Annotated in this window: 429 protein-coding genes, 2 tRNA genes, 1 other RNA gene, 2 pseudogenes and 1 riboswitch (2 of these 435 running past the window's edge); of the genes and pseudogenes, 226 read left to right on the top strand and 208 right to left on the bottom strand. The window is 62.0% G+C overall.

All coding sequences use genetic code 11. The features are described from left to right. Positions 1–169 carry the 3' end of an FMN-binding glutamate synthase family protein gene (locus AB8A23_RS02465; RefSeq protein ID WP_439056989.1) on the top strand. 1,472 nt of this gene lie to the left of the window's left edge, so only the last 169 of its 1,641 coding nucleotides appear in the window; its start codon lies off the left edge, out of view; the stop codon is at positions 167–169. Positions 170–230: 61 nt separating this feature from the next. On the opposite strand, the gene AB8A23_RS02460 is transcribed toward AB8A23_RS02465, so the two are convergent. The 3 genes from AB8A23_RS02460 to AB8A23_RS02450 form a co-directional block, all read right to left on the bottom strand. Then, entirely contained in the window at positions 231–2,216 is a 1,986-nt protein-coding gene (locus AB8A23_RS02460) for a carbohydrate porin (RefSeq protein WP_439056990.1), read from the bottom strand. Positions 2,217–2,627: 411 nt separating this feature from the next. After that, positions 2,628–2,888: a hypothetical protein gene (locus tag AB8A23_RS02455; RefSeq protein WP_068733822.1), complete on the bottom strand. Its 261-nt coding sequence runs from the start codon at positions 2,886–2,888 to the stop codon at positions 2,628–2,630. Positions 2,889–3,079: 191 nt separating this feature from the next. Then, positions 3,080–3,901: a creatininase family protein gene (locus AB8A23_RS02450; RefSeq protein WP_439056991.1), complete on the bottom strand. Its 822-nt coding sequence runs from the start codon at positions 3,899–3,901 to the stop codon at positions 3,080–3,082. 88 nt (positions 3,902–3,989) lie between these two features. On the opposite strand from AB8A23_RS02450, the gene AB8A23_RS02445 reads away from it, so the two are divergent. The 6 genes from AB8A23_RS02445 to AB8A23_RS02420 all read left to right on the top strand — a co-directional run bounded on the left by AB8A23_RS02445 (position 3,990) and on the right by AB8A23_RS02420 (position 9,205). Next, positions 3,990–5,012, top strand: coding sequence for an ABC transporter substrate-binding protein (locus AB8A23_RS02445; RefSeq protein ID WP_439056992.1), 1,023 nt, complete (start codon positions 3,990–3,992; stop codon positions 5,010–5,012). Between the two features lie 8 nt (positions 5,013–5,020). Beyond that, complete coding sequence (locus tag AB8A23_RS02440) at positions 5,021–5,827, top strand: ABC transporter ATP-binding protein (protein WP_439056993.1); 807 nt, start codon at positions 5,021–5,023, stop codon at positions 5,825–5,827. A gap of 56 nt (positions 5,828–5,883) precedes the next feature. Then, positions 5,884–6,660, top strand: coding sequence for an ABC transporter permease (locus AB8A23_RS02435; protein ID WP_231081230.1), 777 nt, complete (start codon positions 5,884–5,886; stop codon positions 6,658–6,660). Beyond that, positions 6,660–7,643: a 2-hydroxyacid dehydrogenase gene (locus AB8A23_RS02430; RefSeq protein WP_089266316.1), complete on the top strand. Its 984-nt coding sequence runs from the start codon at positions 6,660–6,662 to the stop codon at positions 7,641–7,643. The genes AB8A23_RS02435 and AB8A23_RS02430 overlap by 1 nt, the downstream gene beginning before the upstream one ends. A gap of 56 nt (positions 7,644–7,699) precedes the next feature. Continuing rightward, on the top strand, positions 7,700–8,350 hold the full coding sequence (locus tag AB8A23_RS02425; RefSeq protein ID WP_231081229.1) for an AprI/Inh family metalloprotease inhibitor: 651 nt from the start codon (positions 7,700–7,702) through the stop codon (positions 8,348–8,350). Between the two features lie 159 nt (positions 8,351–8,509). Beyond that, entirely contained in the window at positions 8,510–9,205 is a 696-nt protein-coding gene (locus AB8A23_RS02420; RefSeq protein WP_439056994.1) for a tetratricopeptide repeat protein, read from the top strand. A 15-nt stretch (positions 9,206–9,220) separates the two neighbouring features. On the opposite strand, the gene radC is transcribed toward AB8A23_RS02420, so the two are convergent. From radC to AB8A23_RS02400, 4 genes are all read right to left on the bottom strand, one after another. Next, the gene (radC, locus tag AB8A23_RS02415; protein ID WP_439056995.1) at positions 9,221–9,940 is read right to left on the bottom strand and encodes a RadC family protein; all 720 of its coding nucleotides are present in this window, start codon (positions 9,938–9,940) and stop codon (positions 9,221–9,223) included. Positions 9,941–10,037: 97 nt separating this feature from the next. Next, a complete protein-coding gene (map, locus tag AB8A23_RS02410; RefSeq protein WP_439056996.1) occupies positions 10,038–10,865 on the bottom strand; it encodes a type I methionyl aminopeptidase in 828 nt (275 codons plus the stop codon). Between the two features lie 131 nt (positions 10,866–10,996). Continuing rightward, complete coding sequence (sfsA, locus tag AB8A23_RS02405) at positions 10,997–11,710, bottom strand: DNA/RNA nuclease SfsA (protein ID WP_439056997.1); 714 nt, start codon at positions 11,708–11,710, stop codon at positions 10,997–10,999. A 5-nt stretch (positions 11,711–11,715) separates the two neighbouring features. Next, positions 11,716–13,038 carry a mechanosensitive ion channel family protein gene (locus AB8A23_RS02400; RefSeq protein ID WP_175368541.1) on the bottom strand — a complete coding sequence of 441 codons (1,323 nt, stop codon included), beginning with the start codon at positions 13,036–13,038 and terminating at the stop codon, positions 11,716–11,718. Between the two features lie 239 nt (positions 13,039–13,277). Between AB8A23_RS02400 and AB8A23_RS02395 the strand changes: the two genes are divergently transcribed. After that, on the top strand, positions 13,278–15,074 hold the full coding sequence (locus AB8A23_RS02395) for a potassium/proton antiporter (protein WP_439056998.1): 1,797 nt from the start codon (positions 13,278–13,280) through the stop codon (positions 15,072–15,074). A gap of 5 nt (positions 15,075–15,079) precedes the next feature. Here the strand turns inward: AB8A23_RS02395 and modC are convergent, their stop codons facing one another. The 6 genes from modC to mepA form a co-directional block, all read right to left on the bottom strand. Next, on the bottom strand, positions 15,080–15,760 hold the full coding sequence (modC, locus tag AB8A23_RS02390) for a molybdenum ABC transporter ATP-binding protein (protein ID WP_068733910.1): 681 nt from the start codon (positions 15,758–15,760) through the stop codon (positions 15,080–15,082). A gap of 2 nt (positions 15,761–15,762) precedes the next feature. Beyond that, the gene (modB, locus tag AB8A23_RS02385) at positions 15,763–16,458 is read right to left on the bottom strand and encodes a molybdate ABC transporter permease subunit (RefSeq protein ID WP_439056999.1); all 696 of its coding nucleotides are present in this window, start codon (positions 16,456–16,458) and stop codon (positions 15,763–15,765) included. A gap of 3 nt (positions 16,459–16,461) precedes the next feature. Beyond that, positions 16,462–17,247: a molybdate ABC transporter substrate-binding protein gene (modA, locus tag AB8A23_RS02380; protein ID WP_439057000.1), complete on the bottom strand. Its 786-nt coding sequence runs from the start codon at positions 17,245–17,247 to the stop codon at positions 16,462–16,464. A 192-nt stretch (positions 17,248–17,439) separates the two neighbouring features. Further along, a complete protein-coding gene (locus AB8A23_RS02375) occupies positions 17,440–17,958 on the bottom strand; it encodes a hypothetical protein (protein ID WP_439057001.1) in 519 nt (172 codons plus the stop codon). Positions 17,959–17,960: 2 nt separating this feature from the next. Further along, on the bottom strand, positions 17,961–18,170 hold the full coding sequence (locus AB8A23_RS02370) for a TOBE domain-containing protein (protein ID WP_089262895.1): 210 nt from the start codon (positions 18,168–18,170) through the stop codon (positions 17,961–17,963). A gap of 151 nt (positions 18,171–18,321) precedes the next feature. Next, complete coding sequence (gene mepA / locus AB8A23_RS02365) at positions 18,322–19,257, bottom strand: penicillin-insensitive murein endopeptidase (protein ID WP_093760098.1); 936 nt, start codon at positions 19,255–19,257, stop codon at positions 18,322–18,324. A 378-nt stretch (positions 19,258–19,635) separates the two neighbouring features. On the opposite strand from mepA, the gene AB8A23_RS02360 reads away from it, so the two are divergent. Next, positions 19,636–21,870: a putative bifunctional diguanylate cyclase/phosphodiesterase gene (locus tag AB8A23_RS02360; RefSeq protein ID WP_092140036.1), complete on the top strand. Its 2,235-nt coding sequence runs from the start codon at positions 19,636–19,638 to the stop codon at positions 21,868–21,870. A 393-nt stretch (positions 21,871–22,263) separates the two neighbouring features. Here AB8A23_RS02360 and AB8A23_RS02355 read toward each other — a convergent pair whose 3' ends face one another. From AB8A23_RS02355 to AB8A23_RS02345, 3 genes are all read right to left on the bottom strand, one after another. Continuing rightward, the gene (locus AB8A23_RS02355) at positions 22,264–23,241 is read right to left on the bottom strand and encodes a Bug family tripartite tricarboxylate transporter substrate binding protein (RefSeq protein WP_176454493.1); all 978 of its coding nucleotides are present in this window, start codon (positions 23,239–23,241) and stop codon (positions 22,264–22,266) included. 154 nt (positions 23,242–23,395) lie between these two features. Continuing rightward, a complete protein-coding gene (locus tag AB8A23_RS02350; RefSeq protein WP_439057002.1) occupies positions 23,396–24,619 on the bottom strand; it encodes an FAD-dependent oxidoreductase in 1,224 nt (407 codons plus the stop codon). Positions 24,620–24,708: 89 nt separating this feature from the next. Then, on the bottom strand, positions 24,709–25,095 hold the full coding sequence (locus tag AB8A23_RS02345) for a cupin (protein WP_439057003.1): 387 nt from the start codon (positions 25,093–25,095) through the stop codon (positions 24,709–24,711). 205 nt (positions 25,096–25,300) lie between these two features. On the opposite strand from AB8A23_RS02345, the gene AB8A23_RS02340 reads away from it, so the two are divergent. After that, positions 25,301–26,281 (top strand): LysR substrate-binding domain-containing protein, encoded by a 981-nt coding sequence (locus AB8A23_RS02340; RefSeq protein WP_439057004.1) that lies wholly within the window; start codon positions 25,301–25,303, stop codon positions 26,279–26,281. 69 nt (positions 26,282–26,350) lie between these two features. Here AB8A23_RS02340 and AB8A23_RS02335 read toward each other — a convergent pair whose 3' ends face one another. After that, positions 26,351–26,890, bottom strand: coding sequence for a DUF6428 family protein (locus tag AB8A23_RS02335; RefSeq protein WP_439057005.1), 540 nt, complete (start codon positions 26,888–26,890; stop codon positions 26,351–26,353). Between the two features lie 42 nt (positions 26,891–26,932). Between AB8A23_RS02335 and AB8A23_RS02330 the strand changes: the two genes are divergently transcribed. Genes AB8A23_RS02330 through AB8A23_RS02315 form a run of 4 tightly spaced genes read left to right on the top strand, consistent with a single transcriptional unit; the run spans position 26,933 to position 29,989 of the window. Then, complete coding sequence (locus AB8A23_RS02330) at positions 26,933–27,286, top strand: ArsR/SmtB family transcription factor (protein ID WP_439057006.1); 354 nt, start codon at positions 26,933–26,935, stop codon at positions 27,284–27,286. Next, a complete protein-coding gene (arsC, locus tag AB8A23_RS02325) occupies positions 27,279–27,731 on the top strand; it encodes an arsenate reductase (glutaredoxin) (protein ID WP_439057007.1) in 453 nt (150 codons plus the stop codon). Before AB8A23_RS02330 ends, arsC begins: the two co-directional genes overlap by 8 nt. Before the next feature lie 31 nt (positions 27,732–27,762). After that, positions 27,763–28,794 carry an ACR3 family arsenite efflux transporter gene (arsB, locus tag AB8A23_RS02320; protein ID WP_439060418.1) on the top strand — a complete coding sequence of 344 codons (1,032 nt, stop codon included), beginning with the start codon at positions 27,763–27,765 and terminating at the stop codon, positions 28,792–28,794. A gap of 1 nt (position 28,795) precedes the next feature. After that, positions 28,796–29,989, top strand: a complete 1,194-nt coding sequence (locus AB8A23_RS02315) for an MFS transporter (protein WP_439057008.1) — start codon at positions 28,796–28,798, stop codon at positions 29,987–29,989. Positions 29,990–30,061: 72 nt separating this feature from the next. Here AB8A23_RS02315 and AB8A23_RS02310 read toward each other — a convergent pair whose 3' ends face one another. The 4 genes from AB8A23_RS02310 to lepA all read right to left on the bottom strand — a co-directional run bounded on the left by AB8A23_RS02310 (position 30,062) and on the right by lepA (position 34,334). Beyond that, on the bottom strand, positions 30,062–31,279 hold the full coding sequence (locus tag AB8A23_RS02310; RefSeq protein WP_089262875.1) for an ABC transporter substrate-binding protein: 1,218 nt from the start codon (positions 31,277–31,279) through the stop codon (positions 30,062–30,064). 147 nt (positions 31,280–31,426) lie between these two features. Then, on the bottom strand, positions 31,427–32,014 hold the full coding sequence (locus AB8A23_RS02305; RefSeq protein ID WP_439057009.1) for a hypothetical protein: 588 nt from the start codon (positions 32,012–32,014) through the stop codon (positions 31,427–31,429). A gap of 15 nt (positions 32,015–32,029) precedes the next feature. Then, positions 32,030–32,377, bottom strand: coding sequence for a DUF1801 domain-containing protein (locus tag AB8A23_RS02300; protein ID WP_439057010.1), 348 nt, complete (start codon positions 32,375–32,377; stop codon positions 32,030–32,032). 151 nt (positions 32,378–32,528) lie between these two features. Continuing rightward, positions 32,529–34,334, bottom strand: coding sequence for a translation elongation factor 4 (lepA, locus tag AB8A23_RS02295; RefSeq protein ID WP_089262869.1), 1,806 nt, complete (start codon positions 34,332–34,334; stop codon positions 32,529–32,531). A gap of 126 nt (positions 34,335–34,460) precedes the next feature. On the opposite strand from lepA, the gene AB8A23_RS02290 reads away from it, so the two are divergent. Further along, entirely contained in the window at positions 34,461–36,092 is a 1,632-nt protein-coding gene (locus AB8A23_RS02290; RefSeq protein ID WP_439057011.1) for a glycosyltransferase family 39 protein, read from the top strand. A gap of 33 nt (positions 36,093–36,125) precedes the next feature. Here the strand turns inward: AB8A23_RS02290 and AB8A23_RS02285 are convergent, their stop codons facing one another. From AB8A23_RS02285 to AB8A23_RS02265, 5 genes are all read right to left on the bottom strand, one after another. Further along, positions 36,126–36,428, bottom strand: coding sequence for an HPr family phosphocarrier protein (locus tag AB8A23_RS02285; RefSeq protein WP_089262865.1), 303 nt, complete (start codon positions 36,426–36,428; stop codon positions 36,126–36,128). Next, positions 36,425–36,826: a PTS sugar transporter subunit IIA gene (locus tag AB8A23_RS02280; RefSeq protein WP_068733893.1), complete on the bottom strand. Its 402-nt coding sequence runs from the start codon at positions 36,824–36,826 to the stop codon at positions 36,425–36,427. The genes AB8A23_RS02285 and AB8A23_RS02280 overlap by 4 nt, the downstream gene beginning before the upstream one ends. A 131-nt stretch (positions 36,827–36,957) precedes the next feature. Further along, on the bottom strand, positions 36,958–37,422 hold the full coding sequence (locus tag AB8A23_RS02275) for an HPr kinase/phosphorylase (RefSeq protein WP_439066037.1): 465 nt from the start codon (positions 37,420–37,422) through the stop codon (positions 36,958–36,960). Between the two features lie 56 nt (positions 37,423–37,478). Continuing rightward, positions 37,479–39,284, bottom strand: a complete 1,806-nt coding sequence (locus AB8A23_RS02270; protein WP_439057012.1) for a stimulus-sensing domain-containing protein — start codon at positions 39,282–39,284, stop codon at positions 37,479–37,481. Positions 39,285–39,419: 135 nt separating this feature from the next. Further along, complete coding sequence (locus AB8A23_RS02265; protein ID WP_068733897.1) at positions 39,420–40,121, bottom strand: response regulator transcription factor; 702 nt, start codon at positions 40,119–40,121, stop codon at positions 39,420–39,422. 215 nt (positions 40,122–40,336) lie between these two features. Here AB8A23_RS02265 and AB8A23_RS02260 point away from each other — a divergent pair, with 215 nt between their 5' ends. The 3 genes from AB8A23_RS02260 to AB8A23_RS02250 all read left to right on the top strand — a co-directional run bounded on the left by AB8A23_RS02260 (position 40,337) and on the right by AB8A23_RS02250 (position 43,509). Beyond that, a complete protein-coding gene (locus tag AB8A23_RS02260) occupies positions 40,337–41,074 on the top strand; it encodes a HugZ family protein (RefSeq protein WP_439057013.1) in 738 nt (245 codons plus the stop codon). Positions 41,075–41,257: 183 nt separating this feature from the next. Then, positions 41,258–42,871 (top strand): phosphoenolpyruvate carboxykinase, encoded by a 1,614-nt coding sequence (locus AB8A23_RS02255; protein WP_089262859.1) that lies wholly within the window; start codon positions 41,258–41,260, stop codon positions 42,869–42,871. A gap of 200 nt (positions 42,872–43,071) precedes the next feature. Beyond that, positions 43,072–43,509, top strand: a complete 438-nt coding sequence (locus AB8A23_RS02250; RefSeq protein WP_439057014.1) for an EamA family transporter — start codon at positions 43,072–43,074, stop codon at positions 43,507–43,509. Positions 43,510–43,521: 12 nt separating this feature from the next. On the opposite strand, the gene AB8A23_RS02245 is transcribed toward AB8A23_RS02250, so the two are convergent. Continuing rightward, complete coding sequence (locus tag AB8A23_RS02245; RefSeq protein ID WP_439060420.1) at positions 43,522–46,053, bottom strand: glycogen/starch/alpha-glucan phosphorylase; 2,532 nt, start codon at positions 46,051–46,053, stop codon at positions 43,522–43,524. A 230-nt stretch (positions 46,054–46,283) separates the two neighbouring features. On the opposite strand from AB8A23_RS02245, the gene AB8A23_RS02240 reads away from it, so the two are divergent. Then, entirely contained in the window at positions 46,284–46,715 is a 432-nt protein-coding gene (locus AB8A23_RS02240; protein ID WP_439057015.1) for a hypothetical protein, read from the top strand. A 1-nt stretch (position 46,716) separates the two neighbouring features. On the opposite strand, the gene AB8A23_RS02235 is transcribed toward AB8A23_RS02240, so the two are convergent. The 3 genes from AB8A23_RS02235 to pyrE all read right to left on the bottom strand — a co-directional run bounded on the left by AB8A23_RS02235 (position 46,717) and on the right by pyrE (position 49,682). Then, complete coding sequence (locus AB8A23_RS02235) at positions 46,717–47,538, bottom strand: DUF2865 domain-containing protein (protein ID WP_439057016.1); 822 nt, start codon at positions 47,536–47,538, stop codon at positions 46,717–46,719. Between the two features lie 100 nt (positions 47,539–47,638). Beyond that, positions 47,639–49,003 carry a sodium:proton antiporter gene (locus AB8A23_RS02230; RefSeq protein ID WP_439057017.1) on the bottom strand — a complete coding sequence of 455 codons (1,365 nt, stop codon included), beginning with the start codon at positions 49,001–49,003 and terminating at the stop codon, positions 47,639–47,641. 115 nt (positions 49,004–49,118) lie between these two features. Next, positions 49,119–49,682 carry an orotate phosphoribosyltransferase gene (gene pyrE, locus AB8A23_RS02225; RefSeq protein WP_170849765.1) on the bottom strand — a complete coding sequence of 188 codons (564 nt, stop codon included), beginning with the start codon at positions 49,680–49,682 and terminating at the stop codon, positions 49,119–49,121. 176 nt (positions 49,683–49,858) lie between these two features. On the opposite strand from pyrE, the gene AB8A23_RS02220 reads away from it, so the two are divergent. Next, a complete protein-coding gene (locus AB8A23_RS02220; protein WP_439057018.1) occupies positions 49,859–50,485 on the top strand; it encodes a glutathione S-transferase family protein in 627 nt (208 codons plus the stop codon). On the opposite strand, the gene AB8A23_RS02215 is transcribed toward AB8A23_RS02220, so the two are convergent. The 3 genes from AB8A23_RS02215 to polA form a co-directional block, all read right to left on the bottom strand. Next, entirely contained in the window at positions 50,482–51,117 is a 636-nt protein-coding gene (locus AB8A23_RS02215) for a LysE family translocator (protein ID WP_175368563.1), read from the bottom strand. The genes AB8A23_RS02220 and AB8A23_RS02215 overlap by 4 nt on opposite strands. A gap of 172 nt (positions 51,118–51,289) precedes the next feature. Then, positions 51,290–51,577 (bottom strand): GIY-YIG nuclease family protein, encoded by a 288-nt coding sequence (locus AB8A23_RS02210; RefSeq protein ID WP_309947934.1) that lies wholly within the window; start codon positions 51,575–51,577, stop codon positions 51,290–51,292. 97 nt (positions 51,578–51,674) lie between these two features. Then, positions 51,675–54,926: a DNA polymerase I gene (polA, locus tag AB8A23_RS02205; RefSeq protein ID WP_439057019.1), complete on the bottom strand. Its 3,252-nt coding sequence runs from the start codon at positions 54,924–54,926 to the stop codon at positions 51,675–51,677. Between the two features lie 139 nt (positions 54,927–55,065). Between polA and AB8A23_RS02200 the strand changes: the two genes are divergently transcribed. Then, complete coding sequence (locus tag AB8A23_RS02200) at positions 55,066–55,671, top strand: hypothetical protein (protein WP_439057020.1); 606 nt, start codon at positions 55,066–55,068, stop codon at positions 55,669–55,671. A gap of 3 nt (positions 55,672–55,674) precedes the next feature. On the opposite strand, the gene AB8A23_RS02195 is transcribed toward AB8A23_RS02200, so the two are convergent. Next, complete coding sequence (locus AB8A23_RS02195; RefSeq protein WP_184513159.1) at positions 55,675–56,739, bottom strand: acyltransferase family protein; 1,065 nt, start codon at positions 56,737–56,739, stop codon at positions 55,675–55,677. A gap of 292 nt (positions 56,740–57,031) precedes the next feature. Between AB8A23_RS02195 and hrpB the strand changes: the two genes are divergently transcribed. The 3 genes from hrpB (at position 57,032) to AB8A23_RS02180 (ending at position 61,923) form a co-directional block, all read left to right on the top strand. Beyond that, entirely contained in the window at positions 57,032–59,620 is a 2,589-nt protein-coding gene (gene hrpB / locus AB8A23_RS02190) for an ATP-dependent helicase HrpB (RefSeq protein WP_439057021.1), read from the top strand. Between the two features lie 141 nt (positions 59,621–59,761). Next, positions 59,762–60,280: a TIGR02281 family clan AA aspartic protease gene (locus AB8A23_RS02185; RefSeq protein ID WP_089262841.1), complete on the top strand. Its 519-nt coding sequence runs from the start codon at positions 59,762–59,764 to the stop codon at positions 60,278–60,280. Positions 60,281–60,423: 143 nt separating this feature from the next. After that, the gene (locus AB8A23_RS02180; protein WP_439060421.1) at positions 60,424–61,923 is read left to right on the top strand and encodes a phosphomannomutase/phosphoglucomutase; all 1,500 of its coding nucleotides are present in this window, start codon (positions 60,424–60,426) and stop codon (positions 61,921–61,923) included. Positions 61,924–61,980: 57 nt separating this feature from the next. Here the strand turns inward: AB8A23_RS02180 and AB8A23_RS02175 are convergent, their stop codons facing one another. The 6 genes from AB8A23_RS02175 to AB8A23_RS02150 all read right to left on the bottom strand — a co-directional run bounded on the left by AB8A23_RS02175 (position 61,981) and on the right by AB8A23_RS02150 (position 66,958). Continuing rightward, positions 61,981–62,862: a LysR substrate-binding domain-containing protein gene (locus tag AB8A23_RS02175; RefSeq protein ID WP_439057022.1), complete on the bottom strand. Its 882-nt coding sequence runs from the start codon at positions 62,860–62,862 to the stop codon at positions 61,981–61,983. Between the two features lie 10 nt (positions 62,863–62,872). Beyond that, entirely contained in the window at positions 62,873–63,907 is a 1,035-nt protein-coding gene (locus tag AB8A23_RS02170) for a YeiH family protein (protein WP_439057023.1), read from the bottom strand. 145 nt (positions 63,908–64,052) lie between these two features. Continuing rightward, positions 64,053–64,562, bottom strand: a complete 510-nt coding sequence (locus AB8A23_RS02165) for an Lrp/AsnC family transcriptional regulator (protein ID WP_089262825.1) — start codon at positions 64,560–64,562, stop codon at positions 64,053–64,055. Positions 64,563–64,640: 78 nt separating this feature from the next. Further along, positions 64,641–65,573 (bottom strand): sugar kinase, encoded by a 933-nt coding sequence (locus tag AB8A23_RS02160; RefSeq protein ID WP_175368571.1) that lies wholly within the window; start codon positions 65,571–65,573, stop codon positions 64,641–64,643. A gap of 18 nt (positions 65,574–65,591) precedes the next feature. Next, on the bottom strand, positions 65,592–66,530 hold the full coding sequence (nudC, locus tag AB8A23_RS02155; protein WP_309947921.1) for an NAD(+) diphosphatase: 939 nt from the start codon (positions 66,528–66,530) through the stop codon (positions 65,592–65,594). A 5-nt stretch (positions 66,531–66,535) separates the two neighbouring features. Beyond that, positions 66,536–66,958, bottom strand: coding sequence for an HIT domain-containing protein (locus AB8A23_RS02150; protein WP_068732762.1), 423 nt, complete (start codon positions 66,956–66,958; stop codon positions 66,536–66,538). A gap of 180 nt (positions 66,959–67,138) precedes the next feature. Between AB8A23_RS02150 and ffs the strand changes: the two genes are divergently transcribed. The 5 genes from ffs (at position 67,139) to AB8A23_RS02125 (ending at position 70,692) form a co-directional block, all read left to right on the top strand. Continuing rightward, positions 67,139–67,235, top strand: an RNA gene (ffs, locus tag AB8A23_RS02145) — signal recognition particle sRNA small type. Between the two features lie 170 nt (positions 67,236–67,405). After that, entirely contained in the window at positions 67,406–69,283 is a 1,878-nt protein-coding gene (locus tag AB8A23_RS02140) for a DNA polymerase III subunit gamma/tau (RefSeq protein WP_309947920.1), read from the top strand. Between the two features lie 21 nt (positions 69,284–69,304). After that, positions 69,305–69,625 carry a YbaB/EbfC family nucleoid-associated protein gene (locus AB8A23_RS02135; protein ID WP_089262819.1) on the top strand — a complete coding sequence of 107 codons (321 nt, stop codon included), beginning with the start codon at positions 69,305–69,307 and terminating at the stop codon, positions 69,623–69,625. Between the two features lies 1 nt (position 69,626). Then, positions 69,627–70,229, top strand: coding sequence for a recombination mediator RecR (gene recR / locus AB8A23_RS02130; protein WP_089262818.1), 603 nt, complete (start codon positions 69,627–69,629; stop codon positions 70,227–70,229). Positions 70,230–70,245: 16 nt separating this feature from the next. Continuing rightward, positions 70,246–70,692 carry a hypothetical protein gene (locus AB8A23_RS02125; RefSeq protein ID WP_439057024.1) on the top strand — a complete coding sequence of 149 codons (447 nt, stop codon included), beginning with the start codon at positions 70,246–70,248 and terminating at the stop codon, positions 70,690–70,692. An 11-nt stretch (positions 70,693–70,703) separates the two neighbouring features. Here the strand turns inward: AB8A23_RS02125 and AB8A23_RS02120 are convergent, their stop codons facing one another. Beyond that, positions 70,704–72,071, bottom strand: a complete 1,368-nt coding sequence (locus AB8A23_RS02120; RefSeq protein ID WP_439057025.1) for an AmpG family muropeptide MFS transporter — start codon at positions 72,069–72,071, stop codon at positions 70,704–70,706. A 233-nt stretch (positions 72,072–72,304) separates the two neighbouring features. Between AB8A23_RS02120 and AB8A23_RS02115 the strand changes: the two genes are divergently transcribed. Then, positions 72,305–72,601 (top strand): GIY-YIG nuclease family protein, encoded by a 297-nt coding sequence (locus AB8A23_RS02115; protein WP_439057026.1) that lies wholly within the window; start codon positions 72,305–72,307, stop codon positions 72,599–72,601. Positions 72,602–72,741: 140 nt separating this feature from the next. On the opposite strand, the gene AB8A23_RS02110 is transcribed toward AB8A23_RS02115, so the two are convergent. Then, the gene (locus AB8A23_RS02110; RefSeq protein ID WP_439057027.1) at positions 72,742–73,956 is read right to left on the bottom strand and encodes a DNA recombination protein RmuC; all 1,215 of its coding nucleotides are present in this window, start codon (positions 73,954–73,956) and stop codon (positions 72,742–72,744) included. Positions 73,957–74,187: 231 nt separating this feature from the next. Between AB8A23_RS02110 and def the strand changes: the two genes are divergently transcribed. From def to truA, 3 genes are read left to right on the top strand one after another with little or no spacing between them, the layout of a single operon-like run. Further along, positions 74,188–74,709, top strand: coding sequence for a peptide deformylase (def, locus tag AB8A23_RS02105; protein WP_089262812.1), 522 nt, complete (start codon positions 74,188–74,190; stop codon positions 74,707–74,709). Between the two features lie 38 nt (positions 74,710–74,747). Further along, a complete protein-coding gene (fmt, locus tag AB8A23_RS02100; protein WP_439057028.1) occupies positions 74,748–75,680 on the top strand; it encodes a methionyl-tRNA formyltransferase in 933 nt (310 codons plus the stop codon). Further along, entirely contained in the window at positions 75,680–76,420 is a 741-nt protein-coding gene (truA, locus tag AB8A23_RS02095) for a tRNA pseudouridine(38-40) synthase TruA (RefSeq protein WP_439057029.1), read from the top strand. The genes fmt and truA overlap by 1 nt, the downstream gene beginning before the upstream one ends. Here the strand turns inward: truA and AB8A23_RS02090 are convergent. The 12 genes from AB8A23_RS02090 to rpmH form a co-directional block, all read right to left on the bottom strand. Continuing rightward, on the bottom strand, positions 76,417–76,977 hold the full coding sequence (locus AB8A23_RS02090) for a phosphorylase family protein (protein ID WP_439057030.1): 561 nt from the start codon (positions 76,975–76,977) through the stop codon (positions 76,417–76,419). The genes truA and AB8A23_RS02090 overlap by 4 nt on opposite strands. After that, positions 76,974–78,131, bottom strand: a complete 1,158-nt coding sequence (gene dapE / locus AB8A23_RS02085) for a succinyl-diaminopimelate desuccinylase (RefSeq protein ID WP_439057031.1) — start codon at positions 78,129–78,131, stop codon at positions 76,974–76,976. Before dapE ends, AB8A23_RS02090 begins: the two co-directional genes overlap by 4 nt. Next, entirely contained in the window at positions 78,131–78,607 is a 477-nt protein-coding gene (locus tag AB8A23_RS02080; RefSeq protein ID WP_439057032.1) for a DUF805 domain-containing protein, read from the bottom strand. The genes dapE and AB8A23_RS02080 overlap by 1 nt, the downstream gene beginning before the upstream one ends. A gap of 69 nt (positions 78,608–78,676) precedes the next feature. Further along, positions 78,677–79,522: a 2,3,4,5-tetrahydropyridine-2,6-dicarboxylate N-succinyltransferase gene (dapD, locus tag AB8A23_RS02075; protein ID WP_231078267.1), complete on the bottom strand. Its 846-nt coding sequence runs from the start codon at positions 79,520–79,522 to the stop codon at positions 78,677–78,679. A gap of 100 nt (positions 79,523–79,622) precedes the next feature. Next, the gene (locus AB8A23_RS02070) at positions 79,623–80,330 is read right to left on the bottom strand and encodes a pyrimidine 5'-nucleotidase (RefSeq protein WP_439057033.1); all 708 of its coding nucleotides are present in this window, start codon (positions 80,328–80,330) and stop codon (positions 79,623–79,625) included. 23 nt (positions 80,331–80,353) lie between these two features. Then, a complete protein-coding gene (locus AB8A23_RS02065; RefSeq protein WP_439057034.1) occupies positions 80,354–81,472 on the bottom strand; it encodes a DUF1036 domain-containing protein in 1,119 nt (372 codons plus the stop codon). After that, positions 81,472–82,368, bottom strand: coding sequence for an acetylglutamate kinase (gene argB / locus AB8A23_RS02060; RefSeq protein WP_068732793.1), 897 nt, complete (start codon positions 82,366–82,368; stop codon positions 81,472–81,474). Before argB ends, AB8A23_RS02065 begins: the two co-directional genes overlap by 1 nt. Before the next feature lie 92 nt (positions 82,369–82,460). Then, complete coding sequence (locus AB8A23_RS02055) at positions 82,461–82,838, bottom strand: DUF423 domain-containing protein (protein WP_439057035.1); 378 nt, start codon at positions 82,836–82,838, stop codon at positions 82,461–82,463. After that, positions 82,838–83,488: a ribosome biogenesis GTP-binding protein YihA/YsxC gene (gene yihA, locus AB8A23_RS02050; RefSeq protein WP_089262794.1), complete on the bottom strand. Its 651-nt coding sequence runs from the start codon at positions 83,486–83,488 to the stop codon at positions 82,838–82,840. Before yihA ends, AB8A23_RS02055 begins: the two co-directional genes overlap by 1 nt. A 135-nt stretch (positions 83,489–83,623) precedes the next feature. After that, a complete protein-coding gene (yidC, locus tag AB8A23_RS02045; protein ID WP_093759796.1) occupies positions 83,624–85,492 on the bottom strand; it encodes a membrane protein insertase YidC in 1,869 nt (622 codons plus the stop codon). A gap of 73 nt (positions 85,493–85,565) precedes the next feature. Next, positions 85,566–85,928: a ribonuclease P protein component gene (gene rnpA, locus AB8A23_RS02040; protein WP_089262790.1), complete on the bottom strand. Its 363-nt coding sequence runs from the start codon at positions 85,926–85,928 to the stop codon at positions 85,566–85,568. Positions 85,929–85,952: 24 nt separating this feature from the next. After that, complete coding sequence (gene rpmH / locus AB8A23_RS02035; protein WP_011471298.1) at positions 85,953–86,087, bottom strand: 50S ribosomal protein L34; 135 nt, start codon at positions 86,085–86,087, stop codon at positions 85,953–85,955. A gap of 447 nt (positions 86,088–86,534) precedes the next feature. Here rpmH and AB8A23_RS02030 point away from each other — a divergent pair, with 447 nt between their 5' ends. Together AB8A23_RS02030 and AB8A23_RS02025 are read left to right on the top strand one after the other, a co-directional pair. Then, a complete protein-coding gene (locus AB8A23_RS02030) occupies positions 86,535–87,962 on the top strand; it encodes an ATP-binding protein (RefSeq protein WP_089263645.1) in 1,428 nt (475 codons plus the stop codon). Between the two features lie 150 nt (positions 87,963–88,112). Next, a tRNA-Arg gene (locus AB8A23_RS02025) sits at positions 88,113–88,189 on the top strand. Positions 88,190–88,642: 453 nt separating this feature from the next. On the opposite strand, the gene AB8A23_RS02020 is transcribed toward AB8A23_RS02025, so the two are convergent. Both AB8A23_RS02020 and AB8A23_RS02015 read right to left on the bottom strand, forming a co-directional pair. Then, positions 88,643–93,469 (bottom strand): NAD-glutamate dehydrogenase, encoded by a 4,827-nt coding sequence (locus AB8A23_RS02020; protein WP_439057036.1) that lies wholly within the window; start codon positions 93,467–93,469, stop codon positions 88,643–88,645. Between the two features lie 435 nt (positions 93,470–93,904). Continuing rightward, the gene (locus AB8A23_RS02015; RefSeq protein WP_439057037.1) at positions 93,905–94,693 is read right to left on the bottom strand and encodes an IclR family transcriptional regulator; all 789 of its coding nucleotides are present in this window, start codon (positions 94,691–94,693) and stop codon (positions 93,905–93,907) included. Positions 94,694–94,828: 135 nt separating this feature from the next. On the opposite strand from AB8A23_RS02015, the gene AB8A23_RS02010 reads away from it, so the two are divergent. The 6 genes from AB8A23_RS02010 (at position 94,829) to AB8A23_RS01985 (ending at position 99,461) form a co-directional block, all read left to right on the top strand. Continuing rightward, positions 94,829–95,794 (top strand): Bug family tripartite tricarboxylate transporter substrate binding protein, encoded by a 966-nt coding sequence (locus AB8A23_RS02010; protein ID WP_439057038.1) that lies wholly within the window; start codon positions 94,829–94,831, stop codon positions 95,792–95,794. Between the two features lie 3 nt (positions 95,795–95,797). Next, on the top strand, positions 95,798–96,406 hold the full coding sequence (locus AB8A23_RS02005; protein WP_439057039.1) for a flavin reductase family protein: 609 nt from the start codon (positions 95,798–95,800) through the stop codon (positions 96,404–96,406). Positions 96,407–96,495: 89 nt separating this feature from the next. Next, complete coding sequence (locus AB8A23_RS02000) at positions 96,496–97,356, top strand: fumarylacetoacetate hydrolase family protein (protein ID WP_231078255.1); 861 nt, start codon at positions 96,496–96,498, stop codon at positions 97,354–97,356. Continuing rightward, a complete protein-coding gene (gene hpaH, locus AB8A23_RS01995; RefSeq protein ID WP_374725708.1) occupies positions 97,353–98,162 on the top strand; it encodes a 2-oxo-hept-4-ene-1,7-dioate hydratase in 810 nt (269 codons plus the stop codon). Before AB8A23_RS02000 ends, hpaH begins: the two co-directional genes overlap by 4 nt. A 22-nt stretch (positions 98,163–98,184) precedes the next feature. Further along, a complete protein-coding gene (locus AB8A23_RS01990) occupies positions 98,185–98,577 on the top strand; it encodes a RidA family protein (RefSeq protein ID WP_068732845.1) in 393 nt (130 codons plus the stop codon). Between the two features lie 11 nt (positions 98,578–98,588). Further along, complete coding sequence (locus tag AB8A23_RS01985) at positions 98,589–99,461, top strand: amidohydrolase family protein (protein WP_092139932.1); 873 nt, start codon at positions 98,589–98,591, stop codon at positions 99,459–99,461. A gap of 152 nt (positions 99,462–99,613) precedes the next feature. On the opposite strand, the gene AB8A23_RS01980 is transcribed toward AB8A23_RS01985, so the two are convergent. Both AB8A23_RS01980 and AB8A23_RS01975 read right to left on the bottom strand, forming a co-directional pair. Further along, positions 99,614–100,525, bottom strand: coding sequence for a DUF2189 domain-containing protein (locus AB8A23_RS01980; RefSeq protein ID WP_320446564.1), 912 nt, complete (start codon positions 100,523–100,525; stop codon positions 99,614–99,616). Between the two features lie 160 nt (positions 100,526–100,685). Next, positions 100,686–100,871, bottom strand: a complete 186-nt coding sequence (locus AB8A23_RS01975; RefSeq protein ID WP_439057040.1) for a hypothetical protein — start codon at positions 100,869–100,871, stop codon at positions 100,686–100,688. Between the two features lie 255 nt (positions 100,872–101,126). On the opposite strand from AB8A23_RS01975, the gene coxB reads away from it, so the two are divergent. The 7 genes from coxB to AB8A23_RS01940 all read left to right on the top strand — a co-directional run bounded on the left by coxB (position 101,127) and on the right by AB8A23_RS01940 (position 106,300). After that, on the top strand, positions 101,127–101,960 hold the full coding sequence (gene coxB, locus AB8A23_RS01970; RefSeq protein ID WP_089262772.1) for a cytochrome c oxidase subunit II: 834 nt from the start codon (positions 101,127–101,129) through the stop codon (positions 101,958–101,960). A gap of 80 nt (positions 101,961–102,040) precedes the next feature. After that, entirely contained in the window at positions 102,041–103,816 is a 1,776-nt protein-coding gene (locus AB8A23_RS01965; RefSeq protein ID WP_439057041.1) for a cbb3-type cytochrome c oxidase subunit I, read from the top strand. Then, positions 103,813–104,517, top strand: coding sequence for a cytochrome c oxidase subunit 3 (locus tag AB8A23_RS01960; protein WP_439057042.1), 705 nt, complete (start codon positions 103,813–103,815; stop codon positions 104,515–104,517). The genes AB8A23_RS01965 and AB8A23_RS01960 overlap by 4 nt, the downstream gene beginning before the upstream one ends. Before the next feature lie 16 nt (positions 104,518–104,533). After that, positions 104,534–105,256: a heme-copper oxidase subunit III family protein gene (locus AB8A23_RS01955; protein WP_439057043.1), complete on the top strand. Its 723-nt coding sequence runs from the start codon at positions 104,534–104,536 to the stop codon at positions 105,254–105,256. Positions 105,257–105,265: 9 nt separating this feature from the next. Beyond that, the gene (locus AB8A23_RS01950; RefSeq protein ID WP_439057044.1) at positions 105,266–105,631 is read left to right on the top strand and encodes a cytochrome C oxidase subunit IV family protein; all 366 of its coding nucleotides are present in this window, start codon (positions 105,266–105,268) and stop codon (positions 105,629–105,631) included. A 36-nt stretch (positions 105,632–105,667) separates the two neighbouring features. Then, on the top strand, positions 105,668–105,961 hold the full coding sequence (locus AB8A23_RS01945; protein ID WP_120288269.1) for a GYD domain-containing protein: 294 nt from the start codon (positions 105,668–105,670) through the stop codon (positions 105,959–105,961). A gap of 135 nt (positions 105,962–106,096) precedes the next feature. Next, a complete protein-coding gene (locus tag AB8A23_RS01940; protein ID WP_089262760.1) occupies positions 106,097–106,300 on the top strand; it encodes a hypothetical protein in 204 nt (67 codons plus the stop codon). A gap of 98 nt (positions 106,301–106,398) precedes the next feature. Here AB8A23_RS01940 and AB8A23_RS01935 read toward each other — a convergent pair whose 3' ends face one another. The 3 genes from AB8A23_RS01935 to AB8A23_RS01925 form a co-directional block, all read right to left on the bottom strand. After that, positions 106,399–107,163, bottom strand: coding sequence for a slipin family protein (locus AB8A23_RS01935; protein ID WP_093759775.1), 765 nt, complete (start codon positions 107,161–107,163; stop codon positions 106,399–106,401). Next, the gene (locus tag AB8A23_RS01930; RefSeq protein WP_439057045.1) at positions 107,160–108,563 is read right to left on the bottom strand and encodes an NfeD family protein; all 1,404 of its coding nucleotides are present in this window, start codon (positions 108,561–108,563) and stop codon (positions 107,160–107,162) included. Before AB8A23_RS01930 ends, AB8A23_RS01935 begins: the two co-directional genes overlap by 4 nt. A 329-nt stretch (positions 108,564–108,892) precedes the next feature. Then, the gene (locus tag AB8A23_RS01925) at positions 108,893–109,312 is read right to left on the bottom strand and encodes a CBS domain-containing protein (protein ID WP_120288271.1); all 420 of its coding nucleotides are present in this window, start codon (positions 109,310–109,312) and stop codon (positions 108,893–108,895) included. A 327-nt stretch (positions 109,313–109,639) separates the two neighbouring features. On the opposite strand from AB8A23_RS01925, the gene AB8A23_RS01920 reads away from it, so the two are divergent. Next, positions 109,640–110,440: an AMP nucleosidase gene (locus AB8A23_RS01920; protein WP_439057046.1), complete on the top strand. Its 801-nt coding sequence runs from the start codon at positions 109,640–109,642 to the stop codon at positions 110,438–110,440. A 92-nt stretch (positions 110,441–110,532) separates the two neighbouring features. Here AB8A23_RS01920 and AB8A23_RS01915 read toward each other — a convergent pair whose 3' ends face one another. Next, positions 110,533–111,003: an aminoacyl-tRNA deacylase gene (locus tag AB8A23_RS01915; protein WP_089262750.1), complete on the bottom strand. Its 471-nt coding sequence runs from the start codon at positions 111,001–111,003 to the stop codon at positions 110,533–110,535. Between the two features lie 547 nt (positions 111,004–111,550). Between AB8A23_RS01915 and AB8A23_RS01910 the strand changes: the two genes are divergently transcribed. Continuing rightward, a complete protein-coding gene (locus AB8A23_RS01910) occupies positions 111,551–112,729 on the top strand; it encodes a M20 aminoacylase family protein (RefSeq protein WP_439057047.1) in 1,179 nt (392 codons plus the stop codon). A 29-nt stretch (positions 112,730–112,758) separates the two neighbouring features. On the opposite strand, the gene AB8A23_RS01905 is transcribed toward AB8A23_RS01910, so the two are convergent. Further along, the gene (locus tag AB8A23_RS01905) at positions 112,759–113,436 is read right to left on the bottom strand and encodes a GntR family transcriptional regulator (protein ID WP_093759769.1); all 678 of its coding nucleotides are present in this window, start codon (positions 113,434–113,436) and stop codon (positions 112,759–112,761) included. Positions 113,437–113,615: 179 nt separating this feature from the next. Here AB8A23_RS01905 and AB8A23_RS01900 point away from each other — a divergent pair, with 179 nt between their 5' ends. From AB8A23_RS01900 to AB8A23_RS01885, 4 genes are all read left to right on the top strand, one after another. After that, positions 113,616–114,239 (top strand): TRAP transporter small permease, encoded by a 624-nt coding sequence (locus AB8A23_RS01900; RefSeq protein WP_439057048.1) that lies wholly within the window; start codon positions 113,616–113,618, stop codon positions 114,237–114,239. 1 nt (position 114,240) lies between these two features. After that, positions 114,241–115,506, top strand: coding sequence for a TRAP transporter large permease (locus AB8A23_RS01895; protein ID WP_093759765.1), 1,266 nt, complete (start codon positions 114,241–114,243; stop codon positions 115,504–115,506). A gap of 29 nt (positions 115,507–115,535) precedes the next feature. Next, positions 115,536–116,519 carry a TRAP transporter substrate-binding protein gene (locus tag AB8A23_RS01890; RefSeq protein ID WP_089262741.1) on the top strand — a complete coding sequence of 328 codons (984 nt, stop codon included), beginning with the start codon at positions 115,536–115,538 and terminating at the stop codon, positions 116,517–116,519. A gap of 70 nt (positions 116,520–116,589) precedes the next feature. Continuing rightward, positions 116,590–117,516 carry a dihydrodipicolinate synthase family protein gene (locus tag AB8A23_RS01885; protein WP_439057049.1) on the top strand — a complete coding sequence of 309 codons (927 nt, stop codon included), beginning with the start codon at positions 116,590–116,592 and terminating at the stop codon, positions 117,514–117,516. Between the two features lie 78 nt (positions 117,517–117,594). On the opposite strand, the gene AB8A23_RS01880 is transcribed toward AB8A23_RS01885, so the two are convergent. After that, positions 117,595–117,744 carry a hypothetical protein gene (locus tag AB8A23_RS01880; protein WP_170849725.1) on the bottom strand — a complete coding sequence of 50 codons (150 nt, stop codon included), beginning with the start codon at positions 117,742–117,744 and terminating at the stop codon, positions 117,595–117,597. Positions 117,745–117,905: 161 nt separating this feature from the next. Here AB8A23_RS01880 and AB8A23_RS01875 point away from each other — a divergent pair, with 161 nt between their 5' ends. Beyond that, positions 117,906–118,154, top strand: coding sequence for a hypothetical protein (locus AB8A23_RS01875; protein ID WP_068732883.1), 249 nt, complete (start codon positions 117,906–117,908; stop codon positions 118,152–118,154). Positions 118,155–118,191: 37 nt separating this feature from the next. Here AB8A23_RS01875 and AB8A23_RS01870 read toward each other — a convergent pair whose 3' ends face one another. Both AB8A23_RS01870 and AB8A23_RS01865 read right to left on the bottom strand, forming a co-directional pair. After that, complete coding sequence (locus AB8A23_RS01870) at positions 118,192–118,446, bottom strand: hypothetical protein (RefSeq protein WP_089262737.1); 255 nt, start codon at positions 118,444–118,446, stop codon at positions 118,192–118,194. Continuing rightward, on the bottom strand, positions 118,446–118,682 hold the full coding sequence (locus AB8A23_RS01865; protein ID WP_068732887.1) for a hypothetical protein: 237 nt from the start codon (positions 118,680–118,682) through the stop codon (positions 118,446–118,448). The genes AB8A23_RS01870 and AB8A23_RS01865 overlap by 1 nt, the downstream gene beginning before the upstream one ends. Positions 118,683–118,901: 219 nt before the next feature. Between AB8A23_RS01865 and AB8A23_RS01860 the strand changes: the two genes are divergently transcribed. Beyond that, on the top strand, positions 118,902–119,957 hold the full coding sequence (locus AB8A23_RS01860; protein ID WP_175368607.1) for a HoxN/HupN/NixA family nickel/cobalt transporter: 1,056 nt from the start codon (positions 118,902–118,904) through the stop codon (positions 119,955–119,957). A 10-nt stretch (positions 119,958–119,967) separates the two neighbouring features. Here the strand turns inward: AB8A23_RS01860 and AB8A23_RS01855 are convergent, their stop codons facing one another. Both AB8A23_RS01855 and AB8A23_RS01850 read right to left on the bottom strand, forming a co-directional pair. Further along, entirely contained in the window at positions 119,968–120,798 is an 831-nt protein-coding gene (locus AB8A23_RS01855; RefSeq protein WP_439057050.1) for a class II aldolase/adducin family protein, read from the bottom strand. Positions 120,799–120,848: 50 nt separating this feature from the next. Continuing rightward, a complete protein-coding gene (locus AB8A23_RS01850) occupies positions 120,849–121,889 on the bottom strand; it encodes an MBL fold metallo-hydrolase (protein ID WP_120288278.1) in 1,041 nt (346 codons plus the stop codon). Positions 121,890–122,034: 145 nt separating this feature from the next. Between AB8A23_RS01850 and AB8A23_RS01845 the strand changes: the two genes are divergently transcribed. Further along, positions 122,035–122,715, top strand: coding sequence for a DUF938 domain-containing protein (locus AB8A23_RS01845; RefSeq protein WP_120288279.1), 681 nt, complete (start codon positions 122,035–122,037; stop codon positions 122,713–122,715). Positions 122,716–122,829: 114 nt separating this feature from the next. Continuing rightward, entirely contained in the window at positions 122,830–124,068 is a 1,239-nt protein-coding gene (locus AB8A23_RS01840) for an MFS transporter (RefSeq protein ID WP_439057051.1), read from the top strand. Positions 124,069–124,383: 315 nt separating this feature from the next. Here AB8A23_RS01840 and AB8A23_RS01835 read toward each other — a convergent pair whose 3' ends face one another. After that, a complete protein-coding gene (locus AB8A23_RS01835; protein WP_439057052.1) occupies positions 124,384–125,379 on the bottom strand; it encodes an LON peptidase substrate-binding domain-containing protein in 996 nt (331 codons plus the stop codon). A 221-nt stretch (positions 125,380–125,600) separates the two neighbouring features. After that, on the bottom strand, positions 125,601–126,917 hold the full coding sequence (locus tag AB8A23_RS01830) for an ActS/PrrB/RegB family redox-sensitive histidine kinase (protein WP_089262725.1): 1,317 nt from the start codon (positions 126,915–126,917) through the stop codon (positions 125,601–125,603). A gap of 109 nt (positions 126,918–127,026) precedes the next feature. On the opposite strand from AB8A23_RS01830, the gene AB8A23_RS01825 reads away from it, so the two are divergent. The 4 genes from AB8A23_RS01825 to AB8A23_RS01810 all read left to right on the top strand — a co-directional run bounded on the left by AB8A23_RS01825 (position 127,027) and on the right by AB8A23_RS01810 (position 131,223). Beyond that, entirely contained in the window at positions 127,027–127,821 is a 795-nt protein-coding gene (locus AB8A23_RS01825; protein ID WP_439057053.1) for an ABC transporter ATP-binding protein, read from the top strand. Continuing rightward, positions 127,818–128,633: an ABC transporter permease gene (locus tag AB8A23_RS01820; RefSeq protein WP_439057054.1), complete on the top strand. Its 816-nt coding sequence runs from the start codon at positions 127,818–127,820 to the stop codon at positions 128,631–128,633. The genes AB8A23_RS01825 and AB8A23_RS01820 overlap by 4 nt, the downstream gene beginning before the upstream one ends. Positions 128,634–128,769: 136 nt before the next feature. Next, on the top strand, positions 128,770–130,095 hold the full coding sequence (locus AB8A23_RS01815; RefSeq protein WP_089262721.1) for a polyhydroxyalkanoate depolymerase: 1,326 nt from the start codon (positions 128,770–128,772) through the stop codon (positions 130,093–130,095). 291 nt (positions 130,096–130,386) lie between these two features. Further along, positions 130,387–131,223 (top strand): M48 family metallopeptidase, encoded by an 837-nt coding sequence (locus tag AB8A23_RS01810; RefSeq protein ID WP_089262719.1) that lies wholly within the window; start codon positions 130,387–130,389, stop codon positions 131,221–131,223. A gap of 52 nt (positions 131,224–131,275) precedes the next feature. Here AB8A23_RS01810 and AB8A23_RS01805 read toward each other — a convergent pair whose 3' ends face one another. Beyond that, positions 131,276–133,549, bottom strand: a complete 2,274-nt coding sequence (locus tag AB8A23_RS01805) for a transglycosylase domain-containing protein (protein WP_439057055.1) — start codon at positions 133,547–133,549, stop codon at positions 131,276–131,278. Positions 133,550–133,826: 277 nt separating this feature from the next. Here AB8A23_RS01805 and AB8A23_RS01800 point away from each other — a divergent pair, with 277 nt between their 5' ends. The 4 genes from AB8A23_RS01800 (at position 133,827) to AB8A23_RS01785 (ending at position 137,689) form a co-directional block, all read left to right on the top strand. Beyond that, entirely contained in the window at positions 133,827–134,429 is a 603-nt protein-coding gene (locus tag AB8A23_RS01800) for an ADP-ribosyltransferase domain-containing protein (RefSeq protein ID WP_439057056.1), read from the top strand. Next, positions 134,430–134,618 (top strand): hypothetical protein, encoded by a 189-nt coding sequence (locus AB8A23_RS01795; RefSeq protein WP_439057057.1) that lies wholly within the window; start codon positions 134,430–134,432, stop codon positions 134,616–134,618. A 563-nt stretch (positions 134,619–135,181) separates the two neighbouring features. After that, on the top strand, positions 135,182–137,095 hold the full coding sequence (locus tag AB8A23_RS01790) for an ATP-dependent nuclease (protein WP_439057058.1): 1,914 nt from the start codon (positions 135,182–135,184) through the stop codon (positions 137,093–137,095). Positions 137,096–137,326: 231 nt separating this feature from the next. Then, on the top strand, positions 137,327–137,689 hold the full coding sequence (locus AB8A23_RS01785; RefSeq protein ID WP_439057059.1) for a hypothetical protein: 363 nt from the start codon (positions 137,327–137,329) through the stop codon (positions 137,687–137,689). Between the two features lie 167 nt (positions 137,690–137,856). Here AB8A23_RS01785 and AB8A23_RS01780 read toward each other — a convergent pair whose 3' ends face one another. The 3 genes from AB8A23_RS01780 to AB8A23_RS01770 all read right to left on the bottom strand — a co-directional run bounded on the left by AB8A23_RS01780 (position 137,857) and on the right by AB8A23_RS01770 (position 141,748). Continuing rightward, positions 137,857–139,059: an ABC transporter substrate-binding protein gene (locus AB8A23_RS01780; RefSeq protein WP_231081223.1), complete on the bottom strand. Its 1,203-nt coding sequence runs from the start codon at positions 139,057–139,059 to the stop codon at positions 137,857–137,859. A 397-nt stretch (positions 139,060–139,456) separates the two neighbouring features. Next, the gene (locus AB8A23_RS01775) at positions 139,457–139,822 is read right to left on the bottom strand and encodes a DUF1304 domain-containing protein (RefSeq protein WP_089262707.1); all 366 of its coding nucleotides are present in this window, start codon (positions 139,820–139,822) and stop codon (positions 139,457–139,459) included. A gap of 171 nt (positions 139,823–139,993) precedes the next feature. Further along, a complete protein-coding gene (locus tag AB8A23_RS01770; RefSeq protein WP_439057060.1) occupies positions 139,994–141,748 on the bottom strand; it encodes an EAL domain-containing protein in 1,755 nt (584 codons plus the stop codon). A 207-nt stretch (positions 141,749–141,955) separates the two neighbouring features. On the opposite strand from AB8A23_RS01770, the gene AB8A23_RS01765 reads away from it, so the two are divergent. Further along, entirely contained in the window at positions 141,956–142,282 is a 327-nt protein-coding gene (locus tag AB8A23_RS01765) for a hypothetical protein (protein WP_439057061.1), read from the top strand. A gap of 15 nt (positions 142,283–142,297) precedes the next feature. On the opposite strand, the gene AB8A23_RS01760 is transcribed toward AB8A23_RS01765, so the two are convergent. The 4 genes from AB8A23_RS01760 to mtgA all read right to left on the bottom strand — a co-directional run bounded on the left by AB8A23_RS01760 (position 142,298) and on the right by mtgA (position 144,393). After that, positions 142,298–142,969, bottom strand: a complete 672-nt coding sequence (locus AB8A23_RS01760) for a hypothetical protein (RefSeq protein WP_068732921.1) — start codon at positions 142,967–142,969, stop codon at positions 142,298–142,300. Between the two features lie 274 nt (positions 142,970–143,243). Continuing rightward, positions 143,244–143,429: a 50S ribosomal protein L32 gene (rpmF, locus tag AB8A23_RS01755; RefSeq protein WP_068732923.1), complete on the bottom strand. Its 186-nt coding sequence runs from the start codon at positions 143,427–143,429 to the stop codon at positions 143,244–143,246. Then, positions 143,371–143,598 (bottom strand): hypothetical protein, encoded by a 228-nt coding sequence (locus AB8A23_RS01750; RefSeq protein WP_309948027.1) that lies wholly within the window; start codon positions 143,596–143,598, stop codon positions 143,371–143,373. The genes rpmF and AB8A23_RS01750 overlap by 59 nt, the downstream gene beginning before the upstream one ends. 132 nt (positions 143,599–143,730) lie before the next feature. Then, positions 143,731–144,393 carry a monofunctional biosynthetic peptidoglycan transglycosylase gene (mtgA, locus tag AB8A23_RS01745; protein WP_089262699.1) on the bottom strand — a complete coding sequence of 221 codons (663 nt, stop codon included), beginning with the start codon at positions 144,391–144,393 and terminating at the stop codon, positions 143,731–143,733. A 168-nt stretch (positions 144,394–144,561) separates the two neighbouring features. Here mtgA and AB8A23_RS01740 point away from each other — a divergent pair, with 168 nt between their 5' ends. The 3 genes from AB8A23_RS01740 (at position 144,562) to AB8A23_RS01730 (ending at position 147,973) form a co-directional block, all read left to right on the top strand. Then, a complete protein-coding gene (locus tag AB8A23_RS01740; RefSeq protein WP_089262697.1) occupies positions 144,562–145,488 on the top strand; it encodes a polyprenyl synthetase family protein in 927 nt (308 codons plus the stop codon). Between the two features lie 13 nt (positions 145,489–145,501). Continuing rightward, entirely contained in the window at positions 145,502–146,200 is a 699-nt protein-coding gene (locus AB8A23_RS01735; protein ID WP_089262695.1) for a DUF1345 domain-containing protein, read from the top strand. 168 nt (positions 146,201–146,368) lie between these two features. Continuing rightward, a complete protein-coding gene (locus AB8A23_RS01730) occupies positions 146,369–147,973 on the top strand; it encodes a Na+/H+ antiporter (protein ID WP_439057062.1) in 1,605 nt (534 codons plus the stop codon). A gap of 6 nt (positions 147,974–147,979) precedes the next feature. Here AB8A23_RS01730 and AB8A23_RS01725 read toward each other — a convergent pair whose 3' ends face one another. From AB8A23_RS01725 to AB8A23_RS01705, 5 genes are all read right to left on the bottom strand, one after another. After that, entirely contained in the window at positions 147,980–148,369 is a 390-nt protein-coding gene (locus AB8A23_RS01725) for a hypothetical protein (RefSeq protein WP_231078222.1), read from the bottom strand. A 240-nt stretch (positions 148,370–148,609) separates the two neighbouring features. Next, positions 148,610–149,893: a flavodoxin-dependent (E)-4-hydroxy-3-methylbut-2-enyl-diphosphate synthase gene (ispG, locus tag AB8A23_RS01720; RefSeq protein WP_089262692.1), complete on the bottom strand. Its 1,284-nt coding sequence runs from the start codon at positions 149,891–149,893 to the stop codon at positions 148,610–148,612. Between the two features lie 49 nt (positions 149,894–149,942). After that, the gene (locus AB8A23_RS01715) at positions 149,943–150,857 is read right to left on the bottom strand and encodes a DMT family transporter (protein ID WP_439057063.1); all 915 of its coding nucleotides are present in this window, start codon (positions 150,855–150,857) and stop codon (positions 149,943–149,945) included. A gap of 42 nt (positions 150,858–150,899) precedes the next feature. Continuing rightward, positions 150,900–151,385: a Fur family transcriptional regulator gene (locus AB8A23_RS01710; RefSeq protein ID WP_092139844.1), complete on the bottom strand. Its 486-nt coding sequence runs from the start codon at positions 151,383–151,385 to the stop codon at positions 150,900–150,902. 158 nt (positions 151,386–151,543) lie between these two features. Then, positions 151,544–152,536, bottom strand: a complete 993-nt coding sequence (locus AB8A23_RS01705) for an AraC family transcriptional regulator (RefSeq protein WP_439057064.1) — start codon at positions 152,534–152,536, stop codon at positions 151,544–151,546. Between the two features lie 255 nt (positions 152,537–152,791). Between AB8A23_RS01705 and AB8A23_RS01700 the strand changes: the two genes are divergently transcribed. The 4 genes from AB8A23_RS01700 to AB8A23_RS01685 all read left to right on the top strand — a co-directional run bounded on the left by AB8A23_RS01700 (position 152,792) and on the right by AB8A23_RS01685 (position 157,020). Then, a complete protein-coding gene (locus tag AB8A23_RS01700) occupies positions 152,792–153,637 on the top strand; it encodes an outer membrane protein (protein ID WP_244628384.1) in 846 nt (281 codons plus the stop codon). A 180-nt stretch (positions 153,638–153,817) separates the two neighbouring features. Next, the gene (locus tag AB8A23_RS01695) at positions 153,818–154,297 is read left to right on the top strand and encodes a MarR family winged helix-turn-helix transcriptional regulator (protein WP_439057065.1); all 480 of its coding nucleotides are present in this window, start codon (positions 153,818–153,820) and stop codon (positions 154,295–154,297) included. Next, a complete protein-coding gene (locus tag AB8A23_RS01690) occupies positions 154,290–155,444 on the top strand; it encodes an HlyD family secretion protein (RefSeq protein WP_439057066.1) in 1,155 nt (384 codons plus the stop codon). The genes AB8A23_RS01695 and AB8A23_RS01690 overlap by 8 nt, the downstream gene beginning before the upstream one ends. Before the next feature lie 4 nt (positions 155,445–155,448). Further along, positions 155,449–157,020: a DHA2 family efflux MFS transporter permease subunit gene (locus AB8A23_RS01685; RefSeq protein WP_439057067.1), complete on the top strand. Its 1,572-nt coding sequence runs from the start codon at positions 155,449–155,451 to the stop codon at positions 157,018–157,020. Positions 157,021–157,029: 9 nt separating this feature from the next. Here AB8A23_RS01685 and AB8A23_RS01680 read toward each other — a convergent pair whose 3' ends face one another. The 4 genes from AB8A23_RS01680 to pcaF form a co-directional block, all read right to left on the bottom strand. Further along, positions 157,030–158,094 carry an aminoglycoside phosphotransferase gene (locus AB8A23_RS01680; RefSeq protein ID WP_439057068.1) on the bottom strand — a complete coding sequence of 355 codons (1,065 nt, stop codon included), beginning with the start codon at positions 158,092–158,094 and terminating at the stop codon, positions 157,030–157,032. Positions 158,095–158,511: 417 nt separating this feature from the next. Continuing rightward, on the bottom strand, positions 158,512–159,093 hold the full coding sequence (gene pcaG, locus AB8A23_RS01675; RefSeq protein ID WP_439057069.1) for a protocatechuate 3,4-dioxygenase subunit alpha: 582 nt from the start codon (positions 159,091–159,093) through the stop codon (positions 158,512–158,514). After that, positions 159,093–159,794: a protocatechuate 3,4-dioxygenase subunit beta gene (gene pcaH, locus AB8A23_RS01670; protein ID WP_068732948.1), complete on the bottom strand. Its 702-nt coding sequence runs from the start codon at positions 159,792–159,794 to the stop codon at positions 159,093–159,095. The genes pcaG and pcaH overlap by 1 nt, the downstream gene beginning before the upstream one ends. A 60-nt stretch (positions 159,795–159,854) precedes the next feature. Then, entirely contained in the window at positions 159,855–161,063 is a 1,209-nt protein-coding gene (pcaF, locus tag AB8A23_RS01665; RefSeq protein ID WP_439057070.1) for a 3-oxoadipyl-CoA thiolase, read from the bottom strand. Between the two features lie 232 nt (positions 161,064–161,295). Between pcaF and mutS the strand changes: the two genes are divergently transcribed. Beyond that, complete coding sequence (gene mutS, locus AB8A23_RS01660; RefSeq protein WP_439057071.1) at positions 161,296–164,019, top strand: DNA mismatch repair protein MutS; 2,724 nt, start codon at positions 161,296–161,298, stop codon at positions 164,017–164,019. Between the two features lie 101 nt (positions 164,020–164,120). Here mutS and AB8A23_RS01655 read toward each other — a convergent pair whose 3' ends face one another. The 5 genes from AB8A23_RS01655 to AB8A23_RS01635 all read right to left on the bottom strand — a co-directional run bounded on the left by AB8A23_RS01655 (position 164,121) and on the right by AB8A23_RS01635 (position 168,386). Next, complete coding sequence (locus AB8A23_RS01655; protein ID WP_184513266.1) at positions 164,121–164,918, bottom strand: hypothetical protein; 798 nt, start codon at positions 164,916–164,918, stop codon at positions 164,121–164,123. Positions 164,919–164,980: 62 nt separating this feature from the next. Then, complete coding sequence (locus AB8A23_RS01650; RefSeq protein WP_439057072.1) at positions 164,981–165,490, bottom strand: OsmC family protein; 510 nt, start codon at positions 165,488–165,490, stop codon at positions 164,981–164,983. A 57-nt stretch (positions 165,491–165,547) separates the two neighbouring features. Further along, entirely contained in the window at positions 165,548–166,327 is a 780-nt protein-coding gene (locus tag AB8A23_RS01645) for an ABC transporter ATP-binding protein (RefSeq protein WP_439057073.1), read from the bottom strand. Continuing rightward, a complete protein-coding gene (locus tag AB8A23_RS01640; protein ID WP_414716816.1) occupies positions 166,327–167,175 on the bottom strand; it encodes an ABC transporter permease in 849 nt (282 codons plus the stop codon). The genes AB8A23_RS01645 and AB8A23_RS01640 overlap by 1 nt, the downstream gene beginning before the upstream one ends. Positions 167,176–167,411: 236 nt before the next feature. Continuing rightward, complete coding sequence (locus AB8A23_RS01635) at positions 167,412–168,386, bottom strand: aliphatic sulfonate ABC transporter substrate-binding protein (protein WP_439057074.1); 975 nt, start codon at positions 168,384–168,386, stop codon at positions 167,412–167,414. Positions 168,387–168,657: 271 nt separating this feature from the next. On the opposite strand from AB8A23_RS01635, the gene AB8A23_RS01630 reads away from it, so the two are divergent. Further along, entirely contained in the window at positions 168,658–171,453 is a 2,796-nt protein-coding gene (locus tag AB8A23_RS01630; RefSeq protein ID WP_184513274.1) for a [protein-PII] uridylyltransferase, read from the top strand. Here AB8A23_RS01630 and AB8A23_RS01625 read toward each other — a convergent pair. Beyond that, entirely contained in the window at positions 171,450–171,974 is a 525-nt protein-coding gene (locus tag AB8A23_RS01625; RefSeq protein WP_439057075.1) for a methylated-DNA--[protein]-cysteine S-methyltransferase, read from the bottom strand. The two genes, AB8A23_RS01630 and AB8A23_RS01625, sit on opposite strands and share 4 nt — an antisense overlap. An 88-nt stretch (positions 171,975–172,062) precedes the next feature. After that, complete coding sequence (gene phaR, locus AB8A23_RS01620) at positions 172,063–172,662, bottom strand: polyhydroxyalkanoate synthesis repressor PhaR (RefSeq protein WP_089262652.1); 600 nt, start codon at positions 172,660–172,662, stop codon at positions 172,063–172,065. 308 nt (positions 172,663–172,970) lie between these two features. Between phaR and AB8A23_RS01615 the strand changes: the two genes are divergently transcribed. Beyond that, a complete protein-coding gene (locus AB8A23_RS01615) occupies positions 172,971–174,149 on the top strand; it encodes an acetyl-CoA C-acetyltransferase (RefSeq protein ID WP_089262650.1) in 1,179 nt (392 codons plus the stop codon). 183 nt (positions 174,150–174,332) lie between these two features. Then, complete coding sequence (gene phbB, locus AB8A23_RS01610) at positions 174,333–175,058, top strand: acetoacetyl-CoA reductase (protein WP_068732968.1); 726 nt, start codon at positions 174,333–174,335, stop codon at positions 175,056–175,058. 159 nt (positions 175,059–175,217) lie between these two features. Here the strand turns inward: phbB and AB8A23_RS01605 are convergent, their stop codons facing one another. The 3 genes from AB8A23_RS01605 to AB8A23_RS01595 all read right to left on the bottom strand — a co-directional run bounded on the left by AB8A23_RS01605 (position 175,218) and on the right by AB8A23_RS01595 (position 176,851). Continuing rightward, positions 175,218–175,652, bottom strand: a complete 435-nt coding sequence (locus tag AB8A23_RS01605) for a cupin domain-containing protein (protein ID WP_439057076.1) — start codon at positions 175,650–175,652, stop codon at positions 175,218–175,220. Further along, positions 175,652–176,419 carry a hydroxyacylglutathione hydrolase gene (gene gloB, locus AB8A23_RS01600; RefSeq protein ID WP_184513280.1) on the bottom strand — a complete coding sequence of 256 codons (768 nt, stop codon included), beginning with the start codon at positions 176,417–176,419 and terminating at the stop codon, positions 175,652–175,654. The genes AB8A23_RS01605 and gloB overlap by 1 nt, the downstream gene beginning before the upstream one ends. 84 nt (positions 176,420–176,503) lie before the next feature. After that, positions 176,504–176,851 carry an MliC family protein gene (locus tag AB8A23_RS01595; RefSeq protein ID WP_439057077.1) on the bottom strand — a complete coding sequence of 116 codons (348 nt, stop codon included), beginning with the start codon at positions 176,849–176,851 and terminating at the stop codon, positions 176,504–176,506. A 180-nt stretch (positions 176,852–177,031) separates the two neighbouring features. Between AB8A23_RS01595 and AB8A23_RS01590 the strand changes: the two genes are divergently transcribed. Continuing rightward, the gene (locus AB8A23_RS01590; protein ID WP_439057078.1) at positions 177,032–177,814 is read left to right on the top strand and encodes a class I SAM-dependent methyltransferase; all 783 of its coding nucleotides are present in this window, start codon (positions 177,032–177,034) and stop codon (positions 177,812–177,814) included. Between the two features lie 3 nt (positions 177,815–177,817). Here the strand turns inward: AB8A23_RS01590 and xerD are convergent, their stop codons facing one another. The 3 genes from xerD to AB8A23_RS01575 form a co-directional block, all read right to left on the bottom strand. Next, entirely contained in the window at positions 177,818–178,771 is a 954-nt protein-coding gene (gene xerD, locus AB8A23_RS01585; RefSeq protein ID WP_439057079.1) for a site-specific tyrosine recombinase XerD, read from the bottom strand. Between the two features lie 83 nt (positions 178,772–178,854). Then, complete coding sequence (locus tag AB8A23_RS01580; protein ID WP_439057080.1) at positions 178,855–179,265, bottom strand: nuclear transport factor 2 family protein; 411 nt, start codon at positions 179,263–179,265, stop codon at positions 178,855–178,857. 32 nt (positions 179,266–179,297) lie between these two features. Further along, positions 179,298–180,338 (bottom strand): SDR family oxidoreductase, encoded by a 1,041-nt coding sequence (locus AB8A23_RS01575; protein ID WP_439057081.1) that lies wholly within the window; start codon positions 180,336–180,338, stop codon positions 179,298–179,300. A gap of 100 nt (positions 180,339–180,438) precedes the next feature. On the opposite strand from AB8A23_RS01575, the gene AB8A23_RS01570 reads away from it, so the two are divergent. Continuing rightward, positions 180,439–181,017 (top strand): helix-turn-helix domain-containing protein, encoded by a 579-nt coding sequence (locus tag AB8A23_RS01570; protein WP_439057082.1) that lies wholly within the window; start codon positions 180,439–180,441, stop codon positions 181,015–181,017. Here the strand turns inward: AB8A23_RS01570 and AB8A23_RS01565 are convergent. Next, positions 181,007–181,153 (bottom strand): histidine kinase, encoded by a 147-nt coding sequence (locus AB8A23_RS01565; RefSeq protein ID WP_089262632.1) that lies wholly within the window; start codon positions 181,151–181,153, stop codon positions 181,007–181,009. The two genes, AB8A23_RS01570 and AB8A23_RS01565, sit on opposite strands and share 11 nt — an antisense overlap. A 175-nt stretch (positions 181,154–181,328) precedes the next feature. Here AB8A23_RS01565 and AB8A23_RS01560 point away from each other — a divergent pair, with 175 nt between their 5' ends. The 5 genes from AB8A23_RS01560 to AB8A23_RS01540 all read left to right on the top strand — a co-directional run bounded on the left by AB8A23_RS01560 (position 181,329) and on the right by AB8A23_RS01540 (position 186,695). Next, positions 181,329–181,970, top strand: a complete 642-nt coding sequence (locus AB8A23_RS01560) for a shikimate kinase (RefSeq protein ID WP_068732982.1) — start codon at positions 181,329–181,331, stop codon at positions 181,968–181,970. Continuing rightward, complete coding sequence (gene aroB / locus AB8A23_RS01555) at positions 181,967–183,109, top strand: 3-dehydroquinate synthase (protein ID WP_439057083.1); 1,143 nt, start codon at positions 181,967–181,969, stop codon at positions 183,107–183,109. Before AB8A23_RS01560 ends, aroB begins: the two co-directional genes overlap by 4 nt. Positions 183,110–183,164: 55 nt before the next feature. Next, positions 183,165–184,514 carry a hemolysin family protein gene (locus AB8A23_RS01550; RefSeq protein ID WP_175368644.1) on the top strand — a complete coding sequence of 450 codons (1,350 nt, stop codon included), beginning with the start codon at positions 183,165–183,167 and terminating at the stop codon, positions 184,512–184,514. Positions 184,515–184,592: 78 nt separating this feature from the next. Beyond that, positions 184,593–185,558: a Bug family tripartite tricarboxylate transporter substrate binding protein gene (locus AB8A23_RS01545; RefSeq protein WP_175368645.1), complete on the top strand. Its 966-nt coding sequence runs from the start codon at positions 184,593–184,595 to the stop codon at positions 185,556–185,558. Between the two features lie 177 nt (positions 185,559–185,735). Then, positions 185,736–186,695 (top strand): Bug family tripartite tricarboxylate transporter substrate binding protein, encoded by a 960-nt coding sequence (locus AB8A23_RS01540; protein WP_175368646.1) that lies wholly within the window; start codon positions 185,736–185,738, stop codon positions 186,693–186,695. 42 nt (positions 186,696–186,737) lie between these two features. Here AB8A23_RS01540 and AB8A23_RS01535 read toward each other — a convergent pair whose 3' ends face one another. The 6 genes from AB8A23_RS01535 to AB8A23_RS01510 form a co-directional block, all read right to left on the bottom strand. Then, positions 186,738–187,448 carry an ABC transporter ATP-binding protein gene (locus AB8A23_RS01535; protein WP_175368647.1) on the bottom strand — a complete coding sequence of 237 codons (711 nt, stop codon included), beginning with the start codon at positions 187,446–187,448 and terminating at the stop codon, positions 186,738–186,740. Then, entirely contained in the window at positions 187,441–188,220 is a 780-nt protein-coding gene (locus AB8A23_RS01530; protein ID WP_120288321.1) for an ABC transporter ATP-binding protein, read from the bottom strand. Before AB8A23_RS01530 ends, AB8A23_RS01535 begins: the two co-directional genes overlap by 8 nt. Next, positions 188,217–189,155 (bottom strand): branched-chain amino acid ABC transporter permease, encoded by a 939-nt coding sequence (locus AB8A23_RS01525; RefSeq protein ID WP_439057084.1) that lies wholly within the window; start codon positions 189,153–189,155, stop codon positions 188,217–188,219. The genes AB8A23_RS01530 and AB8A23_RS01525 overlap by 4 nt, the downstream gene beginning before the upstream one ends. Continuing rightward, on the bottom strand, positions 189,152–190,018 hold the full coding sequence (locus AB8A23_RS01520; RefSeq protein WP_116661402.1) for a branched-chain amino acid ABC transporter permease: 867 nt from the start codon (positions 190,016–190,018) through the stop codon (positions 189,152–189,154). The genes AB8A23_RS01525 and AB8A23_RS01520 overlap by 4 nt, the downstream gene beginning before the upstream one ends. Before the next feature lie 6 nt (positions 190,019–190,024). Beyond that, positions 190,025–191,185 (bottom strand): ABC transporter substrate-binding protein, encoded by a 1,161-nt coding sequence (locus tag AB8A23_RS01515; RefSeq protein WP_439057085.1) that lies wholly within the window; start codon positions 191,183–191,185, stop codon positions 190,025–190,027. A 109-nt stretch (positions 191,186–191,294) separates the two neighbouring features. Then, positions 191,295–191,726: a nuclear transport factor 2 family protein gene (locus AB8A23_RS01510; RefSeq protein ID WP_439057086.1), complete on the bottom strand. Its 432-nt coding sequence runs from the start codon at positions 191,724–191,726 to the stop codon at positions 191,295–191,297. A gap of 268 nt (positions 191,727–191,994) precedes the next feature. Between AB8A23_RS01510 and AB8A23_RS01505 the strand changes: the two genes are divergently transcribed. After that, entirely contained in the window at positions 191,995–193,230 is a 1,236-nt protein-coding gene (locus AB8A23_RS01505) for an amidohydrolase family protein (RefSeq protein WP_439057087.1), read from the top strand. Between the two features lie 32 nt (positions 193,231–193,262). Further along, complete coding sequence (locus AB8A23_RS01500; RefSeq protein WP_439057088.1) at positions 193,263–194,447, top strand: amidase; 1,185 nt, start codon at positions 193,263–193,265, stop codon at positions 194,445–194,447. 89 nt (positions 194,448–194,536) lie between these two features. Here the strand turns inward: AB8A23_RS01500 and AB8A23_RS01495 are convergent, their stop codons facing one another. Then, positions 194,537–196,879, bottom strand: a complete 2,343-nt coding sequence (locus AB8A23_RS01495) for a Tex family protein (protein WP_170849759.1) — start codon at positions 196,877–196,879, stop codon at positions 194,537–194,539. A gap of 239 nt (positions 196,880–197,118) precedes the next feature. On the opposite strand from AB8A23_RS01495, the gene AB8A23_RS01490 reads away from it, so the two are divergent. The 20 genes from AB8A23_RS01490 (at position 197,119) to AB8A23_RS01395 (ending at position 221,512) form a co-directional block, all read left to right on the top strand. Beyond that, positions 197,119–198,372 carry an Hsp70 family protein gene (locus tag AB8A23_RS01490; protein WP_439057089.1) on the top strand — a complete coding sequence of 418 codons (1,254 nt, stop codon included), beginning with the start codon at positions 197,119–197,121 and terminating at the stop codon, positions 198,370–198,372. Between the two features lie 87 nt (positions 198,373–198,459). Beyond that, positions 198,460–199,041, top strand: a complete 582-nt coding sequence (locus AB8A23_RS01485; RefSeq protein ID WP_439057090.1) for a TetR family transcriptional regulator C-terminal domain-containing protein — start codon at positions 198,460–198,462, stop codon at positions 199,039–199,041. A gap of 115 nt (positions 199,042–199,156) precedes the next feature. Next, entirely contained in the window at positions 199,157–200,503 is a 1,347-nt protein-coding gene (locus tag AB8A23_RS01480; protein ID WP_120288329.1) for an MFS transporter, read from the top strand. 112 nt (positions 200,504–200,615) lie between these two features. Further along, positions 200,616–201,722 carry an efflux RND transporter periplasmic adaptor subunit gene (locus AB8A23_RS01475; RefSeq protein WP_089262606.1) on the top strand — a complete coding sequence of 369 codons (1,107 nt, stop codon included), beginning with the start codon at positions 200,616–200,618 and terminating at the stop codon, positions 201,720–201,722. A gap of 27 nt (positions 201,723–201,749) precedes the next feature. Then, the gene (locus tag AB8A23_RS01470) at positions 201,750–204,890 is read left to right on the top strand and encodes an efflux RND transporter permease subunit (RefSeq protein WP_439057091.1); all 3,141 of its coding nucleotides are present in this window, start codon (positions 201,750–201,752) and stop codon (positions 204,888–204,890) included. A 19-nt stretch (positions 204,891–204,909) separates the two neighbouring features. Beyond that, positions 204,910–205,509 carry a TetR/AcrR family transcriptional regulator gene (locus AB8A23_RS01465; protein WP_175368658.1) on the top strand — a complete coding sequence of 200 codons (600 nt, stop codon included), beginning with the start codon at positions 204,910–204,912 and terminating at the stop codon, positions 205,507–205,509. Positions 205,510–205,545: 36 nt separating this feature from the next. Beyond that, complete coding sequence (locus AB8A23_RS01460; protein WP_089262600.1) at positions 205,546–206,169, top strand: flavin reductase family protein; 624 nt, start codon at positions 205,546–205,548, stop codon at positions 206,167–206,169. Between the two features lie 236 nt (positions 206,170–206,405). Then, positions 206,406–208,682: an acyl-CoA dehydrogenase gene (locus AB8A23_RS01455; RefSeq protein WP_439057092.1), complete on the top strand. Its 2,277-nt coding sequence runs from the start codon at positions 206,406–206,408 to the stop codon at positions 208,680–208,682. A gap of 13 nt (positions 208,683–208,695) precedes the next feature. Continuing rightward, entirely contained in the window at positions 208,696–209,979 is a 1,284-nt protein-coding gene (locus tag AB8A23_RS01450; protein WP_439057093.1) for an acetyl-CoA C-acetyltransferase, read from the top strand. Between the two features lie 7 nt (positions 209,980–209,986). Beyond that, on the top strand, positions 209,987–212,083 hold the full coding sequence (locus AB8A23_RS01445; protein ID WP_439057094.1) for a 3-hydroxyacyl-CoA dehydrogenase NAD-binding domain-containing protein: 2,097 nt from the start codon (positions 209,987–209,989) through the stop codon (positions 212,081–212,083). 27 nt (positions 212,084–212,110) lie between these two features. Next, positions 212,111–212,542: an acyl-CoA thioesterase gene (locus tag AB8A23_RS01440; RefSeq protein ID WP_093759634.1), complete on the top strand. Its 432-nt coding sequence runs from the start codon at positions 212,111–212,113 to the stop codon at positions 212,540–212,542. Positions 212,543–212,628: 86 nt separating this feature from the next. Continuing rightward, complete coding sequence (locus AB8A23_RS01435; protein WP_093759633.1) at positions 212,629–212,823, top strand: hypothetical protein; 195 nt, start codon at positions 212,629–212,631, stop codon at positions 212,821–212,823. A 115-nt stretch (positions 212,824–212,938) separates the two neighbouring features. Then, a complete protein-coding gene (locus AB8A23_RS01430; RefSeq protein WP_338117604.1) occupies positions 212,939–213,757 on the top strand; it encodes a DeoR/GlpR family DNA-binding transcription regulator in 819 nt (272 codons plus the stop codon). Between the two features lie 139 nt (positions 213,758–213,896). Next, a complete protein-coding gene (gene glpD, locus AB8A23_RS01425) occupies positions 213,897–215,441 on the top strand; it encodes a glycerol-3-phosphate dehydrogenase (protein WP_439057095.1) in 1,545 nt (514 codons plus the stop codon). Continuing rightward, positions 215,438–216,526, top strand: coding sequence for an ABC transporter ATP-binding protein (locus AB8A23_RS01420; RefSeq protein ID WP_439057096.1), 1,089 nt, complete (start codon positions 215,438–215,440; stop codon positions 216,524–216,526). Before glpD ends, AB8A23_RS01420 begins: the two co-directional genes overlap by 4 nt. Position 216,527: 1 nt before the next feature. Continuing rightward, complete coding sequence (locus AB8A23_RS01415; RefSeq protein WP_439057097.1) at positions 216,528–217,613, top strand: ABC transporter ATP-binding protein; 1,086 nt, start codon at positions 216,528–216,530, stop codon at positions 217,611–217,613. Next, complete coding sequence (locus tag AB8A23_RS01410; RefSeq protein WP_068733714.1) at positions 217,613–218,515, top strand: carbohydrate ABC transporter permease; 903 nt, start codon at positions 217,613–217,615, stop codon at positions 218,513–218,515. Before AB8A23_RS01415 ends, AB8A23_RS01410 begins: the two co-directional genes overlap by 1 nt. After that, positions 218,515–219,321, top strand: coding sequence for a carbohydrate ABC transporter permease (locus tag AB8A23_RS01405; protein WP_120288339.1), 807 nt, complete (start codon positions 218,515–218,517; stop codon positions 219,319–219,321). Before AB8A23_RS01410 ends, AB8A23_RS01405 begins: the two co-directional genes overlap by 1 nt. A gap of 9 nt (positions 219,322–219,330) precedes the next feature. Then, complete coding sequence (locus AB8A23_RS01400; protein WP_089262582.1) at positions 219,331–219,660, top strand: DUF2160 domain-containing protein; 330 nt, start codon at positions 219,331–219,333, stop codon at positions 219,658–219,660. A gap of 61 nt (positions 219,661–219,721) precedes the next feature. Then, entirely contained in the window at positions 219,722–221,512 is a 1,791-nt protein-coding gene (locus AB8A23_RS01395; RefSeq protein ID WP_089262580.1) for an ABC transporter substrate-binding protein, read from the top strand. Between the two features lie 114 nt (positions 221,513–221,626). Here AB8A23_RS01395 and AB8A23_RS01390 read toward each other — a convergent pair whose 3' ends face one another. The 5 genes from AB8A23_RS01390 to AB8A23_RS01370 form a co-directional block, all read right to left on the bottom strand. Next, positions 221,627–222,727, bottom strand: a complete 1,101-nt coding sequence (locus AB8A23_RS01390; RefSeq protein WP_439057098.1) for an alkene reductase — start codon at positions 222,725–222,727, stop codon at positions 221,627–221,629. A 180-nt stretch (positions 222,728–222,907) separates the two neighbouring features. Next, complete coding sequence (locus AB8A23_RS01385; protein ID WP_439057099.1) at positions 222,908–223,411, bottom strand: DUF1993 domain-containing protein; 504 nt, start codon at positions 223,409–223,411, stop codon at positions 222,908–222,910. 122 nt (positions 223,412–223,533) lie between these two features. Continuing rightward, positions 223,534–224,754 (bottom strand): lytic murein transglycosylase, encoded by a 1,221-nt coding sequence (locus AB8A23_RS01380; RefSeq protein ID WP_439057100.1) that lies wholly within the window; start codon positions 224,752–224,754, stop codon positions 223,534–223,536. A gap of 69 nt (positions 224,755–224,823) precedes the next feature. Then, positions 224,824–225,723, bottom strand: a complete 900-nt coding sequence (locus AB8A23_RS01375; protein WP_175368669.1) for an HNH endonuclease — start codon at positions 225,721–225,723, stop codon at positions 224,824–224,826. A gap of 47 nt (positions 225,724–225,770) precedes the next feature. Then, on the bottom strand, positions 225,771–227,216 hold the full coding sequence (locus tag AB8A23_RS01370; RefSeq protein ID WP_439057101.1) for a helix-turn-helix domain-containing protein: 1,446 nt from the start codon (positions 227,214–227,216) through the stop codon (positions 225,771–225,773). Between the two features lie 211 nt (positions 227,217–227,427). Here AB8A23_RS01370 and AB8A23_RS01365 point away from each other — a divergent pair, with 211 nt between their 5' ends. Together AB8A23_RS01365 and AB8A23_RS01360 are read left to right on the top strand one after the other, a co-directional pair. Continuing rightward, positions 227,428–227,637 (top strand): DUF4170 domain-containing protein, encoded by a 210-nt coding sequence (locus AB8A23_RS01365; protein WP_068733054.1) that lies wholly within the window; start codon positions 227,428–227,430, stop codon positions 227,635–227,637. A 248-nt stretch (positions 227,638–227,885) separates the two neighbouring features. Further along, positions 227,886–228,434 (top strand): hypothetical protein, encoded by a 549-nt coding sequence (locus tag AB8A23_RS01360; protein WP_439057102.1) that lies wholly within the window; start codon positions 227,886–227,888, stop codon positions 228,432–228,434. 5 nt (positions 228,435–228,439) lie between these two features. On the opposite strand, the gene AB8A23_RS01355 is transcribed toward AB8A23_RS01360, so the two are convergent. Continuing rightward, on the bottom strand, positions 228,440–229,324 hold the full coding sequence (locus AB8A23_RS01355; protein ID WP_439057103.1) for a metallophosphoesterase family protein: 885 nt from the start codon (positions 229,322–229,324) through the stop codon (positions 228,440–228,442). Between the two features lie 138 nt (positions 229,325–229,462). On the opposite strand from AB8A23_RS01355, the gene AB8A23_RS01350 reads away from it, so the two are divergent. Together AB8A23_RS01350 and AB8A23_RS01345 are read left to right on the top strand one after the other, a co-directional pair. Beyond that, positions 229,463–229,951, top strand: a complete 489-nt coding sequence (locus tag AB8A23_RS01350) for an NUDIX domain-containing protein (protein WP_439057104.1) — start codon at positions 229,463–229,465, stop codon at positions 229,949–229,951. A 57-nt stretch (positions 229,952–230,008) separates the two neighbouring features. Beyond that, the gene (locus AB8A23_RS01345) at positions 230,009–230,521 is read left to right on the top strand and encodes a GNAT family N-acetyltransferase (RefSeq protein WP_093759621.1); all 513 of its coding nucleotides are present in this window, start codon (positions 230,009–230,011) and stop codon (positions 230,519–230,521) included. Between the two features lie 151 nt (positions 230,522–230,672). Here AB8A23_RS01345 and AB8A23_RS01340 read toward each other — a convergent pair whose 3' ends face one another. The 3 genes from AB8A23_RS01340 to AB8A23_RS01330 all read right to left on the bottom strand — a co-directional run bounded on the left by AB8A23_RS01340 (position 230,673) and on the right by AB8A23_RS01330 (position 234,661). Beyond that, a complete protein-coding gene (locus AB8A23_RS01340) occupies positions 230,673–233,027 on the bottom strand; it encodes a TonB-dependent receptor (protein WP_439057105.1) in 2,355 nt (784 codons plus the stop codon). A 124-nt stretch (positions 233,028–233,151) separates the two neighbouring features. Further along, the gene (locus AB8A23_RS01335; protein WP_439057106.1) at positions 233,152–233,529 is read right to left on the bottom strand and encodes a DUF2946 family protein; all 378 of its coding nucleotides are present in this window, start codon (positions 233,527–233,529) and stop codon (positions 233,152–233,154) included. A 205-nt stretch (positions 233,530–233,734) separates the two neighbouring features. Then, on the bottom strand, positions 233,735–234,661 hold the full coding sequence (locus tag AB8A23_RS01330; protein ID WP_175368678.1) for a LysR family transcriptional regulator: 927 nt from the start codon (positions 234,659–234,661) through the stop codon (positions 233,735–233,737). 101 nt (positions 234,662–234,762) lie between these two features. On the opposite strand from AB8A23_RS01330, the gene AB8A23_RS01325 reads away from it, so the two are divergent. Further along, a complete protein-coding gene (locus tag AB8A23_RS01325; RefSeq protein WP_439057107.1) occupies positions 234,763–236,481 on the top strand; it encodes an FAD-dependent oxidoreductase in 1,719 nt (572 codons plus the stop codon). Next, on the top strand, positions 236,478–237,464 hold the full coding sequence (locus tag AB8A23_RS01320; protein ID WP_439057108.1) for a Bug family tripartite tricarboxylate transporter substrate binding protein: 987 nt from the start codon (positions 236,478–236,480) through the stop codon (positions 237,462–237,464). Before AB8A23_RS01325 ends, AB8A23_RS01320 begins: the two co-directional genes overlap by 4 nt. Positions 237,465–237,485: 21 nt before the next feature. Here AB8A23_RS01320 and AB8A23_RS01315 read toward each other — a convergent pair whose 3' ends face one another. From AB8A23_RS01315 to AB8A23_RS01300, 4 genes are read right to left on the bottom strand one after another with little or no spacing between them, the layout of a single operon-like run. Further along, positions 237,486–239,549, bottom strand: coding sequence for a hypothetical protein (locus AB8A23_RS01315; RefSeq protein WP_439057109.1), 2,064 nt, complete (start codon positions 239,547–239,549; stop codon positions 237,486–237,488). A 9-nt stretch (positions 239,550–239,558) separates the two neighbouring features. Continuing rightward, positions 239,559–242,372, bottom strand: coding sequence for a DUF4159 domain-containing protein (locus tag AB8A23_RS01310; RefSeq protein WP_439060422.1), 2,814 nt, complete (start codon positions 242,370–242,372; stop codon positions 239,559–239,561). Further along, positions 242,372–243,316, bottom strand: a complete 945-nt coding sequence (locus AB8A23_RS01305; RefSeq protein WP_175368681.1) for a DUF58 domain-containing protein — start codon at positions 243,314–243,316, stop codon at positions 242,372–242,374. Before AB8A23_RS01305 ends, AB8A23_RS01310 begins: the two co-directional genes overlap by 1 nt. Beyond that, a complete protein-coding gene (locus AB8A23_RS01300; RefSeq protein WP_089262552.1) occupies positions 243,316–244,320 on the bottom strand; it encodes an AAA family ATPase in 1,005 nt (334 codons plus the stop codon). Before AB8A23_RS01300 ends, AB8A23_RS01305 begins: the two co-directional genes overlap by 1 nt. Before the next feature lie 261 nt (positions 244,321–244,581). Between AB8A23_RS01300 and AB8A23_RS01295 the strand changes: the two genes are divergently transcribed. Genes AB8A23_RS01295 through AB8A23_RS01275 form a run of 5 tightly spaced genes read left to right on the top strand, consistent with a single transcriptional unit; the run spans position 244,582 to position 248,282 of the window. Next, positions 244,582–245,193: a DUF1285 domain-containing protein gene (locus AB8A23_RS01295; protein ID WP_439057110.1), complete on the top strand. Its 612-nt coding sequence runs from the start codon at positions 244,582–244,584 to the stop codon at positions 245,191–245,193. A 35-nt stretch (positions 245,194–245,228) separates the two neighbouring features. Then, on the top strand, positions 245,229–245,894 hold the full coding sequence (locus AB8A23_RS01290) for a CoA pyrophosphatase (protein ID WP_184513346.1): 666 nt from the start codon (positions 245,229–245,231) through the stop codon (positions 245,892–245,894). After that, complete coding sequence (locus AB8A23_RS01285) at positions 245,891–246,154, top strand: DUF6111 family protein (protein ID WP_089262546.1); 264 nt, start codon at positions 245,891–245,893, stop codon at positions 246,152–246,154. The genes AB8A23_RS01290 and AB8A23_RS01285 overlap by 4 nt, the downstream gene beginning before the upstream one ends. Continuing rightward, positions 246,151–247,404 carry a CCA tRNA nucleotidyltransferase gene (locus AB8A23_RS01280; protein ID WP_439057111.1) on the top strand — a complete coding sequence of 418 codons (1,254 nt, stop codon included), beginning with the start codon at positions 246,151–246,153 and terminating at the stop codon, positions 247,402–247,404. Before AB8A23_RS01285 ends, AB8A23_RS01280 begins: the two co-directional genes overlap by 4 nt. 14 nt (positions 247,405–247,418) lie before the next feature. Further along, positions 247,419–248,282: a serine hydrolase domain-containing protein gene (locus AB8A23_RS01275; RefSeq protein ID WP_439057112.1), complete on the top strand. Its 864-nt coding sequence runs from the start codon at positions 247,419–247,421 to the stop codon at positions 248,280–248,282. 47 nt (positions 248,283–248,329) lie between these two features. On the opposite strand, the gene AB8A23_RS01270 is transcribed toward AB8A23_RS01275, so the two are convergent. From AB8A23_RS01270 to AB8A23_RS01260, 3 genes are all read right to left on the bottom strand, one after another. Next, entirely contained in the window at positions 248,330–248,581 is a 252-nt protein-coding gene (locus tag AB8A23_RS01270; protein WP_093759610.1) for a YodC family protein, read from the bottom strand. Between the two features lie 82 nt (positions 248,582–248,663). Continuing rightward, the gene (locus AB8A23_RS01265; protein WP_315844328.1) at positions 248,664–249,386 is read right to left on the bottom strand and encodes an aspartate/glutamate racemase family protein; all 723 of its coding nucleotides are present in this window, start codon (positions 249,384–249,386) and stop codon (positions 248,664–248,666) included. A 105-nt stretch (positions 249,387–249,491) separates the two neighbouring features. After that, entirely contained in the window at positions 249,492–249,866 is a 375-nt protein-coding gene (locus AB8A23_RS01260; protein WP_439057113.1) for a nuclear transport factor 2 family protein, read from the bottom strand. 29 nt (positions 249,867–249,895) lie between these two features. On the opposite strand from AB8A23_RS01260, the gene AB8A23_RS01255 reads away from it, so the two are divergent. Further along, on the top strand, positions 249,896–250,375 hold the full coding sequence (locus AB8A23_RS01255) for a MarR family winged helix-turn-helix transcriptional regulator (protein ID WP_120288360.1): 480 nt from the start codon (positions 249,896–249,898) through the stop codon (positions 250,373–250,375). 98 nt (positions 250,376–250,473) lie between these two features. After that, on the top strand, positions 250,474–250,923 hold the full coding sequence (locus AB8A23_RS01250; protein ID WP_093759607.1) for a PaaI family thioesterase: 450 nt from the start codon (positions 250,474–250,476) through the stop codon (positions 250,921–250,923). Between the two features lie 80 nt (positions 250,924–251,003). Here the strand turns inward: AB8A23_RS01250 and AB8A23_RS01245 are convergent, their stop codons facing one another. Both AB8A23_RS01245 and queE read right to left on the bottom strand, forming a co-directional pair. Then, positions 251,004–251,369: a 6-pyruvoyl trahydropterin synthase family protein gene (locus AB8A23_RS01245; RefSeq protein WP_439057114.1), complete on the bottom strand. Its 366-nt coding sequence runs from the start codon at positions 251,367–251,369 to the stop codon at positions 251,004–251,006. Between the two features lie 31 nt (positions 251,370–251,400). After that, positions 251,401–252,033 (bottom strand): 7-carboxy-7-deazaguanine synthase, encoded by a 633-nt coding sequence (gene queE / locus AB8A23_RS01240; protein ID WP_439057115.1) that lies wholly within the window; start codon positions 252,031–252,033, stop codon positions 251,401–251,403. Between the two features lie 192 nt (positions 252,034–252,225). Between queE and AB8A23_RS01235 the strand changes: the two genes are divergently transcribed. Further along, a complete protein-coding gene (locus AB8A23_RS01235; RefSeq protein ID WP_439057116.1) occupies positions 252,226–252,768 on the top strand; it encodes a hypothetical protein in 543 nt (180 codons plus the stop codon). Here AB8A23_RS01235 and AB8A23_RS01230 read toward each other — a convergent pair whose 3' ends face one another. The 3 genes from AB8A23_RS01230 to AB8A23_RS01220 all read right to left on the bottom strand — a co-directional run bounded on the left by AB8A23_RS01230 (position 252,769) and on the right by AB8A23_RS01220 (position 256,899). Continuing rightward, positions 252,769–253,218 carry a tRNA (cytidine(34)-2'-O)-methyltransferase gene (locus AB8A23_RS01230; protein ID WP_439057117.1) on the bottom strand — a complete coding sequence of 150 codons (450 nt, stop codon included), beginning with the start codon at positions 253,216–253,218 and terminating at the stop codon, positions 252,769–252,771. 86 nt (positions 253,219–253,304) lie between these two features. Beyond that, positions 253,305–254,594 (bottom strand): siderophore utilization protein FsrB, encoded by a 1,290-nt coding sequence (gene fsrB, locus AB8A23_RS01225; protein ID WP_089262527.1) that lies wholly within the window; start codon positions 254,592–254,594, stop codon positions 253,305–253,307. A gap of 106 nt (positions 254,595–254,700) precedes the next feature. Next, on the bottom strand, positions 254,701–256,899 hold the full coding sequence (locus AB8A23_RS01220) for a TonB-dependent siderophore receptor (protein WP_439057118.1): 2,199 nt from the start codon (positions 256,897–256,899) through the stop codon (positions 254,701–254,703). A gap of 646 nt (positions 256,900–257,545) precedes the next feature. Between AB8A23_RS01220 and petA the strand changes: the two genes are divergently transcribed. The 10 genes from petA (at position 257,546) to AB8A23_RS01170 (ending at position 268,243) form a co-directional block, all read left to right on the top strand. After that, positions 257,546–258,073 (top strand): ubiquinol-cytochrome c reductase iron-sulfur subunit, encoded by a 528-nt coding sequence (petA, locus tag AB8A23_RS01215; RefSeq protein WP_068733107.1) that lies wholly within the window; start codon positions 257,546–257,548, stop codon positions 258,071–258,073. 59 nt (positions 258,074–258,132) lie between these two features. Continuing rightward, positions 258,133–260,202, top strand: a complete 2,070-nt coding sequence (locus AB8A23_RS01210) for a cytochrome c1 (protein ID WP_184513370.1) — start codon at positions 258,133–258,135, stop codon at positions 260,200–260,202. 169 nt (positions 260,203–260,371) lie between these two features. Beyond that, the gene (locus AB8A23_RS01205) at positions 260,372–261,301 is read left to right on the top strand and encodes a bile acid:sodium symporter family protein (protein ID WP_315840559.1); all 930 of its coding nucleotides are present in this window, start codon (positions 260,372–260,374) and stop codon (positions 261,299–261,301) included. Then, positions 261,298–262,266: an SDR family oxidoreductase gene (locus AB8A23_RS01200; protein WP_439057119.1), complete on the top strand. Its 969-nt coding sequence runs from the start codon at positions 261,298–261,300 to the stop codon at positions 262,264–262,266. Before AB8A23_RS01205 ends, AB8A23_RS01200 begins: the two co-directional genes overlap by 4 nt. Continuing rightward, positions 262,263–263,540, top strand: a complete 1,278-nt coding sequence (locus tag AB8A23_RS01195) for a flavin-containing monooxygenase (protein ID WP_439057120.1) — start codon at positions 262,263–262,265, stop codon at positions 263,538–263,540. Before AB8A23_RS01200 ends, AB8A23_RS01195 begins: the two co-directional genes overlap by 4 nt. Before the next feature lie 49 nt (positions 263,541–263,589). Then, on the top strand, positions 263,590–264,264 hold the full coding sequence (locus AB8A23_RS01190) for a dienelactone hydrolase family protein (protein ID WP_068733116.1): 675 nt from the start codon (positions 263,590–263,592) through the stop codon (positions 264,262–264,264). A gap of 65 nt (positions 264,265–264,329) precedes the next feature. After that, positions 264,330–264,764, top strand: coding sequence for a GNAT family N-acetyltransferase (locus AB8A23_RS01185; protein ID WP_439057121.1), 435 nt, complete (start codon positions 264,330–264,332; stop codon positions 264,762–264,764). Between the two features lie 55 nt (positions 264,765–264,819). Beyond that, a complete protein-coding gene (locus AB8A23_RS01180; RefSeq protein ID WP_439057122.1) occupies positions 264,820–265,299 on the top strand; it encodes a GNAT family N-acetyltransferase in 480 nt (159 codons plus the stop codon). A 207-nt stretch (positions 265,300–265,506) separates the two neighbouring features. Further along, positions 265,507–267,669 (top strand): anthranilate synthase component I, encoded by a 2,163-nt coding sequence (locus AB8A23_RS01175; protein WP_439057123.1) that lies wholly within the window; start codon positions 265,507–265,509, stop codon positions 267,667–267,669. A 28-nt stretch (positions 267,670–267,697) separates the two neighbouring features. Further along, positions 267,698–268,243: an adenine phosphoribosyltransferase gene (locus tag AB8A23_RS01170; RefSeq protein ID WP_068733118.1), complete on the top strand. Its 546-nt coding sequence runs from the start codon at positions 267,698–267,700 to the stop codon at positions 268,241–268,243. A 7-nt stretch (positions 268,244–268,250) separates the two neighbouring features. On the opposite strand, the gene AB8A23_RS01165 is transcribed toward AB8A23_RS01170, so the two are convergent. Together AB8A23_RS01165 and AB8A23_RS01160 are read right to left on the bottom strand one after the other, a co-directional pair. Further along, entirely contained in the window at positions 268,251–268,919 is a 669-nt protein-coding gene (locus AB8A23_RS01165; RefSeq protein WP_439057124.1) for a hypothetical protein, read from the bottom strand. Between the two features lie 48 nt (positions 268,920–268,967). Further along, positions 268,968–269,723 (bottom strand): hypothetical protein, encoded by a 756-nt coding sequence (locus AB8A23_RS01160; RefSeq protein WP_089262507.1) that lies wholly within the window; start codon positions 269,721–269,723, stop codon positions 268,968–268,970. Positions 269,724–270,030: 307 nt separating this feature from the next. Between AB8A23_RS01160 and AB8A23_RS01155 the strand changes: the two genes are divergently transcribed. Genes AB8A23_RS01155 through AB8A23_RS01140 form a run of 4 tightly spaced genes read left to right on the top strand, consistent with a single transcriptional unit; the run spans position 270,031 to position 273,672 of the window. Beyond that, positions 270,031–270,510 (top strand): MarR family winged helix-turn-helix transcriptional regulator, encoded by a 480-nt coding sequence (locus AB8A23_RS01155; RefSeq protein ID WP_439057125.1) that lies wholly within the window; start codon positions 270,031–270,033, stop codon positions 270,508–270,510. Next, positions 270,507–272,573: an FUSC family protein gene (locus AB8A23_RS01150; RefSeq protein ID WP_439057126.1), complete on the top strand. Its 2,067-nt coding sequence runs from the start codon at positions 270,507–270,509 to the stop codon at positions 272,571–272,573. The genes AB8A23_RS01155 and AB8A23_RS01150 overlap by 4 nt, the downstream gene beginning before the upstream one ends. Beyond that, positions 272,570–272,779 carry a DUF1656 domain-containing protein gene (locus AB8A23_RS01145; RefSeq protein WP_439057127.1) on the top strand — a complete coding sequence of 70 codons (210 nt, stop codon included), beginning with the start codon at positions 272,570–272,572 and terminating at the stop codon, positions 272,777–272,779. Before AB8A23_RS01150 ends, AB8A23_RS01145 begins: the two co-directional genes overlap by 4 nt. After that, complete coding sequence (locus AB8A23_RS01140; protein ID WP_439057128.1) at positions 272,776–273,672, top strand: efflux RND transporter periplasmic adaptor subunit; 897 nt, start codon at positions 272,776–272,778, stop codon at positions 273,670–273,672. Before AB8A23_RS01145 ends, AB8A23_RS01140 begins: the two co-directional genes overlap by 4 nt. Before the next feature lie 166 nt (positions 273,673–273,838). On the opposite strand, the gene AB8A23_RS01135 is transcribed toward AB8A23_RS01140, so the two are convergent. Then, a complete protein-coding gene (locus tag AB8A23_RS01135; protein WP_439057129.1) occupies positions 273,839–274,882 on the bottom strand; it encodes a helix-turn-helix transcriptional regulator in 1,044 nt (347 codons plus the stop codon). Between the two features lie 236 nt (positions 274,883–275,118). Between AB8A23_RS01135 and AB8A23_RS01130 the strand changes: the two genes are divergently transcribed. The 3 genes from AB8A23_RS01130 (at position 275,119) to AB8A23_RS01120 (ending at position 279,043) form a co-directional block, all read left to right on the top strand. Next, on the top strand, positions 275,119–277,323 hold the full coding sequence (locus tag AB8A23_RS01130) for a TonB-dependent receptor (RefSeq protein WP_439057130.1): 2,205 nt from the start codon (positions 275,119–275,121) through the stop codon (positions 277,321–277,323). A 98-nt stretch (positions 277,324–277,421) separates the two neighbouring features. Next, a complete protein-coding gene (locus tag AB8A23_RS01125; RefSeq protein WP_089262497.1) occupies positions 277,422–277,790 on the top strand; it encodes a hypothetical protein in 369 nt (122 codons plus the stop codon). Continuing rightward, the gene (locus tag AB8A23_RS01120; protein ID WP_439057131.1) at positions 277,787–279,043 is read left to right on the top strand and encodes an MFS transporter; all 1,257 of its coding nucleotides are present in this window, start codon (positions 277,787–277,789) and stop codon (positions 279,041–279,043) included. Before AB8A23_RS01125 ends, AB8A23_RS01120 begins: the two co-directional genes overlap by 4 nt. Here the strand turns inward: AB8A23_RS01120 and AB8A23_RS01115 are convergent. Next, positions 279,015–279,983, bottom strand: a complete 969-nt coding sequence (locus AB8A23_RS01115; RefSeq protein ID WP_439057132.1) for an ABC transporter substrate-binding protein — start codon at positions 279,981–279,983, stop codon at positions 279,015–279,017. The genes AB8A23_RS01120 and AB8A23_RS01115 overlap by 29 nt on opposite strands. Before the next feature lie 396 nt (positions 279,984–280,379). Between AB8A23_RS01115 and AB8A23_RS01110 the strand changes: the two genes are divergently transcribed. Then, a complete protein-coding gene (locus AB8A23_RS01110; protein WP_439066012.1) occupies positions 280,380–281,471 on the top strand; it encodes a glycosyltransferase family 4 protein in 1,092 nt (363 codons plus the stop codon). On the opposite strand, the gene AB8A23_RS01105 is transcribed toward AB8A23_RS01110, so the two are convergent. Beyond that, positions 281,468–282,394: a LysR substrate-binding domain-containing protein gene (locus AB8A23_RS01105; RefSeq protein WP_439057134.1), complete on the bottom strand. Its 927-nt coding sequence runs from the start codon at positions 282,392–282,394 to the stop codon at positions 281,468–281,470. The two genes, AB8A23_RS01110 and AB8A23_RS01105, sit on opposite strands and share 4 nt — an antisense overlap. A gap of 107 nt (positions 282,395–282,501) precedes the next feature. On the opposite strand from AB8A23_RS01105, the gene AB8A23_RS01100 reads away from it, so the two are divergent. Both AB8A23_RS01100 and wrbA read left to right on the top strand, forming a co-directional pair. After that, complete coding sequence (locus AB8A23_RS01100) at positions 282,502–283,200, top strand: pirin family protein (protein WP_120288381.1); 699 nt, start codon at positions 282,502–282,504, stop codon at positions 283,198–283,200. Positions 283,201–283,266: 66 nt separating this feature from the next. Continuing rightward, on the top strand, positions 283,267–283,866 hold the full coding sequence (wrbA, locus tag AB8A23_RS01095) for an NAD(P)H:quinone oxidoreductase (protein WP_068733146.1): 600 nt from the start codon (positions 283,267–283,269) through the stop codon (positions 283,864–283,866). Positions 283,867–283,879: 13 nt separating this feature from the next. On the opposite strand, the gene AB8A23_RS01090 is transcribed toward wrbA, so the two are convergent. Beyond that, positions 283,880–284,098 (bottom strand): hypothetical protein, encoded by a 219-nt coding sequence (locus tag AB8A23_RS01090; RefSeq protein WP_309947695.1) that lies wholly within the window; start codon positions 284,096–284,098, stop codon positions 283,880–283,882. A gap of 59 nt (positions 284,099–284,157) precedes the next feature. Between AB8A23_RS01090 and AB8A23_RS01085 the strand changes: the two genes are divergently transcribed. Together AB8A23_RS01085 and AB8A23_RS01080 are read left to right on the top strand one after the other, a co-directional pair. Further along, the gene (locus AB8A23_RS01085; protein WP_120288382.1) at positions 284,158–284,532 is read left to right on the top strand and encodes a winged helix-turn-helix domain-containing protein; all 375 of its coding nucleotides are present in this window, start codon (positions 284,158–284,160) and stop codon (positions 284,530–284,532) included. Positions 284,533–284,681: 149 nt separating this feature from the next. After that, entirely contained in the window at positions 284,682–285,248 is a 567-nt protein-coding gene (locus AB8A23_RS01080; RefSeq protein ID WP_309947694.1) for a DUF2478 domain-containing protein, read from the top strand. Positions 285,249–285,269: 21 nt separating this feature from the next. On the opposite strand, the gene AB8A23_RS01075 is transcribed toward AB8A23_RS01080, so the two are convergent. The 3 genes from AB8A23_RS01075 to AB8A23_RS01065 form a co-directional block, all read right to left on the bottom strand. Next, positions 285,270–285,932, bottom strand: a complete 663-nt coding sequence (locus tag AB8A23_RS01075; protein WP_439057135.1) for a sulfite oxidase-like oxidoreductase — start codon at positions 285,930–285,932, stop codon at positions 285,270–285,272. A 30-nt stretch (positions 285,933–285,962) separates the two neighbouring features. Continuing rightward, positions 285,963–287,198, bottom strand: a complete 1,236-nt coding sequence (locus tag AB8A23_RS01070; protein WP_120289104.1) for an MFS transporter — start codon at positions 287,196–287,198, stop codon at positions 285,963–285,965. A 357-nt stretch (positions 287,199–287,555) separates the two neighbouring features. Beyond that, positions 287,556–288,980, bottom strand: coding sequence for an amidase (locus tag AB8A23_RS01065; RefSeq protein ID WP_184513414.1), 1,425 nt, complete (start codon positions 288,978–288,980; stop codon positions 287,556–287,558). Positions 288,981–289,127: 147 nt separating this feature from the next. Here AB8A23_RS01065 and AB8A23_RS01060 point away from each other — a divergent pair, with 147 nt between their 5' ends. Next, positions 289,128–289,973: an alpha/beta hydrolase gene (locus AB8A23_RS01060; RefSeq protein ID WP_120288386.1), complete on the top strand. Its 846-nt coding sequence runs from the start codon at positions 289,128–289,130 to the stop codon at positions 289,971–289,973. 266 nt (positions 289,974–290,239) lie between these two features. On the opposite strand, the gene AB8A23_RS01055 is transcribed toward AB8A23_RS01060, so the two are convergent. Beyond that, a complete protein-coding gene (locus AB8A23_RS01055; RefSeq protein WP_439057136.1) occupies positions 290,240–290,995 on the bottom strand; it encodes an SDR family oxidoreductase in 756 nt (251 codons plus the stop codon). A gap of 132 nt (positions 290,996–291,127) precedes the next feature. On the opposite strand from AB8A23_RS01055, the gene AB8A23_RS01050 reads away from it, so the two are divergent. Next, entirely contained in the window at positions 291,128–292,018 is an 891-nt protein-coding gene (locus AB8A23_RS01050; protein ID WP_439057137.1) for an AraC family transcriptional regulator N-terminal domain-containing protein, read from the top strand. Between the two features lie 19 nt (positions 292,019–292,037). Here the strand turns inward: AB8A23_RS01050 and AB8A23_RS01045 are convergent. Together AB8A23_RS01045 and AB8A23_RS01040 are read right to left on the bottom strand one after the other, a co-directional pair. After that, a pseudogene (locus AB8A23_RS01045) lies at positions 292,038–292,145 on the bottom strand (polyprenyl synthetase family protein); the annotation flags it as partial. A 3-nt stretch (positions 292,146–292,148) separates the two neighbouring features. Continuing rightward, complete coding sequence (locus tag AB8A23_RS01040; RefSeq protein WP_231078123.1) at positions 292,149–292,580, bottom strand: winged helix-turn-helix transcriptional regulator; 432 nt, start codon at positions 292,578–292,580, stop codon at positions 292,149–292,151. 144 nt (positions 292,581–292,724) lie between these two features. Between AB8A23_RS01040 and AB8A23_RS01035 the strand changes: the two genes are divergently transcribed. Next, positions 292,725–293,612, top strand: a complete 888-nt coding sequence (locus AB8A23_RS01035; RefSeq protein WP_439057138.1) for an alpha/beta fold hydrolase — start codon at positions 292,725–292,727, stop codon at positions 293,610–293,612. Between the two features lie 20 nt (positions 293,613–293,632). After that, entirely contained in the window at positions 293,633–294,634 is a 1,002-nt protein-coding gene (locus tag AB8A23_RS01030) for an NADP-dependent oxidoreductase (protein ID WP_439057139.1), read from the top strand. A gap of 9 nt (positions 294,635–294,643) precedes the next feature. On the opposite strand, the gene AB8A23_RS01025 is transcribed toward AB8A23_RS01030, so the two are convergent. Continuing rightward, on the bottom strand, positions 294,644–295,654 hold the full coding sequence (locus AB8A23_RS01025) for a polyprenyl synthetase family protein (RefSeq protein WP_439057140.1): 1,011 nt from the start codon (positions 295,652–295,654) through the stop codon (positions 294,644–294,646). Between the two features lie 236 nt (positions 295,655–295,890). Between AB8A23_RS01025 and AB8A23_RS01020 the strand changes: the two genes are divergently transcribed. The 7 genes from AB8A23_RS01020 (at position 295,891) to AB8A23_RS00990 (ending at position 303,323) form a co-directional block, all read left to right on the top strand. Further along, positions 295,891–296,118, top strand: a complete 228-nt coding sequence (locus AB8A23_RS01020) for a putative signal transducing protein (RefSeq protein WP_184513424.1) — start codon at positions 295,891–295,893, stop codon at positions 296,116–296,118. 4 nt (positions 296,119–296,122) lie between these two features. Then, positions 296,123–296,899 (top strand): tRNA1(Val) (adenine(37)-N6)-methyltransferase, encoded by a 777-nt coding sequence (locus AB8A23_RS01015; RefSeq protein WP_439057141.1) that lies wholly within the window; start codon positions 296,123–296,125, stop codon positions 296,897–296,899. A 234-nt stretch (positions 296,900–297,133) separates the two neighbouring features. Continuing rightward, positions 297,134–298,018 carry a S49 family peptidase gene (locus AB8A23_RS01010; protein ID WP_439057142.1) on the top strand — a complete coding sequence of 295 codons (885 nt, stop codon included), beginning with the start codon at positions 297,134–297,136 and terminating at the stop codon, positions 298,016–298,018. Between the two features lie 108 nt (positions 298,019–298,126). Then, on the top strand, positions 298,127–298,318 hold the full coding sequence (locus tag AB8A23_RS01005) for a hypothetical protein (protein ID WP_089262464.1): 192 nt from the start codon (positions 298,127–298,129) through the stop codon (positions 298,316–298,318). 405 nt (positions 298,319–298,723) lie between these two features. Beyond that, positions 298,724–299,656, top strand: a complete 933-nt coding sequence (locus AB8A23_RS01000) for a glycine--tRNA ligase subunit alpha (RefSeq protein ID WP_184513429.1) — start codon at positions 298,724–298,726, stop codon at positions 299,654–299,656. After that, positions 299,656–301,908, top strand: coding sequence for a glycine--tRNA ligase subunit beta (glyS, locus tag AB8A23_RS00995; RefSeq protein WP_439057143.1), 2,253 nt, complete (start codon positions 299,656–299,658; stop codon positions 301,906–301,908). The genes AB8A23_RS01000 and glyS overlap by 1 nt, the downstream gene beginning before the upstream one ends. Positions 301,909–302,225: 317 nt before the next feature. After that, positions 302,226–303,323: a hypothetical protein gene (locus AB8A23_RS00990; RefSeq protein WP_439057144.1), complete on the top strand. Its 1,098-nt coding sequence runs from the start codon at positions 302,226–302,228 to the stop codon at positions 303,321–303,323. A gap of 265 nt (positions 303,324–303,588) precedes the next feature. Here AB8A23_RS00990 and AB8A23_RS00985 read toward each other — a convergent pair whose 3' ends face one another. Continuing rightward, complete coding sequence (locus AB8A23_RS00985; protein ID WP_439057145.1) at positions 303,589–303,954, bottom strand: DUF1236 domain-containing protein; 366 nt, start codon at positions 303,952–303,954, stop codon at positions 303,589–303,591. Positions 303,955–304,201: 247 nt separating this feature from the next. Between AB8A23_RS00985 and AB8A23_RS00980 the strand changes: the two genes are divergently transcribed. The 8 genes from AB8A23_RS00980 (at position 304,202) to AB8A23_RS00945 (ending at position 313,453) form a co-directional block, all read left to right on the top strand. Next, positions 304,202–304,360 carry a DUF3096 domain-containing protein gene (locus AB8A23_RS00980; RefSeq protein ID WP_089262456.1) on the top strand — a complete coding sequence of 53 codons (159 nt, stop codon included), beginning with the start codon at positions 304,202–304,204 and terminating at the stop codon, positions 304,358–304,360. Positions 304,361–304,478: 118 nt separating this feature from the next. Then, positions 304,479–307,451 (top strand): pyruvate, phosphate dikinase, encoded by a 2,973-nt coding sequence (ppdK, locus tag AB8A23_RS00975; RefSeq protein WP_170849757.1) that lies wholly within the window; start codon positions 304,479–304,481, stop codon positions 307,449–307,451. 28 nt (positions 307,452–307,479) lie between these two features. Beyond that, entirely contained in the window at positions 307,480–307,653 is a 174-nt protein-coding gene (locus AB8A23_RS00970) for a hypothetical protein (RefSeq protein ID WP_165826769.1), read from the top strand. Between the two features lie 161 nt (positions 307,654–307,814). Next, complete coding sequence (locus tag AB8A23_RS00965) at positions 307,815–309,257, top strand: cell wall hydrolase (protein WP_439057146.1); 1,443 nt, start codon at positions 307,815–307,817, stop codon at positions 309,255–309,257. Between the two features lie 266 nt (positions 309,258–309,523). Then, positions 309,524–310,777, top strand: coding sequence for an MFS transporter (locus AB8A23_RS00960; protein ID WP_089262451.1), 1,254 nt, complete (start codon positions 309,524–309,526; stop codon positions 310,775–310,777). A 65-nt stretch (positions 310,778–310,842) separates the two neighbouring features. Further along, a riboswitch (FMN riboswitch) is annotated at positions 310,843–310,995 on the top strand. Between the two features lie 80 nt (positions 310,996–311,075). Then, on the top strand, positions 311,076–311,585 hold the full coding sequence (locus tag AB8A23_RS00955; protein ID WP_439057147.1) for a 6,7-dimethyl-8-ribityllumazine synthase: 510 nt from the start codon (positions 311,076–311,078) through the stop codon (positions 311,583–311,585). A gap of 137 nt (positions 311,586–311,722) precedes the next feature. Next, positions 311,723–312,709, top strand: a complete 987-nt coding sequence (gene acuI, locus AB8A23_RS00950) for an acrylyl-CoA reductase (NADPH) (protein WP_184513440.1) — start codon at positions 311,723–311,725, stop codon at positions 312,707–312,709. Between the two features lie 111 nt (positions 312,710–312,820). Next, complete coding sequence (locus AB8A23_RS00945; protein ID WP_089262445.1) at positions 312,821–313,453, top strand: hypothetical protein; 633 nt, start codon at positions 312,821–312,823, stop codon at positions 313,451–313,453. Positions 313,454–313,458: 5 nt separating this feature from the next. Here the strand turns inward: AB8A23_RS00945 and AB8A23_RS00940 are convergent, their stop codons facing one another. Both AB8A23_RS00940 and AB8A23_RS00935 read right to left on the bottom strand, forming a co-directional pair. After that, positions 313,459–314,619 (bottom strand): M48 family metallopeptidase, encoded by a 1,161-nt coding sequence (locus AB8A23_RS00940; protein ID WP_439057148.1) that lies wholly within the window; start codon positions 314,617–314,619, stop codon positions 313,459–313,461. A 140-nt stretch (positions 314,620–314,759) separates the two neighbouring features. Then, positions 314,760–315,320: a LemA family protein gene (locus AB8A23_RS00935; RefSeq protein WP_439057149.1), complete on the bottom strand. Its 561-nt coding sequence runs from the start codon at positions 315,318–315,320 to the stop codon at positions 314,760–314,762. 359 nt (positions 315,321–315,679) lie between these two features. Between AB8A23_RS00935 and AB8A23_RS00930 the strand changes: the two genes are divergently transcribed. After that, positions 315,680–318,646 (top strand): autotransporter domain-containing protein, encoded by a 2,967-nt coding sequence (locus AB8A23_RS00930; protein WP_439057150.1) that lies wholly within the window; start codon positions 315,680–315,682, stop codon positions 318,644–318,646. A gap of 278 nt (positions 318,647–318,924) precedes the next feature. Here the strand turns inward: AB8A23_RS00930 and AB8A23_RS00925 are convergent, their stop codons facing one another. Then, positions 318,925–319,305 (bottom strand): COG4315 family predicted lipoprotein, encoded by a 381-nt coding sequence (locus AB8A23_RS00925; RefSeq protein ID WP_439057151.1) that lies wholly within the window; start codon positions 319,303–319,305, stop codon positions 318,925–318,927. A gap of 207 nt (positions 319,306–319,512) precedes the next feature. After that, positions 319,513–320,478, bottom strand: coding sequence for a small ribosomal subunit Rsm22 family protein (locus AB8A23_RS00920; protein ID WP_439057152.1), 966 nt, complete (start codon positions 320,476–320,478; stop codon positions 319,513–319,515). Positions 320,479–320,601: 123 nt separating this feature from the next. Between AB8A23_RS00920 and AB8A23_RS00915 the strand changes: the two genes are divergently transcribed. Further along, positions 320,602–321,618, top strand: coding sequence for a DUF6892 domain-containing protein (locus AB8A23_RS00915; RefSeq protein ID WP_439057153.1), 1,017 nt, complete (start codon positions 320,602–320,604; stop codon positions 321,616–321,618). Positions 321,619–321,688: 70 nt separating this feature from the next. Here the strand turns inward: AB8A23_RS00915 and smc are convergent, their stop codons facing one another. Continuing rightward, the gene (smc, locus tag AB8A23_RS00910) at positions 321,689–325,153 is read right to left on the bottom strand and encodes a chromosome segregation protein SMC (RefSeq protein WP_439057154.1); all 3,465 of its coding nucleotides are present in this window, start codon (positions 325,151–325,153) and stop codon (positions 321,689–321,691) included. A gap of 410 nt (positions 325,154–325,563) precedes the next feature. Here smc and AB8A23_RS00905 point away from each other — a divergent pair, with 410 nt between their 5' ends. Beyond that, positions 325,564–328,671, top strand: a complete 3,108-nt coding sequence (locus AB8A23_RS00905; RefSeq protein ID WP_439057155.1) for a type ISP restriction/modification enzyme — start codon at positions 325,564–325,566, stop codon at positions 328,669–328,671. A gap of 318 nt (positions 328,672–328,989) precedes the next feature. Here the strand turns inward: AB8A23_RS00905 and AB8A23_RS00900 are convergent, their stop codons facing one another. The 4 genes from AB8A23_RS00900 to AB8A23_RS00885 all read right to left on the bottom strand — a co-directional run bounded on the left by AB8A23_RS00900 (position 328,990) and on the right by AB8A23_RS00885 (position 331,512). Beyond that, entirely contained in the window at positions 328,990–329,241 is a 252-nt protein-coding gene (locus tag AB8A23_RS00900) for a hypothetical protein (protein WP_439057156.1), read from the bottom strand. A 623-nt stretch (positions 329,242–329,864) separates the two neighbouring features. Next, positions 329,865–330,209 (bottom strand): DMT family transporter, encoded by a 345-nt coding sequence (locus tag AB8A23_RS00895; protein ID WP_068733204.1) that lies wholly within the window; start codon positions 330,207–330,209, stop codon positions 329,865–329,867. Between the two features lie 61 nt (positions 330,210–330,270). Next, positions 330,271–330,927, bottom strand: coding sequence for a DsbA family protein (locus AB8A23_RS00890; RefSeq protein WP_089262423.1), 657 nt, complete (start codon positions 330,925–330,927; stop codon positions 330,271–330,273). A gap of 105 nt (positions 330,928–331,032) precedes the next feature. Further along, positions 331,033–331,512, bottom strand: a complete 480-nt coding sequence (locus AB8A23_RS00885) for a DUF721 domain-containing protein (protein WP_231078102.1) — start codon at positions 331,510–331,512, stop codon at positions 331,033–331,035. Between the two features lie 27 nt (positions 331,513–331,539). On the opposite strand from AB8A23_RS00885, the gene mutY reads away from it, so the two are divergent. Continuing rightward, complete coding sequence (mutY, locus tag AB8A23_RS00880; RefSeq protein ID WP_439057157.1) at positions 331,540–332,652, top strand: A/G-specific adenine glycosylase; 1,113 nt, start codon at positions 331,540–331,542, stop codon at positions 332,650–332,652. Between the two features lie 43 nt (positions 332,653–332,695). On the opposite strand, the gene AB8A23_RS00875 is transcribed toward mutY, so the two are convergent. Further along, a complete protein-coding gene (locus AB8A23_RS00875; RefSeq protein WP_439057158.1) occupies positions 332,696–333,985 on the bottom strand; it encodes a flavin-dependent oxidoreductase in 1,290 nt (429 codons plus the stop codon). Positions 333,986–334,192: 207 nt separating this feature from the next. Here AB8A23_RS00875 and AB8A23_RS00870 point away from each other — a divergent pair, with 207 nt between their 5' ends. Continuing rightward, on the top strand, positions 334,193–334,729 hold the full coding sequence (locus AB8A23_RS00870) for a PAS domain-containing protein (RefSeq protein ID WP_439057159.1): 537 nt from the start codon (positions 334,193–334,195) through the stop codon (positions 334,727–334,729). Continuing rightward, on the top strand, positions 334,692–336,017 hold the full coding sequence (locus AB8A23_RS00865) for a methyl-accepting chemotaxis protein (protein ID WP_184513463.1): 1,326 nt from the start codon (positions 334,692–334,694) through the stop codon (positions 336,015–336,017). The genes AB8A23_RS00870 and AB8A23_RS00865 overlap by 38 nt, the downstream gene beginning before the upstream one ends. 78 nt (positions 336,018–336,095) lie before the next feature. On the opposite strand, the gene AB8A23_RS00860 is transcribed toward AB8A23_RS00865, so the two are convergent. Together AB8A23_RS00860 and AB8A23_RS00855 are read right to left on the bottom strand one after the other, a co-directional pair. Beyond that, positions 336,096–336,431 carry a hypothetical protein gene (locus AB8A23_RS00860; RefSeq protein WP_089262415.1) on the bottom strand — a complete coding sequence of 112 codons (336 nt, stop codon included), beginning with the start codon at positions 336,429–336,431 and terminating at the stop codon, positions 336,096–336,098. A gap of 156 nt (positions 336,432–336,587) precedes the next feature. Continuing rightward, positions 336,588–337,511 (bottom strand): LysR family transcriptional regulator, encoded by a 924-nt coding sequence (locus tag AB8A23_RS00855; protein WP_184520196.1) that lies wholly within the window; start codon positions 337,509–337,511, stop codon positions 336,588–336,590. Between the two features lie 91 nt (positions 337,512–337,602). Between AB8A23_RS00855 and AB8A23_RS00850 the strand changes: the two genes are divergently transcribed. Next, positions 337,603–338,031, top strand: a complete 429-nt coding sequence (locus AB8A23_RS00850) for a nuclear transport factor 2 family protein (RefSeq protein ID WP_439057160.1) — start codon at positions 337,603–337,605, stop codon at positions 338,029–338,031. 55 nt (positions 338,032–338,086) lie between these two features. Here AB8A23_RS00850 and AB8A23_RS00845 read toward each other — a convergent pair whose 3' ends face one another. Together AB8A23_RS00845 and AB8A23_RS00840 are read right to left on the bottom strand one after the other, a co-directional pair. Continuing rightward, entirely contained in the window at positions 338,087–338,773 is a 687-nt protein-coding gene (locus tag AB8A23_RS00845) for a glutathione S-transferase family protein (protein ID WP_184513465.1), read from the bottom strand. 148 nt (positions 338,774–338,921) lie between these two features. After that, positions 338,922–340,055: a site-specific DNA-methyltransferase gene (locus AB8A23_RS00840; protein WP_093759553.1), complete on the bottom strand. Its 1,134-nt coding sequence runs from the start codon at positions 340,053–340,055 to the stop codon at positions 338,922–338,924. A gap of 240 nt (positions 340,056–340,295) precedes the next feature. On the opposite strand from AB8A23_RS00840, the gene ypfJ reads away from it, so the two are divergent. Together ypfJ and moaB are read left to right on the top strand one after the other, a co-directional pair. Further along, positions 340,296–341,237 (top strand): KPN_02809 family neutral zinc metallopeptidase, encoded by a 942-nt coding sequence (ypfJ, locus tag AB8A23_RS00835; protein WP_439057161.1) that lies wholly within the window; start codon positions 340,296–340,298, stop codon positions 341,235–341,237. Between the two features lie 5 nt (positions 341,238–341,242). Beyond that, positions 341,243–341,803: a molybdenum cofactor biosynthesis protein B gene (moaB, locus tag AB8A23_RS00830; RefSeq protein WP_439057162.1), complete on the top strand. Its 561-nt coding sequence runs from the start codon at positions 341,243–341,245 to the stop codon at positions 341,801–341,803. On the opposite strand, the pseudogene AB8A23_RS00825 reads toward moaB, so the two are convergent. Next, positions 341,800–342,273, bottom strand: a pseudogene (locus tag AB8A23_RS00825) (GNAT family N-acetyltransferase); the annotation flags it as partial. The gene moaB and the pseudogene AB8A23_RS00825 overlap by 4 nt on opposite strands. Positions 342,274–342,308: 35 nt before the next feature. Beyond that, entirely contained in the window at positions 342,309–342,878 is a 570-nt protein-coding gene (locus AB8A23_RS00820) for a glycosyltransferase (RefSeq protein WP_089262399.1), read from the bottom strand. Positions 342,879–343,082: 204 nt separating this feature from the next. Here AB8A23_RS00820 and AB8A23_RS00815 point away from each other — a divergent pair, with 204 nt between their 5' ends. The 4 genes from AB8A23_RS00815 (at position 343,083) to AB8A23_RS00800 (ending at position 347,211) form a co-directional block, all read left to right on the top strand. Then, the gene (locus tag AB8A23_RS00815; protein WP_120288415.1) at positions 343,083–344,246 is read left to right on the top strand and encodes a PA0069 family radical SAM protein; all 1,164 of its coding nucleotides are present in this window, start codon (positions 343,083–343,085) and stop codon (positions 344,244–344,246) included. Between the two features lie 111 nt (positions 344,247–344,357). Continuing rightward, a complete protein-coding gene (locus AB8A23_RS00810; RefSeq protein WP_175368748.1) occupies positions 344,358–344,816 on the top strand; it encodes a VOC family protein in 459 nt (152 codons plus the stop codon). Between the two features lie 75 nt (positions 344,817–344,891). Continuing rightward, positions 344,892–345,620 (top strand): ribonuclease HII, encoded by a 729-nt coding sequence (locus AB8A23_RS00805; RefSeq protein ID WP_175368749.1) that lies wholly within the window; start codon positions 344,892–344,894, stop codon positions 345,618–345,620. A gap of 82 nt (positions 345,621–345,702) precedes the next feature. Beyond that, complete coding sequence (locus AB8A23_RS00800; protein ID WP_439057163.1) at positions 345,703–347,211, top strand: glycosyltransferase family 39 protein; 1,509 nt, start codon at positions 345,703–345,705, stop codon at positions 347,209–347,211. Here AB8A23_RS00800 and AB8A23_RS00795 read toward each other — a convergent pair. Beyond that, positions 347,208–348,041 carry a uracil-DNA glycosylase gene (locus AB8A23_RS00795; protein WP_439057164.1) on the bottom strand — a complete coding sequence of 278 codons (834 nt, stop codon included), beginning with the start codon at positions 348,039–348,041 and terminating at the stop codon, positions 347,208–347,210. The genes AB8A23_RS00800 and AB8A23_RS00795 overlap by 4 nt on opposite strands. A 155-nt stretch (positions 348,042–348,196) precedes the next feature. On the opposite strand from AB8A23_RS00795, the gene AB8A23_RS00790 reads away from it, so the two are divergent. The 3 genes from AB8A23_RS00790 (at position 348,197) to AB8A23_RS00780 (ending at position 352,869) form a co-directional block, all read left to right on the top strand. Then, positions 348,197–349,855 carry an electron transfer flavoprotein-ubiquinone oxidoreductase gene (locus AB8A23_RS00790; protein ID WP_439057165.1) on the top strand — a complete coding sequence of 553 codons (1,659 nt, stop codon included), beginning with the start codon at positions 348,197–348,199 and terminating at the stop codon, positions 349,853–349,855. Between the two features lie 310 nt (positions 349,856–350,165). Continuing rightward, positions 350,166–351,953, top strand: a complete 1,788-nt coding sequence (locus AB8A23_RS00785; RefSeq protein WP_231078089.1) for a tetratricopeptide repeat protein — start codon at positions 350,166–350,168, stop codon at positions 351,951–351,953. Positions 351,954–351,957: 4 nt separating this feature from the next. Beyond that, positions 351,958–352,869 carry a 4-(cytidine 5'-diphospho)-2-C-methyl-D-erythritol kinase gene (locus tag AB8A23_RS00780; protein ID WP_439057166.1) on the top strand — a complete coding sequence of 304 codons (912 nt, stop codon included), beginning with the start codon at positions 351,958–351,960 and terminating at the stop codon, positions 352,867–352,869. Between the two features lie 168 nt (positions 352,870–353,037). Here AB8A23_RS00780 and AB8A23_RS00775 read toward each other — a convergent pair whose 3' ends face one another. Continuing rightward, the gene (locus tag AB8A23_RS00775; RefSeq protein ID WP_089262385.1) at positions 353,038–353,817 is read right to left on the bottom strand and encodes an SDR family oxidoreductase; all 780 of its coding nucleotides are present in this window, start codon (positions 353,815–353,817) and stop codon (positions 353,038–353,040) included. 145 nt (positions 353,818–353,962) lie between these two features. Here AB8A23_RS00775 and AB8A23_RS00770 point away from each other — a divergent pair, with 145 nt between their 5' ends. Further along, positions 353,963–355,039: a tartrate dehydrogenase gene (locus tag AB8A23_RS00770; RefSeq protein WP_439057167.1), complete on the top strand. Its 1,077-nt coding sequence runs from the start codon at positions 353,963–353,965 to the stop codon at positions 355,037–355,039. A 73-nt stretch (positions 355,040–355,112) separates the two neighbouring features. Here AB8A23_RS00770 and AB8A23_RS00765 read toward each other — a convergent pair whose 3' ends face one another. Genes AB8A23_RS00765 through AB8A23_RS00755 form a run of 3 tightly spaced genes read right to left on the bottom strand, consistent with a single transcriptional unit; the run spans position 355,113 to position 358,250 of the window. Beyond that, positions 355,113–356,021 (bottom strand): NAD(P)-dependent oxidoreductase, encoded by a 909-nt coding sequence (locus AB8A23_RS00765; RefSeq protein WP_439057168.1) that lies wholly within the window; start codon positions 356,019–356,021, stop codon positions 355,113–355,115. A 22-nt stretch (positions 356,022–356,043) separates the two neighbouring features. Then, a complete protein-coding gene (locus AB8A23_RS00760; protein WP_231078085.1) occupies positions 356,044–357,291 on the bottom strand; it encodes a Zn-dependent hydrolase in 1,248 nt (415 codons plus the stop codon). 41 nt (positions 357,292–357,332) lie between these two features. Next, positions 357,333–358,250 (bottom strand): LysR family transcriptional regulator, encoded by a 918-nt coding sequence (locus AB8A23_RS00755; protein WP_309947612.1) that lies wholly within the window; start codon positions 358,248–358,250, stop codon positions 357,333–357,335. Positions 358,251–358,369: 119 nt separating this feature from the next. Here AB8A23_RS00755 and AB8A23_RS00750 point away from each other — a divergent pair, with 119 nt between their 5' ends. The 8 genes from AB8A23_RS00750 to AB8A23_RS00715 all read left to right on the top strand — a co-directional run bounded on the left by AB8A23_RS00750 (position 358,370) and on the right by AB8A23_RS00715 (position 364,507). Further along, complete coding sequence (locus AB8A23_RS00750) at positions 358,370–359,188, top strand: putative hydro-lyase (protein ID WP_120288426.1); 819 nt, start codon at positions 358,370–358,372, stop codon at positions 359,186–359,188. Positions 359,189–359,269: 81 nt separating this feature from the next. Continuing rightward, a complete protein-coding gene (locus AB8A23_RS00745) occupies positions 359,270–360,520 on the top strand; it encodes an ABC transporter substrate-binding protein (RefSeq protein WP_120288427.1) in 1,251 nt (416 codons plus the stop codon). A gap of 267 nt (positions 360,521–360,787) precedes the next feature. After that, positions 360,788–361,621: a branched-chain amino acid ABC transporter permease gene (locus AB8A23_RS00740; protein WP_210269314.1), complete on the top strand. Its 834-nt coding sequence runs from the start codon at positions 360,788–360,790 to the stop codon at positions 361,619–361,621. After that, positions 361,621–362,604: a branched-chain amino acid ABC transporter permease gene (locus AB8A23_RS00735; RefSeq protein WP_170849756.1), complete on the top strand. Its 984-nt coding sequence runs from the start codon at positions 361,621–361,623 to the stop codon at positions 362,602–362,604. The genes AB8A23_RS00740 and AB8A23_RS00735 overlap by 1 nt, the downstream gene beginning before the upstream one ends. Continuing rightward, a complete protein-coding gene (locus AB8A23_RS00730; RefSeq protein WP_068733262.1) occupies positions 362,601–363,335 on the top strand; it encodes an ABC transporter ATP-binding protein in 735 nt (244 codons plus the stop codon). The genes AB8A23_RS00735 and AB8A23_RS00730 overlap by 4 nt, the downstream gene beginning before the upstream one ends. Continuing rightward, positions 363,319–364,023 (top strand): ABC transporter ATP-binding protein, encoded by a 705-nt coding sequence (locus AB8A23_RS00725; RefSeq protein ID WP_068733264.1) that lies wholly within the window; start codon positions 363,319–363,321, stop codon positions 364,021–364,023. The genes AB8A23_RS00730 and AB8A23_RS00725 overlap by 17 nt, the downstream gene beginning before the upstream one ends. Positions 364,024–364,055: 32 nt before the next feature. After that, entirely contained in the window at positions 364,056–364,256 is a 201-nt protein-coding gene (locus AB8A23_RS00720) for a hypothetical protein (RefSeq protein ID WP_231078082.1), read from the top strand. Beyond that, positions 364,253–364,507 carry a ParE family toxin-like protein gene (locus AB8A23_RS00715; protein WP_439057169.1) on the top strand — a complete coding sequence of 85 codons (255 nt, stop codon included), beginning with the start codon at positions 364,253–364,255 and terminating at the stop codon, positions 364,505–364,507. The genes AB8A23_RS00720 and AB8A23_RS00715 overlap by 4 nt, the downstream gene beginning before the upstream one ends. A gap of 6 nt (positions 364,508–364,513) precedes the next feature. Here AB8A23_RS00715 and otnC read toward each other — a convergent pair whose 3' ends face one another. Beyond that, positions 364,514–365,182, bottom strand: coding sequence for a 3-oxo-tetronate 4-phosphate decarboxylase (otnC, locus tag AB8A23_RS00710; protein ID WP_439057170.1), 669 nt, complete (start codon positions 365,180–365,182; stop codon positions 364,514–364,516). Positions 365,183–365,315: 133 nt separating this feature from the next. Here otnC and ltnD point away from each other — a divergent pair, with 133 nt between their 5' ends. The 5 genes from ltnD to AB8A23_RS00685 all read left to right on the top strand — a co-directional run bounded on the left by ltnD (position 365,316) and on the right by AB8A23_RS00685 (position 373,149). Next, positions 365,316–366,233 carry an L-threonate dehydrogenase gene (gene ltnD, locus AB8A23_RS00705; protein ID WP_439057171.1) on the top strand — a complete coding sequence of 306 codons (918 nt, stop codon included), beginning with the start codon at positions 365,316–365,318 and terminating at the stop codon, positions 366,231–366,233. 17 nt (positions 366,234–366,250) lie between these two features. After that, on the top strand, positions 366,251–367,033 hold the full coding sequence (otnI, locus tag AB8A23_RS00700; RefSeq protein WP_093759534.1) for a 2-oxo-tetronate isomerase: 783 nt from the start codon (positions 366,251–366,253) through the stop codon (positions 367,031–367,033). Then, positions 367,030–368,307, top strand: a complete 1,278-nt coding sequence (otnK, locus tag AB8A23_RS00695; protein ID WP_439057172.1) for a 3-oxo-tetronate kinase — start codon at positions 367,030–367,032, stop codon at positions 368,305–368,307. The genes otnI and otnK overlap by 4 nt, the downstream gene beginning before the upstream one ends. A gap of 458 nt (positions 368,308–368,765) precedes the next feature. Then, positions 368,766–371,951 (top strand): efflux RND transporter permease subunit, encoded by a 3,186-nt coding sequence (locus AB8A23_RS00690; RefSeq protein WP_439057173.1) that lies wholly within the window; start codon positions 368,766–368,768, stop codon positions 371,949–371,951. Then, entirely contained in the window at positions 371,941–373,149 is a 1,209-nt protein-coding gene (locus tag AB8A23_RS00685) for an efflux RND transporter periplasmic adaptor subunit (protein ID WP_439057174.1), read from the top strand. The genes AB8A23_RS00690 and AB8A23_RS00685 overlap by 11 nt, the downstream gene beginning before the upstream one ends. A gap of 65 nt (positions 373,150–373,214) precedes the next feature. On the opposite strand, the gene AB8A23_RS00680 is transcribed toward AB8A23_RS00685, so the two are convergent. Genes AB8A23_RS00680 through AB8A23_RS00670 form a run of 3 tightly spaced genes read right to left on the bottom strand, consistent with a single transcriptional unit; the run spans position 373,215 to position 376,345 of the window. Further along, positions 373,215–373,670 (bottom strand): PaaI family thioesterase, encoded by a 456-nt coding sequence (locus AB8A23_RS00680; protein WP_175368769.1) that lies wholly within the window; start codon positions 373,668–373,670, stop codon positions 373,215–373,217. A gap of 6 nt (positions 373,671–373,676) precedes the next feature. Beyond that, on the bottom strand, positions 373,677–375,194 hold the full coding sequence (locus AB8A23_RS00675; protein ID WP_439057175.1) for an acetyl-CoA acetyltransferase: 1,518 nt from the start codon (positions 375,192–375,194) through the stop codon (positions 373,677–373,679). A gap of 17 nt (positions 375,195–375,211) precedes the next feature. After that, positions 375,212–376,345, bottom strand: a complete 1,134-nt coding sequence (locus tag AB8A23_RS00670; RefSeq protein ID WP_439057176.1) for a nitronate monooxygenase — start codon at positions 376,343–376,345, stop codon at positions 375,212–375,214. 211 nt (positions 376,346–376,556) lie between these two features. On the opposite strand from AB8A23_RS00670, the gene AB8A23_RS00665 reads away from it, so the two are divergent. Then, positions 376,557–378,218: a flavin-containing monooxygenase gene (locus tag AB8A23_RS00665; protein ID WP_439057177.1), complete on the top strand. Its 1,662-nt coding sequence runs from the start codon at positions 376,557–376,559 to the stop codon at positions 378,216–378,218. A 125-nt stretch (positions 378,219–378,343) separates the two neighbouring features. Here the strand turns inward: AB8A23_RS00665 and AB8A23_RS00660 are convergent, their stop codons facing one another. Next, complete coding sequence (locus AB8A23_RS00660) at positions 378,344–379,135, bottom strand: SDR family NAD(P)-dependent oxidoreductase (protein WP_175368773.1); 792 nt, start codon at positions 379,133–379,135, stop codon at positions 378,344–378,346. Between the two features lie 218 nt (positions 379,136–379,353). On the opposite strand from AB8A23_RS00660, the gene AB8A23_RS00655 reads away from it, so the two are divergent. Genes AB8A23_RS00655 through AB8A23_RS00645 form a run of 3 tightly spaced genes read left to right on the top strand, consistent with a single transcriptional unit; the run spans position 379,354 to position 381,583 of the window. Further along, complete coding sequence (locus AB8A23_RS00655) at positions 379,354–380,148, top strand: enoyl-CoA hydratase/isomerase (protein WP_068733289.1); 795 nt, start codon at positions 379,354–379,356, stop codon at positions 380,146–380,148. A gap of 3 nt (positions 380,149–380,151) precedes the next feature. Next, the gene (locus AB8A23_RS00650) at positions 380,152–381,150 is read left to right on the top strand and encodes a phosphotransferase family protein (protein WP_439057178.1); all 999 of its coding nucleotides are present in this window, start codon (positions 380,152–380,154) and stop codon (positions 381,148–381,150) included. 58 nt (positions 381,151–381,208) lie between these two features. After that, the gene (locus AB8A23_RS00645; protein ID WP_439057179.1) at positions 381,209–381,583 is read left to right on the top strand and encodes a DUF6285 domain-containing protein; all 375 of its coding nucleotides are present in this window, start codon (positions 381,209–381,211) and stop codon (positions 381,581–381,583) included. Between the two features lie 11 nt (positions 381,584–381,594). Here the strand turns inward: AB8A23_RS00645 and AB8A23_RS00640 are convergent, their stop codons facing one another. Next, positions 381,595–382,374, bottom strand: a complete 780-nt coding sequence (locus AB8A23_RS00640; RefSeq protein ID WP_175368777.1) for an enoyl-CoA hydratase-related protein — start codon at positions 382,372–382,374, stop codon at positions 381,595–381,597. Between the two features lie 135 nt (positions 382,375–382,509). On the opposite strand from AB8A23_RS00640, the gene AB8A23_RS00635 reads away from it, so the two are divergent. Further along, positions 382,510–383,784, top strand: a complete 1,275-nt coding sequence (locus AB8A23_RS00635) for an acyl-CoA dehydrogenase family protein (protein ID WP_439057180.1) — start codon at positions 382,510–382,512, stop codon at positions 383,782–383,784. Positions 383,785–383,793: 9 nt separating this feature from the next. Here AB8A23_RS00635 and AB8A23_RS00630 read toward each other — a convergent pair whose 3' ends face one another. From AB8A23_RS00630 to AB8A23_RS00615, 4 genes are all read right to left on the bottom strand, one after another. Next, positions 383,794–384,429, bottom strand: a complete 636-nt coding sequence (locus AB8A23_RS00630; RefSeq protein ID WP_120289111.1) for an HAD family hydrolase — start codon at positions 384,427–384,429, stop codon at positions 383,794–383,796. Between the two features lie 15 nt (positions 384,430–384,444). Further along, the gene (locus tag AB8A23_RS00625; RefSeq protein ID WP_120288444.1) at positions 384,445–384,819 is read right to left on the bottom strand and encodes a TIGR02301 family protein; all 375 of its coding nucleotides are present in this window, start codon (positions 384,817–384,819) and stop codon (positions 384,445–384,447) included. An 80-nt stretch (positions 384,820–384,899) separates the two neighbouring features. Then, complete coding sequence (locus AB8A23_RS00620) at positions 384,900–385,322, bottom strand: NUDIX hydrolase (protein ID WP_439057181.1); 423 nt, start codon at positions 385,320–385,322, stop codon at positions 384,900–384,902. 4 nt (positions 385,323–385,326) lie between these two features. Beyond that, positions 385,327–385,842: a hypothetical protein gene (locus AB8A23_RS00615; protein ID WP_120288445.1), complete on the bottom strand. Its 516-nt coding sequence runs from the start codon at positions 385,840–385,842 to the stop codon at positions 385,327–385,329. A 61-nt stretch (positions 385,843–385,903) separates the two neighbouring features. On the opposite strand from AB8A23_RS00615, the gene AB8A23_RS00610 reads away from it, so the two are divergent. Continuing rightward, positions 385,904–386,659, top strand: coding sequence for an SOS response-associated peptidase (locus tag AB8A23_RS00610; protein WP_439057182.1), 756 nt, complete (start codon positions 385,904–385,906; stop codon positions 386,657–386,659). Position 386,660: 1 nt separating this feature from the next. On the opposite strand, the gene AB8A23_RS00605 is transcribed toward AB8A23_RS00610, so the two are convergent. From AB8A23_RS00605 to AB8A23_RS00595, 3 genes are read right to left on the bottom strand one after another with little or no spacing between them, the layout of a single operon-like run. Continuing rightward, complete coding sequence (locus AB8A23_RS00605; protein ID WP_092139459.1) at positions 386,661–387,089, bottom strand: GNAT family acetyltransferase; 429 nt, start codon at positions 387,087–387,089, stop codon at positions 386,661–386,663. Beyond that, positions 387,086–388,543 carry an FAD-binding oxidoreductase gene (locus tag AB8A23_RS00600; protein ID WP_439057183.1) on the bottom strand — a complete coding sequence of 486 codons (1,458 nt, stop codon included), beginning with the start codon at positions 388,541–388,543 and terminating at the stop codon, positions 387,086–387,088. Before AB8A23_RS00600 ends, AB8A23_RS00605 begins: the two co-directional genes overlap by 4 nt. A 39-nt stretch (positions 388,544–388,582) precedes the next feature. Further along, a complete protein-coding gene (locus tag AB8A23_RS00595) occupies positions 388,583–389,578 on the bottom strand; it encodes an L-threonylcarbamoyladenylate synthase (RefSeq protein WP_439060423.1) in 996 nt (331 codons plus the stop codon). A gap of 93 nt (positions 389,579–389,671) precedes the next feature. On the opposite strand from AB8A23_RS00595, the gene AB8A23_RS00590 reads away from it, so the two are divergent. Further along, positions 389,672–389,748 (top strand) — tRNA-Pro (locus AB8A23_RS00590). Positions 389,749–390,601: 853 nt separating this feature from the next. On the opposite strand, the gene AB8A23_RS00585 is transcribed toward AB8A23_RS00590, so the two are convergent. Further along, positions 390,602–391,000, bottom strand: a complete 399-nt coding sequence (locus AB8A23_RS00585; RefSeq protein WP_439057184.1) for a hypothetical protein — start codon at positions 390,998–391,000, stop codon at positions 390,602–390,604. Here AB8A23_RS00585 and AB8A23_RS00580 point away from each other — a divergent pair. Both AB8A23_RS00580 and AB8A23_RS00575 read left to right on the top strand, forming a co-directional pair. Beyond that, positions 390,999–391,505 carry an NUDIX domain-containing protein gene (locus AB8A23_RS00580; protein ID WP_439057185.1) on the top strand — a complete coding sequence of 169 codons (507 nt, stop codon included), beginning with the start codon at positions 390,999–391,001 and terminating at the stop codon, positions 391,503–391,505. The genes AB8A23_RS00585 and AB8A23_RS00580 overlap by 2 nt on opposite strands. Before the next feature lie 24 nt (positions 391,506–391,529). Continuing rightward, positions 391,530–392,342 (top strand): DMT family transporter, encoded by an 813-nt coding sequence (locus tag AB8A23_RS00575; RefSeq protein ID WP_439066011.1) that lies wholly within the window; start codon positions 391,530–391,532, stop codon positions 392,340–392,342. On the opposite strand, the gene AB8A23_RS00570 is transcribed toward AB8A23_RS00575, so the two are convergent. The 3 genes from AB8A23_RS00570 to AB8A23_RS00560 all read right to left on the bottom strand — a co-directional run bounded on the left by AB8A23_RS00570 (position 392,343) and on the right by AB8A23_RS00560 (position 396,311). After that, a complete protein-coding gene (locus AB8A23_RS00570; RefSeq protein WP_439057187.1) occupies positions 392,343–393,782 on the bottom strand; it encodes an FG-GAP-like repeat-containing protein in 1,440 nt (479 codons plus the stop codon). A 651-nt stretch (positions 393,783–394,433) separates the two neighbouring features. Continuing rightward, complete coding sequence (locus AB8A23_RS00565; RefSeq protein WP_093759514.1) at positions 394,434–395,159, bottom strand: FadR/GntR family transcriptional regulator; 726 nt, start codon at positions 395,157–395,159, stop codon at positions 394,434–394,436. A gap of 141 nt (positions 395,160–395,300) precedes the next feature. Beyond that, positions 395,301–396,311, bottom strand: coding sequence for a Gfo/Idh/MocA family protein (locus AB8A23_RS00560; RefSeq protein WP_439057188.1), 1,011 nt, complete (start codon positions 396,309–396,311; stop codon positions 395,301–395,303). 255 nt (positions 396,312–396,566) lie between these two features. Here AB8A23_RS00560 and AB8A23_RS00555 point away from each other — a divergent pair, with 255 nt between their 5' ends. The 5 genes from AB8A23_RS00555 to AB8A23_RS00535 all read left to right on the top strand — a co-directional run bounded on the left by AB8A23_RS00555 (position 396,567) and on the right by AB8A23_RS00535 (position 402,449). Continuing rightward, positions 396,567–397,730, top strand: coding sequence for an ABC transporter substrate-binding protein (locus AB8A23_RS00555; RefSeq protein ID WP_439057189.1), 1,164 nt, complete (start codon positions 396,567–396,569; stop codon positions 397,728–397,730). 99 nt (positions 397,731–397,829) lie between these two features. Beyond that, the gene (locus AB8A23_RS00550) at positions 397,830–398,885 is read left to right on the top strand and encodes an ABC transporter ATP-binding protein (RefSeq protein ID WP_439057190.1); all 1,056 of its coding nucleotides are present in this window, start codon (positions 397,830–397,832) and stop codon (positions 398,883–398,885) included. 11 nt (positions 398,886–398,896) lie between these two features. Further along, positions 398,897–399,781 carry an ABC transporter permease gene (locus tag AB8A23_RS00545; RefSeq protein WP_093759510.1) on the top strand — a complete coding sequence of 295 codons (885 nt, stop codon included), beginning with the start codon at positions 398,897–398,899 and terminating at the stop codon, positions 399,779–399,781. Positions 399,782–399,800: 19 nt separating this feature from the next. Continuing rightward, the gene (locus AB8A23_RS00540; protein WP_244628390.1) at positions 399,801–400,601 is read left to right on the top strand and encodes an ABC transporter permease; all 801 of its coding nucleotides are present in this window, start codon (positions 399,801–399,803) and stop codon (positions 400,599–400,601) included. A gap of 1,020 nt (positions 400,602–401,621) precedes the next feature. After that, positions 401,622–402,449 carry an NAD-dependent protein deacetylase gene (locus AB8A23_RS00535; protein WP_439057191.1) on the top strand — a complete coding sequence of 276 codons (828 nt, stop codon included), beginning with the start codon at positions 401,622–401,624 and terminating at the stop codon, positions 402,447–402,449. Positions 402,450–402,465: 16 nt separating this feature from the next. Here the strand turns inward: AB8A23_RS00535 and AB8A23_RS00530 are convergent, their stop codons facing one another. Next, the gene (locus tag AB8A23_RS00530; RefSeq protein WP_092139391.1) at positions 402,466–402,687 is read right to left on the bottom strand and encodes a hypothetical protein; all 222 of its coding nucleotides are present in this window, start codon (positions 402,685–402,687) and stop codon (positions 402,466–402,468) included. 320 nt (positions 402,688–403,007) lie between these two features. Here AB8A23_RS00530 and AB8A23_RS00525 point away from each other — a divergent pair, with 320 nt between their 5' ends. Beyond that, positions 403,008–403,886 carry a lysylphosphatidylglycerol synthase transmembrane domain-containing protein gene (locus tag AB8A23_RS00525; RefSeq protein WP_439057192.1) on the top strand — a complete coding sequence of 293 codons (879 nt, stop codon included), beginning with the start codon at positions 403,008–403,010 and terminating at the stop codon, positions 403,884–403,886. 1 nt (position 403,887) lies between these two features. Here AB8A23_RS00525 and AB8A23_RS00520 read toward each other — a convergent pair whose 3' ends face one another. Further along, a complete protein-coding gene (locus AB8A23_RS00520; protein ID WP_439057193.1) occupies positions 403,888–404,580 on the bottom strand; it encodes a class I SAM-dependent methyltransferase in 693 nt (230 codons plus the stop codon). Between the two features lie 169 nt (positions 404,581–404,749). Here AB8A23_RS00520 and AB8A23_RS00515 point away from each other — a divergent pair, with 169 nt between their 5' ends. Then, positions 404,750–405,958: a DUF3419 family protein gene (locus AB8A23_RS00515; protein WP_439057194.1), complete on the top strand. Its 1,209-nt coding sequence runs from the start codon at positions 404,750–404,752 to the stop codon at positions 405,956–405,958. Positions 405,959–406,024: 66 nt separating this feature from the next. Here AB8A23_RS00515 and AB8A23_RS00510 read toward each other — a convergent pair whose 3' ends face one another. From AB8A23_RS00510 to AB8A23_RS00485, 6 genes are all read right to left on the bottom strand, one after another. Next, on the bottom strand, positions 406,025–406,732 hold the full coding sequence (locus AB8A23_RS00510; RefSeq protein ID WP_439057195.1) for an ABC transporter ATP-binding protein: 708 nt from the start codon (positions 406,730–406,732) through the stop codon (positions 406,025–406,027). Then, entirely contained in the window at positions 406,719–407,462 is a 744-nt protein-coding gene (locus AB8A23_RS00505; RefSeq protein ID WP_120288460.1) for an ABC transporter ATP-binding protein, read from the bottom strand. Before AB8A23_RS00505 ends, AB8A23_RS00510 begins: the two co-directional genes overlap by 14 nt. Beyond that, positions 407,459–408,388 carry a branched-chain amino acid ABC transporter permease gene (locus AB8A23_RS00500; RefSeq protein WP_315840661.1) on the bottom strand — a complete coding sequence of 310 codons (930 nt, stop codon included), beginning with the start codon at positions 408,386–408,388 and terminating at the stop codon, positions 407,459–407,461. The genes AB8A23_RS00505 and AB8A23_RS00500 overlap by 4 nt, the downstream gene beginning before the upstream one ends. Position 408,389: 1 nt before the next feature. After that, positions 408,390–409,244, bottom strand: a complete 855-nt coding sequence (locus AB8A23_RS00495; RefSeq protein ID WP_439057196.1) for a branched-chain amino acid ABC transporter permease — start codon at positions 409,242–409,244, stop codon at positions 408,390–408,392. A gap of 128 nt (positions 409,245–409,372) precedes the next feature. Next, a complete protein-coding gene (locus tag AB8A23_RS00490; RefSeq protein WP_068733339.1) occupies positions 409,373–410,596 on the bottom strand; it encodes an ABC transporter substrate-binding protein in 1,224 nt (407 codons plus the stop codon). A 497-nt stretch (positions 410,597–411,093) separates the two neighbouring features. Continuing rightward, positions 411,094–411,501 carry a hypothetical protein gene (locus tag AB8A23_RS00485; RefSeq protein WP_439057197.1) on the bottom strand — a complete coding sequence of 136 codons (408 nt, stop codon included), beginning with the start codon at positions 411,499–411,501 and terminating at the stop codon, positions 411,094–411,096. Between the two features lie 228 nt (positions 411,502–411,729). On the opposite strand from AB8A23_RS00485, the gene AB8A23_RS00480 reads away from it, so the two are divergent. Continuing rightward, positions 411,730–412,119: a hypothetical protein gene (locus tag AB8A23_RS00480; RefSeq protein WP_439057198.1), complete on the top strand. Its 390-nt coding sequence runs from the start codon at positions 411,730–411,732 to the stop codon at positions 412,117–412,119. 248 nt (positions 412,120–412,367) lie between these two features. On the opposite strand, the gene AB8A23_RS00475 is transcribed toward AB8A23_RS00480, so the two are convergent. The 4 genes from AB8A23_RS00475 to AB8A23_RS00460 all read right to left on the bottom strand — a co-directional run bounded on the left by AB8A23_RS00475 (position 412,368) and on the right by AB8A23_RS00460 (position 416,954). Then, positions 412,368–413,657, bottom strand: a complete 1,290-nt coding sequence (locus AB8A23_RS00475) for an ArgE/DapE family deacylase (protein ID WP_439057199.1) — start codon at positions 413,655–413,657, stop codon at positions 412,368–412,370. Positions 413,658–413,685: 28 nt separating this feature from the next. Beyond that, positions 413,686–414,963, bottom strand: a complete 1,278-nt coding sequence (gabT, locus tag AB8A23_RS00470) for a 4-aminobutyrate--2-oxoglutarate transaminase (RefSeq protein WP_120288466.1) — start codon at positions 414,961–414,963, stop codon at positions 413,686–413,688. 270 nt (positions 414,964–415,233) lie between these two features. Continuing rightward, on the bottom strand, positions 415,234–416,259 hold the full coding sequence (locus AB8A23_RS00465) for a histone deacetylase family protein (protein ID WP_439057200.1): 1,026 nt from the start codon (positions 416,257–416,259) through the stop codon (positions 415,234–415,236). After that, positions 416,256–416,954 carry a GntR family transcriptional regulator gene (locus tag AB8A23_RS00460; RefSeq protein ID WP_231078048.1) on the bottom strand — a complete coding sequence of 233 codons (699 nt, stop codon included), beginning with the start codon at positions 416,952–416,954 and terminating at the stop codon, positions 416,256–416,258. Before AB8A23_RS00460 ends, AB8A23_RS00465 begins: the two co-directional genes overlap by 4 nt. A gap of 139 nt (positions 416,955–417,093) precedes the next feature. Here AB8A23_RS00460 and AB8A23_RS00455 point away from each other — a divergent pair, with 139 nt between their 5' ends. The 6 genes from AB8A23_RS00455 (at position 417,094) to AB8A23_RS00430 (ending at position 423,962) form a co-directional block, all read left to right on the top strand. After that, a complete protein-coding gene (locus AB8A23_RS00455; protein WP_093759488.1) occupies positions 417,094–417,867 on the top strand; it encodes a class II aldolase/adducin family protein in 774 nt (257 codons plus the stop codon). 66 nt (positions 417,868–417,933) lie between these two features. Next, entirely contained in the window at positions 417,934–419,481 is a 1,548-nt protein-coding gene (locus AB8A23_RS00450) for an ABC transporter substrate-binding protein (protein WP_439057201.1), read from the top strand. Positions 419,482–419,565: 84 nt separating this feature from the next. Further along, a complete protein-coding gene (locus AB8A23_RS00445) occupies positions 419,566–420,537 on the top strand; it encodes an ABC transporter permease (RefSeq protein ID WP_120288470.1) in 972 nt (323 codons plus the stop codon). Further along, positions 420,534–421,373, top strand: coding sequence for an ABC transporter permease (locus AB8A23_RS00440; RefSeq protein WP_184513560.1), 840 nt, complete (start codon positions 420,534–420,536; stop codon positions 421,371–421,373). Before AB8A23_RS00445 ends, AB8A23_RS00440 begins: the two co-directional genes overlap by 4 nt. Beyond that, the gene (locus AB8A23_RS00435) at positions 421,373–423,004 is read left to right on the top strand and encodes an ABC transporter ATP-binding protein (RefSeq protein ID WP_439057202.1); all 1,632 of its coding nucleotides are present in this window, start codon (positions 421,373–421,375) and stop codon (positions 423,002–423,004) included. The genes AB8A23_RS00440 and AB8A23_RS00435 overlap by 1 nt, the downstream gene beginning before the upstream one ends. A gap of 19 nt (positions 423,005–423,023) precedes the next feature. Beyond that, a complete protein-coding gene (locus AB8A23_RS00430) occupies positions 423,024–423,962 on the top strand; it encodes a 2-hydroxyacid dehydrogenase (protein ID WP_439057203.1) in 939 nt (312 codons plus the stop codon). A 2-nt stretch (positions 423,963–423,964) separates the two neighbouring features. Here AB8A23_RS00430 and AB8A23_RS00425 read toward each other — a convergent pair whose 3' ends face one another. The 5 genes from AB8A23_RS00425 to AB8A23_RS00405 form a co-directional block, all read right to left on the bottom strand. After that, on the bottom strand, positions 423,965–424,546 hold the full coding sequence (locus AB8A23_RS00425; RefSeq protein ID WP_439057204.1) for a sarcosine oxidase subunit gamma: 582 nt from the start codon (positions 424,544–424,546) through the stop codon (positions 423,965–423,967). Continuing rightward, positions 424,539–427,505, bottom strand: coding sequence for a sarcosine oxidase subunit alpha family protein (locus AB8A23_RS00420; protein WP_439057205.1), 2,967 nt, complete (start codon positions 427,503–427,505; stop codon positions 424,539–424,541). The genes AB8A23_RS00425 and AB8A23_RS00420 overlap by 8 nt, the downstream gene beginning before the upstream one ends. Next, positions 427,502–427,762, bottom strand: a complete 261-nt coding sequence (locus tag AB8A23_RS00415) for a sarcosine oxidase subunit delta (protein ID WP_439057206.1) — start codon at positions 427,760–427,762, stop codon at positions 427,502–427,504. Before AB8A23_RS00415 ends, AB8A23_RS00420 begins: the two co-directional genes overlap by 4 nt. Positions 427,763–427,768: 6 nt before the next feature. Next, positions 427,769–429,019 (bottom strand): sarcosine oxidase subunit beta family protein, encoded by a 1,251-nt coding sequence (locus tag AB8A23_RS00410; protein ID WP_439057207.1) that lies wholly within the window; start codon positions 429,017–429,019, stop codon positions 427,769–427,771. Between the two features lie 110 nt (positions 429,020–429,129). Then, positions 429,130–429,255 (bottom strand): hypothetical protein, encoded by a 126-nt coding sequence (locus AB8A23_RS00405; RefSeq protein ID WP_256461202.1) that lies wholly within the window; start codon positions 429,253–429,255, stop codon positions 429,130–429,132. A 125-nt stretch (positions 429,256–429,380) separates the two neighbouring features. Here AB8A23_RS00405 and AB8A23_RS00400 point away from each other — a divergent pair, with 125 nt between their 5' ends. Continuing rightward, entirely contained in the window at positions 429,381–430,199 is an 819-nt protein-coding gene (locus AB8A23_RS00400; protein ID WP_439057208.1) for an aldo/keto reductase, read from the top strand. Between the two features lie 205 nt (positions 430,200–430,404). Here AB8A23_RS00400 and nikR read toward each other — a convergent pair whose 3' ends face one another. After that, a complete protein-coding gene (gene nikR, locus AB8A23_RS00395; RefSeq protein WP_439057209.1) occupies positions 430,405–430,842 on the bottom strand; it encodes a nickel-responsive transcriptional regulator NikR in 438 nt (145 codons plus the stop codon). Between the two features lie 96 nt (positions 430,843–430,938). Between nikR and AB8A23_RS00390 the strand changes: the two genes are divergently transcribed. Together AB8A23_RS00390 and AB8A23_RS00385 are read left to right on the top strand one after the other, a co-directional pair. After that, positions 430,939–433,236: a TonB-dependent receptor domain-containing protein gene (locus AB8A23_RS00390; RefSeq protein ID WP_439057210.1), complete on the top strand. Its 2,298-nt coding sequence runs from the start codon at positions 430,939–430,941 to the stop codon at positions 433,234–433,236. Between the two features lie 92 nt (positions 433,237–433,328). Further along, complete coding sequence (locus tag AB8A23_RS00385) at positions 433,329–434,480, top strand: lactonase family protein (RefSeq protein WP_439057211.1); 1,152 nt, start codon at positions 433,329–433,331, stop codon at positions 434,478–434,480. Positions 434,481–434,545: 65 nt separating this feature from the next. Here the strand turns inward: AB8A23_RS00385 and AB8A23_RS00380 are convergent, their stop codons facing one another. From AB8A23_RS00380 to AB8A23_RS00365, 4 genes are all read right to left on the bottom strand, one after another. Further along, positions 434,546–435,481, bottom strand: coding sequence for an MBL fold metallo-hydrolase (locus AB8A23_RS00380; protein ID WP_439057212.1), 936 nt, complete (start codon positions 435,479–435,481; stop codon positions 434,546–434,548). Positions 435,482–435,742: 261 nt separating this feature from the next. Beyond that, positions 435,743–436,957 (bottom strand): acyl-CoA dehydrogenase, encoded by a 1,215-nt coding sequence (locus AB8A23_RS00375; protein ID WP_120288483.1) that lies wholly within the window; start codon positions 436,955–436,957, stop codon positions 435,743–435,745. Between the two features lie 124 nt (positions 436,958–437,081). Then, positions 437,082–438,173 (bottom strand): 3,4-dihydroxy-2-butanone-4-phosphate synthase, encoded by a 1,092-nt coding sequence (gene ribB / locus AB8A23_RS00370; RefSeq protein WP_089263618.1) that lies wholly within the window; start codon positions 438,171–438,173, stop codon positions 437,082–437,084. 272 nt (positions 438,174–438,445) lie between these two features. Next, a complete protein-coding gene (locus AB8A23_RS00365) occupies positions 438,446–440,173 on the bottom strand; it encodes a cation:proton antiporter (RefSeq protein WP_439057213.1) in 1,728 nt (575 codons plus the stop codon). A gap of 154 nt (positions 440,174–440,327) precedes the next feature. Here AB8A23_RS00365 and AB8A23_RS00360 point away from each other — a divergent pair, with 154 nt between their 5' ends. After that, entirely contained in the window at positions 440,328–441,569 is a 1,242-nt protein-coding gene (locus AB8A23_RS00360) for a PLP-dependent aminotransferase family protein (RefSeq protein WP_439057214.1), read from the top strand. A gap of 25 nt (positions 441,570–441,594) precedes the next feature. On the opposite strand, the gene AB8A23_RS00355 is transcribed toward AB8A23_RS00360, so the two are convergent. Then, positions 441,595–442,440, bottom strand: coding sequence for a DUF1499 domain-containing protein (locus AB8A23_RS00355; RefSeq protein WP_231078036.1), 846 nt, complete (start codon positions 442,438–442,440; stop codon positions 441,595–441,597). Between the two features lie 201 nt (positions 442,441–442,641). Here AB8A23_RS00355 and AB8A23_RS00350 point away from each other — a divergent pair, with 201 nt between their 5' ends. Continuing rightward, a complete protein-coding gene (locus AB8A23_RS00350; protein WP_439057215.1) occupies positions 442,642–444,252 on the top strand; it encodes an acyl-CoA synthetase in 1,611 nt (536 codons plus the stop codon). 229 nt (positions 444,253–444,481) lie between these two features. Here the strand turns inward: AB8A23_RS00350 and AB8A23_RS00345 are convergent, their stop codons facing one another. Continuing rightward, positions 444,482–445,003: an SRPBCC family protein gene (locus AB8A23_RS00345; protein ID WP_439057216.1), complete on the bottom strand. Its 522-nt coding sequence runs from the start codon at positions 445,001–445,003 to the stop codon at positions 444,482–444,484. A gap of 217 nt (positions 445,004–445,220) precedes the next feature. Between AB8A23_RS00345 and AB8A23_RS00340 the strand changes: the two genes are divergently transcribed. Both AB8A23_RS00340 and AB8A23_RS00335 read left to right on the top strand, forming a co-directional pair. Further along, the gene (locus AB8A23_RS00340; RefSeq protein WP_439057217.1) at positions 445,221–445,838 is read left to right on the top strand and encodes a LysE family translocator; all 618 of its coding nucleotides are present in this window, start codon (positions 445,221–445,223) and stop codon (positions 445,836–445,838) included. Positions 445,839–445,918: 80 nt separating this feature from the next. After that, positions 445,919–446,893: a DUF3592 domain-containing protein gene (locus AB8A23_RS00335; RefSeq protein ID WP_439057218.1), complete on the top strand. Its 975-nt coding sequence runs from the start codon at positions 445,919–445,921 to the stop codon at positions 446,891–446,893. Between the two features lie 48 nt (positions 446,894–446,941). Here the strand turns inward: AB8A23_RS00335 and AB8A23_RS00330 are convergent, their stop codons facing one another. Further along, positions 446,942–447,745 carry an N-formylglutamate amidohydrolase gene (locus AB8A23_RS00330; protein ID WP_439057219.1) on the bottom strand — a complete coding sequence of 268 codons (804 nt, stop codon included), beginning with the start codon at positions 447,743–447,745 and terminating at the stop codon, positions 446,942–446,944. A 126-nt stretch (positions 447,746–447,871) separates the two neighbouring features. Between AB8A23_RS00330 and AB8A23_RS00325 the strand changes: the two genes are divergently transcribed. Then, positions 447,872–448,780 carry a transglutaminase family protein gene (locus AB8A23_RS00325; protein WP_093760029.1) on the top strand — a complete coding sequence of 303 codons (909 nt, stop codon included), beginning with the start codon at positions 447,872–447,874 and terminating at the stop codon, positions 448,778–448,780. 7 nt (positions 448,781–448,787) lie between these two features. Continuing rightward, entirely contained in the window at positions 448,788–449,183 is a 396-nt protein-coding gene (locus AB8A23_RS00320) for a gamma-glutamylcyclotransferase family protein (protein WP_439057220.1), read from the top strand. Here the strand turns inward: AB8A23_RS00320 and AB8A23_RS00315 are convergent. Both AB8A23_RS00315 and AB8A23_RS00310 read right to left on the bottom strand, forming a co-directional pair. Next, positions 449,180–450,397, bottom strand: coding sequence for an MFS transporter (locus tag AB8A23_RS00315; RefSeq protein ID WP_439057221.1), 1,218 nt, complete (start codon positions 450,395–450,397; stop codon positions 449,180–449,182). The two genes, AB8A23_RS00320 and AB8A23_RS00315, sit on opposite strands and share 4 nt — an antisense overlap. Positions 450,398–450,638: 241 nt before the next feature. After that, the gene (locus tag AB8A23_RS00310) at positions 450,639–451,196 is read right to left on the bottom strand and encodes a chlorite dismutase family protein (protein ID WP_439057222.1); all 558 of its coding nucleotides are present in this window, start codon (positions 451,194–451,196) and stop codon (positions 450,639–450,641) included. 310 nt (positions 451,197–451,506) lie between these two features. Between AB8A23_RS00310 and dnaG the strand changes: the two genes are divergently transcribed. Then, positions 451,507–453,525 carry a DNA primase gene (gene dnaG, locus AB8A23_RS00305; RefSeq protein ID WP_439057223.1) on the top strand — a complete coding sequence of 673 codons (2,019 nt, stop codon included), beginning with the start codon at positions 451,507–451,509 and terminating at the stop codon, positions 453,523–453,525. A 280-nt stretch (positions 453,526–453,805) separates the two neighbouring features. After that, positions 453,806–454,960, top strand: partial view of an RNA polymerase sigma factor RpoD gene (rpoD, locus tag AB8A23_RS00300; protein ID WP_089262093.1) — the 5' portion only. Its footprint extends 975 nt past the window's final position; only the first 1,155 of its 2,130 coding nucleotides appear in the window; its start codon is at positions 453,806–453,808; the stop codon falls past the right edge of the window.

The raw sequence follows: 454,960 nt of genomic DNA, 5'->3' as shown, positions 1-454,960 counted from the left end.
TTTCTCGCATCGCGCCTCCAGCACCGATGTTCTGTCCTTCACGCGGATGTATCCGGCGCTGCGCCACAACGAGCTGGTCGATGGCACCGGCGACAAGCGCTTTCGCGATGCATGGGAGATGGCGCAAGCGGGCTCGTTCCTGCCAGCAGCTCTGGAACGTTCGGCCTAGATTATCGTAGCCCGGATAGCGCTGCGCTCATCCGGGCTACAAACGGCGCAAGGATGTGTCGTCAGAACTCGCCGTGCAATCGGCCTGAAAAGATCGAGACCGGTCCGCGGTCCTTGTTGTAGGCAGGGTTCGCAATCAGCTGGTAGTCGGCCGTGAGGGTGAAGTTCTTGTCGATGGCATAGGCATAATAGGTTTCGAGGATGCGCTCGGTGCCGTAATTCAGCCGTCCGTCGCCGATCAGCAATCCGTTGCCGCCAGCGGCGAGGAAGTCGCGATGCGCAGCGGACAGTCCGTTGATCGCGCCGCCAAGGCCGATCGTGTCATTGGCGCGGCCCCAATGGCTACCCTTGATCGAGACGCCGGCAGAGACGCTGCGGTCGATATCGGTGAAGGACAGGATCTCGTTCTGGCCATCGTTCCAGCTGACGCGGCCGAAGATGCCGACGTCAGTGGCAACCTGCTGCTCACCGTTGACGTAGAAGCCGTATTTATTGCTGGCGCGGCGGATCGAGGACATCACGTCGTTGATATCCAGCGTGGGATCATTGGCCTCGATCGCCAGCGCGCCGCGATAGCTGCCGGTATTGCCGCGATTGATGAAGGCACCGACGCGCAACTTGCCGGGCTGGTCGAAGATCTGGTGACGCTCCTCGAATTCGACGACCGCGCCGCCAGTCTTGAACGTCAGGACGTCGTTGTTAGGCTGCGCCGGCACCTGAAACAGGCCGGCTCGGATCGCCCAGTCCTTGCGGTTCAGTTCAACGATGGCGCCGCGGGTGAAGCCCGGCAGGTCGGCTGGAAAGTCGTAAGCGGCCGATGACCACATCGCCCAGTTCATGAAGTCGGCGCGCGGATCCTTGGCGTAGGAATTACCATCGAAGAAATCACCCACCGCGAAGCGTCCGACCGTGAGCGTGATGCGGTCGATATCGCGCTTGCCTGCCAATTGATTGGCGGCGTCGGGGACGTCTTCCTGCTCGCCGCCGAGGCCAAACGTCTGGCGGAAGTAATAGCGCTGCATGCGAAAGCGCGGAAACGGCGCGCCACCCTTTTGCGCCTCGCCATTGGGGAAGCCGGCGAGGCCGAGCGTGGAGTTGAGGCCGAAGCCCTGCGCCAGCTCGGGATTGAGATAGAGCTCACCACCCTGCCACAGTCGCCAGCCGAGGAACGCCGTCGTCGTAAAGGTCTCGCGCCCTTGGCCGCCGCCAGGAAGGCTGTTGGTGCCTTCATAGGGCGAGCGAATCCGCGGATAGGCGGACGCGATGAAGGTGGTTTGGGCGTGGACGTTCCAGTCTGTCGATTCCGGCAGCACAGTCTTGCCGACGATGGGGGCTGACGGCAACCATGGCGGCGTGTCCCACAGCCGATAATTCAAGCCGACTTTGACGGTGTGAATATTCGGATCAACGCTCACATTCGGCAGCCCGGCATTGCCGAGGTCATAGGTCTGCCGCATCAAATCGAGATAGGCGTATTCGGCCTTCGCGGTCCAGTTGCCGCCAACGGCAAATTCGACGCCCGCGCCGGCGGTCCAGCCGAAATGGGTGCGGGTCGCCGATGATATGAGGTCGCCGTCGGCCTCATTGAGAGTGAGTTTGGTGCGTCCCCACGCCACGCCACCGGTGACGTACGGCATCAACGCACCGAAGGCGTAGCCGATGCGGCCGCGTGCGGTCGCAAAATAGTCGAAGGTCGTATGGAAAGGCGCTGGCATCAACCGCGCTGCGTCCTGCGGACTGCTGAACGTGGCGTCGGCCTCGAAGCCCAGCACGACGTTGTTGCTGAGCTGCCTGTTGTAGCCGATCTGGTAGCCGCCGATCAGGCCGGTTGGCGAAGGCGGCAGGAAAACGCCCTGCGCGGGCAGCGGATTGCTGCCGGGACCAAAGCTGCCGCCGCCATAGCCGATGTGACCGCCGAGATAAAACCCGGTCCAGTCGTAAACCAGGCGGGGCGCTTTCAGCGCCATGCCGGGCGAAATATCGGCCGCGATCGCAGAGCCATCGAACGCCAATGCGCCCAGCGCAAAACCGGCCAAAACGCGCTTCACGACAATACTCGCGATCGGTCGGGGTACTTCATGCGGCCGTCACTTCTCGCTTTAGGTCGCCGCTGATCATGCAACGAACCGTTTGATATTCCACAAAAATAGTCGATTCGCCCATAACGTTGGGGGTATCGAGGGTCGTCATGAGACAAAACGAAACAGAACGAGCAACCCGTCGACTCCCTGACTATAATTGCAACTAATTCGCAATAGCAAGAAGCAACTGGAGAAGCATGTTTCAGTGGCAGCCGATCATGACGGTTGGATAACAGCAGCTGGCCGGCACGGCTCGAAGGGCATTCGATGAGCGTAAAAAAATGACCCGCTCGGGGGGACAACCGAGCGGGTCTGGTGCGACACGGGGTGGATGAGGCGCCCGTGTCGGACGCAAATCCACGTCAGTCGATCAAGAGATTAGTAGTTGCAGGTCCGGACGCGGCCGACATAGTTGCCGTAGCCGTCATACTGGCGGACCCAGCCGCAGCGATATCCGTAACCGTAGTAGCCGTTGTTGGCGGCGATGGCGCTACCGACGACCGCGGCGCCGACTACACCGGCAGCGATGCCGAAGCCGATACCCGGGCCCTTGGCCTGAGCCTGCTGGGACGATGCCATGGTGCCGGCAGCGGTGAGAGCAACGAGAGCGAAAGCAGCAATCTTGGACTTGATCGACATGGGATAACTCCATCCTGTTGAAGTGCAGCCATCGTGGCCTGCATGCCAATCAGTCGGAGCCCAAACGGATCGGGTTCGAGACCCGGTCGAACTATTTGGTTTCAGGCAAATTCTTTTGGTTTCAGGATTGTGTCGTCATCCGCGCGGAATATGTCGTCGCGTGAATCGCGCAATCCGCGGTTAACCACATCTCACGCGCCGGCATCCGGTTCGCGATCAAACGCTGTCACGTCGAAGCGATGCATGTCCGCGAGCAGTTCGCAGAATCCTTTTGCGCCGTGTGCCAGCAGTTTCTCGCCCTTGTCGGCTGATGCCTGCGTGGCGTCGCCAATCGCGCCGCTGGGATGCAGGTCTTCGGCCTGCCACGCGAATGGCGCGGGCCGGCTTGCGGACAGCCAGCGATAGTTCTTCTCCATCGCGATCGCCGACGATGCGAAGTTCGCGATCTTGTCGTTGCACACATGCTGCGGATAGCGCGCCAGCATGATCGATGTTTCCACGGCGCCGCCATGAATCCCGTGACGCAATTCTTCGTCGGTGAACAGGCCATCCGGCGCACCGAACCGATTCCATCCGGTGGTGGCGACCAGCATGCCGTATTCGGCGCGCAGGTCCTGCGCCGCGAGCGTCATTGCTGCACTGTTGCCGCCGTGGCTAGTGACGATCACGAGTTTCTGAACGCCGGCGCGCGCGACGCTTTCGCCGATCGCGGTCCAGGTCTGCAATGCGATCTCGGTCGGCAAGGTCAGCGTACCGGGAAAGGCGAGGTGCTCGGTCGAAATGCCCACAGGTTGAAGCGGCAGGAACGTTACCGGAATATCGGCGGGCAGCAGGCGCTGGACCTCTGCAAGATAAGCCTCCGCAATCATGACGTCAGTGCCGAGGGGCAGATGCGGTCCGTGCTGCTCGGTCGCGGCCAATGGCAGCACTGCAATCCAGGAGGCCGGATCGCTCTTGGCGATGTCGGGCCAGTGAATGGCAGTCCAGTCGCGGGGCGGCATATTGGCAGTCATCGAGGTGCGTTTCTTTGGTCAATTTTGCAGGGTAGTCTGGCAGCAGATTGCTTCCTATCATGGGCCATAACGGTCGACGGAGTCCAATATGAGCCCGATATCCCTGCTGCGCGCGTTAACCATTGGCGCATTGGCCGTGATGGCCGTGTGGTCGCCTGCCGCGGCGGAAACCAGGCTCGACAAGGTCAGTTTCGGAACCAACTGGGTGGCCGAGGCTGAACATGGCGGCTTCTTCCAGGCGGTCGCGGACGGCACCTACAAGAATTACGGCCTCGACGTCACCATCGTGCCGGGCGGCCCGAACGTGAACAACCGCATCCTGTTGATCTCGGGCAAGCTCGACTTCTTCATGAGCGCGAACACGCTGCAATCCTTCGATGCCGTCGCCAATAATGTGCCGGTGGTCGCTGTCGCCGCGATCTTCCAGAAGGACCCGCAGGTCTTTCTGGCGCATCCCAATCCCAAGGTGACCAAGCTCGAAGATCTCAAGCCGATGACGCTGCTGATCTCGAAGGAGGGCGTCGCCGGCTATTTCCAATGGATGCGATCCGAGCTTGGCTTCAGCGCGTCCAAGGTCAAGCCTTACACCTATAATGCGCAGCCTTTCATCGTCGACAAGAACAGTGCGATGCAGGGCTATGTTACGTCCGAGCCGTTCGTGGTCGAGAAGCAAGCCAATTTCAAGCCAACCGTGATGCTGCTCGCGGATTACGGTTTCGATGGCTATTCGACCTTGATCGAAACGCGCCGCGAATGGGTCGATAAGAAGCCGGACCTTGTCCAGCGTTTCGTCGATGCCTCGATGATCGGCTGGTACAACTATCTCTATGGCGACAACAAAGCCGCCAATGAAGTCATCAAGAAGCTCAACCCGGAAATGACCGATGACCTGCTGGCCTATTCCATCGCCAAGATGAAGGAATACGGCATCGTCGACTCAGGTGATGCGCTCAAAGACGGTATCGGCGCCATGAGCGAAGCGCGTGTTGCCAGCTTCTTCGACAAGATGTCACGCGCAGGCGTGGTCAAGCGCGACATCGACTATCGCAAGGCCTATACGCTGCAATTCATCAACAAGGGTGTCGGTCTCGATCTCCGGCCGAAGAAGTAGCCCGGCAGATGGTCGAACCTGCGTTGCCGTCGAGCGATGCCCCCACCGCCGTGCGCCTGCGCGGTGTCACGAAGGTCTATGACAATGGCACCGTGGCGCTGGGGCCGCTTGATCTCGACATTCGCAAGGGCGAGTTCGTCTCGCTGTTGGGCTCGTCCGGCTGCGGCAAATCTACTGCACTCCGCCTGATTGCAGGCCTGATCGTGCCGTCAGCGGGCACTTTAGATGTCGCTGCGCAGAGCAGCGGTCACGCCATTGGGTTCGTGTTCCAGGAGCCGACGCTGATGCCGTGGAGCACAATCCGGGAGAATGTGCGGCTGCCGCTGAAGCTGGCACATATGCCGGATGCGCAGTCGACGGCGCGGGTGGATGAGGTGCTCGCACAGGTCGGTCTCGCGGACTTTGCCGAAGCCTATCCGCGCGAATTGTCGGGTGGCATGAAGATGCGGGCGTCGCTGGCCCGCGCGCTGGTGACTGAGCCGGATATCCTGCTGATGGACGAGCCGTTTGCGGCGCTCGACGAGATCACGCGCTTCCGGCTCAACAACGACCTGCTGGCGCTATGGCGTGAACTCGGCAAGACGGTCATCTTCGTCACCCATTCGGTGTTCGAGTCGGTTTATCTGTCGCAGCGCGTTGTGGTGATGACCTCGCGGCCTGGTCGCGTCAGCGCCGAATGTCGTATCGAATCCTCTGAACCGCGCGCCGACGCGTTTCGCACCTCGATGGCCTATGCCGGCTATTGCCGCGCCGTCTCGCAGGCGCTGATGCAGGCCAGTGACGAGATGGCCAATGACGCAAAGGCACGGGCATGAAAGGGCTGGAGCCACTGCCCACAGTCGATCGCGGTTCGGTCGTGCCGGGCAGCGATATGCAATGGCAGCGCATTGTCTGGCCCGTCGTCGTGTTCATTGCGGGCATCGTGTTGTGGGATCTCGTCGTTCGGATCGGCGAAATCCCGCCCTATTTGCTGCCCGGCCCCTTACTCGTTTTCAAGACGCTGATCGCCGACTGGCCGGTTCTGTCTGAATCCCTCGGCGTGACGCTTTTGACCGCGCTGGAGGGCTTCATCGCCGCAGCCATCGGCGGCATCGCATTGGCTCTGTTGTTCAACCAGTCCAAATGGCTGGAATATTCGCTGCTGCCCTATGCCATCGTGCTGCAGGTGACGCCCGTCATCGCCATCGCGCCGCTGATGCTGATCTATCTGCCGCAGCAGACGGCCGTCGTTGTCTGCGCCTGGATCGTGGCATTCTTCCCGGTGCTGGCCAATACGACGCTCGGTCTCAATTCGGTAGATCGCAATCTGGCCGGGCTATTCCAGCTCTACCGCGCATCGCGCTGGCAGGTGCTGCGCTATCTGAAGTTTCCGGCGGCACTGCCATTCATACTTGGCGGATTGCGCATTGCCGGCGGATTGTCGCTGATCGGCGCGGTGGCGGCGGAAATCGCTGCAGGTGCGGCGGGTGCTGGTTCAGGCCTCGCCTATCGCATTTCGGAATCCAGCTATCGCCTCAATATTCCCCGAATGTTCGCTGCGTTATTGTTGCTGTCCGTTGCGGGGATTGTGATTTATATGCTGCTCGCGCTGGTATCCCACATTGTGTTGCGGCGCTGGCATGAGAGTGCACTGCGAAAGGAAAAATAATGGGGACGGGAATCTCTTCGGACAAAATCGACCTGCTGATCTATGGACCGACGAAGCCGCTGATCAATAACGGTTTCTCGGATCAGTTCGTATTGCATAAATATGAAACCCAGCACGATCTCGAACGGCTGCCGGCGGGCGTCGCCGAGAAAATCCGTGGCATTGCCGTGACCGGCCTGGTGCCAACCAACAGCGCCGTGCTGGCGAAATATCCCAAGGTCGAGATCATCTCCTCGTTCGGCGTCGGCTACGATCACATCGACGCGAAATATGCCGCCGAGAACAACATCCTCGTTACCAACACGCCGGATGTGCTGACCGAGGAAGTCGCCGATACGGCGCTCGGCCTGTTCATCGCGACTGCCCGCGAATTCATCAAAGCGGACAAATATGTCCGTTCGGGCCTGTGGCTGACGCAGCCCTATCCGCTCACAGTCGGCTCGCTGCGTGATCGCAAGGTCGGCATGGTGGGCATGGGCCGCATCGGTCAGGCCATCGCGCGCCGTCTCGACGCCTCGCTGGTACCGGTGGTCTATCACTCGCGCAACCCCGCCGCTGGCGTCTCGCACAAGCATTATCCGAACCTGATCGAGATGGCGAAGGCGGTGGATACGCTGATCGTCATTACGCCGGGCGGACCGTCGACGGCCAATCTCGTCAACGCGGAAGTCATGCAGGCGCTCGGTCCGCGCGGCATCATCATCAATATCGCGCGCGGTTCGGTGATCGACGAGCCTGCACTGATTGCGGCCCTCAAATCGGGCACTATTCTGGCCGCTGGCCTCGACGTGTTTGCGCAAGAGCCCAAGGTGCCGGACGAGCTGAAGTCGATGCAGAACGTCGTGCTGCTGCCGCATGTCGGCTCGGCGTCGGTGGTGACGCGCAACGCGATGGATCAGCTGGTGGTCGACAACCTCAAGCTCTGGTTCGCCGGCAAGGCGCCGACGACGCCGATTGCGGAAACACCGATAAAGGGGCGCTGATCGTGAGACTCGCGTCGGGGCGCTGTCGATATTTTGCGCTGGCAGTTGCCGGCGCGATGCTCGTCGGCGCACCGGCGCGAGCGCAGGACGCTGCCACCCTTCGAAAAAACATGATCGGGCAGTGGGAGCTCTCCACCACCGAGCGCAGCAAGACCTGCGTGGTGACGCTGAAGAACGACACGTCGCCACAGGGGCTGAAGCTCGAACTCGAACCGGATTGCGCAAAGGCGCTGCCCTTCACCAAGGACATCGCAGCCTGGAACATCAAGGGGCTCGATATCGTCCGGCTGCAGAATCCGACGGGCGAAGCGGTGATCGATTTCACCGAAGTCGAGAGCGGCATCTTCGAAGGCATTCGTACCGGCGAAGGCGTCTATATCCTGCAGAATCTCGCTGCAGCCCGCTCGCTGACCAAGTCGATGGACCAGATGATTGGCGATTGGTCGATGGTGCGCGGCAGCGGCCGCGTGGTCTGCGGTCTGACGCTGACCAATACCGAGACGACCCAGGATAATTTCGCCGTGTTCCTGAAGCCGCGCTGCGACCCCCTGGTGGCGAATTTCAATCCCAAACAGTGGCGCCTCGAACGCGGCGAATTGCTGATGATGTCAGCATCGGGCGAGACCTGGCATTTCGAGGCTGACGACAACGCGCAGTGGCGCCGTGTGCCGGATAGTGCTGATCCGCTCATCCTGCTGCGACAGTAGGAGGTCGCTCCGCGCCCGCTTTTGCGGGGACGACGAGGAGAGGTCGTTGCCTGGATTGCGCGCTACGCATCAATCCGTCTGGTTCAAATCAGCTTCTTCGAACCTATTTCCGCTGCGCGTTACCAAGATGAAATGGTTCAAACCCGATTGGAGGGTGAGATGAAATTTTTCGCCTTGGCTTTTTCGTGCCTTTTATTTTTCTCAATGCCTGCCAACGCAAATGACGCAGACACCTTTAATGCAATGGTCGCATTGGCGAACAAGGGAGATGCAGAGGCGCAATATCATGTGGGCATGATGTACAATAATGGCATCGGCACACAACAGGATCGCAGGCAGGCCTTTGAGTGGTTTCAAAAATCGGCTGCGTTGAACGACCCGTTGGGAGCCTACAAGCTTGGTTGTTACTATGACGGGCAAGGCGCAGGCATCGTGGAGTCTGACTCGGATCAAGCTTTAAAATACAAGCTTGTTTCTGCCGAAGCCGGCTATGCGCTTGCGCAGCACGATGTCGCCAATCTGTATGACAAGCGAGGAAATTCGGAAGAAGCGCTCAAGTGGTGGAAGAGGGCGGGTGATCAGGGATATCCCGGTGCCCTCTTTGGTTTGTCCCGTTTGTATTCCGCCGGAAAAGGAGCGCCAAAGGATCTGTCTTTGTCGTATGCGTATTTCAAACTCTCGAAGCTGGCGCCCGCGAAAAATGTGAATGAGATGGCTGCACTGTTGTCCGAACAAGAACTTAAGAACGCAGAAAAATTGGTGTCCGAATGGAAGCCGCGGACAACTGCTTTAACACTCAAGGCAAAGAGCGGCATTCGAGCAGCAGAAGAATACGTCAAAACCATCAAAAACTAAGTGTTCTGATTGGCCTTAGATCAACTTCAGCCCCTTAAGGCTGGCGTGGCCGTGTTTACCGACGATGATGTGATCATGCACCGCGATGCCGAGCGGGGCGGCGACATCGATCACCGCCTTGGTCATCTGCACATCGGCCTGCGACGGTGTCGGGTCGCCGGAAGGATGATTGTGCACCATGATGATGGCCGTCGCTGACAGTTCGAGCGCGCGCTTCACGACCTCACGCGGATAGACCGGTGTGTGATCGACGGTGCCGACCTGCTGGACCTCGTCCGAGATCAACTGGTTGCGCTTGTCCAGGAACAGAATGCGGAACTGCTCCTTGTCGGCGAAGGCCATGGCCGTGCGGCAATAGTCGATCACCGTGGCCCATGACGACAATGCGGTGCGCTGTTTCAATTGCCCCTTGGCAACGCGGCTGGTGGCAGCAGCGATCAGTTTGATCTCGGTGATGGCGGCTTCGCCGAGGCCGCCGATTTCGCGCAGCCGCGTGTCCGGGGCATGCACGGTTTCGGCAAAGGAGCCGAACTTGGTGATCAGCGATTTCGCCAGCGGCTTCACATCCCTGCGCGGCAGCGCACGGAACAGCACCATTTCCAGCAGTTCGTAGTCGCTCAGCGCATCGGCGCCGACGCTGCGAAAGCGCTCACGCAGTCGCTCCCGATGGCCATGATAATGCGGCGCTTCGGCAAGACCCGGCGGCACAGTCGGATCGATGGGGCTAACGGGCATGTGGCGCAAACGCTCGCATGGACATTATCCGCGAGCATGCCGTGCCCGGCTGCATTTGCAACCAGAAAGTGTTCGCTGTCGTGTGGCGATTTGAAGTTTAGGCGACGGGCGCGGGCGGCTGTTCGTTATGCCGCTTGGACAGCGTGAAAATCTCGACGCCGGTGGCGGTTACGCCAACGGTGTGCTCGAACTGCGCCGACAGCGACCGGTCGCGGGTCACGGCGGTCCAGCCGTCGGACAGAACCTTCACATGCGGCTTGCCGAGATTGATCATCGGCTCGATGGTGAAGAACATGCCGGGGCGCAAGGTCACGCCTTCGCCGGGGCGGCCGACATGGATGATGTTCGGTTCGTCATGGAACATACGGCCGAGGCCATGGCCGCAAAAATCGCGCACCACGCTCATCTGCTGCGGTTCGACGAAGCTCTGGATCGCATGGCCGATGTCGCCGGTGGTATTGCCGGGCTTGACCACGGCGATGCCGCGCATCAGCGATTCATAAGTGACCTCGACCAGTCGTTCCGCCTTGCGGGCGAGTTCGCCGACGCCATACATCCGGCTGGAATCGCCATACCAGCCCTCGACGATGAAGGTGACGTCGACATTGACGATGTCGCCTTCCTTCAGCGCACGGTCGCCGGGCATGCCATGGCAGACCACATGATTGATCGACGTGCAGGTCGAATAGCGATAGCCGCGATACATCAGCGTGGCCGGGAAGGCGCCATGGCTGAAGGCGAATTCGCGGACGAAGTCGTCGATCGCCGAGGTCAGCACGCCCGGCTTCACCAGATCGGTCAGCTCGTCGAGACACTGCGACACCAGCGCGCCGGCCTTGCGCATGCCAGCAAAAGCGGCGGGACCATGCAGCTTGATCTGACCGGTTTTGCGCTGGGAGGTTTCGGAGGCTTCGACGTAGCTCATCAGGTGATCTTGCCAGGCAGGATGCGACGGGAATGTGCGATTTGAGGCCCCAATTTAATGGCTGGGGCGGTCAGCGCAAGCCAAAGCAGCCCCTCCGGGATCTCATCGCTCGGTTCCCAAGCCGACCATATTCATGGCTGAATCGGCACTCGGCCGGCCAGAACGATGCCGCCATGGTCGATCCGGCAGGTATAGGCGATGGCTTCGACGCCTGCGGCGCGGGCCTTGTCAAAGGCGCGGCTATATGCCGGGTCGATATCCCGCGCCAGCGCAAAAGCCGTGGACGAACCGATCTGGGCCACGAACAACATCACGGCCCGGGCGCCTGCGGCGACCATGGCGGCCAGTTCGTCGAGATGGCGGGCGCCGCGCGCGGTGACGGAATCCGGGAATTCGGCCAAACTTGGCTGGCGCATCATGTGGACGTTTTTGACCTCGACATAGCAGGGCGGCCGTGACGGGTGTTCCAGCAGGAAATCCACCCGCGACGCAGCGCCGTATTTCACCTCACGGCGGATGGTGTCGTAGCCGGCGAGTTCGGGGATCGCATTGGCGGCCAGCGCCTCGGCGACAATGGCATTGGGGTGCATTGTATTGACGCCGACCAGTTCCGGGCCATTGCCGAAATCGGCTTCGATCAGCTCCCATGAAAAAGGCAGCTTGCGGGTCTTGCTCGGCGACTTCGACAGCCAGACCCGCGCGCCGGGCGCCTGCAGGCCGAGCATCGCGCCGGGATTGGCGACATGGGCGGTGATCATGCTGCCATCGGCGAGCTCGACATCGGCAAGGAAGCGCTTGTAGCGCCGCAGCAGCGTCGCCGGAACCAGATCGGCCTGTAGCTTCATCGGAACTACTCCGGACCGGATGCGACTTCGACAATGGTTTCGACCGGTAGTGCACCGCCACGGATCTTCAGCTCGCGGACCGGATAGGGCACGCGGATGCCCTCACGCTTGAAGGCATCCCACAGTCCCAGCATCACCTCGCTCTTCACGGCATCCATGCCGTCGGGCGAGTCGATCCAGAAGGTCAGCGAGAATTTCATGCCGGCTTCGGCGAATTCAGTGAGGATGCAGTTCGGCGTCTTGGCCGTATTGGCCCGTGGCGATGCCGTTGCGACGTCGATAGCCAGCTTGCAGACGACGCGCGGATCCGCATCGTAATTGGCGCTGAAATTGACCTTCACCAGCGTGTCCTTGTCCGTATAAGTCCAGTTCACCACCTTCTGGGTAATGAGGTCCTCGTTGGGGATCAGGAACTCGCGGCCGTCGCCCGCGGCGACCGAGATGTAGCGCGTATTCATCGCACTGATGCGGCCGGAGCTGTCCCCGATGGTGACGAGATCGCCGGGTTTCACCGATTTGTCCGCCAGCAGGATCACGCCGCTGATGAAATTGGCGACGATTTTCTGCAGGCCGAAACCGATACCGACACCGACTGCACCGGAGAACACGGCGAGCGCCGAGAGGTTGATGCCGACCGCACCCATGACGAGAGCGACGGCGAACACCATCAAGAGCAGACGCACTAGCTTGATCAGCAGGACCTGGATCGAGGGCGTGAGGTCATGGGATTGCCTGATGCGTCCTTCGAGAAAATTGCTGGCGATGTTCGAGAGCCATAGCGCTACCGCGAGCAAGACGCCGAGCTTGATCAAGAGTAGCGGGGTCAACCGGAGGCCGCCGAGGTCGATCCCGTTCGCATCCAGCATGGTGATGGTCGGCTGCAACTGGCCGACAATGCTGAGGGCCGCCACGAACCAGGCCGAGATCGACACCAGCCGGACTAGGAATTCGTTACGGATCACGCTGGTGACAAGCCGGATCACTAGCCACGCGAGTGCAAGCTTCGCGGCCACTGACAGCAAATAGCTGCGGCTGGGCCATGTCACGCTCAGCATGATCACGCGGTCGAGGGTCATCAGGATCGCAAAGGCCGCAGTGGCCGCGCTGCCGACGAGAATGCGCATGAACATGCGCAGCGGCGCCGGCCAGCCCATCGCCAGCGAGGTCATATCGACCCGCGAGCGGATTGCGGCCCCGATGGCGAAGGCAATGCCGCCGCCGGCCATCATAAGTCCGAGCTGCAAATAGAACCACGGCGAGGTTACCTCGGCGCCGAACGATCGTGCGGTTGCCAGCACGAATTCGTGGGTGTCGGTCAGGTCAAGCATCGCGCAGCTCTCGTTGTCGTGAATGTATCGTGTGGTGTGGAATCATCGCTGGACGGCGTATTTGATTCGGATGGGTAGAGATTCACACAAGCACCACGTCGACGCCATTGAGTGGAGCTTCTGCCTTGGGCAATTTCCGAGAAATATACCTGCAAATAGATATCACGCAGAAAACGTTTGGCGTCTCGGGATGACGACGATAAGCATGGATTTACAAGTATTTCCGGCCTCGGAGCCTCATGGCGTCACTTGATTCCGTCAGCATTGCCATCCTTCTCGGCGCAGTTCTGGTCATGGCCGGCATCCTGTCCAGCCTGCTCGCGCTTCGCTTCGGCGCGCCCTTACTGCTGTTCTTCCTGTTTATCGGCATGGTGGCCGGCGAAGCGGGCCCCGGCGGACTGCGGTTTGACGATGTCCATACAACCTATGTGGTCGGCTCGGTTGCACTCGCGCTGATCCTCTTCGACGGTGGGTTGAAGACACGATTTCAGGCCATTCGCGCGGTGCTGGCCCCGTCGATGGTGCTGGCCACGATTGGCGTGTTGTTGACGGCGTTGATCACGGCACCGGTCGCCAAATATGCCCTCGACCTGAACTGGACCCAGGCGCTGCTAACTGGCGCGGTGGTGGCTTCCACTGACGCGGCGGCTGTTTTTCTGCTGGTCCACGCGCAAGGCCTACGCCTTAGGCCGAGGGTTGGCGCGACGCTGGAAGTTGAGTCCGGAACGAACGATCCGTTCGCCGTCTTTCTGACCCTGACGCTGGTCAAGCTTCTGTCGCTGGGGGACGCCTCTGCCGGTCACGTAGCAATGGAATTTGTTCAGGAAGCCGTGCTGGGCACCCTGATTGGCGTCGTCGGTGGCCGGCTGGTTGTCCTGGCCATGAATCGCGTGGCGTTGCCGCAGGGGTTGCATGCGCCCTTCGTCTGCACCGCGGCTCTGGTGATCTTCGGGCTGGCTCAGATCGCTCACGCCTCAGGCTTTCTGGCGGTCTATCTTGCCGGCATCATCATCGGCAATCGTCCGACGCGGGCGCATAATTCCGTGGTGACGTTCCTCGACGCTGCGACGTGGCTGGCGCAGATCGTGATGTTCGTCATGCTCGGTCTTCTGGTGTCGCCGGAGCGGCTGGTGGGCAGCATCGTTCCGGCGGTCGGCGTTGCCCTGGTTCTGATGTTCGTGGCGCGCCCGGTCGCGGTCTTCCTGTGTTTGCAGCCCTTCCGCTTCAACTGGCGCGAAAAGATGTTCGTTTCGTGGGTCGGTCTGCGCGGTGCCGTCGCAATCTTCCTTGCCTCGATCCCGATGCTGGTTGGTCTGCCCAAGGCGTCGCTGTATTTCGACGTCGCTTTCGTGGTCGTGATCATCTCGCTGTTGTTTCAGGGATGGACGCTGGCTTTTGCCGCCCGGAAGCTGCATGTCGCTCTGCCGCGCACCGACAGGGGGCCGCGCCGTATCGAACTCGATTTGCCAGGTCAGCTCGAACAGCAACTGGTCGGCTATGCCGTGCGCCCGAAGAGCCTCTATCTGAAACGCAACCTCATTCCGTCGTGGTCGAAGCCGACGCTGGTCATTCGCGATGAGCGCATACTGACGCCGGCGGAGGCCGAGCCTGTTACGGCCGGCGATTACATCTATCTGCTGGCGCCGCCGGAAAAGGCCGAGGCGCTGGATCGCTTCTTTGTCGACATGCCGCCGAGCACGGCGCCGGACCCGCATCTGCTTGGTGATTTCATGGTGTCTGGCGAAATCACTCTCGGCGATCTTGCGGCGATCTACGGCATCGCCGTCGATCCAGCCCAGGCATCGCTGACGCTGGCCGATTATTTCGATATCCATCTCGATCATGCGCCGACTGTTGGCGCCGCCTTGCCGATCGACAGTATTGATCTTGTCGCGCGCAGTCTTGGTGGCGGACGCGTTAATGTGGTTGGCCTGCGTCTGCCCGAAGATGAAGATCCCGCGCCGCCAAAGCTGACACGCAGGCAAGCCCTCAAGGCGAAACTGAAGCGAGGCTGGACCACGCTGTCCGGCGCCTGATTGGCTCAGGCTGCCGGGATGATACGCGGCAGGATCTCGGTGCCACCGAAGGCCGCGACACGGCCACGCTTCAGCATCACGACCTGCGTCGCCAGTTGCCGCATCTCGTCGGCATCGTGACTGACGAAGACCATCGGCACATCGCCTGCATCGCGCAGCCGCTTGAGGTAGGGCAGGATCTCCGCCTTCCGCTCCTCGTCGAGCGCACCCATCGGTTCGTCGAGCAGTAGCAGTCTCGGTTGAGATAGCAGCGCACGTCCCAGCGCGACGCGCTGGCGTTCGCCGCCCGAGAGGCCGCCGGGACGGCGATCGAGCAGATGTCCGATATCAAGCATCTCCGTAATGCGTGTTTCCTCAGCGGGATCGCGTGTCAGACGGTTCATCCGGCGACCGTAGTCGAGGTTCTGCGCGACGCTCAGATGCGGAAACAGTCGCGCATCCTGAAACACGTAGCCGATGCGGCGCCGATGCGGCGGGACGTGGATGCGCGCGCTGCCGTCATAGAGCACGTCACTATCCACGGCGATTATGCCGCGATCCGGCTGCACGAGGCCGGCAATCATGCTGACCAGCGAGGTCTTGCCCGCGCCTGAGGAGCCGAACAGGCCCGTCACGCGGCCTTCGCTGGTGAAGGCGACGTCGACTGAAAATTCGCCGAGTTGTTTGAACACATCAACGCGCAGCACGATCAGTTTCCGTGTAGCCGTTGCGTCGCGCGGCGCGCGAACCATTCCGAAGCGATAAGCGCCAGTACGGCGATGCCGATGGAGATCATCACCAGACGTGAGGCTGCCGCGTCACCGTCGGGCGTCTGGATCAACGAGTAGATCGCGGAGGAAATCGTCTGGGTCTCGCCGGGAATGTTTGAGACAAAAGTAATAGTGGCGCCGAATTCGCCGATGGCCTTGGCAAAGCCGAGCACCATGCCGGCCAGGACGCCGGGCAGCGCCAGCGGCAGGGTCACGGTCGCAAACACTTTCCAGGGCGATGCGCCGAGCGTGCTCGACGCCTGTTCGAGCCGCCGGTCAACCGCTTCAATCGAGAGCCGGATCGGCCGCACCAGCAGAGGGAACGACATCACGCCGCATGCAAGCGCGGCACCCGTCCAGCGAAAGGCGAAGACGATGCCGAGATGTTCGGAGAGCCACGCGCCGAGAATGCCGCGCTTGCCGAGCAGCAACAGCAGTAGATAGCCGGTGACGACGGGCGGCAGCACCAGCGGCAGATAGATTATGGCGTCGATGATCGGCTTGCCCCAGAAGTCACGTCGCGCGAGCAGCCAAGCGACGCCGATTCCAATCGGCGTCGAGATCAATGTCGCGATCACGGCGACCCTGACTGAAAGCAGGATCGCCGTCCATTCTTCAGGGGAGATGTCGGACACGTGTCAGGACGTCGGCTTGACCAGGAACGTGAAGCCGTACTTCTCAAGAACCGTCTTTGCGGCCGATGACCTCAGGAAGGCCAGATAGTCGGCAGCTTCGGTCTTCGCGGTGGTGGTCGCCGCGACCGGATAGATGATCGCCGGGTGCGAGTCCGACGGGAAGGTGCCGATGATCTTCACGCCCGGATCGATCTTGGCATCGGTCGCATAGACGATGCCAAGCGGAGCTTCACCGCGTGAGACCAGCGTCAGCGCAGCGCGCACGCTCTCGGCCATGGCGAATTTCGACTCGGCGGCGGTCCAGCTGTCGAGCTTCTCAAGCGCGGCCTTTGCGTATTTGCCGACTGGGACCGACTTCACATCGCCGGTGGCGATCTTGCCGTCGCCGGCGAGCTTGGCGAGATCGAAGCCTTGACCGATGGTGACGTTGTCGAGCTTGGCGTCCTTTGCGGCGATCAGCACGATGCTGTTGCCGAGGAGGTCGGTGCGCGTGGCGACGTTGATGTTCTTTTTGCCGATGGCGTAGTCCATCCAGTCGGTGTCGGCGGACACGAAGACGTCGGCCGGCGCGCCTTGTTCGATCTGCTTGGTGAGCGCCGAGCTTGCAGCATAGCTGGCGGTGATCTTCACGCCGGTCTTGGCAGTGTAGGCGGCATCGAGCTCGTCGAGCGCGTTCTTCATCGACGCTGCGGCGAACACGGTGAGGGTTTTGTCCTGCGCATGGGCAGGCGTGAAGGTCGATCCGAGCAGGATCGAGAACGCAGCGAAAAGTCCGGCAAAACGGTTCATGTGGCGCTCCATGCGTGAGCGCAGCGCAAAGTGCGCGCAACTCAGGTGTTGGTTGGGTGGGACATGCGACAGGCGGAAGCGCCGTTCCGGCAATCCCGAGGACTTACGGTCCGCAGGGATATCGCTGGGGAATAATATCAGGCTGGCCAAGGGGGTAAAGGCCCTTGGGCGCGGAGGCCTCTAAGGCTGCCGTCACTCGGACGGCAGCACGGCCAAGCTGATGGTGTTTTCAGTGACGCCGCTGACCTGGATCACGAACGGACCTGCCGCGAGATCGTACTTCATGGTCTTGCGGATGCCGGCGCAGTCGGTCGCGCCGCTGAACTCCATCGGCTTCAGGATCTCGCCATCCTGCACCACGTCGACCCACGCCGCCGACGACAGGCTGACGGTGTATGTGCCGGCCTTCGGCGCCTTCTGGAAGCGCGCAAAGCCTGCAAATGTGCCGTCTTTCGGCTTTCGCTCTGGGGACGTCGGCAGCTTCGCCTCAGCGGGTGTCTTCAAATCAAGGATCGCTGCGGCGGGAATTGCGAGGTCGGCACCAGAGGTAATCTTGAGGCGATCTTGCGCCGTCAGTGCGGCGCGTTCCTTGTCGATCGACCACTTGAACTTGTCACAGCCGCTGGGCTCGGCCGCCCAGGCTGGCGCCGAGCCAAATAGCGCAGGCGCCGAACCGAGCAGTGTGAGCGCGACAATCAGACGCGCATACATGATCAATCCACCGCGATCATGACGTCGGAGGCTTTCACCACGACGATGCATTTGCCGCCGGCCTTGAGCGCCAGATCGTCAACGGCTTCGTTGGTGATTGACGAGGTCACGACCTGGCCGCCGCCGATGTCGACGCGGACATGCGACGTGGTCGCGCCCTTGGTGACTTCGAGGACAGTACCCTTGATCTGGTTGCGTGCACTGATGCGCATGTTGGATCTCGCCGATTGGGCCGGGCAGCTGACAGCCGCGGCTGATATGGAAGGAGTGCGGGAGGGGCGCCCGTTGTTGATCGTCGGCTTACGGCACAACGATGGCGTGTTCTAACCCGGTTTCACGACAATGCGATAGCCAATCGGCCGATCACGGTGCCGTCAGAACCTGTCGGCACGCAGCCGGCATTTCTGCGAGCGTCATCGGTGGCTTCGGCTTGGGCGGAACCGGCGGCGGCTTTGGATGCAGCACGGCATCGCTGAACCAGTAAGCCAGATCGCCGGCGCTGCAGCCCTCGGAATCAGTCGGCGGTGGCTGGGATTCGCATTCGGCACTGCCGACCGGGCATTTGATGCGGACATGGAAATGATAATCATGGCCGTACATCGGCCGCACCTTCGACAGCCAGCTGCGGTCGCCTTTGGCCTCGCGGCACAGCGCCTTCTTGATGGCGGCGTTGACGAAGATGCGCTCCACGCTGGGCTCCACCGCCGCGGCGCGGATCACCGGCAGATGGGACGGCGTCCAGGTAGTCGGATCGATGTCGAGCCGGTCGTGCCGCACCATCATCACCGCCGACATCTCCTCGCGCTCGTTGCGCGAGAGCTGGCGGTTCGGCATCGGCGTCAGCCAGATATCGGCATCAAGCCCGACCTGATGGCTGGCATGGCCTGTGATCATCGGGCCGCCGCGCGGCTGCGACATGTCACCGACTAGGATGCCTGGCCAGCCGGCGTTCTTGTTAGCCTTGACCGATAGCCGCTCCAGCAGCTCGACGAGTTGCGGATGCGCCCAGTTGCGGTTGCGCGATAGCCGCATCACCTGCCAGGTCGGCCCGTTGATCGGCAGCGCTTCGGCACCTGCGATGCAGCCCTTGGCGTAGAAGCCGACCACGCGCACCGGCGATTTCGTCGGCAGCACCTTGCGGCCGAATAGTTCTTTGGCGCCGATGGCCGGGTCGTTCGGATTGGCCAGCGGCGGCAGCGGTTTCAGATCGACGCTGCCTTTGGTTTGCGCCAACGCCAGCGGCGTTGAAGCAATGACGGCGGGCAGGAATATGAGGCTGAGAATCAGGCGAAGGCTCATGCCGCGACTATAGCTGAAGCTGTCGATGAGGTGAGTGACCTGCGGCACGCATGATTTTAATGCGCGGGTAACCATGTCTGACGCTGGCGCTTTTTTTTGCGTTTGGGTTTGCTGGTCCTCCCGTTGCGACCGGCTCAGTCGTTTTATCAGCGTTTCGAGCCGCTTGCGTCTCTCACTTGGCGGGGATGATCGCGCGTGACCCGGTAACATCCAGACATGGGTAACCATAGGCCCACGGCTTTTGCCTGTTGTGAAGGCACGGGATGTGTACAGGCGCGCAGTTCAGACGGTAATCGGTTGCTGTGAACGGGCATTGATACCGTTTTTTCAGACACTTCTTGCACATATTGTCACACGCGCGTTGCGAGTGGATCATTGATGCCGAAGTTCCGGCCTGAAGCGAAAAAGAAAGCGAAAGCCGGACTGGCGTCTCGGATCACCCGGCCGAGCCGGGCGATCGCGGCTGCACCGAAACTGGCGCCGAAAAAGGGTCTTGTCAGCGGTCCCATTCGCGAGATCGTGCGCCAGCGTGCCCAGGCCGAGGCGGCGATCGCGGAAGCCCGCAAATCCCACGAGCGTCTGCGCGAGGCGATCGACATCCTGCCGCAAGGCATCGTGTTTCTCGATTCCGACGGGCGCTACATCCTCTGGAACAAGAAGTACGCGGAAATCTACAACCGCAGCTCGGATCAGTTCGTGCCGGGTGCGCGTCTGCAGGACACGATCCGCGTCGGTGTCGAACGCGGCGACTATCCTGAGGCCATCGGTCGCGAGGACGAATGGATCGCGGAACGCGTCGCCAAGCTGTTCCATCCAGGCGAACGTCACGAACAGGTTCTGGCCGATGGCCGCGTCGTCCTGATCGAAGAGCGGCTCACCGAAGACGGCGGTGTCATCGGTCTGCGCGTCGACATCACCGAGCTGAAACAGCGCGAGGCGTCGTTCCGCCTGCTGTTCGAGAGCAATCCGGTGCCGATGATCGTCTGTGCGCTCGATGACGAACGCATCCTCAGCGTCAACGACGCTGCGATCGAACATTACGGTTACACGCGTCCGGAATTCGAGAAGCTCACCATCCGCCAGTTGCAGGCTTTCGAGGCCGCCCCGCCCTGGGTCGGCGATCACGCCAATGACGAGCAGGCCGCGCGAACCTGGAAACACGTCAAGGCCGACGGCTCGCTGATCGATCTGGCGATCTATTCGCGGCACCTCGTCTACAACGAGGAGCCAGCCGTGATGCTGGCGCTGATGGATATCACGGAGCGCAAGCGTGCCGAGATGCGGCTGGCTTTCATGTCGCATCATGATGGCCTCACCGGCCTGCCAAATCGCAACCTGCTGCGCCAGCGTCTCGACGAGGTCCTCGCACATACCCGGCGCACCGGCGAGAAGGTCGCGGTGCTGTTTCTCGGCCTCGACAACTTCAAGGGTGTCAACGACACGCTCGGCCATGGTATCGGCGACAAGCTGCTGCGCGGCGTGGCGCGGCGGTTGCGGTCGTCGTTGCGCGAGGAAGACGCGCTGGCGCGGCTGAACTCGGACGAATTCGCCATCATCCAGACCGGCATCAACCGTCCCGAGGATGTCGTGCTGCTGGCGCGCCGGCTGCTCGATGCCGTCGGTGAGACCTATCTGCTCGACGGTCATTCGGTGGTCATCGGTGCCAGCATCGGCATCGCGATGGCGCCGAGCGACGGCGACGAATCCGAGCGGTTGCTCAAGAACGCCGACATGGCGCTGTCGCGCGCCAAGAACGACTCGCGCGGCACCTTCAGCTTCTTCGAGTCCGGCATGGACGCTCGCGCGCAGGCGCGCCGCAAGATCGAGATCGATCTGCGCTCCGCCATTCAGGACGATCAGCTCCGGCCCTTCTACCAGCCGCTGATCGATCTCAAGACCGGCCGCATCACCGGCTGCGAGGCGCTGGTGCGCTGGCCGCATGCGGAGCGCGGCATGATTTCCCCGGCGGATTTCATCCCCGTTGCGGAAGACACCGGCCTGATCAATGCGCTCGGCACGCAGATCCTGCGCCGCGCCTGCAATGAGGCTGCGCGCTGGCCCGATGAAGTGCGCGTCGCAGTCAATCTATCGCCGCTGCAGTTCCGCGTCGGCAATCTGCTCTCGGTGGTGATGGATGCGCTGAAGCATTCGGGACTGCCGCCGCGGCGGCTTGAGCTTGAAATCACCGAGACGCTGCTGCTGGAAAAGAGCAATCAGGTGCTGGCGACCCTGCACGCGCTGCGCGCGCTCGGCGTGCGCATCTCGATGGACGATTTCGGAACCGGCTATTCGTCGCTGAGCTATCTCAGAAGCTTTCCGTTCGACAAGATCAAGATCGACCAGTCCTTCGTGCGCGATCTCGGCTCCAATCGAGACGCGCAGGCCATCGTGCGTTCGATCATCAGCCTCGGCATGGGCCTCGGTGTCACCATCACGGCGGAAGGCGTCGAGACCGAATCCGAACTCGCCTGCCTGCGCAGCGAAGGCTGCCATGAAGGGCAGGGCTTCCTGTTCAGCCGGGCGCGGCCGAATGAGGAGATTGTCGAGCTGCTGCGCGCTCAGGCCATTGCTGCGCCGGATGCGGAACTGTCCGTCCGCGCGCAGGTCGCATAAGGCACGCGCCGATCTCCGCTTCGGCGAGGGCGCGGACGACCCTTCATCCCGTTTCCCATTGCGAGAATGGAGCGCCGGGAGGCGCCAGGGGTTTGCGAGACCCCTTGAGGCTGGCCTTGCGAGGGCCGGCCCGCACGTCAGCACCTGCGGGATTGCGAGTCCCGCAAGGAAGACGCGCGCGTTACGACATCGGTGGGGGTGCGAAGCCCGCCGAGCGAACGCTGCGCCTCCCGGCGCTCCACCAGCAGCTGCCCGGATGACCGGGTCGCCGCTGCAGTCTGATCGATGCTGTGTGTCATGAGCACGCAGCAATCGAGCAGGCTGGAATCGAGGTAACTCGATCTAGGACTAAAGTCAATATCAGTTTAAGCTCGGAGAGATGCCGAAAAATCCCTAGTTGGAAATCTTCGCTTTCGAGCGCTTCACGATATTTTCCATCCGCGCAGAATCCTTGGCGATAACAGCTCCGAACTGATCGGGCTTGTCCGCGATCACGGTCAAACCAAGGCCTTCCAGGCGAGCCGAAACAGTTGAATCTCGCAACGCCTCCACGATCGATGTGTTGAGCTTCTCAATCACGTCCTTGGGGGTCGCCGATGGAGCGACAAAGCCGTACCAGTTGCCCGCGAGGAGATCGGGATAGCCTGCCTGCGGTGACGTCGGCACATTGGGCAGCTGTTTGCTTGGTTCAGGCGCGGTCACGACGATGGGCCTCAGCGCTCCGCTTTGTACCTGCTGGACCGTGTTCGACAGATTATCGCACATCATGGACACCTGACCACCGATGACATCCTGAAGTGCCGGAGCTGCGCCCTGATACGGGATGTGGACGGCATCGATGCCTTCGAGCACCTTCAGCGTCTCGCCGCACAGATGGCTCGTGCTGCCGATACCGGCTGACGCAAATGTCAGCTTGCCCGGCTCGGCCTTGGCCAGCGCCACCAGTTCCTTCAGCGAGTTCGCCTTGACCGACGGATTGACGACCAGGATGTTCGGCGTCGAAGCGCCATTGGTGATGGGCGCGAAATCCTTTTCGGAATTATAGGCGGGCTTTTCATAGATCCACGGATTGATCGCCATCATGCCGGTTGTCGCGAGCAGAATCGTATAGCCATCCGCCGGCGAAGCGGCGACGCGAGCCGCCCCGATGGAGCCGTTGGCGCCGCCGCGGTTCTCGATGATCACGGTGACGCCGAGCGACTTCGACATCAGCGGAGCCACCAGTCGTGGAATCGCGTCCGCCGTGCTTCCAGCCGGATAAGGGACCACGATTGTGATCATTTTTTCCGGAAAGCCGGCCGCTGCCGCGCCGGGCACGCCCAAGGCGACAGGCGCTACCAGCGCCGCCAAAAGAAACGTCGTCCACTTCATCCGTAAATCCTTGCTTGGCATTCTGAAACTCCTGCATGACATCTTGGGAACCATGGTGTTGGCTCCTCCAGGCTTACTGGCGCTTCCACTGCCGCGGTTCTTATCCAGCCGAGTGACCGGTTGCCGTCGACATCGTCTCAGAGAGAGTTGCTGATCACCCCGGGCGGTGCTCAGCCACATGCAACGCACCGGCCCGCTCAAGCGAGTCGAGCATCGCGATCCGGCGCAATAGCGCTCGTCCCTTTTCCGGATCGGCGGCTGCTGCGCGAATGTCGTCGCGGAAACGCGCGCGATCGGCTTCGTCTTTCGCTTCGAGGTTCTTCTTGTTGCGGATGGTGTCGCCCTGAATGGCCTGCATCGTGACCGTGCGGCGCTGCAGATCGTAATCGGCGAGAATGCCCTCATCAGCCGTGCCGTTGATGACTGAACCCAGCTTCGCGGTCAGGTTCAATGCATCATGAATGCCGCCATTCATGCCCATGCCGCCGAGCGGGTTGTTGATATGGGCGGCGTCACCGGCCAGAAACGTGCGGCCTTTCTGGAAATTCGCGGCGACGCGCTGGTGCACACGATAGAGCGTCGTGTGGAGGATGGGGGCGTCCAGCTCTGCGGGAACGATCCGCCGGATCGACGCCGTCACATAGGCTTCGGACAGTGCTTCCTCATCGGATGTTTCCGCGGCCACCGGCATCATCACGCGCCATGCGCCGAGGATACGCAGAAGGAAGTACCAGCGTTCGGGATCGGCGACATAGCTGACCGACGAGACGCCCGGCCGAAGCGCGGTGAAATCGACCGGTGTCGTCATCACGAGGAAACGCTCGGGCCAGGTGAAGCCCTCGAATTCCATATCCTGGCTGCGGCGGACGATGCTGTTCGCACCATCGGCGCCGATCAGCCAGGCGCATTCATGCGTGGTGTCGTGGCCGTTGGCCGTGACCACCACCTTGACGGTATCGCTGGTCTGCTCGACCGATTTGACCTCGCTGCCGAACGCGATCGAGAACAGCGGATTGCCGGACAGGGCGTCCAGAATGATGCGTGTGAGTTTGAACTGTTCGGCTTGCAGGCGGAACGGATGCCGCACCAGATCGGAGATCGCCGCGAAATCGAATGTGCCGAGCACACCGTCCTCGGACGAACTGTACTGGACCGTCGGTGCCTTCAGCCCCTGTGCAATCAACGTGCTGGCGAAACCGAGATCGTCGAGCATGTCCAGCGTGGGCGGATGGAACGTCGATGCGCGCGACTCGCTGCTCAGCGCGTCGTTTTTCTCGAGCACCAGAACCGGAATGTTCTGTCGCACCAGATCTGCGGCAGCCACCATGCCGACCGGCCCTGCACCGGCGATGATGACGGGAAGCTTCGCATTACTCATTCTATCAAGACCTCTTGCGGGGATTTCAGGGAGCATCGGCTCTGATCGGCGGTCCCTCCAAGAGGCTGCCGTCATCGTTTCTGTGGCTCTCAGGCGGGATCGTAGTAGTGCATTTCGAGAAGCAGGCAGCCGCCCTCGGATTTGAACGGACCATGCCACGCGCCTGGCGGTCTAACGGCGTAGGTGTAGCCGGCGAACGGCGTGCCGCCTTGCCCGTTCTCGTCATTGCCAACGATCAGGTCGCCGGAGACGAGAAAGACTTCTTCCCAGTGGTCGTGAACGATCTGCTGTGTGGTGAAGAGACCCGGAGGGAACTTCAGCAATCGCGTCCGGCTGCCGCGTTTGTTCGCGGTATCGAGCGATCCGGACAGGATCTTCTCCAGCGCGCCCGACGCGGGATTGTAGCCCTCGGGCAATTGCCAGCCGCTCTCCATGTCGAGCGTGTGGAATTCGTCATGCAATTTGTTGACTGCCACTGATGTGCTCCTTGAAGTTGATGACCGAAGCACCTGTGCGGGGCACCGCGCTGCAGTCTGCATGTCTTGAGACCGTTGCCGGGGTGTGACCTCGCCAGAGGTCGCCGCCCGCCATGACTTTTGTCATCCGCGGGGAGATTGTTGCCTTGTGCTTAGGCGTGCAAACAATTTAATCTGCGGACATCTTGCGTTTTTGGAATGAACTATGCGCCGCAGAATACCGAGCCTCGGCGCGCTGATGGCGTTCAGCGCGGCTGCCAAACACCTCAGCGTCACCCGTGCCGCCAGCGAACTCGCGCTGACCGAAAGTGCGGTGTCGCGCCAGATTGCGCAGCTGGAGACGCAGCTCGGCGTGAAACTGTTTCATCGGATCAAGAAACGCATCACGTTGACGCGGGCAGGGGCGGCCTACAGCACCCGCGTGGCGCAGACGATCGAGCGGATCGAGCGCGATGCGCTCGAGATCATGGGCTATGAGGCCGACGGCATGGTTCTGGACGTCGCGGCGCTGCCCACTGTCGGCGCCCAGTGGCTCATTCCGCGCCTGCCGGACTTCTATGCGCGCCATCCCGGCGTCGCCGTCAATGTGAGTGCGCGCAACACGCGCTTCTTCTTCAGCGAGACCGCGCTCGATGGCGCGCTGTATTTCGGCGAACCGGACTGGCCGGGCACGCAGGCCGACTATCTGTTCGATGAAATTCTTCTGCCGGTCGGATCGCCGACGCTGATCGGCAGGCGCGGCGAATTGCCGCCAAGCGAGGTCGCCGAGCTGCGGCTTCTGCATCTCGTCACACGCGCCGATGCATGGCGTCGCTGGTTCGATGCTGCGGAGCTCGGCGGCACGAATGTGATCCGCGGGCCGCGTTTCGATATCCAGTCCACTTTGATCAGCGCGGCAAGCTCGGGTCTTGGTGTTGCCCTGCTTCCCGAATTCCTGATTTCCGACCAGCTCAGGTCGGGCAAATTGAAGGTGTTGTCGAGCCTGACCCTGAAAAGCGTCGGCTCGTACTATTTCGCCTGCCCGGAGGAGAAAGCCGGGAATCCTTTGCTGCAGGCATTCCGGGCGTGGTTGCTGTCGCAAGCCCAGGCGTCTGCGCATCCCGGCTCCTCGCCAGGAGCCTTGCGAAAAGAGACTGGTCGCCTCGCGGATCGACGCAGCGTAACGACTGCAGGTGGCAAAGGATAATGATTGTGGGCTCTACCGCGCGCTCTCGTTGATGGTCCAGTAACAGGTCTCCGGTCTGAACCGCGGCGTCTACCGGCAGCACGCGCTTTTGGACGATACCGGCGCGCAGCATGCACTGGCTTCCTTCTGCGCCTCCAGCCAGCGGTCGCGCGGCTTGCAGCTCGCCGGACGCGGGGCAAGCGCCACCGTGAGAACGTCGCCCTGTATGCGCGGGGTATCCGCGCAGTGTAGTTGCATCGGCGCGATGCCATCGCTCACTTCGAAAGTCAGTCGCGCATTGATATCGAGCGCGACATGGTCGGAGACTTTCCGGATGATGGCCGCGAACTTTCCGGCGGTCATATGGGTCCGGTCGCCTTCGACGATGTCCCACAGCTGCACGAAGATCTCCGACCACGCTTCGGGATTGCCGCCGCAATCAAGTGCGGAAAAGGCGCCCGCCTTGACTTCGGTGATGTGGTAGCCCGCCTGAATGCTGTGACCGCTATAGGTGAACACCAAGGGCAGCTTTGGTGCCGCATCGCATGCGGCGAGGAGCGCCCCGATGCTGATGTCGTCGGCGGCGATCTGTGGCGAGGGCGGAATTTCCGGCTTGGCAAGGTCCAGCATCAATGTTACTCCATTATTCGATATTTTTAGGATTATTGAAATATGGAAGAACGTCAAGCCCTGTCGGCTTTCGCAGCGCTGTCCCAGGAGACGCGACTTCGCATCGTGCGGCTGCTCGTGCAGGCCGGTCCCGCCGGGATGCCGGCCGGCGCCATCGCGGAGGCGGCAGGCGTGTCGGCCTCGAATGTGTCCTTCCATCTGAAGGAGCTGACCCAGGCTGGCCTTGCCAGCGCGAAGCGGGAGGCCCGCTCGATTGTCTACACCGCCGATTACGACGCGCTGTCGGGCCTCATTCAGTTCCTGATGCGGGATTGCTGCGCGGGTCATCCCGACATCTGTATGCCGGCCACGGCGTCCGCATGCATGTCGGATGGCAAGGAGCTGTCACGTGCCTGATAGCGTCGACGTCATCATCTATCACAACCCGAATTGCGGTACCTCGCGCAACACGCTGGCCATGATCCGCAATGCCGGCATCGAGCCACACATCATCGAGTATCTGAAGACACCGCCGTCGCGGGCCCTGCTCGTTCAATTGCTCGCGCGCGCCGGCATGTCGGTGCGCGACATCCTGCGTGAGAAGGGCACGCCCTATGCCGAGCTGGGCCTCTCCGACACCAGTCTGACCGACGCGCAGTTGCTCGACGCCATCGAAGCCCATCCGATCCTCATGAACCGCCCGATCGTGGTCTCCGCGCTGGGCGTGAGACTCTGCCGGCCATCCGAAGCGGTTCTGGACATCATGCCCACTCCGCAGCTTGGAGCGTTCTCGAAAGAGGATGGCGACCGGGTCGTGGATGCGAGCGGCCAGCGGATCACAGGACAGCGTCATGACCAGTGAGGCCATCGGCAGGCCGGTTTCCGCTCCAGCCATGGGCTTGTTCGAGCGCTATCTCACGATCTGGGTCGGTCTCTGCATTGTCGTCGGCATTCTGCTGGGCCGATGGATGCCGGCCGTTTTCCATGCGCTGGGCTCGGCGGAGATTGCACAGGTCAATCTGCCGGTGGCTGTCCTCGTCTGGCTGATGATCATTCCCATGCTGCTCAAGGTGGACCTCGGAGCGCTCGGTCACGTTGGCGCACACTGGCGCGGCATTGCCGCGACCGTCGGAATCAACTGGCTGGTGAAGCCGTTCTCGATGGCGCTGCTCGCCTGGCTGTTCATCGGCCATCTGTTCAGGCCGTATCTGCCCGCGGACCAGATCGATAGCTATACGGCTGGTCTGATTCTGCTTGCCGCTGCGCCTTGTACGGCGATGGTGTTTGTCTGGTCGAATCTGGTCGATGGCGAGCCGAACTTCACGTTGGGACAGGTCGCGCTCAACGACACCATCATGGTGGTCGCCTTCGCGCCGATCGTCGGCCTTCTGCTCGGACTGTCATCCATCACCGTGCCTTGGGGCACGTTGCTGTTGTCCGTCCTGCTCTACATCATCGTGCCTGTGGCGATCGCGCAACTCTGGCGGCGCGCATTGCTGGCGAGGGGAGGCGAGGCGGCGCTATCGCAGGCGCTGTCGCTACTCGGCCCGGTATCGCTCGTCGCGCTCCTGCTGACCCTGGTGCTGTTGTTCGGCCTGCAAGGCGAGCAGATCACACGGCAGCCGATGGTTATTGCACTGCTCGCCGTCCCGATCCTGATCCAGGTCTATTTCAATGCCGGTCTCGCCTACTGGCTCAACCGCCGCCTCGGTGTCGCCTGGTGCGTGGCCGGCCCCTCCGCCCTGATCGGCGCATCGAACTTCTTCGAGCTCGCGGTGGCCGCGGCGATCGCACTGTTCGGTTTTCAATCGGGCGCGGCACTGGCAACGGTCGTCGGCGTTCTGATCGAGGTGCCGGTGATGCTCTCCGTGGTTCACATCGTGAAGGCGACACGGGACTGGTACGAGCGGGGAGCTGTGAACTGAGGTGGCAGTCGTTCGTTGGCAAGTCGTATCCGCGCTCGGTACGACGCAGACACTGGCATGGGCTTCCAGCTACTATGTTCCGGCCGTGTTCGCGGATCCCATTTGCGACGACCTGCATCTGTCCAGGACGTGGTTCTTCGCCATGTTCTCCGTGGCGCTGCTGGTGTCGGGTTTGCTCGGGCCGCTCGCCGGCCGCATGATCGACCGCAGCGGTGGCCGGGACGTGCTTGTCGCCACCAATCTGATGTTTGCGGCGGGGCTGGCCTTGCTTGCGGTTGCAACGGGACCGATCACGCTGGCCCTGGCCTGGCTGGTCATCGGCGCCGGCATGGGTTTCGGCCTGTATGAGGCTGCGTTTGCGACGGTTGCGGGATTGTGGGGACGACAGGCCCGCAGTGCGATCACCGGCATCACCCTGTTCGCCGGTTTTGCGAGCACCATCGGCTGGCCGCTCAGTGCCGCGATGATCGATGCCTTCGGCTGGCGCGGCGCCTGCTTCGCATGGGCCGCGTTGCACATCGTCATCGGTCTGCCGCTCAACCGCTTTCTCGTTCCGAAGGCGCCGCCGCATGCGCATCTGGATGAGCCTGCCGTCCCCACATCAGGCATTCCATGGGCGATGATCGTTCTGGCGGGCGTCTTCGGTGCGACCTGGTTTGTCACCACCGCCTTTGCCGCGCACATGCCGCGCCTGCTGGAAGCGCTCGGGGCCACCCCGGCGCAGGCCGTGCTCGCCGGGGCTTTGATGGGGCCTGCGCAAGTCGCAGCCCGGATCGGGGAATTCGGTCTGCTACGACATGCGTCGGCGATGATATCCGCACGCCTGGCCGCGGGCCTGCATCCCGTCGGCGCCGGATTGCTGATCCTGTTCGGCGCGCCCGTCGCGCTGCCATTCGCCCTTCTGCACGGTGCCGGCAATGGCTTGTTCACGATCGCGCGCGGGACGCTTCCGCTGGCCATGTTTGGCGCCGTCGGATACGGCATGCGAACCGGCTGGCTGGCCGCGCCGGCGCGCATCCTGCAGGGTGCAGCGCCGCTGCTGTTCGGCCTTGTGCTGGATCACGGTGGCCCGCGCGTCGCGCTGGCGCTCACAGGCGGGCTGACGTCGCTCGCGTTCCTGGCGCTGTTTTCGTTGAGGGCTCCGGTGGTGAAGCCGGCAACTGGCGTCCTCGTTCAAAATCCGATGAAGAATTGACGTGCTCCATCGACCGGTTGGCCTGTGGTGGGTCGACCGCCCGGCGTGCCGGGCGATCGAACTCGTCAGCGGTTACTGCTTCACATACTGGCAGCCGCCATCCTTCATCGGCCGGAACACCTGATCGCCGGGGACCTCCGCGAGCACCTTGTAGTAATCCCATGGCGCCTTGGATTCTTCCGGCTTCTTGACCTCGAGCAGGAACATGCTGTGCACCATGCGGCCGTCCTCGCGCAGGACGCCGTTATCGGTGAAGGCGTCGCGCACCGGCATCTCGCGCATCTTCGCCAGCACCGGCTTGGTGGCGCGGGTGCCTGCGGCCTGCACGGATTTGAGATAGTGCAGCGTGGCGCTGTAGGTCGCGGCCTGGTTCATGGTCGGCATGCGCTTCATCTTGTCGAAGAACTTCTTGCCGAAGGCGCGGGTGCGATCGTTGAGATCCCAGTAATAGGCCTCGGTGATGATCAGGCCCTGCGCCATCTTCAGGCCGAGCGAGTGGATGTCGGAGATGAACATCACGATGCCCGCGAGCTTCTGGCCGCCGGCGACGATGCCGAATTCCGACGCCTGCTTGATGGTGTTGATGGTGTCGCCACCGCCATTGGCCATGCCGATGATCTTGGCCTTGGACGATTGTGCCTGCAGCAGGAAGGACGAGAAGTCCGCCGTGTTCAGCGGATGCTTGGCGCTGCCGACCACCTTGCCGCCCGCGGCGCGCACCACGTCGCCGGTGTCACGTTCGATGGAATGGCCGAACAGATAGTCCGCTGTGATGAAGTACCAGGAATCGCCGCCCTGCTTGACGATGGCGCTGCCGACGGTGTGGGCGTTGCCATAGGTGTCGTAGGTCCAGTGCGCGGTATAGGGCGAGCACGACTTGCCGGTGATGTCCGACGACGCGGCGTCGGTGACGATCATGATCTTTTCGAACTGCTTCGACATTTCCATGCCGGCCAGCGCAGTGGCCGATGTCGGCATGTCGATGATCATGTCGACATTCTCGGCCTCATACCATTTGCGCGAGATGGTGGCGGCGACGTCGGCCTTGTTCAGCGCATCTGCGGTGACCAGTTCGATCGGCTTGTCGAACATCTTGCCGCCGAATTCCTCGATGGCGATCTTCGCTGCCTCGACATTGCCCTGGCCGCCGATGTCGGCATAGACCGAGGCGAAGTCGGCGAGCACGCCGATCTTGAGCGGAAGCGTGTTGGCCTGCTGGGCCAGTGCGGAAGCGCCAAAAAGCAGCGAAACAGCAAACGTCGTAGCCGCAACCGTGCGGTGCGCGATCATTCAATCCTCCCCAAATTTCATACGCGCCGTTTTCGGCGTCGTGGGGGGCAGCATGAGGGGAGGCGAGCGGGGAGGCAAGGGCGGCGTGGGGGATGTTTGGTCGCAGAAATCTGCCGCATTGCGGCGGGCGGAAAATTGTGCCGGCGGCTAGCTCCGGCCGCGTCTTGCTTTGACGAAGGAGCTCAGCCGGCTGAACGTCGTTGGTTCAAAAATGCAGATCGCCAGCAGGATGAGCCAGGCCACACAGAACAGGGGTAGCGGATGGCTTGTCGCGGGCCACAAATCCCAAATCACATAGGCTTGCGCAATTCCCGGAAGGAACATGGTCAGGAGCAAAGCGGTGAGCAGCGGGAGGTGGCTGAAAGTATAGAAGAAGGTGCAGGCATAGATCAGCATCGTGAGCCACAAGAGCCAGGTCAGGCTGGTTAGCCAGATCACGTCCCCGAGATAATGCGCGACCGCATAGGCCCCGATGAAGACGACGATCGTGGCGATCACACCGTCCGGATTGTAGTGGAATACGGCCAGTGCGGCTGCGGCAATAGACAATGCATCGACGAACCATCCGCGCGCCGTGTCATAGCGGCGGGCGAGATTGTCGGGACAGATCTCTGGAATGCAATTTCCACTCATCCGGAATGGGTCGTCGCAATTGGCGGATCCGTTCATTTTCAGCCGCAAGCGGAAGCGCCGAAAAGCCGCGAAACGGCAAGCGTCGTTGCAGAATCCGCTCAATGCTTCTCGCGGTGCCTATGAGCGCGGCTTGCGTTTGCTTCGGTGATAGGTGAGCGCCAGTCCGACGCAATGGCGCAGAGCGATTTCGGGAGGGTCGTCGTCGAGGCTGAGGATGATGCTTCGGTTACCGCTGTAGTTCAGGCTTTCGGGATACAGCGAGCGAAACGTTTCAACCAAATTGGTATTGCAGTTGAAGTAGATCGCGTACCGGTTGGTGTCCTTGATCCGGTCGATCCGGATCGTGCTGCCGCTTCCGGTTGCCGCCGTGAGATAACTCGGCTGATTCCACTTCAGTGTCTCGTCGAGCGGGCCTAGGCCTTCGATCCCTGCGGCGGTCTCGAAGATCAGTTGCCGGAGCGCCAAGAGCCTAGCCTTGATCGCCGGCGGATGCTGGTCGAATGCTGCTTTGACAGCTGGATCTGAAAAGCCTTGGGGAGGTCGCTTCGCCGTTCTGTTCGCATCCCGTATCGCAGTCATATGCGGTACCTCTGGTCAGAACGGCGGGCGGTTGATCTCAGCTATCCACCTTCAGCGCGGCAATAAACGCTTCCTGCGGGATGTCGACCTTGCCGAACTGCCGCATCTTCTTCTTGCCTTCCTTCTGCTTCTCCAGAAGTTTGCGCTTGCGGCTGATATCGCCGCCATAGCACTTCGCGGTCACGTCCTTGCGCAGCGCGCGGACGGTTTCGCGGGCAATCACCTTGCCGCCGATCGCCGCCTGGATCGGGATGACGAACATGTGCGGTGGGATCAGTTCCTTCATCTTCTCGACCATGGCGCGGCCACGGCCTTCGGCGCGGGTGCGATGCACGAGCATCGACAGCGCGTCGACCGGCTCGGCATTGACCAGGATCTGCATCTTAACGAGATCGGCGGCCTTGTAGTCGGTCAGATGATAGTCGAACGAGGCGTAGCCCTTCGAGATCGACTTCAGGCGATCGTAAAAATCGAACACCACTTCGTTGAGCGGCAGCTCGTATTTCACCATCGCGCGGGCGCCGACATAGGTCAGCTCTTTCTGATTGCCACGGCGTTCCTGGCAGAGCTTCAGCACGCTGCCGAGATATTCATCGGGCGTCAGGATCGTGGCTTCGATCCACGGCTCCTGGATCTCGGCGATCTTCACCACATCCGGCATGTCGATCGGATTGTGGATCTCGATCTCCTCGCCATCGGTGAGGTGCATCTTGTAGATCACGCTTGGCGCGGTCGCGATCAGGTTGAGATCGAACTCGCGGCTCAGGCGCTCCTGGATGATTTCCAGATGCAGCAGGCCGAGGAAGCCGCAGCGGAAGCCGAAGCCCAATGCAGCCGAGGTTTCCATTTCGAACGAGAAGCTTGCGTCGTTCAGCCGCAGCTTGCCCATCGCGGCGCGCAGCGTCTCGAAGTCGTCGGCATCGACCGGGAACAACCCGCAGAACACCACGGGGATCGCGGGCTTGAAGCCCGGCAGCATCTCGGTGACCGGCTTGCGATCGTCGGTGATGGTGTCGCCGACGCGGGTGTCCGCGACTTCCTTGATAGCGGCGGTGATGAAGCCGATCTCGCCGGGACCGAGTTCGTCCACATTGACCATCTTCGGCGTGAAGTAGCCGACGCGCTCGACATCATAGGCGGCGTTGGTGCCCATCATGCGGACGCGCTGGCCCTTCTTCATGACGCCGTCGACGACGCGGATGAGGACGACGACGCCGAGATAAACGTCGTACCAGCTATCGACCAACAGCGCCTTCAGCGTGGCGTCGCGGTCACCCTTCGGTGGCGGCAGCCGGTGCACGATGGCTTCCAGAACGTCAGGCACGCCCAGACCCGTTTTTGCCGAGATCATCAACGCGTCTGAGGCGTCGATGCCGATGACGTCCTCGATCTGCTTCTTCACCTGCTCGGGCTCTGCCGCGGGCAGATCGACCTTGTTGAGGATCGGCACAATTTCGAGATTGGCGTCGAGTGCGTGATAGACGTTGGCGAGCGTCTGCGCTTCCACGCCCTGTGAGGCGTCGACCACCAGCAGCGCGCCTTCGCAGGCCGCCAGCGAACGCGAGACCTCGTAGGCGAAGTCGACGTGGCCGGGCGTGTCCATCAGATTGAAGATGTAATCCTTGCCGTCTTTGGCCTTGTAATGCAGGCGGACAGTCTGCGCCTTGATGGTGATGCCGCGCTCGCGCTCGATATCCATCGAATCGAGCACCTGCTCCTTCATCTCGCGCGCCTGCAAGCCGCCGGTGATCTGGATCAGGCGGTCGGCCAGCGTCGATTTGCCATGGTCGATATGGGCGACGATGGAGAAGTTGCGGACGTTCGAAATCGGGGAGGTTGTCATGCGCGCGGGATAGCATTCAGGCCCCGATGCGGCAACCTTAATGCGGGTTTCGGCCTGATTCCCGGCCCTGTTTCCGTCACGGCATCCTGATTTTACTCCGGCCCGAAACACGCTAGGCAGGGGCCCATGAGTACAATCGCTTCCTCTACCCCCGCCAAACGCCGGGGCTTGCTGTCGATCGGCCGCCGCGGCGCTGCGCGGCTCGTTGCCTGGGCGTGTGATCCGCAATTGAGCGTCCTGCTGGTGCTCGGCTTCACGATCGCCCATGTGGTGCTATGGACCGCGATCCTGACCCAGGTAAAGGCGGCGCAGGACATCCATTTCGACGTCTCCGAGGGCTATGCCTGGGGGCAGAAGTTCCTGATGGGCTACGGGAAGCATCCGCCGCTGTCGGGCTGGATCTCGGGCGTCTGGTTCAAATTTTTCCCGCCGGTGGACTGGGCGACCTATCTGCTCGCCATGGTCACGGTCGGCATCGGCATGATCCTTTGCTGGGCGATCGCGCTGCGCGTGGTCGATCGCCGCCGTGCCTTTTTCGTGCTGCTGATGGTCGCGATCTATCCGATCTTCAATTTCAAGGGCTTCAAATACAATCCGGACCTGCTGCAGCTGGTAACTTTGCCGCTGGTGGTGCTGGCCTATTTGCACGCTTTCGAGAAGCGCTCGATTCGCTCGGGCTTCCTGCTTGGCGTCGCCGCTGCGCTGGCGCTGATGACCAAATACTGGGTGGTGACGATGATCGGCGCCATCGGTCTGGCCGCGCTGATCCATCCGCAGCGGATGCTGTTCCTGCGATCGCCGGCACCATGGATCGCCATCGCGACGATGGCGGCGGCGATGATTCCGCATCTCGACTGGGTGCGGCAGGTGGAATACGCGCCATTTCGTTACGCCGGCAATACCTATGCGATCTCGTCACGCTGGGAGAGCCTGCAACTGGCATGGGGCTATGTTGGCCACAATATCGCGCTGCTGCTGTTGCCGCTGGGTCTGGCCGCTGCGGTGCTGGCCTGGAGCCCGCGCTGGTGGGTGTCGGTGGCGCGCGATCCCCGCGCATTCGTCAAGCGGCCGTGGTCACTGACGACCAATCCCGGTGTCCGCAGGGACCGGGCCCTGAATATCTGGCTGATCCAGGCCATTGTCGCCGTCGGCCCGCCGATCGGTGCGTTGTTGTTCGACGTTTATATCAAGACCGATTGGGGTATCTCGCTGTTCTTCTTGGTGCCGCTGGCGGTCATTGCGATCCCGGCGCTGAAGATGCCGCGGGTCGCGCTGGTACGGCTCGCCGCGATCTGGCTGGTGCTGTCGCTGGTCACGCTCGCCGCCGCACCGCAGATCGCCATCGCGTCACTGCCGCGCGATGCCAACGGCAATTTCGCTCACATCTCCTACTCGCAACTCGCGCGCGAACTCACCGAAGTCTGGCACAAGCGCTTCCACACGCGCTGGAGCGAGGTCGTGGGCTTCGTCGATGTTGCCGAGCAGATGACGTTCTACAGTCCCGATCATCCGCTGCCGCTGACGCCTTACGAGCCATGGCCGTCAGGCGTGACGTCGATGGCCGAAGCGAAGCGTAACGGCTTCATCGGAATCTGCATGGTCGGTGACTGGAAATTCGATCGCTGCGAAGCGTGGATGAAGGACAATCTCCCGAATGCCGAACGCATCGTGATGTCGACGCGACGCTTCTTCAAGGGCAATGTCGGCACGACCACGCGGTGGAATGTCTATGTGATGGCGCCTGGCGCGATGAAATAGCCGTTCGCTGACGAAGCAGCTTTCGGCGAACCGCTACTCTTCGCCGAACTTGTTGGTCACAAGCTCGGTGATCGCATCCAGCGCCGCTTGAGCTTCGGCGCCTTTGGCAGTGACCATGATGCTGGTCCCGGGTCCGGCGGACAGCATCATCAGGCCCATGATGGATGTACCGCCAACGGTCTCGCCGTTGCGCGTCACCGTGACGTCGGCATTGAACCGCTCGACCATCTGCACGAATTTGGCAGAGGCGCGCGCATGAAGGCCACGTTTGTTGGTAATCGGAATCTCGCGGGAGACGCTGCCGGACACCGTCGTATCGTCTGGGCTGTCGCTCATTTGCCGGCGAGAACGCGGCTGGCGATGGTGACGTATTTGCGGCCGGCTTCCTGCGCCATGGCGATCGCATCGGGCAGCGTGCGCTCTTCGCGCACCTTTGCGAGCTTCACCAGCATGGGCAGATTGATACCGGCAAGAACCTCGACCTTCGGCCGGCTCATGCAGGAGATCGCCAGATTCGATGGCGTGCCGCCGAACATATCAGTGAGGATGGCAACGCCATCGCCACTGTCGACGCGATTGACCGCTTCGATAATGTCGCTGCGACACAAATCGGAATCGTCTTCGGCGCCGATCGTCACGGCTTCAATTTGTTTTTGCGGACCCATTACGTGTTCAAGCGCCGCCTTAAACTCGTCGGCAAGGCGCCCATGGGTCACAAGTACTAGACCAATCATCGGAAACTCCTCGTGGGTGCTTTTGGTGCACCGCACGAAAGGGCCACTTTGACCATCCAGAGCCCCTATGCAAGAGGGCTCTTCGCGAATCTCCCTTAAATTGCACGGATGCGGCGGGAAGTAGCGCGGGTCTATTCGGTGGCGATAGTGGGACTAATATGGTTACCAATTCCCTTCGAGCAATCGTCCAAAGGTCGCACTGCGGCTAAACCATCGATTGTCGTAAGTGCGGCTACGACCAATGGTAGTGGTGAAAAACCCGCTCTGACCGGGATTCGGGGCAATTCGACGCCCTCCAGTGTGATTCTGAGCGCTTCCGGCTCTGGCAGGCGCGCGGCGTCGGTGGCGTCGAGATCGACCACCAGCCCGACAATGGCACCGGTGGCGCAGTCCAGCCGCCGGATTCCGAGCCCTCTGATCTCAAGCAGCCCGACCAGTTCGGGCGCCGGCCGTACCCACAGTTTTCCATCTCTGACATCCAGATGTACCCGGTCGTCGCCGACCAGCATGGCCTCGGGAAGCTGTCCGCTCTGAGCGGCGAGGATCAGGTCGAAGACCAGCCGCGATTTCCCGGAGCCGGACGGCCCCCGGATCAGGACGGCGCGGTCATCGACCAGTACGGCGGAGGCATGGATGCTTTTGCCATCCGCGCTCATGTGGCCGGCAACCGTACCACGAAGCGTGCACCCAGCACCGGGATCTCGCCGTCGGCATTGGCCGGGCCGATGCGGTTCTCCGCCCAGATCGTACCGCTATGAGCTTCGACGATCTGCTTGGAAATCGACAGGCCCAGACCGGAATTCTGACCAAAGCCCTGATGTGGGCGGTCGGTGTAAAAGCGTTCGAAGATCCGTTCGAGTGCATCCAGTCCGATGCCGGGGCCGTCGTCATCGACCACGATCTCGATCTTGCCTTTCAGGCGACGGCAGACGATCCGCACCTTGCCACCGGGCGTCGAGAATGACTGCGCATTGGTGACGAGATTGGTGATGACCTGACCGAGGCGGGAGTCGTGGCCGGGCACCGAAAACGCATCACTGGCAGCGCCTTCGAAGCGGACTTCAACGCCGACGTCATGACCGAGCTTGGTTTCGTTGGCGACCGAGGTCAGTGTGGTCAACAACCGTCGGAGATCGACGGGCGCAGTGTCGTTGCGCTGTAGTTCGGCGTCGAGACGGCTGGCGTCGGAAATATCCGAGATCAACCGGTCAAGCCGCCGCACGTCGTGTTCGATCACCGCGAGCAGGCGGCCGCGGCTGTTGTCGTTCTTTGCCAGCGGGAGTGTTTCCACGGCGGAGCGCAGCGAGGTCAAAGGATTCTTGAGCTCGTGGGAGACGTCGGCCGCGAACATCTCGATCGCCTCGATGCGGTTATAAAGCGCATCGGTCATGTCGCGCAGCGCGCCGGAGAGATGCCCGATCTCGTCGCGGCGGCGTGTGAAATCCGGGATCTCGACACGGGTGCGGATGCGGCGGCGAACGCGTTCGGCGCTGTCGGCAAGACGTCGCACCGGACCTGCGATGGTCGATGCCAGCAGCAGCGACAGCACGATCATCACCACGGCGGCGACCGCAAAGACTTTCAGAATCGCCAGACGCTCGGCCGTCACCATCTGGTCGATGTCGTCGCCCTGGGTCGACAGCATCAGCGAACCATGCACGGCGCGGAAGCGCTGCACTGGTACGGCGACCGAAACGATGACTTCGCCCCGTTCGTTGATGCGCACCATGCTGCTCTTCAGACCGTCGAGCGACTGCTGCACTTCCTGATAGCCATTGCCATTTTCCGGGCCGAGTTCGCGATATAGCGGAAGGTCGCCGCGATTGAGCCAGGTTCGGACCGCGATCATTGTGCGTTCGGCAAAGCCGGGCTTCTCGGTGGTCGGCGGCGGCAGTTCGAAACGCAGCACATCTCCGCGGCCATAAAGGCTGCGGCTGTCGAGGATCAGCACGCCGTCGCGGTCGTAGATGCGCGCGCGCGTCTTGGTCGGGGAGATCAGCCGCCGCAACACCGGTGCAACGCGTTCTGGATTGATCGGGAAATCGAGGCCGGAGAGTTCGTCCGGCACGCCATAGGTTTCACCGGGCTTGAGATCGAGCAAGCGGTCGGGGTCGATCGTGATCGTATTGGTTTCGACGGTTGCCGAAGCGGCAATTGCGCTGGCGATGATTTCGGCCTGCACCAGCAAGCTCTGCGCACGCGCGTCGATCAGGCCGGCGCGAAACTGCGAGAGATAGAGAATGCTGGCGACCAGCGCGCAGAGGCCGGCGAGGTTGAGCGAGACGATGCGGCGCGTCAGACTTGAAAAGGTCAGCGCAACGAAGAACTGCCGGGCACGGCGCAGCCAGTCGAGCGGGCGCTGCCAGCCGCGACGGGTGCGATCGGCATCGCCGCCTGCCGCATTCGGCGACGTGCCGTCGGCGTCCAGGCTTTCATCAGGCTGCGTACGATCCAGCAATGCCAAAACTGCCCGGTTGTTGTCGATATCTGCGATACATCACGCGGCGCTCATTGTTGCGTATGTGTATGCGCATTCTAGCGCAGCACGGCTGAGCCGTCAGGCCCCCAGCCGTGCCGCGGGAACCCTTACAGATCAGGTTTCCTTGAAGCGATAACCGACGCCATACAGCGTCTCGATCATCTCGAAGTCGTCGTCGACGACCTTGAACTTCTTGCGCAGCCGCTTGATGTGGCTGTCGATGGTGCGATCGTCCACATAGACCTGATCGTCATAGGCGGCATCCATCAGCGCGTTCCGGCTCTTCACCACACCGGGGCGCGTCGCCAGCGCCTGCAGGATCAGGAACTCAGTGACGGTCAGTGTGACCGGCTCGTTCTTCCAGGTGCAGGTGTGACGTTCCGGATCCATCCGCAGCAAACCGCGATCGAGCGCCTTGGCGTCGGTCTCCTTCGGAGCGGCAGTTGGGTCCTTCGGCGCGGCGCGGCGCAGCACGGCCTTGACGCGCTCGACCAGCAGACGCTGCGAGAACGGTTTGCGGATGAAATCGTCGGCGCCCATTTTCAGGCCGAACAGCTCGTCGATCTCCTCGTCCTTCGACGTCAGGAAGATCACCGGCAGATCGGACTTCTGGCGCAGACGGCGCAACGTCTCCATGCCGTCCATGCGGGGCATCTTGATATCGAGGATTGCGAGGTCCGGCTGGCTCGTGCGGAAGCCATCGAGTGCGGAAGCACCATCCGTATAGGTCATGATGCGGTAGCCCTCGGCTTCCAGCGCGATCGATACGGATGTGAGAATGTTACGGTCGTCGTCGACCAGTGCGATAGTTGGCATGAGCCTGCTTTCCGAAGCGGGATGGGCTATCCGGCAGAATTCAACAATCCGCCGTATGAGGTGGCCTTAAGAACACAGTCAACGAGCAATGCAAGCTGGGCTGAAGTGTGGCCGAGTTCCCTGAACGCTTGAATGACGCGTGGGTTCCGTAGATGTATAGACCTCCCGGGGAAGAAGAAATAGCCACTTTTTGCAATGAAATACGGGATTTAACCATGCAGCCGACCTCCGATTTCGACCCCTCGCGCGTCACCCGGTCGCTGTTGCGGCGCAGTCGGCAGGGGGCGCTTGCCACCCTGGCAGTCGGTTCCGGCGATCCTTATTGTGCGCTGGCCAATGTCGCCAGCCACCCGGACGGGTCGCCGATTCTCCTGATTTCCCGGCTCGCGCTGCATACCCGCAATATTCTGGCGGATGCCCGCGTCTCGCTGATGCTGGATGAGCGGGCGCCCGGGGACCCCCTGGAGGGCTCACGCATCATGCTCGGAGGTATCGCGCAGGAGGCCAGCGACAGCGAAAGATCGCTGCTGCGCCGCCGCTATCTCAGCGTCCATCCATCCGCGCAAGTCTTTGTGGATTTTAAGGATTTTTCGTTCTTCCGGATCAAGCCGAAGAGTGCCCATCTGGTGGCCGGCTTTGGCCGCATTAACGACCTGAAGCCAGAGCAATTTCTGACCGATCTCACCGATGCCGAAGGCATGCTCGAGGCCGAGGAGGGCGCCGTTGCTCATATGAACGCCGATCATCTCGACGCGCTCAATCTCTATGCAACCAAGCTTCTCCACGCGGACGCTGGCGACTGGCGGTGCACCGGATGCGATCCGGATGGCATGGACCTGCAGAACGGCGCGACGGTGATCCGGCTGGACTTTCCGCGGCGGATTGTCACTCCGGGTGCATTGCGGCAAGTCCTGAAGGAACTCGCAGAGCAGGCCCGCGCTTTGAATAATTGAGCGGTATCAAGTGCCGTGCTGGAATAAACCAAATATGCGGACTGCAGCTTGGCATTTCACATCTTCGTCACTATTAGATCGCCGGGTTACGGCCTCGGTGGTTATAATGACGGCTACCGCTGCTGACGTGCGATTGAAGACAGTTGCACAGGTCGGATATGCGGACTCAAGGAGGAATATTCCGTGCAAGAGACGGGCGTACGCAACGGTGCCTATGGCGCCGACAAATTCGGACTGAAAAATCTCAAAGCGGTGAACTGGAATCTCGGCGCGCCGCAGCTTTACGAATATTCGCTGCGTAACGGCGAAGCCGAATTGTCGTCCGATGGCGCGCTCTGTGCTGACACGGGTGAATTCACCGGCCGCAGCCCAAAGGACAAGTTCACCGTCAAGGACGCTTCCACCGAACAGATGTGGTGGGCTGGCAATCAGGCGATCACGCCGGAGCAGTTCGAAGCGCTCTATATCGATTTCAAGAAGCACGCCGAAGGCATGACCCTGTTCGCGCAGGACCTTTATGGCGGCGCCGATCCGAGTTTCCAGATCAAGACCCGCGTGTTCACCGAACTCGCATGGCACTCCCTGTTCATCCGCACGCTGCTGATCCGTCCGGAAGCAGCTGCGTTGAAGGACTTCGTGCCTGAACTCACCATCATCGACCTGCCGAGCTTCAAGGCCGATCCCAAACGTCACGGCTGCCGCTCGGAAAACGTCGTGGCAATCGATTTCGCCCGCAAGATCGTCCTGATCGGCGGGTCTTATTATGCCGGCGAAATGAAGAAGTCGGTCTTCACCACGCTGAACTACTATCTGCCCGCCAAGGGCGTGCTGCCGATGCATTGCTCGGCCAATGTCGGCCCCGACGGCGACAGCGCGATCTTCTTCGGCCTGTCGGGCACCGGCAAGACCACGCTCTCGGCCGATCCGAAGCGCACGCTGATTGGCGACGACGAGCATGGCTGGGGCAAGGACGGCATCTTCAATTTCGAAGGCGGCTGCTACGCCAAGACCATCAAGCTCTCCGAGGAAGCCGAGCCCGCGATCTATGCGGCGAGCAAGCGCTTCGGCGCGGTGCTGGAAAACGTCGTGCTCGACGCCAATACCCGCCTGCCGGATTTCGACGATGGTTCGAAGACTGAGAACACCCGCTCGGCCTATCCGCTCGACTTCATCCCGAACGCCTCGCGCACCGGCCGCGCGCCGCAGCCGAAGAACGTGGTGATGCTCGCCGCCGACGCGTTCGGCGTGCTGCCGCCGATCGCCAAGCTGACTCCGGCGCAGGCGATGTATCACTTCCTGTCCGGCTACACCGCCAAGGTCGCCGGCACCGAGCGCGGCCTCGGCAACGATCCGGAGCCGGAATTCTCGACCTGCTTCGGCTCGCCCTTCCTGCCGCTCGATCCCTCGGTCTATGGCAACATGCTGCGTGACCTGATCGCCAAGCACAATGTCGACTGCTGGCTGGTCAATACCGGCTGGACCGGTGGCAAGTATGGCGTCGGTTCGCGCATGCCGATCAAGGTGACCCGCGCGCTGCTGACTGCGGCGCTGAACGGCTCGCTGCGCAACGTGGAATTCCGCACCGACAAGTATTTCGGCTTCGCGGTCCCGACCGCGCTGGATGGCGTGCCGTCGGAGATCCTCGATCCCGTCAACACCTGGAAGGACAAGGCCGAATTCGACGCGACTGCGCGAAAACTGGTCGGCATGTTCCAGAAGAACTTCGCCAAATTCGAAGCGCAAGTCGATGCGGATGTCCGCGCTGCGGCGCCGGATGTGAAGCTGGCAGCTGAGTAATTCGCTGTAGCGATTATGAATGCGAAAGGGCGGCCGTAAGGCCGCCTTTTTCATGTCAGGCAGAACCTATCAGTCATTATGCCTGGCCATGACGAAACCGTTAGTCGGCATGCGATGCACGACCAGCTAGAACGCGAAGACTGGATTGCTTCGTCGCAAGGGCTCCTCGCAATGACGGCTGACAGGCAAGGACACTTCAAATGAAAAACGTCATGCTCTCCTGGCCGTTCTGGGCGCTGCTGTCCGCGGGTTTTGCGGCGCTGACGGCGATCTTCGCCAAGGTCGGCATCGAGAACGTCAATTCGGACTTCGCGACGTTCATCCGCACCATCGTCATTCTCTTTGCCGCTGGCATGATGGTCTATGTCACCGGCAACTGGCAGTCGCCGTCCAATGTATCAGCGAAGACGTGGGTGTTTCTGGTGCTGTCTGGTTTCGCGACCGGAGCATCGTGGATCTGCTACTTCCGCGCGCTGAAGCTTGGCAATGCCGCACAGGTCGCGCCGATCGACAAGCTCAGCGTCGTGTTTGTGGCGGTGTTCGCCGTGTTGTTTCTCGGCGAGAAATTGTCGCTGCCGAACTGGCTCGGCGTCATCCTGATCGCCTGCGGCGCGGTGCTCGTTGCGTATCGCGCGTGAGCACCGTCGCGCTTACGTTGCCTTTCGTGCCTGCAGACTCGGTGTGCCCGGCAGATCGCCAGCAACCGGCACGCCCCAGATATCATCGGCATATTCGCGGATGGTGCGGTCTGACGAGAACCAGCCCATCCTGGCGGTGTTGAGGATCGCGGCGCGACTCCAGGCTGAGCCAGCCCTCCACCGCGTGTCGATGCCGCGTTGGGCTTCGTAATAGGAGTCGAAGTCAGCCGAGACCACATAGTGATCGAGATGGCGCAACGCGTGGCCGACGGAAGCATAGCGGCCGGGATCATCCGGCGAGAATGCGCCGGTCTCGATCGCCTGGATCGCGCGGCCGAGATTGGGCGACTTGTTGATGACGTCGGAGGCATCCAGGCCCTTGGCACGGCGCTCGACAACTTCGGCGGCGGTCATGCCGAAGATCGCGATATTCTCCGGGCCGACATTGTCGCGGATTTCGATATTGGCGCCGTCCAGCGTGCCGATGGTCAGCGCGCCGTTCAGCGAGAGCTTCATGTTGCCGGTGCCGGAGGCTTCCATACCGGCGGTCGAGATCTGTTCGGACAGATCGGCCGCGGGAATGATGACTTCCGCCAGGCTGACATTGTAGTCAGGCAGGAACGCGACCTTCAGCTTGCCACCGATGGTGGTGTCGTTGTTCACGACTTCGGCCACATCGTTGATCAGGCGAATGATCAGCTTGGCATAACGATAGCTCGCCGCCGCCTTGCCGGCGAAAATCTTGACGCGCGGCACCCAGTCCTTGCTGGGCTCGTCCTTGATCGCCTGATACAGCGCGACTGTTTCAATGAGGTTGAGCAATTGTCGCTTGTATTCGTGGATGCGCTTGATCTGCACGTCGAACAGCGCCGAGGGATCGGCCTGTACGCCGAGCTTCTCGCCGATCACACGCGCGAGCGCGAGTTTGTTGTGATGCTTGACCTTGCGGAATTCCTGCTGGAACGCGGCATCGCCGGCAAAAGCCTCGAGCTTGATGAGCCGCGTGGGATCGTCGAGCACGGCTTCGCCGCAAGTGGCGCGCAACAGGTCGGTGAGCTTCGGATTGGCCAGCATCAGCCAGCGGCGGAAAGTAATGCCGTTGGTCTTGTTGGTGATGCGACCGGGATAGAGCTGGTTGAGATCGTGGAACACGGTCTCCTTCATCAACTCCGAATGCATCGCCGAGACGCCGTTGATGCGGTGCGAGCCGATGAACGCGAGATTGCCCATGCGCACGCGCCGACCTGACGTCTCGTCGATGATCGAGACCGAAGCGCGATAGGCGGTGTCGCCGGGGCGCGTCGCATCGGCGCGGTCGAGATGCGCTTCGTTGATGCGGTAGATGATTTCGAGATGCCGCGGCAGCAGACGCTGGAACAGTTCGACCGGCCAGGTCTCCAGCGCTTCGGGCAGCAGCGTGTGGTTGGTATAGGACAAGGTCGCGTTGGTGATCTGCCAGGCGGCATCCCAGCGCATATTGTGCTGATCGACCAGGATGCGCATCAGCTCGGCGATGGCCAAGCTCGGATGCGTGTCGTTCATCTGCACCGCCGCCTTGTTGGCGAGGCCACGCAGATTGCCGTCGGAATGGAGGTGACGCTTCACCAGATCCTGCAGCGAGGCGGAGACGAAGAAGTATTCCTGGCGCAGACGCAATTCGCGGCCGGCGGCGCTCTCGTCGTTCGGATAGAGGAATTTGCAGATCGCTTCGGCGCGCGCCTGCTCGGCGCTGGCGCTGACATAGTCGCCGGTGTTGAAGACGTCGAGCCGCAGCGGATCCGGCGCGCGCGCCGACCACAGCCGCAGCGCGTTCACATGTTGGCCGCGCCAGCCGACGATGGGCGTGTCATAGGCAACGGCCTCGACGGTCTCGCCGGGATGCCAGATGACCTGCTTGCGGCCCTTGCCGTCCTCGACGGTCTCGATGCTGCCACCGAAATAGACGTTATACGTGACTTCCCGCCGCGGTAGTTCCCACGGATTGCCAAAGCCGAGCCACTCGTCGGGATATTCCTGCTGCACGCCGTGCGAGATGACCTGACGGAACAGGCCGAAGTTGTAGCGGATGCCGTAGCCAAAAGCTGGAATGCCGAGCGTTGCCATGCTCTCCATGAAGCAAGCGGCGAGGCGGCCGAGGCCGCCATTGCCGAGCGCTGCATCGGGCTCGCATTTGCGGAGTTCGTCGAGGCCGACACCAAGATCGCCGAGCGCGGCTTCGAACAGCGGCAGCAGGCCCATATTGTTCAGCGCGTCGGTGAACAGGCGGCCGATCAGGAATTCCAGCGAGAGGTAATAGACCCGCTTGCGGCCGGCATCGTAGCTCTCTTTGTCCGAGCTCAGCCAGCGATGCACCATGCGGTCCCGCAGCGTCAGGGCGGCAGCCTTGTACCAATCGTGCTTGGTGGCGAATGCGGCTTCCTTGCCGATTGCCAGCCTCAACTTGACGAGGATAGCGCTCTTGATGTCGGCAAGCGCCAGTTCATCGACAGCCGTATTCTCGGGCTGGAATTTTGCTGGGACTGATAGATCTGACAAACCGGCCATCCTGAGCTGTGTCACTGACCAAAATCATACGCGCATTTGGCTGCTCCCGGAACCCGTGGGGGTGGCGAGCTTTTGCCATGGGGCTGCCCGGGATTTGGGCAGGCATGCGAGAACCGAATTTATAAAAATTGGAACAAATTAAGAACAAATTAGTAAGCTATTGATATTCCGGGGTGATTCGTTGCCTTCGCCTACAATATCTATGGTCTGTTCAAGCTCGCGAGGACTAGATGTCCACCATTGCCTTCGATCAGTTTGCTCTCACCCGCATAGCCGACTTTGCGCGGTCGCTGTCGCGGCTGCATTTGATGGCGCGCCGGCATCCGATCGATGACGATCAGATCGATCGCGAGTTCAACACCGTTTGCCTCTCGGTCTGGGGCTATACGACGGACGACATCAGCGATGACCTGTTCTCGCTGGAAGATCACGCCTGGCTCGATCAGCTTGACGAGGCACATGCGCGGATCTTTGCTGCCGAGCAGGGCTACGACCTCGTCGACGACCACGGTATGCTGACGGACTGGTGGGGCTATTGCTGGATGATCCTCGCCGAGAAGCGCGGATTGCTGACGCCGGAAAATCGCGCGGCGGCGCGTGCGGAGATCGAAGAGAGGTATCTCTCGGCACCGAACGTGATCGGCGTCATCGTCGGGCGATGATCTATTGAAGCTCGGCGCGCTTGGCGCGGGCCGTTGGCGCGCTCTTCGGCACGACGGTCGTGGCAGCAGCCGGCGCTGCATCACGCGCGGCTTCCGACATGGGCGCTTCGTCGGTGATCATTTCTGCAGAGACCGGTGCCACCTTCATCTCGCCGAGCCGGGCACGGACATCCGAGGTTAGGCCGGGATAATTCGCCACCGGCGTGAATTCCGCAGTCTGGGTGTTGCCGGTGCGGACGCCCGAGAAAGCGACGAGGCCGTTGGTGGTGGCGATGACATCGCCGGGACGCAGCGACGTATCGAGCGTCAGATCGACCGGCGCGAGGCCGGAGGGATCGCGGCCGTTACAGGTGCAGTCGGCTTTCAGCGCCTTGCGATAGGCGAAGGCATTTTCGAGATCGTTGTAACGCTCACCGGTGCTCGATGATGCGTTCTCGATGCTGCTGCCGAACAGGACCTTGGTGGTCGCTGCGGGGCAGAATGCCTGACACATCTGCGCCGGGCTCATGCCGCGACCGAGCGGAAAATACTTGCCGTCGCAGGTGCGCACGCAGAAGGCGGGACCGGAGCCCCCGATAGATGCGTTGCGCTGTGGTGGCGGCGCTTCGGCCGGCGTGTTGAGGCCGAACGGATCGGAGAAGAAATTGCTCTCCGGCGCGGGCGCGCCACGACGCTGCTGCTGTTTCTGCGGCTGGTTGCTGCCGAACAGGAAGTCGAAGAAATTTTGCGCAGATGCCATCTGCGGGGTCAGTCCGACGAGGCTCATGGCCGTCAGCAGCACCAGGGGACGCACGACACGCGAGGATGTTCGATTGTGACGCAACGCCAGCTCCGCGACCGCATGTCAGTGCCCGAGCGAAAACGCTCCGGTGCGGTGTCATGTTAGGGCGTCGTGGTAAATGAATGGTAACCAGCGCAGCGGGCTAGATGAAAAACACCCATGTCATCACCAGGAAGACCGGGATCAGCACCGCACCCGACCACAGGATGTAACCAAAGAAGCTTGGCATTTTTATGCCCGCGTCGCGGGCGATGGCATAGACCATGAAGTTCGGGGCGTTGCCGATATAGGTGTTGGCGCCCATGAACACTGCACCTGCCGAAATCGCCGCCAACGTCGCCGCCCCCGTCGTCATCAGCGTCTTGGCATCGCCGCCGGTGAGTTCGAAGAACACCAGATAGGTTGGCGCATTGTCGAGGAACGACGACAGGATGCCGGTGAGCCAGAAATAAGCGGCATTGTTCGGCGTGCCGTCGGCATGGCTGACGAGAGCAACCAGCGGCGCAAACGGGCCATTGGCGCCAGCCTGCAGCATGGCCATGACCGGCACGATGCAAATGAAAATGCCGGCGAACAGCAGTGCGACTTCCTCGATCGGCCCCCATTTGAAATCGTTCGCCTTGCGGTGCTCAGTCTTTGTCAGCCACAGCGACGCAAATGTCACCAGCACGAAGATCACGTCGCGCAGCAAATCCTGCAATGCGAGCGACGTGCCGAGCACGGTGAACGTGATGCCGGGCTTCCAGCTTGCGCTCATCAGGATTGCGCCGATGATCACGACCAGCAGCAGCAGGTTGATCTTACCATGCAGATGCAGTGGCGAATCCGGCGTCGGATCTTTCTTCGCAGGCAGATTACCTTCGCGGTGATGCAGCCAGACATCAAGCACCATGAAGATCGCCAGCACGATGCCGGCCGCGAACAGCGTTTCCGGAAAAATGTGCGCCGTGGTCCAGAAGAAATCGACGCCGCGGAGGAAGCCGAGGAAGAGTGGAGGGTCGCCGAGTGGTGAGAGCGAGCCGCCTATATTCGAGACGAGGAAGATGAAGAACACCACCACGTGGACGTTAGTGCGACGATCGTCATTGGCGCGGATCAGCGGCCGGATCAGGATCATCGACGCGCCGGTGGTGCCGACGACGCTGGCGATCAGCGTGCCGAAGCCCAGCAGCGCCGTATTGGTGAACACGCTGTCATGCAGGTTGCCCTCGACATAGATTCCGCCGGCCACGGTGAACAGCGCCAGCAGTAGCAGAATGAACGGTAGATATTCGAGCAGTACGGTGTGGGAGAGTGTATGCACCACGGTCGTTGCATCAGTCACGAAGAACAGCGGCACGACCACCAACGCGGCCCAGAAAGCGGCGAACTTGCCGTAATGGTGCTCCCACAGATGATGATAGAGCACCGGCCCCGTGGCGATGCACAGCAGGATTCCGGCAAATGGTAATGCCCACAGCAGCGACAGCCTGGTGCCATCGAGGCCGCCCTCGGCTGCATGTGCCATATCGGGCGCAAGCGTGACAATGAGGGGCAAAGCGGCGAGGGCGATGAAGCGAAGCAAAAGGTGACCTTTCACTGCGTCCTTGCGCGCATTGTGCGCGAACGGAGCCGATGAAGGATCAACCCTTCAGAAATTCGCCGGCCTTGTAAAGCGAGCGAAACGCCACGCCGGCCTTGGCAAAGGTCTCGGCTGCGCCTTCGTCGCGGTCCACCATGGTGAACACCAGCACGACTTCGCCGCCGGCCTCGCGTACGGCGTCGAGCGCCTTCACGGCAGAGCCACCAGTGGTGGTGACGTCCTCGACGATGACAATGCGTTTGCCTTCCAGCGTCTCGCCCTTGGCGAGACCTTCGACAGCGAGACGTGCACCGTGCTCCTTCGGCTTCTTGCGGACGAAGAAGGCCGCGATCGGATGGTTTTTCAGCCAGGAGAGCTGTGCGAGCGCGCCGGCCAGCGGCACGGCGCCCATCTCAAGCCCGCCGACATAATCGAGATTGTCGTCGCGCAGCGCGTCATAGGTCAGCTCGGCCAGCAGGGCCGCGCCTTCCGGGTGGCACATCGTGGGCTTCAGGTTGAAATAGAAATCGCTCTTGCGGCCTGAAGCCAAAGTGATCTCACCATAACCGAACGAACGGTCGCGGATGATCTCGAACAGGCGGGCGCGGGCGGCTGATTTGGTCAATGGCATGTCTCTGCTGAAACGGTCTCTGTGCTGAACCGGGCGCAATCTACCGGCGCTTTCCGGCACATTCCAGACTGGCGCGGGCCTCGTCAACACTCTCCAGGCCGTTTTACCGCCCGTTGGGACGATGCTACAGACCGGGCAACAAGATCAGGCAAGACCGGAAGAGGAATCGCATGACTATCGAGCTGCACACCTGGAATACGCCGAACGGCCGCAAGATCTCCGTCGCGCTGGAGGAAATGGGGCTGCCTTACAAGGTTTTCCCGGTGCATATCGGCAAGGGCGAGCAGATGAAGCCCGAATTCCTGAAAATCAGCCCTAACAACAAGATCCCGGCCATCGTCGATCCCGACGGGCCGGATGGCAAGCCGGTCAGCGTGTTCGAATCCGGCGCCATCCTGCTCTATCTCGGCGAAAAGACCGGCAAATTCCTGCCGAAATCTCTCGGCGAGCGGATTCCGGTGCTGGAATGGCTGATGTGGCAGATGGGGGGCTTCGGTCCGATGCCCGGCCAGGTGCATCATTTCATCGCGCTGGAAGATGAGACCCAGCGGGCCTACGGGTTGAAGCGCTATTCCGATGAGACGCGCCGGCTCTATGGCGTGCTGGATCGTCGCCTGGCCGACCACGAATTCGTCGCCGGCGCGCTGTCGGTGGCCGATTTCGCCGTCCTCGGCTGGGCCTGGCGGCATGAGCGCCACAAGGTGTCGTTCGCCGATTTCCCGAATGTCGGCCGCTGGTACGATGCGTTGATGGCGCGTCCGGGTGTGAAGCGCGGCATGGACGCGAAGCTGGATTAAGCCCGCTTTGTCTCCAGCGCCATCCGCACGGCGAGGCCGGCCAGCACCGTGCCCATCAGCCAGCGCTGCAGCTTGAGCCAGGTCGGTCGCTCGCCGAGAAACAGCGCGATCGATCCGGCGCCGAGCGCGATCAGCCCGTTGACGCCGACGCTGATGATGGTCTGCGTCGATCCGAGCACCAGCGACTGCGTCAGCACGCTGCCCGCCGTGGGATCGATGAATTGCGGCAGCAGCGCCAGATACAGCATCGCGATCTTCGGATTGAGCAGATTGGTGACGAAGCCCATGACGAACAGCTTGCGTGGGCTGTCGATCGCGAGCTTCTTGACCTGAAACGGTGAGCGTCCGTTCGGCTTCAGTGCCTGCCAGGCCAGCCACAGCAGATAGGCCGCGCCGGCGAGCCTCAGCGCGTCATAGGCATAGGGCACCGCGAACAGTAGCGCGGTGATGCCGAAGGCCGCGCACAGCATGTAGAAAATGAAGCCCAGCGCCACGCCGCCGAGCGACACCATGCCGGCCGCAGGCCCCTGCGTGATCGAGCGCGAGATCAGATAGATCATGTTCGGTCCCGGCGTCAGCACCATGCCGAGCGAGACGAGGGCAAAACCGAGCAGGGATGTGAGATGGGGCATGGGACCATTCGCTGGCTGGGAATGGTCGTTGTTTAGCCCATCGGATGGCGTCGAACCATTTCAGATTCGGTATCGCAGATAGTCGAAATCGTTTGTGACTCTCACTGGGCTGGTAAGCGGATGTGCCCACAGGTGTCATGGCCGGGCTTGACCCGGCCATCCATCGTCCGCGTCAGCGGACTATATCATGCCACAAGTCGCGCCAATCCGGATTCATCGACCGGATCAGATCGATTTTCCACTCACGCGACCAGTGCTTGATGTTCTTCTCGCGCTGGATCGCGATGGTGATCGAATCGTGCTGCTCGAAATAGACAAGGCGCGTGACGTCGTACTTTTTCGTAAAGCCTGGCACCAGTTTTTCACGGTGTTCGTAGATGCGGCGAATGAGATCATTGGTCACGCCCACATAGAGCGTTCCACCCGGCTTGCTTGCCAGAATGTAGACCCAATAACTCATGCGAAGATGATGGATTGCCGGGTCAAGCCCGGCAATGACAATTTTTATGTGGTAGCCGGTCGTGAACTACACGAGCCGGTGCATCTCACATCCGGCGTTAATGTGCCTCTTCCCAGTTATCCGCCGCGCGCGCATCGACCTGCAGTGGCACCGACAGCAGCACCGCCGGGAACGGCGCGTCCTGCATGGTGTGCTGCACGATCGGCAGCGTGGCCGCCACTTCGTCGTCGGGCACCTCAAAAATCAATTCGTCGTGCACCTGCAGCAGCATCTTGGCTGAGAGCTTCTTCTCCGCCAGCGCATCTTCCATCCGCGTCATGGCGCGGCGGATGATGTCGGCCGCGGTGCCCTGCAGGCGCGCATTGATCGCGGCGCGTTCGTTGAAGGCGCGGATCGAGGCGTTGCTCGCCTTGATGTCCGGGTAATGACATTTACGCCCGAACAGGGTCTGCACATAGCCGTGCTCCCTGCAGAAATCGCGCGTCTGGTCCATGTAAGCGCGGATGCCGGGGAAACGCTCGAAGTACTTCTTGATATAGGCGCCGGCTTCCTCGCGGGGTATGCCGAGCTGATTGGCGAGACCGAAGGCCGAGATGCCATAGATGATGCCGAAGTTGATCGCCTTGGCGCGGCGGCGGATTTCGGCCGGCATGTCCTTGACCGGCACGCCGAACATTTCCGAAGCCGTCATGGCGTGAATGTCGAGGCCGTCCTGGAATGCCTGTTTCAGCACAGGGATATCGGCGATCTCTGCCAGCAGTCGCAATTCGATCTGCGAGTAGTCGGCCGACACCAGCTTGTGGCCGGGCGCGGCGATGAAGGCGCGGCGAATTTTGCGGCCGTCCTCGGTCCGGACCGGGATATTCTGCAGGTTCGGTTCGTTGGATGAGAGGCGTCCCGTCGTCGTCGCTGCCAAGGCGTAAGTCGTGTGGACGCGATGGGTCTGCGGATGCACGTAATTTGGCAGGGCGTCGGTATAGGTCGAGCGCAGCTTGGACACCTGCCGCCAGTCGAGAATTTTTCGCGGAAATTCGTGGCCCTGTTCGGCGAGGTCATCGAGCACCTGCGCCGAGGTCGACCACGCGCCGGTCTTGGTCTTGCTGCCGCCCGGCAGGCCCATCTTGCCGAACAGGATATCGCCGAGCTGCTTGGGACTGCCGATATTCACCTCTTCGCCGGCGATCTCGCGGATCTCGGCTTCGATGCGCGCAGCGGTCTGCGCGAAATCGGCAGAGAGCTTTGAAAGCACCTGACGGTCGATGGAAATGCCGCGGCGCTCCATGCGGGCCAGCACGGAAATCAGCGGTCGCTCCAGCGTCTCATAGACGGTGGTCATGTGCTCGGCCGAAAGCCGCGGCTTCAGCACATTCCACAGCCGCAGCAGCACGTCGGCGTCTTCGGCGGCGTAAGTCGTGGCGCGGTCGATCTTGACCTGCTCGAACGTCAGCTTGCCCTTGCCGGAGCCGATGATCTCGCTATAGGTCAGCATGGCATGGCCGAGCCAGATCTCGGCAAGCGCGTCGAGTCCATGGGCATTGCGCCCGGCATCGAGCGCATAGGACATCAGCTGCACGTCGTCGGCATTGCGCAGGGTGACACCGTGCTGCGCCAACAACACCGCGGTGAACTTGATGTTGAAGCCGATCTTCAACAGGCCTGCGGATTCCAGAACGGGTTTCAACGCTTCGAGCGCGTCGGAGGCCTTGATCTGGTCGGGCTCGAGGTCGGCGGCGAACAGGCCGGTGCCATCGCCGGACTGGCGATGTGCGAGCGGCACATAGCAGGCATCATTCGGCCCGAGCGACAGCGCGATACCGACCATATCGGCCTGCATCGGATCGATCGACGACGCCTTGCATTCGAACGCGACGTGACCGGTATCGAGAATCCTGGCGATCCATGTGTTGAGGTCGGCGAGCGTGCGCACGGTCTGATAGTCGTCGCGCTTGACCGGCAGCTTTCGCGCAGCGGCGGCGCGGGCGGCGGCGAGGGAGGCCGGCGTCAATTGGTCTTTTGCGCCGGGGCCTGTGGCATGCGCGCTGCCCTTGGCCGCCGCGGGTGCACGTGCGGCAGTCGGAGCGTCGAACAGATCGCCGCCCGCTTTGCTCGGGGACGGCGCGGAGCTGCTCTTCGTCGCGCTGTCGGCATCCACATCCGCCGGATCAATCTCGGCATATTCGGCAACGCGCCGCGTCAGCGTCGAAAATTCCATTGCCTTCAGGAACGCGATCAGCTTGCGCGCATCGGGCTCGTGCACCGCGAGGTCATCGAGCGGCACGTCGAGTGCCACCTTGTCATCGAGCAGCACGAGCTGGCGCGACGTGATGGCCAGCTCCTTATTGTCGATGATTTTGCCTACGGTTCCGCCGATCACACGGGAAAGATCGCGCGCGTCGAGGATTAGTTTGCAGAACTGATTTCCGGAAGCAGCCAGACGCTCGATAGTTGCCGTGTCAGCAGTTGGATTTCCTTTCTTATCTTTCGTTAATTCGCTCTCTCCAAATTTCTCTACCAAGACTTGTCCAACTTGCGCGGCCGAACCGGGTTTGACTGGCCCGCCCGCAATAGCGACAATCTGCTCTTCGAGTTCGGTGAGCTGTGTCTTTAACTCTTGCTCGATCTTCTCAGGCTCATTCTCTGCGGATAGAATTCGATCGAGTGAGCCGAGTGCTCGAATCAAGGTGCTTGCAGCCTTTGGACCTACCCCTGGGACGCCCGGCACATTATCGACCGAGTCGCCAATAAGCGCCTGCACTTCGACGACCTTGTTCGGCGGCACGCCGAATTTCTCGATCACCTCGGCGATCCCCAAGCGGCGATCCTTCATGGTGTCGTACATGGTGACCTGCTCGGTCACGAGCTGCATCAGGTCCTTGTCCGAGGACACGATGGTGGCGGTCGCGCCGCGCTCTCCGGCTTCGCGGACATAGGTCGCGATCAGGTCGTCGGCTTCGAAACCGCCTTGCTCGATGCTCGGCAGATCGAAGGCGCGGACGGCATCACGAATGAGCGCGAATTGCGGGATCAGGTCGTCTGGCGCCGGCGGCCGGTGCGCCTTGTATTCGGGGTAGAGCTTGTTGCGGAAGGTCACTTCCGACTTGTCGAAGATGATCGCCAGATGCGTCGGCCGGTTGTCCGGCGGCATGTCGCGGATCAGCTTCCACAGCATGTTGCAGAAGCCGAGCACGGCATTGACCTGCAGCCCGTCGGACTTGCGGTTCAGCGGCGGCAACGCGTGATAGGCGCGGAAAATATAGGACGAGCCGTCGACCAGAAAGACGTGGTCGCCCTTCGCGAGGGCCTTGACGGTGGCGGGCTTGGCGGCGGCTGTTTCTGAGGTTTTCGGCATGGGCGCAACTTAAGGATTTTCGCCGGAAATGACAGTCTGTCAGCCGGCCATCCCGCCGGTTTTTGTGATGCCGCCCGGCTTGCGCCGCGCCCTGTTCCATGTGCCCTTGCGCCGGTCATTGCCAATCGAAGGACCATTCATGCCCGATCTCGCCGAACTGATGGACAAAATGAAAAGCGTCGAGGCCGAGATCGAGGCCGAGCTGACCCGTCGGCGGGAAGAGCTGCGCTTTCGCTTCGAGCGGCGCAAGATCGTGTTCGAGCAGGATATCGAGAAGCTGCAGCGCGCCATCAAGGTGGGCGCGTCGAAATACCTCTTCAGCGCCAATCCGCTGATCGTGTTGTCCGCTCCGGTGATCTATTCGCTGATCATCCCCTTCGTACTGATCGATCTCTGGGTGATGGCCTATCAGGCGGTCTGCTTTCCGATCTACGGTATCCCCAAGGTGCGGCGGCGCGACTATCTGGTGTTCGACCGGCATCACCTCGCTTATCTCAACATCATCGAGAAGGTGAACTGCGCCTATTGCTCATACTGTAACGGCGTGGCCGCCTTCGTGCGCGAGGTTGCCGCGCGCACCGAGGTTTATTGGTGTCCGATCAAGCATGCGCGCCGCGTGCTCGGCCCGCATCCGCACTATGTCGGATTTGCAGATTTCGGCGATGCGGAAGGTTTCCGCGCCAAAATTGAGGGCATGAAGGACGGCGTGAAGCTAGATGACGGAAGGTCGCCGACGGCGGTGTAAGTTCTACTCCGCCGCCTGCAGCGTCGCGCTTTTCTTCTTCGGCGCAATCCAGAACGCTGCCGGGCGCTCGAACAGGAAGTTCGCACGGACCATCAGCGCGAGCCTCCAGATCACCAGCGCGCCGATGACGCCGCAGAGTGTCACCAGCAGCGAGATCGTGCCGATGTCGAACGGGCTGAATTTCAGCAACAGCGCGCGGGATGTCGCCATCGGCAAGAAGAAGGCGAGATAGATCACGATGGAATGCTCGCCGAAGAAGCGGATGAAGCCGAGCCACTGCATCTTCGCCAGCAGCGTGCCCATCACGATGATCGCGACCGCGCCGGCGAAGCCGAGCATCAGCGAGATCACTGGCCATTCGCTGCAGCCGTCATAGACGAGAGCGGCATTGACCAGCGCCCAGGCCGCAAGGCCGACCAGCGCCATCACTGGTTTGGCCCGCGCGCGATCGGACAGCGCGAAGACCTGCGTCGCGAACAGGTAGCCCGAATAGAAATAGACGAAGCGCGAGCAGAACTCGTCGATCATCGTCCAGCCGGTGCTGATATGCGCCATCTCCAGCGCGGCGGCGATGCCCCAGATCAGCAGCGGCGGCACGCGCCGCGCCAGCTTGGTGACGACGAAGAACACCGGCAGCATATAGATGAACCACAGCGTGCCGAACGGCTCGATATAGGAGATCAGATAGAGATTGGCGACATAGGCCCAGCCGTGTTCGGCAGCAAAGCCGGGCGCCTTGAAGCCGAACTGGATGGTCACCCAGAGCACGTAGAAATACAGGAAGTGGACGACCTTGCGGTCGAGATAGGTCCGCCAGTCGCGGTCGATGACACGGGCCAGAAAGAGCCCGGAGATCAGGAAGAAATCCGGCATCCGGAACGGTTTGGCGAAGGCCACCAGCAGATGCATGTAGCCGGTCTGGCCGGCGGCCAGTTCGACACCCAGCACCGAGTGCATCATCACCACCATGATGATGCAGATGCCCTTGGCGTAATCGACCCAGTCGATTCGCTCTGTCCCTGACAGCGCCGCGCGATCGGCGACGGCGAAGGTGCCACTGGTGGTCATCGGTATCCCCTGTTCGGCGCTTCTTTTGGCCGGATCATGAGACGAGATCGGTTTCAATTGCCTTTCTCTAAACCCCAAATATGCCCCGCAAATGGTCGCGGCAGGGCGAGTTTGGCGGGGTGGTTAACGGGCGTTAAGGAGTGGGGGAATGGGGCGCAACGTCCTCTCCACCGTTATCGCCGGGCTTGACCCGGCGATCCATCTTCTCGCGAAGCAAGATGGATACGCGGGTCAAGCCCGCGTATGACACCTGAGATTGGTATGCCCCCGAGAACATCGCGAAGATGACGATTTGACCCGAACCTTCGATACATCCCTGCCCATCGATGCTGTGCTTGACGACCTGTCGGGCGCGCTGGACGCCGGCAACGCCGCGGTGCTGGTGGCGCCGCCGGGCGCCGGCAAGACCACGCGCGTGCCGCTGGCTTTGCTCGATGCGCCGTGGCTGAAGGGGAAGAAGATCATCATGCTGGAGCCGCGGCGCATCGCAGCCCGCGCCAGCGCCGAGCGGATGGCGAAAACGCTGGGCGAGCGCGTCGGCGAAACCGTCGGCTATCGCGTCCGCTTTGGCTCGAAGATCTCGCGCAACACCCGGATAGAAGTGGTCACCGAAGGGATTTTCTCGCGGCAGATCCTCGACGATCCCGAGTTGAAGAATATCGGCGCGGTGCTGTTCGACGAATTCCATGAGCGCTCGCTGGATGCCGATATGGGACTCGCTCTGGCGCGCGATGTGCAAACCGGCTTGCGCGAGGACCTGCGCATCCTGGTGATGTCGGCGACCATCGACGGCGCGCGGATCGCGAAGCTGCTTGGCGATGCACCGGTCATTGCCAGCGAGGGGCGGGCTTATCCCGTGGAGACGCGCTATCTCGGCCGCAAGCCCGATATCCAGCTCGAGCGGCAGATGGCCGACGCCATCACGACCGCCTTGCGCGCCGATCCCGGCTCGGTGCTGGCGTTTCTGCCGGGCGCCGCGGAAATCCGTCGCACGCAGAATTTCCTCGCCGAGCGCGTGCAGGACGCGTCCATCGAGATCGTCCCTTTATTCGGTGCACTCGATGCCGGCGTGCAGGACCGTGCCATCCAGCCCGCGCCCAAGGGACAGCGCAAGGTGGTGCTGGCAACCTCGATTGCCGAGACCTCGCTGACCATCGAAGGCGTGCGCATCGTGGTGGATTCCGGTGTCGCCCGCGTGCCGCGCTATGAGCCGGACATCGGACTGACGCGGCTGGAAACCGTGCGTGCCTCGCGCGCCGCCGTCGATCAGCGCCGCGGCCGCGCCGGCCGGACCGAGCCCGGCATCTGCTACCGGCTATGGGACGAGCCGCAGACCGCCTCATTGCCGGCCTACACACAGCCGGAAATTCTCAGCGCGGATCTGTCCACGCTGGTGCTCGATCTCGCGCAATGGGGCGTCAGCGATCCCGCACAACTGACCTTCCTCGATCCGCCGCCTGCGCCAGCGCTGAAGGAAGCACGCGGCCTGCTCGGCGAACTCGGAGCGCTCGATGGCGATGGCCGTATCACCGAAGAAGGCCATGCGCTGCGCGCGCTGGCGCTGCCGCCGCGGCTGGCGCGCATGATCGTAGATTCGGCGCGGTTCGGTTATGGCGGAGAAGCTGCCGAGATCGCTGCCATCCTCACTGAACGCGGGCTTGGTGGCGATAGCGTCGATCTCGACGTCAGACTCGATCTGTTCCGCCGCGACCGCTCGCAGCGCGCTGGCAGCGCCCGGCAGCTCGCGGAGCGCTGGGCGTCGCAGGTCGAAGGCAACGAGCGCGGCGCTTCTGCTCCCTGGGAGGGTCGGGGAGGGGGGTCCACAAGTGAGGTCGGAGCGTGGGGCACCCCCATCCCCGACCCTTCCCCGCAAGGGGGAAGGGGGCTCGACCGCCGCAGCCCAACCTCGGATACGCTGACCACCGGCACCATGCTCGGCTTTGCATTCCCGGATCGCGTGGCCAAGAATCGTGGCAATGGCAGTTTCGTGCTGGCTAATGGCCGCGGCGCGTCGATCGAACAAAGTGCCGCCCTGGCGCGCGCGCCATATATCGCCGTGGCGGAGCTCACCGGCACGGCGGCCAATGGCCGTATCCTGCTGGCAGCGCCGATCGCGCAGGCCGATATCGAGACGCGCTTCGCCGATCAGATCGAGAATACCGACGATGTCAGTTTCGATCGGGCATCGATGTCGCTGCGCGGCCGCCGCAAGCGTGTGCTGCATGCGATTACGTTGTCGGAAGCTCCGTTCACGCTGAAGCCATCCGAAGACACCGCGCGCGTTTTCGCCGACGGTCTGGTTGCCGCGGGCATCGACCGCTTGCCATGGTCGAAGGCGCTGCAGCAGTGGCGGGGGCGCGTGATGTTCCTGCGCGCGTCGGAAGGCGACGCCTGGCCCGATCTGTCCGACACTGCGCTCGCCGCGGCGCGCGAGAGCTGGCTGATGCCGGCGCTGTTCGACAAGATCTCGCTGAAGGATTTCTCGGCCGGCGATCTATCCGACGCCGTGATGGGTCTGCTGCCCTGGGATCTGCGTGCGCGGCTCGACAAGGAAGCGCCGACGCATTTCGAGGCGCCGACGGGGACGGTACTGGCGATCGATTACGAAGCCGAGCAGGGGCCGACCATTGCCGTCCGTTTGCAGGAATTGTTCGGGCTGACCACCCATCCGTCGGTCGCCAAGGGCAAGGTGCCGCTGGTGATGGAATTGCTGTCGCCGGCGCAGCGGCCGGTGCAGGTGACGCGCGATCTGCCGGGCTTCTGGCGGGGCAGCTACCTCGACGTGCGCTCGGACCTGCGCGGCCGCTATCCGCGACATCCCTGGCCGGAAGATCCCGCCAATGCGCTGCCGACGCGCCGCGTGAAGCCGCGCGGGACGTGATCATCAGACAAAGTGCCGCTCATTAACGCTTCGCTCATCCTTTTCGCGAAAATAGCAGTCTGTAAGACCGTCCTGAACGGACGGTGGTGAGCCCGTGTGATGAACTCGCGGTTCCCCTGATTGCGTTCAGTGAGGTTGCGTATGCGTAGTATCATGTTCTTCGCGGCGATCCTGATCGGTCTGGGCACCGTGATGGCGCAGATGGCCGACAAGATGACGGCGACGACGCCGGCCATGGCGAAGGCGTCATCCCCTGCACCCACGACACAGGGCAATGCAAAGGCCGGTGTCCGTAGCCTGTCGATTGCGCGCGATGCCCGCGGTCACTTCCAGACTGAGGGGAGCATCGAGGGCCAGCGCATCGGCTTCATGGTCGATACTGGCGCGTCCGTCATCGCATTGAATGAAAAGTCGGCGGCACGATTTGGTTTGCGTCCGTCGCGTGCCGATTATAACGCCACGGTGACAACGGCGAACGGAACGCTGAAGGCTGCGCGCACGCGAATCGCTGTCGTGCAGGTCGGTGAGCTGACCGTGCGTGATGTCGATGCGATGGTGCTGCCCGATGAGGCACTGTCCGAGAATCTGCTCGGCCTGTCGTTTCTCTCGAAGTTGAAACGCTTCGAATATGCAAATGGCCGGATGGTACTCGAACAGTAGTACCTCATATCCCCCACGCATTCACGCCGCAGCCCAATTCTAAACAAACTCGCATCCTTGAATGCCCATGCGCCTTCCCACAGGCGTGCGCAAAGGCTAAGCCTGCGCATTCAAGATTGATCCCAATGATGCGAGGTCCTGCGATGTTTCCGAAGCCGAAGCCCTTGCTCGTGCCGAATACCTACGCTTACGAATCCGAGCCGATGGTAAAGGCCACGGGTTTTCGCGAATATGACGCGCGCTGGCTGTTCGGCAAGGAAATCAACCTGATGGGCATTCAGGCGCTGGGCATGGGGCTCGGCGCGCTGATTGCAGAACTCGGCCAGAAGCAGGAAATCGTCACCGGACACGATTTCCGTGGCTACTCCGCCTCGATCAAATACGCGCTGATGACGGGCCTGATGGCCGCCGGCTGCAAGGTCCATGATATCGGCCTCGCGGTAACGCCGATGGCCTATTTCGCGCAGTTCGATCTCGATGTGCCCTGTGTCGCCATGGTGACGGCCTCGCATAACGACAATGGCTGGACCGGTGTGAAGATGGGCGCCAGCAAGCCGCTGACCTTCGGTCCGGACGAGATGACCCGGCTGAAGGAAATCGTGCTCAATGCCGAATTCAAGAACAAGGCTGGCGGCTCCTACCAATTCCACGAGAATTATCCGGCGCGTTATATCGCCGATCTCACCAATCGCCCGAAGCTGAAGCGCAAGCTGAAGGTCGTCGTGGCCTGCGGCAACGGCACCGCGGGCGCGTTCGCGCCACAAGTGATGGAAGCGATCGGCTGCGAGGTGATTCCGCTCGATACCGAGCTCGATCACACCTTCCCGAAATACAATCCGAATCCGGAAGACATGGAAATGCTGCACGCGATCCGCGATGCGGTGCTCGAACACAAGGCCGATGTCGGTCTTGGTTTCGACGGTGATGGCGATCGCTGCGGCGTCGTCGACAACACCGGCGAGGAAATCTTCGCCGACAAGGTCGGCGTGATGCTCGCGCGCGATATGTCGGCGGTTTACAAGGATGCGACCTTCGTGGTCGACGTGAAATCGACCGGACTGTTCGTGACGGATCCGGTGCTGCAGAAGCAGAATGCCAAGACGACCTATTGGAAGACCGGCCACTCCTACATGAAGCGCCGCACCAATGAGCTGAAGGCGCTCGCCGGCTTCGAGAAGTCCGGTCACTTCTTCTTCAATGCGCCGGTGGGCCGTGGCTATGACGACGGCCTCGTCTCAGCGATTGCGATCTGCGAAATGATGGACCGCGCGCCCGGCAAGACCATGGCCGATCTCAAGGAGGCGTTGCCGAAGACCTGGTCGTCGCCGACCATGTCGCCGCATTGTGCCGACGAGACCAAATACGGCGTCGTCGCTGCGGTGGTGAAGCATTTCGAGGATGCGCAGAAGAAGGGCGACAAGGTCGCCGGACAATCGATCCGCGATCTCGTGACGGTCAACGGCGTGCGCGTCACCTGCGAGGACGGCAGCTGGGGTCTGGTGCGGGCGTCATCAAATAAGCCGGAGCTGGTGGTCGTGGTCGAAAGCCCGGTCTCCGAAGCGCGGATGCACGACATGTTCGAAGCCATGAATGTGGTGCTGCGGACGCATCCGGAAGTCGGCGCGTATAACCAGACGATCTGATTCTCGACGACGCTTGGCGGCGCTCCGCTCACCTCTCCCCGGCGGGGAGAGGTTAAGTTAGGGCGTTGCAATCATCTCCGACATCTCCCTTGCCGCCTGCGTCACATAGCGCTCCTTGTGGCGCAGCTGGATGAAGCGCCGTGTTGGCAGCGAGGCTTCGAGGGCGATGAGATCGCCGCTGCCGATCAAGGCGGCGGCAACCAGGCGTGAGATGATGCTCGCACCAGCGCCGGCCACGACGGCCGCGCAGACGGCTTCGTTCGATGGCAGCTCCATGGCAACGCGAATGTGGTCAGGCGCGATTCCTGATTGGTCCAGCACCGATTGCGCGATGGCGCGCGTGCCGGAGCCGGCTTCACGCAGCACCCAGTTCGTCTCGGCGAACTGACCCGGCACGACAGTGTGTCGCTTCGCCCATCGATGCGATCGGCCAACCACCAGCACAAGTTCGTCGTCGCCCACGGGCTGGGTCGCGAGTGCCGGATGGTCAACCGCGCCTTCGACGATGCCGAGATCGACTTCGCCATCGCGCAGCCAGTCGGCCACCTGCTCGGTATTTCCGATGCGGAGGCTGAGGTCGATGCCGGGGAATTGCTGGCGATAGCGCGCCATGATGGGCGGTAGAAAATAGTTGCCGACGGTCTGGCTCGCGGCCAGCGCAAGGGAGCCGCGCGTCATGCCGGCCATATCGGTGAGGACGGTCGTCGCGGCGGCAGCGCGTGCCAGCACGGCCCGGGCTTCGATCAGAAAGGCGCGGCCAATCTCGGTCAATTCGATGCGGCGGCCGACGCGGTGAAACAGCTGCGTCGCATAGCGCGTTTCCAGCGCCGCAATGGCGGCGCTGGTGGCAGATTGGGTGAGATGCAGACTCTCGGCAGCCCGCGTCATGTGCTCGTGTTCGGCGACGGCGACGAAGATCCGGAGCTGTTCGAGCGTCATGGCATCTCCGTCAGGTAGTCAGCTTCACCAGCATGAGGCTGAAGCCGGCAATGAACAGGAAGGCTGCGGCGCCAAGCAGCAGCGGGCGCAGGCCCTTGGCGCGCAGCTTCTGGATATTGGTTTCCAGCCCCATTGCGGCGAGCGCCATGGTCAGCAGGAAGGTCGTGATCGGAATGATCAGGCTCATAGCTGCATGCGGCACGTCAACGAGGCTATTCAGGATCACCATCGCCACGAAGCCGAAGGCGAACCACGGCATCGGCACCTTGGCGCTGCCGGATTCCGCGCCGATGGCGCGTGCGCGCCGTGTCGCCAGCAGGCCAAGTGTGATCACCACCGGTGCCAGCATCATCACGCGCGCGAGTTTCGCGACGGTACCGAATTCGCCGGCGTCGCGGCTCTGCTGGAAGGTGGCCGCGACCACCTGCGCGATCTCGTGGATCGATGCGCCAGCCCAAAGCCCGAAATGATGTGGGTCGAGCTGCAGCACGCTACCGAGTAGCGGATAGACGAACATGGCGATCGAGCCAAAGATGGTGACGCAGGCGACCGCGTAGGCGACATCCTCATCGGGCGCGCGGGTCACGGTGTTGGTTGCGATCACGGCGGACGCGCCGCAAATCGATGTGCCGGCGGCGATCAGTTCGACCAGTCTGCGGTCGATACCCATCGCGCGGCCAAGCCATGTGGTGAAGATGAAGGTTGTAAGGAGCGTCGCCGCGATCACCGCGAAGCCGATGCCGCCAACTTCCAGCAACTGCGCCGCGGTGAGCTGCAGGCCGAGCAGGATGATGGCGAAGCGCAGGATGCTGCGCATGGAGAAACTGATGCCGGCTTTGGCCGCAGCCGGCGCGCCGGATGTGTTCTGGATCGCGATACCGATGCCGATGGCCAGGATCATCGGACTGGCGAGGCCGATATAGGGGATTTCACGCAAGGCGAGTGCAGTGCCGGCGATGGCGCCGGTGAGCGCCAATCCGGGAAGAAGCGGGTTGCGAGCAGCAAGCGGGCTGGTGCGGTTGGCATCTTGGGCAAGAACGGTCATGGGCCAAACTCCGGTTTGGCCACATCCTCATGCCGCTTGATCAATAAATCTAATTGATCATTATTGTTGATTCAATCGAATTATATGATTGATCTGTTTCGGCGTCGTCGCCCGGTCCGACCGGGCGACGACAGCGCGGTATTTCTCAAGCAGCCGGCATCGGTGGCACCGGCAGTGCCGTGACCGACTTGATCTTCTCCATGGCGAAGCGGGAGGTGACGTTCTTCAAGGCCACCGCACTGATCAGCTTCTTGTAGAAGATGTCGTAGCTCTGCATGTCGGCCACGACCACGCGCAGCATGTAGTCGACGTCGCCGGCCATCCGGTAGAATTCCATGACTTCGGGCATGGCGCTGACGGCATCGGCGAATTTCTTCAGCCAGGCGTCGGAATGGTCGCCGCTCTCCACCGAGACAAACACCGAGATACCCAGGCCGATCTTGTTTTGATCGACCAGCGCCACCCGGCGGAGGATTACGCCATCGGCTTCGAGGCGCTGGATGCGCTTCCAGCACGGTGTCGACGAAAGCCCCACGCGGTCGCCGATCTCGGCCACCGACAGCGAGGCGTCTTCCTGCAGGACGGTCAGGATCTTGCGATCGATCGCATCGAGGCGGCGGGTGGATTCAAGGGGCTGGTCGGCGACATCGGTCATGGGAAGAACTTTGTTCTAATTATGGGGTCGAGTAACCTCATATATAGAACATTCTTCCAAGGCAAGCCCTGTACCGCCTCAGCTAAGGGCGCCGACCCGGGATTCCCTCAAAAGCTGTTCGACTTCAGCACGTTGCGGGCAGGCGAAAGCACCGCCATAGCGGGTGCATTTCAGGGCCGCGGCGGCGGAGGCGAAGCGCAGCGCCTCCGGTACCGACTTGCCGCCCGCGAATTCCAGCGCGAAGGCGCCATGGAAAATGTCGCCGGCGCCGAGGGTGTCCACGGTGTGAACGGGGAAGGCCGGGGTTTCCTTGGGATGTCCGTGCTCGTCGAGCCACAGGGTACCGCGCGGGCCGCGGGTGACGGCAAGGAAGGACGAGGTCAGCGTCGCCATCTTCTGCAGCGCCTTGAGATTGTCGGTGATGCCGGCGGTCGATTGCAGCGCATCGTCCGAGAAGATCAGGTGCGAGGAGGCGGTCAGCAGGCCCTCGCGCTGCGACAGCGTGCTGTCGATATCGACGACGACGGGAATGCCGCGATGACGTGCCTCGATGCACAGCTCGGTGGCGAAGCCGGCGCAGCGGCTCTCGACCAGAATGGCGCTGCAGTCCTGCAGCAGCAGGTCGTGGTCGGGCAGTTTTACCTTCCAGAGTTCGGGATCGCGGAAGGTGACGATGGTGCGCTCGCCCGACGGGTCGATCATGACGGCCGAGATCGGTGTCACCAGGCCCGGCATATGCACCAGATGCGCGGAGTCGATGCCTTCCTTGGCGAGGTCATCGAACAGAAACTGGTCGGCGGTCTCGTTCTTGTCGCCCATCGGCCCGGTCATCGACGCCCGGCCACCCAGCCGGCTGACGCCGATGGCGGCGTTGAGCGCATTGCCGCCGATGATCTGGGCGAAACGTTGGGAGGGGAATTTTTGGCCACGCCCCGGGACGGCTTCGACGGCAAAGGTCAGGTCGCGAACCGGCAGGCCGATACACAATACGTGGACAGGCTTGGCACTCATGAAGGATTCCCCGTGTGGTCAGGCTTGGTCGGGATGCAGCCAGCGACCGAGCAGATGATGCGCGATGGCGAATGGGTGCGGCCCCGCGAGCCCGTCCGGGTGTTCGCGTTTCCACATCAGCATCGCCTCGTCACGGTCAAACCACCGGGCGTCCTCAAGTTCCATCTTGTCGACGGTAATCTCGTCGCTGATGGCGCGCGCCGAACAGCCGATCATCAGGGATGACGGGTAGGGCCAGGGCTGCGTCATGTAATAGGTGACGTCGGTACAGCGGATGCCGGATTCCTCGAAGATCTCGCGCTTCACCGCGTCCTCGATGGTCTCGGCCGCTTCGACGAAACCGGCAAGGCACGAATACATGCCCGGAGCGAACTGCTTCTGGCGGCCGAGCAGGCACTTGTCGCCCTTCTCCACCAGCATGATGACGACAGGATCGGTACGCGGGAAATGCTCGGTCTTGCAGCTCGGGCAAACGCGCTTCCAGCCGCCTTCGGCCATTGAGGACTTGGCGCCGCAATTGGCGCAAAACCCGTGGCGCTGATGCCAGGAGACGAGCGACTTGGCCTGTGCAACCGCCGAGAGTTGTTCCGGCGGCACCATGCCCTGCATGGCCATGCCGCGGAGTTCGCTGACGACGACATCGTCGCGGGTCAACAGCTTTTCGACGGCGGGTGCGCCGATGCCCATGCCGAACACCGCATCGCCATCACGCAGGCCCAGAAAGACAGTGCCAGGATTGGCGCCGAATTTCAGCGCCTCGTCGATGGTCAGCAGCGCGCGCTGGGCATCGCCATCCTTCTTCATGACCAGCGAGTCGCGGTAGATCACATAAGCGCGCGAGGAGCTTTTGCCCTCCAGCGCGAACAGTTTCTCGTCGCTGAAGCGCAGATGCGCGGCGCGGTCGAGCGTGTTGGAGACGAAGGCCGGACGGCCGAGCGGAAACAGCTTGCTTGTCATGATGGTCAACCGAGCCAGATCTTGCGGCGGAGTTCTGAGATGAAGCGCTGCACTTCTGCCGCGTCATGGGCGAGTGGTGGCATCACGCCCCAGATCGGCCGAGGCCAGGCGGCATCGGTCTTGCGGCGCGCGATGATGTGGACGTGCAACTGCGGCACCATGTTGCCGAGCGCCGCGACATTGAGCTTGTCGCATTTGGTGATTTCTTTGAGCGCCCGGCCGACACGGTTGATCTCGGTCATCAACTGGCCCTGCGCGACCTCGTCGAGATCGATGATCTCGGTCGTGTCGGCGCGGCGCGGCACCAGCATCAGCCAGGGGTAGTGCGCGTCCTTCACCACCAGCACGCGGCTGAGGGGGAGGTCGCCAATGTCGATGGTGTCTTGTTGCAGCTGCTCGTGCAGCGACCAGGAGGAGGGAGCGGCCATTCTGACTCTCGATTAAGGCGCACAGCGTCGCAGGAAGCGGCTGCGCAGACAACTCCCGTCATGGCCGGTTTTGCGCGTCTGGACCACGTTTTCTTGCGACTTTCCTGCGCAAAACTTGCGGCGGACTTGCGACACGCGCCGCGCTTGCTTTCCGACCATTTTGGCCCCAAATAAGCACCGGGAGATTGGCGGTGGACGAGCCACTCGCCAATCGGGTCAGGTCCGGAAGGAAGCAGCCCTAACGAGATCCGGATCGGGTCGCTCGTCAGTCTCCTACTTGTTTTATCGAGCAAATTCAGCGTCCTGCGCATGGGTCGTTAGCTCGGTGGGCGCCTTGTTCGATGAGTGAGGCAGCATCGAAGGCCGGAACCTGTGTCCCGTTCCGCCTATGATGCGCCAGATGTTCCGCAAGCCGGCTTTACGAGACAACACATTGCGGATTCCTCGATGACCGACGCTGGCACGTCCCCTCCTGATGATCACCAGAGCGGTTTCGATATGGGCGTTGCCCCGGCGCCTGCTGCCGCCACGCCCTATCGCGTGCTCGCGCGTAAATACCGCCCCGGCAGTTTCGACGATCTGATCGGCCAGGAAGCGCTGGTCCGCACCGTTTCCAACGCGTTCGAGACCGGCCGCATTCCGCAGGCCTGGATCCTCACCGGCGTCCGCGGGGTCGGCAAGACGACGACGGCGCGTATTCTGGCGCGCGCGCTGAATTATGAAATGGCCGATGGCTCGGTCAAAGGCCCGACCATCCACATGCCGACGCCGGGCATTCACTGCCAGGCGATCATGGAAAGCCGGCATATCGACATTCTCGAAATGGACGCCGCGAGCCACACCGGCGTCGACGATGTCCGCCAGATCAATGACAGCGTGCGCTATGCGCCCTCCAGCGCGCGCTACAAGGTCTACATCATCGACGAAGTCCACATGCTGTCGACCGCCGCCTTCAACGCGTTCCTGAAGACGCTGGAAGAGCCGCCGGAACACGCCAAGTTCGTGTTCGCCACGACCGAAATCCGCAAGGTGCCAGTGACGGTGCTGTCGCGCTGTCAGCGCTTCGACCTGCGCCGCGTCGATGCCGACGTGCTGATGTCGCATCTGTCGAACATCGCGGGCAAAGAGAATGTCGAGGTCGAGCCGGAAGCGCTGGGCATCATCGCCCGCGCCGCCGAAGGCTCGGTGCGCGATTCACTGTCGCTGTTCGATCAGGCGATTGCGCATGCCGCGGGCACGGTCCGCGCCGATGCCGTCCGGCAGATGCTCGGCCTCGCCGATCGCACCCGCGTGATCGACTTGTTCGATTCGCTGGCGCGCGGTGACATCGCCAGTGCATTTAAGGAATTTCGCGAACAATACGACGTCGGCGCTGATCCGATTGTGGTGCTGAGCGATCTTGCCGAATTCGTCAATTTCGTCACCCGCGTGAAAATCGTGCCGGCAACCGCCGACAATGTCGCGTTTGGAGAGACCGAACGTCTACGTGCACGCGATTTCGCCTCGAAGCTGTCGATGCGGGTGCTGTCGCGGATGTGGCAGATGCTGCTCAAGGGCATCACGGAAGTGCAGGGCGCGACGCGTCCCGCCGCCGCCGCAGAGATGGTGCTGGTGCGCATCGCTTACGTCGCCGATCTGCCGACCCCGGACGAAGCGATCCGGATGCTCGACCAGAATGGCGGGACGTCGCCGATGATCCCAACGAATGGTGGAGGCCGTGCCGCGCCATCGTCCGCTCCGTCGGCATCTTTGCCGTCAGCGCAGATGCCGTCCGCCATGCCGACGATGTCAGCGAGCGCGTCGCGTGGTCCGACCATGCAGCGCGGCGGCGCGGAGCCATCGCCGCGGCCGCAAGTCGGCATGGCAGATGCACCGCCCGCAGCGGTGCTGAAGATTTCCACCTTCCCTGAACTCGTCGCACTGGCCGGCGAGAAACGCGACCTGATGGTGCGCGGGGCGCTCGAAGCCGATGTGCGCCTGATCAAGATCGAAGACGGGCGGCTTGAGCTGGCGATGGAGCGGACGGCGTCGCGCACGCTGATCAACGATCTGTCGCGGAAGCTCGAACAGTGGACCGGCCGGCGTTGGGCCGTGATCGTGTCCAACGAGCAGGGACAGCCGACGCTGCGCGATCAGCAGCTCGAGCAGAAGAACGAACGCCAGCGCGCGGCGGAAGCCGATCCGCGGGTCAAGGAAGTGCTGGCACGGTTTCCGCGTGCGAAGGTCGAGGTTCGTGTCATCGCCCCTGAGCCGCCGGACTTCAACGGCAGCGATAGCGACCTGATCAGCGATGACGCGACCGACGGTCTCAACGACGACGATTAATCGAACTGCGAAGGAAAACTCTTGGCTGATTTTCTCGGCATGATGAAACAGGCAGCGCAGCTGCAATCAAAGATGAAGGCGATGCAGGACGAGCTCGACCATGTCGAGGTCGAAGGTATCTCCGGCGGTGGCCTCGTGTCCGTGCGGATGACCGCGAAGACCGAAGTGAAGGCCGTGAAGATCGATCCCTCGCTGGTCAAAGCCGACGAAGTCGAGATACTTGAGGATCTGCTGGTCACGGCGCTCGGTGATGCGCGCCGCAAGGCGGAAGCTGCGATGCAAGAGAAGATGCAGGCGCTGACCGGCGGCCTCGGTCTGCCGCCGGGGATGGGCCTTACCTGAGATGGCATCCACGGCCGGTCCGGAAATCGAGCGCCTGATTCAGTTGCTGGCGCGGCTGCCCGGTCTTGGCCCGCGCTCGGCCCGGCGTGCCGCGCTGCATCTGATCAAGAAGCGCGAGGCGCTGATGACGCCGCTAGCCGGTGCCTTGCAGGTGGCGATCGACCGGATTCAGGTCTGCAAGGTCTGCAGCAATATCGATACGCAGAATCCCTGCACGATCTGCACGGACCCGCGCCGCGATCCCTCGACCATCGTGGTGGTCGCCGATGTCGCGGACTTGTGGGCGCTCGAACGCGCCCATGCGACGACGGGCAAATATCATGTATTGGGTGCAACGCTGTCGCCGCTCGACGGCGTCGGCCCGCAGGATCTGACCATCGACGCGCTGGTGTCACGTGCGCATGATTCAGAGGTGAGCGAAATCATCCTGGCGCTGAATGCGACGGTTGATGGGCAGACCACGGCACATTACATCACCGACCTCCTGCAGGAGGCCAATGTGAAGGTGACGCGGCTGGCACATGGCGTGCCGGTTGGTGGTGAACTCGATTATCTCGACGAAGGCACGCTGTCGGCAGCAATGCGACAGCGGACGCTGTTTTAAGACTGGAAGAGCATTGATGACACGATATGACTTGAAGGCTTTGCCGACCTGGGCCGCTGCGATTTGTGCGGCCGGCCTGTTTGCGACGGCTGCCAGAGGCGCGACCGAAACGCCGGCTCCGCCAGCCGCACCGGTGGCACCGAAGGCCATGAAGATCGGCGATGTGCTGACCGGGCAGCTCAACGCCATGCGCAGCCGCGATGCCAAGGGCAAGCGCACCAATGTGTATCAAGTGGTCAGCGAGCCGCGTCGGCTGCCGGCGCCTGCAGGGCTGTGCAATCTTGAGACCGGACCTGAGACGTTCGAGATCGTCGTTGCCAATGACGTGCAGGCCACGCAGCTGAAGAAGCTTGTCGGCAAGGAAGTTGCGCTCAAGGTTGCTGAAGTCACCTGCGCCGAGCAGGCCGGGCAGATGAGTGAAGCGCTGGTGACGAAATGGAGCGTGGTGACGAAGCCGAACTGAGTTCGCTTCGGTTAAACCCGTACCGGCCCCAGCATCTCGAAATGCGCGCGGCGCTGCAGCCAGATCAGGAGGATCAGGCTCGGCACCGCGACGACCACGCTGATGACGAAGAACATCGGCCATCCCGTCGCCTGCGCGACGTAACCTGCACCTGCCGACAGATAGGTCCGCCCCACCGCAGCGAGCGCCGTGAGCAGCGCATATTGCGTGGCTGTGTGCAGCGGGTTTTTGCACAGCGCCGAAAGGTAGGCGACGAAGATCACCGTACCGATGGCGCTGGTGAAATTCTCGACCGAGATGGCCAGTGCCAGCGCCCATTGATTGACGCCGACGATGGCGAGCCACGAGAATGCCAGGTTGGACAGCGCCTGCAACACAGCGCCGATCCACAGGCTCGCCGCCAGCGAATAGCGCCGCGCCACGAAGCCGCCAGCGAAGCCGCCGATCAGCGTGGCGGCAAGGCCGACGCCTTTGACGATGGCGGCGTAGTCGTTGCGGGTGAAGCCGAGATCAATCACGAACGGCGCTGTCATGGTGCCGGAAAAGGCGTCGGTGAATTTGAACAGCACGACAAAGGCCAGCGCGGCCCAGGCGTCCTTGCGGGCCAGAAACTCGGAGAACGCGCCGATTGCGGCCTGCAGCACGCGCGTGAAGGCGCTGTCGCCGCGCGTGGCGGCTTCGGCCTGCGCGGATTGCTCGGGCTCGGTGGCCGCAAGCGCTGTGACCGTGCCGACCAGCACCATCGCCGCCATTGCCACATAGCCCCACATCCAGGCGGTGGAGCGCGCGATGCCCGTGCTCTCGAAGGCGCTGACCAGAAACAGCACGCCGGCGGTCGAGATCAGCATGCCGATGCGATAGGCCGCGACATAGGACGCCATGCCGGCCGCCTGTTCGCTCTCCGGCAGGCTCTCCACACGAAACGCATCGACGACAATGTCCTGCGTCGATGACATCGCAGCGACCAGCAGCGCACCAAGGGCGACGAACAGTGGCGAGCGGGCGGGATCGGTCAGCGCCAGCAGCAGGATCGCGACGATCAGCAGCAGTTGCGAGAACACCAGCCAGCCGCGGCGGCGGCCGAACTGGCGCGTGAAGAAGGGCACATGCAGCGCGTCGACCAGCGGCGCCCAAAGGAACTTCAGCGTGTAGGGCGTGCCGACGAGGGCGAACAACCCGATGGTACCGAGATCGACGCCGGATTCGCGCATCCACACCAGCAGCGTGGAACCGGACAATGCAAGCGGCAGACCCGACGACAGGCCAAGCAGCAGCACGATCAGCACCCGCGGCTGCAGATACACCGCCATGCTCTCGCGCCAGGTGGCACGGGGCTTCAAGGCGAGGGCGGCTTCGGACGAGTCAGGCGCGCTGGTCATGGGGAAGGATTAGCAGATTCGGGAGGGAGCGGCCTGTGGCTTCGTATCCTTCCCCTCGGTTGTCATCGCCCGGCCTGGCGCGCAATTGCGCGCTAGGACCGGGCGATCCAGTATCCGGCGTTGGTTGTGTTTGGCAGCGTCGTACGAACGTAAGGTCGGTGTATACTGGGTCAACCGGTCAAGCCGGGTGACGACAAGTGAGTTTGGTGCAACGGCAGTGGCGAGTCCTGACGATGCGTGCCTACAACTTTTACGTCTACATTCTCGCCAGCGAGATTGGTGGGACGCTGTATATCGGCGTGACGAACGATCTCATTCGCCGCGTATACGAACACAAAACGAAAGCCGCAGAGGGATTCACGAAGGCCTATGGCATCGACCGGCTCGTCTACTACGAACGCTTCGACAATATCGAACACGCCATGCACCGCGAGAAGCGGCTCAAGAAGTGGATGCGGGAATGGAAGATCGCACTGATCGAGAAAGATAATCCCAATTGGGATGATCTGTATCCCCTCATCTGCCGGTGAGGCTCCCCTCTCTCGGTTGTTATCGCCCGGCTTGACCGGGCGATCTGGTATCCGACGGGGTCTGCGGTGGGCAGCATCGCGCAAACGCAAGGCTGGTGTTTACTGGGTCACCCGGTCAAGCCGGGTGACGACAAGTGAGTTCACTCCCCTGCCTGAATCTTGCGCGGCAGTGGCGCGAACATGTCGGGGGCCGCGGTCCTGGCGACCGCTGGGGCGACCTCGGTGGTAGGCTCACTCTTTCTGAAATCCAGCTCCTCGATGCGGCCGGCGCGCTTTTCGATCTTGTCGGCGGAGATCAGGATCTGGCGGACGTCCTCATTGGCCTGCCCGAAATGCGTCTGCAGCTTCATCACGCGATCGCGCAAGCGAGTGAGGTCGTCGCCCAGATTCAGTACCTCCGTGCGGATCTGGTCGGCGGCGTCGCGCATCCGCGCGTCTTTGAGAATCTGCTGCATCACCTGGATGGCCAGCATCAACAGCGACGGCGACACCAGCACGACGCGGGCGCGATAGGCCTTCTGGATGATGTCGTCGAAACCGTCATGGATTTCCGCATAGACGGATTCCGACGGCACGAACATCAGCGCCGTATCCTGCGTCTCGCCGGCCACCAGATACTTCTCGGCGATGTCGGTGACATGTTTCATCACGTCCGCGCGCAAGCGCTGCGCTGCGTATTTCTTCTCGTCATCGCTGCGCGCGTCATGCAGCGCCGTGACGGCTTCCAGCGGGAATTTCGCGTCGATGCACAGCGGGCGCTGGTCCGGCAGGAAGATCACGCAGTCCGGCCGCTTGCCCGACGATAGCGTGTGCTGGAACGCATAGGCGCCGCTCGGCATGCCGTCCTTGACGATGCTTTCCATCCGCGCCTGACCGAAGGCGCCGCGTGACTGCTTGTTGGCGAGCACGTCACGCAAGGTCGTCACCTGCGAGGTGAGGTCGGTGAGATTCTTGTGGGCGTTGTCGATAATGCCCAGGCGCTCATGCAGCGCGCTCAGGCTTTCCATGGTGTTGCGCGTGGTCTGTTCCATGGATTGGCCGACGCGATGGGTCACGGAGTCCAGTCGCTCGGACACCGCGCGTGCCATGTCGGCCTGACGGCCCGCCAAGGCCTGGCCCATGGCGTCGACGCGGCCGGTGGCCTCGTTCTGCGCCTTCAGCACTTCGCTGAGGCGTTCTTCCAGTTCGTCGGCGCGGATCGCCTGGGCCATGGCCATGGCGGCGCCGCGGCTACCGGAGCGAGCGATGATGATGGCGATGGTGAGCAGCAAACCCAGCGCCAGAGCACTGAAGCCCATCAATGCCACGCCGGCGGTGACCGGCATGTCGCCGATCATGAAAAGAATCTCGTTCATCCCATCCTTGTAGCCGATTCGGTCGGTCACGCGAACGAAGAGGGAACGTTTATGGTTAATGCAAGATGAATTTTCCTGGTTAACCCAAGCCTAAGAAATATGGTTAAGCGAACCTTAACCGGCATCGTTAACCGCGCCTCAATTTTCATGGTTAGCGGGGAGTTAATGTCCTTCAAAGTCCAGCTTTTCCAGCGGATTGACCCGGACCGGCGCGCAGATTAAATCGCCGCCATGGCCATTCGTGAAATCATTATCCTGCCCGACAAACAGTTGCGGCTGATCTCCAAACCTGTCGAGAAGGTGACGTCGGAGGTGCGCAAGCTCGCCGACGACATGTTCGAGACGATGTATGACGCACCCGGGATCGGGCTGGCGGCGATCCAGATCGCGGTTCCGCTGCGGCTGATCACCATGGACATCGCCAAGAAGGACGATGAGGAGGACGGCAAGAAGCCACGCGTCTTCATCAATCCGGAGATCATCTCGGCCTCGGAAGAACTCTCGGTCTACGAGGAAGGCTGCCTGTCGATCCCTGAATATTACGAGGAAGTGGAACGTCCGGCGACGGTGCGGATCCGCTATATGGACCTCGACGGCAAGACCATCGAGGAAGAGGCCTCTGGCCTGTTCGCGACCTGCATTCAGCATGAGATCGACCATCTCAATGGCGTGCTGTTCGTCGATTACCTTTCCAAGCTGAAGCGCGACCGCGTGCTGAAGAAGTTCACCAAGCTCGCCAAGCGCGCGGAGTAGTTTCTCCGCGCAACGCTGCAACAGATCGGCTCCGACCTATGTCGCTTCGTTTGATCTTCATGGGCACGCCGGATTTCGCGGTGCCGACGCTGCTCGAACTCGTGGCCCACGGCCATGAGATCGTCGCCGTCTATACCCGCGAAGCAAAGCCCGCCGGCCGGGGCATGAAGCTGCAGCCGACGCCGGTGGCGCGCGAGGCTGAACGGCTCGGCATTCCCGTGTTCACGCCGAAAACGCTGCGGACGCCGGAAGCCGAAGCCGAGTTCCGGTCGCATGAGGCCGAGGCTGCGGTCGTCGTCGCCTATGGCATGATCCTGCCGCAGAATATTCTCGATGTACCGCCGCTCGGCTGTTTCAACCTGCACGGCTCGCTGTTGCCGCGCTGGCGCGGCGCCGCACCGATCAATCGTGCCATCATGGAGGGCGACGCCGAGAGCGGCGTCATGGTGATGAAGATGGATGTCGGCCTCGACACCGGCGATGTCGCCATGGCCGAGCGCCTGGCGATCACCGATGCGATGACGGCGCTGGACCTGCACGATGCGCTGGCGCCGCTTGGTGCCGATCTGATGGTGCGGGCCATGGGTGCGCTGGAAAGGGGACGGCTGAGCCTGACCCCGCAGAGTGCAGACGGCGTCACCTACGCGGCCAAGATCGACAAGGCCGAGGCCAAGATCGACTGGTCGAAGCCGGCGCGCGACGTGCTTCGGCATTGTCATGGCCTGTCGCCGTTTCCCGGCGCGTGGTGCGAAGTGCCGATCGAGGGCGAGGCGGTGCGCGTGAAGGTTCTGCGCTGCGAGCTTACAAAGGGCGCGGGCGCGCCCGGCGAGATCATCGACGATCAGCTCACCATCGCCTGCGGCGAGGGCGCGATCCGGATCATCGACCTGCAGCGCGCCGGCAAGCAGCCGATGAAGGCCAGTGAATTTCTGCGTGGCACGCCGTTGAAGCCGCCTCTGCGGGTGGGCTGATGCCGCGCTACAAGATGATCATCGAATATGACGGCACACCATTTTCCGGATGGCAGGTGCAGGCCAACGCGACGCTGACCGTACAGGGCGCGCTGGAGCGTGCCGCCGAGGCCATTTGCGGCGAGCCGATCCGCGTCCATGGCGCCGGTCGCACCGATGCCGGCGTCCATGCGCTCGGCCAGGTCGCCCATTGCGACGTGCCGAAAGTGCTGGTGCCGGGTCGCTTTCGCGATGGCATGAATGCCCATCTGCGGCCGCATCCGGTCGGCGTGCTGTCGGCGGATATCGTGCCGGATGATTTCGAGGCGCGGTTCTCGGCCATCAGACGCCACTATGTCTATCGCATCACCAATCGCCGCGCGAACCTCGCCGTCGATGCCGGCCGGGTCTGGCGCGTGCCGCGCCCGCTCGATGTCGCTGCCATGAGCGAGGCTGCGAAGCGTTTGCTCGGTCGACACGACTTCACGACCTTTCGCGATACCGAATGCCAGGCCAAGTCGCCGATCCGCACGCTCGATCAGCTCGATGTGGTGCAGAACGGTGAGGCGATCACCATCACGACCTCCGCACGCTCGTTCCTGCACAGCCAGGTGCGCTCGATGGTTGGCTCACTGGTCTGGGTCGGCAACGGTCGCTGGACGCCGGACGACCTGGCTGCGGCGCTTGCCGCGAAGGACCGCAGCGCCTGCGGCATCGTGGCGCCGCCGGATGGGCTGTATCTGGTAAAGGTCGACTACTAGACCTTCACGCCCTTCATCGCGTCCCAGAACAGATCCTGTCCATTCGCGACATTCGCCGTCCAATGCTCATGCGCAAAATCATTGGCGTCGTCGGTGATGAACTTGAAGGCGCGCCAGGGAATGCCGTGGCGCAGGCAGACCTGCGCGATGGCAAACAGTTCCATATCGACGATATCGACATTGTTCGACACCAGCCAAGGATCGCTGGAGGTGACGAAACTGTCACCACTGCCGCAGATCACGCCGCGCTGGCCCGAGACCAGGCGGTCGAGATCGGGCGCAAAGGGCGTGCGGCCGCGCGGCGCCAGTGGCTCGGCATTCATGTCACGCTGGATCACGTCGCTGACCTCGACGAGGCCGTTGAGTTTGGTGTTTAGCTTGCCGGCGGTGCCGTAGTTCACGACGAGCTTGGGCTGCATGGCCTGCACCGCCTGAAGCGTTGCGATCGTGGTGTTGATCTTGCCGACGCCGGTGAAAATCACCTCGATCTCGGCAGGCGCGCGTGATTTGTCGAGCTCGCTTTCGAGCGCGGTGAGGACGAGAATCTTGCCGTTCATGCGAAATACCGATCCAGCACGCCGCGATAGATTTGGGTGAGCTTCTCCAGATCGGCAACCTTCGTGTGTTCGTCGATCTGATGCATGGTCTGCCCGACCAGGCCGAATTCAATCACCGGGCAGTAGTTCTTGATGAAGCGCGCATCCGAGGTTCCGCCACCCGTGTTGAGATCCGGTATGCGACCGGTAACATCCTTGATCGCAGCGACGACCGTATCGGTAAACGCGCCCGGCTTTGTGACGAAGCTGTCCGAATTGCTCGGCTCCCAGATCACATGCGCGCGAATGCGATTGCCGGCGGCAGTTGCGACGCGTGCATCGATCAGGTCGCGCAATGACGCCTGCGTGTGATGGTCGTTGAAGCGGATGTTGAACTTCGCCCGCGCTTGCGCGGGGATGACGTTGGTCGCCTTGTTGCCGACATCCACCGAGGTGAATTCGAGATTGGACGGCTGAAACTGCGCATTGCCCTGATCGAGCGGATCGCTGCTCAGCGCTGTGATCAACGCGGCTATATCCGGTACCGGATTCGATGCGCGATGCGGATAGGCGACATGGCCCTGCACGCCATCGACGACCAGCGTGCCTGATTGCGACCCGCGGCGGCCGATCTTGATGGTGTCGCCCATCTCCTCGACATTCGACGGCTCACCGACGATGCAATGATCCAACTTTTCGCCGCGCTCGGCCGCCCATTGCAGCAGCTTGACGGTGCCGTTGACCGCAATGCCTTCCTCGTCGCCGGTGATCAGGAACGAGATCGACCCCTTTGGCTGGCCGCCATTCGCTGCGAGATAGTCCAGCACGGCGGCCACGCTGGCGGCGATGCCACCCTTCATGTCCACGGCACCACGGCCGTAGAGCAGCCCGTCCTTTACGTCGCCGGAGAAAGCGCCATGGGTCCACGCCGCTTCATCACCGGGCGGCACCACGTCGGTATGGCCGGCGAAGCAGATATGCGGCGCGGAAGTCCCGATGCGCGCATAGAGGTTTTCGATGTCGGCGCTGCCTTCCTCACTGAAGGTGACGCGATGGACTTCAAAGCCGGCTGACGTCAGCAGGCTCTCGATCACGCCGAGGGCGCCGGCATCAGCGGGGGTGACTGAGGGGCAGCGGAGAAGATCTTGAGCGATGGAGAGAGCGTCGGTGGACATCAGACCCTTGGTGCAGTGGCAAGCGCGGCAAGCGGATCGGGACCGTATTCGTTCGGCCCGGCGGTGCCGCGCAGGAAGCCCAGTTCGACGATGGCCCAGATGGTCACGGCGAAGCTGGCGATATGAAAGACGAAGCTGGTGCTCGCGCTGCTGGTACTACCAATGCCGCTCAGGACGCTGGGGCCGAGCCAGAACGCCAGGATCCACCATCCGCTCTTCTCGCGGTCATGCAGCCGCTTGATGCCGGTGGCGATGCCGGACCAGGTGCCGGCGACGATCAGGACGATAGCCGCCAGCCACAGCAGGATGGCTGCGCCGACCATGCTGAAAAGCCGGTCGGTGTCGAATCCGCCGAGCCACATCACGGCAGCGGCAATGAAGGCGATCCAGATGACCAGGTAGATCAGGATGGCTAGCCAGTATTTGCCGCGGTTGATCCGTCCCGTGAAGCTGAAAAGCAGCGTGGTCCAGTCCATGGCAGCCCTCAATTCAACGGATCGGTCCGGTTTGCACGATGCTACGCGCAAACCGGACGAAACGACAAATCAGTCGCGCAGCAGTTCGTTGATGCTGGTCTTGGAGCGGGTGCGCTCGTCGACACGCTTCACGATCACGGCGCAGGCGGTGGAGGGGCCGATCTGACCGTTCTTCATCGGCTTGCCGGGCAGGTTGCCGGGGACCAGCACCGCATATTCCGGCACTTCGCCGACGAATACTTCGCCCGTCTCGCGATCGACGATCTTGGTCGATGCGCCCAGGAACACGCCCATGGCCAGCACCGCACCCTTGCGCACGATCACGCCTTCAGCGACTTCCGAGCGGGCGCCGATGAAGCAGTCGTCCTCGATGATCACCGGGCCGGCCTGCAGCGGCTCCAGCACGCCGCCGATGCCGACGCCGCCGGAAATGTGCACGCGCTTGCCGATCTGGGCGCAGGAGCCCACCGTCGACCAGGTGTCGACCATGGAGCTCTCATCGACATAGGCGCCGAGATTGACGAAGGACGGCATCAGCACGACGTTCTTGGCGATGAAGGCCGACTTGCGCACGATAGCGCCCGGTACAGAGCGGAAGCCGGCGTCGCGGAAGCTGTTGTCGCCCCATCCCTCGAACTTCGAGGGCACCTTGTCCCACCAGGCCGCGCCGCCGGGACCACCAGAGATCTGCGCCATGTCATTGAGGCGGAACGACAGCAGCACGGCCTTCTTCAGCCACTGGTTCACGGTCCACTTGCCGTCGTCGGCGCGGACGGCGACGCGGGCCTCGCCCTTGTCGAGCAGGTTCAGCGCCTGATCGACGGCGTCGCGGACTTCACCCTTGGTCGAGGCGTTGACGTTATCGCGCGCGTCGAAGGCGGCATTGATGGTGGATTCGAGGGCGGTCAGCGACATCGCGATTTCCTTGGGCAGATCGTGGGTAAAAGGTGATTTCTTGAAGCTTTTGTCGGGATTTGGCCGGGGAGAGTCAAGACGCGCGGGCGGCCATCCCGCCCTACCGGGCCTTGTTCAGCGCCGCCAGAAACCCGGTCAGATCGTCGGTGACGTGATCGACATGGTCGTCGTCACGGCCTTCCAGCTCCCAGTCCTCGCGGACGACCTCCTTGGCGCCGTCAGGCACGATCAGCACGGTGGTCATGCCGAGTTGGTGCGGCACCACGAGGTTGCGTGACAGGTCCTCGAACATGGCCGCCTTGGAGGGATCGACGCCGTGCAGGCGCAGGAACTTGTCATAGGTCTGCTGAGCCGGCTTCGGCTCCAGATCGGCGGCGATGATGTCGAAGATCGCTTCGAACTGATTGGCGAAGCCGAGGCGCTCCAGTACCGCGCCGGCATGGGCGACCGAGCCGTTGGTCAGGATCAGTTTGCGGCCTGGCAGTTGTGCGATCGCGGCGCCCATCACCGGATTGGGCTCCAGCGGCGAATGATCGATCTCGTGGACGAAAGCCAGAAAGTCGTCGGCGCGGACCCCGTGTTCGGTCATCATGCCGCGCATGGTGGTGCCGTAACGCTTGTAATAGTCCTTCTGAACCTTGAAGGCCGCGTCGGGTGAAATCCTGAGGAAGTTCGCGACGAAGTCGCGGATCTTGCCATCGACCTGCTGCCACAGGTTCACGTGGTGCGGATACAGCGTGTTGTCGAGATCGAACACCCATGTCTCGACATGGTTGAAGGCGCGCGGCGATTTGGTCGGCAGGGTCATTGATTGTCTCTGTTGTCTGGCCGTCACGGTGTCCCAAAGCGCAGCGTCTTGCCGCCGCCGGACATATCGACGATGGCGAAGCCGGCGCTGGTGAGGCCGCGGGTATTGCAGTCACTGTGTTCGCGAATCTCGAATTTGCTCTCGCGTGTGCACAGCATGCGAACGCCGCCCCAGTTCAGCGGCTTGTCGTTGAGCTTAATGGCACGGCCATTGTCGTCGACGGCCTCGGCGAAACTGAGGATCTGGCGGGGTTGGCCGACAATATCCGGTCGCAGGCATTTGCCTGGCTCGATGCGATACCAGCCGCGGCTGACAACGCCCTTGCCATCATCGGTCGCGACTGACGCCATCACCTTGTAGGACGTGTCGTTGCACCAGGTGAGGCCTGTTGCGGAGGGCGCCTGCACGGCGGCGATCATTGTCTCGAAGAAATTCGGCGTTGAAACCACATCGGCAGCAAGACTACGGCTCTTGAGGAAGGACGAGAGCGCGCTCTGGGTCTTGGGCCCATCCACGCCGTCGATGGGCGCGGCGTCGTAACCGGCGATCACCAGCAGGCGCTGGATCGCGGCGAGCTTGGCCTGTTCGTCGTCATATTCGCTGTCTTCCGCGAGATAGGCGACCATATTGCCGTCGTCGGTCTGCGTCGGCTTGATCATCGTGAACGGCACTTGTGACTGTCCGGCACGGCATTGCCGGGCAGCGGCGATGACGAAGTTATCCGGCGCGATACACAGGTTGTCGGTGCCGTTCTGCGCCACGGGTGAGGCGCCGTAGATGCTGAGCGCGCGGGCATGCAGCAGGATGCGGTCGGCCGTCAGCGTGCCCTGTACGACGACACGACACTGTGCGGGATCGATGCGAAACCAGCCGCGCGTCGCGGTGGCGCTCTTGTCGTCGATGCCGATGGCGGCTTCGACGACATAGCTCATCCGGTTGCAGAGTTTGAGATCGGCGCGGGCTTTGCCCGAGACGAATGCCGAGCAGATCAGGGCGACACCGAAAAGGAGTGTTCGTCCGCCCTCCCTCCGCACGTCATGCCCGGGCTTGACCCGGGCATCCACGCCTTTCGCTTTCCACCAGCCAGACGCGAATGGCCGGGACAAGCCCGGCCATGACGACGTGTGGTGTGGTGCGTCCATCACTTGTGAATCAGTGTGCCCGTGCCCTGATTGGTGAAGAGTTCGAGCAGCACGGCATGCGGGGTCTTGCCGTCGATGATGACGACGCCTTCGACGCCCTGTTCTAGCGAATAGATGCAGGTCTCGACCTTCGGAATCATGCCGCCGGAAATCGTGCCGTCGGCGATCAGCTTGCGGGCATCCTTGATCGACAGTTCCGGGATCAGCTTCTTCGACTTGTCGAGCACGCCCGGCACGTCGGTGAGCAGCAGCAGGCGCTTGGCCTTCAACGCGCCTGCGACGGCGCCGGCAAAGGTATCGGCATTGACGTTGAAGGTCTTGCCGTCCTTGCTTGCTGCGAGCGGCGCCAGCACCGGGATCAGCTCATAGCCGATCAGCTGGTTGAGCAGCGTGAGATCGACCTTTTCCGGCTCGCCGACAAAGCCGAGATCGACCACCTTCTCGATGTTCGAATCGGGATCGACCATGGTGCGCGTCGCCTTCGACGCGGTGACCATGTTGCCGTCCTTGCCGCAGAGACCAACGGCCTTGCCGCCGGCTTCGTTGATGTAGCTGACGATCTGTTTGTTGATCGAGCCGGCCAGCACCATCTCGACGATCTCGATGGTCGCCGCGTCGGTGATGCGCAATCCGGCGGCGAATTCCGACTTGATGCCGAGACGCTGCAGCATCTGCGCGATCTGCGGGCCGCCGCCATGCACGACCACCGGATTGATGGCGGTCTGCTCCAGGAGGACGATATCGCGGGCAAATGCGCGGGCCGTATCCTCGGCGCCCATGGCGTGCCCGCCATATTTGATGACGATCGTCTCTTCGTCATATTGCTGCATGTGGGGCAGCGCCTCCGACAGGATGCGGGCCTGGTCGAGAGCACTGATGATGGGCGCGTCGGTCATGAAGCGGATCTCACGGTGAGCAATCTGCGGCGCGTTCTAGCCGATTGATTGCCGCCGCGCAAAGCATCGCTGCTCTGTCCAGTGGCCCGGCGTCAGGTGGAGCGCGGCCAGGCTGCGGATACCGCCAGCGCCAGCCAGCTCAGGATCAGCAGGGTGCCGCCGGTCGGGGCGGCCATTGTGAACAAGCCGTGACCGACATATTGGCGCAGGGTCAGGTCGCCGGCGAAGAGCGCGGCAGCAATGACAAAGCCGAAAGCTGCCGTCAGGCCGATCTGCAGATGGGCGACGCCGCGCTCGATCAAAGCGACGGCGCCGAGAATGGCGGCGGCATGAAACAGCAGCATCGAGGAGGCCGAGGCCAGTCGCGTCGCGTCCGGCTGGTGCGCCGAAGCGGCGGCGAGAATGACGCCGTCGGCGCCCATCACGCCAGCCAGGATGACAAGAATGCGAAACAGGCTAAAGCGGGTCATCAGTTGCGCTCGTTCAACAGGCGGACCATTGCAGCCCGCAATTCGGCCATGCCGTCGCCGGTGCGCGACGATGTAACCAGCACGTCCGGAAAGGCTGCCGGATGAGTCCGCAACTCGGTGCGGACCTCTTCGAGGGTCTTTTCGAGTTCGCTCTTCTTCACCTGATCAGCCTTGGTCAGCACGATCTGGTAGCTGACCGCAGAGCGATCGAGGGACTTGAGCACGTCGAGATCGACATCCTTCAGGCCATGCCGGGAGTCGATCAGGACGTAGACGCGCGCGAGGCTCGCCCGGCCCTGGAGGAAATTGTAGATCAGCTTGGTCCAGGACGCGATCTTGACCTTCGGCGCCGAGGCATAGCCGTAGCCGGGCATGTCGACGAGCCGGAAGTCGGAGCCATCAGGACCTTCGAAGAAGATCAGCTCCTGCGTGCGGCCTGGCGTATGCGAGGTCCGCGCCAGCGCGTTGCGGCCGGTCAGGGAGTTGATCAGGCTGGATTTGCCGACATTGGAGCGGCCGGCAAAGGCCACTTCCATTCCTGCCATCGGCGGCAGCGTCTCGATCGAGGGCGAGGCCCAGATGAACGTCCATTCGCCTGCAAACAGCAGGCGGCCCTGTTCGATCAGCTTCGCATCGGTGTCAGTGGTCATGCGAAGTGGCTTTCTGTGTTGCTCCGGCCCTCATGGTGAGGAGGCGCGCAAGCGCCGTCTCGAACCATGAGCGCCCCGCCCTCGTCCTTCGAGACGCGGCCAAGTGGCCGCTCCTCAGGATGAGGGCTCCAAGGGTTACGTCTTCTTTTCAGCCGGCTTCTTCGCAAAGGTCGACTTCACGTTGTCGAACAGTTCGACCTTCACGCCGTTGCGATTCATGATGTAGGCCTGCTGCAGCACCGAGAGGGTGTTGTTCCATGCCCAGTAGATCACGAGGCCGGCCGGGAAGCCGGCGAGCATGAAGGTGAAGATCAGCGGCATCCAGTCGAAGATCATCTTCTGCGTCGGATCCGGCGGCGTCGGATTCAGCTTCATCTGGAACCACATCGTGATTCCCATGATGATCGGCCAGATGCCGAGCGCGAGGTAGTGACCGAACACCGGAATCGTCGTCGGATCGAAGGGGATCAGGCCGAACAGATTGAAGAGATTGGTCGGATCATGCGCCGACAGATCCTTGATCCAGCCGAAGAACGGCGCGTGGCGCATTTCGATGGTGACGAACAGCACCTTGTAGAGCGAGAAGAACACCGGGATCTGCAACATGACGGGAAGACAACCGGCGATCGGGTTGATCTTCTCCTTCTTGTAGATCTCCATCATCTCCTGCTGCTGCTTCATCTTGTCGTCAGGGAAGCGCTCCTTGAGTGCCGCCAGCTGCGGCTGCACGGCCTTCATCTTCGCCATCGAGGCGTAGGACTTGCTGGCCAGCGGGAAGAAGATGATCTTCACCAGCACCGTCACCAGCAAAATAGCGATGCCGAAATTGCCGAACAGGTGGAAAAACCAGTCGAGCGCCAGGAACATCGGCTTGGTGATGAAGTAGAACCAGCCCCAGTCGATCAGAAGGTCGAAGTGGTTGAGGCCGAGCGCTTGATTATAGCCGCCGAGGCCGACAGCCAGCGGGAAGTTGATGCCGACAGTGGCAGCTTCCTTGGCGCCGGCGAACAGGCGGGCATTGGCCGTGCCGGTGCCGCCGATGGCGATGGTCTGCGCGTCCTGCAGATAATCGGTCTGGTAGGTCCGCTGGGTGCCGGTCAGGTTCGACGAGAAACGGGCCTGCAGCTGCGCATTGGTGTCGGGCAGAAGCGCCGAAGCCCAGTATTTGTCGGTGATGCCGAGCCAGGCATTGGTGACCTTGAAATTCACCGCCTTGGCTTCGTCGATCTTCTTGTAACCGTATTCCTGCAGGCCCTGGTCGCCGAGATAGCCGACGAGGCCTTCATGCAGGATGTAATAGCCTTCGACATGCGGCGTGCCGTGGCGCGAGATCAGCGCGAAGGGATACAGCGTCACCGGCGCGTTGCCGATATTGCTGACGTCATCCTTGACCGAGAACAGGTAGCGGTCGTCGATCGAGATGGTGCGGGTGAAAGTCAGGCCGTCGCCGTTGTTGTACTTGAGCACGACAGGCGTGGTTGGCGTCAGGGCGTTGGAGCCTTCCTGCTGCCACTGGGTGTTCTGGTCGGGAATCTTGGTGTTCGCACCGGCGGCGGCGACCCAGCCGAACTCGGCATAATAAGGCGCGGCAGTGCCGGAGGGGGAGAACAGCACGATCGCCGGCGACTTCGGATCCACGGTGTCGCGGAACTTGGTCAGCGAGATATCGTCGAGGCGCGCGCCCTTCAGCGCGATGCTGCCGGAGATGCGCGGCGTGTCGATCTTGACGCGCTGCGACGCGGCAATGGCACTATCGCGGCTGACGATCGGAGCGTTGGCCGGCGCCACATTCGTGGGTGCGCCGCCTGCGGCGGTGGAATTCGCGGTCGGCGTCGTGCTGCCGGGCGTGGCGTTTGGCTGTGCGGTCGGGTTGGCGAGCTGGGTCTGCGTCGCGGTCTGTGCGCGCTGCTTCTCCATCTGCGGGATGTTGTAGAAATATTGCCAGCCGATCAGCACCAGGCCGGACAAAATGACGGCAATGATGGTGTTGCGATTGTCGGTCATCGTTCAGGTCTCGTCATTCAAATGCGGGTGCGGCTCTCGCTTCCGGCTGCGCGCTTGTCGCAGGCTGAAAGCGTCAGGTCACGCTGGTTTTAGAAGATTGCGTCTTAGAAGATTGCCGATCGAGGCGGTGCAGCGCCGAGCGGAGGTCGTCGAGCATCATCGTGAAATCGCGTTGGAGCGCGACACGACGGCCGACTAGCACATAATCGCTGTGGGGTCGCATGGATAAGACATCGACGCGCTTCACCAGTTCGCGAAGCCTGCGCCGGATACGGTTCCGCTCGGTGGCGGTTCCGTTTTTTTTGGTCACGGTAAAGCCGACCCTGATCGGGCCGTCGTCGTCACGTCGCCGGGTTTGCATCACAAAGGCAGGGCTGTTCACCCGCGGCCCATTGGCAGCGGCGAGAAAGTCCGCCCGCTGCCGTAACCGGTCCATGATGAACTCTCGGAAGAGATCCGATCAGGCGCTGAGGCGCTTGCGGCCACGTGCGCGGCGCGCAGCCAGAACCTTGCGGCCGCCAACGGTCGCCAAGCGAGCGCGGAAGCCGTGACGGCGCTTGCGCACCAATTTGCTGGGTTGATAAGTCCGCTTCACGGGTCGTTCTCCGCTGACCGGGCAATTCGCCGAGTAATTTGAGGTAAGTCCTAAAATGTTGGCTCAACGAGCCATTTCCGGCCCAAAGACGAGCCGCACCCGATCCAAAACCGGGTCATCGCGGACAGTTGGCGGGCTTATACGGGAGCGTCCTGTTTTCGTCAATGTTGCCCTGTAGCGGTGTTCTGATCCGCCAAATTCTTGGAACCATGGGATTAATCCCAATTTCCCGGTGTTTTCAGGTTGTTGGCGGTTGTGAAATTGCTCTATGGCTTAAGCGTGTTCGCTGAGCGGACAAATTTAAGAACTGGTCGCAAACATCATCGTAACAAATCGTCGTTGGACCCGTATCTCTCGATAGTTCAGCGTCAGACCGTGAGATCAGAGGCCAATATTGTGTCTTCGGCCGGCGAAAAGCCCATCGAGCCCGCGTTCAGGCTCGGCCCCATGCGACGGCTGGGGCTGTCGGGCAAGCTGTTGCTGCTCACCATTCCGCTGGTGCTGATTGCCGAAATTCTCATTTATGTGCCCTCGATCGCCAATTTCCGGATCAACAGGCTGAACGACAGGCTGGCCGCGGCCAATACGGCAGCACTGGTGCTGGATGCCGCGCCGCTCGGCATGGTCCCGGAATCGCTGTCGCGACAAATCCTGAGCAGCATCGGCGCACGTGCGGTGGCCATCAAGATGGGCCAGCAGCGCCGTCTGCTCGCCAGCGCGGATCTTCCGTCGCAGATCGACCATGACATCGATATGCGGTCGATGACGGTGTGGTCGGCGATTGTCGATGCGTTCGAAGTCATGCTGGAAACTGGCGATCAGACAATGCGCATCATCGGGCCGGCGCCCGGCGGGGCGCAATTCATTGAAGTAGTGGTCGATGAATTGCCGCTGCGGCAGGCGATGTATCGTTTCTCCAGCAATCTATTGTGGGTGTCGCTCGGACTGGCGATTCTCTCTGCCGGGCTGGTCTATCTGGCGCTGCATTATCTGTTCGTGCGGCCGATGCGGAATTTGACGGCCAATCTCGTCGCTTTCCATGAAAACCCCGAGAGCTCGGCGCGGATCATCGTGCCGAGCCAGCGCGCCGACGAAATCGGCGTGGCGGAGCGCGAATTGTCCGACATGCAGCGCGATCTCGTTTCGATGCTGCATCAGAAGAGTCGTCTCGCTGCGCTCGGCCTCGCGGTCTCGAAGATCAATCATGACCTGCGCAACCTGCTTGCGTCGTCACAATTGCTGTCGGATCAGCTCGCCAGCGTGCCCGATCCGCGCGTGCAGCGCTTCGCGCCGAAGCTGATGCGCTCGCTGGAGCGCGCCATCGCCTTCTGCCAGTCGACACTCTCTTATGGTCGCGCGCAGGAAGCTGCCCCCGATCGCAAGATGATTCTCGTTGAGCCGGTGGTCAACGAAGTCCGCGAATCGGCCGGGCTTGCGACCGACGTGTCGATCGGCTGGGTCAACGCCATCGAGCGCGGGCTGATGATTGATGCCGATCCCGACCAGTTATTTCGCATTTTGCTCAATCTGGTCCGCAATGCGGCCCAGGCGCTGGAAGGGCAGCCACAGAGCGACGTCGCCCCGCAGCAGATCCGCATCACCGGCCGCCGCGAAGGCGCTGTCACCATTCTCGAAGTGTCCGACACCGGCCCCGGCGTCCCGCAGCGGGCACGCGACCACCTGTTTGAAGCCTTTCAGGGCTCGTCTCGCCCCGGCGGTAGCGGGCTGGGCCTCGCGATTGCGGCCGAACTGGTCCGCGCCCATGACGGCGATATTCACCTTGTGGAAGGCACTTTGGGCGCCACCTTCCGGATCAGCCTTCCCGACCGGCCGGTGGAACTGCACAGCATCCGTAACGAACGCGCGCGGGCCTGAGCCGTCTTTTCCGGGTATGTCACGGGAGTGAAATAAGCGGCTCAGGGCGCTTGCCAAGCCGGGCTCGACCCGGTAGCTATGGCCCGCTTTCGCAAACATCGTTTCCGAAACGCATCCGGTGCTGGCGGCTTTGGCCCCACATCGCGGCACGCGCCCGTAGCTCAGCTGGATAGAGCACGTGACTACGAATCACGGGGTCAGAGGTTCGAATCCTTTCGGGCGCGCCATTTCCGCTTCATTGTGATGCGCCAATCATCGTCGCCATTGCTGCGCTTCTCGTAGCTTACGGGATCCTTGCCACAACGTCGGGCCGGTTTTTCTCGAGCCAGGCTACGGCCTCGGGTCCATCGACGACGCACTCGAAGGTTTCCCAGGTGGGGTCCTCCAGGGATTCCGGTTGCAGTCGCTTCGCTGCATACTCAACGAGGTCGTGCAAGCGTTCGTATCCTCGTCGGCTCTCGAGGGAATCTGCAATCGCTGTGCTGGCCCATCCGCGTTGGGCCAAATCGATAATGCTCGGAGCGTTAGCCTCGCTGAACCAGGGTGTGGCATCGAACTCGATGCAGCGGACATTATCAGCGGTATGGCAAGTAGCGTGGATCATTGGGGTCCTCCGTTCGCTGGCTAACAACCTGCGCTAGCATTGCTCTTTAGAGTTTCACATCGCTGCCCCGCACGCCTCAGCCTTTGACCAAGTCCCCCAGCAGGTTTGCCGCCACCATCAGCTTGGCGAGCGTCAGGCCGCCAGCAGCAATCTCCTCGACTGCGCGGCGGATGCGCGTCGCCTCGGGATGAGCTGCAAGCCAGGTCTCCGCAGCCTGCTGGCCGGATTGGCCGGTTGCCAGCATATCCGCAGCGAGGCCTCTTTCGGCAGCCGCGATCAGGTCGACGGCGCGGTCGATGGCGAGGCGTTCGAAACGATCGCTGGCGGGCACGCTGCGCGCGGCAGCGATGATGCGGTCGAGACGGAAATTGGCCTCGGCGGCAAAGAACGTCGCGGTGGCATCGCCGATGCTGCGGCCGGTGCGCTCGGCGACCGTCACGATGTCCGGCGCCGAGACCAGGGTGTCGAGATCGGCCAGTTCGCCGGCGAGGCCGGACGGGACGCCGGCATCGGTCAGCTCCTGTCGGCGCTTGCCGCGCGCGGCCTGCAAGTCCGGTGGCAGGGTGTTGTCGAGAGAGGCGCTGATCTCGCGGATACCCGGGCCGAAACGTGCGATCACCGCCTCGAGGCCATCCTTGAAATCAATATTGCGCACGTACCAGACCATGCGGGAAAGCAGAAGGTCCTGGACCGCCTCATAGAGGGACAATTGCAACTGCCCTTCGATGCAGGCGTCGAGCGTATCGATCGCATCATTTAGCCACTTGAGCCCGTAGGATTCATCCACCGCCACATAGGCCATGACGATGGTGGGGATATCGGCATCGGTTTCGTCGATCAGGCGCACGATACACGCCGGGCCGCCGCGGTTGATGACCGTATTGACGAGGCTGGTCGCGATGATTTCGCGTCGGAGGCGATGGCACTCTACCGCTGTCGGGAACCTGTCCTGAACCTGGCCTGGAAAATACCCGGAGAGCTCGCGGGCGAGATAAGGATCGTCCGGCACGCTGGTGCCGAGCAGGTCGTCGTAGAGCGTCAGTTTGGCGTAGGCGAGCAACACGGCAAGTTCAGGCCGCGTCAGGGACTGCCCGCGTCGTGTGCGCTCGGTGATCGCGGCGTCGTCGGGCAGGAATTCGACTGCGCGGCTGAGCAGGCGGCGCTGCTCGAGCGACTGCATCAGGCGAGTGAGAAAGCCGGTTTCGGCCACGCCCTTGCGTTCAGCGAGCGAGAGCGCGAGCGTCTGCAGATAGTTGTTGCGCAGGACCAGCGCACCGACATCGTCGGTCATCGCGGCAAGCAGGGTGTTACGGTCAGCCGGGCTGAGGCGTCCCTCGCGCTCGGGGCGGGCCAATGCGATCTTGATATTGACCTCGACGTCGGACGTATTCACACCGGCCGAATTGTCGATCGCGTCGGTGTTGAGCTTGACGCCCGTCTGCGCCGCTTCGATACGGCCGCGCTGAGTGACGCCGAGATTGGCGCCTTCGCCGATCACCCTGGCGCGAACGTCGGTCCCGGTGATGCGGATCGGATCATTGGCGCGGTCGCCGGCCTGATCGTCGCTCTCCACCGACGCCCGGATATAGGTGCCGATGCCGCCAAACCACAGTAGGTCTGCGCGCGTCTTCAGGATCGCCGTCATCACCTCGAAGGGCGTCGCCTGCGGCTTGTCGAGATCGAGCAAGGTGCGCACTTCCGGTGCGAGCGGAATCGCCTTGAGGGAGCGCGAGAACACGCCGCCGCCTTGCGAGATCAGTGATTTGTTGTAGTCCTGCCAGCTCGATCGCGGCATGTCGAACATGCGCTTGCGTTCGGCGTAGCTGATCGCCGGATCGGGAGAGGGATCGATGAAGATGTCGCGGTGATCGAACGCCGCAACCAATTTCGTCGCGGGCGAGAGCAGCATGCCATTGCCGAAGACGTCGCCGGACATGTCGCCGACGCCAACTACAGTGAAAGGCATGGTCTGAATGTCGGTGCCGAGCTCGCGGAAGTGGCGTTTGACCGCCTCCCAGGCGCCTCGCGCCGTAATCCCCATCTTCTTGTGGTCGTAGCCCTGGCTGCCGCCGGAGGCGAAGGCATCGCCGAGCCAATGGTTCTTCTCGGCTGAAATCGCGTTGGCGATGTCGGAGAAGGTGGCGGTGCCCTTGTCGGCGGCGACGACCAGATAAGGATCGTCGCCATCATGCCGCAAGGTCGAGTCGGGCGGGAGGAGGTCGTCGCCGTCGAGATTGTCGGTGAGTTCGAGCAGCGAGCGAACGAAGATGCGATAGGCTTCGGTGCCTTCCGCGAGCCACGCGTCGCGGCTGGAGGGCGGCGGCAGGCGCTTGGGCACGAAGCCGCCTTTGGCGCCGACCGGCACGATCACGGCGTTCTTGACCTGCTGGGCTTTGACCAGGCCAAGGATCTCGGTGCGGAAATCCTGCGGCCGATCGGACCACCGCAGTCCGCCGCGCGCAACCTTGCCGAAGCGCAGGTGAATGCCTTCGACGCGGGGGGAATAGACGAAAATCTCGTAGAGCGGTCGTGGAGCCGGCAGGTCCTCGATTCCGCGCGCGTCGAACTTGAAGGAGATCACCGGACGCGGATGTCCGTCCTCGCCGACCTGCCACAAATTGGTGCGGATGGTGGACTGCACCAGATTGGTGAAACGGCGGAGGATGCGGTCTTCGTCGAGCGATGCGACGGATTTGAGCTGCTCCTCGATATCGGCAAGGAGGGCAGTCTCCCGGGCCGAGCGCTCGGAATCAGTAAGGGTGAGGCGTGGATCGAGGCGGGCCTGGAACAGCGCGACGAGGTTGGCGGTGATCGCTGCGTTCTTGCGCAGAGTCTCCCACATATAATCCTGGCTGAACGGCGCGCGGATCTGGTGCAAATAGCGGGACAGCGCCCGGATGGTCGAGACTTCGCGCCAGCCCAGGGCCGTACGCAGGATCAGCCCGTTATATCCGTCGGATTCGGCTCGATCACCGACCACCGCCATGATCGAGGCTTCGAGCCGATGGCTGAATTCCCGGTTGATCTCGATCGGCTGGCCGTCGCTGGTCTCGATCGTCATGTCGTGCAGCCACACCGGCTCAGGCCTGGCACCGGGCACGATCTGATAGGTACGTTCATCGACGACGCGCAGGCCGTGATTTTCGATCACCGGCACGCGATAGGACAGCGACAGCGGCGCGGCATCCGAGAACACCTTCAGGCCGAAGCGTTTGGGATCGTCCTCGCCCTCGAAGCGATGAACCGAAATCGTCACCGGGCGGGTTGGCGTGAGCCTTTCGATGGTGGCGATATCGGCTATCGCCTGTTCCGCCGTGGAAACCTCGGTATAGCCGCCGGTAAAGGCCTGGGCATAGCGATTGGTGAGCATGCGGGCCCGCATGCCATCGGTAGACGCAGTCAGCGCGGCCTTCAGCTTGTCGGCCCAGGTCGCGGCAATGGCGCTGATCCCGGCTTCCAGCGTGGCGCGCTCGACGGCAGGAGTCTTACCTTCATAGCGTCCGATGATGTAGTGAACGCGCGTCAATGCTCCTTCGGGGAAAGACACGTAGGAGGCGGCCTGCATCCCTTTGTAGATCTGCGACAGGAAGGCGCCGACGCGCATGCGCACATCAGTGTCGTATTTGTCGCGCGGAATGAAGACGAGGATGGAGACGAAGCGATCGAACTTGTCGACCCGAGCGAGCGCCCGGACGCGGGGGCGCTCATAGAGGATCAGGATCTCCATGACGAAATTGAACAGGGTGTCGACGTCGACCTGGAATAGTTCGTCTCGCGGATATTCCTCGAGGATGTGCATTAGCGCCTTGCCCGAATGGCTGTTCGGATCGAAGCCGGCGCGCTGGAGCACCCGCGATATCTTGTGGCGAACATAGGGGATCTGTCGTGCCGAGCGGGTATAGGCGCCTGAGGTGAACAGGCCGACGACTCGTAGTTCACCCTCGAGCCGGCCGTCGGGCGCATAGAGCTTGATGCCGATATAATCCATCCGGATGCGGCGATGAACGCGGCTACTCACATTGGCCTTGATGACGATGAGTAGGGTCGGCTCGCGCATGAACTCGCGAATTTCCGACGTCATCACCACCATTTCGTTGCCGCGGCGCAGGACCTTTACATCGGGGTCACGGAGGATGCCGAGGCCCTCAGCGGTCGTGATGTCGTCCGACGCATCGCTGTCGGGCGAGAAGCGATACTCGCGCACGCCGAGAAAGGTGAAATTGTCCGCGCACAGCCATTGCAGGAACTGGTTGGCCTCGGCGACCTCGTCGATCGGCAGCGGCGGTGGATTGGAAGAGAAAGTCTTGATCGCGTTCTCGACGCGGTCGCGCATGACGCGCCAGTCCGCGACGCTGGCGCGCACGTCGCTTAACGTCCTGGTGAGGCCGTCAATCAGCCTCTCGCGGTCAGCGTCGGCGTCGAGGCGGGTGACGTGGAGGTGAATCAGGCTCTCGCGCGCGCCCTTTGCCCCTTCCGGCAGTGCTTCACCGTGGAAGTGCAGGAGCTTGCCTTGGTCATCGCGCTCCACCGCGATGATGGGGTGAGCGACGAGGGTGACTTCGATGCCCTGCTCGGCGAGCTCCGCCATGATGGAATCGAACAGGAAAGGCATATCGTCGTTGAGAATTTCGAGCACGGACATCTCGCGTCCGTCCGGCATCATCGGATTGACGACGCGGATATCGGCACGACCCGCCGTGCGTCGCTGTACATGCTCCCAGGCTTGCTCCGCCAGGAAGGCAAGCGAGGAGGCATCGTAACTGGCGAGGTCCTCGGCATTGGTGTAGCCGAACATAAGCTCGGCAAAGGTTCGGGGAGCCTTGCCCGGCTGCACGCTTCCCGCCGCGTCGCGGATCAGAGTTGCCCGGGCCTTGTCGTCACGCCACGCCATAGCGTCCTCCACGTCCCAGCCAACTCACCGCAATTACGGTCGGCCGTTGTTTTTGGAGTGCATCTCTTCGTGCGCCATCGTTTCCCGACCGCGTTTCAATCGCACAGGTGAAATCTTCGGTCGTGCGGTCTTGACTATGTTAGCACCCCGGAGCGGCCGTGGCGCGCGGAGTTGTGAGGTGTGTCTTGAGGCCGGAATCGATGCGACGAGCCTCGCGCCATGAGGTGTCTTATAAAATCACAAGCAATTTCAACAATATATGAGTTCGTGGTTGTGTTCCGAATGGCGCGCCATTTTGCGCGGGCAATGGGAGGGGGCGCAGTTTTATCCCGAATGGACCGCCAGACTTTTCCGTTCAGATTAGAACAGCTCGCCGTCGATTGGCTGCTCAATCGCTGCATATGTCGCAAGCGAACCTTTGCCTTGGATTGGGCGACGCGTGCTTGCTTATCGGATTTTCTGCTCGACCTCGTAAGCTGCCTTCAAAAGCGTTTCGACAACTTCCTGCTCGCGTCGCGGGCCGAGCCGTGTTCGGACGGCCGATATGGTGAGGGCCGCCGCCGGATCGCCATCGGCTGTCTTGATCCAGGTCGAAATCGATTTCGTGCCCTGGACCAATCCGACTTCGCGCACGCCATAGCCCCTGCGCCGGGCGTCGGCGATCTCTGACAACACAGTCTGCCGATCGGTCCGATATCCCGCAAATCGAGGCTCATTCGTCATAGCGATCCGGCGTGATTCTTGAGCCGGTAACGCGGCCAGGATGGCAACGCCTGCGCTGCTGACGCCCAGCGGCCGCCGCGCACCCACGGCGATCGAGAGTACCTGAATCGGATATGAGCCAATTCTTCTATCCACGCATAAAGTGTCGTTGCCGGTGCGCACCGTTAGAAACAGTGTATCACCGACCTGTTGCGACGTTTCGCGCAAAATGTCGTCCGCCGCTGCGAGCAATGGCGAGCGCGATGGGCGAGCGAGTGCCAATTCAGGGACCTGCGTGCCGATTGCATAGCGACCCGAGCGCTCGTGGCGCTCGACGAGGCCCTCCTCCATCAGGACATGGAGGATCCGGTGTACGGTAGGGCGCGATAGGCGCGTCGCTTGGACGACTTCTTTCAACGGCAATCCGCTCTCACCGCCCGCTGCAAGCACGCGAAGGAGGAAGAGCGCGCGCCGGATCGCCTGCGCGCCTTGTCGCGGCTCCGGATCGAGTGTTGTTGGCAATCCATTGTCCATAATGTGGACAATAACCGCACATTGGCATCGACAAGTAAAGCGGGTGAACCAATGGTCCGCCGTAAGAGCGCTGGTCCCAATCGGCGTCGAACATACGGTTAGCGGCGTGAAAGCCGCATCTGGCGGGAGGAAATGATGAGGTCGCTATGGATCGCTGCAGCCATTGTTGCGACGCTGGTTAATGGCGCGGCGACGGCTCAGGAATGGCCCACGCGCATTGTCAAACTGATCGTGCCCTATCCGGCCGGCGGCAATGTCGATAGCGCGGCGCGCATCGTCGCGGATCGGCTGCAAGAGAAATTGGGCCAGCCCTTCGTGATCGAAAACAAGTCGGGCGCTGGCGGCATGATCGCCGGGGAAGCGCTGGCGAAAGCGCCGAATGATGGCTACACGCTCATGGTCGGCGCCAATGGTCCGGTTCTCTTCGCTCCCGAAATCAACAAGCGCGACGCCTACAACTGGAAGCGCGACTTCCTGCCGATCTCGAGCATCTCGATGACGCCGCTGGTGCTCGAGGTTCATCCTTCCGTGAAGGCTACGTCGTTCGCCGAATTGCTCGAAGTCGCGAAGCGCGATCCGGGCAAGCTGACCATGGCCTCTCCGGGGCCGGGCACCACCAATCACCTGCTTAGCGAACTCATGCAGTCCAAGCTCGAGATTCGTTGGGTGACGGCGCATTATCGCGGCAACGCGCCCGCGACCAATGACCTTCTCGGCGGACAGGTTCAGTTCGCATTCGATCAACTGTCGGTCAGCCTTCAATATATCAAGAGTGGAATGGTGCGCGCCTTGGCGGTCACGAGCCCACATCGACTGAAGACGCTTCCGGAGGTGCCCACTTTCGCTGAGCTCGGCTATCCGGATTTCGACGGCCAGACCTTCACGGGGCTGTTTGCCCCGGCGGGCACCCCCGCTCCCATCGCCGATAAATTGAACAAAGTGCTGGTTGAGATACTCAAAGAGCCAGGCGTGATCGACAAGTTCGAAAAGCTTGGCGCCGAAGCGCTCCCGATGACGCCAGGTGAGTTCAGAGCCTATCTCGATCGCGAGGACGCCAAGTGGATTCCGGTCGTGCGCAAGGCCAACGTAAAGGCGGATTGACGAATGAAGATCGATCCCGCTGAACTTGGTGCCGAAAAGGCTTATCGTCTGCTCACCGGCATCGTCGTCCCGCGACCGATCGCATGGGTGACCAGCCTGTCGCAGGCAGGTACCGTCAACCTTGCGCCGTTCAGTGCCTTCACCTTCGTCTCGCCCAAGCCGCCGATGCTGGCAATTAGCGTCGGCCGCAAATCAGGCGTCTACAAAGACACGGCGCGCAACATCCTGGATCGCGAAGAATACGTCATTCACATCGCGGATTCGCCGTTGATGTCGGCGGTTCACGAAAGCTCCGCGGAACATCCGCCGGAGGTGAGCGAGGTCGAAGTCCTCGGTCTCAAGACGACTCCCAGCGACCATATCGGGGTGCCGCGGCTGACGGCGGCGCCTATTGCGATGGAATGCCGATTTCGGCAATGCCTCGAATTCGGCGATACCCGCAGCCGGTTGATCGTCGGCGAAGTGGTCGCATTTCACATCAAGGACGATCTGCTCGCCAACGGCAAGATCGAAACCGAGAGCCTCGATCCGATCGCCCGCATTGCCGGTCCGCGTTACGCGCGGCTAGGCGAGATCTTCACGTTGAAGTCCGTATTCCAGACATCGAAGTAATTGGAAGAACGCAGCGGGCGCAGCTCGAGCAGCCGGTCCGGCACCGCGATCCGGCGGCAATCGATCCAGTGAATTATTCAGGAGCCTTCATGAAACTATGCAGCTATTCGACCGGCGGAAACAGCCGCTACGGCGTGGTGGCCGATGACGGCGTTATCGATCTCAGTGCATTGCTTGGATCGGAGTTTCCCGATCTGCGCAGCTTGATCGCCGGCAACGGGCTGGCGAAGGCGAAACAGGTGAGCGCCGGCCGCAAGCCCGATCATCGACTGTCGGATCTGATCTTGCTGCCGCCGATCCCGGCGCCGGAGAAGCTCTGGTGCATCGGGGTCAACTATAAGGACCGCAATGCTGAATACAAAGACAGCTCGGATTTGCCGAAATATCCGAGCCTGTTCGTCCGCAACCCGTCGTCGGTGGTCGGCTCCGATCAGCCGATCGAAAAGCCGAAGATCTCCGAGCAGCTCGACTACGAAGGCGAGCTCGTGATCGTCATCGGCAAGGAAGGTCGTCATATCGCGCGCGAGAATGCGTGGTCGCACATCTTCGGCATGACTCTCTGCAACGAAGGCTCGGTGCGGGACTGGCTGCACCACGGCAAGTTCAACGTCACCCAGGGCAAGAATTTCGATCGGTCCGGCAGCGTCGGGCCGTGGATCGTCACGGCGGACGAATGCGATCCGCAAGGGACGCACGATATCGTCACGCGGGTGAACGGGGAGGAGCGTCAGAACGACTCGACCGAGCGGCTGATGTTCACCTTCGACTATCTGATTTCCTATCTGTCGACATTCGCCACCTTGAAGCCCGGCGACATGATCGCGACCGGAACGCCGACCGGCGCCGGCGCCCGCTTCACGCCGCCGCGTTGGCTCAAGCCAGGCGATGTCGTCGAGGTTGAGTCTAGGCAGATCGGCATTCTTCGCAACGTCGTCGCAGAGGAGAAATAACGGTGCTTGATCAGACGGTCATCGATACGCTGGCGCGTCGCCTCGACGAGGCGGAGCGGACCAAGACGCTCATCACCATGTTCACCGCCGACTATCCCGATCTCACCATCGAGGATGCCTATGCGATCCAGCGGACCTGGACGGCGCTGCAGCTCGAACGCGGGCGAGTGATCAAAGGCCACAAGATCGGCCTGACCTCGAAGGCAATGCAGAACGCGGTCAGCATCTCCGAGCCGGATTACGGCGTGCTGTTCGCCGACATGTTCTATCAGGATGCCGGCAGCATCCCTTATGAACGGTTTTTCGCGCCGCGCATCGAGGTCGAACTGGCCTTCGTGCTCAAGACCGATCTGCGCGGGCCGGATTGTACGATCTTCGACGTGCTGAACGCGACAGCCTACGTCACTCCGGCGCTCGAAATCCTGGAAACGCGCATGCACCGCGTGCATCCGCAAACCAAGAAGCCCCGCACGGTGGTGGACACGATCTCCGACAACGCAGCGAATGCCGCGCTTGTGGTCGGCGGTCGTCCATTCCGTCCGCTGGATGTCGATCTGCGCTGGGTCAGCGCGCTGCTGTTCCGGAATGGCCAGATCGAGGAGACCGGCGTCGCCGCCGGCGTGCTGAACCATCCGGCAAACGGCATCGCGTGGCTCGCCAATCGCCTTGCGCCGCACGACGAATATCTCGCTGCAGGCGAGGTGGTGCTCGCCGGATCCTTCACGCGTCCGATCGAGGTCAGCCGCGGCGATACGATACATGCCGATTACGGGCCGTATGGCTCGGTGTCGTGCCAATTCGTTTGACCGTTATCCGGAGACTGCAGCCATGACATCTTCCAGGCGCCGCCGCAGCGTTCATATCGGCGAGTTTAAGCACGCAAATCCGATTCCCAATGCCTGCCGCATCAACAATCTGCTGATGTCCGGCGTCATCCTCGGCCGCGATCCCAAGACAAGCGAGATGCCGCCCGATCTAGAAAGCCAGTGCGCCAACATGTTCGCGCATATGAAGGCGATCGTGGAAGCCGGGGGCGGCAGCACCGATGACATCATCAAGATGACGGTCTGGCTCAAGGATCGCAGCAATCGTGGGCCGGTCAATGTCGAGTGGCTCAAGATGTTTCCGGACGAACATTCGCGCCCGGCCCGTCATGCGCTCTCCATGGAGATGGAGGGCGGCGCCCTGGTGCAATGCGATTTCACTGCGGTGATCGATTAAAGGAGCGACAGATGCCCGACTATCTTCCATTTGATCCAAACCCGCGCACGCCATCCCGCAAGCCGCCGCCGAAGAGCATCGACAGTCAGTTCCATGTGCTTGGTCCCGTGGAACGCTATCCCGTCCGGCCCGGCGCGGCCTATCAGATGCCGACGGCGACTTGGGAGGCTGCGCTTCGGGTACACAAGGCGCTTGGTATCGAGCGTGGCATCATCGTGCAGACGACGACATATGGTGCCGATCATTCGGTGGTTCTGGACGGGCTGGCGGCGATGGGGCCGAACTACAAGGCCTGCGCGAATGCGCTGGTTTTCGCCGAACGCGACGATGCATATCTCGCCAAGCTGAATGACGCCGGCGTCGGCGGGGCGCGGTTCAGCTTCCGCAAGGAGCTCGGCGCCGTGCTTTCGGACAGCGACTACGAGCGCGCCATCGCACGTATTTCCGAACTCGGCTGGTACGCTAAATTCCAGCCGGAGAAGGACGGCATCGTCGCCAATCTCGACAAGATCGCGTCTCTCAAGGTACCGGTCCTCATCGATCACATGGGCCGCCCGGATCCAACCCTCGGCAAGAACGATCCGAATTTGCGTGCGGTTCTCGATCTGCTGTCTAAGGGCAATTTCTGGGTGATGCTTTCGCTCGGCGAAAAGACGTCCAAAAAAGGCCCGCCGTGGGACGACGTCGTTCCTATCGCGCAAGCCTATCTCGAAGCCGCGCCCGATCGCTGCGTCTGGGCAAGCGACTGGCCGCACCCCGTATCGGTCGTCCAGCCGCCGAACGACGCCGACCTGCTTGAATTGCTCTATCGCTACGCGCCGGACGATGCCTTGCTGGAAAAGATACTGGTCACAAATCCGGCAAAGCTGTTTGGGTTCTCTTAATAGATAGTGGGCGGACACCCTGCCGGGAGCGGAGTCCGCTTCCGGCGGATATCCGAGATCGCCCCTCATCCGAGCTGGGTTTCATCCGCGCGGGCGCGGGTGGTTCGACTGATTGTGAAGCCTGAACGCGCGTCCCGGTCGTTTGTTTCGATCTACGGCTTATCACGGCCCCACGGGAAGAGAGAGACCGGAAAATCGGCCGCATAGCGCCGCCCTTTCGGCGGACGGGGAGGGTCCTGCCGAGGATTCGGGTCTGGTTCCAGCACCTTGCGATAAAGATGCCAGGTGGCATGACCGAGTAGCGGCAGAACAACGGCGAGACCTACGAATAACGGCAGCGAACCGACCACCAGCAGCGCGGCAACAATCAGACCCCATGCGGCCATCGTCACAGGATTTTTCATCACGACCCGCAGCGAGGTCTGAACTGCGTCTGTCACGCTCGCATGTCGGTCGAGCATCAGCGGAAACGCCACGACGCTAACGCACAGGGCCATGATAGCGAACAATAGTCCGACGCCGCAGCCCTGGACGATCAGTTGGTGCCCCTCTGTGGTTGTGAAGATGCGCGATGCGAAATCAGGAATGCTGGCCGCAGGGGCATTGCCGAACTTGGAAACGTAAATCGCATTCGCAGTGGTCACCCAGACCACGAACAGAATGAGCAGGAGCGTGCCGAGGCCAAGCATGGCTCCAAAGGACGGCGAGCGCAGCACGCCGAGTGCATGCCACGCCGACGCCTCTTCGCCGCGTTCGCGGCGGCGGCTGAGTTCATAGAGACCGAGGGCTGCAAAAGGACCGATCAACGCAAAGCCCGCGGCTAGCGGGAAAAGCAGTGGTAACACCGAATAGCCCAAGGTCATTCTGGCCAGCACAAGCCCGAGAACAGGATAGATGACGCACAGAATAATGGCGTGACTCGGAACCGCCTTGAAGTCCTCCCAGCCCAGCCGCAACGCATCATGCAGATCGGACAACCCGATCTTGCGAATGACGGGCGCGGCAACGCTATCGGAAGCGCCAGGTGCTGTCTGCGAGATCTTGTCAGAATACGGAGTAGCCATGGTCACGATCTCCCATGCGTTCGCACCGGCGAGATCGGGTCATTTTCAAATGACGAGCATTCGCCTTCGTGCGCAGAAATCGCGACTGGTTCTGGAAGACGGCCAAGTTCAACGAAGAGAGCTTTGCCGAGCAAAACCTGTCGCAACCTGTGCAGCAAGTTTAGCGCAATCCGGAAAGAATAGCACGCACTGTTCGGTGAATTCTTCCTTTGTAAGGTTTACGTTTCACCGCCTGGCTGATGGCAATTGACGCATCACTTTGTCTGTCGTGCGGATGCACGGCGTCGTGCATTGCAGTGCGATATAGGAATCCGTTGTGCGTGCCATTGCTCAGCGGTTCGATCATGGTGCTATCGTCTGTCGCGAGGAATAAGCCGGTCTATTGACAATCAAGCCTGCCGGGGAACATCCTGTAGTGGCAAGTGCCCGTAGTTCGATGACACCAGCGATCGCAACTTTTCGAATTCGATGTTGCGACCGGTTAGAGGGCAAGGCGGCCAGCATTGTGATGGCGAGTTCGAAATCAGCCATCGATGCAGACGTGAACTGCGCCCTTTTCTAAGTCTTGTCCGCAGCCTCTAGAGGCAAGGATGAACAAGGGATGGCTGTAGCATTCATACTGCTTTTGGTCGCAGTCGCTTCGGTGCTGTTTCACCTCCTTAGCCCATGGTGGTGGACGCCGATCGCATCGAACTGGAGTTACATCGACGACACGATCACCATGACGTTCTGGATCACCGGAGCGGTCTTCTTCGCGATCGTCGCATTCATCGCCTATTGCATCTTCCGTTTTCATCACAAGGAAGGAAGACAAGCGGCCTATGAGCCCGAAAACAAGAGGCTCGAATGGTGGCTCACCATAGGGACCGCGATCGGTGTCGGAGCGATGTTGGCGCCCGGTTTGGTTGTCTGGCATCAGTTTGTGACGGTGCCGTCCGATGCAACAGAGATCGAGGTCATGGGCCAGCAATGGCGCTGGAGCTACCGGCTGCCAGGAAAAGACGGTCGGCTCGGGACGGTCGATGCCCGCAACGTCAGTGCCGAGAATCCACTGGGCTTGAATCCGAACGATCCCAATGGTCAGGACGACGTCGTGGTTGAGAACGACGATTTGCATCTCCCGATCGGGAAGCCGGTCAAGGTGTTGCTCCGTTCAATCGACGTTCTGCACGATTTCTACGTGCCTGAGTTCCGGGCGAAGATGGATATGGTGCCGGGCTCGGTCACATACTTCTGGTTCACTCCCACGCGCACAGGAACATTCGAGGTTCTTTGCGCGGAATTGTGCGGCATCGCGCATGCGCAAATGCGGAGCAACGTCATCGTCCAGGAAGAGAGCGAATATCATGCATGGCTGGAGAAGCAGCAGACATTCGCAGCGTTATCCGGCCACCGACCCATCACGAAGGCGACTTACAAGACCCGCGGCAAATAGCAGGACCGGCGCGGCGGCGTTGCACGTTGTAACACTTACGATGAGCGACGATCAGAGGATAAATCCGGGAGGACATTTTAATGGTTGATGTCCCGTCTGACGTACTCGCAGGAATTCCGCCGGCCGAAGTGGGTGAGGTCGATCTCTATCACCCGCGAAGCTGGTGGACGCGATATGTCTTCTCGCAAGATGCCAAGATCATTGCGGTCCAGTATGCGATGACAGCAATGGCCATCGGTATGGTCGCGCTGGTGCTGTCGTGGCTGATGCGGCTGCAGCTCGGATTTCCCGGAACGTTTTCGTTTATCGATCCGAGCCAGTATCTTCAGTTCATCACCATGCATGGCATGATCATGGTGATCTACCTTCTCACGGCGCTGTTTCTCGGAGGCTTCGGGAATTATCTCATCCCGTTGATGGTCGGTGCTCGCGACATGGTGTTCCCCTATGCGAACATGCTGAGCTACTGGATCTATCTGCTTGCCGTGCTGGTGCTGGTTGCGACCTTCTTTGTACCGGGTGGGCCGACCGGCGCTGGCTGGACGCTGTATCCGCCGCAGGCCATTCTTTCCGGAAGCCCCGGACAGGAAGCAGGCATCATCATGATGCTGGTGTCGCTGATCCTGTTCATTATCGGCTTCACCATGGGCGGCTTGAATTACGTCGTGACGGTGCTGCAGGGTCGCACGCGCGGAATGACGCTGATGCGGCTGCCTTTGACGGTGTGGGGCATTTTTACAGCGACCGTGATGGCCTTGCTCGCATTTCCAGCCTTGTTCGTCGCCTCGGTGATGATGCTGTTCGATCGGCTTCTTGGCACCAGCTTCTTCATGCCAACGCTCGTGGAGATGGGTCAGCTCGGAAAGTACGGCGGTGGCAGTCCGCTGTTGTTCCAGCACCTGTTCTGGTTTTTCGGCCACCCCGAAGTCTATATCGTTGCGTTACCTGCTTTTGGCATTGTCTCTGACCTCATCAGCACTCATGCGCGAAAGAATATTTTCGGTTATCGCATGATGGTGTGGGCGATTGTCGGAATCGGAGCGATGAGCTTCGTGGTGTGGGCGCACCACATGTATGTCAGTGGCATGAATCCGAAGTTCGGATTTTTCTTCGCAACAACGACCCTCATCATCGCGATCCCCACGGCGATCAAGGTTTACAACTGGATCCTGACCCTGTGGCGTGGCGACATTCACCTCACCGTTCCGATGCTGTTCGCGCTCGCATTCATTATCACGTTCGTCAATGGTGGCCTGACTGGCCTGTTCCTCGGCAACGTCGTCGTCGACGTTCCGTTGTCCGATACCATGTTCGTGGTCGCCCATTTTCACATGGTCATGGGTGTTGCGCCGATCATGGTCGTGTTTGGCGCGATCTATCACTGGTATCCGAAAGTGACGGGACGGATGCTGAACGAGACGCTGGGACGTTTCCATTTCTGGGTCACATTCCTTGGAGCATATGCGATCTTCTTTCCCATGCATTATCTCGGGCTGCTGGGTGTGCCGCGCCGCTATCACGACATCGGCGGGACGGCATTCGTCCCGGCGTCTGCTCACGACCTGAATGCATTCATGAGTATCGCTGCGCTCATCGTCGGCTTTGCCCAGCTCGTATTTGTGTTCAACATGATCCGGAGCCTGTCCAAGGGCGAGGACGCCGGCGGCAACCCGTGGAACGCGACCACGCTCGAGTGGCAGACGCCGCAGACGCCGCCGGCACATGGCAACTGGGGCAAGGAACTCCCGGTCGTCTATCGCTGGGCTTATGATTATAGCGTGCCCGGCGCAGTACGGGATTTCATCCCCCAGAATGAACCGCCGGCCAGCTCGACGCCGAAGGGAGCGCATCCATGACGGCCATCGTCCTGTTCATGGCTGGAATAGCGGCCATTGCGGGATGGTGGCTCTCGCAGCAACGGCTTGCGGCCAAGCCTTGGCTGGAGGAGGGGGCGGTCGGCGATTTTCCCGGCGGAAGTTCGATGTCGTTGCCGGCGGCGAAAATAGGTTTGGGTGTGTTTCTCGCGGTCGTCGGGTCGTTATTTGCGCTCTTCGTCAGCGCTTACTCCATGCGCATGCAACTGATCGACTGGCGGTCGCTGCCCGTGCCCGGGTTGCTGTGGTTCAACACCGGTGTTCTGATCGTGAGCAGTGGCGCACTGCAATGGGCGCAGGTTTCCGCACATCGCGACGACAGCGAAAATGTGCTGACCGGCCTGCTTGCAAGCGGCGTTTCCGCCGTTGTTTTCCTGATAGGTCAGTTGCTGGTGTGGCAGCAGCTCAACACCGGGGGCTACTTTCTGGCGGCCAATCCTGCCAACGCCTTCTTCTATCTGATCACCGCAGTCCATGGACTGCACTTGCTCGGCGGTCTCGTCGCTCTGGGCAGAACCATCGTCAAGGCATGGCGTGGTGTTGAAATCCCACGCCTGCGTTTGAGTGTGGAACTGTGCACGATGTATTGGCATTTCTTGCTTTTGGTTTGGTTGATCCTGCTTGCTCTGCTGACAGGCTGGGCGGATGACTTCGTCACCATCTGCCGCCAGTTGCTGACATAGGGAAGGCATCGATGCGATGACAGAGACTGTGCTGACAAACATCGAAAAGCGCCGAATGACGACCGCAGGCTGGCAAGGTATTGTCGCCGACTGGTCCTCGGATCAACGGGCATTCAAGAATGTATCCTGGGGAAAGGCCATGATGTGGATCTTTCTCCTCAGCGATACCTTTATCTTCGGTTGCTTCCTGCTGTCGTACATGACGGCGCGCATGTCCACGACGGTGCCCTGGCCAAACCCGAGTGAAGTCTTCGCTCTGACGATTGCAGGACAACACATCCCGCTCATTCTGATTGCCATCATGACCTTCGTGCTGATCAGCAGCAGCGGGACCATGGCTATGGCCGTCAATTTCGGCTACCGCCACGATCGCCGCAAAACGGCGATGCTGATGCTGGTGACCGCCGCGTTCGGTGCGACATTTGTCGGAATGCAGGCTTTCGAATGGACCAAGCTGATCATGGAGGGGGTGAGGCCCTGGGAAAATCCGTGGGGGGCAGAGCAATTCGGCTCATGCTTTTTCATGATTACAGGATTCCACGGCACGCACGTAACGATTGGCGTGATTTTCCTGATCATCATTGCGCGAAAGGTTTGGCGCGGAGATTTCGAGACTGAACGTCGGGGATTTTTTACAAGTAGGAAGGGGAACTACGAGATCGTCGAAATCACTGGCCTGTATTGGCATTTCGTCGATTTGGTATGGGTGTTTATCTTTGCCTTTTTCTATCTTTGGTGAGGGAAAAACATGGCTGAAGTCACGCTACATGCAACACCTCATGCAACTCCCGCAGCACATGCCGAGGGACACCAGCATCCGATCAAGCTTTATCTCGTGGTCTGGGGATGGTTGTTTGTTCTGAGTACATGCTCTTACCTCGTCGACTACTTTAACCTGCAGGGATATCTGAGGTGGTCTTTCATCGTGGTGTTCATGATGTTGAAGGCAGGCTTGATTGTTGCGGTCTTCATGCACATGGCGTGGGAGCGTCTGGCTTTGGCCTATGCCATCCTGCTCCCGCCGTTGGTGTTGTTGGTTTTTGTCGGGATCATGGTGTTTGAATCGGACTACACGTTGTTGAGTCGGATCATTTTCTTCAAGACTGGGGCGTGAAGATGAACGGGGGTCTCGTGCGCAAGGAGGACTTCCATGACTACATATATCATGCTTGCAAACTGGACTGATCAAGGTATCCAACACGTCAAGGACTCGCCGCGTCGTCTCGATTTGGCGAAGAAAGCTCTTAAGGATATGGACGGAGAGTTCAAATCGTTCTTTCTGACCATGGGCGACTATGACATCGTCGCGGTTTACGAAGCGCCGGACGATGCCGTCGCCGCGCGATTCAATTTGCAGTTGGGCATGCTGGGAAACATTCGAACGCACACATTGAAAGCGTTTCCCGAAACAGCTTACCGGGAGATCATCAAGTCGCTGGGCTGATTGCGGACCGGAAGCGCGTCCGCGAGGTGCCACGCGCCGGCCAAATGTCATGTCGACAGGAAAGAAGGCCGAGATGGCGCCCGCTGGCGGAAAGTAGGCGGGCGAGACAATTAGTGAAGACGAGGTGGTGCGCAGATGCAATTTACCGTTGGATTCAAGCTGAAGGGCAAGGCGGGTCATGTCGTCGTAGACGCCGAGGACGCGCTTGTCGCCGCTCTGAAAGTCAAGGCGGAGCTCCCGGAAGCGATGACGATGTATGTGCGCCCGCAAAACCGGCGCGGCGACGCACGACACCCGTCACATGTGCCTGTCGACGAGCGCGCCGAGGATACTCATTGATGGTAAATTGGGGTGATGAGCAAGCCAGCGCAAGCCATGGTTCGTTCGGCCCATGGCAGACTCAAGCTGAAGCTGGCGCAGAAGCACAAGAAATAAACTCACGGTACTCCGCCCGGCCGCGGCGTCATATGGCTGAGCAGATCCATCGGCAGCGGAAAGACCACAGTCGATGACCGCTCGCCTGCAATGTCGTGCAACGCCGCAAAATAGCGCAGCTGCATCGCCTGCGGCTCCTGAGCAAGGATCCGGCCGGCCTCGACGAGCTTCTCAGCGGCTTGCTGCTCGCCTATCGCATTGATCACTTTCGCCCGCCGCAGCCGCTCCGCTTCGGCCTGCTTGGCGATGGCACGCACCATGTTCTCATTGAGGTCGATATCCTTGATCTCAATGTTGGTGACCTTGATACCCCACGCGTCAGTTTGCTGATCGAGGATCTCCTGAATGTCGGCGTTGAGTTTGTCGCGCTCTGCGAGCATTTCATCCAGCTCATGCTTGCCGAGCACCGAGCGCAGCGTGGTCTGTGCCAACTGGCTGGTCGCGGCCATGAAATTCCCGACCTTGATGATCGCACGTTCCGGGTCGACGATGCGGAAATAGAGAACGGCGTTCACCTTGACGGAAACGTTATCGCGGGAAATGACGTCCTGCGGCGGCACATCCTGCACCATCACCCTGAGATCGGCTTTCACCATCTGCTGAACGAACGGAATCAGGATAATAAGGCCCGGACCTTTCACGCCGGTGAAGCGTCCGAGCGTGAAGACGATGCCGCGCTCGTATTCCCGGAGGATGCGAATGGCGGAGGAGAGAAAGGCGATCACGATGATCGCGAGCAGCGAGTAGGCTATGTAATCGAGCATCATCGCACACCTCCTTCGCCGGCGCTGAGTGCCGGCCGGCGACGCACCATCAGCGTCAGATCCGTGATGCTGGCGATCTCGACCGTCTCTCCGGGCTTGAATGTTTCCATGCCGCGGGCTCGCCAGCGCTCACCCTGCGTGAAGACGTGACCTTCGATGTCATTCCAGTCGAGAACTTCGGCGGGCAGGCCGCGCATGGCCTGTGCGCCGATTCGTGCCGGAGCTTTGCGGGCGCGCCGGATCGAGCCGAGCACAATGAGCAGCAGTCCGATGAACATTGCCGTCACGATGCTGACGAGCGTCCATGACAGCCGGTATCCGGGCGCGTCGATCCTGAACAACATCAACCCACCAAGGACCAGGGCAATGGCTCCGCCGAGGCCAAGAACCACGGTCGGGTTGAAGGCCTCGATAATCAGAAGCACGATCCCCAACATCATCAGCCCAAGGCCGGCATAGTTGATCGGCAGCAGGTTGAAGGCATAGAGGCCCAGCAGCAGACAGATCGTACCGACCACGCCGGGCGCGACGGCGCCAGGAGACATGAATTCAAAAATCAGACCGTAGATGCCAACCAGCAGAAGAATGAAGGCGACGTTGGGGTTGGTGATCACAGACAGAAATTGCGCGATCCATCCGGAGTCGATCGTCTCGATCGTCGCATCCTTTGTCGCCAGATGCCGTCTGTCGCCACCGGGAGGCTCCACGACGCGACCATCGACCTGCCTGAGCAGTTCGACCGAGTCGCGCGCAATGAGATCGATGACATTCGCTTGCAACGCAGCACTGGCGGAAAGACTGGCTGCCTCGCGGACAGCCTTCTCGGCCCAATCGGCGTTACGTCCTCGCAACTCGGCCAGGCTGCGGATAAAGGCGACGGCGTCGTTCGTCGCCTTCGCCATCGTCGCGTCCTTCGGCTCCGTTTGCTGGGCACTGTCTTTCTTGTCCTTGCCGTCTTTATCAGGGGTGATGCCCGGCAGGCCCGGCACCGGACTGCCGATTTGCACGGGCGTTGCCGCGCCGAGGTTGGTGCCCGGCGCCATTGCGGCGATATGCGTTGCATAGAGAATATAGGTGCCGGCGCTGGCAGCATGGGCTCCCGACGGGGCGACATAACCTATGACAGGAACGGGCGATGCCAGCACGTCGGCGATGGTCTCGCGCATGCTGGTGACGAGACCGCCCGGCGTATTCAGACGCAGAATAACAGCTTCGGCACGCCGTTCGCTTGCCTTGGCGAGAGCGTCTTTCACGTAGCTGGCGGTTGCCGGTCCGATCGCTCCGTCGATTGCGATCGTCAGCACAAGTTTTCCGCTCCCCTCCGCCGAGACAGACGTGGTGGGGGAGATAGCCAGAGCGACAACCGCAATTGTCGCGGCAAGAGTAGCCCGTACGGTCTGCACAGCCTGGACTCCCTTATCAAGATGATGTGGGAGGTCCTGGCAGAATCTCAATACGACCGGGATTGGCGAGCCATCGCTCGTTGTCGAAACGAATGTGAGGGCTGCGCAAGACGAGAAGAATCGCCGATATTATCAGGCAGTCTCAATGACATAAGAAGTTCGCAGTTTCGATCCACGCCCTCGCTGCGCCTGCGGACAATGGCGTGACCGCGTAGGCACGACCTTCTTCATCGCGGCTCGATGAGCAAAGTTCTTTCATCGAACTGTTCGACGATCGTGCCGACGGCCGCGCCCCTCCGCCGGATCGCAAGAGGAGCGCTGGCCGTGTTTCAGTGATGGGCCGAAACGCTCTTGACGCATTCGGACAACAAATCACCTGACGCAGAATGGCTGACGTCGCCCAGACTGACGATACCGACCATCCGTTTACTCTTGTTGATCACCGGCAGCCTGCGGACCCGCAGTTTCTCCATGTGATGTATTGCCTTTGCGAGATCGTCGTCCTCCCGGCAACAATGGATACCTTCGGTCATCACATCGCGCGCCGTCGCGCGGCCGGCATCGAAGCTGTTCCTCGCGAGCCCTTTGCAGACAATGTCGCGGTCGGTCACCATCCCGATCAGGCGGTCGTCCTCGCCAACCGGAACGCAGCCAATGTCATGCCCCCGCATCAATTTCGCGAGTTCGGTGACAGGGGTGTCGGGGCTGACCCAGTCGACACCTTTGTGCATCACCTCTTTGACTTTCATGGCGAACCTCCGTTCCTAGAGTTCAGGTGAATTGATGCAATGCAGTATGTCTCGCCTCCCTCCATGTCCTCCAACTATACAATCAATTGCGTGCGAGGTCGCAGAAGAAAACATCATTCCTGCGCGATCAGACCGGACAAACGCGGCCGCTGTGGCAATCCACCCTCCTGAACAGCGCGCATTCGACGCAAGGCCCGGACCATTCACGGTTGCAAGTGGATTAATGGAACCCAAATAATCCAAGAGTGCCTCATTGGACAGGGAACGGTCCTATCCACTAGTTTGACAGGCGGCGGCGTTGCACAATTCCGGGCGAGATCATCGGGAATGAAAGAGAAGAAGGATATCGTAGAAAACTGGTTGCCGCGTTACACCGGCACGCCGCTTGCTGAGTTCGGAGAGTATGTTCTCTTGACCAACTTCGACAACTACGTCGAATGGTTCGCCACGGCGTATGGCAGTTTGGTAAAGGGCGCAGATCGACCGATGCCCAATGCGACTGCCGATGGTATCACTCTGATTAACTTCGGCATGGGAAGCCCGAATGCTGCAACCGTGATGGATCTGTTAAGTGCCATCGCGCCGAAAGCCGTGTTGTTTCTCGGCAAATGCGGTGGGTTGAAACGCAAAAATAAAATTGGCGATTTGGTGCTACCGATTGCGGCTATTCGGGGCGAAGGCACCTCAAATGATTACTTGCCCCCGGAGGTTCCTGCGCTGCCCGCGTTCCAGTTGCAACGCGCGGTGTCGACCATGATCCGCGATCTCGGTCACGACTATTGGACCGGCACCGTGTACACGACCAATCGTCGTGTCTGGGAACATGATGATCGCTTCAGGGATATATTGCGTTGTACACGGAGCATGGCGATCGACATGGAGACCGCAACAATCTTTGCTGCGGGATTTGCCAATCACATTTCGACTGGCGCACTGCTTCTCGTGTCCGATCAGCCAATGATTCCCGAGGGTGTGAAGACCGAAGCGTCGGATCAGGAGGTGACCGCGAACTATGTCGAAAGGCATATCAGGATCGGGGTGGAGGCCTTGAAACTTGTGCGGCGCCGCGGCCGCAGCGTCAAGCATTTGCGTTTCGAAGACGATTTTGATGCAGGGCATGAGACGTAGAAAGGTGTCGTACCGCTGCAGCAACAGTTAAGCAGCGGCATAATCTTCCCATTCGGGACCGCGACGGTCGCCGCGGATCGTCCGACTAATCATCAGTCATGCGCGCTAAAGCGCCCGTGCTGCGCGTTGGCCATCAGGCGCGCAAACTGCGCGTGACCCATATGAAGCAGCGTCTCGTGATCGCCAGCTTCCAGATAGACCTCCGGCTGCGCCTGGATGCTGTCGTCGACGATGATATCCAGCCCGTAGCATTTACCGACGGCAGGAACTGCACCGTGTGCGCAGTCGCGGAACAGCTGATGGATCTCGGTTTCATCGGCCATGTGGACATTGTCGCCGAGTGATGTCCTCAGGTCCGACAGGCGGAGGTGATGCGATGCGGGCAAGACGGCCAGTATATATTCGCCGTCACGCCGCAACACGATGCCCTTGGCGAGGCGATCGCCCGAGATATGACATGCCTCAGCCGTGCCAGAGGACGTCATACGAAGTTCGTGCGGGATCACCTCGTATTGGATGTTTTCAGCGGCCAGGTATTTCTGGAGTGTGGGAGCAATGGTCATGGCGTGACCTCCGGGGCAAAATGCAAGCCATCCATCGTAAGGTCTTTGTCTGCAGACTCTCGCCGTGCGATGGGCGGCTGCGTGGTTATAGGCTCAGCATAGGCCTCCCATCCGACAGCTGCAATTCGTTATCGATGACCAACTCTCTCGCGAGATAGTCAGGCCCCCGCGCTGTCGATGGTGAGTGCGCGAGCGCCGCGACACTTCTTCTCTTCCCCAAAGGGGGGGCTGCTGTCCATTTGAGTGCATGCGAGGATCGCGTGAGGTATTCAATCGAAATTATATATCTATTTCAAAAGCATAGGAGTTCGCAGTTTTATTCTGAATGGCATGCCATTTTCCAGAACGCACAGCATTCACATAGAGGCTGATCGATCACGATGTCGATCATGTGGTGGCGCGCATCTCGCAGCCGCTAATCCCAACTGCTTGGTGTCACCACGGAGCGCTGAAGTGTGTGGCGCGCGCAGCGTGTGCGGCCGGTTGGTTGCGAGGGCATGATCACCGGGCTAGCCTATGGGCAGGACAAGCCCAAAGGTGAGAACATATGACCCCGCGCGAACGTCTCGACCAATTGCACCCGGAAATGACCGCATGGCGCAGGGATTTCCATGCGCATCCGGAGATTGGCTTCGAGGAGGAGCGCACCAGCGCGCTGGTCGCGGAGCGGTTGTCGGAGTGGGGCATCGAGGTGCATCGCGGCTTCGGCGGTACCGGCGTCGTCGGCGTGATCCGCGGCCGTCACCAGGCGGCCGGTAGCAACCGCGCCATCGGATTGCGGGCCGATATGGACGCGCTGCCGATGGAGGAGGGTAACGGCTTTGCTCATCGCTCGCAGAATGCCGGCCGCATGCATGCTTGCGGCCATGACGGTCACACCACGATGTTGCTTGGTGCTGCGAAATATCTTGCCGAGACGCGCAATTTCGCCGGCACGGTGCATCTGATCTTTCAGCCGGCCGAGGAAGGGCTCGCCGGCGCCAAGGCGATGATGGACGACGGGTTGTTCGAGCGTTTCCCCTGCGATTCCATCTATGCGATCCATAACAGCCCGGACATGCCGCTCGGCACCGTCAAGGCGCTGACCGGCACGGCGCTGGCGGCGATCGATTATTTCAAGGTGACATTGCGTGGCCGTTCCTCGCACGGTGCGCATCCGCATCAGGGGATCGATACGGTGGCCATGGCAGCGCAGGTGGTGAATGCGCTGAACGCGATTCCGTCCCGTCAGGTCGATGCGCTGGAATCCGCCATCATCAGCATCGGCCAGATCCACGGCGGTACCTCGGACATCGTTCTGCCCGAGACGGTGGAGTTGCGCGGCTCGGTACGTACGCTGAAGCCCGAGGTGCGCGAGCGCGTCGAGGAGTTGTTCATGCGCACAGTGACGCTGACCGCGCAAGCCTGCGGCGGCACGGCGGAGATCGAGTATCGCCACGCCTATCCGGCCACCATCAACACGGCCGACGAGACGGTGCGCGCGGCAGAAGCCGCGGCGGCGGTGCCGGGCGTTACCGAGGTGCTGCGCGAAGGCAATCCAATTCTTGCCGGTGAAGATTTCGCGTTCATGCTCGAACGCAACCGTGGTGCCTATCTGATGTTCGGGCAGCGCACCGCCGACAAGGGCGGCGTGCCCGTTCACAATCCCGGCTACGATTTCAACGACGATCTCCTGCCGATCGGCGCGAGCTATCTCGCCGGTCTTGTGGAGCAGGAACTCGCATAAAACGAGTCGTTGCTGTTGACGCGGTCTGTCTAGGTCGCGCCGCTCTTCGGAATGGTGCGGCCGATGACGCGCAGAAGGTCTGCGCGCACCGACTCGATGTGACGTTCAAGGAAACGGCAGGCGTCATCGATCTTCTGGCTGCGGCACAGAGCGATGAGTTCGGCGTGTTCTTTCTCAGCGATGCCCATCGCGGTGGTCGTCGAGAGTTGCATGCGCGTGTAGCGGTCGCTGGTTTGCAGCAGCGCCATCACGATCGACTGCGTGCGCGGCTGCCGCGCCCGGACATACATCGCCATGTGGAAATCGGCGTTGAGCTGTCCCCATTCGCTGATATTGCCGGCGGCAATCGCCTTCTCGAAGCGGTGCTGGATGTCGTCGAGTGCAGCGAAGTCGTCGTCGACAAAATGCGGCGCGGACTGCGCCAGCATCCGTGGCTCGAGGATGACCCGGAGATCGAACACGTCGTTGATTTCGTCGAGCGACAGTTCCGAGACGATGGCGCCCTTCTGCGGGACGATCTTCACCAGCCCTTCGGCCTCAAGCTGAAACAGGGCTTCTCGCACCGGAATCCGGCTGACGCCATAGGCCTCGCCCAAGGCGTCCTGGCGCAACTGCGCGCCGGCCGGGTGGGTGCCGTCGAGGATGGCCTGGCGGAGTTGATCCGCGATCATGGCCGACAGGGTGCGGTGCTTTAGCGGCGCGCTCATTGATTTATCGAGCCTTTTCTCTGGATTTCGGCCGGATTGATCTCAGATCTCGTCCCGTCTTCGCTGCCGCACAAAAACTCCTCAAGGCGCGAATTTGTGCAAATCAGCGTTTGACAGGGAAATTGTATAAATTATACGATCCAAAAATCATATCACAATCGTGACAGCGGGGGCAGTTTATGAGTGACCAGACGATGTCGACGGCCCGGGCCATCGGAGCCCGCCGGGTCATCCTGGTGGCGTCCGCCGGGCTGCTGGCCTTCGAGCGGCTGGCTCTGATGGGCCTGATGTATCTGCTGACGGCGCTGATCCTGGTGAATGTCGTCACCCGCTATTCGCACTTCCCGATCTACTGGATCGATGAGTCGGCGGTGTATTCGGTGGTCTGGCTGACCTTCATCGGCGCCTCCGCGATGACCCGCCTGCGGCTCGACTTTGCGGTCACCATGATGACCGAACGTCTGTCGGCCAGAAGCCAGCAGATCTTCAAGATTATCGCCACGAGCACGGTGATCGTGTTCGGTGTCGGCCTGATCGTCACCTGCATGCTCTGGATGGACCCGATCGGCCTTGCGCAAGCAGGCTTCGACGCGAAGAAGTTCGCGGGCCAGACCTTCAATTTTCTCTACACCGAGCGCACCCAGACGCTGAACTGGCCGACATGGGTCCTCTATCTGACACTGCCCATTTTCGCGGTGTCGATCACCATCCATGGCATTGCGAATCTGCTCGAGGACCTCGGCCTCGTCGCCAAGGTGCCGCCGAAAGGCTTCCAGCTCTCCGAACTCGACGGGGTGAACTAATATGATCACCTTCGCCGCATTCACGGTGATCATGCTGGTCGGCGTGCCGATCGGTCTTTGCCTTTGCCTCGCCGGCTTCGTCTACATCATGGCGTCCGGCAATCCGGTGCTGTTCCAGTCCTATCCGCTGCAACTGTTCGGCGGCGTCGACAGCTACGGTCTGATCGCGATCCCGCTGTTTATCCTGATCGGCGAGATTATGAATGGCGGCGGCATCACCAAGCGCATCGTCGACATGGCGATGGCCTTTGTCGGCTCACTGAAGGGCGGACTGGCTTACGTCAACATTCTCGCCAATATGTTCATCTCCTCCATTCTCGGCTCGGCGACCGCACAGGTCGCGATCATGGCGCAGATCATGGTCCCGGAAATGGAAAAGAAAGGCTACGACAAGACCTTCGCTGCCGGTCTCACCGCCTACGGCGGCATGCTCGGCCCGATCATTCCGCCGTCGGTGATGTTCGTGGTCTACAGCGTGCTAGCGCAGGTGTCGGTCAGCGACATGTTGATCGCGGGCATCATTCCCGGTGTCATCCTCACAGTGATGTTCTGTGTCGTCATCGCGCTGATGGGCTACGTCTACAACTATCCGCGTGCGGACTATCAGACGCCGAAACAGCGTGTGATGACCATCCTGCGCACCTCGCCGACCCTTTTGATTCCCATCGTCATCGTCGGCTCCATCCTCGGCGGTCTGGCGAACGCAACGGAATCGGCTGCCGTCGGCGCTGTCGCCGCTGCGGTCGTAGGCAAATACTGGACCAAGGAATTCGAATGGTCGCAACTGCCGCAAATGATGCTGCGCTCGGGCATCTATTCGGCGATCGTGCTGTTTCTCGTTGCCGCTGCCGCCGTGTTTTCCTGGGTTCTGATCTTCGGCAAGGTGCCGCAGGAGACCGCCGCCTGGATCCAGACAGTTGCCAAGGATCCGATCAGCTTCATGCTGATCTGCAATGTCATCCTGCTGGTCATCGGCACGGTGATCGACGGCGTGCCCGGCCTGATCATGACCGTGCCGATCCTGCTGCCGGTGGCGACCGAGATCTACCACATCGACCCACGTCACTTCGGCGTAGTCGTCGTGATCAATCTCGTGCTCGGATTGCTGTCGCCGCCGGTCGGACTCTGTTTCTTCGTCGCCGCCGCCGTCACAGGCGCCAAGCCCGGCAAGATGTTCATGGTGACGCTGCCGTTCTTCTTCATCTCATGCATCCTGTTGGTGCTGCTCTCGCTCTATCCGTATCTGTCTCTCGCCCTCATCAAGTAAGCCCCCATACACATCAAGGAGCCTCCGTCATGACCATCTCACGTCGTCGCTTCCTCGCCGCATCGGCTGCTGCTTCGGTGTTCGCGCCGTCGCTCGCATTGGCGCAGGCCAAGGAGCTGCGTCTCGGCCTGATCACGCCGAACGGCCATTCCTGGAACAAGGCTGCGCTGAAGCTCGCTGATCAGCTCAAGGAAGAGACCAAGGGCCGTCTAACCATGACGGTGTTTCACTCCGGCCAGCTCGGCAACGAGGCGGCGATGATGCAGCAGTTGCAGACCGGCGCGCTTGACATGGGCTTCATCCAGGCTGCTGAGCTCGGCTCACGCGTGCCGCATATCGCGGCGATCAACGCGCCCTATATCGTGCGCTCGACGCCGGCCGTGGCGAAATTCGTGCGTCATCCGGCGGCAGTCAAACTGTTCGACGTGCTTCCTGCGGAAACCGGCACCATTGGCCTCGGCTGGGGCATCACCGGCATGCGCGCGGTCTTCGCGGTCAGGGATCTCAACACGCTCGCCGATATCAAGGGCATGAAGCTGCGCATCAATCCGACGCCGGTCTATCGCGACTTCTACTCGTCGCTCGGCGCGGCGCCGACGCCGATCCCGACACCGCAGGTGTTCGACGCCATGTCGAATGGCCAGGTCGATGGTCTGGAAGCCGATCTGGAATTCTCCTGGAACCAGCGCTTCGACAAGGTGTCGAAGTCGATCCTGCAGATGAATGCCGTCTTCATGCCGATGGCCGCCGTCGTCTCCGGTCGCGTCTGGCAGTCGCTGCCGGCCGCCGACAAGGAGCTGATCACCAAGGCTGTCAAATCGACGCTGGATGCGCAGATCGACGAATTGGCCGCCGGTGAGCCGGCGCTGATCGAGAATTTCAAGGGCACGTCGGTGCCCGTGCGTCAGGTGGCCGTCAAGGATACCGAAGCCGTCATCGCCGAATTCGACAAGATCTGGCTGCCGAAAGCACCGGTATTGGCCGAGCTGCGCAAGGTCGGCGCGACGATCTGATCCTCAATTCCAACCCGTCATCCTCATCAGCCGGCGCGCTATGCGCGCCGGTATCACACGGAGTTTTGCCATGAGTCCCCGTATTTCCTGGGAAGGCGTCTTCCCGGCTGTCACCACCCAGTTTCATGACGATCTGTCGCTCGATATCGACGCCACCGCCAAGGTCATGGACGGCCTGATCCGCGACGGCGTGTCCGGCCTGATCATCTGCGGCTCGGTTGGTGAGAACACCTCGCTGGAGCGCAAGGAAAAGATCGCGATCATGGAAGCGGCCAAGTCGGTCGCCAAGTGCCGCGTGCCCGTGCTCTGCGGTATCGCCGAATTCACCACGGCCTTTGCTGTGGACACTGCCAAGGAAGCCGCACGCGTCGGCATCGACGGCATCATGGTGATGCCTGCGCTGGTCTATTCGTCCAAGCCGCACGAGACAGCGGCACATTTCCGCTCGGTGGCGACAGCGACCGATCTGCCGGTCATGCTCTACAACAATCCGCCGATCTACAAGAACGATGTCACCCCCGACATTCTCGCCACGTTGGCCGATGTCGAGACGGTGGTGTGCTTCAAGGACTCATCGGGCGATACGCGTCGCTTCATCGATACGCGCAACATGGTCGGTGACCGCTTCGTGTTGTTCGCCGGCCTCGACGACGTCATTGTCGAGAGCGTGGCGATGGGCGCCGTCGGCTGGGTGTCCGGCATGTCCAACGCGTTTCCGCGCGAAGGCGAGACTCTGTTCCGCCTGGCCAAGGCCGGCCGCTTTGCCGAGGCGATGGCGATCTATGAGTGGTTCATGCCGCTGCTGCATCTCGATGCACGCCCGGATCTCGTCCAGTGCATCAAGCTCTGCGAAAATATCATGGGCCGCGGCACTGCTTTGACGCGCCCACCGCGCCTCGCGCTGCTGCCGCATGAAAAAGCGGAAGTGGAAGGGATCATGGCAAAGGCGCTGCGTCACCGTCCGACGCTGCCGGATGTCGGCCTCAAGGCAGCTTAACGACTCGTCGCTATCTGAAATTTATCGGCGCGTCAGTCGTGGCGCGCCGATGTCTTATGTAGCGATGCCTTCGCACAGCTAGATATCTTCGTCGTCGCGATCGCGTTTCGGCGTGGCGATATCGCCGTCTTCCTCGTCGTCGTCAGGCCGCGGCGGCGTGGGGACGGGTTTTTGCTTGTCGTCCTTGGCCGGTTTGTCGTCGCGGGCTCCGCCCACTCGTCCGCTCATCATTTTCCCCGCCGGATTGCTTGTGTTGACCTCATTCTGACCGTGATTGAAGCAGATATTGCCGTAATCCCGCAATTGCCCTGTGTTTTTCCGCATGACCGTGTAAACGGGGGCGAATCCTGCCCGCTTTGAAATCGGGCGAATCTTGTTCTGGAGTGACGATGAAAAAACCGAAGTTAGAGCTCGACGAACCGCAGGCGCGCAAATTCATTCGCGCCGACAGGGCGCCGACCGAAGGTTATTCACTGGTGGTGGATGGCCATTTCAAATCCCATCACGATACGGTCGAAGCCGCGGAAGAAGCTGGCATGAAGCTGAAGAACCAGTTTCAGATGCTTCAGATCCAGGTCTACGATTCTGCGACCAAGACCCGTACCATGATCGAATGGCCTGCGCCGAGCGCGGCCTGAGATAGATCAGACCCTGCGAAAGCAGGTCCTGCGATAGTCAGGTCCTGCGGCCGCCGCTGCGCTGATCGGCGAGCCACGCTGCCAGGGCTTGTGCTTTTTCCGCCGACTTGCTTGACGATGTCTTGCTCGAAGACGTCTTGCCCGATTTCGTTGCGGTCTTCTTCTTGGCCGGCGCGGGGGGCGATACCGCTTCGCGGGCAAGGCGCATGGCCTTTAGTCGGGCCATGTTGTCGAGTACCGCTTTGGCCGCGGCGTCGCGTTCGGATTTCGTCGCTTTGTCGTCAGTTGGCATCAGCTCGTTTTCTTTTTTCTGGTAGCTTTCGGTTTGGGTTCGGGCGGGTTGGCCAGTTCTTCGGCTTCCCTGGCAAGGCGAAGCGCGCGCAGTTCCTCGGTCCGCTTGCGGATGGCGACATCGGCGGCCGCAATGTCGGCCATCGCCTTCACGCCTTCGGCTTCCTGCGCCGCCTTGCGGGCAAGCCGGATTTCCTTCAGTTCTGCGGGTGTCTTCTGTTCCTGTTCGGTGTCCATCAACGCCTCGGGTTAGGCCACGCGATCGGCGCGCAGCGAACTCTGTGTCATTCTTATCACGTAGATATAGGAAGCGGCACCCCTGCTGCCACCTAACTGGCCGCTGCAGTTAATCGCTTTGTGCCGGAAATGCGGCGAATTCGACGCGAATGAGGCCAGGTTGCGTCCGTCAGGCCTTCCTGAGACAATCCGGTGGTAATCCGGACTGCAAGAATCTCCATGATCCGCACACTGTTCAACGATGGCGCCGACAACCTGCGCGGCCGCATCATCGCCATCTACGCCATTCTGATCCCGGCCAATGTGCTGGCCTGGATATGGGCCCTGATCGCCTTCCGCGACCAGCCGGTTCTGCTGGGCACCGCGCTGCTCGCCTACACCTTCGGCCTGCGCCACGCCGTTGACGCCGACCACATTGCAGCCATCGATAATGTGACGCGCAAGCTCATGCAGTCCGGCAAGCGGCCGCTGTCCGTGGGCCTGTTTTTCTCGCTCGGTCACTCCACTGTGGTCGTCGTAGCATCCATCTTCGTGGCGCTGGCAGTGTCGGCACTGCAGGAGAAATTCGCGGACTTCAAGGAAATCGGCGGCCTGATCGGCACGAGCGTCTCGGCTTTCTTCCTGCTGATCGTGGCAGTGGCCAATATCTTCATTCTCGTATCGGTGTATCGCCTGTTCAAGGCAGTGAAGCGCGGTGAGCGATTCATCGATGAAGATCTCAATGTTTTGCTTTCGCAGCGCGGCGTCATCGGCCGCATGCTGCGTTCGGTCTTCGCCGTGATCTCGAAGAGCTGGCACATGTATCCGCTCGGCATCCTGTTCGGTCTCGGCTTCGACACCGCGACCGAAATCGCGCTGCTGGGTATCTCCGCCTCGCAAAGCGCCGATGGCATGTCGATGTGGTCGATTCTCGTGTTTCCTGCACTGTTCACGGCGGGAATGTCGCTGGTCGATGCGACGGACTCGGTCTTGATGGTGCGCGCCTATGGCTGGGCTTTCGTGAAGCCGATCCGCAAGCTGTATTACAACATGATCATCACGCTGGTGTCGGTGATCGTGGCGCTGGTGATCGGCGGCGTCGAGGCACTCGGCCTGATCGGCCGCAAGCTCGACCTGTCAGGCAGCTTCTGGGACGGCATCGAAGCGCTGAACGAGAATTTCGGCGCGCTCGGCTATCTCATCATCGCGATTTTCATCCTGAGCTGGATGATCTCGGTGATCGTGTATCGCGTCAAAGGCTATGACGACATCGAGGTTCGGGTTCACGAAGCCTGATGCGGCGCCGCTATTTGGGCGCCATCTTTTCCAGCGCTGCGCGCTTCCACAGATCCCAGGCCCGGCCATGAATCTGGTCGATCACAGCCAGCGTTTTCTGGCTTTCCTCGCCCAGCAGATAGCTCACGGATCCGCCAAGCGCGAGCGCCTGGGACTGTAGCTGCGCATTGACGTTGCTGTAATGGGCGCGGAACACCGCCATCGGAATTGTGCTCGCCACGACAACACTGCCATGGCCCCGCATCAGTGCCACGCTGCGGTCGCCGAGCGTACTGGCCAGCGCCTTGCCCAGTTGCGTGTTGCTGACCAGCATGTTGCTCATGCCGGCGCTATCGCGGATCTCGAACACCGGCACGTCGGGAAACAGGAAGGCGCCGAGGTGGAACACCGGCCGTAACGGCGTGCTGCTGACGCTGAAGGGGATGATCCCCGGCGAATGTGTATAGACGATGGCTTTGACGTCGGGCCGGGCCTTGTAGATTTCGCCGTGGATGAAGCGTTCGAGGAAACTGGCGCGTCCCTTCGCATCGACCGGATTGGAGTCTAGGTCGTATTCCATGATGTCGTCGGCCGTTACCAGCGCCGGAGCCACGGAGCGCCCCATCAGGTAGCGATTGGGGTCGGTCGGGTGGCGCATGCTGACATGGCCGAATCCGTCGATGACATTGAGGTCGGTGAGGACGCGGTTCGCCACCACGAGGTCCTGCATCAACGCTGGGTCGACGGTGCCGGCAGATGTTGGCGCGGGGGTCTGTGCTGCGGTTTGTGCGGAGGCCGGTTGTAGGGAGAGTGCGAACACCATTGCCAGCAGCATTGGCGCAGCCGATCGTGTCGACGCCATTATCATCCTCCCCCTGTCGAGTGGCGGGTTGGTCCGCCTTGCTCGCTATATCATGCGGCCAGCACCGGGCCGCCAGCTTTCTTCCACGCATCGATGCCGCCGTCCAGATGTGCGGCATTGTCGATCCCAGCATCCTTTGCGGCAGTGACCGCCATGGCCGAGCGCTCCCCAAAGGCACAGAAGAACACGATGCGGCGCTTGGTGGCAGTGGCGACCTCCCGCAACATGCCGCCGGGCTTGAGGCTGTCCGATATCGACGGGTAGGGCGCATGCAGCGCGCCAGCGAGCACGCCGTGCTTGGCGCGTTCGCTGCTCTCGCGCAGATCAACCAGCAGGATGGCGGGATCGCCGAGATGAGCAATGGCCTCCCGCGGAGACAGCGCCAGGCCTTGCTTCTTCAGCGCGTCCGGCTTCAGCCCGACTTTCATATTGGCCGGGATCACCACATCCATCAGTTTCGGGTTCGGCAGGTTGAGCTTGCCCATTAGCTCGATGTAGTCCTCCACGGACTTCACCTGCAGGCGCGGATTGTAGCGCTTCTCTTCGCCGATGGTGCTCACGGTGTCGCCCTTGTAGTCGTGTGCCGGGAACACCATCGTCTCGTCGGGCAGCTTGAGCAGGCGGTTGAACAGTGAATCATATTGCGCCCGCGCGCTGCCGTTCTGGAAATCGGTGCGGCCGGTGCCGCGGATCAGCAGCGTGTCGCCGGTGAAGACGCGATCGCCCATCAGATAGCTGTAGGAGTCATCGGTGTGGCCGGGCGTATACATCACGTCGAGCTCGACGCCTTCGATCGTCACCTTGTCGCCGTCGCTGACACGCATGGCGACGACGTCGGCCTTGCTCTGGTCGCCCATGATGGTGACGCAATGGGTGCGATCGCGCAGTTCGGCGAGGCCGGTGACGTGGTCCGCATGGAGATGCGTATCGACCGCCTTCACGAGCTTCAGGTCGAGTTCGCGCAACAACTGGCAATAGCGATCGACCTTTTCCAGAACCGGATCGAGGATCAGCGCCTCGCCGCCGTGGCGGCTGGCAAGCAGGTAGCTATATGTGCCGGACACACTGTCGAACAGCTGACGGAAGATCATGGGCGCACCAATTCTGCGTGGTCGATCCTTCTTCAGATCGGGTATTCGTCAGAATATTAACCCATTTGGCTGCGTTTGAACGATCTCTTTCTTCTCTTGTTCGTGAAGGCAACTTCGGGATACTGCCCGCAGCAGTGAGGGCCTGATGGCGGAATATGTGGTCGAATTCGGTCGGGATGGCCGGCGCGTGGAAGATGATGGCCGGCTCGATGCCGCAGCTTTCCATCGCAACCACGAGGCGATATGGCGGGTTCTTGCGACTTTCCTGCAGCAGGCTTGCGGCGATGTTGTGGAGGTCGGGAGCGGCACCGGCCAGCATGTCATTCACTTCGCTGGACAAACGCCCGACATCACCTGGTGGCCCAGCGATCTCAATGACGCCCATCTCAAAAGCATCGCCGCCTGGCGCACCCATGCCCAATTGACGAATGTCAGACCGCCACTACGGATCGATCTGACCGATCCGGCGTGGTGCCCGGAGATGGAGAACGGCAACGGCCCGGATGCGCTGCTCGCGGTGTTCTGCGCCAATGTCGTCCACATCGCGCCTTGGCCCGTCGCCGAAGGTTTGATCGCGGGCGCCGCAAAATATCTGCGGCCGGATGGACGTCTCTTTATCTATGGCCCGTTCAAGCGCGGCGGCAAACATACGGCCGTGAGCAATGCCGTGTTCGATACCAGCCTGCGCGACGGTAATCCTGACTGGGGCGTGCGCGATGTCGAGGATCTGGAGCACGTCGCGCAGGGCGTCGGCCTTCGGCTGGCTGAGATCATCGAGATGCCCGCCAACAATCTGATCCTTGTATTTGCCCGGTTGCCCGGATGATCAGCGCATGGTGCGTGCGCGCTGGCGTGTGTTGATCTGCCGCAGGGCGGTCGTCATAGTCGTGGCGAATAAAGACCCCGGGACGAACCGGGCCACATCCGGGCGGATTTCCCCATGATCGACGCGGCTACACCAGAGATTCACGATGACGGGCGCGCACGTTCCAACGTGATGCGGCTGGCTGCGGCGCAGGCGCTTGGCGGCGCCAATTCGGCGGTCATCTTCGCCACCGGCGCCATTGTCGGGGCGACGCTGGCGCCCAGCGTCTCGCTCGCGACGGTGCCGATCTCGGTCTATGTCGTCGGACTTGCCTGCGGGACGCTGCCGGTCGGCATGATCTCCCGCGCCTATGGCCGCCGCGTCGCCTTCATCATCGGCAGTGGCGCCGGTGCGATCTGCGGCCTGCTCGGCGCCATCGCGATTCTGAAAGCATCATTCGCACTGTTCTGCTGCGCGACATTCTTCGGCGGCTTCTACGGTGCTGTCGCGCAATCCTATCGCTTCGCCGCCGCCGATGGCGCCAGCCCGTCCTATCGTCCGAAAGCCGTCTCCTGGGTGATGGCTGGTGGCGTATTCGCCGGCGTGCTCGGCCCGCAGCTCGTGCAGTGGACCATGGATATCTGGTCGCCCTATCTGTTTGCTGCGAGCTTCGCGGCGCAGGCGGTGGTTGCCCTGATCGCGATGGCGCTGCTCTCGACCGTGGATGCGCCGAAGCCTGCGCCTGCGGACATGCATGGTGGCCGGCCGTTGCTCGAGATCGTGCGGCAGCCGCGCTTCATCGCAGCCGCGATTTGCGGCGTGGTGTCCTATTCCATGATGAACCTGGTGATGACCTCGGCACCGCTGGCGATGAAGCTTTGCGGGCTGACGCTGAGCGATTCCAATTTCGGCCTGCAGTGGCACATCGTGGCGATGTATGGGCCGAGCTTCTTCACGGGATCGTTGATCGCACGCTTCGGCGCGTCGAAGGTCGTGGCCGCAGGTCTGGCGCTGGAGGCGATCGCCGCGGTGATCGGCATCGCCGGAATCAGCGCGATGCATTTCTGGGTTTGTCTCGTCGTGCTCGGCCTCGGTTGGAATTTCGGCTTCATCGGCGCATCCGCGCTGGTGCTCGAAACCCATCGGGCGCAGGAGCGCAACAAGGTGCAGGCCTTCAACGACTTCCTGGTATTCGGCCTGATGGCGATCGGTTCGTTCTCGTCCGGCCAGCTGCTGGCGAATTATGGCTGGCCCACCGTGAATGCCGTGGTCTTCCCGCCGGTCATTCTCGGCCTGGTCGCGCTGATCATGGCCGGCTTCGTCAAGCGCCGGGCGTCGCAGCAGGCCGCGGCGTTTCCCGATCCGGCTATCTAACCAAGGCGCATCACACACTTGCCGGCCTGGCGATCACCATCGCCCAAGCCGGCATTTGTGAACGACACTCTGAGACGTCCGGACGTCGTCAGGCCGATCCTGTGTTTCCAGTGATCGAGGTAGCAACCAGTTTCTGGGTGATGCCTTGTCCGCTAAGCAAGCGGACAGCCGGGCTTCTTGTTTCGGGCAAGATGGCCATCAAGGTGTTTGACCCTCTCACTTCGGACCAGCCAAGCTCCTGCGCGTGAACCGCAGCACGCTGAGACACACGCACAAATGCTGCCGTCGGCTGGCCATTCTTGCCGGTCTCGATCATTAGATTGTCAGTTCCTTATCGAGGTAGCGGATCAGGTCAGCTTTCAGCGTGCCGAAATCGGCATTGCAATCCCGCAGCACTGCCGCGGCATCGGTGTCATCGACCAGTGCAAGTAACAGGTGCTCCAACGTTGCATATTGATGGCCTCTCTGGTCGGCATATTCGATAGCGCGTCGCCGTGTCGCGTGAAGCGCGGGCGAAAGCGGCAGCGTCGACAGGTCGATAAGGGCATCGGCGCTTTTCAGCCTCTTCACTGGATCGAGGGTCGCCAGCAGATTCTGCTTTTCGCTGATCGGCAGGACAATATGCGAGGCGATGACGTCGGCAACCCGTCCGGGGTCGAGGGTTCTCTCCAGTGGCGGCCAAATCGGTGGCACGCGTATGTCGTGAGCCGAAATGTAGCTCTCGAACCGCCTGACTGCCCGCTGGATCAGTTCGGGTTCATCAGGAATAGGACCCTCACTCACGCCTGCAACATCGACTCTATACGAGCCGGTCTCGCCTACGAAACGCTGAATCACGACGCGTTGGCGTCCCTGTGCCAGAACCCTGAGCGTGCCGTCATCAAGCCTTTGAATTTCAAGCAACTGGGCGAGAACGCCGATGTCGTAGATGTCCTCGAAGGCAGGTTGGTCAACAGTTTCGTTCTTTTGAATAGCAAGCACGACCTCCCGCTGTCGCGCAAAGGCATCTTTCAGAGCGAGTATTGTTTTCTCCCGTCCGACAAAAAGTGGGTAGGTCGTTGTCGGGAATGGAACGAGATCTCTCAGAGGAATGGCCGGGTAGCTTGATATTCCGGTTTGAAGTTTGATAGTCGGCACTCTTGGCGAAGTTCGACCGACCTGCAGCATCGCAGACAAGGTATTCCAGTCAGCGACACCCAATATTCTCGATATCAGCTCCAGGCTTTCGCTGTGACTGATCGTGACGGCTTTGGTGGTGAGGTTTTCGCGCAGGGTCTGCGCCATAGCCTTTGCATCGCGAAAATCGCGCATCTGTTTCGTCCTTTGCATGAGCGAACCAGGGGGCATCAGGTGGTTGCGTTGCTGACCCGGTCGCTCGGACAAAGGGTGTCGGCAAAGGAAGTGATACGTTCACCGTCCCGTTCAGGGCGCAACCGGCAGGTCGTATCAACCGAGATAAAATTGGCTCAAAGGCGTCTAGCTGTCAATGAGGTGCAACTGTCGGCTGCGTTCACGCGACAGTGAGACCTGTATCAGTCGACATCGGCCAATTGGTCCGCAGTCTCGAACGCGTCGCGCGGCCACGAGATTTGCACCACCGCGCCGTGATCGGGAAATACACGATTGCTGAACGTTACCCTGGCGCCGGTGCGCTCCAGCAGCGTGCGCGCGATGAATACGCCGAGGCCGAGGCCGCGATGTTCGCCCTCTTCGGCAGGGCGCCGGCGTGACAGATAGGGCTCTCCGATCCGCTTCAGCAGGTCCGGTGGAATGCCCGGGCCATCGTCCGAGATCGAGATCACGATACTTTCCGCATTCCACCAGGCGTTCACTTCGACCTGCTCCCGCGCGAAATCGACCGCATTCTCCAGAATGTTGCCGACGCCGTAGAGGATTGCCGGATTACGCATGCCGGCCGGTTCCGGGGCGTTGGCGACGGCGATGCGTATCTTGATGGCAATGCCAAAGTCGCGATGCGGCGCCACGGCTTCCTCGATCAGTTGCGAGAGCGGCATGCGGTCGAATGGCGCGCCGCTTGAATTCAGCTGCGTGATCTTGGAGAGAATCTCGCGGCAGCGCTGCGCTTGTTCGCGCACGGTCTTCAGGTCGTCGGCAAGTTCCGGGTTGTTGTGGATGTTCTTCTCGAGCTCCCGGGAGATCAAGAAGATGGTCGAGAGCGGCGTTCCCAATTCGTGCGCGGCAGCGGCGGCGAGACCGTCGATCTGGGTCAAATGCTGCTCGCGCGTCAGCACCAGTTCGGTGGCGGCGAGCGCGTCGGAAAGCTTGCGGGCTTCCTCGGTGACCTGAAATGCATAGAGGCTGGTCACGCCGATGGCAGTCAGGATCGAGAACCAGACGCCGAGCAGATAGATTTGCGGCAACACCAGCGGTTCTGCGGAGTCCCACGGTAGCGGCAGATGAAAGAACGCCAGCACGGTGGCAGAGGCTGCCGCGAGAACGCCGAGCGCGATGGTGAACCGGGTCGGCAATGCCGTCGCCGAGATCAGCACCGGTGCCAGAAACAGGAATGAGAACGGGTTCTGCAATCCGCCGGTGCAGTAGAGCAGGCCCGCCAGCTCGATGATATTGAGCGCGAGCAGGGCAGCTGCGAAGAGCGGTTCCAGCCGGTGGACCGGATTGAACAGCGTCTGCAGCACGAGATTGAGGGTCGCCGAAAGGCCAATGATCGTCACGCAGGGAATGATGGCGACGTCATATTCGAGCCCCTGCACCACGACGAAGATCGCGGCCAACTGGCCGAGCGCCGCGAGCCAGCGCAAACGCAGAATCGTGTCGAGGCGAACATAACGGCGCGGCTGGCGAAAGTCGGAGGCGGAAATATCGGTCATATCAGGACATTAGACGTCTCAGGCGATGACCACAAACCCATGCGGGCTGCGGCCACTTGAAGCGCCCAAGCTTGCCTTCGCCGCCACAATGCCGCATGGAACGGCAGCAATGACGATTGAAGACACCAAGTCAGGTCATGCGGCGACGGTTGATCGCAATGCTGCGGCGGCGATCGACGTCGCGCATCTCGTCAAATTCTACAAGACCAACTGCGCCGTGGATGACATCTCGTTCAAGATCGCGCGCGGCAGTATCACCGGTCTCCTGGGCGGCAACGGCGCCGGCAAGACCACCACCATTGCCATGATCATGGGGCTGACGCTGCCGACCTCGGGCAAGGTCTCGGTGCTCGGCTGTGCGATGCCGGCGCAATCAGCCGAAGTGCTCGGCCGGATGAATTTTGAAAGCCCCTACGTCGACATGCCGATGCGACTCACGGTCCGGCAGAACCTCACCGTGTTCGGAAAGCTCTATGCCGTGCCTGACCTCAAGGGCCGCATCGCGCAACTGGCCGAAGACCTCGATCTCAAGGATTTTCTCGACCGCGCCAGCGGCAAGCTCTCTGCAGGCCAGAAAACGCGCGTCGCGCTGGCCAAGGCGTTGATCAATGCGCCCGAGCTGTTGCTGCTCGATGAGCCGACGGCCTCGCTCGACCCGGATACCGCGGACTGGATCAGGCGACATATCGAGACCTATCGCAGGAGCAACAACGCCACGATCCTCTTGGCCTCGCACAACATGCTGGAAGTCGAGCGGCTATGCGACCGCGTCATCATCATGAAGAAGGGCCGCATCGAGGACGACGACAGTCCGGAGCAGATATTGCTGCGCTATAACCGCACGACTCTGGAAGAGGTATTTCTCGACGTCGCGCGCGGTCGCGACCGGGAGCAGGCGCCATGAGCCTCGTAGAGCGGTCACACGGCATCGCCATGCATCGCATCAATGCGATGGTGCTGCGCTACTGGTATCTGTTGGTGTCGTCGTGGCCGCGCATGCTGGAGCTGGTCTATTGGCCGGCGCTGCAGATCATCACCTGGGGCTTCCTGCAGAATTACATCTCGCAGAACGCCGGGTTCTTCGCCCAGGCCGGCGGCACGCTGATCGGCGCAGTGATCCTGTGGGACATCCTGTTTCGCGGCCAGCTTGGTTTCTCCATCTCCTTCCTCGAGGAAATGTGGGCGCGCAATCTCGGTAACCTGATGATGAGCCCGCTGAAGCCGATCGAGTTTCTGATCTCGCTGATGATCATGAGCCTGATCCGCCTCGCCATCGGCATCATCCCGATGGTGATTCTCGCAATGTTCTTCAAATTCAACCTGTTCGCGCTCGGCCTGCCGCTGATCGCGTTCTTCTGCAACCTGATCTTCACCAGTTGGTCGCTCGGTATCTTTGTGTCGGGTCTGGTGCTGCGCAACGGCCTCGGCGCCGAGAGCATTGTCTGGACGCTGATGTTCGGGCTGATGCCGCTGGCCTGCGTCTACTATCCAGTCTCGGTGCTGCCGACGTGGCTGCAATATGTCGCCTGGGCCTTGCCACCGACCTATGTGTTCGAGGGCATGCGGGCGCTGCTGTTCGATCACACCTTCCGCGCCGACCTGATGTTGACTGCGCTGGCCATCAACGTCGTGCTGTTTATTGTTTCATTCGCGATATTTCTTGGGCTTTTGAACAGCGCCAGGCACGCCGGAACGCTGATCTCCGGCGGCGAATAAGACCATTTATCAAGGGATAACCGCCGTTTTTACCGCCAATGGCCTGAAAGCCATGCGTGCGGCGCATTGACGCTTTCTTACGCAGACACCAGTATATACTGCAGCGCAAAAGCAGACGCTCAACGAGTGAGGACAGATGCCGATAGGTGAATTTGGCAGGCCGCCAGCCCTGCCGTCCGAGACGAGCCCGGCTCTGACCACCCCGATGTACTGGATGTATGAGATGGCCTACGCGTCGCTCAATCCGGCGCGCGCGATGACAGACGCTACCAGGATGCTGTTTCAGAATCCGCTGAATCCGTTCTCGCAGACTGAGTTCGGCAAGTCGGTGACGGCGGGCTGCGAATTGTTCGAACGCACCACGCGCCGCTACGGCAAGCCGGAATGGGGCCTGCACGATACCGACGTGAACGGCGTGCGCACGCCGATCGAGATTCGCTCGGTGTGGGAAAAGCCGTTCTGCCGTCTGTTGTATTTCGATCGCAAGCACCCGCGTCCGCTGCGCGCACCGCAGCCGCGTGTGTTGATCGTGGCGCCGATGTCCGGTCACTACGCGACATTGCTGCGCGGTACCGTCGAGGCCTTCCTGCCGACCCATGAGGTTTACATCACCGACTGGTCGGATGCGCGTCAGGTACCTCTGGCCGCGGGCCGCTTCGATCTCGAAGACTACATCGACTATGTGATCGAGATGTTCCACGTGCTCGGCGGCAACGTCCATGTTCTCGCCGTCTGTCAGCCCGCCGTGCCGGTGCTTGCTGCGGTGTCGGTGATGGAAGCCGAGAACGATCCCTATGTGCCCCTGTCGATGACGCTGATGGGCGGCCCGATCGATACACGCCGCAATCCGACCGCTGTGAACAATCTCGCGGCCGAAAAGGGCATGGATTGGTTCCGCAACAACGTGATCACCAAGGTGCCGTTTCCGCATCCAGGTATCATGCGCGACGTCTATCCAGGCTTTTTGCAGCTCAGCGGCTTCATCAGCATGAATCGCGACCGCCACGTGGAAGCACACAAGAAGCTGTTCGAGAACCTCGTGAAGGGCGATGGCGATCTCGTGGACAAGCATCGCGAATTCTACGACGAATATCTGGCGGTGATGGATCTGACTGCAGAGTATTACCTGCAGACCGTCGATACCGTGTTCGTCAAACATGCGCTGCCGAAGGGCGAGATGACCCATCGCGGCAAGCCTGTTGATCCGTCGAAGGTCGTCAACGTTGCGCTGATGACCGTCGAAGGCGAGAACGACGATATTTCCGGCCTCGGTCAGACCGAAGCGACGCATATGTTGTGCAGTTCGATCCCCGATGAGCGTCGTGTGCATTACGTTCAGAAGGGCGTTGGACACTACGGCGTGTTCAATGGATCGCGATTCAAATCTGAAATCGTGCCGCGCGTGTCTGACTTCATGCTGAGCGCAGCAAGCGCGCGCCATCGCGCCGCTGCTGCTGAGTGATTCAACACGCGCACATGCGGTGACGATGCATCGTCATCGCATGTGCGCGATCACCATCGATGAATCGAAAACAACATCGTTGAAATGCGCGATCATCGCGGGTGAGTTGCGATGGCGCGCTTTCTAAGCCCTTGAAAATAGGCATGGAAACCGGATTTTCCGCCTATTTCTAGCAGTGGTGCGCGATTCACTCTTAGATTCCGAAATTCAACGTTCTTTTGAATCCAGATTCCTGTTCCGGACCCCATCCGGTAGGGGACAAATCGCCTTTTGACCCCGTATATTGGGCAAATGATTTGTTTTTGCGCCGAGCAATTCCCGTGGCGGCGGTTATGGCAGAATCCGGTCGATCTACTGACGACCGGGACTACTGACATGGCCTTCCGCGCACTTCTCTACCGCCGCCCCACCGAACCAGACACGCTTGCCGTCAAACACGGCTCCCAGATCTTCGCCATACGCCTGCGCAGGCACCGCCGTGCGACGCGTTATACGCTGCGCATTCATCCGAGCGAGCGCGAAGCCATCCTGACCATGCCGCCGCGTGGGTCATTGGCCGATGCGAAGGACTTCGCACAGCGTCATGGCGCCTGGATCGCCGCGCGTCTCGGCCGTTTGCCGAAGGCGGCGCCATTCGAACACGGCACAACAGTTCCGTTGCGGGGAACTCCGCATCGAATCGTGCACCGCGCGGGGCGGGGGACGGTGTGGACCGAGACCCGCGACAACGGCGAAAAGATCATCTGCGTCGCCGGCGATGTCGAGCATATCGACCGACGTATCCACGATTTCCTCAAGCGCGAAGCCAAGGCCGATCTCGTCAAGGCATCGAACCGCTATGCGGCGCAGCTGAACGTCAAGGTGAAGCGGATCTCGATCCGCGATCAGTCGAGCCGCTGGGGGTCCTGCACCACCGAGGGCTCGCTGTCGTTCTCGTGGCGTCTGATCCTCGCGCCGCCCTTCGTGCTGGATTATCTCGCGGCCCATGAAGTCGGGCATCTCGTTGAGATGAACCACTCGGTGAAGTTCTGGCGCGTGGTCGGGCGCATCTGCCCCGCGACCGAACGCGCCAAGGCCTGGCTCGATACCCATGGCAACGACCTGCATCGTTTCGGCGTGCAGGATTGAGCTCTTGGTCCCGGCCGCGGTGCTGTGCATCGCGTGCCCGGGACGCTCGCTCCTATCTCCCGAACAGTCTCTCCGTCAGCCAGCCATCGAGCCCGCTCGCGGCTTCCGGCCGCACATTCTGTTGTGGCTGCTGGCGCGCGGCGGGGTAGTTGGTCTGGGTCGGCGCCGGTGGCTGCGGGCGATAGCCGTTATAAACGGGGGCGCTTGGCACATAGCCGCGTTCCGGTGGCGCTGATGGCGACGGTGCGCTCGATCCGGGCAGCAGGCTCGACAGCGCCTGGCCGATCGGATTGGTGCTGAACGAATTCGACGGCGCCAGGCCAGGCACCGGCTGCGGCTGCAGGCCCTGATGCGCGGTCTTCATGAAGCGCGACCAGATCTCGACGGGCAGTCCGCCGCCGGTCGCCTTCTTGGTCGGCGAGTTGTCGTCATTGCCGAGCCAGACGCCGGTGACGAGCTGCGACGTGTAGCCGATGAACCAGGCGTCGCGGAAATCCTGGCTGGTGCCGGTCTTGCCCGCGGCCTGCCAGCCCGGCAGCTCGGCCTTCTTGGCGCTGCCGGACAGGATGGTCTGCTGCATCATCGTGTTCATCATGGCCACGGCGCGGCCATCGATCACCTGGCTCGCGGTCTCGGCCGGGCGCGTATAGAGCGTCTTCTTGCCTTCCACCGTGCGGATGCGGTTCACCACATGGGGCGACACCGCGAGGCCGCCATTGGCGAAGGGCGCATAGGCGCCGACCAGTTCGGTCATCGACACTTCCGAGGTGCCGAGCGCGATCGAGGCATTGGCTTCCAGCTTCGACGCGATGCCCATGCGATGCGCGGTGCGCACGACATTCTGCGGGCCGACCTCGAGGCCGAGCCGCACGGCCACGGTGTTCAGCGACATCGACAGCGCCTGGGTCAGCGTCACCGAGCCGAAATATTCGTGGGTGTAGTTCTCCGGCTTCCAGCCCTTGATGTCGATCGGTGCATCGGTGCGGATCGTCTCCGGTGTCAACCCCGCCTCGATGGCGGTGAGATAGACGAACGGCTTGAAGCTCGATCCCGGCTGGCGCTTCGCGGTGACCGCGCGGTTGAACTGGCTCTCCGAGTAGTTCCGGCCGCCGACCATGGCGCGCACCGAGCCATCCGGCGTCATCGCCACCAGCGCGCCCTGCGTCACGTTGAACTTCACGCTCTTCGCAGCGAGCTCGTCGATGATGGCGGCTTCGGCCACGCTCTGCAGCTTGGGATCGATGGTGGTCTCGACAATGATGCTCTCGTCGACCTGGCCGACGAGATCGTCGAGCACTTCGCCGATCCAGTCGGCGACATAGTTCACCGTGCCGGCGCCGACCGGCTTGACGTTATATTGCGGCACGCCGGTCGCACCCTTGGCCTGCGCGGCCGTGATGAACTCCGCATCCTGCATCGCCGCCAGCACCACCTTGGCGCGGGCTTCGGCGCCTTCCGGATTGCGGTTCGGTGCCAGGCGCGACGGCGACTTCACGAGCCCCGCCAGCATTGCCGCTTCCGCCACCGTGACGTTCTTGGCGGGTTTGCCGAAATATTTCTGCGCCGCGGCTTCCACGCCGTAAGCGCCGGAGCCGAAATAGACCCGGTTGAGATACAGTTCCAGGATCTCGGCCTTGGAATGTTTGCGCTCGAGCCAGAACGCCAGCTCCACTTCCTGCAGCTTGCGCGCCATGGTGCGCTCCTGCGTCAGGAACAGGTTCTTGGCGAGCTGCTGCGTCAGCGTCGAGCCGCCCTGCGACACGCCGCGATGCATCAGGTTGGTGGCCGCGGCGCGCGCGATGCCGATCGGGTCGACGCCGTAATGCGAATAGAACCGCCGGTCCTCGATGGCGATGAACGCCTTCGGCAGATAGGGCGGCAGATCCTTCAGCGACACATTGGCGCCGGCCTGTTCGCCGCGCGTCGCCAGCACCGTGCCGTCCATGCCGACGATCTGGATCGTCGGCGGGCGCTTGGGAATTTCCAGCGACTGGATCGGCGGCAGATGCGCGCCGACATAGATCACGACGCCGACAATGGCGATCGCCGCCCACAGCCCGAGCACCGCGCCCCAGTAGAACAGCCGCTTGACGCCCTTGCCGAAACCGCCGGAGCTGCGCGTCTTGCTCGATGTGCGGGATTTCCGCGGCTTGTCGCCGCCGCCACTATTGGATTCGCGTTTCGGCGCCTGCTTGGGAGTTTTCTTGGGCCGGTCATCGCCGCCGCCGGGCACGCGATCATCCGCCGTGAGGCGCAGATCGGACAGCGCCGCGCCGATCCCGAAGGTCGGCTCCTTGCGCCCGCTCTTTTTCTTGCCCCACGCCATACGCAAACACCACGCCACCCGATACCGCGAGCCTAGCGGCCGCGGTTTAAGGGGCGGTTACGCAGAAGTTAACGTAAGGGAAACGAGGTTCCATGGTCAGGCCGCTTGAGCCTGCGCATGCGCGGCTTTGCCTACGCTGTCGGGCGGGATGTGGCCGTCGCCACACTCTCGGTGTCATCACCGGGCTTGACCCGGTGATCCATCCGCGAACTAATTCCCGTGCCTTTGCGACAAGTCGGTATGCAATCCTTTCCAACGACCGTCGGACATAGATCGCGTGCGGGGAGCCGAGTTTCTTGAGGTGCTGAGGCGTATCATCGGTGTCGATGAGGCCGTGCGCTGCGCGCGAAGGATCAGCAGCCCTTCGGCATTGGATGAGATATTCCACGGTCAGATAACGAATACAGAGGCGCTGGCGTTCTACGTCTATTCCACCGCCAATGGCTGGCATAGCTATATCAATGAGCAACTTTGGTCCGGGCGTCCTGATCCGGATGTGGTCGCGTTCGCGCAGGTTCTGGATACCGGGTTGGGCAAGATCGTTCCCATCACAGGAAAACAGGCGACCGTTTATCGAGGTTATCACGCCGCCGACATGGCTGCATTTGAAGCCCACTACGCTCCCGACGGGATCGTAACCTTCCCCGCGTTCACGAGCGCCTCATTCTCCGAGGCTGGCGCCTTTGGAGGAAACGTCCTGTTTATCATTCGGGCCTTAAATGGACGGGCGATCTGGTGGTTGTCGCCCAATTTTCACGAGGAAGAGGCGCTTCTCCCGACCGGCTGTCGATTTCGGGTGATCGACAAGGAATTTCTTTCCGTCGGCAGTGAACCCGTCAAGCTCGTCATCGTTCTTCAAGAGATTGATCAGAGACCCTAGATGACCGATCGAGATCAGACACCACCCGGCAAAGCCAGCGTTCCCAGCCTGCATCTGGAAGAGAGCGTGTTGTCAGGTCGTATCACGCAGGCCGAGGCCGACGTGATCAGGTCGTTCTTTGCAAGCAAGCCGGCGCCCAATTGGCCCGCGTCCGACTTGCAGCGCCGCATGCAAAGCTCCGGCGGTTGAGCTGCGCACCGCTTCACCTGTCAAACAGCCACGCCATTCCCTGGAAAAATCTCACCGCCCACGCGCCGTCCGTATCGCGCCCGTGGCGCAAAGCGGGTGGACCGGTTTTCCCCCTCGACAATGAGGGGGATGACGCGCCGAAAGGCGCAACTTCAACATTCTCGCGTGTCGCTCCGGCCTTGCGAAGGCCCTTGCGATCCGCGCATCGCCTTTCGGCGCGCCATCGCGGCTTTTCTGTTCGAGGGACCGTGCTTCCGGGTACTGGGCAGGACTAATGAAAGTCCTTCGTTCCGGTCAGGCTTTCGCCTGCCTTCACCCGCACCCGTCCAGCCGTTTCCGGCAGAGCCCCGTAGTGGGCCCGGACGGTGACCCCCGACCTCCCGAGTCCGTGCTTGCGAGGCACGTCCGCGGGCGCCGCATCCAAACTCCACTTCGAAAGCGCCCTCGAGAAGCGCCCCTCGTGAGTAGGACGGAAAGGAATATAATCTAAACTACAGGCGAGTCAACCAAAGGTTGACCAAAATCGTAGCCGGTGGTTTGTGGCACGGAACCTTGGGGGCAACGTGAGAATCAAGAAGCTGGAAGTTTCGAACTACAGGGCGTTGCGAAGCTCATCATTGAGCTTTTCAGAAACGACGGCGCTCATCGGTGAGAATAATTGCGGGAAATCAGCTTTCTTGCAGGCGATCGACTTATTCTTTGCATCGAGTCCAAAAATCAAAGCTAGGGATTTTTCGGACGACAATATCGCTGAACCAATCGATATCACCCTTCACTTCATGGATTTTACGCCGGATGATCTGGAAAATTTCGGCGAGAACCTTTTGGATGGAAAGTTAGTCGTTACTCGACGTTTTATTTGGGACAATTCAAAGGATAGCGGAAAATTCTTTGTTTCTGCTCGTGTCAATCCGGATTTCTCAGAATGCAGAAACGAGGAAGGTAAGACTGCAAAACGCGATCTTTATAAAGCTCTACAAGAAAAGTACGACCTTCCAAAAGTTACAAACGCTGATCAGATCGATGCCGTCCTTCTTGCATGGGAAGAGGCTAATCCCGAAGGACTGCAAACTCAAAAGCTTGCAGGTTTTAAAGGCTGGACCAATGTCGCGATTGGAAAACTTAAACAGAAAACAGATTTTATTTTTATTCGCGCGGTAGAAGACGCAGAAAAGACGCAGGGAGATAAAAACTCACCTGTCCGAAATTTGATTGATACAATTGCACGGCAAGCCATCGAAAATAGTGCTGCGTTTAAAGAGTTCATCGAAGGAGCAAACGCGAAGATCTCTGAGTTAACTGACCCGGAAAAGGTGCCAGTCCTTGCTGAGGTTAGCTCTAGGCTAACGTCGATGCTCTCTACGTACTACAAAGATTCGGCCATTAAGGCGTCTTGGCAGCCGGTTACTCAAATCCAGCCAAGCTTTCCGACCGCAAGTATTGATGTAGTCGACAACAACTTCACGACATCAATTGATGGTGTTGGTCATGGCTTGCAGCGGGCGGTCATTTTAACAGTATTACAATTTATGGCAGAGCACCGAGCGACCGTCGGGGCGTCTGGCGAAACATTCTCAGTTCCTCAGAGTGATATCATACTGGCAATCGAAGAGCCTGAGATTTATCAGCACCCAACGAAGCAGCGTCTCTTTTCTAAGCTTTTGAAGAACCTTGCGCAGGGCTTCAACACAAGTACCGGGATCAGAATTCAGATCGTCTATGTTACTCACTCCCCTCTGATGGTCTCGATTGCGCAATGTGAGCCGATCAGAATGGTCAGACGTGTGGCGGGGGTCATTAATGTCTCCGAGATTGATCTGAAAAGTTGCGCCGAGCGGTCAGCTATTGTTTCCGGTCGTAAGCTGGAGGAAGCATGGAACGCTACGCAGTATGGGGCAAAACTTCATACGTTCCGCTCGGAAACGGCTGAGGGGTTTTTCGCGAGATGCGTAGTTCTTGTTGAGGGCGTCGGTGATAAGTCTGTTCTTGAGGCTTGGTATAAGCTGGCAGACAGGGACCCAAATTCAGAGGGTATTGTTATTGTAGAGGTGGGTGGAAAGAACAACTTGGATAAGCCTATTGTGGTTTTTACAGCACTTGGGATTCCTTGCTATTGGATATTTGACAATGATGTCAGCGAGGCAAAGCCCAAGAAAGGGCATTTAAAGGCTAATAGAATTCTTCAGCGGCTTGCGGGAATCAAGGATGCAGATTGCGTTGACGCTCCATCCGGAATCTTCGAGAAATACGCAGCTTGGGACAATAAGCTGGAGAAGTATGTCGAGAAGAAAGTCGGCGAAGATAAATTCAATTCAGCCTCTGCTGCGGTCTCATCAAATTTTCACATCGACGCAGACATGTGTTTGAAGTTCCCTGCGGCCTCGTCAGCCCTCTTACTCACCTTGAAAGAGGGCGGGGCGTCATTCGATGAATTGGATAAAGTGATATCCGCTGTCGATGCGCTTGTTGAGGCATAATCGAGGGGCAGACTAGTTCGCGCGTAATCGAGGCAATGGCTCATTGGTCAGTCGTGAAGCGCGGCGCTCTTTCCCTCCCCACGCAAGAGCGGGGGAGGGAAAGCAAGCACTGCTCTGCATGCGCCCCACATCATCGCCGCATTGACCTCACTAAACCACCACATCCACTCCAGACCTTCCGCACACTTCCCCGCTATTGCTTCGTTCCTTCCCAACTGGAAAGGACCAACTATGCGCATTATGACAGCGACGGCCCTCGCGGCCATTCTCTCGCTCGGTACGCCGGGTTTCGTACTCGCACAGGGAGCTGCCAACCAGGCTGAGAAGGCTCCGGCCAAATCCGGCGGGCAGACCAGCGCCAAGATCTCCAGCATCCAGGTGGTGGACATCAAGCAATTGCCGGATGCGGTGAAGGCGCAGGTCGAGGAGGTCGTATCGAAATCCAGCGAGGACGACTTGAAGGCGCTGCGCGCCTCGATCGATGCCTCTCCGGCCGCGGCCAATGCGCTCAAGGAAAAGGGCATGAGTTCGGCGCAGGTGGTGGCGATCAATATCGCCGATGGCGTGCTGACGATGTTTGCGAAGACGGCGTAGGATCGCGATGCGGTGTTTGCGCCAGACGCCTCTGCCACACGCACCAAACTTTCGTCATGGCCGGGCTTGTCCCGGCCATCCACGTCTTATGTGCGCTGTGCCCAAGACGTGGATGCCCGGCACAAGGCCGGGCATGACGGCGTTTCTGATACTGATGACGGCGTGTGCTAACCCGCCGAGTCATCCTCGATGATCGGGCCGAACAGTTCCCAGCGCTCGCCGTTGAAGCGCTGCATCTGCAGCTGCTTGTTGACGCGGTAGTCGGTGGGCGAGGTGGAGAGGCTCATGCCGGGCAGGCCGAGATCGGTCTTGAAGCCGGAGATGCTGCTGGCCTGCTTCATCACATTGGCGCGGGTGAGGTCGTCGCCGCAGCGCTTCAGCACTTCCACCATGAGCTGGGCATTGCCGTAGCCATAGGTGTTGAAGTTCGAGTTCTTGTCGCCGTCGGGATAATATTTGTCCATGAAGGCCATGTAGCGCTTCATGCCCTCGTCGTCCTTCCACTGCGGGTCCAGCGGGTCCTTGCCGTAATTGGTCGAGATGAGACCCTTGGAATTGTCGAGACCCGCAGGCACCAGCACCGCGCCCACCGAGGTCGCATTGATGTCGACGATGTGGATCGGCTTCCAGCCGAGATCCGCCACCTTCTTGATCGCCTGCGCGGCGAATTTGGGCGTCGAGGCGTTGAACAATAGGTCGGCGCCGGAAGACTTCAGCTTGACGATCTGCGAGTCGATGGTCGGGTCGGCGAGCTCATAGGACGCCTCCGAGACGATCATCGACGCGGCCTTGTCGCCGAGCCCGGCCTTCATGCCGGTGAGATAGTCACGGCCGAGATCGTCATTCTGCCACAGGATGGCGATCTTGGCGGTCGGATGGTTCTTCAGGATGTATTTGGCGTAGATCCGGCCTTCGGTCTGGTAGTTGGGATTGTAGCCCATGGTCCAGGGGAAGTTCTTCGGATCGGTGAAGCGCGTGGCGCCGGTGGCGGCGAACAGTTGTGGCACCTGCTTCTGGTTCAGATATTTCTGCACGCCCGCATTGGACGGCGTGCCGATGATCTGGAAGGTCAGCAGGACTTCGTCGGATTCGACCAGCTTGCGCACCTGCTCCACGGCCTTGGGCGGCGAATAGGCGTCGTCATACTGGATCAGGTTGATCTTGCGGCCGTTGACGCCGCCCTGGTCGTTGACCATCTTGAAATAAGCGAGCTGCGTCTTGGCGATCGACGAATAGGCCGAGGCGGGGCCCGAGAACGGCACGGTCTGGCCGATCTTGATCTCGGTATCGGTGGCGCCGGGATCGTATTTCTTCTGCGCGGATGCCGGATTGATAGCGGCCGATGTGGCCGTGAGCGCAATCGCCGCCATCCCGACAAATTTAGCCGTCGTGGCGAAGCGATGAAGAAGCGATGTTCTCATGTCGTTGCCTCCCTGATGATATGTCATTCGACAGTCGTTCCCGTGTGGGCGCCGTCGTTATCGGGGAGTGTGAGGCAAGGATTTCGCGTTGGCAAGGCGAGGAGATGGGCACTTTCCTTCACCTCTCCTCGCTCCCGGCGAAGCGAAGCTTCGCTAGGTGGGGAGAGGTCGCCGCGTCTTCGCGGCGGGTGAGGGGCGGAGCGCCGATGTTGATGCAAATTCGGTAGGCGTGGTTCGGGCGATCAGTGCGATCCGAGGGCGCGCGTTTGTCGCCGGCTGCGTGCCATGCCCCTCATCCCACCCTTCTCCCCGCAAGCGGGGAGAAGGAGCCGCGCGGCGCTCCGGGCTAACTTGCCAGCCACAATACGATCAGCGCCAGCGCCGCCGGCGCGGCCTGCACATAGAGAATGCGCTTGCTCACCGTTGCTGCGCCATAAGCACCGGCGACGATCACGCATAGCAAAAAGAACGCCTTGATCTGGAATGCGAAGGCGGGCGCGGAATGCAGCAGACCCCAGATCAGACCGGCGGCGAGGAAGCCGTTATAGAGGCCCTGATTGGCCGCGAGCACCGCGGTGATCTCGGCCTTCTCGGGCGTGTTCCTGAAGGTCTTCAGGCCCTGCGGCTTCTGCCAGAGAAACATTTCCAGCACGAGAAAGTAGATGTGCAGCGCCGCGACCAGCGCGGTCAGAAGATTACCGATGAAGTTCATGAGAGCCCCCCGTTAGTACCCAACTGTCATTCCGGGTTCGCGAACGCCTCTTGGCGGTCGCGAACCCGGAATCTGGATGTGTTCATACCATAACAAGATTCTCAGCTTCGCTGAGAAAGCGCCCCGGAATGACGAAGGTAGATAGCCCGGAATGACAGTGTGGGACCGAAACTATCCCACCGCCGGCTTCGGCAGCGATGCCGGGTCCAACCACGGACGTGCGGATGATGCCAGGCCGGTGAGGCGACCCTGAATGTAGTCGCAACCCCAGTCGCGCAGCAGCAGGCCGGACTCCTCGTCCTGCACCCATTCGGCGACGGTCTTGATGCCGAGCCGGTGGCACAGATCGATCAGGGTCTGCACGAAAGCGCGGTCGTCGGCGGAATGCGCGATGTTCTGCACGAAGGCGCCGTCGATCTTGACGATATCGACGCCGAGCTTGCGCAGGTTGCGGAACGAGGTGTAGCCGGCGCCGAAATCGTCGATGGCGATGCGGCTGCCGAAATTCTTCAGCCGCGTGACGAAGCCGCGGACGTCGTCGAGGTCTTGGATGGCCACGGTCTCGGTGATCTCGACGATCAGCCGCTGCGCGACGCCGGGATGGGCCGCCATCATCGACTCGATGGAGGTCCACCAGTCCGGATCCATTGTCGTATCCGGCGAGATGTTTAGCGAGAGCTGCACATCCGGCGCGGCGGCCAGCTCGGCGACGACGAGTTCGAGCACGCGGTGATCGACCAACCGGATCAGCCCCAGTTTCTCGGCCACCGGCACGATATCCGGCGCCAGCAGCAATTGACCGTCATCCTGCTTCATGCGCACCAGCGCCTCGTAGAAAGCGGGGGTGCGGCTGTCGGCATGCATCACGGGTTCGAAGGCCGTGACGATGCGGCGCTCGTTCAGCGCAGTCACGATCTCGTCGGTGACGCGGATATTGACGCGGCGCTGTGCATCGCGCTCCACATTCGGCCGCCACAAGGCAAAGCTGCCGTGGCGGCGGCGCTTGGCGCCGTTCAGGGTTTCCTGCGCGCGGTTGACGGCTTCGTTGACGTTCTGCGCATAGCGGGGAACGCTGACGGCGCCGATGGTGGCGGTCACCGAGACCGGGCCGGACTGGGTCGGAATGACGTCGTCGCGGATGCCGACCAGAAAGCGCTCGGCGGCGATGGTGGCATCGTCAACAGTGCAGTTCTTCAGGATCAGCCCGAACTTGTTGCCGGAGAAGCGGCCCATCACGTCGCCGCCGCGTAGCCGCGCGCGAATCCGCCTGGCGATCTCGACGATCACCTCGTCGGCGATATCGAAGCCGAAGGCGTCGTTGATGCGCGCCAGATGATCGATGCCGATCAGCATGAAGGCAAAGGACGAGCGGAAGCGCGTTGCTTCCTCGATGGCTTCGGCAAGCGACGCCAGAAGATGCGCACGATTGAGTTCGCCGGTGACGGGATCGTGCTGCGCCAGTTTCAGCAGTTGTTCGTCGCGGGCATGGCGTTCGTTGTCGATGCGGACGACGCCTTCGACACGCACCGCCTTGCCCGCGGCATCGGCACGGCAGTTGCCGCTTTCCTCGATCCAAAGCACGGCGGCCGTGGTCGAGGCGCGTAGTCCGTATTCGATCCGGTAGGTGCCGCCGCCGGAAGCGAGTGCCTTGGCCAGTGCCTCGGTGCGAATACCGCGCTGCGGCTCAATGAGAGTCGCAAGCTCGGCGCCGCTAGCGATGGTCACGGGGGAAATGTCGGTGAAGATGGCGGCGGCCTGGTCGGTCCAGGTGATCCGGTCGGTGGCGATGTCCCAGATGAAGGCGGCCTGGCCGAGTGCGGCCAGAATCTCTGCTGCCTGCGGCTCGGAAGTGCGACCTGCCTGCAAGGAAGAATCGGCACTCTGGGAAACAGCGGATGTCAAAGTCGCCTCGTTTTGGGACGTCATCGGGTGATTCGCCCCCCGACAATACGGCTCAGATCGCTACAATCGTTAGTCAAAGTTCCTAAAGACTTAAGAAAGTGTAGCCGGGCAGGCCTTCGCAAAGCTGATGAGGCCCCGATCTGATCTGTGGAGGGCCGCGGCACGACCCTTGCGACGCAGAGGGTGGAGGGGCAACCCTCGTCCCGTATTGAGACGCGAGCACCGTTAACGATGTCGATTTCCGCGACCCGCGCTTACGCCACGACGCCGCAGCCGATGCGGCGCGCCGGCGATTTCGTGGTCGAGAAAGATTCGGTCATCGTGGAGGCCGTCGCGCTGACGCGGCTTGAGCCGGTGCAGCATACCGCCCCGGTGTCGTCGCGCGTGGCACGGCCCGACGCATCCTTCATTGCGCATCTGATCGCGACCGCCGAGCAGGCGCCGCAAACGCGGGTGCTGCGCCGCGCGGATGTGGCGGATGTGGAGGCGGCTTACCGGTCGGTGGCAAATATGTATGTTGCGGGATCGGCGATCAACCGCACGCAGCGTATGGCCTGACTCGGCACTCTCCGCTTACGTCTTCGGCTTGTCGTCCGGCGACGCGACGCCACCCGGCTGCAAATCCGGCGATGTAATCTGCGGCGACGTATGCGCCACGACTTCCGGCGGGACCGGGGTCGGTTCAAGTTTCGGCTCGATCCGTTCGATCTTCTCGACCTTGGGCTCCGGACGATCGGTCAACACGGCTTCGGCAACTGACGTCGCGGCCGGAACGTGAGCGGGCGGAGGCGTCGGAGCGACCGGCGCTGGCGCAGGCTCATAACGCGGTGCCGGCTCCGGTGCATAGACCGGCGCGGCGACGCGGCGCGGACGGCGAGCGCGGAGCGAGATGCCGGCGAGGAAATCCACCATCGCCGTCAGGGTGATCAGGAAGAAGGTCGCGTTGCCGAACTTCGGCAGCATCACGAATTCAGTAGCTGCCGCGCCGAACACCAGCAACGACAGGAAATGGTCGGTGAAATATTTCGGCGCCGGGCGCGCGGCGCGCATCACTTCGAGCCACAGCAAGAGAATGCTGAGCGCAACGAGCAGGTCGTTGAGCGTCACCATCCAGATGTCTTTCGACATCAGCGTGATCGGGAAGAGGGGGATCGGGCCCGACAGCGCGAGGTCGGGCATCAGGAAGGCGATGATGTTGCAGATCGCCACCGGAATCAGCAGCAGCGGGAAACCGATCGACGCCATCGAAGGCCTTCTTTGCGAGCGAGAGAACCAGAACGTATGTGGGCGATGCAAGACATCACCAAGGTGACGACATCACCGAGGTGACGCGAGCGCATCACCGGGACAACGCATTAGCTCCAGAGTTGGAGCGAATTCGGGCGGAAGACCAGTTCAGAATTATAGTCTGAACAGCTTTCTCGACTTGCCCGCTGGCGCTTCGACCCGCCTGACCCGGACCTTACGTGGATGAGCGAAGGCGGCGCCACCTGACGCGGCGCTGCCCTCCATCCAGTGGTCAGGATTCTTTCTTCACCTTCAGAACCTGACGACCCTTGTACATGCCGGTCTTCAGGTCGAGGTGGTGCGGACGGCGCAGTTCGCCGGAGTCCTTGTCCTCGACATAGGTCGGGGTCTTGAGTGCGTCAGCCGAACGACGCATGCCACGCCGCGACGGCGATGTTTTTCTTCTCGGAACGGCCATAGGAAAAGTCCTTGCAGGTTCTTGGCAGATGGTTTCGATCGGCGCCCGGTGACAGGCGGCCAGCACGGATCGCGCGGGCAAAATCGCTGATAAGGGCCGGCTTATAACGGAATGACGACGACATGGCTAGGGCGAGGCGGTCGGATTTTTCGGGGATTTCGCGCCACAAACTCGTCATTCCGGGGCGAGGGCGGCGCGAGCCGCACGCGAACCCGGAATCCCGACATGTTCATGGCCACATGTCGGGATTCCGGGCCCATGCCCGTCGGCTTTGCCGCCGGTCCTGTCCCGGAATGACAGCCTAGTTCCAGCACCGCTGTAACTCCGCGGCCTGCGCCCGTGCCATATAGGTTCCCGCCAGCCGCCGCACCCCCGGCCCCGGCGTCCGGGCACTGCGGGTGACCGGATTGGGCAGGATCGCGGCCAGGAGCGCGGCTTCCCGGGCCGACAGGCTCGAGGCCGGCCGATTGAAGGCATATTCGGCGCCGGCCTGGGCGCCAAACTGCCCGGATGGGCCCATTTCGGCGATATTCAGGTAGATTTCCAGGATCCGCTGCTTGGACAGCATCAGATCGACCCACATGGCCAGCGGGATTTCGAGGCCCTTGCGGATCACGCTGCGGCCCGACCACAGGAACAGGTTTTTCGCCACCTGCTGGGTGATGGTGGAACCGCCGCCGGAGACTTCGCCGTCCTGGGCGTCCTCGATGGCGTTTTGCAGGGAATCCCAGTCGATGCCGCGATGGCTGCAGAATTTGGCGTCTTCGGACGCGACCACGCTGCGCGGCAGGGCCGGCGACATGGCCTTGAGGTCAACCCAGGTCCGCTCCACGGGGGAACCGGTGATCCAGCGCCAAGCCATCAGCGCCGAAATCGGCCGGCCGACGGCATAAAGCGGCGTCAGCAGATAGGGCAGCGCGAGGAGCAGGATCCCGATCAGGATGAGGCGGCGGATGAGGCGCAAGAGGGGCGTTCCCGGTCGGAGCTATGCCGCTGATAAAGCGGGCTTTCCCCGCTCTTTTCAAGCCGGTTAAGCTTGCCGCGACCAATCGCGGCGGGACGCCGCAGGCGCAATTGACGTGGCCTTTGCCATAGAGGATTGTCCGGCCAAATTGTTCTGGAGCTATTCTTAATGTCGACCGGTGCTTCCACCAAAGATTTTGCCTCGCGCCTGGACCAGACCGCGGACGATACCGAAGCCGTACTGACCAAAGTGCTCGCCGATGGCGTGCTACCCGATGAAATCGCCCGGCCGAAGCGGCTGATGGATGCGATGCGTTACTCCTCGCTCGGCGGTGGCAAGCGGCTGCGTCCGTTCCTGGTGGTCGAGAGCGCGGCGGTATTCGGCGTGCATCGCGAGCAGGCGCTGCTGGTTGGCGCCGCCCTCGAATGCATCCACTGCTATTCGCTGATCCACGACGATCTACCGGCGATGGACAACAGCGACCTGCGCCGCGGCCGTCCGACCCTGCACAAGGCCACCGACGACGCCACCGCAATCCTCGCCGGCGACGCGCTGCTGACGCTGGCCTTCGACATCGTCACCCGCGACGAGATTCATTCCGATGCGACGGTGCGCCTGCTGCTGACCCGGGCGCTTGCCCGCTGCGCCGGTTTGGGCGGCATGGTCGGTGGCCAGATGCTCGATCTCGCCGGCGAAGGCCGCTTCGGCGACAAGGGGCCGGTGGACGTCGCGCGTGTTCAGCAGATGAAGACCGGTGCGCTGCTGCGTTACGGCGTGATCGCCGGCGCGCTGCTCGGCCAGGCCACGCAGAAGGAATACAAGGCGCTCGACGATTACGGCCGCGCGCTCGGCGAAGCCTTCCAGATCGCCGATGATTTGCTCGACGTCGAAGGCGACGCTGCCGCACTCGGCAAGCCCGCGGGCGCCGATGCCGCGCTCAACAAGACCACCTTCGTGACGCAGCTTGGCGTCGAAGGCGCCAAGAAGCGTGTCGCCGATCTGATCGCCACCGCCGACGCATCGTTGTCGATCTTCGGTGCCAAGGGCGACGTGCTCCGCGCTGCCGCCCGCTTCGTGGCCGAGCGCAAGAACTAAGGAAGACCTGATCATGTCGGAGACGGGCAAGGATCTCGATGAGCTCCTTGTCCGTTTTCGCAAGATGCCGGCGCCGCTCCGTGTCGTCTATGGGCGACCGCGCACGTTTCTGGCGCTTCTGATCGGCATCGTCGCGTTCTTCGTCCTGCCATCCTCGCTGCGGCTGGTGACGCGCCTGCTTATCGGCTGGGACGTGTTCATCGCGTTCTATCTCATGCTGGTCTACGGCATGATGCTGTCAAGCGGCGGTCAGAAACACATCCGCCGCAACGCCGCCCTGCAGGACGATGGCAGTTTCATCATCCTGCTGGTGGCAGCCCTGGGTGCCTTCGCCAGCATCGCGGCCATCGTGTTCGAACTTGGCGAGGGCCATCGCACGGGCTGGGAGTTGACGCTGGCGATCGTCACCATCGCCTCGTCCTGGGCCGCCGTGCACACGACGTTCTCGCTGCACTATGCCCATCAGTTCTATCGCGGCGCCAAACCCGGCGGGCTGGCGTTTCCGTCTGGCGATGACGACACGAAGGAACAGCCGGATTATTGGGACTTCGTGTATTTCTCCTTCGTCATCGGCATGACTGCGCAGGTCTCCGACGTCGGCATCACCGTGAAATCCATCCGCCGCACCGCCACGGCCCACGGCATCGTCTCCTTCATCTTCAACACGGCGCTGGTCGCGCTGATGGTCAATATCGCGGCAAGCGCGATCTGAGCTTCGACCTCTCCGCCGTCATTGCGAGGAGCGAAGCGACGCGGCAATCCAGAAGGCCACAAGCGAAGTAAGACTGGATTGCTTCGTCGCAAGGGCTCCTCGCAATGACGATCGCATTGACCTCACTTCTCATCCGGGCAAATTAGGCACGCAAAGGATGCCGCCCGCGTGGAAGCCAAGTTTCAGATTTTCCTGGTTTTGATCGCTGCGCTCGCAGGTACGGCGTGGCTGGCCAAGCGCATCAGCATTGCCCCGGCGATCCTGCTGCTGCTGGCCGGCATTGCACTGGCCTTCGTGCCGGGCATGCCCTCGATCCAATTGCCGCCGGATGTAGTGCTGCTGGGCGTGCTGCCGCCACTCATCTATTCGGCCTCCGTCGCCATGAGCTGGCGTGAATTCCGCGCCAATCTGCGGATCATCACGCTGCTGGCCGTCGGCTGCGTGATCTTCACGGCGTGCCTCGTCGCCACCGCGACGCATTTTCTGATCGGGCTGCCGTGGTCGGTCGGCTTCCTGCTCGGCGCCATCGTCGCGCCGCCGGACGTGGTGGCGCCGCTGGCGATTGCGCGCAAAATCGGCCTGCCGCGCCGCATTCTGGTCGTGCTGGAAGGCGAGGGTCTCGCCAATGATGCGACGACGCTGATCCTGTATCGCTTTGCAGTGGTGGCGATCACCACCGGGGCGTTCTCGCTGCCGAAGGCGGCCGGCACCTTCGTCGCCATCCTCGCCTGCGAATTGGTCTTCGGCCTTGCTATCGGCTGGATCAGCCTGCGCATGCGTCACCGCGCGCGCGATCCGCAGGTCGAGATTACGCTGTCGCTGCTGACACCCTATGTCGCCTATCTCATTCCCGAACATTTCGGTGGCTCCGGCATCATCGCCACTGTGGCCTGCGGTCTCTACATTTCCTGGAACGGCCCGCTGCTGATCTCGGCGGCGACGCGCCTGCAGGGCATCTTCTTCTGGGACTTGGTGATCTATCTGGTCGAGGGTCTGCTGTTCCTTTTGACCGGCTTCCAGATGCGGGCGCTGATCGAGAAATCGAAGGCGTTTCCGTTCGCCGAGATCATGTGGGCCACGGTGCTCGTCACCGTCGTGATCATCGTGGCGCGTTTCGTCTGGGTCTATGCGGCGATTTATGTGCCGCGCTGGCTCAGCGCAGACCTGCGCAAGCGCGATCCCGCGCCGAACTGGCAATGGACCTTCGTCGTCGCCTTCACCGGCGTGCGCGGTGCCGTATCGCTCGCCGCAGCGCTGGCGCTGCCATTCACGCTGGTCTCGAACGAAGGCTTTCCGTCGCGCGACCTGATCCTGTTCGTCTCCTTCAACATCATTCTCATCACGCTGGTTGGCTTCGGCCTGTGCCTGCCCATCGTGGTGAAGTGGCTCGGCGTGACCAAAATCGGCCGCGAGGAATATATCGCCGAGCACGAGGCCGAGCTCGCGACACGCCGCGAGGCGCTGGCCACAGCCCTGGCGCGGCTCGATGCCATGACCGACGATCGCGAACTGTCCGACGAGGTCGTGAAGCTGCTGCGCGCGCGCCATGAAAGCCGCTCGAATCAGTTGCCGGGCGAACTCGATCCCGACGTCGACGTCTCCGCGGTGGGTATCGATCTGGTGCGCGAACTCATCAAGGCGGAGCGCAAATTCATCCACGCGCAACTGCGCGACGGCAAGATTACCGACGAGAGCCGCCGCCGCATCGAGCGCGATCTGGATCTGGAAGAAGCGGGGCTGAGCAACCGCGAGTTCCGGCGAATTCCGCTGTAGTGTCGCTCAGCGGATGCGCTCGGTGAAGACCGGCTCGAAGAAGCGCCACTCGTCGTAAGAGGCATCGGGAAGCCTGTAGGGCTGGCAGCTCTCGAGCGCACGCATGCAACTCAGCTGATACGCCTTGCTATAGGGCGTGGTCGAGGTGATCGATATCGGGCGCGCCTCATCGATCATGCCATCGCGATTCAGCTTGATCACGAAGATCGCCTCGATCGGCTCCTTGCCGCCGCCACCGGGCTTTTTCCAGCATCGCTCCACCTGGGCTTTGAAGAGTGGTCCCCAGTGAGCTGCAGCGTTGCCGGTCCGCTTCGGCACCTGAGGGGGCGCTGCCGGCGGCGTCTGCTGTGATGGCGCGATGTCAGGTCGCGTGAAGCGGCCGGGCAGGCCAAACATCTGAGCGTTGCAGACGGGCATCCACGTCAGAAGAAACACGGATACGAGGACCGCGAGCCTGGCGAGGTTTTTTGAAGATAAGCGTTGGCGATCGACAATCATGCCATTCTGCCAATGAATGCGGACTCAATAAAATAAAACTATAGATTGAATATTACTCCGAGGGCAATCGAGGTGGTCAATAAAAAAGCCGGCGACGGATGATCCGGTCGCCGGCTGATTTTGGAGCAGCTGCTTGAATTACTCGGCCGCGGTGACGACTTCCGGCGCCTTGGCGTTGGCGCCGTAGCGCTGATCGATATAGTCGATCACCAGCGCCTTGAAGTCGGCCGCAATGCTTGGGCCGCGCAGGGTGCGGAATTTCTCGCCATCGACGAACACCGGAGCGGCCGGGCTTTCGCCTGTGCCGGGCAGTGAGATGCCGATATTGGCATGCTTGGATTCGCCGGGGCCATTCACGATGCAGCCCATGACCGCGACGTTGAGGTTCTCGACGCCGGGATACTGCGTCTTCCAGCCTGGCATCGAGTCGCGGATGAAATCCTGGATCGAACGGGCCAGTTCCTGGAACGTGGTCGAGGTGGTGCGGCCGCAACCGGGGCATGCCGCAACCAGCGGCACGAAGGTGCGGAAGCCCATGGTCTGCAGCAGCTCCTGCGCGACCTGAACTTCCACCGTGCGATCGCCGCCGGGCTCGGGGGTGAGCGAAATGCGGATGGTGTCGCCGATGCCCTGCTGCAGCAGGATGCCGAGCGCGGCCGAGGAGGCGACGATGCCCTTCGAGCCCATGCCGGCCTCGGTGAGACCGAGATGGATCGCATAGTCTGAGCGCGAGGCGAGCGTCTGATACACCGCGATGAGGTCCTGCACCGCCGAGACCTTGGCGGACAGGATCATCTTGTTCTTCGGCATACCGAGTTCTTCGGCGCGCGCCGCCGAGAGCAGTGCCGACTGCACCATCGCTTCACGCGTCACCGCGCGGACGTCCTTCGGGTTCGCGGACAGCGCGTTCTCGTCCATCAGCTTGGTGAGCAGTTCCTGATCGAGCGAACCCCAGTTCGCGCCGATGCGGACGGCCTTGTTGTTCTTGTTGGCGATCTCGATGATGTCGGCGAACTGGCTGTCACGCTTGCTCTTGAAGCCGACATTGCCGGGATTGATGCGGTATTTGTCGAGTGCCGCGGCGCAGGCCGGATATTCGGCGAGCAGCTTGTGGCCGATGTAATGGAAGTCGCCAACCAGCGGCGTGGTGATGCCCTGCTTGTCGAGCGCTTCGCGGATATGCGGAACGGCGGCGGCTGCTTCGTCGCGGTCCACGGTGATGCGGACCATTTCCGAGCCCGCGCGCGACAGCGCTGCGACCTGGTCGATGGTGCCCTGGATGTCGGCCGTGTCGGTGTTGGTCATCGACTGCACGACGATCGGTGCACCGCCGCCGACAGCGACGTTGCCAACCATGACCTGTGTGGTGAGGTGCCGGGGCGCCGGACCGGCGATATCAGACGGAATTTCAATCTTGTTCATGGGGTCTCGAATATCAGATTTAGATGACATCCAGCAATGCGTTAGTGGGCTAGGCCCTGACCGGTCGGTTAACGAGGACCAGCCCGGCAACGACCAATAACGCAGCGAGGCCGAAGGCGGGGGTCAGGTGGTCGCCCATGATGAGATAGCCTGCCGCGACGCCAAACAAAGGGGTAATGAAGGTAAAAGCCGACAATTTGCTGGCGGAATAGGTCTTGATCAGCCCGAACCAGAGCAAAAACGTGAAGCCGACCACCCAGAAGGCCTGAAACGAGAGCAGTGACAGCGCCAGCGGACCGGGAACCCGGGTCACGGTCTCGCCCGCCAGCAGCGCCGCCAGGCCCAAAATCGGGACAGACAGCCCGACCTGGTATCCCAGTGCCTTCTCGGGCGGTGCGTAGAGGAGTGGCGTCATCTTGACCACCAGCGTGGTCGCGGCCCACAGCCCCGCACCGCCGACGATCATCAGATCCCCGATCAGGACATCGGTGGTGACGTCAGGCTGCGGGACGCCGATGGCCACGGCGACGCCGGCGAAGCTCACCGCGAGCCCGGCCCATTGCACCGGGCGCAGGCGTTCACCCAGGAACTGATAGGCACCGAAAGCGACGAAGAACGGCATCGTGTAGAGGAAAACCGCGGCGCGCGAGGCCGTCGTGAATTGCAGGCCGTGAAAGATCAGCACGAATTCGATGCCGAACAGCACGCCGGCGAACAGGCCGGCCTTCAGCGTGCCGTCGCGTTCGAACAGCTTGACGCCGCGCATGCGCGCAATGGCCAGGATGACCAACAGCGCGCCGGCCGAGCGCAGCATCGCCTGCGTGTAAGGCGGGATATCGTGCAGCACCAGCTTGATGGCGATCTGGTTGAAGCCCCAGGTCAGGCACAGCATCAGCACGAGGGCGATGGCGCCGGCGGTGAGTGCGCGTCCGCCGGCTGGACTGATGATCACTTCTGCAGACATGAAGCCTCGGGCCCGGCTTGTCGCCGTGTTGTTATGGGATCGTCACGCCTGACAGTGCGCGCAGGTTCCAGTGATTTCGACAACAGACAGTTTCGGGACGAAGCCAGTCGTCCGTGCGGCATCATTCAGGCTCTGCGCGACCTTCGTTGCGGGCACTTCGCCGACCGACCCGCACTGGTCACAGATCAGAAACGCGACCATCGAGGCCGTGCCGTGGTCGTGCGCGCAGGCCAGGAAGGCGTTGCGGCTCTCGATGCGGTGAACGAGGCCGTTCTCCATCAGGAAATCAAGTGCGCGATACACGGTGATGGGTGCCGGACGCGAAGTGGTCTTGGCCAACTCATCGATGATCTCGTAGGCCCCAAGCGGCCGATGGCTCGCGAGCAGCGCTTCAAGCACCTGCCGGCGGATCGGGGTCAGCTTTTGCGATCGGGCTGCACAGACATGCTCGGCATGATGCATCGCGTCCGCTGTACAGCGGTCGTGATCGTGGCCAGGAGCCGGGAAAGTTGGTTTCGGAACTGCCATATGGAGGTAGCTTAACCCGTTGGGTGTGATTGTGCCCGTCTTTTTGGCGTTGGGGCCCAGTCTTACACCAAATCCTGCGCTGCCAAACGACGAGCGTTCCCTGCAAATGGGGGGACAGTCGGGCGATTGCAAAGGTTGAATGGGCGATACCGGGCCGATCAGGTGGAGCTTTTGCGCTCCCGGCGCAGATCCGATGGCGAGGTGGCATATCGGCGCCGGAATGTCCGGTTGAAATACGACAAATCGTTGAAGCCGGCCTCGTCCGCGATCTTCCCGATCCGCTCATCGGCCCGCAATGGGTCGAGTAGCAATGCATGAGCAAGGGCCAGACGCCGTTCGAGCAAATATTCCGACAGGCTGAGGTCGTGTTCGCGAAACAGCTTGCGGACATAATCAGGCGAGATTTTCTGAGCCGCCGCCAGCGTTTCGGCCGAGAGGTCGTGATTTCCGAGGCCTGCTTCGATGGCTGCCTTGATCGCCTGCAAGCGCAGCATGCGGGTGCTGGAAGGTGGAAATGTCTCGGAGCGGTTCTCGCAACCGATTGTCAGAAGTGCGATCAGGCTACACAGATCGGCCACGACATGGTGTTGAAGATGGGTGGGGGCGGACCCGTCGAGGTCGATTGCTTCCTGACAATGCGCCATCAATAGCCGCAACGTCTGAGCCTCCAGGAGGACAGGTCGCATGAGCCAGGCGCCGAGATTCGGCACCTTGATCGACAGTGCAGCACGGTCGATCTGAACGATCAGATGCTGCGTCTCACAAGATGACGTATGCCAACCGGCGTCCCTGGTTGTCATCAAGACCGCATGGTCCTGCTCGATGATTTCTTCGCGGCCATGCTGCGATGCGCGAGCGCGACCTTTCAGAACGACTGCAAAGACGACATCGTCGAGCGATGACGCAGTCGCAGCATCCGGCATGCGATCGTTCGCCGGAAATCCTGTGCCGATAAAAACAATCGCGCCGGGCAACCTGTGCAATGCAGTATCGGTCGAAAGCGGGGTGTCCGTCGGAAGAGGGGATTCGACGTTGAATGTCAGGCGCCCGAATTGGAGCTGCGGTGTCAGATTTTCGGAGGTCGCCTCGATCGAGGAATCGGGCGCTTCGGGACCGGGCCTTGAAGTCACGAGGATCAGTCCTGCAAGCATTGAACTATATCTTGGTCGTGCCAGTACGGATCGCGTTCATATTCATCGCTTTGCTGCGTCTTTGGGCGGTTTCTCTTTTGATAGTTCGCGATGCGTCATGTGGCTTGAACGCAACAAGCAGAACGAATTGCGGTGCCAGTCTCGCCCAGTCCTGCCGCGTCGCGTCCGTTCCAAGTCGCTGATGTCTCATTCAACTACACATCATCGAAGCAGGGCCTTCGGCCTGCCTTTGTTGATCTGTTGTTGAGGAGACTGATGGTGAAACGCACCGTATTGGCCGCTGCAGGCCTCGCCATCGTGGCGTTTTCGTCGACCGCCGGCGCTGCGGATCTGTCGCCCCGCATGTATACCAAGGCGCCGGTTCTGGTGGACCCCGGCATCAACTGGACCGGATTTTATGTCGGCCTCAACGGCGGCTACAGCTGGGGCAAGGGCGACGCCACTTTCCTGCCGGGCACCGCCTTTGCGTCGCCGGTCAAGCAGGATGTCAATGGCGGCCTCGGCGGCGGCCAGATCGGCTATAATTGGCAGCTCGATCGCACATGGGTCGTCGGTCTCGAAGCCGATATCCAGGGCACCGGTGAACGTGGCAGTGCGAACTCTCCGGTGAGTTCGCTGCGGACCACTTTGCCCGGCGGTGACTTCAATCTGTTGACGCAGACATCGGCAAACAGCTCATGGAGCTTCCCGTGGTTCGCCACATTCCGCGGCCGGGTCGGCCTGCTGGCAACGCCGGATCTGCTGCTCTACGGCACCGGCGGTCTGGTTGTCGGTGAGGTCAAATATTCCACCCAGACGACAGTAACGGGCCAGATCTTCGGGCCGGGCTCTGCTGGCACGACACCGGCCAGCGCCGCCGTGACGATTCCCGGCACGCTGCTGTCGGAATCGCAGACCCGTGTCGGCTGGACCCTGGGCGCCGGTCTGGAAAAGAAGTTCGGCACCAACTGGTCGGCCAAGCTCGAATATCTGTATCTCGATCTGGGCTCGGCGACCTATTTCGGAGGGACGGCCAACCAGACCTCGGTCGGCTTCCACGACCACGTCTTCCGCGCCGGCATCAATTACGCCTTCAGCCCGGCTGTTGTGGCCAAATACTGACCCTTTCGATCCTCCTGTCGACCTCAAGCCCGGCCTCGTGCCGGGCTTTTTGCTGTGCCGCCTATTCTGGGGAGGCCCGGGAGACCTAGCCATGCGCTCGTCGCGGGGCTGCGTCGTATCGTCCACCGATGCGTTATTCATAAGCTTGCTTATAATAAGCTAAGTTTACGGAGCGCCTCCATGTCCTGCCAGCCTGACACCGGCACCGATTTTCTGGCCGCCTTGTTCGAGACCCAGCGCATGTTGCGGCTGCTGGCCGACAAGGAAGCGCGCCAGTTCGGCATGACCCGCGCTCAATGGGCGGTGCTCGCCAAGGTCGAGCGCAATGAGGGCCAAAAACAGACCGACCTCGCCGACGCCATGGAAATGGCGCCGATCAGCCTGACGCGGCTGATCGACAAGCTCTGCGACAGCGGCCTGATCGAACGCCGCAATGACGACACCGACCGCCGCATCAAGCGCCTCTATCTCACCGAGGCCGCGCGCCCGCTGACGGCAAAACTGGCGGTGCTGCGCGGCAACCTGATGCAGGTCGCGTTCGACGGCGTGAGCGAGGCCGACATGCACCAGCTGGTCGCGCATCTCGAAACCATCAAAGACAATATCCGCGCTGCGCTGAACCCCGCAGCCACAAAGACCAAGGAACAAGTCTATGGCTGAGCCCGTGCTGAAATTTCCCGACAAGGATGTGCCCGAGGGCGGATCCGATGGCGCCGCGACCACGCAGCGTCAGGGCGCGAAAGATTTCCTGAAGCGCTATCGGCGAACGTTGCTGCTGGTCGTACTGCCGGCCATCGTTCTTGTTGGCGGCGTCGCCTTCTATCTGTCGGGCGGTCGCTATGTCGGCACTGACGATGCCTATGTCGGTGCGCAGAAGGTGCTGATCACGCCGGATATCTCCGGCAAGGTCGACAAGGTCGTGGTGCGCGAAGGCCAGCATGTCAAAGAAGGCGACGTGTTGTTCGAGATCGATCCGGTCCCGTTCCGGCTGGCGCTCGACGATGCCAGGGCAAAGCTGGCGCAGGCGAAAACCACCTATGACAACCTCGTCAGCAACGTGAAGATCTACGGCCAGATGCAGGATCTGGCGCAGCAGGGTGTCGACTTCAAACAGCGCGACGTCGAACGCAAGTCGACTCTGGTCAAGAGCAACTTCGGCTCGCAGCTCGATCTCGACAATGCGGCGACTGCGGCGGTGACCGCGAAGGCGCAGCTCGAACTCCTGAGGCAGCAGCTCGCGACCTCGATGAACCAGTTGCTCGGCAATCCCGACCTGCCGTTGGCTCAGTTCCCGCCCTACGCGCAGGCGCAGTCGGCGCTCGATCAGGCGCAGCGCAATCTCGACCACACCGTGCTGAAGGCGCCGATCTCCGGCGTCGCGACGCAGGTCGATAACATCCAGCTCGGCCGCTTCGCGATGGCCGGCACGCCGATCCTCACGGTGATCGACGACAACAGGCCATGGGTCGATGCCAATCTGAAGGAATCTGATTTCACTTACATCGCCGTCGGCCAGACCGTGGAGATCGATGTCGATGCGTTCCCGAACCATGCCTTCAAGGGCACTGTCGGTTCGCTGAGCCCTGGCACCGGCGCGCAATTCGCGATCCTGCCGCCGCAAAACGCCACCGGCAACTTCGTCAAGGTGGTGCAGCGCGTGCCGGTGCGGATCTATCTCGATTATGCAGATCCCTTTGTGAAGCGACTGAAGGCCGGCATGAGCACTTACACGACAATCGATACCAAGCATCATCGCTCGCTGGCGGGCCTGCTCGGCCTGTCATCGGCCAAGGCTGCTCAGGACTGATCCCATGAGCACGTCGGCGCCATCTCCCAGTGCGGTCCCGGGCTTTCGCAGGAACATGGTGACGATCTGCGCCATGACCGCGACCATCATGCAGGCGCTCGACACCACGATTGCGAACGTTGCGTTGCCCTATATGCAGGGCACGCTGTCGGCGTCGCAGGATCAGGTTAACTGGGTGCTGACCTCCTATATCGTCGCCGCGGCGATCATGACCGCGCCGGTCGGCTGGATCGCCAACCGGTTCGGCCGCAAGAAGATCTTCATCGTCTGTTCGGCGGGTTTCACGGTCGCCTCGGTGCTGTGTGGCCTTGCGCAAGACATCAGCCAGATGGTCGGCTTTCGCCTGTTGCAGGGCGTGTTCGGTGCGGCACTGGTGCCGCTGTCGCAGGCGGTGATGCTCGACAGCTACGCGCTGCATGAGCGCGCCAAGGCGATGTCGATCTGGGGCATGGGCGTGATGCTCGGCCCGATCATGGGGCCTTCATTGGGCGCCTGGCTGACTGAAACTTATTCCTGGCACTGGGTATTCTTCGTAAATCTGCCCTTCGGCATCGTCACGGTGTTTGGCCTGCTGGCCTTCATGGACGAGACCAAGACCAATGCAGAACTGAAATTCGACTGGTTCGGTTTCGGCGCGCTGGCCATCGGCATCGGTGCGATGCAACTTGCACTGGACCGCGGCGAGCAGCTCGGGTGGCTCGAATCCAACGAAATCGTCATCGAGGCGATCGTCTCGATCATCGGCTTCTATTATTTCTTCGCGCATTCCTTCACGACCTCGAAGCCGTTCATCCAGTTCGCGATCTTCAAGGACAAGAATTTTGTCGGCGGCTGCGTGTTCATGGCCGTCATGGGGCTGGTGCTGTATTCGACCATGGCACTGTCGTCGCCCTATCTGCAGAACGTGATCGGCTATCCGATCCTCACGGCAGGTCTGTTACTGGCGACGCGTGGCTCCGGCACCTTCGTGGCGATGATGCTGGTCGGGCGCATCATGAAATATGTCGAGGCGCGTACACTGATCATGGTGGGAATGGCGCTGATGTCGGTGTCGCTGTTCTTTACGTCGATGTGGACCGACCAGACCGGCGTGCCGGAGATCGTCGTCGTCTCCATCGCGCAGGGATTTGGCCTTGGTCTCGTCTTCGTGCCGCTGTCCACGGTGGCGTTCCTGACGCTGCCAAATCATCTGCGCACCGACGGCACCTCGATGCTCACGCTGCTGCGCAATGTCGCGAGTTCGATCGGCATTTCCATCGTAATCGCGCAACTCACTTCCGGCACTCGCATGGCCCATGCGGTGCTGGTCGAGCACGTCACGCCGTTCAACAACGCGCTGCAGATGCCCAATGTGACCGGCGCGATCAACCTCGCCACCGATAGCGGCCGCGCCATGATGGACGCCATCGTCACGCTGCAGGCCACGATCATCGCTTTCGGGCTGGATTATCAGATGGTGATGCTGGTGACGCTCTGCGCGATTCCGATGGCGCTGATCATCGGCTCGTCCAAGGCGACCTTGCGCGCGCAAGCGGCGCAGCCGGGTGCGGATGAGCATCCGGCGGTGATGGAATAAAGCCCGCCGTCAGCCGAGCAACTCGCGACAGTCGAGATCGTCGACCGCCAGCATGATACGTTCAAGGTTATTCCACCAGATCACCGGCGGGATGTTATTGGCCTCCTGCCATACCGGAGTGGTGATCTGCCACAGCACGGACAGGCGGTAGTCGTCATTCAGCGCACGCCGGTCATAGCCGCGCACGCCCCGCGCCACCAGTTCGGCGTGGTAGCGGTCGAGCAAAGGCCGCTCAAAGCGCCGCCGCATGTCGGGATACCAGTGCATCGCCATCATATAAGCGAGATCGTCCGATGCCGTGTCGACGCGCCAGCTATCCCAATCGAATTGCAGCGCCTCATCGCTGTTCTCGTCTTTCGGCAGAAAGATGTTCCAGACATGGGAGTCGCCCTGGACGATCGTCATGTTGGAGTGGGAACGGTAGCGTGCCTGCAAGCGCGGCGCCGTGTCGAGCAGCCGTGCGTAGAGCTCGCGCCGCTTGGGTGACAGGCGATCGCCTTGGCGCTCGGTGAATTTTTCCAACTGGCGCGTGAGCGTCTGCACCTGCTGATCCAGTTCGGTGGGCTCCTGCCATGCCCCGATTGTGACGCCGAGGCGGGCATCATTCCACCACGCCGCGTGAAAACGTGCCCGAGACCGAACGATCTGCTCGCATTGTGCGAATGTCGGCGGCTGCGGCCAGGTGGTGGCGACAAAGTGAGACTCAGTGAGGTCTTCGAGCAGCAAATGCCAGGCCTTGGTGTCGGCATCGCTGACCGCTTCATAGCAACGCGGCACAAGATGCTCGGACATCGCCGAACCAACGGTGTTGTAGAATGCAACTTCGTTGCGGCCGACATGCCAGAACGTCGCCGCGCGTTCGGGGACGACGGTCTTGAGAATGATGGAGCCCGGTGCATCGGTGTCGTCGCCATCGTAGCTCAGGCGCAGCCGGTCGATCCGAGACAGCACCGTATTGAACGAACGCTCCAAGGTGACATCGCGAACGCGACCGTCTCCGAGCACGCCGGACTTGCGAAGCGCGGCGGTGAGATGTTCGGCATCCGCCGCTGGTAGCGGTGAGACTGCTGTCATGGTGGTACACGTCCCGCAAATGAGGAAGCGTCGACGCCACCATGTTACACGCCGAGGCACAATTCTCGAGCCTCGATTTCTGATGATATTCCTGGTTCGATTGCTGCCCGTTACGTTCCGTGCATGGCGCGCGCTTCATGAGGCATCTTGAGGCGGAGCGGATGCGGCACCTGCGCGCGCAAGCGGCGAAGCCGGGTGCGGATGAGCATCCGGCGGTGATGGAGTGATCATAAAAGAAGCGATGTCGCCGATGGTATCCCTCCCCCTTGTGGGGAGGGTCGGCCGATAGGCCGGGGTGGGGGTGCCCCGCGGTAAGGCGCCTGTGGAAGCGCCCCACCCGTCTCGACCGCGGCGCGGTCGATCCACCCTCCCCACGTCGCGCGGCTGCGCCACGCTAGGGGGGAGGGAGAAGGGCACTCACACGTCGAAGAACACCGTCTCGTTGTCACCCTGCAGGTGAATGTCGAAACGATAGACGCCCGGAGCGGTCTTCTTCGCGATGATCGTCGCGCGACGATCCGCCGGCACAAGCTGCATCACCGCATCATCAGCCGTCGCGGCTTCGTCCTCGAAATAGATACGCGTCATCGACTGCATCGTCATGCCGCGGCCGAACACGGCCATCACGATATGCGGCGCCTGTTCTTTGCCATCGATGCCCGGCACGGCGCCGGGCTTGACGGTGTCGAACGAATATTCGCCGGCGTCGGTGGTACCGGAGCGACCGAAACCCCTGAAGCTCGAATTCGGCAGCCCGCGGGTATCCTGCGGGTCGGCGAAGCGGCCCTGCGCGTCGGCCTGCCAGATTTCCAGCACGGCATCGGGCACAACCTTGCCATCGCCGTCATAGATCACGCCTTCGATGCGGATCTTGTCGCCGGTGACGTCGGGTGTCAGCAGGTTGCTGGTGAAGGCGTCGTTCCAGGCGTATTTGCCGTTAGGTGTCAGGCCGTAGGCATAGAACGGACCGACGGTCTGCGACGGGGTAATTCCGGGCATCAGTGATTCTCCGTCGGGGTGGCGTTGCGGCCGCGCAGCACGATGTTGAAACGATAGGCCAGCGCCCAGCCGGGCTCGGTGACGTCGAGGTCGAAATCCGACACCATGCGCAGGCGTGCCTTTTCGTCGGTGACCGAGTTGAAGATCGGGTCGAACGGAAACAGCGGATCGTTCGGGAAATACATCTGCGTCACGAGGCGCGAGACGAAGGAATGGCCGAACACCGAGAAGTGGATGTGCGCAGGGCGCCAGGCATTATGGTGATTGCCCCACGGATAGGCGCCGGGCTTGATAGTGACGAACTTGTAGTTGCCCGCGGCGTCGGTGACGGTGCGGCCGGCGCCGGTGAAGTTCGGATCGAGCGGCGCGGGGTGTTGGTCCCAGACATGCACGTAGCGGCCGCAGGCATTGGCCTGCCACAGTTCGACCAGCGTGTTCGGTACGCCGCGGCCGTCCTCGTCCATCACCGTGCCGTGCACGATGATGCGTTCGCCGAGCGGCTCGCCCGCATGCATGGTGGTGAGGTCATGATCGCCGGGTCGTACCGTCTCGTGGCCGTAGACCGGTCCTGTCGTTTCCGACAGTGTGTGCGGCATCAGGATGCGCTGCTTCTGCGGCGCGCGCTTGATGGTGCTCTTGTAGCCGGGTGAGAGGCGCGGCGCGTGCGCCGCATTGCTCTCGACGGGATAGATTAGCGTCATGCTGTTTTTCCCTCTTTTGCCGCCGCGGATCCCGCGGCGGCGGTCTTGAAAACGTCGTTGTTAGTTGAGCTTCTCGATCGCCATGGCGACGCCCTGACCGACGCCGACGCACATGGTGGCCAGCGCCAGCTTGCCGCCGCGCTTCTCCATGCCATGCACGGCGGTCATCGCGAGACGGGCGCCGCTCATGCCGAGCGGGTGGCCGAGCGCGATCGCGCCGCCGTGTGGGTTGACGAAATCAGCATCTTCCTTGACGCCGAGCTGGCGCAGCACGGCGATGCCCTGCGAGGCGAAGGCCTCGTTGAGCTCGATCAGATCGAAATCGCTGATCTTCAGACCAAGGCGTTCCATCAGCTTCTTGGTCGCCGGCACGGGGCCGATGCCCATGATGCGCGGCGCGACGCCGCCCGAGGCGAGGCCGAGGATGCGGGCGCGGGCCTTGAGGCCGTGCTTCTCCACAGCGGCGCCCGAGGCGAGGATCATGGCGCAAGCGCCGTCATTGACGCCCGAGGCGTTGCCGGCGGTGACCGTGCCGTCCTTGCGGACAATCGGGCGCAGCTTGGCGAGGCCTTCCAGCGTGGTTTCGGGGCGCGGATGCTCGTCCTTGTCGACGGCGATCGGGCCGGCCTTGCCGCCGGGCACCATCACCGGGATGATTTCTTCGGCGAAATAGCCCGAAGCGATCGCCTTTCCGGCGTTCTGCTGCGAGCAGATCGCAAAGGCATCCTGGTCGGCGCGCGAGATCTGGAAATCCTGCGCGACGTTCTCGCCGGTCTCCGGCATAGCGTCGACGCCGTACTTTTCGCGCATCAAGGGGTTGATGAAGCGCCAGCCGATGGTGGTGTCGAAGATTTCCGCCGAGCGGGAGAAGGCTTCGGTGGCCTTGCCCTGCACGAATGGCGCGCGGGTCATGGATTCGACGCCGCCGGCAATGGCGAAATCGATTTCACCGGCGCGGATGGCACGGGCGCCGGCGCCGACTGCGTCGAGGCCGGAGGCGCAAAGACGGTTTAGCGTGGCGCCGGGGACGGAATCGGGGAGGCCGGCCAGCAGCGCCGCCATGCGGGCGACGTTGCGGTTGTCTTCACCGGCCTGATTGGCGCAGCCGAAATAGACTTCCTCGACGGCAGCCCAATCCACGCCGGGATTGCGGTCCATCAGGGCTTTAATGGGGGCGGCGGCGAGGTCGTCGGCGCGAACTTTGGCAAGGGAGCCGCCGAAACGGCCGATGGGGGTGCGGACGGCGTCGCAAATGAAGACATCGCTCATCAATTCTCTCCCTGGAGACTGCATCCGCGCTCGATTGCCGGATTTTCGCGGTGGTTTTAAGAACCCCCGCTGACCCGGTCAAATGCTGCTGCTGGATGGCAGCGTTGTCCTTGGAATTGCGGATATGAAATCGTAGTTGACTTGTCAACTGCCTCGCCGCGGTGGGGAAAACTACGGTTTGCGACAGCCGCGGGTGGGATCGGCAGAGCAAAATTTGCTAGCGTCCGGCGCCATGACGATCCAGCAGCCCATTACCGCCCCAGAACCCGCTCCCCGCGTGGATGACACCGCAAAAGTGTCTCCCATGATGGAACAGTACCTTGAGATCAAGGCCGCCAATCCCGGCCTGCTGCTGTTCTACCGGATGGGCGATTTCTACGAGATCTTCTTCGAGGACGCTGAGCTTGCCTCGCGCTCGCTCGGCATCGTGCTGACCAAGCGCGGCAAGCATCAGGGCATGGATATCCCGATGTGCGGCGTGCCGGTGGTTCGCGCCGATGATTATCTGCACCGCCTGATCTCGCTCGGCATCCGTGTCGCCGTCTGCGAACAGATGGAGGATCCGGCCGAGGCGAAGAAGCGCGGCGGCAAGAGCGTGGTTCGCCGCGACGTCGTGCGCGTGGTTACGCCGGGCACGCTGACCGAAGAAAACTTGCTCGACGCGCGGGCCAATAATTATCTGCTGGCGATTGCGCGCAGCAAGGGCTCAAGCGGTGCGGATCGCATCGGTCTGGCCTGGATCGATATTTCGACTGCCGAATTCATTGTCACCGAATGTGCGACAGGCGAACTCGGCGCGACGCTGGCGCGGATCAATCCGAACGAGGTGCTGGTTACGGATGCGCTCTACAGCGATCCTGATCTCAGCCAATTGCTGCGCGAATTGCCGGCGGTGACGCCGCTGACCCGTGACGTGTTCGATGGTGCCACCGCCGAGCGCCGGCTGTGCGATTACTTTGCCGTCGCCACCATGGACGGCCTCAGCGCCATGTCGCGGCTGGAAGCGACCGCTGCGGCGGCGTGCGTCACCTATGTCGAGCGCACGCAAGTCGGCAAACGCGTGCCGCTGTCGCCGCCGACCCACGAAGCGGTCGGCACCACCATGGCCATCGATCCGGCGACCCGCGCCAATCTCGAACTGACGCGCACGCTATCAGGCGAGCGCAAGGGCTCGCTGCTGGATGCGATCGACTGCACCGTCACCGCCGCCGGTTCGCGCCTGCTGGCGCAGCGCCTCGCCGCGCCGCTTACCGATGAAGTGGCGATCGGCCGCCGGCTCGATGCGGTCACGAGTTTCGTATCCGACAGCGGGCTGCGCGACGATCTCCGCTCGGCCCTGAAGACCGCGCCGGACATGTCCCGCGCATTGGCCCGCCTCTCTGTCGGCCGCGGTGGTCCGCGCGATCTCGCCTGCTTGCGTGATGGTGTGCTTGCCGCCGATCAGGTGCTTGATCGTCTCGGCGTCATCGACAATCTGCCGGCGGATATCACGGCTGCCATGGCCGGCCTGCGCCGTCCGTCGCGTGAGCTCGCGGCGACCTTCGCCCGCGCACTCGCCGACGATCTTCCGCTGCTGAAGCGCGATGGCGGTTTCGTGCGTGAAGGCTTTGAAGCGGCGCTCGATGAGACCCGCAATCTGCGTGACGCCTCGCGTCTGGTCGTCGCGGCGATGCAGGCGCGCTACGCCGACGACACCGGTGTGAAGGGTCTCAAGATCCGCCACAACAACGTGCTCGGCTATTTCGTCGAGGTTACCGCGCAGCATGGCGACAAGCTGATGCAGGCGCCGCTGAACGCGACCTTCATCCACCGCCAGACGCTGGCCGGGCAGGTGCGTTTCACCACCTCCGAACTCGGCGAGATCGAAGCCAAGATCGCTAATGCCGGCGACCGCGCGCTCGGGCTCGAGCTCGAAATTTTCGAACGGCTGTCGGCGATGGTCGCCGAGGCGTCGGAAGATCTGCGCGCTGCCGCGCACGCTTTCGCGCTGCTGGATGTGGCGACCGCGCTGGCGAAGCTCGCGGTCGATGACAACTATGTGCGCCCGGAAGTCGACAACTCGCTGTTATTCGCCATCGAGGGTGGCCGGCATCCGGTGGTCGAACAGGCGCTGCGCCGCGACGGCCAGCCTTTCATCGCCAATGCCAGCGACCTCTCACCGGGACCGGGCCAGAAATCCGGCCAGATCTGGCTGATCACTGGTCCGAATATGGCGGGTAAATCGACCTTCCTGCGCCAGAATGCGTTGATCGCACTGCTGGCGCAGATCGGCAGTTTCGTGCCGGCCTCGCGCGCGCGCATCGGCATCGTCGACCGGCTGTTCTCGCGCGTCGGCGCGGCGGACGATCTGGCAAGAGGACGTTCGACCTTCATGGTCGAAATGGTCGAGACCGCCGTCATCCTCAATCAGGCCACCGAACGCGCGCTGGTGATCCTCGACGAGATCGGCCGCGGCACGGCGACCTTCGACGGTCTGTCGATCGCCTGGGCCGCGATCGAGCATCTGCATGAGAGCAATCGCTGCCGCGCACTGTTTGCGACGCATTATCACGAGCTCACGGCGCTCTCCGCTAAACTGCCGCGGCTGTTCAATGCCACGGTGCGGGTCAAGGAATGGCACGGCGACGTGGTGTTCCTGCACGAGGTGCTGCCGGGCTCGGCGGATCGCTCCTATGGCATTCAGGTCGCCAAGCTCGCGGGCCTGCCGCCGGCGGTGATCGCGCGCGCGAAGTCGGTGCTGGCCAAGCTTGAAGCGCAGGATCGCGGCCAGAGCGCCAAGGCGCTGATGGATGACCTGCCGCTGTTCGCGATCACAGCGCGTGCACCGGTCGAGGCGGCTCCTCCGTCGGAGGCGGAATTGCTGATGGACGCCGTGAAGGCGCTGCATCCCGACGAGATGTCGCCAAGGGAGGCGCTGGATGCGCTCTATGCGCTGAAGGCGAAACTGCCGAAGTAACATTCTCTATCGTCATGCCCGGCCTTGTGCCGGGCATCTACGCCTTGTTTCTCTGCGCCAAAGACGTGGATGGCCGGGACGAGCCCGGCCATGACGGGGTTTCAAATGAAGCGCGCGCGCCTGCGTCCCCACGACCACAGGCCGAGATTCCACACCACGCAAGTCGCCAGCGCGAGGCTCAGGGCGACCACCGAGCCGAAGCGCGTGGCGGTGACATGCATCACGGCCACCGCGATGCCGAAACCCATCAGGCCCCAGCCGCCATTGGCGATCACCGCAGCGGTGGGCGGGCCGCCGATGCGCGGATGCAGGATCAGCATCAGGCTGGTGAACACGACGGGATAAAGTGCGAGAATGCCGCTGCCGGTCGGGCCGATGGTCGAGGACAGCGTTACCACGGTAGCGACCAGCGTTGCGACGAGAGCGGCACGCAGCGGGATGTCGTACCAGCGCCTGGTGATGAGCGGCATCCTCGCATGGCGAAACCGCGCCATCAGCGGCAGGCAGATGCCGAAGGCCACGACATTGGCCGCGATGCCGCCAAGCAAAGTCCATTCGAACTGCCGCACCAGCAGGGCGAGGGCGAACCACACCAGCACAGCGGCGCCGAGGCTGACGATCACGTTGTGGCGTTGCGCCAGCAGCACGTAAGTCAATCCGAGAAACATCGTCGCGCCATTGATCGGCAGGCTGGCCAATGCACCTTGCGCGATGAAGGCGGCGTCATGATCGAGCGCAAGAAAGACATAGGATGGACCGGCCGAAATCGGCAGCGTTGCCACCAATGCACCGATCACCGGGCCGGATCGTTCGGTGATGATGGAGGCCGTGATCACGAAGGCGGCGGTGATCGCCATGCGCAGAGTGAGCGTCAGGAGGAAGGCAAGTTCGGGGGACATGGCAGCCTGACGAGAGGAGGTGCTTGGCCTCCTCTTTCCTTGGTGGGAGTCGTCTGGCCTGCTTACACCCTGTTGAGGGACACCGAAACCTTCGGGCCATGTTTGATGGTCTGGTAGACCACGCAATAACGCTCGGTCAGCTTCAGCAGCAGATCGAGCTTGTCCTGCGGCGCGTCGGTATCGACGTCGAAGCGCAGGCGGATTTCGGCGAAGCCGACCGGGGCTTCCTTGTCGACGCCGAGCGTGCCGCGGAAATCCAGATCGCCCTCGGCTGTCACATTGCCGGACTTCAGCGGAATTTCGACGGCGGTGGCCACCGACTTCAGCGTCACGCCGGCGCAGGCCACCAACGCTTCCAGCAGCATGTCGCCCGAACAGAGTTCGAGGCCGGAGCCGCCCGTGGCCGGGTGCAGGCCGGCGGCTGCGATCTGCCGGCCGGTCTCGACCTTGCAGGCGATGCCTTCATTGTCGATCGAGCCCTTGGCTTTGAGTGTGATGAAGGCAGCCTTGGGATCGGTCTTGTAGAGCTCTTTGATGGGGGCCTGGGTGGCGCGAAGCGCGGCGGCGTCCATGATATCTCTCCCTGAGATTTTGTTAGTTGCAGCTTTTATTCGCCTGCGACGATGTTGTCACCACCACGCGCCGACAGTCTCGGCAGGTGCGCTGTCGGGCACGTCACGATCCAGCGATCGATCCAGTGCGGTGAGCACGCGGCGCTTCACCGCGTCGAACAGCGGCGAGGCACGGTCGCGGGGGCGCGCAAGGCCGACATCGATCTCGGCGAACAGCCGACCCGGCCTCGGCCGCATCACCAGCACGCGGTCTGCCAGCACCACGGCTTCGTCGACATCATGCGTGACAAGGATCAGCGTCGGGCGTGTGTCGGCCCAGAGATCGAGCAGATGATCCTGCAGATCGCGGCGCGTGAAGGCGTCGAGCGCGGAGAATGGTTCGTCGAGCAGGAGTACTTCCGGCTGCGGCACCAATGCACGGGCAATGGCGACGCGCTGCGCCTGCCCGCCGGATAGTTCGCGCGGCCATGCCTTGGCTTTATCCGACAGGCCGACGCGCGCCAGGGCCTGCGCGACTTTCTCGCGGCGTGCGGCGACAGGAAGCTCGGACAGGCCGAAGCCGATATTGTCGGCGACGCTGAGCCACGGCAGCAACCGCGGTTCCTGAAAGATGATGCCGATCTTCTCGTGCGGCGCGCTGATATTGATATTGTCGATGCGGATGCTGCCGGTCGAGGCGCGATCGAGCCCCGCAACGGCGCGCAGCAGTGTCGATTTTCCGCAGCCGGAGCCACCGATGATGGCGACGATTTCGCCCTGCGGGATTTGCGCGGTGAAGCGCTCCAGCGCATGGACGCCGTTGGGATAGGTCTTGCCGACCTTGTCGAGCGCGAGCATCAGGTCTCTCCGCCCGGACGGAACGCATCCTGCCAGCGCAGCAGTGGCGTGGTGATCAATTCGATCAGCCAGTCGGTGGTCTTGCCGAGCAATGCGAAAATGGTGATGGCGGCGAGGATCTGCGCGGGCTTGCCGAGCTGCTGGCCGTCGATCAGGAGATAGCCGAGCCCTTCGGAGGCGCCCATGAATTCGGCGGCAACCACGAACATCCAGCCGAGCCCGAGGCCAACGCGAAGTGCAACAACATAGGCCGGCAGCACCGCAGGCAGCAGGATGCGGCGGATCATGGCGGGGCCAGAGAGGCGGAAGGTACGACCGACCTCGACGATCTTGCGATCGACCGAGAGGATCGCGCCCATCACGCCGAGATAGACCGGAAAGAACACGCCGACGGCGATCAGCGCGACCTTCGACGTCTCAAAAATGCCGAGCCACAGGATGAACAGCGGCACCCAGGCGATAGAGGGGATGGCGCGCAGCGCCTGCACGGTGGGATCGAGCAGTCGCCGCGCGATTCCCCAATAGCCGGAGATAGCGCCGAGCAGGGTGCCGGCGACAACGCCGAGGCCGAAGCCGGCGGCAACGCGCGACAGCGTCGTGGTGATATGGCGCCAAAGTTCGCCGCTTCGGGCGAGCTCCATGATGGTGGCGAAGACGCGCGACGGCGGCGGTACCAGCCGGCCGTTCGACCAGCCGGACCAGACGGCCAGCTCCCATGCCAGCGCGAGTGTCAGGGGCAATACGACGCCCAGCGCCGGCCGCGCGAAACGCTGCCAGCGGCGATTCGGTGCGGCACTGTCGATCGCATCGGAATGTTCAAGCGCGGGTGTTTCCAGCGTCATGGTCATAGGAGATTGCGTCTCGTCGGTGATTGCAAGCAGCGCCTTGCTTTCTTCCCCTCGCCCCCGGGCGCAGCGAAGCTGCGTCAGGTGGGAGAGGGTGGATCGAACACGCGAAGCGGGTTCGAGACGGGAGAGGGAGCGCTTCGCGGAAGAAAGAACCCTCTCCCGCCTTCGCTGCGCTCAGGCACCCTCTCCCGCGGCGCGCAGCTTTGCTGCGCTGGGGGAGAGGGGAAGTTAGAGCGTCAGCTCTTTGGCAGCGGGACCTGATCGTCGATCAGTGCATCCACCGTTGCCTTTACATCGACCTTGGCGTCGATCACGCCGGCCTGCTGCAATGCGAGACCTGCGGCGAGGATCGACTCGCGCTGGGGCGCGCCAATGCGGCTGTGGATCAGCTCGGTGCGTTCCTTGAGCTGCTTGTCGACGACCGCGTCGGGCAGCTTGGTGACGCCGATGAACGCCTTCTTCAGCTCGGGATAGTTCTCCAGCGAATATTTCCGGGCGTCTTCATAAACGGCGAGGACGCGGCGCGCGGCATCCGGATAGTCCTTCAGGAATTGCTCGCGCACATTGAGGATGCCCCAGGTGTTGGCGTCCGGCTTGCGGAAGAACAGTTTGGCGCCGTCCTCGACCTCGGCCTGCGCCATCATCGGATCGAGTCCGGCCCATGCATCGACGTCGCCGCGGATCAGCGCGGCCTTGCCGTCGGCATGCTGCAGCAGAACTGGCGTGATGTCCTTGTCGGTGAGGCCGGCGCCGAGCAAAGCGCGGACCAGGAAGATGTGGGGATCGGTGCCGCGGGTCACCGCGACGCGCTTGCCCTTGAGATCGGCGACGGAGGCGATCTTGGAATCTTTGCCGGTTACCAGCGCCGTCCATTCTGGACGCGAATAGACGTAGACCGACTTGATCGGGTTGCCGTTGATCTTCGCCACCAGCGCAGCGGAGCCGGCGGTCGAGCCGAAATCGATGGACCCCGCATTGAGGAATTCGAGCGCCTTGTTGGAGCCGGCCGACTGTACCCAGGTGATCTTCACGCCGTCCTTGGCGAACTCCTTCTCTAGCAGGCCGTTCTGCTTGAGGATGATCGAGACCGGATTGTAGGTCGCCCAGTCGAGCCGGATTTCCTTGAGCGGTTCGGCGGCGAAGGTAGCTCCGGGCAGCAGTGCAGCCGCAGCAATCAGACCGGCGACAGCGCGCCGTGACATCGTGAACATTCTGGTCTCTCCCTGGTGGACTGTCGAAACGTGAGGTTCGAAGGCGACTTGCATCCTGCGGGCGTCATGGCACCACGCCGGGGTCGCTCTCTGTGCGAAAACGTGCTTTAATTTCAATTAGTTATGGCGTTTCGTCAACGAGAAGATATGATGCGCCAAGGACACCGCCGCGAGAACGTTGTTGCCCGGATTGCGCAAAAGGCAGCATGGACTAGCTGTGGGGCTACAATCACCGTGACAGCGCTTGCGCCGTCCGATATCCGGGTTGTTCATGGACAGCGTTGCTACACAAGACAGACCGACAACCGAAACCGACTTCGACACGACGCGGATTACCGCCGAGATCGATGCGCTTGCAGCGCAGCATCGCGGCAAGAACGATTTGTTTCGCGCCGCCGTCGCCAAGCTGCTGAAGGCCGAACTGCTCAAGGCCAGTGAAGCCGCCGAGGCCGTCCTGTTGAAAGACCGCCACGGCCGACGCTGTGCCGAGCAGCTCTGCCACGTGCAGGATGAAATCATCCGCATGCTGTTCGCCGCGGCGACGAAGCATCTGTATCATTCGCCAATCCCGTCCGGCGCCGAGCGCATGGCGGTGGTCTCCACCGGCGGCTATGGCCGCGGGCTGATGGCGCCGGAATCCGACATCGATCTGTTGTTCATCCTGCCCTACAAGCAGACTGCCTGGGGCGAACAGGTCGCCGAAGTCATTCTGTATTGCCTGTGGGACATGGGCCTGAAGGTGGGCCACGCCACGCGATCGGTGGATGAATCGATCCGCCAGGCGCGCGGCGACATGACGATCCGCACCGCGATCCTGGAAACGCGCTTCCTCACCGGCGATCAGGCTCTCTACGACGAACTGGTCACGCGCTTCGACGCCGAGGTGGTGCAGGGCACCGCCGCCGAATTCGTCACTGCCAAGCTCGCCGAACGCGAGGAGCGCCATCGCCGCGGCGGCCAGTCGCGCTATCTGGTCGAGCCCAACGTCAAGGACGGCAAGGGCGGTCTGCGCGATTTGCACACCGTGTTCTGGATCGCGAAATACGTCTATCGGGTGCGCGATAGCAAGGAGCTGGTCGCGCGCGGCGTGTTCGATCCGCAGGAATACCGCACCTTCAAGCGTTGCGAAGACTTCCTGTGGTCGGTCCGCTGCAATATCCACTTCCTGACCAAACGGCCGGAAGAGCGGCTGTCGTTCGACCTGCAGCGCGAGATTGCGGTCCGCCTCGGCTATACCTCGCATCCCGGCATGCAGGACGTCGAGCGCTTCATGAAGCACTACTTCCTGATTGCCAAGGAAGTCGGCGATCTCACTGCGATCCTGTGCGCCAAGCTCGAAGACCAGCAGGCCAAGCCGGCGCCGGCGCTGACGCGCATGATGGCCAAGCTGCGGCCCGAGATGCATCGCCGCCGGCTGCCGGACAGCGATGCCTTCATCATCGACAACAACCGTATCAACCTTGCTGCGCCTGACGTGTTCAAGGAAGACCCGATCAATCTGATCCGATTCTTCCGACTGGCGCAGAAGCACAATCTGGCCTTCCATCCCGATGCGATGCGGACCGCGACGCGCTCGCTCCGGCTGATCACGCCGGAGATACGCGAGAACGCCGAAGCCAATGCGCTGTTCATGGAGATCCTGACCTCGGACAATGCCGAGATCGTGCTGCGGCGGATGAACGAGACCGGCGTACTCGGTCATTTCATTCGTGCCTTCGGCCGCATCGTGTCGATGATGCAGTTCAACATGTATCATCACTATACGGTGGATGAGCATCTGCTGCGGTGTGTCGGCATCCTTCAGGAGATCGAGCGGGGCGGGAACGACGAGTTCGTTGTCGCCAGCGATCTGATGCGCAAGATCCGCCCGGAACATCGGGCGGTGATCTATATCACGGTGTTGCTGCATGACATCGCCAAGGGGCGCCCGGAGGATCACTCCATCGCCGGCGCCAAGGTGGCGCGGCGACTGTGCCCGCGGCTCGGATTCAATGCCGCCGACACCGATCTAGTTGCGTGGCTCATCGAAGAGCATCTGACCATGTCCACGGTGGCGCAGTCGCGCGACCTGTCGGATAGCAAGACCATCGAGAATTTCGCTGCCGTCGTGCAGTCGGTCGAGCAGATGAAGCTGCTGACGATTCTCACCACCGCCGATATCCGCGGCGTCGGTCCCGGCGTCTGGAACGGCTGGAAGGCGCAGCTGATCCGGACGTTGTACTACGAGACCGAGCCGGTGCTGACCGGTGGTTTCTCCGAGGTCAATCGCGCACAGCGCATCGCGTCGGCGCAGGCCGAATTCCGCCGTGCCTTCACCGAGTGGCCCGAGCAGGATCTCAACGCGTACATTCTGCGGCACTATCCGGCCTACTGGCTCAAGGTCGAGCTCGACCGCAAGATTCGCCATGCTCGTTTCCTGCGCGCATCGGAAGAGGCCGGGCACAAGCTCGCGATCAATGTCGGGTTCGATGAAGCCCGCGGCGTCACCGAGCTCACGATTCTGGCCGTCGACCATCCCTGGTTGCTGTCGATCATCGCCGGCGCATGCGCCGCAGCCGGCGCCAATATCGTCGACGCGCAGATCTACACCACGACCGATGGCCGCGCGCTGGACACCATCGCGATCTCCCGGGAATACGATCGCGATGACGACGAAGGCCGCCGTGCAACACGGATCGGCGACATGATCGAGGACGTGCTCGAAGGCAAGGTGCGGCTGCCGGAAACCGTGGCCAAGCGCGCCTCGACCAAGGGCAAGATCAGGGCCTTCACGGTGGAGCCGGAAGTTATCGTCAATAACCAGTGGTCAGATCGCTACACCGTGATCGAGGTCTCCGGCCTCGACAGGCCGGGTCTGTTGTATCAACTGACCACGGCGATCTCGAAGCTCAACCTCAACATCGCTTCGGCGCATGTCGCGACCTTCGGCGAGCGCGCGCGAGACGTGTTCTACGTCACCGATTTGCTTGGAGCGCAGATCAATGCCCCGACGCGTCAGGCTGCGATCAAGCGCGCGTTGATCCATCTGCTGGCAAACGGCGATATCGCGGAGAAGCCGGCGGCTTAGGACGCCACCACGACACCCTCATGCTCTAGCAGCCAGCGTTTGCGCGCGATGCCGCCGCCATAGCCGGTGAGCGAACCGTTGGCGCCGATCAGGCGGTGGCAGGGCACGACGACACTCAGGGGATTGGCGCCATTGGCATGGCCGACCGCGCGCATTGCATTGGGCACGCCGAGTTGCGCGGCCAGCGTGCCGTAGCTGAGTGTGCTGCCTGCAGGGATTTTTCGCAGTGCCGTCCAGATGCGGTTCTGAAACGGCGTGCCGGGGATGTGGCAGGTGATGCCATCGAGCTGGTCGAGGTCGCCGTCGAAATAGCGTGAGAGTGCACTGCGGATCTCGGATGGTGCCGAGTTCTCGGTCAGTTCGACCGTCCCATAGTAACGACGCAGCAAAGTCAGCAAGCGCTCTTCGTAATCGATCCAGTCGAGTGCGCAGAGTGCGCCACCGTGGTTCGTCACCAGCAGCGCGATGCCGATCGGGGTGTCGAGCCGGTCGAGAGTGAGTGGGGTGGGTTGCTTCGCCATGGCGATGTTGCGCTCATCAAATGGAAACGCCGACCGTAGGTGTAGCTACGGCCGGCGTCATTCCGATTTCCGATAAGTGAGCCGCGAATTATTCCGGCTTCGGCTCGTGCGACATGCGCTCGAGGCGTTCCTGCATTTCCTTCATCTGGCGACGCAGGTCATCCATGGTGTCGGCAGGCTCAGCGGTCGGCTCCGGCGCCTTTTCCGGCTCCGGCGACGCAGCGCCACCGCGCGGCGGCACGAACGGCTTGAACATCGCGAAGGTCTGCTGAAACAATTCCATGTTGCGACGAACGGTTTCCTCAAGTGGCGCGAACGGCGTCATGCTGAACGTGTTCGTCATCTGCTTGCGGAATTTCTCCTGCTCGCGCGTCAGGCTGTCGATGGACTGCTCGAGATACTTCGGCACCACCATCTGCATGCTGTCGCCATAGAAGCGGATCAACTGGCGCAGGAAAGTGGTTGGCAGGAGATTCTGGCCAGCCTTGTTTTCCTGTTCGAAGATGATCTGGGCCAGCACCGAGCGGGTAATATCGTCGCCGGTCTTGGCGTCATAGACGAGAAAATCCTCGCCGTCTTTCACCATCGCAGCGAGATCTTCAAGCGTCACGTAAGTGCTTGTTCCGGTATTATAAAGCCGGCGGTTCGCATATTTTTTGATTGTCGTGGGTTGATCTGATTTCGCCATGGGGGCTCACACATACGGACCGAGGACAGGGAACCTTACGGCAGCGCGCCATAAGGTTGTCGAACAACGCAATGCAATAAAGTAAGCACTTTCAAAGGGGCTCGGCTACCGTTTTGTGCGTCACGGTTAAAATGGCAGCAGTCTTGTGCTATGCAAAGCGACATCCGTGCCATTTTGCGTGCGTTGCGGCCGTAATTTGGCGTCTGACCAATTGACAGTCCGACCCTCAGTTAACAGGATAGTTTGCAACGCGGCCCCCGCCATCCTGGCTCTGACCGTCGAAAAAACCTCAACAACAGGAGATGTCCATGTCAGACGATGTCGTCATCGTCAGCGCTGCCCGCACACCCGTCGGCAGCTTCAACGGCGCTTTCGCGACCATGCCGGCGCATGATCTCGGCGCCATTGCCATCAAGGCGGCGCTAGAGCGCGGCAAGATCGATCCGGCCCGCGTCTCCGAAGTCATCATGGGACAGATCCTCACTGCTGCGCAGGGCCAGAACCCCGCGCGTCAGGCCTCGATTGCTGCCGGCCTGCCGGTGGAAACTTCGGCCTGGGGCGTCAACATGCTGTGCGGCTCCGGCCTGCGCACGGTCGCGCTCGGCTATCAGGCGTTGCTCAATGGTGATTCGGAAATCGTCGTTGCCGGCGGTCAGGAATCCATGAGCATGGCCCCGCATGCGCAATATCTGCGCGGTGGCGTGAAGATGGGTCCGGTGGAATTCGTCGACACCATGATCAAGGACGGTCTGTGGGATGCCTTCAACGGCTATCACATGGGTAACACCGCCGAGAACGTGGCTAAGCAGTACCAGATCACGCGCCAGCAGCAGGACGAGTTCGCTGTTGCATCGCAGCAGAAAGCGGAAGCTGCGCAGAAGGCAGGCAAGTTCAAGGACGAGATCGTTCCGGTCACAATCAAGGGCCGCAAGGGCGACGTCATCGTCAGCGATGACGAATATCCGCGCCACGGCGCCACCATCGAGGCGATGGCCAAGCTGCGCCCGGCCTTCGAGAAGGACGGTACCGTCACTGCCGGCTCGGCATCGGGCATCAATGACGGCGCTGCTGCCGTGGTGCTGATGACGGCCAAGCAGGCCGCGAAGGAAGGCCTCAAGCCGCTCGCCCGCATCGTGTCGTGGGGCCAGGCCGGTGTCGATCCGAAGATCATGGGCACTGGCCCGATCCCGGCATCGCGCGCCGCGCTGAAGAAGGCCGGCTGGACCATCAACGATCTCGACCTGATCGAAGCCAATGAGGCTTTTGCTGCACAAGCCTGCGCCGTGAACAAGGACCTCGGCTGGGATACGTCGAAGGTTAACGTCAACGGTGGCGCGATCGCGATCGGTCATCCGGTGGGTGCATCCGGTGCGCGTGTTCTCGTCACGCTGTTGCACGAGATGGAAAAGCGCGACGCCAAGAAAGGCCTCGCCACGCTGTGCATCGGCGGCGGCATGGGCATCGCGATGTGCATTGCACGCGACTAATCCTTACGCGTCGCGTGCCGAAAACATCGGCTCGCGCGTGCACTGCACACACTGCTACAACAAAATGCCCGGCGCTTTGCGTCGGGCATTTTCGCTTGATGGTCCAATTCTGCTTGATGTTCAGCGTATCGCGAGATTAATTCGAAGCTATAACTACAAAAGAGATTGGTGGAGGGATCGATCATGGCGCGCGTAGCATTGGTGACCGGTGGAACACGAGGGATTGGCGCTGCGATCAGCAAGGCTTTGAAAATTGCGGGATACAGCGTCGCGGCAAGCTATGCCGGCAACGATGCCGCCGCCGAGAAATTCAAAAGCGAGACGGGTATCGGCACCTACAAGTGGGATGTCGGTTCGTTCGATGAATGCGCCGCGGGCGTGAAAAAGGTCGAGGCCGATCTGGGACCGGTGGAAGTGCTGGTCAACAATGCCGGCATCACAATGGACGGTGCCTTCCACAAGATGACGCCGGAACAGTGGAACAAGGTGGTCAACACCAATCTCGGTTCGCTGTTCAACATGACCCGTCAGGTGATCGAGGGCATGCGCGAACGTAAGTTCGGCCGTGTCATCAACATTTCATCGATCAACGGCCAGAAGGGCCAGTTCGGTCAGGTCAATTATTCCGCCGCCAAGGCCGGCGACATCGGCTTCACCAAGGCATTGGCTCTCGAGAATGCCAAGCTCGGCATCACCGTCAACGTGATCTGTCCTGGCTACATCAACACCGAGATGGTGCAGGCCGTGCCGCTCGCCGTGCTCGAGAAGAGCATTTTGCCGCAGATCCCGGTCAATCGCCTCGGCGAGCCCGAGGAAATTGCGCGCGCCGTGGTGTTCCTAGCTGCAGACGAATCCGGCTTCTTCACTGGCTCGACCATGACCATCAATGGCGGGCAATATCACGCTTGAGCGGACGCGGTTTCCGCTGACCTCATCCTGAGGAGCCCGGCCCTTGCGGGCGTCTCGAAGGATGTGCGACATGCGCCACCGCCGCGTTTCTGGCTTTCGCCGTACATCGCTTTACGGAGGACGCCGCATCGCAGCGAAGGATATGATCTGGAAGCCGAGCTAGTCGGGGTTCCAGCCCTTCGGTGCCAACTCAAACGTCGTGAAATCGAAACCCGGTGCCACGGTGCAGCCGACCAGTGTCCAGTCGCCAGTGGTGGAGGCGGCCTGCCAAGCATGCGGTGGGACAATGCCTTGCGGCTCTTGTCCAGCGGCGACGTCCGGCCCGAGCGTGATCGTGCGCTGGCCGGCGTCGCTGGCGATTTCCAGCGTAAGCGGAGCGCCCGCATGATAGTGCCAAACCTCAACGGCATCGATGCGATGCCAGTGCGAGCGTTCGCCTGATGCCAGCAGGAAGTAGATCGCCGTTGATGCCGCCCGCCCGCCGGCATCTATGCGACTGTCGCGAAACGTCTCGCGGTAGTGGCCGCCTTCGGGATGCGGCTGCAGGCCGAGCGTCGCGATGATCTCGGCTGCAGTTGGCGTCTTGCCTGTCATCAGGACTTGTTCTTGCGTTCGCGGAGTTCACCGAACACGTCGTCCTCGCTGAATCCCTTGAGGCGGACCGCGGCGGCGATGGCCGGATCGTCGGCGCGCAGAAACACGTTGGTCTTCTTCTCAAGCCCGAGCAGCACCGGGATGGTCGGCTTGCCGACGGCGCGCAGCTGCGCCACTTCGTCGGCGCGATTCTTCAGCGCTTCGTTGTTGGCATCGATGCCAAGGCAGAACTTGACGTTGGCCGCGGTGTATTCATGGCCGCAATAGACACGGTAGTCGTCAGGCAACGTCCGCAGCTTCTTCAGCGATTGCCACATCATCGGATAGGTACCCTCGAACACCCGGCCGCAGCCGCCCGAAAACAGCGTGTCGGCCGAGAACAGCGCCAGCTCGCTGTCGAACACGTAGCAGATATGGTCGAGCGTATGGCCGGGGGTCTCGAACACCCGTGCGGTGAGCGCGCCGACCTGCACGGTATCGCCTTCGGCGACGCGGACGTCGACTTCAGGAATTGCCGTGCCCTGATCGTGCGGCGCTGTGACCTTGCAGCCGTAGGTCTTCTTCAGCTCGGCGATGCCGCCGACATGGTCGGCATGGTGATGCGTCACCAGAATATCCGTGAGCTTCCAGCCTTCGCGCTGCAGCACCTTCATGATCGGGCCGGCCTCCGGCGCGTCGATCGCGGCGGTCTTCAGGCTCTGAGGATCATGAATCAGGTAGCCGAAATTGTCGGACAGGCAGGGGAACACACGAATTTCAGCAGCCATGATAACTCCGTTGGATCACGTCGTGATGCGCTCGCACATACGTGCGGCAAATTGATGGGGATGAATATGGGCGATGCATGACGGTCAGCGCGGTGTCACACATTGGCGCGCGGGCTGGCCGGCAACCTGCAGCGTGATGGTGGTCTGGCCCTTGCCGGCAATCCCGACATTGCCTTCGCCGTAGCGGAAGCCCGAGCCGGATCGCTGGATCGGCATGCGGAGCGTTTCGCCATTGGGATAGAACAGGGTGATCGATTTGCCGCCTGAATTGTAATCGACGGAGATCTTGTTGCCGCCCGGCAGTGCGGGGGTGCAGATGTAATCGACCGTCGCCGGATTCGCCTCGGCGGAGAATGGCGCGAGTGCTGCCACGGCCAGACCCGCGGCCATCGCCGCCGCCCTTGTGATCGTTTGACCTCGGCGTGACAGCATTTTTGTCTCTCCTGCAACGACGTCGCGGCGCCTGTTTCTTCGACTAGGCCGCAGCCGGGCCGGCCTTGTCAATTGGTGCAACTCACCGCCCGCGATGGCCTGGATATCTGGCGTTAACGCTGCCTCGGCAATGCGCGATTCGGGGGATCGTGGGCGGCCGCAACGTGTTAGAAAGTCATCATGACCATCGATGTGATCGATCTCCGGGATTTCTATTCGCGTCGCCTAGGTATCGTGGCGCGGCGGTTGATCAATCGCGGTATTCAGGCGCATTGGCCCGACGCGGAGGGTCAGCGCGTGCTCGGTCTGGGGTACCCCACACCGTATCTCGGTCTTTTCCGGGAGAATTCCGAACGGTGCATCGCCTTCATGCCGGCGGCGCAGGGGGTGCTGAAATGGCCGACGGCAAAGCCCGCGCTGGCCACACTGGTCGACGAATTCTCGCTGCCGCTGCCGGATGCCGCCGTCGATCGCATCATCCTGGTGCACGCCCTGGAAATGTCCGACGATCCCGAAGGTCTGCTCCGCGAGGTTTGGCGCGTGCTTGCGCCGTCCGGCCGGTTGATGGCGGTGATTCCGAATCGCCGGGGCGTCTGGACCCGTACCGACTCGACGCCGTTCGGTCACGGCCGCCCCTATTCGCGCTCGCAAATCACGCAGTTGCTACGACAGACCTGGTTTACGCCGACGGCGTGGAGTGAGGCGCTGTTCATGCCGCCGGTGGGCATGGGCTGGTTTCTGCGCTCGGCAATGGCCTGGGAGCGAATCGGTGCGGCGCTGTCGATGCCGTTTGCCGGCGTGCATATCGTCGAGGCCACCAAACAGGTCTATCGCGCGATCCCCGCCAAGCGCGAACGCACGCGGCTGATTCCGGCGTTGCAGCCGGTGCTGGTGCCGACCTCCGGGATGCGGCGCGACGACGAGGCGGATCATCTTGGCGAGGCCGAGCCGCACTCGCGCTGAGAGCTATTTTTCCGCGAGCGGATGCAGGTCGCGGACCAGGCTCTTGAGCCGCTCTTCCACCACATGGGTGTAGATCTGCGTCGTCGAAATATCGGTGTGCCCCAGCAGGGTCTGCACGATGCGGAGATCCGCGCCGTTATGCAGCAGATGACTGGCAAAGGCGTGGCGCAGCACGTGCGGCGACACCAGCCGCGGCGCAATGCCGGATGCAGCGGCGAGTTCTTTCAGGTCGCGCGCGAAATGCTGTCGGGTGAGATGGCCGCTCTCGCCAAAAGACGGAAACAGCCACTTCGAGGCGGCACTCTTTTTTGGTTGAGACTTCTGCAACTCGGCCATCGCGGCGAGATATTCGGCCATCGCCTGTTTGGCAGTTTCGTTGAGCGGCACCAGCCGCTCCTTGTTGCCCTTGCCGCGCACCACGATCATGCGGGCATCGCGGCGCGCCGCGGTGAGCGGTAGCGAGACCAGCTCGGAGACGCGAAGCCCGGTGGCGTAGAGCACTTCGAGCAGACAATAGAGCCTGGCATCGCGCAGCCGCTGTTGCGCTGAGGCTTCGGCATTCTGCGCTTGCGTGCGCGCCTGCACCAGCATGCGGTCGACATCGGCAATCGACAGCACTTTGGGCAGGCTACGGCCACGCTTCGGGCCGGACAGGATGGCAGCCGGGTCGTCGGTGCGGATTTTTTCGCTGAGCAGGAAGCGAAACAGATGCCGTATGGCGGACAGGCGCCGCGCCACGGTGGTCGATTTGAAACCGCGCTCGTCCAGGTCTTCGAGATAGTCGCGCAATAACTGGGTGTTGGCTGCCATGAAGCTGGATTTCGCCCCGGCAGCAAATTCGGAGAAGTCTTCGAGGTCGCGGCGATAGGCGTCGAGCGTGTTCACGCCAGCGCCCTGTTCGGCGGCGAGCATGTCGAGGAACAGATTGGAGAGCTTGGTGTCTGAGGAAGTGGTCATGTGCCATCATAACCCATGATCCGGGCTGCAGCAGCGGTTTTCACTGGCTGCAGCAACCCGGAGCGAATGCAGATCTACAAAGATCAGGCAAACTGTGTGATCGATGTGGCCTGCGACCAGACCACCATCCACTGCCGGTCACGCATTTCATAAGCATCGGTGTGCCAATAGTCGCCTGGCGGGACCTTGTGGCCTCCGAAAACCACCTCAATGCGGGCGCGATACCGGATCACGGCACTCCTGCCATACAGCCGCACGGCGATGTCGCCGGGCGTCCAGGTCAGATACTTGATGTGGCCGCCAGCAACGGCGCCAAGATATTCGGCTTTTGACAGTGCCGCGCCGATCGGCGTGATCAGCTGGAAGTCTGCGGCGTGCAGCGGCTCGGCCGCTGCCATGTCGGCGCTCACAAGTGCACGAAGCCGCGCGCGTTCGATGCCGCGGATATCTTCAGCGTCCGGATGCTCTTTCGGATCGATGATGGATGAGGTCATAGGCTGGTTCCGTTGTTGTGAGGTGTGGGAATTCAGGAGGTCGCGAGCAGGCCGTGGTCGATCAGGCTTTGTGCACTGGCGCGAATGGCCTCGTCGGCGGACCTTGGTTGCCAATCCAGCATTCGCTGCGCCTTCGCGGCACTGACACTCAGATCAACGTCGAGTTCGTGGACGATCATGCGCGACCGTGCGCTGAACGGCGCCATTGCCTTGATCATCCAGTTTGGCACCTCGCCCGAGGGCAGAGCCGGCGCATAATTCTGAAATGACTGCGCCAGTACGGCCGCCATGTCGCGCATCCATAGAAACTGCCCAGCCGCGATGAAGCGCTGACCTGACGCATCCGGATGGGTCATCGCCCTGATATGCGCGTCAGCCACATCGCGGACATCGACCACCGCGATGCCGAAACGCGGCACACGTTTGAGTTTGCCGCTCATCATCTGCTGAACCAGCCCGATCGACGTGCCGTAATCCGGGCCCAACAGAGGCCCGAAAATGATGCCGGGATTGATAACGGCGAGATCCAGTCCGGTTTCCGCAGCAAAGGTCCATGCCGCCCGTTCGGCCAGCGTCTTGGATTTATAATATGGCGTTGCCCGCTTGCCCGTCGGATCGGTCCAGTTGTCTTCGGTATACGGCGCCTTGCCGCTACCGTGATTGGTGGCCGCGATCGAGGACGTCAGCACCACCCGCGTCACGCCTGCGCGGTGCGCGGCACGTAGTACCCGTAACGCGCCGTCCCGCGCGGGTTGGATCAGTTCATTTTCATCCTTCGGAAGGCCTGCCGGAAACGGCGATGCCGTGTGGATCACATAGCTGCAGCCTGTGACGGCGGCATCCCATCCGATGTCGGAGCAGAGGTCGGCTTCGACGAAACTGAGCGAGTGCGAGTCGGTTGGCGTCGCACAGATCTGCTTCGCGATCCGGTCGCAGCCGCTCATGCGACGAACGCTACCGCGGACAGCGTAGCCCTTGGCCAGCAACTGCTGGGCGATATGTCCGCCCAGAAAGCCGCCGATGCCCGTGACAAGAACAATGGTCTCTCGATTGCCGACCGATCCCGAATGCATGTTCGCTCCTGTCCCATGTGGAGTGCGTAAATTAGACAATTGGACTATTATTGTCTAATTGTCTTTTGACGCTTTGGACACGAACTGTCAATCTGTCTGAATGAGCGAACGAGATGCCAAAACCGATCACATTCTGGATGCCGCACTCCCGGTGTTCGTCCGCCACGGTTTCCGCAAGGCGTCCATGGCCGATATAGCGCGCGCCGCGGGAATTTCGCGGGCCTCGCTCTATCTGAGCTTCAACAGCAAGGAAGATCTGTTTCGGGCGGGCTCGACGCGCGCCCATGCGCGGACCATGCGCGATGTCGAGGCGGCACTCTCAGGCAATGGCGACGTGTTCGGCCGCATGGAGACGGCGATGGCCGTGTTTCAGCGCGAACTGATCGCCCCTTTCGCGGGCAGCGCCGACGCCACTGAACTGTTCGACGTCAACATGGCTCTGGCCAAGGATATCACGCTCGTCGCGCGGGCCCGACTGGTCGCTCTGCTGGCGCAGGCGCTGAGCGATGCCGAGACCGCGGGCATGATCAATCTCGGATCATTGCAAGCCAGACCCGCCGACGTCGCGGGAGTCATTGTCGCCGCGATCGATGGCATCAAGCACGCGGAGGGAGCCGGTCCGAAATTCGCCGAGGACATGCAGCTCTTCATGCGCTTGCTGCGCGCAGCTATTTCTTGAGAAATTTGTCCGGCTGGATGGTGACTGTCATGTCCCGCGGCTTCGGATTGACGAAATTGGCCAACGCGAAGATCACGCCATAGACCACGCCGACGATCACCGCGACGACCGTCAAAAAGCGGAACAGGCTGGGCATGATCAGGGAACTCGGCGGCGAAATGGGGCGATTCGTTCCGCCTGAGGCGGTCACCTTGTCCGGATACAGACTGCAAGAGGTGCTGGCAACGCTGGCGCTGGGGGTAGTATAGGTGACCGGAATGCGGCAAACCTCTGCGATCCCTTGTCGCTCACTGATTTTGCAGGTGTTTTTGATGTCCGAGACCATCTTGCCGGCCATTGCCAGCGCACCCCAGGAGGCCGCCATCGTCGCGGCGCTGGGAAAGCGCTCGGTCGTGCTGGTGGGCATGATGGGGGCGGGCAAATCGACCATCGGCCGGCGCATGGCGACGCGGCTGCGGCTGCCTTTCGTCGACGCCGACAACGAGATCGAGGCGGCGGCCGGGATGTCGATCCCGGACATTTTTGAAGTCCACGGCGAACCGCATTTCCGCGACGGTGAGGCGCGGGTGATCGCCCGGCTGCTGGACAGCGGACCGATCCTGCTGGCGACCGGCGGCGGCGCGTTCTTGCGCGAGGACACCCGGCAGCGCATTCGCGACAAGGCGATCTCGCTGTGGCTGAAAGCCGATGCGGATGTGATCCTGCGCCGGGTGCGGCGCCGGGAAAACCGCCCGCTGCTGAAGACCGCCGATCCCGCGGCGACCATTGCGCGGCTGATCGAGGCGCGCCATCCGTTCTACGAGCAGACCGACATCACGATCGACTCGCGCGACGTGCCGCATGAGAAGATCGTTGAGGAAGGCATTATCGCGCTGCACGAGCATTTGTTCCGCCCGCACGCAGCTTCCGCCATTTCCGAACCGACAGGCGATCCCTTGAGTTCTCAACTATGACCGCCCCGCTGAAACATTCCGATCCGATCATCGTGGACGTCGCGCTGGCTGAGCGCGCCTATGACATCGTCATCGGCCGCAATGTACTGCCGTCGCTTGGTGCGCGTATCGCCAGACTGCGGCCGGGTGTGCGCACGGCGATCGTCACCGACAGGACCGTTGCCAAGCATTGGCTGACTGCAACGGAAGCCTCGCTGGCGGCGGCTGATATTCCGACCTCGCATATCGTCGTCGAGGAAGGCGAAGGCTCGAAGAGCTATGCTGGACTCGAGAAAGTCTCCGAGGCGCTGATCGCGGCGAAGATCGAGCGCAACGATCTCGTCATCGCGCTTGGCGGCGGCGTCGTCGGCGATCTCGCGGGCTTTGCTGCAGCGATCGTGCGCCGCGGCGTCGATTTCGTGCAGGTGCCGACCTCGCTGCTGGCGCAGGTCGACTCATCCGTCGGCGGCAAGACCGGCATCAACTCGCCGCAGGGCAAGAACCTGCTTGGCGCGTTCCATCAGCCGGTGATGGTTGTGGCCGATACGGCGGTCCTCGATACGCTGTCGCCACGGCAATTTCGTTCGGGCTATGCGGAAGTCGCCAAATACGGTGTGCTCGGCGATCACCAGTTCTTCACGTGGCTGGAAGCCAACCATGCCGACATCATGCGCGGCGGTGCAGCGCGCGAACACGCCATTGCCACCTCCTGCCGCGCCAAGGCCGGTGTTGTGTCGCGCGACGAGCGCGAGAATGGCGAACGCGCACTGCTCAATCTCGGTCACACCTTCGGCCACGCGCTGGAAGCGGTGACGGGTTTCTCCGAGCGGCTGTTTCATGGCGAGGGCGTGTCGGTCGGCATGGTGCTTGCTGCGCAACTGTCGGCGCAACTCGGCATGATCGCTGAGAGCGATGCGACCCGCGTGCAGCACCATCTTGCCGATGTGGGTCTACCCACGAAGCTGCAGGACATTGCCGGCTTCGCGCAGGAAGGCCTCGCGGACGCGGATACGCTGATGGCGCTGATGGCGCAGGACAAGAAGGTGAAACGCGGCAAGCTCACCTTTATCTTGCTGGAGGCCGTCGGCCAGGCCGTCATCGCTGGCGATGTCGATCCCGCGACGGTTCGCGCCTTTCTGCATCAGAAGCTGACGGGATAGAACTGACCGTGTCCGGTTTGGGATTTACCAAAGCCGGCGCCGTCGCAGGACTTTCATGAATTCGATTACCGTCAATCTGCTGATCGCGATCTTCCTGCTCGCTGCCAACGCGTTTTACGTGGCGGCGGAGTTTGCGCTGGTCAAAAGCCGAGGCTTCCGCGTCAAGAGCATGGTCGAGCAGAACCGCTTCGGCGCGCGTCTGCTGCAGAACATGATGGGCAATATCGAAGCCTATCTGGCCTGCTGCCAGCTCGGCATCACCATGGCATCGCTGGGACTCGGCTGGGTTGGTGAGCCCACGGTGGCCGCACTGCTGAAACCGGTGCTCGATCCGCTCGGCCTGTCGGAATCCGCGCTTCACTTTACCTCCTTCATTACCGGCTTCCTCGTCTTCTCCTCGCTGCATATCGTGATCGGCGAACAGGTGCCGAAGACGCTGGCGATCCGGCAGCCGGAGCCGGTGTCGCAATGGATCGCCTATCCGCTTTATGCGTCCTACATCCTGTTTTATCCGCTGAACTGGCTGCTCAACGCGGCGTCACGCGGCACGCTGGCACTGCTCGGTGTGCAGGAGGCCTCGCCGCATGAAATTCTCACCGGCATTGAGATTGAGGGCCTTGTCGGTGAGTCTGCCGAACATGGCGGCATTGCATCGGGCGAGGCCGAGTATATCCAGAACGTGTTTCGCTTCGGCGATCTCGCGGTGTCCGATGTCATGGTCCATCGCACGGCGATGGTGACGCTGAATGCGGACCTGCCGTCCGAAGAGCTGGTGCGCGAAGTGCTGGCCACCGAATACACCCGCATTCCCCTCTGGCGTGAGAAGCCGGAAAACATCATCGGCGTGCTCCACGCCAAGGACCTGTTGCGCGCGATCCGCGCGGTCGATGGCGACACCGCCAAGATCGATGTTGCCAGCATCGCGCTGCCGCCGTGGTTCGTTCCGGAAATGCGCCCGCTGTCGGATCAGTTGAAAGCCTTCCGCCGTCGCAAGACCCACTTCGCGCTCGTCGTCGACGAATATGGCGAAGTCGAAGGTATGGTGACACTGGAAGACGTGCTGGAAGAAATCGTCGGCGACATCGCGGATGAACACGACGTGGTCGTCGCGGGCGTGCGCGCGCAGGCCGATGGCTCGGTGGTGGTCGATGGTTCGGTGCCGATCCGCGACCTCAATCGCGCCATGGACTGGCATCTTCCCGATGATGAAGCGACCACGGTGGCCGGTCTCGTCATTCACGAGGCGCGCTCCATCCCCGAGCGCGGGCAGAGCTTCACCTTCTACAACTTCCGCTTCCGCGTGCTGCGCCGTGAGCGCAACCGCATCACCGCGCTGCGTATCGGCCCGGTACCGACCGAGCCGGAAGTGTCGGAGAAAAAGCCGCGGGCCGGGACGTCGTTCTAGGCCCTCGCCGGTCCGGTTCTTGCTTTTGCTTTATTCCATGAGCTGCCATTCCATTGAATGGCGCAACTGGAGCGAGCGATGAACAAGTCCTGGCGATTGTCATGCGTATTGGCCGCTGTGTTGATGTCCGGCGCTGCGCTGGCCGACACCAACTGGCCGACGAAGCCGATCAAGGCGGTCAATCCGTTCGGTGCCGGCAGTGCGGGTGACGTGGTCCCGCGCCTTTTCTTCGAAAAACTGAGCACGGAGCTAGGGCAGCCGATCGTGATTGAAAATCGCGTGGGTGCGGGCGGCTCAGTGGGTACGGGCGCGGTCGCGAAGAGTGATCCGGATGGCTACACCTTGCTGTCGCAGACCAACGCCATCTCCATTGCGCCCGCGATCTTCCCCAACCTCAACTACGACACCACCAGGGAGCTGTCCTCGGTGCTGATGATTGGCTATGCGGCCAATGTGATGATCGTGCCCAACGAACGGCCATGGAAAACGATTCAGGATTTCCTGGCTTCCGCGAAGACCAAGGGCACTGTGATCAATTACGGCTCGGTGGGCGTTGGCAGCGCCGTGCATATCAGTTCGGAAAAATTCCGCGCCGCCGCCGGTTTCGAGGCTACGCATATTCCCTATCGCGGGGGTTCCGAAGTGATCACGGATATTATCGGCGGCCGCATCGATTTTTACTTCTGCCCGCTGGCCACGGCACTGCCGCTGATCCGCGAGGGCCAGGTTCGCGCGCTGGTGGTGTCGACGCCAACCCGCGTACGCGATCTGCCGGATGTACCGACGCCGATCGATGCCGGTCTCAAAGATGCCGACAGCTCGATCTGGTTCGGCGTGTTCGTGCCAGCCAAGACGCCGCCGGAGATCGTCGAGAAGCTCTATGTGACTGGCACCAAGGTGCTGAACACGGCTGACATGCAGGCTTCGCTGAAGAAGATTGGTGTCGAGCCGATGCCGATGAAGTCATCCGAGATGGATGCGCTGCTGGTCAAGGAAATCGCCGACAACAAGGTGCTGCTCAAAAGCGAGGTCGCGGCCAAGTAGGCGGACTGCCGGCCTTGCCAGCACGGGTGAGGCCGGCATTGTCGTTTGTCTGGGCTGGATCACCGCGCGCTTGGGCGTTGTTTTAGGCTTCAAACGGTCCGAAACTTGCTTCGTTGTCGCCGATTGGCCCGATCATTGGGCGGCCATTCCCCTCGAATGGTATTATTGGAGCAAGTAATGAATAAGCTTATGCGGTGGTCGTGTGTTTTCGCCGGTGTGCTGCTGTCGTCTGTCGCGGCGCAGGCCGAAAACAACTGGCCGAGCCGTTTGATCAAGGCCACCATCCCGTTCGGCCCGGGCAGCGCGACGGACGTTGTGCCGCGCATCTTCTTTGAGCGTCTCGGGCCTGAACTCGGCCAGACCATCGTGGTCGAGAATCGCGTTGGCGGCGGCGGCGCGGTGGGCACTGCGGCAGTCGCGAAGGCGGAGCCGGATGGCTACAGCGTGCTAGCGCATTCCTCCGCACTGACAATCACACCTGCGATCAATGCAAGCCTGCCTTATGACACGTCGAAAGACCTGTCGTCGGTGATCATGATCGGCGTCAGCCCGCAGATCATGATCGTGCCGAAGGAGCGTCCCTGGAAAACCGTTGATGATTTCCTGAAGGATGCGAAGGCCACGGGATCGTCGATCAATTTCGGTTCGGTTGGCATCGGCAGCGCCGTGCATATTAGCGCCGAGAAATTCCGGATGGCCGGTGGCTTTGAAGCGACGCACATCCCTTATCGCGGCGGGCCTGAAGTGATTGCCGATATCCTTGGTGGCCGTATCGATTTCTACTTCTGCCCAGCGGCGACGGCTTTGCCGCTGATCCGGGAAGGGCAGGTGCGTGCGCTCGTCGTCTCCACCGAAAAGCGGACGCCGGAACTGCCCGACGTGCCGTCACTGGTCGAGGTCGGACTGAAGGACGGCGTCAGTAACAGCTGGATCGGCGTATTCGTGCCGTCGAAGACGCCGCGCGAGATCGTCGACAAGATGCGCGATGCCGGCCTCAAGGTGCTGGCCAAGCCGGAGATGCAGGCGGCGCTGACGAAGATCGGCGTCGAACCGATGCCGATGGAGCCGAAGGCGATGGACGATCTCGTGGCGAAGGAAGTTGCCGCGAATATCGCGCTGCTGAAGAATGTGAAGTGACAGAACGTTGGCCTCGCCTCTAAGTCGAGGAGAGGCCAATAGCTACCCACCCAGATACGCCTCGCGAATACGCGGATCGTCTGCCAGAACGGATGCCGGTCCGGACAGTGTGATCGATCCGGTTTCCAGCACGAAAGCGCGTGCCGCAACCTCCAGCGCCATCGCGGAATTCTGCTCGACAAGCAACACGCCAAGCCCGGTTCGCTTGTTCAGTTCAACGATCTTGTCGAACACCTGTTCGATCACGATGGGTGCGAGGCCCAGTGACGGCTCGTCCAGCATCAGAAGGTTCGGCCGCGACATCAGCGCACGGCCGATCGCAAGCATCTGCTGTTCGCCTCCCGACAGCGACCAGCCGCCTTGCTTGATGCGCTCCTTCAGTCGTGGAAACAGTTCGAACACCAGCGCCAGATCGTCTTCGACCTCGGCCTTCTTGTAGGCGCGGGACGCCGTTCCCGTGATCAGGTTCTCGCGCACGGTGAGGCCCGGAAATATCCGGCGGCCTTCGGGGCAATGCGCGATGCCGGCGCCGACGATGGTTTCCACAGCGGTGCCGTGGATGGCCTCGCCCTTCCACGAAATCGAGCCGAACGTTGGTCGCAGCAGGCCGGAGATGGTGCTCAGGGTTGTCGTTTTGCCGGCGCCGTTGCCGCCAATCAGCGCGACGATCTCGCCCATTTCGACGCTGAACGAGATGCCCTTCAGTACTTCGATGTGGCCGTAGGAGACATGGAGGTTCTCGATCTTAAGCATGGCGATGCCGCCTGCCGAGATAGGCCTCGATCACCAATGGGTTTTGCTGAACCGCGCTTGGCGCGCCTTCAGCGATCTTCTTCCCAAAATCTAATACGGCCACGCGGTCGCTGATCCCCATCACCAGTCGTACATTGTGTTCGACCAGCAATATGGTGATGCCCTTGCCCTTCAGTTTCGCGATGGTGTCGAGCAGGGTCATGCTCTCGGTCATGTTCATGCCGGCGGCGGGCTCATCCAGCAGCAACACCTTCGGTTTCGATGCCAGTGCGCGGGCGATTTCCAGCAGGCGTTGCTGCGCATAGGGCAACTGGGTCGGGCGATCGTCCGCGCGTGCGGCGAGGCTGACGATCTCCAGCGCTTCGCGCGAGGTGCTCTCGATCTCAGCCTCGCGTTGTCGCTGCGTGCCGTTCGACAGCATGATGTTGAGCATCGACATGGGCGTGTTGCAGGCTGCAGCGACTTTCACATTTTCCAGCACGGTGAGATTGGAGAACACCCGGATGTTCTGGAACGTGCGTGCCAGCCCGAGCCGCGCGATGCGGTTGGGCCTGAGGCGGAAGATCTCCTTGCCGTCGATGCGGATCGAACCGGCATCGGCATGTGAGGCGCCGGACAGCGCATTCAGCAGCGTGGTCTTGCCCGAGCCGTTGGGGCCGATGATCGCCTGCACGATTCCCTTGGGGACGTCGAGATCGACGTCGTCGAGCGCGACAAGGCCGCCGAAACGGCGCGTCACGCCGCGCGCGGTGATGATCGCTTGATCCGTCATCGCGCACCTGCCCAGCGTGGCAGCCGTGATGCCAGCGATGCGAGGCCGCCGGGCGCCAGCACGATCACGGCGATGACGCCGAGGCCATAAAGCACGAGGTACCATTGCCCGAGGAAACGTAGCGCCTCCGGCAAAATGGTCAGGCCGACGGCGCCGATGATGCAGCCGGGGATCGAGCCCATGCCGCCAACGATAAGCATGGTCATCAGCAGGATGGCCTGGGTGCCGGAGAAGCTGTCCGGGCTGATGAAGCGGATCGAGGAGGCGTAGAGGCAACCGGCGAGGCCGGCATAGACCGCGCCGATTATAAAAGCGATCAGCTTGGTACGCGTAGTGTCGACGCCGCTCTGCTCGGCGGCGATCTCGGAATCCTTGGTGGCGATCATGGCGCGGCCGAGCGACGATTGCCGAATCCGCGCGGCGACGAGGGCCGCAATCGCCAGCACTGCGATTAGCAAATAGTAATGTTGAACCTGTCCTTGCGGGCCGATTCCAAACACGCCGATACCCGGTATCGCGCGCAGGCCGGAGGTGCCGCCGGTCACCGGCTCCCAATGCACGATGATCAGACGGACGATCTCGCCGAAGCCGATCGTGGTCATTGCGAGATAATAGGTACGCAGCCGCAACGTCGGCAGGCCAAGCACGAGGCTCGCCGCCATCACGATGACCACCGACAGGAATGGCGTCGTGATCCAGGGCAATCCGGCTTTGGCGGCGATGCCTGTAGTGTAGGCGCCGAGGCCGTAAAATGCGGCCTGGCCGAAATTGATCTGGCCGACCCAGCCGGTGGCGAAGTTCAGGCCGAGCACGACGATGGCGTTGAGAATGGCGATGTTGAGGAGCTGAATGACATAGTTGTCATGGGTCACTGCCGGGATCAGCAGCGCCACCACAACGCCAAGCGCGAGCGGAAACCAGTGTTTCACTGTCATACCTTCTCGCTGCTCTTCTCGCCGAACAGTCCGCGCGGCCAGGCCACGAGCACGGCGATCATCACGATGAAGGCATAGGCATCGCGAAAGTTCGAGGAGATGTAGCGCGCGCCGAAGGTCTCGATCAGGCCGAGAAACAGGCCGCCGATCACCGCGCCCGGCAGATTGCCAAAGCCGCCGATCACGCTGACGACGAAGCCTTTGAGACCCAGACTGCCGCCCATGGTCGGCTCGGCCAGGAAAATTGGTGCCACCAGCAGGCCGGCGATACCCGACAGGATCGCGCCAAAGGCAAAGGCGACGGCGATGGTGCGGTTGACGGGAATGCCGACCAGCCGCGCGGTGTGCAGGTCCTGCGCAGTGGCCTGCATCAGGATGCCGAAGCGTGTTTTGGTGAGCATCAGATATTGCAGCAGCAGGATCACTGCGAGCGTGCAGAAGATGAAGAGCTGGTGCATCGAAATGACGACACCGGCAAAACGCAGCGGCGGGCCGCGCACCGGCGAAGGCAGCGACACCGGCAGCGGCCCCCAGATGATCAGCGCGATGTTCTCCAGCACAATGCCCATGGCGATGGTGGTGAGGATCACCAGGAACGGGGGGCGCCCGCGCAGCGGGAAGTAGACTAGCACCATGAAGACGATGCCGATCAGCGCCATCGCCAGCATGGTGGAGGCCCAGGCCAGCGCCATCGGCAGTTCATGCGTCACCGCGCCCGAAATACCGATAAAGGCACCGAGCATCAACAACTGTCCCTGCGCGAAATTGACGATCTGAACGGTGTTGAAAATCAGCAGCAGACCCAGCGCCACGAGAGCATAGATGCTCCCGAGCGCCAGGCCGTTGACGACGAGTTGGCCCATGAAGTTTTAGAACCCGCTCTCTTTGATTGGTCCGGTGAATTCCGGGGTCTTGCCCTTGTTGCGATAGATGCCGAGCGTATGGGTGAGGTCGCCGTTGGCATCGGCCTGGTAGGAGATCAGCATGCCCTTGAAGTCCTTGGTGGCGGCAAGGGCATCACGGATCGCCGGCTTGTCGCAGCCGACTTTCTCAATGATCGACTTCAGCATGAAGACCGAGTCGTAATAGGAGACGGTGAAGTTGTCGGCCGGCACTTTGTATTTGTCCTGCACGCGCTTTGCCCAATCCAGAATTTTCGGATCGGTCGAGGTTTGGGGGATCATGCCCCCGATCGCGTAGTTGCCGTCGGCTTCGGCTGCGGACAGATTGTTCAGGGTGGTCTGCGCGACAATGCTGGTATTGCCGATGGTGGTCAGCTTGATGCCGAGATCGCCCATCTGCTTCAGCACCAGCGTGATGTCGGAGGGACGACCGAACAGGATCAGGCTGTCGGCGCCCTTGTCCTTGATCTCCAGAAGCTGCGCGCTCATGTCCTTGTCGGACGGGGCATAAGAGGCTGTCGCGACCGGCGTGACATTGAGTTTGGTGAGTGCCGCCTGAATGCCCTTCGACGCGCCGAGACCGTAATCGTCGGCAACGACGAGAATGCCGGGCTTGGTCTTCTTCAGTGACTTCACGAGATATTCGGGGATCAGCTCGGCGAGCTGGCCGTCATGGGCGTGGGTGCGGAACAGCCACTTCGAACCCTGCGCGGTGACTTTCGCGTTGGTGGCGCCGACGATGAACGGGGTCTCGGATTTGTTGACGCTCTCGGTCTGTGCAAACACATGCGGCGAGATCATCGACGACATGATGACCAGCGGCTTGCTCTCGATGATGCGATTCATCGCATTCAGAGCGTCGGTCGACGAGGCGCCGGTGTCCTCGGTGGTGAGTGCGATCTTCTTGCCGGAAATGCCGCCGGCGGCGTTGATCTCGTCGACAGCGAATTCAGCGCCGTTGCGGGCTTGGGTGCCGAGCAACGCAAGGTTACCAGTCAGCGGCGTGGTCAATCCGAACGGGATCGTCGCTGGGCAGGCCGCTGCATCGGCCTTGGCAGTGTTGGTGACATCGATCAGGCACAGCAGCGCCGCGCCTGTCATCATGGTCTTGGAGAATCCCTGCAACATCGACGTTCCCTGGTTACACTCAGCTTGCATTTTGTATGCAAGCTGAGTGCCAGATCGTCGACATTTCGAGGTGCTGAATGCCGGCGGCGATCAAGCCGCCGTGTTTACGCTACGCTTCGATATCCATGCGTATGAGAATGCGTTCGGCGCTGTCGTTCCAGACATCCATTTTCACGATCTTGCCGCCGCGCACGACGAAGCGATCGACATAGCGATTGCCTTCGAACGGCGTGCCGTCATGCCATTCGCCGAAGAGCGTTCCGGTATTGTAGACGATGGTCTCGCCATTCCCCGGCGACGCGTCGGTGCGCTCCATCTTCTTCTTCACCCATTTGTAGCGCATGGCGTTGAAGGCGGTGGCATCGCGCGGATGCTTGAACTTGCGACCGCCGGTGAAGGTGATCGCGACGTCGGCCGACATCAAGGTGCCGGCGGTTTCCGGGTCCGGCACCATGGAGGCGACGAGAAACCGCTCGACGAGGTCGGCAGCCTGGGCGGTTTCATCGGTGACGGGCGCAAGCGCGGTGGGGGATTGCGACATCGGGTTTCTCCTGCGGACAGATGCTGGCGCCATCATAGCAAAACCGGCGCCAGAATTGTATTCGGTAGATGCGTCAGATCGTATACAATTCTTGTGTGCCACGACTAATTATTGGGCGTTCTCTGAAGGGATATTTGAAGATATTAGTGTATTTTCAGGTAGTTAATCAGAGACTGAATCGCATGCGTCTTGGCACATGCCTTGCTTGCCCGCGCATATGCTTTCGCTACGTCCCGATCGGCGGCGTGGCCTCTTCAGGAGTCCTCCCATGACCTTCGATCTCATCCTGCGCAACGCGCGCATTGCCGACCGGCCCGATGGTCCGGTGGATATCGGCATTCGCGGCGGGCGGTTCGAGGCCATCGAGATCGGCCTGCCGCGCGGCGTCGCGCCGGATCAGGATGTCGGCGGCCGGCTGCTCGTGCCGGGCTTCGTGGAGACGCATATCCATCTCGACAAATCCTGTCTCCTCGGCCGCTGCAATTGCGCGAATGGTACGCTCGCGGAGGTGATCAGCGAAGTCTCCCGGGCCAAACGCGACTTCACCGAAGAGGACGTCTATGCACGCGCATCGCAGACGCTGGAGAAAGCGATCAAGCACGGCACCAACCGCATGCGCACGCATGTGGAGGTCGATCCGCGTATCGGGTTGACCAGTTTTCGCGCGCTGAAGAAGTTGAAGCAGGATTACGCCTGGGCGATCGATCTGCAGCTCTGCGTGTTTCCGCAGGAGGGTCTGCTGGATGATCCCGGCTGCGAGGAGATCCTGTTGCAAGCGATGAAGGAAGGCGCCGATCTGATCGGCGGCGTGCCCTATATCGACAAGGATTCGAACGGCCAGATCGCGAAAATCTTCGGCATGGCGCAGGAGTTTGGCGTCGATATCGATTTCCACCTCGATTTCGATCTCGACCCAACGAGATCCGACTACGAAGAGGTCTGCCGCATGACGGAGGCCACGGGCTGGGGCGACCGCGTGGCCATCGGCCATGCCACCAAATTGTCGGCGATGCCGCCTGTGGCCTTCGCGGTGGCGGCGAAACGGCTCGCCGATGCCGGCGTCGCGGTCACGGTGTTGCCGGCGACCGACCTGTTCCTCACTGGCCGCGACCACGATCACAATGTGCCGCGCGGCGTCACCTCGGCGCACAAGCTCCGTGCGCTTGGCGTGAACGCCAATATCTCCACCAACAACGTGCTCAATCCGTTCACGCCGTTCGGCGATGTCTCGCTGATCCGCATGATCAATCTCTACGCCAATGTGATGCAGGTCGGCGCCATGGACGACCTTGCCGGATGTCTCGACCTCGTGACGTCCGCACCGGCGAGGCTGCTCAACCTGAAGCATTACGGCATCGCCGTCGGCAATCCCGCCGATCTCGTGGTGCTCGATTGCGAGACCAAGGCAGAGGCGGTATGCGAGATCGCGCAGCCGCTGTTCGGTTTCAAGAATGGCATCAGGACCTTCATCAGGCCGGCTGCGAGTCTGCTCAAGCCCCACTGAAGCGGGCGTCCTTTTGTCGTACGGAGACTTCTATGCCGATCAATGACACGCTCAACGCCTTTGTGGATCATGGCCACATCGAAGTGCAGACGACGACAGAGGGGCCTCTCGCGGGTCTCACCTTTGCGCTGAAGGATTTCTTCGATCTCGCCAATGTGCCGACCGGCGCCGGCAGCCCGGAATGGCTGGCGACACATCCGGTGCCGACAAAATCGTCGCCGGTCGTCGATCGCCTGCTCAATGCCGGAGCGAAGTTGGTCGGCAAGACGCACACCGATGAACTGGCCTGGAGCCTGAATGGCGAGAACGCGCACTACGGCACGCCGATCAATCCCGCTGCGCCCGGCCGCATCCCCGGCGGCTCGTCGAGCGGGTCGGCCGCTGCGACCGCTGGCGCGCTGGTCGACTTCGCCATCGGCTCCGACACCGGCGGCTCGGTGCGTTTGCCCGCCAGCTATTGCGGTGTCTACGGCATTCGCACCACGCATGGTCGTATTCCGCTCGATGGCGCGGTGCCGCTGGCGCCGAGTTACGACACTGTCGGCTGGTTTGCGCGCACGCCTGAATTGATGGCCGAGGTCGGCAAGGTGTTGCTCGACAATGCGCGTGCTCCGCGTCGGGTGAAGAAGGTTTTGATCGCAAGCGACCTGTTTGGCGCTGTCGATGAGAAGGTTCGCAACCTGCTGCAGCCGTCGGTCGATCGCATCAAGGCGCTGGTTGGCGCGAGCGAGGAGGTGGATGTCGCAAGCGGTGAACTCAACGTCTGGCGCAACACCTTCCGTGTAGTCCAGTCGGAAGAAGCCTGGGCCGCGCAGGGCGAATGGATCAAGGCGACCCAGCCGAAGCTTGGCCCCGGCGTGAAGGAACGCTTCGCGGCTGCGGCGGTACTCGATCCCGCCGAGATCGCGGCCGCGCACGCCATGCGCATGGCGATCGTTGAACGCGTGCTGTCGCTGCTGCCGACCGATACGGTGTTGCTGCTGCCGACCGCGCCGGGCATTGCGCCGCTGCGCAACACACCGGATGCGACGCTCGACGTGTTCCGCGCCCGCGCGATCGAACTGCTGTGTGTGTCCGGCCATGCCGGCACGCCGCAGGTCTCAATGCCTGTAGCGAAGCTCGACGATTGCCCGATCGGGTTGTCGATCATGGGCGCGCGGGACTGCGATGAGGATATTCTGCAGTTGGCTGTGGAGTTGGGGAGGGCGCAGGCCTAACAGCCGTCATTGCGAGGAGCATTTGCGACGAAGCAATCCAGACTTCGCTTTTGGCTTCTGGATTGCTTCGCTTGCAATGACGGGGAGAGTTACTTCGCCTTCCCCGCGCCCTTCTCGGCCGCGCGGCGGAGTGCCTCTGCAAATGCACCACCGCCACTGCTCTCCTGCTTCGCCGGAGCACGCGACGTCATCTGGCGCTCGTTGAAGCGCGGGCCGCGATCGGCTTGCGGGCGGTCGGCCTTGGCACCGACGGGGTCATCCATGCGCAGCGTCAGGGCGATGCGCTTGCGAGCGACTTCGACTTCCAGCACCTTCACCTTGACGATGTCGCCTGACTTCACGACCTCGCGCGGATCCTTGATGAAGGTCTTGGACATCGCCGAGATGTGCACCAGACCATCCTGATGCACGCCGATATCGACGAAGGCGCCGAAGGCAGCGACGTTGGTCACAGTGCCTTCGAGTACCATGCCGGGTTTGAGGTCGCTCAGCTTCTCGACGCCTTCCATGAACACCGCAGCCTTGAAGGCGGGGCGGGGGTCGCGGCCGGGCTTTTCGAGTTCTTTCAGAATGTCGGTGACCGTCGGCAGACCGAAGGTGTCGTCGACGAAGGTCTTCGGCTGCACCTTGCGCAGGATCTCGGCATTGCCGATCAGCGCCTTGATGTCGCTCTTGGTAGCTTCGAGAATCTTGCGCACCAGCGGATAGGCTTCCGGATGCACGCCGGACTTGTCGAGCGGATCCTCGCCATCATTGATGCGCAGGAAGCCGGCGCATTGTTCGAACGCCTTCGGGCCAAGCCGCGGCACTTCCTTCAGCGCTTTGCGTGACTTGAACGGGCCGTTGGCGTCGCGGTGCTGCACGATGCTCTGCGCCAGACCGGTGCCGATGCCGGACACGCGTGCCAGCAGCGGCGCCGATGCCGTGTTCACGTCGACACCGACGCCGTTCACGCAGTCTTCCACGACGGCATCGAGCGACCGCGCCAGTTTGCTCTCGCCGAGGTCGTGCTGATACTGGCCGACGCCGATCGCTTTTGGATCGATCTTCACCAGTTCGGCCAGCGGATCCTGCAGGCGGCGCGCGATCGACACCGCGCCGCGCAGCGTGACGTCGAGCTCGGGCAGTTCTTCAGAAGCGAAGGCCGAGGCCGAATAGACCGAGGCGCCGGCTTCCGACACCACGATCTTCGACATCTTCAAATCCGGCAGCAGCTTCACCAGCTCCATCGCCAGCTTGTCGGTCTCGCGCGAAGCGGTGCCGTTGCCGATGGCGATCAGGTCGACTTTGTGCTGCACGGCAAGCTTGCCGAGGATCGCCAGCGACGCATCCCACTGGCGCTGCGGCTCATGCGGATAGATCGTGGTCGTTGCGACGACTTTACCGGTGGCGTCGATAATCGCTGTTTTCACGCCCGAACGGAAACCGGGATCGAGACCCATGGTGACGCGCGCGCCGGCAGGCGCTGCGAGCAGCAGGTCGCGCAGGTTCGATGCGAAGACGCGGACGCCTTCTTCTTCCGCCGCCGTCCACAGCCGCATGCGCAGGTCGATGTTGAGATGGACCTGGATCTTGGTCCGCCAGGCCCAGCGCGTGGTTTCGGTCAGCCACTTGTCACCGGGGCGGCCTTGATCGGAAACGCCGAAGCGATTCATGATCTTCAGCTCATAGGAGCTCGGTGTGGTGGTCGGGGCGGGCGTCGCCGGCACCGGCTCAGGCTGCATCGCGAGATCGAGGATCTCTTCCTTCTCGCCGCGGAACAGCGCGAGAATTCTGTGTGACGGCAGCTTGTGCAGCGGTTCGCTGAAGTCGAAATAGTCCTTGAACTTCTCGCCTTCGGTCTTCTTGCCGGTGCGCACGGTCGAGGCCATCAGGCCGTTCGACCACATCTGCTCGCGCAACGCGCCGATCAGATCGGCGTCCTCGGCGAAGCGCTCGACAAGAATGGCGCGCGCCCCGTCGAGCGCAGCGGCGACATCGGCGACGTTCTTCTCGGCATTGACGAAAGCTTCTGCAACTTTCTTCGGATCGTTCTGCGGCTCGGTGAGCAGCAGCTCAGACAGCGGCTCGAGGCCGGCTTCCTTGGCGATCTCGGCCTTGGTGCGTCGCTTCGGTTTGAACGGCAGATAGATGTCCTCGAGACGGCCCTTGGTGTCGGCGGTCATAATCGCCGTTTCGAGCGCGGCATCGAGCTTGCCCTGTTCGCGCACCGATTCCAGAATCACGAGGCGGCGTTCTTCGAGTTCGCGCAGATAGGTCAGGCGTTCTTCCAGCGTGCGCAGCTGCGCGTCATCGAGACCGCCGGTGATTTCCTTGCGGTAGCGTGCAACGAAGGGCACCGTTGCGCCGCCGTTGAGCAGTTCTACCGTCGCCGCGACCTGCTGTTCGCGCACGCCAAGTTCGTCTGCGATCTTCTGATTGATGTTTGCCACGCGTAGAGATTCCTTCGAAATTCCGTGGCGGGTCATACCGCCGTCGCAAAACGCTTATGGACCGATGCCGCACGATTCATCAACCCCGCCGGATGCAGTCGATTGTTCTGTGGATCGCGTTGTTTTGCTTCGAAAATTGCAGTGTTCGATGCGCTTCATGACAGCGCGGCTGTGCAAAAATATAATGCTAGATCGCGGCCGGCGAACTGTGTAGACGGACGTTCCTTTCGGGAGCGGCAATGTCGGTTTGTGGTCTGGATTTTGGGACGTCGAACACGACGCTAGGCACGGTCATCAATGATGTTCCGGTGCTGGCGGCGCTCGAAGACTATCATGTCACAATTCCGAGTGCGATCTTTTACAAGGCCGATACCGGCGCCTTCATCGGCCGCAAAGCGATCGAAGCCTATGTCGAGGGGGCGCCTGGCCGCCTGATGCGCAGCCTTAAATCCGTGCTTGGCACGTCGCTGATCGACGAGACGACGCGCGTCGGCCGCGAACGCGTCAGCTTCCGCAATGTCATCGCCTATTATCTCGGTGCGGTGAAGCGGCGTGCGGAACAGGCCACAGGGCTTGAACTCCGCCAAGTCGTCCATGGCCGTCCCGTCCATTTCGTCGATGACAATCCGGCGGGCGATGCCAAGGCCGAAGCTACGCTGCGCGCCATCGCGAAAGACGTCGGCTTCGAGGACGTCACGTTCCAGTTCGAGCCGATTGCCGCGGCGCTGGATTACGAGCGCCAGATCAATTCGGAGGAGATCGCGCTGATCGCCGATATCGGCGGCGGCACGTCGGATTTCTCCATCGTGCGCCTTTCGCCCGAGCGGCACCGTCTTGCCGATCGCAAGGACGACATTCTCGCCAATGACGGCGTGCGCATCGGCGGTACCGATTTCGACAGACATCTCAGCCTCGGCGTGATCATGCCGCTGCTCGGCTATCGCTCGGCAATGAAGCGCGCGGGGCTCGATGTGCCGTCAGGCTATTTCCACGATCTGGCGACCTGGTCGAGCATCAACCGGATGTACGATTCCAAGGTCATGAATGAGGTGAAACAGGTGCGCTATGAGGCACAGCAGCCGGAGCTGCTGGACCGTCTCGTGCGCGTACTGGACGAGCAGCGCGGCCACACACTGGCCATGGAAGTCGAGGGCGCCAAGATTGGCCTGTCCGACAAGCCGAAATCGAGCATCGCGCTGGACTGGATCGAGCCTGGCCTTGCGGCCGGCGTCGCCCGCAAGGAACTCGTCAGCCATACCCAATTGCTTGCCGATCGGATCACCGCTCGGATCAAGATCTGCCTGAACCAGGCCGGATTGAAGCCCGAAGCGATCGATGCGGTGTTCCTGACCGGCGGTTCGGTGCAGCTCGCCCATGTCCGCAAGGCGATCACGGCGGCCCTGCCGGCCGCCCGCGCCATCGATGGCGACACGTTCGGGGCCGTCGGCAAGGGTCTGACTGTCGAGGCGGCCCGACGCTACGGGCAGGGTTAGACGCCGAGGGCCGGACAAGGCCCGAACGCCTTGTGGCTATGCGTGGCCGTCGCTTGATCCGGCGCCCGGTGCAACCATATTAAGCCCATGGCGAAGCTCTCGAATCGCGACAGGATTCTCACCGCAGGCCTCGCGGTCGTGCATGCGCGCGGCTATGCGGGGGCCAGTGTTCGCGACATCGTGCATGCCGCCGGCGTGCCGCAGGGCACCTTCACCAACCACTTTACCTCCAAGGAAGAATTCGGCCTCGAGATCATCGATCTCTATTTCGCGAAGGGCCGCGAGCTGATGGCGCAGACGCTGCGCAATGAAGGCCTGTCGCCACTGGCGCGGTTGCGCGCCTATATCGATGCCAACGTGGCCCGGCTCACCGAAGACCAGATGTGCAATGGCTGCCTGTTCGGCAACTTCACGGCAGAAGCCAGCGACCACAGCGACCTCATTCGCGACCGGCTGCTGACGATCTTCGCCGATGTTCAGCGGAGTATTGCTGAATGCCTGACCTCCGCGGTGAAAGCCGGCGAGCTGCCGGCCGACTTCAAATGCGCGGAGGTTGCGGGTTTCATCGTCTCCTCGCTGCAGGGCGCCAACCTGCTGTCGAAAGCCGAACGCAGCCCGGCACCGATTGAGCGCTTCGCGCAGGTGCTGTTCAAGCAGGTGCTGCGCTGAGCTGATTGCTGCTCTGCACAGACATTGCCGCTCCCCGGGTCTTTCGCTAAACCGTGCGACATGACAGCGCGGCCCGCAGAGGCCGTCGCCGACAACAAGCGACCGGGAGTGAACCATGAGCCAGACCGCCGTCGGCGCGCGCGCCACGCGCAGCGCGAAATCCGACATCGAAGCCTCAACCATCCGCGCCATTTCCTGGCGGCTGATCCCGTTTCTGGTGCTGGCTTATTTCCTGGCCTATCTCGACCGCGTCAATCTTGGCTTCGCCGCGCTCACCATGAATGCCGAGCTGAATTTCTCGCCCACCGTTTTTGCGTGGGGCGCCGGCATCTTCTTCATCGGCTATTTCATTTTTGAAGTTCCCAGCAATATCGCGCTGGAGAAATTCGGCGCCAGCCGCTGGATCGCGCGCATTATGGTGAGCTGGGGCATCATCTCCGCGCTGATGGCGATCGTCAGTGGCCCGTGGAGCTTCTACACGCTGCGCTTTCTGCTCGGTGTCGCTGAGGCCGGCTTCTTCCCCGGCATTATCCTCTATCTCACTTACTGGTTTCCGGCAGAATATCGCGCGCGTTTCCTCGCCGCCTTCGCGATCGCGGTGCCCGTATCCACGGTGATTGGCGCGCCGATCTCCGGCATGCTGCTGGGGCTCGACGGTGTCATGGGCCTGAAGGGCTGGCAGTGGTTGTTCATCATCGAAGGCATTCCTTCGGTCATTCTCGGCGTCGTCACCTGGTTCTATCTCACCGACAAGCCTGAAAAGGCCGAATGGCTGACGCCCGACCAGAAGATGTGGCTGTCCGACAAGCTTGAAGGCGAGCGCCTTGCCAAGGAGAGCGCCCATGGCATGACGCTGGGGCAGGCGCTGTCGTCGCCGAAGGTGCTGATGCTGAGCGTGGTCTATTTCGGCTTTGTCGGCGCCCTCTATGGCATGCAGTTCTGGCTGCCGCAGATCGTGAAGGCGTTCGGCTTCACCAACCTGCAGACCGGTTTCGTCACCGCGATCCCTTATCTGTTCGGCTCCATTGCCATGGTGTTGTGGGCGCAGCATTCCGACAAGACCCGCGAACGCGTCTGGCATGTCGGTCTGCCGCTGCTGCTGACCGCCGTGGCGCTCGCACTGTCCGGCATCTCCACCAATCCGACCCTGACCATGGTCGCGCTGACGATCGCTGCGATCGGCGTGTTCTGCACCTTCGCCTTGTTCTGGACGCTGCCGACTGCGTGGCTCAGCGGCACGGCGGCCGCGGGCGCCATCGCGCTGATCAATTCGATCGGCAATCTCGCCGGCTTCGGCGGTCCCTATCTGATCGGCTGGGTCAAGGAGCTGACGGGCAGCACCTCGACCGGGCTTCTGGTCCTGGCGGCGATGCCGCTGGTCGCCGGTATTCTCGTGCTGGTCGGCAATCACGGGACAGCAACGGAGTTCGCGGCTACCGGCAAACCGGCGCGGGTGAAATAAGGCCGGGATGGGGTGCGGCAATCTGCCGAAATTGTGACCACTGACGAATATTGACATTCGTCAGTGGTCACGCCTAAATTCCCTTCGAACATTCATTCGAAGGACGCTCGTGATGCTCGGCCACACCAAAGTCAGCGCTTCCCGCAAGCCATTCGCTGCCGCGCTCTTGCTGATCCCGGCCCTTGCTCTGGCCGGATGCGGCAAGAAAACTGAGGCGGAAGCCAAGCCAACCCGCCCCGTGCTGGTCGCGACTGTGCATTACGAGCCGGAATCGCCGCAGCGCAGTTTCGTCGGCACCATCCGCCCGCGGATCGAGACCGATATGGGCTTCCGGGTGACCGGCAAGGTCGCCAAGCGCCTCGTGGAGGTCGGCCAGAACGTCGAGATCGGCCAGCCACTGGCTACGCTCGACGAGGTCGATCTGAAGCTGCAGGCCGAGCAGGCCGTCGCCGAACTCAACGCATCCACGGGCGTGCTGGCCAATGCCACTGCAGCCGAGGGCCGCGCCACCGAATTGCGCGCCAAGGGCTGGTCCACTCAGGCACAGCTCGATCAGGCCAAGGCCACAGGCGACGAAGCCCGCGCGCGTCTCAATCGCGCCGAACGCTCGGTCGAACTCACCAAGAACAGCCTTTCTTATGCGACGCTGATCGCCGACACCCGCGGCGTTGTCACCGCGACGCTGATCGATGCCGGGCAGGTCGTCGCCGCAGGGCAGGCCGCCATCCGTGTCGCGCGTTTCGGCGAGAAGGAGGCGGTGGTTTCCATTCCGGAAACGCTGGTTGGCCGCGCCAAGGAAGGCAAAGCTAGCGTGACGCTGTGGTCCGAGCCCGGCAAGCAATATGCTGCCAAGCTGCGTGAACTGGCGCCCAATGCCGACACCGCGACGCGCACTTATCTCGCCAAGTTCTCGCTGCCCGAGGCCGACGACAAGGTGTCGCTCGGCATGACGGCGACGCTGACGCTCTCCGATCCCGCCACCGAACGCGTTGCGCGCGTGCCGCTCTCGGCGCTGTTCAGCCAGGGCAACAACCCTTCGCTCTACGTCGTGAGCGCATCGGGCGACGTCGCGCTGCAGCCCGTCAAGGTGAAGTCCTATGAGAGCAACGACGTCATCATATCAGGTGGCGTCGATGAAGGTGCCAAGATCGTGACGCTCGGGGTGCAGAAACTGGACCCTGCGCTGAAGGTCCACGTCGTCTCCGCATTGTCGTTTTAAGACACTCGCATTCAAAGGACGAAGCCGATGCATCGCTTCAACCTCTCCGCCTGGGCGGTCAGCCATCCCGCGCTGATCCTGTTTCTGATCATCGCGCTCGGCGTCGGCGGCTTCTTCTCGTACGAGAAGCTGGGCCGCGCCGAAGATCCGTCCTTCACGGTGAAGGTCGTTAACGTCACGGCGATCTGGCCGGGCGCGACCGCCAAGGAAATGCAGGAGCAGGTTGCAGATCCCATCGAGAAAAAGATGCAGGAGCTGCCTTACTTCGACAAGGTGCAGACCTATTCGAAGCCGAACTTCACGGCGCTGCAGGTCACGTTCAAGGACAATGCGCCGGCCAAGGACGTGCCGTTCCTGTTCTATCTGCTGCGCAAGAAGCTTGCCGACGTGCAGGGCAGCTTGCCGGCCAATCTGGTCGGGCCAACGGTCAATGATGAGTTCAGCGACGTCGACTCCATCCTCTACATGATGACTGGTGACGGCGCCGACTTCAAACAGTTGAAGGTGGTCGCTGAAGGCCTGCGCCAGCGCCTGCTGAAGGTGAAAGGCGTCACCAAGGTCAATCTCTACGGCGCCCAGGACGAGCGCATTTTCGTCGAATTCTCCCACGCCAAGCTGGCGACGCTCGGCATCACGCCGCAGACGCTGTTCGACTCGCTCGCCAAGCAGAACGCGATCCAGCCGGCGGGCACGGTGGAAACCTCGTCGCAGCGCGTGCCGCTGCGTGTCACCGGTGCACTTGATGGCGCCAAAACCGTCGCGGAGACGCCGGTCGAGAGTAACGGGCGCACGTTCCGCCTCGGCGATATCGCGACGGTTAGCCATGGCTTCGTCGATCCGCCGGATTTCAAGGTCCGGCAGAAGGGCCAATACGCACTCGGCATCGGCGTGGTGACGGCGAACGGCGCCAACATTCTTGAACTCGGCAAGGACGTCGAAAAGGCCAAGAATGAGTTCATGGTCGCCGTCCCGCAGGGCGTCAATGTCGAGCAGATCGCCGATCAGCCGCTGGTGGTCGAACACGCCGTTGGCGAATTCACGCACTCGTTCATCGAGGCCCTGGGGATCGTGCTGTTCGTCAGCTTCCTTGCGCTCGGCTGGCGCACCGGCATCGTGGTCGCACTGTCGGTGCCGTTGGTGCTTGGTATCGTCTTCATGGTCATGAATGCGATGGGCATGGACCTGCATCGCATCACGCTCGGCGCGTTGATTATCGCGCTCGGCCTCCTGGTCGACGACGCGATCATTGCGGTCGAGATGATGGTGGTGAAAATGGAACAGGGCTGGGACCGCGTGCGCGCAGCGTCCTTCGCCTGGGAGTCCACGGCATTTCCGATGCTCACGGGCACGCTCATTACGGCCGTCGGCTTCCTGCCGATCGGCTTTGCGAATTCCGCAGTGGGCGAATATGCCGGCGGCATTTTCTGGGTTGTGGCGATATCGCTGATCGCCTCGTGGTTCGTCGCGGTGATCTTCACGCCCTATATCGGCGTCAAGCTGCTGCCGAATTTTGCTGCCCACGGAAAGGCCAATCACGATCCGCATGCGGTCTATGAGACGCGCATGTATCGCGGGTTGCGCAGCGTCGTGCAGTGGTGCGTCACGCACCGCATCAAGGTGGTGGCTGCCACCGTCGGCATCTTCATCGCGGCCATCGTCGGTTTCGGCCATGTCCAGCAGCAGTTCTTCCCGCTGTCTGAGCGCCCCGAACTGTTCCTGCAGCTGCGCCTGCCGGAAGGCACGGCCTTTGGCGTTACCGAAAAGGCGGTCAAGGACGCCGAGAAGCTGCTCAAGGACGACAAGGACATCGCCACCTATACGGCCTATGTCGGCCGCGGCTCGCCGCGCTTCTGGCTCGGCCTCAATCCGCAGCTCCCGAACGAGGCCTTCGCCGAGATCGTGATTGTGTCCAAGGATGTCGAGGCACGTGAGCGCATCAAGTCCAAGATCGAGAAGGCCGTCGCCGATGGCCAGCTGCCGGAAGCACGCGTGCGCGTCGATCGCTTCAATTTCGGTCCGCCGGTCGGTTTCCCCGTCCAGTTCCGCGTCATCGGGCCGGATACCGCGACCGTGCGGGATATAGCCTACAGGGTGCGCGAAGTAATGCGCGCCAACAAGAATATGGTCGATCCGCAGCTCGACTGGAACGAACAGACACCTTCCCTCAGGCTGGTGGTCGACCAGGATCGCGCCCGTGCGCTCGGCCTGACGCCGCAGGAGTTGTCACAATCCCTGGCGATGCTGATCTCCGGCGCGTCGGTCACGAACGTGCGTGACGGTATCGAGAAAGTGGGTGTCGTTGCCCGTGCCGTTCCGTCGGAACGCCTCGATCTCGGCCGTGTGGGCGATCTCACTATCATCTCGCGCAACGGCGTTCCGGTGCCGCTGTCGCAGGTGGCGAAGATCGAATACGCCCATGAGGAGCCGATCCTTTGGCGCCGTAACCGCGACATGGCGATCACCGTGCGCGGCGACGTCGTCGACGGCGTGCAGCCGCCGGATGTCACCAACCAGATCTGGCCGCAGTTGCAGCAGATCCGCGACAGCCTGCAGCCGGCCTACCGCATCGAGATCGGCGGCGCGGTGGAAGAATCCAGCAAGGGCAATGCCTCGATCGCCGTGCTGTTTCCGCTGATGATGATCATCATGCTGACGCTGCTGATGGTGCAGTTGCAGAGCTTCTCGCGCCTGATCCTGGTGTTCCTGACGGCGCCGCTCGGCATCGTCGGCGCCTCGTTGGCGCTGAACGTCGCCAACAAGCCGTTCGGCTTCGTGGCACTGCTCGGCCTGATCGCGCTGGCGGGTATGATCATGCGCAACGCCGTTATTCTGGTGGATCAGATCGAAACCGACGTGCGGCACGGCCTGACCCGCCGCGAAGCCATCGTCGAGGCGACCGTGCGCCGTGCGCGTCCGGTCATCCTGACGGCGCTGGCGGCCATTTTGGCGATGATCCCGCTGTCGCGCTCGGCCTTCTGGGGGCCGATGGCGGTCACCATCATGGGTGGATTGTTTGTGGCGACGTTCTTGACGTTGTTGTATCTCCCGGGTCTCTATGCGCTATGGTTTCGCAAGAGCCTGGATGAACGCGGATCGGGTGAGGATGTGGATCATCACGCACCGCACCATCACGACAAGCAACAGGCCTTTCCGCTTGCTGCCGAATAACTGAAGACTGCACTCCGAGATGACTCTGATTTCTGATCACGTCGAAGCCGATATGCGGGGCCGCATCGTTGTGGTCGCGGAAAAGCTGTTTCGTGAAATCGGCTACCAGAAGACCACCGTGGCTGATATCGCCAAGGTGCTCCGGATGAGCCCGGCGAACGTCTATCGCTTCTTCGATTCGAAGAAGTCGATCATCGCGGCCGTGGCGCAGCGATTGATGGGGGAAGTTGAAGAGGCCGCTGGAGCGATTGCTGAAAATCCGCAGCCGGCCGCCGCGCGGCTCCGCGAACTGCTGACGTCGATCCATGAGATGAATGCCGAACGCTATGTCGGCGATGCCAAGCTGCATGAGATGGTCGCCATCGCCATGGAAGAGAGTTGGGATGTCTGCACTGCTCATATGGAGCGCATCACCGTTACCATCGGCGGTGTCATCGCGGACGGTGCTGCCAAGGGTGAGTTTCAGGCTCCGGAAGTCGAATTGGCAGCCATGTGCGCCTGCACCGCCATGATGCGGTTCTTTCACCCGCAGATGATCGCGCAATGTGCGACGAAACCTGGCCCGACCCTGGACCAGATGATCGACTTCGTTCTTGCCGGGTTGGCCCCGCGGGGCTAGACGATCTCTCTGACGTCAATTCAGGGGATCTTCCGCGTGACCGCATTCGATCTGCATTCTTACGAGCCCGTCAACGGCCACGGCCTCAAGCACGATCCCTTCAATGCCATCATCGGTCCGCGTCCGATCGGGTGGGTCTCCTCCCGGGATGCCAATGGCCACGTTAATCTGGCGCCATACAGCTTCTTCAACGCCTTCAACTACACGCCGCCGCTGATCGGCTTTTCCAGCATCGGGATCAAGGACTCCGCCCGCAACATGCAGGCGACGAAGGAATTCGTCTGGAATTTGGCCACCATGGATCTGGCCAAGCAGATGAACGCCACGGCGGCGCATGTCGGCCCGGAAGTCGATGAATTCGAGATCGCCGGCCTGACGCCGGTGCCGAGCAAGCTGGTCAATGTGCCACGGGTCGGCGAAGCCCGCGTTGCTTTCGAGTGCAAGGTGACCCAGATCATCGAACTCAAGGGCGCCAACGGCGCTTCGGCCAACGCCTTCCTCACCATGGGTGAAGTCGTCGCCGTGCATATCGACAAGACCCTGATCGTGGATGGCGTGTACCAGACCGCATTGGCTGGCCCGATCCTGCGCGCCGGCCGCCGCGGCGACTATTTCCACATCAAGCAGGACGCCATGTTCGAGATGAACCGGCCGGACTGAGGCCGGCTATTCTTCCGGCATTTCGGTCGCGCGACCACTGGTCACGCGGCGGGAAATCGCCTTTCGGGAACCGTTGCGGTATCCTGTCGTTAATGATGGCTCGATGCTGTCAAATTTCGCTTGAATTTCAATGCGAAAGCTAAAGTGACACCGACACCGTCCCGCTAAGAGCGTCTGCCTTTTGGCGCCCGTGGTCCGCCCGGACTGCTGGTCGTCTCGATTGAGAGGAAGCCTCCATGAGCTCGTCCAGCTTGCGCCGTGATTATCTCACCAAGCCGATCTTTGGCTGGGCCAAGGGCGTGCTACCGAAAATGTCGGATACCGAGCGCGAGGCGCTGGAAGCCGGCGACGTCTGGTGGGATGCGGATCTGTTCACCGGCAATCCGAACTGGGCCAAGCTGCTCGCCGTCAAGCCGGCCACACTGACGGACGAAGAACAGGCCTTCATGACCGGGCCGGTGGATCGCCTCTGCGAGATGATCGACGACTGGAAGATCAATTGGGACTTGCGCGATCTGCCGCCGGACGTCTGGGAGTTCATCAAGCGCGAAAAGTTCTTCGGTATGATCATTCCGAAGGAATTCGGAGGTCTTGGCTTCTCGCCTTATGCGCATTCGGAAGTGGTGCGCAAGATTTCGTCGCGGTCGGTGGTCGCCGCCGTCACCGTGATGGTGCCCAACTCGCTCGGCCCCGGCGAACTGCTGATGAAATTCGGCACCGACGCGCAGCGCCAGCGCTGGCTGCCGCGCCTTGCCGATGGACGCGACATTCCCTGTTTCGGCCTCACCAGCCCGGAAGCGGGCTCGGACGCGGCCTCGATGATCGACAGCGGCATCATCTGCAAGGGCACCTTCGAAGGCCAGGAGGTTCTGGGCCTGCGCCTCAACTGGCACAAGCGCTACATCACGCTCGGCCCGGTCGCGACGCTGATCGGTCTCGCCTTCAAGGCCTATGACCCCGATCACCTCGTGGGCTCACAGGATGAGCTTGGCATCACGGTTGCGCTGATCCCGCATGATCTTCCGGGCGTCGAGATCGGCCAGCGCCATCTACCGTCGATGCAGGTGTTCCAGAACGGCCCGAACTGGGGCCGCGACGTTTTCATCCCGCTCGACTACATCATCGGCGGTCAGGAGCGGCTTGGTCAGGGTTGGAAGATGCTGATGTCGGCGCTCGCCGCCGGCCGTGGCATCTCATTGCCGTCCCTGTCTGCGGCCGGTGCCGCCTATGCCGCGCGCACCACTGGTGCCTATGCCCGCATCCGCGAACAGTTCAACATTTCGATCAGCAAGTTCGAAGGCATCGAGGAGCCGCTCGCCCGCATCGCCGGCACGGCCTATCTGCTCGATGCCGCACGGCGCCTGACCTCGGCGGCGCTCAATCAAGGCCATCATCCCGCGGTTATCTCCGGCATCATGAAGCTGCATGCCACCGAGCGTATGCGCCTGGCCATCGATGATGCCATGGACATCCATGGCGGCAAGGCTGTGATCGACGGACCGCAGAATTATATGGGCAATCTCTATCGCGCGGTGCCGGTCGGCATCACGGTGGAAGGTGCCAACATCCTGACGCGCAATCTCATCGTGTTCGGGCAGGGCGCCATCCGCGCGCATCCCTATTTGTTGCAGGAAATGAATGCGCTCGGCGATCCCGACAAGGCGAAGGGCTTAGAGGCCTTCGACACCGCGTTCTGGAAACATATCGGCCATAGCGTCACCACGCTGTTCCGCGCCTGGGGTCGCTGCTGGACCGGTGGCGTATTCGCGCCTGCGCCGGATGCCGGCGATGCCACACAGTTTTATCGCCAGCTCTCGCGTTATTCCTCGGCCTTCGCATTGTGTGCCGACATGGCGTTGTTGACGCTGGGCGGAGCGTTGAAGCGCAAGGAAATGCTGTCGGCCCGGTTCGGCGATATTCTCTCCGAGCTTTATCTGCTCTCGGCTGCGTTGAAGCGCTGGGAGGACGAAGGCCGCCAGCAGGACGACCTGCCGGCGCTTGAATGGTGTATGGCGTCCGGCTTCAAGACCATCGAGAACCGCTTTGCGGAGATTCTGGCCAACCTGCCGAACCGCTTTGTCGCCGGCATCCTCAAATTCATCGTGCAGCCATATGGTGCATCGGTGCTCGGGCCTTCGGATCGTGTGGTGCATCGCTGCGCGCAGATGATCCTGGAGCCGTCGGCGACGCGCGATCGCCTGACGCCGGACCTTTCGCATGTTGACGACGATCGCGGGCTGGCGCGGCTGGAGAAGGCGTTCAAACTGGTGACATCGAGTGACGATATTGCCAAGCGCATCCGCACGGCAAAGCTCAAGAACTGGAAGGATGCAGTGGCACAGGGCGTCATCACTCAGGCCGAGGGCGAAAAGCTCGCCGCTGCGCAGGAAGCCGTCAAGCTGGTGATCGAGGTCGATCACTTCGCACCGGAAGAGCTGTCGCCCGGCTATAAGAAGTCCGATAACGTGCACCAGTTCTTCCAGGAACTTGGTGAGCAGCGGGCAGCAAGCTGATGGCAAGACTTTCATGACAAGACCAGTCTATATCGTCGACGGCAGCCGCACGCCGTTCCTGAAGGCGCGCAGCGGCCCCGGCCCGTTCACCCCTGTCGATCTCGCCGTGCAATGCGGACGCCCGCTGCTGGCACGGCAGCCATTTGCACCAAATGCCTTCGATCAGGTGATCCTCGGCTGCGTCAATGTCATCGCCGACGAGATGAATCCTGCGCGCGTCGCCGCGCTTCGGCTCGGTATGGGCGAGGCGATGGTGGCCTTCACCGTGCAGATCAATTGCGGCTCCGGCATGCAGTCGATCGACACCGGCTATCGCTATATCCGCGAGGGGAATGCCGATTTGATTCTCGCTGGCGGTGCCGAAGCGCTCAGCCACGCGCCGCTGGTCTGGCCGCAGAACGGCGTACGCTGGTTCGCCGGGCTTGCCATGGCCAAGGGTGTGCTCGGCAAGGTGGCGGCGATCGCCAAGGCCCGGCCGGCTTATTTCAAGCCGATCATCGGCCTCGAGCGCGGTCTCACCGATCCGATCACCGACCTCAATATGGGCCAGACCGCCGAGAAGGTCGGGCACCTGTTCGGCATCACGCGTGCGCAGGCCGATGCCTATGCCGTCGAAAGTCACAAGCGCCTTGCGCATGCGCAGGAACAGGGCTGGCTGAAGGGTGAGGTCGAAACCGCCTTCGATCGCAAGGGCAATTTCTACGACCACGATGACGGCGTCCGCGCGGATTCGTCGGTCGACAAGCTCGCGACGCTGAAGCCGGTATTCGAACGTCCGTGGGGGCAGGTCACCGCCGGCAATTCCTCGCAGATCACCGACGGTGCATCATGGATGATCCTTGCGTCCGAAGACGCGGTGGTGAAACACGGTCTCAAGCCGAAGGCGGTGATCGTCGACAGCCAGTGGTCTGCGCTCGATCCGTCGATCATGGGCCTTGGTCCGGTGTTGTCGTCGAACGATCTGTTGAAGCGCAACAACATGACGATTCAGGACATCGAGACCTGGGAGCTCAACGAAGCCTTCGCCACGCAGGTACTCGGCTGTCTCGCCGCGTGGAAAGACGAAAAATTCTGCCGTGAGGTGCTCGGCCTCGATGGCGCTGCCGGCGAGATCGATCGCGCCAGGCTCAATGTCGATGGGGGGGCGATCAGCCTCGGCCATCCCGTTGGCACGTCCGGCAACCGCATTGTGCTGCATCTCGTCAATGCGATGAAGCGGCTCGGCACCAAAAGGGGAATCGCTACCGAATGTATCGGCGGCGGCCTCGGTGGCGCGATGTTGATCGAGACGGTGTGAGGGCGTCATGGACAGCAAGATCATGGACGTTCTTGGGGATCGCGTGCTCGAACTCGGGCCGGCTCCCGACACATCGGGCGCTTATCGCCACTTCAAGCTGACGCGCGATGCCGATGGCATCGCGTGGCTGTTGTTTGACCGCGCCGATGCCAGCGCCAATACGCTGCCGGCTGTGGTGCTGGAAGAATTCGATCAGGTGCTGAATGCGCTGGAAGCCCAGCGCCCGACCGGCATCGTGGTTCGTTCGGCCAAGATGTCCGGCTTCATCGCCGGCGCCGACGTTAATGAATTTCGCGGCGCCAGCGACCCATTGGAAGTCGAAACGCAGATCAGCCGCGCTCACGCGGTGATCGATCGCTTCGAGGCGCTGAAGATCCCGACGGTGGCCGTCATTCACGGTTTCTGCCTGGGCGGAGGCCTCGAAGTGGCACTGGCCTGCCAGATGCGTATTGCCATTGACGGTGCGCGCTTCGGTTTTCCGGAAGTCATGCTTGGCCTGCATCCAGGTTTGGGCGGCACCGCGCGCTTCACGCATCTGGTCAATCCAATGCAGGCGATGCCGCTGATGTTGACCGGCAAGACCATCGACGCGCGCAAGGCGAAAGCGATCGGCCTTGTCGATGCGGTGACTGAGGAACGCCATGTCCGTAACGCCGTGCGCGATGCGGTGTTCGGCAAGCTCAAGCGCGCCAAGCCGAGTGCGCTGATCCCGATCATGAACTTCTCGCCGGTGCGTGGCATTCTCGCCTCGCGCATGGTCGCTGAAGCCTCGAAGGCTGCGCCGCGCGAACATTATCCCGCGCCCTATGCGCTGATCGAGCTCTGGGAGAAACATGGCGGCGACCGTGCGGCGATGCTCAATGCCGAGAAGGCGTCCTTCGCCCGGCTAATGGTGACGCCGACGGCGCAGAACCTGATTCGCGTCTTCTTTCTGCGCGAGCAGATGAAGAAGCTCGCCGGTGACGGCAATACCATCAAGCATGTCCATGTCATCGGCGCCGGCGCCATGGGCGGCGACATCGCGGCGTGGTGCGTGCATCAGGACATCCGCGTCACGCTGGCCGACATGAAGCCCGAGCCGATCGCGGGCGCCATGAAGCGCGCCGCCGATCTCTATAGCAAGATCATCCGCAAGCGCACCGATCAGCGTGATACGCTGGATCGCCTGATCCCCGATATGGACGGCGAGGGCGTACGCAATGCCGACCTCATCATCGAGGCGGTGTCGGAGAAGCTTGAGCTGAAGCAGAAGGTCTATGCCGGCGTCGAACCGCGTATGAAGCCTGATGCGATCCTCGCCACCAACACATCCAGCATCCCGTTGCAGGATCTGCGCAGCACGCTCGCCAGGCCGGAGCGATTGCTCGGCCTGCACTTCTTCAACCCGCTGTCCCGCCTGCAACTGGTCGAAGTCGTCAGCCATGACGGCGTGGATCAGGATATGCTGAAGAAGGCCACGGCTTTCGTCGGCGCAATTGATCGCCTACCGCTGCCGGTGAAGAGTTCGCCGGGTTTCCTCGTCAATCGCGCGCTGACGCCTTACATGCTCGAGGCGATGATGCTGATGGAGGAGAAAGTCGACAAGGAAACCATCGACGCCGCCGCCGAGCAATTCGGCATGCCGATGGGTCCGATCGAACTGGCCGATCAGGTAGGCCTCGATATTTGTTTGGCCGTCGGCGACATGCTGCGCTCCAAGTTCGGCGACCTGCTGCCACCGACGCCGGCCTGGCTGCGCGAGAAGGTCAACAAGGGCGAGCTCGGCAAGAAGACTGGCAAGGGCTTCTATACGTGGCGCGACGGCAAGGCCGAGAAGAGTTCCAGTGCGGTTGCCACCGCGCGGCCGACACAGGAGATGATCGATCGCCTGGTGCTGCCGATGTCCAATGTCTGCGTCGCCTGTCTGCGCGAAGGCATCGTCGACAATGCCGATGTGGTCGATGGCGCACTGATTTTCGGAACAGGTTACGCGCCATTCCGCGGCGGCCCGTTGAACTATGCGCGGACGCGTGGAACCGAGAATATCACCGCCACGCTGCGCACGCTGGCGGCCCGGTTCGGCGATCGCTTCTCGCCGGATGCCGGCTGGGAAACCTTTAAATGATGACTCAATTTGCGGCAGGCTTTGCTCATGACTGAATCAACGACGCAGCCAGTGACGGGGCTGGATGCGGAACCGACCGGCGATCTCACCATCCGCACGGTCGCAATGCCGGCAGATACCAATGCCAATGGCGATATCTTTGGCGGCTGGCTGCTCAGCCAGATGGATCTCGGCGGCGGCATCTTTGCCGCCAAAGTGGCGAAGACGCGCACGGTCACCGTCGCCATCGAGGCGATGACCTTCCGCAAGGCCGTTCATGTCGGTGACGTCGTGTCCGTGCATGCGGAACTGGTGCGGATGGGCCGCACGTCACTTACCGTGCATATCGAGGCCTGGGTGCTTCGCCGCAACGAAAACGCCCCGATCCTGGTGACCGATGGCAATTTCACCTTCGTGTCCATTGACGAGGCGGGGCGCCCGCAGGTGATCAAGCGTCCGGACGCGACGATCTCGACCTGAGCAATTCTAAACACCGGCGGGAACGAAATACCTCCTCTGCAGTTAGTGGCCCGGAATATGCATCGCCTATCGCGTAGGGGGCCGCCATGTCAGACACTTACATCATCGAAGTCTCATCGCAGGCTGCCGGCATCGTGGTTCGCGATCCCGGTGGGTACAGGTTCTTCGCCGCGTCTCACCGTTTCAACCCGATGGAAGGCCAACTGTTTCGCAATGCGCGCGAAGCTGAACGCGCTGCCTTTCAGTTCGCGCAGGGTATCCAAGCAGCTGTGACGCCCTAGAGGGCGACTCTCTTACGACATCGCGGCGGCGAAGCGCATGGCGCCTGCGCCGGTGATGCGTTGACCATTGCCGTCAACACCCGCACCATGGAACCGTTCGATCCGAGGTGCTGTCGTGACTGCTGGCCTGACCCATCGCCAATCCGAAATCCTGAATCATGCGCGCGCCTTTGGCCGCGTGATGGTCGATGATCTGGTGCGCCGCTTCGAGGTGTCCGCACAGACCATCCGCAAGGATCTCAACGATCTCTGCGACCAGCGCCTGCTCACGCGTATCCACGGCGGCGCCATCGTCGCGTCCGGCGTCGAAAACCTCGCTTATGAAGCGCGGCGATTCGTGGCCGCCGAAGAGAAGAAGGCGATCGGCGTTGCTGCCGCGGCGCAGATTCCCAATGGCTCGTCGCTGTTCATCAATATCGGCACCACCACGGAAGAAGTCGCGAGCGCGCTGATCAATCACGAAAACCTGCTGGTCATTACCAACAATCTCAATGTGGCGATGATGCTCTATCGTCACCCGCATATCGAGGTGATTGTCGCCGGTGGCACCGTGCGCCGCTCCGATGGTGCGGTGATCGGCTCCACGGCGATCAAGCTGATTGGCCAATTCAAGGTCGATTACGCCATCATCGGCGCCTCGGCGATTGACGAGGAGGGTGCGCTGCTCGACTTCGACTATCGCGAGGTGCAGGCGGCGCAGGCGATCATCGCCAATGCCCGCAATGTCATGCTGGTCTGCGATTCGACCAAGCTGCGGCGCTCGGCGGCCGTGCGCATCGCCCATATCAGCCAGATCCAGACCTTCGTCACCGACGTGCCGCTGCCGCCCTCCTTGCAGGAGATCTGCCGGAGCCGGGGCGTTCAGGTGATCGCCGCCCTGCCGGGCTCCGCCGACGATGCGGACGACCTGGAACCCGAGCCGACCCCGCTTTAGACCCTGTTCAGATCCCGAAAACGCCAGTTGCTTTCGTTTTAGGTTGTGGTTTAATCGAAAGCGAAAGCCAAATCGCTGAAAGCGAAGATGGCGCGTCCGAAGGAAGGCGCCAGACAATTGGCGCAGGAGGGGAGACGGGGTGGGTCAGATCTACGACCTCGCAATCATTGGTGGTGGTGTGAACGGCTGCGGCATCGCCCGCGACGCCGTCGGCCGCGGCAATTCCGTGTTCCTTTGCGAGATGAACGATCTGGCCAGCGGCACCTCATCCTGGTCGACCAAGCTGATCCACGGCGGGTTGCGCTATCTCGAATATTACGATTTCAAACTGGTACGCCACGCGCTGCTGGAACGCGAAGTTCTCTGGCAGATCGCGCCGCATATCATCCGTCCCCTGCGTTTCGTGCTGCCGCATCACGCCGGTCTGCGGCCCGCCTGGCTGCTGCGCTTGGGGTTGTTTCTCTACGACCATATCGGCGGCCGTAAGCTTCTGCCCCCGACGCGCACGCTTGACCTCACCCGCGACGAGACCGGCAAGCCGCTGGCGCCCGGCCGGTTCAAGCGTGGCTTTGAATATTCCGACTGCTCGGTCGATGATGCGCGCCTTGTCGTGCTCACCGCGCGTGATGCCGCCGACCGGGGCGCTGAGATCCGCACGCGCACGCGCGCAACCGAGATCAGGCAGGCCGACGGGATGTGGCAGGTCACGGTGCAGGATAAGGCGACGGGCGACCGCTCGACCATCAGCGCGCGCACGCTGGTCAATGCCGGTGGTCCGTGGGTCGAGAATGTTCTGGCGGTCGGTGCCGGCGTCAATGCGAAAGCGAAAGTCCGCCTCGTGCAGGGCTCGCATATCGTGGTGCCGAAACTTTACAGCCACGATCGTGCCTACATCTTCCAGAACGCCGATGGTCGTATCGTGTTTGCGATTCCCTATCAGGACGATTTCACCCTGATCGGTACCACCGATATCGATTATGATGGTGATCCCGCCGATGTGAAAATCTCTGCCGACGAGATCAATTATCTCTGCAAGTCGGTCAGCGAATATCTTGCGCGGCCAGTGCTGGCCGAAGACGTGGTGTGGACCTATTCCGGCGTGCGTCCGCTCTATGACGACGGCGCCAATGAGGCCAAGGCGGCGACGCGCGACTATGTGTTCGAGCTCGATCTGCCCGGTGGCCTGCCGCTGCTGTCGATCTACGGCGGCAAGATCACGACCTATCGTCGTCTCGCCGAAGAAGCCTTGCAGAAGCTTGCGCCGTATCTGAAGGGCACCAAGGCCAGGGAAGGCTGGACGGCCCATGCCACGCTGCCTGGCGGTGATTTTGATGTCTCCGCGGTCGATGCGCTGATCGCCGAATTGTTGCGCGACTATCCGTTCCTCACCCCGGCCCATGCCAACCGCCTGGCGCATGCCTATGGCACGCGCGCCGCGAAGATGCTGGGCACCGCGAAATCGCTGGCCGATCTCGGTCAGGCCTTTGGCGCAACGCTGACCGAGCGCGAAGTGCGCTATCTCATGGCGCATGAATGGGCCGTCAGTGCCGAGGATATCGTGTGGCGCCGTTCCAAACTCGGTCTGCGCCTGTCGAAGGAAGAGATCGCGGCTCTCGATCAATGGCTGCAGGCTAATCGCGCCCAGCCCGCCAATCCAATGCGTGAAGCGGGAGCGCGGTCATGAGCGTCGCACTCGATCACGTCTCGCAGATGGTTGATGGAGTCACGACGATCCGTGACGTCTCGCTGACGCTGGAGCGCGGCACCTTGAACGTGTTGCTCGGGCCAACGCTGGCCGGCAAGACCTCGATCATGCGGCTGCTGGCCGGGCTCGACAAGCCAACACAAGGCCACGTGTTGGTCGATGGCAAGGACGTCACCGGCGTCGATATCCGTAAGCGTTCGGTGGCGATGGTCTATCAGCAGTTCATCAATTACCCCTCGCTGTCGGTCTATGAGAATATCGCCTCGCCGCTGCGCGTGCAGGGCAAGCCGAAAGCCGAGATTGAAACCCGCGTGCACGAAGCCGCGGCCTTGCTCAAGCTTGAGCCCTATCTGAAGCGCACGCCGCTGCAGCTCTCCGGTGGCCAGCAGCAGCGCACCGCCATTGCCCGCGCGCTGGTCAAGGGTGCCGATCTCGTGCTGCTCGACGAGCCGCTCGCCAATCTCGACTACAAGCTCCGCGAGGAATTGCGCACCGAACTGCCGAAAATATTCGAGGCCTCCGGTGCGATCTTCGTCTATGCGACGACGGAGCCTTCCGAAGCGCTTTTGTTGGGCGGCAGCACCGTGTGTCTGTGGGAAGGCCAGGTTTTGCAGGTCGGCCAGACTTCCAAAGTCTATCGCCATCCCGAGACTCTCAAGGCCGCCGAAGTGTTCTCCGATCCGCCACTCAATCTGGTGGTGATCGAGAAGAAGAACGGAAATGTGCACTATGCCGGTGGCGCGACAGCGCCCGCCAGCGGGCTCTACGCAAACCTCGCCGACGGCAGCTATCGCGTTGGCTTCCGCGCGCATCAGCTCGAAGTCGCCAGTGGTCTCGCCGGACGGCATGCGTTTCCGGCCGAAGTGACCGTGACCGAAATCACCGGGTCGGAAAGCTTCGTCCATCTGAAGCGCGACGCGTCGAACTGGGTTGCGGTGCTGCAGGGCGTGCATGAATTCCTGCCCGGCCACATGCTCGACGCCGTGCTCGATCCCACCAATCTGTTCGTCTTCGATGGCAGCGACCGTCTGGTTGCCGCTCCCAACACTGTGCAGGGAGCGTAACATGGCCCGCATCGATCTCGTCGATCTCGCGCAGTCCTACAGCGGCCCCGATGCCGATCTGGAGAGCTTTGCCCTCAAGCCGATCTCCATGACCTGGCGGCAGGGCGGCGCCTATGCGCTGCTCGGCCCATCCGGTTGCGGCAAGACCACGCTGCTCAATTTGATCTCCGGCATCGTGACGCCGACGCGCGGGCAGATCCTGTTCGACGGCAAGGATATCACGCCGCTGTCGACGCAGAAACGCAACATCGCGCAGGTGTTCCAGTTTCCGGTCATCTACGACACCATGACAGTCGGCGAGAATCTCGCTTTTCCGCTGAAGAATCGCGGCGTGCCGAAGGCGCAGATCGATGCACGTGTCGCCGAGATCGGCGAGCTCCTCGATCTCACACCCTATCTGAATCGCAAGGCGACGCGGCTGACACCCGATGCCAAGCAGAAAATCTCGCTCGGCCGCGGTCTGGTGCGCTCCGATGTCGCCGCCGTGCTGTTCGACGAGCCGCTGACGGTGATCGATCCCGCCCTGAAATGGGAACTACGCTCGAAGCTCAAGGCACTGCACCGCGCGCTTGACCTGACCATGATCTACGTGACCCACGACCAGACCGAGGCGTTGACCTTTGCCGATACGGTGGTGGTGATGCATGACGGGCGTGTCGTACAGTCCGGCACGCCGCAGGAGCTGTTCGACAAGCCCGCACATACATTCGTCGGCTATTTCATCGGCTCGCCCGGCATGAATATCGTGCCGGCCGAAGTCAGCGGCCGCGAGGCGCGCATCGGCGGGCACGTGATCGCGCTGCAGCGCAGTTACGACAAGTTGCCAGCGGGCGCGACAATCGAAATCGGCGTTCGCCCCGAATTTGTCCATGTTGCGACGCCCGCACCGGGCTTGCTGTTGGCGCAAGTCGAGCGGGTCGACGATCTCGGCCGTATCAGTTTCGCGCGCGTCCGCATCGGCGGCGTCAAGTTCGCCGCGCGCGTACCTCAGGGATTTTCTATTGCGGGGAGCGATGTCGGGCTGGTGTTCGATCCCGGCCGGGTGCACGTTTACGCCGACAGCCGCCTTGTTGAAGGGGTTGCATGATGGACAAGACCGTCAATCAAAAAGCCTGGTTCCTCGTCCTGCCGGTGTTCCTCATCGTGGCGTTCTCCGCGGTGCTGCCGTTGATGACGGTCGTGAACTATTCGGTGCAGGACACCTTCGGCAACAACCAGTTCTTCTGGAACGGCGTTGGCTGGTTCAAGGAGCTGCTCGATCCCTCCAGCGATCTCGGCGGGCGCTTCTACGCGTCGCTGCTGCGCAATCTGGCTTTCTCCGCGATCATCCTCGCCATCGAAGTGCCGCTCGGCATTCTGGTCGCGTTGTCGATGCCGCGTGACGGCTGGCGCGTCGCAGCCTGCCTAGTGATCCTCGCGCTGCCGCTTTTGATTCCATGGAACGTGGTCGGCACCATCTGGCAGATCTTCGGGCGGCCGGACATTGGTCTGCTCGGCTACACGCTCAATCACATGGGCATCGACTATAACTATGTGTCGAACGAGTTCGATGCCTGGGCGACCGTCATCGTGATGGATGTCTGGCACTGGACCAGCCTCGTTGCGCTGCTGTGTTACGCAGGCCTGAAGTCGATCCCCGATGCCTATTATCAGGCTGCGCAAATCGACGGCGCGTCGCGCTGGGCCGTGTTTCGCGCGATCCAGCTGCCCAAGCTCAATCGCGTGCTGCTGATCGGCGTGCTGCTGCGCTTCATGGATAGTTTCATGATCTATACCGAGCCCTTCGTGGTCACCGGTGGCGGGCCCGGCAATTCGACCACCTTCGTCTCCATCGAGCTCGTCAAGATTGCGCTCGGTCAGTTCGATCTCGGCAAGGCCGCGGCGCTGTCGCTGGTCTACAACATCATCGTGCTGATCGTGTGCTGGATATTCTACACCGTGATGACCAATGCCGGCGTCGATCACACCAAGCGCGAGGGAGCGGTCTGATGCATACGATCCCTGGGCGTCGCATTATCCTGCTACTGTTTTTGGTGTTCTTGCTGCTGCCGATCTACTGGCTCGTGAATATGAGCTTCAAGACCAATGGCGAGATCGTTTCGACCATGACGCTGTGGCCGCACCAGCCGACGCTGGAGAATTACACGCGGATCTTCACCGATGAGAGCTGGTATTCCGGTTACATCAATTCGCTGAAATACGTCATCATTAACACCATCCTGTCGATCTCTTTCGCGCTGCCGGCGGCTTACGCGTTCTCGCGCTATCGTTTCCTCGGCGACAAGCACCTGTTCTTCTGGCTGCTGTCGAACCGGATGGCGCCGCCCGCCGTATTCGCGCTGCCATTCTTCAATCTCTATTCGGCCATCGGCCTGTTCGACACGCCATGGGCCGTGGCGCTGGCGCATTGCCTGTTCAACGTGCCGCTCGCAGTATGGATCCTCGAAGGCTTCGTGTCCGGCGTGCCGCGCGAGATCGACGAGACGGCATTTCTCGATGGCTACTCATTCCCGAAGTTCTTCGTGAAGATTCTCGTGCCGTTGATCGCGTCGGGCATCGGCGTCGCTGCCTTCTTCTGCTTTATGTTCTCCTGGGTCGAACTGCTGCTGGCGCGCACGCTGACCTCGGTGAATGCCAAGCCGATTTCCGCGGTCATGACGCGTACCGTGTCGGCCTCTGGTATGGATTGGGGCCTGCTCGCCGCCGCCGGCGTGCTGACCATCATCCCCGGTGCCCTCGTCATCTGGTTCGTCCGCAATTACATCGCGCGCGGGTTCGCGCTTGGCCGGGTCTAGGAGGTCGTCATGGAAAACATCGCATGGATGGCCTGGACGCCGCCGACGGCGATCTTCTTCGGCCTGCTGGCACTCACGCTGGGCACCATGACTTGGCTCGCAGTCGCCTATCCCGAAGCCGAACGCATCGGCATCCTGCGCATTCCTACCACGCGCGGCGACCGGCTGTTCCTGTCGCTGATCGCAGCGGCCGTCATCCACCTGTTGTGGATCGGCTTCGTCGGCAGCGATCCGATCGCGACGCTGCCGATCGGCGAGGAGGGAGTTGAAATCTCGAATCTGTGGTTCGGGACATTGATTTCGCTGGTCTCGGCGGTGGCAATTTTCCGCACCGTCTGACCGGCATGGACTGCAGTCCCGGGATGAACCCGGGCCTGAAACAGAAGTGAGGGAGGAAGCTATGAGGCACCTGACGACACAGGCACGTCGCCCGACGCGCCATATCATGATGACCAGCGCTGCTGCGTTGATCACGGCGACTGCGTTGCTCGCCGCGCCGGCCAAGGCCGACGACGCCACCATTCAGAAGTGGATCGACAGCGAATTCCAGCCATCCACGCTGTCGAAGGCTGAGCAGCTGAAGGAACTGCAGTGGTACGAGAAGGCCGCGCAGCCATTCAAGGGCATGGAGATCAATATCGTCTCCGAAACCATCACCACGCACGAATACGAATCGCGCACGCTGGCCAAGGCGTTCTCCGAAATCACCGGCATCAAGCTGAAGCATGACCTGATCCAGGAAGGCGACGTGGTCGAGAAGCTGCAGACCCAGATGCAGTCCGGCAAGAACGTCTATGACGGCTGGATCAACGACTCCGACCTGATCGGCACGCATTTCCGCTACGGCCAGACCATCGCGCTGTCGGACTACATGACCGCAGAAGGCAAGGACGTCACCAGCCCGACGCTCGACGTCAAGGACTTCATTGGAACGTCCTTCACCACCGCGCCGGACAAGAAGATGTATCAACTGCCCGACCAGCAGTTCGCCAACCTTTACTGGTTCCGGTACGACTGGTTCACCAATCCCGACTACAAGGCCAAGTTCAAGGCCAAGTATGGCTACGATCTCGGCGTGCCCGTGAACTGGTCGGCCTATGAAGATATTGCCGAGTTCTTCACCAACGACATCAAGGAGATCAACGGCGTCAAGGTCTATGGCCACATGGACTACGGCAAGAAGGATCCGTCGCTCGGCTGGCGCTTCACCGACGCCTGGCTATCGATGGCCGGCAATGGCGACAGGGGTCTTCCGAACGGTCTGCCCGTCGATGAATGGGGCATTCGCATGGAAGGCTGTCGTCCGGTCGGCTCCTCCGTCGAGCGCGGCGGCGATACCAACGGTCCGGCAGCGGTCTACTCGATCGCGAAATACCTCGACTGGATGAAGAAGTATGCCCCGCCGCAGGCGCAAGGCATGACCTTCTCGGAGTCGGGGCCGGTGCCGGCGCAGGGCAATATCGCCCAGCAGATGTTCTGGTACACCGCCTTCACCGCCGACATGGTGAAGCCGGGTCTTGCGGTCATGAATGCCGACGGTACGCCGAAGTGGCGCATGGCCCCGTCGCCGCATGGCTCGTACTGGAAGGAAGGCATGAAGCTCGGCTATCAGGACGTCGGTTCGGGCACGCTGCTCAAGTCGACGCCTGCCGATCGCCGCAAGGCAGCCTGGCTCTATCTGCAGTTCATCACCTCGAAGACGGTGTCGCTGAAGAAGAGCCATGTCGGTCTCACCTTCATCCGTGAGAGCGATATCTGGGACAAGTCGTTCACCGAACGTGCGCCGAAGCTCGGCGGTCTGGTCGAGTTCTATCGCTCGCCGGCCCGCGTGCAGTGGTCGCCGACCGGCAACAACATCCCGGACTATCCGAAGCTGGCGCAGTTGTGGTGGCAGAACATCGGCGATGCGTCGTCCGGTGCGAAGACCCCGCAGCAGGCGATGGACTCACTGGCCGCAGCTCAGGATTCGGTGCTCGAACGTCTTGAACGATCCAAGGTTCAGGGCGAATGCGGACCGAAGCTGAACAAGAAGGAAACGGCCGAGTTCTGGTATGCGAAGTCCGCCAAGGACGGCAACATCGCGCCCCAGCGCAAGCTGGCCAACGAGAAGCCGAAGGGCGAGACGGTGGACTACGACACGCTGATCAAGTCGTGGCCCGCGACTCCGCCGCAGAAGCGCGCGTCGAACTAAGACGAGCTTTCTGAACAAACAAAAAAGGCCGGGAGCGATCCCGGCCTTTTCTCTTGCTGTCATTCCGGGGTCACGCCCGCAAAGATGCGTGTGCGCCCCGGAATGACGGCGTACTTACTCCGCTGCCTGCTTCGCGCCCAGCACCGGATAATCCGTGTAGCCCTTCGCGCCGCCGCCATAGAACGTCGCCTTGTCGGCATCATTGAGTGGCGCGCCGGCCTTCAGGCGCTCGACCAGATCCGGGTTCGAGATGAACGGCTTGCCGAACGCGATCAGGTCGGCGGCATCGGCCGCGAGAACCTTGTTGGCCAGCGCGAGATCGAAGCCGTTATTGGCGATATATGTGCCCTTGAAGCGCTTGCGCAGGCTGGCATAGTCGAACGGTGCGACATCGCGCGGACCGCCGGTCGCGCCTTCGACGACATGCAGATAGACCAGCTTCTCGGCGCTGAGCCCGTCGGTGATGTAGTCGAACAGCTTTTGCGCCTGCGTGTCGGCGGCGGCATCGTTGGCCGGCGTCACCGGCGAGATGCGGATACCGGTTCTGTCGCCGCCGATTTCCTTGGCAACTGCCGCGGCCACTTCCAGCATTAGTTTGGCGCGGTTCTCGAGCGAACCGCCATAGGCGTCGGTGCGCTTGTTGGTGCTGTCACGCGCGAATTGCTCGAGCAGATAACCATTGGCGCCATGGATCTCCACGCCGTCGAAACCGGCCTCGACCGCATTGGCAGCGCCGCGTGCGAAACTATCAATGACACCTTGAATTTCACCCAGCTCCAGCGCGCGGGGCTCCGAGACGTCGGTGAAGGTGTTGTTGACGAAGGTCTTGGTGTTGGCGCGGATCGCCGAAGGGGCCACCGGCGCGCCGCCATTCGGCTGCAGGCTGACATGCGAGATACGGCCAACGTGCCAGATCTGCATATAGATATGACCGCCCTTGGCATGCACGGCCTCGGTCACCTTCTTCCAGCCGGCGATCTGCTCCTTGGTATAGATGCCCGGGACGTCCTGATAGCCCTGGCCCTGCTGCGAGACGGGTGTGCCTTCGGTTACCAGAAGGCCGGCGCTGGCACGCTGGCTATAATATTCGACCGCCAGCGGGTTCGGCACGTTGCCCGGCAATGCGCGATTGCGCGTCAGCGGTGCCATCACCGTGCGATTGGTTAGCGTGTTCGCACCAAGCTTGTAGGGGTCGAAGAGTTTGGACGTGCTCATGATGAATGATCCAGTCGATGAAAGGTGAAATCGAATTGGGCATCATGCAGCGCATTGGCAATACCGCTGCGCTGCATGTCGTTGGTTCAGGATAAAACAATCGTGGCGATGACGGATTGAATGATCATGATCTCTCTATCGGTCGGCCAGCAGCCGAATATCCTGCGGTGATGGCGCGGCTTACTGCGCGCCGAGGAAGTCGCGCTTGCCGACATCGATGCCGCACATCCGCAGGATGCCGTGGGCAGTGGTGATGTGGAAATAGAAGCTCGGTAGCGAGAAGCTGGTGAGGAATTGCTGGCCGGACATGGTGGTGGTCTTGCCGGGGCCGGTGGGGAAGGTGATCTCCCGGGTCTCGCCGCCGTCGAATTGGGCGGGCTTGTAGTTCTTCAGGTAATCGACGGTCCTGCCGATTCGCTGCTGCAATTCATCGAAGGTCGTTTCGGTATCCGGCACCGCCGGCACTTCGCTGCCGGACAGGCGCGCGCTGCCCTTGGTGGCGAAATCGCAGGAGAGCTGGACCTGCCGGCTCAGCGGCAGCATGTCCGGGAAAAGTCGCGTGCCGAGCAGGACGGCGGGCTCGATCTTCTTTGCGGCAGCATAGGTTTCGGCCTTTTTCAGTCCAGCGGACAGACTGCCCAGCATCTGCAGATAGGCGGGCACGACGAAATCATAGAACGGCATGAGGATGCTCTTTTGTGATGCGTTTCGAGGCACAGCGCGCCAGGTCGAGAAAGATGCTGTTGCATGGAGTTGGGGCGCGCTTGGCTGATTTCAACCGCCCGGCCTCACAAAAGAGAAGAAATTTACCGCCCGGATTTCAGCGCCGCCAACAATTCAGCCGTCGGCCAGGAGTCCGCGGGCAGGCCGAACTTGACCTGCATGGCCTTCACCGCTGTGCGACTCTGCTGGCCGAGGATGCCGTCGATCTTGCCGACATTGAAGCCGCGCTTCGCCAGCAGTTGCTGCAGCTCGCGCAGTTCGGGATGTGACAGCTGCGCGACAGGGGCGGAGGGCTGCCGCATCTTGGATGCGCCATTGATGCGGGTGGCGAGATAGGCCGCGGTGGTCGAATAGATCAGCGAATTATTCCATTCGGTATAGGCGGCGAAATTCGCGTAAGCGAGGAAAGCGGGACCGTGCCGGCCCATCGGCAGCAGCAGCGAGGCCGGCATACTGTCGTTCGGCAGCGGCCGTCCATCGGGATAGCTGACGCCGAATGACGCCCATTTGGCGCGCGGCAGTTGGATAGTGAGATCGGCCTGATCCCAAGGTACGTTCTCGGTGACGCGCACCTCCTGCAGCCATGGTTCGCCGCGCCGCCATTTAAGGCCCGTGGAAATGTAATGCGCCGTCGAGCCGATCACGTCGGCGGGGCTGCGCAGCAAATTACGATGGCCATCGCCGTCGTAGTCGACGGCATAGTTGAAGTAGTGCGTCGGCAGGAACTGCGTCTGGCCGAGTTCGCCGGCCCATGAGCCGATCATCTCGGCTGGCGACAGGTCGCCGCGATCGATGATCTTCAGCGCGGCGATGGTCTCGTCCTGAAACATCTTCGAGCGCCGGCAATCGTAAGCCAGCGACACCAGCGAGCGCAGCGTCTGCAGATTGCCCATCTGCACGCCGAAGTCGCTCTCCAGTGCCCAGAACGCCGCGATGACCGCGGGCGGCACGCCATATTCCTTCTCGGCGCGCGCAAAGGCTGCGGCGTTCTGCTTGATCTTGAGCTGCCCGTTCTGCATCCGGTAATCCGCCGCCATGCGTCCGGCGAATTGCGTGAACAACTGCCCGAATACGCGCTGTCCACGGTCGCGGTTGACGATGCCCTGGTCGTAGACGAGGTAGGGCGCCGCTTCCGCCATCGCGCGCTGCGATACCCCGCTAGCGACAGCCTGCTGTTTCAGCCCGGCAAGGAATTGATCGAAGCTCTGGCCGCCATGGCAGGATGCGGCGCGCTGGGCGGAGGCGGGGGAGGCGAGGGCGATCAGGGCTGATGTTGCGAGCAGGATTGCAAATCGAATCGACATAAATATTCGCAGCATGAAGGCCCTTTCGGTCGTCATGCCCGGGCCTGTCCCGGGCATCCTTATGGACAGTTATTGTTTGAAGCAATTGTCGCGATGCCAACTTAAGAAATGTGGATGCGGCCGCTGTGACGTTCGTTGAGGCGGAAGCGCATGGCCATTCTTGTTGACTAGAGCGCGGACGCTCTCAAAATCATTCACGTGACGAGAAATGAGGATTTCAAGTTCGTCGGAGAGGCTAATCAATCCACGGTCGAACATCCAATGAGCTGTGCCTGAAAGAGCGATCCCGTTGTTGATGATGTCGGGGCCATTCGCTTCGACAGGTCGAATGTGAGCTGCATCGACCTCGGCGCGACCACCGCCATTGATAAGCTTGAGTCCAGTCACCGCACAGCGCCGATCATAAGCGTCGAGAATGATGCGCCGAAAAGCTCGATTTCGGACAATTCGTGAAGTGAGATAGTTCAACCGATCTCGCGTTTCTTCGAATTTGAAAGGAGCTTGTACTTCGTCGAATTGTGGGATGGATGTGATGTCGCCAATTCTTGGTAGGACTTGATCGCTCTCATCGAGCCCGAGCGTTAAAATGCGTTCAAAGTCCGTTGGACTAATCGGCCGCACGGCAGACTGGGCTCGACCCGAAATTCGGCCTTGCTCGTTCAGGACGCCGCGCTCAATGACGCCCTGGGCGTCGGTGAAGGGAACAGGTGTCGCGAAATCGAGGTAGCTCGATGGTTCGATTAGTGCGAGATACATGCCTGCTGCTGAAGGGTCTGGGATAATCCGCTCAACCTTGGCAATGGCAAAGTAGCCACGTGTCGCTTCGACTTTGCGCGGTTCGTAATAGATGATCCAGTCGCCAACGAAGGTCTGTGCCCGGCTGAGGTACTGACTCGGAAATTGATACTGCTCGGCCGGGCTGTCGTCGTAGATCGAATCTGTGCGGTGAATGAAAACCCCAAATCCCATGCGATCTGTATAGCACGGCTTTTTCTACCGCAAAGGCTCGGGGCGCCTCACAACTCCCGCGCATTGCTGAACGCAAAGCTCGACACCCGCCGCGTATTCTCGTCCAGGATCAGGCTGCGCGTGATCGGCGGCTCCGCGCGCTGGCTGCAGTTTTCGCGCTCGCAGAGGCGGCAATTGACGCCGATCGGCGTGCCTTCGGTCTTTTCCAGATCGAGGCCGGCCGAATAGGCCAGCTTGCCGGCGTGGCGGATCTCGCAGCCGAGGCCGATGGCGAAGCGCGGTTGCGGCTGCGGATGCGGCGCTGCTGGCCGACGTAGCGTCTGTGCGATGGAGAAATAGCGGCTGCCATCGGGCAGCTCGATCACCTGGCTCAGCAGGCGGTCCGGTGTGTCGAATGTCGAATGCACGTTCCACAGTGGACAGGTGCCGCCGAATTTCGAGAACGGGAAGGTTCCGGATGAAAACCGCTTCGACACGTTGCCAGCATTATCGACGCGCAGCATGAAGAACGGCACGCCGCGCGCATTCGGCCGCTGCAGCGTGGTGAGGCGATGACAGATTTGCTCGAATCCGACATTGAAACGCTGGCCGAGCACCTGCACGTCATAGCTCAGCGCTTCCGCGGCGGCATGAAACGCTGCATAGGGCATCAGTGCCGCCGCTGCGAAATAGTTGGCCAGCGTGATGCGATAGAGCCGCCGTGTGGTGTCGTCGAGCGGCCCGGCGCGGCCAATGATGGTCTCGAAATGCGATGAACATTCGACGAGGCCGATCTGGAACGCGACCTGAAAGGCGCGGCCGGGAGCATCGACCATTTCGGAGATCAGCAATTGCCGGCGATGCCGGTCGAAACGTCTGAGCGTCTCGCGCATCACGTCCACCGGCATGATGCGGGTCACGATCGAGTATTTGTCGCGCAGTCGTGCGCTCAGCGCCGCAAACAGATCCTGCGACGGCACGTTGATCTCGTCGCGTAGGCCTTCGGAGGTCGTTTCGAGTTCGGGGAAGTAATTGCGGTTGGCCTCGATCAAATCACGCACGCGCTCGATCGGATTGGCTTCGAAGGGCGCGCCTTCGTGCCGATCGGCCATCTGCGCCGCCACCATGGTCTCGCCGCGCCGCGCTTCGGTATAAGCCGCATAGAGCCGCTGCAGCGCATGCGTGACGCCGGGACAGAGTTCGGCAAGGTCGCGCAATTCCTGTTTCGGCAAATCGATCTGGCGAAACAGCGGATCGGAAAAGATTTCGTTCAGCTCCGCGAAGAAGCGATCTTCATCCGCCGTCGCGAGATCGCGGAGATCGAGGTCATAGGTCTCGGCGAGGCGCAGCAGCAACTGCGCGGTGACCGGCCGCTGGTTGCGCTCAATCAGATTGATGTAGCTCGGCGAAATGCCGAGGCCCTCTGCCATCTGGGTCTGGGACAGGCCCTGTTGCTGCCGGATCCGCCTGAAGCGCGGCCCCACGAACAGCTTCTTGCCAGACTCGCCCGCCATCCGCGCCAATTCCTGGTTCCCGAGTCGCCACTCGGTCGTTGATTGTGACAAAATCGACAAGATGACATTTATTACAAGTCGTGATGTTACATCACATCACCATTCAAACACAAGGCATCTGGTGGTTTTGCCTGACATGGCGTTATCTGTTCACACGGTGAATGCATCGCATGTCACGAATGTCGATTTAAGGAATGAACAGGAGCACGACATGTCACACGGTAGCAATTTCTGGGTCATCGGCGGCGAGTTCGGTTCGATGAACTTCCACAAGCTGGTTGAAGGCTCGGCCCAGGTGCAGGGCCCGTTCAAGACGCGCAAGCAGGCCGAAGAAGCCTGGAAGACCGTGTCGGAAGAGAATCGCCACCGCGCCGGCGTCCGCTTCTCCATCGTCGAAGAGCCGAGCCGCCAGGTCGCTTAGGACCGACGGTTCGCCTGAGGCTGAGACCCGAGCGGCGCCAGTGCCGCCGCTCGCCTCAAGCCTGTCGCTGATTTGCCCATAAGAAGACGTCCAAGGATATCAGCGGCCTCATCCGGGAAACCGGGTGGGGCCGTTGATGCGTTTAGCGGCCAAGCCTCTGGAAACAAACGGCCTTTCCGGCACTCGTGGTTACTGATAGGTTACTGCCCGGTGGATGGCGCGCTCAGGCAGCCAGAAAGGGGTCCAGCGTGGCGAGTAACGGGACGAAGCCTGTCGAGGAAGTCAGGCCGCAGCGACTGCGCGACGCGTTGCGTCAGGCCCGCATCGAGGCGGCCGATCGCACCGGTGTCGTCGTCGAGTTGCGCGATGCCGAAGTGGCGCGGCTGGAGATCCTCAATGAAGCGCTCGATCCGCTGTTCGCCGAGATTCCTGTTGGCATCGAGATGTTCGACCGAGGCATCAGCCAGGGCGACACGCCGCGGCTGTGGATCGACATGGTCGCCCATGTGGCGATGGGGCGCGACAAGCGCATGTATCGCTTCGTGCAGGACACCCGCCACGGTCGCGTGGTGCTGGCCGAGGCGCATGACGTTCCGACCATCGTAAAGGCGGTCACCGACTATATCGCGCGCCGCATGATTGAGCGCGAGCACGCGCTGGTGACAATGCCGGCGCCGGAGGTAGCGACGGCGGTGAAGAAGCCGCGCAGCAGATTCTGGCCGTTCGTGTTCGGTGTGATTGTCGGCGTCGTGGGACTATTTGCGCTCGCGCTGTTCGCGTCCGTGCGCGGACATTAGTCACGCTACACCAGCATCGTCCGCGTCAGCTCGTGCACCATATTGCTGCCCCCGAATCCTCGCACCGTCTGCTCGCAGCGCCAGCGTTCGCCGTCGCGTTCGATGGCGAACAGATTGTAGGCGGCTGCCGGCTTGTGGCCGTGTGCAACCGATGATGCCGATGGCACGCCGATTGCGGGAATGCGCCGCTGTGGGCCGTCGAACCACATGGTCGAATGAATGTGGTCGTGGCCGTGCAGGATCAGTTCGACGCCGTGGCGCTTGAGCACAGCTTGCAGCGCTTCGGAATCCGTCAGTCGCTTCATTTTCTGCTTTGAGCGTAGCGGATGATGAATCAGCAATACGCGAAACAGATGAGCGTCGGCGAGGCCGCCAAGCATAATGTTGAGCGCCTTAAGCTGTGCGTCGCCGAGCGAGCCCGTCGCCATGAACGGCGCGGTTGGCACACTCGACGACACGCCGATCAGAGCCAGCGGGCCGCGGATACGCAGAAATGGAAAGCGCGTATCGGGGGTGCCGTCACTGCGCATATAGTCGCCGAAAGTCTCGGCGAAACGTTCGGGTGCTCCGCGCACATAGGCGTCGTGATTGCCGGGTACCAGCGAGACCTTGTCCGGTGTGCCGACGCTTTCGATCCAGCGGCGCGCGCGCGGGAATTCGGCATCCAGGGCGAGATTCACGAGATCGCCAGTGACGGCAATATGGTCCGGCTGCTGCGCCTGCATGTCGCTGACGATGACATCCAGCATATCGCGGCGGTGGATCAGATGCCGGTTACGCCGCCAGTTCAGATAGCCGAGCACGCGCTGGCCCAGGAGCTCGCGCCATTGCGGCTCTGGCATCGGCGGAACATGCGGATCGGACAGATGGGCGAGGGTGAAAGCGGTCATGAGAAGCGATCTGTCCCTGCGCGTATGTGAACAAGCCGGCTCAATGCGCCCTCATGCCTGTGAAATCCCTGCATGTTTTGGCAAGGTGGGGCATATGACGCAAGCACCCACCGTGTCGCCAGCCAGGAATTTGCCGCGATGACCTCACCGACGTTGCGGCAGCGGCTGGAGCCGACCCTGCGCAAATTCGTGCATCTGTATTTCCGCTTCGCCCGCGGCATGACCTTGGGCGTCCGTGCCGTGGTGCTGGACGCTGACAATCGCGTGTTTCTAGTCCGGCACACTTATGTCACCGGCTGGTATCTGCCCGGCGGCGGCGTCGAAGTCGGCCAGACCTTTCGCGAGGCGCTAGACATGGAGCTGCGGGAAGAGGGGCGCATCGAACTCACGGGAGAGCCGGTTCTGCATGGCGTCTTCCTCAACAGCCATGTCTCGATCCGCGATCATGTGGCGGTCTATGTGGTCAGGCAGTTCCAGCAGGACCGGCTGCCGGAGCCCAATCGCGAAATCGCCGAAACCGGCTTCTTCGTCCTCGATGCCCTGCCTCACGACACCACCGAGGGCACCCGGCTGCGGCTAGCCGAGATCTTCGACGGCAAGCCGATCAGTGCTACCTGGCGGGTCTGATCCCGTCCGCCCGGGCAATGGACCGCGCGCCCGCCAAATGCTATCCCGCCTCCCGACATGAATGACCTTTCTCTGACCATCCTGGCGGAAACCGCCAACGACGCCCAGATCATCGAACGGCTGCATGCCCGCACCTTCGGCCCGGGCCGTTACGTGCTATCAGCCTACCGGCTGCGTGAACATGTCGGTCATCTGCTCGACCTGTCTTTCACGGCACGGATCGGCACGCTGCTGGTCGGCTCGGTCCGGCAATTGCCGATCTGTGTGGGTGATACGCCGGCACTGCTGCTCGGGCCGCTGACCGTCGAGCCGCCATTCCGCAGCCGCGGCGTCGGCCGCAAGCTGCTGGACCGCGCCATCGCCGATGCGCGCAAGAAGGGCCACAAGCTCATCGTGCTGGTCGGCGACGAGCCCTATTACCGCCGGGTCGGCTTCAAGGCGATCCCTAAGGGCAATGTGACCATGCCGGGTCCGGTCGATCAAAACCGGTTGCTTGTGCTCGAGCTGGTGGAGGGCGCCGCTACGGGTCTCGCCGGCGCCGTTCGGCCGGATTGGGACGCGGCGAAGTAAAAGCCACAAGCTGTCATTCCGGGGCAGGTCGAGCCGCGAAGCGGATCGGCCTGAACCCGGAATCTCGAAGTGCCTTGCAGCGAGTTTCACCACGCCGAGATTCCGGGTCTGCGCCAAAGAGGCGCATCCCGGAATGACGAGTGTATGGAAATCAGAACTTCACACTCGCAAACGCCCGCACGTTCAGTCCGGGTTGCAGCACGTTGTCCTTGTTGTAGGACACCGCATTGCGAATGTTCTCGTTCAAGAGATTGTTGCCGACCACGCCAAGCGTCATTTCCTTGGCGCCGTAGATGCGCGGATCGAGCAACGTCTTGTAGCTCACTTCCGCTTTCAGCAGATTGTAGCCCGATGTCGGCGTCTCGGCGATCTCAGCGACGTCGTTCTGGGCGAAAGCGTGCAGCAAGTTCACGCGCGCGAACCAGTTGGCATCGCGCCAGAACAGACCGCCGCCGGCACGCACCGGCGGGATACGCGGCACATTGGTGCCGTCGCTGAAGGTCGCGCGCACGATGTCGGCCTGGGTCTCGATACCCCATGTGCCGCCATAGATCTGCGCAACATCGAGCTGGCTCTGGAATTCGCCGCCGCGGAAGGTGGCGTCACGCTGCGAATAAATCGCCTGGTTCAGTTCGAGGCCAAGCCCCGCCTGGCAGACTCCATCTCCGCAGGTGTTGCCGGTCAGGCGGCGATAGATGAAGCCGTTATACTGCGTGTAGTAGCCGGTGAGCTCGAAGCGGAACGGACCGGCGGCACGGCGCAGGCCGAGTTCGACCGACTTCGCCGTCTCGATGCCGAGATTGGGATTGCCGATGTCGAAGGTCTCCGTCGCATCATGTCCGCCGCGCGAGAACAGTTCGGCGGGCTTCGGTGCGCGCTCGGTATATTGCGCGGTGATGCTGGCGGAGAGCCCATACCAGGGCAGATCCTGGATCAGACCGATGCTGCCGCTCTTCGGCGTGAAGGTCAGGTTGCGCCCGACCGCCGGCCCGATCGCGCCCGGATCTGCATTGAGATCGAACTCGTTCGGGATCGACGATGGCGTCGTGCCCGACAGCTCGACATGCTCGATGCGGCCGGCGATCTGCGCCTTCGTGGTCTCGGTGAATTTGAACTCGTTGAAGCTGTAGCCCGCGACCCGGGTGTTCTTGTTCGGATCCCAAAGACCGTTGAGAGGGCTGCCGATGTCGTCAGGGCTCGGTGCCGTCAGTTCCTGATGGTTGACCTGCAGGCCGAAGGCCGAAGTAATCGTGGCGAAGCGCGCATTGAACGGCATCATCTGCACTTCGAGCCGGCCTTCTTGCTCCTTGTTCGTGAAGGTCTGGCGCACGCCGTCGGACAAGGGATCGCTGGCGTCGGCAAGGCCGATCTCGTTGTGCTTGTAGTTGGTCGCGCCGACCCAGAAGCGGATCGCTTCGACCGCCGCAGCATCCGGACGATACTCACCCTTGGCCGTGAACTTGGTCTGCTGGCCGGCGATGCGGGTGCCGACTTCGGCGCCTTCGACGCCGGGAATGCGATAGGTCGTGTTGTTTTGCGTGATCGCAGCACCGATATAACCGCCGGTGAAGAAGTAGGAACCGCCGACCGATGCGCCGGCCGACTGGTTCGACGAATTCGGCTGCTTGCCGTTGAAGGCGAGGCCGGGCTCCGCATAGGGATAGCTCGGCACATTATAGTCGCCCGCCTTGCGTCCATAGACATCGGCATGAACCGCGACATTGCCGCCGCCGGCATCGAGCAGGATGCCGCCATCGACGCCGCGATCCACCGAACTGAATGAGGTGCGGACTTCGGCATTCATGCAGCCCGGCGCCGCGAGACCGGCGGCCGGCGCCTTCACCGGCATGCCGTAGCTCTGGAACGGCGCCGCCACGGCGCAGTTCGGCAGCGCGTCGGGAATGCGATTGTTGGACGCGCTGACCACGCCGCCGATCGATTGCGAGCCATAACGCAGTGTCGCCGGGCCGCGGATCACCTCGATCTGATTGGCGGCAAACGGATCCACCGGCACGAAATGATCTTCGCCGAGGTCGGATGCGCCGTTGCTGCCGATGCCGTTTTCGACGATGCCGACACGATTGACGTCGAGACCCCTGATGATCGGCCGGCTTGATGCGCCCGGTGCGTAGCCGGAGCCGGTTATGCCAGGCTTGTTGGCGAGCAGGTCGCCGAGCGTCGAGGCACCGGAACGGCGGATCTCGTCATTCGGCACCACGGTGACGGTGGCGAACTGATCGGTGACGATCGGGAGTTCGCCCTGCTGCGCCTGCACGGCCGGCTCTGCCTCGACGGGCACCGGCGCGGCATTGCGGTTCGGCGCGGGGCGCGTGACATGGGTATGCGCGGTGCGTGACGGCACCGGCTTGCGGCGCACGATCGGGCTTGGCGCGGTGACTTCCACGGCGGGAAGCTGCGTCTGCGCCAGCGCGGATTGCGGGAGGCAGCTCAGTCCCACCACGGCAGATGTGCCGAGCAGGAGGGCGCGCTTGAATTGAATCGACATAGGTTTGTCCTGACTTCACCGGCGGCGCGGTTTGTGCGCTTGAGCCGGGACTCGCGGTGATGCGAATCTGACTTCGGTTACGCAGCCTGCGAGGAATTCGCGGCAGCGATCGTCAAAGGTCGTGTCAGGAAACAGGAGGGCCGCGCGGCTGCGACGCGCCGCTGATGGCGTCGAGATGGTCGAATTCAGCCTCGGCGATCCGCTGCAGCAGGACGGCAGCCTGCGGCAACAGCAGGACCGGCGGCGCGGCGAACAGCGCTGTACCGGCCATCGCCATGACGGCGCAGATGGCGCAGGGATCGGCGCCGCGGTGATGGTGGTCAGTATCTGGAGCGGCCGGTGTCTGCGCAGCTTCGCCGGCAGAGAGGGCGATGGCGGTGTCGAGAGGGGCCGCGTGCACCGTCCCGCCATGGACATGGCTGAACGACAGAACGAGCTGCACCGCCAGCGCGAACAGCGCCAGCTTTGCCCCATTCCTGATATTCGCGCGAAACCACTTCATGCCGACAGGCTGCCCCGGCATCGGTCGGCGGAGAGGTCTGCCAGCACCGATGTTATAATGTAACATCGCGCGACAGGCGGCCGGGTGTCAACGGCCAGTCATCTCCGGACACAGAAACCCGGCCTGCTGTGGGATTACGGCAACGCTTCGCGTCGATGGATGTTGGCCAATCCACGCTGATGATGAGAGGGACCGAAATTGCGCGTTACACCGTCGCGCGCCTTGCAATGGCTGTCGCATGCGCGCTGGCCAGCACACGCGCCGTCATCTTCTGAAATTGCAGCGCTGCCGGCGACAGGCTGCGGCCGGTCTGCTGAATCCAGGACAGTTGCCGCGTGATCGCCGGGCGCACGAGCTGGAAAGCGATCAGACCTGGGTACTGCTCGGTCGGCATCATATAGGAGGGCAAGATCGCATAGCCGATGCCCTTCGCCGTCATCGAAAGCGCCGTGTTGATGAGCGACACTTCGTGGGTCGGGATGAGCACCTTGCCATCGCGCCCCAGCCGTCGGTCGATCTGTGCTCGGATCAGCGTGTCGCGGCGCATCGCGATGGTCGGTAGTGTCGCGAGTTCATCCCACGATAGCGTTTGCATCGCTGCGATCGGGCAACCCGGCCAGCCGATGGCGCTGAGACGCCCTCTCACCAGAGGCGTCAGCGTCACCTCGGGCACCGGGCCATCCACGCTGCCGATGGCGAATTCGGCGTCCGACGCGAGCAGCGCGCTTACAAGCTGATCGGATGCGACATCGCGCATGATGACATCAACGTCGGGATAAGCGGTGCGGAATGTCGCGAGCACTGCCGGCATGAGCGCGGAGGCTGCACCGGCCGATGCGACGAAGACGACTGTGCCGCTCCGTGCTTCCGACAGGCTGCGCATCTGACGCGTGAGGCTGAGCGCGTCGCCCAACATACGCTCTGCGGCTCGAACTGCGTCGCGTCCGGCTGCGGTCGGTATACACGACCGTGTCGTGCGGTCGAACATTGGCAGGCCCAACTGCAATTCAAGCTGGCGGAGCAGCAGGCTGACCGCCGCTTGGGTGATGTGAAGTTCTTGAGCTGCGCGCGTCATCGAGCCTGTGCGGCTGACCGCGACCAGTGCTTCCAGTTGGCGAAGGGTGATATTCATGAGGTAATCTTATCAATCAATACTGGAAAAGCGACTTCTCTTATCAAGAGTTGCGGCTAGCTTCAACGTAACGCGCGCAGACGCGGTCGAGGGAGCCAGCCATGCAAGACTATGAGACATCCGTCGTTATCGTTGGCGCAGGGCCTGTGGGCCTCACCGCTGCTCTGGACCTGGCATCCAGAGGGATAGACGTGATCGTGCTCGAGACGCGGCACGCCGGCGAGCCGCCCAATGTCAAATGCAACCATGTTTCGGCGCGATCGATGGAGGTTTTTCGCCGGCTTGGCATCGTGACCCAAATCCGCGACGCCGGTCTGCCGCCCGACTTTCCCAACGATTGCTCGTATCGCACCACCGCAACGGGCATCGAACTCAGCCGGATCGTCATTCCGTCGCGCGCCACGCGCTACACCGCAACGGATGGACCTGACACGTGGTGGCCGACGCCTGAACCGCCGCACCGCATCAACCAGATCTATCTGGAGCCTGTTCTGTTTGCGAACGCGGCCGCCAATCCCAGGATCACGATTTTGTCCCGCACCGAGATGGTGCATTTCGATCAGGACATATCGGGCGTCTCGGTCAAGGCCCGTGGGCTCGATGAGGGCCGATCCTTCACCATCCGTGCCCGTTTTCTCATTGGATGTGACGGCGGCCGCTCATTGACACGCAAGCTGATCGGCGCGTCATTTGTCGGAACGCCTGTGATCCAGCGGGTTCAATCGACCCTCATCGATGCGCCGGATCTGAAGACCCTGATGCAGCCCCACACACCAGCCTGGATGGTGCTGGCGCTCAACCCGCGCCGGACCGGCACTGTCGTTGCCATCGACGGGCATGACCGGTGGCTGATCCACAATCACCTCAAGCCGGACGAGCCGGAATTCGACTCGGTCGATCGCGACTGGTCTATCCGTACTATTCTGGGCGTCGGGCCTGATTTCAATTACAAGGTCGTCAGCAAGGAAGACTGGGTCGGGCGCCGTCTCGTCGCTGATCGCTTCCGCGACCGTCGCGTCTTCATTTGCGGGGATGCCGCGCATCTGTGGATGCCTTACGCCGGCTACGGAATGAACGCCGGCATCGCTGATGCAGTTTCGCTGTGCTGGATGCTCGCAGCGCATCTCAACGGCTGGGCGGATGCCGGTCTGCTCGATGCCTATGCGGCCGAACGTCAGCCGATCACCGATCAGGTGTCACGGTTCGCGATGGAGCATGCGCTTGCCAGCATCAGCCAGCGCGGCGCAGTACCTGCGGTGATCGAGGAAGACAGCGAAGCGGGTGCGGCGGCGCGTGCCGCGGTCGGCCGTGCCGCCTATGATCTCAACGTGAAGCAATACTGCTGCGCGGGGCTCAATTTCGGTTACTTCTATGATCAGTCACCGGTCATCGCCTATGATGGCGAGGCGCCGCCGGCCTATACGATGGGCGATTTTGACCCCTCGACGGTGCCGGGCGCCAGGATGCCGCATGTCTGGCTGAGCGATGGCCGTTCGATCTTTGACGCGATGGGGCCCGGCTATACGCTTTTGCGCTACGATCCGGCTTGCGATGTGACTGCGTTGAGAGAGGCCGCGCGCCGCAACGGAGTTCCTCTGACGCTGATCGATCTGTCGATAGCGGAGGTCGATGCAGGGCAACCCGCTGAAGCATTGCTGCTGGTGCGGCCGGATCAGCATATTGCCTGGCGTGGTCGCCTCCCTCCGCCGGACCCCGACGCGTTGATTGATCTCATCACGGGCAGAACCGCGTCTACGCATCGGAGCGCAGCCGCGCACCAAAACTCAGCCTCGCATACTGTTTCGGGAGCAATTGCATGACTGTATTCGCTCCGACCCGCAGGATGTTGCTTGCAGGCGCCGCCAGTTCGATCGTGGTCGGTACGACGACGCCCGTGTGGGCCGCCTATCCTGACCAACTCATCAAGATTGTCGTCACCTTTCCGCCAGGCGGCAGCGCCGACATCTTTATTCGTGCGCTTGAGCCGGTGATCGCTGCAGACCTGAAGCAGGGCTTCATCATCGAAAATCGCGGCGGCGCGGGCGGCAATATCGGTATGCAGGCGGTGGCGCAGGCGAAGCCTGACGGCTACACCTTAGGCGTGGCGCCGGCAGGCGCATTGACCATCAACCCTCATATCAGCCCGGCGACGTCTTTCGATCCGATCAAGGATCTGACGCCGATTACGCTGCTCGCCGATATCCCGTTTGTGCTGGTCGCAGCGCCTGACGCCCCATTTGCCACGCTCAAAGAGGCGCTTGCGACTGCTGCTGCAAAGCCCGGGCAACTATCGGTGGGATATGGCGGCAACGGCACCGTGATGCACATGACGGCTGCGCTGTTTCTCCAAACAACGAATGTCAAACTGACGCTCGTTCCCTATCGGGGTACAGGGCCTGCGGTGACCGATGTCCTTGCCGGGCATATCCCGCTTGCGGTGTTGGACATCCCCAGTTCGCTGGAATTGATCCGTGCCGGCCGACTGAAACCACTTGGCGTCACCAGCGCCAAGCGCGTGCCGTTCCTTCCCGAAGTGCCCACACTCGATGAGCAAGGTGTTGCCGGGTTTGAATCGACGGGCTGGTTCGGCCTCGTGGCTCCCGCCGCGACACCTGGTGACATCGTGACGCGTTTGAATGCCGCCTTCGTCAAGGCTCTGGGAGACCCGGACGTGATCGAGAAGCTGCGGACGATCGGTGCACAGCCGGCACCAATGACGCCGGAAGCCTTCGCGGCCTATATCCGCTCGGAAAGCGCCAAATGGGGGCGTCTCACGCGGGAGATGAACCTCGCGGCGCAATGACCCGGCCGCCATTGGTTCGTACTATCGGCTCTCCCGGAGCCACGTCGCGGCAAACGCGCCGAGCAGCAGCAGCAGTCCGATCAGGCCGGCAAACATCGGCAGCACGCCAACGCCGCGGACCACGCTGGCATCGCGCATATGCAGGCCCATCCAGCCGTCGCCACGGAAGACGGTTGAGGAGCGCACCGGCACGATGCGCGGCAGCTCGATGCCCGAGCCTTCATTGATGCGGCGGGCATCGCCGCCCGAGGCCTGCGCGAGCGGCTTCAACATGTCGGTGGTCGAGGTGACCTCCGAGAATTCCTTCGGGTTGATCGGGCCGACATTGATCAGCGCCTTCAGCGTGCCGTCGGTGGCCTGCCACAGGCCGAGTTCATCGGCTGGCGTGGTTGCACGCCACAGTCCGGGCTCGCCGGCACTGAGCGTCAGTTCGCGGGTCTTGCCTGATGGCGAGGTCACCGTCACGGGCTGCACGGCGTCGCCCATGGTCTGGCGCAGCACAACGAGATCCTTGCCCTGACTCTGCAGCTTGAGTGCTTCCTCGTCGAGATCCGGCTGCTTCATCAGCCAGTGCGACGTGCGACGAAGCAGATCGAGATGCGGGCCGCCGCCTTCATAGCCGCGCGCCCACAGCCAGATGTGATCCGACAGCAGCAGCGCGACGCGGCCTTCGCCGGAGCGTGACAGCAGCAGCAGCGGCTGACCGTCGGCACCGGTCATGACAGGCGGCGTGGTGGTGTTGCGGGTCTCGACGGTGCGGAAGAAACGGCTCCATTTTGGCGGCTCGGAATTGGAGCCTTCGAGACCGCGCGTCACCGGGTGACGTTTGCCGATATCGCTGAGATGCGCATAGAACGGTTTCTCGCTGACGCCCACGGGCTCGGCAGGGAGCACCGAATCCAGCGGCGTGCGCCAGATCGAGGTGTTCGACGCGTAATCGGGGCCGGCCGAGACCAGCACTGCGCCGCCGGCGCGGACATAGCGCGCGATATTGTCGAAATAGGCGATCGGCAGCACGCCCTGGCGGGCATAGCGATCGAAGATGATCAGCTGGAATTCGTGAATCTTTTGCTGGAACAGTTCGCGGGTCGGAAACGCGATCAACGAGAGTTCATTGATCGGCGTGCCGTCCTGCTTCTCCGGCGGGCGCAAAATTGTGAAGTGCACGAGATCGATCGAGGCGTCGGACTTCAGCAGGTTGCGCCAGGTGCGTTCGCCCGAATGCGGTTCGCCGGACACCAGCAGCACGCGGAGTTTGTCGCGCACGCCATCGATCGCGACCACGGCGCGGTTGTTGACCAGAGTGAGTTCATTATCGAGCGGCGAGGCTTCGATCTCGACGATGTTCGGGCCGGCATGTTTGATGTCGATATCGACCGACACGGTCTGGCCGGACAGCACCGTGCGCTCGCTCAGCGTATCGCCGTCGCGGCGGATGGCGACACGGGCGCGCTCGCCGGTGACGCCCTGGTCGTCAAGGCGAAACGTGACGCGTTGCGACTGGCCGACAATGCCAAACCTGGGAGCGGCAGTGATGGCGATGCGGCGATCGCGTTCGTCCTTGCGGCCGGTGATTAGCGCATGGACCGGCGCATTGAAGCCGAGACCCGCGACATTGGTCGGGATGTCATGGACACGGCCGTCGGTGATCAGGAAGGCGCCCGCGACACGGTCGGTCGGGACATCGGAGAGAGCGGAGGACAGTGCGCCGAACAATTTGGTGCCGTCGGTTTCGCCATCAGCCTGTCCGGCTTCGACGACACGGACCTCGAGGCTCTTGACCTGCTTCAGCCGGTCGACCAGCTGCTTCTGCGCTTCCTGGGTTTCCTTGGTGCGCTCGCCGAAATTCTGGCTCGGGCTCTTGTCGATGACGACGGCGGCGACCGAGGACAGCGGTTCGCGCTCCTCGCGCGTGAAGGAGGGATTGGCCAGCGCCAGCAGGATCAGCGCCAATGCGGCGACACGCACGGCGGCGCCGCGGGCGCGGCCGAGCAATAGCAGCGCCGATATCACCACGACGGCGGCGAGGCCGATCCACAGCGCGATGGTCGGGACGAGGGGCGTAAACGCGATGCCGTACTGCATGTCGCGCTCCTATTGTCCGAGACGTTCGATGAGCGCGGGCGCGTGGACCTGATCGGCCTTGTAATTGCCGGTCAGCGTGTACATCACGATGTTGACGCCGGCGCGGAACGCGAATTCGCGCTGCCGCGGTTCGCCGGGCGTCAGCGGCAGCATCGGTTGGCCATCGGGCCGCATCGCCCAGGCGCCGGCAAGATCGTTCGAGGTGATGATGATCGGCGACACGCCGTCACCGCCGCGGGCCGGACGCGAGGCAGCGTCATCGCCGTCGTCGCGCGGCAGCGTCTCGACCCAGGTCGGTCCGGAATTGAAGCGGCCGGGGAAGTCGCGCAGCAGATAGAAGGTCTTGGTCAGGACGTGTTCGCGCGGCACCGGCTCAAGCTCGGGCACATCCAGCGAGGACAGGATATTGCGCAGCGTCAGCATGCCGGGCGTCTGCGACTCGCCATTCGGTCCGGGCGGGGCTTCGACGGCATCGCGGGTGTCGAACAGCACCGTGCCACCTTGCTTCATGTAAGCGTCGATGCGGTTGATGGCCTCCTGCGGCGGCTTGGCGGCACCGGGAATGATCGGCCAGTAGATCAGCGGGAAGAAGGAGAGTTCGTCGCGAGAAGGATCGACGCCAACGGGCTCGCCGGCTTCCAGCGCGGTGCGCTGCGCGAGAAACAGCGTGAGGCCGGTCATACCGGACTTGACGATCGAGTCGACGTCGGCATTCCCCGTGATGACATAAGCGAGCCGGGTCTGCGACACGGCCTTGACGGCGAAATCGTCACTGGCTGGATCGGCCCGCGATGGCACCGGCGATCCCATGACGGTGCCGAGCGCGAATGCCACGGCGAGGGCCGCCGAGACGGCACGGCGGCGGAACATCGCGGCGATGGCACCGCCGAGCAGCGCGACGATGATCGCGTCCACCAAAAACAGCGCCAGCGCCGTGGAGAGCAGGATGCCGCGGAGGTCGCGCGGTTCAGCATTGGTGTAGCTGGCGCGGTTGGCCTTCAGGCCTGAGAAATCGATAGGCTCGATGCGATCGGCCGATGCCAGTGCATTCACTGCGAGCGGACCATCGGCAGGGCCATAGAAGCCCGGCGGGTGATCGAGCGTGGCGCGGTCGCGATAGTCAGCGGCGAGCGGCTTGGCCGTCGATGGCGGCGGGGTGAAAGCACCGAAACCATCGAGCGTGCGCAGCGGCGCAACCGTTTCCGCGCCAGTCTCGCCGGCGACACCTGCGCCGGGCGTGGACGTATAACCGGAGATATCGACGACCCTGCGCAGCATTTCGACGAAGGTGCCAGACAATGGCAGATCGGACCAGCGCATATCGGCGCTGACATGGAACAGGGTGACGAGACCCTTGCCGCGGCGTTCGCCGGTGACCAGCGGCGTGCCATCGACCAGCGACGCCCAGCTCTTCGAGGCCAGCGCAGCGTTCGGCTCGGCGAGCACCTGACGATTCACTGTGATGTCTTTCGGGACAGGGAGACCGGCGAACGGGCCATCGGCGGCGAAGGACGCCAGATGTTGCGGCTTCTCCCAGGTCAGGCTGCCACCGAGGCTGCGGTCGCCGCGGCGCAGTTTAACCGGGACGAGATCGTCGTCGCCCTGCGCGAGGCGCGGGCCGGCAAAGCGCACCAGCACGCCGCCCGCATCGATCCAAGCATTCAGACGCTCGCGGATTTCCGGTGACAGCGTCCCAACATCGGCCAGCACGATCATCGGCAGTTTCTGATCGAGGAACTGCGTGATCGCCTGCTGCGGCGCGCCGCGATCGCCGAGGCGGACGTCGGCAAATGGCGCCAATGCGCGGGTGAGATAGAAGGTCGAGGCTAGCAGCGGCTGCGCGGTATCGTTGGTCGCGCCCGAGACGATGCCGATGGCGCGACGGCGCCAGCGCTTGTCGAGCAGTTGCACGGCGCCGGCGGAGCGTTCGCCGGTGATTTCAAGCCGCGCGATGTCGTTGCGTAGTTCCACGGGCAGATCGAACGAGGCTTCGGTCTCGCGGTCGTTCGGTGTGAACAGGAACTTGGCTTCGCCAACCGGAGATCCCTTCTGGTCGAGGCCGCGTACCACGCCGCCATCCGGGCCGCCGCTATTGGCGCGCAGCACCTTCACGGTCATTTTCGCCGCGGCATTTTCCGCTGCGACCAGCGCATGGGCCGGCGTGGCTCCGCCGTCATAGATGGTCAGTGTGCGGTCGCCGATGGTCTTCGCAAGGCCTTGCGTGAAATCAGCGCCACGGCCGGTGTCGACGCCGTCGGAGAGCCAGACGATTTCGCTGTCGCCGGTGGCCTTCAGGAAGCGCTCCAGCGCCGGCAGCGTATCGACGCGGTCGATGGCATAGGGCTTCGGCGAGAGCTGGCGCAGCGCGACGCGTGCGGTGCCGCCGGGTAGCATTGTGATGTCGCGGTTCGGTTCCGACAGCGGAACAAGGGCCACGCCGCGGCGATTGCTATCGGCATTGGCAATCAGCTCATCCGCCGCCTTGACGCGAGCGTCCCAGCTCGCCGCGGCGCTCCAGCCATCGTCCAGCAAAATCGTCAGCGGGGCGTTGCTGCCGGCAGCTCCGGTCTGCGGATTCCAGATCGGGCCGGCCGCGGCAAAGATGATCAGCGCTGCAGCCAGCAGGCGCAGCAGCGTCAGCCACCATGGCGAGCGTGACGGGGTTTCTTCCTTCGGCGTGATATCGAACAGCAGACGTGTCGGCGGAAACGCGATGCGCTGCGGGCGCGGTGGCATCACGCGCAGCAACCACCATAGCACCGGAAGGCTGATCAGGCCGAGCAGCAGCAGCGGTTGGGCGAAGGCGAGCGGAAAGCCACCGATCATGCTGAACGTCCTGCCTTGACCATGCTGCCGCCGCCGGCAGATTTGTTGACCATCATGCCGCCATGCAGGAACAGCAGCAGCTCAGCCGCCGAGCGGCTGGTGGTGTGTGTCGAGAACAGCCAGCCGAGCTTGGCGGTTTCGGCGCGGATTTCCTCGCGATGCGCGGCGACGCGGGCGACGTAGTCTTCGGCCCAGGTCTGTGCACGGCCGGCGGTGATGACATTGCCGCTTTCGGGCTCGACGAATTCGACGCGGCCGGAATAAGGGAAACTCTCCTCGGCGGGATCGACGACCTGCACCAGTGCGCCATGCGCGCCGGATGACGACAGACCGGCCAGCATCTCCTTGATCTCCGGCATCGGCGACCAGAAGTCGCCGAGTACCACGATCTCGGCCAGTGCTGAGGGCACAAACGAAGGTGGCAGGCTGGCGCGGTTCGTCGTGTCGTGCAGCATCGCCTGCGCCATCTTGTCGATGACGCTGCGGCTCGAGGTTGGATTCATCAGACCGGGCACGCCGACGCGCTCACCGCCGGCCACCAGCAATTCAGCCAGTGCGAAGGTGACGATCAGCGCGCGTTCGAGCTTGCTGTCGCGCGCGCCCTTGGAGGCAAAAGCCATCGACAGCGACCGGTCCGGCCACAGCCAAACTGTGTGCGCGGCTTCCCATTCCTGCTCGCGGACATACAAATGATCATCGCGCGCCGAACGGCGCCAGTCGACATTCTGCGACGGTTCGCCGGAGACGAAGCGACGATATTGCCAGAAACTTTCGCCATGGCCGGCGCGGCGCCGGCCATGCAGGCCATGGATGACGGTCGCAGCAATGCGCCGGGCCTCCAGCACCAGACGTGGCAATGACGCAGCAAGCGAACGGCTTTCACCATCGGCGCGGCGGACTGCGATGATCTCCTGCGTGGCGTGATCCGGCGCTGCGGCCATTAACCGATCCGCGTCTTGAGCTGACGGATGACGTCGGGGACTGTGCGACCTTCGGCACGCGCCGAGAAGGTCAGCGCCATACGATGCTTCAGGATCGGTTCGGCGAGATAGAGCACGTCGTCGATCGACGGCGCGAGACGGCCATCGAGCAATGCACGGGCACGCACTGCCAGCATCAGCGACTGTGACGCGCGAGGACCTGGGCCCCAGGCGATCAGCTTGCTGGCATCGCCTGCGTCCGGTCCCGGACGTGCCGAGCGCACCAATGTAAGAATCGCTTCGACCACGCTGTCGCCGACCGGCAGACGGCGGATTAGGCGCTGCGCGGTAATCAGCGTTTCAGCGGTCACGGCAGCCTTGGCGATGGTTTCTTCGGCGCCGGTGGTTTCGAACAGGATGCGGCGTTCGGCGTCGCGATCCGGATAATCGACGTCGATCTCCATCAGGAAGCGATCGAGCTGCGCTTCCGGCAGCGGATAGGTGCCTTCCTGTTCCAGCGGATTCTGCGTGGCCAGCACATGGAACGGCTTCGGCAGATCGTGCCGTGCGCCGGCCACCGTAATGTGCTGTTCCTGCATCGCCTGCAACAAGGCGGACTGCGTGCGCGGCGAGGCGCGGTTGATTTCGTCGGCCATCAGAAGCTGCGCGAACACAGGTCCCGAGATGAAGCGGAACGACCGCTTGCCTGCGACGCTCTCGTCCAGCACTTCGGCGCCGAGAATGTCTGAAGGCATCAGGTCGGGGGTGAACTGGATGCGCTTGGCATCGAGGCCGAGCGTGACGCCCAGCGTTTCCACCAGCTTGGTTTTGGCTAGGCCCGGAACACCTATCAGCAACGCATGGCCGCCGGACAGGATGGTCACCAGCGTGTTTTCGACGACGCGTTCCTGGCCGAAGATGACAGTGGAGATCGCTTCCTTGGCGGCGCGCATCTGGCCAGCCACCTGTTCCGCGGAGCGGACAATCACGTCTTCGAGTTTCTCGACACTGTCAGCGCCAGCCATCCATTGCTCCTTCGGGTGAACGGCGCCTGAAGTACGCCGCCGCATTTGTCGTCACGCCATCTTAGTATTCCATGGACCTGATGCTAAACTTAAGCGAAGGCCATGTATTTGTTGAATTAAACTATCCCCACAATATCGGGATGCGGCTATGAACTGCATCACGTTGTGGCGAGTTTGAATGTGACATCGCACGTTTCAAGACTTGAGGTTCAAGACTTGCACCAAACGTGCCAAATGGCAGTGGTAAAGTCAGGGCAAACAATGGCGAAGCAAGGGCAGATCGCAAATCAGGGGCTGGATGGCCTGACCACTGCGGCGAAGGATGCGGCGGCCAACGGTAAAGCCGGCAAGGGCCTGCCGCCGGTGCATCTGTGGAATCCGCCATTCTGCGGCGATCTCGACATGCGAATCGCCAGCGATGGTACGTGGTTCTATTTGGGCACGCCGATAGGCCGGCCGGCATTGGTGCGGCTGTTCTCGACCATTTTGAAGCGCGAGGATGGCAAGCACTTTCTCGTGACCCCCGTGGAGAAGGTCGGCATCACCGTGGACGATGCCCCATTTCTCGCCGTCGAGATGCTCAAGGAGCAGGACACGCGTGGCACGGTGTTGAAGTTTCGCACCAATGTGGACGATTGGGTGGAGTGTGACAGCATACACCGGCTGCGATTCGAGATGGCTGAAGACGGCGGGCTGACGCCCTATCTGCATGTCCGCAGTGACCTGTGGGCCAAGGTGACGCGGGCGATCTATTACGATCTGGTTGACATGGGCGAGGAGCGGATGGTCGATGGTATCGCGATGTTCGGCATCGCCTCCGCGGGCGCGTTTTTTGCCATGGTCGATGCGGAGCAGGTCAGGGAAGCTACATAAGTGAGCCGATTGAAGTGAGCCGGGCGAATGAGCCGATGCTGAAGACCGACGCGGATGCCGCGGATATCGGTTCAGTTGAGTTTTTCAAGCGGGCGAAGGCACGCCTGAATTTCGATGTGCCCGAGGGGCTCACCGACGCCAGCATCATTCCCGTCACCGGCGATGCCGGCAACGACCGCATGATCCAGATCGTGGCGCAGGAGCGGCCGATCCGTCCGGCCGCGGTCCTGATCGGCATCGTCGAACACGAACAACCAACCGTGCTGCTTACCCAGCGCTCCGCGCATCTCAACGATCATGCCGGACAGATCTCGTTTCCCGGTGGCAAGATCGATCCGACCGATGCCTCGCCGCTGGACGCCGCTCTGCGCGAGGCCGAGGAGGAAATCGGTCTCGATCGCTCCTTCGTCGAGCCGATAGGCTATCTCGATCTCTATGCGACCGGCTTCGGCTTTCGAATCCTGCCGACACTGGCGCGGGTGAAGCCAGGCTTCAGTCTCACGATCAACGAGAACGAAGTCGAAAGCGCGTTCGAAGTGCCGCTGGCGTTTCTGATGGATCCCGCCAATCATCAGCTGCATAGCAAGGAATTCCGCGGCATGGAGCGGTCCTACTACGCGATGCCGTTCGCCGAACGTTATATTTGGGGCGCTACCGCAGGCATCCTGCGCGTGCTGTATGAACGGATCGTGCTCACATGATCCGTCCGGTTCTGACCGAAGTCGGCATTTTCCTCATCCCGTTCGCGCTTTATGCCATTTTCCTCATCGCGACCAAGAATGGCGTGACACTGAAATCGTCATGGCCGATGCCGGTGATGATCAGGCTCGCCATCGCTGCCGCCGTGCTGGTGATTGTCAGCCTCGTGCTGCTGGCGCAGTTTTCCGGCGCGCCGCCGGGATCGACCTATGTCCCGGCGCATATCGAAAACGGCAGGCTCGTTCCCGGGGTCGAAAAATGAGCGTGCGCAAACTGCACGACGCGCCGTGGCTCACGTCAGGACCGTCCGGGCAGGTGCTGGCGCTGCTCAACGGCAATGGCGAGGAAGCCCGCGCGGTCGGCGGCGCTGTGCGCAACGCTCTGATGAAATTGCCAGTGGGCGAAATCGATATAGCCACGACGGCCATGCCCGATGAAGTGATCCGCCGCGCCAAGGCTGCCCATATCAAGAGCGTGCCGACCGGCATCGAGCATGGCACAGTGACGCTAGTCGTCGATGGTGCGCCGTTCGAGGTAACGACATTGCGCGAAGACGTCGAGACCTTTGGCCGCAGGGCCAAGGTGGCGTTCGGGCGCGACTGGAAGCACGATGCCGAACGACGTGATTTCACGATGAACGGTCTTTCCGCATCCATCGACGGCGTGGTGCATGATCATGTCGGCGGCCTGTCTGATCTCGATGCCCGGCGGGTGCGCTTCATCGGCGATCCCGATAGGCGCATCGCCGAAGACTATCTGCGTATTCTCAGGTTCTTCCGCATTCATGCCGCCTATGGCGCCGGGGTACCGGATCGCGAAGGTTATCTCGCCAGCATTCGCGGCCGCGATGGACTGGCGGGAATATCGGCCGAGCGTATCAGGATGGAGTTGCTGAAGCTGCTGGTGGCCGATGGGGCCTTCGCGGCGGTGGATGCGATGGTCGATGCCGGCCTGATGCTACGGATCGCGGGCGGCGTCACCTACAAGGGACCGTTCGCCGCAATGATCGCCATCGAGCAGGCTCTGGGGCAGAAACCTAATGCGGTTCTGCGGCTTGGCGCGCTTGGTGTGGCCGTCACCGAGGATGCGCGGCGGCTTGCGCAAAAGCTGCGGCTGTCCAATGACGAAACAAAGGCCTTGGATTCGATGGGCCATCGCTGGTGGCGGCTGAAGGGCATGGATGAATCCCATGCCCGGCGGCGGCTCTATCGCTTGGGCGAAACCCGTTATCGCAACCGCATGATGCTCGCCTGGGCCCGCGCCGGCCGCGAAGCCGACAGCGAGGTCTGGAAGGCGCTCGTAACCTTGCCGGAGCGGTGGACTCCGCCGGTGTTTCCGCTCAGGGCTGCCGACTTCATGGCGCGCGGCATCGCCAAGGGCCCGGCGCTCGGCCATGTGCTGGCGCTGGCGGAAGATGCCTGGCTGGCGCTGGACTTTCCGATGGAGGTCGATGTGTTGACTGTTATCGCCGACCAGACGATTGCGCGATTCAAGCACGACCATCAGCTCTAAGTCTCGACGGTACCATGAAGCACGTCATTCGCCCCGGTTCTGCCGATATCAGCGATGATGCCGACGTCGTTGTGCCGTGGTGGAGTTTCACCAAGACGCTGATTGCCGCCGCGGCACTGACCATGGTGCGTGATGGACAGTTGGCTCTGGATGATGCGTTGCCGGGCGAGTCCTTTGCGCTCCGCCAGTTGTTGCAGCATCGCGCCGGTCTGGCGGACTACGGTTCACTTCCCGCCTACCATGCGGCTGTCGCTGCCAATGAAGACGCGTGGCCGGTGGACCGGCTGCTGCATTCAGTTTCTGCTCTGCATGCCGAAATTGAGCCGGGCCATTTTGCCTATTCGAATGTCGGCTATTTGCTGGTCAGGCAGCATCTCGAACAAGTGAGCGGGTTGACCCTCGATGCGCTGATGCAACGGCGATTGTTCGAATCGCTCGGTGTGGTCGGGCCGCGCATCGCCAATCAACGCAGCGATCTCGCCGATGTCCGGATGGGCAATGCGCAGTCTTACGATCCGCGCTGGGTCTATCACGGGCTGGCGGTCGGGACATTGCGCGATGCCGCAATGCTGTTGCACCGCTTGATGACGACGGACTTGCTGCCTGTGGGGCTGCGCGACGAGATGTGCCACGGAATCGCAGTGGGTGATCCCGGTACAGGACGTCCGTGGCAACACGCGGCTTACGGCCTTGGCGTTATGGCTGGAACGACAACCAGTAATTTACGCGTCGTCGGGCATACCGGCGGCGGTCCGGGCAGTGGCATCGCCGTCTATCATTGTCCCGAACATGCGCAAGCAACCGTTGCGGTCTTCGCGACCGACGGTGCTGCAGGCAATATCGAGGCGGACGCGTTCAAACTCGGTCTGCAAAGATGAGCAACAAGCCGCCGCCGGACATTTGCGCCCGGCGGCGGACGGCCTGATCAGGCCACCTTGCTCTTGTGCTCTTCTTCTTCGTCGTCGTGTTCTTCAGCTTCGTCCTCTTCGCTCTCGTCTTCGTCGTCATGCGGGATGACGAGGGCGAGTTCGAGCACGGCACGCGGAAGGGTCTCGCGGAACAGATCGCCTTCCTCGCCCAGCCAGATGCATTCGATGTTGTCGCCGTCAACGTCGGCCACGGTCAGCGGGCAACCGCCCGACTTCAGCATGACGACATCGCCTGATTTCAATTCCATGGTCGGCTCCCGAAATGTGTTTGACGCGCACTGAGTCTAGCTCCGCGTCATGACAGGCCGAACACGGGGATGTTTCTGTCAGCTATTTTTGCTGAAGCAGTTTTGCGAGTTCCGCGCCGAGGCCGACGCTCTCCAGCGCAGGCGGCGGGCTGCTGTCGAGACCTTTCGCTGCTGCGGCGATCACGGCACGCGTGCCGGTTTCGACGGAACACAAGACGGGTACCGGCACGTCAGCTTGGATGCGAGACGCAAGGCCGGCGAGTGCTGCGCCGCCAAGGATCACGACCTCGGCCCCGTCGTCCGTGGCACAGGCCGTGCAAGCGCTGGCGAGCGCGGCCAGTGCTGCATCGGGATTCCGCGCGATATCGCCGCCGGTCGGTGCGATGGTGCGCACCTTGGCGAGCTTGTCGGCCAAGCCGATGCTCCCGACGAATTCCCGGAGCATCGGCCCCCAGAGCGCGCCGCCCGTCACAATGGCGAAACGCCCGCGTCTGGACGCCTCGATGCAGGACGCTTCGGCCATGCCGACCACGGGAACGTCTGCAATTTCGCGCAGCGCCAGCAGGCCGGGGTCGCCGAAACAGGCGAGGTAGACCGCATCGCAGCCGGCGCCATGAGAAGCATAGGCGTCGAGCGCCGCATGGCCTGCGATGGCCGCCGAGGCGCGCGTTGAAATATAGCGGGCGCCGAATCGGCCAGTCACCGGCACAAAGGTCGCGGCATCGCCGGCTATGGCCTCGACATGCCGTTTTACGAGCGTGGTGACGCTCTCGGTGGTGTTGGGATTGATCAGCAGGATGCGCACGGGATGGGCTCTCGATGACTCCGTCCACTATAGGCGCCAGTGCGAGAAATGCACGGCGATCATCGAAACGCACGCGGGCGCATGAGACGTGCCGCCCGCGCCGTCCTAGCTGCCGGCGCCATAATAGGCTTCGCTGCGGACGATCTGGTGATCGGCATCGAAATCCATCATCTCGCACGCCCGGGTCGGTCCACCGGGCAGCGGCGCGCTCCACCAGACCGTCAGGCGCTGTAACGCGCCGTCCCAGGCGGCGCTCTCCAGGGTGAGATGTGGCTCGGATAGCCCGCCATAGACGGCGTGCCAGTAGGTGCGAATGGCGTCGCGTCCCTTTATGGTGGATGATCCCGCCAGTTTCGTTGCCAGCGGGCTGCGCATCTCACCTTCGGGAGCAAAATGATCAACGATCGTATCGATCGCGAGCCGATTCCAGTTTGCAGCCCATTGCTGCGCGAATGCGATCGCGTCCTGCCGCGTCAACATGCATCCTGTCTCCCTGTCGTGAGCCTTCGATGAGCCCATCTTCTGTGAAGCCTAACACCGCCCGCAATCAAGTCAATGTTATTGACCTGAAGAAGCTCGATCCACTCGATGATGCACTGGCGCTGATGTATTTCGGATGGCGCGGGATGACGCGTGCGGCTGACGAGTATCTGGCGACGGTCGGCCTGTCTCGGGTTCACCATCGCATTCTCTATGCCGTGCTGCGCGGCGAGGGCATCACGATGTCGGATCTACTGGCGATCCTGCAGATTTCGAAACAGGCGCTGCATCGCCCGATGAAGCAATTGCTCGATGAGGGCTATGTGGCCGTCAAGCGCGATCCGACGCGGCATCGTTTCAAGATTCTTGAACTGACGCCCGCCGGCCGCGCGGTCGAGCGCATCGCATCCGGTCATGAGCGTAAGATCATGGCCCGCGCCTTCAAGAAGGCGGGGGCGGGCAGCCAGGCCGCATGGTCGGCGGTGATGGCGGAGGCGGCGCGCGACTAGCCAAGTTCAAGTCTTAAGGTCAACAATATTGACTTGAAAGGCAAGCTCTGCCATCCCGGTCCCATAACAAGGATGTTCACGGGACGGCGGAGGCAAACATGACAACTGAGATTGGTGACGCGAGCAGCGGCCTGAAGCTTGTGCAGCAGGCCTTCGCCGCAGGCGGATTTGCGCGCGGCATCGGCCGCACACTCGGCATCAAGGGCGAGTCCGCAGAGCAGGGCAAGGTTGTGCTGGTCGGCTCGCCGAACGAGGATCACTACAATCCGCTCGGAACGGTGCATGGCGGTTACGCAGCCACGATGTTAGATGGCGCCATCGCGCTGGCGGTGCAGACCTCGCTGCCAGCAGGAACCGGTTACGCGACGCTCGATCTCAAGGTCACCTATATCCGTGCCATGACGGCCGCGTCAGGGCCGATCCGCGCCGAGGGCCGTATCATTCACATGGGGCGCAGGATGGCTGCGACGGAGGGGACGCTGACCGACAAGGATGGCAGGCTTTGCGCCCATGCCACCGCCACCTGCATGATCACGGGAAAAGACTAGAGCATCATCCCGAAAAGTGGATACCGGTTTTCGCCGACAAACGAATTCGTTTGTCGAGAGATCATGCTCCAATAAAGACTCTAACCCTTCGGCCCGAAATATATGCAGCTCTCGTTGCAGCTGTCGCGAAACACGCCGACGCGGACGACGGGAGCCTTGTCGGCGACGCGGTCCCAGATGAAGCGCGAGAGATTTTCCAGCGTCGGAATGCCGATCGCTTCGATCTTGTTGAGAAACTTGTGGTCGAGCGTCTTGCGGAGCTCGTCGAGGCTGCGGTCGAGCAAGCCGAGATCCATCACCATGCCGGTCACGGGATCCGGCACGCCGCGAATGGTGACTTCGGCGCGGAAGGAGTGGCCATGGATTTCCTGGCTCACTTCACCGAGCGTGGTGTGAGACAGCGCATGCGCCGCCTCGAAGCGAAACGATTTGGTCAGTTCCCACATAGGAAGTCGTCGTCCTTAGAAGTCCGGGTCCTTAGCGGATCCCAAGTGTCTTGTGTGTCTGCACGCTCAGCCGCCATTGCGGGTGGCGCAGGCAGTAGTCCACCGCGTCAGCGGTATTGCTGATGGCGTCCGGCCCGTCCATCGGCTGCAATGAGAAACGCTCGAAGGTGAGGCCTTCGAATTTCTCCGGCATCGCCTGCGCCTGCGGATAGACCAGCTTCAATTCGTGTCCGCTGTGCACCACCAGTTCCGCGCCGGCCTTCGGGCTGACGCAGATCCAGTCGATGCCTGCGGGCGGCGCCACGGTGCCGTTGGTCTCGACGCCGATCTCGAAGCCGCGCGCATGCAATGCGTCGATCAGTTCGGCGTCCACCTGCAGCAGCGGCTCGCCGCCGGTCAGCACCACATAGCGGTTATCGGAAGGGCCCACCCATTGCGCGGCGATGGTGTCGGCGAGCTTGTCGGCGGTGGGGTAACGACCGCCCAGCGTGCCGTCCATACCGACGAAGTCGGTGTCGCAGAATTGGCAGGTGGCCTCGGCGCGGTCCTGTTCCCGACCCGTCCAGAGATTACAGCCGGAAAACCGGCAGAATACGGACGCGCGGCCGGCATGGGCGCCTTCGCCCTGCAATGTCAGGAAAATCTCTTTGACCGCGTAACTCACTGTCTTAGCTCTCTAAAACCGGCATGCCCGATCCGGCTCGGGCCACATCTCGGTTCCATATGGGGTAAGCCGCGGCTCTTAGCACGGCTAGCCGGTGGATGTCCCGGCCGATCACCGACATGTCAATTGCGATGTCCGGCGCGGGCCGCCAAAGGTCGATGACATCACGTCAAATTGTCGCACCTGGATACCATGCAGCCGTCGCTCGTCACATCCGGCAGTTCTGCCGCCGCCACACGTACGTGCGGGACCTGCACCATGTGCTGCAAGGTCTATCGCATCGACGACCTCGCCAAGCCGGCGGGCAAGTGGTGCAAGCACTGCGCGATCGCGCAGGGTTGCAAGATCTATGACACCCGACCACAGCAATGCCGCGCCTTCGATTGCGTCTGGATCCAGGACAACGAGATGCCGGAATTCTGGAAGCCGGAAAATTCGAAGATCGTGTTTTCGGTCTATCCGACCACGGGCTTCATCTATGGCCAGGTCGATCCCGGCTCGCCTTTCGCCTGGCAGAAGGAGCCGATCCATTCCGGCCTGATCGCCTGGTCGGAGAAGCTGCTGGCAGAACGTCGCCACCTGCTGATCTTCGTCGGCGGGAATGCCACGCTGATCATGCCCACGGGGCCAGTGCCGATCGGCCCGATGTCGCCGGCGGATGGCTTCATCATTCGCGAGACGTTTACGGCCAAGGGCAAGGACTACATCGCTACGCGTGTGCCGAGCGGGCGGTAGTCAGCCGCGCGTCTGCCGCAGGGCCTCTCCCAATGCCATGGCCACCGTCATCGCCAGATTGATCGACCGCAGACTCTCACGCATGGGAATGACCACGCGGCTCTCTGCGGCGGTCGCAACCTCCTCCGGCACACCGGCACTCTCGCGGCCGAACAGCAGAATCTCATCGTCAGAATAGCGATGCTCGAGATAGGGCGTGGCGCCCTTGGTGGTGAACAGCGCGAGACGATGGCCGGCCTCGCGCCGCCAGTCCTCGAAATGCCGCCAGGAATCGTGCCGGACGATGGAGACCTGATCGAGATAGTCCATGCCGGCGCGGCGGAAATGGCGGTCGGAGGTCGGAAAGCCCGCCGGTTCGATAATATGCGCTTCGACATCGAGACAGGCACAGAGCCGCAGGATGGTGCCGGTGTTCTGCGGAATGTCAGGCTGGTAGAGGGCGATGCGCACGGCGGACTTTCTCCGGCCGCATCTTGATCGACGCGGCCCATGTCAGGCGATACCGCCTGACATGCAGTCGGACAAGGCCGGCGGCTCTACTCCGCCGGCGCGAGTCGCGTATTCGAACGTGCTTCCGTTGTCTCGCGTACCTTCACGCGTGCGCGGCGCTTGCGCCACCAGATCACCACTCCGGTGACTGAGAGCGCCGCCACGACCAGGCCCATCGCCGAAATCAGGATGCGGCCGGGCAGACCCAGGATTCGTCCCGAATGCATAGGGAACTGCATCTGCACGAAGATGTCCGCGGCGGTCCCGACCCAGGGCAGCTTGGCGCCGAGCGGGCGGCCGTCCTCGCTGTCGTAAAACAGCGACGGCGGGCCGACGCCCGCGGCGCCGTGATCGTCACCAGGTTCGAAGAAGAACACCTGATACACGCCGTGTGCCGGGCCATAGAACAGCGAGCCGATCGGTGTGGTCCAGCCGCGCGCCTTGCCGTCGGCGGTGGCGCGTTCGAGGATCTGGGCCCAGGTCATCTTGGGTTCGATCGGATTATCGAGGTGACGATACTCACGCTGCTCGTAAGGCGTCGGCGTGTAGTCCGAGAACTTCTTCATCAGCGGCGAAAAGACTTCGAAATACAGGTTCAGCGAGAACGCCGTGAAGGCGATGATGAAGAGCAGGGCCCAGGTCCACAGGCTGAAGGCGCGGTGGATGTCGAAATTGATCCGGTAGGCGCTGCCCGAGGTCTTGATCATCCAGGCCGGCTTCCAGCGCGCCCAGAACCCCTTGCCGAGTTCGCGCGCGACGGCGGGAGCGGCTCCCGCCTTGACGCGTTTGCGCGACGGCAGTGTCAGATAGAATCCGATGAAGCAATCGATGGTCCAGATGATGGCGATGACGCCGAGGATGCGCATGCCCCAGCGGTCGCTGCCCCAGAATTCCGGGATGTGCATCGTGTAGTGCAGCTTGTAGAGAAACGAGACGAAGTTCTCGCGGGTCACGGGCCAGACGGCGCCCCAATAGCGGCGGCCGAGTTCCTCACCGGTGTTGGGATCGAGGAAGATCTGATTGTAATCGAGCGTGTAACGCTTGCTTGTCGTGGGATCGATCCGCGGCAGAACAAAGAACGAAAGCGACTCATTCTTTTCCGGCGTCATGTACATATGGATCACACGCGCACGCGGATCGCGCTGCTCGATCAGGCCCGCAAGTTCGATCGACGGCTTGGCGGGCCCCGCGGTGGTGACATCCTTCAGCTTGCTGTTGAGAAGATCGTCAAGCTCGTGATCCCATGAGATAACCGCGCCGGTAACGCCCGAGAAGAACAGAAATGCTGCGGTGAGGAGTCCAGCCCAGCGATGCAGGCGCCCGAAGATCGATCTCATGGCGTTCCGCCCGTGTTGTTGTGGTCGCGTTTACTACCAAGTGTCGCCACTGCCGGTCGAGAGACCGGCGGTGGCGTATTGTCGCGTTTTAGGGTGATTCTAATGTTCACCAGCGATAGGTCAGCTTGGCGACGACTTTGCGCGAGTCACCGTAGAAGCAACCATAAACGGGGCTGTAGCAGGATGAAACATAGCGGGTGTCCGCAATGTTGGTGACGTTGAGCGCGAGCCGGTAGTTCTTCTGATTATAGGCCAGTAGCGCGTCGACCACGGTGGCTCCCGGCACCTTGCTTGTGTTGGCATCGTCGGCCCAGCTATCGCCGATATAGCGAATGCCGCCGCCGACCTGGACGCCCTCGAACAGGCCGCCTTGCATCGTGTAGTCGCTCCAGATGCCCAAGCGATTCATCGGCACGGTGGTCAGAGCCTTGCCAACATTCACCGGATCCTTGGTGACTTCGATGTCGATGTAGGAATAGGCGGCGCGGACATTGAAGCCGGCGGCGAGGGTGGCGGTGGCTTCCACTTCGATGCCGCGCGAATTGACCTCGCCGGTTTGAATCGCCGTGAATGGCGCAACAGGCAGGAAGCGAACGACATTTTGCCGGGTCAGGTCGAAGGCGGCAAGCGTGATCATCGCATTGACGCCGACCGGCTGATACTTGATGCCGACCTCATGCTGATGCGCTGTTTCCGGCGCCAGCAGGCTGCCATTGGCGATGTTCAGCACCGGCAGGAACGACTCCGAGTAGCTGTAATAGGGCGCCACGCCGCTGTCGAAATTGTAGATCACGCCCGCACGACCGGTGAAGGCCGAGGCGTCGGTGGAGGTCGATGAACCGTCCATGTAGTTGTCGTAGGTCGTCTTGGCGAAATCCTGCCGGCCGCCGAGCTGGACCGAGAGCCGGCCGAGCTTGATCTGGTCCTGGGCATAGATGCCGACCTGCGATTGCTTCACGCGATAGTCTTCGTAGAGGGCGCCCTTGGTCCAGGTGTTGGTGTAGACGGGGTTGAAGACGTTGAGGGGATCGGCGCTGTAGCTCGTGTTGACGTCGGTCGATGTCGTGTTTCGATAGTCGATGCCGAACAGCGTGGTGTGGCTCAGGATGCCGGTGGTGAAGTGGCCCTCCAGCTGGTTGTCGACGGCGATGGAGTTGATCGTAGAGGCCGATGATCCGCCGTAGCGGTAGAGCAGTCCGGCGGCTTCGTCGAGGTAACCGCCGGCATTGATGCTGTCGGATTCGTTGTGCATCCACGAGTAGCGCAGGTTCTGCCGGAAGGTCAGGTTGTCGTTGATGTTATGCGCGAACAGGTAGCCAACCGAAGCGATCTCGTTGTTGTATCTGTTGAAGCCGGGTTCGCCGGTGTTGCGGTTGATAGGGATGATACGGCCCGCATTCGGATAGATCGTGCCGGATGCCGGCAGGAACTGCAGACCCCAGCCGTTCTTCTCCTTCTGATAATTCGCCAGCACTGTGAGTGTGGTGTCTTCGTTAGGTTTGAAGGTGACGGCCGGCGCGATGAAGACGCGGCTGTCCCTGGCGTCATCGACCTGCGTGCCGCCGTCGCGGACCAGGCCGGTCAGGCGATAGAGCACCGTGCCTTCCTTGTTGGCCGGGCCGCCAAAATCGAACTCGCCCTGATAGCGGTCGAAACTGCCGCCTGACACCGAGATTTCGCCGAACTGCCGGGCGGTCGGCAGCTTGCTGACATAGTTGAGAATGCCGCCCGGTCCGCTGCCACCATACATCACCGAGGACGGCCCTTTCAGTACCTCGAGACGAGACGCGCCAAAGGGATCGAGGCTGTCGAAATGGATATAGGGCGTGCTGGGCAGCCGCAGGCCGTCGAGATACAGCCCCTGCTGAGTCATGTCGAAGCCGCGGATCTGGATGCCGCCATTGCGGGTGTCGGAACCGCCATTGACGTCGCCATTGGCGCCCGCGGTGTAGCGCAGCGCCTGGGTGAGGGTCTGTGCGTCCTGGGTCTTGATCTGGTCGGAGGTGATCACCGAGATCGATTGCGGAGTTTCCATGATCGGGGTGTCGGTCTTGGTGGCGGAGCCGCTGCGATTGGCGACGAAACCGATCACGGGGCCGCCGGCGCGCTCACCGGCGTTGGGATTGGCTGGTGCCACCGGTGCCGCCTGCGGCGCACGGGCCGTGCGATTGGTGCGGGCGGCGCGGCTGGTCGATGCGCGCTGGGTCGGCCTGGCCGTCGCCGGACGTGTACGCTGCTGCGGCGCATCCACCGTTACTGGCGGCAGGGCAGACTGGGCGTCGGCAGTACCTGTCGGAATCGACAAAGCGAGACCGCTGACGGCGCAAAGACATAGAGCCCGAAGCGTGTGCAGCCGAGTTGCCGATTCGATGAAGTGGGATGTTGTCATGACGCTGCGATGCCCCAGTTAGGCCGGCTCTACCGGTAAAATTTGGATGCTTTCGCTTTAGCGCAGGCGAAGAATGAGAACAGAATTAGCGATTTAGAACGTCTTCAAACGCGCTACTTGAGCGCGATTTGTTGCTGAAACGACGCAGAATTATTCACGATCATGAATTGTTGCCGTTTTTGCCTGGCGGTCGCGCGAATCGTAGTGCGCGAGAGGTGTCCGGAAAATCGGCGGAGCGCGATCGACTGCGAATCGCGATCCCTTGTCCCGCCAAAAGCCTGATGGCTGTTTCCTATAGTCACGACGTGCCGAATTATCCGCCGCGCGGAAAGGCGTTGATTCTGTGGTGCATCGCATCTTGCTTCGCCGATCGTAGGCTTGCACTGCCGCACCAAGGGTGCCAATAGAACGATTCTGGACTGCGTGTTCTGCCTGTTAGGCAAGGACTAGTAGGCCTCTGCCGCCGTGGGGAGAATCGCGGGCGTCGGTTTTTTGCTTCAGGTCAACGCAAAGGCGTGACCGGGGGGTCTAAGCCGGCTGCAGATAAGAAAGGGTTGGGATCGTGACGACAACGTCTTCGGCGGAACACACGCGCCGTGATTTCTTGTTCGTGGCCACTGGGGCAGTGGCTGCAGTGGGCGCCGCAGCCGCCGTCTGGCCGCTGATTTCTCAAATGAATCCAGATGCTTCGACCATCGCGGCGGGTGCGCCGATCGAGGTCGATCTGGCCCCCATCGCCGAGGGGCAGGACATCAAGGTGTTCTGGCGCGGCAAGCCGATCTACATCATGAACCGGACCAAGAAGCAGGTCGAAGAGGCGCGCGCCGTTCCGGTGTCGAGCCTGCCCGATCCGCAGACCGATCAGGCCCGCGTCAAGGAAGGCCACGACCAGTGGTTGGTCGTCATCGGCATCTGCACCCATCTGGGCTGCATCCCGATTGCTCACGAAGGCGCTTACGACGGCTTTTTCTGCCCCTGCCACGGTTCGGTCTACGACACTTCGGGCCGCATCCGTCAGGGTCCGGCGCCGCTCAACCTGCCGATCCCGCCTTACGCCTTCGTCTCTGACACCAAGATCAAGATCGGCTGAGCTGTCGGATCCCATCCGATCTCGCGCCGATAGTGTTTTTCTCTTCTCAGGATCGCATCATGAGCGGACCATCGACCTACCAGCCGACCAATCCCGCTTTGCAGTGGATTGAAAAGCGTCTGCCAATCATCGGCCTCGTCCATTCCTCCTTCGTTGCCTATCCGACACCGCGTAACCTGAATTACTGGTGGACGTTCGGCGGCATCTTGTCCTTCATGCTCGGCGTGCAGATCGTCACCGGCGTGATCCTGGCGATGCACTACACGCCGCATGTGGATATGGCGTTCAATTCGGTCGAGAGCATTGTCCGCGATGTGAATTACGGCTGGCTGTTGCGTTATCTGCACTCCAACGGCGCATCGATGTTCTTCATCGCCGTCTACATCCATATGCTGCGTGGCCTGTATTACGGGTCGTACAAGGCGCCGCGCGAAATCCTCTGGATCCTTGGCGTGATCATCTACCTTCTGATGATGGCGACCGGTTTCATGGGCTACGTGCTGCCATGGGGCCAGATGAGCTTCTGGGGCGCCACCGTCATCACCAACCTGTTCTCGGCGATTCCCTATGTGGGCGAGAGCATCGTGACCCTGCTGTGGGGCGGCTATTCGGTCGGCAATCCGACGCTGAACCGCTTCTTCTCGCTGCATTACCTGCTGCCCTTCGTGATCGCCGGCGTCGTCGTGCTGCACGTCTGGGCGCTGCATGTCGCCGGTCAGAACAATCCGGCCGGCGTCGAGCCGAAGACCGAGAAGGATACCGTGCCGTTCACGCCCTACGCGACCATCAAGGATGGTTTCGGCATGGTCTGCTTCATGATCTTCTACGCCTGGTTCGTGTTCTACATCCCGAACTATCTCGGCGATCCCGATAACTACATCCCGGCCAATCCGGGTGTGACGCCCGCGCACATCGTGCCGGAATGGTACTACCTGCCGTTCTACGCCATCCTGCGTTCGATCCCGAGCAAGCTCGGCGGCGTCATCGCGATGTTCTCGGCGATCATCGTGCTGGCCTTCCTGCCCTGGCTCGATACCGCCAAGACCAAGTCGTCGAAGTATCGTCCGCTGGCCAAGCAGTTCTTCTGGATGTTCGTCGTGGTGGCGGTCCTGCTCGGTTGGCTCGGCGGCAAGCCCGCGGAAGGCATCTACATCATCGCCGGCCGTGTCCTGACCTTCTGCTACTTCGCCTACTTCCTGATCGTGCTGCCGATCCTCAGCCGTATCGAAACGCCGCGCGCAGTGCCGAACTCGATCGCTGACGATGTGCTGGCCAAATACGGCAAGAAGGCAGCCTCCGCGATCGTCGCACTGGTCCTCGCCGGTGGCCTGATGGCCGGCGGCACGCAGAGCGCCAAGGCTGCCGACGAGCATGGCGGCCCGACGCCGCCGTCTCTGAGCTGGTCGTTTGCCGGCCCGTTCGGCAAGTTTGACCGCGGTGCCCTGCAGCGCGGTTACAAGGTCTACAAGGAAGTCTGCTCGACCTGTCACTCGATGAGCCTGATCCACTTCCGCAACCTCGCGGACGCGGGCGGCCCGGGCTTCTCTGCGGCTCAGGCGCTGGCAGTGGCATCCGAGATCAAGGTGCAGGACGGTCCGAACGATGCCGGCGACATGTTTGAGCGTCCCGGTCGTCTCGCGGATCCATTCCCCAAGCCGTTCCCGAACGAGAACGCGGCGCGCGCGGCCAATGGCGGCGCCTATCCGCCGGACTTGTCGCTGATGGCCAAGGCCCGCAACTACGACCGCGGCTTCCCGCAATTCGTGTTCGACTTCTTCACCCAGTTCCAGGAGAAGGGCCCGAACTATATCGACGCCCTGCTGCAGGGCTATGTCGATCCGGCGCCGAAGGATTTCGCGCTGCCGCCGGGCGCGTATTACAACAAGTACTTCCCCGGCCACGCCATCAAGATGCCGAAGCCGATCTCCGACGATCAGGTGACCTACGATGACGGCACCCCGCAGAAGGTCGAGAACTATGCCAAGGACGTTTCGACCTTCCTGATGTGGACTGCAGAGCCGCATCTCGAGGCCCGCAAGCGTATTGGCTTGCAGGTGATGGTGTTTCTGATCATCTTCGCGTTCCTGATGTATTTCACGAAGAAGAAGGTCTGGGCGAACGCTCACTGAGCGTCGCAAACGTTCTTTCAAAAGGGCCCCCGATGGGGCCCTTTTTCGTTTTCAGCCTGTGCGCACCCGGACCATGGATTCTCGGGGAGCCGTTGACTAAGCTTCGCGCAAAGGCGGGAGACGCGGGCTCGGTGAGCGTCACGGATATCCACGCTCATCGGGGGGATGGATGGCGGGCGCGGCGATCGACGATATTCTGCTGAACATCAGTCCGGGTGGCCAGATGGCGCTCGGCATCGTGCTGGCGCTGATCATGTATGGCGTCGCGCTCGATCTTCGCGTCGCCGATTTCGTCGATGTGTTCCGACGTCCGGCGGCGCCGCTCGCGGGGCTCGCCGCGCAACTGATCCTGCTGCCGGCGGTCACATGGGCGATCACCATGGTGTTGAAGCCGCAGCCCTCCATCGCGCTTGGCATGATGGTGGTGGCGGCCTGTCCCGGCGGCAACATCTCCAATCTCATCACCCATATGGCGCGGGGCAACACCGCGCTGTCGGTGTCGATGACCGGCATCTCCAGCCTGCTTGCGTCCGTCACGACGCCGTTGAACATCCTGTTCTGGGCTGGGCTCAATCCGCAAACCGCCGCACTGCTGCGCCAGGTGAGCGTCGATCCCGTCTCGTTTATCGGATCGACCGTGCTGCTGCTCGGCGTGCCGATGGTTGCCGGTCTGCTCACGGTGCGTCATCTGCCGGGGCTGGCCGACCGTCTGCGCCGGCCGCTGCAGATCCTGTCTTTCGTGTTCCTGATCGGATTTATTTTGGCCGCAACCGTCACCAACTGGCGCTACATCTCGGTGTTCTCGACCTCGGTGCTGCCATTCGTCGTGCTGCATAACGCGATCGCCGTCGCACTCGGCTGGGGCGTCGCGAAGATCCTTGGGCTCAGCGACTACGACACCCGCGCGCTCACCATCGAAGTCAGCATGCATAATTCCGGCCTGGGGCTGGCGCTGATCCTCACGCAATTCGACGGCCTTGGCGGGGCTGCGCTGGTCGCCGCTGGCTGGGGAGTCTGGCACCTCGTCTCCGGCTGGGCGCTGGCGGCCTGGTGGAAACGGCGCGATCCGCATCCGGCACGCATTGAAGGTGCTGCATGAGCGACGCGATGGCGAATAGCGGCGTGCTGATCACCGGCGCGGCAGGCTTCATTGGTAGTGCTTTGCTGCGCGCACTCGCGGCCGGTGGCGACGGGCCGGTGACAGCGCTCGATCTGCGCGAGGTGCCGCCACAACAGCGCCTCGACGGCGTAGCCTATGAGCACGGCGACATTCGCGATCCCGGCTTGAAGGATGTCATCGCCCGCGTGAAACCCCGTACGGTGGTGCATCTGGCTTCGGTCGTTGCCGTCGGCGGCGACGACCGGCGCGACTATGAGATCGACGTGCTGGGCACGCGCAATGTGCTGGAAGCCTGTCTCGCGGCTGGTGTTGGCCACCTCATCGTCACCTCGAGCGGCGCGGCCTATGGCTATCACGCCGACAATCCCGTCCCATTGCGCGAGGCCGATCCGCTGCGCGGTAACGAGGATTTCCCTTATGCGCGCAACAAGCGCGAGGTCGAGGAGATGCTGGCGCGCTGGCGTAGCGATCATCCGCAATTGCGGCAGACCGTGTTTCGCCCCTGCACGGTGCTGGGGCCAACCACGAACAACCAGATCACTGCATTGTTCGAGCGCCCTGTTGTCACCGGCCTCAGTGGCACCGCAACGCCGTTCTCGCTGATCGCCGATTCCGATGTGGTGGCGGCACTGGCGCAGGCCGTGCACACTGGCAAGGGCGGCATCTATAATCTCGCCGGCGATGGTACGCTCAGCCTGCGCGAGATTGCGCAGCTAAATGGCAAGCCGTTCATTCCAATTCCGCCCGCGGTGATGAAGGGCGCGCTGTGGTTGCTCCATGCGTTCGGGCTGACCAAGTTGACACCGCAGAATGTCAAATTCATCCAGTATCGTCCGGTACTCGACAACACCCGGCTCAAATCCGAATTCGGATATTCGCCCAAGCTTGATGCGCGCGCCGTGTTCGAACGCTATCGCGACGAGCGCCCGGAGCCGATGTCATGACTTTCCTTGTCATCGGCGTCGGTCCCGCAGGTCTTGCCGCAATCCAGAGTCTGAAGGCCGCTGGCCATGCTGTGGAAGCCGTCGAGCAGAATGCCGATGTCGGCGGGCAGTGGCTGTATGGCGCGGCGCCGAGCGCAGTCTACGCCTCGACGCATCTGATCTCGTCGAAGCGCACCACGGCCTTTGCGGATTTCCCGATGCCGGAGGACTGGCCGGCCTATCCGGGCCATCGCCAAGTGCTGGATTATCTGCAGAGCTATGCCCGGCATTTCGATCTCTATCCGCTGATCCGCTTCAACACCGGCGTGCGCAGCCTGACGCGGCAGGAAAGTGGATGGCACGCTGCTTTCAGCGACGGCACGTCGGCAGACTATGCCGGCGTCATCATCGCCAATGGCCATCTCAGCGATCCCCTGATCCCCAAAACGTCAGGCACCTTTGATGGCCCACTGATGCATGCCAAGGACTACAAGACCGCCGATATCTTCACCGGCCAGCGCGTGCTGGTGGTGGGCATGGGCAATACCGGCTGCGACATTGTCGTGGATGCGATCCATCGCGCGGATAAGGTGTTGTGGAGCGTGCGCGGCGGCAATCATTTCGTGCCGAAATTCCTCGCTGGCAAGCCGGCGGACGAAGGCAATCACAAGCCGAAGCGCTTCATCATCCCGAAGAACCTGCGCTCAAGGCTGCACGAGCCGATCCTGCGCTTCATCGTCGGCGCGCCGGAGCGTTTCGGTCTGCCCAAGCCGCAGCACCGGCTCTATGACCGCACGCCGATCGTCAATTCGCTGGTGCTTCAGCATCTCGGCCAGGGCGATGTCGGTTTGCGCAAGCCGGTCCGCGAATTCAACGGCAAGTTGGTCGTGTTTGCCGATGGCCGCTGCGACGAGGTCGATCTGGTGCTGCTCGCGACCGGCTACCGGATCACGTTTCCGTTCCTCGGCGATCTCCGTGCACTCGATTGGCAGGAGGCAATCGGCGCGCCGCGGCTGTTCATGAACATGTTTCCGTCGGAGGATAACGGTCTGTATGTCGCCGGGCTGCTGGAGGGCGCCGGCGTGGGCTGGGAAGGGCGTGCATTGCAGGCCCGCGTGATCGCAGCCTATCTCGCGGCCAAGGCCGCGCGGCCGGATGCGGCAGCAGCGCTGCGGCAGGAGATCACGCAATGGTTCGCGCAACCGCCACGGCGGGACGGCGGCGAACACGGACTGTTTGTCGATTTTCTGACTTACAAGCGAGATCTGCAGCGCGCGCTGGCCCGGTTGAGTTGACACGTGAGGGGTCTATAAGTTGCCCCGAACCATTCCAGCGGAGGACATCATGGGAACATCGATCAGCTTCAAGCGCCCCGACGGCAAGGAAGCCAAAGGCTATCTCGCCAATGCCCAGGCCGGCAACGCGCCGGGCGTCGTCGTGATCCAGGAATGGTGGGGTCTGCAGGAGCAGATCAAGGGCCTGGCCGATCGTCTCGCGCTGGCCGGCTTCGATGCGCTGGCGCCTGATCTCTATAATGGCGTGGTCGTGCCCTATCACGACACGGACGCTGCCGGCAAAGAAATGAACTCGCTCGATTTCATGGACGCCACCACGCAGACCGTGCGCGGCGCGGCGCAATATCTGTCGCGCAACGGCGCCAAGGTCGGCCTTACCGGCTTCTGCCTCGGCGGAGCGGTGACCATCATCGGTTCGTGCAAGATCCCCGAATTGAAGGCCGCCGTGGCGTTCTATGGCATCCCGCCGGAGCAGGCCGCGAAGCCCGCCGACGTGCAGGTGCCGCTGCAGGGCCACTTCGCCAATCGCGATGACTGGTGCACGCCGGAAGTCGTCGACAATTTCGAGAAGGGCCTCAAGGCCGCCGGCAAGTCCGCCGAATTCTTCCGCTATGATGCCGACCACGCCTTCGTCAACGAACAGCGCGTCAGCGTACATGACCGCGAAGCCGCCGAACTCGCCTGGGGCCGCGCGACGGCGTTCTTCAAGAAGCACCTGGGCTGAGGTCCTATGATCGGATGCTGATCCGCAGAGCACGACCCGATGAAGCGGCCGAGATATGCGATGTCTTGCGCCGCTCCATCGCCGAGCTCTGCGGCGCCGATCATCATGACGATCCGGCGATCCTGCAGAGGTGGCTCGACAACAAGACGCCGGCGGTGGTCGGGGGCTGGATTGCCCATCCGGACAATTTCGTTCTCGTCGCGGTCGAGGAAGAAACAGTGCTCGCCGTCGGCATCGGCAGACACGATGGCGAGATTACGTGCAACTACGTCTCGCCGGATGCCCGGTTCCGGGGCGTTAGCAAGGCGATGCTGGCACAGCTTGAGGCGACCGCACGGGACCATGGCAACGATGTCTGCAATCTGATCAGCACCGAGACAGCACATCGCCTGTATCTGTCTGCCGGCTATGAAGACTGCGGAGTGCCGCAGGGAAAATTCGGCACGACGTCATCCTTTCCCATGCTGAAGCGGCTCACCGGTGAATCTCACACATCGTGATGCATAGCCGCGTGGCAGCTTGATGCGACAGGCCCGACCCTGTAGGTCGAGGCCAATGACATCCGACTACACCATTTCCGATTTGCGCCAGCAGGCCGACTTCTTCGACATCGTCGCCGATCGGATCTGGCAGGCGTGGTGGAGGCGTCATGGCGTGCCCGAGGCCTATATCGTCGAGCGACTGCGCGAGAACATGCAGGGGACCGACCTGCCGATCGCGCTGGTGGCGCATCGTGGGCCAGACTTTCTCGGAACGGCGTCGCTGCTGGTGTCCGATCTCGACGAGCGCCCGCAATATACGCCCTGGGTGGCGGCAGTCTCGACCGAGCCCGATGCCCGCAAACAGGGCATCGCCCCGGCGCTGATCGAGCGGGCCTGCCTGGAGGCCTTCTCCCGGGGGCATGCCCGGGTCTATCTTTGCGCTGCCCCGCCACGTCGGGCCTGGTACGAGAGCATCGGCTGGACCCCGATCGAGGACGGTGTCGGGGCGTTCAAACTGACGGTATTCGTCCGGGAGCGTCCGGGGGCCGTTTAGTCCCTTGACCTTCCGGGCCGGCCATGGTGATTTGCCGGCCATGAGCACCCCTGTCCGCAACAGCCGTCGTTGGTGGCGCACCTCCTGAAGAGGTGGTCGGTGCGATTTGCTTATTTTCAATCGTCGAAGGCCGCCATCGCAGTGCGACGGCCTTTGCTTGTTTGTTCTGTGTGGCGCCCCCTCCGGCATGTTTCCTAAGAGGACACCATGAACAGGACTGTGTTTTCGCTCCCCGCTGACAGCGCCTACAAGACCCACGCGGGTCTCTCCGTGGCGCGCCATGTCGATTATTTCACCGGCGGCACCGCGCTGGACGATCTGATCGTCCGGCTCGACCAGCGCCGCGGCGTGGTGCTGTCGTCGGGCACCACGGTGCCCGGCCGCTATGAGAGCTTCGATCTCGGTTTCGCCGATCCGCCGCTGCTGCTGGAAACCACCGGGACGGATTTCACGCTGACGGCGCTGAACAAGCGTGGGCAGGTGTTGATCGCCTTCCTTGCCGACACGCTGCAGGATCCCTGTATCGCGCTCGACGGGCGGACGATGTCGAAGCTCAAGGGCCACATCATCCGCGGCGAGGCGCCGGTCGAGGAAGACCAGCGCACCCGCCGCGCCAGCGTGATGTCGCTGGTGCGCGACATGGTCGCGCAATTGTTCTCCTCGGACGATTCCCTGCTCGGGCTCTATGGCGCCTTCGCCTATGACCTCGTGTTCCAGATGGAAGACCTGAAGCAGAAGCGCGCGCGCGAGGCCGACCAGCGCGACATCGTGCTGTATCTGCCCGACACGCTGCTGGCCTATGACCGCGCTACCGGCCGCGGCGTGGTGATGTCCTATGACTTCACCTGGAAGGATCGCTCCACCGAGGGCCTGCCACGCGATACGCCCGACAGCGGCTACAACAAGGCGCCGCGCCAGGGCTTTGCGGATCACGCACCCGGCGAATATCAGCGCACAGTGGAGAATGCGCGTGCCGCCTTTGCGCGCGGCGATTTGTTCGAGGCGGTGCCCGGTCAGTTGTTCGCCGAGCCCTGCGAACGTTCGCCGGCGGAAGTGTTCCAGCGGCTATGTGTTATCAATCCGTCGCCCTATGGCGCGCTGATGAATCTCGGCGATGGCGAATTTCTCGTCGCTGCCTCGCCGGAAATGTTCGTGCGCTCCGACGGTCGCCGCGTCGAGACCTGTCCGATCTCTGGCACCATCGCGCGCGGCGTCGATGCCATTGGCGATGCCGAGCAGATCCGGCAGTTGCTGAATTCGGAGAAAGACGAATTCGAACTCAACATGTGCACCGACGTCGATCGTAACGACAAGGCGCGCGTCTGCGTGCCCGGCACGATCAAGGTGTTGGCGCGTCGGCAGATCGAGACCTACTCAAAACTGTTCCACACCGTCGATCATGTGGAAGGCATGCTGCGTCCGGGATTTGACGCGCTCGATGCGTTCCTGACCCATGCCTGGGCGGTGACCGTGACCGGCGCGCCGAAGCTCTGGGCGATGCAGTTCGTCGAGGACAATGAGCGCTCGTCGCGGCGTTGGTATGCCGGCGCCATTGGTGCCGTGTCATTCGATGGCGGCATCAATACCGGGATCACCATCCGTACGATCCGCATGAAGGACGGCCTCGCCGAAGTTCGCGTCGGCGCGACGCTGCTGTTCGATTCGGATCCCGTCGCCGAAGAGAAGGAATGCCAGACCAAGGCTGCAGCCCTGTTCCAGGCGCTGCGCGGCGATCCGCCGAAGCGGCTGTCGGCCTTCGCGCCGGATGCAACCGGTTCGGGCAAGAAGGTGCTGCTGATCGATCATGACGACAGTTTCGTGCATATGCTGGCGGATTATTTCCGTCAGGTCGGCGCGACCGTCAGCGTGGTTCGTCATGTCCATGCACAGACCGTCCTGAACCGCGAGAGTTTCGATCTGCTGGTGCTGTCGCCGGGGCCGGGACGTCCGGCCGATTTCGGCATAGGTAAGACACTCGATACCGCGCTGGCTAAGAAGCTGCCGGTGTTCGGTGTCTGTCTTGGCGTGCAGGCGATCGGTGAATATTTCGGCGGCGTGCTCGGCCAATTGGCGCAGCCGGCCCATGGACGGCCGTCGCGCGTGCAAGTGCGGGGCGGAAAGTTGATGAACGGTCTACCCAATGAAATCGTCATAGGCCGCTATCACTCGCTGTTCGTCGAGCAGGACAGCATGCCCGATGTGCTCACCGTGACGGCCTCGACCGAGGACGGTGTCGCCATGGCCATCGAACACAAGACGCTGCCGGTCGGCGGCGTGCAGTTTCATCCGGAATCGCTGATGTCGCTTGGCGGCGAGGTCGGCTTACGTATCGTCGAAAACGCATTTCGGTTGGGGCAACGCCCCAACTGATGTCCATCTGAAGAACCGAAAGACCCTGATGACACCCGAACTCGCGCACGATCTCAAAGCCTCCGTCCGCACCATTGTGGATTATCCGAAGCCGGGTATCCTGTTTCGCGACATCACCACATTGCTGGGTGATGCGCGCTCGTTCCGCCGCGCGGTGGATGAGCTGGTGCAGCCCTGGGCGGGGCTGAAGATCGACAAGGTCGCCGGCATGGAAGCGCGCGGCTTCATCATCGGCGGCGCGGTGGCGCATCAGTTGTCGGCAGGTTTCGTGCCGATCCGCAAGAAGGGCAAGCTGCCGCACACCACCGTGCGCATCGCTTACTCTCTCGAATACGGCATCGACGAGATGGAAGTGCATGCCGACGCCATCAAGCCCGGTGAGCGCGTGATCCTGGTGGACGATCTAATCGCCACCGGCGGCACCGCTGAAGGTGCGGTCAAACTGATGCGCCAGATCGGTGCTGAGGTGATGGCCGCCTGTTTCATCATCGACCTGCCGGATCTCGGCGGCGCCGCGAAACTGCGGGCGATGAATGTGCCGGTGCGCACGCTGATGACCTTCGACGGGCATTGATTGCCCGTCACGACCCCTGCAGCAAAAGTCCCAGCTCGATTTCCCGAAAGCTGAAATAATTCTTCCTGATCCACTGATGCAGCTCGGTCGATGAATCCTGCTCCGAGCGCAAATAGCCGGTGAAGGAGAAATTCAGCCGGTCGATATAGGTCTTGAGGAACACCGGCAGCGCCGCGATGCGCAGCATGCGGCCCTGCGCCAGCGCCACCGGGATTTCGCCGCGCAGCACGTGTTCGTTGTCGATCACATAGAGCGAATTGCGGGTGAACTGCTGCTGCAGCATCTCGTAGCCGCGCAATGAGGCGCGGTCGCTGTCGCCCATGAAGAACACGATGGGCGCCACACCGCGGCGTGCGGCTTCCTTGGCGAAACCGATCTCGCCGGTCATTTTGAAGAATTCGTCGAAGGCGAAATAGCCGAGGTCGATCACCTTGGCGACGTCGTCATTGATGATGAGCCGGTCCATCAGCGACATCTTGCCAAATGTGTCGCCGATATTGGCGGTCTCGGTCAGCTTCGGCAGGAAATCCAGCAGCGACGGTTCTTTCAGGCTGACATCGAAAGCGGTGACATCGCCGCGCTGCAGCTTCAGGAATTCGCATAACAGGCGCGCGACGAGGGTCTTGCCGACCATCGGTCGCGTCGAGCAGATGATATAAACGGGCGTGCGTCGCATCGGCGCAATATCAGGCGAATCCGACGCCGCTCCAATCGTTAAATGGACTTACTTCTCGCCGGGGCTGCGGGCGCCGGGCTTGTCGTGGACGATGTCGGTCAGCTTGATGCGGTCGAATTCGCTCCAGACATTGGCCAGCCAGTGCCGGACATAGCCGCGCAGCACGAACGAATAGTTCGCGGTCTCGTCATGCGGTCCCTTGTTGGCGACGAATTTCAGGAACGGCACGCTGGAGACTTCGACCTGCTCATAGGCCATTTCGTTCAGCTTCGGGATGGTGATCTCGGTGGCGCCCTTGATGCGGTGGAAATAGGAGTTGTAGGTCGCCTGGTCCCATTCGAAGAAGCTGGTGTTGTTGATGAAGTTCTTCACCAGGAAATACTTGGCACCGTCCATGAAGCCGGCGGTCTCGGCGATCTCGTCCAGCGAGGCGATCGACGGGCCGAGTATATGGAAAACGGCAAAGGTAATCTGGCCGGACTTGGCGGCATCGAGGAAGCCGATGTCACGCAGATCGGCCAGCGCCCGCGACAGCAGGCCTGCGCGGACGTCGATCACGGTCACCGAGGGCGACGCGCTGTTGAGCGTATCGAAGATCTTCATCTGGTCGGACGTGGTCGTCATGTCGACGATTTCGGTGATGTCCGAATGGAACCGCTTCAGCGTGCCGCGCGGCGCTTCGGTGTCGAAAGCGCGCGTCGGGACGTTGTTGGCGCTGAAATAGTCCAGAACCGTCCGCGAAACCGTGGTCTTGCCGACCCCACCCTTGTCCGCGCCGACGACAATCACTGCTGGCTTCGCCATGGAATTCCTTTGCCGCTTTCAACTGGAGCATCCGCGCGATGGAGATTCGCGCGCCGGAGAACACTACCCGATGCCTGCTTTGGGCGCGAACATGGCAGAAACAAGGGGGATTTCAATCGCTGAAAGATATGGCCCACGGAAATCATCGGGAAATTCTCCATATTTGGTCGCGGGCATTGTTTTCCGCATTACGGCTACCCGACCGGGCTTGCAGGTGCCGGGCTCCCCGGCGGCGCTCACCACACCGTGATTGATGCGATGCACAAAATAGATTGCAGCCTAATCGATAGGGTCCTATCTAATTTCCATGCCCCACTCCCAAGCGCATATCCAGGCCGAACTGGGCCTGCTGGTTGCGCGACTGGCACGGGTCTGGCGCCGTAAGGCTGACCAGACCCTGTCGGCGCATGGCCTGTCCGAAGCCACGGCCCATCCGCTGCTGATCCTGTCCCGCGCCGGTCGCGAGAACGTGCGTCAGGGCGTGCTCGCCGACGAAATGGGGCTCGAAGGTCCATCGGTGGTCCGGCTGATCGACCTGCTGGCCGCCGAAGGGCTCGTCGAGCGCCGCGAGGACCCGACCGACCGCCGCGCCAAGGTCTTGCACCTGACCCCGCTTGGCGAAGCCAAGGCCGAAGAGATCAGGCGGGTGATGCGGCGGCTGCGCGGTGACCTGATGAAAGGGATCGCGCCCGATGAACTCGCTATTGCCTTCGATGTGCTCGGACGGATCGAGCAATCGGCCAATCGCCTGTATGAGGCCGCCGAGGAGGCGGACGTACTGCCATGACTTCCGCTGCTGCCCAACCGCCGTTTCTCGTCCGCCACGCCGATATCATCTTCTCCGTGAAAACCTTCATCGCCGGCATGATGGCGCTGCTGATCGGTTTCGCGATGGATCTGCCGCGGCCCTACTGGGCGCTGGCCACGGTCTATATCGCCTCGCAGCCGCTGGCCGGCGCCACGCGTTCGAAGGCGCTGTTTCGCGTCATCGGCACGCTGGTTGGGGCTTCGGCCAGCGTGGTGCTGGTGCCGAACTTGGTCAATTCGCCGGAACTGCTGAGTCTCGCCATCGCGCTGTGGGTCGGTCTCTGTCTTTATGTGTCGCTGCTGGACAGGACGCCGCGCGGCTACATGTTCATGCTGGCAGGCTATACCTGCGCGCTGATCAGCTTTCCCTCGGTCAACGAACCCGCAGCCATCTTCGATACCGCCGTGGCGCGCAGCGAGGAGATCATTGTCGGCATCCTGTGTGCCACACTGGTCTCCACGATCCTGTTGCCGCGCAGCGTCGGCCCCGCGGTTGCAACGCGGGTCGATAGCTGGCTCGCCGGTGCGCGCAAGCTGACCCAAGACGTGCTGGCCGGCCGCAGTGCCGATCCGGCCACGCGCGATCTGCGCCTCAAGCTCGCCGCCGATGCCGTCGATATCGATACGCTCGCCGATCATCTGGCCTATGATCGGCTCGGCGGACGCGAGACCTCACGCTGGATGCGTGCCCTGCGCACGCGCATGCTGACATTCCTGCCGCTGCTGTCATCCATGGGCGATCGCATCGACGCGCTGGGCGAAGACGCGCGGACGACCTCACCGCAATTGATGGCGCTGATCGTCGACGTCTCCGCCTGGATTGCTGACAACAGCACCGACCGTGAACTCGCCGAGCGGCTGCGCAGCATGATCGCCGCGCAGCAGCCGAAGCTGAGCGCGTCGTCGTCATGGACCGAAATCATGATCGCGAGCCTACTGATGCGGATGCGCGAGCTCGTCGATATCTCAGCGGATTGCCGGGTCCTCAATCAGGCGATTGCCGAAGGCGGCCGTCCGCCGGGCGCGAAACTCGCCTTTCAGGCTGAAGCCGGTGTGGCCCCGGTGCGGCATGTCGATCACGGCATGGCGCTATGGTCCGCAGCAGGCGTATTCGTGACCATCCTCGTCTGCTGCGCGTTCTGGATCGCCACCGGCTGGACCGATGGCGCGACAGCACCGACCATGGCGGCTGTCGGCTGCTCGTTCTTCGCCAGCATGGATGATCCCGCGGTGGGGTTGCGCGGCTTTGCCAAATGGACGCTGGCCGCGATGGTGATCATCGCGCTCTATCTGTTCGCGATCCTGCCGGCCATCACCGATGTCGAAGTGCTGGTCGCCGTGCTGGCGCCGCCGTTCCTGCTGTTTGGCTATCTCATCGCACGCCCCGCCACCTTCTTCATCGGCATGCTGCTGGCGGCGAATACCGCGACGCTGATGGCGTTGCAGACGACTTACAATGCCGACTTCGCAAGTTTCGCCAATTCCAGCGTGGCTTTCTTCGTCGGTACTGAACTGTCGGTCATCTCGATCCAGTTGATCCGCTCAGTCGGCTCCGAATGGAGTGTGAAGCGGCTGATGCGGCGCGGCTGGATCGCCATCGCGCAGGCTGCCGAACAGCGCGGCAATCGTGACCGCGCGGCCTTTGCCGGGCTGATGCTGAACCGCATCGGCCTTCTGGCGCCACGGCTGACGGCGCTGAAGGATTCACCGCTGCGTGCTGTCGACAACCTGCGCGAATTGCGCGTCGGGCTGAATATCGTCGATCTGCGCCGGGCGCGTCATCATCTGTCGTCACCGACGCTCAATGCGATGGACACGATGCTAGACGAACTGGCCGCGAGCTTCCGCAACTACAAAGGCGGTGCAATGCCCGAACCACTGCTAGCGAAAGTCGATCACGCGCTGTCGGAAGCCATGGGCGAACGCGGGGCAGGGCGCGAGGATGCGCTGATCGGGCTCGTTGGCATTCGCCGTGGTCTGTTCCCGACCGCACCCGCCTATCTGCCCGAATCGGGGCTTTGTGCCGGGAGTGTGGCCGCATGAGATATGAAATCGATCTGTTCGGTGTGCTGTTGCCATCGCTGATGCTGTGGCTAGTCATCACTTACGCCATCGGCGCGCTGCTGCGCCCGTTGATCGAGCACTCCGGCCTCTATCGCTATGTCTGGCACCGCGCGCTGTTCGATCTTGCTCTGTATGTCTGCCTGCTGGGCGGCGTCGTCTATTTATCCTCCGGATTGCTGTCATGAAAAACGCTGTGAGTTTCGTTCGTCGTTTCGCTGTCACCGCACTGGCCGTCGTCGCCGCGCTCGCCGTGGGGCGCTATCTCTGGGTCTATTACATGGATGCGCCATGGACCCGCGACGGCCGCGTGCGCGCCGATGTGGTGACCGTGGCGCCGGATGTCTCGGGATTCGTTACCGAGATTCTGGTGAAGGACAATCAGAAAGTGGCCCGCGGCGATGTCATCATGCGGATTGACCGCGCGCGTTTCGCGCTGGCGCTGCAGCAGGCCGAAGCCGTCGTCGCCGGCCGTACGGCCAGCCTTGAGCAGGCCGATCTCGATCTGAAGCGCTATAAGGATCTGACGACGGCCGCCGTCTCGCAGCAGAAGCAGGAGCAGGTGCTTGCAACGCAGCTGCTGGCCAAGGCGTCGCTGGATCAGGCCATTGCCGATCGGGCCGTGGCGCAGCTCAATCTCGATCGCAGCGAGGTTCACGCGCCCGTCTCGGGCGTGATCTCCAACATGGACCTGCGCCCCGGTACCTATGTCACTGCCGGCAAGGGCGTGATGGCATTGGTCGATACGTCGAGCCTGCATGTGGACGGCTATTTCGAGGAAACCAAGCTCTCGCGCATTCACGTCGGCGATCCCGTCCATATTCACTTGATGGGCGATGCCGCCAAGCTTACCGGCCATGTCGAGAGCGTCGCCGCCGGCATCGAGGATCGTGACCGTGCGGAGGGCAGCAATTTGCTGGCCAATGTGACGCCGACTTTCAGTTGGGTCCGTCTCGCCCAGCGCGTGCCGGTGCGCATCGCGCTCGACGCTGTTCCGGCAGGTACGACGCTGGTCGCGGGCCGCACGGCGACGGTGGAGATTTTGCCGGGCAACGGGACGGCGATTGCGAAGGTGAACTGACGAAGCTCATACTCACAGTCTGTCATCCCCGCGAAGGCGGGGATCCATACACACTGTAGTCTCGTCGATCGCAGTTGGGAGAGACCTTCACTTCAGCGGAGAGGATGGAGGTTATGGGTCCCCGCCTTCGCGGGGACGACAGTAGAGTTGTTCGTGCTTCAACTCGCTAATTGTCGACTATCGGTGACTGTGCACCCACCAGCATCACTTCAAACCGTGCCCGTATTTCCCGAGGCGTGGCGCCGAAGCGCTTTTTGAAGGTGCGGTTGAAATAAGACAGGTCGCCGAAGCCGACCTCGAAAGCGATGGTGCTGACGGCGCGATCCCCGCGGTTGCCGTCGCGCAGCATATGGAAGGCGCGCTCGAGCCGACGCTCCAGCAGATAATCCGAGAATGTGCGGCCTTCGGCCTCGAACAGTTTCTGGAAGTAGCGCGCGGTGACGCCATGCGTCGTCGCAAGCCGTTCCAGCGACAGCGTCGGCTGGCTGAGGCTGGCCTCGATATCGGCCTTGAGGGACAAGAGACTGATGGTTGGCCGGTCCGGCCGCAATGCTGCGCGTCGCTCCGGCGCATCGGCTTCATCGATCATGGTGGCGACGAGGCCGTTCATATAATCGATGGCAAGACCGGTCAGCGCCGCCGAATTCATCGGCAGCAAGCCGCGCATCACCGCGGCGGCGTAATGGCCAAGCGCGATCAGCCCGCCATTGTCATGGGCGATGTGGCGCAATCCGGTATGGCCATTGCTGGGGAGTAGCAGGCAGTCGACGCGGCTCACATCATTCATGATGAAGGTGGTGGCGCGGCCGGGATCGAGAATGATCGCCTCGCGCGGCATGCATGTCTGGCGCTGGCCATCCTGCTGGACGATCACCACGCCGTCGGACGGCCGCAGCACCAGGATGTCCTGCGGCGAGTCGTTGCCGGTCGTGGCGCTATCGTCGTCGGGCATGGTCCAGAGCGGCGCGGGATCGAAACACGACATCAGTCCGAGATGCGGCTGCATCCGCAGGATCGCCTTTGACTGGAACGGCGCTGCGCGAAACGATCCCAGCGAATTGCGCTGCACGGTCTTCCACGGCAGGCGGCTCTCAAGCGGCTTGCGCAGGGTGTCATCGATATCGTCGGCAACCAGCCAGAGCGGGACGAGAGGGCAATCGGGAGCGGCATCGACGCAGGATGGAGACCGCGACTGATGCGCGTTTGCCACAGCATCGAATCCAAACCGCTTCGTTCGCTCCAGTCCGACTATCAATTCACCGAGTCCAAGTCATGCCATGGGCTGTGCCGTATCGCTGTGACGATAGACGGAATGCACAGGCGTAAGAAGAGTAAAGCCGCGGCCGGAATTTACATTGATTCCAAACTGCTGCGGCCTCGGTCGAATTGACCGGCTCGACCTCTCCAGTGCTTCGTCGCCACGAACATACGGAAGACTCCGAGCTCATGCGTTACAGCCAGTTCCTCCTCATCCCCGCCGTCGGGCTCATGTCGTCGCAGGCCGTTGCGCAGCAGAGCGCGGGCGTCACGCTTGACGAGATCACGGTGACCGCCGCGCGTGCCCAGCGCTCGATTTCGGATATTCCGCAGACCGTGCAGGTGGTCGATCAGAAGGAGATTGACGAGCAGCTCAAGCAGAGCGGCAGCGCATCGGCGCTGCTGGCAAAATTGCTGCCGGGCTTCTCGGTGTCGAACCAGACCATCTCCGGCGCTTCCGAAAGCTATCGCGGCCGCGACCTTCTGGTGCTGATGGACGGCGTGCCGCTGACGACGCCGCTCCGCGACGTCTCGCGCGTCCTGTCGCTGATCGATCTGAATTCCGTCGAGCGCATCGAACTGGTCGCCGGTGCATCGAGCCTGTATGGCGCCGGCGCGACGGGCGGTACGGTGAATTTCGTTACCAAGAAAGCGCAGCCGGGCGGTCCGCGCGTCAGCGTCAATACGGCGCTGCGCACCTTCACTGCCGATCCCGGCGGTTCGCTGGCACCGGAGCTGTCGGCGACGGTCAGTGGCAAGGGCACGAATGGCATCGACTATGTATTCGTCGGCAGCGGCCGCGGCGCGCAGAAGACCTATGACGGCGCGGGCCGCGAGCTGCCATCGGACGCCATGCTCGGGCAGGGAGGTGGTGATCGTCTCGCCAGCGGCAATTTCCTGGGCAAGATCGGTTACGATTTCGATGGCGGCAAGCGCATCGAAGCCTCGATCAGCCAGTTCTATCTCGACCAGACGCCGAAATACCTCACCGACTATTCCGGCGCCTATGCGAAGCCGGATTTCACCAAGCCCTATACCGGGCAGAGCGTGCTGGAAGATTCGCGCTCGTTCCAATTGCGCTACAGCGATACCGACTTCGTGCTTGGCAATCTCAGCGTGGTCGGCTTCTACAATGATATCAAGAAGCGCTTCAACTATTCGGAATTTTCCTATCCCTATAACTCGCTGGTCTATTATTCCGGCAACCCGCTGAGCCCGACCAGCCCGGCCAACCAGACCACGCTGTATTCCGAGCGCGGTGGCGTCAATCTGACGATCGATACGCCGCTCGACCGCATCTGGAACGGGGCCAAGGTGACCTGGGGCACCGACGTCGTTCATGACAAGACATGGCAGACGCTGACCGATGGCCGCGATGTGTTCACGCCGTTGACCCAGGTGACGACCGCCGGATTTGCATTGGTACAAGTCCCGATCACCGATCGGCTGACCGCGCGGGGCGGCGTTCGCTACGAGCATTTCGATCTCAGCGTCGACGATTTCCTGCGTCCGGCCGCCTATGCCGCGATCTCGCCCGTGACGCGCTTCGTTCTGCCGGCGCTCAATGTTATCGGCGGCCAGTACGAATATGCCTCGCCGACCTACAATCTCGGCGCGACCTTCAAGCTCAACAACAAGATCGATCTGTTCGGCGGTTTCTCGCAGGGCTATGCGCTGCCCGATGTTGGCGCCTATACGCGCCGCGCCGGCCTGTCATCCACCGCCTTTGCCTGTCCGGTAGCGACGCCGAACTGCCTGCCGCTGGCACGCCAGACCATCTCTTTCAGCTCGATCGCGCCGGAAGCCCAGATCGTCAATAACTACGAAATCGGCATCCGCGGCGGCGACGGCCCCTACAAGGGCAGCATCACCGGTTTCGTCAGCACGTCCGAGAAGGGCGTGACCTTCGATCCAGTCACCAACCTGATCTCGCAGCAGAAGGAAATGATCTACGGCGTCGAATATATCGGCGAGATGGCGATCAACCGGAATTTCACGCTGGGTACCACGATCGGCTACAAGGAAGGCCGCTACGACACCAACAAGGACGGTGTGCTCGACTCGTGGCTGCCCAACAACCGGATCGGCAGTCCGGTGCGTGGTCTGATCTTCGGCGACTATCGCTTCGACAACGGCATCAAGCTGCGCGTCGAGGGCGAGGGCTATGCCGCTCGCAATCGCGGCATCAACCTGACCAATACGGTCTATCCCATCGAGGGTGGTTTCACGATGAATGCTGCGCTGAGCGGGCCGGTCTATGGCGGTGAGGCCTATGCAGCGGTTAACAACCTGTTCGATACGGAGCTGCAGAATCCGACCGCGACGTCGGTGCGCAACCTGCCCGTTTATTCCTGGGGCCGCACCGTGACGGTCGGCTATCGCAAGACGTTCTAGGGCGTGATCCCGAAAAGTGGTCGCCGGTTTTCGGATCAGATCACGCTCAACGAGACAAACCTTCCAAGGCCACTTCCCAGGGAGTTCTAATTGCCATCATGGTGGATCTGGAGATTGATGGGAGCCTGCTGACGCTACGGTTCCTGCCGCCTTACGCGGAGTCGGACGAGCGCGATTATCTGGCCGCGCTGGCCCGGGTCGGCGAGCATGATGCGCCATTCGAACTTCTGACCGTGTTCGGGGGCGGCGGGAAACTGTCCGTCGCCGGCGAGCGGGAGCAGGCGCTGTGGTTCAAGGCAACGCGCGGCCATATCTCCGCGCGCTGCCGTGCTGTGGCGATTGTACGCCCCGGCGCCAACAAGAAGATGGAAGAGACGTTTCGGAAGCTCTGGCCGATGCCGCTGGTGGCGCTCGAGGACGAGATCGCCGCGCGCGCCTTTCTCGCCGAACATCGCGGCCTCGCATGAGCACCGCGGAGCTTAACGCATCTGCGCCGGTCACCGTCATGGGACGCAAGCGGCTGTTCGTCGTGCTGGGCGGGCTGTATCTGGCACAGGCGATCCCGTCTTATCTGTTCGCAGCGGCTTTGCCACCGATCATGCGCGAGGCCGGCGTGTCGCGCAGCGAGATCGGCTATCTCAGTCTCTGGTTCCTGCCGCTGTTGCTGAAGTTCTTCTGGGCGCCCATCGTCGATCGCATCCGTCCCTTCGCGCGCGCGCATCGTGCCGGCTGGGTGATCGTGACCCAGACCGGCGTGATTATTAGCCTGCTGTGCCTGATCCCGCTTGGCGCAACCAATATCTGGGGCATCATCACGGTGGGCCTGTTCGGCTCATTGCTGATCTCGACACAGGACATCGCCACCGATGGCTACGCCGCGAAATATCTCGCGCCGGAGGATCGCGCCATCGGCAATGCTATCCAGGGCGGCTCGGTCGCGTTTGGTGTCGTGATCGGAGGCACGCTCGGGCTGGTGCTGTATGCGCAGATCGGCTGGACCGGTATGCTGCTGACCATCGCCGGCTTCTCGCTGATCCCGCTGTTTGCCGCCTTCGCCATGCGCGAGGACGAAGCCGACCAGATCGATCCGTCGAAGCCGCGGCCTTCGGTGATGGCCTTCCTGCGCCGCCGCGAGGTGCGCAACATTCTCTGGATCGCGCTGATCTACCGGATGAGCGAAGGCCTCGTGAAGGCGATGGAGGGCAGCTACCTCGTCGATGCCGGGGTGCCGCTCAAACAGATCGGTTATCTTTCCGGCGGCGCCGCGACGACGGCGGGCCTCGCGGGTGCCGCTGGCGCAGCATGGCTGTTGCAACGCTGCGGCACCGGCTGGACGCTGGGTCTGCTGGGCATTCTCCGCACCATCTGCTTTGCGCTGTTCACGGCGCATGCGCTGGGTGTCGTGACCGGCATCTGGCCGATTTTCGGCGCGGCCGGATTCCAGACCTTGATCCGCTACATGGAGATCGTTGCGCTCTACAGCCTGTTTATGGCGGCGGCATCGAAGGATCAGCCGGGCACCGACTTCACGATTCTCGCCTGCGCCCAGCTGATCATCTACTTCATCGGCTCGATGCTGTCGGGCCGCATTGCCGACCTGCTCGGCTATGGGACGCTGTTCAGCATCGCCACAGTGTTGTCGCTGATCGCGGCGATTGCAACGATGCGCATTCTCGCCGCGCAACCGCCCGCTAGTTCGATGCCGGCGCAGCCTGCGTGAAGCTGCGATCGACGGCCTTGCTGACATCGACCTGCTTCGACAGGATTCCGTAGCGCGTGGCGCGATCCGAGGCTTCCTGGAATTCCTTTACCACGCCATCGTCGATGGCGATCGGCCGTGTGTCCTGCGCCTTGTAGGCGCGCGCCAGCACGTCTTCCGGCAGCTTGGTCAGCTCGGCGGTGTTTTTGGCATATTCATTGACATGCTCGCGCGACCAGGTGCGGGCCTTGTTAAGCCGCTGCAACAGGTCGGCGACGGCCTCGCGCTTGGTGGCAATCGCCTGTTCGGAAGCGACGATAAAGGTCAGGGTCGGGGTCAGACCGGTGCCATCGGCAACCACCCGTGCATTGTCTTTCAGCACGGCGTAGGAGATGTAGGGTTCCCATACGGCCCAGCCGTCGATCGAACCGGCGAGAAGTGCAATCTTGGCATCGACGGGACCGAGCGGCGCGAAAGTTGCTTCGCTGGTCTTGTAACCGGCTTTCTCCAGCGTCGCCTCAATCAGGAACTGGCCCCAGCCGCCGCGGGTGCCTGCGAGGCGCTTGCCCTTGAGGTCGGCTGCGGTCTTGATCGGTGAATCGTTGCGCACCAGGATCGCCTGTGTGTCCGCATTGGAGCGTGTGCCGCCGATCGCCTTGATCGGTGCGCCGTTGGCATAGACCGTGAGGAACGAGAGGTCGCCGGTGTAACCGACATCGAGTGCGCCGGCATTGATGGCTTCGAGAATCGGCGCTGCCGCAGGGAATTCCGACCACTGGATCTTGTAGGGCAAGTCCTTCGCCAAGCCGGAGATCTCCAGCAGCGAGCGGTTGCCGCCCTTCTGGTCGCCAACGCGCAGCGTGATCTGGTCTGCCGCGAAAGCGGAGGTGGCGAGCGTTGCGCTGAAGGCTGCGGCGATGAGCGTTGATAGCAAACGGCGTGTAGGGGAGGCGGTGGTCATGGTCACTTTCTCTGATGCAATGGCGAGCATCAAAGCTACGTCCGACACGGATTCAGTCAATGAAATGGCTGACTGAATATCATCGAGCGAAAGCAACGAATGTAGCGCTGCTGGAAATGGCGTGGAAGTTTTGCACTTTCAGAAAGTCTGATGTGTTTTGGCCCACCGTCAACCTGCGTGCGTATTCCCGCCCAACTCTGCCGCCTTTCCGCCAGAATTCCCTTCCGCGGCGCATTTGGTGCGCCGCAGAATAGCCACGAGCGTCAGCCGAAATAGGGAATGGATTACTCCGAACAGACAAAAACCCTGGCGCTATTTCGCAATCGGGCCGTTTGGAGCGCGACGGATTTGGAAGTCGCCCGGCATTCGGGCCGGGAGCATTTCAAAGTGGGTTGTGTGCTTCAATTGATTTCGTCGCTGACCGTGGGCGGGTCCGAGCGACTGCTGATCAATTTCGCTGCCAGTTGCACGCCGGGAGAGGACATTCCGCAGGTTTTCGTCGTGATTAACGACTTTTTCCATCCCGATCTTGCTGCCGAGCTCTCCGCGACAGGTCATCCGGTCTACTTCCTCAAGCGTCCACCCGGGAACCGCAATCCACGTGTCATTCTAAGTTTACTCAACATCATCCGCCGTCACGATATTCGTATCATCCATGCGCATGACAGCGGCGCCAAGCACTTCGCCATGTTGAGTAAACTGTATCGTCCGATGAGCGTCGGCTACACGATTCACAATACCGGCCTCGTCAACGCGTGGGACCGCGTAAAGCTTCGGCTGCATCAGCGGTTCGTCGATTGGAACATCGCGATCTCTGCTGCGGTCGAGCGTGAATGTGAATCTGTCAAACTGAAGCGCCTGTTCAAGGTGCATAACGGCATACCGCTCGCGACATTCGATAGAGTGGCGCGGCAACGTCGCCTCGGACCGGCTCTGCGTCTGATCAATGTCGCCCGCATCTATCCCAAGCAGAAGGGCCAGGACATCCTGATCAAGGCGGTCAGCCTCTGCGCCGCGCGTGGGCTCGACATTCGCTGCGATTTCGTCGGCAGCCCACCGGAGGGCGACGAGTCGACCCTCCTGAGTTTGAAGGCGCAGGCGATCGCCGAGAATGTCGCCGATCGTGTTCGCTTCCTGTGCGGGCGTACCGATGTGCGCCGTCCGCTGGACGAGGCCGATATCTTCGTCCTGCCATCGCGTTTCGAAGGTTTCGGACTGGTGTTGCTCGAAGCCATGGCGGTCGGCCTGCCTGTCATCGCCGCGGATGTCGATGGCCCGGCCGAACTGCTGGTGGACGGCTCGAACGGTATCAAATTCAAGGTCGGATCCGCCGAGGATCTCGCCGACAAGATCGCGGCGCTTGCGGCGCAGCCTGAGCTTGCCGCGAAGATCGCAAGGACGGCGAAGGATTTCGTCACCGAATTCGATATCGCCAATATGCGCGACCAGTATTTCGGCATCTACGGGCAGATGATGAAGGTGAGCTAGCCTGATGTCTTGCGCGCGCGCTTGCCGGTGGCAGCGAGTTTGTCAGCAAGAAATTCCAGCAGCACTTCGACACGGGCAGGGCGGGGACCGCCCGGTGGCGTGACGAGGTAGACACCGCTCGACGATTGCGACCAGTCCTGCAACACGGCCTCCAGCGCGCCGCTCGCCAATGCATCGCCGACGATGAAATCCGGCAGATCGCTGATCCCCAATCCCGCGATCAGCGCAGGCAGCAGCGCCTCGCCATTGTTGACGCGGAGCGGTCCGGCCGGCCGAACGCTGGCCTGTTCGCCGGCTACATTGGTGAAGTGCCAGACGCCGGGGGTCGAGAGATAGGTGTAGCCAAAGCATTTGTGGTCGGCGAGGTGCATGGGGTGCGTCGGCCGGCCGTATTTTGCGAAATAGGACGGCGCTGCCACGATGTGGCGCTTCACCGGGCAGAGCCGCCGCGCGATCAGCGATGAGTCCGGCAGCGTGGCGATGCGGATTGCAGCATCGAAACCTTCGCCGATCAGATCGACGGTGGCGTCGCTGAGGCTGAGGTCGATGGAGACTTCCGGATATTTGGCGAGGAACTCCGGCAGCAGATGCGCCACCGTATTGGTGCCGTAGGTCATCGGCACGGCCAGCCGTACCAGCCCGCGCGGCGTCGCCGACTGCGCCAGCGCCTCGTTCTCGAGCGCTTCGCCGTCCGCCAGCAATTGCGCAGCCTTCACCGCCAGCGTCCGGCCTGCATCGGTCAGCGCCAGCCGCCGCGAGGTCCGGTTGAACAGCCTGGCACCGAGGCGGTCCTCCAGCCGGCTCACCGCCTTGGAGACGGTGGCCTTGGACAGGGTCAGCTCGGTTGCCGCCGCCGCAAAGGACCGCAGTTCGACCACCTTGGCGAAAATCGCCAGCGCCTCGAAGTCGGGAAGTTTTGACATCTCAAAATCCGAAACGATGAGTTTCAATCATTTCTATTTATGCGCCATCTGAGAGGCCATATCCAGATGCCCAGGATGCAAATGCATCAAACGACGGAGATTTCGTCATGATCGACCTCAGACCTTTCGACAAACTCGGCGGCGCCGACCACGGCTGGCTCAAGGCTAAGCACCATTTCTCGTTCGGCAGCCACTACGACCCCGAGAATATGGGCCACGGCAGCTTGCGCGTCTGGAACGACGACGAGATCGCGCCGAACACCGGTTTCCCGGCTCATCCGCATTCCAACATGGAAATCATCACCTATGTCCGCGAAGGCGCGATCACGCATCAGGACAGTCTGGGCAACACGGGTCGCACCGAGGCTGGCGACGTCCAGGTGATGAGTGCGGGCTCAGGCATCCGGCACTCCGAATACAATCTGGAGGCATCGACCACGCGGATCTTCCAGATCTGGATCGAGCCCACACAAACGGGCGGCCAGCCTTGCTGGGGCGCCAAGCCGTTCCCGAAGGCCGATCGCTCCGGCCAGTTCGTCACCATTGCCAGTGGCTTCAAGGACGACGCTGGGGCACTGCCTATCCGGGCTGACGCCCGCGTGCTGGCAACGACGCTGAAGGCCGGTGAGACCGCGCAATATCCGCTGGGTAGCTCGCGCAACGGCTACCTCGTGCCGGCGGCTGGCGCGATTGAGATCAACGGCATTCGCGTCAACGCCCGCGACGGCGTCGCCATCCGTGATGAAGCAAACGTCACGATCAAGGCGCTGGAAGATTCCGAACTCGTTCTGGTGGACGCCGCCTGACGCAAGTCAAAGGCGCCCACCAATCATCAACCCGACCTATTCATCCCAATCCAACGGAGACTGACCATGACCAAAGTACTCGTTCTGTATTATTCCGCTTACGGCCATATCGAAGCGATGGCCAATGCCGTCGCCGAAGGTGCCCGCGAAGCCGGTGCCACTGTCGATATCAAGCGCGTGCCTGAACTGGTGCCTGCCGAGGTCGCCAAGGCGTCCTACTACAAGATGGACCAGGCTGCCCCGATCGCGACCATCGACGATCTCGCCAATTACGACGCCATCATCGTCGGCACCGGCACCCGCTTCGGCCGCATGTCCTCGCAGATGGCCAACTTCCTCGATCAGGCCGGTGGCTTGTGGATGAAGGGCGCGCTGCATGGCAAGGTCGGCGGTGCCTTCACCGCGACCGCGACCCAGCATGGCGGCCAGGAGACCACGCTGTTCTCCATCATCACCAACCTGCTGCATTTCGGCATGACCATCGTCGGCCTCAATTACGGCTTCCAGGGCCAGATGAAGCTCGATGAAGTCACCGGCGGTTCGCCTTACGGCGCGACCACCCTGACCGGTGGCGACGGCAGCCGCCAGCCTTCGGCCAACGAGCTGGCCGGTGCCCGCTATCAGGGCAAGGCGATCGCCGAGACCGCGAAGAAACTTCACGGTTAAGCTGCGTGGCTAACTAAAAAGAGATGGCTGACAAGAGAAAGGCGGCGTTCTGATTGCAGAGCGCCGCCTTATCTATGCTGGAACAAACGGATTCGATTTCATCATGCTCGACGTGTATTTCATCTATCAGCTGGCCCGGCGGCCGCTGCACGCGATGGCCCGGAAATGGCTTTGTCGCGGCATCGCGCATGTGACCAGGGGCGAAGTCGTTTGCCCCGAATGCCGCCAACACTGAAACGTTCCTCGATTGTTGGACTGGCAACGTTGCGTCTGGGGACGTAGACTTCGGCTATGTCGAAGCCAGCCAGCCCGCCCGCGCCAGCCCTCAGTATCCGCATCGACCTCGATCCCGAGGGACGGATCGGACCGGGCAAGATTCAGCTTCTCGAACATATTCATGCCACCGGTTCGATTTCGGCCGCTGGCCGCGCCATGGCGATGTCCTACAAGCGCGCCTGGGATCTGGTGGATGAACTGAACCGGATCTGCGGGCAGCCTGCCGTCGAGCGCCAGACTGGCGGCAAGAATGGGGGCGGAGCTCTCCTCACGCCATTCGGCCTGACGCTCATCAAGCGCTATCGCGGCATCGAAAACGCTGCGGCCACCGCCGCGCGCAAGGAGCTGCTGGCGCTGAAGGGCGACATCGGCAAGAAGCGCAGGTTCTAACCGGTCCAGCCGGCCGTATCACCGTTGTATCCGGATAAATATATCGTGACGGTTACCCCGATCGCGCTTTCGAATGGCTCTATTCTGGAATAGGATTGATCCATCCTTGGTCGCTCGTGGCGCGCCGTGGTCTAAACTGGAACTTCGCAATGTTCGACGCCCAATGCGATCTGGCTGCGCTTGTCTATGACAAGGATCAGGATCCCGACGCAGTGTTGCACACCTTCGCGGCGGATCTGAGCAAGCAGGGCATTCGCGCCGTCGGATTGGTGCAACTCGGGCATCGCGAATTCGACGTGCCGAAGCTGACTGCGGTCATGCTGCACACCGGTGCGCACGTGCGCTTGTTTCAGGATCTCGGTCCCGGCGCCAAGGGCTGCAAGCTCGATGTCGGACAATTGCTCGATGCCGGCACGCAGGTCGCCGACGCCATCGACGAGGGCGCCGATCTCGTGATCATCAACCGGTTCGGCAAGCAGGAGCGCGAGGGCAAGGGGCTCGCTTATCTGATCGAGCGCGCGCTCTCTAGCGATATCCCCGTGGTGATCGCCGTGCCGTCGCATCGCTTCGCCGAATGGATCGCATTTGCCGATGGCATGAGCGTGAAGCTGCATTGCGATCGCGAGTCGCTCGACGGCTGGTGGGCGAAAGTCTCTTGTCGCACCGAGGGACTGATACGTCAGGACCATCGCAGCGTTTGCGAAGTGCTGAAATAGAATTCCATCAACGCGCAGTCGTCAATCATCCGAATACCGTTGCTCCTGCCACGGATCGCCGCGATTGTGATAACCGCGAACTTCCCAATAGCCGGGCTTGTCGTCGCTAACGAACTGGATGCGCTGCAGCCACTTCGCGCTCTTCCAGAAATACAGATGCGGCACGATCACGCGCACCGGGCCGCCATGGTCGCGCTCGATCGGGGAACCCTGCCACAAATGCGCCAGCAGCGCGTCTTCGGCAGCGAAATCTTCCAACGACAGGTTGGTGGTGTAGCCGTCATGGGATTCCAGCACCACGAAGCGGGCCTCGGGCTTCGGCTGGCAGGCGTCGAGCAGCGCGCGGGTCGAAAGACCCTCCCACTGGTTGTCGTAACGCGACCAGGTAGTGACGCAATGAATGTCTGAGATGAAGGTCGATTGCGGCTGTGCGCTGAACTGGCCGAAATCCCAGAACAGCGGCGTCTCGACGGCTCCGTAGACATCGAGGCGCCAGCGCTCGCGGGCGATGTCGGGTGTGATGCCCAGATCCAGTACCGGCCAATCCTGGGTCAGGTGCTGGCCGGGCGGGAGCCGCTGGTCGTCCGGGCGCGCAATCTTGCCGGTGAGAAACCGGCCTTCGCGCGCCCAGCGCTGTTTGGTCTGCGTCAGCTTGGATTCCGGCGGGGTGTGATCCTCGGTCATGGCTGACGCTCCTTGGCTAGACGTTGACCGTCACTCGTGACGGTGCATCGCCGACTTGTGCTTGGTGTCGCGCATGGTGGCGTAAATCAGTAGCGACAGGAAGATCATGCCCGACAGATAATAGTAGAACCACTGTTCATGACCGATCTGCTTGAAGTACAGCGCGATCGCCGGCGCCGTACCGCCGAAGATTGACACCGTCAGCGCATAGGGCACGCCGACGCCCAGCGCACGGATATTGGTCGGGAACAGTTCGGCCTTCACCACCGCATTGATCGAGGTATAGCCGGCCACGAAGATCCAGGCGCCGCAGATCAGCAGGAACGCCGTGAATGGCGACTTGGTCGTCTGCAGCGTGGTGAGGATCGGAACAGTCGCCAGCGTGCCGGCAACGCCGAAGAAGATCAGCAGCGGCTTGCGGCCGATGCGGTCGGAGATCGCGCCATAGATCGGCTGCAGCAGGCAGGCGAATATCAGCGTGCCGAAGATCACCGTGGTGGTCTGGTCCGCGGTGAGGCCGACCGAGAGCTTCACGAAGGTCTGCATGTAGGTGGTGAAAGTATAGAACGCTGCGGTGCCGCCGGCGGTGAGGCCGACAACCAGCAGCAATTCGCGCGGATAGGCCATCAGTGCGCGCAGCGAACCCATTGGCTTGGCCTGCTTCTTCGCTTCAACGAACTGGTCAGTCTCGTGCATGTCGCGACGCATCACGGCGGTGAAGACCGCAAGACCAGCGCCGATCACGAACGGAATGCGCCAGCCCCAGTCCTTCAGCTCCTGCTCGGTGAGGAACACCTTCTGCAGCAGCAGGAGCACGATGATCGCGGTCAGCTGGCCGCCGATCAGCGTGACATACTGGAAGCTTGAATAGAAACCGCGATGCTTGGGATCGGCAACTTCCGAGAGATAGGTGGCGCTGGCGCCGTATTCGCCGCCGAGGCTGAGGCCTTCGATGATGCGGGCGAGCGCAAGCAGGATCGGTGCCGCGATGCCGATGGTGGCATAGGTCGGCGTGCAGGCGATGATCAGCGAGCCGAAGCACATGCACAGGACCGAGATCGTCAGCGATATACGACGGCCATAGGTGTCGGCGAGATAGCCAAACAGCCAGCCGCCGAGTGGCCGCATCAGGAAGGTGGCGGCGAACAGCACGGCCGCATTGAGCTGCTGAACGACGGGGTCGGAGTTCGGGAAGAAGGCCGGCGCGAAATACAATGCGAAGGCGGTGTAGGCGTAGAAGTCGTACCATTCGACGAGATTGCCCATCGAGCCGATGAAGATCGCCTTGATGCGTTTTTTGGCGTCGTCGAAATGGAGTTTGCCGTCCGCCGGCGGTGCGAATGAATCTGCCACGTAGAACCCTCGTATTCCGTGAAGTGAAATGTCCCGTTGCCACGCTCGGCATGAAAAGCCAATGCCGCGGAATGCATTGCTGCTGGCAGGATCGTTCTGTCAGGTGACGCGTGCATCCCCTGCGGCCACGCATGACTAGCCGCGATGTGCGACAATGTGGCTTAGACAAAAGTCTATAGGGCGGTGGTACTCCGGGCGGTCATGCCCAAAAGCATCGTCCTGGCCGGCACAGGGCCAGCCAGGACGAGCGAGTATGAGGGCGGAGTCCCGTTACTTCGCCGGACGCGGATCGATCGGCGTGGAGTCGCGCAGGCCCAGAATGTCTTCCAGCACGCGTGCGCCGGCGAGCAGTGAGGCTTCGCCGCGCGGCGGCCCGACGACCTGCAGACCGACCGGCAGACCCTTTGAGGTGAAGCCGCAGGGCATCGACAGCGCCGGGCAGCAGGTCAGCGTGATCGCATAGACGATGCCCAGCCACTGCACGTAGTTGTCGAATTTGGTGCCGTTGCATTCGGCGAGATAGCGCTGCTCAATCGGGAACGGCGGCGTGATGGTCGCCGGGCACAGCAGCAGGTCGTATGTCTGGAAGAACTCGTAGGCCCGCGCCGCCAGCGTGACACGCTGCGCTTCCGCCTTCGCCAGGTCATCGACCGTGAGCTTCAGGCCCTGCTCGATGTTCCAGATCACTTCCGGCTTCAGCTGATCGCGCTTGTCGCGGAGCAGCTGGAGCTTCGAGATCGCGAAGTCGTAGGCGCGCAGCACATGGAAGCATTCGTGGGCTTCGCGCAGGTCGGGATGCGCTTCCTCGACGATGACGCCGGCGTCGGCGAATGCCATCGCTGCCTTGCGGGTGATGGCGACCACTTCGGGGTCCACGGGGGTGATGCCGAGATCCGGCGAATAGGCGATGCGCTTCGGTTTGGTACCGGCGCGCACGGCCGAGCGGAACGAGGTCGGCAGTTTCGGCAGCGAGATCAGATCGGCGGGATGTTCGCCGCTCATGGCATCCAGCATCAGCGCGAGGTCTTCCACGGTGCGGGCCATCGGGCCCTGCACGCTCACCATCCGGGCGAGCGCCACGGCGGGCGTGGACGCAACGCGGCCGACGCTCGGACGCAGGCCGACGATGCCGCAGAAGCTGGCGGGGTTGCGCAGCGAGCCGCCCATGTCGGAGCCATGGGCAATCCACGCCGTGCCGCTGGCAAGTGCTGCCGCGGCGCCGCCGGACGAGCCGGCGGCCGACTTCGACAGGTCCCACGGATTCAGCGTCGCACCGAACACTTCGTTGAACGTATTGGCGCCCGCGCCGAATTCAGGCGTGTTGGATTTAGCATAGATCACGCCGCCGTTTTCTTCGAGGCGTTCGACCAGTACGTTGGACTTGGTCGGCACGACGTCCTTGTAGATCGGCGAGCCCTGTGTGGTGCGCACGCCGGCGACGGCGGTGAGATCCTTGATCGGCACCGGCAGGCCGGCAAGGATGCCGCGTTCGCCGAGCGGCTTCTTCATCAATTCCTTCGCGTGATCGCGGGCGCGATCGAAACACAGGATCGGCAGCGCGTTGACCTGGCCATCGACTTCCTTGATGCGCGCTTCCAGCGCGTCCAGCAGGTCGAGCGGCGTCACCGTCCCGGCATTGAGTTGATCGACCACGGCGCAGGCCGTTGCTTTGATGAGATCTTGCTGAGAGGCCACGCACGTCTCCAATTTCGGATGCAGAGCAATTCGTATGCTTGGGATGTCGATCCCGACGTAGCCGTGTAGACCATTTTCTGGATAAATGGGACTCGCAGGCCAAATCTCCTTAACCCATGTCGCCTCACACAATGCAGGGATGCAACCATGAGTAAGCCTTTCGGCGATTCCAACTGGCGCGCGATGACGCGCGAGCAGCTCGATGCCGGCCTGAACAACTCGACCGCCGTTGCAGGTAGCGCCGACATCGCCGCCGGATGGGGCCAGCGCTCTGACGCGATGAAGGCGAAGTATCCCGCGCATCTCGACGTCGCCTATGGCCCGCGCGAGCGCAACAGGTTCGATTTCATCAAGGCCGCCGACGGCGGGCCGACACTGCTGCTGATCCATGGTGGCTACTGGCAGATGCGCTCGAAGGATTTTTTCACCTGCTTCGCTGCAGGTCCCATCGCCCACGGTATCAACGTCGCTGCAATTGGTTACACGCTCGCGCCGGATGCGACGCTGGAGGAGATCGTGGCCGAGATGCATGCCGGCGTCGATGCGCTGGTTGAGAAGCTTCCCTCGCTCGGCGGCGATCCGAACCGCATCGTGGTGTCCGGCTGGTCCGCCGGTGGTCATCTCACCTCGACGACATTGTCGCATCCGAAGGTGAAGGGCGGTGTCGCCATTTCCGGCATCTACGATCTCGAGCCGATCCGCGCGTCCTATCTCAACGAGAAGCTCAAGCTCGACGAGGCGATGTCGAAGCGCCAGTCGCCGCTGCTGCAGGATGGCGGCCCGAACAAGCCTCTCGCGCTGGTGGTCGGCGGCGGCGAATTGCCGATCCTGCGCCAGCAGACCGCGGACCTTGCCGTGCACCGGGCAAAGTACGGTCTGCCGGTGAGCTATGAGGAGATCCCGGGCGCGGATCACTTCTCGATCATGAAAGAACTGGAATCGCCGACGGGGCGGATCACGACGCTGATCAAGGAATTGGTCGCGCGGATTTAGCGGCGGCGCTCTTTCTTGTCCCTCCCTCAAGCGCGGCGCAGCTGCGCGCAGTGGGGAGGGTGGCGCGTTTGAGAGCGTAGCGAACAAATGTGACGGGTGGGGAGCAACAGGCTCCGAGTTTGCGGAGGCACCCCACCCCGACCTCCACCATCGCAATGCTGCGCATTGCAATGGCTCGGTCGACCCTCCCCACTGCGCGCAGCTTCGCTGCGCTGGAGGGAGGGATCAGGCTGACATCTGCGCGAAGCACGATGTCGAAGGACCGTCTACAGCCCCTGTCCGCCCGATACCTCGATCCGCTGTGCGTTCACCCAGCGATTGTCCTCCGATAGCAGGCTCGCGATCATCGGCCCGATATCGTCGGGCAGGCCGACGCGGCCAAGGGCGGTCATGCCGGCGATCGTCTTGTTGATGTCTGGATTGTCACGCACGGCACCGCCGCCGAAATCGGTTTCGATCGCACCGGGCGCCACAGTGTTCACTGTGATCCGGCGGCTGCCCAGTTCCTTCGCCATATACATGGTCATCACCTCGACGGCGCCCTTCATCGCGGCATAAGCGGCATAGCCGGGGAGGCACATGCGGGTCAGCCCGGACGACAGGTTCACGATGCGGCCACCGTCCGCGATCAGTGGCAGCAGTGTCTGCGTCAGGAAGAACACGCCTTTGAAATGGACATTCACCAGCCCATCGAACTGCGCCTCGGTGGTATCGGCGATCAGCGCATGATCCCCGTGTCCGGCATTGTTCACGAGATGGTCGAACGTCTCGCGCGACCAGGTTTCGCGCAGTGCTGTTCGCAGACGACCAGCAAAGTCCGCGAAGCCCGCAATCTTGCCGGTGTCGAGTTGCAGCGCTACCGCCTTGCGGCCCATGCGCTGGATTTCGGAGACGACAGCCTGTGCGTCTTCGCTGCGGCTTTGATAGGTGAGGACGACATCACCGCCGTGACGGGCGATGTTGAGAGCGGTATTGCGGCCGAGGCCTCGGCTGGCGCCGGTAACGAGGGTGATCTTGGTCATGGTCAGCTCCTGTGGTGTGACCATTCCGATATCGTCTCCGCGAACCTTGGCTGGTTGCCCGAAGCTCGACGTTCCTTGCCTAATCCTCCAAAATCATGTGCTGGCGCATTTGCGATGATGTAGGCTGGGCTCATGACCACGCTTCTCAATGCTGTTCGGCGTTATACGGAGACCCATGCCGACAGTGCCGGCATCGCGACCACGCCGATCCTCGGCCTCGCCGCCGTCCGCGCAACCACACCCAGCGACATTATCCACGCGATCTTCCAGCCGCTGATCTGCCTCGTCGTGCAGGGCACCAAGCATGTCACCATGGGCACGGAGAGTTTTGTCTTCGCCGCCGGGGATTCGCTGATCATCACGGCCGACGTTCCGATCGTTAGCCAGATCACGCGGGCGAGCATTGCCGCGCCCTATCTCTCGCTGGTGTTCGAACTTGATCTGGCCGTGATCGCCGAACTGGTTGTCGAGATGAAAGCGGAGCCAAGCGCCGATCTCGCGCGTGTCCGGGTCGAGCCCACCGATGCCGAAGTTGCGGACGCGGCGTTGCGGCTGATGCGCTTGCTCGATCGTCCGGCGTCATTGCCGGTGCTGCGCGCGCAGCTGGTGCGCGAGATGCATTACTGGCTGCTGGCCGGTCGCCACGGGCCGGCGGTTCGACGGCTTGGCTGGCCGGATAGTCACGCACAACGTGTCGCGCGCGCGGTCGCGGTGTTGCGCACCGAGTTCGCGCGGCCGGTGCTGGTCGAGCGTCTTGCAGATGTTGCGGGCATGAGCCCGTCGTCATTCCACCAGCATTTTCGCACGGTGACCTCACTCACGCCGCTGCAGTTCCAGAAGCAGTTGCGCCTGATCGAGGCGCGGCGGCTGATGTTGTGGGAAGGCGCGGCCGCGAGCAGCGCGGCCTTCGCCGTCGGTTATGAGAGCGTGCCGCAATTCACCCGCGAATATGGCCGCATGTTCGGCGCGCCGCCGGTACGCGACATCGAGGCTGCGCGTGACAAGGCACGCGCTGTCGCATGATCGGGAGCGTCACGATTTTCTAGTACGTACGCGCCAAACAGAAAGCGACGACCTGCTCCAGCGGGGTTTTCATCGGTGACGGAAACAGTGCGGGCGCATTGACGGCCATGGCGCCGGAATGCCGCGCCGCTCATTCGATTGCGGCGACGCGAATGGGACGTGTTCCGACCGGAGCGCCGGTCTCGCGGTCGATGGTAACGGGATCGATCTCCGTTCCGGTCTCGGCGTCGAAGAACCGGGTGACGTCGCCCCCGCCGCGATGCTTGCGTCCCCACGCGCCGATCGCAAATAGCACCGGCAGAAAGTCGCGGCCGGCTTCCGTCAGCACATATTCGTCCCGTGGCGGACGCTCGGAATAGCGACGTTTCTCCAGCAGCCCTTCGTCGGTCAGGGCTGAAAGACGCCCCGTCAGCATCGTTGGCGCGATACCGAGGCCTTTGCGGAAATCATCGAAGCGGGTCAGCCCCGCATGGGCGTCGCGCATGATCAGCATGCTCCATGCGTCCCCCACTACCGCAAGGCTTCGGGCAATCAGGCACGGCTGGTCCGAAAGATTCTTCATGTCGATATCTTTTTAGTAGTGACTTGCTATTAATTCGATAGTAACACCGTCTCCAAGGATGTTCCACGATAAAATGAAGGCAGAAGCGATGAGTACAGGAGAGCGCAGCCGTGTCGGGTTGGCGACAGCACAGGTGCTGCGGCAATGGAGCAAACAATGACGAGTGCTCCTGGCAACATTGGATCTGGTGTGCCCTACGTTGAGGCGCCCAATCTCTCCATCAACGTCGGAGGAACTGCCTTTGCCTATCGAGAGCTAGGCCCCCGGGGCGGCGTGCCGCTCGTTCTCCTCAATCATTGGGGAGCGGTGCTGGACAATTTCGACCCGCGGATCGTTGACGGCCTCGCCAGCAAACACCGCGTGATCGCGACCAACTATCGCGGCATCGGTGCGTCGGGCGGAACAGCACCTGTGACTATCGACGAAATGGCGCGCGACGCGATTGCCCTGATCCGGGCGCTGGGTTTCGAGAAGGTCGATCTGCTTGGCTTTTCCCTCGGCGGATTTGTGGCGCAGGATGTTGCGCTCAAGGCTCCCGGTCATGTGCGAAAGCTCATCCTGACTGGCACCGGTCCTGCGGGCGGCAAAGGTATCGATAGGGTCGGAGCGGTGTCCTGGCCGCTCATGATCAAGGGTCTGCTGACGCTACGCGACCCGAAATTGTATCTGTTTTTCACATCTACGGCCAATGGTCGCCAGGCCGCGAAGGCTTTTCTGAAGCGGTTGAAGGAACGCAAGGCGGACAGGGACAAGGGCCCGACTCCTGGCGCCTTCCTGCGGCAACTCAAGGCAATCAAAGCCTGGGGCCGACAGGCGCCTCAGGATCTCGGCCGTATCAAGATCCCCGTCCTGATCGCGAATGGCGACAACGATATCATGGTCCCGACTGTGAACAGCACCGACTTGGCCGAACGCATCCCCGGAGCGCAACTGGTGATCTACGAAGACGCCGGGCATGGCGGGATATTCCAGTACCACGCTGATTTCGTGCCGAAGGCTCTTTCCTTTCTGAGCGATTGGCGCCGCTGCTAACTTGAGATTGGAGAAAGCCCATGAAGGCATTCGTCGTTGATAAATACAAAAAGAAGGGCGCTCTGCGTCTGGCCAACGTGCCCGAACCGGAAGTGCAGCACACTGATGTTCTGGTCCGGGTTCACGCCACAGCTGTGAACCTGCTGGATTCCAAGCTCCGGGATGGAGAGTTCAAGCTTATTCTTCCCTATCGTCCGCCTTTCATCCTGGGTCACGACGTCGCCGGAACGGTTGTCAGGACAGGATCCAGGGCCAGCCGGTTCAAGGTGGGCGACGAAGTCTATGCGCGGCCGCGCGATCATCGGGTCGGTACATTCGCCGAATTCATCGCCATCAATGAAGCTGACGTGGCGCTGAAGCCGAAAAACTTAAGCATGACGGAAGCGGCATCCATCCCGCTGGTGGGGCTGACGGCGTGGCAGACGCTGGTCGAAGTGGGCAAGGTGAAGCCCGGCCAGAAGGTCTTCATTCAGGCCGGCTCCGGTGGTGTCGGGACTTTTGCCATCCAGCTCGCCAAGCATCTCGGCGCTACAGTTGCGACGACAACCAGTGCAAGGAATGCCGAACTGGTCAAAAGTCTCGGGGCGGATGTGGTCATCGACTACAAGACGCAGGACTTCGAGAAGGTCCTGTCGGGCTACGATCTTGTGCTGAATAGTCAGGATCCAAAGACGCTCGATAAATCTCTGGGTGTGCTCAAGCCGGGCGGCCAGCTCATTTCCATTTCCGGTCCGCCCGATCCGGCTTTCGCCAAGGAAGCCGGTCTGAACCTGTTCCTGAAACTGATCATGCGTCTGCTGAGCCGTGGCGTGAGGAAAAAAGCCGAGCGCCTCGGCCTACGCTATTCATTCCTGTTCATGCGCGCGCAGGGGCAGCAGTTGAGCGAGATTACGTCCCTGATCGAAGCCGGCGTGATCCGCCCAGTCGTCGATAAGGTGTTCCCATTCGAGAACACCGGGGATGCACTGGCCTATGTCGAGACCGGCCGCGCGAAGGGCAAGGTGGTCATCGCGGTGCAGTGAGGTCTGGCCTTAGTGCGTCCGTGCCAGACAGAACGCCACGACCTGCTCCAGTGCAGTCTTCATCGGCGATGACGGAAACAGCGCCAGCGCATCGACGGCCATGGCGCCGTAATGCTGGGCGCGGTTGATCGTGTCTTCCAGCGCGCGGTGCTTGGTCATCAGGCCGATGGCGTGATCGAGGTCGCCTTCGCCGATCTCGCCGCGCTCCAGCGCCTTGATCCAGAATTCGCGCTCTGCGTCGTTGCCGCGGCGGAAGGCGAGCACCACGGGCAGGGTGATCTTGCCCTCACGGAAATCGTCGCCGACATTCTTGCCGAGCTTGGCAGCCTTGCCGCCGTAATCGAGCACGTCATCGATGAGCTGGAAGGCGATGCCGAGATTCATGCCGACCGAACGGCACGCGGTCTGTTCGGCCTTCGGGCGGTTGGCGATCACCGGGCCGACTTCACAGGCGGCGGCAAACAGTTCGGCCGTCTTGCCGCGGATGACGGCGAGATATTCGTCTTCGGTGGTGGCGGTGTTCTTGGCGGCGGCGAGCTGCATCACTTCGCCCTCCGCAATGGTGGCGGCTGCCGAGGAAAGAATATCGAGCGCGCGCAGCGAGCCGACTTCAACCATCATGCGGAAGGCCTGGCCGAGCAGGAAGTCGCCGACGAGAACGCTGGCTTCGTTGCCCCACAGCATACGCGCGGACAGCTTGCCACGGCGCAGTTCGCTCTGGTCGACCACGTCGTCATGCAACAGCGTCGCTGTGTGCATGAATTCGACGGAGGCCGCGAGCTTGATATGGCCGTCGCCGGCGTAGCCGGTGAGATTGGCCATCGCGAGCGTCAGCATCGGGCGCAGCCGCTTGCCGCCCGACGAGATCAGGTGGTTGGCGACCTCGGGGATCATGGTGACTTCCGAGCCGGTCCGCGACAGGATCGTCGCATTGACGCGCTCCATGTCAGGGGCGACAAGGCTGACCAACTGGTCGATCGACGCTGTCGCGTGACTCTCGAAGGGAACAATCACCGCCACGCTGGGCTCTCCGAATTACAAGGGCGCTTCGTCGGGCCATGAAAAAGGCAGGCACTGGCAGCGCTTATATTCAAATAGGGCGAATTCACGTTGAAAACAGGTGTCCCCATCTGCTGAATTGCCGTCGACCGATATCGGGCCGCACAATAGAAACTGCGCAGCGGCGCGGCAAGGGCATCGGAACCTTGACTTCCCCATAGATACACACCCGGTTACTGGCAGGGAGCGACCTCCAATTGCGCGAAATCATGCGGACGAACGATGTGGTGCTGGTCTCGGCGGTGGGCGCGCTGCTCGACGGCGCGAATATCCACCATCTGGTGCTGGACCAGAATATGAGCGTGATCGAAGGATCGCTGGGCATCATTCCGCGCCGGATCCTGGTGCATGAAGACGATGACCTGCAGGCGCGCCGTGTGCTGACCGAAGCCGGGCTGGCCCACGAGCTGCGGGTGCAGGATTAAGCCTATGGCTGACGCGATCGTGACCACGGAGGACGGCTTCCTGGGTGGCCAATTGCGGCTGCGGCAGCCGAAATCCGGCCATCGCGCCGGCCATGACGCGATCCTGCTGGCGGCCGCAACGTCAGCGCAGGCTGGTCACAAGGTCGTCGATTTCGGATCGGGCGTAGGGACAGCCGGTCTGGCGCTGGCGCGGCGTGTCTCCGGCCTGTCCCTGACGCTGATCGAGATCGACCCGCAACTTGCTGAACTGGCGAGGGAAAACGCGACGGCGAACGGTATCGCAGTGGATGTCGTGACGCTCGATATCGCTGCGAGCGCCGATGTTTTCGCTGCCGTAGGCCTGCCGCAAGACAGCGCCGACGCGGTGCTGATGAATCCGCCCTTCAACGATCCCGCGCGCCATCGCGCTTCGCCGAACAAGTCGCGCGAGATCGCCCATGTCGCGACGGAAGACACGTTGCAGACATGGATTCACGCGGCGCGGCGGCTGCTCAAATCCGGCGGCGTGCTGACATTGATCTGGCGGGCGGACGGATTGCCCGATGTGCTAGCGGCGCTGGGTCGCGGCTTCGGCAGCGTCGCAATCATGCCGGTGCATGGCGATGCGACGGCGCCGGCGATCAGGGTGTTGGTGCGTGCTGTGAAGGGTGGCCGCGCGCCTGCGGCAATTGAGCCCGGCATCTCGCTGCGGGATGCGGATGGCGCGCCTGATCTCCATATCCAGCGCGTGCTGGCCGGGCAGGCGGTTCTGCCGTGGTCGTCGCTTCGGGCATCGCTCTAGGCGATGCCGCAGTCAGCGTGTTGTTTATTGAGGAGCTGTTTCAGAACGTTTCTGCGGCGCCGACGTGAAGTGGATCGCCGTGAGCAGCGTACCGATGATCAGCATGAGCAGATAGATTTTCATGTCTTCTCCCGCTGCGGCGTAAAGGCCTGTTATGGTTTTCAAACGCTGAAAGCGTCTCTCGGTTCAATGACAGCAGCGTGATAAAAGTTGGTTAATGTCGAGGAAATTTGAATGAGCGAATCCAATTTAAAAGCGGCGATCACAAGGCTGCTGCCTGCGCGTTTCCGTCGCGCATCTGCAGTCGTGCCGGTGGTGCGTCTGTCCGGCACGATCGGCGCCGTCACGCCGCTGCGGCCGGGATTGTCGCTCGCAGGCGTCGCGAGGCTGCTGGACAAGGCATTTGCGACGAAGAATGCCAAGGCTGTCGCGCTGGTGATCAATTCGCCGGGCGGCTCGCCAGTGCAGTCGCGGCAGATCTATCTGCGCATTCGCCAGCTCGCGGCGGAGAAGAAACTACCGGTGTTCGTGTTCGTCGAGGATGTCGCCGCATCCGGCGGTTACATGATCGCCTGTGCGGGCGATGAAATCTTTGTCGATCCGTCATCGATCGTCGGCTCGATCGGTGTGGTCGGCGGCACCTTCGGTTTTCAGGAATTGATCAAGAAGATCGGTGTCGAGCGGCGTCTCTATACGGCGGGTGAGCACAAGGCGATGCTCGATCCGTTCCTGCCGGAAGATGCCGATGATGTGGCGCGGTTGAAATCGCTTCAGCGCGAAATCCACGCGATCTTCATCAATCTCGTGAAGGAGAGCCGCGGTGCCCGGCTGAAGGGCGCCGAGGACGTGCTGTTCTCCGGAGAATACTGGGCCGGTGAAAAATCCATCGCGCTCGGCCTCAGCGATGCCATCGGCGATCTGCGCTCGGTGCTGCGCGCGCGCTATGGCGACAAGGTGCAGATGCCGGTGATCGCGCAGCCATCCGGCATGTTGTCGGGTCTGCTCGGCCGCAAATCGGGAGCGGGCTCGCAGCTTTCGATGGACGGCCTGTCGGGACTGCCGGATCAACTGATCTCGGCGCTGGAGACTCGCGCGCTGTGGTCCAAATATGGCTTTTAGCAGGACGGTATTGCGCGGCATTTGGTGGCTTAAAAGCCAATTGCGGGAAACCGGCACTTGCGCGAGACTATCGGCAGGGGGCTTGAGATGAACGACAGGAATCGACAGATGCCGCCGCTGGTCGCACTTGCAGGCGCGCTTGGGAGCGCAGCCGTTGTCCGCTGGGCCTATAGAACCGCCAAGCGGATCAATCATGAACTGGAAGAAGCCCGTCAGGCGCGGGTCGCCGAACGCAGCGGGACCACGGAGGTCCCGACCCTGCGCCGCGATCCCGTCACCGGCGCCTATCGGCCGGGCTAGGAGCCGCAAACAGGCCCCAAAACATTTGCGCCGGCCTGAGGACGGGGCACGTCCTCGAGACCGGCGACAAAGTTGGGCTTTCAGGCTTGGAGGTCCCTTGGCCCTGGAGATTTGGACAACTTAAGACTTGGAGGTCTCCGGTCCGTGCAACCGTCGTTGCCGGACCGTTCAATGGGGCAAGTCCCGACGACCGGGTTCGTTCCCACCGATGCCATTCAGGATAGTGCGCGGGACTTAACGACTAACCCTGCTGATCAGGCGATGTGCCGGCGCGGTTACCCGTCGGTTACCGCCAAATCGGGCCGCATTGCCTTGATTCCGCAAGGCCGCGCCGATACGGTCCGCGCGCTTTGATCCGCCTTGATCCCCTTGGCGAATCCCCGGAAAAACGGCCCAGAAACCACCATGGATTCCCTGCCTCCGCACATGCGCCCGGAACGTTCGTTCCAGGGCTTCATTCTCGCTCTGCAGCGGTTTTGGGCCGAGCAGGGCTGCGTGATCCTGCAGCCCTACGACATGGAAATGGGCGCCGGCACCTTCCATCCCGCGACGACCTTGCGGGCGCTGGGGCCGAAGCCCTGGAAGGCCGCCTACGTGCAGCCATCACGCCGGCCGAAGGATGGCCGTTATGGCGAGAACCCGAACCGGCTGCAGCACTATTACCAGTTCCAGGTGATCATGAAGCCATCGCCGGCGAACCTGCAGGACCTCTATCTGCAGTCGCTGAAAGCCATCGGCATCGACACGGCGCTGCATGACGTGCGCTTCGTCGAGGACGACTGGGAAAGCCCGACTTTGGGCGCCTGGGGCCTCGGCTGGGAATGCTGGTGCGACGGCATGGAAGTCAGCCAGTTCACCTACTTCCAGCAGGTCGCGGGCGTCGAATGTGCGCCGGTCGCCGGCGAGCTCACTTACGGTCTCGAACGCCTCGCGATGTATGTGCAGGGCGTCGACCGCGTTTACGATCTCAACTTCAATGGCCGCGACGGCGCCGACAAGGTGACCTATGGCGACGTCTTCCTGCAGGCGGAGCAGGAATATTCCCGGCACAATTTCGAACATGCCGATACCGCGATGCTGTTCGAGCAGTTCAAGATGGCCGAGGCCGCCTGCCGCAAATATCTCGACGCCGGCTGGAAGAGCGACAAGCGCGAAGAACACCTGATGGCGCTGCCGGCCTATGACCAGTGCATCAAGGCCAGCCATGTTTTCAATCTGCTCGATGCGCGCGGCGTGATCTCGGTCACTGAGCGCCAGAGCTACATCATGCGCGTCCGCGAACTCGCCAAGGCCTGCGGCGAAGCGTGGGTGCATACCGAAGCCGGAAGTGCTGCCTGATGCCTGATCTTCTCCTCGAATTGTTCTCCGAAGAAATCCCCGCCCGCATGCAGGCCAAGGCGGCGGAAGACCTGCGCCGCATGGTGACCGACCGACTGGTTGCCGAAGGTCTCGTCTATGAAGGCGCCAAGGCCTTCGCGACGCCGCGTCGTCTGACGCTCACGGTGCATGGCATTCCCGCGCGCCAATCCGACCTCAAGCAGGAACGCAAGGGACCGCGCGTCGGCGGTGCCGAAGCTGCGATCCAGGGTTTTCTGAAAGCGACCGGCCTTGCCTCGTTGGATGAGGCCAAGATCCAGCGCGATCCGAAGGGCGATTTCTACATCGCGCTCACCGAGAAGCCGGGCAAGCCGACGGTCGACGTGCTGGCCGAGATCCTGCCGCTCATCATCCGCACCTTCCCGTGGCCGAAGCAAATGCGCTGGGGTGCGGCTTCCGCGAAATCCAGCGCGCTGACCTGGGTGCGTCCGCTGCATTCCATCGTCGCGACCTTCGGCATCGAGACCGAAGAACCGGAAGTGGTGCAGTTCGACCTCAGCGGCGTCAGCGTCGGTCAGACCACCTACGGCCATCGCTTCCTCGCGCCTGATGCGATCCAGGTGCGCCGCTTCGACGACTACGTGGCGAAGCTGCAGGCCGCGAAAGTCGTGCTCGATCCCGAGCGCCGCAAGGAAATCATCCTGGCCGATGCGCGGCAGCTCACTTTCGCGCAGGGCTATGAACTGGTCGAGGACCCCGCGCTGCTCGATGAAGTCGCGGGCCTGGTCGAATGGCCGGTCGTGCTGATGGGCTCGTTCGACAAGGACTTCCTGTCGATCCCGGACGAGGTAATCCGCGCCACCATTCGCGCCAACCAGAAATGTTTCGTGGTCCGCGATCCCAAGACCCAGAAGCTGACCAACAAGTTCGTCATAACAGCCAATATCGAAGCGAGCGATGGCGGCACCGCGATCATCGCCGGCAACGAGCGCGTCATCCGCGCGCGCCTGTCGGATGCGAAGTTCTTTTACGAGACGGACCTGAAGACGAAGCTCGAAGACCGGCTGCCGAAATTCGAGCAGATCGTGTTTCACGAGAAGCTCGGCACCCAGGCAGCACGCATCAAGCGCATCGAACGTCTGGCCGGCGAGATCGCGCTACTGGTCGGCGCCGATCCCGCAAAGACGAAGCGTGCCGCGCAGCTTGCGAAGGCGGATTTGCTGACTGAAGTCGTCGGCGAATTCCCCGAGCTGCAGGGCCTGATGGGCAAATATTACGCGCTAGCGCAGGGCGAGGATGCTTCGGTGGCTGCCGCAAGCGAGGAGCATTGGAAGCCACAGGGGCAGGGCGACAGCGTGCCCACTGATCCTGTCAGCGTCGCGGTGGGGCTTGCAGATAAGCTCGATACGCTCCTCGGCTTCTGGGCGATCGATGAAAAGCCGACGGGGTCGAAAGATCCGTTCGCGTTGCGTCGTGCAGCACTCGGCGTTATCCGGTTGATTCTGGACAACCAGCTGCGAGTAAATTTGTCTGAAGTCAGCTACTACGCTGGTTTCCCGATATACGGTGCGATTTACTTCAAGGAAGCTCTTGCCCCAAGCGAAGCACGCGAAATACGTGCTCTTGCAGAGCGTATGGGCAACGAAGGTCTCGCCGGCGTTGCTGATCAACGAGAGGGGGCAGTCAAGGCGTTCGATCCTGACGAGATGATGGTCCCGACTTGGGAAAACATCGGTCAGGAGAATGCTGCTTCTATTCTCGCCTTCTTCGCCGACCGCCTCAAAGGCCAGCTCCGTGACCAAGGCGCCCGTCACGATCTCGTCGATGCGGTGTTTGCGCTCGGCGGTCAGGACGATCTGTTGATGGTGGTCCGCCGCGTCGAGGCGCTCGGCAAGTTTCTCGACAGCGATGACGGCAAGAACCTGTTGGCCGGCACCAAGCGCGCCAACAACATCCTCGCCATCGAGGAGAAGAAGGACAAACGCAAGTTCGACGGCACGCCCGATGCCGCGCTGTTCAAGCTCGACGAAGAAAAGGCGCTGGCCAAGGCGATTGCCGAAGTTGGGCCGGAAGCGAGCGCGGCTGTTGCCAAGGAAGACTTCGCCGGCGCGATGACTGCCATGGCCAAGCTGCGTCCGGCAGTGGATGCGTTCTTCGACAAGGTGAAGGTCAATGACGACGACGCGGCGGTCCGCGAAAATCGTCTGAAGCTGCTGAACGAGATCCGCGCGGCGACGCGTGCGGTGGCGGATTTCTCGAAGATCCAGGATTGACGAGTGGGGCGCCTGCGGGCGCCCACTCGTCATCCCGGGGCGGGCCGTAGTGGCGAAGCCGCGGAGGTCAGAACCCGGGATCCCGAAGTGTTTTCACCATGTCAAGATTCCGGGTTCGTGTGCGCGAAGATGCGCCCGCGCCCCGGAATGACGAACTCGGGGCGGATTGCTTCGCTGAGACGCGCAGTCCGCACGATATTTCCAGCAATCTCCCGAAACATTTACCTTACATTAACCATCCCTTGAAATGGTCCGGTTCCGTAACGGTTTCTTAACCGTCGCTTCCCAGCGCGGGCAGGACTGCCCAAGGATCGCCCATGACCTCGGTCAATACCGGCCTCAATCCCTATGCCAATTACGGCTCCGCCTATGCGCGGGCCGCCGCCACCGCCCAGCCGTCGCTGGCCAATGCGCTCAACAGCAATGAGAGCGCATCGTCGTCCTCCGATGCGGCGACCAATCTGACGCTGTCGGAGGCGGCGCGGGCGAAGCTTGCGAGCTCCGGCTCCGACAAGGATATCGCGACCGTCGTCACGGATCTCAGGGCGAAGCTGGCGGCCCAATATGTGGCCGCAAAAGCGACGGGGCCGCTGGACAAGGACGGCAAGCTGACCATCGATCTCTCGACGCTGGATCGCCGTTCGCTCTACGCCATGGCCACCAACAATGGCGGCACCTTCACCGCCGACGAGCAGAAGGTCGCCCAAGCCGAACTGGGCAATCGTTTCAACGCAGCGCTGGCGCCTGCTGCAGGCACGGCCAAGCTCACCGGCGATTTCAGCGGCATCTACAAGGCGGCGCTGGATTATCTCGATGCCGCGGGCAGCGAAGAGAAAGCCTCGGCGGCCTGGTCCGCGCAGCGCGAGGCCGTGCTGAAGGGCATTCAGGCGACCGAGCAGACACCGACCAAGGCGCCATCAGGCATCGCCAACGATCCGGTCGCAGCCTATCTCGCGCAGCCCGATACAACGACGCCCGTGCAGGACATCGCCACCGTTGCGAAGAGCGTGCGTGCGGCGCTGGATGCGCAGGCCAAGGCGGCGAAAGAGGCGGGCAAGGGCGAACTCGTTTATGACAGCCGCCGCAAGACCGGCCAGCTCGCGGATTTCTCCGCCGTCGACAATCGTTCGCTCTCGGCGATCTCGCTCAATCAGGATGGTCTGTTCTCGAAGGAAGAGAGCTTCGCGGCCAAGCAGGTGCTCGATTCACGAAATCGCACCAGTATTCTCGAGGCGTTGCAGGCAAGCCAGAAAAGCGGCGATCCCAGCCAGTTCAGCCTCGGCATTCTCAACACCTATTCGGCGATGAGCGATGAGGAGCGGACCGCCTCCAACTGGACGCCGAGTTTCCGCGACAATGCAGTGGCGAGCTACAAGTCGACCAACCACATTCTGTCGCTGCTGAAGAGCGGATAAGCGTCGATACAGGAAGGTGCTGCAATACTCCGTCCTCATCCTGAGGAGCAGCATCTTCGCCGCGTCTCGAAGGATGGCTGCAAACACCGGCGCTCACCCATTCATGGTTCGAGACGCGCGAAGTCGCGCTCCTCACCATGAGGCGGAGCTTGTGGCGTCATGCGCAAACAAAAAAGCCCCGCCCGGTGGGGGATGACCGGGGCGGGGCTTCTTCGCCCGGTCGCCATTCGCGGCGCCCGAACGAATCTTCTTTCAACGTGACGTGCTAGTCGACGACCTGCACGATGCGGCGCGAGCGCGGCTCCACCAGCACCGTCTGACCATTCACCACCGTGTAGCGATACGGCGTCGTCGCAACCGTCTGCGGCACGTCGTAATAGGTCACGCCGGCTTCCGGCAGCGTGGTGCCGACGACGATGCGATCGGGCACGGTGAAGGTCGGCACGCGTTCGCGCACCACATATTCACGGAATGCCGGTCGCTCCTGCACGGTGATGCCATCGGGATCGTTGTTGTCGACGATGACGCGATCGCCGCCCGATACACCGACGGTGACGCCCTGAGCCTGCACGGCCAGCGGAGTGCCGAGCGCACCGACAAGGGCCGCTGCCGCAATAAGTTTGTTTCGCATGATCGTCTCCTTCGTGAACGATGTCCGGCTTGCCGCGCCGGTCTGTGCCATCCAGCCTGGTTCGATTTATTCACCGTCCGCCAATGCATGCCGCCAGCGATCGTTCCGGAATTTTCCACGCGCAATTGCTGGTTTTTGATGCACTGCAGGCAGGTATGCGGGAACCCATTGATGGGCAGGGCGTCTTTATGCTGCTAAATCCCCGCGGCGCATCGCACCCGAATCGATTCCCTCACGGAGACACTTCATGGTCATCACGGCAGCTCACATCCAGCCGATTGTCGCGCTTATCGCTGGCGTTCTGATTTTGATCATGCCGCGGTTTCTCAATCTGGTGGTGGCGATCTATCTGATCTTCGTCGGACTGGCCGGACTCGGCGTCTTCAGGATGTTGAAAATCGGCTAAATTTCGACACGGCCGTTACCTACAGCGGTACCTCCGGGCTGCTTGCGCCACGTCCCTGAAACGTGGTGTAACGCGGCACATTTCCCTGTCGTTTCCTCTCGCGGATTGATTGAGAACCATGGCCAAAACCGCCTCGAAGTCCAAGAAAGCCCCTGCGAAGTCAAAGTTGTCCAAGGCTGCGCCCAAAGTAGCTTCGGTGGCCCGCAAGGCGCTTAAGAAGTCAGCTGCAAAACCTGCAGCAAAATCCGCGGCGAAGGCCAAAACGGCTGTGAAAGCAAAGGTTGCTCCGAAGCCTGTTGCAAAGGCTCCCGCATCCAAGAAGGCGGTTGTGGCCAAATCTTCTACAGCCAAGACTTCGGCGACCAAGGCCGTCAAGAAGGCCACCAGCAAGCCGGTGACTGACGTCATCAAGGCCGGCAAGTGGGTTTATTCGTTCGGCGGCGGCAAGGCCGAGGGCAAGGCCGGCCTGCGCGACCTGCTCGGCGGCAAGGGCGCGAACCTCGCCGAAATGGCCAATCTGGGCCTGCCGGTGCCTCCCGGCTTCACGATACCGACCTCGGTCTGCACCTATTTCTACGCGAACGGCAAATCCTATCCGAAGGAATTGCAGTCGCAGGTGGAGAAGGCGCTCGAGGCTGTCGGCAAGATCACCGGCAAGGGCTTTGGCGACGAGAAAAACCCGCTGCTGGTTTCGGTGCGCTCCGGCGCCCGCGCCTCGATGCCGGGCATGATGGACACGGTCCTCAATCTCGGTCTCAACGACACCACGGTGGAAGCGCTGGCCGAACTGTCGGGCGACAAGCGTTTCGCCTATGACAGCTATCGCCGCTTCATCACCATGTATTCCGACGTGGTGCTTGGCTTCGAGCATCATCACTTCGAAGACATTCTCGACACCTACAAGGACAACAAGGGCTACACGCTCGACACCGATCTCGATGGTGACGACTGGGTCAAGCTTGTCGGCCAGTACAAGGAAGCCGTCGCGCGCGAAACGGGGAAGGACTTCCCGCAGGATCCGCACGAGCAGCTCTGGGGCGCCGTCGGCGCCGTGTTCTCATCCTGGATGAATACCCGCGCGGTGACCTATCGCCGCCTGCACGATATCCCGGAGTCGTGGGGCACCGCCGTCAGCGTGCAGGCCATGGTGTTCGGCAATATGGGCGAGACCTCGGCCACCGGCGTTGCGTTCACGCGCAACCCGTCGACCGGCGAGAGCAAGCTGTATGGCGAATTCCTGATCAACGCGCAGGGTGAAGACGTGGTGGCGGGCATCCGCACGCCGCAGGACATCACCGAAGACGCACGGATCGAGAGCGGTTCGGACAAGGCGTCGATGGAAGCGGCGATGCCGGAGGCGTTCAAGGAATTGACGCGCATCTACACCCAGCTCGAGAAGCACTACCGCGACATGCAGGACATGGAGTTCACGGTCGAGCAGGGCCGGCTCTGGATGCTGCAGACCCGCAATGGCAAGCGTACTGCCAAGGCGTCGATCCGCATCGCGGTCGAACTCGCCAATGAAGGCGTGATCTCGCAGAAGGATGCGGTATCGCGCATCGATCCGGCGTCGCTGGATCAGCTCCTGCATCCGACCATCGATCCATCAGCCAATCGCGACGTCATCGCCACCGGCCTTCCGGCATCGCCGGGCGCCGCATCGGGCGAGATCGTGTTCTCGTCGGACGAAGCCGCCAAGCTGCAGGCCGACGGCAAGAAGGTTATTCTTGTTCGCGTCGAAACCTCGCCGGAAGACATTCACGGCATGCACGCTGCCGAAGGCATTCTTACCACCCGCGGCGGCATGACCTCGCATGCGGCGGTGGTCGCGCGCGGCATGGGCAAGCCCTGCGTCTCCGGCTGCGGCACCGTCCGCGTCGACTACGGCCGCGGCACCATGAGCATCGGTGGCCGCGTGTTCAAGGCGGGCGACGTCATCACCATCGACGGTTCGGTTGGCCATGTGCTGTCCGGCCGCATGCCGATGATCGAGCCGGAATTGTCGGGCGAATTCGCAACGCTGATGGGCTGGGCCGACAAGGTCCGCAAGCTCAAGGTCCGCGTCAATGGCGACACGCCGGAAGATGCGCGCACCGCGATCAAGTATGGCGCGGAAGGCATCGGTCTGTGCCGTACCGAGCACATGTTCTTCGAAGAGACCCGCATCCGCACCGTGCGCGAGATGATCCTCGCCGAAGACGAGCAGGCCCGCCGCGCCGCGCTCGCCAAGCTGCTGCCGATGCAGCGCGCCGACTTCGTCGAACTGTTCGAGATCATGAAGGGCCTGCCCGTCACGATCCGTCTGCTCGATCCGCCGCTGCACGAATTCCTGCCGCACACCCAGGGCGAAGTCGAGGAAGTGGCGCGTGTCATGGGCACCGATCCGCGCAAGCTTGCGGACCGTGCGCGTGATCTCGCCGAGTTCAATCCGATGCTCGGCTTCCGCGGCGTACGCATTGCGATAGCCTATCCGGAAATCGCTGAGATGCAGGCGCGCGCGCTGTTCGAAGCCGCGATCGAAGCAGGCAAGCGCACTGGCGAACAGGTCGGCCTCGAAGTCATGGTGCCGCTGATCGTCACCAAGATGGAGTTCGATCTCATCAAGGCGCGCATCGATGCCACTGCGGTGTCGGTGATGAAGGAGACCGGCGGCAAGCTGAACTATTCGGTCGGTACCATGATCGAACTGCCGCGTGCCTGTCTGCTGGCCGGCGAGATTGCCGAGACCGCCGAGTTCTTCTCGTTCGGTACCAACGATCTGACGCAGACGACCTTCGGCATCAGCCGTGACGACGCCGCGAGCTTCCTCGGTACTTATATCGCCAAGGGCATTCTGCCCGTCGATCCGTTCATCACGGTCGACCGCAGCGGCGTCGGCGAGCTGGTGAAGATTGGCGTCGCGCGTGGCCGCAAGACTCGCCCTGATATCAAGGTTGGTATCTGCGGTGAGCACGGCGGTGATCCGGCATCGGTAGCCTTCTGCCATGAGATCGGCCTCGACTACGTGTCGTGCTCGCCCTATCGCGTGCCGATCGCGCGTCTCGCTGCCGCACAGGCTGCGCTCGGCAAGGAAATTTCCAGCCAGGCGTAAGTGCTTCGCTGATTTCATGATCTGAAAAATGGCCGGGGAGTTCCCCGGCCATTTTTATTGCGTGCCTCATGCCGTGTTTGTTCGTGCGTCGGAATGGAACTCGCAAACATTTTCACGCATCCGCGAATTTCTCTTCATCATCTTTGTCAACGCGATGTTTACTACTTTTGTGGAGCCGCGGTTTACCAAGGCTTTCGAATGATTTTGCGCTGCGCTCGTACAGCTTGCGTGTGGCGTCGTTGCATCGCCGATTAACTCCGCGGCAACTTTGATTCCGTACTAACGAAATAGATCGAAATGTACGGATGTGCAGATTAGTGCCGTGCAGGGCGATGCTGGTGTAAGCGTTGCGTGAGCGTATCGATGTTAGTACTGCGTAACCGGCCGAAGGGCGCGCGTGGCGCGTTCTTCGGCTTCGGTCTCTGCGTTTTCGCATTGGCCCCGACAGAATCTGGCTATCAGGACATCGCCTCGCTGCTGGCTCGCCAGCCGGGCGTGACCGAACGCTGGCAGAAGCGCGTGTTCGCGCCCGCCGTCTCCTCCATCCAGGTTGCGACATTCTCGTTCGGCCGCCCGATGGGCACGGCCTCGCGCAATCCGACCTTGCAACTCGCCAGCCTCGACAATTCCGGCATCGCCGCCAGCGGAGCGCTGACTGACATCACCGGTGCACTGACCCGCAATCCGCTGGCGCAGCCGCCCCGCCGCTATGAAGCTGCAGATTTTCCAAAAGTGGATCGCTCGCTGAAGGGCGATCGCCTGGCCATCCGCGCGCCGGAGACCGTGGTGCCTGATGAGCCAGCCAGACAGGATTCATTCGACGACAACAGATCGGTGATGGGCGCGAAGACCGTCGATGCACTGCCATCTGCGCAGCATGCGCCCCTCGATCCCGAACTCGATGAAGCGCTGCGTGCCCCGCCGCTCGCTCAATACGACACGTCGCAGCCCGTGCAGCCCACCGAGGACGCCAAGACCGATGCAGCGGTGATCCCCGTCGAGCCGGCGCCGGCCAAGGACGGCTTCTCTGTGAAGACCGCGAGCCTGTTTTTCGGTAGCTCGTCGCTTGGCGCATCGGTCGAGACAATGGAACGCTGGCAGCCTGGCGAAGAGCCGACCATCGTAATGCCAGGCACAGCCGTGCCAGGCATTGCCATGCCGGGCTCAAGCCTGGACCCGGACATGAAGGCTACGGCGGTGGTGCCGAATGCGGCGATCAACCCGACCGACGGCGGCGAAAGCGTTGCCGGCAAGGGCGAGGTCAACAGCGCCAATCAGCGTGCGAAGACGCCGGCCGAACGTATGGGCCTTACCGAGCAGACCCGCGGCAAGCAGGAAAAGTGTCTGACGGAAGCCATCTATTTCGAGGCCCGCGGCGAGGCGGTGCGCGGCCAGATGGCGGTGGCGCAGGTGGTGATGAACCGCGTGTTCTCCGGCTTCTATCCGACAACCGTCTGCGGCGTCGTCTATCAGAACAAGCATCGCCGCCTGGCCTGCCAGTTCACCTTCGCCTGCGACGGCATTCCGGATGTCGTGAAAGAGCCCGACATGTGGGAACGCGCCCGCAAGATCGCGAAGGCGACGCTCGACGGCCGGATCTGGCTGCCGGAAGTCGCGAAGTCCACACATTACCATGCCTATTGGGTGCACCCGTCCTGGGTCCGCGAGATGAAGAAGATGTACAAGACCGGCGTGCATTCCTTCTATCGCCCACGTAACTGGGGCGACGGCAGCGAAGCACCAAGCTGGGGCACGGCGGCGCAGACGGCGGAAATCTCCGCCAAGCTCTCCGAAATCAAGCCGTAGCAGCCACGACTTTACCTCCGAGCCTGCCAAGAGCGATGCCATGCCCGGCATCGCTCTTTCCATTCCGGATTTCGCAGAATGTTATGCCGACCCTGGGCCGGGACGATGTCTGCGTGGCCCTGCATCCCAGCAATGCATCCTCTGAAATCCCCATCAACGCCATTGGGATTTCCATGCGAATGCATTAATCTCCCGTCCAATCCGGACCGGGCCTGCGCTCTTGGGCCGGCTGAATTTTCAATCCGAATTTGATCCGGGGAAACGACATGGCGGCAATTGACGGCGCGACGCGCCCGGCATCTGGTTTTGGCTGGCGTACGCCGCTGGTGATCATCATCTGCGGATCGCTGATCGGCATGCTCACCTTCGGGCCGCGCTCCAGCGTCGGCTTCTTCATGCAGCCCTTCAGCCAGGAGTTCGGCTGGGGCCGTGACGTTTTCGCGCTCGCCTTCGCCGTGCAAAACCTGCTCTGGGGCATCGGCCAGCCTTTCGCCGGCGCCGTTGCCGACAAGTTCGGCAGCGTACGCGTGATCTGCGTCGGCGCCTTCCTCTATGCGGCTGGCTTGCTGATGATGCGCTATTCCTCGACACCGCTCGAGCTGAATATCAGCGCTGGACTGCTGATCGGTTTTGGCCTGTCGGGTTGCTCGTTCAATCTGGTGCTGTCCGCCTTCGGCAAACTGGTGCCGCCGGAATGGCGAGGCATCGCGCTCGGCGCCGGCACCGCCGCAGGCTCGTTCGGCCAGTTCATCTTTGCGCCCTTCACCGTGGCGATGATCGACAACACCGGCTGGCAGGCGACGCTCACCGTGTTCGCGGTGCTGATGTTGCTGGTGATCCCGTTGTCGCTTGCCTTGGCGACTCCGACCGCGAGTGCCGCGTCCGCCGACGCGCCGGTGGCGCAGAAGCAGTCGTTCAAGAGCGCACTCACGGAAGCCTTCGGCCATCGCTCCTATGTGCTGCTGGTGCTCGGCTTCTTCACGTGCGGCTTCCAGCTCGCTTTCATCACCATGCATCTGCCGGCCTATCTGGTCGATCGCGGCTTGCCGGCGGCTGTGGGCGGCTGGGTGATCGCCATCATCGGCCTGTTCAACATCATCGGCTCGCTGACGGTCGGCTATGTGCAGGGCAAGCTGCCGAAGCGCTATATCCTGTCCTTCATCTATTTCACCCGCGCGCTGGCGACGGTAGCCTTCATCATGCTGCCGCTGACCACCACCTCGGCGCTCGTGTTCGGCGCCATTAGCGGGCTTGCCTGGCTCTCCACCGTACCGCCAACATCAAGTCTGGTGTCGCTGATGTTCGGCACGCGCTGGCTGGCCACGCTGTACGGCTTTGCCTTCTTCAGCCATCAGGTCGGCGGCTTCCTTGGCGCCTGGCTGGGCGGTGTCGTGTTCGACAAGTTCGGCTCCTACACGCCGGTTTGGTGGCTGTCGGTGCTGTTCGGCGTGTTGTCGGCGCTGATCAATCTGCCGATCGTGGAAGAGCCGGTGAAGCGTCCGATTGCACAGCCGGCATGAGCCTGTTGTTGACTCGCTGATCTCCCGCGATAAAAATTGATCTTGGCCGTCCCAATCGGGGCGGCCTTCGTTCTCAGGGCGGGGTGAAAATCCCCACCGGCGGTAATCGGGCGCAAGCTCGGGAGCCCGCGAGCGCCTGACGGGTCATACCGTCAGGGTCAGCAGATCCGGTGCGATGCCGGAGCCGACGGTCATAGTCCGGATGAAAGAGAACGGGTATGCGCAGGGACTCCGCTTCGGTGGATGCTCGGCGTGTGACCGTACGTCCTGATTCTGGTCTCAAACCGCGAGAGCATCCATGAATCAGCCTGTGATGAACTTCAAAACTTCCACTTCCGTAAATCTTGCACCATCGACCGGGCGGATCGCCTTCATCCAGTCGTGCTGGCACAAGGATATCGTCGATCAATGCCGTGTCGGTTTTGTCGCCGAACTTGCACGGCATGGTGTGCCTGACAGTCAAATCGATGTCTTCGAGGTGCCCGGCGCCTTCGAAATTCCGTTGCAGGCCAAATTGCTGGCGCGCACCGGGCGCTATGTCGCGATCGTCGCCACCGGGCTCATCGTGGACGGTGGCATCTATCGCCATGAATTCGTCTCTGAGGCGGTGATCAACGGGTTGATGCGGGTGCAGCTCGACAGCGAGGTGCCTGTGATCTCGGCCGTGCTGACGCCGCAGCATTTCCACGAGCACGCCGAGCACCTGCGCTTCTTCCGCGAGCATTTCGTCGTGAAGGGCACCGAGGCGGCGACGGCCTGTGCAGCGACCATCGCCAATATCGCGGCGACCCGGCAACTGGCCGCCTGATCGCCGCAACACCGCGTTATGCCGTACGGCCGGGCAGGGCTGCAAGGCTCCTGACCGGCTGGTGCGGGTGGCGTTTCCCGCCACGGCACGGCATAATTCGGCAGCAGAAATCATAAGCAAAATTCGGGAGACGCGTGTTGGGAACGTTCAAGGCTGTCCGCATCGACAAGGCTGACAAAGGCACCACGGTTGCGCTGACGCAGTTCGACGAATCCGAATTGATGGACGGCGACGTCACCGTGCGGGTCGAATGGTCCACCGTGAATTACAAGGACGGCCTCGCCGTCACCGGCAAGGCGCCGGTGGTACGCCGCTTTCCGATGATCGCCGGCATCGATTTCGCAGGCACGGTGGAATCCTCGGAGAATCCGAACTGGAAGCCCGGCGACAAGGTGATCGGCAATGGCTGGGGCATGGGCGAGACCCATCTCGGCGCCTATGCCGAAAAGACCCGCGTGAAAGGCGACTGGCTGGTGCGGCTGCCGGACGGCATGACCACTCGCGACGCCATGGCGGTCGGCACGGCCGGTTACACCGCAATGCTCAGCGTGCTGGCGCTGGAGAATCACGGGCTGAAGCCGGCCGATGGGCCGATCGTCGTGACGGGGGCCGCTGGCGGCGTCGGCTCGGTGGCGATCGCCGTGCTGTCGAAGCTCGGCTACCAGGTCATTGCCTCGACCGGCCGGACCTCGGAGGAGGGTTATCTCAAGGGCCTCGGCGCCAGCGAGATCATCGACCGCAACGAGCTCTCAGGCCCGGCCAAACCGCTGGCCAAGGAGCGCTGGGCGGGCGGCATCGACAGCGTCGGTTCGACCACCCTGGCGAATCTCCTGTCGATGACCAAGTATCGCGGCGCTATCGCCGCCTGCGGTCTCGCAGCCGGCATGGACCTGCCATCTTCGGTTGCACCCTTCATTTTACGCGGCGTGTGTCTTCTCGGCATCGATTCTGTCATGTGCCCGATCGAGCTGCGGCAGCAGGCTTGGGCACGGCTGGCAACGGATCTGGATCACACAAAACTCGCTGAAATTACTCAGGAAATTCCGCTGGACCAGGTGATCGAGGCCGGCGCCAAGGTGCTGGCCGGGCAGGTGCGCGGGCGAATCGTGGTAAAGATCGGCTAACGACGTTCAGACTTTACCAACCAACCTGCTCCATTGTTGCCACGGTTGGTATGGTAAGCAGCGGGTAAAGACATCAGGCGGTCATCCGCGCTCGGTTGTTCGGAGTATCCTATGGTTGCGCGTTATGTGTTGGGAGCGGTGCTTGCCGCCACGGTGGCGACCCCCGCGCTGGCTGGGTCGATGACGGCCGAAGAGGCCCGCAAGTTTGTTGCCGGCAAGGTCTTTGCCTTTACCTGTTTCGACGGCACCCGCGGCGCAGGCCGCGTGTTCGACGATGGCGGTGCGGCGGGCGCTGTGCAGTTCTCGGGCTCCGGTCCGGCGCGCAATATGCGCCTTCCGGGCAACACGCTGCAGGTCCGCGGCGAGGCCATTTGCGCCTCGATCAAGGGCATCCCGTTCGAGCCGTGTTTCAATCTCAACAAGAATGACGAGCGCTCGTTCCGTGGCTCGGTCTCCGGCATGGGCTTCGCTTATTGCGATTTCCGCCACCAGGGCGGCCGCGGCCAGATGCTGATGGCCCGCTCGCTGTCGGCCCCGCGCTCGCTGCGCGCGCCGTCCACCACCCGTTCGGCCGATGCTTCCGCTGGCGCCGACAACACCGTGACCCGCGTCTCGACCCCGCGCGTCGAGAGCAGCAAGATCGACGCCGTCGGATCGATCAAGTCCGAGCCGGCGAAGGAAATTGCGAAGACGCCGGAGCCGGAAAAGACCGAAGCGCTCGAGCTGCGCAAATCCACCAACTAAGCAAGCTAGGCATGGCGACCCCAGGGTCCTTTGAGCGGGCCCTGTAGCGGCTCCTGCGCGCTGGCTGCAGGCGATTTGCCGTCGCTCCATGGGCCGGAGCGCGGTGGCAGCGGCGACGTGTCGTCGGCCTCTCCGGGCGCATCCGTATCGGACGGCAGTGCCATCCGGCCGGGATCGTGACCGCCGGCGAATTTCACCAGTGCAGCCACCCGCGAATCCACTGACGGATGCGTCGCGAACAGGTCGGCAAAACCCTCGCGGGGATTGTCGATACACATCTCCATCACGGCCGATGTCGCGCCGGGTAGCTCGCCGCGGTTCTCGATCTTGCGCAGCGCCGAGATCATGGCATCGGGATTCTTGGTCAGCTCCACCGAACCCGCATCGGCCAGCAGTTCGCGCGAGCGCGACAGCGCGAAGCGCACCACCAGCGACAGCGCCCAGGCCAGCGCGATCAGTGCCACGGCGATGATGATCACGATGACAGCGCCGCCGCCGGAGCCTTTGTTGTTGTCGCTCGAGGACGACGACGAGCGCGAAGAGCTGCCGCCGAAGCGGAAGCCGGAATTGATGAATATCCGGAAGAACAGTTCAGCCGCAAAGCCGACCACGCCGGCGATGATGACGGCGACCACCATCAGTTGCACGTCGCCGTTGCGGATATGCGTCAGCTCGTGGCCGAGCACTGCTTCCATCTCGTCATCGTTGAGCGCGCGCAGGAGGCCCGTCGTGACCGTGACAGAATACTGCCTGGGGTTCAGGCCGGTGGCGAAGGCGTTCAGCGCATCAGAGTCCATCACCTTCAGCTTCGGCATCGGAATGCCGCGCGAGATGCAGAGGTTTTCAAGGAGGTTATAGAGTCGCGGCTGCTCCTGCCGCGTCACGCTTTCGCTGCCGGTGATGCTGTCGATCATCTTTTGATGACCGAAATAGGCGATGACGATCCATAGCACCGCGCCGATGGTGGCGAAGGGAAGCGCCTTGATCAGGTCGCGTGTTGCAGCATTGATGTAATAGGCGACCGAGCCGTTGCTGTTAACGGCCACCTCGCCGATCAGGGCGCCGGCGAACACCATGACGTAGATCAGCAGGAACAGCCCTGCGAGCAGCAGCATCGAACGCGTCTTGTTCGAGGCGATATGCGTATAGAGACCATAGGCGGCCATGATGCAGTCCTAGGATTCACTATCAGCCGTCATTGCGAGGAGCTCTTGCGACGAAGCAATCCAGTCTTCGCTTGTAGCTTTCTGGATTGCTTCGCTGCGCTCGCAATGACGTGGAGGGGCATGTGTTCTGGGTCTGAGGATCAGAACTTGACCTGCGGCACGGCTTCGACCTCCTTGCGGGTCTCGCCGAGGTCGAAGAACTCCTTCGAATGGAAGCCGAAGGTGCCGGCGAACAGAGCCGCGGGCATCTGCTGGATGCCGGTGTTGTATTCGGACACGGCATTGTTGAAGAAGCGGCGAGACGCCGCGATCTTGTTCTCGATGTCCGAGAGCTCGCTCTGCAACTGCTGGAAATTCGCATTGGCCTTGAGGTCCGGATAGGCCTCGGACAATGCGATCAGCCGGCCGAGCGCGCCGGAGAGCTGGTTTTCCGCGGCGCCGACCTGCGCCGGGCCTTGTGCATTCATCGCCGAATTACGCGCCTTGACGACGTCGTCCAGCGTGCCGCGCTCATGCGCCGCATAGCCCTTTACGGTCTCGATCAGGTTCGGGATCAGGTCGTGGCGCTGCTTGAGCTGCACGTCGATATCGGCAAAGGACTGGTTGACCCGCTGGCTCAGCGCCACCAGCCGGTTATAGGCAGCAAATGCCAGGACAATCAGGACAACGATGACGCCAAGAACGATCCAGCCGGTCGACATGTAAGAACCCCCAAAAGAAACCATCAAACCCAAAGCCTAGCCGATCATGCGGCCGCAGAGCAGGGGCCGCAGGCATGTCGCGGCACAGATTGGTCGCCGCGAGGGTGGAATACGTTCAAGGGCGGAGAGGCCTGGCCAATGGCCGGCCTTGTCCCCACGCCTTCCTGCTGGTGACGAGAAGAAAGTCAGTGCTGCAATCCTAGGGATATTATCCCCGGCATGCTTCGTTGCAGTTGTGCATCAGTCTGCGAGAGTCTTGTATGTGACGCCTGCGGGTTAGCGACGGTGCGTCATTCGTCATCCAACCGTCATGCGCAAAACCTAATGAAACCCTAACCTTTGGGCTGGGGACTTGAGTGATGTTGGAATGGCGTAACGGCGCGAGCCGGCTTGCGATGGGCGTGGTTGTGGCGGCGCTGTTCGCGCCGATGACGGCGGAGGCGCAGACATTCACGGTGCCAGCCGGCACCACGGATACCACAACGAAGACACTTAGCGGCACGCAGACCGGAACGGTCGATGCCTCCGGCACGCTGCGATCCACCAGCGGCACGGCGACCATCGGGTGGAACGGCGCATCGACCGGCGTCGTGGTTACCAATTCCGGCGTGATCGAAAACACCGGCACGGGGCGCGTCATCGACGCCACCGGCGCAACGGCGGGCCGCACTTTCACGTTCCTCAACAATATCGGCGCCATCGTGCGTTCGACACAGAACGATGTGTTCCGTTTCAATCTTGCGATGTCGTCAGGCACCATCGTGATCGACAATGCCGGGCTGATCCAGGCCGGCGGTACCGGCTATGTGGCGCTCGGGCAGGCGCTCGATTTCCGCGGCATGACTGGCGCGGCATCGATGACCATCATCAACCGTGCGACCGGCGTGATCGAAGCTATGACCGACGATGCGGTCCGGCCCGGCGCCAACGCTGTGATCAACAATTTCGGCATCATCCGCAGCTTCGGCGCGAATACCTCCGGCGGTGCAAATGGCACATCGGATGGCATCGACACCGGCGGCAATCTCGGTGTTGTCGTCAACAATCAGGCCGGTGGTCTGATTTCCGGCGCGCGCCACGGCATCACTGCGGACAATAACGTCACGGTCAACAACGCGGCCGGTGGCACGATCCTCGGCCGCAACGGCTCGGGCGTCGGTTCCGATGGCGACGGCACCGTCAACAATTACGGCCGCATCACAGGTGCCTATGCTGGCGTCGGGAGCATCTTCAACTCGGACGGTGTGGCGCAGATCAACGGCGATGGTGACGGCGTCGATATCGACAATGAGGGTAAGATCCTTAACTACGGCATCATCGAAGGCATCGGCGCCGGCGGTTTCGATAGTGGCGGCCGCGCCAATGCCAGCGAAGGCATTTCCATCGGCGGCGGTACGATCACCAATTTTGGCATGATTAGCGGTACAAATACCGGCATCGTGGTCAACAAGGATACCAACGTCGATCGCAGCGGCGTGGCGGCGACGACGATCATCAATAATCTCGGCGGCACGATCGTAGGTCTCAACGGCTACGCCATTCGGCTCGAAAACAAGACCGGCACCGCGATCGACAACGACACCATCGTCAACTACGGTACCATCATCGGCAACGGTGCGATCCCCGATCCGAACGCAATCGTGTTGATGAATACGGGCGTGGCAGATCCCAATTCCGTCGGCACTCTCAACGGCGTCACCTATACCGGCACGGGCTCGGCCCGCTTCATCCGCGGTGATGGCTCCGCCATCCAGATGGGCGAAGGCGCCGACGTGCTGACCAATTACGGCACCATCATCGGCAACACCGGTCGCGCCGTGAACATGGAAGGCGGCAACGACACCGTCAACATCATGAAGGGCTCGCGCATCGTCGGTCTCGTCGATGGCGGCGTCGGCACCGACACGCTGAACTACAACAAAGCGGGCCTCACCGACGCCAAGCGCGCTGCGCTGCAAGCCGGTCAGACCGTGAATATCGGCGGTACACTCTATACGTCGTTCGAGGTGATCACCGGAACGTCGTCTTCGTTCGCGTCCTTTGCCAGCGCGGGCTCGTTGGGCGTCGCCTCGCTGTTCGACAATCTGCCGGCCACCGCCACCAGCAGTTCGGTGGTCAATCTGCTCGACAGCGTTGCCAGCTCGGCAGATGTCGGCGCGGCGCTGGCGCAGCTCACGCCCGCGGCCTATCAGGGCCTCGGCCGCATGACCATGAATGACGCGTTCCAGACGACCTCGCTGGTCGGCCAACACCTGACGCAGAACCGCCTCGGCGGCCTCGGCACCGACATGTCCGGCGTCGGTAATGCGCTGGCGATGTTCGACGGCGGCATGTTCGACAAGAATTTCGGTGCGGATCGTGCGCTGGCTGCGGTGACGGGATTCCCCGGTAGCGCAAGTTCTGCGCTGGCCGATGCCGGCTGGGGCGCTAATGCCGCCGATGCGATGGCCTATGCGCCGGTGACCAAGGCTCTGCCCGGTCTGCGTCCGGTGGCTCTCGCCGCGGAAGAGGGCCTGTTCATCACGTCGGGCGCCAGCTTCGCGCGCGAAGGCGCACGAACTGACGCGCCGGGCTTCAAGTCGAACACGGTCAACGTGCTCGCCGGCTACGACCGGCGCATCACCGACAGCCTCGTCGCCGGCGTGTTCGGCGGCTATGCGCTGACCCGCGGCGATATCGATAACGTCGGCAGCCACACCAAGATCTCGACCGGCACCATCGGCGGCTATGGCACCTATCAGGCGCCCGGCTGGTTCGCGACCGCCATGGGCCTCTATGGCTTCAGCGATTACGACACCACGCGTGTGGCGGTCGGCACGGCGAACACCGCGGCGTTCAGCGGCGATCACTATGCGATCCGCGGCACGATCGGCACCGACCTGCGCGTTAGCGGCTGGGTCGTCACGCCGGAGATCGGCCTGCAATATACGCGGGTGACGACCGATGGCTTCGCCGAACGCGGCGGTGCGGCGGCCCTCCTGGTCGGCTCGGACAGTTCGGAATCGCTGCGCTCCAGCGTCGGCGCACGCTTCGCCTATGATTACGCGGTGAATGGCGGCGTGTTGACGCCGGAATTGCGGCTGGCCTGGCTGCATGAATTCAGCGATGGCGTGCGCGGCATCAATGCGAGCTTCGCCGATACGACACTGCCGGGTTCGTTCATCACCGCGACCGGCAGCGCGCTGCGCGATCGCGGCGTGATCGGTGCCGGTCTGTCCGGCAAGCTTGCGCCGCTCACGGTACTGTCAGTGAACTATGATGCGATCGTCGGCAGCAACGACGCCGTCGCGCATCAGGTGATGGGCCGCATTCGGCATTCGTTCTGAGAGCGGGCTATCCGCAGGAAAAACGAGATTCGCAAATACCGAATGTAGGTGAGGGCGGTGCCATGCCCCTCACCCGACATCCGCGCTACGCGCGCATGTCGACCTCTCCCCGCGCAGAGCGGGGAGAGGTAAGCACCGCGCCACCTTCCTTAACCTCGCCCCGCTCTTTGCGGGGAGAGGTCGACCGGCGAAGCGCAGCGAAGCCGGTCGGGTGAGGGGCCTTGCAGTGAGCTAGCCGCAATCTCGCGACTAGCGGGTCGTTCCAGCGCAGAAGCCGCTTACGGCTTTGCCATATGCCAGGCGCCGTTCAGGAAGCCGTCGCCATTGGTGTCGCCGGCGGCCGTGTCCTTCTTGAAAGTGTAGAGCGGCTTGCCTTTATAGGCCCACATCTTCTTGCCGTCGTCGCGCACGACGATGGTCATGTCGGCGCTCGGCTTGGCATCGTCAACCGCGAACAGCGGCGGCCAGTTTTCGGCGCAGGGGCCGTTGCACATCGACTTGCCGCCGGCATCCTTGTCGAAGGTGTAGAGCGTCATGCCCTTGGCATCGACGAAGGTCTTGCCCTTGGCGGTGTCGGCGGTCTTCAGCATCTGCGCCGAGGCAGCGCTTGAGGTGAGCATGAGAGTCAGAGCCGCGAGGGCGGCGAATGATCTGGTCATTGCAGCGTTACTCCTGATGATTGGGCGACGCAGTCGCGTCAGGAGAACAAACGCTCGCAGGTTCGAATTATTCCCGACTCCCTCCACGTCATTGCGAGGTCAGGGAAAGCTTTCAGCTTCCCCTTAGCGCAGCGACGAAGCAATCCAGTAAGCACAAGCGAGGCAGGGCTGGATTGCTTCGCTGCGCTCGCAATGCCGACCGATAGGTCAGGTAACCGCATCGCCCCAGTCGAGCTTGCGGAACTTTGCATACTTCGCTCTGTCGCGGCGTGGTGCGTTTGCGGCGATAACGCCTGCATTTGTGCAGAGTTTTGCCGTGATTTCGATCTTTGTCGTTACCGGTTGCGCAAGCACGCGCGACGGCCGCTGCGCGACAGGCGCACGCGACAGCGCGACGTAAATAAATTTCTCGTCCTCATAGGGAAGTTCTGCGGATTTGAGTTGTTTATGCACACGGGAGCGCTGCAGCCGCTGGCTGAAGTGGCACCAGTCCGGTTTCACCAGCGGACATGCATCGTCATGAGGGCAGGGCGCGATCACATGCGCGCCGTTCTTGATGAGCTGCGCACGCGCATCGAGGATGCGCTGATAGCCCGACGGTGTGCCGGGCTCGACGATCAGCAATGTATCATTGGTCTTCGCCCACATCGCCGCGACGAGTTTTGTTCGTGCGAGATCGTTGAGCTCATTGATGACATAGCTCGCGATGACGAGATCGGCGGATGGGGCATTGGCGATTGTCGCGGCAGCGTCGCCGAGCGTGTAGTTCATCGCGGGGATGCGGTGGCTGTCCTGCGCCAGACCGAGCGCAAGCGTGCGCAGAGCGGGATTGGCATCGAGCAGCGTGAACGCATTGAGCGACGCGAAGGCTTCGGCGCAGGCCCATGTCGCCGTTCCCGGCCCGGCGCCGCAATCGAGTAGCGTGGTCGGTGCGAAGTCCGGTCGTGTCTCCTGCAGCGCATTGAGGCTGGCGACGACCGCCGCATAGGTCGCCGGCATGCGGGCGAGCGCATAGGCCAACGCGTCGCTCTCGCTACGGATGGTCGTCGAGCCGCCGCCAGAGCGATAGGTCTGCGAGATCGCATAGGAGCGCGCAGCCGCGTCGTTGCGCGAGAAGCCGTGCAGGCGGGCGTTGAGGGCCGCGGTGAGTTCGGCGGGGAGATCGGTCGACATCGGTGATCCGTCATTCCGTCGCGGCGCGCCGCGACCTTCGTATTGAACCCGAGGCCGCGGCTGCGACACCAACAGGCCTTCTCACCAGATGGCGTCGGTGACGCCAAGACAGGAATATCGACGATGGCTCATCCGGTCAATTTCACCGCACTTGCGGCGCTTAGGCCCGGCGACGCGCGCGAAGATCTCAGCCGCGCGCTTGGTGCGCGCTGGTGCGAACCTGCGCCGCATCAGCAGGGCCGAGTCACCGCCTTGTCGAAGCAGCACGGCTTTGAAGCGCAGATCGATACGGCGGGACGGGTCGGCGCTATTCGTTATCGCGACCCGTTCCCCGCCGCGCCAGGTGTTCTCGGTTTGCGGATCGGTATGCCGGTCGCGGACGCTCTGGCGGCGCTGCCGCAGCTCGCGCTGTCGCACCGCGCGCCGGTCTACGATTCCATGTATTTTGTCGCCGACGTCTCGCATGAGACGAAGCTTGCGCTGGAGTTTCGCTGGCAGGAGCTTTACGCGATCTCGTTGCGCAATCCGGCGGCCGTCTATCCGGACAAGCAGCCGATGGCGTATCCGGTGGCTGCCGGTGCGCCCGGCGCGCCCTTCGGCGATCCGAACTTCAAACTCGCCGTGATGTCGTCATTGCTGGAGAGCGGCGCGCTCGATCTGGCCGAGCCCGGGGATCTCGCCGCGTTCGTGCTGAAACGCGCGGTCGATCTCGAGGAGGACGGTTACGATCTGATCAGCGAGGCCTACGATTATCTGGTGCGCTATCCCCTGACCAATGCGGACCTGGCGAAGGTCGAGACCATCACCTTCGATGGCGGCAACGAGATCTATCCCTATTGTTATTATTTCTGGGACGGCGAGAGCGAGGAGTTCGACATTTCGAGCACGGCCGGGATCGGCCTGTGCCAGAATCTGCGGCAGCTCACCTGCATCGCGATGATCGAGCGGCTGGATGCGGCGGATCTCGTCGGTCTCGGCAAGCTCGAAGCGCTCGATCTGCCGTCGGTGTGCGACAATCCCGGGCGTCTGCTCGAACTCCCTGCACTGAAGACGCTGACATTCCCGGAAACTGCCATCAGCGATCCGGCTTTGATCGCGGCGTTAAAGGCGCGTGGCGTCGCGGTGCGCATCGACGCTTAGGAGAGGCTGTTTGTCTTGCCCTCCCCACCTGGCGAAGCTTGGCTTCGCGCGGGGGGAGGGCAGGGAGGAGTTACGCCACTTCCTGATCGAGGATCTTCACTGCGTTTTCGAGATCCACCGAGACCAGCTGCGACACGCCGCGCTCAGCCATGGTCACGCCGTACAGGCGGTGCATGCGCGCCATGGTGATCGGGTTGTGCGTGATGGTGATAAAGCGCGTTTCGGTCGAGGCGCACATTTCATGCAGCAGGCTGCAGAAGCGCTCCACGTTGTGGTCGTCGAGCGGCGCGTCGACTTCGTCCAGCACGCAGATCGGCGACGGGTTGGTCAGGAACACCGCGAAGATCAGCGCCAGCGCGGTCAGCGCCTGCTCACCACCTGACAGCAGCGACAGGGTCTGCGGCTTCTTGCCGGGCGGCTTGGCGACGATTTCGAGACCGGCTTCCAAGGGATCGTCGCTCTCGATCAGCTTCAGCTCGGCTTCGCCGCCGCCGAACAGTTCGACGAACATGCGCTTGAAGTGGCCGTTGACGATGTCGAACGAGGTCATCAGCCGTTCGCGGGCTTCCTTGTTCAGGCTCTGGATGCCGGTGCGCAGCTTCTTGATGGCTTCGACGAGGTCGTCGCGCTCGGTGGCGAGGCCGTTATGCGTGCCTTCGACTTCGTTGAGCTCTTCTTCGGCGCGCAGGTTGACTGCGCCGAGACGCTCGCGATCGCGGCGCAGCTTTTCGAGGTCGGCTTCGATGTCGGCCAGATCAGGCAGCGCGTCGTCCTCACGGACTTCGGCGAGGGCCGCGACGCCTTCCGGTTCGACTTCGAGCATGTCGCGGATTTCGCGCTCGATGTCCTCGAGGCGGCGCTTGCCGCTTTCCATCCGCTCTTCGGTGCGGGCGCAGGCTTCGCGCGCGGCCGACAAAGCTTCCAGCGAGCCGCGGGCATCGCGGTCGGTCTCGCGCATGGCGTTTTCGGCCGAGGCGAGGGCATTGGCGGCGAGCTGGCGGGCCTGTTCGGCGCTCTCGACTTCCGAGATCAGCGCGCGGCGCTTCTGCAGATAGAGCGCCGGGGCGTCTTCGAGTTCGGTGCGTTCGCGGGTCACTTCGGCGACGCGCGCAGCAACCGTTTCGATCTGCGACGCGGCGGAGGTCTTGCGGTTAGCCCAGTCGGTACGCTCGGCGATGATCGCCTGCAGGCGGCGGTCGGCCAGCTCAGCCTCGCGGGCCAGCGCCTGCGCTTCGGCGCGCACTTGAGCTGCGCCGCGGCGGTGGCCTTCGATCTCGCCGCGCACGGTCGCGAGCTGCGCCTCGGCGTCGGAGCTTTCCGGCAGATATTCCAGCGCGGCATGCGCGCTCTCATGCGCCGCTTCCGCTTCCATGCGATCGTTGGAGAGGCGCGACTGCGCTTCGGTCAGCGTCGCGCGGCGGGCCGCATGGCGGTTGATCTCGCGCTCGGCATTGGCATGGCGCTCGCGGGCCTGGTCGACGTCGCGGCGGGCATTGCGCAGGGCATCGCGCGATGCGCCTTCGGCCGAGGCCGCAGCCTTCAGCGCCTGCTCGGCGCTTTCCAAAGCTTCGCGCTTGGCAATGGCGTCGATCTTGGCGTTTTCCAGATCGGCTTCGATATCGGTCAGGCGGGCGCGCTCGGCGAGGCGACGGGCGGCGCCGGTCGGCGCATGCGCACCGGCGACGAAACCGTCCCAGCGCCAGACGTCGCCTTCCAGCGACACCAGCCGCTGGCCGGTCTGCAGCTGCGACACCAGAGCTGCGCCCTGATCCTTGGAGACGACGCCGATCTGCTTGAGGCGACGCGCGAGTTCGGCCGGCGCGTTCACATGCGAGGCGAGGGACTCGACGCCGGCCGGCAGGACGGGATCGTTGGCGTGATCGCCGGCATTGGTCCAGCGCATCGGTGCGGACGGATCGACCGGCGCGTCGAGATCGTCGCCGAGCACGGCGCCGAGCGCCTTTTCATAGCCCTTGGTGACGCTGACGCCGTCGATGATCGGCGGCCACAGGTTCTTGGTTTCGCCGTTGAGGATCTTCGAAATCGTGCGGGCTTCGGTCTCGAGCCGCTGCACCTTGCGGTCGGCGTCGTTGAGCGGCGCGCGTGAGGCTTCCAGCGTCTGCCGGGCCGCGATATGCGCGGCCTCGTTGTCGGCCACGCTGCCTTCGGCCTGCAGCAGGATTTCCTGCGAGGTCTCCATCAGGGCTGCAAGCTCATCGAGATCGCCGAAGCCCGATGTCTGCGCCGTCAGTGCCTCGATCTCGGCCTCGACGCTGGCGATTTCCTGGCCCAGACGCGCGAGGCGATCGGCCTGGCTGCGCACGTTGGACTGCAGCTGGTTGCGCTTGGCGGTCATGTCCGCATGCGCGGTGGTGAGTTCGGTGAAGGTGCGCTCGGCCGCGGCCAGCACGGCTTCGGCCTCGGAGACGCGGTCATCGACGCCGCCACGCAGCTCGACGCGCTGCATGATCTCTTCCTTGAGCATCGCGTCTTCTTCGTCGAGACGGAGCAGCGCAAACTCAGCGTCTTCCGACTGCTTCATCTCGCGCGCGACGTCGCTCTCGAACTGGGTCAGGCGGCGGTCGAGCTCGGCGGCGCGCTCCTTGGCGCGCTCTTCCTCGCGGTCGAGCATGTCGCGGGCATTGGTCAGGCGCTGCAGGCCGGCAGCGGCGGCGGCTTCGGCCTCGCGCAGCGCGGGCAATTCACTGGCGCGGATCGCCTGGATACGCGCGGCTTCGCCCTGTTCGCGGGTGCGTTCGGCGAGATCGCGCACATACTGGTCGTGCAGCGTCGCGGCTTCGGCATTGTCCTGATGCGCCTGCAGCCAGCGCAGGTGAAACAGCATGGCCTCAGCCTTGCGCACCTTGCCCGCGACTTCGCGGTAACGGATCGCCTGGCGGGCCTGCTTCTTCAGGCCTTCCATCTGGCCGGAGAGCTGGCCGATCACGTCCTCGACGCGGGTCAGGTTGGTTTCGGCGGCCTTCAGGCGCAGCTCGGCTTCGTGGCGGCGCGCATGCAGGCCGGCGACGCCGGCGGCGTCTTCCAGCACGCGGCGGCGCTGCTCGGGCTTCGCCTGGATGATTTCGCCGATCTTGCCCTGGTGGACGAGGGCGGGCGAACGCGCGCCGGTGGCGGCGTCGGCAAACAGGATCTGCACGTCGCGGGCGCGCACGTCGCGGCCGTTGATGCGGTATTGCGACCCGGCTTCGCGCTCGATGCGGCGGGAGATTTCGAGAATTTCGGCGTCATTGACCATGGCTGGCGCGGTGCGATCGGTATTGTCGATCGTCATCACCACTTCAGCGTGGTTGCGCGAGGCGCGGTTGCCGGAGCCGGCGAAGATCACCGCGTCCATGTCGGCGGCGCGCAGCGACTTGTGCGAGGTCTCGCCCATCGCCCAGCGCAGCGCTTCCACCAGATTGGACTTGCCGCAGCCGTTCGGGCCGACGACGCCGGTCAGACCGGGCTCGATCATGAAGTCGGTCGGTTCGACGAACGACTTGAATCCGTGCAGGCGCAGGCGCGTGAGTTTCATGGATACGGTACTCTGGTTAGCCGACAGGCCACTTTATTCAAAAAGCCCCGAGAATCGCGAATCCCCCAGCACGAACAATAGCATAAATGCAGCTGCCGCGCGGACGGAGACTCGCTGGTCGCGGCTCTCATTGGCCCGGACAATGGCGAGACGAGGGCAGCGGCGCAACCGCGGAACCCCGCTTTTCCCAAGGGTTTTGCGGGGGATAGGTGGGGTAGGCAAGGAAAAAAGAGCTTGTTTTAAAGAGGGTGGGGGAGGAGGGGCTGACCGTAAAGGGTGCTACTCCCGAGCGGCGGATTAGATCCGGCGGCATGTTGCAGCTTTTGCGGCAGTTCAAAAATACCGTTGGATTGCAGCTTAGGAACGTTTCTCGTATGGCTGGCAGCGGCCTTGGGGAGGGCCTGCATTGAATGAGCCAGCTTCTTATCCAGCATTACTTGAATGACTTGTCCGATCTGCGCAAGGCTTCCGGCTCCAACCGGGAAGGCATCGTCAGCGAAGCCTTTAAGGACCTGCTCAAGGGCTACGCAAAGTCCCACGATCTGATCTTCCTCCCGCAATACGAGCTGCCCCGGCAGGATGGCCACCGCCGCATCGTTGATGGCGCGCTGGTCTACGATCTTCGGGTTCCTTTCGGCTACTGGGAGGCCAAGGACGAAGAGGACAATCTCGATGACGAGATCGCCAAGAAGCTGCGGCGCGGCTACCCCCGCGATAACATCATTTTCGAGGATTCCAGAACTGCCGTGCTGATGCAGCACGGCAACGAAGTGATGCGCTGCCCGGTGGACGATACCGGCAAACTGCAGCACCTGCTCGATCTGTTCTTCAAATATGAGCGGCCCGAGGTCGCTGACTTCCGCAAGGCAGTCGTTCAATTCCAGACCGATCTACCGCAGGTGCTTGAAGCTCTGCGTGCGATGATCGCGAAAGAGCAAAAGGACAACGCGGCCTTCCGCGAGGGAGCAACCAAATTTCTCAAGCACGCGCACGAGACGATCAATCCAGCCGTCACGGCGGAGGACGTGCGCGAAATGCTGATCCAGCACATTCTCACCGAGGAAATCTTTTCCAAGGTGTTCGACGAGGATGATTTCCATCGCCAGAACAACGTGGCGAAAGAACTCTATGCGCTTGAAAACCTGTTCTTCACCGGAGCGCTGAAGAAGACCACGCTGAAGGGGCTGGAGCCCTACTACAATGCGATCCGCACGACCGCGCACCAGATCGCCACCCATACTGAGAAGCAGACCTTCCTCAAGGTGATTTACGAGGGCTTCTACAAGATCTACAACAAGAAGGCCGCCGACCGACTTGGCGTGGTCTACACCCCGAACGAGATCGTCAAGTTCATGGTGGAGAGCACCGATTGGCTTTGCCAGAAGCATTTCGGCAAATCGCTGATCGACCGCGACGTCCAGATTCTCGATCCGGCCACGGGGACCGGCACATTCATCTGCGAGTTGCTGGAGCATTTTCGTGGCCAGAAGGACAAGCTGGCACACAAGTACAAGGAGGAGCTGCACGCCAACGAAGTGGCGATCCTGCCCTATTACGTCGCCAATCTGAACATCGAGGCGACCTATGCGGCGATCACCGGCCAGTATGCCGAGTTTCCCAACTTGTGCTTTGTCGACACGCTCGACAATGTCGGCGGGTTGGGTATTCGTGCCGGCCATCAGCACGATCTGTTCGGCGCTATGTCGGAGGAGAACGTCGCCCGCATCAAGCGGCAGAATGCGCGCAAGATTTCCGTCGTGATTGGCAATCCGCCCTATAACGCCAATCAGCAGAATGAGAACGACAACAACAAGAACCGGACCTATCCGCGCATCGACGAGCGCATCAAGGATTCCTACATCAAGCTCAGTACGGCGCAGAAGACCAAAGCCTACGACATGTATACGCGGTTTTTCCGCTGGGCCTCGGACCGTTTGCATGACGATGGCATATTGGCGTTCATCACCAACCGTAGTTTCATCGATAGTCGTACCATGGACGGATTTCGCCGCGCGGTAGCGGCGGAATATTCCGATATCTATGTAGTCGACCTAGGCGGCGACGTGCGCGCCAATCCAAAGCTGTCTGGAACGCGCAACAACGTCTTTGGCATCCAGACCGGCGTCGCCATTTCGTTTCTCGTTAAGCGTCGGTTGCAGAAAGCGGAGCCTCATAGCTGTGCAGTCCACTATGCGCGGCGGCCAGAAATGGAGACGGCAGAAGACAAGCTCGCATGGTTGGGGCAAACGCAGTTGTCCCGCCTGCTCACGGAGACCGTGCGTCCGGATACGAAGGCAAACTGGATCAATCAAACGGATAACGATTTTTCTACACTTCTATCGATTGCAGATCGTGCGACGAAGGCTGCTAAAACGCCCACTCATGAACGTGCTATCTTTAAAATTTATTCACTTGGCGTCGCAACAAACCGCGACGAATGGGTGTACGATTTCAGTTCACGTAACTTGAAGACAAAGGTTGAATATCTGATCGATGCCTATAACGCAGATGTCAGAAAAATCGGACGTAATGGCGCTGTAAAAAAGGTTGTTGATGCGCTTGATTATTCCATCAAATGGACCCGCGCTGTAAAGCGCGATTTGGGAAAGGGAATAGCGTATAAATTTGACGCAAGAAAAATTGTTGCTGCGAACTATAGGCCCTATGTCTCAGCGTATTTCTATCGAGACAATCATCTTAACGAGATGTCATATTTGACACCGTATCTGTTTGGGGGAGGTGAGTTACGAAATCCTGCGATAGTCATTATGGGCGACTCTTCTGGGAAGCCGTATCTGTCTATTGCGATTGACCGGATACCAGATTTGAATTTCGTTAGTCCTGCTTCAGGAGGGTCTCAGACATTTGCTATCAAAAGAATAGAAGCTGATGGTACTATAGTCGATAATATTACCGACTGGGCGTTAGCTCGGTTCCGTTCTAATTATGAAGGGCGTAAGAAATCGAAGCGTCCTATCACCAAGGAGGCTATCTTTCATTACGTCTACGCTGTGCTTCACGATCCAATCTACCGCCAAAAGTATGCGCAAAATCTCAAGCGCGAATTTCCACGAATCCCCTTCTATCCCGATTTCTGGAAATGGGCCGAGTGGGGCGAAACTCTCATGGCGCTGCACATCGGTTACGAGACCGTGAAGCCGTGGAAGTTGCAACGGATCGATGCGCCCGACACAAAATCTAGGTCGGCCGGGCTGTCACCAAAGCCGTCCTTGAAGGCTGACAAAGACAATGGCGTGATCGTGCTCGATTCCGAAACACAACTGACCGGCATTCCTGCAGAGGCCTGGACCTATCGTCTCGGCAATCGTTCGGCGCTTGAATGGATTCTCGACCAGTACAAGGAAAAGACTCCGAAGGACCCGACCATCCGCGAAAAGTTCAACAATTATCGCTTTGCCGATCACAAGGAGAAGGTGATCGACTTGCTGATGCGCATCACCCGCGTCAGCATCGAGACGATGGAGATTATAGTAGCAATGAAGGACGTCGAGAGGTAGGCGAGTCGGACCGGACTGCGATTGGTCTCGGGTCTCGGCCTGAGCTATCCCCGGGCTTTTTAATCACACGTCCCGCGCATATCCATTCGGACGACGCTGCTGCGGTGCGCCGAGTACGGCGATGCAGAGGCCGAGAAATGCCAGGCCGATGATCTCGCAGATGAAATTTTCAAACATGATACGCCCTCACGCTAATGGGATGAGAATGCGGAGATGGCGCTTAAGCGTTCCTTAATGCGCGTTTACGCTTCGATAATGTGTGGAAACACAGTTAATCCGCGAGGGCACCATCCGTTAACATCCGGCTATCGCAGGATGTCAGCGGGCGTGAGTCTGTGCGCTGTGCGGCATCGGGATTTTGGCCTTCAGCGCGGCTTCGCCTTCGGGCGTGATGCAATAACGCACCAGCGAGCCGGCCTGGAGCGCGATCCAGGTCTTTTCAACCATCTTGGACAGGGTCTTCGGCCCGGCAGGCATCAAATGCAGCGCCAGCAGGCCCGGCGTATCGCGCAGTTTCTGAAGCCCGGTGCGCTCGACATAATGCGGCAGGTGGCTGGCGCGTGTCGGCATGGGGCAAGTCTCATCGGGTTGGACGAGGGGAACTGAACTATTCTTTTGGGTGAACTACATGAACGCATGAGCGCGGCTTCAGTTGCATCCGGCATCGAAAAAATGCCCGGCAGGCACTTGACAGTTTTCCTATAAGATTATAATCAAATCCTATCCGGTTCGCGAGGGGCGCTTCATGAGGCGTCTTGAGGTGGGACAGGATGCGGCGCCTGCGGGTGTGGGGTGACGTACCCCGCACACTCGGGAGGCTTGGGGTCACCGTCCGGGCCCACTACGGGGCTCTGCCACTCATGCTGGCTGGACGTGGTATTGGTGAACGGCGCGAAATCGTCGGGATAAGCGGAGTGCGGAGCTCTGCCCTTTACCCGGAAGAACGGTCCCTCAGCTAAAAAGACGTCGCGGTGGCGCGCCCTCAAGGCGTTGCGCGGTTGCAGCTTGCCGGCGTTCCGGTGGAGCGGATCGCGACACACACCACCCTTTGCGCCTGATGGCGCGCCGCCGCCCCTCATGTTTCAGGAGGGGGATTGCTCACACCTCGGACGCGCAAGCGCCGCGAGAATGCGAGAGCTCGGCTGTTTGAAGCGAAGAAGAAGAATCAGAGAACACGATGGCGCGGCAGCGCGCTAATGCGATGCGCTGGCGGAGAATGCGTTGACGATGACCACGCCGGTCAGGATGAAGCCGATGCCGATGATGGCGGCGAGATCGAGCGCCTGCCGGAACGCGAAATAGCTCACCGCCGAAATCAGCACGATGCCGAGCCCGCTCCAGATCGCATAGGCGATCCCGACTGGCATCACCTTCAGCGCGTGCGACAGGAAATAGAGCGACAGGATGTAGCAGACGGCCATGCCGAACGTCGGCCAGAGCTTCGTGAACTGCTGCGACTGCGCCAGCAGCGCCGTGCCGATGGTCTCCAGCACGATGGCGCAGCCGAGGGCGGCGTAGTTGAGGAAGGTCGGGGTCATGAAAGGGCTCGGGCGTTCAGGAATCCCTCCCCGCGTAAAGGCGAGGAGGGACAAGAAGACCTCAGCTCTTCAGCAGCGGGGTGATCTTTTTGGAGAATTCCTCGAACGACTGCTCGCCCTTCAGCATCTCGCCATTGATGAAGAAGGTCGGCGTCGAGTTCACCTTCAGCACTTCATTGGCGTATTTCTGGTCAGCGGCGATCTTGTCGAGCAGCGCCTGGTCCTTCAGGCATTCTTCCACGGCCTGCTGGCTGAGGCCGGCCTGCTTGCCGATGCGGGTCAGGGTCGCGGCGGTGTCCTTCATCACCCAGTCGTTCTGCTGCTTGAACAGCATATCGATGACGGCGAAGTACTTGCCCGAGTCTTCCTTGGCGATGCAGCGCGCCAGCATCGAGCCGGCAGCGGCCTTGATGTCGAGCGGGAATTCGCGAAACACGAAGCGGATCTTGTTGGTGTCGATGAAGGCTTCCTTGATCTTCGGGAACACCTGCTCGGTGAAGGCCGCGCAATGCGGGCAGGTCATCGAGGCATATTCGGTGACGGTGACGGCGGCATCCTTCGGGCCGAGCGCCATGTCGGGCAGCGACACCGGCTTGGCGACGTCGACGGCGTTCTGCGCGAATGCCTCGGAGATCAGCTGCAGCGGCGACAGGCCGATGGCTGCTGCGGCGCCGGTCAGGGCAAGGGCGGCGGTGAAGTCACGGCGCGTGATGATCAAAGGAATGCTCCAAAGCGGCGGCGGACGCCGGGAAAAGGTTCGCTTCGCTAACTTGAAACCACAAATGTGGCAAGCACGCGCCGGTTCCGGGCGAGCTGGAAAGCCTCAACTTCGCTTGATCGAGGCGCCGAGCCGCGCCAGTGCCTCGCGCAAGGCGTCGTCCTCGACCTCGGGCAGCGTTTCCGCGACCTGGGCGATGGCTTTGGCATCCGGCGGCTTCACGGTGCGGCGAGGCTGCGGCCGTGACAGCGGCGCCTGGCGCAGCGCGATCTTGCCGACCGCGTTCCAGCCGAAAAAGCGGTTCACCCGCTGCAGGATCGCATCCGACGAATGCTGGATCTCCAGCGCCATCGGCCCCTCGACGCGCAGGATGAGCGTCGCCGGCTCCTGCGGCTGGCCTTCCACAGGGCGCGGCCACTGGATCTTCAGCGGCTCGGAGAAATTCGCCACCTGCTGGCCGGCGATCTCTGCCCAGCGTGTTACCAGCTCGCGCGAGGCAAAGCCCTGTTTGGCATAGGCATCGGCAAACACCCCGCCGAGCAGGACGGAGAGCGGCTTGGCGGAGATCGGGCCGGGCTTGTTCATGAACGAGGCTTTTGGATACATGTCGGCATGAGTCTATCAGCCGCCGCCACCCGACGAAAGAAACCTTCCGCACGGGATAGCGGGGAAAGCGCCGCCGCCAAGCGTCCGGCCCAACTGCTCGCCTGGTATGACAAGCATCGCCGCAGGTTGCCGTGGCGGCCGTTGCCGGGCGAGGGCATCGATCCCTACCGCGTCTGGCTGTCGGAAATCATGCTGCAGCAGACCACGGTGCAGGCGGTCGGGCCGTATTTCGCCAAGTTCCTGGCGCGCTGGCCCACGGTCAGCGATCTCGGCAGCGCCTCGCAGGACGACGTGCTGCGGATGTGGGCCGGGCTTGGCTATTACTCCCGTGCGCGCAATCTCCACGCCTGCGCGGTCACCGTGCTGCGCGATCATGGCGGCGTCTTCCCGGATACCGAGGACGGGTTGCGCGCGCTGCCGGGTATCGGGCCCTATACGGCATCGGCCATCGCCGCCATTGCCTTTGGCCGCCAATGCATGCCGGTGGATGGCAATATCGAGCGCGTGACCTCGCGGCTCTATGCGGTGGAAGAACCGCTGCCGAAATCCAAGCCTGTCATCGTGGGGCTCGCCGCCACGCTGCTCGGTCCCTCGCGGGCGGGTGACAGCGCCCAGGCGCTCATGGATCTCGGCTCCACCATCTGCACGCCCAAAAAACCCGCCTGTGCGCTGTGCCCGATCAATGACGATTGCGCGGCAAAAACCCGTGGCGATCAGGAGACGTTTCCGCGCAAACTGCCGAAGAAAGCGGGCACCTTGCGCAAGGGGGCAGCCTTCGTGGTCACGCGCGGCAACGAACTCCTGGTGCGCACCCGCCCGGAAAAGGGCTTGCTGGGAAACATGACCGAAGTGCCGTCATCGGGGTGGCTCGCCGGTCACGACGACAAGGACGCCCTGAAGCAGGCGCCGACCTTAAAAAATCTCACGGCGTGGCATCGCAAAGTGGGCGCGGTCACCCATATCTTCACTCACTTCCCGCTGGAGCTCACCGTCTATACGGCGCATGTGCCCCCCCGCACCCGCCCCCCGGAGGGGATGCGCTGGGTGCCAATCGCAACATTGGATGACGAAGCCTTGCCGAACGTCATGCGCAAGGTCATCGCGCATGGACTGGATTGAAGTTTGAATCCGGAAGCTTGAAGGCGCCAGCGCGCGAGCTGCATCAGCTCGCGCTGGAAAGTTGCGACGATTGCGGCAGCGTCACGATCGGCGGCTTCGCGTTGAGGCCTTCGACCTGGAATCCGGCGACGCGCTTGTAGTTGGCGGCGATGTCTTCGAGTTCCTGCTGCGACAGCACGTCGGTGACGACATCGAATCCCTCAGGCGCGCGCTCCTCGATGATCTGCATGACCTGTTCCGGTCCGTTGCGGCGGTTCAACATCACAAGGTCAGTGGTCGCGGGGCGTCGTTCGGCCTCATAGGCTTCGAGCGCGGCCGGCACTTCACCAAGCGCAAGAATCTCACGCGTCAGTACGCGCGCATCGAGAATGGCCTGCGACGCGCCGTTGGAGCCGATCGGATACATCGGATGCGCAGCATCGCCCATCAGCGTCACGCGGCCGAAGGTCCAGCGATCGACGGGATCGCGATCGACCAGCGGATATTCATAGGCGTGCGGGCAGTTGCTGATCAGGCCGGGCACGTCGAGCCAGTCGAATCTCCAGTCCTTGAACCAGGGCAGGAATTCGTCGAGCCGTGCCGCACGGTTGTAGTCCTCGCGGCGCCACTCATAGGTCGGCGGCATGTGCCGTTCGGCGACCCAGTTGATGTCGTATTTGCCGTCGGCATCCGGCTCCTGCGAGATCGGGTAGCAGACGAATTTCAGGATCTCGTGGCCAGCCATGATCATGGTGCGGCCGGTCAGGAACGCATCGCTCCTGGTGATGCCGCGCCAGAGAATGCGGCCATTCCAGAGCGGCGCGCCTTCCTGCGGATAGAGCTTCTGCCGGATCGCCGAATGGATGCCATCGGCGGCGATCAACAGCGTGCCGTCATAGCTGCCAGCGGATTTGCCGGTGGCCTTGTCGATGAAGTCGGCGCGAATGCCCTCCGGCGTTTCCGTCCAGCCGCTCAGGTGATGGCTGGTGAGGATGTTCTCGGCGCCAAGGCGTTCGATGGCGGTGTCGAGCAGGATCTGCTGTAGCCTGCCACGATGGATCGAGAACTGCGGCCATTTGTAGCCGGCCTCGATGCCGCGCGGTTCGCTCCAGATCGGCTTGCCGTGCTTGGAGAAGAAGGCGAGTTCGCGGGTGCGCACGCCTGACGAGTCGAGCTGGTCGTGCAGGCCGAGCTCGATCAGCTCGCGCACCGCATGCGGCAGCACATTGATGCCGACACCGAGCGGCTTCAGCGCCGGCACGCTTTCAAATACGCGGCACGGCACGCCGATCTGGTGCAGGCTGAGCGCGAGCGTCAGTCCGCCAATTCCGCCGCCTGCAATGAGAACGGTCATTTTTTGTTGCCTCCCCCTCGATTTGATCGAGGTCATGGCACGGGAGAGGCGATGGCGGCAACTGGGACGATCGCCACGGAAAAATGCGTCCGGATCGTCCGCCGGTAGCGAATTCATGGTGGACGGAACCTTAACGCAAAATTCAGCCGCGTTCCCTAATACCGGTGGCACTAGTTTTTGGGTGAATCGGTCACCGACAGGTCAATGATGTCCAACCAGATTAAGCCGAGCGGCCGCGAGACTTTCTTTCCTGCATCAGAGCTCATCGTATCCAAGACGGATCTCAAGGGTCGCATGACCTATGTGAACCGTCTGTTCTGCAAGATGGCCGGCTATACCGAAGCCGAGTTGCTCCGCCAGCCGCACAGCCTGATCCGTCATCCCGACATGCCGCGCAGTGTCTTCAAGCTGCTCTGGGACACGGTCGAGGAGCGCCGCGAGATTTTCGCCTTCGTAAAAAACATGGCGAGCAATGGCGATCACTACTGGGTCTTCGCCCATGTCACGCCGTCCTACGGCCTCGACGGCAAGATCGCCGGCTATCATTCCAATCGCCGTGTCCCGCCGCCGGATCTCATCAAGAAGACGATCGCGCCTCTTTATGCCGACGTGCTGGCAATCGAGAAGCGACACGTGAACGGCAAGGAATCCCTCGCCGCCGGCTACAAGGCCCTTACCGATTTCGTTGCATCCCAGAAAGTCAGCTATGACGAACTTATGTTTTCTCTCAAGAGCGCAGCTTAGCACGCTCGTCGTCATTGCCGGCTCTGCGCTTGCTCTGGTGCTTCAGTTCTTCGGTCTTCCACTCGCGGCCATGGTCTGTCAGGCCGTTGCGATCGCTGCGGCTGTTGCCGCGCTTGTCCTGATGGGCAAGACGGCGCGCCTGATCGAGAAGGCACGCGTCGCCTGCCAGCGCATCGCGCAGGGTGATTTCGAGGCCCGTATCCTTGGCATCCCGGTGCGCGGCGTGACCGGCGAGTTGCTGCACAGCGTTAATGATATGATCGACGGCTGCGATGCCTTCGTGCGCGAATCCACCGCGGCGATGGCAGCGCTCAACGACAACAAATATTACCGGCGCATCCTGCCGGGCGGATTGCATGGCGGCCTGCTGCACGGTGCGAAAGCGATGAATGCGGCGACCGACAATATTGCCGACCGCATCAGGAATTTCGAGCGCCAGACCAGCCAGCTCGAATCCACCGTGGGCGGCATCGTATCCGCACTCGACAGCGGCGCGGTCGAGATGAGCAGCACCGCAGGCAATCTGCGGACGGGCGCATCCTCGACATTGACCCGTGTTACGTCGGTGGCGGCGGCATCCGAACAGGCGTCCGCCAACATGCAATCGGTGGCTTCGGCCACAGCGCGGCTGTCGTCCAGTGCCAGCGAGGTGGGCGCCGACGTCAATCGCTCGGCGGCGATTGCCGGCCGTGCCGTCGAACGCGTCGCCGATGCAGCCAGCAATGTCGACGTGCTTCGCGCTGTCGCCGTACGCATCAGTGAAGTCGTGACCTCGATCAACGTGATCGCCAGCCAGACCAATCTGCTGGCGCTGAACGCGACGATCGAGGCGGCCCGCGCAGGCGATGCTGGCCGCGGTTTCGCTGTGGTGGCGCATGAAGTGAAGGCACTGGCGACCCAGACCGCCAACTTCACCGCCGAGATCGAAAAGGAAATCGGCCAGGTTCAGTCGGCGACCGACAAGGTCAGCTCGTCGATCACCGAGATTGGCACCGTGATTGCGGAAGTGAACGAGATCACCGGCAAGGTCGCGAGCGCCTCCGAAGCGCAGTCGGCGGCAACGGCCGATATCGCGCGCAACATCGACGAGGCCTTCGCCGTGGTGCGTGAGATCTCGACCAACATCCAGTCGCTGGCAACCACAGCCAAGGACACCGAACAACTCGCCACATCGACCATGGTGGCATCGAGCGATCTGTCGTCGCAGTCGGGATTGCTGACCAAGGAAATCCGCGGCTATCTCGGCGAGGCCCGGCAAAATCTGGTACGCCAGGCTGCCGCGCGCTGATCGCGTCCGCTCATTTCGATTGATCCGGAATTGGCGCCGTTGCGGCGCCAATTTCTTTAGCGGTGTAACGCGCGACTGCTAGGCGCTGATATCCGTAAAGAAACCACTGGCGCTGCCGCCATTCTCGGTCTTCTTGTTCACGGCTTCCTTGATCTTGTCGGCAATCTTCTGCTCGACCTCCCGGCGTTGCTCCGGCGACATGTTGTTCAATTCTTCTTCCGTTACGCCGATGCTCGACAGCAGCGCGTCGCGCATTTTTTCTGCCGGCGTCTTTTTCGCGTAGTCGAGGAATTTCTCTTCCGGCGATTTTGCTATCGCTGTTGCATTGCCGAGGCCGCTCTCGGCCTTGTCGGATGGCTGCAGTCTGGTCGGAAGCTTGAAGGACTGCATGCTGGAGATAATGGAGTTCGACATCTGAATTTCTCTTGCTGTGAGATGTTTGCGACCCACTACGCAAAAATCAGGCCATCAGAAATATTCAGACATCATAAGCGGTTAGGTATTTGTAGTTGCTATCAGGCGTTGCCTGCCGGCAAGCTTTGCCGGCAAAATTGACCGGGGCGCGCTGTGTCAGGCCGTACGGCGCTTTGGCGGATCGAGCTCGCGGCCGGTTTCCAGCATGATCTTGCGGAGCCAGATTGAGCCGGAATCGAATTGCGCGCGTGTCGGCGTGAACATGAACTGTTCGTCGTTGCCGGGATCGAATGGTGGCGCAATTGTCGTGAGCGATAGTGGCTGAGCCAATGCGGCAATCAGGCGTCGCGGCACAAAGGCCACGAGATCGGTCCGTGCCGCGACATGCAGCGCCTCGATATAGCTCGGCACGACGAGGGCGATCTGCCGCTCCAGTTTCTTGTTGCGCAGCCAGTCGTCGATCAGGTCTTCGCTCTGGCCCCGGAGCACCACGGCGATGTGGCGGGCTTTGAGAAATCCCTCGGCCGTTTTCAGGCGCGCTACTGCCGGATAGCCCTTGCGGACGGCAAGGGCGTCGGAATCGACATAGAGCAACTGACGATGGAAGCCGTTGAAGGCGTTGCCGATGCTGATCACCATGTCGAGGCTGCGGGCGAATTCCGCCGTCATGATCGACGGGCCGCGCCATGGCACGATGTTGATCTGGACGCCCGGCGCGACGCTGTCGAGCTTCTTCATCAATGGCGGCATCAGCAGTTCGACAGCCAGATCCGGCATCATCAGCCGAAAGTGCCGGTCGCTTTGGCGGGCATCGAAGACATCCGGGATGAACAGTCCGCGGACTTGCTCCAGTGTCTGGGCAAGTGGACCGCGCAGGGCCTGTGCGCGCGGGGTCAGCTCCATGCGGGCGCCGACGCGGACGAGCAGGGGATCGCCGAGAACGTCACGGAGCCGGCGCAGCGCGTGGCTCGCCGCCGGTTGCGACAGGCCGATCCGCATTGCGGCGCGGCCGACATTGCTCTCGCGCAGCAATGCATCGAGCGCGACGAGCAAGTTCAGGTCGAGCGCAGCTAAATTCATCAGACGAATATATATCATACAGACTATCGATTGGAAGAATGAGGATTCTCCAACCCATACTGCGTCATCGTTCAAGCGATGGAGCAGAACAATGAGCACGGCAGACAACAAGAAGCTTATTCGGCAGGTCTATCGCGATTCAGCCAACCGCAGCGGCACGACCTTCGCCGATCATCTCGCCGATGATGCATGCTGGATCGTGGTCGGTCAGTATTCCTGGGGACGCACCTTCAAGGGGAAGGATGCGATCCTCAACGGCCTCATGGGGCATTTCAGGTCGCTATTTGACATCCGGCCGCGCACGGTCGCGTCCAACTTCATTGCGGAAGGCAATCTGGTGGTGGTCGAGGCCAAGGGCGACAATATCACCAAGACCGGCGATCGTTACGACAACGATTATTGCATGGTGTGGCGTGTCGAGAACGGCAAGATCACCATGATCAAGGAATATTGCGACACTGCGCTTGTGGAGCGGGTGTTGGGGCCGTTTCCGGAAGAGATGGCGCGCGCGCCTGCCTGACACAAAAAAATGCCGGGCGCAGTGCTGCGCCCGGCATTCGTCGGATGGTTCGTGATCAGGCTGCGCTGGTGGCGAGATGTTTGAACATGGCGGCGCGGGCTTCGTCGTCCATCTCGGCCTTGAACTTGAACGTGTCCTTCAGGGCGACAGCCTTCGCTGCGGCCGGACGCGCCGAGATCTCATCATGCAGGCGCTTTACGTTGGGGAATTGGGCGAAGCCCTCGTCGCCCAGGATGAAGTTGGTCATCCTCACCCAGCCCCAGACATCCATGTCGACGATCGTGTAGCTGTCTCCGACCATATATTGCCGTCCCGCCAGGCGGTCATTGAGCACGCCGAGATGGCGCTTGGCCTCGAACTGATAGCGGTTATGCGCGTAGTCGATCTTCTCCGGCGCGAAATGCTTGAAGTGCACGGCCTGGCCGAAAAACGGACCGACGCCGGTGGCGACGAACATCAGCCAGGACAGCATCTCGCCGCGATTGGCCGGGGTGTTGGCGGGCAGGAATTTGCCGGTCTTCTCGGCGAGGTAGAGCAGGATGGCGTTGCTGTCGAACACCTTGACGCCATCGTCGTCGATTGCAGGCACCTTGCCGTTCGGATTGACCTTCAGGAAGTCCTGGTTGAATTGCGCACCGGTGCGGGTGTCGATGGCGATCGGCTCATAGGCCAGGCCGGCTTCTTCCAGAAACAGCGCGACCTTGGTCGGGTTTGGCGACCCGTTGAAGTAAAACTTCAGCATCTCAAATCTCCCAGGATTTTGTACGTCAAAGCACGAGACGGGCCGCTGATGCGGACCGTTGTCTCGTGCTTGGAATTCAGGGGGAGTGCAAGCGATGTTTTGACGAAGGTCGGGCGCATGCGTCCGGCCGGTGGCATGGGCGGGGACTTTAGACCGCGCCCATCTCGCTGCGGATTTCAGCGCGGAGTTCGTCGATCAAGCGCAGGCCCTTCTTGGTCTCGACGTGCCAGAACGTCCAGCCGTTGCAGGAGGCGGAGCCCTGGGCCATCGCGCCCATGCGATGGATCGAGCCGACCTTGTCGCCGAACATGATGGCGCCGTCGGCGCGCACCAATGCACCATGACGCTTCTTGAGATCGACCAGCTTGGTACCGGGCGAGATCATGCCGCGCTCGACCAGTTCCGAGAACGCCACGCGGGGCGCGCTGCGGGCGGTCATGAACGGTGCCAGCGTTGCTTCCGGCAGCGGCTCGATTGCAGCGATGCGTGCTTCGGCAGCGGCGGCGTAATCGCGGTCGCGTTCGAAGCCGATGTAATTGCGGCCAAGGCGCTTGGCGACAGCCCCAGTGGTGCCGGTGCCGTTGAACGGATCGATCACGAGGTCGCCGGGCTTCGACGACGACAGCAGCACGCGGGCCAGCAGGCCTTCCGGCTTCTGCGTGGGGTGAACCTTCTTGCCGTCCGAGCCCTTCAGGCGTTCGTCGCCGGTGCAGAGCGGGATCAGCCAGTCGGAACGCGCCTGCACGTCCTCATTCGCGGCCTTGAGGGCTTCGTAATTGAACGTATAGCCCTTGGCGTTCTCATCGCGCGCGGCCCAGATCATAGTCTCATGCGCATTGGTGAAGCGACGGCCGCGGAAATTCGGCATCGGATTCGATTTGCGCCACACGATATCGTTGAGGACCCAGAAGCCGAGGTCCTGCATGATCGCGCCGACGCGGAAAATATTGTGGTAGGAGCCGATCACCCACAAGGTCGCCGACGGCTTCATGATACGGCGTGCGGCCAGGAGCCACGCGCGCGTGAAGTCGTCATATGCGGCGAATGACGAGAACTTGTCCCAGTCATTATTCACCGCATCGACATGGGATTCGTCGGGGCGCTTGAGATCGCCCTTCAGCTGCAGATTGTACGGCGGATCTGCGAACACCAGATCGACCGACCCTGCCGGGAGTTTTGACATCTCTGCGACGCAATCACCAATGACGATGCTGCTGCTCGGAGAGGTTTCGAAGTGAGAGCGGGGCGCCCTTGCAGACGCCCCGCGACGCGAAACAACCATGACTCAATTACTCTGACTCAGGCGACGCTGTCGGCGACGCGGGACTAAACAACCGACAGGCAGACATTGACCGGGCAAAGTAAAAATCGACTTAATTGGTAACGAGTTCGAACTAGGCAAGTTTTGCCGGGCAGGTTAATGCTTAATGGAATGGAAATTTTGCGCTGCAATTGCGTTATGGTGTTCGGATCGCGTCAAACCGGTCTAAAATGCTGCGACTTGAAATGAAGGAATTACCTCATGCGTTACGATGACTTCCGTCGCAGCGACAATATCGACGACCGTCGTGACGATAGCGGCGGCGGATATGGCGGCGGAGGTGGCGGTGGTTTCGGAATTCCGGGCGGTGGCGGTGGTCTCGGCATCGGCACGGTGATTGTGCTTGGCCTCGTCGGCTGGGCGTTCGGTATCGATCCGCGCATCCTGATCGGCGGTGCAGAAATTCTCACCGGCGGACAGCAGGCGCCGACCTATCAGACCGATCGGCGCTCGACGCCGACGAAATCAGGGGCGCCCACCGACGAGATGGGCAGCATGATCTCGGGCGTGCTCGGCGAGATCGACGATCGCTGGGATGAAATCTTCAAGGAGAGCGGACAGAAATATATTGGGCCGCAGATCGTGCTGTTTCGCAATGCCACCAATGGCGGGCGCTGCGGCAATGCGCAGTCGGCGATGGGGCCGTTCTACTGTCCGCCCGACAAGAAGATCTATCTCGACACCGGCTTCTTCCGTCAGGTTGAAACCAAATTCCGCGGTTGCTCGGGCAATGCCTGCAAATTTACCGCGGCATATATCATTGCGCATGAAGCCGGCCATCACATTCAGAACCTGCTCGGGATCATTCCGCGCGTGACACGCCTGCAGCAGCAGGCCGGCAGCAAGGCTGAGGCCAATCTGCTGCAGGTCCGCGTCGAGTTGCAGGCCGATTGTCTGTCGGGCGTCTGGGTCAATCGCGAATCGAAGAAGCGCCCCGGTTTCCTCGAAGCCGGCGACATCGATGCTGCGCTGCAGACCGCGTCCGCCATCGGCGACGATACGTTGCAACGTCAGGCACAGGGTCGCGTCGTGCCGGATTCCTTCACGCACGGTTCTGCCGAACAGCGCAAGCGCTGGTTCATGACCGGCTATCAGCAGGGCACCGTGCAGGCCTGCAATACATTCGCGACGGATCGACTGTAACGACGATGGAGCCCGACACGACCAAAGCCTTCGTACCGCTCAACATTGCGGTACTGACGATTTCCGACACGCGGTCGCTCGATGACGACAAGTCCGGCGCGACGCTGGCCGATCGGCTGGCATCGGCCGGTCACGTGTTGGCGAAGCGCGAGATCGTCACGGACGATGTCGAAGCGATCCGCAAGATCGTGCGCGCATGGATTGCCGATCCCGGCGTGGACGCGATCATTACGACCGGCGGCACGGGGTTCACCGGCCGCGATGTCACGCCGGAAGCCATCGAGCCGCTGTTCGAGAAGCGGATGGATGGTTTCTCGATTGCGTTTCACATGCTGAGCCACGCCAAGATCGGTACCTCGACGATCCAGAGCCGCGCGACTGCTGGCACCGCCGGCGCGACATTTATCTTCTGCCTGCCGGGTTCGCCCGGCGCCTGCCGCGATGGCTGGGACGGCATCCTTGCCGCGCAACTGGATTACCGCACGCGGCCCTGCAATTTCGTGGAGATCATGCCGCGGCTGGATGAGCATTTGCGACGCCCGAAGGCGAAGGGCGCGTCGGTCTAGAGCACGAGTTCCCAGGTCTCGCCGATCAAATCCTGCCCGAAACTGCGATGCGGCTCGGTGGCGACCAGCGCGAAACCTGCATCCTGATAGACTTTTCGCGCAGCGCCGAGATTGCTCTGGGTCCACAGCGTGATCCTGCGATAACCGCATTGCCGCGCAAAGGCGATGGATTCCGTCACCATGCGCTGGCCGAGCTTTTGTCCGCGCGCCTTGGGATCGATCAGCAAGAGCCGAAACTTGGCGACGTCGTCGGATGCCTTCACGAGAAACAGCGAGCCGACCGGCGCGCCGTCCATCTCGGCGATCCAGCAGCGTTCGCGCGTGGCATCGCATGATGCGACGAATTCTGCGGCGATGTCAGCTACCAGCGCCTTGAAGGACGCATCGAACCCGTATTCACTCGCATAGAGTTCGCCGTGACTGCGGATGACCCAGTCGATATCGCCAGGCTGGAGATCGCGTAGCACTGCAAGCTGAACGGCATCGGGGGCTTGGGCGGCCATGGTCAGGCGACGATGATCCGGCTGCGCAGCAATGTGCGTGAGGAGCGGCCGAGCTGGCGCAGCAGCCGCGCTTCGGAGCGCCGGGCATCGGGTGCGTAGCCCCCGAGACGGTCGTAGTGTTCGCGTGCAATCAGCAGACCTTGATCGGCCTTGGGGCCTGTGATCATCCGGACCAGGTGCTTCAGGCCATCGCGAAAATTGGTCTCGTCATAGGGCGAGCGCGCATAGCGGAAAATGCCCGCGCGGGGGCGGTTGCTGGTCGATACGCGCTGGATGAATTGCTGGGTCTCCTCGATCCAGCCGGCATCGAGCACGGCGCCGGCATGGAGAAACATTAGCCAGGGCGAGCGCGCCTGCTTGGCGCCGGCGGCCATCGCCGCGGCGCGCGATCCCTGCGAGGTCAGGAAGCCGCAGCCGGCGACATCGGCGACACGTTCGATGACATCGGTGCCAGCGCGATCGACCAGCAGCACTTCGCGGATCACACCGGCAGCAGCGCCCGGCACCAGCGCTGCCAGTGTGGCAACAGCGGGCTGTTCGACGCCTTCGGTGGGGATGATCACGCTCAGCATGGGTGTCGGATAATACCTCTCAACAACGGGGTGGCCGCGTTATCATTTCGTCATAGTCTATGCGGCACCGGCGGCTGCTGCAATTTCGGGGCGGTTCGACTTTCGGCCGCCCCTGCAAGGCGGCGGGAGAATGCACAGTGCCCCGGCCGTGTGCCACCCTATTTATGTTCTTGCTTTGTTCCATGTGTACGCTATCGTGGCTTCATGAGTCGCCAGATCGCTGCCCTCAAGCACCCGCCGGTCCCGGCGCCCTCCGATAAGCCGGCGGGTGCGCTTTCCCCTTTTCCCGAGATCGCAGTGGCGATCGACAAGCAGCGGCGGCGCGGCCGCGGTGCCCAGTCCAACGACAGCGGGCGCTACGAGGCCGAGGCCCGGGTAGCCTTTGATGATGGCTGGCAGAGCCTCGATGAATTGCCGCCGTTCAAGACGACCGTTGCGACGGACACCGCGCGCAAGGTCATCACGCGCAATGAGTCGCCGGATATCGGCTTCGACCGTTCGATCAATCCCTATCGCGGCTGCGAGCATGGCTGCGTCTATTGTTTCGCGCGGCCGACCCACGCCTATCTCGGTCTCTCGCCCGGGATCGATTTCGAATCCAAACTGTTCGTGAAGCCCGATGCGCCGGCGCTGCTCGAGAAGGAGCTGGCCGCCGCCGAATACGAGCCGAAGATGATCGCGATCGGTACCAATACCGATCCGTATCAGCCGATCGAGCGCGAGCGGCAGGTGATGCGCGGCATTCTCGAAGTGCTGGAGAAGACCGGCCATCCCGTCGGCATCGTCACGAAGTCTGCCTTGGTGACGCGCGATATCGATATCCTGGCGCGGATGGCGAAGCGCAATCTGGTCAAAGTGGCGTTGTCGGTGACGTCGCTCGATCCGAAGCTCGCGCGCACCATGGAGCCGCGCGCTTCGACGCCGTCGAAGCGACTGGAAGCTTTGCGGCAGCTATCCGAGGCTGGCATTCCGACCACGGTGATGGTGGCGCCGGTGATCCCCGCGCTGAACGACAGCGAGATCGAACGGATTCTCGATGCCGCCGCGCATGCCGGCGTCAAGGAAGCCAGCTACGTTTTGTTGCGGCTGCCGATGGAAGTACGCGATCTGTTTCGCGAGTGGCTGATCGCGAATTATCCGGATCGCTATCGGCATGTTTTCACGCTGATCCGCGAAATGCGCGGTGGCCGCGATTACGACTCGCAATGGGGCACGCGCATGAAGGGCACGGGGCCGATGGCCTGGATGATCGGTCGCCGCTTCGAGATCGCCTGCACGAAGCTTGGCCTAAACAAGCGTCGTTCGAAGCTCACCCTCGATCATTTCGAGAAGCCGGCCGGTGCCGGTCAGCAATTGAATCTGTTCTAACTCCGCAGGTCTCGCAGCGTACGGAGTGGTGGAGAGGGGACGTTGGCAGGAAACCAGAGCCTGCCAACGTCCCTCTTTTCGATCTATAGAGTGAGTACAGGAGTGACGCGCATGACGACGAAGAAACCACCGGCGCCGATCGCGCGCATGACGGTGATCACGCTGGGTGTCGCGGATATGCGCAGGAGCATTGCCTTCTACGAAGCGCTGGGCTTTACGCGAAAGGCCCGTGCCTCGGGCGATGCCATCGCCTTTTTCGACACCGGCGCCAGCGTCCTCGCGCTGTTTCCATGGGATCAACTGGCGCAGGATGCGACATTGCCTGACCATCCAAGGCCGCAGGCGTTTCGCGGCAGCACGCTGGCGTGGAATTGCCGCTCCGAAGGCGAGGTCGATGCGGTCCTCGCTTTCGCTGTCGATTGTGGTGGATCGCTTCTGAAGCCAGCGCGAAAGACCGATTACGGTGGCTATTCCGGCTACTTTGCCGACCCGGACGGGCACGCCTGGGACGTGGTGACGGCACCGGGGATCGAGGTCGGTGATGACCGGCGGGTGCGTCTGGACGATTAAAGACCCGACCTGAATAGCGGGCATGATCCTGAGTTCCCGGTTGCACCCCGGGAGCTGCTTCAGCAGGATCCTCCGATGATTCGAGATGCGAAGAAGAAAGCGCCGGCCAAGCCGCGCAAGATCGTGGTCGCGCCGAGCTTCACGCGCGAGCGCACACTGCTCAAGAAAGGCATCTGGCCGGTGGCTGGTTGCGACGAGGCCGGGCGTGGTCCGCTGGCCGGACCGGTTGTTGCCGCCGCGGTTGTGTTGGACCCGAACAACATTCCAAAAGGCCTCGACGATTCCAAGAAGCTGACAGAGAGTAAGCGCGAGGCGCTGTTCGAGGAAATCTGCGCTACGTCGTCCTTTGCCGTCGCCTACGCATCACCCGCCCGGATCGACCGCGACAATATCCTGCGGGCCTCGCTCTGGGCGCTGGCGCGTGCCGTCGCGTCGCTCCCGGACGCGCCGAAACATGTGTTTGTCGACGGCCGCGACAAGATCGATACGAAGGCCGATTGCGAGGCCGTCATTGGCGGCGATGCGTTGGTGCTCTCCATCGCAGCAGCCTCGATCATCGCCAAGGTGTCGCGCGACCGGCTGATGTGCCGGCTGGCCGAGGATTGTCCGGGCTATGGTTTCGAGGTCCATAAGGGCTATGGCGTGCCGCAGCATATGGCCGCGCTGAATGAATTGGGGCCCAGCATTCATCATCGCAGCCTGTTCGCGCCGGTTGCTGCGGCGCGTGCGCGTCATCAGGCTGGCGTCCGTGCGGCAGGTCTGATCGAAGTCCACACCACCATCGATATCGAGATATCCGCCTGAGCGCTCAGGCGGTTGCCTCTCTTGGCTCTGCGCCGTATCACCTGAGCACGCTTCATTCCCTGCTGGCCGGTTCAGACGTTCAATGCGTTTCACCTCCCTGATCGTCGAACTGATCCGCGCCCGGCCACGGCTGGTGTTCTGGATCGTCGTGCTGTGTCAGGCCGCGATCTGGCTCGTCGTCCCCCTGCTGCTGTATCGCGGGCCGCCGGGCGATCTCGCCACCGTGTTGGCCTATGGCCGGGAATATCAAGTCGGTACCCATATGGGACCGCCGCTGGCGTTCTGGCTGGCGGACATCGCCTTTCGGGCCGCCGGCAATCATGTTTTCGGTGTCTATCTGCTGGCGCAGATCTGCGCCGTCCTCACTTTCCGCGCGGTCTATCAGCTGGGCAGTGCCATCGTCGGCGGCCCGCAGGCTGTCATCGCCGTGCTGCTCACCATGACGGTTACGGCCTTTAGCACGCCCGGCATCGAATTCGGCCCGCTGATCCTCGCGCGTCCGCTCTGGGCGATGTTCCTGCTGCATGCCTGGCTCGCGATCGGGCAGGGCCGTCGCAATGCCTGGTTCGCGCTGTCCATCGAGGCCGGCCTGCTGCTGCTGACCACGCCTCATGCCATGTGGCTGCTGCCGCTGCCACTCGTCTTCGGGCTCGCGACATCGCGCGGCAGGCGTAACCTTGCTTCGTTCGATCCGCTTTATGCGCTGCTGGTCATCGCGGTGCTGACATTGCCATGGGCCATGTGGGTGATCCGGGCCGGCGCACCAATTGTGCCTGTACCGCCGCAACTGACCGATATCGCCAGCCAGGCGCGGCAGTGCGGCGTGCTGATGGCCTGGCTGCTTGCGTCAATTACCGGCGTGATCGTGCTGACGGTGATGAACTGGGGCCGCATCGTTCCGAAGACCGAGGAAGCTCCGATTATCTTCCGCCCGCCGGTCGATCCGCTGGCACGTGACTATGTATTTTTCTTCGCGCTCGTGCCGGGGCTGCTCGGCAGCCTGTTCGCTGCCCTTTACGGGCTCGATCGCGTGGTCGGCGGTGCCGGCATTGCGCTGGTCATGTCGGGTCTCGCCGTGGTCGTGGCGTCGGGCGACCTGATCGCGCTGCGGCGCCAGCGCGTGCTGCGCAAGGTCTGGGCCTTCGCCATCATCGCTCCGGCCCTCGCAGCCTTCGCCAGTCTTGTGATTCTGCCTTGGGTCGACGGCCCCGAAGATGTGACGGCGCTGCCTGCACGCGAGATCGGGCGCTTCTTCGGCGAGAGCTTCGAGCGCCGGACCAATAAGCCATTGCCGGCGGTGGCCGGCGATGCGCAACTCGCAGCATTGATCGGGATGAGCGCGTCACGGCCGCATCTGCTGAACGATGCAGTGCCTTCCCGTACGCCGTGGATCACGCCAGCGAAGTTCGCCGAGACCGGCGGCGTCGTGGTGTGGCGCGCGGCGGATACAGTCGGTACGCCGCCTGCAGACGTTGCGCAGCGTTTCCCCAACCTCGTGCCGGAAGTCCCGCGCGCCTTTGAGCGTCTGGTGAATGGCCGGCAACCTTTGCTGCGGATCGGTTGGGCAATTGTCCGGCCAAAGGCGCCCTAGCTGGTCCTGCCCGACGGTGCTTCCAGCGCCTTTGCGATCGCGCGCAGATCCATCCAGGTCATCCGCTTATAAGACGGCGAGCGCAGCAGATAGGCGGGGTGGAACGTCGCCAGCGCTTTGATCTTGCGCGTGCCAGTGTCGTAATCGACCCAGCGTCCCCTGGACTTCATGATGCCGTCGCGGGTCTGCAGCAGCGTCTGTGTCGACGGATTGCCCAGTGTGACGAGAATGTCCGGATTCGCCAGTTCGATCTGGCGCTGGATGAACGGCAGGCAGATCTGTGTCTCCTGCGGCGTCGGCGTGCGGTTGCCCGGCGGCCGCCATGGAATCACATTGGCGATATAGACGTCGGTGCGCTTCAGGCCGATGGCGCCCATCATTAGGTCGAGCAATTTGCCGGAGCGGCCAACGAAGGGCAGGCCTTCGATGTCCTCGTCGCGGCCGGGTGCCTCGCCGACGAACATGATCCGCGCCTGTGGATTGCCGTCGGCAAACACCAGTTGGGTCGCGGTCGATTTCAGGGCGCAGCCGTCGAATGTATCCAGCATGCCACGCAGCACCTCAAGCGAGGGCGCGGTACGCGCGGCGTCGCGGGCGGCGGCAATCGCCACGTCCGGGGCGACCTCGACGCGGGTGGGTGGGCGTGCGGGGGGCGGCGGCATGCCATTGAGCGGTGGCCGTTTCGGCGCGCTGTCGGACAGCTCCCGGGCAGGCGGCGGAAGGTCGTCCGACAGCCGGTTCACCGGCTCATCCATCAATGCGCAATCGACCCCGGCCTCCAGATAAAAGGCGAGCAGTTGCGCAACGCTGGGGTGGGGTTCAGGCGTCATGAGAGGGGGTCACAGGCATGCCGCCAATCTAGGCCGGATCGCCGCCCAGCGAAACGCCCCCTGTGCATTTAGGTGGTTGTTCTTCCGTCAAAAATCGGAAACAACAGCCCTTAGAAGCGTTCTGAACGGGTTGGAAACGGGTCTGAGACGAGATTATGAGCACTGAAGAACTTCCGCCGCGCGAGTCCATGGAATTCGACGTTGTCATCGTCGGTGCCGGGCCCTCCGGTCTGTCGGCCGCGATCCGGCTGAAACAGCTCAATGCGGACCTGTCCATTGTTGTGGTGGAAAAGGGTTCCGAAGTCGGTGCGCACATCCTGTCCGGCGCGGTGATCGATCCCGTCAATCTCGACAAGCTGATCCCGGATTGGCGCGAAGATGCGGACTGCCCGCTCAAGACCCAGGTCAAGGACGACCAGTTCTATTTCATGACCAAGACCGGCGGCTTCAAGCTGCCGAACTTCTTGATGCCGCCGCTGATGAACAATCATCACTGCTACATCACCTCGCTTGGCATGGTGTGCCGTTGGCTGGGTGCGAAGGCGGAAGCGCTTGGCGTCGAAATCTATCCCGGCTTCGCGGCTGCCGAGACGCTGTATGACGACAATGGCGCCGTGCGCGGCATCGCCACTGGCGACATGGGTATCGGCCGCGACGGCAAGCCGAAGGATTCGTTCACCCGAGGCATGGAACTGCTCGGCAAATACACGCTGTTCGCCGAAGGCGCGCGTGGTTCGCTGACCAAGCAGATCATCGCCAAATTCGCTCTCGACAAGGATTGCGAGCCCGGCAAGTTCGGCATCGGCATCAAGGAAGTCTGGCAGATCGATCCGGCCAAGCACCAGAAGGGCACGGTGAAGCACTCGTTCGGCTGGCCGCTCGACAATGACGTGGGCGGCGGCACGTTCCTGTACCACTACGACGATAACCTCGTGGCTGTCGGCTTCGTGCTGCACCTGAACTACGAAAATCCCTATCTCTATCCGTTCGAGGAATTCCAGCGCTTCAAGACCCATCCGCTGATCCGCGACACATTCGAAGGCGGCAAGCGCCTCGCCTACGGTTCGCGTGCGATCACCGAGGGCGGCTACCAGTCGGTGCCGAAGCTGGTCTTCCCGGGCGGGGCGCTGATCGGCTGCGCCGCAGGCTTCGTCAACGTGCCGCGCATCAAGGGTGTTCACAACGCCATGGCGTCAGGCATGCAGGCTGCCGAGCACGTCTCCGCTGCCCTGGCTGCAGGTCGCGCCAATGACGAGTTGATGGAATACGAGGCCGGCTGGCGGTTGTCCTCGATCGGCAAGGATCTCTATCCGGTCCGCAACGCCAAGCCGCTGTGGTCCAAGTTCGGGACCCTCCTCGGCAACGCGCTCGGCGGCTTCGACATGTGGTGCAACACGTTCGGCTTCTCGCTGTTCGGCACGCAGAAGCATGAGAAGCCTGATCGCAAGGCGCTCAAGCCCGCCAAGCAGTATCAGCCGATCGTCTATCCGAAGCCGGACGGCAAGATCACCTTCGATCGCCTGTCCTCGGTGTTTCTGTCGAACACCAATCACGAGGAGGACCAGCCGATCCATCTCAAGGTTGCCGACATGGCACTGCAGAAGTCGTCGGAGCACGACGTCTTTGCCGGCCCGTCAAATCGCTATTGCCCGGCAGGCGTCTATGAGTGGGTTGAAGAGTCGAGCGGTGCGCGATTCCAGATCAATGCGCAGAATTGCGTCCACTGCAAAACCTGCGACGTGAAGGATCCCAACGGGAACATCACCTGGGTTCCGCCGGAAGGTGGCGGCGGCCCGAACTACGAGGCGATGTAACCGGTTCGCTGATTACGATTGTGTGAGCGGCGGCGCCCGTAGGCGGGCCGCTACACCGGCCGGATGTCACGATAACGCCACAGTGCGAGCGTTCTCAGGGGCAGTGGCGCAATCCGGCGGCCCAATTGCTGACAGGCTTCAAGGTGCCACTGGTGCGATCGCGCCTCCGATCCTTGCGATTGACCGCCAAACGCGGCATTGTTGGCATGCGCACTATTGCCGGGTCGGCTGCGCATCCGAGCCTGTCTTGCAGTCTTGCTCGCATTTTGCTCGATATCCTGCCCGTAAATCCTGGAGCTAGGCGAACCCTATGTTGTCCATCCGTTTCAATCGTTTGACGCTCGCTGCCGCCACGGTCGCCGTCCTCGCGATGCCCGGTCAGCTGCTGGCGCAAACCCCGGATCATACCGGCGATAGCTCCGCCGCCCAGTTTCCCACCTCCCGCGATCTGAAGTCGCTCACCACCGCCGGCAGCTATCTGGCCGCCCGCCACGCCAGCGTCGAGCGCGACGCCACCTCGGCTGCGGCGTTTTACCGCTCCGCGCTGCGTACCGATCCGAAGAACAACGAACTGCTCGATCGCGCCTTCATCTCCTCGCTCGCTGATGGCGATATCGAAGAGGCCGTCAAGCTCGCCGATCGCATCCTCACCATCGACAAGTCGAACCGCGTCGCCCGTCTCGTTGTGGGTGTGCGCGATCTCAAGCTGAAGAAATACGCTGCCGCGCAGACCAATATCAACCAGTCGGTGCGCGGCCCGATCACCGACCTCGTTGCGACGCTGCTGTCGGCCTGGGCCGGCTACGGCGCCGGCGAGAGCAAGACGGCGATTGCCAATATCGACAAGCTGGCCGGTCCGGAATGGTATCCGATCTTCAAGGATCTGCATGCCGGCCTGATCCTCGATCTTGCCAACAAGCAGAAGGATGCGGGTGCCCGTTTCGAGCGTGCCTACAAGCTGGACGACTCCGCGCTGCGCGTGGTCGATGCCTATGGCCGCTGGACGTCGCGCAACAAGGACGATGCCGCAGCGCTCGGCATCTACGAGACCTTCAACAAGAAGCTCGCCCGTCACCCGCTGGTGCTGGAAGGCATCCGCGAGACCAAGGCCGGCAAGAAGCTGGCGCCGTTGGTCGACAGCCCGCAGGCTGGCGCTGCTGAAGCACTTTATGGCATTGGCGCGTCGCTGACCCGCCGCGGCGGCGAAGACCTCGCGCTGGTCTATCTGCAGCTCTCGCTCTATCTCAAGCCGGACCACTCGCTGGCGCTGCTGTCGCTCGCCGACCTCTATGAGTCGGTGAAGAAGCCGCAGATGGCCATCAAGGTCTATGAGCGCGTGCCGGCCAATTCGGCGCTGAAGCGCAATGCGCAGATCCAGCAGGCCACCGATCTCGATGCGGCCGATCGCAGCGATGAAGGCATCAAGATTCTCAAGGGTGTTGTCGCCGACGATCCCCGGGATCTCGAAGCCATCATGGCGCTCGGCAATATCGAACGCGGGCGCAAGAAGTTTGCGGACTGCTCCGAAACCTACACCAAGGGCATCGATGTCATCGCCGCCAACCAGGACAAGCCGAACTGGGTGTATTTCTACTTCCGCGGCATCTGCCTTGAGCGTTCGAAGCAGTGGGCCAAGGCTGAAGTCGACATGCGCAAGGCGCTCGAATTGCAGCCCGAACAGCCGCATGTTCTGAACTATCTCGGCTATTCCTGGATCGATCAAGGCATCAACCTCGACGACGCCATGAAGATGATCAAGCGTGCCGTCGATCAGCGTCCGGACGATGGCTACATCGTCGACTCCCTTGGCTGGGCCTATTACCGCATTGGCAATTTCGACGATGCCGTGAAGCAACTTGAGCGCGCCATCGACCTGAAGCCGGAAGATCCGACCATCAACGACCATCTCGGCGACGCCTATTGGCGCGTCGGGCGCAAGCTGGAAGCCAAGTTCCAGTGGCAGCACGCCAAGGATCTGAAGCCGGAAGCCGAAGAGATTCCGAAGATCGAAGCCAAGATGGAAAACGGTCTGTCGGACGAGCCATCGTCGTCGGCCGCATCCAACGACAAGAAAAAAGAAGACGGCAAAGGCGGCTAATTCCATGGTTGGGGGCACGACCGGTTCAACGAGCCCGGTTCTCGAAGAAGATGCGCGCGCCAAGGTCAATCTGACCCTGCGCGTCATCGGTCGTCGAGTTGACGGCTATCATGATCTCGAAAGCGTCGTGGCCTTTGCCGATTGCGCCGATAGATTGACGCTGGATGCGGGCGGCGATCTGTCGCTGACCGCGACCGGCCCGCGCGCGCAGGAATGCGGCGACACCGCCGATAATCTCGTGATCAAGGCCGCTCGGCTGCTCGGCGAGCGCGTCGAGGGTCTCACATTCGGGCGCTTTGCACTCGACAAGCACTTGCCGGTTGCCGCCGGCATTGGCGGCGGGTCGGCGGATGCTGCCGCAGCGCTCCGCCTCTTGGTGCGCGCCAACAATCTCGAAATGGACGATCCCCGCGTGCTCGAAGTGGCGCGCCTGACCGGCGCCGATGTGCCGGTTTGCGTGCCGTCGCACGCCTGCGTGATGACCGGTGTGGGCGAAAACCTGCTGCCGCTCAGCATTCCGCGTTTGCCCTGCGTGATGGTCAATCCGCGCGTGCCGGTAGCGACCAAGGATGTGTTCAAGGAGCTCGGCCTGAAGAATGGCGAGCTGCGTGTCGGCGTCAAAGACGTCCTGAAACGGGCCACCTGGCCGAATGAAGGCGGCTCACTCGATGCCTGGATCGACGCGCTCAATGCCGGAACCAATGATCTTGAAGCGCCCGCATTGAAGGTCGAGCCTGTCATCGACACGGTGCTGTCGGCCTTGCGCGAGGCTAAAGGTGTTCGCTTGGCTCGCATGTCGGGTTCGGGCGCGACCTGTTTTGCGCTGTTCGGTAACGACACCGACGCGCAGCGCGCGGCCGGTGCCATTCAACTTGCCCACCCGCTGTGGTGGGTGCATGCCGGCGCGCTGAGCTAGCGCGCTTTTTCCCTCGCCCCGCCTGCGGGGAGAGGGTGGCGCGGACGAAGTCCGCGACGGGTGAGGGGGAGCCAGCGAGTGAAACACTGGCTCCCCCTCACCCGGATCACTCGCTGCCGCTCGTGCTCCGACCTCTCCCCGCAAGCGGGGCGAGGTTAAGAAAAGCGACTAACTGCCCCAGCCTGCGCTGTAGCCACCATCCACCGTGTAGATCACGCCGGTCGTATAGCCCGCGCGATCTGACGCCAGAAACGTCATCATGTCGGCGATCTCGCGCGGTTTCGCAGCGCGGCCGAGTGGCAAGCCCTGCTGCAATTCCCGGAAGCGGTTCTCGTCCCCGAATTGCGCCTTGGCGCGGGTCTTCATCAGCGTGATGTGGCGCTCGGTCTCCACCGGGCCCGGGTTGATGCCGACGACGCGGATATTGTCCTTCAGGCTCTTGCCGCCCAGCGCCCGCGTAAACGCCATCAGCGCGGCATTGCCGGCGCTGCCACAGATGTAATTGGCGTCGAACTTCTCGCCGGCAGCGCCGATGTCGTTGACGATCACGCCATGGCCGCGTGCTTTCATCTGCGCATAGACGAGGCGCGTCAGATTGATGAAGCCGAACACTTTGAGATCCCAGGCATGGCGCCAGGTCGGCTCGTCGATCTTGTCGAGCGAACCGCCGGGAATATCGCCGGCATTGTTGACGAGGATGTCGATATCGCCGGCGGCAGCCGCCAGCGACGCCAGATCGTCCGGCTTGCGCAGGTCGACACCATGCACGGCGACGTCGATCTGGTGGTTGGATCGCAGCCGGTCTGCCAGCGCTTGCATCTGCTCCACATTGCGGGCCGCGAGGCGGAGATCGCAGCCTTCTTCGGCAAACGCTTCCGCGGCCGCCGCGCCGATACCCTTGGATGCGCCCGTGATCAGGACGCGCTTGCCGCGCAAATGAAGATCCATGGAATGCCTCTGGATTGCAGAAGGGATTGTCAGCGACAGAGTTAGGCCCCTGCGGCAAAACCGGTCAACATTGCAGTGCAGCGTTGATCGCAGGCCGGCTTTGGTCCACATCTGCAGGCAGAATTACTGGCGAAGGAAACCCCACGTGAGCGCACAAAAAGAATATCGGATCGCGGTCATTCCCGGTGACGGCATCGGCAAGGAAGTCATGCCGGAAGGCCTGCGTGTCCTTGAAGCGGCAGCGAAAAAGCATCGTGTGAAGGTGCATTTCGATCATTACGACTTCTCGTCCTATGACTATTACGAGAAGCATGGCCAGATGATGCCGGACGACTGGAAAGCGCAGATCGGCAAGCATGATGCGATCTATTTCGGCGCCGTCGGCCTCCCGGCAAAGATTCCGGATCACATTTCGTTGTGGGGCTCGCTGATCAAGTTCCGGCGCGAATTCGACCAATACGTCAATCTGCGCCCGGTGCGCCTGATGCCCGGCGTGCCCTGTCCGCTGGTCGGCCGCAAGCCCGGCGACATCGACTTCTGGGTGGTGCGCGAGAATACCGAGGGTGAATACTCATCGGTAGGCGGTCGCATGTTCCCGGACACCGACCGTGAATTCGTTACCCAGCAGACGGTGATGACCCGCACCGGTGTCGACCGCATCCTGAAATTCGCGTTCGATCTCGCGCAGTCGCGGCCGAAGAAGCACCTGACCTCGGCGACCAAGTCCAACGGCATCGCGATTACGATGCCCTATTGGGACGAACGTGTGAAGGCGATGGGCGCGAACTATCCCGATGTGAAGTGGGACCAGTATCATATCGACATCCTCACCGCGAATTTCGTAATGCATCCGGACTGGTTCGACGTCGTGGTTGCATCCAACTTGTTTGGCGACATCCTGTCCGATTTGGGCCCGGCCTGCACCGGCACCATCGGCATCGCGCCATCCGGCAATATCAATCCGACTGGCGATTTCCCGTCGGTGTTCGAGCCGGTGCATGGCTCGGCGCCGGATATTGCCGGGCAGGGCATCGCGAATCCGATCGGTATGATCTGGTCCGGCGCGATGATGCTGGAGCATCTCGGCGAAAAGGCTGCTGCGGATTCCATCGTCAAGGCGATCGAACGCACACTCGAAGAGCGTACACTGCGGACGCGCGATCTCGGCGGTCAGGCCGATACCGGCGCTTGCGGCAAGGCCGTCGCTGAGATGATCGAGTAATCTCCTGCTACTGATGCGCAAAAAAAATGCCCGGCTTCATGCCGGGCATTTTCGTTTCAGGATAGCTCGAAGGTTAGGCGGCGATCCGCCGGCAATGCTTCCACGCCGCCGCGATCAAATTCACGCTCGCTTCCGGCGTGCGGAAAGCCGAATGCGCCGATAGCGTCACGTTCGGCAGTGTTGTCAGCACATGGCCAGCCGGCAGCGGCTCGATGTCGAACACGTCGAGGCCGGCATGGCGCAGATGACCGGACCGGAGCGCATCGATCATCGCCGCTTCATCGACCACGGCTCCGCGCGCTGTGTTGACGAGAACGGCTCTCTTTTTCATCTGGCCGATACGTTCGCGGGTGATCATGCCGCGGGTTTCGTCGTTCAGCAGAAGATGAATTGAAACGACGTCGCTCTGCGACAGCACGGTTTCCATGTCAGTGAACTCGACACCGGGATGGGTCTTCGGCGACCGGTTCCAGGCAATCACCTTCATGCCCGAACCGAGCGCAATACGCGCGACTTCCGCAGCGATGCCGCCGAAGCCGATCAGACCAACCGTTTTGCCAGTCAGCTCCATGCCTTCATCGCGCAGCCAGTTGCCGGCCCGCATTTCACGGTCTTGCTGGGCAAGGCCGCGCGCAGCAGCCCACATATGCGCGATGGCGCATTCGGCAACGGCCGTATCGCCATAGCCGCGGATCAGGTGGACTTCGATCCCCAGCTCGGCGAGCTCCTCGATATGCATATAGCTGCGCGCACCGGTGCCGAGAAACACCACATGCTTCAGGCCGGCGCACTGCTTGGCCACATCGGTCGGCAGATAGGTGTGATCGACGATGGCGATCTCGGCGCCGTCCAGCACCTCAGGCAAATCGGCCGACTTGATGTCCTCATCCCGATTGATCTTGATTGCGATGTCGCCCGGCTGCGTCAGCCGTTCCAGAATCTTCGCCAGCTCTTCGCTGGCATCGACGAATACACCCCGCATCACTATCCCCTGTCTGTCTTCGTTACTTCGATGCGACGCCGGCAAGCGCCAGCACCGTATGCATCAATACATTGGCGCCGGCGGCGCAATCTTCCTGCGTCGAGCTTTCGAGCTCGTTGTGGCTGATACCATCCTTGCTCGGAATGAACACCATCGCTGTCGGCATGATGTTGTTGAGGTTGCAGGCGTCGTGGCCGGCGCCTGAGGTGATACGGCGATGCGAGTAGCCGAGCGACGTCGCGGCCGTCTCAACCGCATTGACGAAGTCCTTGTTGAAGTGCGTCGGCGGCTTGTGCCAGACCTTGTCGAAGGCGACGTCAACCTTGCGATGCGCGGCGATCTCCTTGATGGCATCGCGCACGCCTTTCTCGATGGCGTCCAGCTTGCCGGCGTCGGCGCTGCGCAGATCCATGGTGAAGGCGATCTCGCCGGGGATCACGTTGCGCGACGGATTTGCGATCACGGCTTCGCCGATAGTGCCGAGCGCGCCGATATTGCTGACGACACGCTCGGTGGCCAGCACGATCTCGGACAGTGTCGCCAGCGCATCCTTGCGCAGCGGCATCGGGGTCGAGCCGGCATGGCTCTCGAAGCCGGTGATCTTGCCGTCGAACCACAGCACGCCCTGGCCAGAATCGACCACGCCGATGGTCTTGCTTTCGGCCTCCAGGATCGGGCCTTGCTCGATATGCAGTTCGACGAAGCCCGAGAATTTCTGCGTGCCGACCGCAACGTCGCCGCGATAGCCAATCTCGTCGAGCGCTTCGCCGACGGTGACACCTGCAATGTCCTTGCGCGACAGAATGTCGTCGGTGGTGAAGTCGCCGACATAGGCAGCGGAGGCCATCATCGCCGGCGCAAAGCGCGAGCCTTCTTCATTGGTCCAGTTGGCGATGCAGATCGGCATCTCGGTCTCGATGCCGGCATCGTTGAGCGTGCGCACGACTTCGAGTGCGCCGAGCACGCCCAGAATGCCGTCGAACTTGCCGCCGGTCGGCTGGGTGTCGAGATGCGAGCCGACGCCGATCGGGGCCTTCGACATGTCGCGGCCCTTACGCAGCGCGAACATCGAGCCGAGGGCATCGACATGCACCTCCAGGCCGGCATCTTCGCACGCCTTGCGGAACCAATTGCGCACCAATTTATCTTCAGGCCCGAGCGTCAGGCGTCGCACGCCGCCTTTTGGGGTGCCGCCGAATTTCGCTGTCTCGTTGATCGTGTCCCACAGCCGTGCGGAATCGATTTTGAGGTTGTCGCCAAGCTTGGTCATGCGGTCTGTCCCGAGAAGTTTGTGTTGAAGAGGCCTGCTTTTCAATGACCCGACGCTGCCGGCTCGTCAACCAATGGGCTGTTCTGCGCCAGTTGCGCAGCAATGCCTGCGACGAGTTCGATTGCGGCCGTGTCGGGTGACGCGAGCCAGCTTGCCGAAAATGTCAGCGGCTGGAGCTGCAGGTTGGTATTAAGCAATTGCAGCCGTCCGTCCGCGAGTTCGTTCTCGATGATGGCTGTCGGGATCAGTGCGATGCCTAAGCCTTCGATCGCCATGTGCATCACGGTAGATAGCGACGCGCTGGCGTGCAGCCGGATCGGTGGCAGGTCGGGCCGGTTGAACAGCGAGCGCGCGATCTCGTAGGGCCGGGTCTTGCGCGAGAAGGTGATGATGGGAAATTTCGCGAGGTCGTGGATCGAGAGTGGACCGTCGCCGAGCTTGAGCGAAGGGCTGGCGAGAAAGCCGACGGGGTAGTCGCACAGCACACGGTTGCGAATGTTGGATGTCGAAAGCGGCCCGAGCACGAAAGCCAGATCGATCTCCTGTGCCTGCAACCGCGCGTTCAGGTTCGGCGTGATATCAACCTCGATTTCGAGGGACAGGTTCGGATACGAGATGTTGACGTGCTTGATCAGCCGCGTCAGCAAAGTGTGGACGATGGTCTCGGCGACGCCGAGCCGCAGCACGCCGCGCATTGCCGAGCGATCGCCAACCGCCGCCATCATCTCGGAGCGCAGGCCGATCAGCTTTTCGGCATAGACCAGCATCTGCCGTCCGGCCGGCGTCGGCGAGGCCATACGGCGGTCACGCTGCAGAAGCCGCACGCCCATCTCGTGTTCCAGTTGCGCGATACGCTGGGAGATTGCCGGCTGGGTCGTGTTGAGCTTCTGGGCCGCGCCGCGGAAGCTGCCGAGATTGACCACCCAGAGAAAAGTCTCCAGCGCCTTGAAGTCCGCCATGGATGCGATCCGGCTATCGATAAGTAGTATTTATGGATGTCGATTAAAAACAACGATTAGACATTATACTAGCCCTGAGTTTCAGTGCGTGTCGAGGCAGAATTAGGCAGGACACTAAGATGGCTATTTCTTCGGCAGCGCAGCAAAGCGACGATCGATCCTCGGATTTGCCCAGCGCGGTTGCTCGCCGCGAATATCGCGCGGGCAAATATGGCAGCACCGCCGGAGTAGCCCCGGGTTATGTCCAGGGCAATCTCGTGATTTTGCCGGAAGCCCAGGCCGCAGCCTTTCATCGCTTCTGCCAGCTCAATCCGAAGCCGTGCCCGATCATCGGCATGTCGGATGTCGGCAATCCAAGCATTCCCGCGCTCGGTCTTGATCTCGATATCCGGACTGACATTCCGCAATATGTCGTCTGGAAGGATGGCGAGGCGATTGATCGCCCTTACGAGGTGACGAAGTACTGGCGCGACGATCTCGTGTCTTTTGTCATCGGATGTTCGTATTCGTTCGAGGAAGCCATGATGGCCGACGATCTGCCGATCCGTCATATCGAGCAGGATGTGCTGGTGCCGATGTATCGCACCAACATCGCCTGCAAATCCGCAGGCCCGTTCGCCGGGCCGATGGTGGTGTCGATGCGACCGCTGAAGCCGGCTGATGCGATCCGCGCCGTCCAGATCACCTCGCGTTTTCCCGCAGTGCATGGTGCGCCGGTACATCTGGGTCTGCCGCAGTCGATCGGCATCAAGGATATCAACAAGCCTGATTACGGCGATGCGGTGCGCATCAATGATGACGAGATCCCGGTGTTCTGGGCCTGTGGCGTGACGCCGCAAGCCGTCATTGCTGCAGCGCGCGTACCGTTTGCGATTACGCATGCGCCGGGTGTCATGCTCGTCACGGACCTGAAGAATAAGCATTTGGCTGTTTTATAAGAAGCAGCTTGCCGATCTTTCGGGCTTTACCGTAACCTTGATTAGTTTCATCGATAGCCGCCGGTCACAAAGGACAAAGACATGACGATTTCTCGCCGAAACGTATTGCTTGGAGGCGCCGCTTCCGCCGCGCTGCTGCCTCTCGCCAAGCCTGCGCGCGCGCAGGTCAAGGAAGTCGTGATCGGCGTGATTTATCCGCTGTCTGGCGCCAGCGCGCAGATCGGCGTCGACGCGCAGAAGGCTTTCGAAACGGCTGCCGATATCATCAACAAGGATTACGATTTCGCGTTGCCGATGGCGAAGGGTGAAGGCTTCACCGGTCTCGGCGGCGCCAAGGTGCGTCTCGTATTTGCCGATCACCAGGCCGATCCGCAGAAGGGCCGCGCTGAAGCCGAACGCCTCATCACCCAGGAAAAGGTCTCGGCCATCGTCGGCACCTACCAGAGCGCCGTAGCCGTCACCGTCAGCCAGATCTGCGAGCGCTACCAGATCCCGTTCCTGTCGGCCGACAACTCGTCGCCAAGCTTGCATCGCCGCGGTTTGAAATATTACTTCCGCGCCGCTCCGCATGACGAAATGTTCTCGACGGCGATGTTCGATTTCTTCGATGCGCTGAAGAAAAGGGGGCAGAAGATCGAGACGCTGGCTCTGTTCCATGAAGACACGATTTTCGGTACGGACTCGGCGAATGCGCAGCTCAAGCTCGCTGCCGACCGCGGTTACAAGATCGTCGCGGACATCAAGTATCGCGCCAATTCGCCGTCGCTCACTGCCGAAGTGCAGCAGCTCAAAGCTGCCAATGCCGACGTGCTGATGCCGTCGAGCTACACCACCGATGGCATCCTGCTCATCAAGACCATGGGCGAACTCGGCTACAAGGCCAAGAACATCGTCGCACAGGACGCCGGCTTCTCCGAGAAGGCGCTGTATGACGCGGTCGGTGATAAGATTCCGGGCGTGATCTCGCGCGGTTCTTTCTCGCTCGATCTCGCCGCCAAGCGTCCGATGGTCGGCAAGATCAACGACATGTTCAAGGAGAAGTCCGGCAAGGACTTCAACGACTACTCCTCGCGCCAGTTCATGGGCCTGATCGTGATGGCCGACGCCATCAATCGTGCCAAGTCCACCGATGGTGAGAAAATCCGCGAAGCGCTGGTCGCCACCGACATGCCGGGCGAAAGCACGATCATGCCGTGGGCCAAGGTCAAGTTCGACGAGTTGGGCCAGAACAACAACGCCGATCCGGTACTGCTGCAGTATAATGGTGGCAAGTTCGTTACCATCTTCCCGCCGCAGGCCGCCGTGGCGGATGCGATCTGGCCGATGCCGTAAGGCGCGTTCTCTAAACGCATGTGGCGTCGTCGTCGGACTCGACGACGTCACCACACACTCCGGTGTCATCCCCGCCTAGCACGCCAAAGGCGTGCGGGGGGCGGGGATCCATATCCTCCGAAGGATTGGTTTGCACCTGGTCTGACCGGCATCGCCCAGTTGTGATGTCGGTGGTTATGGGTTCCCGCTTTCGCGGGGACGACAGACAGAGAGGATTACTTCGTGACCGCCGCGACCATCATCCAGAGCCTTGCCAGCGGATTGCTGATGGGGCTGCTCTACGGCCTGCTCGCGGTCGGCCTCGCGCTGATCTTCGGGTTGATGGACGTCACCAACTTCGCCCATGGCGAATTCCTGATGTTGGCGATGTACCTCACCTTCTTCCTGTTCATGTTCTGGGCGGTCGACCCACTGCTGTCGATCCCGCTGGTGGCGGCCGGCATGTTCGTGTTCGGCGCGGTGATCTATCTCGTGATCATACGCTTCGCGATGCGGGCCAAGGCCAATATCGGCATGGTGCAGATCTTCGCAACCTTCGGCCTCGCCATTCTGATGCGCGGCCTCGCCCAGTTCTTCTTCACCCCGGATTATCGCAGCATCCCGGCCTCGATGCTCGGCGGCAAGACGATCTCGATCTTCGGCGTATTTCTGCCGGTGCCACAGCTGGTCGGCGCGCTGATTTCCATTGCTGCCTTCGGCGCGCTCTACTTCTTCATGAAGAAGACCGACTTCGGTCGCGCGCTCGAAGCGACCCGTGAGGATGCCGGTGCCGTGGCGCTGGTCGGCATCGACAAGAACAAGGTGTTCGCCCTCGGCTGGGGCCTAGGCTCGGCGCTGATCGGTCTCGCCGGCGGCGTGATGGCGATCTTCTTCTATATCTATCCCGACGTTGGCGCGTCCTTTGCGCTAATCGCTTACGTCACCGTGGCGCTCGGCGGCTTTGGCAGCGTGTTCGGCGCTTTTGCTGGCGGCATCATTGTTGGTCTGGTCGAGGCGACCACGGCGATGATCCTGCCGCCATCGCTCAAATCGGTCGGCATCTATGCCGTCTATCTCCTCGTTGTCTTTGTCCGGCCGCGCGGCCTGTTCGGATCGATCTGATGGACAGCTTCACCCAACGTCGCCGCCGCGACCTCATCCTCGCCGCCGCGCTTGCGGCCATCGCCGCCTGCGTGCCGTTCTTCGTCAAGGACGTCTATGTCCAGAACATCATGGTGCTGACCCTGATGTATGCGGCGCTGTCGCAGGCCTGGAACATCCTTGGCGGCTATTGCGGCCAGATCTCGCTCGGCCACGCGCTATATTTCGGCCTCGGCGCCTATACGACGGCGCTGCTGTTCACCAAATTCGGCGTGCTGCCGTGGTTCGGCATGCTCGGCGGTGGCATCATCTCCGCGCTGATCGCGCTCGCATTGGGCTATCCGACCTTCCGCCTGCGCGGCCACTATTTCGTCATCGCCACCATCGTCATCGCCGAAATTGGCTTCCTGCTGTTCCACAATTGGGACTATGCCGGTGCGGCGCTCGGCATCGACATCCCGGTGCGCGGCGATAGCTGGGCCAAGTTCCAGTTCACGCGCAGCAAGCTGCCGTTCTATTACTTCGCGCTGGTGTTCTGCTGCGTCGCCTGGTTCATCACCTGGTGGCTGGAAGACTCCAAATGGGGCTTCTGGTGGCGCGCGGTGAAGGATAATCCCGATGCGGCCGAAAGCCTCGGCGTCGTGGTGTTCAATTCCAAGATGGGCGCCGCTGCCGTCTCCGCTTTCCTCACCGCGATCGGCGGTGCGTTTTACGCGCAGTTCGTCTCCTATATCGATCCTGAAAGCGTCATGACCTTCCAGTTCTCGCTGCTGATGGCATTGCCTGCGGTGCTGGGCGGTATCGGCACGCTGTGGGGCCCGGTGCTCGGCGCGGTCATCCTGATCCCGATGACCGAACTGACGCGCTCCTTCATCGGCGGCTCCGGCCGCGGCGTCGATCTCATCCTCTATGGCGCAGTGATCGTCGTGATCTCGCTGGCGCGGCCCGATGGTTTGATCGGCCTGTTCTCGCGACGTCCGGCTTCGAAAGGAGTGCCGCAATGACGACACCTCTTCTCGAAACCCGTGGCGTCTGGCAGCGCTTCGGCGGCCTGATCGCCAATAGCGACGTCTCGATCTCCGTCGGCGCTGGCGAAATCGTCGGCCTGATCGGGCCGAACGGCGCCGGCAAGTCGACACTGTTCAACCTGATCGCCGGCGTGCTGCCGCCGACGCAGGGCACGATCTGGTTCAACGGCGAAAACGTCACGCAGATGCCGGCGGCGGAACGCTGCCAGCGCGGTATCGCGCGCACCTTCCAGGTGGTGAAGAGCTTTGAGACCATGACCGTGATCGACAACGTCATCGTCGGCGCGCTGATCCGCAACGAAAAGATGCGCGATGCGCGGCGCAAGGCACATGAGGTGCTTGAGTTCTGCGGTCTTGCCCCGCGCGCCGACAAGCTTGCTAGGGATCTCATTCCGTCGGAGAAGCGCCGCCTCGAAGTGGCGCGTGCGCTGGCCACCGAACCGAAGCTCCTGATGCTCGACGAATGTCTCACCGGCCTGACGCCGCTCGAGGCGCAGTCGGGCGTGGCCCTGGTCCGCAAGGTCCGCGAGACCGGCGTCACCGTGCTGATGGTTGAACACGTCATGGAAATCGTCATGCCGCTGGTCGACCGCGCCATCGTGCTCAATCTCGGCAAGAAGCTTGTCGAGGGCAAACCCGCGGATGTCGTGCGGCATCCTGAAGTCATCAGTGCATATCTCGGGGATCGCCATGCTGTCGGTGCGTGAGGCCACCACCGCCTATCAGGGGCTAGTCGCTATTTCGGACGTCACCATCGACGTCGCCAAGGGCGAGATCGTCGCCGTCTGCGGCTCCAACGGCGCCGGCAAGTCGACGCTGATCAAGACCATCGCCGGCGCCGAGCGCCCGCGTTCGGGCACCGTCACCTTCGATGGCGAGCAGATCAACGGCGTGCCGCAGCATCTCATCACCGCGCGCGGCATCGCCTATGTGCCGGAGAACCGCCGGCTGTTTCCGCGGTTGTCGGTGGAAGACAACCTCCGCCTCGGCAGCTACATGTATCGCGGCAAGCCCGATCGCGACGAGCCGTTGAAGCTGGTGTTCGACCTGTTCCCGCGCCTTTCCGAACGTCTCGAGCAGCGCGCCGAAACCCTGTCCGGCGGCGAGCAGCAGATGCTGGCCATCAGCCGCGCACTGATGACCCGTCCGCGCCTGTTGATGCTCGACGAGCCGTCGCAGGGCATCATGCCGAAGCTGGTGGACGAGATCTTTCAGGCGGTCATCAAGATCCGCGACGCGGGCATGACTGTGCTGATCGTCGAGCAGCGCATGGCCGAAGTGCTGGAGATCGCCGACCGCGCCTATATCCTGCAGACCGGCCGCGTCCAGATGCAGGGCAAGGCGTCGGAGATCGCGACCAATCCGGATGTGCGCAAGGCGTATCTGGGGCTGTAGGCGGCCGGTCGCCGTTGTGCTAAAGTCTCGCTATGTCCAATGTCGAAGATATTGAGAAGGCCGTCGAAAGCCTGCCCCCGGCAGAGTTGGAGCGGTTTCGAGCGTGGTTCGAGGCGTTCGAGGCAGAGCGGTTCGACCGTCAGATCGAAGCCGATGCCTTGTCTGGTCGGTTGGATCGCTTGGCTGAAGAGGCACTGAAAGCGCACCGCGATGGGCGGACGCGGGAACTATGAAACATCACGCCAGTCCGGCTTTCTGGGCGGCGTATCAAAAATTACCCGACCATGTACGGTTGCTTGCCGACAAAAACTTCGCTCTTTTGAAGAGTGACCCAAGCCACCCGTCGATCCATCTCAAGAAAGTAGGCCGCTATCTCTCCGCGCGGGTGGGGCGGCAGTATCGCGCGCTCGCGGTCGAAGTCGATGATGGATTGGTGTGGTTCTGGATCGGTCCGCACGCGGTCTACAATCGACTTATAAAATAACGCAGTTCAATCGTGCCCGTGTCGGTCATGATCCGGCAGAACCAGCCCGAACGTCGCCACCAGGTCCTTCACTTGTGCCGGCGTCAGGTGCCGCGGGTTGAGCCCGCGCAGCAGCAGATAGAGTTTCGCGGTCTCTTCGAGTTCCTCGATGGCATAGACCGCTGCTTCCAGCGTGTCGCCGGACACCACCGGGCCGTGATTGGCCAACAGCACGGATGAATATTTGCCGGCGAGGCCCTTTATGGCGTCGGCGACCGCCGGATCGCCCGGCCGATAATACGGCACCAGGGCCGTCGCGCCGCATTTCATCAGGTAATAGGGCGTCATCGGCGGCAGCACCGCGCGTGGGTCGATTTCCGGCAGCATCGAGACCGCTACCGAATGGGTCGAATGCAGATGCACCACGGCGCGAGCGGCGCTGCGGGTCTCATACAGCGCCGTATGCAGCGGAACCTCTTTGGTCGGCGCATCGCCAGATATGAGGCGGCCGTTGCTGTCGAGGCGCGACAGCCGGGCCGGATCGAGTGAGCCCAGTGACGCATTGGTCGGGCTCACGAGCCAGCCGCCATCATCGCAGCGCACACTGATATTGCCCGATGAGCCCGGCGTCAGCCCACGGTCGAACAGCGAGCGGCCGAGCCGGCAGATCTCTTCACGGAGCTTTGTGTCAGTCACCGGATGTCCTCGGTCTTTTCTTGGCATTTCCTCGTGATGCTTTTTCCCACGCTTTGGCATGATGGCCAAGCCGTGTTACCGAGAGGCAAGGCCGCCTCAAGCTGGCCATCGAGGACCCCTAGGGAATTGCCGCATGTCACCTGCATCTGAGAAACCACGCGTCGCCGTTATTGGTCTGGGGTCGATGGGCTATGGCATGGCCCTGTCGCTCAAGAAGGCCGGCTTCACGGTGACCGGCTGCGACGTCTCGGCGGATGCGGTGAAGCGCTTCGTGGCCGACGGAGGGCAGGGCGCTGATACCCCGGCGGGCGCCGCGCAGGGCGCGGATATCGTCATCAGTGTCGTCGTCAATGCCGCGCAGACGGCGACTATCCTGTTCGGGACGGACGGCGTTGCCGAAACGCTGCCGAAAGGTGCGGTATTCGTATCGTCCGCGACGATGGATCCCGATGTCGCCCGCCGCCTCGCCGGGGATCTCGAAGCCACCGGCCGACATTACCTCGATGCCCCGATCTCCGGCGGTGCACAGCGTGCGGCGCAGGGCGAACTCACCATTCTAGCATCCGGCAGCGAGGCTGCCTTTGCCAAGGCGCGGCCGGCGCTCGATGCGATGGCCGCCAAGCTCTACGAACTCGGCGATGCCGCCGGGCAGGGCGCCGCTTTCAAGATGATCAACCAGCTCCTCGCGGGCGTACATATCGCCGCCGCCTCGGAAGCCATCGCGTTTGCCGCCAAGCAGGGTCTCGATATCCGCAAGGTCTACGAGGTCATCACCGCCTCCGCCGGCAACTCCTGGATGTTCGAGAACCGCATGCCGCATGTGCTCGATGGCGATTACACGCCGCGCAGCGCGGTCGACATCTTCGTCAAGGATCTTGGCATCATCCAGGACATGGCGCGTACAGCGAAATTCCCGGTGCCGGTCTCCGCTGCGGCTCTGCAGATGTTTCTGATGACCTCGGCGTCCGGCATGGGCCGCGACGACGACGCGTCGGTGGCGCGGATGTATGCCAAGGTCACCGGTACCAAGCTGCCGGGCGAGCCGAATTAAGAACACGAGGACGATCGATGCCCCGCTTCGCCGCCAATCTCAGCATGATGTTCAACGAACACGCATTCCTCGATCGCTTCGATGCCGCGGCCAAGGCAGGCTTTACTGCGGTGGAGTTCCTGTTCCCCTACGAGCATCCACCGGAAGCGATCGCCGAACGACTGGAACGCAACGGGCTCAAGCAGGTGCTGTTCAATCTGCCGCCGGGCGACTGGAATGCCGGCGAAAAGGGTTTTGCCGCACGTCCCGACAAGTTCGATGAGCTCAGGCAGAGCATTCACACGGCACTGCCCTATGCCCTGGCCACCAATGTCCGCCGGCTGCACATGATGGCCGGTCTCGCCGATCGCCGTGATCCGAAGGCCGTGGCGGCCTTCCGCAAATCCGTTGAATGGGCCGCGAACTTTCTCGGCGAACATGGCGTCGACGTGGTGATTGAGCCGATCAACCCGCGCGACGTGCCCGGCTACTTTCTCAACGACTTCATGTTCGCACGCGACATCATCGCCGACATGAAGATTCCCAATCTCGGGCTGCAGTTCGATATCTATCACTGCCAGATCATTCATGGTGACGTCACGATGCGGCTGCGCGAGATGCTGCCGTGGATCGGGCATATCCAGATCGCCAGCGTGCCGTCGCGCAACGAACCGTCCGGTGAGGAACTGAACTATCCGTTCCTGTTCGATGAACTCGACCGGCTCGGCTACGACAATTATGTCGGCTGCGAATATCGCCCGGCCGGCGACACGGTCGCAGGACTTGGCTGGTTCAAGCCCTATGCCGGAGTGAAAGCATGACGCTGGCGCTGGGCTGCATCGCTGACGACTACACGGGTGCGTCCGACCTGGCCAACACGCTGACCCGCTGCGGTCTGCGCACGGTGCAGACCATCGGCATTCCTGCTGATGATCTGCAGCTGCCGGACGTCGATGCCGTTGTAGTATCGCTGAAGAGTCGCTCGATCGCGGCCAGCAGGGCGGTCGAGAAATCGCGCGCCGCCGAAAAATGGATGCGCAGCCGCGGCGCGGATCATGTGCTGTTCAAGATCTGTTCGACATTCGATTCCACCGATGCCGGCAATATCGGCCCGGTGATGGACGCGTTGCGGCTCGATTCCGGTGACAATATCGTGCTGGTGACGCCGGCATTCCCCGAGACCGGTCGGACGGTCTATCAGGGCAATCTGTTCGTTGGCTCCGTGCCGCTGAACGAGAGTCCGCTGAAGGATCACCCGCTCAATCCGATGCACGACTCCAATCTCGTCCGTGTGCTGGCGCGGCAGAGCGCGACAAATATCGGGTTGGTCGATCTCGGAGTTGTCGCCTGCGGCGCCGACGTGGTGCGTACGCATCTCGATGGACTGTCGGAGAATGGCTTTGGCGCGGCGATCATCGACGCCGTATTTGCCAGCGATCTGGAAACCATCGGTGCGGTCGCCCTGGGTCATCGCGTCTCGGTCGGTGCGTCCGGCATGGGGCTTGGTCTCGCGCGTGCACTGGTCGCGTCCGGCCGCGTCAAGGCGAATGCGGCGACATCGATCAAGGATACGCCCGTGGGTGGCGCTGCAGCCTGTCTGGCTGGGAGTTGTTCGCAGGCGACGCTGCAGCAGATCGCACGCGCTGAACAGGTGATGCCGGTGCTGCATCTCGATCCCGAACAGGTGATGGCGGGCGGCGCGGAAGTTCAGCGCGCGCTCGGCTGGGCGAAGGAGCGGCTCGGCAAAGGCCCGATTCTGATCGCCAGCAGTTCGACGCCGGATCAGGTGACGGCGCTGCAAAAGCGCCATGGCCGCGATGCCGCGGGGCATGCCATCGAGCAGGCGATGGCCGATCTCGCTGAAGGTCTCGTCCGCGCCGGCGTACAACGGCTCGTGGTGGCTGGCGGCGAAACATCCGGTGCTGTCGTCGATCGGCTGGGCATTCCGGGTTTTCTGGTCGGTGCGGAAATCGCCGCCGGTGTGCCGGTGTTGCGCGCGGTCGGTGCGGCGGAGCGCCAGATGCTGCTGGCGCTGAAGTCCGGCAATTTCGGCGGACCGGCTTTTTTTGAAGATGCGCTTGGCCTGATGACCTGATGGATGTCGCCCAATCCCGGGGCGACAGGCTGCCCGAATAGGCAGGGCGCTGCTTGCGCCGCGCGCATTACAGATAGTTCATCTTGACCGGCCCATGACACCTTGGGTGTCGCGAGCCGCAGCCGCGTCTATTTAAGCCTAAAACTGTTGTGCGGACGCCACGGCGGCCCGGAAACAATTAACAATACCGCTGAAGTGAATTGCCGTGAGGCTTCGCGCGTTAGCTATTTTGTCGCAGGTCGGGTAAATCTGCTGGCGTGGACAGGCCGGGAAACCGCTCGTTCGCAGCCCTTCATGTAAAGAGGATTGCCCGTTCATTCATGAACCGAGCCGATAGGCTTATGCCGGCCCGGCTCACTAATCGGATGCGGACGATCTCTCTAAACAGGTGAATTCGATCGTGGGCAGGCGGGTTTCCGCAGTGCCCCTCTCGTCAATGTATCGAGGACTACCCGTTCATGATCTCGTTGGTGCGCATCGCCCTGACCCGGCCTTACACCTTTGTGGTGCTGGCCCTGCTGTTGCTGATTGTCGGGCCGCTGGCCGCGCTTCGCACACCTACCGATATTTTCCCTGACATCCGCATCCCGGTCATCGGCGTGGTCTGGCAATATACCGGCCTCCCGCCGGACCAGATGTCCGGCCGTATCACCACGCCGTTCCAGCGCGCACTGACCACCACGGTCAATGACATCGAGCACATCACCGCGAATTCCTATGCCGGCTTCGGCATCATCAAGATCTTCTTCCAGCCCAATGTCGACATCCGCACCGCCAATGCGCAGGTCACCGCGATCTCGCAGACGCTGATCAAGCAGTTGCCGCCCGGCGCCACGCCCCCGCTGATCCTGAACTATTCGGCCTCGACGGTGCCGATCATCAACGTCGCATTGTCGGGTGACGGTCTTACCGAACAGAACCTCGCCGATATCGGCATCAACCAGCTTCGTACCCCGCTGGTCACCGTGCCTGGTGCCGCGATTCCGTATCCGTTCGGCGGCAAGCAGCGCCAGATCCAGATCGATCTCAATCCCGGCGCGCTGCAGGCCCGCGGTCTGTCCGGTCAGGACGTCGCCAATGCATTGGCCGCGCAGAACCTGATCACGCCGGTCGGCACGCAGAAGATCGGCGAATTCGAATACACGATCAATCTCAACAACTCGCCGCTGAAGATCGAAGAACTCGGCCGGCTGCCGATCAAGAGCGTCAACGGCGCCATGGTCTATGTGGATGACGTTGCCACCGTGCGCGACGGCAATCCGCCGCAGACCAATATCGTGCATGTGGATGGCAATCGTTCGGTGCTGATGCAGGTGTTGAAGGCTGGCTCGGTTTCCACGCTCGATATCATCTCCGGCATCAAGCAGAAGGTGATCGACTATCGCTCTGCGCTGCCGGACGCGTTGAAGATCAGCTATATTGGCGACCAATCCGGCTTCGTGCGCGGCGCTATCGAGGGCGTGGCCGTGGAAGGCGTCATCGCGGCCTTGCTGACGTCGGTGATGATCCTGTTGTTCCTCGGCAGCTGGCGTTCCACCGTCATCATCGCGGTGTCGATCCCGCTCGCGGTGCTCGGCGCCATCATCATGCTGTCGATGATCGGCGAAACGCTGAACATCATGACGCTGGGCGGTCTGGCGCTCGCAGTCGGCATCCTCGTCGACGACGCGACCGTGACCATCGAGAACATCAATTACCATCTGGAGCAGGGCAAGGACGTCGAGACCTCGATCATGGACGGTGCGGCGCAGATCGTGACGCCGGCTTTCGTGTCGCTGCTGTGTATCTGTATCGTCTTTGTGCCGATGTTCTTCCTCAACGGCATCGCGCGATTCCTGTTCGTGCCGATGGCCGAAGCGGTGATGTTTGCGATGGTCTGGTCGTTCCTGCTGTCGCGCACGCTGGTGCCGACCATGGCCAAGTATCTGCTGCAGCCGCATGTCCATCATGAGGGCGAGAAGCCGCCGACCCGCAATCCGCTGGTGCGTTTCCAGCGAGGCTTCGAAGCCGGCTTCGAGCGGATCCGCGGCGGCTATCACGGCCTGCTGGATATGGCGCTGGCGCGGCGCCCCGTTTTTGTGATTGGCTTCCTCGGCGTCGTCGGCGTGTCGTTTCTGCTGGTGCCGTTCCTTGGCCGCAACTTCTTCCCATCGGTCGATGGCGGCGCCATCCTGATGCATGTCCGCGCCCAGGTCGGCACCCGCATCGAGGAAACCGCGAACCAGTTCGCCGATATCACCAAGGCGGTGCGCAAGATCATCCCGCCGGATCAGATCGAGACCATGACCGACAATATCGGCATGCCCGTCTCCGGCATCAATCTCACCTATAACAACACCGGCGTGATCGGCCCGCAGGATGGTGACTTCCAGATCAAGCTGAAGGAAGGCCACAGGCCGACAGAGGAATATGTGCGGCAATTGCGCGAGCAACTGCCGCGGCAGTTCCCGGGTGTCAGCTTCGCCTTCCTGCCTGCCGACATCGTCAGCCAGATCCTGAACTTCGGCGCTCCGGCCCCGATCGACCTGCAGATCCGCGGTGCGAATCTCGCGGCGAACTTCGAATATGCCAACAAGCTGCTCGGCAAGATCCGTCGCATTCCCGGCATTGCCGATGCGCGGCTCCAGCAGTCGCCGAACAATCCCGGCTTCAACATCGATGTCGACCGCACCCGTGCGCAATATGTCGGCCTGACCGAGCGCGATGTCACCAACAGCCTCGTGGTCAACCTCGCAGGTTCGTCGCAAGTCGCGCCGACCTATTATCTCAGTCCTGATAACGGCGTGTCCTATTCCATCGTGATGCAGACGCCGCAATACAAACTGGATTCGCTGGGTGCGCTGGAGACGCTGCCGATCACGGCCGTGAATGCCAGCAACAACTCCCCGATGCTCGGCGGCATTGCCAGCATCAATCGCTCGATCTCGAATGCCGTGGTGTCGCAATATGACATCCAGTCGATGGTGCAGATCTATGCCACCACGCAGGGGCGCGATCTCGGTTCCGTGTCCAACGACATCTACAAGGTGTTGGAAGAAACCAAGGCGGATGTGCCGAAGGGCAGCAATGTGGCGCTGCTCGGTCAGGTGCAGACCATGAACAGCGCCTTTGCCGGCCTGCTGTTCGGTCTGCTCGGCGCCATCGTTTTGATCTATCTCTTGATCGTCGTGAACTTCCAGTCCTGGTCCGATCCGTTCGTGATCATCACCGCGCTGCCGGCGGCATTGGCCGGCATCGTCTGGATGCTGTTCACGACGCAGACGACGCTGTCGGTTCCAGCATTGACCGGCGCCATCATGTGTATGGGCGTCGCAACAGCCAATTCTGTGCTGGTGATTTCCTTTGCCCGCGAGCGCTACGCGATCCTCGGCGACCCCATCAAGGCCGCGTCCGAAGCCGGTTTCGTCCGCTTCCGCCCTGTGCTTATGACCGCTTTGGCCATGATCATCGGCATGGCGCCGATGGCGCTAGGGCTGGGCGAGGGCGGCGAGCAGAATGCGCCACTTGGCCGCGCTGTCATCGGCGGCCTGATTTTTGCTACCATCGCCACGTTGATGTTCGTGCCGGTGGTGTTCAGCATGGTTCACAAGAAACAGCAGCCTGCGCCGGACGCGGCCACCTCGGAGACTTTGCATGCCCACTGAGCAGACCCCCCCGGTATCGCGCCGCAAGCTCGGCCTGGTCGGAGTGATTGGCCTGTGCGCCGCCGGCGCCATCGTCGTCACCGGCATCATGGCCCGCGCCAAGACCGAGAGCGATTTAAAGGCCTGGACCGACGATCAGGCGATCCCAACGGTGGCTGTGGCTCCGCCGGATGCCCGCGTTCTCAACGCGTCGCTCGATCTGCCCGGCCGGCTCGAAGCCTATTACCGCGCGCCGATTTTTGCCCGCGTCTCGGGCTATCTGAAGAGCTGGAGCGCCGATATCGGTGCACAGGTCAAATCCGGCCAGGTGATCGCCGAGATCGAAGCCCCGGACCTCGATCAGCAGTTGCTGCAGGCCCGTGCTGACCTTGTCAGCCAGCAGTCCAGCGCCAAACTGTCGGAAGCGACGCTGAACCGCCGCAAGACGCTGGTGGCGTCGAATTTCGTCTCGGCGCAGGAAATCGACGAACGCACCGCCGACCTCAATAACAAGCGCGCCGCCGTGAATTCCGGCCAGGCCAATGTCGAACGGCTGGAAGCACTCGCCGGTTACAAGAAGATCACCGCGCCGTTCGATGGTGTTGTGACCCAGCGCAACACCGACGTCGGCGCGCTGATCTCGGGCGGCACCGGCACCGGCGCCGCGATGTTCGTGGTATCCGATATCAAGAAGCTGCGCGTTTATGTCGACGTGCCGCAGAGCTATGTGCCGGCGATCAGGTTAGGTGCCAAAGCGATCATCAGCGTGCCCGATCATCCGAACAAGACGTTCCCGGCCACGGTGGAAGCCTCGTCGCAATCGGTCGATGTAGCTTCGGGCACCACGCGAATGCAGCTTGTGCTCGACAACCCCAACGGCGAATTGCTGCCGGGTGGTTATGCCAATGTGAAGATGAGCCTCGCGCGCGACTCCGCGCCGCTCCATGTTCCGGCCTCGGCGCTGATCTTCAACAAGAGCGGCCTGCGCGTCGCGACCGTTGGCCCGGACGACAAGATCCTGTTCAAGACCGTGACCATTGCCCGCGATCTCGGCCGCGACATCGAGCTCGCGTCCGGCATCACCGCCGATGACCGTATCGTCATTGCCCCGCCGGATGGCCTCAACGACGGCGACAAGGTCCGTATCACTGGCGGCAGCGGTGCTCCGAAAAGTGGCAAGCCGACGGCGGAGACGGACAAGAAGGAAGTGAAGGGGTAGGGCGTTGACGCCGCGCTATGCCGGGCTCGTACGTCTGGCATAGCGACCCCTGCATTTGCGATCGTCTAGTGCGTGATGCCCTCGCGATCGAACAGCGCCATCAGGGTGCAGCTCATCGTTGCAATCAGCTTCTCCTCGCTCCGCTCCACCGCAAAGGCCTGGCCCTCACAGACCGTTATGGTTCTTCCGGGCTTGAGAACGCGGGCCCGAAACAGGAAATGCTCGCCGCGGGCCGGGGCCAGAAAATTGGTCTTGAATTCGACGGTCAGAACCGCGGCATTGTCGGGCATCAGCGAGAAGGCGGCATACCCGCAGGCTGTATCCAGCGCTGTCGTGATGATGCCGGCATGAATGAACCCGTGCTGCTGCGTAAAGGCGGTGTTGTACGGCATTTTGAGCTCGACTTCGCCGGCTGCCTGACGCGCAACTTCGATACCCAGTGTCGCCATCGCCGTTTGGCGGGCGAAGCTCGCCTGCACGCGGGCCTCGAAGTTTGCGTCCTTTGGAATGAATTTGGTCATTTCGCTTTATCGCGCCTTTCGCCACTCCAGCACGCCGTCACCTGCCGTGCTGATCGGCCCTGACGCTCCCACCGGCGTCTTGTCCTGATCCATCAGAAACGCCAGCGTCGCCTGGTCCTGCACCGGCACACGCGCCAGCGCGCGTTCATTGGCAGCAGTGCGCAGGATCACCACGCCGTGCTCGATCTCGCCGCTGCGGCCGTAGATCACCGTGAAGCTTTCGACAGTGCCGTTGCCCGAGGCCTCGGTGACATATGTCGGAACGGGCTTGCGGTTGCGATCAGCGTCTGCCTGCACGTTTGTATCCTGTGCGATCGGTGCCTTGGGTATCTCCTTCGACACCACCAGCGCGTGGTGCTTGGTGACGAAGCCGCCTTGCGCGTAGAGCAATCCAGTCTTGGTCCCCGCGCGGATTTTGCGGACCATCGCGCAGGCGGCATGCGCCATGTAGTCGTTCAGCGGCGCGCCAAAGAAGGTGAGACCGCCGGTCACGGTTGGTTGTACATCGCTGCCAAGGCCGAGGGTGCGGCGGGCCATCTTCGGCACGCAGGGGAAGCAGCTATAGAGCTCGATGGCGCCGAAATTCTTGCCGGAGCCGCCGACCAGATCCATCGCGACTTTCAGCACCGCATTCTGCGCGTGGCTTTCCACATACTGGTCGCGGTCGAGATAGTCGCGCGGCTCCTCGGCCGAAGCGCCGCCCCAGATATGCACGATGCGATCCTCGGGCACGCCGGCAGCGCGCGCCTTGGCAAGGCTGGTGACGAGGATGGCGGCCGACTGGTTCACCATCGGATTGGCGACCATCAGCTTGGTATAGGGCCAGGCGATCAGCCGGTTGTCAGGCGTCGGCGTTGTGATCTCGTCGGGCGTGAAGGCCTTCTTGTTCCACGCTTCCGGATTGGTCGCCGCGACGCCTGCATAGCGCGACCACAGCTCGCCGGATTCGCGATGGGCCTCGCGCGGCGTCTGGCCCCAATGCGCGGCGGAGGCGGCTTCATAGAACGGGTAGACCGTGACCGGTTTGGCCACGCCGAGCTTGGTCGCCATCGGCTTCTGGTAGTTGGCACCGCGCAGCGGCTCCGGCGCATCCTTGGCGAATGGCGTCCAGGGCAGATCCACCTTGGCGCGTTCGGCCTTGGTGGCCGTGCCCTGCGATTCCGCGCCGGTGATCGCTGCGACCTGAGATTCGCCGCGCGCGATACGCTTGGCTGCTTCATGAATGTAACGGATCGGGCTCTCGCCGCCGACCGGGCCGTAATAGGCGTGCTTCGGCGCGATGCCGAGCTTCTCGCTGAGCTGCTTCTCCGGTGCGGTGTAGCGCCAGCTCAGGAAGTTCACGATGTCGAGCGAGTCGATATCCCCAAGCAGCTTCCCGCCAGAGTCCTGCTCCGCGCGCTTCAGCGCCTCGATCATCAGCGCGAGCGGCTCGAGACCCTCCGTGAGCTCCTTCGGATGATCCGAGAATTCGCCGACGCCGACGATGACGGGGATGCGGTCTTCAGCTTGGTTCGACGCTGCCATTGTTCTTGCTCTTGCCTTTATTCGGAAACCAGCATGGTGAGGTGCTCTGCCGCTTCGGCAAAGTCCTCCTTGAATTCCTGCACAACTGCGCCTGCCGACTTGACGCTGTCAATCAGGCCGACGCCTTGCCCGACGAAATAGCTGACCAGATCCCGTGCCTGCGCATTGCCCGCGGCTGCGGAACGATCAATCGAGGCGAAAGCATCGCGGCTGATCAGGCTCTGCAGCGGCATCGGCAGCGCGCCGGGACTGTCCTCGCCGCGATCCCAGGCATCGGTCCAGACCGAGCGCAATTGCCGTGCGGGCTTGCCTGTGCGTCCCTTGGAGCGGATCGCGTCACGCGACGAGGCGGCAATCATCTTCTCGCGAAAAATTTCGGAGGTTTCGGATTCTGTCGTGGCCAACCACACCGAACCGGTCCAGACGCCTGCCGCGCCCATCGCCATACAGCCGGCCATCTGCCGCCCGGTCATGATGCCGCCAGCGGCGAGCACCGGGACCTCGCGCATCGGCTTGATGGCCTTGATCACCTCCGGTACCAGCACCATGGTCGAGACCTCGCCGCAATGGCCGCCGGCCTCGGTGCCCTGCGCCACGAGAATATCGACGCCGGCCGCAACCTGCCGGATCGCATGTTCCTTAGCACCGACGAGTGCCGCCACCGGGACGCCATGGGCTTTGCCCATCTCGATCATCGCCTTCGGTGGCACGCCGAGTGCATTGGCGATCAGCCGGATCGGATGATTGAAGGAAACGTCGAGCAGCCGCAGTGCAGTCTCGCCATCGAATGGCTGCGGCTGGTCGGCGGACACTTCGGTGATCCTGAGATCGACGCCGTATTTCTTCAGCAGGCTCTTGGTGAAAGCGCGATGTTCCGGCGTGATGCGGCGCTCAAGCGATTTCCAGGTGACGTCCTTTTCGCCTGATGTGGAGATATTCTCCGGGATCAGCACGTCGATGCCGTAGGGCTTGCCGTCGACGTGATCGTCGATCCACTTCAGTTCCTGCTCCAGCGTCTCCGGAGAATGCGCGGTGGCGCCGAGCACACCGAAGCCGCCGGCACGGCTGACGGCAGCAACCACGTCGCGGCAATGGCTGAAGGCGAGTAGCGGAAACGCGATGCCCAGCATCTCGCAGATCGGCGACTTCATCGGCGTGTCTCCCTGAATCTCTTGTGACCCGCTTCATGTGGCGAGTTCGTGATGAACGCTAGCGTATGGGGAAGGGCGATGCCAAGCGGACGAGGGGCATTCCGCCTGGCAAAATACCGGGGCAACGACGCCCGATTTCCTGCTTGCGCTTTCGCGTTATGCGGGAAATGCTACCTGTAACAAGCAAAGCAAAAAATACGGGAGTGAACGCATGGCCGCTGCTCAGCCGCAACCTGTCTCGCATCAGAACGCGCGTATCGATGTCGTGGTCGTCGGCGCCGGATTCGCGGGGCTTTATCTGCTGCACAAGCTGCGCGGCCTCGGTCTCCATGTGAAAGTTTTCGAACAGGGCGGCGATGTCGGCGGCACTTGGTACTGGAACCGCTATCCCGGCGCGCGCTGCGACGTCGAGAGCATGCAGTATTCGTTCTCGTTCGATAACAAATTGCAGCAGGAATGGGACTGGAGCGAGCGCTATGCGCCGCAGCCCGAAATCCTGCGCTATGCCGGCCATGTTGCCGATCGCTATGATCTGCGGAAGGACATCCAGTTCAACACGACGGTCAAAGCTGCTGTCTTCGACGAACGCGCCAATCGATGGACGGTAACGACTTCCGATGGTCAGGCCACCATCGCGCAGCATGTCGTACTCGCGACGGGTTGCCTGTCGAACGCCCGTACGCCCGAATTCAGGGGCATGAAGGATTTCAAGGGCAAGGTCTATCACACCGGCAACTGGCCGCATGAGACAGTCGATTTCACCGGCCTGCGCGTCGGCGTCATCGGCACCGGCTCGTCGGCGATCCAGTCGATCCCGCTGATCGCCGAACAGGCGAGCCAGCTCACCGTGTTCCAGCGCACCGCGAATTTCAGCGTGCCGGCGCGCAATGCGCCGCTCACCGATGATGAGCGTAAATCGTTTCGCGACAACTATCCGGAGATTCGCCGGCAGGCGCGTGAGGATTTCAAGAACGGCATCGTGCAGCCGATTCCGGATCGCGGCGCGCTCGACGATCCGGAAAATGAAAGGCGTGAGAAGTATCATGCGCGATGGACATCGGGCGGGCTTACCTTCATGGGCGTCTACAATAACCTGGTTCTGGATCAGCGCGCCAACGATACCGCCGCCGATTTTATCCGCGAGAGGATTTCGGAGATCGTCAGCGATCCCGAAACGGCAAGGCTGCTGCAGCCGAAGGATCATCCGGTTGGTTCAAAGCGTATCTGCGTCGACACAGATTACTATGCGACCTTCAATCGCCCGCATGTGACGCTGGTCGATATCAAGGCCCATCCGATCGAGCAGATTCTGCCGCATGCCGTGCGCACCGGCGGCAAGGATTACGAGGTCGACGCGTTGGTGCTCGCCACCGGCTTCGATGCGATGACCGGCTCGGTCGCCAAGATCGACATTCGCGGCCGCGGCGGCCAGACGCTGAATGATAAATGGTCCGAAGGCCCGCGAACCTATCTCGGCTTGATGAGCGCGGGGTTCCCGAATCTGTTTATCGTCACCGGTCCCGGCTCGCCGTCTGTGCTGTCGAACATGATCGTGTCCATCGAGCAGCATGTCGACTGGATTACCGATTGCCTGAGCTATATGCGCGACCGCGGCGCCGAGGTGATGGAGGCAACGCGTCCCGCCGAGGACAAATGGGTCGCTCATGTCAACGAGGTGGCGGCTGGCACGCTCTATCCCCAAGCCAATTCCTGGTACATGGGTGCGAATATCCCCGGCAAGCCGCAGATATTCATGCCTTATATCGGCGGCGTCGGTGTCTACCGGCAGATCTGCAATGATGTCGCAGCAAAGGACTATGAGGGATTTGCGATGACGGTGGGCGCGCGGCCAAAGGAGGCGGTGGCGTCGTAGAGGTGGGCCGAGAAACTAAGTCCCTTCGGTCGTCATGGCCGGGCTTGTCCCGGCCATCCATCTTCATTGGCTGCAGGGGCAAAGATGGATGCCCGGATCAAGTCCGGGCATGACAGCGTTTGTGGTTAGAACGCCGTATACCCGCCATCGATCACGAACGTATCTGCCGTGTGATACGATGACGCCTTGCTCATCAAATAGACCGCGATGCCGCCGAAGTCCGACGGTTCGCCGAAACGGCGCACCGGAATGCGCGGCATGACATTGGCGACGAATTTCTCGTTGCCCATGATCCCGGCGGTCATGTCGCTCTTGATCCAGCCCGGCAGGATCGCGTTGGCCGTCACGCCCTGCCGCGCCAGTTCAACGGCGAGCGCGCGCACCAGCGCATTGATCGCCGCCTTGGTCGCCGCATAGTGTTCGTTACGGGCAGTGCCGAAGATCGAGGCAAGACTCGATGTCGCAACCAGGCGGCCGAATTTGTCGCCAGCCTCCGCGCGTTCGGTCATATGCCGCGCGGCAACCTGGAAGGCATGGAAGACGCCGTCCAGATTGGTGGCGAACATGGTACGCCACTGCTCTTCGGTGCGGTCGATGAAATTGTGCCGGCCGCCGCCGCCGATGCCGGCATTGGCGAAGCAGCCATCGACGCGTCCGAATTTCTTGAGCGTGGCATCCATCGCCGCCTTCACCGAGGCGGTGTCGGTCACGTCGCAGACCAGCGTATCGACCTTGCCGGTGCAGTCCGCCATGGTGGCAGCCGCGGCCTTGTTCTTCTCGGCGTTGCGGCCCCAGATCGAGACGTTGCAACCGGCGGTGGCCAGTGCCTGTGCGATGCCGAGGCCGATACCGCCATTGCCGCCGGTGATGACGGCCACGCGGCCGCTGAGGTCGAATATCTGTGTAGACGTTGCCATGTCAGCGTTTCCATGTTTGGCGCGCGTTATGCCGTGCGTCCGTTGGTGGGCTGGTGTTCCCCAGGAAGCATGGACAAGCGCGTCCGAAAAATCAAATATGCCGCCTGACATACAATCGCATGATCCCGAAAAGTGGATGCCGGTTTTCGGATCAGATCATGCCCAGACAGAGCTTCCACACCGCGGAATAAACACGCGGATCATCCCGTGAGGAAACCATGCAGTTCAAACACGTCACGCTCGATTTCGACGGCAATGTCGCCATCCTGAAGCTCGATCATCAGGAGGTCATGAACGCGGTCTCGGTCGACATGCTTGGCGGTCTCGGCGAGGCGCTGGACGAGATCGATGATCGCAAGGCCGACGTGCGCTGCGTGGTCCTCACCGGTGCCGGCCGTGCCTTCTGCACGGGCGCCAATCTTCAGGGGCGCAACAATCAGCTCACAAAGGCGCGCAGCAACGCCGGCGCCACGCTGGAGACCGCCTTCCATCCGTTCCTGCGGCGGCTGCAGAACCTGCATTGCCCGATCGTCACCGCGGTGAATGGCCCCGCCGCCGGCGCCGGCATGAGCTTCGCGCTGATGGGCGATCTCATTTTGTGCGCGCGCTCGTCCTATTTCCTGCAGGCGTTCCGTCGTATCGGGCTGGTGCCGGATTGCGGCTCGACCTGGATCCTGCCGCGCTTGATCGGCAAGGCGCGTTCGGTCGAACTGTCGTTGCTTGGTGAAAAGCTGCCGGCCGAGAAGGCGCTGGAATGGGGCCTCGTCAATCGCGTCTATGACGATGCGGCGCTGATGGATGAAGCCATGAAGCTCGCCCATGAACTCGCCAACGGCCCGACCATCGCACTGTCGTTGATCCGCAAGCTCTACTGGGAAAGCCCGGAGAATTCCTTTGAGGACCAGATCAATCTCGAGGTCAAATCGCAGCGCGCCGCCGGTGCTTCGCCGGACTTCAAGGAAGGCGTCGCGGCGTTCCTGGAAAAACGTCCGGCCAAGTTCACGGGCCAGTAAGCCTTGAGAACGGCGTCCGTCGCGGAGCTGCTCGCACGCAGCGTCACGTCGTGGTGCAATGGCGCCACCGGCGTGACGGATGCAAAGCGTTTGTCCGGTGGCGCCAGCCAAGAGACGTGGTCGTTCGACATCACGCATCCTGATGGTGCCATCGGCGCCATCCTGCGCCGCGCGCCGTCGGGCTATGGTGCTGCGCCCGGCCGAGCCGCAGGGCTCGATGCCGAAGCGGTGCTGATGCAGCTGGCCTTTGATGCCAGCGTACCGTCGCCGAAGGTGCTGCACGTTCTCAGACCGGATGACGATCTGGGAACCGGCTTCATCATGCAGCGAGTCGCTGGCGAAACCATCCCGCGCAAGATTTTGCGCGACGAAGAATTCGCCGACGCACGGCCCAAACTCGCCCGGCAATGCGGCGAGATCCTCGCCGGAATCCACGGGCTGTCCGCTGCAAGCCTGCCGCAGCTTCGCCGCATGACTGCCGCAGCAGAAATCGCCGAATTACAGCGCGAGATCGACGGCTTCGACTGGCCGCGCCCGGTGTTCCAGCTGGCGCTGCGCTGGCTGCGCGATAATGATCCCGGCCCATCAGAACGCGTCACCTTGGTGCATGGCGATTTCCGCCATGGCAATCTGATGATTGGTTCTGACGGCATCCGCGCGGTGCTCGACTGGGAGCTCGCGCATCTCGGTGATCCCATGGAGGATCTCGGCTGGATCTGCGTCAATTCGTGGCGCTTCGGCGTCATCGACAAGCCGGTCGGCGGTTTCGGCACCTATGAGGAATTGTTCGCTGGTTATGAGGCGGCTAGCGGAATCGCTGTCGATGCACAGCGGGTGAAATTCTGGGAAGTGATGGGCACGCTGCGCTGGGGCGTGATGTGCGTTGGCATGATGCAGCGGTTTCGTCTCGGCCCAGATCATTCGATGGAGCGCGCGATGATCGGACGGCGCTCGTCGGAGACGGAGATCGATCTGCTCAGACTATTGGCACCGCGCGCATGATCCCGAAAAGTGGCGACCGGTTTTCGGATCAGATCATGCGCAAAAACAAGGTGATGACATGCAGGATGAACCGAGGCCGGACGAACTGGTGAAGGCCGTCGCGGATTTTCTCCGCAACGACATTGCACCTCAAATCTCAGGTCATGCCGCCTTCAAGCTGCGTGTCGCGATCAACGCGCTCGATCTCGTGACACGGCAACTGACACTGGCCGGCGACAGCGATGCTGCCGAGCTGCATGGCTTGACAATGCTGCTCGGCGTGCATGGCACGCTCAACGGGTTGAACCAGGATCTCGCCGACCGTATCGCGCAAGGCGATATCGATCTCACGACGCCCTGTGTGAAGGAGCATCTGTGGCAGACGACACTGGCGAAGCTCGCTGTCGATCAGCCGAACTACGCAGCGTACAAACGCGAGCTGGAACCGAAGTAAGCGCTGAAGCGCTACTTCCCCTTCCAGTTCGGCTTGCGCTTTTCGGAGAACGCCTTCGGTCCTTCGACGTAATCCTCCGATGCCGCCATCGCCTTGACCGCCGGATATTCGCGCTGCTCAGTGATCGCCTGTTCCAGCGACACCGCCATGCCCTTCTGGATTGCCTGCTTGGAGGCGCGGATGGACATCGGTGAGTTCTGGCAGATCGTTTCGGCCCAGCGCAGCGCGGCGTTCAGGGCCTCGCCCTGCGGCACCACTTCGTTGACGAAGCCGAGCTCATAGCCTTCCTGCGGCTTCACATGGCGCGCGGTGAGGATCATCCCCATGGCGCGCTTCATGCCGATCTGGCGCGGCAGTCGCTGCAGGCCGCCAGCGAGTGCGGCGAGGCCGACGCGCGGCTCGGGCAGTGCAAAGGTCGCGTTCTCCGCGGCGATGATGAGGTCGCAGGCCAGCGCAATCTCGAAGCCACCGCCCATGGCAACGCCGTTCACCGCGGCGATGATCGGCTTGTCGCAATCGAAGCGCGCGGTGAGGCCGGCGAAGCCCGACGTGTTCCAGCCGCGCTTGCCGCCGGCGGCCTGCCATTTGAGGTCATTACCAGCGCAGAACGCCTTGTCGCCGGCGCCGGTGACGATCGCCACCCACTGTTCGGGATCACTGGCGAAGTCGTTGAACACCTCGTGCAACTCGTTATGCGCATCGGTGTGCAGTGCGTTGTAAACTTCCGGACGCGACAGCGTCACGATTGTGATCGGTCCCTTGCGGGTCACGGTTGAGAATTGCAGAGCCATCGCGGCCTCCCTTTTGTTTTTCGTTAGGCAGAATTTACGCCGCGCGGGCGCGCTTGACTTGATTGGACGATGCCATCTTAATCGCTCGATTAACAAGAGCAACAAAGCTCACACAAAAACATCGGGAGCAGCGCCGTGGATTTCTCCTTGCCGGCCGATCTGGTCGCCTATCTCGCCGAACTCGATTCATTCATCCTGCGCGAGATCAAACCGCTCGAAGAGCGGGATGACAATATCCGCTTCTTCGATCATCGCCGCGAATGGGCGCGCACCGATTTCGACAATGGCGGGCTGCCGCGGCATGAATGGGAGCAGCTGCTGCGTCAGGCGAAGAATCTCGCCGACGGCGCCGGCCATCTGCGCTTTGCAATTCCAAAGCGCTATGGCGGCAAAGATGGCAGCAATCTCTGGATGGCTGTCATCCGCGAACATTTCGCCGCCAAAGGCCTCGGCCTGCACAACGATCTGCAGAACGAACATTCCATTGTCGGCAATCTGCCGCTGGTGACGATGCTGGATCGTTACGGCCGCGAGGACCAGAAGGAGATGATCGAGGGCTCGATCACCGGCAAATATCGCATCACCTTCGGCCTCACCGAACCCGAGCACGGCTCCGATGCCACGCATATGGAGACGACGGCCGTCGAGGCGACGCGTGATGGCGTTAAGGGCTGGGTCATCAACGGCGAGAAGATGTGGACCACGGGCATGCACGTGGCCACGCATTGCGCGCTGTTCGCGCGCACGTCGGGGAACGATGGCGATGCGCGCGGTATCACCTGTTTCCTGGTGCCGGCGAAGGCTGCGGGCGTGAAGATTGAAGAGTATATGTGGACCTTCAACATGCCCACGGACCATCCGCGCGTGTCATTCACCGATGTGTTCGTGCCGGATGATGCACTGTTCGGCGAGATCGGTCGCGGTTTGTCACTGGCGCAGTGCTTCGTGCATGAGAACCGCATCCGTCAGGCGGCGAGCTCACTCGGCGCCGCAGTCTATTGCATCAATGAAAGCGTGAAATATGCGCGCGAGCGAAAACCGTTCGGCGAGGAGCTGGCGCGCAACCAGGGAATTCAGTTTCCGTTGGTCGAGCTGGCGACGCAGGCGGAGATGCTGCGACTCCTGATCCGCAAGACGGCGTGGGAGATGGACCAGCTCACCCAGGCGCAGGTCGAACACACGCTGTCCGACAAGGTGTCGATGTGTAACTACTGGGCCAACCGGCTGTGCTGCGAGTCCGCCGATCGCGCGATGCAGGTGCATGGCGGCATGGGCTATTCACGGCACAAGCCGTTCGAACACATCTATCGCCATCACCGTCGCTATCGCATCACCGAAGGCAGCGAGGAAATCCAGAAGCGCAAGGTTGCAGGATTCCTGTTTGGCTATATGGGCGTCAACAAGCACTGATGTGCTGCGTCAGTTGATGTAGCCTGGAATTTCTGCAGGCGAGGTCACCAGGTGCTTCGCCCCGGCGCTCGTTAGCTCCTCGCGGCCGCCATAGCCATAGAGTACGCCGATCGCCGGAATGCCGTTATTCGCTGCGCCGATGATGTCGTGCTTGCGATCGCCGATCATGATCGCTCGCGCGGGATCGGCGGAGGTTTCGTCGAGCGCATAACGCAGCAGGTCGCTCTTGTCGACGCGAGTGCCATCGAGCTCTGAGCCAAATACGCGCGTGAAGTATTGGCGCAGGCCGAAGTGATCGACGATGCGATCGGCAAATACATGCGGCTTGCTGGTGGCGACAAACAGCCGGCGGCCTGTTGTGTGCAACGTATCGAGCGTCGCGGTGATGCCATCATAAAGCGTGTTCTCGAACAGGCCGATCGTGCCGAAGCGTTCGCGATAGAGTTCGACGCCGCGATCGGCATCTTTCTCGCTGCCGAGCAGTGCCACGAAGCTGGCGCGCAGCGGTGGGCCGATGCACCAGGTCAGTTCGTCCTGTGTCGGGACGGGAAGCCCGAGCTTGCCGAGCGCATACTGGATCGAGCCCGTGATGCCGATCTTGGGATCGGTCAGCGTCCCGTCGAGATCGAAAAAGACAGTGTCGATGGCATGTGGCTTCATCTAGTTCGCATACCTTGCGGTGAGATCGCGCGAGATCCGCGAGCCTTCGTCGATATAGCGGCGGATCGCGATACTGGCAGCAGGCGTGCAGGTCCGGTAGGTCTGCTGGAAGCCGTTATAGCCGCGGTTGAAACCGGCGATCATGCGGGCGCGGCGCTCGCCCGACGGCGTCTCGGCATCGACCAGCGCCTGCATTTCGTTGCGCCATTTGTTGCCTTCGTTGTTGCCGCAGATGCCGCGCAGATAATGCAGCGCGCCGAGAATCTCGGACATCCGCTGCAGGTCATTGTCGAACGGCGCAGCCGTGTCCTGTGCCCGGGCAGAGCCAGCGCAGGTCATCGCAATGGTCAGAATGATGAGCAGATGCTTCAACATGAATGGTCCCGGAACCCGGCTGATATGCCTTTTCAAGGCGTCTGAAGCAAGGCAACGCTGCTGGTGCGGCAAGGAGCTATCTATGGTCCGACCAGATCTTCCGCCATAGCGAGGATCGGGCCGAGGCCATCGGTGGTTTTGAAGGCGCCGAGATCGTCCGGCGCGACCCACTGGAAATCGTCAAGTTCGTCATTCAGCTCGGGCTCGCCAGCCACCCAGCGAGCGGCAAAGGCCATGATCAGGTAATGCCCCGCGACCTTGTCGTTGGGCAGCACTTCGCGGAAGCCGGACAGGCCGACAATATCGATGGTCAGCCCGGTTTCCTCCATCACCTCGCGTGCGAGCGCGACGGCGAGGGATTCGCCGAATTCCACGCGTCCGCCGGGGAGCGAATAGAAGCCCTTGCCCGGCGAGCGGGCGCGGCGGACCAGCAGTACCTTGCCATCCCGGAAGATGGCGGCGCTGGTAGCGAGCTGCGGATGGGTAGGAGGCGTGTCGGTCACGAGGTCATTGCGCCATAATGCTATCGATGTCGGATTCCTGATCGCGGCCGTTGATAATGCCGCCGGCCGTTCCGACCATGGGCTTGACCCAGCCGGCAGCCTGTTCGGCCAGCATGGCGCGGGTCCGGTCCTGCTGCACGGTGCGCATGGCTTCGCCGACAGTTGTCAGGATTTGCGTCATGTTCGCGACCAGCGCATCGAATTCTGCACGGATGGCCGGGCGTGCAGCCTCATAGGATGCGATGGCGAGATCGCGTGCCTTGAAGTTGGATTTGATGAAGTGCTCGGCATAGCTGAGCGGCTGCCATTCCAGGAACAGCTCATAGCAGTCCGGCATGTCCGGGATCAGCTCGAGCAACATGATGGCTTCATTGAAGTGATTGAGATAGTCGGTCGCCAGACCCGTGCGTGGGTTGATATTGGCGGCCATCAGCTCGGCAGCGGACGCGACGGGGCCGGCACCGGCACTGGCCAGATCGTGATGGTCATGCTGCGCCGGTTGTATGGCCGTCAGGGTCATATGTCGCACTGTTGGGGTTTTGGGTTAAAACCGCCTGAAGAGGCAGGATTGCGGATCGAGAATGTGCGGGCGGTTTGTCATTACATCAGCGCCGGAAGCGTTACGGCAGGTATTCAGTTATATCGAGCAACCGAATTTTCCTGCGAGGTACAATATTGCGCCGACGCAGCCGGTTCCTGTTGTCATCGTTGAAAACGGATCCCGGCATTTCCGTCTAATGCGATGGGGCCTTTTGCCCTCCTGGGTCAAGGACCCGCGGAAGTTTACGCTTCTGATTAATGCACGCGCCGAGACGGTGCAAGAAAAGCCGGCCTTCAAAAACGCGATTCGCCGCCGCCGCTGTCTGATTCCGGCCGATGGCTATTACGAATGGCAAAATCGCGGTGAACGCAAACAACCGTATTTTATCCACCCACGTGCAGGCGGGCCTATGGGATTCGCAGGTCTTGCGGAGACCTGGATGGGACCGAACGGCGAAGAAGTCGACACGATTGCGATCATCACCGCGGAAGCCAGCACGGGCATGTCGGTACTGCACCATCGCGTGCCGGTGACGATCGCACCCGATCATTTCGGCCAGTGGCTCGATTGCAGTTCGGATAGCGCGTCCGACGTGATGACGATGCTCGCTGCGCCCGCAGACGGCACCTTCGCCTGGCATCCGGTGGCGATGGCCGTCAACAAGGTGGCCAATGACGATGCGCAACTGATCCTGCCGATCTCGGCGGAAGAGGCCGCTGTGGAGCAGGTGAAGCCGATGAGGGCGCCGCGCAAGGTCGTGGTGGTCGAGGACGACGGGCAGGGATCATTGTTCTAGTTCAGGGCGTCAGCGGCCGTCCGTCGAGCCACTTGGCATAGATCACGCGCTTCTGTTCGCCGTAGCCGAGCGACTCATAAAACGCCTGCACCTTGGTATTATCCGAGCGCACCATGAGCTGCATCTTCTCGATGCCGCGCTCGCGCAGCCAGTCTTCGGCTGCACTCATGATGCCGCGGCCGAAATCCTGGCGCTGGTGGTCGGGATCGACCGAGACGTAATAGACCCAGCCGCGATGGCCATCATGGCCGACCAGCACGGAGGCGACGATGGTCCTTCCCTTGCGACCGACCAGGACATCGGCATTGGTGCCTGCGCGCGCCAGCCTGATATCGGCCTCCGGATCGTTCCAGGGCCGCACCAGTCCGCAGCGCAGCCAGAGCTGAACGACCGCTTGAATGTCGGTGTCGACGAGCCGGGCAACTTTCAATGTTGCACCGGCAGCAGCACCTTGCCCGGATTGAGGATGTTCAGCGGATCCAGCATCGCCTTCAAGCTGCGCATCAGCTCGATGGCGACGGGGTCCTTCACCGAGGGCAGCTCAGCCGCCTTCATCTGGCCGATGCCATGTTCGGCGGAGATCGAACCGCCCATGCGCAACACGACGTCGAAGACGACTTCGTTGACGTCGTGCCAGCGCGCCAGGAATTTCTCGCGGCCGTCGCTGTCGCCGAGCGTCTCCTTGGGCTGCGTGACATTGTAGTGGATGTTGCCGTCGCCGAGATGACCGAACGGCACCGGACGTGCGCCGGGCATCAGCTTCACGACGGCCGCATTGGCTTCGGCGATGAAGGCGGGTACGGAAGCGACCGGCACCGAGATATCGTGCTTGATCGATCCGCCTTCCGGCTTCTGCGCTGGCGAGATTTCCTCGCGCAGTTTCCAGAACGCCTGACGGTGGGCGATATTTTCGGCAATCACGGCGTCATCCACGATGCCGTCTTCGAAGCCGCGTTCGAGGATCGCCTCCAATGTCGCGCGGGCATCGTCGCGTCCCGACGACAATTCCATCAAGACATACCAGGCGTGTTTGCTGGAGAGCGGATCGCGAATGCCGATACCGTGACGGACGCTGAAATCGACAGCGATATCGGCGATCAGTTCGAAACTGGTGAGGTTGCCGCCGGCCTCGGAGCGGGAGATGCTGAGCAGCTTCAGCGCATCGTCCGGCGACTTCAGGCCGACAAAGGCGGTCTCGACCGCGCGCGGCTTCGGAAACAGTTTCAGCGTTGCCGCGGTGATGATGCCGAGCGAGCCTTCAGCGCCGATGAAGATATTGCGCAGGTCGTAACCGGTATTGTCCTTCTTCAGCTTCGACAGGCCATTGAGAATGCGGCCATCGGCCAGCACGACTTCGAGGCCGAGGGCCATCTCCCGCGCGACGCCATAGGCGAGGGCGGTCGTACCGCCGGCATTGCTGGAGAGATTGCCGCCGATGGTGCAGCTGCCTTCGGAGCCCAGCGACAGCGGAAACAGCCGGTCGGCTTCGGCGGCGCGCTGCTGCGCGACCTGCAGCACGAGGCCGGCTTCCACCGTCATGGTGTTGGACGAGGTGTCCAGATCGCGCACCTTGTCCATCCGGCGTATCGACAGCACGACCTCGCCGCCATAAGGCGTCTGGCCGCCGACGAGCCCGGTATTGCCGCCTTGCGGCACCAGTGCGGTGCGGGTCTCGGTGGCGAGCTTGCAGATCGCGGCGACTTCGGCAGTAGAGCCCGGGCGCAGCACCAGCGGCGAGGTGCCGAAAAACAGGTTGCGATCCTCGGTGACGTATTGGTGCACGTCGGCCTGATCGGTGATGGCGTATTTGTCGCCAACGATGGCCCGGAAGCGCGCGATGGTTTCGGGGGAGAGCGTGGGCGGCTTCGGCTGGACGATATTCATAACTATTCCCTAAGCGCGTTTCTTGGTCTTGCGTTCGAGTTACACGGCGGCGCGGCGCAGCCGGTCATTGATGGCTTCGCCGAGCCCGTGGTTCGGCACCGGCATCACCGCGATGCCGCTCGCGCCCGAAGCTATAGCAGCGGCGTCGAGTGCGCGAAGATAGCCGAAAAGATTGGTGGCGGCTTCCCCGAGATCGCCCTGTTCGGACAAATTCAGGACAGCGGCGGCGGCCTCGATGCCCGGCAGCGGGGCCGATCCGAAAGCCAGTAGCGCCTCGCCGGGATTCACAGCCTCGGCCAGCAGCCGCACCCGTGTCCGCGGCGCATAATGCGAGGCCAGCATGCCCGGCGCCAGCGGCTGGTTTGTATCGCTTGCGGGTTCGTCCGGCGGGCTCGCCAGTGACTGGCCCAACACCCGTTCGATCGCCTCTCGCGGCAGGCCACCGGGGCGGAGCAGCATCGGCGTGTCGAAACAACCGACGATGGTGGATTCAACGCCCACTTCAACCGGTCCGCCATCGAGAATCATGTCGATCCGGCCATCCAGATCACTCAGCACATGGGCTGCGGTGGTCGGCGAGACATGTCCGGAGATATTGGCCGATGGCGCCACCACGGCACCGCCAAAGGCCCGCAGGAGCGCGTGGGCCACGGGATGCGCAGGCACACGAATGGCAACGGTGTCGAGGCCGGCGGTGGCCAGATCGGCCACCGGGCAGTCCGCCGCCTTGGGCAGCACCAGCGTCAGCGGCCCCGGCCAGAACGTCTCAGCAAGCGCCAGCGCGCGCGCATCGAATCGGGCAATGCGCCGGGCAGCGGCGAGATCGGCCACATGGGCGATCAGCGGATTGAACGACGGCCGGCCTTTGGCTTCATAGATCCCCGCCACGGCCCGCGGATTGGCCGCATCGGCGCCGAGCCCATAGACCGTCTCTGTCGGGAACGCCAGCAGCCCGCCCGCGCGCAGGCAGCGCGCCGCCTCCGCAATATGGGCGGCGTCGGCGGGGCTCATCCGGGTCGTCAGGCCTACGGCCATGCAGGGCAGATCCTTGTCTTCAAAATTGGTCAAGCTTCTTTACCGGGGTTCTTGCAGGATGCGAAACCCAAGGCTATAAGCCGCGCTCTTAGTCGGAGTGTGGCTCAGCCCGGTAGAGCACTGCGTTCGGGACGCAGGGGTCGCAGGTTCGAATCCTGCCACTCCGACCATGATTTCAATGACTTAGTCATTTCGCTGTTCTCCCGAGCAACGAAATGGGCGAGCTGTAGCGTTCTCCCTGCAATTCGACCCGAGTTGGCGCTACCGCGCCCCTGAGCCGGCACCGATCAAACTCGTTAGCGAGTTCTTCTCCTTGATAGCGAAGGTCTCCGTCCAATCCGAAAATCAGCGGTCGGTCGTCGAGCTTTTCAAAACCCATTTTGCAGGAGCGGCCGGAACGATTTCGCACCGCAGCTCTGGCTTGGGGTGGGCTCAGTCTGATCTTGACTCGTTGATGCGCGATGCAGCTGTGAACGCACCTCTTCATCGAAGCCTTTTTCGAAGCTTCGGAAATCTTAAAGCGCCAAGGGCTTCATACACCCGACGTTGGCATCATCAATTCCGCGTTGGAAGAAAGTGAAGCGAACTACCGGATAATACTGCCGCACTTAATGCGCTTGGATCAAGGTCGCGCGCCAGTTGTGGCGGTTGCTACGTCGCCGACACTTGACGTCCAAGCTCAAGAGGTCATTCAGAAATCCCTTAAAAATTCGCAGGACTATCTTACCACTGGGAGATATCGCGAGCCGTTCACTGTAGAGCGCATAACCCTGCAGACCGAGCGCGCGTCGCACCTGGCTGAGCTATTGCCGGCGAGCCGGAAGACGAGACGAAGAAAGTTATCATGAAGAAGGACGGCAAGGGTGGCCGATAACGCCGCCTATGCTATGAACTGGCGGTCATCAAGGCTCTTTCGATTTGCGCTGTCTCAATCGATTTGATGGCAGTAAAACTCTTTCTGCTAGCAATGCCCGCTCGGGATCGTGATTCGATAATATCCATAGAGCGCAAGCAGTGTTTGCCCTATAAAGCCGAGCGCGTCAGCATCGCTTGCTGGCGGGCCGCCGGTTCAACGCAGCCGATCGGCCGAGCTATTTGTTCGGCGAGACGATGCCGCAATAGAATGTGCGGCACTCGCGAAATCATGATCAGCAAGCAATCGATAGACGCATCGCAGCTGCAGGATCGCCCCTTTTGAGAGGCATTCTTCGCCGAATCGAACGCATAGGGAAAATCCTGATGAGCACTCTCGCGATTATTGTTTTGTCTTTCTTTACCGGCTTTGCGGCGTGTCTGGCCCTCATGGTGTTTCTCCCCGAGCCCGACGAACAGGCCCTGTCTCCGCCCAATTCGGCAAGAAGTTTCTGAACATCGTTCTTTGCTGCTGCGCGCCGATGGCACTTCGTGATAGCGAAGTGCCATGCCCATATCTTCACATCTAGCCGCCGTGCGGGCCAAAGTTGGCCATGATCTTTTGACCTTGTGTGCAGCTTCCATTTCCATTTTCGATGGGGAGGGCCGGTTGCTCCTCGGCAAGGATGCCGAGACAGATTTTTGGACTTTGCCGGGAGGCGCGGTCGATCCCGTTGAGCAGCCATCCGACGCTGCGGTTCGGGAGTGTTTTGAAGAGACCGGGCTTCAGGTAGAGATCACTCGACTGATTGGTGTCTTTGGTGGCCAAGAATTTCTGATCACTTACCCGAATGGCGACGTTACCTATTACACGACAATCGCCTTCGAAGCTCGCATCGTTGGCGGAGCGCATCAGCCAGACGGTGTTGAGATGGCGCGATTGGCCTACTTCTCCAGGGAAGATTGCGCCAACCTGAATCTTTCCCCGTCAAGTCGAGTTATATCGGAGCGCGCATTCGAGCGACCCTCAACTCCGTGGTTCAGCGTCTCTACTTGGAAGCCGGAAGCGATCTAGGTGGATCTCAGTACGATCGCACTCATGCTTGCAGCTGGACTACTGCACGCGGCGTGGCATGCCATTGTCAAGAGCGGCAATGGTCTAGCAACACTCACCGGTATGGGTGTCGCCAGCGCGTTACTGACGTCGCCATTTCTGTTTTATGTCGAACCTCTCGCTCGCGAGGCGTGGCCCGCTCTTGCGTTGTCGATCCTGCTGCACGCCGGTTACAAGATCGGGCTCGCGCATGCCTATAATCATGGTGACCTCAGCAGAGCGTATCCACTGGCGCGTGGGCTGGTTCCGTTGTGCGCGCTCCCTATCTCGTACCTCTTGCTCGACCAGATCCCGACAGGATGGGAACTCGTCGGAATTGTCGTCGTGTCGATTGGGGTTATCGCGATCGCGACCGAACGGTCGCCATCGTGGAGCAGGGGAAAGCTCATCTTGCCGGCGCTCGGAGCGAGCCTCATGGTTGCTGGTTACTCCGTCGTTGACGCCTATGGCGTACGCCTTGTCGGATGGTCCGCGTTCACCGCATGGTTGATCGTGCTAGATAGCGTAGCGTTTCTGATCATCGGCAGCTTACTCGGCGGCCGCGTGATTTGGAGGCAGATGGGCGAATCCTGGCGAACGACCACGGTCGCTGGCATCCTAGGTCTTTGCTCGTTCGGCGTATTTTTATGGGCACTTAACCGAAATCCAGTGGCCTCGGTCGTAGCTTTCCGCGAATGCAGTCTGATCTTTGCGACGATCATTGCATTCGCAATCCTGCAAGAGCGGATCTCTATTTATCGCCTGGCTGCAGTCTCGACCGTTGCCGTCGGCCTGTTCATGATCGGGATGGCCCGATAGTTAGACGATGTCATAATGACTGGCAATAATATGCCAGCTGGCCTCAGGGCGTGAAGCGATATCGTGTGCTGAGAGTATCTGAGCGCCATTCATATCCCATTCGGTCAGAGCGCCGTTCGCGTTTTGCCAGAGGATGTCGGCCTTGCCGTCGCCGCTGAAGTCTGCGACCTCGGCAATATGCCAGGACGTATCCGGAACCGATCCGATTGATTGGCCAGATACTAACTGACCGCCATTCATTGACCAAACGACTGTTTGCCCGTTGTTATTGTGCCAAAGAATGTCCGCGGTGCCGTTGCCATCAAAATCGCCTGTGCCGGCGACATGCCATGTGAGATCTGGCTGAACCGCGACGTTATTTCCTGAAATGCTGGCCCCGTTCATCGCCCAAACGTTCACGGTCCCCGTAGTGCTCCGCCAGAGCACGTCACTGTTACCATCGCCGTTGAAGTCGGCGATCGATTGAACTTTCCAAGTCGGATCAGGCTGTGCCGCGAGGTTGGAAGTGGACGAAACTTGACTTCCGTTCATTTGCCACTCTGCCAATGCACCGCTGGTGTGCCGCCATAGAATATCAGCTCTTCCGTCGCCATTGAAATCGCCCGAGCCCTGGATGGACCACGAAGAGTCCATTTGAGCAGCGAGTCCCTTGCCGCTTGTAATTTGAGTTCCGTTTGTTCCCGCCATCGTCCAAATGGCGAGTGCGCCGTTGTCATTTCTCCAAAGAATATCACTGCGCCCATCCCCGTTAAAATCGGATTCATTTGTTTGTATGTGCCAAGACAATCCGGGATTAGAGCCGATGGCATCTCCCGTGAGAATCTGCCCGCCACTGCCCATCGTCCATACGGCCAGCGATCCGTTGCTATTCTGCCAGAGGATGTCGGCGTGAGCGTCGCCGTTGAAGTCGTTTGGCAGTCCTTTAACCGTCGGAGCTGCGCCGTAAAGCGCTTGAATTCCATGCACGTCGGATTGCGTTAGGTCGTTAATGCTCGCGCTTGCGTATGAGTTCATGATAGCGGGCGAAACGTTATAGTGGTCTAGACCGATCGCGTGTCCAATCTCGTGTAAGGCCACCGAGAAGAAATTCACGCCTGCATTGCTTGAGATCTGACTTCCTGACAGATGCCAACCTTCACCACTGTCGAACTCAATCGATGCCGATAGCAGACGTGTGCCGGAGTAGCTGTAGTTGGCCACACCGAGAACATTGTTCAGTCCGTCGATCGCACCGAGTGTAAAGTCGATCTGAGATGACGCTGTCGAGCCGACCTGTTGGAAAGTTATATTGGCGTAGGTTGCCCAATCCAAAAATGCAGATGTGATGTAAGGCACGAACCAGGACGGAATGGTGCTGTCGATAGCCCACGTAACTACTCCACCGGCAGTTCCAAGTCCGCCGGTGCCCCATCTAGGACCTTCCAGAGCATAATCCGCCATTTAATCCTCCGACTCCTGAGGAGGAGGAGGCTCAGGCCGGCCGCTTAACGGCCGGTTAACAAGCAGTAGTAGTTTGTTGCGGTTAAGACCGATCAGGAGGGCGAGGGCGCAGAGATTCGATCCCGTGCGGCGGCAAGCTGAGGGCCGTCCAGGCGCTCGAGGCCTGGCTAAAGCGGCGGCCATCACCGAGGGGCCTATCTTCCGGGAAGTCGATCGACACGGCCGCGTCGGTGCCGCCGCGCTGTCTGACAGATCGGTGGCCCGCATCGTCAAGAGGGCGCTCGGCGTGGCGGGTTGCCGCACTTGCAGCCACATCGGAAAGCCGTCCAGTCTCATGCCCGGGCGGCTTTTTTGCTGTCTTCCGACTATTCATTGCTCTGTGAAAGTCTGAAAGCGGGCAACGAATTGGCAATGTAATGGCTGTTTCGGGCGTGAACAAAACGTGCCGAATTAGAAAGGTAAGTCAATAAGATCAATCCCTTGAGATTAATGCACTGCGTTCGGGACGCAGGGGTCGCAGGTTCGAATCCTGCCACTCCGACCATGATTTCAATGACTTAGCGTCCTTTTGCGACGTTGCCGTCTGTCAAGAATCTCCCGATTTTCATCTGAGTACAGCCACTCGGGCGCGCGAGCCGCTGCGGCGCGCAGCTATCCGCCCTCAAAAACGCGCTTGCGGGCGTTTTCGATATGCGACCGCATGGCTTCGCGAGCTCCGGCTTCGTCTCTGGAGGCGATCGCATCGAGCACGGCCCGGTGCTCCTCTTGCCCACGCAGAAGTCGATCGCGAGGCTGAATCAAGGAGAGGTTTCGATTGAGCGTGATGCCTACGCTCACCTGAGACTGGATCGCGGCGAGAGTCGCGGCGAAGAAGCGGTTGCCGGTGGCCTCTGCGACCGAACGGTGGAACGCGATGTCTTCCTCTACGCCGAGCGCGGCATCCGCGATCACTTGATCCAGTGCCGCGATAGCGTCGCGGATCCGGCGCAGACCTTCCGGGTCGTGATCGCGCGCGGCAAGCGCGGCGGCTTCTCCTTCGATGCCGATCCGAAATACGAAACAGCGCTGTATGTCGGCAATGCTTCCCACGGGAGCGTAGTTGTAAACGTCTGCCGCGGGACGTCGCATCACGAACGAACCGGCGCCCTGCCGCGATGCGACGACGCCGTCATCGCGCAGCCGCATCAGTGCTTCACGGACGACCGGGCGTGAAACGCCAAGCTGATCTGCCAGGCGTGTCTCAGGAGGGAGCCGCGAATTGACCGGGTAGATTCCCACCGTGATCTGGCTGAGGACATGATCGTAGACGCGGTCGCTAAGCTTTCCCGTCACAGCCGGGCGCTCCGGAATGTCGTCCCGTTTGACCGTTGAGCCCATGTTCACCCCGTCCTTGCTCCGAACACGCTCCAGTCTTTGGCAACATTACATCTTTTTGACAAGTCGGTGCACTCCCGCTGACAATCCGGGATTGCAGCGCTGGCCAAACTGCTTGGGCGCAAGCGGTCGTGAGAGCGTCGGTCAGGCGCGGGCGGCGGCGTCTGATAGCCAGGCCTCGATCAGCCGCTGCACGTGAAGCGCAGAGCGCACGCTATTGGACGGCTCGCGTCGTTCTTCGATTGCATCCAGCATCTCGGTGATCACGCCCCGATGTGGCCCGTGATCGAATGCCATCGGATCGGCACCACCTCCGCCCGATTGCGAAGTCCCGACCGTCTCTGGCGGACCTTCGTGACGATGGATGACCAATTGAAACGTCTCGAGATAGGCCGAACCGCGCGCGCCCGCGATTTCGATACGCTCCGGATAGCCGGGCCGCGCAACACTGGTGGCATCGAGCACGCCGATGGCACCGCTTTGGAAACGGACCGCGGCCGCGGTCACGTCTTCCGTATCGATCGTTCGGAGCGGTGAGGTCGATGCAAAACCGGCGACGTCCTTGTGCGGTCCCACGAAATGCAGAAGCAGATCGAGCGTATGGATGGCCTGTGTGAGCAATACGCCGCCGCCATCGCGAGCCTTCATGCCGCGGTCCGGTTGACGGAAATAGGCGTCATCACGCCACCAGCGGATCGATGCACTCGCCGACAGGATATCGCCCAGATCTCCCTGATCCAGCACCGCCTTCAGGCGTAGTGCTGCGGAACGAAAGCGATGTTGCAGGCACACGCCGCACCACACGCCGGCAGCCTCCGTGACGGCCGCGAGTTCCTCACCCCTGGCCACCGATATCTCGACGGGCTTCTCCACCAGAATGTGCTTCCCTGCTGCGGCTGCAGCCTGCACGGTCGCCAGATGCGTTCCAGGGGGCGTCAGTATCAGGACGAGATCGAGATCTGAGCGCGACAGCAAATCCTCTTGGCTATCGAAAACCGGAACGCCCCATTGCTGTGAAAACGCTGACCGCCGGTCCGCTGACGGCGCAAATCCGCCGACGATCGTAATCCGTCCCTGCGCCTGCAATTCAAGCAACGAAAGAATATGCGGCTTCACCGCCATTCCGAGCCCAATCAGGCCGACTCCAATTGGCATGCGTTTCTCCCGATGGCCGACCTTCTCAAGGCGCCGACTTGTCGGCTCTTAGGGGCGGGTATGACGTCACAGATTGATATGCGAGCGAGCAAGACGGGCAAGGTGCGACATCGCGACATCAGCAAGTCCTGCTCATGATCGGCCGATTGCGATCTCCCAATGCTTGACAGATGTCGCCTAACTCGTCGATGCTATGTTTACAAATAAATGACAACCGCGCGCGACGCGGGTGCATATGCCAGGGAGGAATCGGAAATGCGCATCTGTCCGAATGCATTATTGCGCCCGTTTGCCGGCGCTGTGGCTGTCCTCGCCGTGACGGCCTTCGCTGGTGAACCTCTGAAGGCCGCCGAGCCCATCGTTCTCTCGATCATCGATACCGGGGGAGATCTGGCATCTACCCAGGTCATCCTCGAGAACTACAAAAAGGCCAATCCCGACAAGATCAAGGAGATCAGGATTCAGCGCGCGCCGGCGCCGGAGTTGCCGGCCAAGATCAAAGCTCAGCAGGATGCCGGACGGCTGGACATCAACCTTGTGCTGACTGGACAGGACGGTGGTGCGTTTCTCGCGGCCAACAACCAGTTGATCAAGATTCCTGATTTTGAGAAGCTGTTTCCGCGCGATGAGATGACGCCTGCCGGCAAGGCGCTATACGACGAAGGCCGCGATTATATGGTGCCGTCGGTGGGCAACGCCGGCGGGCCGGTGTTCGTCTACAATCCCAGCAAGGTGCCCAACCCGCCGAAAACCGCCGAAGAATTGTTGGCCTGGGCAAAGGCAAATCCGGGCCGGCTGATGTATGCGCGTCCGGCGAATAGCGGACCGGGTCGGTCGATCGTACTGGGCATGGCGCACATTCTAAATGACTCGAAGCCACTCGATCCCGACAAGGGGTGGGACAAGACCTGGGCCTATCTGAAGGAGCTTGGGCAGTACGTCGAATACTATCCGACGGGCACCGCGATCACATTGAAGGAATTCGCCCAGGGGCAACGCTGGATCATCGCCGGCATCATGGAATGGGACATGAAGCCGCGTGCCCAGAGCGTCATCCCGCCGGACTCCAAGATCACCATCCTTCAGAACACGACCTTCGTGGTCGACGGACATTACTGGTGCATCCCCACAGGCGTGCCGAAAGAACAGGTCGACGTCATTCTCGATCTCATGAAGTTCATGCGCCGACCGGAGCAGCAGGTGCTTTCCTGGCCGGGCTTCATTGGGCCGACGATCACCGCGGCCACCATGGAAAAGGCGCCCAAGGAGATTCAGGAACTGGTGAAGGAGTTTTGGCGGCCCGAATACGACGAAGTCGGCACCAAGTGGAAAGTATCCCCGCCGCTCGGCGTGAAGGAATTGAGCTACGCGATGGATCGTTGGGACCGGGAAGTGGGCGCAAACCAGGTCAAGAAGTAATCAATTCGATGAGCGTGTGGGTCCGCATGCACGGACCCGCCGGTGGCTGTGTTGCTTCTTACTCAGAAACGGGACGACATGAACGGGCCGGGAGATACGTTGGACTCGCTGAAGCTTGGAATCACCAAGCGCTATGGCAACAAGACCGTACTGGACAACCTTGAACTCGATATCCGAAAGGGCGAGTTCGTCACCTTCCTCGGACCGAGTGGATGCGGAAAGTCGACGGCCTTGTCGATCGTCGCTGGCCTGATTGCGGCGACCGAGGGCGAGATCAGGCTCAATGGAGCGCGGGTCGATCATCTGCCGCCCGAGAAGCGTGCGTTCGGAATGGTGTTTCAAAACTACGCGCTGTTTCCTCACATGACGGTCTTCGACAACGTTTCGTTCGGGCTCACCTTGAAGCCATTGTCGAAGGAGGAGATCAAGAAGCGTACCGATGCGATGCTCATGCTGGTGCAATTGACGGGCTATGAGGAGCGCTATCCGGGCCAGCTCTCCGGTGGTCAGCAGCAACGCGTTGCGATTGCGCGGGCCCTCGTGTTGCATCCGCGCCTGATGCTGTTCGACGAGCCGCTATCAAATCTCGATGCCAAGCTGAGAGTCGAGATGCGGGCGGAGATCAAGCAGATCCACGCCGCGCTGGGGCTGACGTCGATCTACGTGACCCACGACCAGGCCGAAGCACTGTCACTGTCGGACAGGATCGTTGTGTTGCGCAATGGCGTCCTGATGCAGTCGGGTACCCCACAGGAAATCCACGACCGGCCCAAGAATGTCTTCGTGGCGGACTTCATGGGTTTCCGGAATTTCTTCAAGGTCAGGATCGCGTCAGTGTCCAACGGAATCGCCGAGGGCGTCGGTGACGGAATCTGCATTCGGGCGCGGGCGGGGGCCGATGTGCGCGTGAATACCGACATGGTGATGGCGATACGTCCAGACGATATCCGGGCCGGCGGTGAGGTGGTTTCCGGTGCCGAAGATGTTAGTGGCCGTGTCGAAGTGGTCGAGTATCTCGGTCGGGAACAGGAAGCCGCCATACGCATCAATGACAATACGCGAGTCTGGTTACGCACCGCCGAGGCGATACGAACCGCCGACACGATTGGCCTTCAGTTTCCGATCGACAAGGTCGTCTTGCTTCCTGCGGAATAGGCGAGAAAATAATGCGCGCCGTAGCCAACGATGAGAAGAGCGAATTCGACGCGCTGGCATTCTTCTGTTTGCTGCCGTCCTTGCTCTACGTTCTCTGCATGTTCGTCTATCCGTTTCTGTATGGTGTCTATCTCAGCCTTCAGCCGCAAAAGGTTGGCGGCTTCAGCCTCGCGAACTATCTCACCTTCTTCAGTGATCCCTATCAGTATGGTACGATCTGGATCACCTTCAGTCTGGCGATTCCCACTACGATCGTTGTCCTTCTGCTCGCTCTTTGGCTGGCTTACGGCATGCGCCGGGGCATTTTCATGGAACGGACCGTGACCACGATCTTGATCATGCCTATTTCGCTTGGCGTGATCCTGCTGTCGGAAGGTATCTTGGGTTTCTATGGTTCGCAGGGTTGGTTCAATCAGGTCCTTCTCGGATTAGGGCTTATCAAAGAGCCGTTCATTCTGACTCATAACTATGCAGGCGTCATGCTGGCGTTGTTCATGCAGCAGTTCCCGTTCTGCTTCCTGATGCTGCTGGGATACATATCCGGCATCGATCCCAGCCTTGAACGCTCGGCGCGGATGCTGGGTGCGACACCTTCGATCGTCTTCCGGCGTGTGATGCTGCCGCTCATCGCGCCCGGTCTTGCCATCGCATTCGCGCTGGTGTTCGTCATGAGCTTCGCGGTCTTTCCGTCCGCCATCATGCTCGGGCAGCCGGCGGGTACCACGCGCACGATCTCTATTGCGGCCTATCAGAAGGCCTTCGAACAATATGACATGTCGGCTGCTTCCGCGATCGCGGTGGTTATGGGCCTGTGTCAGCTGGCAGCGCTGCTGGTCATCATCCTGTTCCGTCGCCGGTTGTCGCCGGCAGCGACCATGGGCGTCGGAAAGAGATAGGGCCACAATGCGAAGCAGAATGTGGAAGCTTTCGCTCTATCTGTTCATTGTGGGTTTCATCCTCAACATGCTTGGGATCGTGTCGCATGTTGTCGTGAGCTCGTTTGCCAAGCGGTGGTTCGGCGGCCTGCTGCCGCCGGCCTATACGACGGACTGGTTCGCTTATGCGTGGAAGAATTTCGATCTGGGGCAGGTGTTGGGTGTCACGCTGCTCATCGTAGTCGTTGTCGTCTTCCTTGCATTGGCCATTGGATTTCCGGCCGCTTACATTCTTGCGCGACGAAATTTCCGATTCAAATCGGTCATTCTGCTGCTGTATTTTCTGCCGCTGGTCATCCCACAGATGACTTACGGGATTCCGCTGGCGACCACTCTCTACCGATATGGGGTCGGGGGATCCGTCGTCGGCGTGATTCTGGCGGTCCTGGTGCCGATGGTCCCGTTGGCCGTCTTCGTGTTGATGCCATTTTTCGAGCAGATCAGCGTCAATCTGGAATGGAGCGGGTCAATGCTTGGCGCAAGCCGGGCTCAGATTTTCAGGCGGATTCTGTTTCCCCTGATGGTACCTGGAATACTGACCGCCGGCGTCCTTGTGCTGGTCAATACGATATCGAATTTCGAGCTCGCATTTCTCCTCGGGGGCGGTGGATCGCAGACGCTCGTCGTCGCGTTATTCTACAACATGTTTGCCGGTGGTGTTCGCCCCGTCTATTCCATCGATGCCATGGCCGTGATCTACATGGTGATGGTCATGACGCTGCTTCTGATCGCATTGCGGTTCGTGCGCCCGACACAGATGGTGTTCAAGCTCGACAAGTAAATTCATGTTTGAGGCTGCGCGTGCTTGGTCATCGCTAGGGTTGGCTCATGGCGCAAGGCCGACAGGAACCACCATGCCGAAGCATGGAGTCGGACCTAGTAACCGGCATTGACTTTTGTCGCGATCTTGAACCTGCCGTTCGAGGCGCGGATGGGTGGAACATTGAACAGTCCGATGACGAACAGCCGGTTGGGTTCTCGTTAGCATATTGGTTCATGGGCATCAGCGCGGTCCTACGGGCGCCTGTTTCCAAATTGAATTTCGTGACTTTGCGGGTACCTTGTATTTTGCGCCATACTAGCTTGGACTTCATCCGCTAACCGACGGGGTAACGGTGCAGGTCATCTTCGCGCCGATCACTTTGACAGCTGATGCGCCTGGCCAGACTCCGACTGGTGATCGGAAGCTGCTGTCGGTCGTTTCGGCGCTGAGATGGATTCGGCGCTATGTCGAAGCTGAAACCCGCGCGTCCCCTCAATGGGTTGACGTCGTCAGCAGGCTAACTGCGGCGAGCGAAGATTCGGCCAGCACTGTTGACGCTAGGAATGCGTTTCACGATGCAATGGTCGCCTATGGTTGGGCCAAGCGGAGCATCCATTGATTTCGTTTCGGCAAGCGACCGCGCGTGTTAGCCGCCGACATAGATATTTCCAGTATGACGGATTCAATCTGGTGCTGCGCGCGGCTGATGCGGAAAATCGATCGCTTCTGTTGCGGTTCATTTACCTGAGCGCCGCGGCGCTTCGGGAAATGTTTTCCGCCAGGGTCTGAAGTCTTGGTAAAAAGGTTTTGAGCAATTCACGTCGATCAATTGCAGAGATAAAATAAGTCATTCCTACTGTCGCAAGCACCTTGTCTCCACTCATGAACAAACCGGTTCATCCCCTCGCCAGCGATGTTCGACGCTGTGGCGTGATCTCGAGTGGTGGAATCGCCGAATTCCCTCCCTACATATGCAATCCTAGATGCCGCGTCCGCGGCGGTTTGGCATGATTTGCTGCCGAGAGATAAACGTCCCCTATGACCCCACCCAATGTCCTTCGCGACTTCGTCGATCGCCATCAACGTCTGTTTGTCCTGACCGGTGCGGGCTGCAGCACCAATTCGGGCATTCCCGATTATCGCGACACCGACGGCAACTGGAAGCGCACGCAGCCTGTGACTTTCCAAGCCTTCATGGGCGAGGAACTGACGCGGCAGCGCTATTGGGCGCGCAGTCTCATTGGCTGGCGTCGGTTCGGCCTAGCGCGGCCGAACGATGCGCATCATGCGCTGGCGCGGCTCGAACAGATCGGCAAATGCGAGGTTCTGCTGACCCAGAATGTCGACCGGCTGCATCAGGCCGCTGGCAGCAAGAAGGTCATCGACCTTCACGGCCGGCTCGATCTCGTGCGCTGCATGGGATGTGAACGCCGGATCCAGCGCGATGAATTCCAGCACGAGATGGGCCGCTTGAACACAGGTTGGCTGGATCTCGACGCGGCTGTTGCGCCCGATGGCGATGCCGATCTGGAGAACGTCGATTTCGCGTCCTTTGTCGTGCCGGCCTGCGAGATCTGCGGCGGCGTCCTCAAGCCGGATGTCGTGTTCTTTGGCGAGAGCGTGCCGCGCGACTTCGTCGATGCCGCGCTTGGCCACCTGCAGAAGGCCGACGCCATGCTGATCGCCGGTTCGTCTTTGATGGTCTATTCCGGGTTTCGCTTCGTTCAGGCGGCTATGCGGGCGGAGATTCCCATCGCCGCGGTCAATCTTGGCCGCACGCGTGCTGACGAGTTTCTCAGCTTCAAGGTCGAAGATCGCTGCGAGGACGCGCTCGCGTTCCTGCTTCAGCCAGCGGACGCGCCGTAAAACGGCATGCCTCGGCTCAGGCCGCCAGGTCCCACAGTCGCGGACAGCCGCGCAGAACCACGGCGCGGCCCGTGGGTGTCAGCGCCGGATCAGTGTCCGATAGCGCAACCAGTCCCATCGCAACCAGCTGATCGAGCACGTAACGGTTCAGCTTGGCCGGTGGCAGGATCGCTGGGCGAAGCATCCGCAGTGTGTCCCACTGGTTTTCGGTGAGCTGATATTCGGTCTCGGTCGACATGGTGTCCTGCTTGGATGAATCAGTGCATTCAGTGCGCATGGCTTACGGAACCCGCATGACCTTGATGCGACATGGCGGGGGCGAAATCTGGAAATCACCGGATTGTTGGATGACGCCAAAACGCTGCTTTTGCGCAGCTGTCACATGGACGTGCAACAGAACGCGCGAACACATGCGCGAATCACGGCGTGCTCAGACCTAATGAAAAGTAGAACAATGTGCCACCCGCATTGAAAAATATCATGCAGCTGATGCGTACGCGCCTCAGCTGGAGGTGGCTTGGCGCGCTCCTTAGCATAGCAATTGCTACGATTGCGTTTATGGCGCTGTCCAAGGCGCTCAAGGGCGTGGATTTCGCCCACGTGCTGTCTGCCATGCACATGGTACCGCCAGGCAGCATCGCGCTGGCGCTGGTGCTGGTGGCGATCTCCTATGGCAGCCTGACGCTGTATGACTGGCTGGCGCTGCAGATGATCGGGCGAGGGGACATTCCTTTCAGGGTTGCAGCGCTGGCCAATTTCACCAGCTATCCGATTTCGCACGGAACCGGCGCCGTGCTGCTGGTGTCATCGGCGGTGCGCTACCGGATCTATGCACCGCATGGCATCGGCCCCGCCGGCGTCGCGCGCATCTGCTTCCTGACCGGGCTCACCTTCTGGCTCGGCAATCTCACCGCACTGGCGCTCAGCACCTTGCACGAGCCAGGCGCCATCAGCCGGATCGATCAACTCTCGCCCGAGATCAACCGCTTCATCGCGGTCGCCATTCTCGCGGGTATCGTCGCCTATGTCGCCTGGACGTGGAACGGTATGCGGACACTCGGTGGCCGCAACTGGTCGGTGCCGGTGCCGAGCGGGCGCAACGTGTTCTTCCAGATCGGGATCGGGCTTGTCGATCTCGGGGCGGCGGCACTGGCGATGTATGTGCTGATCCCCGAGACGATGGATGTTGGCGTCGCGCAGGTGATCGTCGTCTTCATCGCCGCGACGCTATTGGGATTCGCCAGCCACGCACCCGCCGGCATCGGAGTGTTCGATGCCACGATCCTCGTCGGGCTTGGCGGCGAACATACCGAACAGCTGCTGGCTGTGCTGCTGCTGTTCCGGCTGTTCTATCACCTGATTCCGTTCGTGCTGTCGCTGACGCTGTTCGGCGCTGTGGAAGCCTATCGGAATGTGAACAGACGCAAGCTGGCCTGAATTACGTCGGCAGCGTCAACATCGCAGACTGCGCGTAGCCGCGGAACGGGCGATTGAAATCGAGATTGGCGTGGTGACGCTCGGCGAGTGTCTTCAGCACATCGAGAAGCTCGCGGCGCGGCGTCACGTCGAACAGTGTCAGCCAGTGCAACAGCAGCTTGCTCGCGACCTTTGGCAACCGCTCCTGATGGCCGAAATCGACGATGTGTAGTCGCCCGCCAGGCTTGAGCTGCGATACGGCGTGGTCGAGCACATCCTGCCAGCTCGGGATCATCGAGAGGCTGTAGGAAATCATGATGTGATCGAATGACGGAACGGTGAAAATGCGCGCCGGATCGAAATTCGTCGCATCGCCATGGGCGACACGGACGGTATCCGTGAGCTCGTTGCGTGCAATTGATGCGATGGCCGTGGTCAGCATCTCGGTCGAAATATCGATGCCGTAGAATACCGTCTGTGGATATTTCTGAGCAGCCTGAACCAGATTGCGGCCGGTACCGCAGCCGATCTCCAGCACCGTCGCGCCCGGCGCGGGTGCCAGTTCGGCGATGAGCTGATCGCGACCGAGCAGATAATACCGGCGCGTTGCGTCATAGATGAAGCGCTGCCAGCGATACATCCGGTTCATGCGATGTGTGGCTTCATTCGACCATGCGGGCTGACCGCCGTCTTCGTATTCGGAGACAATCGTCATGGCGCACCTCATCGCATCCGGATGAGCGATCCATTTCATCGCAACACGACAGCGGTGTGACAGTAGTTTCGTCGCGGGAATCGGCTGAAATTTAGAATGACTGTCGCAAAACCGCAGTCTGCGCTTGATAAAAATTTCAGATTGTCGATTCGAAGGGTCCAAGAAGCCGATGAATACGCATCTGATCGCCGACGCTGTTCGCAATAGCCGTGGTCGCGAGGAAACGACGATTTGGGACAGGCTGTTCGCCTTCTGGTTCCGCCGGCTGGTCTATACCCAGATCTGGGAAGATCCCGAAGCCGACATGGCGGCGCTGAAACTGGCGCCCGGTTCGACGATTGTCACGATTTCCAGTGGCGGCTGCAACGCGCTGTCCTATCTGTCGGCGAAGCCCGAGCATGTCTACGCAGTCGATCTCAACGAGGCGCATCTGTCGCTGCTGAAGCTGAAGCTCGCCGGCCTGCGCGCGCTGCCGAACTATCAGGACTTCTGGAAATTCTTCGGCGAAGGCGCATCTGATACCAATGTGGGCCTCTATCGCGAGCGGCTGCGGCCGCTGCTCGATGCCGAAGCGCGCGGCTATTGGGACGAGCGCGATATCCAGGGCCGCCCGCGCTACGGTTACTTCAGTGACGGCTTCTATCGTCATGGCGCGCTCGGCCGCTTCATCGGCTTCGCGCATACGCTGGCGAAGCTCGCCCGCATCGATCTCAAGGCGTTGTTGCACGAGGACAAGCAGTCCCCGGCGCGCAAGCGCGCGCTGGAACGACTGCACTGGCTGTTTCATTCGCGGCTCGCTCGTATGATGACGAAGACGCCGGCGCTGTTGTTCAGCCTCGGCATCCCGCCGCAGCAGCGCACGCTGCTGGGCGGCAACCAGCCGCTCAACGAAGTGCTGCATCAGCGGCTGCTCGCTCTGATCGACGTGCATCCGAACGCCAACAACTATTTTGCCTGGCAGGCGCTGAGCCGCAGCTATGTCGGCCCCGGTGACAAGTGCTTGCCGCTCTATCTGCAGCAGAGCCGTTACGCGGATACCGCCGGCCGCGCCGCTCTGGTCACGCCGGTGCATGCCAATCTGCGCGTGTTTCTGGAGAGCCTTCCGGCTCGCCAGATCGACGCGGTCGTACTGCTGGATTCGCAGGACTGGATGGCGCCGGATGAAATCCGTGCGCTGTGGGACGCGATCGACCGCGCCGGCAAGGACGGCATCCGGGTGATCTTCCGCACCGCCGGTGCCGAGTCGCCGCTGGACGATCTGGAACATGCATCGCTGCGTGAGACGTGGCAGCGCGAAGAGGCGCGCAGTGCCGAAGGTCTGGCTGCGGATCGTTCGGGCATCTATGGCGGGTTTCATCTGTATACGCGCAAGGCGTAAGCGTTCTTGCCGGCCGAACTCTCCACATGTCGTCCCCGCCTTCGCGGTGCCGACATCCGAGCGTAACTACACCCCCAGATAAATCTGCTGGATATACTTGTCTCCGGCGATCTCCGCCGACGTCCCCTCGCGGATCGTCCGCCCATGTTCCAGCACATAGACCCGATCCGCAATCCGCAGCGTCGATGTCGCGTCCTGTTCGACGATCAGGATCGCGGTGCCGTCTCTTCTGATCTGCTGGATCGAGTCGAAGATCAGCCCCTTCAGCCGCGGCGCGATGCCGACGGACGGCTCATCTAAAAGCAATAGCTCGGGCCGGCCCATCAGCGCGCGGCCGATGGCCACCATCTGCTGTTCACCGCCGGACAATGTGCTGGACTGCTGCCATTGCCGTTCGCGCAGCACCGGGAATAGCGTGAAGACGCGTTCCAGGTCTTTCTCGACATCGGCATTGTTCTTGCGGAGGTAAGCACCAAGCTGCAGGTTCTTCAGCACAGAGAGTTCCGAGAACAGCTTGCGCCCTTCCGGGCAATGGCAGATGCCCTTGGCAACGACATTGTATGGCTCGATCGGATGCAGCGACGCATCCTTGAAATTCAACGTGCCCTGCGAGGCAATGCTGCGCGAGATGGCCTTCAGCAGTGTGGTCTTGCCGGCGCCGTTGGGGCCGAGCACGCCAATGAGTTCACCCTTCTCGACCTTGATCGAGACGGATTCGATCGCCAGTGCTTTGCCATAACTGACCTTGAGATCGGCGACTTCAAGCAGAGGCATGGGCTTCCTCCGTCTTGCCGATATAGGCCTCGATTACCTTCTCGTTCTTCACGATTTCTTCCGGTGGGCCGACGGCGATGATCTCGCCGAAATTCATCGCGATCACGCGCGATACGAGTGCCATGAACTCGCGCAGCTTGTGTTCGATCAGCAAAATAGTGAGGTTCTCCTCGCGATGCAGACGCCTGATCAGTTGTGCCAGTTGTTCGATCTCGCTGCTGCCAAGCCCTGCGAAGGGCTCGTCGAGCAGCAACAGGTCCGGCCGGGTCGCCAGCGCGCGGGCGATCTCCAATCGCCGCAGGTCGCCGTAAGGCAGCGTCTCGACCGGCTCCTTGTCGCGACCGCCGAGGCCGACCTGTCCCAGCAGATAGCTCGCGCGTGCCTCCTTGTCCTTGTCCTCGCTGGCGCGCGGCGACATGCAGGCGACCAGCACATTCTCCAGCAGGTTCATGCCGACGAATGGCCGGGTGAGCTGGAAGGTGCGCGCCATGCCGCGATTGACCACCTTGTAGGGTGCGAGTTCGCGCACCAGTTCGCCGTTGAAGTGAATGGTGCCGGTGGTCGGCTGCATGAAGCCGGTGAGGATGTTGAACAGTGTGGTCTTGCCGGCGCCGTTGGGGCCGAGAATGCCGGTGAACTCGCCTTTCTTCAGCGTGAAACTCGCGTTCTTCACGGCGGTGAGGCCGCCGAAGCGCTTGGTCACGCCGTTGACTTCGAGCAGGTCGGTCATCGCAGGCGCTCCGTCAGCCGGCGCCAGAGCGGCGCGATCAGTCCATTGGGCAGGAAGAACAGGATCAGCATTAGGGTCAGCGTATAGATCCACAGCCGGTATTCGCCGAAGCCGCGCAGCATCTCGGTGAGCAACGTCAGGAGGATCGCGGCGACGGCGGCACCATAGATCGAGCCGATGCCGCCGACATAGACCATGATGATCACCGTGATCGAGACCACGACCGAAAACAGTGGCGGCGACACCTGCAGCTGGTAATGCGCATAGAGCGCGCCGCCGAGCCCGGCGAAGCCGGCCGAGATCATCAGCGACACGATCTTGTAGAACGTGACATTGATGCCGGCAGCCTGACAGGTCGCCTCGTCGCCGCGGATCGCGCGCAGCAGGAGTCCCCAATGCGACCGCGCCAGCAACGTTAGTGTGATCACTGCGGCTACGAGAATCGCCAGCACGAACCAGTAGTAATGCAGCGGGTTCTTCATGAGGGGATCGAGGCCGTAGATGCCTTCCTCGCCGCCGGTATATTCCCAGAAAATCAGACACAGCCGCTGCAGGATCGCCGAAGCGGACAGCATCGCCAGCGCGAAATATGGCCCACGCAACCGCAATGTCGGGAAGCCGACCAGCAGGCTGAAGGCGATGGCGATCACGACGCCGAGCGGCAGACTGACCCACGGATTTGTCGACCAGATCGAGGACAGGAAACCCGCGGTATAGGCGCCGGCGCCGATGAACAGGGAATGGCCGAAGTTTTCGCGCCCGGTGAGGCCGGACATGAAGTCCCAGCTCGATGCCCAGATGCCGTAGATCACGCAGACCGTGAGCACACCGGTGAGGTAGTTGCTGGCGGCGAACATGGGCAGCAGCGCGAGAAAGGCGACGACGAGGATGCCGCCTGCGATATCGATGGGAGCAATGCGTTTCATGTCAGAATGCCGCCCGTCGCCCGAGGAGTCCCGACGGACGTATCATCAGCGTGACGACGACCGCGACCAGCGACACGAGCTCCGTCCATGATGTCGAAATCAGATAGGCAACGATGGTCTCGGAATAGCCGAGGATCAGCGAGGCGATGATGCTGCCGGGGATCGAACCGAGCCCGCCGACGATCACGATGGCGAAGGCCTTCACCATTGGCAGCAGGCCCATGGTCGGCTGTACCGTGAGGAACGGCGACACCAGCACGCCGGCGAGCGCCGCGGTGCCGGCGGAGATCGCCATCACGATGGAGAAAATGCGGTTGGTCGGGATGCCCATATATTGCGCGGCTTCCGGATCCTGCGATACCGCGAGGATGGCGGCGCCGAGGCGCGTGCGCTGGATGAACAGCCAGAGGCCGAGCAGCACGAGGACACCGGCGACAAGGGCGAGCAAGCGCTGGCCAGAGATATCGACGCCGCCGATGGAGAGCTTGTCAGCCACGAAGGAAGGCACGTTGCGATATTCGGAGCCGAAGGTAATGAACAGCGCCTGCTCGACCGCGAGCGAAACGGCGAGGGTAATCATCAGCACCGCGAGCTGGGACGAGCGCAGTGGACGCACCAGAAAACGCTCTATCACCACGCCGAACCCCGCGACGATCAATACCGCCAGCGGGGCTGCGATGAAGAGCGGAACGCCGAGCAGCGAGGTGAGGACATAGGCCGCATAGGCGCCGAGTGCGTAGAACGAGCCATGGGCGAGATTGAGGATGCGGGCGACGCCGAAGATCAGGGTGAAACCAACGGCCAGCATCGCATAGATGGCGCTGGAGACCGCGCCGTAGATCAGAATCTGAAGCATGAGAACCCGCTGTTGAAGACCGGACGGCGGAGGGCGAACTTCTTCGGGCTCGCTTCTCCCGTTTTCCGGCCGGCGAGGGATCGCCGGCCGCGCGGTTACGCTGCGGTCAGATGACCGCCATCAACAAATCAGTTGCTCATCCAGGGCGGTGCGATCATCGGGCCGGTAGCGGCTTCCTTCGGCCAGACTACGACGCGGGCGCCGTCCTTCTGCCACTGCACGAACAGCAGGTTCTGCAGTCCCGGGCCGGTCTTCACATCGTGTACTTCGTCGAACACCAGCTTGCCGGCGATGCCGACATGGTCGGTCTTCTCCAGCTCCTTGATGACGGCATCGGGCTCGATGGAGTTGGCGCGCTTCACGGCATCGGCATAGACATAAACGGCGTCATAGGCGCCGATGCCGGTATAGACGGGCGCGGTGCCGAAGCGCTTCACGAATTCATCCCAGAACGGAATGGTCTTCGGGGTAAGCGGCGCGCGGATGGCGAACATGCCGACGGTTTCGGCATTGGCCTTGCCGCTGACGCGGGTGAAGAAGTCGGCGTCCTGGCTCTTGACGTCGATGCCGCCGATCGGGATCGGCACCTGCGCGTCATGCCACTGCTTGACGAAGATGTCCGATGAGGCATGCGAGAGCACGACGATCAGATACTGCGCGCCTGAATTCTTCACCTTGGCGAACAGCGGCGAGAAGTCGGAGGTCGAGGTGTCGAAGAACTCGGCGAGCGTCACGTCGGTGCCGCCGTCGGTCGCGCCCTTCTTCAGGATCGGCACGAGATCCTGCACCCATTTGGCGTTCTCGCCGACAATGGCGATCTTCTTCAGGCCCATCTCACCTTTCAGCTTGCCGTTGATGAAGTCGACCAACGCGCGGGCCTGATGCGCCGCGTTGATGGGGAAGGCGCGGAAAATATATTTGTAATTCTCGTAGTCTGTTTTCACCTTTGCGGTGATGGCCGGGGAGGCCGCGCCGACGCCGATATAGATCGTCTTGGCGTTGGAAATATGCGGCAGCTGGGCCAGTGTGACGCCTGACGTATAGCCGCCGATCAGCACGTTGACCTTGTCATCGGCGGTGAGCTTCTTGATTGCAGCGATGCCCTGTTCGGGATTCTCGGTCTCGTCGGCGACAACCATTTCGAGCTTGCGGCCGAGCAATCCGCCCTTGGCGTTGATCTCTTCGATGGCCAGCTTGGCGGCGTTCTGCGTATCGCGGCCGACCTGCAGCTGGACCGAAGTCGGAATGCCGATCTTGATCGGCGCTTGCTGGGCAGATGCTGGAGCAGTGGAAGCAAGGGCGCCAGCAACAATCATACTCGCAGCCGCAAGCGGCCTCAGAAATGAGTCCATGGTGTCTCTCCCTAGAGGCATCTGGGTCGTTGCCCGATGCTTTTTTGTGTGATCACAGACTGCCAAGTGCGGCGAGAGCAAGTCAAGGAAGATTGCGCACAGCAACACTGTGTCGCGGATTAAATTGCGAGCATTCACAAAGCGCTTCTTGTTGCGACGCGATCACTGCTTGCATGACATGTAACGATGCTGCGGCGCGGGTGGCACATTGCAAGTTGCGAGCAGGTGCAACATGCGCATTCTCAATTGGCCGAGTTGGGGGTGGCGTTGGGTACAGCCGGGCTGCCAAGGGGTGGGACCGCCGACGCAGGTAATAACGGCGGTCCCGTGCCGTGCATTGAAATTCGGGGTTGGAAAGCGACTTCCGCACCCCACTGCGCGACGCGATCGACGCTATCCCAGCCGGGGTTTGTCGCAACTTAAACCAAATCTTAACCTAACCGATTAGGCTTACCTGGCCGGCTTTTCGAGCATTTTTAGTAAAGGTGGAGAATAATCTACTCCGCAGCCCGGGCCAGCAGCGTGATGTCGTTGGCATTGGCGCAATAGTTCTCGTAGTTCGCCGCCGCCGTCTTGGCTGCGAGGTCGGCGCCGCAGGCCCGTTTGTGTGCGCAACTGGCGCAGGCGTGGCGCATCTCCATCATGTCAGGCGGCCGGATCTTGGCAATGGCGGCCTCGTCAAAACCGAGCGCACGGAGCATCTGCGGCAATTCCTCCGCACCGTTCACGCCTCTGCGCACGATCGTATCGAGATCGCTTGGCGCAAGGCCAAGCTCATGGGCCATACGTCTGAACTCGCCGCTGTCGAGCGCACCGAGTTCGTTGAGCTGGCGGCGCTGGATCAACCAGTCGCCAATGCGTTCAATGAGATTGCTGACGACGGGATAGGGCTGGACGGATGTCATGGCGGTCTCCGCTGCTGAAGTGATTGAGCGGAGGGTCGGCGCAGCAGCGCGGAGTCGCATTGCGCTGGATCAATCGGCGGGTGCGCCATGGACGGTTAGTCTTACCGCCAGAAATGCCTGCGCCGCAGGCACTTTCCGGGGAAACTCGGGGCTGGATTCAACGTTATCCGTGCTTAGCTTAGAGACATTGTCAGTCCAGAAGCCGGGAACCGGCCTCAGGAGGCGTAAATGCGTTTGAGATATCTGATTGCAGCCTCGGCGGGTATTGCTCTGCTGGCCGGCTTCGGTGCGGCACAGGCTGACACTTACAAGCCCGGCGAGTTCTTGCTGCTCGACCTGCAGAAGGCCGTGCTGTCGCCGAAACTGCTGGGGCCGCCCGCGTCATTCGAGCAGGTGCAGATCCAGGCCAAGGCGGATGCGAAGGCGAATGTGAAAGCCGATCCGGCGAAGGCAGCGCCGCGTCTTGTGCGCGCGCAGTCTGCGAAGCCGGTGGCGCAGCGCGCTGCTGCGCAGAAGAAGGTCGCTCGCCGCGGCAATCCGCTGGATTCCAATGCGGCGGACACGCGGGTGCAGGTCTGGCCGTGCCGCACAGGCGGCATCTGTAGCTGGCAGAGATAGGCGGCTTGCTTTCTTAACCTCGCCCCGTTCTTTACGGGGAGAGGTCGGCGCGTAGCGCCGGGTGAGGGGCCTTGTACGGCGCCAACTACACACGGGTATTATCGGGTCGATAAATACGCGGACCTGCTCACTCCGAAATTTGACGAGACGCCGTACCCGGCCCCTCATCCCACCCTTCTCCCCGCCTAGCGAAGCTTTGCTTCGCAGGGAGCGGGGAGAAGGAGCTTACAGCGCTCCGTCGTAAGTCTTTACGCCTTGATCTCTTCCACGCCGCACCATTCGGCGATGAACAACGCCAGCGCCGTTGTCGTCTTCTTCAGCGAGGGCAGGTTGACGCCTTCGTCGAAGCCGTGGACGCCGCGCGAGATGCAGCCGTAGTTCAACGTCGGCACATTGTCGAACAGCGCATAGACGCGGCTGTCGAGATAGGCCAGCGAGATTTCCGGCTTCGGCTTCTGGCCGAACACCGCTTCATGCGCCGCGGCCAGCGTGGCTTCTGCATCCGAGCCCGGCTTGAGTTCGTAGCCTTCGGCCTGGAAGCCGTTGAAGGTCACGGTCGGCGGGATATTCGACAGGAACGAATCCTGATGCGCGAAGGCGGCGACGCAGTCGACGATCTCCTTCTTCGCAGCTTCGGCTGTCTTGCCGGGCAGCAACGAGATGCGGAAGTCCACCTTGCACCAGGCCGGGACTGACGACGCCCAGTCGCCGCCGGCGATCTTGCCGATGTTCAGGTTGACCGGTTTCTCGATGTTCTTGAAGTGCTCGTGCTGGTCCTTGGTCGCATTCCACTTCGCTTCGAGCTTGCGCAATTCACTGATGATCCGATAGGCGCCGTCGATGGCGTTAGCACCGGTGCCCATGCGCTGCACATGCACCGGCACGCCGCGGACTTCGACCTGGAACCAGACCACGCCGATATTGGCGCGGGTGATCGTCTCATGCGACGGCTCCGACACCACCACGGCGTCGGCCTTGTAGCCCCGCAGATGCGTCATCAGCGCGCCGTCACCGGTGGATTCTTCTTCCACGACAGACTGCAGATAGACCGTCGCTGCCGGCTGCAGGCCGAGGCTCTTGAGTGCGTCGAGCGCGAAGATGTTGGAGGCGCAGCCGGCCTTCATGTCGCCGGCGCCGCGGCCCTGCATCCAGTCGCCCTGGATGACGGGGTCATAGGGCGGCGTGGTCCACATGTCGTGCGGGCCTTCCGGCACCACATCGACATGGCCCTGCATGATCAGCGAGCGGCCCTTCTCCTCGCGTGGATAATGCGTGCCGACCACGATCGGTGCGGTCGAGTGCAGGTCGTCCCAGGCGCCGGCGCCGGGATGATGGCCGAGCGCGGCGCGATCCATCTCGAAGCGCTCCATCTTGTAGCCGCGCGTTTTCATGGCGCGGAACATGAAGTCCTGCATCGTGTGTTCGTTGCCGCGCGTGGAGACGTGGCGCACCATGTCCTGGGTGAACTTCACCTGGGCATCGAAGCCCTTGTCGACGGCGGCGATGATCTTGTCGCGGAGGGCGGAATCGAGAGCCATGTTGTTTTTCCTTTTCTTGTGAGAGGGCTCAGGCGGTCAGCGCGCGCTCGAGCTTTTCCATGCCTTCGTCGAGGATTTCGTCCTGGGCGGTCAGCGGAACGAGCACGCGGATGGTGTTGAAGTTGACGCCGCAGGACAGCAGGATCAGGCCTTCCTCGGTGGCCTTCTGCGTCACCTTCTTGGTCACTTCGGCGTCCGGCGTATCAGAGCCGCGCTCCTTGACGATGTCGAAGGCGATCATGGCGCCGACATTGCGGATGCTGGCGATCGGCACGAGGTCGTTTCGCTGCTGCATCTTCTTCAGGCGCGTGGTGATGCGCTCGCCGATATGGTTGGCGCGGTCGATCAGCTTCTCTTTCTCGAACACGTCGAGCACGGCCATCGCTGCGGCAATCGCCAGCGGGTTACCGGCATAGGTGCCCCCGAGGCCGCCCGGATCGGCAGCGTCCATGATCTTGGCCTTGCCGATCACGCCCGACAGTGGGAAGCCGCCGGCGAGGCTCTTCGCCACGGTGATGAGGTCAGGCTTCACGTCGTAATGTTCCATCGCGAACATCTTGCCGGTGCGGCCGTAACCGGTCTGCACTTCGTCGGCGATGAAGACGATTCCATTCTCGTCGCAGATCTTGCGCAGCGCGCGCATTAGTTCCGGCGGAGCCTGGTGGAAGCCGCCTTCGCCTTGCACTGGCTCGATGATGATGGCCGCGACACGGGCCGGATCAATGTCGGCCTTGAACAGGAAGCTGAGATACTTCAGCGATTCCTCAACCGTGACGTCGAGCGGCGCGGCCGGGAACGGCACGTGCCAGACTTCCGGCATGGCTCCGCCAAAGCCCTTCTTGTACGGGAACACCTTGCCGGTCATGGTCATGGTCATGTGGGTGCGGCCATGGAAACCGCCGGTGAAGGCGATCACGCCGGCGCGGCCGGTGGCGGCGCGGGCCATCTTGATGGCGTTCTCGGTGGCTTCGGCGCCGGTGGTGAAGAATGCGGTCTTGGTGGCGCCGTCGATCGGCGCCAGCTTGTTCAGGCGCTCGGCGAGGGTCACGTAGGATTCATACAGCAGCACCTGGAAGCAGGTGTGGGTGAAGTTTTCCATCTGCGCACGCACGGCGGCCATGATGGTCGGGTGGCAGTGGCCGGTGTTGAGCACGGCGATGCCGCCGGCGAAGTCGACATAGCGCTTGCCTTCGACGTCCCAGACTTCCGCATTAAGCGCGCGCTGCGCCGAGATCGGGGTGGAATGGCCGATGCCGCGGGGAACGGCGGCTTCGCGACGCGCGAAGATTTCTGCATTGGTCGACATTCGAGTTTGTCCTTCGAGTTTTCTTGGGTGTTGTTGGGTGTGGATCAGTGGATGGAGCAGGCTGCTGCGCCGGGCGCTGTAGGCTCCCTCGCCCCGCTCTTGCGGGGAGAGGGGTGGGGTGAGGGGCTCTTGCGATCCGCAAGTGCAGTGCGTGCGATGAGCGCCGTGCCATGCCCCTCACCCGCCGCGAAGACGCGGCGACCTCTCCCCGCGCAGTGCGGGGGGAGGTTAAGAAAGCGCGGCGTGCTGGTGTTCACTCGATAAGTCCAATCACCGCGCGGCTTCGAAACCGGCGAGCGTGGAGGTCAGGTTGGCGCCCAGGATGTCGGAGAGATATCCGCCTTCCTGAACGAGAACGGTAGGCAGGCCCATGCGCGCCACGGCTTCGCCGATGCGCTTGAAGCCCGGCGTCGTGACCTTCAGGGCCGCCAGCGGATCGTGTTCGGACGCGTCGAGGCCGAGCGCGAGCACGAGCGCCGTCGGTGCGAACGACTTGATGGTCTTCTCGGCGACAGCAAGCGCGTCTATGAAGCCATCGTCACCGGTGCCGAGCGCGAGCGGAATGTTGAGATTGGTGCCGAGGCCGTTGCCTTCACCCTTCTCATGGGCATAGCCCCAGACGAAGGGGTAGTAGCCGACGGGATCGGCATGGATCGACACCGTCAGCACGTCCGGACGCGCATAGAAGATGCCCTGGGTGCCGTTGCCGTGATGCACGTCGACATCGAGGATCGCGACGCGCTCATGCCTGGTGCGCAGATGCTCGGCGGCGATCGCCGAATTGTTCATGAAGCAGAAGCCGCCGGCCATGTCGCGATAGGCGTGATGGCCGGGCGGGCGGCAGAGGGCGTAGACCGCATCTTCGCCGTCCATCACCATCTGTGCCGCGGTAACCGCGACGTCGGTGGATGCGCAGGCACCAAGCCAGGTGCCAGGACCGATCGGCGCCGCGGTATCCGCGGTGTGCCAGCCGAGCTTGCCGGTGATGTGGGTGGGATAGCTACCCGCCACGCGGTTCGGGTGGATATTGGCGATCATCTCCGGGCCGTAATCCGGCAGCTTGATCCATTCCTCCCAGGCGCCTTCGAGGAAGCGCAGATATTCCGGCGAGTGCACGCGGGCGCGTGGGCCCTGGCCGAATTCGGTCGGCGCGACGATCGTATGCTTTCCGTCGGCGAGACCCTTCAGCAGGCGCTCGGCGCGCTCCGGCTGCTCGGTGGTTTTACGGACCTGACCGCGTACCAGAAAGAACTGCGGATCGTGGCTCTTGTGCTTGTCGGAATACACTGCCTTCACGTGGCGGCTCCATTCGTTGAGGAGGGAAGTTCGCGGACCAGCTTGCCGACTTCGCGCCAGGCAGCGCCGATGTGATAGTCGATCCGCGCGGTGATGATATCGGGGTGCCCCTGTTCGAGGACTTCGAGTAGTGCCTCATGGGTCTGCGCAATACGGTGCGGATCGTCATAGAGCCGGCCGATCAGGCCGATCGTCATACGCAGTTCCGAAGCAAGATCGTCGAACAAGCGCAACAGGCGCTTGCTGCCGGCGATTTCGCAGATCATGCGGTGAAATTTGTAGTCTTCCTCGATCTGCCGGGCGTGATCGTCGATCGCTGCCGTCTCATGCATGACGTCGATCTGCCGGCGCAGCATGTCGCGATTGGCAGGCGTCATGTTCTTGGAGGCGAGCACGCCGGCATGACATTCGACGCAAATGCGCAGGTCGTAGACCTCGTCGATATCCGTCGCTTCGAGCTTGCGGACGAAGAAGCCGCGGCGCGGATGCGAGACCAGCAGGCCCTGTTGCTCGAGCAGCCGTGCAGCTTCACGGACAGGGGCGCGGCTGACGCCGAGTTCGCGGGCGATGCCGGCTTCGACGACTTTGGCGCCGGGCAGCAACTGCCCCTTGATGATGGCCTGGGTCAGGATGCGTGCGACCTGCCCGACAAGATCGGTGTCGGCGAGGGCAGTCAGACCAACTGGAGGAGACATCAAACGCATGCGGGGGACCCGTTTCTTCCCCTGTACAAGAATTAATCGTCGATTGTCGACAGTTTAATCTTGCGAGCTGCCATGCGATTGTGTTTCCTGCCCACACCTTAAAAAAAAGCCGGGAACCGCGCCTGTGAATATGCATGCAAACCTTACGCCGACCCTCGATGCCGCCAAGCAGGTTCGTATCGATCTTGCTGCGGCCTATCGTCTGATCCATCGCCTCGGCCTCGATGACAGCATTTACACGCATATTTCGGTGCGCGTCCCCGGCACTCAGGACCGCTTCCTCATCAATCCCTATGGCATGCGCTTCGAGGAAGTGACGGCCGGCAACCTCGTCACCGTCGACGTCGACGGTAAAGTTGTCGACGATCCACTCGGCCTCGGTATCAATCCGGCCGGCTTCACCATTCACAGCGCCGTTCACGCCGCCCGCCACGACGCGCAGTGCGTGCTGCATACGCATACCGTTGCCGGTGTCGCCGTGTCGTGCCTGAAGGACGGTCTGCAGCCGCTGAACCAGTGGTCGATGCAGTTCACCGACCGCATCGCCTATCATGACTTCGAAGGCATCGCGCTAGACCTGTCCGAGCGCGAGCGTCTGGTCGCCGATCTCGGCGACAAGATGGTTCTCATCCTGCGCAACCACGGCCTGCTCACCTGCGGCCGCTCGGTCGGTGAGGCCTTCAAGCTGATGTTCAACATGGAACGCTCCTGCCGCGCGCAGCTCGCGATTCTTTCAACCGGCGCAGAAGTTATTCGCCCGTCCCACGCCATTGCCGCACACACCGCCGGCCAGTATGACCGCGGTTACGACAAGGTGCATGGCACCGAAGGCGGCAAGCCGGACAGCGAGTGGGAAGCGTTCAAGCGCATGCTCGATCGCACGGACGCCGATTACAAGAATTGATCCGACTTCCGCTACACATCGTCAACTGATCTGGGTTACGTGCCAACCGGCACTAAGGGGAAAGATATGTTGAAGAAATTTGTATTGGCTTTGGCACTGAGCACCGTGAGTACAATGGCGCTCGCGCAGGAGCCGAAGATGGGCGGCACCATCAATGCGGTGATCCAGCCTGAGCCGCCGGGCCTGATGCTCGCACTCGTCCAGAACGGCCCGACGCAGATGGTCTCGGGCAACATCTATGAAGGCCTGCTGCGCTACAGCAAGACACTGGAGCCACAGCCTGGTCTCGCCGAGAGCTGGACCATCAGCCCGGATGCGAAAACCTACACGTTCAAGCTCAAGCAGGGCGTGACCTGGCATGACGGCAAGCCGTTCACCGCTGCCGACGTGCTGTTCTCCATCGAGACGCTGAAGGTGACCCACGCGCGTGCGCGCAACAACCTCGTGCAGCTCGACAAGGTCGAAGCGCCGGACGATTACACCGTCGTCTTCACGCTGAAACAGCCCTTTGGCCCCTTCATCGGCATCTTCGAAGTCGGCTCGATGCCGATCATCCCGAAGCACATCTATGAAGGCTCCGACGTCAAGACCAATCCGGCGAACAATACGCCGATCGGTACTGGCCCGTTCATGTTCAAGGAATGGAAGAAGGGCTCATTCATCCAGCTGGTGAAGAACCCGAACTACCACGTCAAGGGCAAGCCCTATATCGACGGCATCTACTGGCAGATCATTCCGGACGCCGCTGCGCGTTCGGTGGCCTACGAGACCGGCAAGGTTGATGTGCTGCCCGGCGGTTCGATCGAGAACTTTGACGTACCGCGCGTCAGCAAGCTGCCGAACACCTGCGTCACCGGCGACGGCTGGGAGTTCTTCTCGCCGATGGCCTGGATGTGGCTCAACAACCGCACCCCCGTGCTCGCCAACAAGAAGGTTCGTCAGGCGATCATGTATGCGGTGGACCGCGAATTCGCCAGGGACGTGATCTGGAACGGCCTCGGCAAGGTGGCTACCGGCCCGTCCTCGTCGGCGATCAAGTTCTACACCGACAACGTGCAGAAGTATCCGTACGATCCGGCCAAGGCCAAGGCGCTGCTGAAGGAAGCCGGCTACAAGGGCGAGAAGGTCCGCCTGATGCCGCTGCCTTACGGCGAAACCTGGTCTCGTTGGGGTGAAGCTGTGAAGCAGAACCTCGTCGACGTCGGCATGAATATCGAGACCATCGCCACCGACGTGCCTGGTTCGAACCAGAAGAACATGGAGTGGGATTACGATATCTCCTTCACCTATCTCTATCAGTACGGCGATCCGGCGCTCGGCGTTGGCCGCAACTACGTGACGAGCGCAATCGCCAAGGGCCAGCTCTTCAACAACCTCGAGGGCTATTCCAATCCTGAGGTCGACAAGCTGTTCGAAGAGGGCGCCGTCGCCACGCCGGATTCGAAGCGCAAGGAAATCTACGAGAAGGTCCAGAAGATTCTCGTCGAGGATGTGCCTGTTGCCTGGCAGCTTGAACTGCAGTTCCCGACCATCACCAACTGCAAGATCAAGAACCTGATCACGACCGGTATCGGCGTCAATGACGGCTTCCGCGACGCCTGGATCGACAAGTAAGCTTTCAGCCTGATGCCCGTGACGATCTCTGTGATCGTCACGGGTTTTCTTTGTGTACTCTGACCTGAATGCGATGGACCTCTGATGCTGTCATTCGTTGCCCAGAGGATCGTGAAGGGCGTGTTCGTCCTGCTTGCGATCATCGTGATGAACTTCTTCCTGATCCGCCTTGCGCCCGGCGATCCCGCAGCGGTGATGGCCGGTGAGGCCGGCGCCAGCGATGAGCAATTCGTCCAGCAGTTGCGCGAAAAGTTCTCACTGGACAAACCGCTGCCGGAGCAGCTGTTCATTTACGTGAAGGGTGTCGTCACCCTCGACCTCGGTTTCTCGTTCCGCCAGCAGATGCCGGTCGCGAAGCTGATCGCCGAGCGTCTGCCGGCGACGCTGCTGCTGACGCTGACGGCGTTCGGCATATCGCTGTTACTGGGCATCACATTCGGTACGCTGGCCGCGAGATTTGCGGGGACATGGGCGGACACTGCCATCACTGTCTCGGCGCTGCTGTTCTATGCCACGCCGATCTTCTGGGTCGCGCTGATGTCGATCCTGCTGTTTTCGGTCTATCTCGGCTGGCTGCCGAGCTTCGGCTACGAGACCGTCGGTGGAAACTTTACCGGATGGGCACATGTGAAAGACGTGGCTCTGCATCTGGTGATGCCGGCCATGACCATCGGCCTGTTCTTCATGGCGACCTATACGCGGATGACGCGCGCCTCGATGCTTGAGGTCAAGCGGCTGGATTTCGTCAAGACCGCCCGCGCCAAGGGCCTGCGCGACAACATCATCCAGCGCCGCCACGTACTGCGCAACGCGCTGCTGCCGGTGGTGACACTGGCCGGCGTCCATTCCGGTACGCTGGTCGGCGGCGCCGTGCTCACCGAGACGGTGTTTGCATGGCCCGGCATCGGCCGGCTGCTCTATGAGGCACTCTTGCAACGCGATTATAACCTTCTGCTCGGCGTCTTCGTGGTCTGCTCGGCGATGGTCCTGATCTTCAACCTCGTCACCGACCTCGTTTATCGGCTGGTCGATCCACGCATCGAGTTTGCATCATGAAGAAGTTCTGGAAATTGATGCTGCGTAATCCAGGCGGCCTTATCGGTCTGGTCATCATCACGATTGCGATCTTCATCGCGCTGTTCGGGCAGATGATCTTTCCGACCTCGCCCTGGCGGATGGTGCAGCGGCCGTTCTTGCCGCCCTTCACCAATCCCATGGTGACCCTCGGCACCGATGCGCTGGGCCGCGATGTGTTTGCCGGCCTGATCTATGGCGCCCGCGTGTCGCTGCTGGTCGGTCTCGTTTCGACCACCGTGGCGCTCACCATCGGCGTGCCGCTCGGCGCCATCGCCGGTTACTTCGGCGGCAAGGTCGACGACGCCCTGATGCGCTTCACCGAGTTTTTCCAGACCATTCCGAGCTTCCCGCTGGCCATTGTGCTGGTGGCGATCCTGCAGCCGTCGATCTATTCCATTGTTGGGTCCATCGCCATCGTCTCGTGGCCGCCGGTGGCGCGCCTCGTGCGCGGCGAGGTGCTGTCGCTGCGTACCCGCGAATATGTCCAGGCCGCCATCGTCACCGGCCAGAGTAATACCTGGATCATCTCGCGCGAGATTTTGCCGAATGCGCTGTCGCCGGTGATCGTGCTGGCGTCGCTGATGGTGGCTAATGCGATCCTGCTGGAGTCCTCGCTGTCGTTCCTCGGCCTCGGCGATCCCAACCTGATGTCCTGGGGCTACATGGTCGGCGCGGGCCGCACGGTGATCCGGCAGGCCTGGTGGATCACAGTCTTCCCCGGCGTCGCCATCCTGATTTCGGTGCTCGGCATGAACCTGATCGGCGAAGGCCTCAACGACGCGCTCAATCCGCGCCTGGCGAAGGATAGCCGCTGATGACCCAAGTGCTGTCTAAAGCGCCCGCCGTTTCCATCAAGAACCTGAAGATTGCTCTGCCGAAGAGCGCCGAACGTCCTTATGCGGTCGATGGCGTGTCCATCGATCTCGTTCCCGGCGAGATAGTCTGCGTTGTCGGCGAATCCGGCTCCGGCAAGTCCATGTGCGCGCATGCGCTGATGGGTCTGCTGCCGGATACGGTGAAGACCGAGACCGGCGAAGTTCTGTTCGAGGGCCGGAATCTTCTGAAGCTCGACGAGAGCGGCTGGCGCGAAGTGCGCGGCCGCGGCATCGCCATGGTGTTCCAGGAGCCGATGACCGCGCTCAATCCGCTGATGCGGATTGGCGAGCAGATGATGGAAATGTTCGAGGCGCATAATCTTTTGACGCCGAAGGAGCGCCGCGCCAAGGCCCTCAGCCTCGCCAAGGAAGTCGGTCTGCCCGATCCCGAGCGCATCATCCGCGCCTATCCGCACCAGCTCTCCGGTGGTCAGCGCCAGCGTGCGATGATCGCCATGGCACTTGCGCTGGAGCCGTCGGTGCTCGTGGCGGACGAGCCGACCACGGCACTCGACGTGACCACGCAGGCACAGATCCTCAAGCTGATCCGGAACCTGCAGCGCAGCCGCAACATGGCGGTGATGTTCATCACCCACGACTTCGGCGTCGTCGCCGATATCGCCGACCGCGTCGTGGTGTTGCGCCATGGCAAGATCGTGGAAGAAGGCTCGATCGACGCTGTCTTCAGGAATCCGCAGCATGACTACACCAAGGCGCTGCTGGCTGCTGTGCCGTCGATGCACCCGCCGATGCGCGCGTCGCTGGATGAAAATGCGAAGGCTGTCGAGGTCATCGGCCTCGACAAGACCTATGTGACCTCGGGCGGCTGGTTCAAGCCGGATCGCCGCGTGCAGGCGGCGAACGAAGTCACGTTCTCCATCATGCAGGGCGAGACCGTTGGCCTGGTCGGCGAGTCCGGTTCGGGCAAATCGTCAGTGGCGCGCCTGGTGATGCGTCTGATCGAGGCCGACCGCGGGACCGTGCGCATCGGCGATGTCGATCTCACGGCACTCGAAGGCAAGGCGCTGCGCGCGCAACGCCATCGCATCCAGATGATCTTCCAGGACCCGTTCGCCTCGCTCAATCCGCGTCGCCGGGTCGGCCAGATCATCACCGATGGCCCGATCGCCCGCGGCACCGATCCCAAGATCGCGATGCAGCGTGCGCGTGATCTGCTTGGCATGGTCGGCCTCGATGCCGGTTCGCTCGACCGCTATCCGCACGAGTTCTCCGGCGGCCAGCGCCAGCGTCTCGGCATCGCCCGCGCGCTTGCGATGGATCCGGAGATCATCGTCGCCGACGAAGCCGTCTCCGCGCTCGACGTCTCGGTGCAGGCGCAGGTGCTGAAGCTGCTCGAAGACCTCAAGGCCCGCCTCGGTCTGTCGATGCTCTTCATCACCCACGATCTGCGCGTTGCCGCGCAGATCTGCGACCGTATCGCGGTGATGCAGCGCGGCGTGATCGTCGAGCTGAAGCCGACGGCGCAATTGTTTGCGGCGCCGGAACATCCCTACACCCGCGAATTGCTCGGTGCCGTCCCCGGCCAGAGTTCGCCATCCCAGGCCGCCTGACCTTATGCCGACGTCTCCCGTGACTTGCGTTTTCCTGAGCAGGACCATCAACCTGCGCAAATACCTGACCAACGAAATCGCCCGGCTCGACGGCAAGGTGCATTTTGTCGATCATCTCGACCGCACCGATCCCGCTAAAATCGACATGGCGGTGAGCTGGCATCCGCATGCCGATGCGTTCGATCGCTATCCGAACCTGAAGGCGGCGTGTTCCATCGGCGCCGGCGCCGACAGCATCCTGAACTGTCCGAGCCTGCGCGACGGCATCGATGTGGTGCGCGTGGTCGAGCCTGCGCAAGCGCAGATGATGTCGAGCTTTGTGATCTGGAACGTGATCTATCACCAGCGCCAGTTCGGGACTTATTTGCAGAACCAGCGCGATCACGTCTGGAAGCGCCTCGGCGGCGGACGCCGCCCGTCGGAGGTTCCGATCGGCATTCTCGGCTATGGGGCCATCGGCGCGCGCGTCGCGTCCGATCTGGCGATGCTCGGCTTTCCCGTCCGGGTCTGGAGCCGCTCGGCCAAGCCGACGCCGCCGGGTGTGACCGGCTTCCACGGCAGCGACGGGCTCGATGCGATGCTCGCGGGCTCCGAGGTGCTGGTGAACCTGCTGCCGCTGACCGAGGAAACCCGCGGCATTCTCAATGCAAGCCTGTTTGCGAAGATGCCGCGCGGCAGCTATCTCATTCAGGTCGGTCGCGGCGAGCACTCCGTCGAGCAGGATATCCTCGATGCGCTCGCCAGCGGACAGCTCTCCGGCGCGACACTCGATGTCTTCCACACCGAACCGCTGCCCAAGGACCATCCGTTCTGGTCGCATCCGCAGATCGTGCTGACGCCGCATGACGCCTGCGAGGTCACCATGACCGCCATTGGTGACACCATCCTCGCCACGGCCGAGGCGGTGCAGGCGGGTGTGCAGCCGAAGGATTCGGTGGATCGTAGCCGGGGATACTGAGCTTACGCGTCCACTGCCAGCCCGACCATCGCCGCCGACGCTTCGAGCCAGTGCAGGAAACTGCCAGCCATGCTGCGCGCGACCGCGATGTGGAAAGTTGGCGCCTCGTCGACCTTCCACAGCGTCACGCCCATATGCGCGATCTGCGTCACCGCAACGCTGCCGGCCGGAAACGCCGCGGCGCTGAGATCGACGGCGACGCCCTCGGCCAGCACATCGAGCAGGGCCGGACCTGACAGCCGGAGCAGGCCGACGCTGTCGGACTGATCGACGACAGAGGCGAGGCCACCGAGCTGCTGCGCAAGGCTATCGACGAAACGCGGTGTGCCCGCATCGTGGGTCACCAGCCAGCGGCCGGGACCGGTGCCTAGAAACGAGGTCGAGTCGCTGCCGGAGCCGTGCGGTCCCAGTGGCAGGTTGATATCGAACAGTTCCTTCACGGCAGCAGCGAGCGCGGCACCCTGGCCCTTGCGGGCCATGACCGTCGCAATGGCGATGCCGCGACGCTCCCTGGCGACGACACCGCGGCCATCGCCCATGGAGCGCAACTCAGCGAAGGCAGAGATGTGAGCGAGATCAAGCACGCAGCCGCGCTCCTTCTGCATCGACGAAGACGGGATCGACGACTTCGAGCTCATAGTCGCCGGAGCGTACCGGGTCCCAGGCGCGGATGATCTCGCCATGCCGCTCGGGTCCGCGGGCCAGCAGGCCGAGCCCGATCCAGTGATTATTGCCCGGGCTGAAGGCTGTCGAGGTGATGAAGCCGGCATTGTTGTCCGGTGCAGGCGTCACGCCGCGCGCGAACAGCAATGCGCCATTACGCAAACGCTGGCTGCGATCGATCGGCTGCAGGCCCACCAATGTCGGGCGGTCGGGATCGATCAGCGCCTCGCGCGCCGCCATGGTGCGGCCGATATAGTCCTTCTTCACCGACATCATACGCTCAAGTCCGAGATCACGCGCCACGGTCTGGCCGTTGAGTTCGGAGCCGGCGACATGGCCCTTTTCGATCCGCATCACGCTGAGCGCTTCGGTGCCATAGGGCGTAACGCCGAGCGGCTTGCCGGCCTGCATCAGCGCGTTGAACAGCGCTTCGCCATAGCCCGCTGGCACGGCAATCTCATAGGCGAGTTCGCCGGAAAACGAGACGCGGAACAGCCGCAGCGGAATGTTGCCGACACGAAACTCGGCGCAAGCCAGATAGGGGAAGACTTCGTTGGAGATGTCAAAGGCATCGCCAAGCAGGGCCTGCAGCAGCTCGCGCGACTTAGGCCCGGCGACGGCATACTGCGCCCATTGCTCGGTGACCGAGACCATCTGCACGTCGAATTCGGGCCACAGCACCTGATGGCAGTATTCCAGATGCTGCATCACCTTGCCGGCATTCACGGTGGTGGTCGTCATTACATAATGATCGGCGGAGAGCCGCGCGGTGGTGCCGTCGTCCATCACGAAGCCGTCCTCGCGCAGCATCACGCCGTAGCGCACCTTGCCGATGGGCAGCGTCGAGAAGGTGTTGATATAGACGCGGTCGAGGAACGTGCCGACATCCGATCCGCACAGCGCGATCTTGCCGAGCGTCGAGACATCGCAGATGCCGACGCTGGAGCGCACCGCCTTCACCTCGCGGGTGACGCTCTGCAACCAGTCGCTCTCACCGGGCGCGTTGAACCATTGCGCGCGCATCCATTGGCCGGCTTCAACGAAGGTGGCGCCCGCCGCAGCGGAGGCCGCGTGGCTCGCCGTCAGCCGCGTCGGCTTGAAATGCTTGCCGCTGTGCAGGCCCGCAAAGGCGCCGATGGCAACCGGCACATGCGGCGGGCGTGCCCGCGTCGCGCCGGTCTCGGCGATGGTCTTTTTGATTTCGCCGGCGAGGATCGCGAGGCCGTTGACGTTGGACGTCTTGCCCTGATCGGTCGCCATGCCCAAAGTCGTGTAGCGTTTGAGCTGTTCGACCGAGCGAAAGCCTTCCTGCGCGGCAAGGGCAACGTCTGTCGCGGTGACATCGTTCTGAAGATCGACAAAGGCCTTGCGGCGCGATCCCGCGAACAGCCAGACCGGATTGTTGCCGGATGCTTCGTCACTGGCCACGATGGGCTTCCGTGTCTGCAGGCCGAGACCGACATGCGAAGCAGCTTTTGCGCCGGCCAGCGCGCCGTGCTCAAGCGCGTCCGCGAGCGACCATTGCGCGGCTGCGGCGCCTGCGATCTGCATGCCCGGTGGCGTGTCGCTGCACAGAAACGCCGATCGCTCCTCCGACCAGTTGCCCTTGCCGCCCAGATGCGTGGCGATGCCGATGCTCGGCGACCAGCCGCCGGATATGCCGAGCGTGTCGATGGCCACAGAACGCGTCTGGCCAGCGCTGTCAGTGATCGTGATGTTGGCAAGCCTGCGATAGCCCGATGTGTCCGACACATGCGCGCCGAGGAATTGAGGTGCGTTGCCTGCGAGTTTGCGCACCTCAGGCGAAACGTCTGTCCGTGCATCGACCACAACCGCGATTTCAGCACCGGCCTTCTGCAGTTCGAACGCACTGCGCCAGCCATCATCCGATGTGGTGAAAATCGCGATGCGCTGACCCGGCACCACGCCGAAGCGGTTGGCGTAAGTGCGCAATGCCGAGGCCAGCATGATGCCGGGCCGGTCATTGCCGGGAAATACAAGCGGTCGTTCCTGCGCGCCAGCGGCGAGCACGCATTGTTTCGCAACGATCTTCCACAGCCGCTGCCGCGGCATGAACGGCGGGGGCACCGGCAGGTGATCGCTGACGCGCTCGATGGCGCCATATTCGCCGTCATAGGCACCGAACACGGCGGTGCGCTTGAGGATGCGGACATTCGGGAGCGTATTGAGTTCGGCTTCGGCCATTGCCGCCCATGAGGCTGCCGAGACACCATCGATCAGCGCGGTGTCGCTGAGCAGCCGACCGCCGAGCACAAAGTCTTCCTCTGCCACGATCACGCGCGCGCCGGCGCGTCCCGCGGCGAGCGCTGCGGCAAGGCCCGCCGGGCCGGCGCCAATCACCAGCAGATCGCAGAAAGCGTGAGACTTCTCATAAGTGTCGGGATCGTCGAGACCGCTGAGCGCACCCAGGCCTGCCGAGGCGCGGATGGCCGGCTCGTAGAATTTCTCCCAGAACGCCGCCGGCCACATGAAGGTCTTGTAGTAGAAGCCGGCATTGAGCAGCGGGCCGGCGAGCTGATGCACGGCGCGCAGATCGAAATTCGGCGACGGCCAGCAATTCTGGCTCGATGCGTCCAGGCCATCAAACAGCTCGACTGTGGTGGCCTTGGTGTTCGGTTCGGCGCGCGCGCCCGAGCGCAGCGTCACCAGCGCATTCGGCTCTTCCGGTCCGGCGGAGAAGATGCCGCGCGGCCGGTGATATTTGAACGAGCGGCCGACCAGCATGATGTCATTGGCGAGCAGCGCCGAAGCCAGCGTATCGCCGGCATAGCCGCCATAGGATTTGCCATCGAAACTGAAGCTGACCGGCTTGGACCGATTGATCAATCCGCCGGATGCGAGGCGACGCGAGATGCTCATGACGCAGCCTCATCATGGGCCAGCACGGCGTCGATTACCTCATGCGTCGAGACGTTGCGCGTCACCTTCAGCCAGGCGTGGCAGCCGGCGGCGTGATACCAATATTCCCTGTGAACGCCGACTGGATTGTCGCGCAGATAGACATAGTCGAACATCGCGTCCGTGGTCTCGGGCGCGGGTCGCGTCAGCGTCGCGTCGCCGGAATAGGAAAATTCCGAAGCGTCGCGAGATCCGCAATAGGGGCAGGGGATGCGCATGGGGCCTCAGTGCAGGTTCGGTTGGGCGCCCTGGCCCTTTTCATCGACGACACGGCCTGAGCGAAACCGGTCCAGCAGCAGGCGATTGGCGGCAGCGTGCGGTTCGTCCTTCGCCAGCAGATGCGCGAAGACGAAGCCGGAGCCCGGCGTGGCTTTGAAGCCGCCATAGCACCAGCCGGCATTGAGGTAGAGCCCATTGATATGGGTGCGGTCGATGATCGGCGAACCGTCCATGGACATGTCGACGAGGCCGCCCCAGTTGCGCAGCATGCGTGCGCGGCCGATCGCCGGCATCAGGGCCATGCCGCCTTCGCAGACATCCTCGACGACAGGCAGATTGCCGCGCTGGGCATAGGAGTTGTAGCCGTCGATATCGCCGCCGAACACGAGTCCGCCCTTGTCGGACTGGCTGATATAAAAATGCCCGGCCCCGAAGGTGATGACCCCGGGAATGACTGGCTTCAATCCTTCGGAGACGAAGGCCTGCAGCACATGGCTCTCGATCGGCAGTCGCATCCCGGCCATCGCAGCGACGCGTGATGACGAGCCGGCGACGGCGAGGCCGATCTTCTTGGCCTTGATCGCGCCGCGCGAGGTCTGCACGCCCACCACGCGACCGTCGACGATGTCGATCCCCGTGACCTCGCAATTCTGGATCACGTCGACGCCGCGATCGCTGGCGCCGCGGGCATAGCCCCAGGCGACGGCATCATGGCGCACGGTGCCGCCGCGCTTCTGCAAGAGGCCGCCCTGGATCGGAAACCGCGCGGCGTCGAAATTCAGGAACGGATAGAGTTTGCGCACGCCCTCACGGTCCAGCAGCTCGGAATCGGCGCCGTTCAGCCGCATCATGTTGCCGCGCCGGGCATAGGCGTCGCGCTGGCCGTCGGAGTGATAGAGGTTCAATACGCCGCGCTGGCTGACCATGGCGTTGTAGTTGAAGTCCTGCTCGAGGCCTTCCCACAGTTTCAGCGACAGCTCATAGAGCGAGATGTTTTCCGAGAGCAGATAGTTGGACCGGATGATGGTGGTGTTGCGGCCGATATTGCCTGACCCGATCCAGCTCTTCTCGAGGACGGCGATGTTCGTGAGGCCGTATTCCTTGGCCAGATAATAGGCGGTCGCCAGCCCATGGCCGCCGCCGCCGACGATGATGATGTCGTATTCGGGCTTCGGCGCAGCATCGCGCCATTGCGGCGTCCAGCCTTTGTGGCCGGTGAGGGTTTGCCTGAGCAGCGACGTCAGCGAATAGCGCATGGAAAATCCGGGTGGCGATCAGGCCCGGAGTGTCGCGTATTTCGGGAAGCGACACCAGTCCATGGACGACATTCAGAAGCCCATCAGCGACATCGTGAGATGATGCCGTTTTAGCGCGCCAGCCAGAAGCCGCCCACCACCAGGATCATGGCCAGCAGGCTGATGACCCCGAGCACGGCCGCAGTGATGGCCAGCAGGCCGTGGGAGTCGAGCCATCCGCGTAATGCCTTTTCCATGGTGCTGAAACTCTCCCGGTGATTTGAGTTTATCGTTGCAGGCTGGCACCGTATCAAACACTTCAGGCGCCGTCGTCTCGGACGGTTTCGCCATATTGAAGAATTGACATGCTTGAGGAAGTGACATGGACAATCTGAACACGCAGGGCATTTCGGTGCCGAAGCTCGGCCTCGGCACGTTCAAGCTCACGGGCGACGGCTGCGTCGCCGGCGTGGAAAGCGCTATCGGCCTCGGTTATCGCCACATCGACACCGCCGAAATGTATGGCAACGAGGCGGAAGTCGGCGCCGGCATCAAGGCCTCGGGCATCGCGCGCAAGGACCTGCATGTCACCACCAAGGTCTGGCACGAGAACCTCGCGCCGGATGCCATCAGGCGCGCCTTCGGCACCAGCCTGAAGAAGCTCGGACTCGATGTCATCGATCTCTATCTGGTGCACTGGCCCTCGAAGGGCATGAATCTCCCGACGATCTTCGAGACGCTGCTGAAGCTCAAGGGCGAGGGCCGCGTCCGCGCCATCGGCGTCGCGAATTTCCCGGTCAAGCTGATGAAGCAGGCGGTCGAGGAGATCGGCGCGCCGGTGGCCTGCAATCAGGTCGAATATCATGCGCTGCTCGACCAGACGAAGCTGCTGACTTACCTGCGGTCGAAGTCGATCCCGCTGGTGGCCTATTGCCCGCTCGGTCAGGGCCGGCTTGCGGACAACGATGTGATGAAAAAGATCGCCGCCAAGCACGGCGTGTCAGCGGCGCAGGTGGCGCTGAAGTGGTTGCTCGATCAGGACGGCGTCGCTGCGATCCCGAAGGCGTCGCGCAAGGAAAGCCAGCAGGCCAATCTCGATGCGCTGAAGGTGACGCTGGACGTCGACGACCGCAAGGCGATCGCGGCATTGCCGAAGACGCAGCGGCTGGTCAATCCGGGCTTCGCGCCGGATTGGGATTGATCTGTCTTCCCCTCTCCCCCCGCGAAGCGCAGCTTCGCGAGGTGGGAGAGGGTGCCTGAGCGAAGCGAAGGCGGGAGAGGGGGCGCCACAACGTACGGAGCCTGTGGCGCCCCCTCTCCCGTCTCGAACCGCTGCGCGGTTCGATCCACCCTCTCCCACCTAGCGAAGCTGCGCTTCGCGGGGGAGAGGGGAAGATGCGCACGGGCTACTTGTGCGAATGGGGCTTCTTCCCCTCCACCTTCTTACCCGTCGGCATCATCACCACGCGGCCATATTTCACGCCGCGCTCCGCAATGATGTGATCGGCGAAATGCTGTACTTCGCTGCCGGAGCCGCGCAGCGCGGTCACTTCCATGCAGTTATCGCCGTCGAGATGGACATGCAGCGTCGCCAGCGAGAGATCGTGGTGATGATGATAGGTGTCGACCAGACGGCGTGACAGATCGCGCTGGGCGTGATCATAGACATAGACCAGCGCGGCGACGCATTCGCCGGTCTTGCCCTTCTCCTGCGCCACCTGCTGCATGCCGGCGCGGGCGAAATCGCGGATCGCTTCGGAGCGGTTCTGATAGCCGTGTTCGGCGATCATCGCGTCCAGCTCTTCCATCAGGTCGTCGTCGAGCGTGATCGTAATGCGCTGCATCGGTCCTCTCAAAGAGTATGACGAATCTTTGACTTTGTCATACTCAGCATGTCAGTGTGTTCCCGTTGAACCCAGCATAGCCCGGCCGACTGACCGATGCATCGCTCTCTCTTTTCATCGGCCGGAATCTCGCTGGTCTCACTGCTCGCAGCCGTCACGCCGTCACCTGCCCAACCGGCAATCGTGCTGTCTCCGGTCGAAGTCGAGGCCCCGCCGCGGCATACAGCCAAGCCACGCGTGCCGCGCAGCGGGCGCGAGGCAGGCCGTCCAGCGGCACGCCATGTTGCCGCACCGACGTTGGGGGCCGGCGGCATGAGTGTCACGCCCCGCGCCAGTGCAGCGCAGGCGCCGGTCGCCTCTGCCAGCGAGAAGACTGTCAGCGGTGCCGAGGTCAATGCGCGGCCGCTGTCGCGCCCGGCCGAAGCGCTCGAAGTCGCGCCCGGCCTGATCGTCACCCAGCATTCGGGCGAGGGCAAAGCCAACCAGTATTTCCTCCGCGGCGTGAATCTCGATCACGGCACGGATCTCGCCATCTCCATCGACGGCATGCCGGTGAACATGCGCACCCATGGTCACGGCCAGGGCTATGCCGATACAAATTTTCTGATCCCCGAGCTGATCAATTCAGTCAACGTCCGCAAGGGACCGTATTTCGCCGACGAAGGCGACTTCTCCTCGGTCGGCGCCATCCATGTCAGCCTGATCGACAGCGTCGCGCGCACCATGGCGTCGATCACATCAGGAAGCTTCGGTTACAACCGGGCCTTCGGCGTGACGTCGGGCAAAGTCGGCGAAGGCACGCTACTGGTGGCCGCCGAGGCCAATATCTATAACGGCCCGTGGGACAATCCCGACAAGCTCCAGAAGCTCAACGGCGTGATCCGCTACAGCCAGGGCACGGCCGACAACGGCCTGTCGCTGACCGGCATGGCCTATGGCAACAAGTGGAATTCCACCGATCAGGTGCCGCTGCGCGCGATCACTTCCGGCGCGATCGGCCGCTATGGCGCGCTCGATCCGAGCGATGGGGGCAATTCGGAGCGTTTCTCGCTGTCCGGCCGTCTCCGGCAAACCGATCTCGACAGCGCAACCAAACTCGATTTCTACGTCGTCAAGAGCAGGCTCAATCTGTGGAACAACTTCACGTTCTTCCTGAGCGATCCGGTCAATGGCGATCAGTTTCACCAATATGACGACCGCGTGCTCGGCGGCATCAACGCCTCGCATACATTCAAGTACAATATCGCGGGCTTCCGCAACGAAACCGAAGTCGGCATCCAGAGCCGCTACGACGATATCAATGTCAGCCTCGGCAACACCGTCAAGCGGCAATATCTCTCCACCACGCGCAGCGATGGCGTGAAGGAAGGCAGCGTCGGCGTGTTCGTGCAGAACACGACGTTCTGGACTGACTGGCTGCGCACCAATATCGGCTGGCGCGGCGACTATTACGACACCACGGTCAATTCGCTCTTCAATCCCGCTAATTCCGGCAGTGCCACGGCGACCATCGGCAGCCCCAAGGCAGGTCTCGTGCTCGGTCCTTTCGCCAGGACCGAACTGTTCCTCAATGCCGGCGAGGGCTTTCACAGCAACGACGCGCGCGGTGTGACCATCAAGGAATCACCGTCGGATGGTTCGCCGGTCGATAGCTCGCCGTTCCTGGTCAAGACAAAGGGCGCGGAGATTGGATTGCGCACCAGGCTCATTCCAGGGCTGACCAGCTCGATCGCGCTCTTCATGCTGGATTCGGCCTCCGAAATCCTGTTCGTCGGCGACGCCGGCGATACCGAAGCCAGCCGTCCAAGTCGCCGCGTCGGCTTCGAATGGACCAACGACTACAAGCCCACGTCATGGCTGAGCCTTGAAGCCGATCTCGCGATGACGCGCGCACGCTTCCGCGGCAGCAATGCCGATCAGGCGGCGGCCTATGCGGAGCTCGATGGTTATCCGGCCTCGCAGATTGGCAACGCGCCCGGCAATTTCATTCCCGGCGCTCCCAACATGATCGCCTCGGCTGGCATCCGGCTGGGCGAGGCCACCGGCTGGTTTGGCGCCTTGCGCTATCGTTATTTCGGCCCGCGTCCGCTGACGGAAGACGCGGCCTTCATCTCGCCAGCCACGGGTTTGCTGAACGGCCAGGTTGGTTACCGCTTCGATAATGGCTGGCGCATCCAGCTCGATGCCTTCAACATGCTCGACAGCAAGTCGGACCAGATCACCTATGCCTATGGCTCGCTGCTGAAATCGGATTCGCTGTTCGCCATGTGCTTCCCGGCAGGCGGTGGCGCGCCGACGGCACCTGCCGCGGTGTGCCAGACCGGCGTCATGGATCGCGTGCTGCATCCGGTCGAACCGCTGGCCTTGCGGGTGACGGTGGCCGGCCGGTTCTGATCTCGCGGTTCTGACTTTGCCGCAGCGCAGCTTGCCTATTCCAGAAGGCGGTAGCATCATCCCTCCCAATGGAAAGAGGCAGGGAGGTGTTGATGCTCGCACGGGTTCGTTCCGTTTCGCGCCGTTGGCCATTCACGCGTGCCAACGCCGGTTTGAAGGCGCTGCTGGCGATCGTCTCGCTCCCGTTAGCAACAGGGCTCATCATGTCATCGGCCAGTGCCGCCACCTATGTCTATGTCGGCAATGCCGACAGCCAGAGCATCAGCATCCTCGAACTGAAGGCGAATGGCAGTCTCGCTGCGATCGACACCGTGGCGGTGCCGGGGCCGGCAAAGCCCGGCGGCTCGCTGCCGCTGGCCATCAGTCCCGAGAAGCACCGGCTCTATGCTGGCCTCCGCAACGAGCCCTACACGGCGGTGACCTTCGATATCGATGCCAAAACTGGAAAACTGAAACTGGTTGGCCCAGGGCCGCTGGCCGATTCCATGGCCTATATCGCGGTCGACCGCACCGGGCGATTTCTGCTGAGCGCCTCCTATGGCGGCAACAAGGTGACGGTGAACGCCATCGGGCCGAATGGCGTGATCGCGCCGGCACAGCAGGTCGTCGCCACCGAACCGAACGCCCACTGCATTATCGTCGACCCCACCAATCGCTATGTGCTGCATACGAGCCTCGGCGGCGATGTCATCTATCAGCAGAAATTCGATGCCAAGGCGGGAAAGCTGACGCCCAACGATCCGCCGACCGTGAGCGTGAAGGCGAAAGGTGGCCCGCGTCATCTGGTGTTCTCGCCGGACAAGAAGTTCGTCTATCTGCTCAACGAGCTCGATGCCGCGATCTATGTGTTTCCGTGGGACGCGGCGACCGGGACGTTGAAGAAAGAAACGCAGGTCGCCTCTGCCTTGCCCAAGGGATTCGACGGCAAGCCCTGGGCGGCGGATATCCATCTGACGCCGGACGGCAAGTTTCTCTATGCGTCGGAGCGCACCAGTAACACGATCGCGGCGTTTCGTATCGATCCCAAGACCGGCGCGCTGACATCGCTTGGCTCCACGGCCACGGAAAAGCAGCCGCGTGGATTCAACATCGATCCGTCAGGTCGCTATCTGCTGGCGGTCGGGCAATTGTCCAACAGTATGACGACCTATTCCATCGACAAGGCGACGGGCAGCCTGACCAAGCTGGGCGAAACCGCGGTGGGCAAGAATCCGAACTGGGTCGAGATCGTGAATCTGCCGTAAGGACTGTCTCACTTCGAGCCGACGCACCGGCCTCTCGCTCCCTCTCCCCGCAATGCGGGGAGAGGTTAGGCGGCCATCCGATAGCTTCCGCCGATGACTGGATCGCCGTCCGTCAGCACCATGCCGCGGGCGACGAGATCTTCCAGATGCGCCAGCACGGAATAGCCGGCGGCGTTGGTCAGGCGGGGATCGAGGCCGATATAGATTGCGCGGACGATGGTCGGGATATCCGCCTCGCCCTTGCCGAGGCGATGCAGGATCGAGGCTTCGCGGGCGCGGCGGTGGCGAATGAGAAAGCGGACATAGCGCTGCGCGTCGGGAATGTCCGGGCCGTGGCCGGAGAAATACAGGTCCTCGTTACGCGCGGCGAGTTTGTCGAGTGAGGCCATATAGTCGATCATCGATCCATCGGGCGGCGCGACGATGGAGGTCGACCAGCCCATCACATGATCGGCGACAAAGAGATATTTTTTCTCGCGCCAGGCAAAGGCCATGTGGTTGGCGGTGTGGCCCGGCGTCGCCACGCCTTCCAGTGCCCAGCCGTCGCCTTCGATCACCTCGCCGTCGGCGACCAGCACGTCCGGCTTGAAGTCCCGGTCGGCGCCTGACTCCGGCGAATGTTTCTCGCTCTCGAAGCGCGGCCGCGAGGCGCGGTGCGGGCCTTCTGCATAGACCGTGGCGCCGGTGGCAGCCTTGAGCGCTGCGGTGTTCGGCGAATGGTCACTATGGGTATGGGTGACGAAAATATGCGTCACGGTCTCGCCCTTCACGGCATCGAGCAGCGCCTGCAGATGGGCATCATTGGCCGGGCCCGGATCGATGATCGCAACCTTGCCGGTGCCCACGATATAACTGTTGGTTCCGGTAAAGGTGAAAGGTGAGGGGTTGTTGCAGAGAACCCGGCGCACGTTTGGGCGGACCTGATCGACGACGCCGGGCTTCAGCGGATAATCGCGATTGAACGGAACGTCGTCGTTGGCGCCGTTATCCTTGTCGCTCATGGTCGATCCTTCCCAGGGTGTTCTTCGCCTGTGATGACTAGCAAGGGGAGCGGGGAAAGCAAACGGCGGCGGGTCGCGGCTGATATGCAACACTCCGTCATGGCCGGGCTTGACCCGGCCATCCATCTTGCCTTGCTAGATCCAAAGATGGGTGCCCGGGTCAAGCCCGGGCACGACAAATGAGAGCTCTGCGCCTTCAAACGAAAAATGCCCGGCGCGAGGCCGGGCATTTCGAAGCTTTGAAACCTGAAGCGTAGACGCTTAACCGAACGCCTGGATACCCGTGATGGCGCGTCCCAGGATCAGCGCGTGGACGTCATGCGTGCCCTCATAGGTGTTCACGGTCTCCAGGTTCTGCGCGTGGCGCATCACATGGTATTCGGCCTGGATGCCGTTGCCGCCGTGCATGTCGCGGGCCATGCGGGCGATATCGAGCGACTTGCCGCAATTGTTGCGCTTGACCACCGAGATCATGTCCGGATGGAAATTGCCTTCGTCCATCAGGCGGCCGACGCGTAAGCTGCCCTGCAAGCCGAGCGAGATCTCGGTCAGCATGTCGGCGAGCTTCTTCTGCACCAGCTGGGTAGCAGCGAGCGGGCGGTTGAACTGCTTGCGGTCCAGCGTGTACTGGCGGGCGCGGGCCATGCAGTCCTCGGCGGCGCCGAGCACGCCCCAGGAGATGCCGTAGCGGGCGCGGTTGAGGCAGCCGAACGGACCCTTGAGGCCCGACACGTTGGGCAGCAGATTCTCTTCCGGCACGATCACGCCGTCCATGACGATTTCGCCGGTGATCGAGGCGCGCAGCGACAGCTTGCCGCCAATCTTCGGCGCCGTGAGGCCCTTCATGCCCTTCTCGAGAATGAAGCCACGGATCTGGTTGTCATGCGCGGCGGACTTCGCCCACACCACGAACACGTCGGCGATCGGGGCGTTCGAGATCCACATCTTGGAGCCCGAGAGCTTGTAGCCGTCCGACACCTTCTCGGCGCGGGTCTTCATGCCGCCGGGATCGGAGCCGGCATCGGGCTCGGTCAGGCCGAAGCAGCCGACCCACTCGCCGGTGGCGAGCTTGGGCAGGTACTTCTTGCGCTGGTTCTCGTCGCCGTAAGCGTAGATCGGATACATCACCAGCGACGACTGCACCGAGTTCATCGAGCGGTAGCCCGAGTCGACGCGCTCGATTTCGCGGGCGACGAGGCCGTAGGCGACATAGCTGGCATTGGCGCAGCCATAGTCTTCCGGCAGCGTGATGCCGATCAGGCCGAGCTCGCCCATCTCGTTGAAGATTTCGCGGTCGGTATGCTCATTGAGATAAGCGTCGTTGACGCGCGGCAGCAGCTTGTCCTGGGCGTAAGCGCGCGCGGTGTCGCGGATCATGCGCTCGTCTTCGGTGAGCTGGCTATCGAGCAGGAACGCATCGTCCCACTGGAAACTTGCAGCGGCCGGCTTGTCCTTTGCCTTGGGGGCAACGCTCATCGAAATCCCTTTCACATCATGGCTGAGTAATGCGCATTGGCTGCGCGTGTTCTGGTCGCAAGCGCTGTTTCGCTCAACAGGGTGCCGTCTCAGGCGGCACCCGCGCATTGCGTGCTACGGCATTTTAGGTCTTTGAACTATCGCCATCAAGCTGTTCGTTGCAGGCGATCTCGATGCCGAAACCCGACAGGCCCTTGTAGTCATGGGTCGACGAGGTCAGATGGCGGATCGAGGTGACGCCGAGATCGCGCAGGATCTGTGCACCGACGCCGATTTCACGCCACTGCCGGTTGCGGTCGGCTTCCGCCGACTTCGGCGCATCGAGCGGCTCGACGGGCACGCCCGCGGCGCCATCGCGCAGATAGACCAGCACGCCGCTGCCGTTCTTCTTGAAGCGTTCCAGCACGGGCTGCATCTTGGCCGGGCCGAAAAACACGTCGCGCACAATGTTGGGCTTGTGGAAGCGCGTCAGCACGTTCTTGCCGTCGCCGACGCTGCCGTAAACGAAGGCAACATGGTGGATCGGATCGAACGGCGAGCGATAGGAATAGCCGTGCAGCGGGCCGATCGGACTGTCGGTGGTGAAGGTCGAGACGCGCTCGATCAGCTTCTCGCGGGCCTGACGATAGGCGATCATGTCAGCGATCGTGACATGCTTGAGCTTGTGCTTGGCCGCGAAGTCGACGACCTGCTGGCCCTTCATCACCGAGCCATCGTCGTTCATCAATTCGCTGATGACGCCGACGGGCGCGAGATTGGCCAGCTTGCAGAGATCGACGGCGGCTTCGGTATGGCCGGAGCGCATCAGCACGCCACCCTCGCGCGCGATCAGCGGGAAGATATGACCGGGACGGGCGAAGTCATTGGCGCCTGCATTCGGATTGGCCAGTGCGCGGCAGCAGGAGGCGCGCTCATCGGCTGAAATACCGGTACCGCCATCGGGTTTGTAGTCGATGGAGACGGTAAAGGCGGTGGTGTGGTTGCTATCGTTGTTGACGACCATCGGATCGAGCCGCAAGCGGCGCGCATCCTCGGTGGTGATCGGCGCGCAGACGATGCCGGAGGTGTGCCGGATGATGAAGGCCATCTTCTCGGCGGTACAGAACGACGCGGCGACGATGAGGTCGCCTTCGCCCTCGCGGTCGTCATCGTCGGTCACCACGACCATTTCGCCGGCGGCAAAGGCTTGCAGAACGTCTGAAATCGGGTCGGCCATAAAATTCGCCTCGGATGCACTCTTGCTCTGTGTGAAGTCCATATGGCGCAGAGCGGGGGGCGGTGCAACCCGCGGAAATGGGGGGCGGTATGCGGGTTCGCAGTGCGGAATGGGGAGTTTGCCTTCTCCCCGCTTGCGGGGAGAAGGTGGCCCGAGCTTGCGAAGCATGATCGGGTCGGATGAGGGGGACGTTCCACGAACTGATGAGTGGATGGAAAGTCCCCCTCACCCGCCGCGAAGACGCGGCGACCTCTCCCCGAAGCGGGGAGAGGTCAAGGCAGCACTTCCCGCCGCTCCGCCAGCTGCGTGTCCATTTCGGCGCGTTTATCGTCCAGCAGGCCCTGATCGGCGGCCTCGATCACCTCATACAGCGCATGGGCGTCGCTGAGCCGGGGCACGGTGACGTAGTCGGCGCCGGCCGCGTAAATATCGCTCACGTCGCCGAGCACGTCCGCCGTGGAGATGATCTTGGCGTTCGGGTTGATCGAGCGGACATGGCGGACCAGCTTCTCGTTGTTCGCGCCCTTCAGCAGCGAGTCCGGCACGCTGAGGATGATGATCTCGGCCTTGCCGACGCCGGCATGCACCAGCGTGTCGACATTGCTGATGTCGCCATAGATCACGTGCTGGCCGCGCCCGACCAAAGTGCGGAAGACGTTCGGATTGAAGTCGACGACGCTGATCTGGTCGAGCAGTGACGCGTTCTGGCGCTCGATCTCGGCGAGCAGGGCGGACGCGGTGCGGAAGAAGCCGAGAATGACGATGCGGCGGGCGTCGCCATGGCCCTCGGCATGATCGCCCTCGCGGCCCTGGCCGTGATCGAGGTCGCGCAGCCCGATGCGCTTCATCGGGCCGATCAAGAGGCGCGTGATCTGGTCGCTGCGCATCATCGCGAAGGTCGAGAGGACCGCCAAGATCACGAAGGCGAAGGATGCCGCGCTGGAGGTCTGCGTGGTGATATGGCCGGCGGCAATTCCCGTTTGCAGCACCACCAGCGAGAATTCGCTGATCTGCGCCAGATTGAGCGCCGGCAGCAGGCTGGCGCGCAGGCCCTGCTTCATCAGATACAGGGGCGTGAAGGTCGTGAGCATACGGCTGATCACGGTGAACAAGGCGATGATCAGGGCGAGACCGATGGTCGCGCCGTTCGGGATCGGGATCGTCATGCCGACGGCGACGAAGAACAGCGTGATGAAGAAGTCCCGCAGCGTCGTCACCTTGGCGGTGACGTCGAGCGCGTAGGGGAAGGTCGACAGCGATACGCCGGCGACCAGCGAGCCCATCTCGCGCGACAGATGCAGCCGCTCGGCGATTTCGCCGATCAGGAAGCACCAGGCCAGCGCGCCCAGCAGCACCAATTCCGGCCGCCGCGCGATCTGGTGGAACAGCGCCGGCAGCACGTAACGGCTCAGGATCAGCGCAGTGGCGACCAGTACGCCGACGCGGGCGATCGACAGCGCGATGACGCTGACCTGCAGGTCGGCGAGGCTCGGCTGCACTGCCAGAAACAGGATCGCGAAGATGTCCTGCAGCACCAGGATGCCGAGCGTGATGCGGCCGGGCAGTGTGTCGAGCTCGCGCTTCTCGTAGAGCACCTTGACGATGACCACGGTGGAGGAGAGCGCACAGGCGACGCTGAGATACAACGCGTCGAACCCGCCGCCACCGAGCTTGAGCCCGAGTGCCATGAAGAAGGCCGCGCCGAGCACGCAGCCTGCGATCAATTGGCCGCCCGCGGCGAACAGAATGACCTTGCCGGCGCGGATGATCTTCTTCAGATCGATCTCGAGACCGATCATGAACAGCATGAAGATCAGGCCGAGTTCGGAGATCGTGCTGATGGATTCGTCCGACTTGACCCAGCCGATGCCGAATGGCCCAATGATGAAGCCGGCAATCAGATAAGCAAGAATCAACGGCTGACGGGTGAAATGCGCAATAAGCCCGATGCCCCACGCAAACAGGATACACAGCGTGATATCGCGGATTAAGTCGTGCATGCCCCTGCCGGAAAAGCCTTACATTTCGGCGGCACTCTAATGGTGCGCCGCGTGAGGGCAAAGGGGTAATATCCGGCATTCGGCGCGCGATACACGCGGAGGGCGGTCCAACGAGGCAGCCTTCGTCATAAAAGGCTTCAGGGAGACGACGTTCATGACCACTGCACGGTTCGACTATGCGCCATTGCTGCCTCCGGGCCTGCCCGCGGCTGCGGCAAAATGGACCGGTCTCGCCAAATACAGCTTCGTCGGCGGGAACAACGATATGGACCAGGTGCCGGTGGAGGGTCTGACTGCCGCCGCTAATGCCGTCATGCTGCGCGAGGGACGCACGCTGGCAACCTACGGTCTGGCGAGCGGTCCGCAGGGCTATCTGCCGCTGCGCACTTTCATCGCCGCCAAGCTGAAGCGCGACGCAAGCATCGATTGCAGCGCCGATGACATCCTGGTTGTCTCCGGCTCGCTGCAGGCGCTCGACCTCGTCAATCACAGCCTGCTGGCCAAGGGCGACACCGTCATCATCGAGCGCGACTGCTATCAAGGCTCCATCAACCGGCTCACCCGTCTCGGCGTCAATATCGTCGGCATCCCCTTGGATGACGACGGCATGCGGATGGACGCGCTAGCCTCAGCATTGGAAGATCTGAAGGCGAAGGGCATCCGGCCGAAATATATCTATACGATCCCGACCGTGCAGAACCCGACCGCCACCATCATGCCGGAAAGCCGTCGCCGCGAGCTGCTGGCACTGTCGGCCAGATATGGCGTCCCCATCTTTGAGGACGATTGCTATGCCGACCTGATCTGGAACGGCGAGCGTCCGCCGGCGATTCACGCGATGGATAAGACCGGCAGCGTGATCCATATCGGCTCGTTTTCGAAGTCGATCGCGCCTGCTCTCCGCGTCGGTTACATCGTCGCGCCCTGGGAGATCATGTCACGCATGCTGGCGCTGAAGACCGATGCCGGCTCCGGCGCATTGGAGCAGATGGTCCTCGCCGAATATTGCGTGCCGCATTTCGCCACCCATGTGCCAAAGGCCACGCGCGGACTACGCGCCAAGCTGGAGACGCTGATGGATGCGCTCAACGAGCAGTTCGGCACGGCGGCGGAATTCGACGAACCCAAAGGCGGCATCTTTCTGTGGGTGAAACTGCCCGCCAACGTTGATGCGATGAAGCTCTATCAGGCCGCGCTCAAGGCCGGCGTGTCGATCAATCCCGGCCCGGAGTGGTCTGTCGACAAGGCCTATGCGCACAGCCACATTCGCATCTGCTTCGCCAGTCCGACCCATGACGAAATCCGCGAAGGGATCGCGGTTCTCGCCGATGTCTGCCGGCAGGAGTTCGGTGTGCCAGAGCGGATCGCGAATGTGGAGAAACGCGCGCGGGGGTGAGAGCTGGTCGGGGAGGGGCGGGAGCTTACTTCTTCACGCCCTTTGCCGCAGCTTTCGCCGGCGTCGCCGCCTTCTTTGGCGCCGGCGCGCTGTCGACGGCGGTGTTGATGTCGTCGATCAGCTTGGTGATGCGCGCCGCGTTGCTGCCGAGATCGCCTTCGAAATAGCGTGACGACGAGCGGATATCGACGCGTGAGCCTTCGCCGTCGGGTGTAAAGCGGATCGAGACGTCCTCGCGAAAACCCATGATAGGGGTGCGCGCTACCGCCTCGATGCGGCCAATGCGGCGCGGCGGCTGCGGCGGGCGCTCGTCGATGACGATCCACTTGCGCTTTTCCACCAAAGCACGCGTCACGTCATAGGCGCGTTGCACGGGCACCTCCAGCTCCACCGGCTCGATATCCGGATAGGCCGTGCGCTGCTGCTCCGCGGAGTAGAGGCCGGAATAGACGGCCGAATTGGTGCCGTCGCCGGTCCGCAGCCGCGCCAGCGCCTCGAAGCGCGGCGGGTCGACGGGGTCGGTGGTGATGTCGTGGATCTTGGGCAGCTTGCGGTACTGGTACGCAAGGTAGCCAGGATAAGCCAGGATCACGACGTCGAGCATCAGCGCCACCATGATCACACTCATGCCCCGCGAGCCGTTCTGCCAGATCGCGGCAAAGCCGGCGAGCGCCACCAGGATCGACAGGCCGGCGAATCCCAACGCGCCGAAGAAGGTCATCAGTGCCGGTTTCACTTCGAGGAACCCGAAGCGGACGATGATGATCGAGGTGATGGCGGCAATGGCGGCGAAAACTGCGAGGCGCCGCGCCCACAGCGCCAGGCTGGATACTGGCTCCGACTGGTAAGCGGCCGAAAACCTGCGTGCCATGGGGTATTTCTGCCGGATTGAGCTTGCGAAGGCGCCGATAGCGCCGGGTTCCGAATAGGGTGCTTGAGACCATGCCGGGCCGGGAATTTCAAGGCACTTTGGCGGACGGGACTCCTCGTTTAAGAATGGGGCCGCGGCCGTTCAGACTTCTCCCCTGGTATAACGAGAAGAAGCAAGCAACGCCGCAGGGAGCCGCCTGCCATGCTGGTCGAAACCACGGATTATGAGACGCTCGCCCGCAATTTCCGCTGGGACGTGCCGGAGCGATTCAACATCGCGACGGTGGCCTGCGACCGTCATGCCGACGGTAGCGGGCGGCTGGCGCTGATCTATGTGGACGAGGACCGCGGCACGCATCGTTTCTCCTTCGACGAGATGCAGGCTTTCTCGCGCAGCTTCGCCAATGTGCTGAAGGCGGATGGCCTGCAGCGCGGCGACCGCATTGCGGTGTTTTTGTCGCAATCGGTGGAATTGCCGGTGGCGCATCTCGCGGCGTTCCGGTCCGGGCTGGTGTCGGTGCCGCTGTTCACGCTGTTCGGCGAGGATGCGCTGGAATTCCGCCTTGCCAATTCTGGAGCCAAGGCCATCGTCACCGACGCGAGTGGCTGGGACAAGTTGTCGAAAATCCGCGAGCGGCTGCCTCATTTGCAAGATATCTATGTCACGGACAGTGCACCGCATGCCGGTGCCAAATCGTTCTGGTCGGCGATCGAGGCGGCGTCCGAAGACTTCACCACGGTCGATACGTCCTGCGACGATCCCGCGATCATCATTTACACCTCGGGCACGACGGGAAATCCCAAGGGCGCGCTGCATGCCCATCGCGTGCTGCTCGGCCATCTGCCCAATGTGGAGATGGTGCACGGCTTCTTCCCCAAGCCGGGCGACGTCTACTGGACGCCGGCCGACTGGGCGTGGATCGGCGGGCTGTTCGATGCGCTGTTTCCGGCCTGGTATCACGGCGTGCCGATCGTCGGTTATCGCGCCAGGAAATTCGAACCTGACGCCGCGATGCAGCTGATGGCCGATCACAAGATACGCAATGTGTTCCTGCCGCCGACGGCGCTGAAGCTGATGCGGCAGGCAAACGTCAAACATGATGGCGTGAAGCTGCGCAGCATGCTGACTGGCGGCGAGTCGCTCGGTTCGGAATTGCTCGACTGGGTGCGCCATACGTTCGGCATCGACGCGCATGAGATCTACGGCCAGACCGAGTGCAATCTCGTGGTTGGCAACAATGCCGATCTGTTTCCGATCAAACCGGGCTCGATGGGCAAGCCGACGCCGGGCTTCGATGTGCGTATCGTCAATGAGCAAGGCGAGGAACTGCCGCGCGGCGAGCGCGGCATTGTCGGCGTGAGGCAGCCCAATCCCTGTACCATGCTCGGCTATTGGCAGAACCCCGAAGGCACCGCGAAGAAATTCGCCGGCGAGTTTCTTCTGACGGGCGATCTCGGCATTCAGGATGATGACGGTTACTTCTGGTATGTGTCACGCGAAGACGACGTGATCACATCCGCAGGTTATCGTATCGGTCCGTCGGAGATCGAGCATACGCTGCTGAAGCATCCCGCGGTCGCGCTGTCGGCAGTGGTCGGTATTCCCGATCCGATCCGCACTGAAGCCGTGAAAGCCTGGATCGTATTGCGGCCTGGTTTTAAACCCAGCGACGCACTGGCGCGCGAGCTGCAGGACTTCGTCAAGTCGCAACTCGCCGCCCATGAATATCCGCGCCATGTGCAGTTCGCGGAGAGCCTGCCGATGACGGCAACGGGCAAGGTGCTCAGGCGGGAATTGCGGGCGCTGGGGTAGTTCTTAACCTCTCCCCGCAGTGCGGGGAGAGGTCGCCGCGTCTTCGCGGCGGGTGAGGGGCAGGGCACGCAGCCAGCACCAATCACACAACTCTCGGATCGGCCGACTCGAGAGATAAGCTCCGGGCCGTCGACGTGCCCTTGCCCCTCACCCCACCCCTCTCCCCCGCCTAGCGAAGCTTCGCTTCGCACGGGTGCGGGGAGAGGGAGCGCACGGCTATCGCCTTGCCTCACATCCCCGGCACCTTGATCCCCATCTCCTTCAACGCCGCCAGCAGCCTCAGCGGCGGCTCCATCTGGATCGTGGGGACCTTGCCCGTTTCCAGCAAACTCTTCAGGCTCGAAAGGATCGCCGGCCAGCCTGCGCGTCCGCCGGAGAGAATATCGTCGCTCAACACGCGATCATGCGCCTGCGTCATCGTCAGCTTCACCGTCTCGCCCGATGGCGCGAGATCATAGGTGACGAGTGTCGAGCCCAGCGCTTCGACAAGTCCGGGCCAGTTGACGTCCCAGGTGATAGTGAGCTTGCGCGGCGGGTCGTGCTCGATCACCTCGCCCGAAACATGCAGCGATCCATCCGGCGCGAGCACCTTGAACGCGCCGCCGACGTTTCCCTCAAGCTGCACCGCGAAGCCGGAGAAATACTGCCGGCTGAACTCCGCCGAGGTCAGCGCCTGCCAGACTTTTTCGGGCGTGGCGGCGATATAGATCGTGTAGACGATCGCGGGCCGGAACCTGTTGATATCGATCATGGCCGTTGCTCCATGCGTGCAGTGACAGGCAACCAGATGGCGCCCTGCCGGGCAAGTGTGTTTTGCTGCGAGCAATACGAGTGCTAGTGTTAAGACAACACACCGTCGTCATGCCCGGCCTTGTGCCGGGCATCCACGTCTTAGCCTGCAGTGAAGGCGTGGATGGCCGGGACAAGCCCGGCCATGACGTAGATAAAATCGGAATAGGAGCGTGCCGATGTCCCTGCAAGTCTATCTCGCCTTTGTCGCTGCCTGCATCGCGCTGGCGCTGCTCCCTGGCCCGAACGTCACTTTGGTGATCGCCAACGGCCTGCGCTACGGCACGCGCGCGGCGATGATCAGCATTGCCGGCACGCAAGCGGGGCTTGCCGTGGTGATCGGCATCGTTGCGCTTGGGCTTGCTACGCTGATGGCCACCATGGGCTATTGGTTCGACTGGGTGCGCTTTGCCGGTGCCGCCTATCTGGTGTGGCTCGGCATCAAGATGGTCCGCGCGCCGGTCGAGGGCATCGACGCGGATACACCGCCGGCGCCGCCGCGTGGCGGCTTCTTCCTGCAGGGCATGATGGTGCTGCTCAGCAACCCGAAAGTGCTCGTGTTCTTCGGCGCCTTCATTCCGCAATTCGTCGACATGGAGAAGAACCACATCCTGCAGGTCGGAATTCTCGGTGCGACCTTCATGGTGACGGCCGCGCTCACCGATATCGTCTACGCGGTGGCCGCGGGCCGCGCACGACAATTCTTCTCGGCGCGGCGGACGTGGTTGCTGTCGCGCATCTCCGGCGGCTTCATGATCGGCGGCGGGGTCTGGCTGGCACTGACACGAGCCCGCTGAATCTTTTGTCGCGCTGAACCTTTCTCTGCATGGCCACGTCAAACCTCGGGGCGCGCCGCGCCGTGCCATGAGGTTTCGCCGTGCCCGACATTCCCTGGTTCGTTTATGCCATGCTGCTGGCGCCGTTCGGCCTGATCCTGATCGCTGCCGGCACTAAATATCTGCAGGTCCGCGCTGCCAGCGACTGGCCGTCCACCTTCGGCAAGGTGATCGTTTCGACCTCCGAAGTGCGAGACGTCAAGGTGCTCGACGACACGCGCGAGGAGCGCAAGCGTACCGAAAAACGCAATTTTGCGAATATCGTCTACGAATACACCGTTAGCGGACAGAAGCTCACCAACAACCGCGTCAGTATCGGCGAGGACCGTGGCAATTTCGAAGTCGCCGAGACAATCGCGCGCTATCCGGTCGGCACCGCGGTGATGGTCTATTACAACCCGCGGCACCCACGCGACGCCGTGCTCGATCGCGAGATGCCGAAGGGGATCGGCGGCTGCCTTGGCATCGCTGCAGTTATCGTGCTGGCGATTGTGGTCGGCGGCATCTTTGGCGGCGTCCGCATCAACGAATTCATTGCAGACCATCTTGCCGATCCGAAACGATCGCCGATTGTGACGGCGCTCTGCGGGTTCGGCTTCCTCGTTGCTTTGTTCGGCCTGGCGCTACACCGGCAGGGATCTCTGGCCAAGAAGTGGCCGGTGGTGCCCGGCACCGTCAAACTGGGCGCGCCCGAGACCTATGTGAGTCGGGACAGCGACACCGGTCGCAGTGGGCCGGTGATGCAGACCCGGAACGTGCAATACAACTATCGCTTCAAGCATGTCGCCTATATCGGATCCGCCGGCAGCTTGAGCACGAGCAACCCGAACCCGCCGCCATGGCAGTTGCGGCTGTTCGGGATGGACTACAAGAACGGTGACGCGGTGAAGGTCTTCGTCAATCCGGACAATCCGTCGGACTCGACGCTGAGCCCCGGTGGTCGCGCGGCCTATTTCCTATGGGCGGTCGCGGCGGGATTTATGGTGGTGGCCTATTTCATCGGGACGCACGGCTAGGCACCTCACGCCGCGCAGGCGCATTGGCAGCTACGCCGGCATCAAAGGCTACAGATGCGACGCGCGCGGCGTGATCAGCGTCGCCTCGATCTCGCTGAAGATGCGCGTGAGCCGCTCCGCCCATTCGGTCTGGCCGCTGACATCGGTGATCAGATCCTGCCGGATCTCGATGCCTGTATTCATCAGCCCGCGTTTCTCACCATGCACGGGGATCGTGTAGTCAGTGGCATCGGAGACCGCGTAGGGCTCGTTGTCGCCCACTACCAGATCGGCTTCGGCGCGCAGATGATGCAGCAGCAATGGCGGCAGTTTGCTGTCGTGCTGATAGAGTGTGCCGATATGCCAGGGGCGGGGAATGCCGGCATAGACAGGCGTGAAACTGTGCAGCGACACCAGCACTGTCGGCTGGCCCTTTGCCAGCCTTGCATCGATCACCTCGTCGATGCGCCGGTGATACGGATCGAAGATCAGCTCGCGCCGGCGCGCCTTCGCATCGGACGTGAGACCGTCATTGCCGGGCACGGTGGTCGCCTCGCTGATCAGCGGAATCGCGCTTACGGCGTCCGGCGGGCGGTTGCAGTCGATCACCAGCCGCGAATAGCGCTGCGCCACGAGATGCGCATCGAGCGCCCGAGCCATCTGCTCGGCGACGCCGGCGATGCCGACATCCCAGGCGATGTGGCGGACGAGCTCGCTCTCGGGCAGGCCGAGCTCGCCGAGCATCTCGGGAATCAGCCGGCCGTAGTGATCGCAGGTCAGGAGAAAAGGGGAGTTTCCGGCGGTATTGAGTTCCAGAACGGGCGGAACCTCCTGGGAGCCGAGACGTAGGGATGTGTCCTGATTGCTATCCAAGGCTCTGTCCAAAATTCTGTCCAAGGCTTTTTCCCGATATTGCCTAACGATGCGGCATCCCGGCCTGTGATTCTGCAGGCTTCCGTATAAATTACACGGGACAAATCACGCATGAACGAACCATTGATGCCCCTGCTCACGATTCATCACAAGACCGAATATCGCTACGCGCATCCCGTCGCGTTCGGCGAACACCGGATCATGCTGCGGCCGCGCGATGGCCATGATCTGCGCATGCTCAACGGCAAGCTCGAGATCACGCCGGAGCCGCTGTCGCTGCGCTGGATCCACGACGTGTTCGGCAATTCAGTGGCGATCGCCACCTTCGACGAGCACGCGCGAAAGCTCACCTTCGTCTCCACCGCGACTATCGAACATCTGCCGTCGGACGAGTTCGCGCTGACTGCCGATGACAAGGCCTATTTCTATCCGTTCCTGTATGACGGCGAAGAACTGCCCGATCTGCAGGAATTCATCCGGCCGCAATATGGCGATCCCGATGGTGAACTCGCCACATGGGCGCGCGGATTTCTCGACCCGCAGGGCCGCACGCCCACCGTCAATATTCTGACCGGCATGACGCTCGGCATCCGCAAGCAGTTCGCCTATCGCAAGCGCTATGAACACGGCACCCAGCATCCGCTCGATACGCTGCAGACCAAATCCGGCACCTGCCGCGATTTTGCGCTATTCATGATCGAGGCGCTGCGCCGGCTCGGCATCGCCGCACGTTTCGTGTCGGGCTATCTGTTCATCCATGGCGATCGCGAGCACAATTATGTGGGCGGCGGCTCGACCCATGCCTGGGTGCAGGTCTATCTGCCGGCCGCAGGCTGGATCGAATTCGATCCGACCAATGGCATCATCGGCAGCAAGGATCTCATTCGCGTCGCCGTGGCGCGCGATCCGCGTCAGGCGGTGCCACTGCACGGCACCTATATGGGCTCGGCCGATGCGTTTCTCGGCATGGATGTGAGTATCAATGTGGTGTCCGCGGGCGACGATGTCGCCGCTGCACTGGCCGAGAAAGTCTAGCCGCCGCATGCCCGATCGCGTCTTCGTCTATGGCACATTGATGCGCGGTTTCGATCATCCGATGTCGAAGCTGCTCTCGTCCGGCGCCGATTTTCTCGGCGAAGCCTCCTGCCGCGGCAGGCTGTACATGGTCGCGCATTATCCCGGCCTGCTGCATTCCGACGATGCCGGGGACATCGTGTTCGGCGAGCTGTTCCGGCTGCGCAAGCCGAATGAGCTGATGGGCGCGCTCGACGACTATGAGAGCGTGGGGCCCGGCCATCCGCAGCCGAATCTGTATCTGCGTGAGCGGATCGCTGTGACGCTCGCCGATGGCAGCGTGAGCGAAGCCTGGACCTATATCTACAACAAGCCGGTCGATGAAACGAAGCGCATCATGTCCGGGCGTTTCCTCGCGCCCTAGCTCACCTTGCGTCTGCTGGCGACTTCCAGCCCGAACAGTGCCAGCGCAATCAGCGATGCACCGATGCCGATCAGTGCGATCATCGACGTGCCGCCTGATGCCACGGCAAATCCACTGAAGCCCGAACCGATCGCGCCGCCGAAGAAGGCGCAAGCGAGAAACAGCGCGTTGAGCCGGCTGCGGATGTTGCCGGCGAGCGCATAGATGGCGCGCTGCCCGGCGACGACATTGCCCTGTGTGCCGGCGTCGATCAGGATGCCTGCGATCACGAACAGCGTCACGGCAGTCGCGCCGCCGGTATGGCCGCCGATCCAGGTCAGCACGAAACTCACCAGCACCAGCAGCATCGCAGTGACGGTCACGAGATCGCCGCGGCCGCGATCGGCGAGGCGTCCCGCAAGCGGCGCCACCAGCGCGCCGCCAGCGCCCGACAGCAGGAAGGCCGACATGGCGATATGGCCGAACGAAAATGGCGGCTGGTCCAGCACCAGCGGCATCGCCGTCCAGAACAGGCTGAAGGACCCATAGAGCAGACATTGATAGGCCGAGCGCTGCTGCAGCACGCGCGTGGTCAGCATCAGGTCCCACAGCGAGTGGATCAGCGTCGCATAGGTCAGCTCATGCTTCGGTTGCCGGCGCGGCAGCGCGATCACCATCAGTGCGAATACGCCGCACATCAGCACCGCGGACATCACGAACACGGCGCGCCAGCCGAACGAGCCGGCCACCATGGTGGCCAGCGGCCGCGACAGCAGGATGCCGAACAGCAGCCCGCTCATCACGGTGCCGACGATCTGCCCGCGCCGTTGCTCCGGCGCCAGATGCGCCACCACCGGCAGGATCATCTGCGTGCCCACGGCGGCGATACCGAGCAGCAAGGTCGAGGCGATGAAGATCGCTGCAGTGGGGGCGGCTGCGGCGATCAGCAGGCTCACGATCAGGCTGCCCAGCGTGATCAGGATCAGCCGCTTGTTCTCGACGAGATCGCCGAGCGGCACCAGGAACAGCAGGCCCAGCACGTAGCCGAACATCACCATGGTCAGCATGATGCCGGCGGACGACAGGTCGAGCCCGAAGCTCTCGCTGATCGGCCCCACCAGCGGCTGCGCGTAATAGATATTGGCGACGGTGACGCCGCAGGCGACGGCAAAGGAAAAAATCAGCCAGCCGCCGGGACCGGAGTCGCGGGCGGGATGTTCGGACGATGAGGACATGGAGGCTTTCGGGCGGGCGGGGCGGTGGGAGAGATATGGCGCATGTGATGCCATGCCAGAAGTGCGGCGTCTTGAATGGGAGCCATGCAGGTTGCCGTTCCGGTCTAGCCTCGTCATTCCGGGGCGCGCTTTTGCGCGAACCCGGAATCCCGAAATGTTCAGAACATGTCGGGATTCCGGGTCTGAACTTTGGCCGGCTTTGCCGACCGACGTTCATCCCGGAATGACGAGTGGGGCGCGTTTACACCACCGCCTTCACCACCCGCACATCGACCTCGCGCTCGACATAGCTCCATTCTTCCGTCTCGCGCAGGCCGCCGACGAGATCCTCGAATTCCTGCGCGTGCTCCGGCGCATATTCGAACCAGGTGAGGAAATCGAACGGCTCGCCGAGATCGCGGGAGTGGTAGAGCTGACGCGCGATGGCGGGCAGGTATTTCAGGCTGTCGGCGATGTGGCGGGATTTGTCCTCGAAGATGCGGCGGCGCTCGTTCTGGGTCATGTCCCACCACGCCGCGTTCTTCCTGATCGGGATCAGCGCGCCATGGGTTGCCTCGGGTCGGCCAAGGCCGGCCTGTGCCGCAACCAGTGCGATCTTCTCGGTCCGCTCGACATAGCGGACGTGGCTGGCGACGCCGGCGAGGCGCCACGACGTCTGCGACGGCAGCAGCGGCAGTGAGATGGCATCGGCATGGGTGATGGACAGCGCCGCAACGGGTTTCAGCGTCTCGCCCTTGACGGGCGAGATCGAGATCACCTGCCATGCACCGGTATTTCCGCCGCGGAATGTCGTGAACATGGGATATGTGATCGTGGAACCGGTGCGAGTTCAAGCAAATTGACACAAACTCGTCATTCCGGCGTCGCGCAGCGCCAGCTGTGAGCGAACCCGGAATCTCGTCATGTTCATCACCTCCCGGTGGATAGAGATGATGAACATGTCGGGATTCCGGGTCTGCGCTCCGACCGGCTTTGCCGGCCTCCGCGCATCCCGGAATGACAGTGATTGCCACTAAGTCCCGGCCGTCCTGTGTATAATGGGACGAAACCCGGCAGCGGGCTGCGATTTCTGGCCTTTGCCGCCGCGCGCCCTATATGCAGTACACCCCATGCGCTTCACGCCCCAATTCCTCGACGATCTGCGCGCCCGGCTTCCGGTTTCGGAAGTCGTGAGCAAGCGCGTCAAGTTGAAGAAGGCGGGGCGGGAGTGGAAAGGGCTGTCGCCGTTCCAGCAGGAGAAGTCGCCGTCGTTTTTCGTCAATGACGAGAAGGGATTTTACCACGACTTCTCGTCGGGCAAGCATGGCGACATCATCAATTTCGTGATGGAGACCGACGGCGCCAGCTTCGTTGAGGCAGTCGAGCGGCTGGCGCAAATGGCAGGCGTCGCGCTGCCGGCGGCGACGCCGGATGCCGCGCGCCACGAGCAGCGTCGCAAGACGCTGTATGACGTCATGGATCTCGCCGCGAAATTTTTTGCAGAGACGCTGGTGGGGCGCGAGGGCGCCCGTGCGCGCGGCTATCTCGCCGATCGAGGTATCACGCCCGCGGTGCAGCTGCAGTTCCGCATGGGCTTTGCATCCGAAGATCGTTTCGCGCTGAAGGAATATCTCGGCGCCGCCGGCGTGCCGGTGCCCGACATGGTCGAGGCCGGATTGCTGATCGGCGGCGAGGACATCCCGGTGCCCTATGATCGCTTTCGCGATCGCGTGATGTTTCCGATTTCCGATGTGCGCGGACGCATCATCGCCTTTGGCGGCCGCGCGCTGAAGAAGGATGCGCCGGCGAAATATCTGAACTCGCCGGAAACGCCGCTGTTTCACAAGGGCGACAATCTCTACAACCTGCCGATGGCGCGAAAGGCCGCGCATGATGGTGCGCCTTTGGTGGTGGTCGAAGGCTATGTCGACGTCATCGCCATGGTCGGCGTCGGCTTCCCCGGCGCCGTTGCGCCGCTCGGCACGGCGCTGACCGAGAACCAGTTGCAACTGCTCTGGAAGATGGCCGACGAGCCGATCCTGTGTTTCGACGGCGACAAGGCCGGGCAGAAGGCGGCATGGCGCGCGGCGGAGCTGGCGCTTCCGCATCTCAAGCCCGGCAAGAGCCTGCGCTTTGCATTGCTGCCCGAAGGGCAGGACCCCGACGACCTCGCGCGCTCCGGCGGCCGCGCGGCGATCGAGGACGTGATGGCGGCGGCGGGCACGCTGTCGGATCTGATCTGGGCACGCGAGATCGCCGGCGGCACGTTTGCGACGCCGGAGCGCCGCGCGGCGCTGGAGGCGCGCATCAACGAATTGTCGAACGGCATCCGCGACGATGTCGTGAAGAAATACTACCGCCAGGACATGACCGAGCGGCTGCAGCGCGCCTTCGGCACCGGCCCAAAAAACTACGGCGGTAACAACGGCGGCCGCGGTGGCTTCCAGCAGGGCGGCGGAGGCGGCGGTTTTGCGCGCAGTCCGCGTCCGTTTACCCCCGGTCCGGCGGGGCGAATCAGTGGCGGTGGGCGGGGCGGGGCCAATGCCGGGCCGCAAACCATCCAGCGCGGGCCCTATCAGGTGGTCAGTCCACAGCTTGCGACGTCGTCGATCATGCGCGGCCAGCGCAGCGCCATTTCGAGGCGCGAGGCGCTGATCGTGCAGTCGCTGATCAACCATCCCTGGCTGCTGCATGACCGGCTGGAGGAGGTGGCGGCACTGGAACTCGCCCATCCCGAGATGCACCGGCTGCGTGCCGGGATCATCGCGGCCTTTGCCCATGAGCATCATCACGGCGATGAGGCCGAGCAAAGTGAACAAATGCGTTCAGATCTGGTTAAAGCCGGATATTCTGAGCAATTACAGCATGTTGAGCAGGCAGTTACCACTCAGGCGGTGTGGGCGGCGCGGCCTGGTGCGGCCCGCGAGGATGTTCTTTCCACCTGGACGCAGCTCGTTGCCTTGCATCGCCAGTGGCACTCATTACTTAGGGAGCTTAAAGACGCGGAGCTTGCTCTGGGCGCAGAAGCGAGCGAAACGAACTACGGCTGGTTGCGCGATGTGAAGGCCCGGTTGGCTGAGGTCGACGGGATCGAGGCGCTGATCGAGGGGTTCGGAGAATCCTCGGGGCGGTTCCAGCGCAGTTCGTGAAGCAACTTTGCTGCGGATGGTGCCCGGGCAAACCGCGAAAAGACTCGCCAAACCCATGGTTTGGCTGCAAAAACAGGGTTAATCCGGGCTTAAGGCTCTCCACGTTAAGGGTCTGGGCTTAAGTAGTGAAAACCGCGAAGACGACGTCGGGGGTGGCGATGGATATGCGCCGCCCTTTGTGCGTCAAGTGGTGACGATGATTGGATCGGGGCGCGTGCGCCCCCTGGATTGATAGCGGGGCGGTGACGCCCCCGGCGTGAGCGCGTTTCAGGAGCATTGAATGGCCACCAAGGCAAAGACGCTGCAGACCAAGGACAAGGAAAAAGACGACAAGGCAGCTGACACGCCGGAGAAGGACTCCGCAGACGCGCCGTCACCTTTGCTCGACCTGTCCGACGCTGCCGTCAAGAAGATGATCAAGCAGGCCAAGAAGCGCGGCTTCGTGACCTTCGATCAGCTCAACGATGTCTTGCCGTCCGATACCACCTCTCCTGAACAGATCGAAGACATCATGTCGATGCTCTCCGACATGGGCATCAACGTTTCCGAAAACGAAGACAGCGACGGCGAGGAAGAGAGCAAGGACGAGGACGACGATACCGACAACGAACTGGTCGAAGTCACGCAGAAGGCCGTCACCGAAGTCAAGAAGTCGGAGCCCGGCGAGCGCACCGACGATCCCGTCCGCATGTATCTGCGCGAGATGGGCACCGTCGAGCTGCTGTCGCGCGAAGGCGAAATCGCCATTGCGAAGCGCATCGAGGCTGGCCGCGAGGCAATGATCGCAGGCCTCTGCGAAAGTCCGCTGACCTTCCAGGCCATCATCATCTGGCGCGATGAACTCAACGAAGGAAAGATCTTCCTTCGCGACATCATCGATCTCGAAGCGACTTACGCTGGCCCCGACGCCAAGAACAACATGAACCCGGCGCTGATCGCTCCGCCCACGGGCGATGGCGAAGCAGTGGCCGAGGGCGCCGAAGCCGTTGCCGCGCCGCCTGCGGCCCCGCCGTCCGCCACGCCGTTCCGTCCCGCGCCGCCGCGTTCGGCGCCTGCTGCGGCCCCTGCCGGCGAAAGCACGTCGGAAGGCGCTGCCGACGGCGACATGGACGATGACGAGTTCGAGAACCAGATGTCGCTCGCCGCCATCGAGGCCGAGCTGAAGCCGAAGGTGGTCGAGACCTTCGACAAGATCGCCGACAGCTACAAGAAGCTGCGCAAGCTGCAGGAACAGGACATCGCGAACCAGCTCGAGAGCGCCTCGCAGGGCCCCTCGCTGTCGCCGTCGCAGGAGCGCAAGTACAAGAAGCTCAAGGACGAGATCATCGTCGAGGTGAAGTCGCTGCGCCTCAACCAGGCGCGTATCGATTCACTCGTCGAGCAGCTCTACGACATCAACAAGCGTCTCGTGTCGTTCGAAGGCCGCCTGCTGCGC

Origin of the sequence: Tardiphaga sp. 619_E2_N8_4 (assembly GCF_051810905.1) — a bacterium.
Lineage (GTDB): Bacteria > Pseudomonadota > Alphaproteobacteria > Rhizobiales > Xanthobacteraceae > Tardiphaga > Tardiphaga robiniae.
This window is presented reverse-complemented; position numbering and strand designations above follow the sequence as displayed.

Coding starts and splice junctions, on each gene's coding strand:
- AB8A23_RS01370 (WP_439057101.1), bottom strand. CDS start 227,216: ATGGCGGGCGAGTCTGGCAAGAAGCTGTTCGTGGGGCCGCGCTTCAGG.
- AB8A23_RS01505 (WP_439057087.1), top strand. CDS start 191,995: ATGACCTTCGATCTCATCCTGCGCAACGCGCGCATTGCCGACCGGCCC.
- AB8A23_RS01160 (WP_089262507.1), bottom strand. CDS start 269,723: ATGGCGAAGCCAGCAGTGATTGTCGTCGGCGCGGACAAGGGTGGGGTC.
- AB8A23_RS00875 (WP_439057158.1), bottom strand. CDS start 333,985: ATGACCGTTCTCATTGCAGGCGGCGGAATTGGCGGACTGACGCTCGCG.
- AB8A23_RS02250 (WP_439057014.1), top strand. CDS start 43,072: ATGAAAAACGTCATGCTCTCCTGGCCGTTCTGGGCGCTGCTGTCCGCG.
- argB (WP_068732793.1), bottom strand. CDS start 82,368: ATGACCGACGCGCCCATCATCAGTGCTCTCGACCAGGCCCGCATCCTG.
- AB8A23_RS01740 (WP_089262697.1), top strand. CDS start 144,562: ATGTCGACCGGTGCTTCCACCAAAGATTTTGCCTCGCGCCTGGACCAG.
- AB8A23_RS00780 (WP_439057166.1), top strand. CDS start 351,958: ATGGTTGGGGGCACGACCGGTTCAACGAGCCCGGTTCTCGAAGAAGAT.
- lepA (WP_089262869.1), bottom strand. CDS start 34,334: ATGACAACCTCCCCGATTTCGAACGTCCGCAACTTCTCCATCGTCGCC.
- AB8A23_RS01885 (WP_439057049.1), top strand. CDS start 116,590: ATGAGTCCCCGTATTTCCTGGGAAGGCGTCTTCCCGGCTGTCACCACC.
- AB8A23_RS01385 (WP_439057099.1), bottom strand. CDS start 223,411: ATGCCGTTCTATGATTTCGTCGTGCCCGCCTATCTGCAGATGCTGGGC.
- AB8A23_RS00775 (WP_089262385.1), bottom strand. CDS start 353,817: ATGGATCTTCATTTGCGCGGCAAGCGCGTCCTGATCACGGGCGCATCC.
- AB8A23_RS01470 (WP_439057091.1), top strand. CDS start 201,750: ATGCATCGCTTCAACCTCTCCGCCTGGGCGGTCAGCCATCCCGCGCTG.
- AB8A23_RS00850 (WP_439057160.1), top strand. CDS start 337,603: ATGAGCACGGCAGACAACAAGAAGCTTATTCGGCAGGTCTATCGCGAT.
- AB8A23_RS01695 (WP_439057065.1), top strand. CDS start 153,818: ATGTCCTGCCAGCCTGACACCGGCACCGATTTTCTGGCCGCCTTGTTC.
- AB8A23_RS01340 (WP_439057105.1), bottom strand. CDS start 233,027: ATGTCGATTCAATTCAAGCGCGCCCTCCTGCTCGGCACATCTGCCGTG.
- AB8A23_RS00655 (WP_068733289.1), top strand. CDS start 379,354: ATGCAGTTCAAACACGTCACGCTCGATTTCGACGGCAATGTCGCCATC.
- AB8A23_RS01780 (WP_231081223.1), bottom strand. CDS start 139,059: ATGGCGGCGATTGCGCTCACGGCCACATCGGCCGCTATCAATCCGGCA.
- AB8A23_RS00790 (WP_439057165.1), top strand. CDS start 348,197: ATGAGCACTGAAGAACTTCCGCCGCGCGAGTCCATGGAATTCGACGTT.
- AB8A23_RS01380 (WP_439057100.1), bottom strand. CDS start 224,754: ATGTCGATTCGATTTGCAATCCTGCTCGCAACATCAGCCCTGATCGCC.
- AB8A23_RS01170 (WP_068733118.1), top strand. CDS start 267,698: ATGACACCCGAACTCGCGCACGATCTCAAAGCCTCCGTCCGCACCATT.
- AB8A23_RS01845 (WP_120288279.1), top strand. CDS start 122,035: ATGGCGGAATATGTGGTCGAATTCGGTCGGGATGGCCGGCGCGTGGAA.
- AB8A23_RS01725 (WP_231078222.1), bottom strand. CDS start 148,369: ATGTTTGGCCTGCCCGGCCGCTTCACGCGACCTGACATCGCGCCATCA.
- AB8A23_RS01180 (WP_439057122.1), top strand. CDS start 264,820: ATGACATCCGACTACACCATTTCCGATTTGCGCCAGCAGGCCGACTTC.
- ltnD (WP_439057171.1), top strand. CDS start 365,316: ATGTCACCTGCATCTGAGAAACCACGCGTCGCCGTTATTGGTCTGGGG.
- AB8A23_RS01295 (WP_439057110.1), top strand. CDS start 244,582: ATGGCGAAGCAAGGGCAGATCGCAAATCAGGGGCTGGATGGCCTGACC.
- AB8A23_RS00600 (WP_439057183.1), bottom strand. CDS start 388,543: ATGAATATCGTCCAGCCGAAGCCGCCCACGCTCTCCCCCGAAACCATC.
- AB8A23_RS01945 (WP_120288269.1), top strand. CDS start 105,668: ATGACTACATATATCATGCTTGCAAACTGGACTGATCAAGGTATCCAA.
- AB8A23_RS01440 (WP_093759634.1), top strand. CDS start 212,111: ATGACTGAATCAACGACGCAGCCAGTGACGGGGCTGGATGCGGAACCG.
- AB8A23_RS00565 (WP_093759514.1), bottom strand. CDS start 395,159: ATGGGCTCAACGGTCAAACGGGACGACATTCCGGAGCGCCCGGCTGTG.
- AB8A23_RS01960 (WP_439057042.1), top strand. CDS start 103,813: ATGACGGCCATCGTCCTGTTCATGGCTGGAATAGCGGCCATTGCGGGA.
- xerD (WP_439057079.1), bottom strand. CDS start 178,771: ATGACCACTTCCTCAGACACCAAGCTCTCCAATCTGTTCCTCGACATG.
- gabT (WP_120288466.1), bottom strand. CDS start 414,963: ATGTCGACCAATGCAGAAATCTTCGCGCGTCGCGAAGCCGCCGTTCCC.
- AB8A23_RS01640 (WP_414716816.1), bottom strand. CDS start 167,175: ATGACCATGACGCTGGAAACACCCGCGCTTGAACATTCCGATGCGATC.
- dnaG (WP_439057223.1), top strand. CDS start 451,507: ATGCGCTTCACGCCCCAATTCCTCGACGATCTGCGCGCCCGGCTTCCG.
- AB8A23_RS00575 (WP_439066011.1), top strand. CDS start 391,530: ATGCTTGCAGCTGGACTACTGCACGCGGCGTGGCATGCCATTGTCAAG.
- AB8A23_RS00885 (WP_231078102.1), bottom strand. CDS start 331,512: ATGAACAAGCCCGGCCCGATCTCCGCCAAGCCGCTCTCCGTCCTGCTC.
- AB8A23_RS00860 (WP_089262415.1), bottom strand. CDS start 336,431: ATGTCGAACTCCATTATCTCCAGCATGCAGTCCTTCAAGCTTCCGACC.
- AB8A23_RS01260 (WP_439057113.1), bottom strand. CDS start 249,866: ATGTTGACGCGGCAGGACGCGATCGCATTCGCGCAGCAATGGGCTGCA.
- AB8A23_RS01590 (WP_439057078.1), top strand. CDS start 177,032: ATGACCATCGATGTGATCGATCTCCGGGATTTCTATTCGCGTCGCCTA.
- AB8A23_RS01545 (WP_175368645.1), top strand. CDS start 184,593: ATGAACAAGTCCTGGCGATTGTCATGCGTATTGGCCGCTGTGTTGATG.
- AB8A23_RS01105 (WP_439057134.1), bottom strand. CDS start 282,394: ATGTCAAAACTTCCCGACTTCGAGGCGCTGGCGATTTTCGCCAAGGTG.
- AB8A23_RS01535 (WP_175368647.1), bottom strand. CDS start 187,448: ATGCTTAAGATCGAGAACCTCCATGTCTCCTACGGCCACATCGAAGTA.
- AB8A23_RS00940 (WP_439057148.1), bottom strand. CDS start 314,619: ATGGCCGCCTATGGTCTCTATACGCATATCGCCTCGAACAAGACGCGT.
- AB8A23_RS02430 (WP_089266316.1), top strand. CDS start 6,660: ATGGGGACGGGAATCTCTTCGGACAAAATCGACCTGCTGATCTATGGA.
- AB8A23_RS02090 (WP_439057030.1), bottom strand. CDS start 76,977: ATGAACGGCAAGATTCTCGTCCTCACCGCGCTCGAAAGCGAGCTCGAC.
- AB8A23_RS01910 (WP_439057047.1), top strand. CDS start 111,551: ATGACCCCGCGCGAACGTCTCGACCAATTGCACCCGGAAATGACCGCA.
- AB8A23_RS02395 (WP_439056998.1), top strand. CDS start 13,278: ATGGCGTCACTTGATTCCGTCAGCATTGCCATCCTTCTCGGCGCAGTT.
- AB8A23_RS01445 (WP_439057094.1), top strand. CDS start 209,987: ATGGACAGCAAGATCATGGACGTTCTTGGGGATCGCGTGCTCGAACTC.
- AB8A23_RS00510 (WP_439057195.1), bottom strand. CDS start 406,732: ATGCCTCTGCTTGAAGTCGCCGATCTCAAGGTCAGTTATGGCAAAGCA.
- AB8A23_RS01250 (WP_093759607.1), top strand. CDS start 250,474: ATGACAACTGAGATTGGTGACGCGAGCAGCGGCCTGAAGCTTGTGCAG.
- AB8A23_RS00445 (WP_120288470.1), top strand. CDS start 419,566: ATGCTGTCATTCGTTGCCCAGAGGATCGTGAAGGGCGTGTTCGTCCTG.
- AB8A23_RS00490 (WP_068733339.1), bottom strand. CDS start 410,596: ATGGACTCATTTCTGAGGCCGCTTGCGGCTGCGAGTATGATTGTTGCT.
- AB8A23_RS00380 (WP_439057212.1), bottom strand. CDS start 435,481: ATGAGCGACAAGGATAACGGCGCCAACGACGACGTTCCGTTCAATCGC.
- AB8A23_RS02400 (WP_175368541.1), bottom strand. CDS start 13,038: ATGCTTGACCTGACCGACACCCACGAATTCGTGCTGGCAACCGCACGA.
- AB8A23_RS01530 (WP_120288321.1), bottom strand. CDS start 188,220: ATGACGGATCAAGCGATCATCACCGCGCGCGGCGTGACGCGCCGTTTC.
- AB8A23_RS02215 (WP_175368563.1), bottom strand. CDS start 51,117: ATGCCCCATCTCACATCCCTGCTCGGTTTTGCCCTCGTCTCGCTCGGC.
- sfsA (WP_439056997.1), bottom strand. CDS start 11,710: ATGAAGCTACAGGCCGATCTGGTTCCGGCGACGCTGCTGCGGCGCTAC.
- AB8A23_RS01560 (WP_068732982.1), top strand. CDS start 181,329: ATGTCCGAGACCATCTTGCCGGCCATTGCCAGCGCACCCCAGGAGGCC.
- AB8A23_RS00645 (WP_439057179.1), top strand. CDS start 381,209: ATGCAGGATGAACCGAGGCCGGACGAACTGGTGAAGGCCGTCGCGGAT.
- AB8A23_RS01060 (WP_120288386.1), top strand. CDS start 289,128: ATGAGTAAGCCTTTCGGCGATTCCAACTGGCGCGCGATGACGCGCGAG.
- AB8A23_RS01415 (WP_439057097.1), top strand. CDS start 216,528: ATGGCCCGCATCGATCTCGTCGATCTCGCGCAGTCCTACAGCGGCCCC.
- AB8A23_RS01125 (WP_089262497.1), top strand. CDS start 277,422: ATGGTGGATCTGGAGATTGATGGGAGCCTGCTGACGCTACGGTTCCTG.
- AB8A23_RS00815 (WP_120288415.1), top strand. CDS start 343,083: ATGAGTCGCCAGATCGCTGCCCTCAAGCACCCGCCGGTCCCGGCGCCC.
- wrbA (WP_068733146.1), top strand. CDS start 283,267: ATGACCAAAGTACTCGTTCTGTATTATTCCGCTTACGGCCATATCGAA.
- AB8A23_RS00920 (WP_439057152.1), bottom strand. CDS start 320,478: ATGTCGACCGATCTCCCCGCCGAACTCACCGCGGCCCTCAACGCCCGC.
- AB8A23_RS00415 (WP_439057206.1), bottom strand. CDS start 427,762: ATGCGCATCCCCTGCCCCTATTGCGGATCTCGCGACGCTTCGGAATTT.
- AB8A23_RS01455 (WP_439057092.1), top strand. CDS start 206,406: ATGAGCTCGTCCAGCTTGCGCCGTGATTATCTCACCAAGCCGATCTTT.
- AB8A23_RS00360 (WP_439057214.1), top strand. CDS start 440,328: ATGACCACTGCACGGTTCGACTATGCGCCATTGCTGCCTCCGGGCCTG.
- AB8A23_RS00685 (WP_439057174.1), top strand. CDS start 371,941: ATGCCCACTGAGCAGACCCCCCCGGTATCGCGCCGCAAGCTCGGCCTG.
- AB8A23_RS02435 (WP_231081230.1), top strand. CDS start 5,884: ATGCAATGGCAGCGCATTGTCTGGCCCGTCGTCGTGTTCATTGCGGGC.
- AB8A23_RS01580 (WP_439057080.1), bottom strand. CDS start 179,265: ATGACCTCATCCATCATCGATCCGAAAGAGCATCCGGACGCTGAAGAT.
- AB8A23_RS00385 (WP_439057211.1), top strand. CDS start 433,329: ATGCTCGCACGGGTTCGTTCCGTTTCGCGCCGTTGGCCATTCACGCGT.
- AB8A23_RS00350 (WP_439057215.1), top strand. CDS start 442,642: ATGCTGGTCGAAACCACGGATTATGAGACGCTCGCCCGCAATTTCCGC.
- AB8A23_RS01955 (WP_439057043.1), top strand. CDS start 104,534: ATGACAGAGACTGTGCTGACAAACATCGAAAAGCGCCGAATGACGACC.
- AB8A23_RS01990 (WP_068732845.1), top strand. CDS start 98,185: ATGACATCTTCCAGGCGCCGCCGCAGCGTTCATATCGGCGAGTTTAAG.
- AB8A23_RS02455 (WP_068733822.1), bottom strand. CDS start 2,888: ATGTCGATCAAGTCCAAGATTGCTGCTTTCGCTCTCGTTGCTCTCACC.
- AB8A23_RS00580 (WP_439057185.1), top strand. CDS start 390,999: ATGCCCATATCTTCACATCTAGCCGCCGTGCGGGCCAAAGTTGGCCAT.
- AB8A23_RS00985 (WP_439057145.1), bottom strand. CDS start 303,954: ATGCGAAACAAACTTATTGCGGCAGCGGCCCTTGTCGGTGCGCTCGGC.
- AB8A23_RS01490 (WP_439057089.1), top strand. CDS start 197,119: ATGTCGGTTTGTGGTCTGGATTTTGGGACGTCGAACACGACGCTAGGC.
- nikR (WP_439057209.1), bottom strand. CDS start 430,842: ATGCAGCGCATTACGATCACGCTCGACGACGACCTGATGGAAGAGCTG.
- AB8A23_RS01710 (WP_092139844.1), bottom strand. CDS start 151,385: ATGGCAGTTCCGAAACCAACTTTCCCGGCTCCTGGCCACGATCACGAC.
- AB8A23_RS01980 (WP_320446564.1), bottom strand. CDS start 100,525: ATGGCTACTCCGTATTCTGACAAGATCTCGCAGACAGCACCTGGCGCT.
- AB8A23_RS00925 (WP_439057151.1), bottom strand. CDS start 319,305: ATGACCAGATCATTCGCCGCCCTCGCGGCTCTGACTCTCATGCTCACC.
- AB8A23_RS01625 (WP_439057075.1), bottom strand. CDS start 171,974: ATGGCGAAGCAACCCACCCCACTCACTCTCGACCGGCTCGACACCCCG.
- AB8A23_RS02420 (WP_439056994.1), top strand. CDS start 8,510: ATGAAATTTTTCGCCTTGGCTTTTTCGTGCCTTTTATTTTTCTCAATG.
- AB8A23_RS00665 (WP_439057177.1), top strand. CDS start 376,557: ATGGCCGCTGCTCAGCCGCAACCTGTCTCGCATCAGAACGCGCGTATC.
- AB8A23_RS01070 (WP_120289104.1), bottom strand. CDS start 287,198: ATGGGCAATCTCGTCGAATGGTACGACTTCTACGCCTACACCGCCTTC.
- AB8A23_RS01120 (WP_439057131.1), top strand. CDS start 277,787: ATGAGCACCGCGGAGCTTAACGCATCTGCGCCGGTCACCGTCATGGGA.
- AB8A23_RS01975 (WP_439057040.1), bottom strand. CDS start 100,871: ATGATCGAACCGCTGAGCAATGGCACGCACAACGGATTCCTATATCGC.
- AB8A23_RS00785 (WP_231078089.1), top strand. CDS start 350,166: ATGTTGTCCATCCGTTTCAATCGTTTGACGCTCGCTGCCGCCACGGTC.
- AB8A23_RS00765 (WP_439057168.1), bottom strand. CDS start 356,021: ATGCGGGGTGTATTCGTCGATGCCAGCGAAGAGCTGGCGAAGATTCTG.
- AB8A23_RS01645 (WP_439057073.1), bottom strand. CDS start 166,327: ATGCTCGCGCTCGACAAGGTCGGCAAGACCTATCCCAACGGCGTCCAT.
- AB8A23_RS02425 (WP_231081229.1), top strand. CDS start 7,700: ATGCTCGTCGGCGCACCGGCGCGAGCGCAGGACGCTGCCACCCTTCGA.
- yidC (WP_093759796.1), bottom strand. CDS start 85,492: ATGACCGACAATCGCAACACCATCATTGCCGTCATTTTGTCCGGCCTG.
- AB8A23_RS00690 (WP_439057173.1), top strand. CDS start 368,766: ATGATCTCGTTGGTGCGCATCGCCCTGACCCGGCCTTACACCTTTGTG.
- AB8A23_RS01330 (WP_175368678.1), bottom strand. CDS start 234,661: ATGAATATCACCCTTCGCCAACTGGAAGCACTGGTCGCGGTCAGCCGC.
- recR (WP_089262818.1), top strand. CDS start 69,627: ATGGCATCCACGGCCGGTCCGGAAATCGAGCGCCTGATTCAGTTGCTG.
- AB8A23_RS01285 (WP_089262546.1), top strand. CDS start 245,891: ATGATCCGTCCGGTTCTGACCGAAGTCGGCATTTTCCTCATCCCGTTC.
- AB8A23_RS02180 (WP_439060421.1), top strand. CDS start 60,424: ATGTTTCCGAAGCCGAAGCCCTTGCTCGTGCCGAATACCTACGCTTAC.
- AB8A23_RS01965 (WP_439057041.1), top strand. CDS start 102,041: ATGGTTGATGTCCCGTCTGACGTACTCGCAGGAATTCCGCCGGCCGAA.
- AB8A23_RS01375 (WP_175368669.1), bottom strand. CDS start 225,723: ATGGGATTTGGGGTTTTCATTCACCGCACAGATTCGATCTACGACGAC.
- AB8A23_RS00895 (WP_068733204.1), bottom strand. CDS start 330,209: ATGACCCCGACCTTCCTCAACTACGCCGCCCTCGGCTGCGCCATCGTG.
- def (WP_089262812.1), top strand. CDS start 74,188: ATGGCCATTCGTGAAATCATTATCCTGCCCGACAAACAGTTGCGGCTG.
- AB8A23_RS01810 (WP_089262719.1), top strand. CDS start 130,387: ATGATTTGTTTTTGCGCCGAGCAATTCCCGTGGCGGCGGTTATGGCAG.
- AB8A23_RS01080 (WP_309947694.1), top strand. CDS start 284,682: ATGTTCGACGCCCAATGCGATCTGGCTGCGCTTGTCTATGACAAGGAT.
- AB8A23_RS00820 (WP_089262399.1), bottom strand. CDS start 342,878: ATGCTGAGCGTGATCATCCCCACCGAAGGCGTCGAACAGCCCGCTGTT.
- AB8A23_RS00955 (WP_439057147.1), top strand. CDS start 311,076: ATGAATCAGCCTGTGATGAACTTCAAAACTTCCACTTCCGTAAATCTT.
- AB8A23_RS02125 (WP_439057024.1), top strand. CDS start 70,246: ATGACACGATATGACTTGAAGGCTTTGCCGACCTGGGCCGCTGCGATT.
- AB8A23_RS00410 (WP_439057207.1), bottom strand. CDS start 429,019: ATGCGCTATTCGCTGACGTCGCTGCTCAGGCAAACCCTCACCGGCCAC.
- AB8A23_RS01860 (WP_175368607.1), top strand. CDS start 118,902: ATGATCCGCACACTGTTCAACGATGGCGCCGACAACCTGCGCGGCCGC.
- AB8A23_RS01010 (WP_439057142.1), top strand. CDS start 297,134: ATGAGCGAATCCAATTTAAAAGCGGCGATCACAAGGCTGCTGCCTGCG.
- AB8A23_RS02230 (WP_439057017.1), bottom strand. CDS start 49,003: ATGGCACATGCAGCCGAGGGCGGCCTCGATGGCACCAGGCTGTCGCTG.
- AB8A23_RS00540 (WP_244628390.1), top strand. CDS start 399,801: ATGTGGAAGCTTTCGCTCTATCTGTTCATTGTGGGTTTCATCCTCAAC.
- AB8A23_RS00615 (WP_120288445.1), bottom strand. CDS start 385,842: ATGACCCTGACGGCCATACAACCGGCGCAGCATGACCATCACGATCTG.
- AB8A23_RS01950 (WP_439057044.1), top strand. CDS start 105,266: ATGGCTGAAGTCACGCTACATGCAACACCTCATGCAACTCCCGCAGCA.
- AB8A23_RS02015 (WP_439057037.1), bottom strand. CDS start 94,693: ATGGACAATGGATTGCCAACAACACTCGATCCGGAGCCGCGACAAGGC.
- AB8A23_RS01435 (WP_093759633.1), top strand. CDS start 212,629: ATGTCAGACACTTACATCATCGAAGTCTCATCGCAGGCTGCCGGCATC.
- AB8A23_RS02165 (WP_089262825.1), bottom strand. CDS start 64,562: ATGACCGATGTCGCCGACCAGCCCCTTGAATCCACCCGCCGCCTCGAT.
- otnK (WP_439057172.1), top strand. CDS start 367,030: ATGACGCTGGCGCTGGGCTGCATCGCTGACGACTACACGGGTGCGTCC.
- AB8A23_RS02335 (WP_439057005.1), bottom strand. CDS start 26,890: ATGCTGGACCTTGCCAAGCCGGAAATTCCGCCCTCGCCACAGATCGCC.
- AB8A23_RS01075 (WP_439057135.1), bottom strand. CDS start 285,932: ATGACCGAGGATCACACCCCGCCGGAATCCAAGCTGACGCAGACCAAA.
- AB8A23_RS01550 (WP_175368644.1), top strand. CDS start 183,165: ATGAATTCGATTACCGTCAATCTGCTGATCGCGATCTTCCTGCTCGCT.
- AB8A23_RS02030 (WP_089263645.1), top strand. CDS start 86,535: ATGCGACGGCTGGGGCTGTCGGGCAAGCTGTTGCTGCTCACCATTCCG.
- AB8A23_RS01895 (WP_093759765.1), top strand. CDS start 114,241: ATGATCACCTTCGCCGCATTCACGGTGATCATGCTGGTCGGCGTGCCG.
- AB8A23_RS01085 (WP_120288382.1), top strand. CDS start 284,158: ATGTCGAAGCCAGCCAGCCCGCCCGCGCCAGCCCTCAGTATCCGCATC.
- AB8A23_RS01355 (WP_439057103.1), bottom strand. CDS start 229,324: ATGACCGCTTTCACCCTCGCCCATCTGTCCGATCCGCATGTTCCGCCG.
- mutY (WP_439057157.1), top strand. CDS start 331,540: ATGAGTCTATCAGCCGCCGCCACCCGACGAAAGAAACCTTCCGCACGG.
- AB8A23_RS00325 (WP_093760029.1), top strand. CDS start 447,872: ATGCCCCTGCTCACGATTCATCACAAGACCGAATATCGCTACGCGCAT.
- AB8A23_RS00570 (WP_439057187.1), bottom strand. CDS start 393,782: ATGGCGGATTATGCTCTGGAAGGTCCTAGATGGGGCACCGGCGGACTT.
- AB8A23_RS01650 (WP_439057072.1), bottom strand. CDS start 165,490: ATGGACGCCGCCGCGCTTCGCGCCACCCAGGCCCCCATCAAAGAGCTC.
- AB8A23_RS00965 (WP_439057146.1), top strand. CDS start 307,815: ATGTTAGTACTGCGTAACCGGCCGAAGGGCGCGCGTGGCGCGTTCTTC.
- AB8A23_RS02265 (WP_068733897.1), bottom strand. CDS start 40,121: ATGCCAACTATCGCACTGGTCGACGACGACCGTAACATTCTCACATCC.
- AB8A23_RS00345 (WP_439057216.1), bottom strand. CDS start 445,003: ATGATCGATATCAACAGGTTCCGGCCCGCGATCGTCTACACGATCTAT.
- AB8A23_RS01820 (WP_439057054.1), top strand. CDS start 127,818: ATGAGCCTCGTAGAGCGGTCACACGGCATCGCCATGCATCGCATCAAT.
- AB8A23_RS01200 (WP_439057119.1), top strand. CDS start 261,298: ATGAGCGACGCGATGGCGAATAGCGGCGTGCTGATCACCGGCGCGGCA.
- AB8A23_RS01350 (WP_439057104.1), top strand. CDS start 229,463: ATGACCTCACCGACGTTGCGGCAGCGGCTGGAGCCGACCCTGCGCAAA.
- ispG (WP_089262692.1), bottom strand. CDS start 149,893: ATGAACAAGATTGAAATTCCGTCTGATATCGCCGGTCCGGCGCCCCGG.
- AB8A23_RS00915 (WP_439057153.1), top strand. CDS start 320,602: ATGGCTCATCCGGTCAATTTCACCGCACTTGCGGCGCTTAGGCCCGGC.
- AB8A23_RS00795 (WP_439057164.1), bottom strand. CDS start 348,041: ATGACGCCTGAACCCCACCCCAGCGTTGCGCAACTGCTCGCCTTTTAT.
- AB8A23_RS02360 (WP_092140036.1), top strand. CDS start 19,636: ATGCCGAAGTTCCGGCCTGAAGCGAAAAAGAAAGCGAAAGCCGGACTG.
- AB8A23_RS01830 (WP_089262725.1), bottom strand. CDS start 126,917: ATGACCGATATTTCCGCCTCCGACTTTCGCCAGCCGCGCCGTTATGTT.
- AB8A23_RS02150 (WP_068732762.1), bottom strand. CDS start 66,958: ATGGCCGCTCCCTCCTCCTGGTCGCTGCACGAGCAGCTGCAACAAGAC.
- AB8A23_RS00310 (WP_439057222.1), bottom strand. CDS start 451,196: ATGTTCACGACATTCCGCGGCGGAAATACCGGTGCATGGCAGGTGATC.
- AB8A23_RS01525 (WP_439057084.1), bottom strand. CDS start 189,155: ATGACAGTGAAACACTGGTTTCCGCTCGCGCTTGGCGTTGTGGTGGCG.
- AB8A23_RS00870 (WP_439057159.1), top strand. CDS start 334,193: ATGTCCAACCAGATTAAGCCGAGCGGCCGCGAGACTTTCTTTCCTGCA.
- AB8A23_RS01305 (WP_175368681.1), bottom strand. CDS start 243,316: ATGGCCGCAGCGCCGGATCACGCCACGCAGGAGATCATCGCAGTCCGC.
- AB8A23_RS01985 (WP_092139932.1), top strand. CDS start 98,589: ATGCCCGACTATCTTCCATTTGATCCAAACCCGCGCACGCCATCCCGC.
- AB8A23_RS02200 (WP_439057020.1), top strand. CDS start 55,066: ATGCCCGATCTCGCCGAACTGATGGACAAAATGAAAAGCGTCGAGGCC.
- AB8A23_RS01100 (WP_120288381.1), top strand. CDS start 282,502: ATGATCGACCTCAGACCTTTCGACAAACTCGGCGGCGCCGACCACGGC.
- AB8A23_RS00980 (WP_089262456.1), top strand. CDS start 304,202: ATGGTCATCACGGCAGCTCACATCCAGCCGATTGTCGCGCTTATCGCT.
- AB8A23_RS00435 (WP_439057202.1), top strand. CDS start 421,373: ATGACCCAAGTGCTGTCTAAAGCGCCCGCCGTTTCCATCAAGAACCTG.
- AB8A23_RS01540 (WP_175368646.1), top strand. CDS start 185,736: ATGAATAAGCTTATGCGGTGGTCGTGTGTTTTCGCCGGTGTGCTGCTG.
- AB8A23_RS00945 (WP_089262445.1), top strand. CDS start 312,821: ATGGTTGCGCGTTATGTGTTGGGAGCGGTGCTTGCCGCCACGGTGGCG.
- AB8A23_RS01870 (WP_089262737.1), bottom strand. CDS start 118,446: ATGCCAACTGACGACAAAGCGACGAAATCCGAACGCGACGCCGCGGCC.
- AB8A23_RS02005 (WP_439057039.1), top strand. CDS start 95,798: ATGAAGATCGATCCCGCTGAACTTGGTGCCGAAAAGGCTTATCGTCTG.
- AB8A23_RS00535 (WP_439057191.1), top strand. CDS start 401,622: ATGACCCCACCCAATGTCCTTCGCGACTTCGTCGATCGCCATCAACGT.
- AB8A23_RS01030 (WP_439057139.1), top strand. CDS start 293,633: ATGAAGGCATTCGTCGTTGATAAATACAAAAAGAAGGGCGCTCTGCGT.
- smc (WP_439057154.1), bottom strand. CDS start 325,153: ATGAAACTCACGCGCCTGCGCCTGCACGGATTCAAGTCGTTCGTCGAA.
- AB8A23_RS02065 (WP_439057034.1), bottom strand. CDS start 81,472: ATGGACGCACCACACCACACGTCGTCATGGCCGGGCTTGTCCCGGCCA.
- AB8A23_RS01905 (WP_093759769.1), bottom strand. CDS start 113,436: ATGAGCGCGCCGCTAAAGCACCGCACCCTGTCGGCCATGATCGCGGAT.
- AB8A23_RS02195 (WP_184513159.1), bottom strand. CDS start 56,739: ATGACCACCAGTGGCACCTTCGCCGTCGCCGATCGCGCGGCGCTGTCA.
- AB8A23_RS01760 (WP_068732921.1), bottom strand. CDS start 142,969: ATGGCGTCGATCGGTTTCCCGCTGCTGCTGATTCCGGTGGCGATCTGC.
- glyS (WP_439057143.1), top strand. CDS start 299,656: ATGCCTGATCTTCTCCTCGAATTGTTCTCCGAAGAAATCCCCGCCCGC.
- AB8A23_RS01805 (WP_439057055.1), bottom strand. CDS start 133,549: ATGGCGTGGGGCAAGAAAAAGAGCGGGCGCAAGGAGCCGACCTTCGGG.
- AB8A23_RS01465 (WP_175368658.1), top strand. CDS start 204,910: ATGACTCTGATTTCTGATCACGTCGAAGCCGATATGCGGGGCCGCATC.
- AB8A23_RS00725 (WP_068733264.1), top strand. CDS start 363,319: ATGCTGTCGGTGCGTGAGGCCACCACCGCCTATCAGGGGCTAGTCGCT.
- AB8A23_RS01190 (WP_068733116.1), top strand. CDS start 263,590: ATGGGAACATCGATCAGCTTCAAGCGCCCCGACGGCAAGGAAGCCAAA.
- AB8A23_RS02445 (WP_439056992.1), top strand. CDS start 3,990: ATGAGCCCGATATCCCTGCTGCGCGCGTTAACCATTGGCGCATTGGCC.
- AB8A23_RS00355 (WP_231078036.1), bottom strand. CDS start 442,440: ATGGCACGCAGGTTTTCGGCCGCTTACCAGTCGGAGCCAGTATCCAGC.
- AB8A23_RS01405 (WP_120288339.1), top strand. CDS start 218,515: ATGCATACGATCCCTGGGCGTCGCATTATCCTGCTACTGTTTTTGGTG.
- AB8A23_RS02290 (WP_439057011.1), top strand. CDS start 34,461: ATGAGTACAATCGCTTCCTCTACCCCCGCCAAACGCCGGGGCTTGCTG.
- AB8A23_RS01245 (WP_439057114.1), bottom strand. CDS start 251,369: ATGTGGGAACTGACCAAATCGTTTCGCTTCGAGGCGGCGCATGCGCTG.
- AB8A23_RS00845 (WP_184513465.1), bottom strand. CDS start 338,773: ATGCTGAAGTTTTACTTCAACGGGTCGCCAAACCCGACCAAGGTCGCG.
- AB8A23_RS02120 (WP_439057025.1), bottom strand. CDS start 72,071: ATGACCAGCGCGCCTGACTCGTCCGAAGCCGCCCTCGCCTTGAAGCCC.
- AB8A23_RS00855 (WP_184520196.1), bottom strand. CDS start 337,511: ATGAATTTAGCTGCGCTCGACCTGAACTTGCTCGTCGCGCTCGATGCA.
- AB8A23_RS01565 (WP_089262632.1), bottom strand. CDS start 181,153: ATGCCCAGCCTGTTCCGCTTTTTGACGGTCGTCGCGGTGATCGTCGGC.
- AB8A23_RS01055 (WP_439057136.1), bottom strand. CDS start 290,995: ATGACCAAGATCACCCTCGTTACCGGCGCCAGCCGAGGCCTCGGCCGC.
- AB8A23_RS00530 (WP_092139391.1), bottom strand. CDS start 402,687: ATGTCGACCGAGACCGAATATCAGCTCACCGAAAACCAGTGGGACACA.
- AB8A23_RS00740 (WP_210269314.1), top strand. CDS start 360,788: ATGGGGCTGCTCTACGGCCTGCTCGCGGTCGGCCTCGCGCTGATCTTC.
- AB8A23_RS00340 (WP_439057217.1), top strand. CDS start 445,221: ATGTCCCTGCAAGTCTATCTCGCCTTTGTCGCTGCCTGCATCGCGCTG.
- fsrB (WP_089262527.1), bottom strand. CDS start 254,594: ATGAGATCGATCTTCGGGCGCCTGCATCGCTGGGCTGGACTCCTCACC.
- AB8A23_RS01900 (WP_439057048.1), top strand. CDS start 113,616: ATGAGTGACCAGACGATGTCGACGGCCCGGGCCATCGGAGCCCGCCGG.
- AB8A23_RS01520 (WP_116661402.1), bottom strand. CDS start 190,018: ATGGGCCAACTCGTCGTCAACGGCCTGGCGCTCGGGAGCATCTATGCT.
- AB8A23_RS01735 (WP_089262695.1), top strand. CDS start 145,502: ATGTCGGAGACGGGCAAGGATCTCGATGAGCTCCTTGTCCGTTTTCGC.
- AB8A23_RS00755 (WP_309947612.1), bottom strand. CDS start 358,250: ATGGCGGACTTCAAGGCGCTGGAGACTTTTCTCTGGGTGGTCAATCTC.
- AB8A23_RS01420 (WP_439057096.1), top strand. CDS start 215,438: ATGAGCGTCGCACTCGATCACGTCTCGCAGATGGTTGATGGAGTCACG.
- AB8A23_RS00405 (WP_256461202.1), bottom strand. CDS start 429,255: ATGGAAAAGGCATTACGCGGATGGCTCGACTCCCACGGCCTGCTGGCC.
- AB8A23_RS01175 (WP_439057123.1), top strand. CDS start 265,507: ATGAACAGGACTGTGTTTTCGCTCCCCGCTGACAGCGCCTACAAGACC.
- otnI (WP_093759534.1), top strand. CDS start 366,251: ATGCCCCGCTTCGCCGCCAATCTCAGCATGATGTTCAACGAACACGCA.
- AB8A23_RS01410 (WP_068733714.1), top strand. CDS start 217,613: ATGGACAAGACCGTCAATCAAAAAGCCTGGTTCCTCGTCCTGCCGGTG.
- AB8A23_RS01395 (WP_089262580.1), top strand. CDS start 219,722: ATGAGGCACCTGACGACACAGGCACGTCGCCCGACGCGCCATATCATG.
- AB8A23_RS02000 (WP_231078255.1), top strand. CDS start 96,496: ATGAAACTATGCAGCTATTCGACCGGCGGAAACAGCCGCTACGGCGTG.
- AB8A23_RS01570 (WP_439057082.1), top strand. CDS start 180,439: ATGAGCGAACGAGATGCCAAAACCGATCACATTCTGGATGCCGCACTC.
- AB8A23_RS00545 (WP_093759510.1), top strand. CDS start 398,897: ATGCGCGCCGTAGCCAACGATGAGAAGAGCGAATTCGACGCGCTGGCA.
- AB8A23_RS01450 (WP_439057093.1), top strand. CDS start 208,696: ATGACAAGACCAGTCTATATCGTCGACGGCAGCCGCACGCCGTTCCTG.
- AB8A23_RS02170 (WP_439057023.1), bottom strand. CDS start 63,907: ATGACCGTTCTTGCCCAAGATGCCAACCGCACCAGCCCGCTTGCTGCT.
- AB8A23_RS01165 (WP_439057124.1), bottom strand. CDS start 268,919: ATGCGACGCACGCCCGTTTATATCATCTGCTCGACGCGACCGATGGTC.
- AB8A23_RS01280 (WP_439057111.1), top strand. CDS start 246,151: ATGAGCGTGCGCAAACTGCACGACGCGCCGTGGCTCACGTCAGGACCG.
- AB8A23_RS02285 (WP_089262865.1), bottom strand. CDS start 36,428: ATGAGCGACAGCCCAGACGATACGACGGTGTCCGGCAGCGTCTCCCGC.
- AB8A23_RS01825 (WP_439057053.1), top strand. CDS start 127,027: ATGACGATTGAAGACACCAAGTCAGGTCATGCGGCGACGGTTGATCGC.
- AB8A23_RS02350 (WP_439057002.1), bottom strand. CDS start 24,619: ATGAGTAATGCGAAGCTTCCCGTCATCATCGCCGGTGCAGGGCCGGTC.
- moaB (WP_439057162.1), top strand. CDS start 341,243: ATGGAGCCCGACACGACCAAAGCCTTCGTACCGCTCAACATTGCGGTA.
- AB8A23_RS00810 (WP_175368748.1), top strand. CDS start 344,358: ATGACGACGAAGAAACCACCGGCGCCGATCGCGCGCATGACGGTGATC.
- yihA (WP_089262794.1), bottom strand. CDS start 83,488: ATGACCACTGACACCGATGCGAAGCTGATCGAACAGGGCCGCCTGCTG.
- AB8A23_RS01630 (WP_184513274.1), top strand. CDS start 168,658: ATGGACAGCGTTGCTACACAAGACAGACCGACAACCGAAACCGACTTC.
- AB8A23_RS02280 (WP_068733893.1), bottom strand. CDS start 36,826: ATGATTGGTCTAGTACTTGTGACCCATGGGCGCCTTGCCGACGAGTTT.
- polA (WP_439057019.1), bottom strand. CDS start 54,926: ATGCCGAAAACCTCAGAAACAGCCGCCGCCAAGCCCGCCACCGTCAAG.
- AB8A23_RS01390 (WP_439057098.1), bottom strand. CDS start 222,727: ATGAGCACGTCCAAACTCTTCGACCCCTACAAGCTTGGTGCGAACACG.
- nudC (WP_309947921.1), bottom strand. CDS start 66,530: ATGACAAGCAAGCTGTTTCCGCTCGGCCGTCCGGCCTTCGTCTCCAAC.
- AB8A23_RS01050 (WP_439057137.1), top strand. CDS start 291,128: ATGACCACGCTTCTCAATGCTGTTCGGCGTTATACGGAGACCCATGCC.
- AB8A23_RS01315 (WP_439057109.1), bottom strand. CDS start 239,549: ATGCAGTACGGCATCGCGTTTACGCCCCTCGTCCCGACCATCGCGCTG.
- AB8A23_RS01840 (WP_439057051.1), top strand. CDS start 122,830: ATGATCGACGCGGCTACACCAGAGATTCACGATGACGGGCGCGCACGT.
- AB8A23_RS00485 (WP_439057197.1), bottom strand. CDS start 411,501: ATGACATCCGTCCAGCCCTATCCCGTCGTCAGCAATCTCATTGAACGC.
- AB8A23_RS01195 (WP_439057120.1), top strand. CDS start 262,263: ATGACTTTCCTTGTCATCGGCGTCGGTCCCGCAGGTCTTGCCGCAATC.
- AB8A23_RS01115 (WP_439057132.1), bottom strand. CDS start 279,983: ATGACCACCGCCTCCCCTACACGCCGTTTGCTATCAACGCTCATCGCC.
- AB8A23_RS00865 (WP_184513463.1), top strand. CDS start 334,692: ATGACGAACTTATGTTTTCTCTCAAGAGCGCAGCTTAGCACGCTCGTC.
- AB8A23_RS01920 (WP_439057046.1), top strand. CDS start 109,640: ATGAAAGAGAAGAAGGATATCGTAGAAAACTGGTTGCCGCGTTACACC.
- AB8A23_RS00745 (WP_120288427.1), top strand. CDS start 359,270: ATGACGATTTCTCGCCGAAACGTATTGCTTGGAGGCGCCGCTTCCGCC.
- AB8A23_RS02220 (WP_439057018.1), top strand. CDS start 49,859: ATGACTATCGAGCTGCACACCTGGAATACGCCGAACGGCCGCAAGATC.
- ypfJ (WP_439057161.1), top strand. CDS start 340,296: ATGCGTTACGATGACTTCCGTCGCAGCGACAATATCGACGACCGTCGT.
- rnpA (WP_089262790.1), bottom strand. CDS start 85,928: ATGGACCGGTTACGGCAGCGGGCGGACTTTCTCGCCGCTGCCAATGGG.
- phbB (WP_068732968.1), top strand. CDS start 174,333: ATGGCGCGCGTAGCATTGGTGACCGGTGGAACACGAGGGATTGGCGCT.
- phaR (WP_089262652.1), bottom strand. CDS start 172,662: ATGGCGAAATCAGATCAACCCACGACAATCAAAAAATATGCGAACCGC.
- AB8A23_RS02440 (WP_439056993.1), top strand. CDS start 5,021: ATGGTCGAACCTGCGTTGCCGTCGAGCGATGCCCCCACCGCCGTGCGC.
- AB8A23_RS01690 (WP_439057066.1), top strand. CDS start 154,290: ATGGCTGAGCCCGTGCTGAAATTTCCCGACAAGGATGTGCCCGAGGGC.
- AB8A23_RS01705 (WP_439057064.1), bottom strand. CDS start 152,536: ATGCTTGCAGGACTGATCCTCGTGACTTCAAGGCCCGGTCCCGAAGCG.
- AB8A23_RS01155 (WP_439057125.1), top strand. CDS start 270,031: ATGCCCCACTCCCAAGCGCATATCCAGGCCGAACTGGGCCTGCTGGTT.
- AB8A23_RS00450 (WP_439057201.1), top strand. CDS start 417,934: ATGTTGAAGAAATTTGTATTGGCTTTGGCACTGAGCACCGTGAGTACA.
- AB8A23_RS01770 (WP_439057060.1), bottom strand. CDS start 141,748: ATGACGTCCCAAAACGAGGCGACTTTGACATCCGCTGTTTCCCAGAGT.
- AB8A23_RS01635 (WP_439057074.1), bottom strand. CDS start 168,386: ATGTTCACGATGTCACGGCGCGCTGTCGCCGGTCTGATTGCTGCGGCT.
- AB8A23_RS02340 (WP_439057004.1), top strand. CDS start 25,301: ATGCGCCGCAGAATACCGAGCCTCGGCGCGCTGATGGCGTTCAGCGCG.
- AB8A23_RS00365 (WP_439057213.1), bottom strand. CDS start 440,173: ATGCACGACTTAATCCGCGATATCACGCTGTGTATCCTGTTTGCGTGG.
- mepA (WP_093760098.1), bottom strand. CDS start 19,257: ATGAGCCTTCGCCTGATTCTCAGCCTCATATTCCTGCCCGCCGTCATT.
- AB8A23_RS01035 (WP_439057138.1), top strand. CDS start 292,725: ATGGAGCAAACAATGACGAGTGCTCCTGGCAACATTGGATCTGGTGTG.
- AB8A23_RS02240 (WP_439057015.1), top strand. CDS start 46,284: ATGTCCACCATTGCCTTCGATCAGTTTGCTCTCACCCGCATAGCCGAC.
- AB8A23_RS00500 (WP_315840661.1), bottom strand. CDS start 408,388: ATGAAACGCATTGCTCCCATCGATATCGCAGGCGGCATCCTCGTCGTC.
- AB8A23_RS01685 (WP_439057067.1), top strand. CDS start 155,449: ATGAGCACGTCGGCGCCATCTCCCAGTGCGGTCCCGGGCTTTCGCAGG.
- AB8A23_RS00505 (WP_120288460.1), bottom strand. CDS start 407,462: ATGACCGACCTGCTCGAAGTCAACGGCGTGACCAAGCGCTTCGGCGGC.
- fmt (WP_439057028.1), top strand. CDS start 74,748: ATGTCGCTTCGTTTGATCTTCATGGGCACGCCGGATTTCGCGGTGCCG.
- AB8A23_RS01040 (WP_231078123.1), bottom strand. CDS start 292,580: ATGAAGAATCTTTCGGACCAGCCGTGCCTGATTGCCCGAAGCCTTGCG.
- AB8A23_RS02355 (WP_176454493.1), bottom strand. CDS start 23,241: ATGAAGTGGACGACGTTTCTTTTGGCGGCGCTGGTAGCGCCTGTCGCC.
- AB8A23_RS00420 (WP_439057205.1), bottom strand. CDS start 427,505: ATGAGCATCTCGCGTCGCCTCGCATCCGGCGGATTGATCAATCGGTCC.
- AB8A23_RS02110 (WP_439057027.1), bottom strand. CDS start 73,956: ATGAACGAGATTCTTTTCATGATCGGCGACATGCCGGTCACCGCCGGC.
- gloB (WP_184513280.1), bottom strand. CDS start 176,419: ATGGCTGCTGAAATTCGTGTGTTCCCCTGCCTGTCCGACAATTTCGGC.
- AB8A23_RS01290 (WP_184513346.1), top strand. CDS start 245,229: ATGCTGAAGACCGACGCGGATGCCGCGGATATCGGTTCAGTTGAGTTT.
- AB8A23_RS01785 (WP_439057059.1), top strand. CDS start 137,327: ATGCGCATTATGACAGCGACGGCCCTCGCGGCCATTCTCTCGCTCGGT.
- AB8A23_RS01855 (WP_439057050.1), bottom strand. CDS start 120,798: ATGGCGTCGACACGATCGGCTGCGCCAATGCTGCTGGCAATGGTGTTC.
- AB8A23_RS00680 (WP_175368769.1), bottom strand. CDS start 373,670: ATGACCAAATTCATTCCAAAGGACGCAAACTTCGAGGCCCGCGTGCAG.
- AB8A23_RS00610 (WP_439057182.1), top strand. CDS start 385,904: ATGTGCGGGCGGTTTGTCATTACATCAGCGCCGGAAGCGTTACGGCAG.
- AB8A23_RS02010 (WP_439057038.1), top strand. CDS start 94,829: ATGAGGTCGCTATGGATCGCTGCAGCCATTGTTGCGACGCTGGTTAAT.
- AB8A23_RS00930 (WP_439057150.1), top strand. CDS start 315,680: ATGTTGGAATGGCGTAACGGCGCGAGCCGGCTTGCGATGGGCGTGGTT.
- AB8A23_RS01890 (WP_089262741.1), top strand. CDS start 115,536: ATGACCATCTCACGTCGTCGCTTCCTCGCCGCATCGGCTGCTGCTTCG.
- pcaF (WP_439057070.1), bottom strand. CDS start 161,063: ATGAGCGATGTCTTCATTTGCGACGCCGTCCGCACCCCCATCGGCCGT.
- AB8A23_RS00760 (WP_231078085.1), bottom strand. CDS start 357,291: ATGACCAAGCTTGGCGACAACCTCAAAATCGATTCCGCACGGCTGTGG.
- AB8A23_RS01925 (WP_120288271.1), bottom strand. CDS start 109,312: ATGAAAGTCAAAGAGGTGATGCACAAAGGTGTCGACTGGGTCAGCCCC.
- AB8A23_RS01485 (WP_439057090.1), top strand. CDS start 198,460: ATGGCGAAGCTCTCGAATCGCGACAGGATTCTCACCGCAGGCCTCGCG.
- AB8A23_RS00375 (WP_120288483.1), bottom strand. CDS start 436,957: ATGAGCGTTGCCCCCAAGGCAAAGGACAAGCCGGCCGCTGCAAGTTTC.
- AB8A23_RS01795 (WP_439057057.1), top strand. CDS start 134,430: ATGACCGATCGAGATCAGACACCACCCGGCAAAGCCAGCGTTCCCAGC.
- AB8A23_RS00315 (WP_439057221.1), bottom strand. CDS start 450,397: ATGTCCTCATCGTCCGAACATCCCGCCCGCGACTCCGGTCCCGGCGGC.
- AB8A23_RS02330 (WP_439057006.1), top strand. CDS start 26,933: ATGGAAGAACGTCAAGCCCTGTCGGCTTTCGCAGCGCTGTCCCAGGAG.
- AB8A23_RS01765 (WP_439057061.1), top strand. CDS start 141,956: ATGTCGATTTCCGCGACCCGCGCTTACGCCACGACGCCGCAGCCGATG.
- AB8A23_RS00970 (WP_165826769.1), top strand. CDS start 307,480: ATGGCCGGGGAGTTCCCCGGCCATTTTTATTGCGTGCCTCATGCCGTG.
- AB8A23_RS00935 (WP_439057149.1), bottom strand. CDS start 315,320: ATGTCGACCGGCTGGATCGTTCTTGGCGTCATCGTTGTCCTGATTGTC.
- AB8A23_RS01235 (WP_439057116.1), top strand. CDS start 252,226: ATGCAGCCGTCGCTCGTCACATCCGGCAGTTCTGCCGCCGCCACACGT.
- AB8A23_RS00670 (WP_439057176.1), bottom strand. CDS start 376,345: ATGAAGTCGCCGATCTGCGAGATGCTGGGCATCGCGTTTCCGCTACTC.
- AB8A23_RS01005 (WP_089262464.1), top strand. CDS start 298,127: ATGCCGCCGCTGGTCGCACTTGCAGGCGCGCTTGGGAGCGCAGCCGTT.
- AB8A23_RS01715 (WP_439057063.1), bottom strand. CDS start 150,857: ATGTCTGCAGAAGTGATCATCAGTCCAGCCGGCGGACGCGCACTCACC.
- AB8A23_RS00560 (WP_439057188.1), bottom strand. CDS start 396,311: ATGCCAATTGGAGTCGGCCTGATTGGGCTCGGAATGGCGGTGAAGCCG.
- AB8A23_RS00480 (WP_439057198.1), top strand. CDS start 411,730: ATGCGTTTGAGATATCTGATTGCAGCCTCGGCGGGTATTGCTCTGCTG.
- AB8A23_RS02140 (WP_309947920.1), top strand. CDS start 67,406: ATGACCGACGCTGGCACGTCCCCTCCTGATGATCACCAGAGCGGTTTC.
- AB8A23_RS01575 (WP_439057081.1), bottom strand. CDS start 180,338: ATGCATTCGGGATCGGTCGGCAATCGAGAGACCATTGTTCTTGTCACG.
- AB8A23_RS01880 (WP_170849725.1), bottom strand. CDS start 117,744: ATGAGCGGACGAGTGGGCGGAGCCCGCGACGACAAACCGGCCAAGGAC.
- mutS (WP_439057071.1), top strand. CDS start 161,296: ATGACGATCCAGCAGCCCATTACCGCCCCAGAACCCGCTCCCCGCGTG.
- AB8A23_RS01680 (WP_439057068.1), bottom strand. CDS start 158,094: ATGACAGCAGTCTCACCGCTACCAGCGGCGGATGCCGAACATCTCACC.
- AB8A23_RS00585 (WP_439057184.1), bottom strand. CDS start 391,000: ATGGCACTTCGCTATCACGAAGTGCCATCGGCGCGCAGCAGCAAAGAA.
- AB8A23_RS01210 (WP_184513370.1), top strand. CDS start 258,133: ATGAGCGGACCATCGACCTACCAGCCGACCAATCCCGCTTTGCAGTGG.
- AB8A23_RS01940 (WP_089262760.1), top strand. CDS start 106,097: ATGCAATTTACCGTTGGATTCAAGCTGAAGGGCAAGGCGGGTCATGTC.
- AB8A23_RS00440 (WP_184513560.1), top strand. CDS start 420,534: ATGAAGAAGTTCTGGAAATTGATGCTGCGTAATCCAGGCGGCCTTATC.
- AB8A23_RS02310 (WP_089262875.1), bottom strand. CDS start 31,279: ATGATCGCGCACCGCACGGTTGCGGCTACGACGTTTGCTGTTTCGCTG.
- rpmF (WP_068732923.1), bottom strand. CDS start 143,429: ATGGCCGTTCCGAGAAGAAAAACATCGCCGTCGCGGCGTGGCATGCGT.
- AB8A23_RS01270 (WP_093759610.1), bottom strand. CDS start 248,581: ATGGAATTGAAATCAGGCGATGTCGTCATGCTGAAGTCGGGCGGTTGC.
- AB8A23_RS02055 (WP_439057035.1), bottom strand. CDS start 82,838: ATGACCCGCTTTAGCCTGTTTCGCATTCTTGTCATCCTGGCTGGCGTG.
- AB8A23_RS01595 (WP_439057077.1), bottom strand. CDS start 176,851: ATGCTGTCACGCCGAGGTCAAACGATCACAAGGGCGGCGGCGATGGCC.
- AB8A23_RS00805 (WP_175368749.1), top strand. CDS start 344,892: ATGATTCGAGATGCGAAGAAGAAAGCGCCGGCCAAGCCGCGCAAGATC.
- AB8A23_RS01915 (WP_089262750.1), bottom strand. CDS start 111,003: ATGACCATTGCTCCCACACTCCAGAAATACCTGGCCGCTGAAAACATC.
- AB8A23_RS01400 (WP_089262582.1), top strand. CDS start 219,331: ATGGAAAACATCGCATGGATGGCCTGGACGCCGCCGACGGCGATCTTC.
- AB8A23_RS02185 (WP_089262841.1), top strand. CDS start 59,762: ATGCGTAGTATCATGTTCTTCGCGGCGATCCTGATCGGTCTGGGCACC.
- AB8A23_RS00730 (WP_068733262.1), top strand. CDS start 362,601: ATGACGACACCTCTTCTCGAAACCCGTGGCGTCTGGCAGCGCTTCGGC.
- AB8A23_RS00905 (WP_439057155.1), top strand. CDS start 325,564: ATGAGCCAGCTTCTTATCCAGCATTACTTGAATGACTTGTCCGATCTG.
- AB8A23_RS01605 (WP_439057076.1), bottom strand. CDS start 175,652: ATGACAGGCAAGACGCCAACTGCAGCCGAGATCATCGCGACGCTCGGC.
- AB8A23_RS00520 (WP_439057193.1), bottom strand. CDS start 404,580: ATGACGATTGTCTCCGAATACGAAGACGGCGGTCAGCCCGCATGGTCG.
- AB8A23_RS00495 (WP_439057196.1), bottom strand. CDS start 409,244: ATGCTTCAGATTCTGATCTACGGCGCGGTCTCCAGCGCCATCTATGCG.
- modA (WP_439057000.1), bottom strand. CDS start 17,247: ATGAACCGTTTTGCCGGACTTTTCGCTGCGTTCTCGATCCTGCTCGGA.
- AB8A23_RS02175 (WP_439057022.1), bottom strand. CDS start 62,862: ATGACGCTCGAACAGCTCCGGATCTTCGTCGCCGTCGCCGAACACGAG.
- AB8A23_RS02070 (WP_439057033.1), bottom strand. CDS start 80,330: ATGACCCTGCCGACCAAATCGCCGCGCGCCTTCAACCATGTCGAGACA.
- AB8A23_RS01205 (WP_315840559.1), top strand. CDS start 260,372: ATGGCGGGCGCGGCGATCGACGATATTCTGCTGAACATCAGTCCGGGT.
- pcaH (WP_068732948.1), bottom strand. CDS start 159,794: ATGACGCTAATCTATCCCGTCGAGAGCAATGCGGCGCACGCGCCGCGC.
- AB8A23_RS00515 (WP_439057194.1), top strand. CDS start 404,750: ATGAATACGCATCTGATCGCCGACGCTGTTCGCAATAGCCGTGGTCGC.
- AB8A23_RS01365 (WP_068733054.1), top strand. CDS start 227,428: ATGTCACACGGTAGCAATTTCTGGGTCATCGGCGGCGAGTTCGGTTCG.
- AB8A23_RS01775 (WP_089262707.1), bottom strand. CDS start 139,822: ATGAACTTCATCGGTAATCTTCTGACCGCGCTGGTCGCGGCGCTGCAC.
- AB8A23_RS02260 (WP_439057013.1), top strand. CDS start 40,337: ATGCAGCCGACCTCCGATTTCGACCCCTCGCGCGTCACCCGGTCGCTG.
- coxB (WP_089262772.1), top strand. CDS start 101,127: ATGGCTGTAGCATTCATACTGCTTTTGGTCGCAGTCGCTTCGGTGCTG.
- AB8A23_RS00900 (WP_439057156.1), bottom strand. CDS start 329,241: ATGCCGACACGCGCCAGCCACCTGCCGCATTATGTCGAGCGCACCGGG.
- ribB (WP_089263618.1), bottom strand. CDS start 438,173: ATGGCCGACCCGATTTCAGACGTTCTGCAAGCCTTTGCCGCCGGCGAA.
- AB8A23_RS02370 (WP_089262895.1), bottom strand. CDS start 18,170: ATGCGCATCAGTGCACGCAACCAGATCAAGGGTACTGTCCTCGAAGTC.
- AB8A23_RS01320 (WP_439057108.1), top strand. CDS start 236,478: ATGACTGTATTCGCTCCGACCCGCAGGATGTTGCTTGCAGGCGCCGCC.
- AB8A23_RS01345 (WP_093759621.1), top strand. CDS start 230,009: ATGAATGACCTTTCTCTGACCATCCTGGCGGAAACCGCCAACGACGCC.
- AB8A23_RS02080 (WP_439057032.1), bottom strand. CDS start 78,607: ATGGACTGGACCACGCTGCTTTTCAGCTTCACGGGACGGATCAACCGC.
- AB8A23_RS01140 (WP_439057128.1), top strand. CDS start 272,776: ATGAAAAACGCTGTGAGTTTCGTTCGTCGTTTCGCTGTCACCGCACTG.
- AB8A23_RS01275 (WP_439057112.1), top strand. CDS start 247,419: ATGAAGCACGTCATTCGCCCCGGTTCTGCCGATATCAGCGATGATGCC.
- AB8A23_RS01475 (WP_089262606.1), top strand. CDS start 200,616: ATGCTCGGCCACACCAAAGTCAGCGCTTCCCGCAAGCCATTCGCTGCC.
- AB8A23_RS01615 (WP_089262650.1), top strand. CDS start 172,971: ATGTCAGACGATGTCGTCATCGTCAGCGCTGCCCGCACACCCGTCGGC.
- AB8A23_RS00525 (WP_439057192.1), top strand. CDS start 403,008: ATGGCGCTGTCCAAGGCGCTCAAGGGCGTGGATTTCGCCCACGTGCTG.
- AB8A23_RS02375 (WP_439057001.1), bottom strand. CDS start 17,958: ATGTATGCGCGTCTGATTGTCGCGCTCACACTGCTCGGTTCGGCGCCT.
- AB8A23_RS01300 (WP_089262552.1), bottom strand. CDS start 244,320: ATGGCTGGCGCTGACAGTGTCGAGAAACTCGAAGACGTGATTGTCCGC.
- AB8A23_RS01255 (WP_120288360.1), top strand. CDS start 249,896: ATGAGCCCATCTTCTGTGAAGCCTAACACCGCCCGCAATCAAGTCAAT.
- AB8A23_RS00460 (WP_231078048.1), bottom strand. CDS start 416,954: ATGTCTCCTCCAGTTGGTCTGACTGCCCTCGCCGACACCGATCTTGTC.
- AB8A23_RS00400 (WP_439057208.1), top strand. CDS start 429,381: ATGGACAATCTGAACACGCAGGGCATTTCGGTGCCGAAGCTCGGCCTC.
- AB8A23_RS00320 (WP_439057220.1), top strand. CDS start 448,788: ATGCCCGATCGCGTCTTCGTCTATGGCACATTGATGCGCGGTTTCGAT.
- AB8A23_RS01850 (WP_120288278.1), bottom strand. CDS start 121,889: ATGATCTTCCGTCAGCTGTTCGACAGTGTGTCCGGCACATATAGCTAC.
- AB8A23_RS00715 (WP_439057169.1), top strand. CDS start 364,253: ATGAAACATCACGCCAGTCCGGCTTTCTGGGCGGCGTATCAAAAATTA.
- AB8A23_RS00840 (WP_093759553.1), bottom strand. CDS start 340,055: ATGGTTGTTTCGCGTCGCGGGGCGTCTGCAAGGGCGCCCCGCTCTCAC.
- AB8A23_RS00595 (WP_439060423.1), bottom strand. CDS start 389,578: ATGGCCGTAGGCCTGACGACCCGGATGAGCCCCGCCGACGCCGCCCAT.
- AB8A23_RS02210 (WP_309947934.1), bottom strand. CDS start 51,577: ATGAGTTATTGGGTCTACATTCTGGCAAGCAAGCCGGGTGGAACGCTC.
- AB8A23_RS01815 (WP_089262721.1), top strand. CDS start 128,770: ATGCCGATAGGTGAATTTGGCAGGCCGCCAGCCCTGCCGTCCGAGACG.
- AB8A23_RS00750 (WP_120288426.1), top strand. CDS start 358,370: ATGGCTATTTCTTCGGCAGCGCAGCAAAGCGACGATCGATCCTCGGAT.
- AB8A23_RS01145 (WP_439057127.1), top strand. CDS start 272,570: ATGAGATATGAAATCGATCTGTTCGGTGTGCTGTTGCCATCGCTGATG.
- AB8A23_RS01325 (WP_439057107.1), top strand. CDS start 234,763: ATGCAAGACTATGAGACATCCGTCGTTATCGTTGGCGCAGGGCCTGTG.
- radC (WP_439056995.1), bottom strand. CDS start 9,940: ATGCCCGTTAGCCCCATCGATCCGACTGTGCCGCCGGGTCTTGCCGAA.
- AB8A23_RS01500 (WP_439057088.1), top strand. CDS start 193,263: ATGCCGATCAATGACACGCTCAACGCCTTTGTGGATCATGGCCACATC.
- ppdK (WP_170849757.1), top strand. CDS start 304,479: ATGGCCAAAACCGCCTCGAAGTCCAAGAAAGCCCCTGCGAAGTCAAAG.
- AB8A23_RS01015 (WP_439057141.1), top strand. CDS start 296,123: ATGGCTGACGCGATCGTGACCACGGAGGACGGCTTCCTGGGTGGCCAA.
- aroB (WP_439057083.1), top strand. CDS start 181,967: ATGACCGCCCCGCTGAAACATTCCGATCCGATCATCGTGGACGTCGCG.
- AB8A23_RS00625 (WP_120288444.1), bottom strand. CDS start 384,819: ATGTTGAAGCATCTGCTCATCATTCTGACCATTGCGATGACCTGCGCT.
- AB8A23_RS02160 (WP_175368571.1), bottom strand. CDS start 65,573: ATGAGTGCCAAGCCTGTCCACGTATTGTGTATCGGCCTGCCGGTTCGC.
- AB8A23_RS01875 (WP_068732883.1), top strand. CDS start 117,906: ATGAAAAAACCGAAGTTAGAGCTCGACGAACCGCAGGCGCGCAAATTC.
- AB8A23_RS01000 (WP_184513429.1), top strand. CDS start 298,724: ATGGATTCCCTGCCTCCGCACATGCGCCCGGAACGTTCGTTCCAGGGC.
- AB8A23_RS02115 (WP_439057026.1), top strand. CDS start 72,305: ATGCGTGCCTACAACTTTTACGTCTACATTCTCGCCAGCGAGATTGGT.
- AB8A23_RS01130 (WP_439057130.1), top strand. CDS start 275,119: ATGCGTTACAGCCAGTTCCTCCTCATCCCCGCCGTCGGGCTCATGTCG.
- AB8A23_RS00555 (WP_439057189.1), top strand. CDS start 396,567: ATGCGCATCTGTCCGAATGCATTATTGCGCCCGTTTGCCGGCGCTGTG.
- AB8A23_RS02245 (WP_439060420.1), bottom strand. CDS start 46,053: ATGGCCGGTTTGTCAGATCTATCAGTCCCAGCAAAATTCCAGCCCGAG.
- AB8A23_RS01655 (WP_184513266.1), bottom strand. CDS start 164,918: ATGTCCCCCGAACTTGCCTTCCTCCTGACGCTCACTCTGCGCATGGCG.
- AB8A23_RS01480 (WP_120288329.1), top strand. CDS start 199,157: ATGAGCCAGACCGCCGTCGGCGCGCGCGCCACGCGCAGCGCGAAATCC.
- AB8A23_RS01835 (WP_439057052.1), bottom strand. CDS start 125,379: ATGCGCGATTTTCGCGATGCAAAGGCTATGGCGCAGACCCTGCGCGAA.
- truA (WP_439057029.1), top strand. CDS start 75,680: ATGCCGCGCTACAAGATGATCATCGAATATGACGGCACACCATTTTCC.
- AB8A23_RS02450 (WP_439056991.1), bottom strand. CDS start 3,901: ATGACTGCCAATATGCCGCCCCGCGACTGGACTGCCATTCACTGGCCC.
- AB8A23_RS00960 (WP_089262451.1), top strand. CDS start 309,524: ATGGCGGCAATTGACGGCGCGACGCGCCCGGCATCTGGTTTTGGCTGG.
- map (WP_439056996.1), bottom strand. CDS start 10,865: ATGAGCTACGTCGAAGCCTCCGAAACCTCCCAGCGCAAAACCGGTCAG.
- AB8A23_RS00990 (WP_439057144.1), top strand. CDS start 302,226: ATGACCTCGGTCAATACCGGCCTCAATCCCTATGCCAATTACGGCTCC.
- AB8A23_RS01700 (WP_244628384.1), top strand. CDS start 152,792: ATGGTGAAACGCACCGTATTGGCCGCTGCAGGCCTCGCCATCGTGGCG.
- AB8A23_RS00475 (WP_439057199.1), bottom strand. CDS start 413,657: ATGGCTCTCGATTCCGCCCTCCGCGACAAGATCATCGCCGCCGTCGAC.
- dapD (WP_231078267.1), bottom strand. CDS start 79,522: ATGTCGCTGACCGCCCTCGAATCCACCATCAATGCCGCCTTCGACGCG.
- AB8A23_RS01865 (WP_068732887.1), bottom strand. CDS start 118,682: ATGGACACCGAACAGGAACAGAAGACACCCGCAGAACTGAAGGAAATC.
- AB8A23_RS00660 (WP_175368773.1), bottom strand. CDS start 379,135: ATGGCAACGTCTACACAGATATTCGACCTCAGCGGCCGCGTGGCCGTC.
- pcaG (WP_439057069.1), bottom strand. CDS start 159,093: ATGCCCGGAATTACCCCGTCGCAGACCGTCGGTCCGTTCTATGCCTAC.
- arsB (WP_439060418.1), top strand. CDS start 27,763: ATGGGCTTGTTCGAGCGCTATCTCACGATCTGGGTCGGTCTCTGCATT.
- AB8A23_RS00640 (WP_175368777.1), bottom strand. CDS start 382,374: ATGGCTCTGCAATTCTCAACCGTGACCCGCAAGGGACCGATCACAATC.
- AB8A23_RS00800 (WP_439057163.1), top strand. CDS start 345,703: ATGCGTTTCACCTCCCTGATCGTCGAACTGATCCGCGCCCGGCCACGG.
- AB8A23_RS00720 (WP_231078082.1), top strand. CDS start 364,056: ATGTCCAATGTCGAAGATATTGAGAAGGCCGTCGAAAGCCTGCCCCCG.
- AB8A23_RS01515 (WP_439057085.1), bottom strand. CDS start 191,185: ATGTTGCAGGGATTCTCCAAGACCATGATGACAGGCGCGGCGCTGCTG.
- AB8A23_RS01935 (WP_093759775.1), bottom strand. CDS start 107,163: ATGATGCTCGATTACATAGCCTACTCGCTGCTCGCGATCATCGTGATC.
- AB8A23_RS00390 (WP_439057210.1), top strand. CDS start 430,939: ATGCATCGCTCTCTCTTTTCATCGGCCGGAATCTCGCTGGTCTCACTG.
- AB8A23_RS01150 (WP_439057126.1), top strand. CDS start 270,507: ATGACTTCCGCTGCTGCCCAACCGCCGTTTCTCGTCCGCCACGCCGAT.
- AB8A23_RS01510 (WP_439057086.1), bottom strand. CDS start 191,726: ATGTCGCAATCCCCCACCGCGCTTGCGCCCGTCACCGATGAAACCGCC.
- AB8A23_RS01335 (WP_439057106.1), bottom strand. CDS start 233,529: ATGAAGTGGTTTCGCGCGAATATCAGGAATGGGGCAAAGCTGGCGCTG.
- AB8A23_RS00735 (WP_170849756.1), top strand. CDS start 361,621: ATGGACAGCTTCACCCAACGTCGCCGCCGCGACCTCATCCTCGCCGCC.
- dapE (WP_439057031.1), bottom strand. CDS start 78,131: ATGTCCACCGACGCTCTCTCCATCGCTCAAGATCTTCTCCGCTGCCCC.
- AB8A23_RS00675 (WP_439057175.1), bottom strand. CDS start 375,194: ATGGCAGCGTCGAACCAAGCTGAAGACCGCATCCCCGTCATCGTCGGC.
- AB8A23_RS00455 (WP_093759488.1), top strand. CDS start 417,094: ATGCATGCAAACCTTACGCCGACCCTCGATGCCGCCAAGCAGGTTCGT.